The organism is Streptomyces sp. NPDC048278 (genome assembly GCF_040652195.1).
In the GTDB taxonomy this organism is placed as follows: Bacteria; Actinomycetota; Actinomycetes; order Streptomycetales; family Streptomycetaceae; genus Streptomyces.
Window position 1 is genome coordinate 1 of sequence record NZ_JBEZLP010000001.1, and the last position, 453,173, is coordinate 453,173.

Annotated in this window: 404 protein-coding genes and 10 pseudogenes (1 of these 414 running past the window's edge); 178 read left to right on the plus strand and 236 right to left on the minus strand. The window is 72.4% G+C overall.

Translation table 11 applies throughout. The features are described 5' to 3' along the window. Positions 1 to 402: 402 nt before the first annotated feature. Together AB0D74_RS00005 and AB0D74_RS00010 are read right to left on the minus strand one after the other, a co-directional pair. Positions 403 to 840: a hypothetical protein gene (locus AB0D74_RS00005; RefSeq protein WP_362578200.1), complete on the minus strand. Its 438-nt coding sequence runs from the start codon at positions 838 to 840 to the stop codon at positions 403 to 405. Between the two features lie 537 nt (positions 841 to 1,377). Continuing rightward, on the minus strand, positions 1,378 to 1,971 hold the full coding sequence (locus tag AB0D74_RS00010) for a TetR/AcrR family transcriptional regulator (RefSeq protein WP_362578203.1): 594 nt from the start codon (positions 1,969 to 1,971) through the stop codon (positions 1,378 to 1,380). A 93-nt stretch (positions 1,972 to 2,064) separates the two neighbouring features. Between AB0D74_RS00010 and AB0D74_RS00015 the strand changes: the two genes are divergently transcribed. Beyond that, a complete protein-coding gene (locus AB0D74_RS00015; protein ID WP_362578206.1) occupies positions 2,065 to 3,492 on the plus strand; it encodes a serine/threonine-protein kinase in 1,428 nt (475 codons plus the stop codon). 8 nt (positions 3,493 to 3,500) lie between these two features. On the opposite strand, the gene AB0D74_RS00020 is transcribed toward AB0D74_RS00015, so the two are convergent. Further along, positions 3,501 to 4,049: a TetR/AcrR family transcriptional regulator gene (locus AB0D74_RS00020; RefSeq protein ID WP_362578209.1), complete on the minus strand. Its 549-nt coding sequence runs from the start codon at positions 4,047 to 4,049 to the stop codon at positions 3,501 to 3,503. Between the two features lie 77 nt (positions 4,050 to 4,126). Here AB0D74_RS00020 and AB0D74_RS00025 point away from each other — a divergent pair, with 77 nt between their 5' ends. After that, complete coding sequence (locus tag AB0D74_RS00025; RefSeq protein WP_362578213.1) at positions 4,127 to 5,959, plus strand: protein kinase; 1,833 nt, start codon at positions 4,127 to 4,129, stop codon at positions 5,957 to 5,959. A gap of 902 nt (positions 5,960 to 6,861) precedes the next feature. Here AB0D74_RS00025 and AB0D74_RS00030 read toward each other — a convergent pair. Continuing rightward, complete coding sequence (locus AB0D74_RS00030) at positions 6,862 to 7,236, minus strand: hypothetical protein (RefSeq protein WP_362578216.1); 375 nt, start codon at positions 7,234 to 7,236, stop codon at positions 6,862 to 6,864. Positions 7,237 to 8,837: 1,601 nt separating this feature from the next. Between AB0D74_RS00030 and dhaK the strand changes: the two genes are divergently transcribed. Genes dhaK through AB0D74_RS00045 form a run of 3 tightly spaced genes read left to right on the plus strand, consistent with a single transcriptional unit; the run spans position 8,838 to position 10,892 of the window. Next, positions 8,838 to 9,830: a dihydroxyacetone kinase subunit DhaK gene (dhaK, locus tag AB0D74_RS00035; RefSeq protein WP_362578220.1), complete on the plus strand. Its 993-nt coding sequence runs from the start codon at positions 8,838 to 8,840 to the stop codon at positions 9,828 to 9,830. 59 nt (positions 9,831 to 9,889) lie between these two features. Beyond that, positions 9,890 to 10,489, plus strand: a complete 600-nt coding sequence (dhaL, locus tag AB0D74_RS00040; RefSeq protein WP_362578223.1) for a dihydroxyacetone kinase subunit DhaL — start codon at positions 9,890 to 9,892, stop codon at positions 10,487 to 10,489. After that, positions 10,482 to 10,892 (plus strand): PTS fructose transporter subunit IIA, encoded by a 411-nt coding sequence (locus AB0D74_RS00045; RefSeq protein ID WP_362578226.1) that lies wholly within the window; start codon positions 10,482 to 10,484, stop codon positions 10,890 to 10,892. The genes dhaL and AB0D74_RS00045 overlap by 8 nt, the downstream gene beginning before the upstream one ends. Before the next feature lie 31 nt (positions 10,893 to 10,923). Here AB0D74_RS00045 and AB0D74_RS00050 read toward each other — a convergent pair whose 3' ends face one another. Together AB0D74_RS00050 and AB0D74_RS00055 are read right to left on the minus strand one after the other, a co-directional pair. Continuing rightward, positions 10,924 to 11,961 (minus strand): cytochrome d ubiquinol oxidase subunit II, encoded by a 1,038-nt coding sequence (locus AB0D74_RS00050; protein ID WP_362578229.1) that lies wholly within the window; start codon positions 11,959 to 11,961, stop codon positions 10,924 to 10,926. Next, the gene (locus tag AB0D74_RS00055; RefSeq protein WP_362578232.1) at positions 11,958 to 13,394 is read right to left on the minus strand and encodes a cytochrome ubiquinol oxidase subunit I; all 1,437 of its coding nucleotides are present in this window, start codon (positions 13,392 to 13,394) and stop codon (positions 11,958 to 11,960) included. The genes AB0D74_RS00050 and AB0D74_RS00055 overlap by 4 nt, the downstream gene beginning before the upstream one ends. 356 nt (positions 13,395 to 13,750) lie before the next feature. On the opposite strand from AB0D74_RS00055, the gene AB0D74_RS00060 reads away from it, so the two are divergent. Continuing rightward, positions 13,751 to 17,830: a discoidin domain-containing protein gene (locus AB0D74_RS00060; protein ID WP_362578235.1), complete on the plus strand. Its 4,080-nt coding sequence runs from the start codon at positions 13,751 to 13,753 to the stop codon at positions 17,828 to 17,830. On the opposite strand, the gene AB0D74_RS00065 is transcribed toward AB0D74_RS00060, so the two are convergent. Then, the gene (locus AB0D74_RS00065; protein ID WP_362578238.1) at positions 17,827 to 18,462 is read right to left on the minus strand and encodes a TetR/AcrR family transcriptional regulator; all 636 of its coding nucleotides are present in this window, start codon (positions 18,460 to 18,462) and stop codon (positions 17,827 to 17,829) included. The genes AB0D74_RS00060 and AB0D74_RS00065 overlap by 4 nt on opposite strands. 163 nt (positions 18,463 to 18,625) lie before the next feature. On the opposite strand from AB0D74_RS00065, the gene AB0D74_RS00070 reads away from it, so the two are divergent. After that, positions 18,626 to 19,387, plus strand: a complete 762-nt coding sequence (locus tag AB0D74_RS00070; RefSeq protein WP_362578241.1) for a glucose 1-dehydrogenase — start codon at positions 18,626 to 18,628, stop codon at positions 19,385 to 19,387. 31 nt (positions 19,388 to 19,418) lie between these two features. Here the strand turns inward: AB0D74_RS00070 and AB0D74_RS00075 are convergent, their stop codons facing one another. Then, positions 19,419 to 20,111 (minus strand): glycoside hydrolase family 75 protein, encoded by a 693-nt coding sequence (locus AB0D74_RS00075; RefSeq protein WP_362578244.1) that lies wholly within the window; start codon positions 20,109 to 20,111, stop codon positions 19,419 to 19,421. A gap of 424 nt (positions 20,112 to 20,535) precedes the next feature. On the opposite strand from AB0D74_RS00075, the gene AB0D74_RS00080 reads away from it, so the two are divergent. Continuing rightward, entirely contained in the window at positions 20,536 to 21,459 is a 924-nt protein-coding gene (locus tag AB0D74_RS00080; RefSeq protein ID WP_362580113.1) for a fibronectin type III domain-containing protein, read from the plus strand. A gap of 206 nt (positions 21,460 to 21,665) precedes the next feature. Beyond that, positions 21,666 to 22,217 carry a hypothetical protein gene (locus tag AB0D74_RS00085; RefSeq protein ID WP_362578247.1) on the plus strand — a complete coding sequence of 184 codons (552 nt, stop codon included), beginning with the start codon at positions 21,666 to 21,668 and terminating at the stop codon, positions 22,215 to 22,217. Here AB0D74_RS00085 and AB0D74_RS00090 read toward each other — a convergent pair. The 4 genes from AB0D74_RS00090 to AB0D74_RS00105 form a co-directional block, all read right to left on the minus strand. After that, positions 22,214 to 22,765 (minus strand): PadR family transcriptional regulator, encoded by a 552-nt coding sequence (locus AB0D74_RS00090; RefSeq protein ID WP_362578250.1) that lies wholly within the window; start codon positions 22,763 to 22,765, stop codon positions 22,214 to 22,216. The genes AB0D74_RS00085 and AB0D74_RS00090 overlap by 4 nt on opposite strands. Positions 22,766 to 22,787: 22 nt before the next feature. Then, positions 22,788 to 24,803: an NADPH-dependent 2,4-dienoyl-CoA reductase gene (locus tag AB0D74_RS00095; RefSeq protein WP_362578253.1), complete on the minus strand. Its 2,016-nt coding sequence runs from the start codon at positions 24,801 to 24,803 to the stop codon at positions 22,788 to 22,790. A 155-nt stretch (positions 24,804 to 24,958) separates the two neighbouring features. Further along, positions 24,959 to 25,333 (minus strand): hypothetical protein, encoded by a 375-nt coding sequence (locus AB0D74_RS00100; protein WP_362578255.1) that lies wholly within the window; start codon positions 25,331 to 25,333, stop codon positions 24,959 to 24,961. A 110-nt stretch (positions 25,334 to 25,443) separates the two neighbouring features. Beyond that, positions 25,444 to 26,316, minus strand: coding sequence for a hypothetical protein (locus AB0D74_RS00105; protein WP_362578259.1), 873 nt, complete (start codon positions 26,314 to 26,316; stop codon positions 25,444 to 25,446). A gap of 274 nt (positions 26,317 to 26,590) precedes the next feature. Here AB0D74_RS00105 and AB0D74_RS00110 point away from each other — a divergent pair, with 274 nt between their 5' ends. Next, positions 26,591 to 28,669, plus strand: a complete 2,079-nt coding sequence (locus AB0D74_RS00110; protein WP_362578262.1) for a SpoIIE family protein phosphatase — start codon at positions 26,591 to 26,593, stop codon at positions 28,667 to 28,669. A gap of 163 nt (positions 28,670 to 28,832) precedes the next feature. Further along, positions 28,833 to 29,582, plus strand: a complete 750-nt coding sequence (locus AB0D74_RS00115) for a hypothetical protein (protein ID WP_362578265.1) — start codon at positions 28,833 to 28,835, stop codon at positions 29,580 to 29,582. A gap of 129 nt (positions 29,583 to 29,711) precedes the next feature. On the opposite strand, the gene AB0D74_RS00120 is transcribed toward AB0D74_RS00115, so the two are convergent. The 3 genes from AB0D74_RS00120 to AB0D74_RS00130 form a co-directional block, all read right to left on the minus strand. After that, positions 29,712 to 30,389, minus strand: coding sequence for an alpha/beta hydrolase (locus AB0D74_RS00120; protein WP_362578268.1), 678 nt, complete (start codon positions 30,387 to 30,389; stop codon positions 29,712 to 29,714). A gap of 246 nt (positions 30,390 to 30,635) precedes the next feature. Further along, positions 30,636 to 31,421, minus strand: a complete 786-nt coding sequence (locus tag AB0D74_RS00125; RefSeq protein WP_362578271.1) for a putative protein N(5)-glutamine methyltransferase — start codon at positions 31,419 to 31,421, stop codon at positions 30,636 to 30,638. A 137-nt stretch (positions 31,422 to 31,558) separates the two neighbouring features. Continuing rightward, positions 31,559 to 32,614 (minus strand): hypothetical protein, encoded by a 1,056-nt coding sequence (locus tag AB0D74_RS00130; RefSeq protein WP_362578274.1) that lies wholly within the window; start codon positions 32,612 to 32,614, stop codon positions 31,559 to 31,561. A gap of 97 nt (positions 32,615 to 32,711) precedes the next feature. On the opposite strand from AB0D74_RS00130, the gene AB0D74_RS00135 reads away from it, so the two are divergent. Continuing rightward, entirely contained in the window at positions 32,712 to 33,155 is a 444-nt protein-coding gene (locus AB0D74_RS00135) for a MarR family winged helix-turn-helix transcriptional regulator (protein WP_362578277.1), read from the plus strand. Here AB0D74_RS00135 and AB0D74_RS00140 read toward each other — a convergent pair. Together AB0D74_RS00140 and AB0D74_RS00145 are read right to left on the minus strand one after the other, a co-directional pair. Then, complete coding sequence (locus AB0D74_RS00140) at positions 33,116 to 33,865, minus strand: GNAT family N-acetyltransferase (protein WP_362578280.1); 750 nt, start codon at positions 33,863 to 33,865, stop codon at positions 33,116 to 33,118. The two genes, AB0D74_RS00135 and AB0D74_RS00140, sit on opposite strands and share 40 nt — an antisense overlap. Next, positions 33,862 to 34,785, minus strand: coding sequence for an NADP-dependent oxidoreductase (locus AB0D74_RS00145; RefSeq protein ID WP_362578283.1), 924 nt, complete (start codon positions 34,783 to 34,785; stop codon positions 33,862 to 33,864). The genes AB0D74_RS00140 and AB0D74_RS00145 overlap by 4 nt, the downstream gene beginning before the upstream one ends. Before the next feature lie 213 nt (positions 34,786 to 34,998). Here AB0D74_RS00145 and AB0D74_RS00150 point away from each other — a divergent pair, with 213 nt between their 5' ends. From AB0D74_RS00150 to AB0D74_RS00175, 6 genes are all read left to right on the plus strand, one after another. Further along, positions 34,999 to 35,559: a YcxB family protein gene (locus tag AB0D74_RS00150; protein WP_362578286.1), complete on the plus strand. Its 561-nt coding sequence runs from the start codon at positions 34,999 to 35,001 to the stop codon at positions 35,557 to 35,559. 191 nt (positions 35,560 to 35,750) lie between these two features. Next, positions 35,751 to 36,338 carry a hypothetical protein gene (locus tag AB0D74_RS00155; RefSeq protein ID WP_362578289.1) on the plus strand — a complete coding sequence of 196 codons (588 nt, stop codon included), beginning with the start codon at positions 35,751 to 35,753 and terminating at the stop codon, positions 36,336 to 36,338. A 324-nt stretch (positions 36,339 to 36,662) separates the two neighbouring features. Beyond that, entirely contained in the window at positions 36,663 to 37,631 is a 969-nt protein-coding gene (locus tag AB0D74_RS00160) for an acetylxylan esterase (protein WP_362578292.1), read from the plus strand. Positions 37,632 to 37,644: 13 nt separating this feature from the next. Continuing rightward, positions 37,645 to 38,049: a nuclear transport factor 2 family protein gene (locus AB0D74_RS00165; RefSeq protein ID WP_362578295.1), complete on the plus strand. Its 405-nt coding sequence runs from the start codon at positions 37,645 to 37,647 to the stop codon at positions 38,047 to 38,049. 89 nt (positions 38,050 to 38,138) lie between these two features. After that, positions 38,139 to 39,323 carry a serine hydrolase domain-containing protein gene (locus AB0D74_RS00170; RefSeq protein WP_362578298.1) on the plus strand — a complete coding sequence of 395 codons (1,185 nt, stop codon included), beginning with the start codon at positions 38,139 to 38,141 and terminating at the stop codon, positions 39,321 to 39,323. Positions 39,324 to 39,443: 120 nt separating this feature from the next. Next, positions 39,444 to 40,187 (plus strand): GntR family transcriptional regulator, encoded by a 744-nt coding sequence (locus tag AB0D74_RS00175; RefSeq protein WP_362578301.1) that lies wholly within the window; start codon positions 39,444 to 39,446, stop codon positions 40,185 to 40,187. Here the strand turns inward: AB0D74_RS00175 and AB0D74_RS00180 are convergent. From AB0D74_RS00180 to AB0D74_RS00205, 6 genes are all read right to left on the minus strand, one after another. Next, positions 40,157 to 40,906 (minus strand): class I SAM-dependent methyltransferase, encoded by a 750-nt coding sequence (locus AB0D74_RS00180; RefSeq protein ID WP_362578304.1) that lies wholly within the window; start codon positions 40,904 to 40,906, stop codon positions 40,157 to 40,159. The two genes, AB0D74_RS00175 and AB0D74_RS00180, sit on opposite strands and share 31 nt — an antisense overlap. 68 nt (positions 40,907 to 40,974) lie before the next feature. After that, a complete protein-coding gene (locus AB0D74_RS00185; RefSeq protein ID WP_362578307.1) occupies positions 40,975 to 42,882 on the minus strand; it encodes a hypothetical protein in 1,908 nt (635 codons plus the stop codon). A 290-nt stretch (positions 42,883 to 43,172) separates the two neighbouring features. Next, positions 43,173 to 43,934, minus strand: coding sequence for an SDR family oxidoreductase (locus AB0D74_RS00190; RefSeq protein WP_362578310.1), 762 nt, complete (start codon positions 43,932 to 43,934; stop codon positions 43,173 to 43,175). Further along, complete coding sequence (gene hisD / locus AB0D74_RS00195; protein ID WP_362578313.1) at positions 43,931 to 45,232, minus strand: histidinol dehydrogenase; 1,302 nt, start codon at positions 45,230 to 45,232, stop codon at positions 43,931 to 43,933. Before hisD ends, AB0D74_RS00190 begins: the two co-directional genes overlap by 4 nt. A 29-nt stretch (positions 45,233 to 45,261) precedes the next feature. Next, positions 45,262 to 46,197: a VOC family protein gene (locus tag AB0D74_RS00200; protein WP_362578316.1), complete on the minus strand. Its 936-nt coding sequence runs from the start codon at positions 46,195 to 46,197 to the stop codon at positions 45,262 to 45,264. Further along, entirely contained in the window at positions 46,194 to 47,159 is a 966-nt protein-coding gene (locus AB0D74_RS00205) for a fumarylacetoacetate hydrolase family protein (RefSeq protein WP_362578319.1), read from the minus strand. The genes AB0D74_RS00200 and AB0D74_RS00205 overlap by 4 nt, the downstream gene beginning before the upstream one ends. 253 nt (positions 47,160 to 47,412) lie before the next feature. Between AB0D74_RS00205 and AB0D74_RS00210 the strand changes: the two genes are divergently transcribed. The 8 genes from AB0D74_RS00210 to AB0D74_RS00245 all read left to right on the plus strand — a co-directional run bounded on the left by AB0D74_RS00210 (position 47,413) and on the right by AB0D74_RS00245 (position 55,078). Then, positions 47,413 to 47,718, plus strand: coding sequence for an antibiotic biosynthesis monooxygenase (locus AB0D74_RS00210; RefSeq protein ID WP_362578322.1), 306 nt, complete (start codon positions 47,413 to 47,415; stop codon positions 47,716 to 47,718). A 49-nt stretch (positions 47,719 to 47,767) separates the two neighbouring features. Next, the gene (locus AB0D74_RS00215; protein WP_362578325.1) at positions 47,768 to 48,892 is read left to right on the plus strand and encodes an FAD-dependent monooxygenase; all 1,125 of its coding nucleotides are present in this window, start codon (positions 47,768 to 47,770) and stop codon (positions 48,890 to 48,892) included. Beyond that, positions 48,889 to 49,890, plus strand: coding sequence for an amidohydrolase family protein (locus AB0D74_RS00220; RefSeq protein WP_362578328.1), 1,002 nt, complete (start codon positions 48,889 to 48,891; stop codon positions 49,888 to 49,890). Before AB0D74_RS00215 ends, AB0D74_RS00220 begins: the two co-directional genes overlap by 4 nt. Next, on the plus strand, positions 49,887 to 50,744 hold the full coding sequence (locus AB0D74_RS00225; RefSeq protein ID WP_362578330.1) for a cyclase family protein: 858 nt from the start codon (positions 49,887 to 49,889) through the stop codon (positions 50,742 to 50,744). Before AB0D74_RS00220 ends, AB0D74_RS00225 begins: the two co-directional genes overlap by 4 nt. 7 nt (positions 50,745 to 50,751) lie before the next feature. Then, positions 50,752 to 52,122 (plus strand): FAD-binding protein, encoded by a 1,371-nt coding sequence (locus AB0D74_RS00230; RefSeq protein ID WP_362578333.1) that lies wholly within the window; start codon positions 50,752 to 50,754, stop codon positions 52,120 to 52,122. 6 nt (positions 52,123 to 52,128) lie between these two features. Next, the gene (locus AB0D74_RS00235) at positions 52,129 to 53,085 is read left to right on the plus strand and encodes a fumarylacetoacetate hydrolase family protein (RefSeq protein ID WP_362578336.1); all 957 of its coding nucleotides are present in this window, start codon (positions 52,129 to 52,131) and stop codon (positions 53,083 to 53,085) included. Between the two features lie 184 nt (positions 53,086 to 53,269). Further along, positions 53,270 to 54,253 (plus strand): LysR family transcriptional regulator, encoded by a 984-nt coding sequence (locus AB0D74_RS00240; RefSeq protein WP_362578338.1) that lies wholly within the window; start codon positions 53,270 to 53,272, stop codon positions 54,251 to 54,253. A 54-nt stretch (positions 54,254 to 54,307) separates the two neighbouring features. Then, the gene (locus tag AB0D74_RS00245; protein ID WP_362578341.1) at positions 54,308 to 55,078 is read left to right on the plus strand and encodes an SDR family oxidoreductase; all 771 of its coding nucleotides are present in this window, start codon (positions 54,308 to 54,310) and stop codon (positions 55,076 to 55,078) included. A 3-nt stretch (positions 55,079 to 55,081) separates the two neighbouring features. On the opposite strand, the gene AB0D74_RS00250 is transcribed toward AB0D74_RS00245, so the two are convergent. Then, complete coding sequence (locus AB0D74_RS00250) at positions 55,082 to 55,999, minus strand: hypothetical protein (protein ID WP_362578344.1); 918 nt, start codon at positions 55,997 to 55,999, stop codon at positions 55,082 to 55,084. A gap of 392 nt (positions 56,000 to 56,391) precedes the next feature. Between AB0D74_RS00250 and AB0D74_RS00255 the strand changes: the two genes are divergently transcribed. After that, on the plus strand, positions 56,392 to 57,708 hold the full coding sequence (locus tag AB0D74_RS00255) for a cytochrome P450 (protein ID WP_362578348.1): 1,317 nt from the start codon (positions 56,392 to 56,394) through the stop codon (positions 57,706 to 57,708). Positions 57,709 to 57,783: 75 nt separating this feature from the next. Here the strand turns inward: AB0D74_RS00255 and AB0D74_RS00260 are convergent, their stop codons facing one another. The 4 genes from AB0D74_RS00260 to AB0D74_RS00275 all read right to left on the minus strand — a co-directional run bounded on the left by AB0D74_RS00260 (position 57,784) and on the right by AB0D74_RS00275 (position 61,892). Then, on the minus strand, positions 57,784 to 59,313 hold the full coding sequence (locus AB0D74_RS00260) for an MFS transporter (RefSeq protein WP_362578351.1): 1,530 nt from the start codon (positions 59,311 to 59,313) through the stop codon (positions 57,784 to 57,786). A 1-nt stretch (position 59,314) separates the two neighbouring features. Continuing rightward, positions 59,315 to 59,737, minus strand: coding sequence for a VOC family protein (locus AB0D74_RS00265; protein WP_362578354.1), 423 nt, complete (start codon positions 59,735 to 59,737; stop codon positions 59,315 to 59,317). Between the two features lie 7 nt (positions 59,738 to 59,744). Continuing rightward, positions 59,745 to 60,515, minus strand: coding sequence for an SDR family NAD(P)-dependent oxidoreductase (locus AB0D74_RS00270; protein WP_362578357.1), 771 nt, complete (start codon positions 60,513 to 60,515; stop codon positions 59,745 to 59,747). A 123-nt stretch (positions 60,516 to 60,638) separates the two neighbouring features. Next, positions 60,639 to 61,892, minus strand: a complete 1,254-nt coding sequence (locus AB0D74_RS00275) for a cytochrome P450 (RefSeq protein ID WP_362578360.1) — start codon at positions 61,890 to 61,892, stop codon at positions 60,639 to 60,641. A 443-nt stretch (positions 61,893 to 62,335) separates the two neighbouring features. Here AB0D74_RS00275 and rho point away from each other — a divergent pair, with 443 nt between their 5' ends. Beyond that, complete coding sequence (rho, locus tag AB0D74_RS00280; RefSeq protein WP_362578364.1) at positions 62,336 to 63,484, plus strand: transcription termination factor Rho; 1,149 nt, start codon at positions 62,336 to 62,338, stop codon at positions 63,482 to 63,484. Between the two features lie 118 nt (positions 63,485 to 63,602). Continuing rightward, positions 63,603 to 64,448: pseudogene (locus AB0D74_RS00285) on the plus strand (serine hydrolase); the annotation flags it as partial. 89 nt (positions 64,449 to 64,537) lie between these two features. On the opposite strand, the gene AB0D74_RS00290 reads toward AB0D74_RS00285, so the two are convergent. Together AB0D74_RS00290 and mptB are read right to left on the minus strand one after the other, a co-directional pair. Then, positions 64,538 to 65,875 carry a glycosyltransferase 87 family protein gene (locus AB0D74_RS00290; protein WP_362578367.1) on the minus strand — a complete coding sequence of 446 codons (1,338 nt, stop codon included), beginning with the start codon at positions 65,873 to 65,875 and terminating at the stop codon, positions 64,538 to 64,540. Continuing rightward, complete coding sequence (gene mptB, locus AB0D74_RS00295) at positions 65,872 to 67,266, minus strand: polyprenol phosphomannose-dependent alpha 1,6 mannosyltransferase MptB (protein ID WP_362578370.1); 1,395 nt, start codon at positions 67,264 to 67,266, stop codon at positions 65,872 to 65,874. Before mptB ends, AB0D74_RS00290 begins: the two co-directional genes overlap by 4 nt. Before the next feature lie 238 nt (positions 67,267 to 67,504). Between mptB and AB0D74_RS00300 the strand changes: the two genes are divergently transcribed. Next, on the plus strand, positions 67,505 to 68,311 hold the full coding sequence (locus tag AB0D74_RS00300; RefSeq protein ID WP_362578373.1) for a thioesterase family protein: 807 nt from the start codon (positions 67,505 to 67,507) through the stop codon (positions 68,309 to 68,311). On the opposite strand, the gene AB0D74_RS00305 is transcribed toward AB0D74_RS00300, so the two are convergent. From AB0D74_RS00305 to AB0D74_RS00410, 22 genes are all read right to left on the minus strand, one after another. Continuing rightward, positions 68,283 to 69,407: an MSMEG_0565 family glycosyltransferase gene (locus tag AB0D74_RS00305; RefSeq protein WP_362578375.1), complete on the minus strand. Its 1,125-nt coding sequence runs from the start codon at positions 69,405 to 69,407 to the stop codon at positions 68,283 to 68,285. The two genes, AB0D74_RS00300 and AB0D74_RS00305, sit on opposite strands and share 29 nt — an antisense overlap. Next, a complete protein-coding gene (locus AB0D74_RS00310) occupies positions 69,404 to 70,267 on the minus strand; it encodes a carbon-nitrogen hydrolase family protein (protein ID WP_362578378.1) in 864 nt (287 codons plus the stop codon). Before AB0D74_RS00310 ends, AB0D74_RS00305 begins: the two co-directional genes overlap by 4 nt. Further along, positions 70,264 to 71,115 (minus strand): carbon-nitrogen hydrolase family protein, encoded by an 852-nt coding sequence (locus AB0D74_RS00315; protein WP_362578381.1) that lies wholly within the window; start codon positions 71,113 to 71,115, stop codon positions 70,264 to 70,266. Before AB0D74_RS00315 ends, AB0D74_RS00310 begins: the two co-directional genes overlap by 4 nt. Then, positions 71,112 to 72,608: an MSMEG_0567/sll0787 family protein gene (locus AB0D74_RS00320; protein ID WP_362578384.1), complete on the minus strand. Its 1,497-nt coding sequence runs from the start codon at positions 72,606 to 72,608 to the stop codon at positions 71,112 to 71,114. Before AB0D74_RS00320 ends, AB0D74_RS00315 begins: the two co-directional genes overlap by 4 nt. Before the next feature lie 5 nt (positions 72,609 to 72,613). Then, a complete protein-coding gene (locus AB0D74_RS00325; protein WP_362578386.1) occupies positions 72,614 to 73,711 on the minus strand; it encodes an MSMEG_0568 family radical SAM protein in 1,098 nt (365 codons plus the stop codon). A gap of 12 nt (positions 73,712 to 73,723) precedes the next feature. Next, positions 73,724 to 74,248 carry an MSMEG_0572/Sll0783 family nitrogen starvation response protein gene (locus tag AB0D74_RS00330; protein ID WP_362578388.1) on the minus strand — a complete coding sequence of 175 codons (525 nt, stop codon included), beginning with the start codon at positions 74,246 to 74,248 and terminating at the stop codon, positions 73,724 to 73,726. A gap of 103 nt (positions 74,249 to 74,351) precedes the next feature. Continuing rightward, complete coding sequence (locus tag AB0D74_RS00335; RefSeq protein WP_362578391.1) at positions 74,352 to 75,167, minus strand: amidohydrolase family protein; 816 nt, start codon at positions 75,165 to 75,167, stop codon at positions 74,352 to 74,354. Positions 75,168 to 75,172: 5 nt separating this feature from the next. Continuing rightward, a complete protein-coding gene (locus AB0D74_RS00340) occupies positions 75,173 to 76,489 on the minus strand; it encodes an MSMEG_0569 family flavin-dependent oxidoreductase (protein ID WP_362578394.1) in 1,317 nt (438 codons plus the stop codon). Further along, a complete protein-coding gene (locus AB0D74_RS00345) occupies positions 76,486 to 76,791 on the minus strand; it encodes an MSMEG_0570 family nitrogen starvation response protein (protein ID WP_362578397.1) in 306 nt (101 codons plus the stop codon). The genes AB0D74_RS00340 and AB0D74_RS00345 overlap by 4 nt, the downstream gene beginning before the upstream one ends. 191 nt (positions 76,792 to 76,982) lie before the next feature. Further along, on the minus strand, positions 76,983 to 77,921 hold the full coding sequence (locus AB0D74_RS00350) for a glutaminase (protein WP_362578400.1): 939 nt from the start codon (positions 77,919 to 77,921) through the stop codon (positions 76,983 to 76,985). A 36-nt stretch (positions 77,922 to 77,957) separates the two neighbouring features. Beyond that, complete coding sequence (gene aspA, locus AB0D74_RS00355; protein ID WP_362578403.1) at positions 77,958 to 79,361, minus strand: aspartate ammonia-lyase; 1,404 nt, start codon at positions 79,359 to 79,361, stop codon at positions 77,958 to 77,960. 323 nt (positions 79,362 to 79,684) lie between these two features. Then, positions 79,685 to 80,701, minus strand: a complete 1,017-nt coding sequence (locus AB0D74_RS00360) for an asparaginase (RefSeq protein ID WP_362578405.1) — start codon at positions 80,699 to 80,701, stop codon at positions 79,685 to 79,687. A gap of 43 nt (positions 80,702 to 80,744) precedes the next feature. Further along, positions 80,745 to 82,184, minus strand: coding sequence for an amino acid permease (locus AB0D74_RS00365; RefSeq protein ID WP_362578408.1), 1,440 nt, complete (start codon positions 82,182 to 82,184; stop codon positions 80,745 to 80,747). Next, positions 82,181 to 82,858, minus strand: coding sequence for a FadR/GntR family transcriptional regulator (locus tag AB0D74_RS00370; RefSeq protein WP_362580114.1), 678 nt, complete (start codon positions 82,856 to 82,858; stop codon positions 82,181 to 82,183). The genes AB0D74_RS00365 and AB0D74_RS00370 overlap by 4 nt, the downstream gene beginning before the upstream one ends. A gap of 183 nt (positions 82,859 to 83,041) precedes the next feature. Beyond that, positions 83,042 to 83,878, minus strand: coding sequence for an undecaprenyl-diphosphate phosphatase (locus AB0D74_RS00375; RefSeq protein WP_293993490.1), 837 nt, complete (start codon positions 83,876 to 83,878; stop codon positions 83,042 to 83,044). Positions 83,879 to 83,950: 72 nt separating this feature from the next. Further along, entirely contained in the window at positions 83,951 to 84,325 is a 375-nt protein-coding gene (gene crcB / locus AB0D74_RS00380) for a fluoride efflux transporter CrcB (protein WP_362578411.1), read from the minus strand. Further along, a complete protein-coding gene (locus AB0D74_RS00385; protein ID WP_362578414.1) occupies positions 84,322 to 84,711 on the minus strand; it encodes a DUF190 domain-containing protein in 390 nt (129 codons plus the stop codon). The genes crcB (AB0D74_RS00380) and AB0D74_RS00385 overlap by 4 nt, the downstream gene beginning before the upstream one ends. Then, positions 84,708 to 85,169 carry a fluoride efflux transporter CrcB gene (crcB, locus tag AB0D74_RS00390; RefSeq protein ID WP_362578417.1) on the minus strand — a complete coding sequence of 154 codons (462 nt, stop codon included), beginning with the start codon at positions 85,167 to 85,169 and terminating at the stop codon, positions 84,708 to 84,710. Before crcB (AB0D74_RS00390) ends, AB0D74_RS00385 begins: the two co-directional genes overlap by 4 nt. Positions 85,170 to 85,238: 69 nt before the next feature. Then, the gene (locus tag AB0D74_RS00395) at positions 85,239 to 86,192 is read right to left on the minus strand and encodes an SMP-30/gluconolactonase/LRE family protein (protein ID WP_362578420.1); all 954 of its coding nucleotides are present in this window, start codon (positions 86,190 to 86,192) and stop codon (positions 85,239 to 85,241) included. Between the two features lie 29 nt (positions 86,193 to 86,221). Beyond that, positions 86,222 to 86,509 carry an ArsR family transcriptional regulator gene (locus AB0D74_RS00400; RefSeq protein WP_362578422.1) on the minus strand — a complete coding sequence of 96 codons (288 nt, stop codon included), beginning with the start codon at positions 86,507 to 86,509 and terminating at the stop codon, positions 86,222 to 86,224. 206 nt (positions 86,510 to 86,715) lie between these two features. Further along, positions 86,716 to 88,275, minus strand: a complete 1,560-nt coding sequence (locus AB0D74_RS00405) for an arabinogalactan endo-1,4-beta-galactosidase (RefSeq protein ID WP_362580116.1) — start codon at positions 88,273 to 88,275, stop codon at positions 86,716 to 86,718. A gap of 185 nt (positions 88,276 to 88,460) precedes the next feature. Continuing rightward, positions 88,461 to 90,482, minus strand: a complete 2,022-nt coding sequence (locus tag AB0D74_RS00410; protein ID WP_362578425.1) for a beta-galactosidase — start codon at positions 90,480 to 90,482, stop codon at positions 88,461 to 88,463. Positions 90,483 to 90,727: 245 nt separating this feature from the next. On the opposite strand from AB0D74_RS00410, the gene AB0D74_RS00415 reads away from it, so the two are divergent. The 6 genes from AB0D74_RS00415 to AB0D74_RS00440 all read left to right on the plus strand — a co-directional run bounded on the left by AB0D74_RS00415 (position 90,728) and on the right by AB0D74_RS00440 (position 95,967). Beyond that, entirely contained in the window at positions 90,728 to 92,047 is a 1,320-nt protein-coding gene (locus AB0D74_RS00415) for an extracellular solute-binding protein (protein WP_362578428.1), read from the plus strand. Continuing rightward, a complete protein-coding gene (locus AB0D74_RS00420; RefSeq protein ID WP_362578431.1) occupies positions 92,044 to 92,970 on the plus strand; it encodes a sugar ABC transporter permease in 927 nt (308 codons plus the stop codon). The genes AB0D74_RS00415 and AB0D74_RS00420 overlap by 4 nt, the downstream gene beginning before the upstream one ends. Then, the gene (locus AB0D74_RS00425; protein ID WP_362578434.1) at positions 92,967 to 93,872 is read left to right on the plus strand and encodes a carbohydrate ABC transporter permease; all 906 of its coding nucleotides are present in this window, start codon (positions 92,967 to 92,969) and stop codon (positions 93,870 to 93,872) included. Before AB0D74_RS00420 ends, AB0D74_RS00425 begins: the two co-directional genes overlap by 4 nt. Further along, the gene (locus tag AB0D74_RS00430; protein ID WP_362578437.1) at positions 93,869 to 94,903 is read left to right on the plus strand and encodes a LacI family DNA-binding transcriptional regulator; all 1,035 of its coding nucleotides are present in this window, start codon (positions 93,869 to 93,871) and stop codon (positions 94,901 to 94,903) included. The genes AB0D74_RS00425 and AB0D74_RS00430 overlap by 4 nt, the downstream gene beginning before the upstream one ends. A gap of 241 nt (positions 94,904 to 95,144) precedes the next feature. Then, the gene (locus AB0D74_RS00435) at positions 95,145 to 95,495 is read left to right on the plus strand and encodes a VOC family protein (RefSeq protein ID WP_351492934.1); all 351 of its coding nucleotides are present in this window, start codon (positions 95,145 to 95,147) and stop codon (positions 95,493 to 95,495) included. Positions 95,496 to 95,568: 73 nt separating this feature from the next. Beyond that, positions 95,569 to 95,967: a MarR family transcriptional regulator gene (locus AB0D74_RS00440; RefSeq protein WP_362578441.1), complete on the plus strand. Its 399-nt coding sequence runs from the start codon at positions 95,569 to 95,571 to the stop codon at positions 95,965 to 95,967. Here the strand turns inward: AB0D74_RS00440 and pqqB are convergent. From pqqB to AB0D74_RS00455, 3 genes are all read right to left on the minus strand, one after another. Further along, positions 95,964 to 96,854, minus strand: coding sequence for a pyrroloquinoline quinone biosynthesis protein PqqB (pqqB, locus tag AB0D74_RS00445; protein WP_362578444.1), 891 nt, complete (start codon positions 96,852 to 96,854; stop codon positions 95,964 to 95,966). The genes AB0D74_RS00440 and pqqB overlap by 4 nt on opposite strands. Positions 96,855 to 96,916: 62 nt before the next feature. Further along, entirely contained in the window at positions 96,917 to 98,029 is a 1,113-nt protein-coding gene (locus tag AB0D74_RS00450) for a hypothetical protein (RefSeq protein ID WP_362578447.1), read from the minus strand. Positions 98,030 to 98,079: 50 nt separating this feature from the next. Beyond that, a complete protein-coding gene (locus AB0D74_RS00455; RefSeq protein ID WP_362578450.1) occupies positions 98,080 to 98,478 on the minus strand; it encodes an SseB family protein in 399 nt (132 codons plus the stop codon). 369 nt (positions 98,479 to 98,847) lie between these two features. Between AB0D74_RS00455 and AB0D74_RS00460 the strand changes: the two genes are divergently transcribed. Then, the gene (locus AB0D74_RS00460) at positions 98,848 to 100,263 is read left to right on the plus strand and encodes a family 2B encapsulin nanocompartment shell protein (protein WP_362578453.1); all 1,416 of its coding nucleotides are present in this window, start codon (positions 98,848 to 98,850) and stop codon (positions 100,261 to 100,263) included. 67 nt (positions 100,264 to 100,330) lie between these two features. Here the strand turns inward: AB0D74_RS00460 and AB0D74_RS00465 are convergent, their stop codons facing one another. Both AB0D74_RS00465 and AB0D74_RS00470 read right to left on the minus strand, forming a co-directional pair. After that, a complete protein-coding gene (locus AB0D74_RS00465) occupies positions 100,331 to 100,876 on the minus strand; it encodes an isochorismatase family protein (protein WP_362578456.1) in 546 nt (181 codons plus the stop codon). Further along, positions 100,873 to 102,348 (minus strand): cytosine permease, encoded by a 1,476-nt coding sequence (locus AB0D74_RS00470; protein ID WP_362578459.1) that lies wholly within the window; start codon positions 102,346 to 102,348, stop codon positions 100,873 to 100,875. Before AB0D74_RS00470 ends, AB0D74_RS00465 begins: the two co-directional genes overlap by 4 nt. Positions 102,349 to 102,540: 192 nt before the next feature. Between AB0D74_RS00470 and AB0D74_RS00475 the strand changes: the two genes are divergently transcribed. Next, positions 102,541 to 103,500: an adenylyl-sulfate kinase gene (locus AB0D74_RS00475; protein WP_362578462.1), complete on the plus strand. Its 960-nt coding sequence runs from the start codon at positions 102,541 to 102,543 to the stop codon at positions 103,498 to 103,500. 82 nt (positions 103,501 to 103,582) lie between these two features. After that, on the plus strand, positions 103,583 to 103,975 hold the full coding sequence (locus AB0D74_RS00480; RefSeq protein ID WP_362578464.1) for an SCO5389 family protein: 393 nt from the start codon (positions 103,583 to 103,585) through the stop codon (positions 103,973 to 103,975). Positions 103,976 to 104,032: 57 nt separating this feature from the next. Here the strand turns inward: AB0D74_RS00480 and AB0D74_RS00485 are convergent, their stop codons facing one another. Further along, on the minus strand, positions 104,033 to 105,001 hold the full coding sequence (locus tag AB0D74_RS00485) for a threo-3-hydroxy-L-aspartate ammonia-lyase (protein WP_362578467.1): 969 nt from the start codon (positions 104,999 to 105,001) through the stop codon (positions 104,033 to 104,035). A gap of 109 nt (positions 105,002 to 105,110) precedes the next feature. Here AB0D74_RS00485 and AB0D74_RS00490 point away from each other — a divergent pair, with 109 nt between their 5' ends. Beyond that, positions 105,111 to 105,806, plus strand: a complete 696-nt coding sequence (locus tag AB0D74_RS00490; RefSeq protein WP_362578470.1) for a helix-turn-helix transcriptional regulator — start codon at positions 105,111 to 105,113, stop codon at positions 105,804 to 105,806. Between the two features lie 10 nt (positions 105,807 to 105,816). Here AB0D74_RS00490 and AB0D74_RS00495 read toward each other — a convergent pair whose 3' ends face one another. The 3 genes from AB0D74_RS00495 to AB0D74_RS00505 all read right to left on the minus strand — a co-directional run bounded on the left by AB0D74_RS00495 (position 105,817) and on the right by AB0D74_RS00505 (position 109,083). Continuing rightward, positions 105,817 to 107,073 (minus strand): VWA-like domain-containing protein, encoded by a 1,257-nt coding sequence (locus tag AB0D74_RS00495; RefSeq protein ID WP_362578473.1) that lies wholly within the window; start codon positions 107,071 to 107,073, stop codon positions 105,817 to 105,819. Continuing rightward, a complete protein-coding gene (locus tag AB0D74_RS00500) occupies positions 107,070 to 108,299 on the minus strand; it encodes a MoxR family ATPase (RefSeq protein WP_362578476.1) in 1,230 nt (409 codons plus the stop codon). Before AB0D74_RS00500 ends, AB0D74_RS00495 begins: the two co-directional genes overlap by 4 nt. A gap of 193 nt (positions 108,300 to 108,492) precedes the next feature. Further along, complete coding sequence (locus tag AB0D74_RS00505; RefSeq protein ID WP_362580118.1) at positions 108,493 to 109,083, minus strand: pentapeptide repeat-containing protein; 591 nt, start codon at positions 109,081 to 109,083, stop codon at positions 108,493 to 108,495. Positions 109,084 to 110,047: 964 nt separating this feature from the next. Between AB0D74_RS00505 and AB0D74_RS00510 the strand changes: the two genes are divergently transcribed. The 4 genes from AB0D74_RS00510 to AB0D74_RS00525 all read left to right on the plus strand — a co-directional run bounded on the left by AB0D74_RS00510 (position 110,048) and on the right by AB0D74_RS00525 (position 113,722). Further along, positions 110,048 to 110,554, plus strand: coding sequence for a SigE family RNA polymerase sigma factor (locus AB0D74_RS00510; protein WP_355711597.1), 507 nt, complete (start codon positions 110,048 to 110,050; stop codon positions 110,552 to 110,554). A gap of 10 nt (positions 110,555 to 110,564) precedes the next feature. Further along, positions 110,565 to 111,122, plus strand: a complete 558-nt coding sequence (locus AB0D74_RS00515) for a hypothetical protein (RefSeq protein ID WP_362578480.1) — start codon at positions 110,565 to 110,567, stop codon at positions 111,120 to 111,122. Positions 111,123 to 111,296: 174 nt separating this feature from the next. Then, complete coding sequence (locus AB0D74_RS00520; RefSeq protein ID WP_362578483.1) at positions 111,297 to 112,469, plus strand: dolichyl-phosphate beta-glucosyltransferase; 1,173 nt, start codon at positions 111,297 to 111,299, stop codon at positions 112,467 to 112,469. A gap of 113 nt (positions 112,470 to 112,582) precedes the next feature. Further along, positions 112,583 to 113,722 (plus strand): hypothetical protein, encoded by a 1,140-nt coding sequence (locus AB0D74_RS00525; RefSeq protein WP_362580120.1) that lies wholly within the window; start codon positions 112,583 to 112,585, stop codon positions 113,720 to 113,722. 31 nt (positions 113,723 to 113,753) lie between these two features. On the opposite strand, the gene AB0D74_RS00530 is transcribed toward AB0D74_RS00525, so the two are convergent. Beyond that, entirely contained in the window at positions 113,754 to 114,554 is an 801-nt protein-coding gene (locus AB0D74_RS00530) for an SAM-dependent methyltransferase (protein WP_362578486.1), read from the minus strand. A 204-nt stretch (positions 114,555 to 114,758) separates the two neighbouring features. Here AB0D74_RS00530 and AB0D74_RS00535 point away from each other — a divergent pair, with 204 nt between their 5' ends. Next, positions 114,759 to 115,148: a cold shock domain-containing protein gene (locus AB0D74_RS00535; protein WP_351487877.1), complete on the plus strand. Its 390-nt coding sequence runs from the start codon at positions 114,759 to 114,761 to the stop codon at positions 115,146 to 115,148. 23 nt (positions 115,149 to 115,171) lie between these two features. Here the strand turns inward: AB0D74_RS00535 and AB0D74_RS00540 are convergent, their stop codons facing one another. The 6 genes from AB0D74_RS00540 to AB0D74_RS00565 all read right to left on the minus strand — a co-directional run bounded on the left by AB0D74_RS00540 (position 115,172) and on the right by AB0D74_RS00565 (position 121,541). Next, the gene (locus tag AB0D74_RS00540; protein ID WP_362578491.1) at positions 115,172 to 115,948 is read right to left on the minus strand and encodes an ABC transporter permease; all 777 of its coding nucleotides are present in this window, start codon (positions 115,946 to 115,948) and stop codon (positions 115,172 to 115,174) included. Then, the gene (locus AB0D74_RS00545) at positions 115,945 to 117,459 is read right to left on the minus strand and encodes an ABC transporter permease subunit (RefSeq protein ID WP_362578494.1); all 1,515 of its coding nucleotides are present in this window, start codon (positions 117,457 to 117,459) and stop codon (positions 115,945 to 115,947) included. Before AB0D74_RS00545 ends, AB0D74_RS00540 begins: the two co-directional genes overlap by 4 nt. Continuing rightward, positions 117,456 to 118,388 (minus strand): ATP-binding cassette domain-containing protein, encoded by a 933-nt coding sequence (locus AB0D74_RS00550; protein ID WP_362578497.1) that lies wholly within the window; start codon positions 118,386 to 118,388, stop codon positions 117,456 to 117,458. Before AB0D74_RS00550 ends, AB0D74_RS00545 begins: the two co-directional genes overlap by 4 nt. A 35-nt stretch (positions 118,389 to 118,423) precedes the next feature. Further along, the gene (locus AB0D74_RS00555) at positions 118,424 to 119,143 is read right to left on the minus strand and encodes a response regulator transcription factor (RefSeq protein ID WP_362578500.1); all 720 of its coding nucleotides are present in this window, start codon (positions 119,141 to 119,143) and stop codon (positions 118,424 to 118,426) included. Further along, positions 119,140 to 120,423, minus strand: coding sequence for a sensor histidine kinase (locus AB0D74_RS00560; RefSeq protein ID WP_362578503.1), 1,284 nt, complete (start codon positions 120,421 to 120,423; stop codon positions 119,140 to 119,142). The genes AB0D74_RS00555 and AB0D74_RS00560 overlap by 4 nt, the downstream gene beginning before the upstream one ends. 227 nt (positions 120,424 to 120,650) lie before the next feature. Next, positions 120,651 to 121,541: a DUF3152 domain-containing protein gene (locus AB0D74_RS00565; RefSeq protein ID WP_362578507.1), complete on the minus strand. Its 891-nt coding sequence runs from the start codon at positions 121,539 to 121,541 to the stop codon at positions 120,651 to 120,653. A gap of 139 nt (positions 121,542 to 121,680) precedes the next feature. Here AB0D74_RS00565 and AB0D74_RS00570 point away from each other — a divergent pair, with 139 nt between their 5' ends. The 5 genes from AB0D74_RS00570 (at position 121,681) to AB0D74_RS00590 (ending at position 126,547) form a co-directional block, all read left to right on the plus strand. After that, complete coding sequence (locus tag AB0D74_RS00570) at positions 121,681 to 122,373, plus strand: response regulator transcription factor (RefSeq protein WP_362578510.1); 693 nt, start codon at positions 121,681 to 121,683, stop codon at positions 122,371 to 122,373. Between the two features lie 44 nt (positions 122,374 to 122,417). Continuing rightward, a complete protein-coding gene (locus AB0D74_RS00575) occupies positions 122,418 to 123,854 on the plus strand; it encodes a HAMP domain-containing sensor histidine kinase (protein WP_362578513.1) in 1,437 nt (478 codons plus the stop codon). Continuing rightward, positions 123,851 to 124,435 (plus strand): hypothetical protein, encoded by a 585-nt coding sequence (locus AB0D74_RS00580; protein ID WP_362578515.1) that lies wholly within the window; start codon positions 123,851 to 123,853, stop codon positions 124,433 to 124,435. The genes AB0D74_RS00575 and AB0D74_RS00580 overlap by 4 nt, the downstream gene beginning before the upstream one ends. A gap of 208 nt (positions 124,436 to 124,643) precedes the next feature. Further along, positions 124,644 to 125,654 carry a 3-hydroxyacyl-CoA dehydrogenase NAD-binding domain-containing protein gene (locus AB0D74_RS00585; protein WP_362578518.1) on the plus strand — a complete coding sequence of 337 codons (1,011 nt, stop codon included), beginning with the start codon at positions 124,644 to 124,646 and terminating at the stop codon, positions 125,652 to 125,654. After that, complete coding sequence (locus AB0D74_RS00590; protein WP_362578521.1) at positions 125,651 to 126,547, plus strand: 3-hydroxyacyl-CoA dehydrogenase; 897 nt, start codon at positions 125,651 to 125,653, stop codon at positions 126,545 to 126,547. The genes AB0D74_RS00585 and AB0D74_RS00590 overlap by 4 nt, the downstream gene beginning before the upstream one ends. A gap of 51 nt (positions 126,548 to 126,598) precedes the next feature. Here AB0D74_RS00590 and AB0D74_RS00595 read toward each other — a convergent pair whose 3' ends face one another. The 8 genes and pseudogenes from AB0D74_RS00595 to AB0D74_RS00630 all read right to left on the minus strand — a co-directional run bounded on the left by AB0D74_RS00595 (position 126,599) and on the right by AB0D74_RS00630 (position 132,970). Further along, entirely contained in the window at positions 126,599 to 127,291 is a 693-nt protein-coding gene (locus tag AB0D74_RS00595) for a hypothetical protein (RefSeq protein ID WP_362578524.1), read from the minus strand. Further along, entirely contained in the window at positions 127,278 to 127,754 is a 477-nt protein-coding gene (locus AB0D74_RS00600) for a DUF6114 domain-containing protein (protein WP_362578527.1), read from the minus strand. Before AB0D74_RS00600 ends, AB0D74_RS00595 begins: the two co-directional genes overlap by 14 nt. A gap of 93 nt (positions 127,755 to 127,847) precedes the next feature. After that, positions 127,848 to 128,471: a DUF6230 family protein gene (locus AB0D74_RS00605; RefSeq protein ID WP_362578531.1), complete on the minus strand. Its 624-nt coding sequence runs from the start codon at positions 128,469 to 128,471 to the stop codon at positions 127,848 to 127,850. Between the two features lie 197 nt (positions 128,472 to 128,668). Next, positions 128,669 to 129,811: an LLM class flavin-dependent oxidoreductase gene (locus tag AB0D74_RS00610; RefSeq protein WP_362578534.1), complete on the minus strand. Its 1,143-nt coding sequence runs from the start codon at positions 129,809 to 129,811 to the stop codon at positions 128,669 to 128,671. A 29-nt stretch (positions 129,812 to 129,840) separates the two neighbouring features. Then, on the minus strand, positions 129,841 to 131,025 hold the full coding sequence (locus tag AB0D74_RS00615) for an SfnB family sulfur acquisition oxidoreductase (RefSeq protein WP_362578537.1): 1,185 nt from the start codon (positions 131,023 to 131,025) through the stop codon (positions 129,841 to 129,843). Between the two features lie 4 nt (positions 131,026 to 131,029). After that, the gene (ssuE, locus tag AB0D74_RS00620; protein ID WP_362578540.1) at positions 131,030 to 131,584 is read right to left on the minus strand and encodes an NADPH-dependent FMN reductase; all 555 of its coding nucleotides are present in this window, start codon (positions 131,582 to 131,584) and stop codon (positions 131,030 to 131,032) included. 28 nt (positions 131,585 to 131,612) lie between these two features. Then, positions 131,613 to 132,742 (minus strand): annotated as a pseudogene (sfnG, locus tag AB0D74_RS00625) (dimethylsulfone monooxygenase SfnG). Between the two features lie 144 nt (positions 132,743 to 132,886). Continuing rightward, positions 132,887 to 132,970 (minus strand): putative leader peptide, encoded by an 84-nt coding sequence (locus AB0D74_RS00630; RefSeq protein ID WP_362580122.1) that lies wholly within the window; start codon positions 132,968 to 132,970, stop codon positions 132,887 to 132,889. A 137-nt stretch (positions 132,971 to 133,107) separates the two neighbouring features. Between AB0D74_RS00630 and AB0D74_RS00635 the strand changes: the two genes are divergently transcribed. Beyond that, on the plus strand, positions 133,108 to 134,019 hold the full coding sequence (locus tag AB0D74_RS00635) for a LysR family transcriptional regulator (protein ID WP_362578543.1): 912 nt from the start codon (positions 133,108 to 133,110) through the stop codon (positions 134,017 to 134,019). A 298-nt stretch (positions 134,020 to 134,317) separates the two neighbouring features. After that, positions 134,318 to 136,036 carry an alpha/beta fold hydrolase gene (locus tag AB0D74_RS00640; RefSeq protein WP_362578546.1) on the plus strand — a complete coding sequence of 573 codons (1,719 nt, stop codon included), beginning with the start codon at positions 134,318 to 134,320 and terminating at the stop codon, positions 136,034 to 136,036. On the opposite strand, the gene AB0D74_RS00645 is transcribed toward AB0D74_RS00640, so the two are convergent. Further along, a complete protein-coding gene (locus AB0D74_RS00645) occupies positions 136,026 to 137,288 on the minus strand; it encodes a beta-ketoacyl-[acyl-carrier-protein] synthase family protein (protein ID WP_362578549.1) in 1,263 nt (420 codons plus the stop codon). The genes AB0D74_RS00640 and AB0D74_RS00645 overlap by 11 nt on opposite strands. 478 nt (positions 137,289 to 137,766) lie before the next feature. Here AB0D74_RS00645 and AB0D74_RS00650 point away from each other — a divergent pair, with 478 nt between their 5' ends. Further along, a complete protein-coding gene (locus tag AB0D74_RS00650; protein ID WP_362578552.1) occupies positions 137,767 to 138,291 on the plus strand; it encodes a winged helix-turn-helix domain-containing protein in 525 nt (174 codons plus the stop codon). Between the two features lie 75 nt (positions 138,292 to 138,366). On the opposite strand, the gene AB0D74_RS00655 is transcribed toward AB0D74_RS00650, so the two are convergent. The 8 genes from AB0D74_RS00655 to AB0D74_RS00690 form a co-directional block, all read right to left on the minus strand. Beyond that, positions 138,367 to 139,101: a response regulator transcription factor gene (locus tag AB0D74_RS00655; protein ID WP_362578555.1), complete on the minus strand. Its 735-nt coding sequence runs from the start codon at positions 139,099 to 139,101 to the stop codon at positions 138,367 to 138,369. A 50-nt stretch (positions 139,102 to 139,151) separates the two neighbouring features. Continuing rightward, positions 139,152 to 140,579, minus strand: coding sequence for an MFS transporter (locus AB0D74_RS00660; RefSeq protein ID WP_362578558.1), 1,428 nt, complete (start codon positions 140,577 to 140,579; stop codon positions 139,152 to 139,154). A 137-nt stretch (positions 140,580 to 140,716) separates the two neighbouring features. Then, positions 140,717 to 141,682, minus strand: a complete 966-nt coding sequence (locus tag AB0D74_RS00665) for a ThiF family adenylyltransferase (RefSeq protein ID WP_362578561.1) — start codon at positions 141,680 to 141,682, stop codon at positions 140,717 to 140,719. Continuing rightward, positions 141,679 to 142,668, minus strand: coding sequence for a hypothetical protein (locus AB0D74_RS00670; RefSeq protein ID WP_362578565.1), 990 nt, complete (start codon positions 142,666 to 142,668; stop codon positions 141,679 to 141,681). The genes AB0D74_RS00665 and AB0D74_RS00670 overlap by 4 nt, the downstream gene beginning before the upstream one ends. Then, complete coding sequence (locus tag AB0D74_RS00675) at positions 142,665 to 143,894, minus strand: acyl-CoA dehydrogenase family protein (protein ID WP_362578567.1); 1,230 nt, start codon at positions 143,892 to 143,894, stop codon at positions 142,665 to 142,667. The genes AB0D74_RS00670 and AB0D74_RS00675 overlap by 4 nt, the downstream gene beginning before the upstream one ends. Before the next feature lie 59 nt (positions 143,895 to 143,953). Beyond that, on the minus strand, positions 143,954 to 144,325 hold the full coding sequence (locus AB0D74_RS00680) for an SCP2 sterol-binding domain-containing protein (RefSeq protein ID WP_362578570.1): 372 nt from the start codon (positions 144,323 to 144,325) through the stop codon (positions 143,954 to 143,956). Between the two features lie 234 nt (positions 144,326 to 144,559). Then, positions 144,560 to 146,080: a glycerol kinase GlpK gene (glpK, locus tag AB0D74_RS00685; RefSeq protein ID WP_362578573.1), complete on the minus strand. Its 1,521-nt coding sequence runs from the start codon at positions 146,078 to 146,080 to the stop codon at positions 144,560 to 144,562. A 60-nt stretch (positions 146,081 to 146,140) separates the two neighbouring features. Continuing rightward, complete coding sequence (locus tag AB0D74_RS00690) at positions 146,141 to 146,908, minus strand: IclR family transcriptional regulator (protein WP_362578576.1); 768 nt, start codon at positions 146,906 to 146,908, stop codon at positions 146,141 to 146,143. Between the two features lie 201 nt (positions 146,909 to 147,109). Here AB0D74_RS00690 and AB0D74_RS00695 point away from each other — a divergent pair, with 201 nt between their 5' ends. Beyond that, positions 147,110 to 147,535: an ATP-binding protein gene (locus tag AB0D74_RS00695; RefSeq protein ID WP_362578579.1), complete on the plus strand. Its 426-nt coding sequence runs from the start codon at positions 147,110 to 147,112 to the stop codon at positions 147,533 to 147,535. A gap of 124 nt (positions 147,536 to 147,659) precedes the next feature. Here AB0D74_RS00695 and AB0D74_RS00700 read toward each other — a convergent pair whose 3' ends face one another. The 6 genes from AB0D74_RS00700 to lnt form a co-directional block, all read right to left on the minus strand. After that, positions 147,660 to 148,937 carry a PP2C family protein-serine/threonine phosphatase gene (locus tag AB0D74_RS00700; RefSeq protein WP_362578582.1) on the minus strand — a complete coding sequence of 426 codons (1,278 nt, stop codon included), beginning with the start codon at positions 148,935 to 148,937 and terminating at the stop codon, positions 147,660 to 147,662. A gap of 97 nt (positions 148,938 to 149,034) precedes the next feature. Beyond that, on the minus strand, positions 149,035 to 149,793 hold the full coding sequence (locus tag AB0D74_RS00705) for an IclR family transcriptional regulator (protein ID WP_362578585.1): 759 nt from the start codon (positions 149,791 to 149,793) through the stop codon (positions 149,035 to 149,037). A gap of 138 nt (positions 149,794 to 149,931) precedes the next feature. Then, positions 149,932 to 151,890, minus strand: coding sequence for a GAF domain-containing protein (locus AB0D74_RS00710; protein ID WP_362578588.1), 1,959 nt, complete (start codon positions 151,888 to 151,890; stop codon positions 149,932 to 149,934). Between the two features lie 76 nt (positions 151,891 to 151,966). Beyond that, positions 151,967 to 152,809, minus strand: a complete 843-nt coding sequence (locus tag AB0D74_RS00715; protein WP_362578591.1) for a 3-hydroxybutyrate dehydrogenase — start codon at positions 152,807 to 152,809, stop codon at positions 151,967 to 151,969. Between the two features lie 54 nt (positions 152,810 to 152,863). Continuing rightward, entirely contained in the window at positions 152,864 to 153,343 is a 480-nt protein-coding gene (locus AB0D74_RS00720; RefSeq protein WP_362578594.1) for an NUDIX domain-containing protein, read from the minus strand. A gap of 67 nt (positions 153,344 to 153,410) precedes the next feature. Then, entirely contained in the window at positions 153,411 to 155,024 is a 1,614-nt protein-coding gene (lnt, locus tag AB0D74_RS00725) for an apolipoprotein N-acyltransferase (RefSeq protein WP_362578597.1), read from the minus strand. A gap of 185 nt (positions 155,025 to 155,209) precedes the next feature. Between lnt and AB0D74_RS00730 the strand changes: the two genes are divergently transcribed. Next, positions 155,210 to 156,253 (plus strand): O-antigen ligase family protein, encoded by a 1,044-nt coding sequence (locus AB0D74_RS00730; protein WP_362578599.1) that lies wholly within the window; start codon positions 155,210 to 155,212, stop codon positions 156,251 to 156,253. A 180-nt stretch (positions 156,254 to 156,433) separates the two neighbouring features. Here AB0D74_RS00730 and AB0D74_RS00735 read toward each other — a convergent pair whose 3' ends face one another. Then, the gene (locus tag AB0D74_RS00735) at positions 156,434 to 156,991 is read right to left on the minus strand and encodes a hypothetical protein (protein ID WP_362578604.1); all 558 of its coding nucleotides are present in this window, start codon (positions 156,989 to 156,991) and stop codon (positions 156,434 to 156,436) included. A gap of 89 nt (positions 156,992 to 157,080) precedes the next feature. Continuing rightward, a complete protein-coding gene (locus tag AB0D74_RS00740) occupies positions 157,081 to 157,872 on the minus strand; it encodes an aspartate/glutamate racemase family protein (RefSeq protein WP_362578607.1) in 792 nt (263 codons plus the stop codon). A 39-nt stretch (positions 157,873 to 157,911) separates the two neighbouring features. On the opposite strand from AB0D74_RS00740, the gene AB0D74_RS00745 reads away from it, so the two are divergent. Next, the gene (locus tag AB0D74_RS00745) at positions 157,912 to 159,105 is read left to right on the plus strand and encodes a glycosyltransferase (protein ID WP_362578610.1); all 1,194 of its coding nucleotides are present in this window, start codon (positions 157,912 to 157,914) and stop codon (positions 159,103 to 159,105) included. Between the two features lie 12 nt (positions 159,106 to 159,117). Here AB0D74_RS00745 and AB0D74_RS00750 read toward each other — a convergent pair whose 3' ends face one another. Then, positions 159,118 to 160,413 (minus strand): TerD family protein, encoded by a 1,296-nt coding sequence (locus AB0D74_RS00750; protein WP_362580124.1) that lies wholly within the window; start codon positions 160,411 to 160,413, stop codon positions 159,118 to 159,120. Between the two features lie 278 nt (positions 160,414 to 160,691). Between AB0D74_RS00750 and AB0D74_RS00755 the strand changes: the two genes are divergently transcribed. From AB0D74_RS00755 to AB0D74_RS00770, 4 genes are all read left to right on the plus strand, one after another. Beyond that, the gene (locus tag AB0D74_RS00755; protein WP_362578613.1) at positions 160,692 to 161,150 is read left to right on the plus strand and encodes a DUF6643 family protein; all 459 of its coding nucleotides are present in this window, start codon (positions 160,692 to 160,694) and stop codon (positions 161,148 to 161,150) included. Between the two features lie 42 nt (positions 161,151 to 161,192). After that, positions 161,193 to 162,017, plus strand: a complete 825-nt coding sequence (locus AB0D74_RS00760; protein ID WP_362578616.1) for an MOSC N-terminal beta barrel domain-containing protein — start codon at positions 161,193 to 161,195, stop codon at positions 162,015 to 162,017. 205 nt (positions 162,018 to 162,222) lie between these two features. Next, positions 162,223 to 162,828: a hypothetical protein gene (locus tag AB0D74_RS00765; protein WP_362578619.1), complete on the plus strand. Its 606-nt coding sequence runs from the start codon at positions 162,223 to 162,225 to the stop codon at positions 162,826 to 162,828. 175 nt (positions 162,829 to 163,003) lie between these two features. Further along, positions 163,004 to 165,442 (plus strand): right-handed parallel beta-helix repeat-containing protein, encoded by a 2,439-nt coding sequence (locus AB0D74_RS00770; RefSeq protein WP_362578622.1) that lies wholly within the window; start codon positions 163,004 to 163,006, stop codon positions 165,440 to 165,442. Here the strand turns inward: AB0D74_RS00770 and AB0D74_RS00775 are convergent, their stop codons facing one another. Then, positions 165,443 to 167,701, minus strand: a complete 2,259-nt coding sequence (locus tag AB0D74_RS00775) for a hypothetical protein (RefSeq protein ID WP_362580126.1) — start codon at positions 167,699 to 167,701, stop codon at positions 165,443 to 165,445. A 446-nt stretch (positions 167,702 to 168,147) separates the two neighbouring features. Here AB0D74_RS00775 and AB0D74_RS00780 point away from each other — a divergent pair, with 446 nt between their 5' ends. Beyond that, on the plus strand, positions 168,148 to 168,966 hold the full coding sequence (locus tag AB0D74_RS00780; protein WP_351494892.1) for a DeoR/GlpR family DNA-binding transcription regulator: 819 nt from the start codon (positions 168,148 to 168,150) through the stop codon (positions 168,964 to 168,966). 88 nt (positions 168,967 to 169,054) lie between these two features. After that, positions 169,055 to 169,525, plus strand: a complete 471-nt coding sequence (locus tag AB0D74_RS00785; RefSeq protein WP_362578626.1) for an SRPBCC family protein — start codon at positions 169,055 to 169,057, stop codon at positions 169,523 to 169,525. 4 nt (positions 169,526 to 169,529) lie between these two features. Here AB0D74_RS00785 and AB0D74_RS00790 read toward each other — a convergent pair whose 3' ends face one another. Then, positions 169,530 to 170,654 (minus strand): PLP-dependent cysteine synthase family protein, encoded by a 1,125-nt coding sequence (locus tag AB0D74_RS00790; protein WP_362578629.1) that lies wholly within the window; start codon positions 170,652 to 170,654, stop codon positions 169,530 to 169,532. A gap of 367 nt (positions 170,655 to 171,021) precedes the next feature. Here AB0D74_RS00790 and AB0D74_RS00795 point away from each other — a divergent pair, with 367 nt between their 5' ends. Both AB0D74_RS00795 and AB0D74_RS00800 read left to right on the plus strand, forming a co-directional pair. Then, on the plus strand, positions 171,022 to 171,345 hold the full coding sequence (locus AB0D74_RS00795; protein WP_362578632.1) for a hypothetical protein: 324 nt from the start codon (positions 171,022 to 171,024) through the stop codon (positions 171,343 to 171,345). 214 nt (positions 171,346 to 171,559) lie between these two features. Continuing rightward, positions 171,560 to 172,150: an ATP-binding protein gene (locus AB0D74_RS00800; RefSeq protein WP_362578635.1), complete on the plus strand. Its 591-nt coding sequence runs from the start codon at positions 171,560 to 171,562 to the stop codon at positions 172,148 to 172,150. Positions 172,151 to 172,209: 59 nt separating this feature from the next. Here AB0D74_RS00800 and AB0D74_RS00805 read toward each other — a convergent pair whose 3' ends face one another. After that, complete coding sequence (locus AB0D74_RS00805) at positions 172,210 to 172,500, minus strand: SHOCT domain-containing protein (protein WP_362578638.1); 291 nt, start codon at positions 172,498 to 172,500, stop codon at positions 172,210 to 172,212. A 167-nt stretch (positions 172,501 to 172,667) separates the two neighbouring features. On the opposite strand from AB0D74_RS00805, the gene AB0D74_RS00810 reads away from it, so the two are divergent. From AB0D74_RS00810 to AB0D74_RS00825, 4 genes and pseudogenes are all read left to right on the plus strand, one after another. Then, the gene (locus AB0D74_RS00810; RefSeq protein WP_362578641.1) at positions 172,668 to 173,237 is read left to right on the plus strand and encodes a TetR/AcrR family transcriptional regulator; all 570 of its coding nucleotides are present in this window, start codon (positions 172,668 to 172,670) and stop codon (positions 173,235 to 173,237) included. 5 nt (positions 173,238 to 173,242) lie between these two features. Then, positions 173,243 to 173,632, plus strand: coding sequence for a cupin domain-containing protein (locus tag AB0D74_RS00815; protein ID WP_362578644.1), 390 nt, complete (start codon positions 173,243 to 173,245; stop codon positions 173,630 to 173,632). A 15-nt stretch (positions 173,633 to 173,647) separates the two neighbouring features. Then, positions 173,648 to 174,232: a DUF4865 family protein gene (locus tag AB0D74_RS00820; RefSeq protein ID WP_362578647.1), complete on the plus strand. Its 585-nt coding sequence runs from the start codon at positions 173,648 to 173,650 to the stop codon at positions 174,230 to 174,232. Continuing rightward, positions 174,229 to 174,382, plus strand: a pseudogene (locus tag AB0D74_RS00825) (phosphotriesterase); the annotation flags it as partial. The gene AB0D74_RS00820 and the pseudogene AB0D74_RS00825, both read left to right, overlap by 4 nt. Before the next feature lie 25 nt (positions 174,383 to 174,407). Here AB0D74_RS00825 and AB0D74_RS00830 read toward each other — a convergent pair. Together AB0D74_RS00830 and AB0D74_RS00835 are read right to left on the minus strand one after the other, a co-directional pair. Continuing rightward, a complete protein-coding gene (locus AB0D74_RS00830; protein WP_362578650.1) occupies positions 174,408 to 175,643 on the minus strand; it encodes an ROK family protein in 1,236 nt (411 codons plus the stop codon). 112 nt (positions 175,644 to 175,755) lie between these two features. Next, positions 175,756 to 176,421, minus strand: a complete 666-nt coding sequence (locus AB0D74_RS00835; protein WP_362578653.1) for an alpha-ketoglutarate-dependent dioxygenase AlkB — start codon at positions 176,419 to 176,421, stop codon at positions 175,756 to 175,758. 67 nt (positions 176,422 to 176,488) lie between these two features. Here AB0D74_RS00835 and AB0D74_RS00840 point away from each other — a divergent pair, with 67 nt between their 5' ends. After that, positions 176,489 to 177,619, plus strand: a complete 1,131-nt coding sequence (locus AB0D74_RS00840) for a methyltransferase (RefSeq protein WP_362578656.1) — start codon at positions 176,489 to 176,491, stop codon at positions 177,617 to 177,619. On the opposite strand, the gene AB0D74_RS00845 is transcribed toward AB0D74_RS00840, so the two are convergent. Both AB0D74_RS00845 and AB0D74_RS00850 read right to left on the minus strand, forming a co-directional pair. Further along, the gene (locus AB0D74_RS00845) at positions 177,606 to 178,472 is read right to left on the minus strand and encodes a class II fructose-bisphosphate aldolase (RefSeq protein WP_362578659.1); all 867 of its coding nucleotides are present in this window, start codon (positions 178,470 to 178,472) and stop codon (positions 177,606 to 177,608) included. The genes AB0D74_RS00840 and AB0D74_RS00845 overlap by 14 nt on opposite strands. A gap of 2 nt (positions 178,473 to 178,474) precedes the next feature. Further along, positions 178,475 to 179,368 (minus strand): SIS domain-containing protein, encoded by an 894-nt coding sequence (locus tag AB0D74_RS00850; RefSeq protein WP_362578662.1) that lies wholly within the window; start codon positions 179,366 to 179,368, stop codon positions 178,475 to 178,477. Positions 179,369 to 179,501: 133 nt separating this feature from the next. On the opposite strand from AB0D74_RS00850, the gene AB0D74_RS00855 reads away from it, so the two are divergent. Beyond that, positions 179,502 to 180,281: a DeoR/GlpR family DNA-binding transcription regulator gene (locus AB0D74_RS00855; RefSeq protein ID WP_362578665.1), complete on the plus strand. Its 780-nt coding sequence runs from the start codon at positions 179,502 to 179,504 to the stop codon at positions 180,279 to 180,281. Positions 180,282 to 180,317: 36 nt separating this feature from the next. Here AB0D74_RS00855 and AB0D74_RS00860 read toward each other — a convergent pair whose 3' ends face one another. The 3 genes from AB0D74_RS00860 to AB0D74_RS00870 all read right to left on the minus strand — a co-directional run bounded on the left by AB0D74_RS00860 (position 180,318) and on the right by AB0D74_RS00870 (position 182,521). Further along, the gene (locus AB0D74_RS00860) at positions 180,318 to 180,713 is read right to left on the minus strand and encodes a luciferase family protein (protein ID WP_362578668.1); all 396 of its coding nucleotides are present in this window, start codon (positions 180,711 to 180,713) and stop codon (positions 180,318 to 180,320) included. Between the two features lie 204 nt (positions 180,714 to 180,917). After that, complete coding sequence (locus AB0D74_RS00865; RefSeq protein WP_362578671.1) at positions 180,918 to 181,847, minus strand: carbohydrate kinase family protein; 930 nt, start codon at positions 181,845 to 181,847, stop codon at positions 180,918 to 180,920. Continuing rightward, complete coding sequence (locus AB0D74_RS00870) at positions 181,844 to 182,521, minus strand: class II aldolase/adducin family protein (RefSeq protein ID WP_362578674.1); 678 nt, start codon at positions 182,519 to 182,521, stop codon at positions 181,844 to 181,846. Before AB0D74_RS00870 ends, AB0D74_RS00865 begins: the two co-directional genes overlap by 4 nt. A gap of 58 nt (positions 182,522 to 182,579) precedes the next feature. Here AB0D74_RS00870 and AB0D74_RS00875 point away from each other — a divergent pair, with 58 nt between their 5' ends. Continuing rightward, the gene (locus AB0D74_RS00875) at positions 182,580 to 183,245 is read left to right on the plus strand and encodes a TetR/AcrR family transcriptional regulator (RefSeq protein WP_362578677.1); all 666 of its coding nucleotides are present in this window, start codon (positions 182,580 to 182,582) and stop codon (positions 183,243 to 183,245) included. A 232-nt stretch (positions 183,246 to 183,477) separates the two neighbouring features. After that, positions 183,478 to 184,644 (plus strand): MFS transporter, encoded by a 1,167-nt coding sequence (locus AB0D74_RS00880; RefSeq protein WP_362578680.1) that lies wholly within the window; start codon positions 183,478 to 183,480, stop codon positions 184,642 to 184,644. A gap of 83 nt (positions 184,645 to 184,727) precedes the next feature. Here AB0D74_RS00880 and AB0D74_RS00885 read toward each other — a convergent pair whose 3' ends face one another. Further along, a complete protein-coding gene (locus tag AB0D74_RS00885; RefSeq protein WP_362578683.1) occupies positions 184,728 to 186,473 on the minus strand; it encodes an alpha/beta hydrolase in 1,746 nt (581 codons plus the stop codon). A gap of 139 nt (positions 186,474 to 186,612) precedes the next feature. Here AB0D74_RS00885 and AB0D74_RS00890 point away from each other — a divergent pair, with 139 nt between their 5' ends. Genes AB0D74_RS00890 through AB0D74_RS00900 form a run of 3 tightly spaced genes read left to right on the plus strand, consistent with a single transcriptional unit; the run spans position 186,613 to position 188,445 of the window. Then, complete coding sequence (locus AB0D74_RS00890) at positions 186,613 to 186,957, plus strand: hypothetical protein (protein ID WP_362578686.1); 345 nt, start codon at positions 186,613 to 186,615, stop codon at positions 186,955 to 186,957. A gap of 12 nt (positions 186,958 to 186,969) precedes the next feature. Then, positions 186,970 to 187,674: a CPBP family intramembrane glutamic endopeptidase gene (locus AB0D74_RS00895; protein WP_362578689.1), complete on the plus strand. Its 705-nt coding sequence runs from the start codon at positions 186,970 to 186,972 to the stop codon at positions 187,672 to 187,674. A gap of 36 nt (positions 187,675 to 187,710) precedes the next feature. Further along, positions 187,711 to 188,445, plus strand: coding sequence for a maleylpyruvate isomerase family mycothiol-dependent enzyme (locus AB0D74_RS00900; RefSeq protein ID WP_362578692.1), 735 nt, complete (start codon positions 187,711 to 187,713; stop codon positions 188,443 to 188,445). 52 nt (positions 188,446 to 188,497) lie between these two features. On the opposite strand, the gene AB0D74_RS00905 is transcribed toward AB0D74_RS00900, so the two are convergent. Next, positions 188,498 to 188,899 carry a MarR family transcriptional regulator gene (locus tag AB0D74_RS00905; protein WP_362578695.1) on the minus strand — a complete coding sequence of 134 codons (402 nt, stop codon included), beginning with the start codon at positions 188,897 to 188,899 and terminating at the stop codon, positions 188,498 to 188,500. A gap of 86 nt (positions 188,900 to 188,985) precedes the next feature. On the opposite strand from AB0D74_RS00905, the gene AB0D74_RS00910 reads away from it, so the two are divergent. After that, positions 188,986 to 190,461 (plus strand): MFS transporter, encoded by a 1,476-nt coding sequence (locus AB0D74_RS00910; protein WP_362578698.1) that lies wholly within the window; start codon positions 188,986 to 188,988, stop codon positions 190,459 to 190,461. 73 nt (positions 190,462 to 190,534) lie between these two features. Beyond that, the gene (locus tag AB0D74_RS00915) at positions 190,535 to 190,819 is read left to right on the plus strand and encodes a DUF6332 family protein (protein WP_362578701.1); all 285 of its coding nucleotides are present in this window, start codon (positions 190,535 to 190,537) and stop codon (positions 190,817 to 190,819) included. Here the strand turns inward: AB0D74_RS00915 and AB0D74_RS00920 are convergent. The 3 genes from AB0D74_RS00920 to AB0D74_RS00930 all read right to left on the minus strand — a co-directional run bounded on the left by AB0D74_RS00920 (position 190,780) and on the right by AB0D74_RS00930 (position 193,626). Continuing rightward, on the minus strand, positions 190,780 to 191,445 hold the full coding sequence (locus AB0D74_RS00920; protein ID WP_362578704.1) for a response regulator transcription factor: 666 nt from the start codon (positions 191,443 to 191,445) through the stop codon (positions 190,780 to 190,782). The two genes, AB0D74_RS00915 and AB0D74_RS00920, sit on opposite strands and share 40 nt — an antisense overlap. After that, positions 191,442 to 192,782: a sensor histidine kinase gene (locus tag AB0D74_RS00925; RefSeq protein WP_362578707.1), complete on the minus strand. Its 1,341-nt coding sequence runs from the start codon at positions 192,780 to 192,782 to the stop codon at positions 191,442 to 191,444. The genes AB0D74_RS00920 and AB0D74_RS00925 overlap by 4 nt, the downstream gene beginning before the upstream one ends. Positions 192,783 to 192,945: 163 nt before the next feature. Beyond that, positions 192,946 to 193,626 (minus strand): TetR/AcrR family transcriptional regulator, encoded by a 681-nt coding sequence (locus AB0D74_RS00930; RefSeq protein WP_362578710.1) that lies wholly within the window; start codon positions 193,624 to 193,626, stop codon positions 192,946 to 192,948. 201 nt (positions 193,627 to 193,827) lie between these two features. Here AB0D74_RS00930 and AB0D74_RS00935 point away from each other — a divergent pair, with 201 nt between their 5' ends. Beyond that, entirely contained in the window at positions 193,828 to 194,967 is a 1,140-nt protein-coding gene (locus AB0D74_RS00935; protein WP_362578713.1) for a medium chain dehydrogenase/reductase family protein, read from the plus strand. 26 nt (positions 194,968 to 194,993) lie between these two features. Here AB0D74_RS00935 and AB0D74_RS00940 read toward each other — a convergent pair whose 3' ends face one another. Together AB0D74_RS00940 and AB0D74_RS00945 are read right to left on the minus strand one after the other, a co-directional pair. Then, on the minus strand, positions 194,994 to 196,187 hold the full coding sequence (locus AB0D74_RS00940; protein WP_362578716.1) for a GDSL-type esterase/lipase family protein: 1,194 nt from the start codon (positions 196,185 to 196,187) through the stop codon (positions 194,994 to 194,996). After that, a complete protein-coding gene (locus tag AB0D74_RS00945; RefSeq protein ID WP_362578719.1) occupies positions 196,184 to 196,819 on the minus strand; it encodes a TetR/AcrR family transcriptional regulator in 636 nt (211 codons plus the stop codon). The genes AB0D74_RS00940 and AB0D74_RS00945 overlap by 4 nt, the downstream gene beginning before the upstream one ends. Before the next feature lie 82 nt (positions 196,820 to 196,901). Between AB0D74_RS00945 and AB0D74_RS00950 the strand changes: the two genes are divergently transcribed. Further along, complete coding sequence (locus AB0D74_RS00950) at positions 196,902 to 197,396, plus strand: FBP domain-containing protein (protein ID WP_362578723.1); 495 nt, start codon at positions 196,902 to 196,904, stop codon at positions 197,394 to 197,396. Positions 197,397 to 197,430: 34 nt separating this feature from the next. On the opposite strand, the gene AB0D74_RS00955 is transcribed toward AB0D74_RS00950, so the two are convergent. Next, positions 197,431 to 198,129: a TetR/AcrR family transcriptional regulator gene (locus AB0D74_RS00955; RefSeq protein ID WP_362578726.1), complete on the minus strand. Its 699-nt coding sequence runs from the start codon at positions 198,127 to 198,129 to the stop codon at positions 197,431 to 197,433. 203 nt (positions 198,130 to 198,332) lie between these two features. Between AB0D74_RS00955 and AB0D74_RS00960 the strand changes: the two genes are divergently transcribed. Further along, entirely contained in the window at positions 198,333 to 198,782 is a 450-nt protein-coding gene (locus AB0D74_RS00960) for a nitroreductase family deazaflavin-dependent oxidoreductase (RefSeq protein WP_362578729.1), read from the plus strand. Here the strand turns inward: AB0D74_RS00960 and AB0D74_RS00965 are convergent. After that, complete coding sequence (locus tag AB0D74_RS00965; RefSeq protein ID WP_362578733.1) at positions 198,772 to 200,064, minus strand: geranylgeranyl reductase family protein; 1,293 nt, start codon at positions 200,062 to 200,064, stop codon at positions 198,772 to 198,774. The genes AB0D74_RS00960 and AB0D74_RS00965 overlap by 11 nt on opposite strands. 192 nt (positions 200,065 to 200,256) lie before the next feature. Between AB0D74_RS00965 and AB0D74_RS00970 the strand changes: the two genes are divergently transcribed. Both AB0D74_RS00970 and AB0D74_RS00975 read left to right on the plus strand, forming a co-directional pair. Next, positions 200,257 to 201,612 (plus strand): dipeptidase, encoded by a 1,356-nt coding sequence (locus tag AB0D74_RS00970; protein WP_362578736.1) that lies wholly within the window; start codon positions 200,257 to 200,259, stop codon positions 201,610 to 201,612. A 128-nt stretch (positions 201,613 to 201,740) separates the two neighbouring features. Beyond that, on the plus strand, positions 201,741 to 202,796 hold the full coding sequence (locus AB0D74_RS00975; RefSeq protein ID WP_362578739.1) for a protein kinase family protein: 1,056 nt from the start codon (positions 201,741 to 201,743) through the stop codon (positions 202,794 to 202,796). Here AB0D74_RS00975 and AB0D74_RS00980 read toward each other — a convergent pair. From AB0D74_RS00980 to AB0D74_RS01010, 7 genes are all read right to left on the minus strand, one after another. Beyond that, positions 202,769 to 203,830, minus strand: coding sequence for an oligopeptide/dipeptide ABC transporter ATP-binding protein (locus AB0D74_RS00980; RefSeq protein WP_362578742.1), 1,062 nt, complete (start codon positions 203,828 to 203,830; stop codon positions 202,769 to 202,771). The genes AB0D74_RS00975 and AB0D74_RS00980 overlap by 28 nt on opposite strands. Continuing rightward, on the minus strand, positions 203,827 to 204,906 hold the full coding sequence (locus AB0D74_RS00985) for an ABC transporter ATP-binding protein (RefSeq protein WP_362580128.1): 1,080 nt from the start codon (positions 204,904 to 204,906) through the stop codon (positions 203,827 to 203,829). The genes AB0D74_RS00980 and AB0D74_RS00985 overlap by 4 nt, the downstream gene beginning before the upstream one ends. Positions 204,907 to 204,941: 35 nt before the next feature. Beyond that, positions 204,942 to 205,865 (minus strand): ABC transporter permease, encoded by a 924-nt coding sequence (locus AB0D74_RS00990; protein WP_362578745.1) that lies wholly within the window; start codon positions 205,863 to 205,865, stop codon positions 204,942 to 204,944. Further along, positions 205,858 to 206,844 (minus strand): ABC transporter permease, encoded by a 987-nt coding sequence (locus tag AB0D74_RS00995; RefSeq protein WP_362578748.1) that lies wholly within the window; start codon positions 206,842 to 206,844, stop codon positions 205,858 to 205,860. Before AB0D74_RS00995 ends, AB0D74_RS00990 begins: the two co-directional genes overlap by 8 nt. A 71-nt stretch (positions 206,845 to 206,915) precedes the next feature. Continuing rightward, a complete protein-coding gene (locus AB0D74_RS01000) occupies positions 206,916 to 208,733 on the minus strand; it encodes an ABC transporter family substrate-binding protein (protein ID WP_362578751.1) in 1,818 nt (605 codons plus the stop codon). 257 nt (positions 208,734 to 208,990) lie between these two features. Beyond that, positions 208,991 to 210,031, minus strand: a complete 1,041-nt coding sequence (locus AB0D74_RS01005; RefSeq protein WP_362578754.1) for an NUDIX domain-containing protein — start codon at positions 210,029 to 210,031, stop codon at positions 208,991 to 208,993. A 143-nt stretch (positions 210,032 to 210,174) separates the two neighbouring features. Beyond that, on the minus strand, positions 210,175 to 210,366 hold the full coding sequence (locus tag AB0D74_RS01010; RefSeq protein ID WP_362578757.1) for a hypothetical protein: 192 nt from the start codon (positions 210,364 to 210,366) through the stop codon (positions 210,175 to 210,177). A 269-nt stretch (positions 210,367 to 210,635) separates the two neighbouring features. Here AB0D74_RS01010 and AB0D74_RS01015 point away from each other — a divergent pair, with 269 nt between their 5' ends. Next, positions 210,636 to 212,651: an NPCBM/NEW2 domain-containing protein gene (locus AB0D74_RS01015; RefSeq protein ID WP_362578760.1), complete on the plus strand. Its 2,016-nt coding sequence runs from the start codon at positions 210,636 to 210,638 to the stop codon at positions 212,649 to 212,651. A 100-nt stretch (positions 212,652 to 212,751) separates the two neighbouring features. Here AB0D74_RS01015 and AB0D74_RS01020 read toward each other — a convergent pair whose 3' ends face one another. After that, positions 212,752 to 213,705 (minus strand): ROK family protein, encoded by a 954-nt coding sequence (locus AB0D74_RS01020; RefSeq protein ID WP_362578763.1) that lies wholly within the window; start codon positions 213,703 to 213,705, stop codon positions 212,752 to 212,754. Positions 213,706 to 213,918: 213 nt separating this feature from the next. On the opposite strand from AB0D74_RS01020, the gene AB0D74_RS01025 reads away from it, so the two are divergent. Then, the gene (locus AB0D74_RS01025) at positions 213,919 to 215,004 is read left to right on the plus strand and encodes a LacI family DNA-binding transcriptional regulator (RefSeq protein WP_362578766.1); all 1,086 of its coding nucleotides are present in this window, start codon (positions 213,919 to 213,921) and stop codon (positions 215,002 to 215,004) included. 114 nt (positions 215,005 to 215,118) lie between these two features. Then, the gene (locus AB0D74_RS01030; protein ID WP_362578769.1) at positions 215,119 to 215,916 is read left to right on the plus strand and encodes a hypothetical protein; all 798 of its coding nucleotides are present in this window, start codon (positions 215,119 to 215,121) and stop codon (positions 215,914 to 215,916) included. On the opposite strand, the gene AB0D74_RS01035 is transcribed toward AB0D74_RS01030, so the two are convergent. Beyond that, on the minus strand, positions 215,862 to 217,892 hold the full coding sequence (locus tag AB0D74_RS01035; protein ID WP_362578772.1) for a serine/threonine-protein kinase: 2,031 nt from the start codon (positions 217,890 to 217,892) through the stop codon (positions 215,862 to 215,864). The two genes, AB0D74_RS01030 and AB0D74_RS01035, sit on opposite strands and share 55 nt — an antisense overlap. Before the next feature lie 102 nt (positions 217,893 to 217,994). Continuing rightward, positions 217,995 to 219,326: an aldolase/citrate lyase family protein gene (locus AB0D74_RS01040; protein WP_362578775.1), complete on the minus strand. Its 1,332-nt coding sequence runs from the start codon at positions 219,324 to 219,326 to the stop codon at positions 217,995 to 217,997. A 195-nt stretch (positions 219,327 to 219,521) separates the two neighbouring features. Between AB0D74_RS01040 and AB0D74_RS01045 the strand changes: the two genes are divergently transcribed. Further along, positions 219,522 to 220,466 (plus strand): endonuclease/exonuclease/phosphatase family protein, encoded by a 945-nt coding sequence (locus tag AB0D74_RS01045; RefSeq protein ID WP_362578778.1) that lies wholly within the window; start codon positions 219,522 to 219,524, stop codon positions 220,464 to 220,466. Positions 220,467 to 220,543: 77 nt separating this feature from the next. On the opposite strand, the gene AB0D74_RS01050 is transcribed toward AB0D74_RS01045, so the two are convergent. The 4 genes from AB0D74_RS01050 to AB0D74_RS01065 form a co-directional block, all read right to left on the minus strand. Continuing rightward, positions 220,544 to 221,506 (minus strand): electron transfer flavoprotein subunit alpha/FixB family protein, encoded by a 963-nt coding sequence (locus tag AB0D74_RS01050; RefSeq protein WP_362578781.1) that lies wholly within the window; start codon positions 221,504 to 221,506, stop codon positions 220,544 to 220,546. Positions 221,507 to 221,558: 52 nt separating this feature from the next. Next, positions 221,559 to 222,347 carry an electron transfer flavoprotein subunit beta/FixA family protein gene (locus AB0D74_RS01055; protein ID WP_362578784.1) on the minus strand — a complete coding sequence of 263 codons (789 nt, stop codon included), beginning with the start codon at positions 222,345 to 222,347 and terminating at the stop codon, positions 221,559 to 221,561. 241 nt (positions 222,348 to 222,588) lie between these two features. Then, a complete protein-coding gene (locus AB0D74_RS01060; protein WP_362578787.1) occupies positions 222,589 to 223,098 on the minus strand; it encodes a flavin reductase family protein in 510 nt (169 codons plus the stop codon). A gap of 208 nt (positions 223,099 to 223,306) precedes the next feature. Next, positions 223,307 to 223,720, minus strand: a complete 414-nt coding sequence (locus AB0D74_RS01065) for a thioredoxin family protein (protein ID WP_362580129.1) — start codon at positions 223,718 to 223,720, stop codon at positions 223,307 to 223,309. A gap of 105 nt (positions 223,721 to 223,825) precedes the next feature. Between AB0D74_RS01065 and AB0D74_RS01070 the strand changes: the two genes are divergently transcribed. Together AB0D74_RS01070 and AB0D74_RS01075 are read left to right on the plus strand one after the other, a co-directional pair. Further along, entirely contained in the window at positions 223,826 to 224,242 is a 417-nt protein-coding gene (locus AB0D74_RS01070) for a DUF4395 domain-containing protein (protein ID WP_362578790.1), read from the plus strand. A gap of 188 nt (positions 224,243 to 224,430) precedes the next feature. Next, on the plus strand, positions 224,431 to 225,159 hold the full coding sequence (locus tag AB0D74_RS01075) for a lysophospholipid acyltransferase family protein (RefSeq protein ID WP_362578793.1): 729 nt from the start codon (positions 224,431 to 224,433) through the stop codon (positions 225,157 to 225,159). Positions 225,160 to 225,162: 3 nt separating this feature from the next. On the opposite strand, the gene AB0D74_RS01080 is transcribed toward AB0D74_RS01075, so the two are convergent. From AB0D74_RS01080 to AB0D74_RS01100, 5 genes are all read right to left on the minus strand, one after another. Continuing rightward, on the minus strand, positions 225,163 to 225,864 hold the full coding sequence (locus AB0D74_RS01080; protein WP_362578796.1) for a phenylalanine--tRNA ligase beta subunit-related protein: 702 nt from the start codon (positions 225,862 to 225,864) through the stop codon (positions 225,163 to 225,165). 10 nt (positions 225,865 to 225,874) lie between these two features. Beyond that, positions 225,875 to 226,465, minus strand: coding sequence for a transglutaminase family protein (locus tag AB0D74_RS01085; RefSeq protein ID WP_362578799.1), 591 nt, complete (start codon positions 226,463 to 226,465; stop codon positions 225,875 to 225,877). Positions 226,466 to 226,586: 121 nt separating this feature from the next. After that, a complete protein-coding gene (locus tag AB0D74_RS01090; protein ID WP_362578802.1) occupies positions 226,587 to 227,657 on the minus strand; it encodes a low specificity L-threonine aldolase in 1,071 nt (356 codons plus the stop codon). Beyond that, positions 227,654 to 228,412 carry an SDR family oxidoreductase gene (locus tag AB0D74_RS01095; protein WP_362578805.1) on the minus strand — a complete coding sequence of 253 codons (759 nt, stop codon included), beginning with the start codon at positions 228,410 to 228,412 and terminating at the stop codon, positions 227,654 to 227,656. The genes AB0D74_RS01090 and AB0D74_RS01095 overlap by 4 nt, the downstream gene beginning before the upstream one ends. Positions 228,413 to 228,450: 38 nt before the next feature. Then, on the minus strand, positions 228,451 to 229,848 hold the full coding sequence (locus AB0D74_RS01100) for a DUF6421 family protein (protein ID WP_362578808.1): 1,398 nt from the start codon (positions 229,846 to 229,848) through the stop codon (positions 228,451 to 228,453). Positions 229,849 to 230,262: 414 nt separating this feature from the next. Here AB0D74_RS01100 and AB0D74_RS01105 point away from each other — a divergent pair, with 414 nt between their 5' ends. Next, positions 230,263 to 230,946 carry a glycerophosphodiester phosphodiesterase family protein gene (locus AB0D74_RS01105; protein ID WP_362578811.1) on the plus strand — a complete coding sequence of 228 codons (684 nt, stop codon included), beginning with the start codon at positions 230,263 to 230,265 and terminating at the stop codon, positions 230,944 to 230,946. A gap of 16 nt (positions 230,947 to 230,962) precedes the next feature. On the opposite strand, the gene AB0D74_RS01110 is transcribed toward AB0D74_RS01105, so the two are convergent. Continuing rightward, on the minus strand, positions 230,963 to 231,502 hold the full coding sequence (locus tag AB0D74_RS01110; protein ID WP_362580131.1) for a GNAT family N-acetyltransferase: 540 nt from the start codon (positions 231,500 to 231,502) through the stop codon (positions 230,963 to 230,965). A 123-nt stretch (positions 231,503 to 231,625) separates the two neighbouring features. On the opposite strand from AB0D74_RS01110, the gene AB0D74_RS01115 reads away from it, so the two are divergent. Then, positions 231,626 to 232,018, plus strand: coding sequence for a VOC family protein (locus AB0D74_RS01115; protein ID WP_362578814.1), 393 nt, complete (start codon positions 231,626 to 231,628; stop codon positions 232,016 to 232,018). 59 nt (positions 232,019 to 232,077) lie between these two features. Here AB0D74_RS01115 and AB0D74_RS01120 read toward each other — a convergent pair whose 3' ends face one another. After that, positions 232,078 to 232,686 (minus strand): MarR family transcriptional regulator, encoded by a 609-nt coding sequence (locus tag AB0D74_RS01120; RefSeq protein WP_362578817.1) that lies wholly within the window; start codon positions 232,684 to 232,686, stop codon positions 232,078 to 232,080. Then, the gene (locus AB0D74_RS01125) at positions 232,683 to 234,341 is read right to left on the minus strand and encodes an FUSC family protein (protein WP_362578820.1); all 1,659 of its coding nucleotides are present in this window, start codon (positions 234,339 to 234,341) and stop codon (positions 232,683 to 232,685) included. Before AB0D74_RS01125 ends, AB0D74_RS01120 begins: the two co-directional genes overlap by 4 nt. A 165-nt stretch (positions 234,342 to 234,506) precedes the next feature. Here AB0D74_RS01125 and AB0D74_RS01130 point away from each other — a divergent pair, with 165 nt between their 5' ends. The 7 genes and pseudogenes from AB0D74_RS01130 (at position 234,507) to AB0D74_RS01160 (ending at position 241,551) form a co-directional block, all read left to right on the plus strand. Then, complete coding sequence (locus AB0D74_RS01130) at positions 234,507 to 235,049, plus strand: DUF5134 domain-containing protein (protein WP_362578823.1); 543 nt, start codon at positions 234,507 to 234,509, stop codon at positions 235,047 to 235,049. A gap of 99 nt (positions 235,050 to 235,148) precedes the next feature. Further along, positions 235,149 to 236,084: a M56 family metallopeptidase gene (locus tag AB0D74_RS01135; RefSeq protein WP_362578826.1), complete on the plus strand. Its 936-nt coding sequence runs from the start codon at positions 235,149 to 235,151 to the stop codon at positions 236,082 to 236,084. A 56-nt stretch (positions 236,085 to 236,140) separates the two neighbouring features. Then, complete coding sequence (locus tag AB0D74_RS01140) at positions 236,141 to 236,812, plus strand: phosphatase PAP2 family protein (RefSeq protein ID WP_362578829.1); 672 nt, start codon at positions 236,141 to 236,143, stop codon at positions 236,810 to 236,812. Positions 236,813 to 236,847: 35 nt separating this feature from the next. Next, positions 236,848 to 237,564: pseudogene (locus tag AB0D74_RS01145) on the plus strand (HAD-IA family hydrolase); the annotation flags it as partial. 172 nt (positions 237,565 to 237,736) lie between these two features. Further along, a complete protein-coding gene (locus tag AB0D74_RS01150; protein WP_362578832.1) occupies positions 237,737 to 238,444 on the plus strand; it encodes a helix-turn-helix domain-containing protein in 708 nt (235 codons plus the stop codon). Positions 238,445 to 238,722: 278 nt separating this feature from the next. After that, a complete protein-coding gene (locus AB0D74_RS01155) occupies positions 238,723 to 240,066 on the plus strand; it encodes an FAD-dependent oxidoreductase (RefSeq protein ID WP_362578835.1) in 1,344 nt (447 codons plus the stop codon). A 132-nt stretch (positions 240,067 to 240,198) separates the two neighbouring features. Beyond that, on the plus strand, positions 240,199 to 241,551 hold the full coding sequence (locus tag AB0D74_RS01160) for a nucleobase:cation symporter-2 family protein (protein ID WP_362578838.1): 1,353 nt from the start codon (positions 240,199 to 240,201) through the stop codon (positions 241,549 to 241,551). Between the two features lie 3 nt (positions 241,552 to 241,554). On the opposite strand, the gene AB0D74_RS01165 is transcribed toward AB0D74_RS01160, so the two are convergent. Further along, positions 241,555 to 242,934: an SGNH/GDSL hydrolase family protein gene (locus AB0D74_RS01165; RefSeq protein ID WP_362580133.1), complete on the minus strand. Its 1,380-nt coding sequence runs from the start codon at positions 242,932 to 242,934 to the stop codon at positions 241,555 to 241,557. Between the two features lie 188 nt (positions 242,935 to 243,122). Between AB0D74_RS01165 and AB0D74_RS01170 the strand changes: the two genes are divergently transcribed. Further along, positions 243,123 to 243,917 carry a pectate lyase gene (locus AB0D74_RS01170; RefSeq protein ID WP_362578841.1) on the plus strand — a complete coding sequence of 265 codons (795 nt, stop codon included), beginning with the start codon at positions 243,123 to 243,125 and terminating at the stop codon, positions 243,915 to 243,917. A gap of 33 nt (positions 243,918 to 243,950) precedes the next feature. Here the strand turns inward: AB0D74_RS01170 and AB0D74_RS01175 are convergent, their stop codons facing one another. The 3 genes from AB0D74_RS01175 to AB0D74_RS01185 all read right to left on the minus strand — a co-directional run bounded on the left by AB0D74_RS01175 (position 243,951) and on the right by AB0D74_RS01185 (position 246,772). Beyond that, complete coding sequence (locus tag AB0D74_RS01175; protein ID WP_362578843.1) at positions 243,951 to 244,850, minus strand: dihydrodipicolinate synthase family protein; 900 nt, start codon at positions 244,848 to 244,850, stop codon at positions 243,951 to 243,953. A 24-nt stretch (positions 244,851 to 244,874) separates the two neighbouring features. Next, on the minus strand, positions 244,875 to 245,855 hold the full coding sequence (locus AB0D74_RS01180; RefSeq protein ID WP_362578845.1) for a redoxin family protein: 981 nt from the start codon (positions 245,853 to 245,855) through the stop codon (positions 244,875 to 244,877). 146 nt (positions 245,856 to 246,001) lie between these two features. Then, positions 246,002 to 246,772: a PaaX family transcriptional regulator C-terminal domain-containing protein gene (locus AB0D74_RS01185; RefSeq protein ID WP_362578847.1), complete on the minus strand. Its 771-nt coding sequence runs from the start codon at positions 246,770 to 246,772 to the stop codon at positions 246,002 to 246,004. A gap of 177 nt (positions 246,773 to 246,949) precedes the next feature. Between AB0D74_RS01185 and AB0D74_RS01190 the strand changes: the two genes are divergently transcribed. Then, entirely contained in the window at positions 246,950 to 248,611 is a 1,662-nt protein-coding gene (locus AB0D74_RS01190) for an acyl-CoA dehydrogenase family protein (RefSeq protein WP_362578850.1), read from the plus strand. A gap of 129 nt (positions 248,612 to 248,740) precedes the next feature. Continuing rightward, positions 248,741 to 250,726, plus strand: a complete 1,986-nt coding sequence (locus AB0D74_RS01195; RefSeq protein WP_362578853.1) for a HEAT repeat domain-containing protein — start codon at positions 248,741 to 248,743, stop codon at positions 250,724 to 250,726. A gap of 121 nt (positions 250,727 to 250,847) precedes the next feature. On the opposite strand, the gene AB0D74_RS01200 is transcribed toward AB0D74_RS01195, so the two are convergent. Beyond that, positions 250,848 to 251,504: a hypothetical protein gene (locus AB0D74_RS01200; RefSeq protein WP_362578856.1), complete on the minus strand. Its 657-nt coding sequence runs from the start codon at positions 251,502 to 251,504 to the stop codon at positions 250,848 to 250,850. A 271-nt stretch (positions 251,505 to 251,775) separates the two neighbouring features. Here AB0D74_RS01200 and AB0D74_RS01205 point away from each other — a divergent pair, with 271 nt between their 5' ends. From AB0D74_RS01205 to AB0D74_RS01220, 4 genes are all read left to right on the plus strand, one after another. Then, the gene (locus AB0D74_RS01205; RefSeq protein WP_362578858.1) at positions 251,776 to 252,861 is read left to right on the plus strand and encodes a sialidase family protein; all 1,086 of its coding nucleotides are present in this window, start codon (positions 251,776 to 251,778) and stop codon (positions 252,859 to 252,861) included. Positions 252,862 to 252,987: 126 nt separating this feature from the next. Continuing rightward, positions 252,988 to 253,665 (plus strand): uracil-DNA glycosylase, encoded by a 678-nt coding sequence (locus AB0D74_RS01210; protein ID WP_362578861.1) that lies wholly within the window; start codon positions 252,988 to 252,990, stop codon positions 253,663 to 253,665. Continuing rightward, entirely contained in the window at positions 253,662 to 254,675 is a 1,014-nt protein-coding gene (locus tag AB0D74_RS01215) for a BadF/BadG/BcrA/BcrD ATPase family protein (RefSeq protein ID WP_362578864.1), read from the plus strand. The genes AB0D74_RS01210 and AB0D74_RS01215 overlap by 4 nt, the downstream gene beginning before the upstream one ends. 142 nt (positions 254,676 to 254,817) lie before the next feature. After that, positions 254,818 to 255,741, plus strand: a complete 924-nt coding sequence (locus AB0D74_RS01220; protein ID WP_362578867.1) for a hypothetical protein — start codon at positions 254,818 to 254,820, stop codon at positions 255,739 to 255,741. Positions 255,742 to 255,918: 177 nt separating this feature from the next. Here AB0D74_RS01220 and AB0D74_RS01225 read toward each other — a convergent pair whose 3' ends face one another. After that, entirely contained in the window at positions 255,919 to 256,950 is a 1,032-nt protein-coding gene (locus AB0D74_RS01225; protein ID WP_362578870.1) for a lactonase family protein, read from the minus strand. A gap of 138 nt (positions 256,951 to 257,088) precedes the next feature. Further along, positions 257,089 to 258,576 carry an FUSC family protein gene (locus AB0D74_RS01230; protein WP_362578873.1) on the minus strand — a complete coding sequence of 496 codons (1,488 nt, stop codon included), beginning with the start codon at positions 258,574 to 258,576 and terminating at the stop codon, positions 257,089 to 257,091. Positions 258,577 to 258,790: 214 nt separating this feature from the next. On the opposite strand from AB0D74_RS01230, the gene AB0D74_RS01235 reads away from it, so the two are divergent. From AB0D74_RS01235 to AB0D74_RS01245, 3 genes are all read left to right on the plus strand, one after another. Then, entirely contained in the window at positions 258,791 to 259,267 is a 477-nt protein-coding gene (locus AB0D74_RS01235) for an Lrp/AsnC family transcriptional regulator (RefSeq protein WP_362578876.1), read from the plus strand. 15 nt (positions 259,268 to 259,282) lie between these two features. Continuing rightward, complete coding sequence (locus AB0D74_RS01240) at positions 259,283 to 259,960, plus strand: HAD family phosphatase (protein WP_362578880.1); 678 nt, start codon at positions 259,283 to 259,285, stop codon at positions 259,958 to 259,960. Positions 259,961 to 260,072: 112 nt separating this feature from the next. Then, a complete protein-coding gene (locus AB0D74_RS01245; RefSeq protein WP_362578883.1) occupies positions 260,073 to 261,548 on the plus strand; it encodes an MFS transporter in 1,476 nt (491 codons plus the stop codon). A 204-nt stretch (positions 261,549 to 261,752) separates the two neighbouring features. Here the strand turns inward: AB0D74_RS01245 and AB0D74_RS01250 are convergent, their stop codons facing one another. Continuing rightward, positions 261,753 to 262,553: a LysR family substrate-binding domain-containing protein gene (locus AB0D74_RS01250; protein WP_362578886.1), complete on the minus strand. Its 801-nt coding sequence runs from the start codon at positions 262,551 to 262,553 to the stop codon at positions 261,753 to 261,755. A 167-nt stretch (positions 262,554 to 262,720) separates the two neighbouring features. Here AB0D74_RS01250 and AB0D74_RS01255 point away from each other — a divergent pair, with 167 nt between their 5' ends. The 8 genes from AB0D74_RS01255 (at position 262,721) to AB0D74_RS01290 (ending at position 277,550) form a co-directional block, all read left to right on the plus strand. Then, a complete protein-coding gene (locus AB0D74_RS01255) occupies positions 262,721 to 263,113 on the plus strand; it encodes a DUF5997 family protein (RefSeq protein WP_362578889.1) in 393 nt (130 codons plus the stop codon). A gap of 209 nt (positions 263,114 to 263,322) precedes the next feature. Continuing rightward, positions 263,323 to 264,177, plus strand: coding sequence for a DUF4132 domain-containing protein (locus tag AB0D74_RS01260; protein WP_362578892.1), 855 nt, complete (start codon positions 263,323 to 263,325; stop codon positions 264,175 to 264,177). Then, positions 264,174 to 269,114 carry a hypothetical protein gene (locus tag AB0D74_RS01265; RefSeq protein ID WP_362578895.1) on the plus strand — a complete coding sequence of 1,647 codons (4,941 nt, stop codon included), beginning with the start codon at positions 264,174 to 264,176 and terminating at the stop codon, positions 269,112 to 269,114. The genes AB0D74_RS01260 and AB0D74_RS01265 overlap by 4 nt, the downstream gene beginning before the upstream one ends. 46 nt (positions 269,115 to 269,160) lie before the next feature. Then, positions 269,161 to 270,324 (plus strand): AAA family ATPase, encoded by a 1,164-nt coding sequence (locus AB0D74_RS01270; RefSeq protein WP_362578898.1) that lies wholly within the window; start codon positions 269,161 to 269,163, stop codon positions 270,322 to 270,324. A gap of 4 nt (positions 270,325 to 270,328) precedes the next feature. Next, positions 270,329 to 273,820, plus strand: coding sequence for a DUF5682 family protein (locus AB0D74_RS01275; protein ID WP_362578901.1), 3,492 nt, complete (start codon positions 270,329 to 270,331; stop codon positions 273,818 to 273,820). Further along, entirely contained in the window at positions 273,817 to 275,763 is a 1,947-nt protein-coding gene (locus AB0D74_RS01280) for a hypothetical protein (protein WP_362578904.1), read from the plus strand. The genes AB0D74_RS01275 and AB0D74_RS01280 overlap by 4 nt, the downstream gene beginning before the upstream one ends. 164 nt (positions 275,764 to 275,927) lie before the next feature. Then, positions 275,928 to 276,803, plus strand: coding sequence for a LuxR C-terminal-related transcriptional regulator (locus tag AB0D74_RS01285; protein WP_362578907.1), 876 nt, complete (start codon positions 275,928 to 275,930; stop codon positions 276,801 to 276,803). 6 nt (positions 276,804 to 276,809) lie between these two features. Continuing rightward, positions 276,810 to 277,550 carry a class I SAM-dependent methyltransferase gene (locus AB0D74_RS01290; RefSeq protein ID WP_362578910.1) on the plus strand — a complete coding sequence of 247 codons (741 nt, stop codon included), beginning with the start codon at positions 276,810 to 276,812 and terminating at the stop codon, positions 277,548 to 277,550. A gap of 40 nt (positions 277,551 to 277,590) precedes the next feature. On the opposite strand, the gene AB0D74_RS01295 is transcribed toward AB0D74_RS01290, so the two are convergent. From AB0D74_RS01295 to AB0D74_RS01315, 5 genes are read right to left on the minus strand one after another with little or no spacing between them, the layout of a single operon-like run. After that, positions 277,591 to 278,760, minus strand: a complete 1,170-nt coding sequence (locus tag AB0D74_RS01295; protein WP_362578913.1) for an MFS transporter — start codon at positions 278,758 to 278,760, stop codon at positions 277,591 to 277,593. Next, positions 278,738 to 279,283, minus strand: coding sequence for a GNAT family N-acetyltransferase (locus AB0D74_RS01300; RefSeq protein ID WP_362578916.1), 546 nt, complete (start codon positions 279,281 to 279,283; stop codon positions 278,738 to 278,740). The genes AB0D74_RS01295 and AB0D74_RS01300 overlap by 23 nt, the downstream gene beginning before the upstream one ends. Beyond that, positions 279,280 to 280,476 (minus strand): type III PLP-dependent enzyme, encoded by a 1,197-nt coding sequence (locus AB0D74_RS01305; protein WP_362578919.1) that lies wholly within the window; start codon positions 280,474 to 280,476, stop codon positions 279,280 to 279,282. Before AB0D74_RS01305 ends, AB0D74_RS01300 begins: the two co-directional genes overlap by 4 nt. Positions 280,477 to 280,484: 8 nt before the next feature. Next, the gene (locus AB0D74_RS01310) at positions 280,485 to 281,804 is read right to left on the minus strand and encodes a DUF6271 family protein (protein WP_362578921.1); all 1,320 of its coding nucleotides are present in this window, start codon (positions 281,802 to 281,804) and stop codon (positions 280,485 to 280,487) included. Beyond that, complete coding sequence (locus AB0D74_RS01315; protein WP_362578924.1) at positions 281,786 to 282,859, minus strand: phytanoyl-CoA dioxygenase family protein; 1,074 nt, start codon at positions 282,857 to 282,859, stop codon at positions 281,786 to 281,788. The genes AB0D74_RS01310 and AB0D74_RS01315 overlap by 19 nt, the downstream gene beginning before the upstream one ends. 280 nt (positions 282,860 to 283,139) lie before the next feature. Here AB0D74_RS01315 and AB0D74_RS01320 point away from each other — a divergent pair, with 280 nt between their 5' ends. Next, the gene (locus tag AB0D74_RS01320) at positions 283,140 to 284,651 is read left to right on the plus strand and encodes a glycoside hydrolase family 3 N-terminal domain-containing protein (RefSeq protein WP_362578927.1); all 1,512 of its coding nucleotides are present in this window, start codon (positions 283,140 to 283,142) and stop codon (positions 284,649 to 284,651) included. Positions 284,652 to 284,849: 198 nt separating this feature from the next. After that, positions 284,850 to 286,268 (plus strand): glycoside hydrolase family 76 protein, encoded by a 1,419-nt coding sequence (locus AB0D74_RS01325; RefSeq protein ID WP_362580134.1) that lies wholly within the window; start codon positions 284,850 to 284,852, stop codon positions 286,266 to 286,268. A 29-nt stretch (positions 286,269 to 286,297) separates the two neighbouring features. Here the strand turns inward: AB0D74_RS01325 and AB0D74_RS01330 are convergent, their stop codons facing one another. After that, positions 286,298 to 286,726: a secondary thiamine-phosphate synthase enzyme YjbQ gene (locus AB0D74_RS01330; RefSeq protein ID WP_362578930.1), complete on the minus strand. Its 429-nt coding sequence runs from the start codon at positions 286,724 to 286,726 to the stop codon at positions 286,298 to 286,300. 85 nt (positions 286,727 to 286,811) lie between these two features. Here AB0D74_RS01330 and AB0D74_RS01335 point away from each other — a divergent pair, with 85 nt between their 5' ends. Further along, complete coding sequence (locus tag AB0D74_RS01335; RefSeq protein ID WP_362578933.1) at positions 286,812 to 287,888, plus strand: NAD(P)-binding domain-containing protein; 1,077 nt, start codon at positions 286,812 to 286,814, stop codon at positions 287,886 to 287,888. A 12-nt stretch (positions 287,889 to 287,900) separates the two neighbouring features. On the opposite strand, the gene mltG is transcribed toward AB0D74_RS01335, so the two are convergent. Together mltG and AB0D74_RS01345 are read right to left on the minus strand one after the other, a co-directional pair. Beyond that, complete coding sequence (gene mltG, locus AB0D74_RS01340; protein WP_362578937.1) at positions 287,901 to 288,809, minus strand: endolytic transglycosylase MltG; 909 nt, start codon at positions 288,807 to 288,809, stop codon at positions 287,901 to 287,903. Between the two features lie 126 nt (positions 288,810 to 288,935). After that, complete coding sequence (locus tag AB0D74_RS01345; RefSeq protein WP_362578940.1) at positions 288,936 to 290,837, minus strand: ABC transporter ATP-binding protein; 1,902 nt, start codon at positions 290,835 to 290,837, stop codon at positions 288,936 to 288,938. A 95-nt stretch (positions 290,838 to 290,932) separates the two neighbouring features. Between AB0D74_RS01345 and AB0D74_RS01350 the strand changes: the two genes are divergently transcribed. Next, positions 290,933 to 291,385, plus strand: coding sequence for a MarR family transcriptional regulator (locus tag AB0D74_RS01350; RefSeq protein ID WP_362578943.1), 453 nt, complete (start codon positions 290,933 to 290,935; stop codon positions 291,383 to 291,385). 79 nt (positions 291,386 to 291,464) lie between these two features. Here the strand turns inward: AB0D74_RS01350 and AB0D74_RS01355 are convergent, their stop codons facing one another. Together AB0D74_RS01355 and AB0D74_RS01360 are read right to left on the minus strand one after the other, a co-directional pair. After that, positions 291,465 to 292,802 (minus strand): cation:dicarboxylase symporter family transporter, encoded by a 1,338-nt coding sequence (locus tag AB0D74_RS01355; protein ID WP_362578946.1) that lies wholly within the window; start codon positions 292,800 to 292,802, stop codon positions 291,465 to 291,467. 182 nt (positions 292,803 to 292,984) lie between these two features. Next, positions 292,985 to 294,583, minus strand: a complete 1,599-nt coding sequence (locus AB0D74_RS01360; RefSeq protein ID WP_362578949.1) for a peptide-N4-asparagine amidase — start codon at positions 294,581 to 294,583, stop codon at positions 292,985 to 292,987. Between the two features lie 142 nt (positions 294,584 to 294,725). On the opposite strand from AB0D74_RS01360, the gene AB0D74_RS01365 reads away from it, so the two are divergent. Beyond that, positions 294,726 to 296,240, plus strand: coding sequence for a M1 family metallopeptidase (locus tag AB0D74_RS01365; RefSeq protein WP_362578952.1), 1,515 nt, complete (start codon positions 294,726 to 294,728; stop codon positions 296,238 to 296,240). Positions 296,241 to 296,478: 238 nt separating this feature from the next. After that, the gene (locus tag AB0D74_RS01370) at positions 296,479 to 298,500 is read left to right on the plus strand and encodes a peptidoglycan recognition family protein (RefSeq protein WP_362578955.1); all 2,022 of its coding nucleotides are present in this window, start codon (positions 296,479 to 296,481) and stop codon (positions 298,498 to 298,500) included. A gap of 32 nt (positions 298,501 to 298,532) precedes the next feature. Here AB0D74_RS01370 and AB0D74_RS01375 read toward each other — a convergent pair whose 3' ends face one another. Then, a complete protein-coding gene (locus tag AB0D74_RS01375) occupies positions 298,533 to 299,336 on the minus strand; it encodes a L,D-transpeptidase family protein (protein ID WP_362578958.1) in 804 nt (267 codons plus the stop codon). A 195-nt stretch (positions 299,337 to 299,531) separates the two neighbouring features. Here AB0D74_RS01375 and AB0D74_RS01380 point away from each other — a divergent pair, with 195 nt between their 5' ends. The 4 genes from AB0D74_RS01380 to AB0D74_RS01395 all read left to right on the plus strand — a co-directional run bounded on the left by AB0D74_RS01380 (position 299,532) and on the right by AB0D74_RS01395 (position 304,243). Next, the gene (locus tag AB0D74_RS01380) at positions 299,532 to 301,415 is read left to right on the plus strand and encodes an ABC transporter ATP-binding protein (protein WP_362578961.1); all 1,884 of its coding nucleotides are present in this window, start codon (positions 299,532 to 299,534) and stop codon (positions 301,413 to 301,415) included. Then, positions 301,412 to 303,193, plus strand: a complete 1,782-nt coding sequence (locus AB0D74_RS01385) for an ABC transporter ATP-binding protein (RefSeq protein ID WP_362578964.1) — start codon at positions 301,412 to 301,414, stop codon at positions 303,191 to 303,193. Before AB0D74_RS01380 ends, AB0D74_RS01385 begins: the two co-directional genes overlap by 4 nt. 273 nt (positions 303,194 to 303,466) lie before the next feature. Next, positions 303,467 to 303,937 (plus strand): DUF5709 domain-containing protein, encoded by a 471-nt coding sequence (locus tag AB0D74_RS01390; protein ID WP_362578966.1) that lies wholly within the window; start codon positions 303,467 to 303,469, stop codon positions 303,935 to 303,937. A gap of 45 nt (positions 303,938 to 303,982) precedes the next feature. Beyond that, positions 303,983 to 304,243, plus strand: coding sequence for a type B 50S ribosomal protein L31 (locus AB0D74_RS01395; protein WP_362578968.1), 261 nt, complete (start codon positions 303,983 to 303,985; stop codon positions 304,241 to 304,243). A 41-nt stretch (positions 304,244 to 304,284) separates the two neighbouring features. Here AB0D74_RS01395 and AB0D74_RS01400 read toward each other — a convergent pair whose 3' ends face one another. Then, positions 304,285 to 305,079, minus strand: a complete 795-nt coding sequence (locus AB0D74_RS01400) for a metal-dependent hydrolase (protein ID WP_362578971.1) — start codon at positions 305,077 to 305,079, stop codon at positions 304,285 to 304,287. A gap of 145 nt (positions 305,080 to 305,224) precedes the next feature. Between AB0D74_RS01400 and AB0D74_RS01405 the strand changes: the two genes are divergently transcribed. Both AB0D74_RS01405 and AB0D74_RS01410 read left to right on the plus strand, forming a co-directional pair. Then, on the plus strand, positions 305,225 to 307,738 hold the full coding sequence (locus tag AB0D74_RS01405) for a DUF3516 domain-containing protein (RefSeq protein WP_362578974.1): 2,514 nt from the start codon (positions 305,225 to 305,227) through the stop codon (positions 307,736 to 307,738). 79 nt (positions 307,739 to 307,817) lie between these two features. Then, on the plus strand, positions 307,818 to 308,684 hold the full coding sequence (locus tag AB0D74_RS01410) for an acyl-CoA thioesterase II (RefSeq protein ID WP_362578977.1): 867 nt from the start codon (positions 307,818 to 307,820) through the stop codon (positions 308,682 to 308,684). Here the strand turns inward: AB0D74_RS01410 and AB0D74_RS01415 are convergent. Further along, positions 308,681 to 309,568 carry a DUF6397 family protein gene (locus AB0D74_RS01415; RefSeq protein ID WP_362578980.1) on the minus strand — a complete coding sequence of 296 codons (888 nt, stop codon included), beginning with the start codon at positions 309,566 to 309,568 and terminating at the stop codon, positions 308,681 to 308,683. The two genes, AB0D74_RS01410 and AB0D74_RS01415, sit on opposite strands and share 4 nt — an antisense overlap. A 125-nt stretch (positions 309,569 to 309,693) precedes the next feature. Then, entirely contained in the window at positions 309,694 to 310,107 is a 414-nt protein-coding gene (locus tag AB0D74_RS01420) for a roadblock/LC7 domain-containing protein (protein ID WP_362578983.1), read from the minus strand. A gap of 95 nt (positions 310,108 to 310,202) precedes the next feature. Between AB0D74_RS01420 and AB0D74_RS01425 the strand changes: the two genes are divergently transcribed. Next, positions 310,203 to 310,631, plus strand: coding sequence for a PPOX class F420-dependent oxidoreductase (locus AB0D74_RS01425; protein WP_362578986.1), 429 nt, complete (start codon positions 310,203 to 310,205; stop codon positions 310,629 to 310,631). 3 nt (positions 310,632 to 310,634) lie between these two features. On the opposite strand, the gene AB0D74_RS01430 is transcribed toward AB0D74_RS01425, so the two are convergent. From AB0D74_RS01430 to AB0D74_RS01450, 5 genes are all read right to left on the minus strand, one after another. Beyond that, on the minus strand, positions 310,635 to 311,240 hold the full coding sequence (locus AB0D74_RS01430) for an ATP/GTP-binding protein (RefSeq protein WP_362578989.1): 606 nt from the start codon (positions 311,238 to 311,240) through the stop codon (positions 310,635 to 310,637). A gap of 77 nt (positions 311,241 to 311,317) precedes the next feature. After that, the gene (locus tag AB0D74_RS01435; RefSeq protein ID WP_362578991.1) at positions 311,318 to 311,731 is read right to left on the minus strand and encodes a DUF742 domain-containing protein; all 414 of its coding nucleotides are present in this window, start codon (positions 311,729 to 311,731) and stop codon (positions 311,318 to 311,320) included. A gap of 18 nt (positions 311,732 to 311,749) precedes the next feature. Next, positions 311,750 to 312,187 carry a roadblock/LC7 domain-containing protein gene (locus AB0D74_RS01440; protein ID WP_362578995.1) on the minus strand — a complete coding sequence of 146 codons (438 nt, stop codon included), beginning with the start codon at positions 312,185 to 312,187 and terminating at the stop codon, positions 311,750 to 311,752. Next, a complete protein-coding gene (locus AB0D74_RS01445) occupies positions 312,184 to 314,691 on the minus strand; it encodes a nitrate- and nitrite sensing domain-containing protein (RefSeq protein WP_362578998.1) in 2,508 nt (835 codons plus the stop codon). The genes AB0D74_RS01440 and AB0D74_RS01445 overlap by 4 nt, the downstream gene beginning before the upstream one ends. Before the next feature lie 36 nt (positions 314,692 to 314,727). Then, positions 314,728 to 315,501 carry an MHYT domain-containing protein gene (locus tag AB0D74_RS01450; RefSeq protein WP_362579002.1) on the minus strand — a complete coding sequence of 258 codons (774 nt, stop codon included), beginning with the start codon at positions 315,499 to 315,501 and terminating at the stop codon, positions 314,728 to 314,730. Positions 315,502 to 315,642: 141 nt separating this feature from the next. On the opposite strand from AB0D74_RS01450, the gene AB0D74_RS01455 reads away from it, so the two are divergent. The 3 genes from AB0D74_RS01455 (at position 315,643) to AB0D74_RS01465 (ending at position 317,731) form a co-directional block, all read left to right on the plus strand. Further along, positions 315,643 to 316,251, plus strand: a complete 609-nt coding sequence (locus AB0D74_RS01455; protein ID WP_362579005.1) for a class I SAM-dependent methyltransferase — start codon at positions 315,643 to 315,645, stop codon at positions 316,249 to 316,251. A 190-nt stretch (positions 316,252 to 316,441) separates the two neighbouring features. Then, a complete protein-coding gene (locus AB0D74_RS01460) occupies positions 316,442 to 316,690 on the plus strand; it encodes a hypothetical protein (protein ID WP_362579008.1) in 249 nt (82 codons plus the stop codon). Between the two features lie 183 nt (positions 316,691 to 316,873). Further along, positions 316,874 to 317,731: a hypothetical protein gene (locus AB0D74_RS01465; RefSeq protein WP_362579011.1), complete on the plus strand. Its 858-nt coding sequence runs from the start codon at positions 316,874 to 316,876 to the stop codon at positions 317,729 to 317,731. A 76-nt stretch (positions 317,732 to 317,807) separates the two neighbouring features. On the opposite strand, the gene AB0D74_RS01470 is transcribed toward AB0D74_RS01465, so the two are convergent. Continuing rightward, complete coding sequence (locus AB0D74_RS01470) at positions 317,808 to 317,990, minus strand: hypothetical protein (protein ID WP_181809683.1); 183 nt, start codon at positions 317,988 to 317,990, stop codon at positions 317,808 to 317,810. A 412-nt stretch (positions 317,991 to 318,402) separates the two neighbouring features. Between AB0D74_RS01470 and AB0D74_RS01475 the strand changes: the two genes are divergently transcribed. Continuing rightward, complete coding sequence (locus AB0D74_RS01475) at positions 318,403 to 319,632, plus strand: lipase (protein ID WP_362579015.1); 1,230 nt, start codon at positions 318,403 to 318,405, stop codon at positions 319,630 to 319,632. Here AB0D74_RS01475 and AB0D74_RS01480 read toward each other — a convergent pair whose 3' ends face one another. Beyond that, positions 319,633 to 320,178, minus strand: coding sequence for a hypothetical protein (locus tag AB0D74_RS01480; RefSeq protein ID WP_362579018.1), 546 nt, complete (start codon positions 320,176 to 320,178; stop codon positions 319,633 to 319,635). 183 nt (positions 320,179 to 320,361) lie between these two features. Further along, complete coding sequence (gene xylA / locus AB0D74_RS01485; RefSeq protein WP_362579021.1) at positions 320,362 to 321,528, minus strand: xylose isomerase; 1,167 nt, start codon at positions 321,526 to 321,528, stop codon at positions 320,362 to 320,364. A gap of 227 nt (positions 321,529 to 321,755) precedes the next feature. On the opposite strand from xylA, the gene xylB reads away from it, so the two are divergent. From xylB to AB0D74_RS01525, 8 genes are all read left to right on the plus strand, one after another. After that, positions 321,756 to 323,201, plus strand: coding sequence for a xylulokinase (gene xylB / locus AB0D74_RS01490; protein ID WP_362579024.1), 1,446 nt, complete (start codon positions 321,756 to 321,758; stop codon positions 323,199 to 323,201). Positions 323,202 to 323,275: 74 nt separating this feature from the next. Further along, on the plus strand, positions 323,276 to 324,484 hold the full coding sequence (locus tag AB0D74_RS01495; protein WP_362579027.1) for an ROK family transcriptional regulator: 1,209 nt from the start codon (positions 323,276 to 323,278) through the stop codon (positions 324,482 to 324,484). 108 nt (positions 324,485 to 324,592) lie between these two features. After that, the gene (locus AB0D74_RS01500; RefSeq protein WP_362579030.1) at positions 324,593 to 325,084 is read left to right on the plus strand and encodes an NUDIX hydrolase; all 492 of its coding nucleotides are present in this window, start codon (positions 324,593 to 324,595) and stop codon (positions 325,082 to 325,084) included. Between the two features lie 161 nt (positions 325,085 to 325,245). Continuing rightward, entirely contained in the window at positions 325,246 to 326,733 is a 1,488-nt protein-coding gene (locus AB0D74_RS01505; RefSeq protein WP_362579033.1) for an APC family permease, read from the plus strand. Continuing rightward, complete coding sequence (locus AB0D74_RS01510; RefSeq protein WP_362579036.1) at positions 326,730 to 327,743, plus strand: acetamidase/formamidase family protein; 1,014 nt, start codon at positions 326,730 to 326,732, stop codon at positions 327,741 to 327,743. Before AB0D74_RS01505 ends, AB0D74_RS01510 begins: the two co-directional genes overlap by 4 nt. 50 nt (positions 327,744 to 327,793) lie before the next feature. Continuing rightward, complete coding sequence (locus tag AB0D74_RS01515; protein WP_362579039.1) at positions 327,794 to 328,396, plus strand: N-acetylmuramoyl-L-alanine amidase; 603 nt, start codon at positions 327,794 to 327,796, stop codon at positions 328,394 to 328,396. Positions 328,397 to 328,498: 102 nt separating this feature from the next. Next, a complete protein-coding gene (locus AB0D74_RS01520) occupies positions 328,499 to 329,755 on the plus strand; it encodes a GAF domain-containing protein (RefSeq protein ID WP_362579042.1) in 1,257 nt (418 codons plus the stop codon). A gap of 96 nt (positions 329,756 to 329,851) precedes the next feature. After that, entirely contained in the window at positions 329,852 to 331,375 is a 1,524-nt protein-coding gene (locus AB0D74_RS01525; protein WP_362579045.1) for an aldehyde dehydrogenase family protein, read from the plus strand. A gap of 229 nt (positions 331,376 to 331,604) precedes the next feature. Here the strand turns inward: AB0D74_RS01525 and AB0D74_RS01530 are convergent, their stop codons facing one another. Together AB0D74_RS01530 and AB0D74_RS01535 are read right to left on the minus strand one after the other, a co-directional pair. Continuing rightward, on the minus strand, positions 331,605 to 332,144 hold the full coding sequence (locus AB0D74_RS01530; protein ID WP_362579048.1) for a hypothetical protein: 540 nt from the start codon (positions 332,142 to 332,144) through the stop codon (positions 331,605 to 331,607). A gap of 280 nt (positions 332,145 to 332,424) precedes the next feature. Beyond that, a complete protein-coding gene (locus tag AB0D74_RS01535; protein ID WP_362580180.1) occupies positions 332,425 to 332,790 on the minus strand; it encodes a hypothetical protein in 366 nt (121 codons plus the stop codon). On the opposite strand from AB0D74_RS01535, the pseudogene AB0D74_RS01540 reads away from it, so the two are divergent. Then, a pseudogene (locus tag AB0D74_RS01540) lies at positions 332,698 to 333,905 on the plus strand (IS256 family transposase). The gene AB0D74_RS01535 and the pseudogene AB0D74_RS01540 sit on opposite strands and share 93 nt — an antisense overlap. A 61-nt stretch (positions 333,906 to 333,966) precedes the next feature. Here AB0D74_RS01540 and AB0D74_RS01545 read toward each other — a convergent pair. From AB0D74_RS01545 to AB0D74_RS01575, 7 genes and pseudogenes are all read right to left on the minus strand, one after another. Further along, entirely contained in the window at positions 333,967 to 334,707 is a 741-nt protein-coding gene (locus AB0D74_RS01545; RefSeq protein ID WP_362579051.1) for a methyltransferase domain-containing protein, read from the minus strand. 18 nt (positions 334,708 to 334,725) lie between these two features. Then, a complete protein-coding gene (locus tag AB0D74_RS01550) occupies positions 334,726 to 334,944 on the minus strand; it encodes a hypothetical protein (RefSeq protein WP_362579055.1) in 219 nt (72 codons plus the stop codon). Between the two features lie 20 nt (positions 334,945 to 334,964). Further along, positions 334,965 to 335,186, minus strand: a pseudogene (locus AB0D74_RS01555) (TetR family transcriptional regulator C-terminal domain-containing protein); the annotation flags it as partial. A gap of 285 nt (positions 335,187 to 335,471) precedes the next feature. Continuing rightward, positions 335,472 to 335,624 (minus strand): annotated as a pseudogene (locus AB0D74_RS01560) (IS1380 family transposase); the annotation flags it as partial. 27 nt (positions 335,625 to 335,651) lie between these two features. Then, entirely contained in the window at positions 335,652 to 338,132 is a 2,481-nt protein-coding gene (locus tag AB0D74_RS01565; RefSeq protein ID WP_362579058.1) for a DUF6493 family protein, read from the minus strand. Further along, positions 338,087 to 338,377, minus strand: coding sequence for a hypothetical protein (locus tag AB0D74_RS01570; protein ID WP_362579061.1), 291 nt, complete (start codon positions 338,375 to 338,377; stop codon positions 338,087 to 338,089). The genes AB0D74_RS01565 and AB0D74_RS01570 overlap by 46 nt, the downstream gene beginning before the upstream one ends. Beyond that, a complete protein-coding gene (locus AB0D74_RS01575) occupies positions 338,374 to 339,813 on the minus strand; it encodes an SWIM zinc finger family protein (RefSeq protein ID WP_362579064.1) in 1,440 nt (479 codons plus the stop codon). Before AB0D74_RS01575 ends, AB0D74_RS01570 begins: the two co-directional genes overlap by 4 nt. A gap of 293 nt (positions 339,814 to 340,106) precedes the next feature. On the opposite strand from AB0D74_RS01575, the pseudogene AB0D74_RS01580 reads away from it, so the two are divergent. After that, positions 340,107 to 340,914 (plus strand): annotated as a pseudogene (locus AB0D74_RS01580) (IS5 family transposase). Positions 340,915 to 340,939: 25 nt separating this feature from the next. On the opposite strand, the gene AB0D74_RS01585 reads toward AB0D74_RS01580, so the two are convergent. After that, positions 340,940 to 341,401, minus strand: a complete 462-nt coding sequence (locus AB0D74_RS01585) for a pyridoxamine 5'-phosphate oxidase family protein (RefSeq protein ID WP_362579067.1) — start codon at positions 341,399 to 341,401, stop codon at positions 340,940 to 340,942. Between the two features lie 92 nt (positions 341,402 to 341,493). Here AB0D74_RS01585 and AB0D74_RS01590 point away from each other — a divergent pair, with 92 nt between their 5' ends. Then, complete coding sequence (locus tag AB0D74_RS01590) at positions 341,494 to 342,129, plus strand: hypothetical protein (protein ID WP_362579070.1); 636 nt, start codon at positions 341,494 to 341,496, stop codon at positions 342,127 to 342,129. Between the two features lie 492 nt (positions 342,130 to 342,621). Here the strand turns inward: AB0D74_RS01590 and AB0D74_RS01595 are convergent, their stop codons facing one another. Both AB0D74_RS01595 and AB0D74_RS01600 read right to left on the minus strand, forming a co-directional pair. Next, complete coding sequence (locus AB0D74_RS01595; RefSeq protein WP_362579073.1) at positions 342,622 to 343,272, minus strand: response regulator transcription factor; 651 nt, start codon at positions 343,270 to 343,272, stop codon at positions 342,622 to 342,624. Further along, positions 343,269 to 344,342: a histidine kinase gene (locus AB0D74_RS01600; protein ID WP_362580136.1), complete on the minus strand. Its 1,074-nt coding sequence runs from the start codon at positions 344,340 to 344,342 to the stop codon at positions 343,269 to 343,271. The genes AB0D74_RS01595 and AB0D74_RS01600 overlap by 4 nt, the downstream gene beginning before the upstream one ends. Positions 344,343 to 344,555: 213 nt before the next feature. Between AB0D74_RS01600 and AB0D74_RS01605 the strand changes: the two genes are divergently transcribed. Next, entirely contained in the window at positions 344,556 to 345,281 is a 726-nt protein-coding gene (locus AB0D74_RS01605) for a methyltransferase domain-containing protein (RefSeq protein ID WP_362579076.1), read from the plus strand. Next, a complete protein-coding gene (locus AB0D74_RS01610) occupies positions 345,278 to 345,928 on the plus strand; it encodes a DedA family protein (protein ID WP_362579079.1) in 651 nt (216 codons plus the stop codon). Before AB0D74_RS01605 ends, AB0D74_RS01610 begins: the two co-directional genes overlap by 4 nt. A gap of 449 nt (positions 345,929 to 346,377) precedes the next feature. Here the strand turns inward: AB0D74_RS01610 and AB0D74_RS01615 are convergent, their stop codons facing one another. Further along, on the minus strand, positions 346,378 to 346,971 hold the full coding sequence (locus tag AB0D74_RS01615) for a TetR family transcriptional regulator (protein ID WP_362579081.1): 594 nt from the start codon (positions 346,969 to 346,971) through the stop codon (positions 346,378 to 346,380). A 115-nt stretch (positions 346,972 to 347,086) separates the two neighbouring features. Here AB0D74_RS01615 and AB0D74_RS01620 point away from each other — a divergent pair, with 115 nt between their 5' ends. Next, positions 347,087 to 347,839 (plus strand): NAD(P)-binding domain-containing protein, encoded by a 753-nt coding sequence (locus tag AB0D74_RS01620; RefSeq protein WP_362579084.1) that lies wholly within the window; start codon positions 347,087 to 347,089, stop codon positions 347,837 to 347,839. 198 nt (positions 347,840 to 348,037) lie between these two features. Here the strand turns inward: AB0D74_RS01620 and AB0D74_RS01625 are convergent, their stop codons facing one another. Then, the gene (locus tag AB0D74_RS01625; RefSeq protein ID WP_362579086.1) at positions 348,038 to 348,961 is read right to left on the minus strand and encodes a TIGR03619 family F420-dependent LLM class oxidoreductase; all 924 of its coding nucleotides are present in this window, start codon (positions 348,959 to 348,961) and stop codon (positions 348,038 to 348,040) included. A gap of 308 nt (positions 348,962 to 349,269) precedes the next feature. Next, on the minus strand, positions 349,270 to 350,211 hold the full coding sequence (locus AB0D74_RS01630) for a LysR family transcriptional regulator (RefSeq protein ID WP_362579089.1): 942 nt from the start codon (positions 350,209 to 350,211) through the stop codon (positions 349,270 to 349,272). A 186-nt stretch (positions 350,212 to 350,397) separates the two neighbouring features. Here AB0D74_RS01630 and AB0D74_RS01635 point away from each other — a divergent pair, with 186 nt between their 5' ends. The 5 genes from AB0D74_RS01635 to cysN all read left to right on the plus strand — a co-directional run bounded on the left by AB0D74_RS01635 (position 350,398) and on the right by cysN (position 356,594). Beyond that, on the plus strand, positions 350,398 to 351,270 hold the full coding sequence (locus AB0D74_RS01635; protein WP_362579092.1) for an SDR family NAD(P)-dependent oxidoreductase: 873 nt from the start codon (positions 350,398 to 350,400) through the stop codon (positions 351,268 to 351,270). A gap of 199 nt (positions 351,271 to 351,469) precedes the next feature. After that, positions 351,470 to 352,627, plus strand: coding sequence for a sulfotransferase (locus AB0D74_RS01640; RefSeq protein ID WP_362579095.1), 1,158 nt, complete (start codon positions 351,470 to 351,472; stop codon positions 352,625 to 352,627). An 18-nt stretch (positions 352,628 to 352,645) separates the two neighbouring features. Further along, positions 352,646 to 353,758: a hypothetical protein gene (locus AB0D74_RS01645; RefSeq protein ID WP_362579098.1), complete on the plus strand. Its 1,113-nt coding sequence runs from the start codon at positions 352,646 to 352,648 to the stop codon at positions 353,756 to 353,758. After that, entirely contained in the window at positions 353,755 to 354,657 is a 903-nt protein-coding gene (cysD, locus tag AB0D74_RS01650) for a sulfate adenylyltransferase subunit CysD (protein WP_362579101.1), read from the plus strand. The genes AB0D74_RS01645 and cysD overlap by 4 nt, the downstream gene beginning before the upstream one ends. Beyond that, positions 354,657 to 356,594 carry a sulfate adenylyltransferase subunit CysN gene (gene cysN / locus AB0D74_RS01655; protein WP_362579104.1) on the plus strand — a complete coding sequence of 646 codons (1,938 nt, stop codon included), beginning with the start codon at positions 354,657 to 354,659 and terminating at the stop codon, positions 356,592 to 356,594. The genes cysD and cysN overlap by 1 nt, the downstream gene beginning before the upstream one ends. Before the next feature lie 55 nt (positions 356,595 to 356,649). Here the strand turns inward: cysN and AB0D74_RS01660 are convergent, their stop codons facing one another. Further along, a complete protein-coding gene (locus AB0D74_RS01660; RefSeq protein ID WP_362579107.1) occupies positions 356,650 to 357,270 on the minus strand; it encodes a TetR family transcriptional regulator in 621 nt (206 codons plus the stop codon). A 67-nt stretch (positions 357,271 to 357,337) separates the two neighbouring features. On the opposite strand from AB0D74_RS01660, the gene AB0D74_RS01665 reads away from it, so the two are divergent. Next, positions 357,338 to 358,102: an SDR family oxidoreductase gene (locus AB0D74_RS01665; protein WP_362579110.1), complete on the plus strand. Its 765-nt coding sequence runs from the start codon at positions 357,338 to 357,340 to the stop codon at positions 358,100 to 358,102. 68 nt (positions 358,103 to 358,170) lie between these two features. Here AB0D74_RS01665 and AB0D74_RS01670 read toward each other — a convergent pair whose 3' ends face one another. Then, a complete protein-coding gene (locus AB0D74_RS01670; RefSeq protein WP_362579113.1) occupies positions 358,171 to 358,896 on the minus strand; it encodes a helix-turn-helix domain-containing protein in 726 nt (241 codons plus the stop codon). A gap of 270 nt (positions 358,897 to 359,166) precedes the next feature. Between AB0D74_RS01670 and AB0D74_RS01675 the strand changes: the two genes are divergently transcribed. The 4 genes from AB0D74_RS01675 (at position 359,167) to AB0D74_RS01690 (ending at position 364,101) form a co-directional block, all read left to right on the plus strand. Beyond that, a complete protein-coding gene (locus tag AB0D74_RS01675; protein ID WP_362579116.1) occupies positions 359,167 to 360,168 on the plus strand; it encodes a 4-hydroxy-3-methylbut-2-enyl diphosphate reductase in 1,002 nt (333 codons plus the stop codon). 12 nt (positions 360,169 to 360,180) lie between these two features. Further along, positions 360,181 to 361,995: a 1-deoxy-D-xylulose-5-phosphate synthase gene (locus AB0D74_RS01680; RefSeq protein WP_362579119.1), complete on the plus strand. Its 1,815-nt coding sequence runs from the start codon at positions 360,181 to 360,183 to the stop codon at positions 361,993 to 361,995. Beyond that, positions 361,992 to 363,143, plus strand: a complete 1,152-nt coding sequence (gene ispG, locus AB0D74_RS01685; protein ID WP_362580137.1) for a flavodoxin-dependent (E)-4-hydroxy-3-methylbut-2-enyl-diphosphate synthase — start codon at positions 361,992 to 361,994, stop codon at positions 363,141 to 363,143. Before AB0D74_RS01680 ends, ispG begins: the two co-directional genes overlap by 4 nt. Before the next feature lie 301 nt (positions 363,144 to 363,444). After that, on the plus strand, positions 363,445 to 364,101 hold the full coding sequence (locus tag AB0D74_RS01690) for a response regulator transcription factor (protein WP_362579122.1): 657 nt from the start codon (positions 363,445 to 363,447) through the stop codon (positions 364,099 to 364,101). Here AB0D74_RS01690 and AB0D74_RS01695 read toward each other — a convergent pair. The 11 genes from AB0D74_RS01695 to AB0D74_RS01745 form a co-directional block, all read right to left on the minus strand. Next, the gene (locus AB0D74_RS01695; RefSeq protein ID WP_362579125.1) at positions 364,081 to 364,896 is read right to left on the minus strand and encodes a hypothetical protein; all 816 of its coding nucleotides are present in this window, start codon (positions 364,894 to 364,896) and stop codon (positions 364,081 to 364,083) included. The two genes, AB0D74_RS01690 and AB0D74_RS01695, sit on opposite strands and share 21 nt — an antisense overlap. 83 nt (positions 364,897 to 364,979) lie before the next feature. Then, on the minus strand, positions 364,980 to 366,173 hold the full coding sequence (locus AB0D74_RS01700; RefSeq protein ID WP_362579128.1) for a hypothetical protein: 1,194 nt from the start codon (positions 366,171 to 366,173) through the stop codon (positions 364,980 to 364,982). Between the two features lie 2 nt (positions 366,174 to 366,175). Next, positions 366,176 to 366,565, minus strand: a complete 390-nt coding sequence (locus tag AB0D74_RS01705; RefSeq protein ID WP_362579131.1) for a limonene-1,2-epoxide hydrolase family protein — start codon at positions 366,563 to 366,565, stop codon at positions 366,176 to 366,178. A gap of 2 nt (positions 366,566 to 366,567) precedes the next feature. Next, the gene (locus AB0D74_RS01710) at positions 366,568 to 368,358 is read right to left on the minus strand and encodes an FAD-dependent monooxygenase (RefSeq protein ID WP_362579134.1); all 1,791 of its coding nucleotides are present in this window, start codon (positions 368,356 to 368,358) and stop codon (positions 366,568 to 366,570) included. 48 nt (positions 368,359 to 368,406) lie between these two features. After that, complete coding sequence (locus AB0D74_RS01715; RefSeq protein ID WP_362579137.1) at positions 368,407 to 368,622, minus strand: ferredoxin; 216 nt, start codon at positions 368,620 to 368,622, stop codon at positions 368,407 to 368,409. Positions 368,623 to 368,645: 23 nt separating this feature from the next. Then, positions 368,646 to 369,815, minus strand: coding sequence for a cytochrome P450 (locus AB0D74_RS01720; RefSeq protein WP_362579140.1), 1,170 nt, complete (start codon positions 369,813 to 369,815; stop codon positions 368,646 to 368,648). 34 nt (positions 369,816 to 369,849) lie between these two features. Beyond that, positions 369,850 to 371,283 (minus strand): MFS transporter, encoded by a 1,434-nt coding sequence (locus tag AB0D74_RS01725; RefSeq protein ID WP_362579143.1) that lies wholly within the window; start codon positions 371,281 to 371,283, stop codon positions 369,850 to 369,852. Positions 371,284 to 371,304: 21 nt separating this feature from the next. Beyond that, positions 371,305 to 372,330 (minus strand): polyprenyl synthetase family protein, encoded by a 1,026-nt coding sequence (locus AB0D74_RS01730; protein WP_362579146.1) that lies wholly within the window; start codon positions 372,328 to 372,330, stop codon positions 371,305 to 371,307. Between the two features lie 127 nt (positions 372,331 to 372,457). Beyond that, on the minus strand, positions 372,458 to 374,506 hold the full coding sequence (locus AB0D74_RS01735; protein ID WP_362579149.1) for a tryptophan 2,3-dioxygenase family protein: 2,049 nt from the start codon (positions 374,504 to 374,506) through the stop codon (positions 372,458 to 372,460). Positions 374,507 to 374,534: 28 nt separating this feature from the next. Beyond that, positions 374,535 to 375,524 carry a polyprenyl synthetase family protein gene (locus AB0D74_RS01740; RefSeq protein WP_362579152.1) on the minus strand — a complete coding sequence of 330 codons (990 nt, stop codon included), beginning with the start codon at positions 375,522 to 375,524 and terminating at the stop codon, positions 374,535 to 374,537. Positions 375,525 to 375,622: 98 nt separating this feature from the next. Next, positions 375,623 to 378,346, minus strand: a complete 2,724-nt coding sequence (locus AB0D74_RS01745; protein ID WP_362579155.1) for a LuxR C-terminal-related transcriptional regulator — start codon at positions 378,344 to 378,346, stop codon at positions 375,623 to 375,625. Positions 378,347 to 378,523: 177 nt separating this feature from the next. On the opposite strand from AB0D74_RS01745, the gene AB0D74_RS01750 reads away from it, so the two are divergent. Next, a complete protein-coding gene (locus tag AB0D74_RS01750) occupies positions 378,524 to 381,301 on the plus strand; it encodes an AAA family ATPase (RefSeq protein WP_362579158.1) in 2,778 nt (925 codons plus the stop codon). Positions 381,302 to 381,353: 52 nt separating this feature from the next. Here AB0D74_RS01750 and AB0D74_RS01755 read toward each other — a convergent pair whose 3' ends face one another. From AB0D74_RS01755 to AB0D74_RS01770, 4 genes and pseudogenes are all read right to left on the minus strand, one after another. Beyond that, positions 381,354 to 381,734, minus strand: a complete 381-nt coding sequence (locus AB0D74_RS01755) for a hypothetical protein (RefSeq protein WP_362579161.1) — start codon at positions 381,732 to 381,734, stop codon at positions 381,354 to 381,356. A gap of 157 nt (positions 381,735 to 381,891) precedes the next feature. Then, positions 381,892 to 382,551, minus strand: coding sequence for a CocE/NonD family hydrolase (locus AB0D74_RS01760; protein WP_362580139.1), 660 nt, complete (start codon positions 382,549 to 382,551; stop codon positions 381,892 to 381,894). Further along, a pseudogene (locus AB0D74_RS01765) lies at positions 382,485 to 382,844 on the minus strand (X-Pro dipeptidyl-peptidase); the annotation flags it as partial. The gene AB0D74_RS01760 and the pseudogene AB0D74_RS01765, both read right to left, overlap by 67 nt. Positions 382,845 to 382,916: 72 nt before the next feature. Then, positions 382,917 to 383,639, minus strand: coding sequence for a FadR/GntR family transcriptional regulator (locus AB0D74_RS01770; RefSeq protein WP_362579164.1), 723 nt, complete (start codon positions 383,637 to 383,639; stop codon positions 382,917 to 382,919). Positions 383,640 to 383,963: 324 nt separating this feature from the next. Here AB0D74_RS01770 and AB0D74_RS01775 point away from each other — a divergent pair, with 324 nt between their 5' ends. Next, a complete protein-coding gene (locus tag AB0D74_RS01775) occupies positions 383,964 to 386,195 on the plus strand; it encodes an alpha-L-fucosidase (RefSeq protein WP_362579167.1) in 2,232 nt (743 codons plus the stop codon). A 64-nt stretch (positions 386,196 to 386,259) separates the two neighbouring features. Here AB0D74_RS01775 and AB0D74_RS01780 read toward each other — a convergent pair whose 3' ends face one another. The 7 genes from AB0D74_RS01780 to AB0D74_RS01810 all read right to left on the minus strand — a co-directional run bounded on the left by AB0D74_RS01780 (position 386,260) and on the right by AB0D74_RS01810 (position 392,591). Continuing rightward, a complete protein-coding gene (locus AB0D74_RS01780; RefSeq protein WP_362579170.1) occupies positions 386,260 to 386,985 on the minus strand; it encodes a 3-keto-5-aminohexanoate cleavage protein in 726 nt (241 codons plus the stop codon). 50 nt (positions 386,986 to 387,035) lie between these two features. Then, positions 387,036 to 387,728, minus strand: a complete 693-nt coding sequence (locus tag AB0D74_RS01785) for an RraA family protein (RefSeq protein WP_362579173.1) — start codon at positions 387,726 to 387,728, stop codon at positions 387,036 to 387,038. 6 nt (positions 387,729 to 387,734) lie between these two features. Beyond that, the gene (locus AB0D74_RS01790) at positions 387,735 to 388,526 is read right to left on the minus strand and encodes a carbon-nitrogen hydrolase family protein (RefSeq protein ID WP_362579176.1); all 792 of its coding nucleotides are present in this window, start codon (positions 388,524 to 388,526) and stop codon (positions 387,735 to 387,737) included. Positions 388,527 to 388,614: 88 nt separating this feature from the next. After that, the gene (locus AB0D74_RS01795; protein ID WP_362579179.1) at positions 388,615 to 389,700 is read right to left on the minus strand and encodes an ABC transporter ATP-binding protein; all 1,086 of its coding nucleotides are present in this window, start codon (positions 389,698 to 389,700) and stop codon (positions 388,615 to 388,617) included. 1 nt (position 389,701) lies between these two features. Further along, the gene (locus tag AB0D74_RS01800) at positions 389,702 to 390,754 is read right to left on the minus strand and encodes a spermidine/putrescine ABC transporter substrate-binding protein (RefSeq protein ID WP_362579183.1); all 1,053 of its coding nucleotides are present in this window, start codon (positions 390,752 to 390,754) and stop codon (positions 389,702 to 389,704) included. Positions 390,755 to 390,876: 122 nt separating this feature from the next. After that, entirely contained in the window at positions 390,877 to 391,683 is an 807-nt protein-coding gene (locus tag AB0D74_RS01805; RefSeq protein ID WP_362579186.1) for an ABC transporter permease, read from the minus strand. After that, on the minus strand, positions 391,680 to 392,591 hold the full coding sequence (locus AB0D74_RS01810; protein WP_362579189.1) for an ABC transporter permease: 912 nt from the start codon (positions 392,589 to 392,591) through the stop codon (positions 391,680 to 391,682). Before AB0D74_RS01810 ends, AB0D74_RS01805 begins: the two co-directional genes overlap by 4 nt. A 247-nt stretch (positions 392,592 to 392,838) precedes the next feature. Here AB0D74_RS01810 and AB0D74_RS01815 point away from each other — a divergent pair, with 247 nt between their 5' ends. Further along, positions 392,839 to 393,324, plus strand: coding sequence for an Lrp/AsnC family transcriptional regulator (locus AB0D74_RS01815; protein WP_362579192.1), 486 nt, complete (start codon positions 392,839 to 392,841; stop codon positions 393,322 to 393,324). Positions 393,325 to 393,359: 35 nt separating this feature from the next. Here the strand turns inward: AB0D74_RS01815 and AB0D74_RS01820 are convergent, their stop codons facing one another. Next, complete coding sequence (locus AB0D74_RS01820; protein WP_362323837.1) at positions 393,360 to 393,830, minus strand: Lrp/AsnC family transcriptional regulator; 471 nt, start codon at positions 393,828 to 393,830, stop codon at positions 393,360 to 393,362. A gap of 41 nt (positions 393,831 to 393,871) precedes the next feature. Continuing rightward, positions 393,872 to 394,534, minus strand: coding sequence for an SDR family oxidoreductase (locus tag AB0D74_RS01825; RefSeq protein ID WP_362580141.1), 663 nt, complete (start codon positions 394,532 to 394,534; stop codon positions 393,872 to 393,874). Between the two features lie 277 nt (positions 394,535 to 394,811). On the opposite strand from AB0D74_RS01825, the gene AB0D74_RS01830 reads away from it, so the two are divergent. The 5 genes from AB0D74_RS01830 (at position 394,812) to AB0D74_RS01850 (ending at position 401,926) form a co-directional block, all read left to right on the plus strand. Next, positions 394,812 to 397,172, plus strand: coding sequence for a SpoIIE family protein phosphatase (locus AB0D74_RS01830; RefSeq protein WP_362579196.1), 2,361 nt, complete (start codon positions 394,812 to 394,814; stop codon positions 397,170 to 397,172). 200 nt (positions 397,173 to 397,372) lie between these two features. Further along, positions 397,373 to 397,561, plus strand: coding sequence for a hypothetical protein (locus AB0D74_RS01835; RefSeq protein ID WP_362579199.1), 189 nt, complete (start codon positions 397,373 to 397,375; stop codon positions 397,559 to 397,561). 423 nt (positions 397,562 to 397,984) lie between these two features. Further along, positions 397,985 to 399,028, plus strand: a complete 1,044-nt coding sequence (locus AB0D74_RS01840; RefSeq protein WP_362579202.1) for a zinc-binding dehydrogenase — start codon at positions 397,985 to 397,987, stop codon at positions 399,026 to 399,028. Between the two features lie 114 nt (positions 399,029 to 399,142). Next, on the plus strand, positions 399,143 to 400,345 hold the full coding sequence (locus AB0D74_RS01845) for a sensor histidine kinase (RefSeq protein ID WP_362579205.1): 1,203 nt from the start codon (positions 399,143 to 399,145) through the stop codon (positions 400,343 to 400,345). 93 nt (positions 400,346 to 400,438) lie between these two features. Continuing rightward, entirely contained in the window at positions 400,439 to 401,926 is a 1,488-nt protein-coding gene (locus AB0D74_RS01850) for an MFS transporter (protein ID WP_362579208.1), read from the plus strand. 289 nt (positions 401,927 to 402,215) lie between these two features. Here the strand turns inward: AB0D74_RS01850 and AB0D74_RS01855 are convergent, their stop codons facing one another. Further along, positions 402,216 to 403,448 (minus strand): cytochrome P450, encoded by a 1,233-nt coding sequence (locus tag AB0D74_RS01855; protein WP_362579211.1) that lies wholly within the window; start codon positions 403,446 to 403,448, stop codon positions 402,216 to 402,218. Between the two features lie 36 nt (positions 403,449 to 403,484). Beyond that, entirely contained in the window at positions 403,485 to 404,135 is a 651-nt protein-coding gene (locus AB0D74_RS01860) for a TetR/AcrR family transcriptional regulator (protein WP_362579214.1), read from the minus strand. Positions 404,136 to 404,531: 396 nt separating this feature from the next. On the opposite strand from AB0D74_RS01860, the gene AB0D74_RS01865 reads away from it, so the two are divergent. From AB0D74_RS01865 to AB0D74_RS01875, 3 genes are all read left to right on the plus strand, one after another. After that, on the plus strand, positions 404,532 to 404,684 hold the full coding sequence (locus AB0D74_RS01865) for a hypothetical protein (protein ID WP_362579217.1): 153 nt from the start codon (positions 404,532 to 404,534) through the stop codon (positions 404,682 to 404,684). 896 nt (positions 404,685 to 405,580) lie between these two features. Next, positions 405,581 to 406,792: a cytochrome P450 gene (locus AB0D74_RS01870; RefSeq protein ID WP_362579220.1), complete on the plus strand. Its 1,212-nt coding sequence runs from the start codon at positions 405,581 to 405,583 to the stop codon at positions 406,790 to 406,792. 62 nt (positions 406,793 to 406,854) lie between these two features. Continuing rightward, positions 406,855 to 407,049: a ferredoxin gene (locus tag AB0D74_RS01875; RefSeq protein ID WP_362579223.1), complete on the plus strand. Its 195-nt coding sequence runs from the start codon at positions 406,855 to 406,857 to the stop codon at positions 407,047 to 407,049. A gap of 90 nt (positions 407,050 to 407,139) precedes the next feature. Here the strand turns inward: AB0D74_RS01875 and AB0D74_RS01880 are convergent. Beyond that, positions 407,140 to 407,400 (minus strand): annotated as a pseudogene (locus tag AB0D74_RS01880) (cytochrome P450); the annotation flags it as partial. Between the two features lie 74 nt (positions 407,401 to 407,474). Here AB0D74_RS01880 and AB0D74_RS01885 point away from each other — a divergent pair. Together AB0D74_RS01885 and AB0D74_RS01890 are read left to right on the plus strand one after the other, a co-directional pair. Next, positions 407,475 to 407,822, plus strand: coding sequence for a hypothetical protein (locus AB0D74_RS01885; protein WP_362579225.1), 348 nt, complete (start codon positions 407,475 to 407,477; stop codon positions 407,820 to 407,822). Positions 407,823 to 407,873: 51 nt separating this feature from the next. Continuing rightward, entirely contained in the window at positions 407,874 to 408,179 is a 306-nt protein-coding gene (locus AB0D74_RS01890) for a DUF1330 domain-containing protein (protein ID WP_362579228.1), read from the plus strand. Positions 408,180 to 408,413: 234 nt separating this feature from the next. Here AB0D74_RS01890 and AB0D74_RS01895 read toward each other — a convergent pair whose 3' ends face one another. Then, positions 408,414 to 408,554 carry a hypothetical protein gene (locus AB0D74_RS01895; protein ID WP_362579231.1) on the minus strand — a complete coding sequence of 47 codons (141 nt, stop codon included), beginning with the start codon at positions 408,552 to 408,554 and terminating at the stop codon, positions 408,414 to 408,416. Positions 408,555 to 408,983: 429 nt separating this feature from the next. Here AB0D74_RS01895 and AB0D74_RS01900 point away from each other — a divergent pair, with 429 nt between their 5' ends. The 4 genes from AB0D74_RS01900 to AB0D74_RS01915 all read left to right on the plus strand — a co-directional run bounded on the left by AB0D74_RS01900 (position 408,984) and on the right by AB0D74_RS01915 (position 415,662). Continuing rightward, complete coding sequence (locus AB0D74_RS01900; RefSeq protein ID WP_362579234.1) at positions 408,984 to 409,928, plus strand: SGNH/GDSL hydrolase family protein; 945 nt, start codon at positions 408,984 to 408,986, stop codon at positions 409,926 to 409,928. 317 nt (positions 409,929 to 410,245) lie between these two features. Next, positions 410,246 to 411,574, plus strand: coding sequence for a D-alanyl-D-alanine carboxypeptidase/D-alanyl-D-alanine-endopeptidase (gene dacB, locus AB0D74_RS01905; protein ID WP_362579237.1), 1,329 nt, complete (start codon positions 410,246 to 410,248; stop codon positions 411,572 to 411,574). A 71-nt stretch (positions 411,575 to 411,645) separates the two neighbouring features. Further along, positions 411,646 to 414,852 (plus strand): hypothetical protein, encoded by a 3,207-nt coding sequence (locus AB0D74_RS01910; protein ID WP_362579240.1) that lies wholly within the window; start codon positions 411,646 to 411,648, stop codon positions 414,850 to 414,852. An 87-nt stretch (positions 414,853 to 414,939) separates the two neighbouring features. Next, positions 414,940 to 415,662: a phosphatase PAP2 family protein gene (locus tag AB0D74_RS01915; protein ID WP_362579243.1), complete on the plus strand. Its 723-nt coding sequence runs from the start codon at positions 414,940 to 414,942 to the stop codon at positions 415,660 to 415,662. A 7-nt stretch (positions 415,663 to 415,669) separates the two neighbouring features. On the opposite strand, the gene AB0D74_RS01920 is transcribed toward AB0D74_RS01915, so the two are convergent. The 21 genes from AB0D74_RS01920 to AB0D74_RS02020 form a co-directional block, all read right to left on the minus strand. Further along, positions 415,670 to 417,004: a glutamate-1-semialdehyde 2,1-aminomutase gene (locus tag AB0D74_RS01920; protein WP_362579246.1), complete on the minus strand. Its 1,335-nt coding sequence runs from the start codon at positions 417,002 to 417,004 to the stop codon at positions 415,670 to 415,672. Positions 417,005 to 417,011: 7 nt separating this feature from the next. Further along, the gene (rfbC, locus tag AB0D74_RS01925; protein ID WP_362579249.1) at positions 417,012 to 417,563 is read right to left on the minus strand and encodes a dTDP-4-dehydrorhamnose 3,5-epimerase; all 552 of its coding nucleotides are present in this window, start codon (positions 417,561 to 417,563) and stop codon (positions 417,012 to 417,014) included. Then, positions 417,560 to 418,792: a polysaccharide pyruvyl transferase family protein gene (locus tag AB0D74_RS01930; RefSeq protein ID WP_362579252.1), complete on the minus strand. Its 1,233-nt coding sequence runs from the start codon at positions 418,790 to 418,792 to the stop codon at positions 417,560 to 417,562. The genes rfbC and AB0D74_RS01930 overlap by 4 nt, the downstream gene beginning before the upstream one ends. Further along, positions 418,789 to 419,736, minus strand: a complete 948-nt coding sequence (locus AB0D74_RS01935; RefSeq protein ID WP_362579255.1) for a glycosyltransferase family 2 protein — start codon at positions 419,734 to 419,736, stop codon at positions 418,789 to 418,791. Before AB0D74_RS01935 ends, AB0D74_RS01930 begins: the two co-directional genes overlap by 4 nt. After that, a complete protein-coding gene (locus AB0D74_RS01940) occupies positions 419,733 to 421,028 on the minus strand; it encodes a hypothetical protein (protein WP_362579258.1) in 1,296 nt (431 codons plus the stop codon). The genes AB0D74_RS01935 and AB0D74_RS01940 overlap by 4 nt, the downstream gene beginning before the upstream one ends. A 5-nt stretch (positions 421,029 to 421,033) precedes the next feature. Then, positions 421,034 to 422,317, minus strand: a complete 1,284-nt coding sequence (locus tag AB0D74_RS01945; protein ID WP_362579261.1) for a DUF4910 domain-containing protein — start codon at positions 422,315 to 422,317, stop codon at positions 421,034 to 421,036. Further along, positions 422,305 to 423,330, minus strand: coding sequence for an SDR family oxidoreductase (locus AB0D74_RS01950; protein WP_362579264.1), 1,026 nt, complete (start codon positions 423,328 to 423,330; stop codon positions 422,305 to 422,307). The genes AB0D74_RS01945 and AB0D74_RS01950 overlap by 13 nt, the downstream gene beginning before the upstream one ends. Before the next feature lie 3 nt (positions 423,331 to 423,333). Further along, the gene (locus AB0D74_RS01955; RefSeq protein WP_362579267.1) at positions 423,334 to 423,981 is read right to left on the minus strand and encodes a PIG-L deacetylase family protein; all 648 of its coding nucleotides are present in this window, start codon (positions 423,979 to 423,981) and stop codon (positions 423,334 to 423,336) included. Beyond that, positions 423,978 to 424,772, minus strand: a complete 795-nt coding sequence (locus AB0D74_RS01960; RefSeq protein ID WP_362579270.1) for a sugar phosphate nucleotidyltransferase — start codon at positions 424,770 to 424,772, stop codon at positions 423,978 to 423,980. Before AB0D74_RS01960 ends, AB0D74_RS01955 begins: the two co-directional genes overlap by 4 nt. Further along, on the minus strand, positions 424,769 to 426,016 hold the full coding sequence (locus AB0D74_RS01965; protein WP_362579273.1) for a class I SAM-dependent methyltransferase: 1,248 nt from the start codon (positions 426,014 to 426,016) through the stop codon (positions 424,769 to 424,771). The genes AB0D74_RS01960 and AB0D74_RS01965 overlap by 4 nt, the downstream gene beginning before the upstream one ends. Beyond that, the gene (locus tag AB0D74_RS01970) at positions 426,013 to 427,254 is read right to left on the minus strand and encodes a glycosyltransferase (RefSeq protein ID WP_362579276.1); all 1,242 of its coding nucleotides are present in this window, start codon (positions 427,252 to 427,254) and stop codon (positions 426,013 to 426,015) included. Before AB0D74_RS01970 ends, AB0D74_RS01965 begins: the two co-directional genes overlap by 4 nt. Positions 427,255 to 427,256: 2 nt before the next feature. Beyond that, complete coding sequence (locus tag AB0D74_RS01975; RefSeq protein ID WP_362579279.1) at positions 427,257 to 428,522, minus strand: O-antigen ligase domain-containing protein; 1,266 nt, start codon at positions 428,520 to 428,522, stop codon at positions 427,257 to 427,259. Between the two features lies 1 nt (position 428,523). Continuing rightward, entirely contained in the window at positions 428,524 to 430,065 is a 1,542-nt protein-coding gene (locus AB0D74_RS01980; RefSeq protein ID WP_362579282.1) for a right-handed parallel beta-helix repeat-containing protein, read from the minus strand. Between the two features lie 7 nt (positions 430,066 to 430,072). Further along, positions 430,073 to 432,022 (minus strand): alginate lyase family protein, encoded by a 1,950-nt coding sequence (locus tag AB0D74_RS01985; RefSeq protein ID WP_362579285.1) that lies wholly within the window; start codon positions 432,020 to 432,022, stop codon positions 430,073 to 430,075. After that, positions 432,019 to 434,223: a bi-domain-containing oxidoreductase gene (locus tag AB0D74_RS01990; protein WP_362579288.1), complete on the minus strand. Its 2,205-nt coding sequence runs from the start codon at positions 434,221 to 434,223 to the stop codon at positions 432,019 to 432,021. The genes AB0D74_RS01985 and AB0D74_RS01990 overlap by 4 nt, the downstream gene beginning before the upstream one ends. Positions 434,224 to 434,239: 16 nt before the next feature. Beyond that, positions 434,240 to 436,174, minus strand: coding sequence for an asparagine synthase (glutamine-hydrolyzing) (gene asnB / locus AB0D74_RS01995; RefSeq protein ID WP_362579291.1), 1,935 nt, complete (start codon positions 436,172 to 436,174; stop codon positions 434,240 to 434,242). 3 nt (positions 436,175 to 436,177) lie between these two features. Continuing rightward, positions 436,178 to 437,734 carry a Wzz/FepE/Etk N-terminal domain-containing protein gene (locus AB0D74_RS02000; RefSeq protein WP_362579294.1) on the minus strand — a complete coding sequence of 519 codons (1,557 nt, stop codon included), beginning with the start codon at positions 437,732 to 437,734 and terminating at the stop codon, positions 436,178 to 436,180. Then, positions 437,731 to 439,104 (minus strand): Wzz/FepE/Etk N-terminal domain-containing protein, encoded by a 1,374-nt coding sequence (locus AB0D74_RS02005; RefSeq protein WP_362579297.1) that lies wholly within the window; start codon positions 439,102 to 439,104, stop codon positions 437,731 to 437,733. The genes AB0D74_RS02000 and AB0D74_RS02005 overlap by 4 nt, the downstream gene beginning before the upstream one ends. After that, positions 439,101 to 440,366: a glycosyltransferase family 4 protein gene (locus tag AB0D74_RS02010; RefSeq protein WP_362579301.1), complete on the minus strand. Its 1,266-nt coding sequence runs from the start codon at positions 440,364 to 440,366 to the stop codon at positions 439,101 to 439,103. Before AB0D74_RS02010 ends, AB0D74_RS02005 begins: the two co-directional genes overlap by 4 nt. After that, complete coding sequence (locus AB0D74_RS02015) at positions 440,356 to 441,681, minus strand: nucleotide sugar dehydrogenase (RefSeq protein WP_362579303.1); 1,326 nt, start codon at positions 441,679 to 441,681, stop codon at positions 440,356 to 440,358. Before AB0D74_RS02015 ends, AB0D74_RS02010 begins: the two co-directional genes overlap by 11 nt. A 73-nt stretch (positions 441,682 to 441,754) precedes the next feature. Further along, positions 441,755 to 443,233: a sugar transferase gene (locus AB0D74_RS02020; RefSeq protein ID WP_362579305.1), complete on the minus strand. Its 1,479-nt coding sequence runs from the start codon at positions 443,231 to 443,233 to the stop codon at positions 441,755 to 441,757. A 975-nt stretch (positions 443,234 to 444,208) separates the two neighbouring features. Between AB0D74_RS02020 and AB0D74_RS02025 the strand changes: the two genes are divergently transcribed. Then, complete coding sequence (locus AB0D74_RS02025; RefSeq protein WP_362579308.1) at positions 444,209 to 444,583, plus strand: hypothetical protein; 375 nt, start codon at positions 444,209 to 444,211, stop codon at positions 444,581 to 444,583. Positions 444,584 to 444,793: 210 nt separating this feature from the next. Beyond that, on the plus strand, positions 444,794 to 445,159 hold the full coding sequence (locus AB0D74_RS02030; protein ID WP_293998631.1) for a metalloregulator ArsR/SmtB family transcription factor: 366 nt from the start codon (positions 444,794 to 444,796) through the stop codon (positions 445,157 to 445,159). A gap of 70 nt (positions 445,160 to 445,229) precedes the next feature. Here AB0D74_RS02030 and AB0D74_RS02035 read toward each other — a convergent pair whose 3' ends face one another. The 4 genes from AB0D74_RS02035 to AB0D74_RS02050 form a co-directional block, all read right to left on the minus strand. After that, positions 445,230 to 447,392 carry a tetratricopeptide repeat protein gene (locus AB0D74_RS02035; RefSeq protein WP_362579312.1) on the minus strand — a complete coding sequence of 721 codons (2,163 nt, stop codon included), beginning with the start codon at positions 447,390 to 447,392 and terminating at the stop codon, positions 445,230 to 445,232. Positions 447,393 to 447,464: 72 nt separating this feature from the next. After that, positions 447,465 to 448,526 carry a maleylacetate reductase gene (locus AB0D74_RS02040; RefSeq protein WP_362580142.1) on the minus strand — a complete coding sequence of 354 codons (1,062 nt, stop codon included), beginning with the start codon at positions 448,524 to 448,526 and terminating at the stop codon, positions 447,465 to 447,467. A gap of 5 nt (positions 448,527 to 448,531) precedes the next feature. Then, on the minus strand, positions 448,532 to 449,389 hold the full coding sequence (locus AB0D74_RS02045) for an intradiol ring-cleavage dioxygenase (protein WP_362579315.1): 858 nt from the start codon (positions 449,387 to 449,389) through the stop codon (positions 448,532 to 448,534). Between the two features lie 97 nt (positions 449,390 to 449,486). After that, positions 449,487 to 449,999 (minus strand): hypothetical protein, encoded by a 513-nt coding sequence (locus tag AB0D74_RS02050; RefSeq protein ID WP_362579318.1) that lies wholly within the window; start codon positions 449,997 to 449,999, stop codon positions 449,487 to 449,489. A gap of 130 nt (positions 450,000 to 450,129) precedes the next feature. Between AB0D74_RS02050 and AB0D74_RS02055 the strand changes: the two genes are divergently transcribed. Continuing rightward, positions 450,130 to 450,477, plus strand: a complete 348-nt coding sequence (locus AB0D74_RS02055) for a cupin domain-containing protein (protein WP_362579321.1) — start codon at positions 450,130 to 450,132, stop codon at positions 450,475 to 450,477. A gap of 18 nt (positions 450,478 to 450,495) precedes the next feature. On the opposite strand, the gene AB0D74_RS02060 is transcribed toward AB0D74_RS02055, so the two are convergent. Beyond that, a complete protein-coding gene (locus AB0D74_RS02060; protein WP_362579324.1) occupies positions 450,496 to 451,527 on the minus strand; it encodes a LacI family DNA-binding transcriptional regulator in 1,032 nt (343 codons plus the stop codon). A 122-nt stretch (positions 451,528 to 451,649) separates the two neighbouring features. Between AB0D74_RS02060 and AB0D74_RS02065 the strand changes: the two genes are divergently transcribed. Beyond that, on the plus strand, positions 451,650 to 452,816 hold the full coding sequence (locus AB0D74_RS02065) for a phytanoyl-CoA dioxygenase family protein (RefSeq protein WP_362580144.1): 1,167 nt from the start codon (positions 451,650 to 451,652) through the stop codon (positions 452,814 to 452,816). A gap of 108 nt (positions 452,817 to 452,924) precedes the next feature. Further along, positions 452,925 to 453,173, plus strand: the start of a protein-coding gene (locus tag AB0D74_RS02070) for a Gfo/Idh/MocA family oxidoreductase (RefSeq protein ID WP_362579327.1). The gene runs 756 nt beyond the window's last position; the window shows 249 of its 1,005 coding nt (coding positions 1–249); the start codon lies at positions 452,925 to 452,927; its stop codon lies beyond the right edge, outside the window.

A 453,173-nucleotide genomic window follows, 5' to 3' on the forward strand; every position in this document is an offset into this window, starting at 1 on the left:
CGGCCACGAGCGCGGCGGACGTCCGCCGTCGCACGGCGGCGCCCGGGCCGCCCGGCCTTCGGAAGGCGGCCCGGGCGGCAGCCGGGAGCCGGCTCGGCGGGGCCATGACACGGGGGGCCGCGAGGACTGTCCCGGCCGCGTTCGTTCTTCGCATGATCATCCTTTTCAGAGCGGTAGGCGGCATGCGGGAGGCGGGACGCGGACGTCCGGAGCCCAGGCCGCTGCCGGTCGCCGAACCGGGCGTGCGTGAGATCGCCGGGATCCGGGAGACGGACCGCGGCGCACGCCGGTGGGGGATGGTCGCCGTATCGGGAGGGAGGGCACCCGGCCGGTGCCGACCGCCTCGGTATGGCTGTCACGAACATGAAAGGCCCGGGGGCAGACCCCAGGCCATGGGTATTTCTACCGGGTTCTCATGCGTTTCTCATGCGATTGCTGTGGCCGTTCCTGTGCGCCTGTCCACTGGCCTCCGGACGGGCCCCAGGAGGTGGGCACCCCGTTCCCGCTACGGGATGGGCGTCTGATTCGCCGCCCCAGCAGGCCGCGGCGAACCGTCTGCGGGGCTGGAGTGCGAGCAGGGGCCCGCCCGGTACCGTCGGCGGTTCCGCAGCCGGCCGCATCGAGGGCCTTGCCACTGTTGACGTTGATCATCCGGACGTTGCCGACCGGAGCGGGCTTGACCGTGATCATGTCGGGGTAGTCGTTGACCAGCGGATCGGTGAGCGAGAACGGAGCGGTGGTGCGCATCACCATCCGGTCAGCCGGTCCGTCGTAGTGGACGAACGTGTTGTAGGTGTCGCCACCGTCGGGCGCGAGCCGATCGTAGATCGCGTCGCTCACCTCCTTCGCCTTGGCGGAGGTGAACTACGCACTTCGCGCGGCGGTCGGGGTGGGCCAGCTACTGGCTGAGTCTCCGGCTTCGTCGATCCGGTTCGTCGGCGTCGAGAGGTTGTCGATGTCGCCGGCGTAGCCGTCTCGCTGTGCTTCTTCAGTGCCCGGCTGGCGGGGAGGGCGGGACGCCTGGGCTCCGCCCTCCCCTCCGCCGAATGGGCGGTGCAGATCTGCTGTCGGCTCACGGCCGCCGACCCGGCCGCCCACGAGTCCGGCTTCGCCGCCTCGTCGAGTGTCCTCGCCGTGCTCCTGGAGAGCAGGGGGACCTTTCAGGAGCGCTGCGCGCGACCGGCGAAGCCGTGGAGCTCTACCGCGGTCACGCCGACATGTCCGCCGTGTTCCCGCGACTTCGTTCCGCGCTGAGCCGGCAGGCGCAGTCGCTCGACGGTCTCGGGCGCGAGTCGGAGGCAGCGCAGGTCCGCCGCTGGCTCGACGGGAATCCCCTCGGATAGAGCGAGTTCTTCGGCGCGGTGGCGAGCGTGCCGTTCAGGCGGCCACCGAGCGCCAGATCCGCTCCGGCAGCAGCTCCGCCGCCTCGTCGAGGTCAACGTCGTCGACGCCGGACAGCCAGCGGCGGGCCACGCCGATCACCGGGCCGATGACCAGCACCTCGATCAACGCCGGGGGCAGCGGGGCGAGTTCACCGGCGTCCACATACCCCTGGGCCCACTGCGCGAGCGGGGAGAGCCGGGCCTCCTGCGCGTCCCGCAGGCCCTTGCCGTCGGTCATGCCCCGGCGGTCGGCGTCGGCGGAGTGCAGCAGCAGGGCTGCGTCGTGGTGGTCGCGTACGAAGCCCAGATAGGCGGTGACGATGGCACGGATGCCGGTCCGGGCGGACCGGGTGCCCTCCAGGGAGGTGAGCGTCGCCTCCAGCAACCGGCCGAGCCAGCGCATGAGCAGTGCGTCCAACAGGCCGTCGATGCTGCCGAAGTGGTGGTAGAGGCTGCCCAGACTCACCCCGCTCGCCTTGGTGACGGCACCGACCGTCAGCCCCTGGTCGCCCGACTCCGCGTACACCCGCAGGGCGGCGTCCAGCAACTGCTCGTAGGTGGCCTCACCCCGCTGTTGTTTCCGTCTCACCGCTCCATACTCCCATCCGTCCCATCGTGAATTTCTAGAACGGTTTTCTAGAAGTATGTTTCGGTCAGGCCGTTCGTCGTCCAGACTTCCCGCATGCCACAAGCCTTGAGAACGGACGCCCGGATCGGCCCGTACCTCCTGCTGCGCCACCTGGGCGGTGGCGGCATGGGCGATGTGTACCTGGCCCGGTCGCGGGGCGGGAGGCTGGTCGCGGTGAAGGTCGTACGGCCGCATCTCGCCCAGGACCCCGATTTCCGGCGCCGCTTCGCCGCCGAGGTCGGGGCGGCGCGGAAGGTCGGCGGTTTCTACACGGCACCGGTGGTGGACGCCGACCCCACGGCCGAGACGCCCTGGCTGGCCACGGCGTACGTGCCCGGACCGTCGCTCCAGGAGGCGGTGACTGCCTTCGGTCCGCTGCCGGCGGGGACCGTGACCGCGCTCGGCGCCGGGCTCGCGGAGGGGCTCGGCGCCATCCACGGCTGCGGTCTGGTGCACCGGGACCTCAAGCCGGCGAATGTGATCCTGGCCGAGGACGGCCCCCGGATCATCGACTTCGGCATCGCCCGCGCCCTCGACGCGGCGACCCGGCTCACCACCCACGGGGTGATCGGCACCCCGGCCTTCATGTCCCCCGAACAGATCCGGGACGGCCAGGTCGGCCCGAGGTCGGACGTGTTCAGCCTCGCGAGCCTGCTCGCCCACGCGGCCACCGGGCGGACGCCGTTCGGCGACGGCACGACCTTCGCCGTACTGCACCGCGTCGTCTACGAGGCCCCCGACCTGACCGGTGTGCCCCCTGCCCTCGCCGCGCTGCTCCTGCCGTGCCTGGAGAAGGACCCGGCCGGACGGCCGGACGCGGCGGAACTGCTGGACCGGTTCGCGCGGGCGGCCGAGTCGTACCCACCGACCGCGCGCCGCACGCCCGATCAGATCACCACGCTGATCGTCCAGTACGGCCACGCCGCCGCGACCCTTCTCCTGCCGACCGACGCCCTGCCCGAGCGCAAGGCCCTCCTGACCGACCTCGCGACCGCTATGACCGCACTGGCGGCGCGCAGAACGGCGGCCGAACGTCCGGTGCCGAAGCCGAAGCCGAGACCGGGGCCGGAGCAGGTGCAGGTGCAGGTGCAGGTGCCTCGGTCGGCTCCCCAGACCGCTACCAGCCCCCGAACCGGCACCGGCGACGGCGGTTGTGTGAAGACCGGCCTCCAGGCCATTGCCGCAGTGCTCTTCTTCGGCGGGCTCTACCTCCACAACCACGTCGACTCGAAGGACCTCTTCCAGGCCAGGGCCGGCGACTGCGTGCGGATCGAGAGCTACGGCAACCACACCGCATACAGGCAGAGTTGCGGTTTCCCCGTCCCATGGGACGAGCCCTACAAGGTCGTCGAGGCCTCCGAACAGTTCGACTCCGCCCAGGTACTGGCATGCGACGGCAAGGTGATGACCTACACGAGCGCCGACGGAACAAAGAAGATCACGCTCTGCCTCAGGCGGATCAGCCGGTGGGGCGAGGACTGACCGCCCTCTCACCCGGTGCTGCCCACGGCCCGCCAGATCCGGTCCGGCAGTACCCGTGCCGCTTCCTCCAGGTCCACGTCGTCGATGCCGGAGAGCCAGCGCCGGGCCACCCCGATCATCGGACCGAGCACCAGGGCATCGATCAACGGCGCTGGGAGCGGCGCGAGTTCGCCGCAGCGGATCTGCGCCTCGGCCCACCGGACGAACGGGCCCAGGTCGGCCGACGGCGAGTGGATCAGCAGGGCCGCGTCCCGGTGGTCCCGTACGAACGCGAGGTAGGCGCCGACGGCGGCCCCGATCCCCTCCCGTGCCGTCCGCGCCCCCGCCAGTTCCGCGGTCATCTCCGCCAGCAGCCGCTCCAGCCAGCGCAGCGTCACCGCCGCGGTGAGCCCTTCGATGCTGCCGAAGTGGTGATAGAGACTGCCGGCACTGACCCCGCAGGCCTCGGTGACCGCGTGCACCGTCAGCCCTCGTTCGCCCTCGGCCGCGTGGACGCGCAGCACCGCGTCGAGGAGCGCCTCGGCGGTCGCCGCACCGCGTTGCTGCCTGGGGGCCATGGCGCGGCAGCCTAGTGGATGACCCTTCTAGAAAAAATTTCTAGAAAAAGATTCGACTCGGCAGTACCCTGCCTCTCGTGACCAACAACGGGGGCGACGGGGGCAGCGGGGTGGGCGTCGAGCCGCTGGAGGACGACGATCCCCGGCGGATCGGGCCCATCCCGCTGGTCGGCCGGCTCGGGGCCGGAGGCATGGGGCGCGTCTATCTCGGCGTGTACGAGGGCCGTTACGCGGCGGTCAAACAGGTGCGGCCGTCGCTGGTCGCCGAGGACCAGGACTTCGTACGGCGCTTCGGGCACGAGCTCGACAACCTCGCCCGGCTGCCCGCCGGGGCCACCGCGCCGCTGCTGGCCGGCGACCGCGACGCCCGGCCGCCGTGGTTCGCCACCGCGTACGTGCCCGGCCTGACCCTGCGCGAGGCCGTCGAGGTGTACGGCGGTCCGCTCCCCGCCGAGTCGCTGTGGCTGCTGCTGCGGGAGGCGGCGGCCGGACTGGCGGCCGTCCACGAACGGGACATGGTCCACCGGGACATCAAGCCGTCCAACGTCATGCTGACGTCCCGGGGGCTGACGCTCATCGACTTCGGGGTGGCACGGGCCGCCGAGCAGAGCCAGCTGACGCGCACCGGGATGGTGGTCGGCACGCCCGCCTACATGTCTCCCGAACAAGCCTCGGGGGCACGGCGGTTGACCGGGGCCGTCGACGTGTTCGCGCTCGGTTCGGTGGTGGCGTTCGCGGGGTCCGGGCGGCCACCGTTCGGGGACGAGTCCGGGCACGGGGTGCTGTACCGGATCGTCCACGAGCAGCCGGACCTCCAGGAACTGCGGGACGCCGACCCCGAGTTGGCCGAGCTGGTCGGCTCCTGCCTGGACAAGGACCCCGAGGGCCGCCCCACCGCCGCCGAGCTCCTCGAACTGACGGCGGGACGCGGCCCGTCCGGGCCCCCGCTGTGGCCCGAGCCGGTCAACGGGCGTCTCGCGGAACGGGCCGCGTTCGCGGCGGACGTGCCGGAGGTGACGGCGGCCGAGCCGGAGGTGGTCATCGTGCCGCCCGATCGGGAACGTGAGCGCCGGCCCGGACGTCGCCGCACCCTTGTCCTGGCGGTCGCCGTGCCGGTCGTGATCGTGGCGACCGCCACCTTCCAGTTGCTCCCGTACGCGACGGGCTCGCGCGACGACCACGACGGCGGTACGGCGGCCACCCCGGCCTCCTCCGTTTCCGCATCCACCTCGCCCTCGACCCCGTCGTCCTCCCCGCGCACCTCCACGAGCCCGACCGGCACGGCTTCGCCCTCGGCGTCGGGCAGGGGCAAGGGCAGCGACAAGAGCGACAAGGGCGGGGGCAAGAGCGGGAAGACGGCCGCCGGCGGCACGGGAAGGACCGGCGGCGGTTCCGGCTCCGCATCGGCAGGCTCCGGCGGCTCGTCCACCTCCGGCGCATCCTCGGGCTCCTCCGGCTCCTCCCACGGTTCGACGTCCGGCAGTTCGGCGTCCGGGGGTTCCTCCGGCGGTACGACCGTCACCACCACTCCCAGCACGTCCGGGAGTTCGGGCGCCGTCACGCTGAAGAACGGCGAGAACGGCAAGTGCCTGATCCAGGTCTACGGCTCCTCCGGCCTCGGATCCTGCTCGGACGCGACCGCCGAGTGGACCTTCCGCAGCGCCTCCGGCGGGAGCGTCAAGGTCGTCAACGTCTCGACCGGCGCCTGCCTCAGCGCGAACGGCAACGGCCAGGCCGTCTTCGTCGGCGACTGCTCGCTCAGCAGCACCGCCCGGCTCTGGAAGACCGGCACCGGCAACACCCTCGCCACGGTCTACGACGGCGGCTGCCTCGCCCTCGCCTTCGGCGGCGGAGTGGCCGAGGCCACCTGCGCCCCCGGCGCGGCCTCCCAGAGCTGGGCACGCGGCTAGGCCCTGGCCCAGCACGTGTCGGAGTGCCGGGATTCGTAGCGTACGGGGGAGGCAGGATGATCACATCGCATTCCGCCACAAGAACGATCAGAGCGCCGTCCGGGACGGGGAGTCCCGATGCCGACGACACCGTGCTGGATTTCCAGGTCGCCGAGGCCATCCTGACCTTTCGGCTCCTCAGGCCGTCCCGTCGTCGATCCACGGCGGTGGACTGCCTTGGGACCACTACCCACAGGGTTCTCAACTCGCCTACGAGGCATGGAGCCGTCCCACCAGGTCGGCCATCGGCTGCGGCGAGGCCGCGACGGAGGCCGCACACCAGAGCCATGGACCCCTCGGACTCCCGCTCGGGCGGCCTGGCATACGCGCTGCGAGTCCTTGGCCAGTCTTACGCCGAACACCCCGCCTACCAGCAGGAATGGCGCCCATAACCTTTCATGGAGACAGTCCCTGGCCGGAGCCCGTCCCGCTCGTCGGCGTCGCAGGTCAGCGTCGGACTCCCACCGACTTCCCCGGGCCGTGCACACATGCGCGAAGTGTCCGACCTCGCGGAGTTCCGACCTGCATTGCGGCCTCGGCCGCGGATGACAGCGGCAGGGCCGCCTCGACGGGGGATGCGAGACGGCCCTGCCGCCAGTCTGGCATGGAGTCGGGTTACAGGTCGCCCTCGCGCGTGGGATCGGTCCGCGATCCCTTCGCAGACATGCTTCCAAACGCTTCGGTAACGGGGCGCCCCGTCAACGCGGCAGGAACAGACACCGACCCGATCTGATCAGCGAGATGCTGGGACTGACCGGCACGGACAAGACCCCGGACGGCCTGAGCGGCGCGTACCCGAAACCGGGTGGTTCGCCGCGGACTTCCGAGGCGAACCACGTGCTGCGCGGGCCCGAGAAGAGCTGTTACTGCACCGTCACGTTGACGGTGGGAGAGTGGGTCTGGCCGGAGGCCACACGGAATTGCTGACTGCCCTTCATGTGAACCCGGGTGGCAAGGGCAAAGGTGTCACCCTTTTTCACCTTGGAATCGACGTGGAGTGGAATCCACTTGCCGCTCTTGTCCATCTGGAGCATGACCGATGCTCCGGGACGGATGCCGGAGGTACGTCCGGCGAACCGGACCGTCTGACCGGGCTTCGCGGTCGTGGGGCTTGCCTTGACCGTGATCGAGGCAGCATGCGACGGCGACGATGGTGCCGCCATTGCTCCGCCGGCGCCAGCGGACAGCAGCGCTACGGCCAGCCCTGATGCAGCGAGTACACGTGCACGTACGTACATGGCGGCCTCCTTGGAGGAGAAGGACGCCCCGCAGACAGTTGACATCACGGGGTGCTTCGTACACGCACCACACTAGCCCTCAAGCGAGGGCGAGCTGGCAGTGCCAGGCCGCCGGCCCGGCCTCAGAGTAAGAGATGAGTATGAGGACCAACACGACCCATCGCGCAGGTCATACTGAAACACCATGAAGTCCATTATGCGGACAAAACTATTGCCTGATGGTTACCCTTGAACCCGCCACCCCTCCCCACCCCTCCCGACCCCTCCACGCGGCCGGCATCACCCATTCGGTCTACCCATAGCCGGTCTCCGCGCGCGATGTCCCCCGTTCGGCCCCACGGTGGACGTGACGTGGCTTGCCACCGAGCGACAACCGTGATCGTCAGCTTCACGGGGAGGCGCCATGATCGTCACAGCTCTACTCACCCCGGTGGTAGCGCTCCTGCTGCTGTTCGGGCTGCCCCTTCTGGAGGACCGCCTGTTTCCTCCGTCACCGGCTCAGCGAGAACAGGCGGAATCGAATCAGCCCGAACATGACCGGCGGCCACCCCCAGAACGGAAGAATGTCCCTCGGGCCTAGATGGGGTGCTCCGTTGACCTGGCCCGCCGCCCGTCGGAGGGCGGCGTACTCCCCGCCGCCACGGGAGGCGTTGTGCAGCGCGCCCCCACAGCTGAAGGACGACGCCGTGCACTTCAACGTGAGCGCGCAGCTTCAGGGTTCGGGCGATATCAGCCGCAGTGTGAGCGTGGACGGCGAGACGAAGACCGCACACACCCCACTCCCCCGCCCGGAGGCGGCAAGAGTGGGGGCGCAGTCACGTGGGCCGGTCGTCAGGATCGAAGGTGCGGGCGGCTTCTCCCCGCCGGACGCGTTTCTCCCGTACCGCTAAGTCTTCGTGTCGACGGTGCCTTCAGGGCGGTGTGGCACAGCGCTTGTACAGCTTGCTGGGGTCGGCCTGCTGCCGCCACAGATATCCGTCGACCGTTTCGAGCTGCTCGACATACCACTCAGCGGTTTCCACCTGGACTCATTGCCGCGGGTCAGGCTCGGCACCACCCACTCCGCCCCGTCCGCAGGGCCGCCGAAGACTCGTACCCATCCGCGGTCCACCAGCAGGCCACCTCAGTTCTGTGCCGCCGCCCCAGGTACGACCTAGTCGTCACCCGCAGCTGACGATGCGACGCCTGCGCAGGTCGCTATCAACTGGCCGGCATCTCGACAGACACTGCTCCACCAAGGCGAGTCCCTGCCGGCTCCGGCCAAAACGGTTCCCGGGCCCCACTCAACCCGTCGCACATCCAGCCGCGGTTTTCCCTGGCCACCGCACCGTGCACGACGTATCACCACCGGATCGAGAACATGCTGACGTGACCTTCGCGCCCGCAAGGTCGATACTGCCGTCAGGAAAAGCACACCACTGGCGACACCCCCGCCCGCCCCTGACGAACCATCACCAAAGTCAGCAGTGAGTCAGCATCAGCCCCGCCACAACCCGCCGCGGACCGCGACGAAACGCCAAGATCAAGAACTGACGAAACAGTCTCTGACCCGGAAAGAAGCAGGTCAGAGGCTAGTCTGCTAATCTTGCTGGGAGTATGACATGAAGATGCTCATCAACGTTCCGGAGACCGTCGTGGCGGACGCGCTGCGGGGCATGGCGGCGGCCCATCCCGAGCTCACCGTGGATGTGGAGAACCGGGTGATCGTACGGCGGGACGCGCCCGTCGCCGGGCAGGTCGCGCTGGTCTCGGGCGGCGGTTCCGGGCACGAGCCGCTGCACGGCGGATTCGTGGGTCCCGGGATGCTGTCGGCCGCCTGTCCCGGTGAGGTGTTCACGTCTCCTGTCCCCGACCAGATGGCCCGGGCCGCCGCGGCCGTGGACAGCGGGGCCGGCGTGCTGTTCATCGTGAAGAACTACACCGGTGACGTGCTCAACTTCGACATGGCCGCCGAGCTCGCCGAGGACGAGGGCATCCAGGTGGCGAAGGTGCTCGTCAACGACGACGTGGCCGTCACCGACAGTCTCTACACCGCGGGCCGGCGGGGCACCGGCGCCACCCTGTTCGTCGAGAAGATCGCCGGCGCAGCCGCCGCCGAGGGGCAGCCGCTGGAGCGGGTCGAGGCCGTCGGGCGCCAGGTGAACGCGAACTCCCGCAGCTTCGGTGTCGCGCTGAGCGCCGTCACCACTCCGGCCAAGGGCACCCCGACCTTCGATCTGCCGTCGGGCGAGCTGGAGTTGGGCATCGGCATCCACGGCGAGCCGGGCCGGGAGCGGCGGGCCATGATGACGTCCGGCGAGATCGCCGACTTCGCCGTCAACGCCGTCCTGGAGGACCTGCCGCCGCGCAATCCGGTTCTCGTCCTGGTCAACGGCATGGGCGCGACCCCGCTCCTGGAACTGTACGGGTTCAGCGCCGAGGTCCAGCGGGTGCTCGCCGAGCGCGGGGTGAGCGTGGCCCGCACACTGGTCGGCAACTACGTCACCTCCCTGGACATGGCCGGCGCCTCCGTCACGCTCTGCCAGGTCGACGAGGAACTGCTGCGGCTGTGGGACGCGCCGGTGCGGACACCGGCGCTGCGTTGGGGCATGTGAAGGAGGGCCGGCACCGACCGGCACCGACCCGCGTCCGTACCGCTACGCAAGGAGATCCAGTGCTCGACGCCGACTTCTTCCGCCGCTGGATGGCGGCGACCGCCGCCTCCGTCGACCGCGAGGCGGAGCGGCTCACCGCCCTCGACTCCCCCATCGGGGACGCCGACCACGGCAGCAACCTCCAGCGCGGGTTCAAGGCGGTGACCGCCGCGCTGGAGAAGGACGCGCCCGACACCCCGGGCGCCGTGCTGGCGCTCGCCGGGCGCCGGCTGATCTCGACCGTCGGCGGTGCCTCCGGGCCGCTGTACGGCACGCTGCTGCGCAGCACCGGCAAGGCGCTCGGCGACGCGCCCGAGGTCAGCGAGGCCCAGTTCGCCGAGGCGCTGCGGGCCGGGGTGGACAAGGTCATGGCGCTCGGCGGGGCCGCGCCCGGCGACAAGACGATGATCGACGCCCTGGTGCCGGCGCTCGACGCGCTCGGCGACGGCTTCGGCGCGGCGCGGGCCGCCGCCGAGCAGGGCGCCGAGGCGACGATCCCGCTCCAGGCCCGCAAGGGCCGGGCGAGCTATCTCGGTGAGCGCAGCATCGGCCACCAGGACCCGGGCGCCACCTCGTCGGCGCTCCTCGTCGCGGGACTCGCGGAGGCGGCCGGTGAGTGACGACAAGCTGGTCGGGATCGTACTGGTGTCGCACAGCGCGGAGGTCGCGGCGTCCGTCGCGGAGCTGGCCAAGGGGCTGGCGGGCGCCGGCACGGCGGTGCCGGTCGTCCCGGCGGGCGGTACCGAGGGCGGCGGGCTCGGCACCAGCGCCGAGCTGATCGCCGCCGCCGCGGCTGCCGTGGACCGGGGCGCGGGGGTCGCCGTCCTCACCGACCTGGGCAGCGCGGTGCTCACCGTGAAGGCGCTGCTCGCGGAGGGTGACGAACTCCCCGAGGGCACCCGTCTGGTGGACGCCCCGTTCGTGGAGGGCGCGGTCGCCGCGGTCGTCACCGCGTCCACCGGGGCCGGCCTGGACGCGGTGGAGGCGGCGGCAGCGGAGGCGTACACCTACCGGAAGGTCTGAGACCCCCCGGGCACCGCGCGGTCCGCCGGGTTCAGGACTCGCGGGACGGCGGGCCCGGGACGTTCTCCTGCGGTGCCGGCCGGAGTCGTCCCCGGCCGGCGAGCAGGTACAGGAGGGCGAGGGAGGGGAAGATGAGGAGCCCCGCGACGATCGCCACGCCGACGGTCACCTTGAGAGTGGCGTCCGGCGCCGCCGCGTCGGCGATCCGCAGGTGGGTGCCGAGGAGGTAGGGGTACTGGGCGACGCCCCAGCCGAGGACGACCAGCGCGACCGCCGCGGTGGCGAGCACGCGCAGCCCCGTCCTGCGGTGGCGCAGCAGCAGGAGCACGGTCGCGAGGCCGCAGAGCGCCGCGAGCACGACCAGCGCGAGGGCGCGGTGGCTGAGCTGGTGGAACAGGCGGGGCGCGTCCTGCCGGAGGACGAAGATGCCGACGACGCTGACGGCTCCGGTCAGCACCGAGGCGAGCAGGGCCCGGTCGCGGAAGCAGCGCTCCAGTGCGGGCGAACCCTGCTGCCGGGCGGCGACGGTCAGGTAGACGGCGGCGAGGTAGGCACAGACCAGGACGGCCAGCACGCCGCCGAGCGCCGACGTGGGATTCAGCCAGCTGCCGACGGCGTCACCGTCGCCCCCGGTGGGCACCCGTCCGGAAGCGATGCCGCCGGCGATGGAGCCGAAGCAGTAGGGGGTCAGGACGGAGGACGCCGCGAACGCGGCCCCGTACACACGTTGTTCGCCGATGCGCGGCGTGGCCTTGCGGAAGGCGAAGCCGGCGCCGCGCAGGACGATGCCCAGGGCGGCGATGCCGAGCGGGAGGTACAGCGTGGTGGTGATGGCGGTGAACGCGGTGGGGAAGCCCGACCACAGGAACACCAGGCAGTAGACCAGCCAGGTGTGGTTGGCCTCCCAGACCGGGCCGAGCGAGGTGTCGATCAGGTGCCTCGGCCCGCGGCCCCGGTCGGCGCCGCCCGCGGTCAGGTCCCAGAAGCCCGCACCGAAGTCGGCGCCGCCCAGCAGGCTGTAGGCGACGACGCCGATGAACAGGAAGACGGCGACGAGCTCCGCGATCACTTCGCGGCTCCCGCGGGCACGCCGGCGGGGTCGGGGTCGGGTCCGTAGGGGACGGCCACGCTGTCGCCGCCCTCGGCCTGCCACCGGCGTTTCATGGCGAGGAGCACCGTCGCGGCGCCCGCTCCCACGGCCACGTAGACGACGAGGACCGCGGCGAACAGGAACCACAGGTTGCCCCGGGTGGTCGCCGCGTCCCGGGTCAGCAGGTACCCGACGACCGTCCAGGGCTGGCGGCCCACCTCGGTGACGATCCAGCCGGTCTCCAGGCACACCAGCGCGGCGAGACCGCTGACCGCGCAGCAGCGCAGGAACCAGCGCTGCTCCGCGATCGGGCGCCGCCGCCACCACAGCCAGGCGAACCACACGGCCAGCGCGAGCAGCGCGAAGGACAGCCCCACCATGACGTCGAAGGCGAGGTGGACGGTGTTGACGGCCTGGTCGGAGGGGCGTACCCGGGCCGGGATCGCGTCGAGTCCGAGGACGCGGGTGGAGGGCCGGAACCCGGCGAGCAGGGACGCCATGTCGGGCACGGGGATCCCGTACCGGACGCGTCCGTCGACGAGGATGCCGCCCAGGGTCTCGGGGACGTGGGTGCCGGTGGCCGGGAGCAGTTCGACGGCCGCGAACTTGGCGGGCTCGGCCTGGAAGACGTACCGGGCGATGGTGTCCCCGACGACGAGCTGGAGGGGCAGGGCCACGGCGGCGGTGACGAACCCGGTGAGGAAGCCGGTGCGGTGGTAGCGGGACGTCCGGCCCCGCAGCATGCCCACCGCGTAGACGCTCGCCACCACGAAGCCCGCGACGATGTACGCGGCGAGCAGCATGTGCAGCAGCTCCCACCAGAAGGCCCCGTTGAAGAAGACCTGTGCGGGCCGTACGGCGACGACCCGGCCGTCCCGCAGGGTGAATCCGCCGGGCTGGTTCATCCAGCTGTTGGCGGCGATGACGGCAGCCGCGCCGCCGATGCTGGAGAGCGCCACCGGTACGCCGGTCCAGAAGTGCGCCCACGGTGGCAGCCGGTCCCAGCCGTAGATGTAGATCGACACGAAGATCGCTTCGAGGAAGAAGAACAGCCCTTCGATCGCGAAAGGGAAGCCGAAGGCCGCGCCGAACCGGCCCATCAGGCCGGGCCAGAGGATGCCCAGTTCGAAGGAGAGGACGGTGCCGGTGATGGCGCCGACGGCGAACAGCACGGCGGCGACCTTGGACCAGCGCCGGGCCAGCAGCAGGGCGTCGGCGTCGCCCCGGCGCAGACCGCGGTGGTTGGCGATGAGCATGAGGGTGGTGAGCGCGACGCCGAAGGGCACCAGGATGATGTGGAACCCCAGGGTGAAGGCCATCTGCTGCCGTGCGGGGAGGAGTTGCGGCGGATCGCCGACGGCGGACAGATACGGCGCGAGCACGCCGAGCGCGCCCGTCACGGCTCGGGCCACCCCTCGGCACCCGAAGGGCACGGTGGGCCGGGCGCCCTGCGGCCGGCCTCATTCACGTCTGTAACTGTCATCACCTCGACCACCGCGGGGTTGGAACGGAGTCCGTCGCTTCGGTTCGCTGTACCCGTTCCGCGTCCTGTCGCGCCGTCACATCCGTGACCACCACTCCATCGGACGACCCGGCGCTCGGTGGGGCCCGGGCCGCGCCGCTGCCGGACAACCGTCGATCCGCGCATCAGGTCTTGACAGGAAGCTCATGGCATCACAGCCTTTGGCAACGTTGTCATTGTGTTCGAGGCGGGGCGCCCGGAGCCGATTCGGCCCGTTCCGCCGCATTCTGATGGGACGTCAGAACCATGACCGATCAGTCGGATCCGTCGCGCCGTCCGTCGCGGCGTTCCATAGTCGCCACGGGCTCCACCCTGCTGGCCGGGTTCGGACTCGGCTCGGTGCTCCCGGCGCCGACCGCGTCCGCCGCTCCCGCCGGCACCCGGGCCGAGCCCGCCGCGCCTGCCGCGTCTGCCGAACTCGCGCTCCACCGGCCCGTCTCGGTCTCCTCGACCGCCTACGCCGCCACCCCGGGGTCCTTCGCCGTCGACCGGCTCTCCGCGCCCGGCGTGCGGGGCAGCGGCTGGCGGGCCGGGGACGGCGACCCGCAGTGGATCGCCGTGGACCTCCAGGCGAGGTGCGAGGTCACCCGGATCCGCCTGACCTTCGAAGCCGACGCGAGCGACCCGGTGTTCACCCCGCCGGCCACCGGAAACCCGGCGGACGGCACCACCGGCAAGGAGATCCTGTCGAGCTACGCGCTCGACTTCCTGGTCGAGACGTCCCTCGACGGGAAGTCGTGGACGAGCGTCCACCGCACGACCGCCGGCACCGGCGGCGTGGTGGACGTCCGGCTGCCCCGCCCGGTCCCGGCCCGCCGGGTGCGGATGACCTGCCGCAGGCGCTCCAGCCCCCTGCCGCTGGGCCTCAACGGCTTCGAGGTGTACGGCATCCCCCAGGGGCACCGCCCCGCGGCGACGGGCTGGACCGACTGGGGCACCCGGCACGGCTCGGCGCCCGAACTGGCCGTCGCGGACGACGGCACCGTGCCGGTGGAGTCCGGCTGGCGGCTCACCCTCGACGACTGGGCGGGCGCGGACGGTCCCGGCCTGTCGCAGACCGGCGTCGACACGAGCGGCTGGCTGCCCGCCACCGTCCCCGGCACGGTCCTGGGCTCCCTCGTGGACCAGGGCAGGCTGCCCGACCCGGTGTCCGGCCTGAACAACCTGCGCGTCCCCGAGGCGCTGTCCCGGCACTCCTGGTGGTACAAGCGGGACTTCGAGCTGCCGCGCGGCCTGCGCACGGGGTCCGGCCGCCGGATCTGGCTGGAGTTCGACGGCGTCAACCACACGGCCGACATCTGGCTGAACGGCGAGCATGTCGCCGACCTGACCTACCCGTTCGCCCGCTCCTGCCACGACGTGACCCGGCTGCTCGCGGCGGACGGCGCGAACGCGCTGGCCGTACGGATCACGCCGATGCCCGTGCCCGGCAGCCCCGGCGACAAGGGCCCGCTCGGCGAGTCCTGGGTGGACGCGGGCGCCGGGCAGATGAACCTCAACTCCCCCACCTACCTCGCCTCTTCGGGCTGGGACTGGATGCCGGCCGTCCGCGACCGCGCGGCGGGCATCTGGAACCACGTCCGGCTCAGATCCACCGCGCAGGTCGTCATCGGCGACCCGCGCGTGGACACGAACCTGCCCGGTCTGCCGGACGTGTCCGTCGCCGAACTGACCGTCGTCGTCCCCGTCCGCAACGCCGGCTCCACGGACCGCTCGGCGACGGTGACCGCGGCCTTCGGCGACGTCCGGGTCTCCAGGGCGGTCACCGTGCCGGCCGGTGGCGCCGTCGACGTCGTCTTCGCCCCCGACGCCTTCGCGCAACTGCGGCTGCGCGAACCCCGGCTGTGGTGGCCGAACGGCCTGGGCGAGCCGGACCTGTACGACCTCACGCTCACCGCGTCGGCCGACGGCACCGAGAGCGACCGGCGCACCGTCCGCTTCGGCATCCGGCAGTTCGGCTACGAGTACAAGGTGCCGCTGCCGTTCACCGCGACCGGCGACGCGTACACCCAGTCCGTCACCTTCGACCGGCAGCAGGCCCGGCACGTCCGCGTCGACTGCCGTACCAGGGCCACCTCCTGGGGCAGTTCGCTGTGGACCCTTGCGGTCCGGGACAGCGTCCGGCAGGCCACCGACCTCGCCCTGCACGCGACCGCCGACGCCTCCAGCACGGACGGCGACGACCACGGCCCGGCCAACGTGACGGACGGCGACCCGGGCACCCGCTGGTCCTCGACGTACGAGGACGACCAGTGGATCAGCGTCGACCTGGGCTCGGCGCAGTCCTTCGACCGCGTCGACCTCACCTGGGAACGGGCGTACGCGAACACCTTCGTGGTGCAGGTCTCCGCCGACGGCACCGAGTGGACCGACGTGCGGGCGGTGGACAACTCGGCGGTGCCGCTGCCGTTCAACGACGGCAACGCGAGCCTCCAGGTCGAGGACTTCGACCGGCGGACCGCCCGCTACGTCCGTATCGACTGCGGCCTGCGCAAAACCAGTTGGGGCAACTCGCTGTGGTCGCTGGGCGTCATCGACAGCACGGGTCCCGGCACCGACCTCGCCCTGCACCGGACGGCGACGGCCTCCACCGAGGAGTCCGACCACCCCGCCTCGAACGCCACCGACGGCGACCCGGGCACCCGCTGGTCCTCGCAGTACGAGGACCACCAGTGGATCCAGGTGGACCTGGGCGCCGCGCGGGACTTCGACCGGGTGGCGATCGTCTGGGAGACCGCGTACCCCAAGTCGTACGTCATCCGGGTCTCCGACGACGGCGAGCGGTGGACCGACGTCAAGTCCGTCTCCAACGCCCCCGATCCGCTGCGGATCACGGTCAACGGGGTGCCGGTGCTGGCCCGCGGCGGCAACTGGGGCTGGGACGAACTGCTGCGCCGGATGCCGCCGGAGCGGATGGACGCGGCGGTGCGGATGCACCGCGACATGAACTTCACCATGATCCGCAACTGGGTCGGCAGCAGCGACCGGGAGGAGTTCTTCGCCGCCTGCGACCGGCACGGCATCCTCGTCTGGAACGACTTCCCGAACGCCTGGGGCATGGACCCGCCGGACCACGACGCCTTCGACTCGATCGCCCGGGACACCGTGCTGCGCTACCGCATCCACCCCTGTGTGGCCGTCTGGTGCGGGGCGAACGAGGGCAACCCGCCGGCCGCGATCGACCAGGGCATGCGCGAGGCCGTCGAGCAGCAGGTGCCCGGGCTGCTCTACCAGAACAACTCGGCGGGCGGCATCGTCACGGGCGGCGGCCCCTACGGCTGGGTGGAGCCGGAGAGGTACTTCGACCCCGCCACCTACGGCAGCAAGGACTTCGGCTTCCACACCGAGATCGGCATGCCGGTCGTCTCCACCGCGGCGAGCCTGCGCAACCTGACGGGCGACGAGCCGGAGTGGCCCGTCGGCGGCGCCTGGTACTACCACGACTGGAGCGAGCGCGGGAACCAGGCGCCGCAGAACTACAAGGCGGCCGTCGAGACCCGCCTCGGCGCGACCACCGACCTGGACGACTTCGCCCGCAAGGCGCAGTTCGTCAACTTCGAGAACACCCGCGCCATGTTCGAGGCCTGGAACGCCAACCTCTGGGACAACGCCACCGGCCTGATGCTGTGGATGTCCCACCCGGCCTGGCACAGCACCGTCTGGCAGACCTACGACTACGACTTCGACGTCAACGGCACCTACTACGGCGCCCGTTCGGCCTGCGAACCGCTGCACGTCCAGGCCGATCCGGTGAAGTGGCAGGTCCTCGCGGTCAACCACACCCGCACGGACCTCCGCGGCGCCACCGTCACCGCCCGGCTGTACGACCTGTCGGGGCGGCAGCTCGGCGCCGGCCGGACCGCGAAGGTGGACGTGGCCCGGGCCGCCACCGCCGAGGCGTTCACCGCCGGCTGGACCGACGGCCTGCCCGACCTGCACCTGCTCCGGCTTACCCTCGCGGACGCGGGCGGCGGGGAGCTGTCCCGGAACACGTACTGGCGTCCGCGCGACCCCGCCGCCCTCCAGGCGCTCAACCAGGCCCGGCGGGTCACCGTGTCCGTCGCGGCCGGGCAGCCGTCCCGTTCCGGGGACCGGCACACCCTGACCGCCACCGTCCGCAACCGCGGCTCGGCCGTCGCCGCCATGGTCCGGCTGTCCCTGGTGGACGCGGCGAACGGCCACCGCGTGCTGCCGACGCTCTACAGCCACAACTACCTGTGGCTGCTGCCCGGCGAGACACAGACCGTCAGCGTCTCCTGGCCGTCCCGGGCCCTCCCCGCGGGCCGTCCGGAGCTGCGGGCGGAGGCGTACAACGGCCGTCCCTAGGCGAGCCCCTCCGCCGCGACCGCGAGGGCCGAGCGCATGGTCGCCGTGAGCTCGGCCTCCGCGGTGGCGGGGTCCGTTCTCTCGTCGGCGACCCGCCAGGCGTAGTGCTCGACGGCCGCGCGCAGGGCCGCGTTGAACATGGCCGCCTGGATGGTGGGCCGCAGGTCGTCGGCGGGCAGCCCGGAGCGTTCGGCGAGGGCGCGGGCGAACGCCGGTTCGGCCTCGTCGTAGGACTGCAGCCACTCCGCGCGCAGGCCCGGTTCGACCCGGGTGAGCCGGACCAGGGCGCCCATGGTGGCGCGGTCCGGGCTGCGCACCAGCCGGCTGTCCGTCGGTACGGCGTCCGCGAAGGCCTCCTCCAGCGGCTGGCCGGGGCGCCAGGCGCGCAGGCAGTCGGCAACGGCCTCGATGCCGGCCGCGAACAGTGGCCGTACGCAGGCCTCCTTGCTCGGGAAGTAGCGCCACACCGTGCGCGCCGAGACGCCGACCGCCTGCCCGATCTGCTCGCCGGTGGTCGCGGCCACGCCCTGGGCGACGAACAGGTCCACGGCGACGCGGGCGATCTCCAGTCTGGTCTCGGCCTTGCGTTCCTCGGTCAGGGGCGGGCGTCCCGTGCGTCCCCCTGCGGTCATCTGTCCCTCCCGTGCCGGTGGCTGCTGCCCCGTGATTCTCCCCGAGGCGGCGGGGCGACGGAAAATTCAGGCCACGACTTTATGTCACTCGCAGACATTAAGTCGTATGGTGTGAGCCGCACCGGGCGCAGAGCGCCCACGAACCACCTGATGGGAGCACCACATGGCCAGCGGACTCGACGGGCGCGGCGTCATCGTCACCGGCGCGGGATCGGGGATCGGGCGCGCCGCCGCCCTGGCCTTCGCCGAGGAGGGGGCGCGGGTCCTGGTCGCCGACCTGAACGCCGAGACCGCGGGCGCGACGGTGACGGAGATCGAGAAGGCGGGCGGTACGGCCGTGGCCGTCACCGGCGACCTCAGCGAGCAGTCCGTGGTGGACCAGGTGGTGGCGACCGCGGTGGAGCGGTTCGGCGGGGTGGACGTCCTGGTGAACAACGCCGGGATCATGGACCGGATGTCGGCGCTGGCGGACGTCGGCGACACCGAGTGGGAGCGGGTGATACGGGTCAACCTCACCGCGCCCTTCCTGCTCACCCGGGCCGTGCTGCCGCACATGCTGGCGGCCGGCCGGGGCGCGATCGTCAACACCGCCTCCGAGGCCGGCCTGCGCGGCAGCGCGGCGGGGGCCGCCTACACGGCCTCGAAGCACGGTGTCGTCGGCCTGACCAAGAGCCTGGCCGTGATGTACCGCAACCAGGGCATCCGGGCCAACGCCATCGCCCCCGGCGGCACCAGGACCGGCATCCAGATCGACCTGGAGGACGGCGCGCACGGGCCGGCCGCGCTCGGCCCGTACTTCGGCAACGTGGGCCAGGTCTCCGAGCCGGAGGACCAGGCGGCGGCGATCGTGTTCCTGGCCTCGGACGCGGCGAGGAACATCAACGGCGCGATCCTGCCGGTGGACAACGGCTGGGCGGCCGTCTGACCCGCACCGCCGGGGGCGGCCGGCCCGCCGGTCAGCCGCCCTCGGTGAACTCCTCGGCCAGCCGCTCCCCCTCGGCCTCCGCCTCCGCGCGGTTCTCGATGGGCTCGACCGCCGAGTGCTTGAAGACGATGTAGGTGACGCCGGACGGCACCCCGCCGGCCCGCGGGTCGGGGTTCACACCGAGCGCCTTCGCGGTGGCGTAGGAGGCCTCGCCGATGATGTCGCGCGGTCCGGTGTCGCCGACGACCGCGTACTGCACGCGGCCCTTGTAGATCACCGCGGCGACCGCGCCGCCCCGGACGCCGGACTTCCGGTGGTTCCAGCGGCCACTGGGGCCGGGTACGACGACGTAGGGCAGTTTCTCGGCGTTGAGCTGGCGGCCGTTGGACTGCTGGTAGGCGGTGGCGGCGGTGAACGCCGGGTCGGTGGAGCGGTTGCAGTGGGCGGTTCGCTGGCCGTCGCAGTCGATGTCGAGGTCGGCCTTCCAGAAGACGGCCTGCCGGGTGCCGCACACGGGGACGGTGGCGGCGGTGTTGGCATCGGAGCGGTAGCGGCCCCTGGAGACCTGGGTGCACTCCCGCACCCGGGCCAGCAGGTCGGCGGCGGAGATCCGGTGGCGGCCACCGGGGGCCGCGTACGAGGCGGCGGGGACGGAGGCGGGCAGTGTGGCCGGGGCGAGCAGGGCGGCGCCGGCCGCGGCCAGCGTCAGCGACTGGACACGCACGATGAGGGACCCTTTTCGTGGGGGACATGGAGTCACCCGGAACAAGATGGTGCGGGTCCGGCGGCCGGGCCAGCACGTGGAGGCTGTACAGGGCCGTTCGGCGCAACGAAACTGACACTTCGTGAGCGGACGCCGAGGGCCGGGGCGCTGGGCCGGTGCCGGCCCAGTCCGCCCCGGCCGCCCGTGCCGGCGCGGGATCAGCGACGACAGCGTTCCGCGCCACAGGCGCGAACTCCCCACTTCTGCCAGGAAGTTCGACCGCAGGACCCTCAGCATACGTAACTCTCCCCCGGCGTCCGCAATACGGCCCTCTTGATGTCCGCATCCCGGGCAGGTCATATTGGTCCGGACCATTGCCGTGCTGCCGACCCCGGGAGGCGGAACCGTGCGCCGAGTCGCCGTCGTGGTCTGTGCCCTGCTGTTCATGACGTCCTGCGGCCTGGGCGGGGCCGCCGACGGCGACAGCGGCCGGCTGCCCGGCGCCCCGACGGGGGTGACCGCTGCGGCCGGTAGCGCCACCAGCGTGCACGTCATGTGGAACGAGCTGCCGGAGGGTTCCGGGATCCGTGCCTACGAGGTGTATCGCGGCACCACGAAGGTCGAGGAGGTGCCCGGCTCCCAGCACATGGTGGACGTCCCCAGGCTGAAGCCGTCCACGGCGTACGTGTTCACCGTGCGGGCCCGGGGCGGGGACGGCAGCCTCGGGCCGCGCAGCCGTGCGGTGCGGGCGACCACCCCGGCGATGGTCGCGGCCGACCGCTCGGCACCGACCCGCCCGGCGCGCCCGGTGGGCCGCGCCGTGGGCAGCCGTATGGTGCAGCTGTCCTGGGGCGCCGCCACGGACGACCGGGCCGTGGTGTCGTACGACATCTGGCAGGGCGGCGCCAAGATCCACAGTGTGGGCGGGAACCAGACCGCGGCCGTGGTCATGGGGCTGCGGCCGGGCACCCGCTATCTCTTCACCGTCCGGGCCCGGGACGCGGCCGACAACCTCTCACCCGCGAGCACGGCGGTGCGTCTCACCACGCCGGGCAGCGACGACGGCCGGGACACCGCGCCGACCGCGTTCACGGCGCGCACCCACGAGGACAGCGGGGCCTGCTACCTCGACCTGGCCTGGGACCCGCCGCAGGTGGACGGTGTGGTCACCGAATACCAGATCCGGCTCGACGGCGGTACGACCACCTCTCTGGTGTGGGGCGGCACTCCACCGAAGGGACGGTCGACCTACAGCTTCTATGTGGGCCGCGACCATGGGGTCCGGCACCAGGTGCGGCTCCGGGCGCGGTTGCCCGACGGCACCTGGGGCGGCTGGTCGGTCGAACGGACCGTGACGACAGGAGCCTGACGGGGAAGCGGACGGGCGGCGGACGGGCGGGAGGCGGACGCGCGTCCCGGCCTGGGCCGGCCGGAGGAAGAAGTCACCTGGCCGGTCGCCCTCCGGGTGCGGGACGCGGCGGGGCCCCGTTCGCTGAACCTGAGGCAGCACGGACGTTTCCCCACCCTCGGCGGCGCACGGGACGTTCCGCCAACCGTGCCGCCGGAGGGCAGACCATGCGCACTACACGACTTCTCCTCCGCTCCGGCCTGACCCTGGCGGCAGCCGCCGCCGTCCCGACCTGGCTCGCCGGCCCGTCCGCCGCGCTCTCGGGCATCTCGGTGAGCACCATCGGCACCACGGTCTCGGTGGTCACCAGCGCCTGCACCCAGTCCAACGGCAGCTGGGGCAACGCCTCGCTGCTCAACAGCGGTCAGACCGCCTTCGCCCAGGGACGGCAGGCGGCCCTGGCCGGCACCACGGTGAGCCAGTCCGCCGCCTGGTCGGGGGTGTCGCCGGGCACCTACACGGTGGTCGTCGTCTGCTCCAACGGCGGTACGGCGGGCACCCAGTCGGTGATCGTCTCGTCCGCCCCCGCCACCCCGACGACCTCCTCCACCACCAGGACGGCCCCGCCCGCCCCCGCCCGGGGCGTGATGGGCGGCCTGGGCGGCGCCGCCCGCGACTACGGCCCGCTCACCCTCGGCATCGGCGCCGCACTGGTCGGCTCGGGCGTCATCGCCACGGGCTGGTACCTGCGCAAGCGCTCGAAGCCCTACCGGCTCTAGGACCGGGACGGGTCAGGAAGATCGCCGAACTCCTCCAGGGCATCGCCGAGCCACTGGGTCCAGAAGGTCTCCAGGTCGATGCCGGCCCGCAGCACCAGGTGCCGCAGCCGGTCCTCGGGGGCGTCCCTGCCCGGCGGGAAGTCGCGGCGCTGGATCTCCTCGTACTCGGCCAACTGCCGCCGGTGCAGCTCCAGATGGCGGCGCAGGTCGGCTTCGAGACCGTCGGTGCCGACGACCGCCGCCGCGCGCAGCCGCAGCAGGAGCACGTCCCGCTGCGGCTTGGGGTCCTGGGCGGCGGCGGTCCAGCGGGCCAGTTCGGCGCGGCCCGCGGGCAGGACCTCGTAGCTCTTCTTCTGCCCGCGGGCCGGCTGCTCGGCGGGCAGGGTGCGGATGTAGCCCTCGGCCTCCAGCTTTCCGAGCTCGCGATAGATCTGCTGGTGCGTGGCCGACCAGAAGTAGCCGATCGACCTGTCGAACCTGCGGGTCAGCTCAAGCCCCGACGACGGCCTTTCGAGCAGGGCGGTGAGGATCGCGTGCGGGAGTGACATGGGCTCATCCTAGGGACGGCCGCTACAGGGCGGCGGCCAGCTCGGTGCCCTGCTTGATGGCCCGCTTGGCGTCCAGTTCGGCGGCGACGTCGGCACCGCCGATGAGGTGCGCGCTGCAGCCGGCGGCGACCAGCTCCTCGTACAGGCCCCGGCGCGGTTCCTGCCCCGTGCACAGCACCACGGTGTCGACCTCCAGGACCGTGCTCTCGCCGTCGACGGTGACGTGCAGGCCGGCGTCGTCGATCAGGTCGTACCGCACGCCCGGGACCATGGTGACGCCCCGGTGCTTGAGCTCGGTGCGGTGGATCCAGCCGGTCGTCTTGCCGAGCCCGGCGCCGACCTTGCTCGCCTTGCGCTGGAGCAGGTGCACGGTGCGCGGCGGCGCCGGGCGCTCGGGGGCGGCCAGGCCACCGGGGCCCTGGTAGTCCATGTCGACGCCCCACTGCCTGAAGTACGTCGACGGGTCCTCGCTCGCCTTGTCGCCTCCGTCGGTGAGGAACTCGGCGACGTCGAAGCCGATGCCGCCGGCGCCGAGGATCGCGACCCGGTCGCCGACGGGGGCGTCGTCGCGCAGCACGTCGAGGTAGCCGAGGACGCGGGGGTGGTCGATGCCCGGGATGTCGGGGGTGCGCGGGGTGACACCGGTGGCGACCACGACCTCGTCGTAGCCGGTGACGTCCTCGGGCTCGACGGTCGTGTTCAGCCGTACGTCCACGCCGTGCGCGGCGAGCTGGTGGCGGAAGTAGCGCAGGGTCTCGTCGAACTCCTGCTTGCCGGGGACCTTGCGGGCCACGTTCAGCTGGCCGCCGATCTCGGCCCCCGCGTCGAACAGGGTGACCTGGTGGCCGCGTTCGGCGGCGGAGACCGCGCAGGCGAGGCCGGCCGGTCCGGCGCCGACCACCGCGACGCGCTTCCTCATCCGGGTCGGGGCGAGGACCAGCTCGGTCTCGTGGCAGGCGCGCGGGTTGACCAGGCAGGAGGTGATCTGCCCGCTGAAGGTGTGGTCGAGGCAGGCCTGGTTGCAGCCGATGCAGGTGTTGATGGCCTCGGGCGTGCCGGCCGCGGCCTTGTTGACGAAGTCGGGGTCGGCGAGCATCGGGCGGGCCATGGAGACCATGTCCGCGAAGCCCTCGGCGAGCAACTCCTCGGCGACTTCCGGGGTGTTGATGCGGTTGGTGGTGACCAGCGGCACGGACACCGCGCCCATCAGCTTCTTGGTGACCCAGGTGTACGCGCCGCGCGGGACGGAGGTGGCGATGGTGGGGATGCGGGCCTCGTGCCAGCCGATGCCGGTGTTGATGATGGTCGCCCCGGCGGCCTCCACGGCCCGGGCGAGGGTGATCACCTCGTCGAGGGAGGAGCCGCCGGGGACCAGGTCCAGCATGGACAGCCGGTAGACGATGATGAAGTCGTCGCCGACGGCGGCACGGACCCGGCGGACGATCTCGACGGGGAACCGCATCCGGTTCTCGTACGAGCCGCCCCAGCGGTCGGTGCGCCGATTGGTCTGCGCGGCGACGAACTCGTTGATGAGGTAGCCCTCGGAACCCATGATCTCGACGCCGTCGTAACCGGCCTGCCGGGCGAGGCGGGCGGTACGGGCGTAGTCGTCGACGGTCCGCTCGACGTCGGCGTCGGTCAGCTCGCGGGGGGCGAAGGGGCTGATCGGGGCCTGCAAGGGGCTCGGGGCGACCAGGTCGCGGTGGTAGGCGTACCGCCCGAAGTGCAGGATCTGCAGCGCGATCCGGCCGCCCTCGCGGTGCACGGCCTCGGTGACGGTCCGGTGCCGCCCGGCCTCCTCCTCGGTGGTGAGCTTGGCACCGCCCTCGTAGGGCCGGCCCTCGTCGTTGGGTGCGATGCCGCCGGTGACGATGAGGCCCACTCCCCCGCGGGCCCGGGCCGCGTAGAACTCCGCCATCCGCTCGAAGCCGCGCTCGGCCTCCTCCAGGCCCACGTGCATGGAGCCCATGAGCACGCGGTTGGGAAGTGTGGTGAAGCCGAGGTCGAGGGGTTCCAGCAGGTGGGGGTAACGGCTCATGGGGGCCTCCGTGCGCGGTGTCGTCACCGTAGTTGTAGAGGACCGCGCACGGTTTATGCAACTAGTTGCATAAGGAGGGAGGGGGTGAGTGCTGTGGCATGTCACATACCACTGCGTGTGACATGTGACATATCACTGGGTTGTCACCCAGTGCCCTACGCCCCTCGGCTCTCCAGCAGCACATGCAGCTCCTTCTCCTGGTCCCCCGACGCGGACGACAGGTTCCGCACGGCGAACAGGGAGTCGAGGGTGGTGTGGAGCCGGCTGATCGCCCAGTACCCGCCCTGGGCGTCGGCCTCGACCGGGGCCGAGAGCCGGGGCGGGAGGGTGCACTCGTGGGCGTCGGTGACCTCGAACGTGCCGAGCCACACCATCGGGCGGGTCTCGTGGAGCTGTTGCGGCACGTCCTCGGCGGCCCGGTCCGACTCGAAGCACTGGCACAGCGCGTCGAACACGATCCGGGCGTCCTCCTTGCTGCATCCGCTGATCTCCAGCGAGACGGGTTCCTCGTGCAGTCGCTCACGGACCATCGTGATCGCTCCTCTCATGGCGATGGCGTGGTAGCACGGGTTCCCCCGCGAACCACGCCATGCCAACAGAAAAGCACCCTTTTCGGGGCGGGCACCACTCGCGGTGGGGCTCAGCTCCGGGTGAACTTGTAGGTCTTGCTGTCCGTGAGGACGCAGAAGCCGGGCGACATCACGATGACGCGCAGGGTGCCGGTGCGCCGGTCGTAGTCGATGCCCTCGGCCTCGAAGGTGCCCGAGCAGGAGCTGCGCAGCGGCAGCTGGCGCAGCGCCGTGACGTGCCCGGTGACATCGGCCGAGCCGGGCTGGGCGGACAGGTCGATCTGGAGCAGCGGCTTGGTGTAGCCGAAGAGGCTGCCGTCCGGGTCGTCCGAGGAGCACAGCAGGGTGGTGGCGCTGGAGAAGTCGCAGCCCTGTACGTCGCGCACGGCGTGGTCGAGGTTGACGACGGACGCGAGCGGGAGGTTCGCGGACGGCGAGGTGCTCTTGTTGGCGCCCGGTGTCGGGAGGACCAGGAAGCGGGTCATCGTGCCGTACTCGCCGGAGAGCATGTACTGGCTGTCGGGGGTGATGGCGGACCAGGAGTTGTTGAGGGCCTCGCCGGAGGCGAGCGTGTGGACGTACTCCGACCAGGTGCCGTCGGGGGCCTGCACCCGGTACATCTTGGCGGTGCCGGAGTCCGCCTGGTAGGGCTCGACGAAGTAGCCGTCGTAGGACTCGTCGGGGTCGCCGACGTGGTTCCAGCCGCGGCTGGAGACGCTGAGCGGGATGGTGCCGATGCCGGTGTACCGGTTGGGGCTGTTGGCCGGGACCTCGACCGAGGTCAGGCCCTGGCTCTCGGTGAGCGCATCGGCGTGGTCGGAGCCGGTCTCGGTCCAGGTGTCGGCGGCGGAGGCCGGGGCGGCGGTGGCGAGGACCAGGGTGGTGGCGAGGGCGACCAGGGCGGTCAGGCCTGCGCGACAACGTTGCCGGGTGGACGCGGGCATGGAAGCCTACTCCTCGGTATCGGGGGGTGGGACGCGCGTGCGCCGGTCAGTCTCGCGCGGGCCCCATGGACATGTACAGATCAATGGCAGGACAGGAAAGTGAACTCACGCCCCTGCCGCCCCTGTGGTCACTTCGCCGTACAGATGCCGCCGTGTTGAGAGATGGTGGAAAAGTCGGCGGTGACATCGGAGAGTCGGGTGTGAGCGCGATAGAACAAGGGGAGTCGGCACGGGGGACGGCGTGCCGTACGGAAGTCCGAAGGCGGTGCGTGCGATGAGTCCAGCCGAGGCCTCGGTGCCGGGGGGCCGGGAGCCCCTGCGCGGGCCCGTGCGGCCGGGCGGGCTGCTGGACGTCCTGAGCGTGGCCTCGGTCGTGCTGGACGCCAAGGGCCGGATCGTGCTGTGGAGCCCGCAGGCGGAGGAGCTCTTCGGCTACTCGGCGCAGGAGGCGCTCGGCCAGTACGCCGCACGGCTGATGGTGCACGAACGCCACATCGAACTGGTCGGCAAGCTGTTCGCGGACGTGATGAGCACCGGGCGGAGCTGGGCCGGCGGCTTCCCGATCCGCCACAAGGACGGCTCCACCCATGTGGTCGAGTTCCGCAACATGCGGCTCACGGACGACAACGGCGACGTGTTCGCACTGGGTCTGGCCGCCGACCAGTCGACGGTGCGCCGGCTGGAGCAGGACGTGGCGCTGTCCGAACGGATCGTGCAGCAGTCGCCGATCGGACTGGCCGTCTTCGACACGGACCTGCGGTTCGTGTCGGTCAACCCGGCGATGGAGCAGATGAACGGTGTCCCGGCCGCCGAGCACGTGGGGCGGACGATCCGCGAGGTACTGCCCTCGCTGGACGCCGATGCCCTGGAGTCTGCCTACCTGCGGGTGCTGCGGACCGGCGAGCCGGTCATCGACCATTCGGCGGTGGGCCGTACTCCGGCCGATCCGGACGCGGAGCACATCTGGTCGGTGTCGGTCTACCGGCTGGACGACGCGCTGGACAACGTGCTGGGCGTGGCCACCTCGGTGGTGGACATCACCGAGCCGTACCGGGCCGGGGTCGAGGCCGAGCAGGCGCGTCGCCGGCTTGCCGTGATCGCCGACGCCTCCGCCCGTATCGGCACCACTCTGGACCTGGGGCGCACCGCCCGGGAGCTGGCCGACGTCGCCGTGCCGGAGCTGGCCGACGTGGCGGCCGTCCACCTGCTGGACACGGTGGTCGAGGGCCGGCGCAGCACGCTCGGCCCGGCGGAGCCGGCCGTGCTCCGGGCCCTCGCCGTGCGCGCGGAGCAGCAGGCGGACGCGGTCCAGGCCGCCGACGCGCCGGGCACGGTCGCCCGGTACGCGCCGGACCGGCTGATCACCGAATGCGTCCGGGGCGGGGAAGCCGTCGCCGTGCCGCAGGTCAAGGACGAGGACCTGGCCCGGATCGCCCCCTCCTCCGAGGCCACGGTGCTGCTGGGCCGGGCCGGGGTGCACTCGTATCTGGCGGTGCCGCTGATCGCGCGCGGCGAGGTGCTGGGCGCCCTCGATCTCAAGCGCACCCGCAATCCGGCGTCCTTCGACGACGACGATCTGCTGCTGGCCCGGGAACTGGCGGCGCGGGCGGCCGTGCAGATCGACAACGCCCGCTGGTACGAGAACGCCCGCACCACCGCGCTGACCCTCCAGCGCAGCCTGCTGCCCACGCATCCCCGGGTCACCCCCGGTCTGGAGGTCGCCTCCCGCTACCAGCCGGCGGGCGCGACCGTCGAGGTGGGCGGCGACTGGTTCGACGTGATCCCGCTGGACGGCGACCGGACGGCGCTCGTGGTGGGCGACGTGATGGGCAGCGGCATCAACGCGGCGGCGACGATGGGCCGGCTGCGCACCGCGACCACCACCCTGGCCGCGCTGGGCCTGGATCCGGCGGTTCTCCTCGAACACCTGGACAAGACCACGTCGGGCCTCGACCATTCCATCGCGACCTGCGTGTACGCCGTGTACGACCCGCGGCTGCGCCGGTGCCGGATCGCCAACGCCGGCCATCTGCCCCCGGCCCGGGTCCGCCCCGGCCGTCCGCCGGAACTCCTCGACCTGCCCACCGGGGTCCCGCTGGGCGTCGGCGGGGTCGCCTTCGCCACCACGGCCGTCGACTTCGAGCCCGGCGACGAGCTGGTGTTCTACACCGACGGCCTGGTGGAGACCCGCAGGCATTCCCTGGACGAACGCCTCGACGAACTGCTGGCCCTGCTCGACGGCCCCGCCCGCCCACTGGAGGACGTCTGCGACCTGCTGCTGCGGGAGCTGCACCACCCCGACAACCACGACGACGTGGCCCTGCTCATCGCGCGGGCCCGCAGCCTGCCGTAGCGGGGGGGGACGCCGGGGCGCCGGACTCCCCGGTGCGGATGCGTCGAATTCACAGAATTCACAGGAATTGATTACCGGGTTCTTATCGGTTCCCTCGCACAATTCACAGAGAGGCATGCGTCGTGCAATGCCGCGTGCCGCCGTTCGCCGATGGGAGCGAGCCGTGACGCACGAACCGGAGCAGGAACACCGCCGTGACGTCGACGGCACCGAGCCGTCGATCCCGCCGATGCCCGACCGTCCCCCGCAGGCCGCCGCGCCCGGGTGGGAGGCCCCGTCAGAGGTCCTCTCGGGGCCGGGGCCGGACCGCGAGCCGGGCGTACCGCTGCGCGACCGGTGGCGCCGCCAGTCCTTCCGCGTGCGCGCGGTGACCGTGGCCTTCGTCGCCGGGGCGCTCGCCCTGGGCGGCACGGTGGCGTTCGCCGCCGGCTCGGGCGGCAGCGGCTCCGCCGCGTCCCCGGCAGCCTCCGGTGCGCCGTCGGCGCCCTCCGCACCGGACGGGCGCGGCCCCGGCCACGGCTGGTTCGGGATGGGCGGCATGGGCGTGCACGGCGAGGCGACCGTCAAGGACCCGGACACCGGCAAGTACGTGGTGCGGGTCTGGCAGCGGGGCACGGTCGAGAACGTGGACGGCGACCAGGTCACGGTGAAGAGCGACGACGGCACGTCGTGGACGTGGACCGTGGGCTCGGACGTCAAGGTGCGGGGCGACTCCGACACCCTGAAGAAGGACGCGAAAGCCTTCCTGATCGGCACCCGCGGCGACGGCGGCAAGCCGACCGCGTCCGGTGCGTTCTCGGGCGACTTCATGGGCATGGGCCGCGGCGGCATGCACGACCGTGGCGGCCCGTGGCAGCGCCCCGGTGACCGGTCGCCGTCGCCGAGCCCTTCGGGGAGCGGGGCCACCACCTAGTGCCGTGACCGGGCCGTCACCCGGTGCGGGCCGCGGCCTGACGGCCGCGGCCCCGGAACCGGGGCGAACAGGCTTGTTGCGGGCGGGGGTTCGGACCCGGCGTCACCGCGGGCCGTCACCCCGGCGGTGTCAGTGCGCCGCCGCCAGGATCGCGTCGGCGACGGCCTTCGGCTGCGAGACCATGACCAGGTGACCGGCGCCGGCCACCGAAGTCGTCGTGGCACCCATGCGTTCCGCGACGAAGCGCTCCAGGTCCGGCGGGATGATCTGGTCGTTCTCCGCCACGACGAAGTGCGTGGGGTGCTCGCGCCAGGCCGGCGGTCCGGACACGAAACCGAAGCGGGCGACGTCGCTCGCCCCCTGGACGGCCGCCAGCACCCGGGCTTCCGCCGGGTCGACGTCCGGGCAGAAGTACTGGGGGAAGACGTCCTGCGGAAGCGTGAAACGCCCCTGCTTGTCGATCTTGAAATGGGACGCGGAGGGAAGTTGGCCGAAAGGCTCGCCCAGACTCTGCGCGCTCTCGCCCTCGTCCGGGGCGAACGCGGCGACGTACACCAGGGCACTCACGTTCGGCGCGGCGTGCGCGGCCTGGGTGATGACGACGCCGCCGAAGGAGTGTCCGACCACGACGACCGGGCCGTCGAGTTCGTCGAGCACGCCGCGGACCTTGGCGACGTCGTCGGGGATCGACGACAGGGGCTGCTGGACCGCGACGGTCTCGTGTCCGGCGTCCTGCAGAACCGGGATGACCTTGCTCCAGGACGACCCGTCCGCGATCGCTCCGTGAACGAGCAGGATGGTTGCCATGAGTGTGCCTCTCCTATGACCAGGACGGACGATGCACCGTACCGTCGGACCACGCCGTCGTGAGCGTGCGGCGGTGGATTTCGGCGTCCCGTTCCGGTGTGCTCCGTGTCTGACTGCTTGCCGCCGACCGCAGTACAGATCCTGCCGACCGGAGCGCCTCGCCACCCGCTTCGCCGGCCGAACGGCACGAAGAGGCAGTCGCCCCTTCACCTGGGGGCAGAGAGGCGGTCCGCCCGGGGCGCGGTGTCAGTCACACACCCCGATCACGACGTTCGCGTACAGCTCCTCCGAGTCCTCCAGCCGCGTGGTCAGTCCGGCGCGGCGGAAGGTCTCGACGGCGTCCTCGGCCTGGCGTTCACTCGTCTCGACCAGGACGCAGCCGCCGGGCGCGAGCCACTCGCGGGCCCCCGCGGCGACCCTGCGCAGAACCTCGAGTCCGTCGCCGCCGCCGTCCAGGGCGACCAGCGGCTCGTGCTCGCGGGCCTCGGCGGGCAGCAGCCCGATCTCGTCGCTGGGGACGTAGGGCACGTTGGCGGCGAGGATGCCGATGCGACCGCGCAGGGCGGCGGGCAGGGCGTCGAACAGGTCGCCGACGTGAGCGTGGCCGCCGTAGGGGGCGATGTTGCGGCGGGCGCAGCCGACGGCGGCCGGATCGATGTCGGCGGCGTGCAGTTCGACGTCGCCGAGGGCGGCGGCGAGGGCCGCGCCGACCGCGCCGGAGCCGCAGCACAGGTCCACGACGACGGACGCGCCGGGGGCCTGGGCCAGGGCCTGGTCGACCAGGAACTCGGTCCGGCGGCGGGGCACGAACACGCCGGGTTCCACGAGGACGCGCAGTCCGTGGAACTCCGCCCAGCCGAGGACGTGTTCGAGGGGCTGACCGGCGGCGCGCCGGTCCACCATGGCGGCCAGCTCGCCGGGGGTACGGGCGGTGGCGAGGAGCAGTTCCGCCTCGTCCTCGGCGAAGACGCAGCCGGCCGCGCGCAGCGCGGAGACGACGGCGGAGGCGGTGGTTTCGGAGAGTGAGGTCATCACCGGGGAGCCTAGCCGGACGCCGATACGCCGGTCATATGGTTAACCGCCCGCCGGACCGCCGCGTGCGGGGGGGGCCGACGGGCGGTCGGACGGGCGGACGGTTCCGGCGTTCGGCCGGGGAGACTGGCAGGCGGTCAGACGCCGACCGTCTCCTCGGTCTCCTCCTCGGCTTCCGCGGCCTGCTCGATCAGGCCGGCAGGGGACTCCGGTACGACCACGGCGGCGGCCGGTGCCGCCTTGGCCCGCTCGTAGGCCGCGGCGACGGCGGTGACCGCGAGGCCGACCAGCAGCCAGACCGCGAGGGTCCACACGTTGCGGCTCAGGCCGTCGCTGCCGAAGTACAGCAGGCTGCGGACGCCCTCGACGAAGCCGGCGCCGTTCCAGAAGGCGTGCAGGGTGCCGAAGAAGCCGTTCTGCAGCTCGGGGCGGAACAACCCGCCGGAGCTGGTGAAGTTGAGCATCACGAAGAGCACCATCATGGTCAGCGTGGTCCACCGCTTGAGGAAGGTGTGCAGGCCGACGCCGACGAGGAGGATGCCGGCGGAGTAGAGCCAGGCCATGCCCCAGACCCCGGCCAGGTCGTGGTGGGCGAGGTGGAACACCGGGCCGGCGAGGAACGCGCCGATGCCGCTGACGACGGCGGAGACACCGAGCGCGAGCAGGGCGCGGATCCGCATGGGGAGCGCCGCGCCGGCCGCGCCGAGGGCGGCCACGGAGGCGTAGGAGCCGATGCTCACGGCGATGAGCAGGAAGAAGAGGCCCTGTCCCGTGGGGTCGTCGGCGACCGGCTCGGCCACGTCGGTGACCTTGAGGGCGGCGCCGTTCTTCTCGGCGACCGGGGTGAAGACCTTCTCGACGGCCGTGGCGCCCATGTCGGAGGCTGCGCTGGCGACGATCAGCTCCGGAGTCCTGGCGCTCGGTACGTACGCGCCGGTCACGGTGCGGGACCTGAGCAGGGCGACGGCCGCGGCGCGGGTCGGGACCGTACGGACGTCGAGCTTGTCGCCGGCGGTGTCCTTGATGGTCTGCGCCAACACCTTCGCTTCCGGTCCGGCGCCGACCACGGCCACCGGCATGTGGTTCGGCTCCGGGTGGACGAACGCGCCCATATAGGCGAGCCCCATACCCAGGCACATCAGCAGCGGGGTGATCAGGTGCGTGAGCACATGGCGCAGTGCCGGTGACCTCATCGCGTACGACCTCCAGAACCTACGGGCCAAACTGGTTGGCTTATACAACTCACTGTCAAGTTGTACTATACAACTAGATCGTCGGAGGAGGTATTCCGTGACCACGGCGGAGACGGCAGTCGAGACCATCCAGCGCGAGATGACGGCGTTCGCGCGCCGGGCCCGGGCGTCGGCCGGGCGCATGCACCCCGAACTGTCGCTGGTGTCGTACACGCTGCTCGGACACCTGGAGGAGCGCGGCGGCTGCCGGGCCACCGACCTGGCCGCGCACTACGCGCTGGACAAGTCGACGGTCAGCCGGCAGGTGGCGGCGCTGGAGCGGGCGGGGCTGATCGAGCGCCGCCTGGACCCGGAGGACCACCGGGTCCAGGTGCTGCACCTGACGGAGGCGGGCGAGGAGATCCTGGCCCAGGTCACGCGGAGCCGCCGGGCCGCCTTCCAGGAGCGGCTCGCGGACTGGCCGGAGGCGGACCTGGTCAGGTTCGCCGGATACCTGGAGCGCTACAACGCCGGGACCCCGGCGGGCTCCGCGGACGACTGACCGAGCGGCTCCGGCACCCTGGCCGCGACGAAGGCGGTACGGCGGCGCAGGCGGAAGCCGAGCGACTCGTACAGCCGGATCGCGGTGGCGTTCTCGGCTCCGGTGTGCAGGAAGGGCGTCTCGCCGCGTTCCCGGATGCCGTACGCGACCGCGCGGATGAGCCGGGTCGCGAGGCCCTCACCGCGGTGGGCCGGGTCGGTGCAGACCGCGCTGATCTCGGTCCAGCCCGGCGGGTGCAGCCGCTCCCCCGCCATCGCGATCAGCCTGCCGTCGCGACGGATGCCCAGGTAGCTGCCGAGCTCGATGGTGCGGGGCAGGAAAGGGCCGGGGCGGGTGCGTTCGACCAGGTCGAGGATCTCGGGCACGTCGGCCGGTCCGAGCCGGACCGCGGCCGGCTCCGGGACGGCGTCCATGCCCTCGTCCACCAGCTGTACGCCCGCCACGTTCATCGTGAGCTGCCAGCCCTCCGGGAGCTCACCGCGGTAGCCGGGCAGCGGGACCTCCGCCCCGGGACCGGCCAGGGCGGCGAGGTCCGCCCAGTCGTCGGCGCCGGGGTCGTCGGGCAGCGCCAGCCACGGGGAGACGTCGACGGGGTAGCGCAGGATCCGCCCGCGCCGCTCGGCGAAGAGGGCGTGCGGGCCGGTGAGCGAGGCGCGGGCGGGGTTGTCCAGGACGTGCGGAGCGCCCTCACGGGGGTGCGGGACGCTCATCCGGCGACCTCGATCACGATCTTGCCCAGGGCGTGCCCGTCCTCGACGGCCCGCAGCGCCTCGTCGGCCCTGTCCAGCGGGAAGGTCCGCGAGACGTGCGGGTCGAGTTCGCCGGCCGCCACCAGCTCGGCCACCTCGTCCAGGACCGCGGCGGTGCGGGCGCGTTCCACCCGGGCCCCGCCCAGCGCGGCGACGGTCTCCGGCGGGGCGCCCGCGGTGATCAGCCTGGTGCGGTCGGCGAGCAGTCCTGCGGCCTCGGTGAGCACCTCCCCGCCGACCAGGTCGTAGACGCCGTCCACACCCTCGGGCGCGGCGGCCCGCACCCGGTCGGCCCACCCCGGGCCGGAGGGCACGTGCACGGCGCCCAGCGACTCGACGAAGTCCTTCTTGGCCTCGCTCGCCACACCGACCACCCGCAGGCCCCAGGCATGGGCGATCTGCAGGGCCGCCGCACCGACCCCGCCGCCCGCGCCGGTGACCAGGAGGGTGGCGCCCTCGGGCAGGTCGAGCTGGCGCACGCCGTCGTAGGCGGTGGCCGCGGCGACCGGCAGGGTGGCAGCGTCGGTGAAGGACAGCGTGGCGGGCTTGTGCGCCGTCACGGACGCCGTCAGCAGGGCGTACTCGGCGAACGCGCCGGCGGGCGTGTTGCCGAAGACCTCGTCGCCGGCCGCGAAGCCGGTGACGCCCTCGCCGGTCTCCTCGACCACACCGGCGGCCTCGCTGCCGAGGACGACCGGGAAGTGCGCCTCCCCCTCGCCCGGGCGGCGGAAACCGCCCCGCAGCTTCCAGTCGACGGGGTTGACCCCCGCCGCGCGGACCGCGATCAGCAGCTGACCGGGGCCGGGAACGGGCCGGTCCAGCTCGGCGAAGGCCTCGGTCTCGGGCCCGCCGTGCCTGGTGTAGACGTACGCCTTGGGCATCGTGTTTCCTCGCTCTCTGGTGCTGTCACCGGTGTCCGGGCAGCGGCACTCAGCGGCAAGGACGGGCGCGGAGCGGCTATTCCCGCACCCGCCGATCGTTCATACGGCCGCAATGATCGAGGTCTGACCTGGGCCCTTCAACGCCACGGAGCTCTCCCTTTCTCCGGCGCACGCCACTACGATGCGCGGGCTCGCACGTCCAGGGCAGGGGGGATGATGCAGCCGACGCTGACGCTGAGGTACGTCCCGGAGACCGACGACCTCGTCGAGTTACTGATGATCCACGCTCCCGCACTGCGGCGGGTGCGGAGGCGGGTGCTGGGCCAGGCGGTCGCCGTTCTCGTCATCCTGTGGGCCATGGTGCTGTGGCTGGCCGCCACCGGACGGGCCTGGCAGTGGTGGATTCCCGTCCTGCTGCTCGCGGTGGTGCTCGTCAACGACGTCGTCAGAGCCTTCGCCCGCACCACCCGGTGGAGCCTTCGCCGCAAGGCGCGTGCGGCCCCGCGGCGCTCACCGCGTATGCGGCTGCCGCACGAGGCGGAGATCGCACCGGAAGCCCTGACCATCCGCAGCGAGGGGCGAACCATCGCCTTCGCCTGGTCCCAGTTCGGTTCGTTCACGGAATCCGACAGGCAGTTCGTCCTCCTCGACCAGAGGGGCAGAGCCACCGCCCTCCTGCCCAAACGCGGCCTGTCCGGTACGGAACTCGTCCCGGTCTGCCGCGACCTCCTCACCGGGTACATCACGGACGCCTCCGCCCGGCCCGACGCCTGACCGGCGCCCGGCCGGGGCGCGCGGCGGAACCTGTGCTTCAGCCGCTGCCGCGTCCGGGCCCGCCGGAGGGAGCGAGGTACTCCGTACGGGGTACCAGTCCCGTGTGGACGCTCGCATGCGAGCGGGGGCACGCTGGGAGCTGCGGACCGGCTGTCCGGCCCTCCGGCTCTTGTGGCGGCGAGGAGGTCGACATGCGTACCCGGGTGCGTGGCTGGCGCTGGCGGCAGAACCCGCTGCGGCGCAAGTCCGACATGGTGGAGGCGTGGATCGCGCTGGCCGTCGCGGTCCTGCTGTGCGTGGGAGCGCCCCTGGTGGGTGCGGTGGCGGGGCTCTGGGCCCATGAGCAGGCGCGGGCGGTGGCGGTCGTGGAGCGGGCCGAACGGCACATGGTGCGGGCCGAGGTCGTCGGCGGCGCCCCGGAGCAGCTGCCGTCGGTGCAGGGCGGCGACGGGGCGCACGCCTACCAGACGAATGTCCGCTGGACCGTCCCCGGCGAGGGGACCAAGACCGCGCTGGCCCGGGTGCCGGCGGGAACCCGGACCGGTGACGTGGTGGACGTGTGGTTCGACCGGCAGGGGCACGGGGTCGCACCGCCGCCCGACGACATCGCCGTCTGGCAGCACACGGTCACCGTGGGCCTGTGCGGGGCGGGCGCCGCGGCGGCCGTGGTGCTGCTCGGCCATGGCATCGTGCGCCGGGTGGCGCTGCGCCACCGGCTCACCGAGTGGGAACAGGAGTGGGCACGCACCGGCCCGGACTGGACCCGGGGCCGCACCTGACGCCCCTGACGGGCCCGCCGTGTCCGACCCGACCACCCGCGCGTCCACCCCTGTCGTCCACGCCCGCCCCTCGGACCCGACGCCCACCGCTACGACTGAGCCCCAGGTGCCCGAGGTGACCCGACCACCCACCGCAGCCGCCCGGCCCTCCGGGACCTTCCGCTCGCCGTCCACCGCCGGCAGTCCGACCCCCTGACCAGCAGATCCGCAGCCGCCGGCAGAGGCATGTCGCAATTTTCGGAGTCCACAGAGGCCTGGCGATTCGTCGGACCATCCACGTACGGTGTGATCATCCGCACCTCCCCTTCTCCAAGGCGGTTGTTGATGGCCCTGTTCGACCTCCCCCTCGACGAGCTCCGGGAACACCGCAGTACGTCGGTGGCGCCCGACGACTTCGACGCCTTCTGGTCCAGGACGCTCCAGGAGTCGCGCGAGCACGATCTCGACGCACGTTTCGAGCCGGTCGACGCCGGGCTGTCCACGGTCGACGTCTACGACGTGACGTTCGCCGGGTTCGGCGGGCACCCGGTCCGGGGCTGGCTGCGGCTGCCGGCCGGCACCACCGAACCGCTGCCGCTGGTCGTGGAGTTCGTCGGGTACGGCGGCGGGCGCGGGCTGGCGCACGAGAACCTGCTCTGGGCGTCGACGGGACGGGCCCACTTCACGATGGACACCCGCGGCCAGGGCAGCGCCTGGGGCGGCGGAGGCGGCACCGCGGACCCGGTGGGCGGTGCGCCGGCGTACCCCGGGTTCATGACCCGGGGCATCGACGCGCCCGAGAACTACTACTACCGGCGGGTCTTCACGGACGCGGTCCGCGCGGTGGAGGCGGCCCGCTCGCACCCGCTGACCGACGCGACGCGGACCGTGGCGCTCGGCGCCAGCCAGGGCGGCGGGATCACCCTCGCGGTCGGCGGTCTGGTCCCGGACCTGGTGGCGGTCGCGCCGGACGTGCCGTTCCTCTGCGACTTCCCGCGTGCCGTCACCCTGACGGACCGTCACCCGTACCGGGAGATCGCCCTGTTCCTCAAGACCCACCGCGGTCGCTCGGCGGACGTGCAGCGCACCCTCTCCTACTTCGACGGGGTGCACTTCGCGGCGCGCGGCCGGGCCCCGGCGCTGTTCTCGGCGGCCCTGGAGGACCAGACCTGTCCGCCCTCCACGGTCTACGCGGCCTTCAACTCCTGGGCGCACGAGGACAAGGCGATCGAGGTGTACGACTTCAACGACCACGAGGGCGGCGGCCCGTACCACGAGGCGGCGAAGGCGCGCTGGCTGCGCTCGTACGTCTGAGGAGGCGGCGGAGTTGGACACACGGGAGGCCGCCGAGCGGTTCGTCCGGGTCTGGGAGCGGGGCTGGGCCGCGCACGACGTGGACGCGCTGCTCGCCCTGTACGCCGAGGACTGCGTGCACCGCTCGATGCCGTTCCGCGCCCCGCACCGGGGCCGGAAGGAACTCTCCGCCTATCTGCGCTGGTCGTTCGAGGCGGAGCGGGTGACGGACGTCCGCTTCTCGGCGCCGCTGGTGGGCCCGGACGGGGTCGCGGCGGCGGAGTTCCTGGTGCGGTCGGAGGAAGGGGGCACGGCGGGCACGCTGGCGGGGTGCGTGTTCGTGCGCTTCGACCCGCGGGGCCTCGCGGTGGAGTCCCGCGACTACTGGCACACCGCGGAGGGGCACCAGGAGCCGGCCGGGGGACTCTTCCTGCTCTGACCTTCCTCCCGGTCCGACCAGTCGGTATGTTCGGGGTGCCCGGGGCGCAGCGTCGCGGTCCGGGTTTTCCGGCGTACGACGGAGGCCGCATGTCCGAGCACGAGCGACAGCCACAGGCAGAGGCAGAGGTCCACGGCCACTGTGATCCGCGTTTCGCCGCGGTGCGGGAGGCGTTCGAGGAGAACTTCCGGGACCGGGAGGAGCTGGGCGCCGCCGTCGCGGTGACGGTCGGCGGCGAGACGGTGGTGGACCTGTGGGGTGGCTGGGCCGATCCGGCGCACAACCGGCCGTGGCAGCGGGACACCGTGGTCAACGTGTGGTCCACCACCAAGGGCCCGGTGGCGCTGTGCGCGCACATCCTGGCCGACCGGGGGCTGCTCGACCTCGACGCGCCGGTGGCGGAGTACTGGCCCGAGTTCGCGGCGGCCGGGAAGGACGGGGTCCTGGTCCGCCACCTGCTCTCGCACCGGGCCGGGCTGTCCGGGCTGCGCGAGCCGCACTCGCTCCAGGACCTGTGCGACTGGGAGCTGACGACCGCGCGGCTGGCGGCGACGGAGCCGTGGTGGGAGCCGGGAACCAGGTCCGGGTACCACGCGCTGACCTTCGGCTTCCTGGTCGGCGAGGTGGTGCGGCGGGTGTCGGGGCTGCTGCCGGGGGCGTTCCTGGAGCGGGAGGTCACCGGGCCGCTGGGGATCGACTTCACGGTCGGGCTGCCGGAGAAGGAGTCCGGGCGGGCGGCGGAGCTGATGCATCCCCGGGTCGTGTCGGACAGCGAACAGGCCGCGATCTTCAGCCAGTTGGCGCCGGCCGCCGTCGCCGCCCTGGCCAACCCGGGCGTGGGCGCGGGCGCGGCGAACACCCCCGAGTGGCGGGCGGCCGAGATCCCGGCGGCCAACGGGCACGGCACCGCCCGGGCGGTCGCGGCGCTGTACGGTGTGTTCGCCGGCGGGGGCGAGTACGGCGGCCTGCGGGTGCTGTCGCCGGCGGCGGCCGAGCGGGTGCGGGAGGGCCAGGGCAGCTGCCGTGACCTGGTGCTGGGGGCGGGTTTCGAGCACGAGACCGAGATCGGGCTCGGACTCTGGCTGAGCGGGCCGAACGGCTCGTACGGGCCGAACCCGCGGGCCTTCGGGCACGACGGGTTCGGTGGCTCCTGCGGGTTGGCCGACCCGGAAGCGGGGGTCTCCCTCGGCTACGTCATGAACCGCATGGGGCCGCGGATCGCGGACGACCCGCGGAAGACCGCCCTGGTCAAGGCCGTTTACGCGAGTCTGTGAGGCCCGCACGGTTTCGGCCGAACCCGGCTGCCGCTCTTCCCTGATGGTTTAGACCAATGCTAGATGTGGTCGCGGAACGAACCCGCACGGCTACGTCTTGTCACCCTCAGGAGGAGCGGCATGGCCCGCACCACCCCCCACCATCACTCCGAGAGCGAAGGGCAGCCCCTGTACTGGCGGATCGCGACACAACTCCTCGGCGAACTGCGGGACGGCACCCTGCCGCCCGGGGAACGGCTGCCGGCGGAACGGCAGTTGGCGCGGCACTTCGGGGTCAGCCGGGAGACCGTCCGGCAGGCGCTGGAGGTGCTGCGGCACAGCGGACTGGTGGCCACGGACCGGCGGGGCAGTCACGCGACGCTGCACGGCCGGCCGGTGCAGAGCCCGGTCTCGCTGGCCTTCCCGGTGGGCGCCGGGCCCACGGAGCACGGGGCGGTCGACCGGGCCACGGTGACCTGGGAGGAGCCCTCGCCCGAGCACGCGGCGGCGCTCGGGCTGGCCCCGCACCGGCCGACCCTGGTGCACCGCTACGAGTCCGCCTCGCCCGACGGACACACCCTGCGCACCGCCGTGACCTCCTTCTCCACGGTGGCCCTGACCGAGGTCGAGGAGCTGGGCCGGTACCGGGACCGGGCCGACGGCTGCACCGCCGCGCAGCTGCGCCGGGCCTACGACTGGATGCGCAAGGCGGGCCTCACCCTGCACCACCGGGACTCCATCACCCAGGTCGCGGACGCGTCCTCGGTGCGGGTGACCCGCCGGGTGCACGACCAGTACGCCCGCCCGCTGGAGATCACCGACCTGGTCGTGGACGCCCAGCAGGACGCGCTGGTCTACGAGTTCACGGTGCCGGCCGCGGGCTGACCGCGCCGGGCCACGACCAGCCGGGCGCGCGGGCTGCCGTCGTCGCGCTCCCCGAACCCGGGCAGCGGGTACAGCTCCGTGCCGAACCCCGTCCGCGCCAACTCGTCCAGTACGCCGCCGAGCCGGAAGGCCCGGTAGTACATGACGAACGGCGGTCGCCACAGGGCGTTGCGGACCCGCATCACGGCGTCGAAGCCCAGCAGCATCCAGAACCCGGGGCTGGTGGGCCGCGGCGGCGCGAGCACCGGGAAGGCGAAGGTGCCGCCCGGCCGCAGCACCCCGTGGACCTGGTCGAAGAGGCCGGGCAGCTCCCGGGGCAGGAAGTGCCCGAACGCCCCGAAGCTGACGACCAGGTCGAAGCCTGGCCCGAACGGCAGGGCCCGGGCGTCGCCGCGCACGTAGGTGACGGCCGGGCCCTCGGGCGGGGGCTGCCGGCGGGCGATCTCCAGCATGCCGGCGCTGAAGTCGACCCCGGTGACGCTGTGCCGGCACACCTGGGCCAGCACCGCGGTACCGGCTCCCGTCCCGCAGCACAGGTCGAGACCGTCCTCGAACGGGCCGAGCGGGGTGAGCGCCTTCGCGACCGCGTCGAGGATCGAGTCGGGTGTCCGGAAGGGGGTGTGGTCGAACTTCGGGGCCAGCAGGTCGTAGCCGCGCTCGACCGAGGACAGCGCCTGGACGGTGAGTTCACGCAGGCTCGGGCCTTCGGGGCTGAACATCCGGCCAGCTTACGGGAGCGGACGGCGCGGGCGCGGCCCGTCGGGGGACGCGCCCGCGCCGTCCGGTGTCACACCACCGTGAGCGTGAGGGCGCCCGTGTAGGCGGAGCCCGCGGTGATCGCCGTCTCGGTGCCGTCGACCGTCAGCTTCACGGACCTGCCGCGCGGCGCCCGCACGGCGGCGTCGGCGGCGAGGGTGAGGCTGGTCAGGTACGACGTCCCGGTGACCGTCCAGGTGGAGCCGCTGTTCAGCTTGACGACCACGCCGTTGTTGACGGCGGCCTGCGCGGTGTTGGTGACGATGCCCAGCTCGTAGAAGGTGGACGAGTCGATCGAGGACACCCGGTGCTTGGCCTTGGTCGCCGAGATGACGCCCTCGACGCCGGAGCCCTCGAAGGTGAGGACCATGTTCTTGCCGCCCCGCATGCCGTTGTAGAAGTCGCCCTTCACCTTGATGGAGCTGAAGGTGGCGGCGCCGTCGGTGGAGTGGACGGCGGTGACGTCGAAGGAGGAGTTCTTCACCGGGTCGGTGGTGGGCTCGGTGTAGACGCCGATGTTCATCATCTTGCCGTTGACGGGGACCGGGCCCGGGTCGTCCAGCTCGATCATCTGGAGGATGACGCCGTCGCGCGGGTTGAGCCGGGCGCCCTGCGAGCCGTCCACCGAGATGGTCGTCTGCTGGCCCTTGTTGAGGAAGGTGGCCCGCTCGGAGTTGATGACCGTGCCGCCGTCCAGGGTGAGTTGGCCGGCGCCGAAGAACATGTAGCCGAAGTGGCCGGAGTTGACCACCGTGCTGCGCTCCGGGATGCTCCGCAACTCGCCGTTGGACAGGCCGAGTTCCAGCTCGGTGTTGAGGGCGGCGACAGCGGCGCGGGTGCTGTCGCCGTAGTGCACCACGGCGGCGGGCCCGGCGATGATCGTCGCGTAGGAGCCGACGTCGAAGCGGGAGCCGAGGACGCGGACGGTGGCGTCGCCGATGGCGTAGGTGCCGTAGCCGTAGTCGCCGGTGTTGCCGACGTGGCTGTTGATCGCGGTCAGCTTCAGGCCGCTGCCGCCCTCGACCGACAGCGCGCCCCAGGTCTCGGAGAACACGGTCGAGTTGAGGTAGGTGGCGACGCTGCCCGCGCCGATCAGGTTGGTGGCGCGGACGTTGCCGTCCAGGCCCAGCATCCAGGGCACCGACTCCATGTAGGGGGTCTCGACGGTGGCCTGGTAGTCGGCGGGCAGGACGCCGTTGCGGGCGCGCAGGAAGGAGTCCTTGACGAGGACGTTGGCACCGCCGTCGGCGATGACGGTGGTGCGGACGACGCCCTTGTTGCTGATCCGGGCGCCGTCCACGACCAGCTTGGTCGCGGAGCCGTCGCCGACCACGGCCGCGCCGTACCCGGCGAAGTCGGAGCGGCCGTTGCCGTCGAGGGTGATGGCCGGGTTCTGGAGGGTGTAGCTGCCGCTCTCGACGTAGACGCCGTTGAAGCACTCGCCGGTGGAGGCGATCGACACGTTCCGGGCGGCGGTGTCGGTGACCTTGCCGCCGCGGACGGCGGAGAGCACGGACTTCGCGGAGTCGACCCCGTCCGAGCCGACGTAGAGGGCCTGCCGGAACGGGAAGGTCAGGGTCTGGTAGGTGACGTCGTTGGCCTCGGCGACCGTGAGGACGACGTCACCGCGGTAGGTGCCGGCCTGGATGAGGGTCCCGGTGGCGCCGGTCGCGGTGAGCAGCTGGCCGGTCTCCACGCCGTCGACGGTGAGGCTGATGTCGTACCCGTCCGGGGCGACGATCTTGCCGCCGTCGCCCACGGTCAACCGGCTCACCCGGGTGGTGGCGGCGAGTTCGTAGGTCTCCCCCGCGGCGACGGAGATCGTCCTGCCCGCCGCCTTCGGCGCGGCGGTGGCGGTGCCGGAGGCGACCGGGACGAGCACGGCCGCTGCCGTGGCGGAACCGGCGATCAGGAACGAGCGTCGGGTTGTCAGCGTCATTGCAGGCCTTTCCACGGGTGGAATGCGCGGGTGCGTCATCGCGCAGAGTTACGAGTCGCCCGCCGAAACCAGGGCGACGAAAGCACCTGAGGTGTGCAGGTGGGAGTGAATCAGCCCTGGGAAACCCGGGACAGGCATTGCACACACGCATCCCGGAACCCGATGCCTCGGATCGGGCCGCCGAGTTCATGGCGCTCACACAGAGTGGCCACAGCCCGGGGTGGCGGGCACACATGCCGGCGAGGCGGACGGCCTGTACGCCGTCCACCTCGCCGAACCCGGGCAGGTGCCTACGCCGGGGCGATCATCCCCGCCGACAGGTCGATGTCCGCCCCGCAGAGTCCCGACATCGCCAGCATGGCGACCAGGGCCCGCGCGACCTCGTCCTCCTCCACCAGCCGGCCGAGCGCGGCCCGGGAGGCGAAGTCCCGTTCCGCCTCCTCGACGGTGCAGCCGGTGAGTTCGGCGGTGAGCCGGAAGTTGCGGTCCATGCGGGGTCCCCGGACCGGGCCCGGGGAGAGGGAGTTGACCGCGACACCGTGCGGGCCCACCTCGCCCGCCAGCGTCCGGGTGAGGCCGATCAGCGCCATCTTGGAGGCCGTGTACGGCGTGCGGTTGAGCAGCGGCCGTTTGCCGCTGACCGAGGCCACGTTGACGATGTCGCCCCGGCCGGCGGCGAGCATGGCCGGCAGGAAGGCCCGGCACATGAGGTAGACGCCGCGTACGTTGGCGGCGAACACGTTGTCCCACTCGTCGGGTTCGATGTCGACGAGGGGCCGCACCGGTCCCGCGACACCGGCGTTGTTGACGAGCAACGACACGTCCTCGTCGGCGAGTCCGGCGGCCAGCGCGCGCACGGAGCCGGGGTCGGAGACGTCGCACACGGCCGTGCGGGCCGCCTCGCCGACCTTGGCCGCCGCCTCCGTGAGGGCCTGCTCGTTCCGGCCGACCAGGACCACCCGGGCCCCGGCGTCGGCGAGCGCCAGCGCGAAGGCCCGGCCGAGCGGTCCTCCCCCGCCGGTGACCAGGGCCGTACGGCCGTCCAGGCTCACGCTTCGTTCCACGGCAGCGCGTCGCCGGCGGCCTTCGCGGCGCGTACGTCGCCCGAGCGGGCGTGGCCCTCGAACAGCTCGACCCGGGAGGCACGTCCGCACAGCCGGCCGAGCAGGGCCTGCGAGGCGGTGTCGGTGACTTCCTGGTAGGTGACCGTCTTGAGGTACTTCCCCACCCACAGTCCGCCGGTGTAGCGGGCGGCACCACGTGTGGGCAGCACATGGTTGGTGCCGATGACCTTGTCGCCGAACGACACACAGGTGCCCTCGCCGAGGAACAGCGCGCCGTACTGGGTCATCCGCTCCAGGGCGAGGCGCGGTTCGGCGGTCAGCACCTCGACGTGCTCGAAGGCGAACGCGTCGGCGAGTTCGTACAGTTCGTCGGTGGAGCCGACGACGTGCACCTGGCCGTGGTCGCGCCAGGCGGGTTCCGCGTAGTCGCGGGTGGGCATGGTGGGCAGGATCCGCTCGACCTCGGCGAGGGTCCGCTCGGCGACCTCGCGGGAGGTGGTGATGAGGACGGCCGGGGAGTCCGGGCCGTGCTCGGCCTGGGAGAGCAGGTCGACCGCGCAGACGAACGGGTCGGCCCGGTCGTCGGCGAGGACCAGGATCTCGGTCGGTCCGGCGAACAGGTCGATGCCGATCTCGCCGAACAGCTGGCGCTTGGCCTCGGCGACATAGGCGTTGCCGGGGCCCGCGATCAGGTTGACCGGCTCCATCGTGTCGGTGCCGACGGCCATCGCGGCGACCGCCTGGACGCCGCCGAGCAGCCAGATCTCGTCGGCGCCGGCCAGGTGCATGGCGGCGACGGTGGCGGCGGGGATCTCGCCGCGGATCGGCGGGGTGCAGGCGACCACACGCGGCACGCCCGCCACCTTGGCGGTGACGATGGTCATGTGGGCGGAGGCGGTCAGCGGGTAACGGCCGCCGGGGATGTAGGCGCCGGCCGCCTGCACGGGGATGTGCTTCTGGCCGAGCCGCACGCCCGGCAGCGTCTCCACCTCGAACTCGCCCATCGAGTCGAGCTGGCGGCGGGCGAAGGTGCGGACCTGCTCCTGGACGAAGGTGATGTCGTCGATGACCTGCCGGGGCACCGAGGCGACGATCTTCTCGACCTCCTCCGCGCTCAGCCGGAAGGAGTCGGGGCTCCACTTGTCGAACTTCTCGGAGTACTCGCGGACGGCCGCGTCACCGCGCTCGCGGATGTCCGCGATGACACCGGTCACCGTCTCACGCACCTGATCGAGGGAGGCGGCCACCTCGGCCCGGGGCACGGCGTGCTTCAGGATCTCTGCCACGACTGCGGCCTTTCTCGGAAGGGTCGGGGTTACACCGGGGGCGCTTCGAAGAGCACGTCGGGATCGTTGAACTGCTCCTTGGCGACCGACTCGCTCATCGGGTCGGCGGTCCCCCACTGGTCCTGGGTGATCGGGTCGTCCACGTCGTGCCGGCCGGGGTGCCACAGGTCCTCTTCGAGGACGGCGAGCTCGGTGGTGTACTCGACGGTGTTGCCGTGCGGGTCGTGGAAGTAGGAGAAGGTGTTGTCGCCCGCCAGGTGCCGTCCCGGGCCCCAGGTGAGCCGGGTCCCGGCGCGCAGCGCACGTCCGGTGCCGCGCATGTACTCCTCCACCCCCCGCATCTCGAACGAGGCGTGGTGCAGCGACACATGGGGGCCGCGCGCGATGGCGAAGGAGTGGTGCAGCGGGCTGCACCGCAGGAAGTACATGAGGTCACCCATGTGCGTGGAGTACAGGGTGTCGGTGAGCCGGAAGCCCAGGTTCTGGATGTAGAAGTCCCGCAGCCCCTCGGGGTCCTGGGAGTTGACCACACAGTGCGAGAGCCGTACCGGGACGGCCTCGCGCTCCTCGATCTTGCGGTGGGTGCGGGTCGCCACGTCCGCGGAGACCTCGACGACCCGTCCGTCGGGGTCGAAGAAGCGCAGCCCGTAGCCGCCGCCGGGGGTGTCCAGGGCCCGGGGCTCGTGGACGATCCGTACCCCGGCCCGGCCCAGCCGCACCGCGAGTTCGTCGACGGCCGCCGGGGAGACCGCGCCGAAGGCGACGAGGTCCATCCGCTTCCGCTCGTCCTCGCGGATGCGGACGATGTACTGCTCGGGGCTGCCCTCGGCGGCGAAGAACGCGATGCCGCTGTCGTTCGCGACCTCGGTCAGGCCCCAGGTGGTGCCGTAGAAGGCCCGCTGGGTGGCGAAGTCCGGTACGGCCAGGTCGACATGGCGCAGATGGGTGATGGGCTGGAAGCTCATGTGTGGCTCCTGACGGTGTTGCGCTGGTGGCCGAGGCCGGTGATCTCCGCGTCGATCACGTCGCCGGGCCGGAGGAAGACCCCCCAGTGCGCGCCGTTGCCGGCCGGGGAGCCGGTGAGCAGCAGGTCGCCGGGGCGCAGGGTGGTGGTCGTGGAGGCGTAGGCGATCAGCCGGGGAATGTCGAAGATCATGTCCTTGGTGGACTCGTCCTGCCGGACCACCCCGTTGTGCCGCAGTGTGATCCGCAGGTCGCCCGGGTCGCCGACGAAGTCGGCGGGGACGAGGAACGGCCCGGTCGGCAGGAAGGTGTCGGCGTTCTTCGCGGTGAACCAGTCGGTGCCGATGGCCTTCAGGTCGGGCCGGTAGAGCCGGTCGCGGGTGGTGAGGTCGTTGCTGATCGTGTAGCCGGCGACGTGCGACATGGCCTCCGCGGCCGGGATGTCCTTGCCCGCCTTGCCGATGACCAGGGCGAGTTCGAGCTCCCAGTCGTGCTGTTCGCCGAGCGCGGGCAGCACGACGTCGTCGTAGGGCCCGCACAGGGCGCGCGGGGAGCCGAGGAAGAGGTACGGGACGCCGCCGCGGATCCGCTCGTCCATCATCTTCTCGGCGTCGGCGCGGGCCTCCTCGGGGGTGGCGCCGTGCACGCTCTCCTTCTCGGCGGCGACCAGGTCGACCACGTGCTTGCGGTAGTTGGCGCCGCTCTGCAGGATCTGGCCCGGTTCGATCGGGGTCAGGACCCGCAGGTCCGCCAGGTCGCGCCAGTCGCCGTCGGTGGTGGCGGCCAGCTCGTGCAGCCGGGGCAGCCAGGTGTCCCAGTCCTCGACCAGCGCGCGTACCGAGGCCACCAGGCCGGTCAGGTCACGGACCCGGGTGCCTGCGACCAGTCCGGGGAAGGCGGCTGCGCCGTCGCTGAAGGTGCCGAGCGCGAAGGGTCCGGCGTGGGAGGGGGAAGGTTCGGGCACGGGCGGCTCTCCTCGTACGGGTGGGGGCTCGCCTTCGACGCTAGGCATCGCGCCCGTTCGGCGGAAATGGCCGTTCACGATGGCTGCCATCACCGCCGCACCCGGCCTCCGCCTGCGCCGATGTGCGGGCGGGCCGGCCGGACCGCCATCGCCGTCGGGGATGGATGACGTCCCCCTTGTCGATGCCTCGATCCGTTGACCCTGCACCTACCGCCGATCAGGCTCGATGCCACCCCGAACCGAGGAGCGCACCGTGGTTGTCGAGCACGCCGAGCTGACCGTCGAGGAAGGCCGGGAAGCGGAATTCGAGGAGGTCTTCGGCAAGGCCCGCGAGGTGCTCGCCGAGGCGGACGGCTTCCGCTGGGCCGAGCTGCTGCGCGGCGAGGAACGGCCGCGGACGTTCCTGCTGCTCGTCGGCTGGGAGTCGGTCGAGGCGCACACGGTCGGCTTCCGGGAGTCGGAGCGGTTCGCCCGCTGGCGGGCCCTGGTCGGCCCGTTCTTCGCCGCCCCGCCGGCCGTGGAGCACTACCGCGAGCTGGGCCCCCGCTTCACCGGCTGAAAGCCGCTGCCCCCCACCGTCTGTCTTTCTACTTTCGCAAGGATCGCCCATGCCCGTGAACAAGGTGCTCGTCGTCGGCGGCGGCATCACCGGAAGCGTGCTCTGTCTCGCCCTCGCCCAGCGCGGGGTCGAGGTCGAGCTCGTCGAGGTCTCGCCCCAGTGGTTCGGGGTGGGCCATGGCATCACCATCCAGGGCAACGCGCTCAAGGCGCTGCGTTCGGTCGGCGTGCTGGACCGGGTGCTGGCCCGGGCGGTGCCGTTCGACCTGATGCGGCTGCGCCGGGCGGACGGCGGTCTGATCACCGAGCTGGAGACCCCGCACACCGGTGGCGCCGACCTGCCGTCCACGGCGGGCGCGCTCCGCTCGGACCTGCAGAACGCGCTGTGCGACGCGGTGCACGCGCACGGCGTCACGGTCCGTCTGGGCCTGAGCGTGCGCGCGCTCGACCAGTCCGCCGGCCATGTCGACGTGACCTTCACGGACGGCTCCGCCGGCCGCTACGACCTGGTGGTCGGCGCGGACGGCATCAACTCGGCGATGCGCGCGCTCATCGGTATCCCGGCGAGGCCGCGCCCCGTCGGGATGTCGATCTTCCGGGTGGTGGCCCGGCGCCCCGCCGAGATGGACTGCGCCGAGGTGTACTACGGCGGTCCGCGCTACAAGGCCGGCTACAGCCCGATCTCCGAGGACCAGTGCTACGCCTACCTCCTCGACGAGAACCTGGACGCCTCCCTGATCGGACCGCGCGCCTCGCTGGACCTGCTGCGCGAGCGCGGGGCCGGGTACGGCGGCACCTGGGGGAAGATCCTCGCCTCGCTGCCGGACGACACGGCGGTGGACTACCGCTGGATCGAGGCGGTGCTGGTCGACGAGGACTGGCACCGGGGCCGGGCCATGGTGATCGGCGACGCGGCGCACGCCTGCCCGCCGCTGATCGCGCAGGGTGCCGCGATGTGCATGGAGGACGCGGTGCTGCTGGCCGAGCTGGTCACGGCCGACGAGCCGGTGGACCGGGCCCTTGAGCGCTTCATGGCCCGGCGGCTGCCCCGCGTCCGCATGGTGCTGGACAACTCGCTCCAGCTCGCCGAGTGGGAGATCCACCCGGACACCCCGGGCGCCGACCCGGCCCGGATCATGTCCGAGACGCTCTCCTCCCTGACGGTGGCCGCATGAGCACGCCCGTCGTCGACTGCCACGGGCATCTCGCGGTCCCCGAGGCCGACGCCCTGGTGGCCGGTACCGCGGGCTTCGCGGCCGAGCTGGCGGCCGAGCAGCGCGCCCACTCCCTCGAGTCACTGGCCGCCAACCGGGCCCAGCTCCAGCGCCTGGCCGCGAAGCTGACGGACGTCGGCGCCCGGCTCGCCGACCTGGACGCGATGGGCGTCGACCTCCAGGTGGTCGGCCCGATGCCCATGCACCACTACTGGGCCGGCCCCGGCCTCGCGGTGCGGCTGGCCCGTACCGTGAACGAGGCGGTGGCCGCGCACTGCGCCGCCGCGCCCGGCCGGCTGTACGGCCTCGGCACGGTACCGCTGCAGCACCCGGACCTCGCGGTCGCCCTGCTGGACAACGCGGTCACCGAGCTGGGCCTGTACGGCATCAGCGTCTCCACCACCGTCGAGGGCCGCGAGCTGGCCGATCCCGCGCACGACGACGTCTGGCTGAAGGCCGAGGAGCTGGGCGCGGTCGTCTTCGTCCATCCCTGGGGCTGCTCGCTCGGCGAGCGGCTCGCCTCGAACTACCTCGGCAACACGGTGGGCCAGCCCACCGAGACCGCGATCGCGCTCTCCCACCTGATCTTCACGGGGGTCCTGGACAGGTTCCCGCGCCTGAAGCTGGTGGCCGCGCACGGCGGCGGCTATCTGCCGACGTACATCGGCCGCTCCGACCACGCCTGGCGGGTACGGCCGGACGCGCGCGGCTGTGCCGAGCCGCCCAGTTCCTATCTGCGGCGGATGTGGTTCGACGCCCTCGTCTACACCCCGCGCGCGCTGCGCCATCTGGTCGAGGAGGTGGGCGCGGACCGGGTGGTGCTCGGTACCGACCACCCCTTCGACATGGGGGTGAGCGACCCGGTGGCCCGCCTGGACGCGGCCGGCCTCGACCCGGCCGAGCGGGCCGCGATCGCCGGGGGCAACGCGCTGGACCTGCTGAAAGGACACACCCGATGATCCTGGGGCCCGTCGAGGAAGAGCTGGCCAAGGCCCGCGCCGCCTACCGCAACCGGGGGCGCTGGGGCGAGGACGACGTGCTGGGCACGCTCAACTTCGTCGACGACGCGATCCGCGCGCACGCGGCGGGTCTCGTCCGGCGCGGCCGAGCGTTCTCACTGGCCCAAGGGCCCCAAGGACCCGAGGGAACCGACGGGTCCGGCCCCCGAGCCGCGACCCGCTGGCGCGGTCTGGGCCTCGGCCCCGGCAACGAGCGCGCACGGCACGGCGGTTCGCGCACCGCCGCCTCCGGCGACGGTGACGCCGTGACCGGCGTCGGCCACCTGGCCGGCGCCTGCACCGGCCGCGGGGTGCTGCTCGACGTCGGCCGGGCGGTCGGCGACGCACGGGGGGAACTCCCCGACGGCTTCCCGATCCTGGAGGAGCATCTGCGGGACACCGCCGAGGCGCAGGGCGCCACCTCCAGTGTGCGCCGGGGCGACATCGTTCTCGTCCGCACCGGACAGCTCGGCCGGGTACGGCGGATCGGCGCATGGGACCGGTACGTGTCCGGAGCCGCGCCCGGCCTGTCCTTCACCACCCTCGGCTGGCTGCACCGCACGGAGGCCGCGGCCGTCGCCACCGACACGTTCGGCATCGAAGTGCGGCCGTGCGAGTTCGCCGAGCCGGTGGTGTCGCCCCTGCACCGGATAGCCGTCCCCCACATGGGTCTGCCGCTGGGCGAGATGTGGGACCTGGAGACGCTTGCGGAGGACTGTTCGGCCGACGGTGTCTACGAGTTCCTGCTGGTCGCGGCACCCTTGCCGGTGACCGGCCCGGTCGGTGCCCCCGTCAACCCCATCGCAGTCAAGTGAGCCGCCCGTGAACACGAACCGTTTCTCCGGCACCCTCCACCTCCCCGGTGACGAGGGCTTCGAGGAGGCCGTGTACGGCAGGGTCTTCAACGCCCGCCGCCCGGCCGACCGCGTCCCCGCCGCCGTTCTCGGGGCGGTCACCGAACAGGATGTCGTCGAGGGTGTGCGGCTCGCCCTGGAGCGTGGCTGGCAGGTCGCGGTCCGCTCCGGCGGGCACAGCTGGGCCGCCTGGTCGGTGCGCCGGGACGCGCTGCTGATCGACCTGGGCGGCTTCCGCGAGATGGCGTACGACGAGACGACCGGGATCGTGACGGCCACCCCCAGCGTCAAGGGCGGCGACGAACTCAACCCGTATCTGGGTGGGTTCGGGCGCTTCTTCAACGGCGGGCACTGTCCGTCCGTCGGTATCGGCGGCTTCCTGCTCCAGGGCGGGCAGGGCTGGAACGCGCGGGGCTGGGGCTGGGCGGCCGAGAACGTCGTGGCGATCGACGTCGTCACGGCGGACGGCGAGCTGGTCCGGGCCGACGAGAGCGAGCACAGCGACCTGTTCTGGGCGGCGCGCGGGGCGGGCCCCGGCTTCTTCGGTGTCGTCACCCGCTTCCACCTGCGCACCCGGCCCCTGCCCCGGCATCTCGCGCACACCGTGCACGCCTACCCGCTCGACCTCTTCGACGAGGTCATGACCTGGCTGCACGACGTCCACCACACGGTCTCCGACCTGGTCGAGATCGTCGCCCTCACCCAGACCCCGCCCGACCTGGACGGACCGGTGCTGCTGGTCACGGGCGTCGCGATGACGGACACCGCTCAGGAGGCCGCCGAGGCGCTCGCGCCCCTGCACGCCAATCCGTACGCGGACCGGGCCCTGTTCCGTGTCGAGGCGCAACCCACCACCCTCGCCGAGCAGTTGGCGGGCCAGCGCGTCGCCAACCCGGAGGGCCACCGCTACTTCGTGGACAACGCCTGGCTGACCGGCAGTGCCGAGGAGGTCGTCCCGGCGATCCGCAAGGCGTTCACCGAGCACCCGACCCGGCAGACCTTCACCATCTGGTTCTCCATGGCGCCGCTGCGGCAACTCCCCGACATGGCCTTCTCGTTGCAGTCGGAGATCTACTGCGCGAGCTACGTCGTCCACGACGACGTAGCGCGGGACGCGGAGCTGCGCGGCTGGCTGGACGAGGCGATGGCGGCGATGCAGCCGGTGACCGCGGGCCAGTACCTCGGCGACTCCGACTTCACGGTGCGGCAGCTGCGGTTCATGGGGGACGAGCAGTGGCGGCGGCTGAACGGGATCCGGGCCGCCCGTGACCCCAAGGGCGTGTTCGCCGGCCATCTGAGCGCGGGGACCGTCACCAACACCAACCACTGGGAGAGTTGAGCAGCGATGCGTTTCGCGACATACGAGTACGACGGCGAGGAGCGCGCCGGTGTGGTGCGGGACGGGGTGATCCACCCGCTGCCCGAAGGGGTGGGCGTCCTGACGCTGGTCGAGGCGGGTGTGCTGTACGCGGCCGGCGTCGAGGCCCTGGACGCACCTGGTGAGCTGACGGTCGACCAGGTGCGGTTGCTGCCGCCGCTGAAGCCGCCGTCCATCCGGGACTTCGTCGGGTTCGAGGCGCACATCGAGGGCGTGTCGAAGTCGCTGGACGGCCTGGAGCACGTCCCGGAGGAGTGGTACCGGGCGCCCAACTTCTACTTCACCAACCCGCACGCCGCCTACGGCGCCCGCGACGACGTGCCGGTGCCGGCGGGCTGCTCGGTGCTGGACTTCGAGCTGGAGGTCGGCGCGGTGATCGGCCGCAGCGGCCGGGACCTCGGCCCGGAGCAGGCGCGGGACCACATCATCGGCTACCTGGTCTTCAACGACTGGTCGGCCCGGGATCTGCAGAAGCCGGAGAAGAACCTCGGACTGGGCTTCTCCAAGGGCAAGGACTTCGCCAACACGCTCGGCCCCTACCTGGTCACCGCCGACGAGGTCGAGGACCGGCGCGATGCGGACGGGTTCCTGGACCTGGAGATGACGGTCACCCTGAACGGGGAGCTGATCGGCCGGGACACCCTCGCCAACGTCTCCTGGACCTTCGAGGAGATGATCGCCTACGCCAGCCGGGACGCCTGGGTGCGCCCCGGTGACATCCTCGGCTCGGGGACCTGCGGCTGGGGCTCGCTGGCCGAGTTCTGGGGGCGGCTCGGGGAGCGCACCCCGCCCCCGCTGCGGCCCGGCGACGAGGTGATGCTGACCGTCGAGGGGCTGGGCACGGTGGCCAACCGGATCGTGCCCGGACGCACGGACGCGTATCTTCCGCGGGCCCGCAAGCGGGGCCGCACCCCGCGCCCCTAGCACCGGAAGCTGTGGGGGGCCTGTGGTGCGCGCAGACCCCCCACCTGGGGGTATCCGGTGCCGGGATGGCTGGCATCGCATCTTGCCGAGAGTCGCCCCGACCCCCTTCCTCGACGGCCGTCCGCTGGTTAACCTCGCGTTTCACCGAAGCTTCAAGGACGTGGCCGGCCGGAAGGGGACACTCGTGGGTCTCGGAGCGATCGATCTCAATCTTCTGGTGGCACTGGAAGCGCTCCTGGAGGAGAAGAACGTCACCCACGCCGGGGTACGGCTGTCCACCAGCCAGTCCGCGATGAGCGGCTCGCTGGCCCGGCTGCGCCGGCACTTCAACGACGAGCTGCTGATCCGGGTGGGCCGCGAGTACGAGCTGACGCCGCTGGCGGAGCGGCTGCTGCCGGTCGTCCAGGGCTCGCTGCAGAAGGCCGAGGAGGCTCTGTCGCTGACCCGGCACTTCGACCCGGCCCGCAGCCGTCAGCGGTTCTCCGTGGTCATGTCGGACTACGTGATGACGGTGTTCGTGGAGCCGCTGCTGCGGGTCATCGCGGCCGAGGCGCCGGGCGTGCGGATCGACTTCCATCCGATCGTCGACGGGCAGCTGGAGACGGAGACGCACCTGCGCTGCCACGACCTGATGATCGTCCCGCTCGGCTACCAGCTCCCCGGGGTCAGCGAGGCCGTGATGCACGACCGGTTCGTGTGCATCGTCGACCCGGGCAACCCGCGCCTGGTGGACGGCCGGCTCACCCTCCGCGACCTCGCCGAGATGCCGCACGCGTCCTGCGCCATCGGCAAGAGCCACACGCCCGCCGAGCGCCAGCTGGAGACCCTCGGGATCACCCCGAAGGTGCAGGTCAGCACGCCCGGCTTCAGTGTGCTGCCGTTCCTGGTGAGCGGTACGGACCTGGTGGCGATGGTCCCGGAGCGGCTGGCGCGGCGCTACGAGGGCTTCGCGCGCTGTGCGGTCGTACAGGCGCCGTTCCCGGACGTGCCGCTGGTGGAGGCCATGTACTGGCACCACAACCGGCACGCGGACCCAGCGCACCGCTGGCTGCGGGACACGGTCCGCAGGGTCGGGGCGGCGCTGGGCGAGGAGGCGCCGCCGGAGATCGCCGAGGCGGATGCCACCCATCCCGAGAGCGCGTTTCCGGAGCTGTCCGCGGCTTCCTAGCGTGGACGGGAGGACATCTCCGCACGCCCCCTGAGAGGAATCACCGTGGAAGCCGTGAGCCGCACGCGCCTGGCGGGCCGTACCGTCGTCGTCACCGGAGCCGCACAGGGCCAGGGGGCCGCGGAGGCCGCCGCAGCCGCCCGGGAGGGCGCGGCGGTGGTCGCGACCGACGTGCTCGACGAGGCCGGCGAGAAGCTGGCCGCGTCCCTGCGCGCCGACGGCCTCGACGTCCGGTACGTCCACCTGGACGTGACCTCGCCGGACGACTGGGCGGCCCTGACGGCCTCCCTGGAGACCGTGCACGGCCTCGTGAACAACGCGGGCATCCCGATGCGGGCCCGGCTCGGGCACGTGGAGCTCGCCGACTGGAACCGGGCCTTCGCCGTGAACACGACCGGCGCCCTGCTCGGCATCCAGGCCCTCGCCCCGCTGATGCCGGCCGGCTCCTCGATCGTGAACGTCGGTTCGGTGGCGGGGCTCACCGCGCACCACGCGGTGGCGTACACGACCAGCAAGTGGGCGCTGCGGGGCCTGTCCCGGGTGGCGGCGCTGGAGCTGGCGCCGCGCGGCATCCGGACGAACATCGTCCACCCCGGGTTCATCGAGACCCCGCTGATGGCCACCGCCAACCCGGTGTTCGTCGCCGCCCACCTGGCCATGACCCCCCAGGGCCGTCCGGGCACGGTCGACGAGGTGGCACCGCTGGTCGTGTATCTCCTCTCCGACGAGGCCTCGTACGTGAACGGCGCGGAGATCACCGTGGACGGCGGCTACGCGGCGCACGGCCCGGTGAAGGCGATCACCGACGCCCTCGACCAGGCCTGAGCCTCAGTCCTTGAGCTGCTCCAGCGTGGACTTGGTGTCGGTCTTCAGCCAGCCGGTCACGTCGTCGAGGGTCGGCGGGTCGGTGTCGCTGTCGTACGTGGAGAAGTACGCGCTGTAGTACATGGTGAACGTCATCCAGCCGTCTCGTACCGCCAGCGTGGCGTACCGCGAGCCGCTGGTGGTGGAGCCGTTGCTGGTGTCCTGGGTGACCAGGTAGGCCTCGTCGCCGATGCCCTGGACCGGCGTGACGTCGTAGTCGCTGTGGCTGTCGCCGTAGTTCTTCCAGGTGGCCGTGAACTCCGGTCCCGGGTCGGTCTTCTTGTGCAGGTCCACCTCCATGGAGAGGTAGGCGTCCCCGTAGCTGGTGCTGGTCTTCTTGAGGCTGAGGCTGCAGTAACTCTGCTCCAGCGCGGGGTCCTTCATGACGTTCTTCGTGGGGGACGAGTCGTCCACGGGGTACTCGTCCTTGAACGACGAGTAGTCCGCGCTGGAGCAGAGGTTCGCGGGCGCGCGGTAGCCGCGCAGGTCCGCGCTGCTCCCGAGGCCTCCGGTCAGGAAGAGACCGCCCGCCCAGGCCGCGGAGGCGACCACCGCGCCCACGACGGCCCACAGCACGGCTCTCCCCGCCGCGTTCCCGCCGGTCGCCGGCGCCGCGGCCGGCGGCGGGTAGCCGTAACCGGGCTGCACGGCATAGGGGTTGGCCTGCGGCGGCGGGACGGGCTGCCCGACGACGGTGGGCTGGGCGTAGGGGTTCTGCGCGGGCGGCGACTGCGGGCTCGGGTACGGGTACGCGGTCGGCTGGGGCGGGATCGGCGGCTGCTGCTCGGGCGGCGGCACCTGCGGGGCGGGCGGCCGGGTGTCGGGCGGCTGGGGGGCCATCGGCTGCGGAGTGGGCTCGGGCTGCTGCGGTGGCGTGGACATGTCGTGAACATAAGGCATAACCAGACATCAAGTCCCGCTCCGGCCACGACCGTTATGGATTGCGGACATCCGTTACGAACCCGGTCCTGATCCACCGTCAGATTTCTGCGGTGCTGCCAGAGGAACCTCGCCCGGGCATATTGCCGCCCACGGGCGGCCGTGCCACGATCGGACAAATATTCGCCCAGATGGCAATGGGGGTGTTCATGAAACGGACACGACGCCTGGTGGCCCGCCTGGTGGGCAGGAAGCGGGTCAGCGGTCGCTACCCGTACTGGCCCTACCAGCTCCGGTAGAACCCCGCGCCCTTCGGGGCCGCAGTCACCGGAGACAGTGGAAGAACGCCGATCGCAGGACCCGTACCGGGGTCCTGCGATCTCCTGGGAGGCGGGATGGCACGCCAGGGAACGCCCGGACGGCCGCCGGGCCCGCGCGGACACTGGCTCACGGGCAACACCCGCGCCTACGAGGCCGACCGGATCGGGTTCCTGCGCCGCTGCCACCGCGAGTACGGCGACGTCTTCTCGTACGACGAGCAGACGGTGTTCGTGATCGACCCGGACGTCACCCACCAGGTGCTGGCCCGCACCGGCGAGAGCTTCGTGACCGAGCTCGCCCCCTTCGACATGCGGCGGGACCTCGACGAGGCCGCCGAGCAGGCCGCGTCGTGGATGTCCGCGCGGCGCGCCGTGTGGCCCGCGCTCAACCGCTCGGCCGCAGCCGCGTCCGACCGCCGGACCGTCGAGATCCTCGACGCGGTCCTGGCCGACGGCGCCGGCCGGGAGGCCGACGTGCTCACCACGATGCGCGCGTTCACGGCGCGGGCCATCGCCGAGTACTGCCTCGGCGCGGACTCCGGCGGCGTCCCCGCGCTGCTCCACGAGGTCATCGACGCCACCAAGCCGTTCACGGACTCGTCCTACGAGTTCCCCGCGTGGCTGCCGATCCCCCGCCACCGCCACTTCTTCCGTGCCTACCGGCGCCTGACCGACGCGCTGACCGGGATCGTCCGGCAGCGGCGCACGGCGCACGGCCGCACACCCGGCAGCGACCTGCTCGGCTCGCTGCTCGTCGCCGATCCGGGCATGCCCGACGCCACGGTCGCCTCGACGCTCCACAGCATCCTCATGGGCGGCCACGGCGTGCCCGCCGCCGGACTCACCTCCGTCGTGTGGGAACTCGCCCGGCGGCCCCGGCTCCTCGGCGACCTGCGCGCCGAGGCGAACGGGCCGGCGGACGGCGACGCGGAGCCCACGGCGGCGGCCACGCTGTCGGCGGCACGACTCCCGCTGGCCGAGGCCGTGGTCCGGGAGACGCTGCGCCTGTACCCGCCCGCGTGGCTGATGACCCGCACCGCCCGCACGGCGGCGGAGCTGGGCGGCTGGTCGCTCAGCCCCGGTGACGACGTCCTGCTCAACGCCTACCTGATCCACCGGGATCCCCGGTGGTGGCAGCGGCCGGACGACTTCGACCCGACCCGGTGGCTGCACGGGCGGCCGGCACCCGGCCCGGCCTACCTGCCGTTCGGTGCCGGGCCACGGGTCTGCCTGGGTTCGGCACTGGCCCTGCGGCAGCTCACGCTGGCCACGGCACGGCTCGCGCAGCGCTTCACCGTCGAGTCGCCGAACGCCGCTTCGGTGGCCCCGGAGTTCATGGGCCGACTCGCACCGGCGGGCCTGCGGGCCCGCTTCACGCCTGTCGGGAACTAGTCGCCGCAGCCGTCCGCGGCAGGTGCGCGCGAAAAGGCCGGGGCACGGGCCCCGGCCTTCACGGTGTGCCGCGGATCAGGCGGACGCGGGCTGCACCGGCGCCTGCGCCACCGCTCGCGCGGTGTTCTTGCGGACCAGCAGCAGGGTGACCAGCGCGCCGAGCAGCGAGGCGCAGCCGCAGATCACCACGCCCAGGGCCATGCCGTGCGCGAGGGCGTCCTGCGCGGCGGCCCTGGCGCTGTCACTGCCCGCGTTGACCACCGCGAGCGGACCGGCCGCGGCCTCCATGCCGGCGTCGGACCCGCTCAGCTTGCCGACCAGCGCGGAGGAGGCCGCGCTCATCGCGATGGTGCTGATCACGGCCGGGCCGAGGCCCTGGCCGAACTCGCGGACCAGGCTGGTCGCGCCGCTCGCCATGCCGGTCATCTCGATCGGCACGGCGTTGACGGCGGCCGAGGTCAGCGAGGAGACCACGCAGATGAAGCCGATGCCGAGCAGCAGCACCGGGCCGATGAAGGCCGCGAGGGAGGTGGTGGTGATGGGCAGAGCGGCGATCCAGAACTGGCCGGCGGCCATCGGCAGCAGGCCGCCCATCAGCAGCCAGCGCGGCTCGACCCGGGTGAGCATCTTGCTGAGCACCGGCGCGAGGAGCAGCGGGATCAGCTGGAGGATGACGAACGGCATGCCGGCCCGCAGGGCGCTGAGGTGCATCACCGCGCCGAGCCGGATGGAGACGCAGTAGGCGGTGCCGATGAAGCCGAACATGCCGGTCAGCGCGACCACCGCAGCCGCCGCGAACGACGGGATCCTCAGCAGTTCCAGGTTGAACATCGGGGACTCGGCGCGGTTCTCCGCGACCACGAAGCCGACCAGGGCCACGGCGGCGAGGACCAGCGCGAAGACGATGGAGGGGCTGCTCCAGCCGCGGTCGCCGCCTTCGATGATGCCCCACAGCAGGGCGGTGAGACCGACGGCGATGCTGATCTGACCGGGCCAGTCCAGCGCGCGGCCCTCGGGCGCCTTGGAGTCGGTGACCAGCGCCCAGCAGGAGATGCCGACCACGACGCCGAGGACGACCGGCGGCACGAACGCCCAGCGGAAGTCGGCGACCGTGGCCAGGATGCCGGAGGAGAGCGGGCCCACGGCGGAGGCGAGGGAGATGCTCAGCGCCCAGGTCGAGACCGCCTTGGCGCGGTCCTTCTCCCCGGGGGTCGCCGCCGCGATCACGGCGAGGGAGCTGGGGAAGAGCGCGGCGGCGCCGATGCCGGCGAGGGCCTGGCCGATCCAGAGCATGGTGATGTTCTGGGAAGTGGCGTTGAGGAGTTCACCGATCGCCAGCACGAATCCGCCGAACACCAGCAGCCGCTTACGGCCGAACAGGTCGCCCACCACACCGAAATTCAGTTCCAGGATCGCGGTGGGCAGAATGAATGCGGAGGTGACCCAGGCGACCTGCGATCCCGAGGCGCCGAATGCGCTCTGGATTTCCCCGTTGATGGGCGAGGGGACGGTAATGCACAGCTGCGCAGCGGCAACTGCCAGACAACAGGCTACGAGCGTGCCCACGTCCAGTTTCTTCACAGCGTTTGTCATTCCCTGCTCCATCTCACGGGTTAACGGTGGTGCCGCGTTCTATGAGTTCGATGAGATTTCCCTCGGGGTCCTTGACCCAGGCCATCCGCACCCCGGGTTCGGGGGACGGGCCGGGGGCGAGGACCTCGCCCGCCCCGAGGGCCGTCAACGCGGCGTACACGGGGTCGAGTTCGGGGGTGGTGACCGCGAAGTGCCCGTATCCCTCGGTGAGGACGGCGGTCATCGGGTCCGGTGCCCTCAGGCCGGGCACGGATCCGGGCCTGGCGAGCAGTTCGAGCCGCCAGCCGTGCGGGTGTTCCAGGACGACACCGGTCAGACCGGGTCCGTCGAGATGGAACTCGAAGACGGTCTTCAGGCCGAAGGCCGCTTTGTACCAGGCGAGTTGGGCGGGCAGGTCGCGTACGTTGACGCCCACGTGGTCGAGTCGTGCGTGCATCGGCGCCTCAGCCCGCCATCGCGCTGTCGCCGCCGTCGACCATGAGGTTGGCGCCGTTGACGAAGGCCGCCTCGTCGGAGCAGAGGAAGGCCGCCGCGCGGGCGATGTCCTCGGGCTGTCCGACCCTGCCGACCGGGATCCGCGCCTCCAACTGCGCCTTCGGGCCGTTCGGGTCGTCGAGGAAGGGTGCGGTGGCCGAGGTGCGGGTCATGCCGGGGGCGATGGTGTTGACGCGGATGCGATGCGGGGCGCCGGCCGCGCACAGGTGCTTGCTCATCGCGAGGACCCCGCCCTTGGCGGCGCCGTGCGGCACCATCGGCATGAACGGTGCGCCGCGCACGGCGGCCACGGAGGCGACGTTCAGGACAGCCCCGCCGCCGCGTGCGACCAGGTGCGGCCAGGCCGCCTGCGTGCAGAAGTAGGGGATGTCCAGCTCGTTCCTGATGGTGAAGTACCAGTCTTCGGCGGGCATCGTCTCGAAGGGGCCGTTCCGCAGCGCGGAGGCGTTGTTGTAGAGGATGTCGATCCCGCCGAATTCCGCGATCCCGGCCTCGATCCACTCCCGCGCCCCGGCTTCGGTGGAAAGGTCGACCGGCGCCAGGGAACGCATGGCACCGCCGGCCTTCTCGACGAGTTCCACGGTTTCCGCGGCGTTCTTCTCGTCGATGTCGCAGCCGAATACGGTGGCGCCCTCCGCCGCGAACACCTGTGCCGCGGCCCGGCCGATTCCAGCCCCCGTTCCACTGATGAAAGCGATTTTCCCGGCCAGTCGACCCATGATTGCGAAGTCCCTTGTCCATGCCGCCGAAGTGCGGTGGTGGCAGCGTAGGTAGGGCCTATGGCGAGAACAAGAAATGCGTCAGGGAAACGCCATCGGGCGTTCGTATGGCTGGTATGCGCGTCAGCCGCCGGATCGGGGGCGCGGCCGTACCGGGAGGGCGTGCACGCTGTTGCTGACGAAGCTGCCCGACCGGGGGAGACCGCCCTCGGGGGCGGCGAGGTCCAGGGCCGGGAAGCGGTCGAAGAGCCGTTCCAGGGCGACCGTGGCCTCCAGGCGGGCCAGCGGGGCGCCCAGGCAGTAGTGGGCGCCGTGGCCGAGGGAGAGGTGGCGGACGGCGTCGGGGCGGGCGGGCCGGGTGACGTCGAAGCGGTCGGCGTCCGGGCCGTGCGCGGCCGGGTCGCGTCCGGCGGCGGAGTAGCCGGCCAGGACCGGGGTGCCCGCGGGGATCACCGTGCCGTCGACGGTCAGGTCCCGCACCGGGTAGCGGAAGGGGAAGTAGCTGACCGGTGCGTCCCAGCGCAGCGTCTCCTCCACCACGTCCGCCCAGCTCGCGTCGCCCTTGCGGACGAGTTCGAGCTGGTCGCGGTGGCCGCACAGGGCACGCACGGCGTTGGTGATCAGGTTGAGGGTGGTCTCGTGCCCGGCGATGATCATCAGGACCAGGGTGCCGATCAGCTCCTCCTGGCCGAGCCGGTCGCCGTCCTCGTCGCGGGCGGCGATCAGGGCGCTGGTGAGATCGTCGCCGGGGTGCTCGGCGCGGGCGGCGGCGACGGTGCCGAGGACGGCGACCAGCTCCCGGTTGGCGGCCACGGCCTCGGCCGGTCCGATGTCGGTGGCCACGACCTGGTCGGTCAGGTGGTGCAGCCGGTCGCGGAGCTCCACGTCCACACCGAGGAGTTCACCGATCACGCCCATGGGCAGCGGCAGCGCGAAGTGCCGGCGCAGATCGGCGACGCCGTCGCCCTCGGCCGCGGCCCGCTCCAGGTCGTCGAGGAGAGTGCCGGTCAACTCCTCGATCCGGGGCCGGAGTTCCTCGACCCGGCGCGGTGTGAAGGCCCGGCTGACCAGTCCGCGCAGCCTGCGGTGGTCGGCGCCGTCGGCGGTGGTCATGCCCCGCACGCCGGCGAAGGTCAGGAGCGGCCAGCCCGCCGGGATGCGGCCCTCCCGCAGCTGCGTGAAGTGCCGGGCGTCCTTGGCGACTTCGGGGTGCTGGAGGAACTCCCTGAGCGCCTCGTGCCCGAGCACGGCCATGCCCTCGACGCCGCCGGGCAGCACGACCGGGGCGACGGCACCGCGCGCCAGCAGCCGGGCGTTGTCGGCGTGCGGGCAGCCGCCTGCGGGGTCCGGGCGGTACGGCTCGGGCGAGGTCTCCACCGGGGGCTCCTGACAGCGGTAGCGGTACGACGCGGACACGGCCGATCGTAGGCGCCCGCGGGCCGGTGGCAAGGAGCGTTTCCCGGCCAGTGCGCCCGGCACGCAGCGGCCTGCCGCGGCTACGGCGACAGCGACAGCGACAGCGACAGCGGAATACCGGTGACCGGTACCATGTTGACGATCGTGGAACCCCGGGTATAGTGCGATCAGCACGTGTGAGCGCCCTTCCATCGGGCGCCGAGTGCCGGTTCCACCCCTCCAGCCGCATCGCCCGTCGCTTCCCGACCGGCCCGCCGGCTTCTCAGCACCACCTCGCGACCAGGGTTTTTCCACCGTTTCCGAGGTGTCGTTCTCCGCCGCACGGAGGCCTGCGCACAGCCCTCCCGCTCGCGGCCCACTCCCCCCTTCACTCATGTCTTCCGTCCGCGAAAGGACCACCTCTCATGACCACCACACTCGAACCCCCTGTACAGCAGCAGGACCGGCCGGCCACCCGGCCCGTCACCGGTGTCCTCGACATCGACGCGGGCGGGAAGGGGCAGCTGCGGGCCCCGAGCTGCCTGCCCTCCCCCGCCGACCCGCAGGTCTCCCCGGCGCTGATCCGCCGTCACGGCCTGCGCAAGGGCGATCTCGTCGAGGGCGTCCGCGGCGACCGGCGCACGCTGACCGAGGTCACGCGCGTCAACGGCCGTACGCCCGAGGAGCTGCGCGGACGCCGTCACTTCCGCGACCTCACCCCGCTCCATCCGCACGAGCGGATCCGCCTCGAACACCCTGCCGCCGGGCTCGCCGGACGGGTCACCGACCTGTTGGCGCCGGTCGGCAAGGGGCAGCGCGGGCTGATCGTGGCGCCGCCGAAGACCGGCAAGACCGTGCTGCTCCAGCAGTTCGCGGCTGCCGTGGCCGGCAACCACCCGGAGTGCCACCTGATGGTGCTGCTGCTCGACGAGCGTCCGGAGGAAGTCACCGACATGCGGCGCTCGGTGCGCGGCGAGGTGTACGCCTCCACCTTCGACCGGCCCGCCAAGGAGCACATCGCCCTCGCCGAACTCGTCGTCGAGCGCGCCAAGCGGCTCGTCGAGGACGGCCAGGACGTCGTCATCCTGCTCGACTCCCTGACCCGGCTGTGCCGGGCCCACAACAACGCGGCGGCCTCCAACGGCCGTACCCTCAGCGGCGGTGTCGACGCGGGCGCGCTGCTCGGCCCGAAGCGGTTCTTCGGCGCCGCCCGCAAGGCCGAGGAGGGCGGCTCGCTCACCATCCTCGCCACCGTCCTGGTGGACACCGGCTCCCGGGCCGACGGCTACTTCTTCGAGGAGCTGAAGAGCACCGGCAACATGGAGCTGCGGCTGGACCGCGAGTCGGCCTCCCGGCGGGTCTTCCCGGCCGTGGACATCGCCCCCTCCGGCACCCGGCGCGAGGAACTCCTGCTCACCCCGGCCGAGTTGACCACCGTCCGCGGACTGCGCCGGGCCCTGCAGAGCCGGGAGGGCACCCCGAACGGCCTGGAGACGCTCCTGGAGCGGCTGCGCGAGACCCCGGACAACGCGACCTTCCTGCGGCGCGTGCAGCCCACCCTGCCGGCGGGCTGAGACCGGGCCCCCTCCCGACGGGTGCACCTCGGGCCGGGCATGCGGCATCCGGGTTGCTCAACGCCCCGACCGGCCCTGGCAGCGCGCTGGACACCGCCATCGTTCCTACGTTGATCATATGACGATCGGATTGACTGGCCGATTCCCTCGGCGAGCGGCGGTGACGACCTGCTCCGTCTGCCTGGCGGGCCTGCTGGCGCTGACACCCGGTACGGCCGCCGCCGGCAGCGCGGCGCTCGACCCCGCCCCGCCCCCGAGGGCGGTGGTGCCCGGACCGTCGCTGCTCTACCGCTCCGGCACGCAGGTGCGGCCACACTCCGGGGCCCCGGCCCTCCCGGACCTCTCCGCGCTCTCCTGGCTGATCGCCGACGCGGACACCGGCCAGGTGCTGGCGGCCAGTCACGCACACCGCCGGCTGCCACCGGCCAGCACCCTCAAGACCCTGTTCGCGCTCACCGTGCTGCCCGTCCTGCCGGCCGGCCTCCAGCACCAGGTGACCTCCAGGGAGCTGGCGGACGTCCCCGAGGACAGCAGTGTGGTCGGCGTCGAGGCGGGCCGCACCTACCAGGTGTCCGACCTGTGGCGCGGGGTCTTCCTCAGCTCCGGGAACGACGCCGTGCACGTCCTCGCCGCGCTCGACGGCGGCTGGCAGCGCACCACCACCCGGATGCAGGCCAACGCCCGCGCCCTGGGCGCCCTCGACACCCAGGTCAGGTCCCCCGACGGCTACGACGCACCCGGGCAGGTCTCCTCCGCGTTCGACCTCGCGGTGTTCGGCCGGGAGGGGCTGCGCAACCCCGACTTCGCGCGGTACTGCTCCACCGCCGAGGCCCGCTTCCCCGACGGCGCGGGCTGGTCGTTCGGCATCGAGAACACCAACCGGCTGCTGACCGGCGCGGACGGCGTGGGCCGGTATCCCGGCCTGGTCGGGATCAAGAACGGCTACACCAGCAACGCCGGCAACACCCTCGTCGCCGCCGCCCGGCGCGGCGGGCACACCCTCCTCGTGACGGTGATGAACCCTCAGGACGGCGGCGTGTACGACGAGGCCCGTCAGCTGCTCGACTGGGGTTTCGAGGCGGCCGGACGGGTCGACCCGGTGGGCTCGCTGGACGGTCTGCGGCCCAGACCGCGGCCCCGGCCGGGCCCGAGCACCGTACCGATGGCGGCGGCCACGGCACCCGACGACGACTGGTCGGAGACCGCCGTCGTGGCCGGGCTGGCGGCGCTCGGCGCGGGCGCCGTCACCCTGGCGATGCGGCTCAGGGGCGAGCGCTCCGGCCGGGGCTGACCGACCGGCAGCCACAGCAGCAGGCCCAGCGTGATCCAGGTGTAGATGTTGCTGCCGAGGAACCCGTCGACGCCGGACGCGTCGTCGAACCACAGCCACACCACGCTGGTGCACATCACCGCGTAGAGGGCGCCCGCGATCCGCGGGTGCCCGGCACGCGCCAGCAGCACGAACGACGGCAGCACCCACACCAGGTGGTGCACCCAGGTGATCGGGCTGACCAGGCAGGCGGCGAGGCCGGTGAGCGCGAAGGCGGCCGTCCAGTCGGAGGCCGCCACGGCCCTGCGGGTCCGCCACGCCCACACGGCCAGCGTGAGCAGCACCACGATCGCCCACAGCGGCTTGTCCGGATGGCCGAGCCGGGCCAGGACGCCCTGCAGCGACTGGTTCGAGACGTAGTCGAGCCGGCCGACCCTGCTGGTGTCCCAGAGCGCCTGGGTCCAGTAGAACCGGGACGCCCTCGGATCGGCCCAGGCGGCGAGCCCGGTGGCGGCGAGCGCCACGGCCGTGGCGATGCCGGCCGCCCGCCACTTGCGGCCGATCAGCAGCATGAAGATGAACAGGGCCGGCGTGAGCTTGACCGCGGCGGCGAGCCCGATGCCGGCCCCGGCCCAGCGGCCCCGCCCGCTGCGCAGCAGGCAGCAGTCGGCGAGCACCAGGGCGAGCAGTATCAGGTTCACCTGACCGAAGCTGAAGGTGTCCCGCAACGGCTCGAACAGCGCGAGCCCGCACAGCGCGAGCGCCCACCGGTACCAGCCCCAGCGCCGCCAGCCCGGGCCGGCCAGGATGCGCAGCACGAACGCCAGCGCGGCCAGGTTCAGCAGCAGCGAGGCCGCGATGGCCAGGTGCAGCCCCACCAGCGCCATGGGCAGCATGCCGACGGCGGCGAACGGCGGATACGTGAACCCGTACGTCGTCCCGGGCACCCGGTAGTCGTAGATCCGCCCGCCGTGGTGCACCCAGGTGTGCACGGTGCCGTAGTACACGCGCAGGTCGAACCAGTCGCGCAGCAGCGGCACGGTGGCCGTGAACAGGGTCACGGCGGCGACGAGGACCAGGACGAGCAGCACCCTCCCCCGGTCGGTACGCGGACCTCTCATGCCGTACGTCCCACGGCCGGGGCCTGCGCGGCCTGGTGGGCCTGCCACAGCACGACCACGCCGAGCACCCCGCCGGAGACGGCGAGGACCAGCTGGCCGATGTCGGCGGGGCCGCCGCTGGGCAGCACGGCGAGGGCGAGCACGCCGGTGACGGCCGCCACCCGGTGCCGTACCGAGGTGCTGGGCGCCGCGGCAGCTATCAGGAACAGGCCCCAGATGGCGTACCAGGGACGGATCGCCGGCCCGAAGGCCGCGACCGCGGCGAGGCTCAGGCCGAGGGCGTAGACCGGGCGGGGCCGCAGCCGGACCCATATCAGCAGCACGGTCACCGCGGTGAGCGCCAGTCCGAGCAGGTGCCAGGCCGGGACGGCGAGCGGCGCCAGGTCGCTGCCGAAGTGTTCGAGGATCCGGCCCGTGACCCGGCCGAGCAGGCTGCTCAGCGCCCAGTTGTGCGGGGAGACGGGCGTGTCCAGCGCCCTTATCCACCCGTACCCGGTCCCGGCGACGGCGGTCGCCACCACCGTCGTCGCCCCGGAGGCGAGCGCCGTCGTCAGCGTGGCCCGCACGGGGCTGCGGCCCTTGCGCGCCTGTACGACGATCACCGCGAGCAGGCCGAGCGCCGCGGGCGCCTTCACCAGGGCCGCGAGCGTGACCAGGACGGCGCCCAGGACCGGCCAGCGGCCGAGCGCCGCGACCAGGCCGAGGCCCAGCAGGCCGAGCATGATGGCGTCGTTGTGGGCGCCGGCGACCAGGTGCAGCAGCACCAGCGGGTTGAGCGCGCCGAGCCAGAGCGCGGCGGCCGGGTCGGCGCCGCTGTGCCGGGCGAGCCGGGGCAGCGCGGCTGCCATCAGGCCGACGCCGAGCAGGGCGACCAGCCGCATCCCGAAGAGCCCGGCCGGGAGTTCACCGCGGGTGAGCCCGGACAGCAGCGAGGCCACGCCCATGAACGCGGGCCCGTAGGGGGCGGCGGTGTTCTGCCACACCGGCGCGACCTCGTCGGCCAGCGGGCCGCCGAGCTGGGCGGGCCCCGAGGTGTAGACGTCCATGTGCGCGTCGACCATGGCGCCCTGTGCGAGGTAGCTGTATACGTCGCGGCTGAACAGCGGGGGCGCCAGCAGCAGCGGGGCCGCCCAGACGGCGAGGACCAGCAACAGCTGCCGCGGGGTGGGCGGTTCGGAGCCGCGCACCAGGCGGCCCAGCAGCAGCCACGCCGCGATCAGCAGGACGACGCCGAAATAGACGCCGACCAGGCCGAACGCCGCCTGCACGGAGCTGGGTGCGAGCAGATCCTCCACGGGCAGGGCGCCGGCTGTCTCACCTCCCAGGGCAAGGAACGCGGTGCCGGCCAGGCCCAGTACCTGGCAGCGGCGTAGATCGACGGGAAAAGCCATGGCCAACACTGGGTCAGCGTGTCAATTGCGGGTGGCCGGAAAGCGACAGGGTGTTTTCCTGGGAGAGGACTGGTTGTTACCTGTGGGTGGTGGTGCGCGGCTCGCGCGCTGGTGGGACAGGGCCGGAGGTGCGCGCGGGCTGCGGCCACCTGTTGAATGCACGGTACATTTTCTCCCCCGGAGAGACCGGCGGATGCCGGTGCCTTCCGCCCTGTTCCCGTTCGAGGAGAGACGTCCGTTGTCCGACCCGACCACGCCCCGGGGCAGTTACTTCGAGGCCGTCGACGACTGCCGCTACAAGCCGACCCCGCACGCGGGCGGGGCCTGGGCGGCGGACGAGCAGCACTTCAGCCCCCTGGCCGGACTCGTCGTCCACGCCCTCGACCGGTACCGGGCAGCCGGCCCGGACAGCGGGCTCCTGCTGTCCCGGATCTCCTACGACATCCTCGGCCGCCTCGCCCTCGACGAGTGCGAGATCGAGGTGGAGACCGTCCGCCCCGGCCGGACCATCGAACTGCTCGAAGCGGTCGTACGGATCTCCGGCCGCCCGGTGCTGCGGGCCCGCGCCTGGTACCTGACCGCTCTCGACACCGGCGCGGTCGCGGGCGGCCCCGACGACCGTCTGCCGCCGCCGGACTCGCTCGCCCCGTGGCCGGCAAGCGAGATCTGGCCCGGCGGCTACATCGAGTCCGTCGAGATCCGTCCGGTCGCACCGCCCCGTCCGGGCCGAACGGCCGCGTGGCTCGCCACCCCGCTGGACCTGGTCGCCGGCGGCTCCGCCGGACCGCTCGCGTCGTACCTCGCCCTGGTCGACACCGCCAACGGCATCGCCGTCCGGCAGCCGCCCGCCGCGTGGATGTTCCCCAATGTCGACCTGACGGTCCATCTGCACCGCCAGCCGCGCGGCGCCTGGACCGGGCTGGACACGAAGGTCACCTTCGGTCCCACCGGGCAGGGCCTGACCAGCACGGTCCTGCACGACGTCGAGGGGCCCGTCGGACACGCCTCGCAGATCCTCACGGTCCGGCCGCAGCCGGCGGCGTGAGCGCGCCCGGCCGGCGCAGGGAGCGGTACAGGGCCAGGTGGCGGCGGGCCGCCTCGGCCCAGGTGTGGGCGGCGGCCAGTTCCCGTCCGGCTGCCCGCCGGGCCGGGTCCTCGACCGTCAGGGCGCGGCCGAGCGCGGCGGCCAGGTGGGCGGGCGTGGTGGCGAAGCGGGCGGCGGGCCCGAAGACCTCGCGCAGGACCGGCAGATCGCGTACGACCAGGGGAACGCCGGCGGCGAGCGCCTCCATGGCGGCGAGACCGAAGCCCTCCTTGCGGGAGGGGAAGGCGAAGGCGTCCGCGGCGGCGACCAGGGCCGGCAGCCGGTCGTCGGGCACCGGGCCCAACAGGACCGGCTCCACGCCGAGTTCGGCGGCCCGGGCGTCCCAGCGGGCGCGGTAGTCGCGGTAGTCGAAGAGGGTCTCGCCGCCCGCGACGACCAGCCGGACGCCGGGGTGGCCGGCGCGCAGCAGCGCGTAGGCCTCCAGCAGGTCGAGGGACCCCTTGCGGGGTTCGATGCCGCCGACGGTCAGCACGTAGCGGCCCAGGCGGTCGCGCCAACCCGCCCTCGCCGCCGGGTCGGTGGCGGCGAAGCGGTCGTAGGCGACCCCGTTGGGGATCACCTGCGCGGACCGGCCCCAGCCCGCCCGGAGTTCCTCGGCCACGGCCGCCGACACGCAGACGTGGGTGTGCGGTTCGACGAGGGCCCGCTCGTGGCAGGCGGCCAGCTCGGGGGTGGTGAAGTGGTCGATGTGGTGGACCGTGCGCACGCAGCGGCCGACGGCGTTGGCGCTGATGCAGTCCTGGGCGTGCACGATGTCGTACGGGGCGGGGTCGAAGGCGTCGCGGAGGGTGGCGATGGAGCGCAGGACGCGTTCGCCGACCGTCTCGGCCACGGGGCCGGGGGCGCGGTCGGGGAAGGGCACGATCCGCAGCCGTACCGCCGGGCTGACCGGACGGAAGAAGCCCGTGTCGCCGCCCCGGCCCAGCGTCCACACGGTGACGTCCTCGCCGAGCGCCGCGAGAGCCTCGGCGAGGTGGAGGGTGTGCACGACACCGCCGCGCGGCCTGGTGGAGTAGCTGAGCAGGGCGATCTTCACGAGGGTGCTCCCCTGGGGGCGGCGGGCGAGGGGTGCTCGCGGTAGGCGGCGGGGCGGCGCTCGTCCAGGTGGCGCAGGACGCGGCGGGCGCGGTCGATCTCGGCGGCCACGTCGACCTCGGCGACGGCCAGGCCGGCCTTGGACCAGGTGCGGGCGAGGATGTCGCCGCCGGGCCCGACGACCTTGGCCTGGCCGAGGAAGCGCATGCCGCCCAGGGCGCCGGTCTGGTTGGAGGAGGCGAGGACGAGCTGGTTCTCGGCGGCGCGGGCCTGGTCGTACAGGTCGAAGAGCCGGGCCTGGCGGTCCTGGGCCATGCGCGGGGCGCGGTTGGTGATGGAGGTGGGCCAGGCGGAGAGGCAGGCGAGGACCTCGGCGCCGTCCAGGGCGAGAGAGCGGGCGGACTCCGGGAAGGTCTTGTCGTAGTCGATGAGCATGCCGAGGCGGCCGACCGGCGTGTCGAAGGCGTCGAAGCGGTCGCCGGGCGCGTAGGCGGCGGTCTCGCCGGCGGGCAGGTGGACCTTGCGGTGGCGGCCGAGGACGCCGTCGCCGCTGACGCAGACGGCCGCGTTGTAGCACCGGTCGCCGCCGTCCTCGCGGTAGCCGACGCACACCACCATCTCGGCCGCCAGCCCGGCGACCCGCAGGATCAGCGGGTCGTCGGGCCGCAGCGCGGGCGGCAGGGTCTCGGGGTCGGGGTGGCGCAGGTCGGCGAGGTAGCCGCCGAGGGCGGCGTCGGGCAGCACGAGCAGTGCGGCGCCGGCGGCCCGTGCGTCGTCGATCAGCTTGGCGATGCGGGCCAGGTCGAACTCCAGGTCGCGGCCGAAGTGGGCGGCAGCAGCCGCGATCCGGATCGTGCTCATGCGGTGACTGCTCCTGCGTGCGTGTAGGTCTCGGGCCGCCGGTCGCGCAGGTGCCCCATGGACCGGCGGGCGGTCTGCAGCGCCTGGACGACGTCGAGTTCGGCGACGGCGAGACCGGCCGGGACGCCCGTGGCGGCGATGATCTCGCCGCCGGGGTCGACGACCTTGGCGCTGCCGACGAAGCGTAGCGACCCGAAGGTGCCGGCCTGGTTGGCCGACAGCCACACGATCTGGTTCTCCAGGGCGCGGGCCCGGTCGAAGAGGTCGAAGCGGCGCTTCCAGCGGTCCTGCTCCAGGTCGGCGGCGGCGTTGGTGCGCGCGCCCGGCCAGGCCGACACGCACACGCCGATCTGGGCGCCGTCCAGCGCCAGCGCCCGGGCCGACTCCGGGAACGCCTTGTCGTAGCAGATCATCATGCCGAGCCGGCCGACCGGGGTGTCGAAGGCGTGGAACCGGTCCCCGGAGGCGTACGACGCGTCCTCGCCCAGCGGCTGGTGCACCTTGCGGTGGTTGCCGAGGACGCCGTCGCCGGTGACGCAGACGACGCTGTTGTAGCGGTGGCCGTCGGGGCCCGCCTCGCAGTAGCCGGCGACGACGGTCATCTCCCCGGCCAGCGCGGCCAGTCGGCGGATCTCGGGGCCGTCGAGGGCGAGGGCGGGCGGGCCCTGGTCGAGTGCCCCGGGGTCGTCGAGGCTGAGCAGGTAGCCGCCCAGGCAGGCCTCCGGGAGCGCCAGCAGCCGTACGTCCTGCTCACGGGCCTGCTCGATCAGCCGTTCGACGATCGTGAAGTCCTCCGCCAGGTCCCGGCCGAAGGCGGCGGCGACGGCCGCCATCCGCAGCGTGCTCATGCGGCTCCCATCCCGGTCACCGCCGAGGCGACCGCTTCGGTGATCTCGCCGTCGGGCCAGCGCAGGCCGACGCCTTCTCCTGTGGTCAGTTCGCCGCACACGGCGCCCGTGGCCGGCCCGGCGGGCAGGGGCGGGGCGTCCGGTCCGCCGGTGGTGAGCATCGCCCAGCCGGGGAAGCAGGTCAGCCAGTCGCCGACGTCCGCGCCGGAGGGCCGGGGCACGGCGGCCACGTCGAGCAGCGCCCGGCAGCCGCTCGCCTCGGCGAGCATGCCGAGGGTGCCGGCGATGCCGGCCATCGACACGTCCTTGGCCGCGGCGGGCCGGGCGGCGGCCACCGCGCCGGTCATGGCGCGCAGTTCGTCCGTACGGCGGTGGCTCGTCGAGTCCCACTGGCGGCCCCGGTATCCGGCGCGCCAGCCGCCGCCGAGGTCCGCGGTCAGCCGCACGGCGTGCCCGGGACGGCCGCCGCCGCCCGGCACCGGGCGCGCGGTGCGGCCCAGGGCGGTCACGGAGAGGGCGGCGGGAACACCGAGTTGGGTGTGGCCGCCCAGCACGGGGATGTCGTACGCCCGCGCCGCCCGCGCCAGTCCGTCCAGCACCCGCGCGGCATGGGCGGCGTCCCGTGCGCCCACCGCGTCCAGCAGTCCGAGGGGTGAAGCACCCATCGCCGCGAGGTCGTTGACGTTGACGAGGACGGAGCACCAGCCCGCCCAGCCGGGGTCGCGCTCGACCATGGACGGCACGATCGCGTCGCACGCGGCGACCACGTCGGTGCCGGGGACGGGCGCGCCGTCGTCGCCGACGAATCCCCTGCCGCCGAGGACGGCCCGTGCCGCGGACAGGGCCCCGCCGACCGGGTCCTGCCGTCGGGCACGGGCCGCCGGTCCACGCAGGCCCGCCAGCAGCGGACCGAGGGCGGACTTCGTCGCCGCCGCCTGGGCCGCGATCCGCCCGATGGGCCAGCGCATCAGCGTGTGCGGTGTGTCGGCGACCTCGGTCGGGCGGACGGGACGCCAGCCGAGCCGCCGGAACAGGGGTTCGCTCCGCACCTGGACGGTCGCGTCGAAGCGCAGCACGCCCTCCGCCTCGGCCCGCGCGCACGCGGCCCGCACCAGCGCGGCACCGATGCCCCGGGGGCCGCGGGCGCCCGGCGCGACGACGAGCCGGCCGCCCGCCCACCAGCCGAGGTCCGGGCCGTCGGCCACGGGTCCCAGCCGCACCCCGCCGAGCACGGTGCCCGCGGCGTCCTTGGCGACCAGCACCAGCGTGCGCGGGTCGGCGTCGCGGTCGTCCAGGTCGTGGCCGTCGAACAGCCCCTGTTCGTGGACGAAGACGTCCCGGCGCAGCCGCAGGTAGTCCGCCGACTCGGCGTGCGTACTCGCCTCCTCGACTCGGAAGGAGGCCTCGCGGGCGAGGGTGTTCCGGTCACCCAGCAGGGCCAGGATGTCGTACGGCCGCTCCAGGGCCGGCTCCGGGGATCCGTCGAGCAGCACTCGCCTCACCCGCCCGCCGTCGACAGCACGCTGCAGGCCCCGCAGGCCGCGCACCCCGCCCTCTGGTCGGCGCCGCGCATCCCGGCGGCACGCAGCCGGGCGGCGACGCCCTCGGTGACGTACCGCAGCAGTTCCGCGCTCGGGGCCCTGACCCCCTCACGGGCGGCGAGGGTGCCGCTCATCGGGCGGAAGGGGACGACGAAGGGGTACACCCCGCGTCGGATCAACTCGCCCGCTCCCGCGATGAGTTCGTCCGGGTCCTCGCCCAGGCCGACGAGGAGGTACGTGGAGACGCGGTTGGGTCCGAAGACGCGGACCGCCTCGTCCCAGGCGGTGTCGTACTCGGCCAGCGGGACAGTCGACTTCCCGGGCATCCAGCGGCGGCGCACCGCGTCGTCGAGGGACTCGGCGTGGATGCCGATCGCGGTGGCCCCGGCGTCGTGCAGGGCGCGGATCCAGGCGAGGTCGGCGGGCGGTTCGCACTGGACCTGGACGGGAAGGCCGGGGACGGCCCGCAGGACGGCGCGCACCGACCGCACGAGGTTGCGGGCGCCGCGGTCCGGGCCGGTGGTGGTGCCGGTGGTCATGACCATCTGCCGGACGCCGTCGAGCCGTACGGCGGCCTCGGCGACCTCGGCGAGCTGTGCCGGGGTCTTGGCGGCCACCGTGGCGCCGGAGCGCAGGGACTCCTCGATGGTGCAGAAACGGCAGCGGTCGGACTCGGCGTAGCGGATGCAGGTCTGGACGACGGTGGTGGCGAGGACGTCGGCGCCGTGCAGGCGGGCGATGTGCTCGTACGGGACGCCGTCGGCGGTGGTGAGGTCGTAGAACCCCGGGCGCTGTACGGGGGTGAGGGTGAGGCCGGTGTCCGTGAGAGGTCCGGTCTCCTCGCCCAGCCACACCCTGCCGTCGCGGACCCGGTAGGGACTGTCGGGGTTGCGGGGAAGCGCGGCACCGGCACCGTCGACGAGGACGTGTCCGTCGTCGCTGGGTCCCGCGCCGTCGGGCCGTCGCACGGGCGTGTCCAACGCGACTCCGTGCAGGGCGAGTTCGGCGCGGGTCATGATCCGCACATCCACCGTCGGTCCGGTGCCGGTGCTCATCGCGGGGTCTCCCTACAGCTGGTAGGTGGAGTTGATGATGGCGCCCTTGCGCGCGTAGTGGATCAGCGCGTCCTGGACGTCCAGGGGGTGGGTGGGGATGACGCCCTCGATGAGGTCCTCCTCGCGGGCGCCGTGCAGGGACAGGCCGAAGCGGCAGCAATAGACCTTGCCGCCCTCGGCGATGAACGTCTTGAGCTGGTTGTTGATGTTGTGCTCACCGGGGAAGGCGGAGTTGCCGGTGGTCGGGAAGCCGCGGGTGGCCAGGCAGTTGAGGGAGCCGGGGCCGTAGAAGTAGATCGCGGTCTCGAAGCCCTTGCGCAGGGCGCGGGTCGCCTGGAGCACGGCGACGAAGGACACCGAGGACTCGTGGGCGATGCCGTGGACGAGGGTGAAGTAGGTCTCGCCGTCCTCGGCCCGGTAGTCGGGGAAGACCTTGGTGGAGCCGTAGATGCTGGAGCCCTCGGGGAGGGAGGGGTGCGGGATCTCGTCGAGGGACTTCTGCTCGACGTCGCTGAGCTGGGCGGCGGTTTCGGACATGGGTGTCTCCTTGGGCGGGGCGGTGGTGGGCGGCGGTCCGGGCGGTGGTGGGCGGCGGTCCGGTCGGTGGTGGGCGGCGGTCCGGTCAGCGGTGGTGGTCCGGTCAGTCGTAGAGGGCGGCGAAGGTCTCCCGGAAGACGAGGTCGCCGAGTTGGCCGCCGCCGGTGGCGGCGGCCATCCGGGCGTACTCGCCGGTGAAGTCGCCCCACGGCTGGTCGCTGGCGAAGAGCACGCGGTCATGGCCGATGCCGCGCTGCTCGATCTCCCGGGCCAGCCAGTACGGCAGGAAGCCGATGGCCCAGGAGAGGTCGGTGTAGACGCGTTTGCCGGCAGCGATCCAGTCGAAGAACCGGGAGCCGGCGAGCTTGATGTGCCCGCTCATCCCGCCGCCGAAGTGCACGAGATGGACGGGGACCCGGTCGGCGTACCAGTCGACGAGACGGCCGACCTGGTCGATGTCGGAGGCGGCGCCGGGCGAGGTGTGGACGTGCACGACCAGGCCGTGGCGCTCGGCCGTGCTGAAGACGCGGTCCAGTTGGGGGCGGCAGGCGGGGTCGGTGGGGCTGCCGCCGAGCAGGAAGCTGAGCTTGAGCGCCCGCACTCCGTGCTCACCGGCGAGGTTCAGCGCGCGGTCGGTGCGGGCGGCGTCCTCGGGCCGGGGCGAGACCCACAGCCCGGCCCGGATCCGGTCGTCCGACTGGGCGGCCTCGACGGCCAGTTCGTTGAAGGAGAAGGCGACGGCCGGGTCGGGCACGCCGTAGTTGGGGATGACCAGGGCGCGTTCGGTGCCCTCGGCGTCCAGGTCGGCGATGAGCTGCTTGACGGTGGCGCGGGCGGTGGTGTCGGGGTGGACGGGCGGGCCGCCGTAGAAGGGGTGGGCGGGCAGGACACCGATGTGCCGGTGCGCGTCGAAGACCATCGCCGTCAGCCGATCGGGAGGGCGGCGGCGAGGGCGCCGGGCGCCCCGGTCAGGGTGCCGCACACGTCGGCCAGGCGGCGCGCGGCGTCGATGTGCCCGGCGAGGAACTCGGCGTCCCGGCCGACCGCCTCGAACCGGCCCGAGCCCCAGGTGTACTGCCAGGGCAGGCCCAGGAAGTACAGGCCGGGGACGCTGCTGACGCCCCGCCGGTGCATGGGGTAGCCGCGGCCGTCGAAGGCGGGGATCTCGATCCAGCGGTGGTCGCGGGTGAAGCCGGTGGCCCAGACGACGGAGGTGATGCCGGCCTCGGCGAGGTCGAGGGCGGCCGGCTGCTCGTCCGGCTGCCACACGGGCCGGTAGCGGGCCTCGGCGGGCGCCCGGAGGCCGGCCGCCTCGATGTGGGCGTCGATGGCGTCCTTGATGCTCTCGGCGACGGCGTCGGCGTGGTCCAGGTTGGTCCTGAGGTCGGCGGCGAACTCCAGGTCCGGCCCCTCGACGTCCGTCAGGCGGCCGTACAGGCGCATCCCGTCCCGCGCGAAGGCGCGCAGGTCGATGTCCCGGCCGCCGTCACGGCCGGTGACGTAGTGGTTGACCCGCAGGCGCACCGCGTCGGCGTCCTCGAACCCGTCGATGCTCCTGGCGTAGTGGCCCATGTCGTCGAGCCAGGCCACGCAGTCCCGGCCGCGGTAGAAGCGGGCGACCCGGGGCGCGCTGCCGACCGCGAGGTGCACCTGCCGGCCGGCCAGGTGCAGGTCCTCGGCTATCTGGCAGCCGGACTGGCCGGTGCCGACCACGAGGACGGCGCCGTCCGGGAGCTGGCCTGGGTTGCGGTAGCCGGAGGAGTGGAACTGCTCGACCGCGGAGGGCAGCCGCTCGGCCATCCGGGGCAGCTTCGGGGTGTGGTAGGGGCCGGTGGCGACGACGACCTGGTCGGCGGTGAACCCGCCGGCCGTGGTGGTGACCTCGAAGACACCGCCCGGGGCCCGGCGCAGCCGGGTCACCAGGACGCCTTCGGCCAGTGGCGGCCGGAAGGCGGCGACATACTCCTCCAGGTAGCGCACGATGTCGTCGCGGACCATGAACCCGTCGGGATCGGGGCCGGCGTAGGGGTGACCGGGCAGCCTGCACTGCCAGTTGGGGGTCACCAGGCAGAAGGAGTCCCAGCGGCGCTCGCGCCACTCGTGGCCGATCCGGTGGGCCTCGATCACCACGTGGTCGACACCGCGCTCGCGCAGGCAGTGGCTGACCGAGAGCCCGGCCTGGCCGCCGCCGACCACGGCCACGGGGTAGTGGGTCCCGGCGAGCCGGGGAGCGGGGGTCACCGTGCGCTCCCGTCGGCGTCCAGGAGCGCCTCGACGGTGACCCTGGCGTCGGCCGGGAAGGCGCGGACGCGGGCCGTCTCCTCGATCCGCTCCAGCTGCCCGACGGCGCCGGTGCAGGCGAAGCCGAATTTCTCCCGTACCCTGTCACCCGCGATTCCGAGCGCGGTACGGCTCCGCTCCAGAAAGTCGGCGACTTCGTACTCGGTACCCGCCGTGAAGTAGTCCTCGATCACCGTGGAGGGGGAATAGCAGCGCTGGATGTCGCCGTCGGGCCAGCGCACGTCGAAATACATCTCGGGCATGACATCCTCCATGCCTGGCGCCGAGGTCTCGCACCTCGCCGCTGCGTATGACGACCACTTCAGCCAGCGGCGATTACCGAACCAAGTCATCCGGAACAAACCGGAGTTACGGAACCCTCACGCCCGACCGGACCCCCCGCGGGAAATTGCCCGGGAGGTACATTCCGGCGGAACCGAATCCTGGCGCGGGGCTAGAACACCGACAGGCCCGTGAGGGTCGTGAAACGGTCGAGTGCGGCGACTCCCGCCACCGAGTTGCCCCGTTCGTCAAGACCCGGGCTCCAGACGCAGATCGCGCAACGGCCCGGTACCACGGCGATGATGCCGCCGCCGACCCCGCTCTTTCCCGGCAGCCCCACCCGGTAGGCGAACTCGCCCGCCGCGTCGTACGTCCCGCAGGTCAGCATGACCGCGTTGACCTGCTTCGCCTGGCTTCTGGTCAGCAGGCGGGTGCCGTCGGCCCGGATCCCGTGGCGGGCCAGGAAGGTGGCGGCCAGGGCGAGGTCGGCGCAGGAGGCGGCCACCGAGCACTGACGGAAGTACTGGTCGAGGAGGACCGGGACCTCGTTGTCGATGTTGCCGTACGACGCCATGAAGTGGGCGAGCGCGGCGTTGCGGTCGCCGTGTCGGGACTCGGAGGCGGCCACGTCCCGGTCGAAGTCCAGGGCGGCGTTGCCGCTCTCGGCGCGCAGGAAGCCCAGCAGTTCGCCGGCCGCGTCGCCGGTACGGGTCTGGAGGCGGTCGGTGACGACGAGCGCGCCCGCGTTGATGAAGGGGTTGCGCGGGATGCCGTTCTCGTACTCCAGCTGGACCAGGGAGTTGAAGGGGTTGCCGGAGGGTTCGCGGCCGACGTGTTCCCAGAGTTCGTCGCCCTCGCGAGCCAGGTCGAGGGCGAGGGTGAAGACCTTCGTGATGGACTGCGTGGAGAACGGCTGCCGCCAGTCGCCGACGCCGTAGACCGTGCCGTCCAGCTCGGCGAGGGCCATGCCGAAGCTGCGGGGATCGCAGGCGGCGAGCGCCGGTATGTAGTCGGCGGGCCGGCCGCGACCGGGCGTCCGCTCCATCTCCTCGGCGATGCGCTCCAGGACCGGCAGGAAGGTTCGGGACGACGTCATTGTCATGATCACCATTGTGCCTCCGGACCGGTCCTGGTGCGTGTTCGCAGGTCAGGCCAGGGGCGAGCCGCTGCCCGCGACGACCTCGGGGCGCAGCAGGTCGGCGAGCCGTTCGGCGGGCAACAGGCCCTTCTCCAGGACGAGTTCGGCGACCCCGCGGCCGGTGACGAGGGCCTCCTTGGCGATGTCGGTGGCCGCCGTGTACCCGATGTACGGGTTGAGGGCGGTGACCAGTCCGATGGAGTTCTCGACGGTGGCCCGGAGCACCTCGGTGTTGGCGGTGATGCCGTCGACGCACCGTTCGGCCAGCGTCAGGCAGGCGTTCCGCAGGTGTGTGATGCTCTCCGACAGGGAGTGCAGGATGATCGGCTCGAAGGCGTTCAGCTGGAGCTGCCCGGCCTCGGCGGCCATCGTGATGGCGACGTCGTTGCCGATGACCTCGAAGGCGACCTGGTTGACGACCTCGGGGATCACCGGGTTGACCTTGCCGGGCATGATCGACGAACCGGCCTGCACGGGCGGCAGGTTGATCTCGCCGAGCCCCGCGCGCGGCCCGGACGACAGCAGCCGCAGGTCGTTACAGCTCTTGGAGAGCTTCACCGCGATCCGCTTGAGCACGCCGGACATCTGGACGAACGCACCGCAGTCCTGGGTCGCCTCCACCAGGTTGGCGGCGGTGACCAGGGGCAGCCCGGTGATCTCGGCGAGGTGCCGCCGCGCCGACTCGGCGTACCCGGCGGGCGCGTTGAGCCCGGTCCCGATCGCCGTCGCCCCCAGGTTGATCTCGTGGATCAGCTCGACGGCCTCGGCGAGCCGGCTGCGGTCCTCGTCGAGCATCACGGCGAAGGTGGAGAACTCCTGCCCGAGCGTCATGGGCACCGCGTCCTGCAACTGCGTGCGGCCCATCTTCAGCACGTCACGGAACTCGACGGCCTTGCGTCCGAAGGAGTCCTGCAGCACGGCCATCGCCCTGAGCAGCCCGCGCACCGCGAACACGGTCGCGATCTTGACGGCGGTCGGGTAGACGTCGTTGGTCGACTGACCGAGGTTGACGTCCTCGTTGGGGTGCAGGTGCCGGTACTCCCCCTTGCGGTGCCCCAGCAGCTCCAGCGCCCGGTTGGCGACGACCTCGTTGGCGTTCATGTTCGTGGACGTCCCGGCTCCGCCCTGGATGACGTCGACCACGAACTGGTCGCGCAGCTTCCCGGCCCGTATCTCCCGGCAGGCGGCCACGATGGCGGCGGCCTTCTCCGGCGCCAGCAGCCCCAGCTCCTCGTTGGCGAGGGCGGCGGCCTCCTTGACGGCGGCGAGGGCGTCGATCAGATGCGGGTAGGCGGAGATCGCCGTGCCGGTGATCGGGAAGTTCTCGGTCGCCCGCAGGGTGTGCACACCCCAGTACGCGTCGACGGGCACATCACGATCGCCGAGCAGATCATGTTCGCTACGAACAGTCATGGGTCCTGTTTCAGAAGAGTGAGGGTGAAGCGCCCCCGAAGGGGCGCGGGGCGTTGTCTATGTGCGGCTACCGCCGCGTGGGCGCGACCAGCCACACCCGGCCCGCAGCCGCCGACCGACAGGTCCACGCAGACGACTAGGGCCTGTCGTTTGGATCAGGCCGGCCGTGGCTCACGGTGCCTTGTCGGCCGACCCGAGCGGGGCGTGGTGCGTGCAGCTGCAAGGCGGAGGAGGGCGGCGACGCGGAGCGTCGACAACCGACGACAACGCGGCAGATGTGCGTGCCACGCCCCGCGACGCCGGCATGATCCAAACGACAGGCCCTAGGCGCAGGCCGAAACAGACACGGGCTCCAGCGACCGAACGGGCCGCACGCACCCGACCGGCCGCCCACCACCGAGCAACGCCTCACCAGCGAACTCGGTAAGCAGCTCCGGAGAAACCCCGGCCCGCTCCAACGCCGCCGCGGCCACCGGCACCCGCGCCCGGTTCGCCCCGTCGGCGATCTTCACGGCGACCGCCCGCCCGTCCGGCAGCGCGGCCACCTCGACGCCCTCGAAGCCGTCCTTGGCCAGCAGCCCCGGCACGGCCGCCATCAGTGCGGCCACGTCGCGCCCCGCGCCGGACGCCATCTCGGCGTGCTCCCGCATCGCGTCGGCGACCCGTGCCTCGGGCGTACCCGGCGCGGCGGTGACGATCCGCGACACCGCACGTGCCAGCCCGTGCAGGGAGACGGAGAACAGCGGCGCACCGCAGCCGTCCACGGTGGTACGGGCGATGCGCTGCCCGGTCAGGTCCTCGACGATCTCTGCGACGGCCTGCTGGAGCGGGTGCGCCGGCTCCAGGTACTCCTCCAGCGACCAGCCGTTCAGCTTCGAGGTCCAGAGCATCGCCGCGTGCTTGCCGGAGCAGTTCTGGGCGAGCCGCGACGGCCCCCGGCCCTCCCGGATCCAGGTGTCGCGCACGGCGGGGTCGTACGGCATGTCGGGCACGTTGCGCAGGTCGGCCTCGGCCAGTCCGGCGAGGCCGAGGATGCGCCGGGTCCCGGCGAGGTGCCGCTCCTCGCCGGAGTGGCTGGCGGCGGCCAGCGAGAGCAGGTCGCCGTCGAGGGGCAGCCCGGCCCGCAGCATGGCGACGGCCTGGACGGGCTTGAGGGCCGAGCGCGGGTAGAACGCGGCCTCGATGTCGCCGAGCTGGAACTGAACCTGCCCGTCGGTGCCGAGGACGACGACGGAGCCGTAGTGGATGCCCTCGACGACCCCGCCGCGGATGAGGTGGGCGACGGGGGCGTGGAGGGGTTCACGGACGATGGGTGGGTCCGCGGGGGAACTGCTGTACATCACTGCCTGGTCTCGGGTGAGGTGGGAGGGACCGGTGCGCGGTTCACGCGTCGGTTCCGGTGGACGGGCGCGGGAGGCGGCGGCGGATGGCGTACCAGCCGGCGACCAGCGCGGCGACGATCAGCGGCAGGCACAGCACGGTGGTGCGTCCGGCGCCGCCGTCGGCGTACATGAGGACCAGGACCGAGGCGAGGAACGCCAGCGTCACGATCTCGGTCCAGGGGGAGCCCGGCAGTCGGTAGCCGGGGCGGGTGAGTTCGCCGTTCTGGGTCTTCCGCCAGAACAGCAGGTGACAGAGCATGATCATGCCCCAGGTGGCGAGGATGCCGATCGCCGCGAAGTTGAGGACGATCTCGAACGCGTCGGCGGGGACCACGAAGTTGAGGCCCACGCCGAGGACACAGATACCGCTGGTGAGCAGAATTCCGCCGTACGGGACCTGGGTTCGGCTCATCTTCGCCGTGAACTTCGGGGCGGAGCCGTTCACGGCCATGGAGCGCAGGATGCGGCCCGTGGAGTAGAGGCCGGAGTTGAGCGAGGACATCGCCGCGGTGAGGACGACGAGGTTCATCACGCCGCCGGCCGCCGGGACGCCGATGTGCGAGAGCACGGTGACGAAGGGGCTCTGGCCCGCCGTGTACTTGTTCCAGGGCAGCAGCATCGACAGGAGGACGACGGAGCCGACGTAGAAGAGGCCCACGCGCCACATGATCGAGTTGATCGCCTTGGGCATGATCTTCTCGGGGTTCTCGGTCTCGCCCGCGGCGACGCCGACCAGTTCGACCGAGGCGTAGGCGAAGACGACGCCCTGGATGATCAGGAGCATGGGCAGCAGGCCGTTGGGGAAGACGCCGCCGTTGTCGGTGATCAGGGACGGGCCGGGGGTCGCGCCGTCGACCGGGTGCTGGGTGACCAGCAGGAAGATGCCGATGACCATGAAGACGACCAGGGCGCTGACCTTGACGATCGCGAACCAGAACTCCAGTTCGCCGAAGATCTTGACCGATATCAGGTTCACGGTCAGGACGACCGCCAGGGCTATGAGCGCGATCACCCACTGCGGGATGTCGGAGAACATGCCCCAGTAGTGGGTGTAGGTGGCGACCGCGGTGATGTCGGCGATACCGGTGGTGGCCCAGTTCAGGAAGTACATCCAGCCGGCCGTGTAGGCGCCCTTCTCGCCCAGGAACTCCCGGGCGTAGGAGACGAAGGCGCCGGAGGACGGGCGGTACAGGACGAGTTCGCCGAGGGCGCGGACCACGAGGAAGGCGAAGACTCCGCAGACCGCGTACGCGACGAAGAGGGAGGGGCCGGCGTCGGCGAGTCGGCCGCCGGCGCCGAGGAAGAGGCCGGTGCCGATGGCGCCGCCGATGGCGATCATGTTGACGTGCCGGTGCTTCAGCGACTTGCTGTAGCCGTGGTCCCCGGCGTCGACGTGACGGGACGAGGGGCGCGTCTCGTCTTTGAGGTGCTGTTCGCTCACGCCTCGGTTCCGCCTTCCTGGTGCTGGTCCGTGCGCGCGGGGCGCACGATGTGGGTGAGGGTGGTCTCGACGCGGTCGAGGTGGTGGCTCATGGCGTCCACGGCGTCGGGTTCGGAACCGTCGATCAGGGCCTCGACGATGGCCCGGTGCTCCCGGTTGGACTGCTCCCGGCGGCCCCCCAACTCGTTGAGGAAGGCCGACTGACGCGCCAGTGCGTCCCGGATCTCCTCGATGACCCGGCGGAAGACCGGGTTCTGGGCGGCCTCGGCCACGGCGAGGTGGAAGAGGGTGTCCATCGCGACCCACGCGGTGGTGTCCGTCTCCCGCTCCATGCGGTCGAGGAGGTGGGCCAGGTGGTCCAGGTTCTCCGGGGTGCGGCGCAGTGCCGCGTAGCCGGCGACCGGGATCTCGATGTGCCGGCGCACTTCCAGCAGGTCGCTGGCCGCGTAGTCGCCGAAGGTGGGGTCCTCGACGGCGCTCGCGACGACGAAGGTGCCCTTGCCGGTCTTGGAGACGGTCAGGCCCATCGTCTGCAGGGCCCGCAGGGCCTCGCGCAGGACGGGCCTGCTGATCTCCAGGGTGCGGCAGAGCTCCGCCTCGGAGGGGAGCTTGTCGCCCACGGCGTACTCGCCGCGCTCGATGGCGGCACGCAGGTGCGCCAGTACCGCCTCCATGGCGCTCACGCGCCGCGGGGGCTGTCCGGCTGTCGGGCTGTCTGACAGGTTCACGGGTGAGATGTTCCGGGTTGCGGGACGAGGCTGTCAAGGTGTCACGAAAGGAAACATTCACGGGGTGCGACGCCTGAATGCAGGCATCGCACCCCGTGGCGGAGCGGTGACGCGTGGAACGGCGGCCTGTCAGGCGTTGATGGTCCCCGTGGCGAGGAGGCCGAAGACCGCCAGGCCGATCACGATCCGGTAGATCACGAACGCGTTGAAGGAGTGCTTGGCGACGAACTTCAGCAGCCAGGCGATGGAGGCGTAGGCGACGACGAAGGAGACGATCGTGCCGACCGCCAGCGGGGCGGCGCCCACGCCCGCACCGAGGGCGTCCTTGAGCTCGTAGATGCCCGCGCCGGTCAGGGCCGGGATGCCCAGGAAGAACGAGAGGCGGGTGGCCGCGACCCGGTCCAGGTCCAGGATGAGCGCGGTGGACATGGTGGCGCCGGAGCGGGAGAAGCCGGGGAAGAGCAGGGCGAGGATCTGCGAGCAGCCGACCAGCATCGCGTCCTTGAAGGAGGTGTCGTCCTCACCACGCTTGTGGCGGCCCATCTGGTCCGCGCACCACATCACGCCGGAACCGACGATCAGCGAGCCGGCCACCACCCAGAGCGAGGCCAGCGGGCCGTCGATCAGCGGCTTGGCGGCGAGGCCCACCAGGACGATCGGGATGGTCGCGTAGATGACCCACCAGGCGAACTTGTAGTCGTGGTGGTAGCGCTCGTTCTTGTTGGCCAGCCCCCGGCCCCAGGCGGAGACGATCCGCTTGATGTCCTTGAAGAAGTACACCAGCACGGCGGCGATGGCGCCGACCTGGATGACGGCGGAGAACCCGACGACGGACTGGTCGTCGACGGGGATGTTCATGAGCCCCTCGGTGATCTTGAGGTGACCGGTGGAGGACACGGGAAGGAACTCGGTCACCCCCTCGACTACCCCGAGGACGGCGGCCTGACCGACGGAGATGGCGCTCATGGGATCCAGTTCTGCAGAGTTTGGTCGACAGTGCTGTAGACAGTCTTACAGCGCGCGGGTGTGAAGCAAGTCCTAGGACCAGACGGCCTGGGCGATCGCCACCCCGGCGAAGGCCGCACCGAGCCCCGCCACGAGGCTAGCTGCGACGTTGGCGGCAGCGTAGAGCCCGGCGCCGGTCTCGGTCAGCCGGAGGGTCTCGTAGGAGAACGTCGAGTACGTCGTCAGCGCCCCGCAGAGCCCGGTGCCGAGGAGCAGCTGGAGGTGCGGACCCGCCGCACCCGCCGACGCCGCGCCGGTCAGCAGGCCCAGGATCAGGCAGCCGGTGACGTTCACCACGTAGGTGCCCCAGGGGAAGACGGAGTCGTGCCTGGCCTGGACGGCGCGGTCGGTCAGGTAGCGGAGCGGGGCACCGACCATGGCACCGAGGACCACCAACAGCCAGTTCACAACGACTTCTTACCCTTCGCGTCCGTTTTGCCCGTGTCGTCCGGCCCGTCCGTGCGGCCCACGTACCTGATGACCTCGCAGTCGTCCAGGGTCACCAGCCCCTCGGTCACCAGTTCGTCGAGCTGCGGCAGGAAGGCCCGGACCCGTTCCTCGGTGTCCACCACGACGACCGCCACCGGCAGGTCCTCGCTCAGCGACAGCAGCCGGGAGGTGTGGATGCGGGAGGAGGCGCCGAAACCCTCGATGCCCCGGAAGACGCTGGCGCCCGCGAGCCCGGCCGCGTGGGCGCGGTGCACGATCTCCGTGTAGAGAGGCCTGTGGTGCCAGACGTCGTCCTCGCCGATGTAGACGGTCAGGCGCAGGGCGCGGCCGGTCAGTCTCGTCATCGCTGCCTCCGGGTGAGGACACGGCGGGTCACGGCCGCCGCGCACCACACCGCCGCGAGGGCCGCGCACAGGGTCGCGAAGAGGTAGGCAAGGCCGGTGCCGGGGCGGCCGTGGTCGACCAGCTTCTGGATGTCGACGGCGTAGGTCGAGAAGGTGGTGAAGCCGCCCAGGACGCCGGTGCCGAAGAAGGGGCGCACCAGGCGGTGGGCCGGGAGTCCCTCGGTGATCACGACCAGGAACGCGCCGATCACCGCGCAGCCGATCACGTTCGTCCAGAAGGTCGCCCAGGGGAATCCCCCGGCGGCCGTGGGCAGGGCCAGGGCGAGGGCGTAACGGGCCACGGCGCCGAGCGCGCCGCCGACGGCGACCACCGCGACGACCGGTGCCTGGGCACGCCACTCGGGCCGTCGCCGGGGACTCGGCTGGACACGGAGGCTCTCGGCTTCCGGGGCTGTCATGGTCGTACGTCTCCTGTTCGGCACCGCCCCTGACGGGTGCCTCAGGGTACCGCCGGGCGTACCCGGCGGTCACTTCGCGGTCGGGGCCGCGCAGACCGCGACGCCGGGCTCCCGGACGCTGCCGAGGACGAGGTGGCGGCCGGTCCGGCAGACGCTGGTGACCATGCGGAAGCCGGAGTTGCGTCGGGCCAGGTGGTGGACGACCCGGCCGTGGTCGTCCAGCGCCACCACGGCGATGGTCCCGACGGGACGGTACGGGGCGTGCACGGCGGCCCGGGCAGCCGCCCGGCGGACGGCGAGGGGGCTGTGGTGGAAGGCGTCCAGCGGGGGGTTGCGCGGGCCGGCCAGGGCGACCCAGACGAGGTCGCCGTCGCGCCAGATGTTGTCGGGCATGCCGGGCAGCTCGGCGAAGAACTCGGCGCGGCCGGCCCGCGGGCCGGTGAGCCAGTAGCGGGTGAGGCGGTACCCGCCGGTCTCGGCGACGATCAGGAAGGTGCCGTCGCCGCTCACGGTCAGCCCGTTGGCGAACTGGAAGCCCTCCCAGGCCACTTCGGCCGTGCGCGCGCCCGGCGCGAGCCGCAGCAGGCGGCCGGTGCCGCTGTGTTCGACGATGTCGCCGATCCACTGGGCGAGGGGGAACCGGCGGCTGGAGGCGGTGAAGTAGACGGTCCCGTCAGGCAGGGCGACCACGTTGCTCGCGAACCGCAGCGGCTCCCCCTCGGCCGTGTCGGCGAGGACGTGGACGGCGCCGTCGGCGAGGCCGACGCGCAGCAGGCCGCGCTCCGCGTCGCAGACCAGCAGGTCGCCGTCCGGGAGGAGGTCGAGGCCGAGCGGGCGGCCCCCGGTCCGGGCCAGCGTCCTGACCCGGGCGGTGTCCGGGTCGCCGAGCCCGTCCAGGCGCAGGATGCGGCCGTCCTCGACACCGGTCAGGATCCGGCCGTCGCCGTCGACGACCACGTCCTCCGGGCCCCGGGCACCGATGGCGACGTAGTGGAGGGGGACGAGGCGCGTGGGTCGGTCCATGAGTCCCATGGTGGCAGCGGTAACCGCTCTCACCAGCCCTTCTCGAACATCCGGGCCACTTCGGCGATCCGGATCTCGTCGCGCCGGTAGTGCACACGGTGCCGGATGCGCTTGGTGCGGAGCAGGCCGAGGCGCACCAGCAGGTCCAGATGGGCGCCCGCGACCCTGCGGGAGATCCCGAGCCGGGCGGCGACGGCCCGGGCGGTGACGCCATCCTCGACCGGGTCGGCGTGGCGCCGGGGCGGGAAGTGGGCCGCCGGATCCTTGAGCAGGTCCAGAATCTGCAGGCGGCTCGCGCTGGTGACGTTCCTCGGCATCCGACCGGCCTCCGTCCCTGCCTCCTCGCAGTGTGTGTGCCCACTGTCCCGCAGCCGAAGCCCCCTTGTGAGGGGGTCGGGCCGCGATGTCCGAGATCGAACGGCCGTACGAGATCGGCCGGGCGGGGACTTGCCGGGACAGCTTGCCCGGACAGGGCGGAGGGGCCCGACCGTCCCCTTACGGCCGGGCCCCCGTCAGAGGTGGTTCAGCGGTGGCTGAACCACGCCATGGAGGACAGCGCCTTGTCGTCGTAGCCGAACAGGGCCTGGTTCTCCCAGCCGTTGCCGGAGGTGGCGTCGGTCGGGTCCCAGCCGTTGCCGGTCACGGCGGTCCAGGTCGCCTCCCAGTAGAAGACGCCGAGGCCGCGGCCGTTCGGGACCGCCTCGACGATGTTGGCGACGGCGTTCATCCACGCCAGCTGGCCGGCCGCGGTGGCCGGGTAGCCGGTGACCAGTTCGCCGCTGGTGTCGATCTGGTTCTCCAGCGAGTCGTCCTGGGCCAGGGTGAACGGGTAGGCGGTCTCGGCGACGAAGACCGGCTTGCCGTACCGGGACGCCACGTCGTCCAGGGTGGTCTGGGCGGCAGCCAGCGAGCCGTGCCAGTAGCCGTAGTACGACAGCCCGATCACGTCGTAGTTGATGCCGTAGGTCTTGGCGTTGTCGAACCACCAGCGGACCGTGGCGTCGTCGCCCGCGTTGGCCAGGTGCAGGGCGACCTGGGTGGAGGAGGAGACCGCCTTGGCCGCGCTGTAGCCGGAGTTGACGAGCCCGGCGAGCTGGGACCAGTTGTCGGTGGAGCCCTCGGACCAGAGCATGCCGCCGTTGATCTCGTTGCCGATCTGGACCATGTCGGCGGTGGTGCCCTGGGCCTTCAGCGCGTTCAGGACGTCGTACGTGTGGTTGTACACGTCCGTCTTCAGCTGGCTGTAGGAGTGGCCGGACCAGGCGGCGGGCTTGGTCTGCTTGCCCGGGTCGGCCCAGCTGTCCGAGTAGTGGAAGTCGACCAGCAGCTTCATGCCCGCGGCCTTGATCCGCTTGGCCATCGCCAGCACGTGCGCCTTGTCGTTGTAGCCGTCGGCCGGGTTGACCCAGACCTTCAGCCGCGCGTAGTTCATGCCGGCGTTCTTGAGGATGGTGACCGCGTCCCCGGTGGTGCCGGAACTGGTCTTGTAGACGCCGCCCTTGGCCTCGCTCTTGGCGAGTGACGATATGTCCGCGCCCTTGATGGCGAGGCCCGTCGAGCCGGAGGCGAACGTCACGTCGTCGACGTTGATCCAGTTGCCCGCGTTGGCGTCGGAGTAGACGCTGATCGTGCACTGGTTGTTGGTGACCGCGACCGAGGTGACGATCCGCACCCAGCTGCTGGTGGAGACCGGCAGGTCGGTCCGCTGCTCCGAACTCCCGCAGTTCTTCAGGGACATGTAGGCGGAGTTCTGCCCGCCGCTGGAGCGGGTCCACGCGGTGAGCGTGTAGTTCCCGTTGGTCAGGCCCGACAGGTACTGGTACGTCTCCACCTTGTAGGCGGAGGCCGAGTAATGGCTCAGGCGGTAACTGCCGCTGTGGCCCCCGGACTCGGTGTACGAGGCGCCCGTGTCGCCGTACTCCGACCAGCCGGTGGGCGTGGCCACGCCCGCTCCGTCCGATTCGAAGCCGCCGTTGGTGAGCGTGCTCGCCGCCTGGGCGGTCTGCGCGGGGAGGGCGGTGAGGGCGAGCCCGGCCAGGAGCGGCAGCAGCAGGGCTCTGAGGGTGCGTCTGGGATGGAACATCATCGTCCGTCGTCCCTTCGACGTGACTGGGGGTGGGAATGTCCTCCGGTCCGACCGGACTCCGGTGGGAGCGGGGTCCGGCGGCCGGAGGAGCGCCCCTCCGCCCGCGGCTCTCGTGGCACTCGCGGACGGAGGGGAGTCTCGGGGGGCGCGGGCCGTCGGCTCGCCCGGCCCGGCGCGCGGGCTCAGCCGTCGAGCCGTACGACCCGGACGGTGCCCGCGGGGACCGCGAGCCGGCCCGCGGCGCGTTCGCCCGTCAGCAGTTCGGTGCCGTGGGCCTCCAGGGGCACCTTGGCGTCGGTGGCGGTGTGGTTGATCGCGAACAGGAAGCTGCCGGACTCGCCGGTGCGGCGGACCACCTCGACGTCGCGGGGCAGTTCGGCGCGGGGCGCGATCCGGGCGTCCTCGGCGGCCCAGCCGAGCAGGGCGTCGAGGCCGTGGGCGTCCAGGCGCGTCGACACGTACCAGGCGGTGCCCTCCCCCAGCTGGTGCCGGGTGACGGCGGGGCGGCCGGCGGTGAGGCCGTCGGCGTAGCTCCAGACGGTCTCGGCGGCGCCCGGCACGACGAACTCGGTCCACACGTCGCCGGTCAGCTCGGAGCCGTCCGGGCCGGTCAGCCGCACCCGCTGGTCCTTCAGCAGGGGGGAGAACTCCTCGACCGTGAGGCCGAGGGTCTCGCGCAGCGGGCCCGGGTAGGCGCCCTCGTGCACCGCGTCGTGCTCGTCGACGATCCCGGAGAAGTACGAGACGACGAGCGTGCCGCCGTTCTCGACGTACTCGCGGAGGTTGTTCCCGGCCGCCTCCGTCATCAGGTAGAGGGCCGGTACGACGACAAGGGGATAGGCCGACAAGTCGCTTTCCGGGTGGGCGAAGTCGACGGTGAGGTGCCGGTCGTAGAGGGCCTCGTAGAAGGCGTCGGCGCGTTCGCGCGGGTCGTGGTCCTCGCTGGGGCGCCACTGGAGGTTCTGCGCCCACCAGGACTGCCAGTCCCACAGGACGGCGACGTCGGCCCGGGTGCGGGTGCCCCGGATCTGGGTCAACGAGTCGAGGGAGGCGCCGAGTTCGACGACCTCGCGCCAGACACGGGTGTCGGTGCCGCCGTGCGGGAGCATCGCGGAGTGGAACTTCTCGGCGCCGCGCCGGGACTGGCGCCACTGGAAGAACAGGGCGCCGTCGGAGCCGCGGGCCACGTGCGCCAGGGAGTTGCGGGCCATCTGGCCGGGGGCCTTGGCCGGATTGCGCGGCTGCCAGTTGACACCCGAGGTGGAGTGTTCGAGGAGCAGCCAGGGGGCGCCGGCGGCGACGGAGCGGGTGAGGTCGGCGGCCATGGCGAGGTTGACGTGGGTGCGGCGGCCGTCGGTGATCAGGTAGTGGTCGTTGGTGACCAGGTCGACCTCGCGGCCCCAGGCCCAGTAGTCGATGGAGTCGCACTGGCTGAGCGCGGTCATGAAGTTGGTGGTCACCGGGACGCCGGGCGAGAGGCGGTGCAGGATGTCCCGCTCGGCGCGGAAGTTCTCGCGGATGGTGGCGTCGGCGAACCGCTTGTAGTCGAGGGCCTGGCCGGGATTGACCACGGTCGGGGTGGCGCGCGGCGGGTTGATCTGCGCCAGGTCGGCGTAGTGCTGGCCCCAGAAGGCCGTGCCCCAGGCCTCGTTGACCGCCTCGACCGTGCCGTGGGCGGCGGCGAGCCAGCGGCGGAAGTGGGCGGCGCAGGAGTCGCAGTAGCAGGCCGAGACGGGGACGCCGTACTCGTTGTGGACGTGCCACAGCGCGAGCGCCGGGTGCTCGCCGTAGCGCTCGGCGAGGCGGGTGGTGATGTTCGCGGCGGCGGCGCGGTAGTCGGCGTTGGAGTGGCAGATGGCGCCGCGCGAGCCGAACTCGTAGCGCACGCCCTCCGCGGTGACCGGCAGGGCCTCGGGGTGGGCGCGGTAGAACCAGGCGGGCGGTGCCACGGTGGGGGTGCCGAGGTCGACGCGGATGCCGTACTCGTGCAGCAGGTCGAGGACCCGGTCGAGCCAGCCGAAGTCGTACTCCCCCGGGGCCGGCTCCAGCAGGGCCCAGGAGAAGATCCCGACGCTCACCATCGTGACCCCGGCCTCGCGCATCAGCCGGACGTCCTCCTGCCAGACGTTTTCCGGCCACTGCTCGGGGTTGTAGTCACCGCCGAAGGCGAGCCTGGTCAGGCCCCTGGGGGTGGTGTCCGGCATGGAATCTCTCCCGGTTAATCGATCATTTGGGAACGTTCACACACAACGATCGTGGCGTGAGCCCAACATAACCGCACAGCAACAACCATTGACAAGTGTCCGGGATGTTTCTCTACTGTGAACGCTCACAGAGCAGGACACGGACTCGCGACGGGCGATGGTCCGGATCTGCGCTGTCCGGAAAACCCACACATCTGCATGGCAGGTCCCCGCCAGGGCGGGGGCCCAGGTCAGGGGAGAGATCCATGCCGCACACGAAGCGCCGCCGCCTCGTGACAACCGTCGTCGCCGTCTCGCTCGGCGCCACCGCCCTCGCCGCCTGCGGCTCGTCCGACGACGACAGCAAGGCCGACTCCGGTCCGGTCTCGCTGACGTACTGGGCCTGGGCGCCCGGTATGGACAAGGTCGTGGACCTCTGGAACAAGGGCGAGGGCAAGAAGGACCAGATCACCGTCACGGTGAAGAAGCAGGCGTCCGGCGACACGCTGGTCACCAAGATCCTCACCGCGCACAAGGCGAAGAACGGCCCCGACCTCGTGCAGGCCGAGTACCAGGCGCTGCCCACGCTGGTCAGCAACGACGCCGTCGCCGACATATCGAAGAACGTCGGCGACGCCAAGAGCAAGTTCGCCGACGGCGTCTGGCAGCAGGTCACGCTGGGCACGGACGCGGTGTACGCGGTGCCGCAGGACATCGGCCCGATGATGTTCTACTACCGCGCGGACCTCTTCAAGAAGTACGGCCTCAAGGTGCCGGCCACCTGGGACGAGTTCGCCCAGGACGCCCGTCAGCTGAAGAAGAAGGCCCCCGGCCTCGACCTGACCACGTTCTCCGCGAACGACTCCGGCCTCTTCGCGGGTCTCGCCCAGCAGGCCGGCGCCAAGTGGTGGACCACCTCCGGCGACAAGTGGAAGGTCGCCATCGACGACGCGGCCACCCAGAAGGTCGCCTCGTTCTGGGGCGGTCTGGTCAAGGAGGGCGTCATCGACAACCAGCCGATGTACACCCCGGCCTGGAACAAGGCGCTCGACACCGGCAAGCAGCTCGCCTGGGTCTCCGCCGTCTGGGCGCCGGGCACGCTGACCACCGCCGCGCCCGACACCAAGGGCAAGTGGGCGATGGCCCCGCTCCCCCAGTGGTCCGCGTCCGAGAACGTGACCGGCAGCTGGGGCGGCTCCTCCACCGCCGTCACCACCGACTCCGCGCACCAGGCCGCCGCCGCCAAGTTCGCAGCCTGGCTGAACACCGACGGCGAGGCGCTCAACGCGCTGGCCAAGGAGAGCGGCATCTACCCGGCCGCCACGAACGCCCAGACCAGCGGCGCCTTCGCCACCTCGCCCGAGTACTTCTCGAACCAGTCGGACTTCTACACCAAGGCCGCCGAGATCGCGAAGACCACGGCGCCCTCCGCCTGGGGCCCGAACGTGAACGTCGCCTACACGTCCTTCAACGACGCGTTCGGCGCCGCCGCGAAGAACAAGTCGGACTTCACCGCCGCCCTCCAGAAGATGCAGGACGACACGGTCGCCGACATGAAGAAGCAGGGCTTCGAGGTCTCTCGGTGACCAGCCCCACCAGCCGGAGGTCGTACGGGGTCAAGGGGGCCCCGTACGCCTTCCTCGTCCCCGCCGCGCTCCTCTTCGCCCTGTTCTTCGCGCTGCCCATCGGGTACGCGGTCTGGCTCAGCTTCCGCAAGGTGCACGTCTCCGGGCTCGGCCTGGGCGCGGGCGCCCGCACCGAGGTCTGGGCCGGCCTGGAGAACTACAAGGACGCCCTCACCGACAGCGAGTTCTACGACGGTGCGCTGCGCGTCGTCGGCTACGGCTGCATCGTCGTCCCGGTGATGCTGGGCCTCGCCCTCCTGTTCGCGCTGATGCTCGACTCCGAGCGGGTCCGGCTCGCCCCGTTCACCCGGCTCGCGATCTTCCTGCCGTACGCCATCCCCGGCGTGGTGGCCGCGCTGCTGTGGGGCTTCCTGTACCTGCCGGACGTCAGCCCCTTCTACTACGTGCTCGCGAAGCTGCACCTGCCGCAGCCGAACCTGCTGGACGGCGGCCCGCTGTACCTCGCCCTGTCCAACATCGCGGTGTGGGGCGGCACCGGCTTCAACATGATCGTCATCTACACCTCGCTCCGGGCCATCCCGGCCGAGGTCTACGAGGCGGCGAGGCTGGACGGCGCCACCCCGCTGCAGACCGCTCTGCGGATCAAGATCCCGATGGTGGCGCCCTCGCTGGTGCTGACCTTCTTCTTCTCGATCATCGCGACGCTCCAGGTGTTCAACGAGCCGACCACCCTCAAGCCCCTCACCAACTCGGTCAACACGACCTGGAGCCCGCTGATGAAGGTGTACGTCGACGCCTTCGCCAAGGGGGACATCTACTCCGCGGCGGCCGAGGCGACCCTCATCGCCCTCGCCACGCTGGTGCTGTCCTTCGGCTTCCTGCGGGCCGCGAACCGCCGCAACAAGCAGGAGGCACCGGCATGAGCTCCCTTGCCGTCCGCAAGGCGGCCCCGGCCGCCGGCACGACGCCCGGCACCGCCCAGGGACCGCCGCTGCGCCGCCGTATCGCCCTGGTCCCCACGGCCGTCCTGGTCCTGGGCGCGGTCTACACGCTGCTGCCGGTCGCCTGGGTGGTGATCGCCTCCACCAAGTCCGGCAGCGAACTGTTCTCCACGTTCACCTTCCTGCCCGGCTCCGGCTTCACCCAGAACCTCAAGGACCTGAACGCCTACCGGGACGGCATCTACTGGCAGTGGATGGTCAACTCCGGTCTGTACGCCGGTCTCGGCGCCCTGGTCTCGACGTGCGTGTCGGCGTTCAGCGGCTACGCCCTCGCCGTCTACCGGTTCAGGGGCCGCGAGACCATCTTCAACGTGCTGCTCGCCGGCGTGCTGATGCCCCCGGTCATCCTCGCCATCCCGCAGTACCTGCTGCTGGCCAAGGCGAACCTCACGGACTCCTACCTGTCCGTGCTGCTCCCCCAGATCCTCGCCCCGTACGGCGTCTACCTCTCGCGGATCTACGCGGCGGCGGCCGTGCCCTCCGACGTGGTGGAGGCCGGGCGGATGGACGGGGCGAGCGAGTGGCGGATCTTCACCCGGATCGCGCTGCCGATGATGATCCCCGGCATGGTGACGGTGTTCCTGTTCCAGTTCGTGGCCATCTGGAACAACTTCCTGCTGCCGTACATCATGCTCAGCAACGACGAACGGTTCCCGCTCACGCTCGGTCTGTACACGCTCCTGATGCAGGGCGCCAACACCCCGGCCCTCTACACCCTGGTGATCACCGGCGCGTTCCTGGCCGTGCTGCCGCTGATCGCGCTCTTCCTGGTGGTTCAGCGCTTCTGGAGCCTTGACCTGCTGTCCGGGGCCGTAAAGTCATGACCATGAGCAATGGTGCGGGGGGCCGGCGCAAACCGCCGACGATCCATGACGTGGCACGCGAGGCCGGTGTCTCACGGGGCACCGTCTCGCGGGTGCTCAACGGCGGGCACTACGTCAGCCCCGCCGCCGCCGAGGCGGTCAACGACGCCATCCGCAGGACGGGTTACGTCGTGAACCGGCACGCCCGCTCGCTGATCACCGGCCGTTCGGACTCGGTCGGCTTCCTGCTGACCGAGCCGCAGGAGCGGTTCTTCGAGGATCCCAACTTCAACGTCCTGCTGAGCGGCTGCACGCAGGCGCTGGCGCGGCACGACATCCCGGTGCTGCTGATGCTGGCGGGCACGAAGGACGAACGGCGGCGGATCACCCGGTACATCACCGCGGGGCATGTCGACGGGGTGCTGCTGGTGTCGAGTCACTCCGGCGACCGGGTCGCGGAGGAGCTGCGCGAGGCGGGTGTGCCGCTCGTCCAGTGCGGCAAGCCCATGGGGCCCGGTTCCAAGGTGAGTTACGTGGCGGCGGACGACCGGGACGGCGCCCGGGACATGGTCCGGCACCTGCTGGACGTGGGGCGCCGCCGGATCGGCATGATCACCGGTCCGCTGGACACCCCGGGCGGTGTCGACCGCCTCGCCGGCTACCGGGAGGTGCTCACGGAGGCGGGCGTCGAGTTCGACGAGCGGCTCGTCGTCTCCGGCGACTACAGCAGGGCCAGTGGCGAGGCGGGCGCCGAGCGGCTGCTGGCGCAGGCCCCCGGCCTGGACGCCCTGTTCGTGGCCTCCGACCTGATGGCCCAGGGCGCCTTGGCCTCGCTGCACCGGGCGGGCCGGCGGGTGCCGGATGACATCGCTGTCGGCGGCTTCGACGACTCGGCCGCGGCGACGGAGGCCAAGCCCGCCCTCACGACGATCCGGCAGCCCTACGACCGGATCAGCGCGGAGATGGTGCGGTTGCTGCTGGCGCAGATCGGCGGGGAGGACCCGGCGGCGGTGATCCTGCCTACGGAGCTGGTGGTGCGCGAGTCGGCATAGCCGGACGCGGTCCGCAGGTGACGGGGACTGTCGTGAGGCGGCTGCGGCGCCGTCGTGGTTGCTCGCGCAGTTCCTCCCCCAGCCTTCGGCCGGGGGTACCCCCAGCGCCCCTTCGGGGGCGCGCTTTCGCGGAGGCCCGTAACCGGTCAGGATCGGAGAAGCCGTGGGGGGCTGCCCCGGCCTAGCGTGGGATCACCGGCCGAAAAGTGTCGGTTCTCTTATCGCGAGGAGTGGGAGCGCCATGAGCGAAGGCGTGCAGACGATCATCTACCCCGTCAAGGACGCGGCGCGGGCCAAGGCGCTGTTCGGTGCGCTGCTGGGCGTGGAGCCGTATGCCGACGAGCCGTACTACATCGGGTTCAAGGCCGCCGGGCAGGACGTCGGCCTCGACCCGAACGGGCACGCCCAGGGGCTGACCGGGCCGACGCCGTTCTGGCATGTCACCGATCTGCGGGAGCGGCTCGCGGCGCTGCTGGCGGCGGGCGCCGAGCTGGTCCAGGACGCGCGGGACGTGGGCAACGGGCGGCTGGTCGCCTCGGTGAAGGACGCCGACGGGAACATGGTGGGGCTGCTCCAGGACCCGGTGGCCTGAGGACCGGCCGACTGCTTGCACCCGCACTAGTTGCGCACTCAACAATGGGCTTGACCGGTGTTACGGTGCGGGTATGGCAGTGAAGACGGCCGAGGCCCGGCTCGAGGAACAGTGGCGGGACATCCTTTCGGTGCACGCGCGCACCATGTGCGAGATCGACCGGGTGCTGCATCCGCACGGGCTCGGCGCGAGCGACTTCGAGGTGCTCGACCTGCTCGCCACGGAGACCCCGGCCGAGGGTGACCACTGCCGGGTGCAGAACCTGGTGGGCCGGGTCCACCTGAGCCAGAGCGCGCTCTCCCGGCTGATCGGACGGCTGGAGAAGGACGGCCTGGTGGAGCGTTCGGTCTGCGTCGAGGACCGGCGGGGCGTGTGGGTCGCGCTCACCGCGAAGGGCCGCGCCCTGCACACCGAGGTACGCCCGCTGCAACGGGCGGTGCTGGGGCGGATGCTCGAAGGTGAGGACGGCTAGAGCGCGAACTCGATCCCGTCCGGAAGGACCTCGACGCCCTCCGCGGCCACCTGGGCACGGGCCCTGGAGGACGGGTCGACCAGGGGGTTGGTGTTGTTGAGGTGGGTGTAGATCCGGCGGGTACGGGGGTGGCGGGCCAGCGCCGCGAGGCTGCCGTGGGCGCCGGAGACCGGGAGGTGGCCCATCGCCGCCTGGCGGGGGCCCGAGCGGACCGTGGTGCCCATCTCGCGGGCGGTGAAGAAGGTGCCGTCGAGGAGGACGCAGTCGGCTTCCGCGCACAGGTCGTCCAGCGCGTCGCTCCAGGCGCCGACGCAGGGGGCGTAGAGCAGCACTCCCCCGGTGGCCAGGTCCTCGACGCGGTACGCCGTGACCCAGCGGCCGTCGGCCTCGGCGAGCGCGGCCGGGACGTACGTGGGGACCTTGGCGCCGACCGGGTGGGCGGTGACGACCAGGCCGCCGGCCAGCACGAAGCCGCCGTCCGCCAGGCTGTCGGCCCACTGCCAGGGGGCGTAGCGGTCGAGGGCGCCGCGGGCCGGGGCCAGTACCGTCAGGACCGGCGGTGCCGCGTAGACCTTGAGGTCCGGTGCCCCGCGCAGCACGGTCAGGCCGCTGACGTGGTCGGCCTCGGCGTCGGTGAGCAGCACGCCGCGGACCGGGGTGTCCCGGGGGCCCGGTCCCGGCCAGAGCGCGGCCGTGGCGGTGAGCTGGGCGCGGATGTCCGGGGAGGCGTTGAGCAGCCACCAGTCCCGGCCGTTGCCGGTCAGCGCGACGCACTCCTGGGTGCGGGAGGGCAGCTTGCCGTCCCGGGCGGCGGCGCACAGTGCGCAGGCGCAGTTCCACTGTGGGAATCCGCCGCCCGCGGCGGTGCCCAGCAGGACGACCCTCACGACGATCCGCCCCTCTCGGTCTCCCCGGCCCCTGCTGGGATCTTCCCTCAGGATGCGCCGCGCTACCCGCCGACGGGGGGAACTTCCGGCCGTCCTTCGGGCGGCCTGCGGTCCACCGGGCGGAGCGGCGGGATCGGCTGCGACGCGAAGTCGCGGCCACCGGTCCACAGCGCGGGTACGGCGTCGCAGCGGCGGCACAGCTCGTAGGCGACCGCCTCGTAGTTGACCCGCCAGCCGTGGAAGTGCGGCCAGGCCGCCTCGGTGCCGCGCTCGGCGTGGAAGCCCGTCTTCTCCAGCATGGTCACGGCCTCCGCGAACTCCTCGTAGGTCAGCTCGATGGGGGTGTCGGGGGCCGGGTCGGTGTCGAAGGTGGCCCGTACCGAGACGGCGATGTCACGCAGGGCGGTGAACCCGGCGCGCAGCACCAGCCGGGCCTCGGGCGGGGCGGTGCGCGGGGCGAGCGCCAGCTGGATGGCAGCCGCGTCCATGACGGCGATCAGGCCGACGAGCCAGCTGCGGTACGGGCGGGGCGAGCGGAACGCCAGCAGCACCGGGTAGGTGGCGTGGCTCTCCCCCATGTCGGCGGCGAGCCGCTCCCAGGAGCGGTACAGCTCGGGCAGCGCGGTCTCGGTGTCGACCAGCCACTGCCGGGCGAGGATCTCCGGGCCCCAGGCGGGCTCGCCGGCCCGGGACTGGAGGAGGGTGACCTCCAGTTCGCGGCGGTTGTAGGCGGCGTACAGGGTGGGCAGGTAGGCGATCTGGAGCGCGATGACGACCGGGCCGGTGGCGGCGGCGACGAAGTCCAGCGCGGAGAGCCGCAGCCGGGCGCCGCTGGCGAACCCGAGGGTGAACAGGCTGGAGCCCGCCTCCCGGAACGCGGTGCTCCAGGACAGCGGGGAGAAGGCGTACAGCAGCATCCCGAAGCCGAGGAACGCCCCGCCGAGCCAGGCGGCGAGCATGCCGACCAGCATGAGCGGGGCGAGCCAGGTCTGGGCGCGGTCGATGGCCCGGTAGCCGCCGCGGTGCGCGGAGAAGCAGAGCACGCGGCGCAGGCCCCACCACAGCCGGTACACCAGGACGGAGTACAGGCCCCGGGGGACCACGAGCGTGCGCAGGATGCTGCGCAGCACCAGGATCAGTACCAGTCCCCCGGCCACCCCGGAGATCCATTCCATGGCGCCATTCTGGCCCGGGCGCCGGTCTCCTGGTGACCGGAGCGCCGCGCTCAGCCGGCCGGGCGGGCCAGCAGGGTGCGTACGCCTTCCGAGGTGAGGGTCAGGGCGTGTGCGGAGCTGCCGTCTATGGCGAGCGAGAGGTTGTCCTCGGGCCACTGCGAGGCGAGTGCGCCGAGCGGCACCACGCGGTAGCGGGAGACCGTCGGCAGCAGGCCGGTCAGCTCCCCCTCCGAGGTGAACACGGGGACGACGGGGTCGCCGTCGGGGCGGTCCAGGACGGGCAGGGCGATCATCGCGGGGTCGGCCGTCTCCGCGGCGTCGTCCGGCACCGGGACCAGCACGTCACTCTGCGCGAGGGTGTCCAGGGCGTCGTGGTCCTCGGCGTTCACGGCCAGCGTGTCGAGCGCCTGCTGGGCCGGCGTCGGGAAGTCGTGTGCGGGTGTCTCCATGGCAGATCCCCAGGTAGCGGTCGGTACGGGCCGCGGGTCCGGCAGGGCACCGGGCGGCCACGGCTCGCGTACCCGGTGCGCGCCGGGGCATGCGCCGAGGATCACCCGGGCTTGCGCCGCGGCTCGCGGTGTCGCGCCCGGGCGCTGCCCGGTTTCCGGCCGGAGACCGTGTGGCGCCTGGGCGGAAACCGGGCTCCGGGGGTGCCCGGGGCGGAGTGCGGGGTGGTGTGGGGGCAGTTCCCGGTGGCACGTGCCTCGCGCTCCGTCCCCCGGCATCACTCGCGGTGCGGGCGCGGGGGTAGGGGTAGCCGCGGAAGGTGACGGTCCGTGTGCGTGCCGTCACGTCTGTGACGCGAGAGAGGGACAGCGATGTCGGTCGAGACCGGTACGACGCCCGCGGCGGACGCCGAGGAGCGGGAGCAGCAGAGCCTCGGTACCGCCGCGGCACGGAATCTCACCACGACGACCAAGTCCGCACCCCAGATGCAGGAGATCAGCTCACGGTGGCTGACGCGGACGCTGCCGTGGGTGGACGTGCCCGGTGGCACCTACCGCGTCAACCGCAGACTGTCCTACCGGGTCGGCGACGGCCGGGTGACCTTCGTGCAGACCGGCGCGCAGGTCACGGTGATCCCGGCCGAACTGGGCGAACTGCCGTTGCTGCGCGGCTTCGAGGACGGCACCGCGCTGCAGGCCCTGGCGGCGCGGTTCGAGCAGCGGGAGTACGCGGCGGGGCAGGTGATCGCGGCGGCGGGGCGCCCGGCCGACCACGTGTACCTGATCGCGCACGGCAAGGTGGAGCAGATCGGCGAGGGCCCCTACGGCGACGAGGCGGTCGTCGGTCTCCTCGCGGACGGCGACACCTTCGGCGGCCGGGTGCTCGCCGGACTCGACGGGGCCTGGGAGTGCACGGCCCGCGCGGCGACGGCCACCACCGTGCTGGCGCTGCCGCACACGGCGTTCCAGGAGGTGGCGGACCGGCACGCCGACCTGCGGGCGCACGTGGAACTGGCCGGTCTCGACGGGCACCGGGAGACGAACTCCTTCGGCGAGGCGGAGATCGCGCTCAGCGCGGGGCATGCCGGCGAGCCGGACATCCCGCACACCTTCGTGGACTACGAGCCGGCTCCACGCGAGTACGAACTGAGCGTCGCCCAGACCGTGTTGCGCGTCCACACCCGGGTGGCCGACCTCTACAGCAGCCCGATGGACCAGACCGCGGAGCAACTGAAGCTCGCCGTGCAGGTGTTGCGGGAGCGCCAGGAGCACGAGCTGGTCAACAACCGGGACTTCGGCCTGCTGCACAACGCCGACCACGCCCAGCGGATCTCCACCCACTCGGGCCCGCCCACCCCCGACGACCTCGACGAACTGCTCGCCATGCGGCGCGACACCACGCACCTGTTCGCCCATCCCCGGGCGATCGCCGCGTTCGGCCGGGAGTGCAACAAGCGCGGCCTGTACTTCGGCGGCATCGAGGTCGACGGCCACCACCTGCCCGCGTGGCGGGGCGTCCCGCTGCTCCCCTGCGGCAAGATCCCGGTCACCGGGAACCGCACCTCCGCCGTCATCGCGCTGCGCGCCGGCGAACAGAACCAGGGCGTGGTCGGCCTCCTCCAGACCGGTCTGCCGGACGAGAAGGAGCCGGGCCTGACCGTCCGCTTCATGGGCATCAACGAACAGGCGATCGCCTCCTACCTGGTCACCGCCTACTACTCCGCCGCCGTCCTGGTCCCGGACGCCCTCGGCATCCTGGAGAACGTGGAGGTGTCCCGCCGGGACTAGGGCCTGTCCGACCGTTCCCGTCTGCCTCGCGGCCTTCCGGGCGACGACGCGCATGGTCGGACAGGCCCTAGCCGAGCAGCTCGGCGGTGGTCGTCACCCGGATCAGCGGGCGGTAGAGGTCCAGCAGGTGCAGCGCCTTCGCGTGGGAGTCGTCGTCCGCGCCCGCGCAGGCGTCCGCGACCACCAGGACCTCGATCCCGGCGTCGGCCGCCGACAGGGCGGTGGACAGGACGCAGCAGTCGGTGCTGACGCCGGCCAGGACGAGGCGGCCGTGCGGGCCGGCCAGGGCGGCGAGTTCGGCGGTCCACTTGCCGAACGTGGGGGCGTCCAGGACGACTTCGGCCTGCCCCTCGAACCCGTCGGTCAGGCGCCAGAGTCCGGCGTCCGGGGGCCGGAGCGCGAAGGGCCAGCGGTCGTAGTAGGCCTGCCAGGCTCCGGTGGGGTGGGCGGGGGCGACGAAGCGGGTGAAGACCGTGCGCTCGACGAACGCCGGGAGCAGGCGTCGTACGCCCTGGGCCGCCTCGGCGTAGCGCGGGGCGGCCCAGGGGCTTGCGGGGTCGGCGAAGACCTGCTGCATGTCGATGACGGCCAGCAGGCCGGGCGGGGGCGTCATGCGGTCGTCGCCCCGGTGCTCACCGGCAGGTCCTCCTGGGTCCGGACCCGGGCGCGGCCCAGGGCCAGGGTGCCGAGGAGGCCGAGGGCGAGGGCGGCCAGGACGCCGAGGTTGGCGTAGGCCCAGGCACCGGACCTGCCGCCGAGGCCGAGCGGGCCCAGCAGGTAGCCCTGCCAGGTCAGCCAGCTCGCGGCGGTGTTGGTGACCAGGCCCCAGCCGAGGGCGGTGGCGGCGAGCGTGAGGAGCAGGGGCAGGAGGGGGATGTCGCCGTAGCGGCCGGCGGGGCGGTAGAGGTCGGTCTCGTCGTAGTCGCGGCGGCGCAGTGCGAGGTCGGCGAGCATGATCCCGCACCAGGCGGCGATCGGCACGCCGAGGGTGGTGAGGAAGCCCATGAACTGGCCGAGGAAGTCGTCGGCGAAGAAGACGATGTAGACCGAGCCGGCGATCATCAGGACGCCGTCGACGAGGGCGGCGAGGTAGCGGGGCACGGGAAGCCCCGCGGACAGGAGGGCGAGTCCGGAGGAGTAGATGTCCAGGACCGCGCCGCCGACCAGGCCGAGGACGGCGACGACGGCGAAGGGGACCAGGAACCAGGTGGGGAGGATGGTCGTCAGCGCGCCGATCGGGTCGGCCGCGACCGCCTTGTCCAGGGTCGTGGAGGAGCCCGCGAGCAGCAGGCCGAAGACCAGCAGGAGGAGCGGGGCGACGGAGCCGCCGAAGGCGGTCCAGCCGACCACGCCCCGGCCGGAGGCGGCGCGCGGGAGGTAACGGGAGTAGTCGGCGGCGGCGTTGACCCAGCCGAGGCCGAAGCCGGTCATCATGAACACCAGCGCGCCGATGAACTCCTGGGCGGAGCCGGACGGGATCGCGCGCACGGTCGCCCAGTGGATGTGGTCGGCGACGAGAACGACGTAGACGACGGTGAGGACGCCGGTCACCACCGTGATCAGGGTCTGCAGCCGCATGATCAGGTCGAAGCCCGCCACTCCGCCGGCCACGGTCAGCGCGCAGACCACGATCAGCGCGACCACCTCGGTCCCGGTGCCGCCGCCCCAGCCGAGCCGGGTGAAGACGGTCGCGGTGGCCATGGTGGCGAGGGCGATCAGGACGGTCTCCCAGCCGACGGTGAGCACCCAGGAGACGACCGACGGCAGCCGGTTGCCCCGGACGCCGTACGCGGCGCGGCTGAGCACCATGGTCGGTGCCGAGCCCCGCTTCCCGGCCACCGCGACGAAGCCGCAGAGCAGGAACGACGCGAGGATGCCGAGGACGCCTGCGGCCAGCGCCTGCCAGAAGGAGATGCCGAAGCCCAGCGCGAAGGCGCCGTAACTCAGGCCGAGGACGGAGACGTTCGCGCCGAACCAGGGCCAGAACAGGGTCCGTGGGGTGCCCTTGCGGTCGGCGTCGCCGATCACGTCGAGCCCGTGTGTCTCGACCTGGAGCTGTCTGCCGGGTTCCCGTGCGTCCGCCATCGTCGGCCCATCTGTCCAGGTGTGTTGGCTGGAGGCTAGGTCGGCCCGGTGACAGGGGTCAAGGTCACTTGATCAGCCTCCGGCCGAACAGGTCCGCAACCCGTTCGGAGCAACCGATTTGACACCGCCGACGGCACCCCTACAACCTTTGCTCATGAAATCCATTTTCAACAGCGGAGGTGGCGGCTAGCGATGCGCGTGGCTTTCGTCGGCAAGGGCGGCAGCGGCAAGACGACGCTGTCGGCCCTCTTCACCCGTCACCTGGCACGGTCCGGCGCACCGGTCGTCGCGATCGACGGTGACATCAACCAGCACCTGGCCCACGCCCTCGGCCTCGACGAGGACGAGCTCTTCGCGGCGCCGCCGCTGAGCGCGCGGACCGGTGAGATCAAGGACTACCTGCGCGGCACCAACCCCCGGATCGCGTCCCGGGAGGCCATGGTCAAGACGACCCCGCCGGGGCACGGCTCGCGGCTGCTGCGGCTGCTCGGCGACGACGAGGTGCACTCCCGGCACGTCCAGGAGGTCGGCGGGGTACCGCTGATGGTCACCGGGGCGTTCGCCGAGAGCGACCTCGGGGTGGCCTGCTACCACTCCAAGCTCGGCGCGGTGGAGCTGTACCTCAACCATCTGGTGGACGGCCCCGGCGAGTACCTGGTCGTCGACATGACGGCGGGCGCCGACGCCTTCGCCTCCGGGCTGTTCACCCGTTTCGACATGACCTTCCTGGTGGTCGAGCCGACCCGCAAGAGCCTCTCCGTGTACCGCCAGTACCGGGACCACGCGGCCGAGTTCGGCATCCCGGTCGCGGTCGTCGGCAACAAGGTGACCGGCGCGGACGACCTCGCCTTCCTGCGCGAGCGGGTGGGCGGCGACCTGGTGGCCCACTGCGAGCTGTCGCCGTACGTCCGCGCCCAGGAACAGGGGCGCGGCAGCGGGGCGCTGGAACCGCACAACTCCCGTGCCCTGGACCGGCTGCGGGTCGCGGTGGACGCGCGGGGCAAGGACTGGGAGTCCTTCCAGCGGCACGCCGTGGAGTTCCATCTGCGCAATGCCGCCGCCTGGGCCGACGCGGCGACGGGCCAGGATCTGTCCGCCCAGGTCGATCCGGACTTCCGGCACGGTCCGGCCGCACTGCCCGCCTTCGCCTGAGCCCCGGCCCCCTTTCCCCACGCCCCTTTCCCCTTCTCCCTCCTCTCCCACCACCGTTTTGAGAAGAACAGGACACCGTCACATGTCGCTCGACGTCTCCCCGCAGTTGCTCGCCGAAGCCGAGAACGGCGCGGTGCGGGAGGAGGACTTCATCGATACCGTCCGTGCCTCACTGCCGTACGCGTACCACCTCGTCGCCCGGCTGACCGCAGAACTGCGCGGCGGCAGTGCCGAGTTCGCCGACAACCAGACCCCGCCGCCGTCGGAGAAGGAACGCGGACAGCTGCTGCGGGCGCTGTCCTCCGACGCGATCCGGGGCAGCCTGGAACGGCACTTCGGGGTCGCCCTCGCCTTCCAGAACTGCCACCGGGTCGCGGTCTTCCCGCCCGGGGCGCGGGGCGGCGAGACGCACACCCGCTTCACCTCGACGCGCGCGCAGATCCTCAACCAGTCACCGGAGTTCCGCGACTGCTGAGTTCCCGGTTCTCCGCCGGGACGGAGGCGGCGGCCCGCCCGCCGCCCCTGCTCCCGGTCAGCCCGCGACGATCTCCGCGAACCGCTCCGCCCCCACGTTGCCCCCGGACAGGACGACCCCGATCCGGCGCGGCAGCGGCGCCACCCGGTGGGCGAGCAGTGCGGCCAGACCGCTGGCGCCGCTCGGCTCCACGACGGTCTTCAGCCGCTCGAAGGCGAACCGCATCGCATCCCGGATCTGGTCGTCGGAGACCAGTGAAATGTCGTCCACCAGGCGCTGGTTGAGGGAGAAGGTCAGCTCGCCGGGGATGTCCGCGGCCTGGCCGTCGGCGATGGTCCGCGGCACCGGGATCGCCACCCGGTGCCCGGCCGCCAGGGACCGCCGGGTGTCGTCGCCGGCCTCCGGCTCGACCCCGACGACCCGGATCCCGGGCAGCAGCCCCTTGGCCGCGGTGGCACTGCCCGCGATCAGCCCGCCGCCCCCGACGGGTACCACCAGGGCGTCCAACTCGCCCACTTCCTCGATGAGTTCGAGAGCGGCCGTGCCCTGCCCCGCGATGACGTGCGGGTGCTCGTACGGCGGGATGAGCGCGAGCCCGCGTTCGGCGGCGAGGGCCTCGCCGATCGCGACCCGGTCGCCGGTGTAGCGGTCGTACGTCACGATCTCCGCGCCGTATCCGGCGGTCGCCTCCAGCTTCGCGCGCGGGGTGTCCTCGGGCATCACGATGACGGCGGTGGTGCCGAGTTCGCGGGCGGCGAGCGCGACGGCCTGGGCATGGTTGCCCGAGGAGTAGGCGGCGATGCCCTTGGCCAGCTGCCCGGCGGAGAGCCGGGACGCGGCGTTGTAGGCGCCCCGGAACTTGAAGGCGCCGATGCGCTGGAGGTTCTCGCACTTCAGGAAGACCTCGGCACCGACCAGCTCGTCCAGGGTGCGCGAGCGCAGTACGGGGGTGCGGTGGGCCACTCCCTTGATCCGCGCCGCCGCGTCGTGCACGTCCTGGAGGGTGACGGGCGGGGTGTCGGGCATGTTCGTCCTCCGTTCGGGAGCCGCCGGACGCCGGTGGGCCATCGACGGTCTGGAATTATTGTCTATCATCTGGACTGGAAGTCCAGACCCGATCCCGGCGGGGGCACCGATGACAGACGGACCGGCAGCACCGAGCGGCACGGACCCGGCACGCACCGAGCAGGACGCGATCATCGCGGCGCTCTCCCCGGTCGTCGACGGGATCGCGGCGACCTTCGGCTCCTTCTGCGAGGTCGTCGTGCACGACTTCCGCCGCCCGGAACGCTCGGTCGTGGCCCTCGCCGGGTCGGTCACCGGCCGGGGTGTCGGCGGGTCCATGAGCGAGATCGGCATGAAACTGCTGGCGGCCGGCGACGAGGCACACGACGAGCTGAACTACCTGACCCGCACCCAGGACGGAAAGCTGCTCAAGTCGTCCACGATGGTGCTGCGCGACTCGGCCGGTACGGCGTTCGGGGCGCTCTGCGTGAACCTCGACGTCACGGCCGTGCACCAGGTGCACGCGCTGGTCGGCGACCTCGCCGGGGTCACGGCCGGACCCGAGGCGGCGCCGACCACGACGTTCGGCGACGACATCTCCGCCGTACTGGACTCGATCGTCGACGCCCGCCGGCTCCACCGGCCCGGGCCGTGGACCCAACTCACCCGCGAGGAACGCCTGGAGCTGTTCCAGGACCTCGACCGGCAGGGCGTCTTCGCGGTGCGCGGCGCGGTCCAGCAGGTCGCCGGGCGCCTCGGCATCTCCCGGGCCTCCGCCTACAACTACCTGGCCGCGGCACGGACCGACCGGGCGGCGGATCGGTAGCAAGGCCGCGCTAGCCGATCTCGACGACCCGGGCCCAGGCGGGCGGTGCCTCCGGCACGTAGTCGTCGTCCTCCTGCTCCTGCGCGCCGCCGTACTGCCGGGGGAACAGGCCCACCACCGTCCGGCAGGCCGGCTGTGCCGCGGGCCAGGGTGTCTGCCCGTCGGTGAGGGCCACCACGACGTCCGGGGCCGGCCGCGCCCGCAGCGCCCTGGCGAAGCCCGCGCGCAGGTCGGTCCCGCCACCGCCGACCAGCGCGATGCCCTCCGCGCGGCACAGCGGCTGCACGGTCCGGGCAGCCGCGTCGCAGGACAGCACGGAGACCAGGTCCCGACGGCCGCCGACGGCGCGGGCCATGGCGGCCACCTCCAGCAGGGCGCTGCCCAGTTCGGCGTCGCTGACCGAGCCGGAGGTGTCGATGACGACCGAGACCCGGGGCGGGCGGCGGCGCAGGCTCGGCAGGACGACACCGGGCAGGCCGGCCGAGCGGCGCGACGGACGGCCGTAGCTGTAGTCGTCGCCCGCGCCCGCGGCCGAGGCCGCCGAGCGGACCGCCGCCCCCAGCAGCTCCCGCCAGGGCTGCGGCGGATGGAAGACGTCCTCGGCCCAGCGCCGCCAGCCGTCCGGGGTGCTGCCCGGGCGGCCGGTGATGGCCTGCGCCACCCGGAACCGGACGCCGTCCCGCTCCTGCTCGCTGAGGCCGTGCGCGCCGTCCGGACCCAGGTCCCACTCCCGGTCCCGGCCGTCGGCCCCGCTGCCGCAGTCGAGCCAGGTGAGGTCCTGCGTCAGCGGCCCGAGCCGGAACTGGCGCAGGTAGTCCTCCATCAACTGTCCCTCGGGCAGGCTCAGCATGGACGGCCGGACGGCGCCCCGGGGCCGCACCAGCCCGTCCCCGTACGCGTCGTCGTTGATCTCCAGGTCCGCCGCGATGTTCATCCGCAGCCGCTCACCGGCCCCGGTCAGCCCCCGGTCCCGCGCGACCCGGTCGCTGCGCGCGTGGTGGTCGCGCAGCAGGTGCGACACCTCGTGCACCCACACCCCGGCCAGGTCCTCCTCCGGCATCAGGTCCACGAACGCGGGCGACACGTAGCACCGCCAGTGCTTGTCGACGGCCATGGTCGGCACCTGCCGGTCCGCCACGACGTGCAGCGCGAACAGGGCCGTGGCGAGGTAGGGCCGGGCCCTGGCGGCCTGGAGCCGGGCGGCGTAGAGCTTGTCCAGGTCCAGGTCCGGCGCCCCGGCAGGGTCGGCGACCGGTTCGATGCTCATCGGCCGGCCTTCGCGGTGAGGCGTTCGGCGGCCCGGCCGGCGGCGCGGTCGGCGCGGCGGGACACGGCCACCACTCCCGCGAGCTGCTCGACGGCCGCCGGCACGTCCCAGTCGTCCCGGCGCAGCGAGGCCAGGGTGGTGGCGGGGACGACGACGAGGTCGGGGGCTCCGGTGTCCAGGGCCCGCACCAGCAGCGCCCAGGCCGCGTCCCAGCGGGCCCGGTCCGGCCGTTCCCGCACCGCGGCGACCACGCCGTCGAGCACGGCCTGGCGCAGGTCGCCGCGCTCGGGCAGCTCGGCCGCGGCCGGGTCGGCGAGCAGCGTCTCGGGGTCCGGGAGCTCCATCCGATCGACGCTGGCCAGCAGTTCGAGCCCCGGGCCGTCCCCGACCGTTCCCCTGACCAGGAGGGAGAGCACGTCCCGGTCGGAGCCGGAGGCGTGCGCGAAGGCGACCAGGCGCAGGGTCATGTCCCAGCTGCGGGGCGACGGCCAGGCGCCGCCCCGCCGCATCTCGCCGTTCGGCAGCCGGTGCACGAGCGTGGGGCGGGTGGCGAGCAGGCCGCACACCGCGCGGCGCGCGAAGTCCACGGCGGCGGGCAGCCGGTCCGGGTCGAGCCGGGGCAGGGTGGCCCGGGGCCAGGTGCCGCCGAGGCCGCGGACGACGACCTCGTGGTCGTGGGCCCACTGGAGGTGCACGAACCGGTTGGCCAGCGGCGGGCTCAGCTCCCAGCCGTCGGCGGCCGAGGACCGCGGGTTGGCGGCGGCGACGATCCGTACGCCGGGCGGGAGCCGGAGAGCGCCCACGCGACGCTCCAGGACCAGCCGGAGCAGGGCGGCCTGTACGGCGGGGGGCGCTGTGGACAGTTCGTCGAGGAAGAGCAGGCCCCGGCCGGCCTGCACCAGCCGTACCGCCCAGTCCGGCGGGGCCATCGGGACGCCCTGGACGGCGGGGTCGTCGCCCACCACGGGCAGACCGGAGAAGTCGGACGGCTCGTGGACGCTGGCGATCACCGTGGTCAGCGGCAGGTCGAGCGCCTCGGCCAGCCGGTTCAGGGCCGCGGTCTTGCCGATGCCGGGCTCGCCCCACAGGAGGACGGGCAGGTCGGCGGCGACCGCGAGGGTGAGCGCCGCCAGCTGGGTGTCGGGCCGGGGTTCGGTGGTGGAGTCGCCGAGCAACGCCGACAGGGCGTCGGCGACGGCGAGTTGGTCAGGAGCTTGAAGAGGCATGGGTGATCACCTGGGGGTGTGAGAGGGCAAGTGGGTGGGTGTCAGCGCCGGTTGGCGGGGCGAGGGCCGAGGCGCGGGTCGTGGATTGAGCGGTGCCGCCGCGTGCGGAAGGGCCCGGGGCGGGATCCGGCGAGGCCCGCCCGGTAGAGGCCGTACGCGATCCGGCGTTGCGCCGCCGCCTCCAGTGCGTCCTTCAACGGTCCGTCGCGCAGCACGGCTTCGGGCCCGAGCAGTCCTTCGACGACGGCCAGCGCGCCGGCGGTGTCCCCGTGGTCGAGGCGTTCACGGACGCCGGTGAGGCAGTCGGGGCGGCGGTGCGCGTCGTCGACGGCCCGCAGGCAGGGCAGCGGCGGACCGCCGAGCGCCACCAGGAGTTCCTCGCGCCGCAGTTCGTCCGGGGAGTGGTCGAGCGCGGACAGCACCCCGTCGACCAGGCCGATGCGGTGCGGGGCGCCCCGGCACTCCACGAGGCCCGGCTGCCGGGCCGGGTCGGGGTACGCGCCCCGGGCGGCCGGCTCGTGCCCGGGGACGAGCGCCACGGCGACCAGCGGATGCAGCCGGCCGGCGTCGACCAGCCCGGCGCGCAGCAGTTCCAGATCGGGGAGGATCCAGGTCGCCGCGTCGGGCAGGACGGCTCGGGCACCGGGTGCGGCGTCCCGTGCGGCAGCGTCCCTTGCGACGGTGTGCCGGTCGGCCGCGTGCCGATCAGCCGTGTGCCGGTCAGCCGTGTGCCGGTCAGCCGTGTGCCGATCAGCCGTGTGCCGGTCAGCCGTGTGCCGATCAGCCCTGTGCCGGTCGGCGGTCACGCTCCCGTCGGCCGTGAGGCGCAACGCGAACCGCTGCCGGCCGCCCAGGCGTACGACGACGGTGCCGTCGGCCCGCCCCTCGGCGCCCAGCACGATCCGCGCCTCGTCCGCCCACCGCTCCGTGGCACACACTTCCCCCTCGCCGAAGGAGAGTTGGGAGCCGAAAGAGAGCCGTTCACCGCCCGTCGGCCGGTCGGCGCCGGACCGGGTCCGCAGCTCGCCGGCGGCGGTCGCGTCCCACAGATGGCGGTGCAGGTCGTAGCGGAACCGCCGGCTGGGGTGCGGATGCGGATGCCCCCGGGCGGCGGGTTCGCCCAGTGTGCCGTCCCACAGCGCGAGACTGATCCGCTGTCCGGCGTCCGCCCAGGCGGGCGGCGTCCGGACCACGAGGCACAGGGGGCCGTCCCCGGTGTCGTAGCGGGCGAGCGGCATGGTCAGCCCCGGCCGCAGCAGCCCGTCGGGCGCGACCCTCGGCAGATGCCAGCGCAGCAGGTCGGGCGCCAGCCGGCGCAGGTCGGCACGGATCCGGTCCCGGGCGTCCCGGCCCCGCGCACGGGCCAGTTCACGCAGGTCGAGGTCGACGTCGAAACCGGCGGCGGCACAGGCACCCGCCCAGTCCCCGGCGGTGCGGCGGGCAGTCGCGGTCTCGATCATGGCGGGCGGCACGGCGAACTCGCGCACGCGCCGCCACAGCGAAAGGCGGGTGTCCCCGTCCGTGAGGTGAGTGGCCATCAGCACTCACCTGACGTGGACGGGACCCCCAATCTGACAGCAGAGTGAGTGGTCATCGCCGGGAGCATACGACGGCCTCGCCCCGGTCGGCCAGGCAATTACCGACCCGGCCCGCACGTGACGCGGATCACCCCCGCCGGGTGCAGCGTTCGGCGGCCCCCAGGGCCTTTTCCCAGGTGTAGGCAGCCGGGGAGAGCGAGGACCGTGGGAATGGAGCAGGCTCGGGCCGGTGAGTACGACGAGTTCGTGGCGGCCCGCTGGTCGGGGCTGTTCCACCTGGCCCGTCTGCTCACCGGCGGCGATCGGCATCGGGCCGAGGATCTGTTGCAGGAGTCCTTGGTCCGGCTGTGGTTCGTCTGGCCGAAGATCGCCGACGAGGCGCCGGAGGCGTATGTCCGGAAGGTCCTGGCACGCGCGGCGGCCCGTTCGGCGCGCCGCCGGTGGTGGGGCGAGCGCCCCGTCGAGGAGCTACCCGAGGTCGCGGCGGCCGGCGACATGTCGGCGCTCGTGGCCGAGCGTTCCCGACTGGAGGCCGCGCTGGCGTTGCTGACGCCGCGTCAGCGGGCCGCGGTGGTCCTGCGCTACTACCAGGACCTGCCCGACCGGCAGGTCGCCGAGGTGCTGGGCTGCCCGGTGGGCACCGCCCGGTCGCACGCGGCGCGCGGGGTGGCCCGGCTGCGGGAGCTGCTGTCGGACGTCATCGAGCCGGTGGGGTGAGGGAGAGGCCATGGATCACTTCGAACGGCAGTTGACACAGTTGATGGAGGACGACCGGGAGACGGTGGCGTTCGAGCCGCGGCACCGGGACCGGCTGCGGGCCGGTGTACGGGCGCGGCGGCGGGTCCGGGCGGCCCAGCGGGCGGCCGGCGGTGTCCTCGCCGCCGCGGGGCTCGGCCTGGGCCTGTTCCTGTGGCCCCACTCCGGCGTCCGCGGCGAGCCGAGCGCGCCGCACCCCCAACCCGCGACCAGCCCCGCCACCGGTACGGCGCCGACGCCGAACGTCTCACCCAGTCCGCCGGCCTCCGGTGCCGTGAACTCGGCGCCGCCGCCCACGGACACCCCGTCGGCGACGAACGGGCGTACCACCTCGTCCTCGCCGTCCTCCACCCCGACGTCGACCTCTTCGTCGACCGCGACCTCCACCCCGGACGCGGGCACGACGCAGAGCGCGACGCGCGGATCGTCCGGGGGTTCGACCTCCACCACCTCCCCGCCGTCGGCACCCACGACCGAGGGCCCCGACCCGTCGAACAGCTCGTCGGCGACAGCGGGCTCGGCCGCCTAGCGGACCACCGACCACCGACAGTCGACCACCGGCCACCGGCCACCGACCACCGACCACCGACCGCCGACCGCCGCCGGGCGACCCGCTGCCGGACGGCACCCCCCAGTCCCCCACCCCATCACCGGGTGTGTCCTCGGCACGCCCCGAAATCGGGAACGAATGCGAAAAAACGTCATGAACCATCTCCAGGTCACCGTGCCCGTCCCGGCGCCGCCGCCTCCCGTGCACCGCGGCGAGCCGGTCCTCGACCTGGCCGTTCCGGTCTTCGACGAGGAGAAGGACCTGGAGCCCAGCGTGCGACGGCTCCACGCCCATCTGCGGGAGACGTTCCCGTACCCCTTCCGGATCACCGTCGCCGACAACGCCAGCACCGACGCCACCCCGCTCATCGCGGCCCGGCTCGCCGCCGAACTGCCCGAGGTGGAGTGGATACGGCTGGCCGAGAAGGGCCGTGGCCGCGCGCTGCGGGCCGCCTGGTCGGCGTCGTCGGCACCGGTCGTCGGCTACCTCGACGTGGACCTGTCGACCGGGCTCACGGCGCTGCTGCCGCTCGTCGCCCCGCTGCTCTCGGGCCACTCCGACCTGGCCATCGGCACCCGGCTGGCGCCCGGCGCCCGGGTGGTGCGCGGCCCGAAGCGGGAGACCATATCCCGCTGCTACAACGTCCTGCTGCGCTGCACCCTGTCGGTGGGGTTCTCGGACGCGCAGTGCGGGTTCAAGGCGGTACGACGGGACGCCGCCGCACGGCTGCTGCCGCTGGTGCGGGACACCGGCTGGTTCTTCGACACCGAGCTGCTGGTGGTCGCGGAGCGGGCCGGGCTGCGGATCCACGAGGTGCCGGTCGACTGGGTGGACGACCCGGACAGCCGGGTCGCGCTGCTGTCCACGGCCCTCGCCGATCTGCGCGGCATCGCACGGGTCGGCCGGTCGCTGGCCCGGGGCGCGCTGCCGTCGGGGCGGCCACCGCGGTCGTACGCCGTCCCGGCCGCCGTCCTGGCTCTCGCCCAGCTGCTCCTGTACGCGGCGCTGCGGCCGGCCGCCGCCGCGCAGGTGACGAACGCGCTCTCCCTGCTGGCCTGTTGGACCCTCGCCCAGCCGGTCCTCGGCCGCCGCCCGCGGTCCGCGGCGCCCGCCCCGGCCTCCCTGGGCGCCCTGGCCGCCCGGCTGGCCGTCACCGCCGGTTCGCTCGCCGTGCTGCGGCACACGGCCCCCGGCGCCGGCCTCCGCGCGGAGCTCGGCGCGCTCACCGCCGCCCACCTGTCCCTCGTCCTGTCCGTCGCCCTCGCCCGGTCGGCCTGCGGCGGACGCGGCGGACGGCGCCGCGGGACGGAGCGCGCGCCCTCATGACCACGCCCCTGCGGAGCACCGCACCACCCCTGCCCGCCGCGTCCGGGACCGCCGTGCCGGGCCTCGGGCGGCGCCTGCGCGACTCCGTCCGCCGCCACGGCCCGGTCCTCGCGATGTACGGCGTGCTGAAGCTCGTCGGCTTCGGCTCCTTCATGTATCTGCTGGACTCCGCCGGGGACTTCCGCAGGAAGAACCCGCGGTTCGGCGGCGGCGCGCACACCTGGGACGTGCTGGGCACCTGGGACGGCTGGTGGTACCAGCAGATCGCCCTGCACGGCTACCACCCTGCGCTCGTCCCGGTGCCCGGTGCCACCGGGCTGATCACCCTCCAGGGCAACTCGGCCGCGTTCTTCCCGCTCTACCCGGCGCTGATGCGGGTGGCGATGGAGGTCACCGGTCTCGGTCCGTTCGGTGCCGGGCTGCTGGTGTCGGTCCTGGCGTCGTTCGCCGCGGCGCTGGGGATCTGCGCCGTCGCCGCGTGGTTCGGCGGGCGGCGGGCGGGGCTGGCGGCGGCCGGGCTGTGGGCCGTGTGGCCGGGCTCCGGCGTGGAGTGGGCGGTCTACTCGGACTCGCTGTACGTGGCTCTGGCCGCCTGGGCCCTGTACGCCGTGCTGACCCGGCGGTGGCTGACGGCGGGGGTGCTGACGTTCGCGGCGGGGCTCAACCGGCCCACCGCCGCGGCCCTGGTCGCCGCGCTCGCCCTGGCCGCGCTCCTGGCGCTGCGCCGCCGCGAGGACGGCGTCGCCCGTCCGCTGACCGCGATGCTCCTGGCCCCGCTGGGTCTGCTCGGCTACCTGGGCTGGGTGGGCCACCGCATGGGCGACTACGGCGGCTACTTCGCGCTCCAGTCCGGCGCGTGGGGGCACGAGTTCGACTACGGCAGCCAGACCCTGGACGTCCTGACCTCCGTCCCCGTGGGTCACTTCGGCTACCTCTTCGCGTTCCCCTTCGCGGACGTCATCGGGGTCGGGGTGGTCCTGCTGGACCTGGCCCTGCTGCCGCTGCTGTTCCGGCTGCGGCCACCGGCGGTGCTCGTCGTGCACACGGTGCTCACCCTCGCCCTGGTGCTGGGCAGCCAGCAGTACTTCGCGAACGTCTCGCGCTATCTGCTGCCCGCCTTCCCGCTGTTCGTCCCCCTGGCGGTCGCGCTGCGCCGGGTCGGCCTGCCCTGCCTGTGCGTGCTGCTGGGCATCGCCGCGCTGGCCTCCGGCTCGTACGCGGGCTACGCCCTGTTCGAGCTCGGAGTGCCCTGACGACGACGGCGCGATCCGCCGGGACGGCGGCTCAGGCCTTCTTGAGCGCCACTCCGCCGTAGAAGCCGATCTCCTCGGAGCCGGCCGGCGGGGTGGTGTCCGGGCGCCAGAACGGGACCTGGGTCACGCCGGGTTCGACCAGCTCGAACCCGTCGAAGAACCCCTCGATCCGGGCCTTGGGGCGCAGGTTCATGGAGGCGGTCGCGTTGTTGTAGACGGCCTGGGCCTCGCTGCGGTCGTCGGCGAAGTCGTCGGTGGCGTGCGAGAGCACCAGGAAGCTGCCGGCCGGCAGCGCGTCGCGCAGGGTGGCCACGATCTGCTCGGGCTCCTCCTCGTCGCGGATGAAGTGCAGGATGGCGACGAGGAACAGCGCGACGGGCTCGCCGAAGTCGATGATCCGGCGGACCTCGGGGTGCTCCATGACGGACCGCGGGTCCCGCAGGTCGGCGAGGACGATGCTGGTGGTGCCCGCCCGGCTGAGCAGCGCGTCGCCGTGGGCCTTCACGATCGGGTCGTTGTCGACGTAGGCGACCCGGACGTCCGGCGCCAGCTTCTGGGCTATCTCGTGCACGTTCGGCGAGGTGGGCAGCCCGGTGCCGATGTCGAGGATCTGGCGGACGCCGTTGTCGATGACGTGCCGGACCGCGCGCTGCAGGAAGCCGCGGTTGGCCCGCACGGATATCCACACCTCGGGCGCGACGGAGGCGAGCTGGTCACCGGCCTTGCGGTCCACCTCGTAGTTGTCCTTGCCACCCAGCAGGTAGTCGTAGATCCGCGCGGGATGCGGCTTGCTGGTGTCGATCTCCACGGACCCGTGGCCGTCCTGCGTCACGTGCGCTCCTCTCAACGGCCGTCCCGGCTCCCCTTGGCTCACCGACGGCTGGCGACAGCTTTCCATATCAACTTCTTTATCTGTGCACCGAGTTCCGCTCCCCGCGCCCGGGCCGGTGGGCCAGGTCGACCGACCGGGGCGGACTTGACTACCATCGGGTCCAGGTGTCCGGGCAGGTGGCCCGGTTTGGTTGGGGGTTTTCTCATGGTCAGTGGTCGTGTGGTGCGGTTCGACAGCTCGCGCGGTTACGGGTTCATCGCTCCGGACGGTGGTGGCGAGGACGTCTTCCTGCACGTGAACGACATGCAGATGTCGGAGTCGTACGTCCGCCCCGGTGTGGCGGTGGAATTCGAGATCGAGGCCGGCGAGCGCGGCCCGAAGGCGTCCGGGGTCCGGCTCGCCCGGGGCGCCGACGTCCGTACGCTCGGTCCGGACGACGACTCGCTGTGCGATCTGCTCAGCGCGGACGAATTCACCCGTGAGGTCACCGAGACGCTGCTGGCGTCGGCGCCCACGCTCACCGCCGAGGAGATCGTGCGGGTCCGGGGCTCGCTGGCCCAGTTCGCGAAGAACCACGGCTGGATCGAGGGCTGACCCGCCCGCGAGGGCCGGCCGGTTCACGCGTCGCGCGAGCGCAGCAGCCGGCCGCCCGCCGTCAGGGCGGCACCCGCCCAGAGGGCCGGCACGCCCAGTCCCTGCCAGGGGCCGACGGGCAGCCGATCGGTCCCGACGGTGGCCTGGACGGCCAGGCCGGCCGTCATCGGCGCGAACTGCTGGAGATGGCGCTGCCAGTCCGGGTCGGCCACGACGCGGGCGAGGACCGGGAGCACGAACAGCAGGGCCAGCACGATGCCGATCGCGGTGGCCGAGTCGCGTACGACGAGGGCCAGGCCAAGGCTCAGCAGGCCGATCAGGGCCAGGTAGAGCACGGAACCCGCCGCGGCCCGCAGGGTGGGCCCGTCGGTCAGTGAGAGCGCCGGGTAGCCGTGTTCCGGGGTGAAGCCGCGGCCCGGCGCGACCAGGCGCCCGACCAGCAGCGAGCCGAGCACCGAGACCGTCGACGCCACCAGCGTCACGGCGGTGAGCACCGCCGCCTTGGCGCACAGGACCGTCGGCCGTCGCGGGACCGCCGTGAGGGTCGTGCGCATCATGCCGGTGCCGTACTCGTTGCCCACCGTCAGGACCGCGAGGACCGCGACCGCGACCTGGCCCGCCATCACCCCGGTGAGGCACAGCCGCACCGGGTCGCCGCCGCAGCCGGCGGCGTCGCACCGGGAGGTCAGGGCCACCCCGGCGCCCACCGCCACGGTCAGCACCAGCACGCCCAGCAGCAGCCGGACGTTACCGGCGTCGGTGCGCAGTTTCGTCCACTCCGCGTGCCCGGCGCGCCTCATACGTCCCTCCGGCGCAGCAGCACGACGCCGGTGCCGAACGCGACGGCCGCATAGCCGCACAGCACCCCGAATCCGGCCCAGGGCGAGAGCGGGAAGTATCCGGACGAGGGCGAGTAGTCGGTCATCACCTGCTCGTACCTGACGACGCTCTGCTGGACGGCGAACCCGGCGGCCGGGGTGACCCGCAGCAGCCACTCGGCCGCCCCGCCGGGCAGCACCGACGCCGTCGCGAGCAGGTAGGGCAGGACCGTGCCGGCAACCACCACGGTGATGGCCAGGGCGCCGCGTCGCAGGACCGTGCCGACGCCGAGGGCGAGGACCGCGGCGGCGGCGAGCAGCAGTCCGGTGCCGACGACGACCCGCACCTCGGTGCCGACCGGCACGGTGAGCACCGGGAAGCCGCCGGCCCGTGACCGCCGTCCGCCGAGCGGCACCGTCAGGGCGGCGGCGACCGTCCCGGCGACGAAGGCCACCCCGCCCACCACGAGCGCCTTGGCCACGAGAACCCGGCCGCGGCGCGGGCTCGCGGCGAGGGTGAGGCCGATCAGTCCGCGCCGGTACTCGGCGGTGATGTACCCGGCGGCGACCACCACGACCACGACGAGCCCGGCGAACGCACCGACGAGGAAGTTCTCGACGGTCCGCACCCCGCTGCCGGCCGGGCCGCCGACGACCGGAGCGATGTCGCCGGCCCCGGTCACGGTGAAGCCGGAACCGGACCGGACGGCGGTCCCTTTGACGCCCGTGGTGTAGCTGCCCGAGACCCCGGCGCCGTCGCCCACCTGCCGGTACTCCCAACTGCCCGACGTCCACGCTCCGTTCAGGGCGATCCTGGCGAAGGCCCCGGTGGCCACCGCGGGTACGAGGCCCGAGCCGGTCCCGGTGGCCTGCTCGGCCGCGGGCGAGGTCACGAACATCCCGGCCTGGACGGTGTCCGGGAGCCCGGCGAGCCGGGCGGTGCCGACCTCGCGCCACGTACGGCCGTCGCCCGACGCGTAGCCGGTCAGGACGTCGCCCGTGCGCCGCAGCCGGAGCCAGCGCGGCGACGAGCCGGAGACCGCGCCCGCCGCTCCGGCGACGTCGTGCGTGTAGTCGTACTGCATCCGCACGCCGCGCTCGGCCGTGACCATGACCGCCGCGTACGACGAGCCCTGCGTCAGGCCGTCCTTGACGATGATCCCGGCCTTCGCCCAGGGTGCGAGGCCGGGCCTCGTGCGGCCGGGCTCGGAGGCGATCACGCCGGTGAGCGAGGTCACGGCGACGGTGATCGTGCCGTCGCCGGTCAGCGACCGGTGTACGAAGGAGAAGTCGTCGTTGACCGCTTCGCCGCCCGGGCCGACGGGCAGCGACGGGCCGGAGCCCTCGTTGCCGGCCGCGGTGGCGAGCAGCCCGACCAGGCAGAGGACGAAGGCGGCGCCCACACTGCTCACCCACCAGCCGCGCACCGTACGGAACTTGGTCCACTCGGCGTGCAGCAGCGCCCCGAACGCACCGAGGCCGGCCGTGCTCATCGGCCGCCCTCCTCGGGCAGGGTCCCGTGGAACTGGACGGCGTCGCGGGTCAGTTCCATGTACGCCTCCTCCAGCGAGGCGCGGTGCGCGGCCACCTCGGCGAACGGCACGCCGTGCCCGGCGAGCAGCGAGACGACCCGCTCGGCGGGCAGCCCGGTGACGGTGACCGTGCCGGGAGCCGTGGAGCTGACGGTGGCGCCGGCGCGGGCGAGCACGGTCATGGCGTCGGCGCGGGCGGAGGTGCGCAGCGTGACCTGTCCGCGCGAGACGGACTCCAGCAGCTCGCGCACGCTCGTGTCGGCGACGACCCGGCCCCGGCCGACGACGATCACGTGGTCGGCGGTGTCCTGGAGTTCGCCCATGAGGTGGCTGGAGACCAGGACGGCGCGGCCCTCTCCGGCGAGGGTGGCGAGGAAGCCGCGCATCCACCGTAAGCCGTCCGGGTCGAGCCCGTTGAACGGTTCGTCGAGCATCACCGCGGGCGGGTCGCCGAGCAGGGCGCCCGCGATGCCGAGCCGCTGCCGCATGCCCAGCGAGAAGCCGCCCGCCCTGCGGTCGGCCGCGTCGCGGAGGCCGACCTGCCGGAGGACCTCGTCGACCCGTCCGGCGCGCAGGCCCTGGGAGTGCGCCAGCCAGAGCAGGTGGTGGCGGGCGGTGCGGGCGGGCTGGACGGCGGCGGCGTCCAGCAGCGCCCCGATGTGGGTGAACGGGGTGCGCAGCTCCTGGTAGCGACGGCCGCCGACGAGGGCGGTGCCCGCGTCGGGCCGGTCCAGGCCGAGGATCACCCGCATCGTGGTGGACTTGCCCGCCCCGTTCGGGCCCACGAAACCGGTGACCTGTCCGGGCGGGACCGTGAACTCCATCCCGTCCAGCGCCCGCACGCTCCCGAAACGCTTGTGCACGTCCCTGACCTCGATCGTCGTCTCCATGACCGCCAGGCTAGAAAGCGCGGCGGCCGGATGCGTCACCCCTCGGAGCCAGCTTTCGCATCCCTCGCACGGGGGACGACGAGTCCCGACTCGTAGGCGGCGACGACGGCCTGCGTGCGATCGCGCAGGCCGAGTTTGGCGAGGATCCGGCTGACGTGCGTCTTGACCGTCTCCTCGCCTACGACGAGCCGGGCCGCGATCTCCGGATTCGACAGGCCCTCCGCAAGGAGCAGCAGCACCTCGGTCTCGCGGGCGGTGAGGGTGCCGAGCCGGGGTGGCGGAACGCTCGCGGCGGACCGGTCGGGCAGGCGGGCGAACTCGTCGATCAGCCGCCGGGTGACGGCGGGGGCGAGCAGCGCCTCCCCCTCGGCGACGACCCGTACCGCGTCGAAGAGCCGCTCGGCGGTGACCTCCTTGAGCAGGAAGCCGCTGGCACCGGCGCGCAGGGCGTCGTAGACGTACTCGTCCAGGTCGAAGGTGGTGAGGATGAGTACCCGCGGCCCGCCGGTCGGCTCCGAGGCGGCGCCGAGCAGCCGCCGGGTGGCCTCGATGCCGTCCAGACCCGGCATGCGGATGTCCATCAGGACGACGTCCGGGCCGGTCTCGCGGCACACGCCGACCGCTTCGGCACCGTCGGCGGCGGTGCCGACGACGGTGAACTCGGGCTGGGAGTCCAGCAGCGCGGCGAAGCCGGTCCGGACGACCGGATGGTCGTCGGCGATCACGACGCGGATCGGCGGGGTGGGGACGCTCATGCGCAGTCTTCCGTCCTGGCCTCGGGGTCGTCGCGCGGCGGCGCGGGAAAGCGGGCGGCCACCAGGAAGCCTCCGACGTCCGCCGGGCCGGTGCGGACGTCCCCGGCCACCGCCGCGGCCCGCTCGCGCATGCCCAGCAGGCCGTGCCCGTCCGCGGGCCGGCCGGCGCCCGGTCCTGGTCCGTTGTCGCGGACGCGCAGGTGCAGGCGGTCGGCGGCGTAGTGCAGCTCGATGTCCACGGCGGCGCCCGGGGCGTGTTTGCGGGCGTTGGTGAGGGACTCCTGGACGATCCGGTAGGCGGCCAGCTCGACCCCGGGGTCGAGGGCCCTGGGAAAGCCGCTGAGGACCAGCCGGACGGAGCCGCCGGAGGCCGAACGGGCCTCGTCGAGCAGGTCGTCGAGGTGCCGCAGGTCGGGCTGGGGGCCGCGCTCGGCGCCGGTCGCGGACTCGGTGTCCGTGCGCAGCACGCCGAGCAGCCGGCGCATCTCGGTGAGGGCGGCGCGTGCGGTGTCCCCGATACCGAGGAGACGTTCGGCGCCCTGGGCGGGCATGCCGGGGGTGGCCACCCGGGCGGTTTCGGCCTGTACAGCGATCATGGACAGGTGGTGGCCGACGACGTCGTGGAGCTCGCGGACGATCCGGACCCGCTCGCCGCGCGCCGCGTTCTCCCACGCGGTCACGGCCATGACCCGGCGGGCGGCGGAGTGCGCGCGGCGGTGCTCGGCGGCCCGCGCGGCGAGTCCGGCGCAGACGGCGGCGGGTGCGAGCGCCGCGAGCAGCACTGTACGGACGGCCAGGTCCGTGTCCGTGGCCGGGCCCGCGACCGTGGCGAGGGCCGACGCGAGGAAGGGCGCGCCGAGCAGGAGCGCGAGCGGCGTGGCACCGGTGCGGGCCTGCCGGTACTGGACGACGAGTTGGGCGGCGAGTCCCGCGGCCGTCAGGGTGTGCAGGAGCCCGAGCGAGCCGAGGTTCGCGGCGGTGACGGCAAGGCCGGCCGCCAACGGGCGCAGGAACAGCGGTGGCAGCGCCGTCGCCAGGCACAACACCCCCAGAAGGAGGATGAGTTGTATCCGGCCGGTGCTGCCGGAGGCGGCCTGGCCGAACAGTCGCGGGACCGAGCCGTGGCCGCCGACGAACTCCGCGAGGGATTCGGAGACCGCGAGGAACGCGAGCAACACGGCGTAGGGGTACGGCCGTCGGGCGATCCGGCGGCACAGCCGGCGCCAGGTGTCCCGCCCTGCCCCCGCGCGCATCACGTCGGCCAGTATGCCAGCGGCCAACCGTGCCGAGGATCACACTCACGCGGTCGAACTTCGACGCCCGTCCCGGATCCGGTTCGCGTCGGTTCACGCGTGGCGGCAGGGCAACCCCCCTCCACGGCCGTCCCGTTCGTCTCCGTCTCCCTCTTCGTCCCACGCGGGCCAGGTCGCCACCCGCGGTCGCTCCGGGCACTGGAACGGCTCCGGCACTGTGACCCCTCGGGTGCCGGAGGCGGCCGGATCGGTGGTCAGGGCACGGCAGGGCCGGTCAGGTACCGGCCCTGTCCGTCGTAGGGCCAGACGTTGGGCAGGCAGCCGTGCATGCCCTTGATCTGCTGCATCATCACGGGAGCCGGGCGCCCCGGACCGGGACAGCCGACGTGTCCGTGGCCGAGGAAGTGGCCGACCTCGTGGTTGATGATCAGCGCCCGGTAGTCCTTGACGCGGTGGGCGTAGACGGGGGTCGCGAGCAGCCAGCGTCTGAGGTTCACCATGACCTGGTCGGCCACGTTGCAGTTGACCTCACCGCCGGTGTCCAGGCCGTACTGCCCGCAGATCCTGTCCACCGTCCGGGGTGTCGCGACCCGGACGACGAAGTCGGCCGGACCGCTCGACACCCGCTGGAACGCCGAGTGGCCGTCGGCGGTCCAGCCGCGCGGGTCGGCGAGGATGCGCTCGACCTGCCGGGCGACGTCCGCCGTGGCGAGGCCGGTCCCGTTCTCGACGTCGACCCGGAAGCGCAGGAGCGTGCCGGAGCCGACCCTGGTGCTGCCGCCCGGTGCGCTGGCGAACGTGCCCGGTCCGGCCGTCGGGATCTGCGGCGAGGGCGAGGTACGGGGGCTCGGTGAGGCGGAGCCGGAGGCCGGGCCGGGTGACGGGGACCGGGAGCCGTGCGCCGGGCCGGTGACGCCGACGCGGCCGGACCGGGCCCGCTCGGTGGCCCCACCCTTCTCCCCGGCGTGGGGTGCCCCCGTACCGGACGAACCCCCGTCGACGGCCACGTACCCGGCGGCCACCAGGACCGCCAGCGCGGCCACGGCTCCCAGGACCGGCCCTCTCCCTCTCCTGCCGCGCCGGACGGCGTGGGAGGGGCCGCCCCGGCGGCGACCGCGGGAGGAACGTGCTGTGCGCGTGGTCATGACCGTCAGGCTGTGATCGGAATGTGATCGGATCTGGCGCGGACGATAACGAATGCATAACGAGCGAGGCGTCGCGGGTTTATATGATCGTCCCGTAACAAACGGACGGTTGTGCGGATCTCATGCGGATACTGAGCGCATGCCACGCGTTCTGCTGATCGAAGACGACCGTGCCGTGCGGGAGGGGGTGGCCCTCGCCCTGCGCCGCCGGGGACACGAGCTCGCCGCCGTCGCGACCGGGGAGGACGGGCTGGAACGGGTGCGGTCCTTCCGGCCGGACGTCGTGGTGCTGGACCTCATGCTGCCCGGGATGCCCGGACTCGACGTGTGCCGCCGGATCCGCGGCCTGGACCAGACCCTGCCGATCGTCATGGCGACCGCGCGGGGCGACGACGAGGACATCGTCGTGGGCCTGGAGGCGGGCGCCGACGACTACGTGGTCAAGCCCGTGCAGGCACAGGTCCTCGAGGCCCGCATCCGCGCGGTGCTGCGCCGGGCGGGCGGGCCGCCCGCCGACGCCGGCATACCGAGGATCGACACCTACGGAGAGCTGTCCGTCGACCGGGCCGGGCTCTCCGTCACCCGCAGCGGGGTGCCGGTCCCGCTCGCCCCGTCCGAACTCCGGCTGCTGCTCACCCTGTCCGCCTCGCCCGGTCAGGTGTTCAGCCGCCAGCAGCTCCTCGAAGCGGTCTGGGAGCACAGCTACCACGGGGACGCACGACTGGTGGACGCCTGCGTGCGGCGGCTGCGCGCGAAGATGGGCGAGCCGCCGCGCGAGCCGCGCTTCGTCCAGACCGTGCGCGGCTTCGGCTACCGGTTCGCCGCCCGGTGAGGCGGTCGCGTCTCCCACAACTGCGCGGTCTGCGGATCCGCCTGGTGCTCGCCTTCACACTGGTGGCGGCCGTCACGGCGGCCACCACCGGTGCCCTGACCTTCCGCGAGGCCCGTACCGGCGTCCTCCAGCAGAGCCAGGACGCCGTGATCCAGCAGCTGCGCACCCAGGTCGGGCGCCTCGCCCCGGACCTCGCCTTCCCGCCGGACCGGGCCGCGCTGGCGCGGTTCGCGCAGGACGTGGCCGGCTCCGAGCCGTCCGGGACCTGGCGGGTGCTGGCCGCCTACGGCACGCTGAGCGCCACCTCCGTCCCCGGCGACCGCTTCACCGAGCTGACCCCGGCCGTCCGCGCGGCCGTCGGCTCCAGCCTGGCCACCGTCTTCCAGCGGGTGGCCGTCGGGGACCGCACCGCACTCGTCGTCGGCATGTCGGTCGCCTTCGCCGACGCACCCACGCGGGGCGTGTACGCCTCCGGTGTGCAGGTCTTCCTGACCGTGCCGCAGACCACCGAGCGCGCCTACGTCGACGCCCTGGTCACCGCCGCCGAACGCGCCGCCGTGCCCGCGCTGACGCTCGCCGTGCTGCTGGCACTGCTCGCCGCCCGCGGGGTGCTGCGGCCGGTGAGGGCACTTCGCCATGCCACCCGCAGCATCGCCGAAGGCCGCCTGGACACCCGGCTCGCCGTCGACGGATCCGACGAACTCGCCGATCTCTCCCACACGTTCAACGAGACGGCCGCCGCGTTGGAGAAGTCGGTGGCCGAACTGCGCGGCATGGAGGCCCGGGCACGCCGGTTCGCCGCGGACGTGTCGCACGAACTGCGCACCCCGCTCGCCGCCATGTCCGCCGTCACCGACGTCCTCGACGAGGACGCCGCCCGCCTGGACCCGGACACCGCCACCGCCGTCCGTCTGATCAGCGAGGAGACCGTGAAACTGGCCCGGCTGGTGGACGACCTGCTGGAGATCTCCCGTTTCGACGCGGGCGCCGCGGTGCTGCACCTGGACGAGATCGACCTCGCCGAGTCCCTGCGGCGCAGCCTCGACGCCCGCGCCTGGGCCGGCCTGGTCGACTGCGACCTGCCGCCGCCCGGCGCGCTGCGCGGCCGTGTCGACCCGCGCCGCCTCGACGTCGTGGTCGCCAACCTGGTGGGCAACGCGCTGCGGCACGGTGCCCGGCCCGTCGCCCTGCGCCTGTACGACGGCGAAGAGCCCGGCGGGGCGCGGCTCGCGGTGATCGAGGTGCTGGACAGCGGACCCGGTATCCCGGACGACGTGCTGCCGCAGGTCTTCGAGCGGTTCTACAAGTCGGACGCCGCCCGCACCCGCACCGAGGGCAGCGGCCTGGGCCTCGCCATCACCGCGGAGAACGTCCGGGTGCACGGCGGCACGGTCCGCGCCGCGAACCGGCCCGGGGGCGGAGCCGTCTTCACCGTACGGCTGCCCCTGCCGGCCGACGAACCGCCCGCGGAGGACCGGTGACCGGCTTCCGGCAGCGGGTCCGCCGCGCGCTCCTGCTCCCCGTGGCCGTGTGCGCCCTGGCCTCCTGCGGCATCCCCACGACCGGCGTGGTGCAGGCGGGCGGTCCCGCCAGTGGCGTCGTGCCGACGGCGCGGCTGTACTTCGTGCGCGAGGGTGCCCTGGTCGCCGTGCAGCGCCCGACCGCCGCGCCGGGCGATGTCGGGGCGGCGGTGCGGGACCTGCTCCGGGGTCCGACCGAAGCGGAGCTGAGCAGGGGACTGACGACACGGCTGCCCCTGATCACGGGCACGCCGACGGCGGTCCAGGCCGTCCCGGCGTACGGCGGAGCCACCGCCGTACCTCGGACACCGTCCTCGGCGGACCTCGTGAAAGTGACGGTGAGCGGCGGCCGGGTCTCCGTCCGGCTGTCGTCCGCTGCGGGTGAGCCGGGCGATCCCGGCCTCGCGGCCGGCCAGCTCGCCTGCACGGCCGCCGCGGCCCGGCGCACGGCCGACCCCGCCGGCGAACCCGGGCCGGTGACGGTCACGCTCCCGGACGGCCGCCGCTTCGAGGAGGCCGCCACGAGGTGCCCCGGTGGCTGACACCCGGCTCATCGCCCGGGCCGGGGCCGGCGATCACGGCCCCGGGACCGGATTTCGTGCCGTCGGACCGTTCTGCGGTTAGCTTGGAGGCATGGCCGCGGAACACCCGCAGGCCGCACAACGGCTGTCCGTGGTCACGGAGCACGTGGGGTCACTCACGTCTTCGGGAACGTCCTGGAGAAGGTCGACGGGGCCGAGGTGATCAGCCATGACATCCCACCGGCCCGTCCACCGCGTGGCCGTCGTCGGGACCGGCACCATCGGTGCCGGCTGGGCGACGCACTATCTCGTCCGTGGCTTCGACGTCACGGCCACCGACCCCGCGCCCACCGCCGAGAAGGCCCTGCGGTCGTACGTGGCGGGCGCCTGGGACACGGCCGCCGCGATCGGGCTCGCCCCCGGTGCCTCACCCGACCGCCTCGGCTTCACGCCGGACATGCGGCAGGCCGTCGCGGACGCCGACTTCGTGCAGGAGAACGCGCCCGAGCGCCCGGAGCTCAAGGTCAGGCTGTTCGCCGACCTCGACGACGCCACACCACCGGACTCGATCATCGCGTCGAGCTCCTCGGGCATCACGATGAGCGCCATCCAGGCGGACTGCCGGCACCCGGAACGGACCGTCATCGGCCACCCCTTCAACCCGCCGCACGTCATCCCCCTCGTGGAGGTGGTCGGCGGCACACTGACCGCCCCGGAGACGGTCCGGGACGCCATGGCGTTCTACGCCGCGGTCGGCAAACGGCCGATCCACCTGAAGAAGGAGCTCCCCGGGCACGTCGCCAACCGCATCCAGGTCGCGCTGTACCGCGAGGTCGTGTACCTGATCCAGGAGGGCGTGCTCGACGTGGCCGACGCCGACGACGCGGTGTCCTGGGGGCCGGGGCTGCGCTGGGGCGTCATGGGCCCGTCCCTGCTGTGGCACCTCGGCGGCGGCGAGGGCGGCATCCGGCACTTCATGGACACCCTCATGCCGCGCGTGGCCGGGTCCTGGGCGCAGTTGAGCACCCCCGAGTTCACGCCCGAGCTCAGGGACACGATCGTGAGCGGTGTCCTCAAGGAGGCGGACGGCCGCTCGGTCGACGAGCTGTCCGCCCGCCGTGACGCCATGCTCACGGCCCTGCTGGCCGTACGCGCGCGCCACGACCCGTCCGGGCCGCCGGACGATGCGGGGGACGGGGACGGGGACGCGCGGGGGCCGGACGCGGAGGAGGGACCGTGACGGGAGGCCGGGAGCGGCTGTTCGTGCTGGAGGCGAGCGGCGGTGGCCGCCTGTTCTCGGTGGACCCCGACGGCTCGGGCCGGACCGTCCTCGTCACCGGGTGCCGGATCCCCGACGGCGTCGCCGTCGACGTCGGCGCCGGGCACGTCTACTGGACGAACATGGGCGTCCCGGCGGAGAACGACGGCTCCGTCGAGCGCGCGGACCTGGACGGCGCCAACAGGACGACGATCGTCCCCGAGGGCGTCACGCACACGCCGAAACAGCTCCACCTCGAAGCGGCCGACCGGAAGTTGTACTGGGGTGACCGCGAGGGCATGCGCGTGATGCGCTGCGACCTGGACGGCTCGAACGTCGAGACGCTGGTGCGGACCGGTGAGGGCGACGACGACCGCCGCGACGAGACCAACTGGTGCGTGGGCGTGGCCGTCGACCCCGTCGGCGGTCGTCTCTACTGGTCCCAGAAGGGCCCGGGCGACGCGGGACGCGGCAGGATCCTGCGGGCCGGCCTCGCCCTACCGGCAGGACGGCCGCCGGACCGGCGCGGCGACGTCGAGGTGCTGTTCGAGGAACTGCCGGAACCGATCGATCTCGAACTCGACCTCAAGACAAGGGCGTTGTACTGGACGGACCGCGGGGACCCGCCGCGGGGCAACACCGTCAACCGGGCCCCGCTGGACCCGCCGGACGGCCGCTGGACGTCCGAGATCCTCCTGACCCACCTCATGGAGGGCATCGGCATCGCCCTCGACCCGGACGGTGGCCGCATGTACGTGACCGACCTCGGCGGATCCGTCTACGCGGCCGGCCTCGACGGGTCGGAGCGGCACGAGATCCTCGCCGCACAGGGCAACCTCACGGGCATCGCCCACGCCGTGCTGCAAGCGGCGTGAACCCGCTCGCCCGCCCCGCTCGCCCGCCCCGCCCGTCCGCCCCGCCAGGCGTCATGCGCGGCGCGGGACGTGTGCCGTGGTCCGCAGTTGCGGGCCCCGGATGGACAGCCGGCCGCCGTACTGGGTGAGCTGGGAGGCGGTCGCCGCGGCGAGCGTGATGGTGCGGGTGCGGGTGGCCGGGTGCGAGAGCCAGCGGGGTACCGCGTCGGGGGTGACGGAGATGGTGCGGTCCGCCGGGAGCGGGGCGCCGCCGAGGCCCGTGACCCTGCCGGTCAGTCTGCGGACGTAGAGGGTCGCCACCCCGCCCTTGCCCTGCCCCCTGAGCGTGGAGGTGGTCGCCGGCCTCGCCCGTAGCCGCATCGCCGCGCGGCCCCGGCCCGCGGTGAGATCGAGGCTGACGGCGTCCAGCGACCGTACGGTGAACTTCAGGGCCCGGACGCTCCCGGCGCCGGTGCGCACCGAGACCACCCCGCGGAATCTTGCGCCGCGGAGTACGAGCCGGTCGGCGCGGAGCACACAGGGGCCCTTCGCGGGACGGACCGGGGGCGTGGATCCGAGCCGTGCGGCGGCGACACGGCCGGAGACACGGTCGGAAACGCCGCCAGAGACGCTGCCGGGCAGGTGCGGCACGTCGAGGCGCAGGAGCGCGGCCACGCCGACCACGGCCAGCGCTCCCGCGACGGGCCGGGTCACCCGGCCCAGCAGCGGGCCGGCCTTGCCGGTGCGCGGGTCAGGAGGTGCCACCGCGGTCCTCCCCCGTCGCGACCGGCTGCCGGTCCGGTGCCGTCGGCGGTTCGTCGGCCGGGGGCGGCAGCCAGGCGCAGGCCAGGGAACCGCCGACCAGCCCGCCGGCCACGCCGAGGAAGAGACCGCCGAAGTTCGCCACGGGGAAGGAGACGACGGCGAGCAGGAGGGTGGCGATCCCGGCGAACACCCGGAGATGGGGGCGGTAGCAGAGCGCGACGCCCAGGACCAGGAGCAGGGTTCCGATCACCAGGGACCCGGCGCCGGAGGTGGTCGACAGGGCGAGCGGGATTCCGCCCGGATCCAGGTTCGCGTAGGGCCAGTAGAGGATGGGCAGTCCGGCGGCGAAGGTGAACAGCCCGGCCCAGAAGGGACGTTCGCCCCGCCAGGTGCGGAACCGGTGCCGGAACTCCGGCGCCCTGGCGAGCAGTTCACGTCCTCCGGTGAGTGGGTTGGTGATCACGCGTCCTGTCCTGATGAGTGGGGTGCTGGTCCCGGGCGCAGGAGCCGGGTCCCGGGTGTGCGGCCCGGTCCCCGCGCGCGGCGGGCACCGGGATCAGAAGCATGCGTGGTCGCCCTGCCGGAGCCGCACGCTCAGGCCCGGGATGCTGAAGGTGCCGGCGGTGACGGCGACCGCGGTCACCCGTACGTCGTTCAGGGTGGTCGACGTCGCCTGCTGGGCGACGCCGTCGGGATCGAAGAACTGCGAGTTCCGGTCGCCGGACCTGACCGGACCCTTGGTGAGGGCTCCCGAGGCGACGCCGATGTCCAGGCCGTTGAAACTCGCCTCGCCGACCGACTCGGTCGTCGCGTCGATGAAGAAGTTCGAGGTCTCGACCGGCCGGCCGGAACCGCCGGTGAGCCGCAGGGTCTGCGTGCCCAGCACCGGGACGTCGACGACGACGGACTGGCACAGCGTGGAGATCGTGGCGTGACGGAAACCGGAGACCACGACAGGGACGAGTTCGTGTTTCCGCGTGACGTCGACCATGCCGTAGAGGCTGAACCCACGGGCGGTCAGGGTGCCGGCGGACAGCTGGAACTTCTGGCCGGAGATGAAGAACGAGGCGGCGAGGACTCCCTGCGCCATGGCGACGCCGAGGGCCGCGCAGGCGGCGACGCCGGGCACCAGGACCACCGCGAAGCGTCTCCAACGGGTTCTTCCGGCGCGGTGCGACATCCCGTCTCCTTCGCTCGTGAGGTGGACCCGCCCATGCCGACAAGGCAGCAGATGCCCCGTTTGTCCGGTGATGGATCCTAGGCTCCCGGCTGCGCCGACCCACTGCACGCCAGGCCCGCCGGACGAGTGACGCAAGTTCTGCTGCTCTCTTCGGGCGACGGGGCCCCACGGGCGGGCGGTCCGCGGGGCAGGAACCCTCAGGAGGCGAACGGCACCTGCGCCGACGGCACTTCACCCGCACCCGCGGGGTGCCGCCACACGCCCGCCGCGGCCAGCCGGGGCAGCACCCCTTCCCCGAACCAGTACGCCTCCTCCAGATGCGGGTACCCGGACAGCACGAACTCCTCGATGCCCAGCGCCGCGTACTCCTTGATCCGCTCGGCGACCTCCTCGTGGGAGCCGACCAGTGCCGTTCCGGCGCCGCCCCGTACCAGCCCGATGCCCGCCCAGAGGTTGGGGTGGATCTCCAGCGCGTCCCGCCGGCCGCCGTGCAGCGCCAGCATCCGCCGCTGTCCCTCGGACTCGCTGCGGGCGAGCCCCGACTGCACCGACCGCACGGTCTCCGGGTCGAACCCGTCCAGCAGCCGGCCGGCCTCGGCCCACGCCTGCTCGGCGGTGTCCCGGGTGATGACGTGCAGCCGGATCCCGAACCGCAGGGTGCGGCCCTGTGCCGCGGCGAGCCCCCGGATCCAGGCGATCTTCTCGGCGACCTGGGCCGGCGGCTCGCCCCAGGTCAGGTAGACGTCGACGTACTTGGCCGCGACCTCGCCCGCGACCGGCGAGGACCCCCCGAAGTAGACCTCGGGCACCGGCTCGGGCACCCGGGCCAGCCTGGCGTCCTCGACCCGCAGGTGCTCCCCGTCCAGGTCGACCGTTCCGCCCTCCCACAACCCCCGTACGACCTCCAGGAACTCCCCGGTACGGCGGTACCGGGCGTCCTTGTCGAGGAAGTCCCCGTAGGCCCGCTGCTCGTGGCTCTCGCCCCCGGTCACCACGTTGAGCAGCAGCCGTCCGCCGGTCTGCCGCTGGAAGGTGGACGCCATCTGCGCGGCGAGCGTCGGCGAGACGAACCCCGGCCGGAAGGCGACCAGGAACTTCAGCCGCTCGGTGTGCTGGCTGACCATGGCGGTAGTCAGCCAGGCGTCCTCGCACCAGGCGCCGGTGGGGGTGAGCGCGCCCACGAAGCCGAGGTCCTCCGCGGCCCGGGCGATCTGGCTCAGGTAGGCGACCGTCGGCGGCCGGTCCCGTCCGGAGACGGTCGCCGGGGTGCCGTGACCGCCGCCGACGACGTGCCGGCTGTCCCCGTTGGTGGGCAGGAACCAGTGGAAGGTGAGGGACACGGGGGTCTCCGATCCGGGGAGGCGGGGGGTCACAGCAGGCCGTGGCGGGGCGGCCGGGTGCCGTTGAGGACGTACCGGCCGATGTGCTGGATCTTCCAGCGGGCCGGATCGTGCAGGGTGTGGGTCCGGGCGTCCCGCCAGTGCCGGTGCAGGTTGAGGGAGTTGAGGGCCGAGCGGGTTCCGGACACCTCGAAGAGCGCCCCGGCCACCTCGACGGCGGCGTCGGCCGCGGTCACCTTCGCGGCGGCCACGGCGACGGACGCCTCGGCGGCCGACGCGTCGGTGAGGCCGGCGCGGGCCGCGTCGACCGCGCGGGCGGCCTCCCGCAGCAGGGCCTCGGACGCCCGGACACGCAGGGCGAGTTCACCGAACCGCTGGATCAGCAGCGGGTCCTCGGCGGCGGTCTCGGCCCCGCTCTCGAACCAGGGCCTGCTCCTGGTCCGTACGAACTCCGCCGCCTCGGCCAGTGCACCCCCGGCGATCCCCACGTCGATGGCGGCGTGCAGCAACTGGGCCACTGCGCCGTGCAGTTGCGGTCCCCGGAAGGTCAGGTGGTGCGGCAGCACACGGTCGGCGGGGACGGCCACGCCGTCCAGCCGGACGGTGCCGCTGGCGGTCGTACGCTGCCCCATGCCGTCCCAGTCGTCGACGACGGTGAGGCCGGGGGCGTCCCGGGGGACGTACGCCACGTGCAGGTTGTCGTCCTCGGCGCGGGCCAGGACCGGGATCCAGTCGGCGAACAGGGCGCCGGTGCAGTAGTGCTTGACGCCCCGCAGCACGTACGACCCGTCCGCCGACCGCTCCAGCCGGGTCCGGATGTCCTGGACGTGCTGCGTACCGGCCTCGGACTGGGCGTTCCCGAAGCGGGCGCCCGCGAGCAGCTCCGCGAAGAAGAACTTCCGCTGTGTCTCGGTGCCCTGACGGCGCATCACGTTGACGTACACGAAGTGGCTCTGCGGGATCTGGGCGAGGCTGCCGTCGGCCGAGCCGAGGAGCCGGAAGATCTCCGCGAGGGTCAGGGCGTCGACGTCGGCGCCGCCGTGCCCGGCGGGCACGGTGACGCCCAGCAGGCCCGAGGCCGAGAGCCGGTCCAGCTCGGCCCGTGGCAGGCGGCGTTCGGCGTCGCGTCCGGCGGCCCCGGCCCGGAACTCGTCGGCCAGGGCCGTCGCGACGGCGAGGGCCTCGGTGGCGTCGGCGATGACGTGGGCGGTCATCGGGTCAGCTCGCCGCGGCGAGGACGGGGGTGCCGCCGAGCGCGGCGGAGAACCGGTCGACGACCGGGGTGAGCGCCTCGACGACGGCCGGTGCGAGGGCCAGCGTGCCGTCCTCCCGCACGGTGATGTCCTTGTCGAGGGTGAACCAGCCCTGGACGATGTGCGCGGCACCCATGGAGTTGAGGACCGGGCGGAGCGCGTAGTCGATGGCGAGGACATGGGCGGTGGTGCCGCCGGTGGCCAGGGGCAGCACGGTCTTGCCGGTGAGGGCGTACTGCGGGAGCAGGTCGAGGAGGGCCTTGAGGACGCCGGAGTAGGAGGCCTTGTAGACCGGGGTCCCGACCACGACCCCGTCGGCGCGGGCGAACAGCTCGGTCGCCTCGACGATCGCCGGGTGCCGGAAGTCGGCGCCGAGCAGGGCCTCGGCCGGGATGGTGCGTACGTCCAGCGGGACGACCGCGTGCCCCTGGGCGGTCAGCCACTGGTCCAGGTGGCGCAGCAGCCTGCCGGTCCGCGAGGAGGCGGAGGGGCTGCCGGAGACGGAGAGAACGGTGGCCATGGGTGCCTCTTTCGTGGTGAGGGGTCGGTCAGACGGACGCGCTGTCGGCCTCGCGGGCCTCCAGCTCCCGGACCAGGGGCAGCACGCGCCTGCCGAAGTACTCGACCTCCTCGTGGTAGTGCAGGAAGCCGAGCAGGAAGAGGTCGACGCCGAGCCTCTTGTAGGCGACGATCCTCCCCCAGCCTTCGGCCGGGGGGACCCCCAGGCGATCTGCTCGGGGGTGCCGATGAGGCCGGTGCGGAAGCCGTCGTTGTACTGGACGAGGTCCTCGAAGGTGGAGTCCTGCCACATGCCCTTGCCGTCGGCGGCGGACTGCCCGGCCTGCTTGACGGCGGCGCCGAAGCCCTCGACGGCCTCGTTGTCGGCCTTGGCGATGATCTCGCGGAGGGTGTCGCGGGCCTCGGCCTCGGTGTCGCGGGCGATGAGGAAGCCGTTGAGGCCGAACTTCGGTGCCCTGCGGCCCGCTTCGGCGGCGGACTTGCGGACGTCGTTGATCTGCTCGGTCACCCCGTCGAAGTCCTTGCCGTTGGAGAAGTACCAGTCGGAGACCCGGCCGGCCATGGCCCGGGCTGCGGTGGAGTTGCCGCCCTGGAAGATCTCGGGGTGCGGTCGCTCGGGGGTGTTGAGCGGCTTCGGCTTGAGGGAGAAGTCCCGCAACCGGTAGAAGTCACCGGCGAGTTCGGTGTGGTCCTCGGTCCAGATCCGGCGCAGGGCCGTGATGAACTCCTCGGCGCGGCGGTAGCGTTCGTCGTGCTCCAGCCAGGGCTCGCCGAGCGCGGTGAACTCGCCCTTGAACCAGCCGGAGACTACGTTCACGGCGAACCGGCCGTTCGAGAGGTGGTCGGCGGTGGCGCCGAGCTTGGCGAGGACACCGGGGTGCCACAGGCCGGGGTGGACGGCGGCGATCACCTTCAGGCGCTCGGTGGCGAGCAGCAGGGCGAGGCTGAAGCTGGTCGACTCGTGCTGCAACTCGGCGCCGTAGCTGGCCATGTAGCGGACCTGGCTGAGCGCGTACTCGAAGCCGTTGTTCTCGGCGAGGACGGCGAGTTCGCGGTTGTAGTCGTACCCCCAGTCGGTGCGCTGTTCGATCTTGCTGGTGACGAGTCCCCCGCTGACGTTGGGGACCCAGTAGGCGAATTTCACGGGCGCGGCGGGCATGCGGAACTCCTGTTGCGAGTTTCGGGCACGCGAGAATTCACGGGGCCCGGTGCGGGCACGGCACGGTGAATTCAGGCGGGAAAAGGAGCAGAAAGGTGGGGAGAAGACGGGCGGAGAGCGCGGCGGATCCCGGTGGGTCGGCGATCAGGCCACGGCGCAACAGGAGGCGCTGGAGACGCGCGCGAGGTCGACGTGGCGTCGCCGCGTGAGGTCCAGTCGCATCTTCATGCCGTCGATGGTCGCAGTCGGTGTCGACGGGCGTCAAGGAAAACCCGACCGTTCTCGCATCGCGGACCATTGAATTTCACGAACGTGTGACAGGGAAACCCTTGAACGCGCCTCGAACGGCGGCGCATTCTGCCGGGGTGCGGACCGAACAGCTGGAATACATAGCGGCCGTCACCCGGCTCGGCTCGCTGCGCCGGGCGGCCGACGAACTGCGCCTGTCGCAGCCCGCGTTGAGCGAGACCGTGCGGAACCTGGAGCGGGAGCTGGGCATCGACCTGCTGGAGCGCAAGCGGACCGGGGCGACGATGAGCGCGGCCGGGCAGGAGCTGATGCCGCTCATCGCCGAGGTGCTGGAGGCGGTGGACCGGCTGCGGGCGGCGGCGGGCGAGCAGCACCGGATCAGCCGGATGGTGCGGGTCGGCACGGTCAACGCGGCGACCGTGCCGCTGCTCGTCCCGGTGCTGCGGGACTTCCGGGCCACGCATCCGGTCACCCAGGTCGAGGTGGTGGGCGCCCAGCAGACGGAGATCCACCGGGGGCTCGCCGAGGGCGGTTTCGACCTGGGGCTGGTGAACCATCTCGACGGCGACGACGTGCCCGCCGGTTTCGAGGCCACCGAACTGCTGCGCGGGCGGCCGGTCGTGTGCGTACGGCCGGACAGTCCGCTGGCCGGCCGGGCCGAGGTGTCGGCCGACGACCTGCTCGGCGTGCCGCTGATCGCGATGCGCACCGGCTATGTGATGCACCGCTACGTGCACCGGCTGCTGGCGGACCGCGCCCCCGTCTTCTCGTACTCGACGGACGGGGCCGAGATGGGCAAGCTGATGGTCGCGGAGGGGCTCGGCGCGACCGTGCTGCCGGACTTCAGCGTGGTCGGGGACCCGTTGGAGCGCGACGGCACGATCGTGTGCCGGCCGCTGGCCGGGGACGCCAGCGAGGTGGTGCTGATGCTCCAGCGCAGGCGGGCCGAGTCGGTGCCGCAGGCCGCGCGGGACCTGCACGAGACGTTCGTGCGACGGGCGGCGGAACTGGGCGCGGGCGGTGGCTGAGCGGAGGGATGTGCGGCGGTACGCCGTCTGCCGTCGGTCGGCCGCGGCGCCGTCGTGGCCGCTCGCGCAGTTCCCCGCGCCCCTTACGGGGCGCTTGGGCACATCGTTCCGGTCGTGCACCACGATCACGTTTCGTCCGCTTCGCCCTCGATGTTCCGCTACGGTGGGAGCCGCTCCGCGGACCGGGCAAGGAGACAGCATGCTCTCGGACTCGACCGACTCCACCGGCTCGACCGACTCGTCTCGCCCATCTGGCTCGTCTGGCTCGTCTGGCTCGTCCGACTCGTCCGACTCGATCGTGTTCGGTGCCGGGGGCTTCATCGGGCGCTCGCTGGTGGCGGAACTCCTGCGCAGGGGCCACCGGGTGGCGGCCGGCGTGCGCGGTTCCGGTGGCGGGCTGACGGCGTGGCTCGACGAGCAGGGCGTGGACCGCACGGCGCTGCGGGTGGTCCGGGCCGACATCACCGTCCCCGGTCTGGGGCTGCCGCAGGACGCGCTGTCGGGGGTCCGCGACGTCTACAACACCGCCGCACGCTTCGCGTTCGGCATCACGGCGGCGCAGGCGCGGGCGGTCAACGTGACGGGGGCCGTGCAGCTGGTCGCGTGGGCGGCGGGCCTGCCGGAGCTGCGCCGGGTGGTGCACATCAGCGGGTACCGCATGGCCGCAGCGGGCGGAGGGCCGCCGGACTACCGCCGGCTGGGCGCGTACGAGGCGTCGAAGCAGGAGGGCGACGCGGCGGTGCGGGCCCGCGCCGGCGAGCTGGGGGTTCCGCTGAGCGTCGCCAATCCCAGTACGGTGATCGGGCCGGGCCAGTACCTCGGCCTGGCCGAGGTGGTCTCCGGGCTCTGGCAGGGCCGGCTGCGGGCCCTGCCCGGCGGTCCCGGTGTCTTCCTCCCGGTGGTGCCCCTGGACCACTTCGTCCGGTTCCTGGCCGCTCTTCCGCAGGACCCCGGGAGCGCGGGCCGCACCTACTGGGTGCTGGACGACTCGACTCCCGAACTGCACGCGCTGGTCGGCCTGCTCGCCGGGCACATGGGGGTGCGCTCCCCCACCCGCTCGATCCCGCTGGGTCTGCTGCGCAGGCTGCCCCGTGCGATCACCCGGGCGGATCCCGAGACCCTCTCGTTCCTGTCGACCGACCGCTACGACACGGCCGCCGCCCGCGCCCTGTCCGCGGCGCACGGACTCTCCATGGCGCCCGTGCAGGCGGCGCTGCGTGAGTGGACCGACGACCTGGTCGCCACCCGCTTCGGCCGCTCCGGCACGTGCCGCCGCCCCTACGGCTTCCACGGCGTGGCGGGCACCCGCACCTGGGTGACCGGAGAGCGGCGGCGCCCCGGATACGTGCTGCTGCACGGACTCCTGCTGAGCGCCGACGCCTGGGCGGGCACCGCGGACCACCTGGACGCGCCCGCCCTCGCTCCCGACCTGCCCGGCTTCGGCAGGTCGGGAGCGGGCGCGGGCACCCTCGACGACTGGCTCACCGACCTGCTGCGCCCGGTGGAGACCCGGCCGGTGCTGGTGGCGCACTCCCTCGCGTGCGGCCCCGCACTGCGCTACGCCGCGGCCCGGCCCGAGCGGCTCGCGGCGCTCGTGCTGGTCGCGCCGGCCTTCCTGCAACGGCCGTCCGCGGCGGTGCTGCGCTCGCCGCTTGCCGTACCGCTGCTGCGCACGGCTCCCGCCGCCCGCCTGGCCGGTTCGCTCGGTCTGTCCGAGGGCCCGGGGTGCGAGGCGCTCGCGCTGGACCTGCGGCGCGCCGGGGCAGCACGCCGGGCGGTCGCCGCGCTGCGCGACGCCCACCGACAGCGCGCCGAACTCCGGCGTGTGCTGCGGGAGTTGCGGCTGCCCGTGCACATCGTCGTCGGGTCGACGGATCCGCTCGCCGAGCCCGTGGACACGCCGGTCACGGTGATCGAGGACGCGGGTCACTGTCCCCAGCTCACCCGCCCGGAGGCCGTGGCGCGCCTTCTGACGTCGTGCCGGGAACGGGCCGCCGCCCCGGGAACTACCTCGTGAAGGCGAGGACCACGTTGTGTCCGCCGAATCCGAAGGACGTGGACAGGGCCGCCCGGACGCCTGCCCGTCGCGGCCTGCCGGACACCAGGTCCAGCTCGATCCCGTCGGAGATCTTGTTCAGGTTGCGGACCGGCGGGACCAGGCCGTGGACCAGGGTGAGGACGGTGAAGACCGCCTCGACAGCCCCGGAGGCGCCCAGCAGGTGGCCGGTGGCGGACTTGCAGGCGGTGACCGCCGGGTGCGGGCCCACGGCCTCCCGCACCGCGCGGGCCTCGGTGACGTCCCCCAGCGGCGTGCCGGTGGCGTGCGCGTTCACATGGCCGATGTCGGTTCCGGCGAGGTCCGCGTCCCGCAGCGCCGCCCCGATGGCCCGTACCTGTCCCTCCGCGGCGGGCAGCGTCACGTCGTAGGCGTCGGAGGTGACACCGGCGCCGGACAGGGCCGCGTGGACGTGCGCGCCGCGCGCCCGCGCGAAGGCGGCGCGCTCCAGTACGACCATGCCGGCGCCCTCGGACATGACGAACCCGTCGCGGTCCTGGTCGAAGGGCCGGGACGCGAGGTCCGGGGCGTCGTTACGCAGGGACAGGGCGCGCATCCGGGCGAACGCGCCGAGCGCCAGGGGGTGCAGGCAGGCGTCGGTGCCGCCCGCGACGACCACGTCCGCGCGGCCGGACCGGATCAGCAGCGCGCCGACCGCCAGCGCCTCCGCACCGGACGCGCAGGCGCTGGTCGGGGCGTGTGTGCCGGCCCGGGCCCCCAGCAGCAGGCCGACCGCCGCCGCGCTGCCGTTGGGCATCAGCATGGGCACCGTGTGCGGTGAGATGGCGCGCGGGCCCCGCTGCTCAAGCCGGTCGTCCTGTTCGAGGAGGGTGAGCCCGCCGCCGATGCCGGTCCCCACGACCACCGCGAGCCGCTCCGGCTCGACCTCCGGCGCTCCGGCGTCCGTCCACGCCTCCCCGGCCGCCACGACCGCGGCAGCCTGACTGCGGTCGAGGCGCCGCCGCCGGATCCGGTCCAGCCGTAAGGAGGGGTCCTCGCGCATGCCTCCTGCGATGCGGACGGGCAGCTGCTCGGCCCAGGGGGTGTCAAGGCGGGTCACGCCGGACCGGCCGGAGAGCAGCGCCGCCCAGCTGGACGGCACGTCGCCGCCGAGCGGGGTGGTCGCGCCGAGGCCCGTCACCAGCACCTCGGCGCTCGGGGGTGTTCGCCGGCCGGTGTGGGGCCGGCTCGTCTCAGTGGTCGCGGGCAGCATGACGGGTTCCTTCCGCGCGGTGTCGCTGTCTCTTGCCTTGGGTCGCCGGCGGGAGGTTCTCCTGCGTCTCCCAGGACGCCGGAGGGAGCCCGGCCGTCACCAGCACCATGATGGCGATCAGTAATTCCCCGGAGGTGAGAATTTCTTCGGCGCTTTCCATGCATTTCCCGGAGTCCAAGAATGCGGCCTATTCATTCGGCACATCTTCTCGGAGAAATCTACTCGCCCGGAACGGTCCGGCGCTTCACTCCTTTTCACGAGATCCGGGCAGGTCCGGGAGACCACACAAAGGACCATTAGAACGATTAACAGCCCACAGCCTGTCTTATTTTATGCAGATAACCCGGCGACGCCCCCGCTAATGCGCTTGTTGCCGCGACGCTTGAACACCCTGCATAGTGAGGTAGTAATGCCGCAGGGGGAACGAGACCGACAGGATCTCGCATAATTCCAGTCACCCGAAAGGAGAAGTCAATTCGTGCCTCAATACAGTGAGGGGCAGTTATTCTCGGCCGCCCAGGACGTACGTGTCCTGCGCTGGCCGGTCGAGGTGCAGGAACTGGAACAGCTGCGGCGGCGCGGAATCCTCCGCCTCCTCGTGGTGGAGAACGGCGCGACGCCGCCGGTGCCGAGCGACTCGCGGGAGGACTGGGTCCGCGCGCCGGTCAGCAGAGCCGACTTCGCCGCCCGGGTCGCGGCGCTCCGGGCCCGGGCCGGCACACACCGGATCCCCGTCCTCGACCAGGACGGACTGCTCCGGTACGGCACCCGGATGGTGCCCGTGTCACCGACCCAGATGAACCTGCTGCAACCGCTGGTGGACCGGTACGGCACCCTCGTGGCCCGGCACGAACTGATCGCCCTGCTCCGCGACCGGCGCGGCACGGCCAGCCAGAACGCGCTGGACCTCCACATCATGAGAATCCGGCGCAAGGTGGTCCCCCTCGGACTGTGCGTCCGGACCGCCAACGGACGCGGATATCTCCTCGAATCCAGCGACTGATCTTCACAACAGCCAACGGAGCGAGCCCTGTTGAGCGCCATGCGCTCAACAGGGCTCGCGCGGAGCACCACAGGCTCACTGGAGCGCCCGCGGAGCGCGGGAGCCGGTCCACCGGCGGACGGGCTCCGGGCAGGGCGGCGCCATCAGGCCCGTCCGGTAGGCGTGGATGACCGCGTGCACCCGGTTGCGCAGGTTCAGCTTTTCCAGCAGCCGTTGCACATGGGATTTCACGGTGTTCTCGCTCAGCACCAGCACCGCGGAGATCTCCGTATTGCTCAGTCCCTGGGCGAGCAGCCGGAACACCTCCCGCTCCCGCCGGGTCAGCGACTGGAATCCCGCCGTCCCCGCCGCCGGAACACCGGGGAATTCAGTGGCCCGGGGAAACCGGTCACCGCCGTCCCCCGGAGGATCCCGCTCCTCGAAGAAGATCCGGTAGCCGGCCGCCACGACATGCACGGCGGACAGCAGTTCTTCCGCGGTGACCCGGTGGAGCACGACCCCGTGCACGCCGGCCCGGAGGGCGACGCGTGCGTCCGGGACGTCCTCGTGAGCCATGAGCAGCACGGCGGGCCCTTCGTCGCCGCAGCCCGCGGAGAGTTCGCCGACCAGTTCCGCGGCGTCGGCGGAGCCCGGGAGGACGCCGGCGAGCACCAGCCGCGGCCGGAGCGCACGGGCCATGCGCACCGCGCCCGCGAGGTCGGACGCCTCGCCGACCACCTCGATGCCTCCGTCCCCGTCGAGGACGGACCGGATCCCGGTACGGGCTATGGACCGTTCGTCCGCCAGCAGGACCCGGATCGGTGCGCTCATCGCTGTCCCCTCCCGTCCCTCCGACCGGCATGCCGATGGCGGGCATGCCGTCACACCAGGTCGCCCACGCATCCCGGCACGGCCGGTTCGGGGTCGGCGGGGCGGCCGTTGCGGGGGCGCCGCGGTACCAGCAGGGCCGCCAGCGCTCCGCAGGCGATCAGGGCGACGCCGGTCCACACCGCCGGAACCATGCCGTCCGTGAACCGGTCCGCGGTGGTGAGGTCCCCGTGCGCGGAGAAGACCGAGGCGAGGACCGCGATGCCGAGCACACCGCCCAGCTCACGCAGCGCACTGATCGACCCGGAGGCCATGCCGCGCTCCCCGGCGTCGACCGCGCTCATCACCATGTTCGCGGTCGGGGTGAAGTAGCAGGTCATCCCGAGTCCGCACAGCACCAGGGCGGGAACCAGCGACGGATAGGGAACCCCGGGCGAGACCCGGGCGGCGATCCACCCCAGTCCGAGGGCCTGGAGGGCCAGGCCGAGCGCGACGATGGTCCGGCCGCCGACACGGTCGGAGACCAGGCCCACCAGGGGCGCCACGAAGACGGGCACCGCGGTCCACGGCAGGATCCGCAGGCCCGCCTCCAGGGGGGTGTAGCCGCGCGGTCCCTGGAGGAACTGGGTGAGCAGGAAGACCGAGCCGAACATGCCGGCGAACATCAGCAGCCCGGCGGCGTTCATCGCGCTGAAGGTCCGGTGGCGGAACAGCCTCATCGGGAACATGGGGTGTTCGGCCCGCAGTTCCCAGCCGGCGAAGGCGATCAGGACGGCCGCGCCGCCGGCCAGCGACAGCAGGACGCGCGCGCTGCTCCAGTGGTCGGCGTGACCGTTGATGATGCCGAAGACGATGCCGAAGAGCCCGGCACTGGCCAGCACCGTGCCCACCAGGTCCAGGCGCGGGCTGGGGCCGTGGCTCTCGGTGAGCTTCCACCGGGCGACGGGCAGCACCAGCGCGCCGATCGGCACGTTGATCCAGAAGATCCACTGCCAGCTCAGGTGCTCCACCACCGCCCCGCCGAGGAGCGGGCCCATGGCGATCGCGACGCCCTCCACGGCACTCATCGCGCCCAGCAGGGCACCGCGCCGCCGCTCCGGCGCCGCCTCCGTGAGGATCGTCAGGTTCAGCGGCATCAGCAGCGCGGCGCCCAGACCCTGGACGGCACGGGCGGCGATCAGGGCGCCGATGCCGGGCGCCAGCGCGGCCCCGGCCGACGCGACGACGAAGACGCCCAGCCCGATGCCGAACATCCGCCGCCGCCCGAACCGGTCCCCGAGGGCCGCGCCGGTCAGCATGAGCACCGAGTAGGTGAGGGTGTAGGCGTTGACGGTCCACTCCAGTTGCTGGATGCTCCCGCCGAGGTCCTCGCGGATCGACGGCAGGGCCGTGATGACGACGAGGTTGTCGAGCGACACCATGGCCACGCCCAGGCCACAGCAGAAGAACGTCCACAGCACGTTCCGTTGCCGAACACTCATGTCCACCTCCGTGGTCGCGATGGCGACGCGGGCGCCGGCGGCACGGCCCCGCCCGGCCCGCGTCAGGAGGCCGCGCGTTCGCGTCCGGTGCGTCACCGGTGAACGCGCGGCCTGGGATCGGTACTTCGGGCCGGGGGTCAGGAGACGTCGCGGTCGGCCGCGGCCAGCGGTGCCCGGCCCGCGCCGGACCGTCGGGCCAGTCGCAGCAACTCCGGGAGCAGCGCCCCCAGTTCCACCGGCCACCGCGCCCGGCTGCGCCACCGCTCCGCGAGCGGCCTGGCCTTCTGGTGCACGTCGAGCCGGACCTCGGGCCGCACCCGCTGCCCGGTCAGCAGCCGCACCACCATGTGGGAGCTGATCACGCCGAACGCCATGGCCGTATAGGCGACCTGCGGGAAGCTGTAGTCGGTCCGGGCGTGGTTGGCCCGGATCTCGGCCAGCATGTCGGTCGGCACGTGCCGCAGCGGCACGGCCCGGCGCAGCAGGTCCCACATGTCGTAGCGGTCCGCGTCGCGGGGCCCGACGGCCCCGGCGAACGGTTCGCGGACGTACCGGTAGTCGTAGCAGCGGACGTACTGGGTGCCCGCCATGTCCCAGCCGGTGATCAGGGGCAGCCGCCGCTGTACGGCGTGGCGGTGGAGCAGGAGTTTGGCCCGCCAGCCCTCGGGGGTCGTCACGTCCACGCCGTCGATGACCACCTGGCAGGAGGCCGTCAGCTTCTCGACGGTCTGCCCGGTGACCCCTTCGGTGCACACCTCGACCGAGGCGTGCGGGTTGATCGCCCGTACCCGGTCCCCGGCCAGCGCGGCCTTGTTCCGGTCGAGGTCGGCGACGGTCGCCGACTGCCGGTTGAGATTGTTGAGTTCGTACGTCCCCGGGTCGGCGAGGAGGAATTTCTGCAGGCCGAGCCGGGTGAGCGGTTCGACCGCCGCGCCGCCGATCGATCCGCAGCCGGCCACCAGGACGGTCGCCGTGCGCAGTGCCCACTGGTCGGCCTCGGGCACCACACCGGCGTTCCGGGCGGTCAGCTCGGCGTAGAACCGGGCTTTCGCCGTGGGCCCGCCGGCCGTCTCCGGCATCGGTCCGCTGTCACCGTTCGTCACCTGCGGGTCCCTCCTCGTGCGGGTTCGGTGCGGTGTCCGGTACGCATCCTGCGCGCGGCCAGGGTGGTGATCACGGCCTGCCAGGAGGCCAGGTCGCTCGTCCCGTCGAGGTAGGCGCGGACCACGTCCCGGTACCAGGCGATGTCGGCGGGCACCGGGGCGGCGAACGGCTTGGCCACGACCGCCTGCCGGTAGATCGGCGCCATGGGGTCCGACGCGCACAGGGACGGCGCGGTGCCCTCGACGACGTGCAGGTCGAAGCCGACCAGCCGCAGGTGGCGCAGCGCGACGTGCTCCTTGGCGTCGCCCAGCACGACCCGCACGCCGTCGCCCAGCGCGAGCAGCGCCTCGCCGATGCCGAGCATGAGGTGCCAGGGAACACGGGCGTGCTGCTCGTCCCGCGGCATCGTCTGGTCCCGCAGGAACCGCTTGAACTCGAAGGCCTGGTGGGTGCCCAGGCCCGGTAGGGCGTACCTCCCCAGGAGGTCGATGCCGTGCGCCGCCTCGGTCGGGAACGGGGTGCGGGAGGCGGAGTCCAGGGGCAGACTCTCGGGGTCCGCCGAGCCGGCCAGTCCCACGTAGCCGCGGATCTTCCCGGAGCGCGCGCAGAGCGTGACCGTGTGGATGTTCTCCACGGGCGAGTGCGGCAGTGGTTCGTGGAAGGCGGCGGTGCGGTGGACCGCTTCGGCGGAGATCCAGTTCAGCCTCAGGTACTGGGCCAGGCGGAAGCCCAGCATCCCCTTGAGGTAGCGGGCCGGGAACTGGCTGTCGCGGCCGGTGACGGTGACCAGTGCGCCGGCGGGGTCCTCGACGAGGGAGAGCGGGGCGCCCGTGAGCTCCAGGGGCAGCCGGCGGTAGCTGAGCCGGTCGTGGAGCCGGATGACGTCCCGGGCGTAGCGCAGGGCGCGGCGGTCCCGGGTGGCGGCGGGCTCGGGGCCCGGGGCACCGGGTAAGGCGGGGGCGGCGGCCCGGCCGGCGGCGCTCACCACTCGTCCTTCTGGGCGTAGAGGCTCTCGGTGACGGCGAGTGCCAGGACCTCGGGGGTGCCCTCGTAGACACGGGTGCCGAGCGCGTCCCGCATCGTCTTCTCCAGGCCGTAGGAGCGCAGGTAGCCGCGTGCGCCGAGCAGGGACAGGGCCGTCTCCGCCACGTCGATGGCGGTCCGGTCCGCGAACAGCTTGGCCGCGGCCGGTTCGTAGACGGGCGGCGGCAGTTCGTTGTCGACCTTGTCCGCCGCCCGCAGGTACAGCATGCGGGCGGCGTCGACCTTGGCGGCCATGCCGGCCAGCTTCGCCGCCGTGAACTGCTGGTCCTTCAGGGGGCGTCCGCCCTGGACCCGCTCGCCGCACCAGGCGACCGCCTGTTCCAGGGCGCTGCGCGCCACCCCGGTGGAGATGCCGGCCACCGCGGCGCGCGCCATGTTGCTCTGCGCCATGTTGAGGGCCATGCCCTCGCCCTCGGCGCCGATCAGGTACTCGGCGGGCACCCGGACCTCGTGGAACTCCAGCTCGCTGCCGAGGCAGGCGCGGTATCCCATCTTGTCGGCCACGGGTCCGCGGACCACTCCGGGCAGGTCGAGGGGGACGATGAAGGAGGTGAGCCCGGTCGCGCCCGGACTGCCCTCCATGTTGGCGAACACGGAGGCGAACGCGGCGACCTTCGCGTTGGTGATGAACCGCTTGCGGCCCGTCAGCACGTAGTGGTCGCCGTCCCGGCGTGCGGTCGTCACGTTGCGCGCGTGCCCGGCCTGGGAGGGGATGATGAGGTCGCAGCCGGCCTCCTCCTCGGTAACCGCGTTGCAGGCGAGGACCGGTTCGTCGCCCGAGAACAGCGGCAGGAAGCGGGCCTGCAGCCGCGGGTCGCCGGAGAGCAGGATCGGCGCCTGACCGAGCAGGGTGGCGCCGAAGACCAGTGCCGTGCCCGGGCAGACCGCGGCCACCTCCTCCAGCGCGGTGGCGACGCCGAGCATCCCCACCCCCAGGCCGCCGTACTCCTTCGGGACCGCCGCGCGGGTGAGACCGATACGGTGGCCCCGGCCGACGAGGTCCCAGTCGAAATGCGCCGCCGGTTTCTGGTCGAGTTCCTGTACACGGGGTCGGACGACGTTCCGGGCGAATTCCTTCGCGGCCTCCCGGAACTGCTCGACGTCGTCCGGCAGCACGTCGAAGTTCAGCGCCGCCTCGGACACGGATTCGGAGAGAGCGGTATTCACGTGCGGTGTCACTCCTTGTGCGTTGGTTCGGTGCTCGGGACGGGTCGCCTCGCGGCGGTTCACGCGCCGATGCCGGCGGCCGTCGCGATGTCGGGGTACCGGTCGAACGCGGGCCGCAGCATGGGCACCAGCTCCAGTACCTTGGCGACCCGGCCGCGGATCCTGAGCCGGCCCGTGGCGATGGCGACGGGCACCAGGAGCCGCCCCATCCACAGCGCGTGCGCCGTGTCGCAGGACATCCGGAGGGTGATCGCCGCCGGTCCCGGCTGCTCCGCGCCGACGCGGACGCCGTCCTGCGGTGACACGAAGATCTCGCAGTCGGGCTTCGTGTGGACGAGCCGGACGGACAGTCCCTCCCGCCGGGCCCGCGCCACGAAATCGTCGTCCTCCAGCAATACGGCGAACAGACTGCTGAATACCTTCACGGCCATTTCACTGGACGGAAAAACGGACATGTTCCCCCTTCGCTCTTCGCTCGCTTCTCCTGCACGAAAGTGCCCGTGAAAGAACGTTAGGGGCCGTACCGACCTGATTCCACCGTGCCAACATAAGGCCGAAGGGAAGCAGAAAGGACACGGAAAGAAGGCGCGGAGACCGGGCGGCGGACAAACAGATCCCGGAAAGGAGAACGCCGAGGGAGCCCTCAGGCAGACCTCGGGGGGACCTCAGGCGGACCCGGGCGATCTGATCCAGCCCAGCGAGCGTTCGACGGCCCGCTGCCAGTTGTCGTACTCCGCCTGCCGGTGGCCGGGGTCCATTCCCGGCAGCCATCGGGCGGCCGGGTGCCAGTTGCGGCGCAGGACCTCGAGGTCCGGCCAGTAGCCCGCGGCGAGCCCGGCGGCGTAGCCCGCGCCCAGGGAGACCGTCTCGGAGACCATGGGCCGTACGACGGGCACGTCGAGCACGTCGGCGACGAACTGCATGAGCAGGTTGTCCGCCGTCATGCCCCCGTCCACCTTCAGCTCCTTCAGGGCCACCGACGAGTCGGCGTTCATGGCGTCGACGACCTCACGGGTCTGCCAGCCGGTGGCCTCCAGGACGGCCCGGGCCAGGTGCCCGCTGGTGATGTAGGAGGTGAGGCCGACGATGACGCCGCGCGCGTCGCTGCGCCAGCGGGGTGCGAAGAGGCCGGAGAAGGCGGGGACGATGTAGCAGCCGCCGTTGTCCTCGACGGTCCGGGCGAGGGTCTCGATCTCCGGCGCGCTGTTGATCAGTCCCAGCCGGTCGCGGAACCACTGGACCAGCGCGCCGGTGACGGCGATCGACCCCTCCAGGGCGTACACCGGCTGCCGGTCCCCGATCTTGTAGGCGACCGTCGTGAGCAGTCCGTGCCGGGACCGCACGAGGTCGGTACCGGTGTTGAGCAGCAGAAAGCTGCCCGTTCCGTACGTGCACTTGGCCTCGCCCGGGGAGAAGCAGGTCTGGCCGAAGAGCGCCGCCTGCTGGTCGCCGAGCGCGGCCGTGATGGGAACGCCGGGAAGCTGCGCGCGGGCCTCGCCGTAGGTCTCCGCGGAGGACCGGATCTCGGGCAGCATCGGACGGGGGACGCCGAAGAACGCCAGGAGTTCCTCGTCCCAGGTGAGGGTGCGGATGTTCATCAGCATGGTCCGGCTGGCGTTGGTGGCGTCGGTGATGTGCAGTCCGCCGTCGGCGCCGCCGGTGAGGTTCCAGATCAGCCAGCTCTCGATCGTGCCGAACAGCACCTCGCCGTCCTTCGCCCGCTGCTCCAGGCCCTTGACGTGGTCGAACAACCAGCGGATGCGCACCGCCGAGAAGTAGGTGGAGGGCGGCAGGCCGCACCGGTCGAGGAAGAACTCCTCGCCGGGCCGGACCCTGAGTTCCTCGACCAGCGGCGCCGTGCGCGTGTCCTGCCAGACGAGCGCCCGGCCCACCGGGGTGCCGGTACGCCGGTCCCAGACCACGGTCGTCTCGCGCTGGTTGGCGAGGCCGATGGCGGCGACCTGGCTCGCGTCCACAGCCGTACCGGCGCCGGTCAGGACCTCGGTCATCACCCGTCGCAGGTTCTGCCAGATCTCGACCGCGTCGTGCTCGACCCAGCCGGGGCGGGGGAAGTGCTGCTGGTGCTCCCGCTGCGCGACCGACACCAGCCGCCCGCCCCGGTCGAACAGGATGCATCGCGTGGAATTGGTGCCCTGATCGATGGACATCACATAACGTTCGACCATGATCGGGACCGCCTTCCGATGGGTCGCGGAGTGGGCGAGGGGCGCTGAGCGCGCGGAGGCTTACCAGCGGGCGGCTCCCAGGTCCCGGGAGATGGCTCTCGCGGCCTCCCGGATCAGGGTGATCAGGTTGGGCCGGGCCCGGCCCTGGCTGTCGCAGATCCGCTCGACGGGGCCGGACAGCCCGATGGCGCCGACGACGAGTCCGCCGTGCCCACGGATCGGCACGGCGAGCCCCGCCTCGCCCATGCTCATCTCCTGCACCTCGGTCGCCCAGCCCGCTTCCCGGACCTCGGCGAGCGCCCGGGTGAGCTGCTCCTGGGTGACCAGGGTGTGCCGGGTGTACGCGTCCAGCCCGGATTCCACGGCGGAGTCGACAGTGGCGGTGCCGTAGGCCAGCAGCACCTTGCCCAGCGAGGAGGCGTGCAGGGGCAGCAGCGCGCCCACGTCGAGGGTCTGGAGGGTGTCGTCCGGCCGGAACACGTGGTGGACGACCAGGACCATGCCCTCCAGCGGGGTGCCCAGGCGCACCGCCTCCCCGCTGCGGGCGGCCAGGGCGTCGGCCCAGTTGATGGACCGGGACCGCAACTCGTTGACGTCGAGATAACTCGTGCCGAGGTGCAGCAGGGCCGCTCCGAGCTGGTACTTGCCGGTGGTCGCGTCCTGCTCCACGAAGTCCACGTGCTGGAGCGTGCGCAGGATGCCGTGGGCGGTTCCCTTGGCCAGCCCGAGCGAGGCCGCCACCTCCCCGAGTCCGAGTCGGCGAGGCCCACCGGCGAGCAGCCGCAGGATCGCGGCGGCCCGTTCGATCGACTGGACCGGACCGGTCATGAAGCGAGCTTATTACCGTCCCGGAAGGTCTGCCGTGCGTGCGGAGGGCCGTCGTGGCGGCGGCGCGAGGGGCGGCGTTCGGTAATGCCGACCCACGTTCATTGACCCGACCCACCGTGTCTCTTTAGCGTGCTTTGAGGCCTGGCGACGTGCCGAGGTGCGTGATGCAGGGCCTGTGGCACTGACCCCTGGAGACACGAGATGGCGGTACAGCTCAACACGCGGGTGCGGGGGGCAAGCGAATACGTCTTCCCGATGCCGCCCGTCGCCGGTGCCGTACCGGACGTACGACGACGGGCCGGCGCGGTTCTGGCCGCCTGGAAGGTGTCCCCCGACGTCATCGAGGACGCCTTGCTGATCGTGTCGGAACTCCTCACCAACGCGATCGTCCATGCGCTGCCCCCGGCGGTGCTGCGGCTCTCCTGGACGCACGACGCCGGACTCGGCACCCTGCGCATCGAGGTGACCGACTCCGGCCCCGCGCGCACGGCAGGACAGCCGCCCGCGGACATAGACCCGGACGAGCACGGCCGCGGCGAGGAGATCGTCCACGCCCTCGCCACCCGCTACGGCATCCACACCCGCCCGGGCGCGATAACCCGCTGGGCGGACCTCGTCGCAGTCTGAGCACCCCGTGTGTGAGCGCCCCCGAAGGGGCGCGGGGAACTGCGCGACCAGCCACGACGGCGCCTCGGTCGACAAACGACGCATCCCATGGCATGTCCCAGCAGAACGCCCGGACATTGTCCCGTCAGCGGCTGGGCCCTGACGAGAACACCTCGGCACGGGCCCGGGTGCGCGACACCACGGGCACGGACTCATCGCCGCCCCGCCCGTCCGGTTCCGCAACCGCCGCTCCCCGCGCCTCCGCCGCGACCGGTACCGGTTCCCCCACGTCCTGCATGCGCAGCAGCAACAGCGCCGCGTCGTCGTGCAGCCGCCCGCCCACATGCGCCAGCAGTTCGTCGTGGACCGCGGAGAGGATGTGCTCCGGCTCGCCGGACACATGGCGGGCCACCCTCTCGGCCAGCGGATAGAACTCCCGGGCGCGGTCGCGGGCCTCGATGACCCCGTCGGTGTAGAGCAGCAGCTGGTCGCCCTCGGCGAACGGCAGGATCTCCAGGCAGGGCGGCTCGTCGACGAGGACGCGCAGGCCGAGCGGCGGAGCCGGCCGGGTGGCCTCGACCACGGTCACGCCTCCCTCCGCGGATATCAGCAGGGGCGACGCGTGTCCGCAGTTGACCACCTCCAGCTGCCCCGCGCGCGGGTGTCCGACGACCACCGCGGTGACGAAGTCGTCGGGGCCGAGGTTGCGTGCCAGACTCCGCTCGATCCTGCCGACGACGGCCAGGAGGTCGGGCTCGTCGTAGGCGGCCTCGCGGAAGACACCGAGGACCAGTGCGGCGATCTCCACGGCCGGCAGTCCCTTGCCGCGTACGTCGCCGACGATCAGCCTGACCCCGTGCGGGGTGGGCACCACGGCGTAGAGATCACCGCCGATACGGGCCTCCGCCGCAGCCGCGCTGTAGCGGACCGCCACCCGGAACGGGCCGACGGTCTCCGGGATCGGCTTGAGTACGGCGTGCTGGGCGGCCTCCGCGACCGAGCGGACGGCGGCGAGCACGCGTTCCCGGCGACCGCGCAGCGCGCTGGCCAGGGTGCTCGCCAGGGTGACGGCCACCAGGGCCGCGAGCACGGCCGCCAGCTCGCGCCCCGGGCCGGCCTCCCTGGCCCCCAGGGTCGCGCCCAGTACCGAGGCGAGGAGTCCCACGCACAGGACGCCGCGGGGACCGTTGGTGCTGGCGGCCAGCGCCGGACCGGCCGCCAGCAGCGGGAGCCAGAACATCCCGGACCCGCCGATGACGTCGAAGAACGCGATGCCGAAGACGATCAGAACCGGCGCGACGGGCATTCCGGCGGCCAGTTGTGAGAAGGCCCGCCGGGAAACCGGCGTGCCGGGGTCGGTCGCCGACTTGCCGAGCGGCCGCAACGGCCGGTGGTTGCCACCATGGTCTCGCGCCTGCCTCATGTCGATGTCCGTAATCCTCACCCGTGGCCGGCCGAGCCCGGCTTGTCCGTTTCATCCAGGAAAGAGGTTCGGTCGGCGAGTCACAAGGCGCTGGATTTCAGATAGTGAGCGACAGGCCCCTGGTCACGCGGTCCGCGGTGGGGATCAGGCGGGCCCTGACCTCCGGGAGGCGGGGGAGCCGTTCCGCCGGGAGGGAGACGCCGAGCGAGCCGAGGACGTCACCGCGGTAGATGGGCACCGCCACGCACACCGTGCCCAGCGCGTACTCCTCCAGGTCCGTGACGGCCGGCGCCAGGGGCGCGGTCTCCAGACTCCGGAGCAGCTCCGGGAGGGTGGTGATGGTCCGTGGCGTCAGGTCCGCGAGATCGTGCCGGGAGAGGTAGTCGCGACGGGCCTCTTCGTCCAGTTCGCGCAGTACGGACTTGCCCAGCGCGGTGGCGTGCCCGGCGTCCTCGAACCCCACCCAGAGGTCGACCCGGGGTGTGCGGGGGCCGTCGACGATCTCGGCGACGCTGATCTCGCCGCCCTCGTAGAACGTGAGGTAGGTGGCGGCGCCCAGCTCGTCGCGGAGCGCGGCGAGGGTCGGCCGGACCCGGCTGAGCAGCGCCTGGCTCTGCCCTGTGACGTGCAGCGTCCCCAGCTTGTCGCCGAGGACGAAGCCGCCGTCGGCCAGCTTCCGCAGGTACCCGTCGTGGACCATCGTCCGCAGCAGGTGGTAGGCGGTGGCCAGGGGCAGTCCCGTCTCCCTGGCCAGCTGCTTCGCGGGCGCGCCGTTCTCGTGCGCGCTCACCGCCTCCAGCAGGCGGAAGGCACGCTGCACGGACGTGATGAGCGTGGGGCTCTCGTGAACGCTCATGCCACCAGCGTGCCCCCGGCCCCCGGGACGGGCAAGGCGCGGGGCCGCGAGCTCACCAGGATCGAGCCGCGCGCCGGCTCCTTCGACGCGGCGTCCAGCCGGAACCTCTTACGCAGGGCCGCCGCGGGGGTGCCGCGCTCAGCGGCGCTCCGGCCGCGCGCCCAGCCGGTGCAGGCGCAGCGCCAGCTGGATCTCCAGGGCGCGGGCGGGACTCTGCCAGTCCTCGCCGAGGAGGCGGGCCACCCGGTCCAGTCGCTGGGCCACCGTGTTCACGTGGACGTGGAGTCCGTCCTTCGTACGGGCCGGGCTCATCCCGCAGGCGAAGTACGCGTCGAGGGTGCGCAGCAGTTCCGTGCCGCGCCGTCTGTCGTAGGCGACGACCGGGCCGATGGTGTTGGTGACGAACGCGGCGACGTCACGTTCACCGGCGAGGAGCAGGCCGAGGAAGCCGAAGTCCTCGGCGGCAGCGCCGTCACCGCCCCTGCCTAGGAGGTGCAGCGCGTCGAGGCAGCGGCGTCCCTCGGCGTAGCCGGCGGCCACGGCGTCGGGACGGACGGCGAGGTCGGCGACGGGGGCGGAGGCGCCGACGGTCACCGGCCGGCGGACGGCGGTGCCGAGGTGCCGGGCGGTGCGCCGGGCCACGTCGGCGGCGGTGTCGCCGGGTTCGAGGGGCAGCAGCAGGACGGCGCCGCCGTCGCGGGCGGCGGCCAGGCCGTGCCGGGTGGCGGCGAGGCGGGAGGCCGCCGACCACAGCCGGCGGCGCGCTGCCGCCTCCTCGGCGTCCGTGGCCGGTCCTTCCGGGCGGGCGGCGAGCACCACATGGGTGGCGTCGAGGTCGGCGTGCAACCGGGCGGCGCGGTCGCGGAGTTGGCGCGGCTCGCGGTCGCGGGCGTCGAGGAGGTCGTCCAGCAGCTCGCCCCGTACCCGCTGTTCGGCCTCGGCGGCGGAGCGGCGGGCCAGCAGGAGCAGCGAGGTGACCATCGCGGCGCGCTCCAGGGTGCGCTGGTCGACGGGGTCGAGGCCGGGCCGGCCGCGCAGCACCAGCGCGCCGAGGAGTTCGCCGCCCGCGGCGACCGCGGCGATCCAGTCGCCGCCGTGCCGCACCGCGTGCCCGTCCGTGCGCGACGTCTCCAGCGACCGCGGGTCGGCGGTGTCGGTGAACTCGACCGTGCCGCCGAGGACCTGGGAGACGGCGGCGGCCACGTCGTGGACCTGGCCGCCGCGCAGTACGAGTTCGGCGAGCCGGTCGTGGATGTCCGAGGCACGTTCGATGACGGCGCTGTGGTCCTTGATGATCTCGTTGGCCCGCTCCAGTCCGGCCACGGCCGAACGGGTCTCGGTGAGCAGGTTCGCCGTGTCGATGGCCGCCGCGGCGAGCGCGGCGAAGGAGCCCAGCAGCGCGATCTGCTCCCGTTCGAAGACGCGTGCCCGCCGGTCCGCCGCGAACAGCACCCCGATGACCTGCGGCCCGAGCATGAGCGGGACGCCGAGGATGGCGACCAGCCCCTCGTCGCGCACCCCGGCGTCGATGGGGAGCGTGTGCTGGAAGCGGTCGTCCTGGAAGTAGTCGTCGGTGACGTACGGCCGCGCGGTCTGTGCGACGAGTCCGCCGAGCCCCTCCCCCATGCCGAGCCGCAACTGCTGGAAGCGGGCCGCGACCGAGCCCTCGGTCACCCGCATGTAGGTGTCGCCGCGCGTCGGGTCGTTCAGGCTCAGGTAGGCGACGTCGGTGCCGAGCAGGGAGCGGGCGCGCTGGACGATGGCCTGGAGCACGGCGTCCACGTCCCGCAGTCCCGCCAGGTCGTGCGCGGTCTCGAACAGGGCGGACAGCTCGGCCTCGCGTCGGCGTCTGCCCTCCAGCTCGGTGCGGACCCGCAGCGCGAGGAGCTTGGCCCGCTCCAGGGCGGCGATCCGCTCCGGCGGCCGGTTCTCGGCGCGGGCGAGCAGCACCGGCTGTTCGTACGCCTCCGCCGAGGCGTCCCTCGCCAGCAGTTCGAGGTACGCCGGCTCGGCGCCCCAGGGGGCTTCGGCACCCGGGTCGAGGACACCGGCGGCCGGGGCCGGCCGCCTGACGGACTGCACGTGATCGCGAGACATGGTCACAGGATTCCGCATCGCCGATCCGGCCCGTCGGGCCTGTGGAAAACTCGCCCGGCCGACGGGACACCGTGCGTCAGTGGGCCGTCCAGCCGCCGTCGAGCACCAGTGAGGTGCCCGTGACGAAGGACGCCCAGGGACCGCAGAGATAGGCCACCGCCTCGGCGACCTCCTCCGGTTCGACGAGCCGCTTGACGGCGCTGTCGGTCAGGAGCACCTCGGACAGCACCCGCTCCTCGGGGATGCCGTGCGCCTGTGCCTGGTCGGCGAGCTGCTTCTCGACCAGTGGGGTGCGCACATAGCCGGGGTTCACACAGTTCGAGGTGACCCCATGGGGCGCGCCCTCCAGAGCGGCCGTCTTGGAGAGACCCTCCAGGCCGTGTTTGGCGGCCACATAGGCGGACTTGTAGGCGGAGGCCCGCAACCCGTGGACGGAGGACACGTTCACGATCCGGCCCCAGCCCTGTCCGTACATGTGCGGCAGCGCGCCCCTGATGAGCCGGAACGGCGCCTCCAGCATCACGGTCAGTACGGTGTGGAAGACGTCCGGCGGGAACTCCTCGATGGGGCGCACCAGTTGGAGGCCCGCGTTGTTGACGAGGACGTCGGTGCCGACGGCGGCGCGCTCGGCCGCGTCCAGGTCGGTGAGGTCGAGGACGTACGGTTCGACGGCACCGCCGCCCGCCGTGTCCGGGGCCCGCCCGGCCGAATCCACGAGCTCGGCGAGTCCCGTCTCGTCCCGGTCGACGGCTCTGACCCGGGCGCCGGCGGCCACGAGGCGCAGGGTGCAGGCGCGGCCGATGCCCCCGGCGGCACCCGTGACGAGGGCGGTGCGGCCCCGCAGGTCGAGGACGGGAGCGAGGCCGGGGGCAGAGGCGTTGGCGGCGGGGTCGGCGGAGCCGGTCCTTGGCGAGCTCATGGACGGACCCTAAGCGGCGGCCACCCGCTCCTACATGGCGTCAGCACACATACTTCAGCCGAAAGCCGTAGTGTCGAACCACGTGGGTGCATCCGACATGGCCTGCTTGATCCGGAACACCCCGAACTCGTTCAGCTCCGGCAGGGCGTCCAGGTCGAACCAGGCCACGTCCAGCGACTCGTCGTCGTTCACGCGGGCCTCGCCGCCGACGGCCCGGCAGCGGAAGGTGATGTCCATGTACTGGCAGACGTCGTCGTTCGGGTAGGTGACGGGGTTCAGCGCCTGGACGAGGACCACCCGCTCGGCGACGCAGCGCACCGCCGTCTCCTCGAAGACCTCCCGCACGGCGCAGGCCGCAGGCTGCTCCCCCGGCTCCGGAATGCCGCCGATGACCGACCACTTGCGGGTGTCGGTGCGGCGGCCGAGGAGCACTCTGCCCTCGTCGTCGAAGACGATGGCGGTGATCCCGGGCAGCCAGAGGAGCTGGTGGCCGGCGGCGGCCCGGATCGTGCGGATGAAGTCAGGAGTAGCCATGGCCCGACCCTAACGGCCTGGTTCCGCGCACCCGGCCGAAGCCACGGGGCGTACAGCGGGTGTACGGCTACGCGTCACCGGCGCGCCGACCGCGCACTCCGGCCCCGATCGCCCAGCCGATTCCACCCGCCGCGACCAGCACCAACGCGATCTCGGGGAGGATGCCCAGCTTGGTCGCGGGCGTCTCGGAGGTGCGCAGCGGCACCTTCTGCACCAGGTAGGCGGGCACGAACATGCCGGTCTTCTGGGTGATCTTCCCGTCCGGCATGATGATCGCGCTGACGCCGCTGGTCACCGGCACGGTGACGGTCCGGCTGTGCTCGACCGCGCGGATCCGGGACATGGCGAGCTGCTGGTAGGTCATCTCGCTGCGGTCGAAGGTGGCGTTGTTGCTCGGCACGGAGATCATCTCGGCGCCGTGCGTGACGGTGTCCCGCACGTCCCAGTCGAAGGCGGCCTCGTAGCAGGTGGCGAGGCCGACCTTGGTGCCGTCGATGTCGAAGACACCGGGCTTGGTGCCCCGGCTGAAGTCCTGGCGGACCATGCTGGTCCAGTCCTTGTTGATGGCGCCGACCAGTCCGCGCAGCGGGAGGTACTCGCCGAACGGCTGGATCTGCCGCTTGTCGTACGTCGAGGTCGGGCCCTTGACCGGGTCCCACAGGATCTGCTCGTTGAGCAGCTTGCCGTCGCGCTCGACGACCCCGCCGACCGAGATGGGCACACCCATCGCCTTGGCCGCGGCGTCGATCACGGCAGCCGCGTCGGCGTCGGAGAACGGGTCGACGTCGGAGGAGTTCTCCGGCCACAGCACGAAGTCCGGCTTGGCGACCTTGCCCGCCTTGACGTCGGCGGCCAGCTTGAGCGTCTCCTTCACGTGGTAGTCGAGCACGGCCTGCCGCTGCGACGCGAAGTCCAGTCCGGCCCGCGGCACGTTGCCCTGGATGACCGCGACGGTGACCGAACCGTCCTCCGCCTTGTCGCTCACCAGCCCCCGTGCCGCGACCGCGCCCACCACGGGCACGGCCACGCTCAGCAGCGCCACGGCCGCCGCTCCGCGCCGGATCTCACGGGTACGCCGGCCCTCGACGGCCAGCCGCCCCACCTCGTACAGACCGAACCCGCACAGGACGACGGCGAATCCGAGCACCGGTGTGCCGCCCAGCGCGGCGAGCGGCAGGAAGACGCCGTCCGCCTGGCCGAAGGCGATCTTGCCCCAGGGGAAGCCGCGGAAGGGCACACGTGCGCGTGCCGCCTCGCCCGCGATCCACAGGGCGGCTGCCCATACCGGCCACGCCGGCAGCTTGGAGACGGCGGCGATCCCCACCCCGACCAGCGCGACGAAGATCGCCTCGATGGCCACCAGCGCGAGCCAGGGACCGGGGCCGACCTCGACACCGGTCCACACCAGCAGGGGCAGCAGGAAACCGAGACCGAACACGTAGCCGAGGCCGAGGGCCGCCTTCCAGCTACGGCCGCGCAGCACCCACCCGAATCCGGCGAAGGCGGGCAGCGCCAGCCACCACAGAGTGCGCGGCGGGAAGCTGACGTAGAGCAGCACACCGCTGAGCGCGGCGGCGGCGGCCGGGACCAGACGGCGGAGCAGCCGCAGGCCGCGTGCGCGGGGCGTGGGGCGCGGCGTGAGCTGGTCCGACTGGTCGACGGAAGTTGCGGTGACGGTCACTCCGGGAGTGTACGGCGGTCGACCTCGCGGCCGACAGCGCGGTCTCGGCATGCAGGAATCACACCGTTCCCGCGCAAGTCATCCACAAAGCGGGCATCGCCGGTTACGGTGTGCCGTGGCGGGTGGCGGGGCCCGCCGCAGGTCGGGGGACCGGGGTACGGGGGGCGACGGTGGGGTCTACCGGGATGACGTCCGCTGCCGAAAGGGACACGGACGACGACAGACGAAACGTTTCCGACGTGGTGGGCGTCGTGGTGCTCGGGGCGTGCGCCGCGTGGCCGCTGATCTCGGCGGCCGGTCGCGACGCACGGCCCGAGGGCGTGCTGCTGGCGGTGCTCGCGGTGGCCGCGGGCTATGCCGCCGGCCGGATCTCCGGGGCGCTGCTCCCGGTGGCCGCGCCGGGTGCGGGCGCGCTGGCCGGGCTGGCGTTCGCGGTGGCGATGCCGCGGCTCGCACCGGGCCCCCAGTTCTCGACTCCGCTCGGCCACGCCGGTGCCGTCGCGGCGTTGCTGGCCCTCGCGACGGGCGGCGCGTGCTGCGCCGCGTGGGCTACGCCGGTGCCGGCGCTGCGGCTCGGGCTGCGGATGCTCGCCGTCGGGATCGCGGTGGCCGGCGCGGCCGTGGGTTCGGCGGCCGGCTGTGCGGCCAGTGCGGTCGTCCTGCTGTGCTCCCTCGCGGCCGGCCGGATGCGGCGGCGGGCTCCGGCCGTCGGCGGGCTGGCCCTGGTGGCCGCGCTGGTGACGGGCACGGTCTGGGCGGTCGCCGCGGGCGTCCTGCCCGCCGGCCTCGCCGCCGCTCTGGAGGGCCCTCTCACGGAGCACCGCGTCCTGCTGTGGCGGGACGCCCTGCGTCTCGCCCGCCGGCACACCGCCGAGGGCGTCGGCCCCGGGCGCTTCGGCGAACTGGGCGGCACCGCGTCCCAGGCCCTGCTGCCCGACGGCAAGCCGCACTCCGCACCGTTCCAGCTGGCCGCGGAACAGGGTCTGGTCGGCCTCCTGCTGCTGGCCACCGCGTTCTGCTGGATCCTCTACGCCCTGTGGCGGTCCCCCCGCTCCACCCCGGTCACCCTCACGGCCGGTGCGGCACTGACCGCCCTGGCCGTGATCGCCTCGGTCGGCAACGCGCTGAGCTTCACGACGGTGTCGGCGGGCGCAGGCCTGCTGGCGGGCCTGGCGACGGCACGCCCATGGGTGACGGGGACGACGGAGATGGCGATACCAGGCGGTTGAGCCGAACGGGTGCACGTCGTCTCCACACGTGATGTCTCCACACGTGATGTCGCACCATGTGATCCGGCCCCACATGCTCCGGCCACGTATTGCTTAGCCCGACCCGGTCGGCCCCATGTGTTCCAGCCCCGCGTGCCCCATGTATCCCATGTGCCGCGTGCGCCCCGTGTGCGGACCGCGTCAGTGGGCCGTGCCCGGCGTGATCGTCCGCAGGCGTTCCCGGATGACCCGCACCGCGGACTCGGCGTTGTCCACGGTGATCGTGAAGGTGTGGCCGTCCCACAGGCTCAGGACGATGCCCTCGCCACGGCGGACGACGACGGCCGTGCCCTTCTCGGGGCGCCAGCGGTAGCCCCAGCCGCCCCAGTGGCGCGGGGTGATCTGCGGGGAGAAGTCGGCGCCGACCACATGGGAGAGCGGAATGCGACGGCGCGGCACTCCTATATGACCGCACCGGACTTCCAGACACTCCCGGTCGAGCCTCAGGTCGACGTGGACGAAGGCGAGGGTGCCGAAGAGCACCAGCAACCCGGCGGCGATACAGCCCACGACGGCCATCACCAGCGCGGTGACGCCCGAGGTCCAGGCGGAGTCCACGGCCAGTTCGATGCCGAGCGCCATGCAGGCCGCGCCGACCAGCGCCAGCAGCCACTGGACACGGTTCGTGGCGCGCCCCGTCCAGACGTCCGGGTGTGAGGCGTCCTCGTCCGGAGAGTGGCCTCGGGGGTGGTCCCTCATGTCTACGAGATTACTCAGGTTTCGCTGCGCGGGTACCGCGTTGCGGAGGGTGACTGCTCACATCGGGGGTGTCCATGGCCCCGGACGGTTCACTGGGACGCGGCAGGAGTGGCGGTGCGCAGCAGGCGGGCCTCGGCGTAGCCGAGCGCGGTCTCGGGCAGGTCGCCCTCCACGCCGTTGAGCAGCACCGTCACGGTGCCGGTGGCCGGTGCGTCGGGGGCGGGCTGCGCACCGATCCGGCGCAGCGCCTGGGCGGCCACGGCTCCGGCGGAGCCGTGCAGGACCAGAGGGGCGGCGCCGGGGCGCTGGACAGCGGCGCGGATACGTTCCGCCAGGAGTTCGTAGTGGGTGCAGCCCAGGACGACGGTCGTCACGTCACCGGGGGTGAGCCGGGCCGCCGCGGTCACCGCGGCGTCGATGGCAGCCTGGTCGGCGTGCTCGACGGCCTCGGCCAGTCCCCAGCAGGGCACCTCGGTGACCGGCACACCGCCGGCGAAGTCCTCGATCAGGCCCCGCTGGTACGCGCTGCCCGTGGTCGCGGGGGTCGCCCAGATCGCGACGTGGCCGCCTCCGGCGGCGGCCGGCTTGATCGCCGGGACCGTGCCGATGACCGGGATGCCGGGTTCCAGGTGCGCACGCAGCGCCGGGAGGGAGTGCACGGTCGCGGTGTTGCAGCCGATGATCAGCGCGTCGGGTCGGCGGGCGGCGGCGGCCTCGGCGACGGCCAGGGCGCGCTCGGTGACACCCTCGGGGGTACGCGGCCCCCAGGGCATGCCCGCGGGGTCGAAGGAGAGGACGAGATCGGCGTCGGGGCGCAGCCGCCGTACCGCTGCGGTGGCCGCCAGCAGGCCGATTCCGGAGTCGATGAGCGCGATCTTCACCCGGCCACGATAGACGATGGGCCGTTGGGAGCAGGCCCGATGGGGCAGACTGCGCGCGTGAGCGTCTTCACGTGGACCGCCGCCGTGTCCCTCGCCGCCTGGCTGTGGCTGCTGCTCTGCCAGGGCTTCTTCTGGCGCACCGACGTCCGGCTGCCGCCCCGGCGCGAGCCCGCGGGATGGCCGGACGTGTGCGTGGTCGTCCCGGCCCGGGACGAGGCCGCCGTGCTGCCCCTGAGTCTGCCGTCGTTGCTGGCGCAGGAGTATCCGGGGCGGGCGGAGGTGTTCCTGGTCGACGACGGCAGTACGGACGGCACCGGGGAGCTGGCCCGGGAGCTGGCCGCGCGCCACGGCGGGCTGCCGTTGACCGTGACCTCGCCCGGTGAGCCGCCGTCGGGCTGGACCGGCAAGCTGTGGGCGGTCCGGCACGGCATCTCTCTCGCACGCGCGCGTGACCCCGAGTACCTGCTGCTGACGGACGCCGACATCGCGCACGGCCCGGACAGCCTGCGGCTGCTGGTGGCGGCGGCCCGCACCGGGGGCTTCGACATGGTCTCGCAGATGGCCCGGCTGCGGGTGGCGAGCCTGTGGGAACGGCTCGTGGTGCCCGCCTTCGTCTACTTCTTCGCCCAGCTGTACCCGTTCCGCCGGATCGGCCGGAAGGGCTCGCGCACCGCGGCCGCGGCGGGCGGCTGTGTCCTGCTGCGGGCCGACGCGGCCGAGCGGGCGCGCGTCCCGGACGCGATCCGGCACGCCGTGATCGACGACGTGGCGCTCGCCCGCGCGGTGAAGGGCACGGGCGGGCACATCTGGCTGGGTCTCGCCGAGCGGGTGGACAGCGTGCGCCCCTATCCGCGCCTGCACGACCTGTGGCGGATGGTCTCCCGCAGCGCGTACGCCCAGCTGCGGCACAACCCGCTGCTGCTCCTCGGTACGGTCGCCGGTCTCGCGCTCGTGTACCTGGTGCCGCCGGCGGCGGCAGTGGCGGGGGCGGCCACCGGCAGCACGGCGACGGTGCTCGTCGGCGCCGCGGCCTGGCTGGTGATGACCGCGACGTACCTGCCGATGCTCCGGTACTACCGGCAGCCGCTGTGGCTGGCTCCGCTGCTGCCGTTCACCGCGTTCCTCTACCTCCTCATGACGGTCGACTCTGCGGTGCAGCACTACCGGGGGCGCGGGGCGGCCTGGAAGGGCCGTACGTACACGCGTCCCGACACCGTCGCCGACGAGGGCTGACCGCGGCGTCCGTCACTTGCGGCCGGGCGTCCAGTTCATGCCCCAGCCGTAGGCGCGGTCGACGGTCCGCTGCGGGCTCACCCCGCGCTCGGGGACCAGGTAGCGCGCCTCGCGCTGTACGACGAGGTCACCGCCGGTGCTGGTCAGCAGCGCGAGCGCGCACACGGTCGAGGGGACCGTGCACTCGTCCAGGGAGAAGTCGACCGGGGCGCCGTACTGCGGCTGGAGGGTGACCGTGGCGTGCAGGTCGGCGAAGGACGTGGCGCCCTGGTAGATCGTCACGAAGACCAGGATGCGCTTGAAGTTCTGCTTCTGGTCGAGGTTCACGGTGAGGTTCTCGCCGCTCGACACGGCACCGGTGCGGTCGTCGCCGTCGAGGTGGATGTACGGCGGCCGGTTCAGGGCGCCGAAGGCGTTGCCCAGCGCCTGGACGACGCCCTTGCGGCCGTCGGCGAGCTCGTACAGGGCGCACAGGTCCAGGTCGAGGTCGCCGGCCCCGCCGCGCCGGCCGCCCCAGCCCGTGAGCTGCTTGCGGACCTGCCAGTTGAGGTTGACCCGCAGCGCGCCCGAGGTCCCGCCCTGCTTGGCCAGCGAGACGGAGGGGGCCGCCTTGGTGAGCGTCACCTTGGACAGCCGTACGGATGCGGACGGCGGGACGACCGGAGCCGGCGCAGGGGCGGGGGCCGGAGCGGGGGCCGGCATCGGCGCCGGAGCCGGAGCCGGCGGGGCGACCCGCGGCACGGGCGGGTGCGCCGGGTGCGCCTGGTGCTGCGGCTCGTCCACCGTGATCCCGAAATCGGTGGCGAGCCCTTCCAGTCCGCTGCCGTATCCCTGTCCGACCGCGCGGAACTTCCAGCCGCCCTGGCGGCGGTAGAGCTCACCGAGTACGAAAGCGGTTTCCACCGTGGCGCCCGTGCTGTCGAACCGGGCGACCACATTTCCGTCGGCCGCGTTCAATACCTCGATGTAGAGGCCAGGGACCTCCCCGAACGTTCCGCCGTCGGCCGACGCGGCGAGGACGATCCGCTCGATCGGGGTCTCCACGCGCGCGAGGTCGACGAAAAGGGTGTCGGTGACCAGGTCGCCGGAGCGTCGCTTGCCCTCGTGCCGGACCGCGCCCGAGGCGTGTGCGGGCTGGTTGTAGAAGACGAAGTCGCCGTCGGACCGTACTTTCCCGGCGACCAGCAGCAACGCCGATGCGTCCGCGTCGGGGGCACCGGGGCCGGAGCGCCAGCCCAGTTCGATCCGCAGCGCCGTGGTCGGCACCGGCGTATTCGATCCTTTCGGCATTGACATGTCCGCCCCCATCATGTGTCGGCACGCCGGGCACGCCCCGGCCACCCCGGTCATCCCTACCCGCACAACCTATTCCCGGGGACAGGGATCTCCCATGAGCGGCACAGGAAGATCCCTGGCCAACTGCCGGTGACCGGCTCGGAACTCGGCCTTTACACGATCAGAACGCTGATTGCCGCCCTTTTTTGCCGAGTTCGCTCGGATTGGGGATCCGGCGTCACTGCCGACACGGAAAACAACCCTCTTATCGGTCTCCCCAACCAGCACATCGTGGGCTTAACTTATGTGCCATGACCTCCCCCCGCTCCACCTATGGCGGCGGCTACTACTCCGCCTCCTTCCCGGACACTCCGATCTACGACTCGCTCGTGGCCGAACGGGGCACCCCTCAGATCGCCCCGATCCGGGTTCCCCCCGCCTACGACGCGCCCAGCAGCTTCAGCAACCTGCCCGCGCTGCCGTCGGCACTGCCCGCCCTCCCCGCGGGCCCCTCCCAGCCGGCCCCGGGCTACGGCTACCCGCAGCAGATGCAGCAGCCCGCTCCGCTGCAGCAGGCGCCCGCGGCGTACATCCCCCAGCAGGCGACGGGCCCGCGCGGCTACCCCGCGCAGCAGCCGCAGCCGCCCCGTCCGATGATGGGCGGCACCGGGTACGAGGCGATGCGCCCGGCGGCTCCGCGCCCCGCGCAGGCGGCGCCGTACCAGGACCCGTACAACAACCAGCAACAGCAGCAGTACCGCGGCTACTGACCGGCACCCCCGGATGTCCGTGCGACCTGGCACGATGGCGTCATGGGGATGGCCGAACTGCAGTCGATCCACGTTCACCCGGTCAAGGCGCTCCGGGGCTTCTCGCCCCGGGAGGCCGTCGTGGAGCCCTGGGGGCTGGCCGGTGACCGACGCTGGGTTCTGATCGACGACGGGGGAAAGGTCGTCACCCAGCGTGTACAGCCGCGTCTCGCGCTCGCCGCTGCCGAGCTGCTGCCCGGCGGCGGCCTCCGCCTGTCCGCGCCCGGGCGCACGCCCCTGACGGTGCCGGTACCGGAACCGGGGGTCACGGTGCCGGTGGACATCTTCGGCACGAAGGTGGAGGCGGTCCTCGCGGCCGACGCCGCCCATGCGTGGTGCGGCGCGTATCTGGAGGCCGACGTCCGCCTCGCGCACATGGACGATCCCGCGAGCCGCCGCCCGATCGACCCGGACCACGCGCTGCCGGGCGAGACCGTGAGCTTCGCCGACGGCTATCCCCTGCTGGTCACCACGCAGGCCTCGCTGGACGCCCTCAACTCCCTGATCGCGCGGGGCGAGCACGCCGACGAGGGTCCGCTGCCCATGGACCGGTTCCGGCCGAACGTGGTCGTGCGGGGCACCGGGGCCTGGGCCGAGGACGACTGGCGGCGGATCGCGATCGGCGAGGTCGAGTTCCGGGTCGCGAAGATGTGCGGGCGGTGCGTGGTGACCACCACCGACCAGCGCACCGCCGAGCGCGGCCGGGAGCCGCTGCGGACGCTGGCCCGCCACCGCCGGTTCGGCAACCAGCTGGTCTTCGGCCAGAACCTGGTACCGCGCTCCCCCGGCACGATCCGGGTGGGGGACCCGGTCCGCGTCCTCGGCTGAGAACCGGGAGGCCTCGCGTCGCCGGGTACCGCGCGCCGGGCGATCTCCGGCCGGCCGGGAACCCGAGCCCGCGGTCCGGTCGTTGGGGGTCGTGAGAAGTTCATGAGATCCCCGGCCGGGGGTGATTTCGCTCTCTCTTCGGCCAGGGGCCCGGGTGAACGGACCGGGCGGGGGTTATCACGGAGCGGGAAGGGGGTGGTGGTCGGTGCGAGCGATCCGCGGCCTGTGGCGCTGGCGGCACAATCCGCTGCGCCGGGCGACCGACCTGGCCGAGGCGTGGGTGGCCCTGGTGGCGCTGGTGCTGATCGTGGTGGCCGCGCCGGTGCTCGGCTCGTTCGTCGGCGCCGCGGCCCAGGCCACTCTCCAGCGGTCGGTCCGCCAGCAGCAGCACGACCGCCACCTCGTCCAGGCCACGGTGGTGCGCAGGCTGGGCAGCGCCCCGGTGGAGCCCGACCCGGACGCCACCAGCGCCCACGACCCGCGCAGCCGGGTCCTCGCCGACTGGACCGCACCGGACGGCACTCGCAGGCACGGCCCGGTCCTGACGACCCTCACATCCCCGCACAAGGGCGACCGCTTCGGCCTCTGGACGGATTCGCACGGTCTCGTCACGGCCCGCCCGCTGGACGCCGTGACGGCGACGACCCACGCGGTGCTGGCCGGGTTCGGCGCGGCCCTGCTCACCGCGGGGCTGGTCGACAGCGCCAGACGGATGATCGTCTGGCGTATGGTCCGCCGCCGGTACGCGCGGTGGGACCAGGCCTGGGACCGGGCGGGCCCGGACTGGGGCAAGGCCGGGACGGGCAGCTGACGGCCTTTCCGTCTCTGGTCAACCCACCGCCTCGGCGCACGCTACGGTGGACCGGCCGAAGCGCATTCGGCATCGACCCGCGCGCGAGCGAACCACAGGGGCCGGGCACCGTCCGCGGTACCGCCCCGAAGGCGAGCGAGCGACCTGTACGACGAGGTGGGGGCACGGCAACGCCATGGCACAGGGCACGGTCCAGGTGACGCACACCGGCACATCGAGGTGGCGGCGCCGCACAGGTGAGTACGCCTCGCTCGCCGCCGCCCTGGAGGCCGCCGCCGACGGCGACGTCCTCACGGTCGCGCCCGGCACCTACCGGGAGAACCTCGTCGTCCAGCGCGCGGTGACGCTGCGCGGTCCCGAGGGCTCGCCCGGCTCGGTGCGCATCGCCCCCGCGGACGGGGTCCCGCTGACCGTGCGCGCCTCGGCGGTCGTGCAGGACCTGCACGTCGAGGGGCAGGACGCCGCCGCGCCCGCGCTGCTGGTCGAGGAGGGCACCCCCGAACTGCTGGACGTGCGGATCGTCACCCGGTCCGCCGCCGGGATCGAGGTGCGCGGCGGAGCCCGGCCGACCGTGCGGCGCTGCACCGTGGACAACCCGGCCGGCGTCGGCATCGCCGTACTCGACGGCGGCGGTGGGGTGTTCGAGGAGTGCGAGGTCGTGGCGGCCGGTCAGGCGGGCGTGGCGGTGCGCGGCGGTGGCCGCCCCCGCCTGGAGCGCTGCCGGGTGCACCACGCCTCGGGCACGGGCATGACGGCGACCGGGGAGAACTCCGCGCTGGAAGCGGTGGGTTGCGAGATCTACGAGGTGCGCGGCTCCGGTGTGCAGGTCACCGCGCGGGCCACGGCGCACCTCACCGACTGCGATGTGCACCGCACCACCGCCGACGGGGTCACCCTCGACACCGACGCGGTGCTCACCCTCGCCGACTGCCGTATCCACGACATCCCGGAGAACGCGGTCGACCTGCGCTCGCGTTCGGTGCTCACCCTGACCCGCACGACGGTGCGTCAGTTCGGGCGCAACGGGCTGTCGGTGTGGGACCCCGGCACCCGGGTGGACGCCAACCAGTGCGAGATCTTCGACAGCACGGGCGACTATCCGGCGGTCTGGGTCAGCGACGGCGCCACCGTGGTCCTGGACTCCTGCCGGGTGCACGACGTGCCGGACGCCCTGTTCGTGCTGGACCGCGGCTCCCGCGCGGACGTCGTCGACAGCGACCTCTCCCAGGTGCGCAACACGGCGGTGTCGGTGAGCGACGGCGCCACCGCGCAGCTCGACGACTGCCGGATCCGGGACGCCGCCACCGGCGCCTGGTTCCGCGACCACGGCAGCGGCGGCACCCTCAACAACTGCACGGTGGACGGCACCCAGACCGGCGTGATCGTCACCAAGGGCGCCGACCCCACCATCGAGCGCTGCACGGTCGACTCACCGGCCGAGGCCGGTTTCTACGTGTCGGCGGGCGGCCGTGGCACCTTCCAGAACTGCCGGGTCACCGGCAGCGGCGGCTACGGCTTCCACGTGATCGACGGCTGCCGTACGACACTGCGCAAGTGCCGCACGGAGCGGTGCGCGCGCGGGGGCTACGAGTTCGCGGACGCCGGTCCGGACACGGGGTCGGGCACCGGCCCGGTGGTGGAGGACTGCACCAGCGACGAGAGCGGCAGCCTGCGACCGCCCGAGGCGCGCGAGACGGCCGTGCAGACCTCGTACCAGTCCCCCGGTCTGCTGGGCGCGATCCCCGGCCAGCGCAGCACCGAGCAGGAGCCGCTCATCACGCCGGCGGTGCCCGGGGAACCCGCCCGGACGTCCAAGGCCGTGCTCGGCGAACTGGACGCGCTGGTGGGCCTGGACAGCGTCAAGCGCGAGGTCCGTGCGCTGACCGACATGATCGAGGTCGGCAGGCGCCGCCAGCAGGCCGGACTGAAGGCCGCCTCGGTCAAGCGGCACCTGGTGTTCACGGGCTCCCCCGGCACCGGCAAGACGACGGTCGCCCGCCTCTACGGCGAGATCCTCGCCTCCCTCGGGGTGCTGGAGAAGGGCCATCTGGTCGAGGTGTCCCGGGTCGACCTGGTCGGCGAGCACATCGGCTCCACGGCGATCCGCACCCAGGAGGCGTTCCAGCGGGCGCACGGCGGTGTGCTGTTCATCGACGAGGCGTACGCGCTGTCGCCGGAGGACGCGGGGCGGGACTTCGGCAAGGAGGCCATCGACACGCTGGTGAAGCTGATGGAGGACCAGCGGGACGCCGTGGTGGTGATCGTCGCGGGCTACACCGAGGAGATGGAGCGCTTCCTCTCGGTCAACCCCGGTGTGGCGTCGCGTTTCTCCCGGACCATCACCTTCAGCGACTACGGCCCGGACGAACTGCTGCGGATCGTGGAGCAGCAGACCGACGAGCACGAGTACCGGCTGGCTCCGGGCGCGCCCGAGGCGCTGCTGACGTACTTCACGGTGCTCCCGAAGGGCCCCGCGTTCGGCAACGGCCGTACGGCCCGGCAGACGTTCGAGGCGATGGTGGAGCGGCATGCGAGCCGGGTCGCCCAGCTCGCCGACCCGACCACCGACGACCTGACTCTGCTGTACCCGGAGGATCTCCCCGAAGTCGCCTGATCAGCCGCCGGGTTGCGGTCGCGGTCCGGGCAGCTCCGGGCGCAGCCGGGCCAGCAGCCGCTCCCGTTCGTCGGCGAAGACCGGGTCCGCCTGGTAGTCGGAGTGGCCGAGGATCGGGGCGGGGAGCGGGTGCCCGGGGGTGCGGCCGTAGGCGAGCGGGTCCTTGAGGGGAGCGTGGTCGACCCCGGGGCCGTCGCCGTCGGGGATCCGTACGGGGCCGCCGATGGGGTCGGTGAGGCGGTAGAGGTTGCGCCAGCAGGCGACCTCGTGGTGCAGGGAGCCGAGTTCGGCGGGGCCGAAGTGGGCCGGGAACCAGCGGCCGTACAGCCGTTCCAGCGGCGAGCCGTACGTCAGCAGGGCGACCCGGCCGCGGACCGCCGGAGTCAGCTGCCAGGCGGCTGCGGCGGCGAGGACGCTGCCCTGGGAGTGGCCCGAGATGACCAGCCGGCCGCCGGTGCGGCGGGTCCAGGTGTCCATCCGCCAGGTCAGGTCGGGGACCGCGCGCTCGGCGTAGCAGGGCGGGGCGAAGGGGTGGGCGGCGCGTGGCCAGAAGGTGCCGACGTCCCAGAGGATGCCGATGGTGCGCCGCGCGGAGGGGTCCTTGTAGGCGCGCCGCCCCCAGGTGACGAAGAGTATGAAGCCGAGCCCGACCAGCCAGGAGCCGAGCGCCTGCGAGGCCTCGGCCGCCCCGTGCACCAGCGCGGACGACCGGTCGGCCGCCGCGTCCGGAGTCTCCCCGGTGGTCAGCGCGCCCGCCAGCGCCCCGGCACCCAGCACCAGCGTGGCGGCGCAGAGCACGGTGACGACGAACGGCGTCCGGTCGGTGAGCACGGCCATGGCCCGGACCCGGGCGATACGGCGGCTGCGGGCCACGTCCTCCGGCTCCCCGGGGTGGCCGAGGTCCACGGCGGCGCGCTCGGTCCGGCCGAGCCGCGAGGTGCGCCAGGACAGCCACCCGGCGGCGGCGAGCAGCACCACGAGCACCGGCGGGATCACCGACGCCTGCCAGGTCAGCAGCACGGGCGGGCCGGCGATGGAGGTGCGGGTGCCGTCCAGCCAGTCGGCGACCCGCTGGGCGACCCCGCCCGAGATCACCCCGCCGAGCGCGCAGGCGAGCAGCGCGACCGCGGGCCCGCCGAGGCCGCGCATCGCGGCGCGCGCGTCGGGCAGCCGGCGGTGCAGGTCGTGGGCGACGGCCGCGAGGACGATCACCAGCACGCCCTGGGCCAGGGCCAGTCCGCCGAAGGCGGTGTCCCCGGCGAGCCGCCCCACGGAGTGCCACCCCGGCCGGGACCAGCCCGCGTAGACCGTCACGAGCAGCAGCAGGGCGAGCGCGCCGAGCGGCAGGCGGCGTACGAGGTGCCGGTCGAGTTCCTGGTCAAGGAGGTTCTCGCTGCGGCCCCGGCGGCAGACCACCCACACCACGGCGAGGGCCCCGGCGATCAGGCCACCGGTCAGCAGCCACCCGACCGTGTCCAGTACGGCGGTGCCGCCCGGCCCGCGGTCGAAGGAGGCCGCGGGTGCGAGGACCGCGGCGGCGACGGTGAGCAGCCCCGCGGCGGTGTGGGCGGCACGCAGCCGGGCGACCAGCCGGCGTCCGTACCAGAAGCCGGGGCTGCCGAGGGAGGTGTGGCCGGGCTCGGGGTCGTTGGCCAGGGGCCGGGTGGACTCGTAGGCGCTCCAGGTGCGGTGCGAGAGGTACCAGAGCAGGCCGGTGAGGGCGGTGGGGACCAGGGCGGCCAGGGCGAGACGGCGGCCGGGTGCGCTCCACCAGCCGCCGTCGGATCCGGACGGCGAGAGGAAACCGAGCCAGGTGTGCCGGCGGGCGCAGGCCGGCACGCCGGCGCACTGCCAGGCGGCGAGGTCCAGGGCGACCTCGCAGGCGGCGGCGACCAGCAGGACGGTCAGGGTGAGCCCGGCGAGCCGGACCAGCAGGCCGTAGAAGCGCACGGTGCGCGGCCGGTCGTCGGCGGCGGGGCGCATCCAGTGCGCGAGGTTGACCACCATGAACGGCAGGAGCAGCAGCCACAGCGCGCGGGAGGCGTTGCCCGAGGTGAGGTTGCACCAGACGTACGCCTCGGGCACCGTCCGGTCGCGGTAGTCGCCGGGCCGGGACTCGGCGTCGACGTCCCCGGCGCGCCGGAAGACCGCGGCGGTGCCGTCCCCGGTGATCCGCACCGTACGCGGATCGTCGAGCATCTTCTCGGGCGTGGTGCCGCCGACCCCGTGGACCAGGAGCTCCAGGTCGATCTCCGGCACGGCGGGCCGGTCGGCCGGGCCGGGTTCCGCGGTCGCGGGCCGGCCGGCCGGTTCGGGTTTCGCGGTCGTGGGCCGGCCGGCGGGTGCGGCCCCCGTCGTGGTCGGCCGCTCGGCGGGGCCGCCCGCGACGGTGCGATCCTGCGCGCGTTCCACTGTTCTCGCACTTCCCCCGTGACGCGCCGATGGTCTGTGTCCGTGCGGGTCTCAGGATCGCCGATTCCGGTGTGACGCACACCACTCGTCACGGAATCTCCCCGTTGTGTGTGACATCCAGTGCAACTCGTGGTGACCGAATGACGTGTGTGCGCCGACACAGGGAGTGGCGCAACCTGTGTGGTCCCGTGAAAGGATGAGGCGCCCGCGCACCGGAGCCGGACGGAATGTCCTGGTCGGGCCCGGTGCTCGGGGCGTGTCGGACGGCTTGAGGCGAGAGGACCGGAGCGTACGTGAGCGAGAACCAGAACCTCCTCGCGGAGCAGCGCCGCGCCCTGATCCTGGACGAGGTCCGGCGCCGGGGCGGCGTACGGGTCAACGAACTGACCCGCAAGCTCGGTGTGTCGGACATGACGGTGCGCCGGGACCTGGACGCGCTGGCCCGGCAGGGTGTGCTGGAGAAGGTGCACGGCGGTGCGGTGCCGGTGGTCGAGGCGAGCACGCACGAGCCGGGGTTCGAGGCCAAGTCGGGTCTGGAGCTGACCGCCAAGGAGGACATCGCCCGGGCCGCCGCCGAGCTGGTCGTGCCGGGTACGGCGATCGCCCTGTCCGGTGGTACGACGACGTACGCGCTGGCCCATCATCTGCTGGAGGTCCCCGACCTGACCGTGGTGACGAACTCGGTGCGGGTCGCGGACGTCTTCCACGCGGCCCAGCGGGTCTCCGGGCAGCGCCAGGGCGCGGCGACGGTGGTCCTGACCGGCGGGGTGCGCACCCCGTCCGACTCCCTGGTGGGCCCGGTGGCCGACCAGGCGATCGCGGCGCTCCACTTCGACCTGCTCTTCCTCGGCGTGCACGGCATATCGACCGAGGCCGGCCTCTCCACCCCGAACCTCGCGGAGGCGGAGACCAACCGCCGTCTGGTGCAGTCGGCGCGGCGGGTCGTGGTGGTCGCCGACCACACCAAGTGGGGCACGGTGGGCCTGAGTTCGTTCGCCAAGCTGGAGCAGATCGACACGCTGGTCACGGACGCCGGACTGCCCTCCGACGCGCGTGCGGAGATCTCGGAGCATCTGCGCCGGCTGGTGGTGGCGGGCGAGGCGGAGGCCTGATCGCGTCGGCGGTACAGACATCTGACGGGTCGCCAGTTATCGTGACGGGGCCGGTCAACCGCCTTACCGGCCAAGGGGGTTCCTGTTCATGGCACGCCGTCTGCGCCCCGTGGGGCTCGACTTCGTCGAGACCGCGCCCGTACGTCTGGTCTTCGCACAGGAGATGTCCGCGCCGCCCGAGCGGGTCTTCCACGCGCTCAACGACGACGTGCCCGGCTGGGCGGAGTGGTTCGCCGCGGTGACCCGCGCCGAGTCGGTCGACGACGGTGCCGGGCGCGACATCCGGCTCAAGGGCGGCGGGCGTTTCCGGGAGACGATCATCGCGGCCAAGGAGCCGGAGGTGTACGCCTACCGGGTGGACCTGACCAACGCGCCCGGCGCCCACGCGATCGCGGAGGAGTGGCGGCTGGTCCCCTCCGGCGGCGGCACCCGCGTGCAGTGGACCTTCGCCGTGGACGGTACGGCGCCGTTCCGTCTCGTGGTGAAGGCGGCACGCGCCGGGCTGGGCCGGGCCTTCCGGGGCGCGGTCGTCGAACTGGACCGGCGCCTGGCACGGTAGTGGCTCAGGCGGGCCAGACTCCCGTCTCCAGCAGGGACTCGATCGCCGCCGCGTAGGGCGCGATGTCCAGGCCCTGCTCGGCGAGCCAGGTGTCCGAGTAGTACTTGTCGAGGTACCGGTCACCCGGATCGCAGAGCAGGGTCACCACGCTCCCCTGCCGTCCCTCGGCCACCATCTCGGCGACGATCTTCAGCGCACTCCACAGTCCGGTCCCGGTCGACCCGCCGGCCTTCCGGCCGATCCTCCGCTCCAGCGCCCGCACCGCGGCCACGCTCGCCGCGTCCGGCACCTTCATCATGCGGTCGACGGCGCCGGGCACGAAGCTCGGCTCCATCCGCGGCCGGCCGATCCCCTCGATGCGGGATCCGCAGTCGCAGGTGACGTCCGGATCGCCGGTGGTCCAGCCCTCGAAGAAACAGGAGTTGTCGGGATCGGCCACACAGATCCGGGTGTCGCGCTGGGTGTAGTGGACATAGCGCGCGAGCGTCGCGGACGTACCGCCCGTGCCCGCGGTGGCGACGATCCAGGCCGGCTCCGGGAACCGCTCCAACTCCAGCTGGCGGAAGATGGATTCAGCGATGTTGTTGTTGCCCCGCCAGTCCGTGGCCCGCTCGGCGTAGGTGAACTGGTCCATGTAGTGGCCGCCGCTCTCCACCGCGAGACGCGCGGACTCCTCGTACATTTTCCGGGAGTCGTCCACGAAGTGGCACTGTCCGCCGTGGAATTCGATGAGCCGGCACTTCTCGGCGCTGGTGGTGCGCGGCATGACGGCGATGAAGGGCACGCCGATGAGTTTGGCGAAGTACGCCTCGGAGACGGCCGTGGAGCCGCTGGACGCCTCGATCACCGGGCGGTCCGGCCGGATCCAGCCGTTGCACAGGCCGTAGAGGAAGAGCGAGCGGGCCAGCCGGTGCTTGAGGCTTCCCGTCGGGTGCGTCGACTCGTCCTTGAGGTAGAGGTCGATGCCCCAGGCCTCGGGCAGCGGGAAGCGCAGCAGGTGCGTGTCCGCCGAGCGGTTCGCGTCCGCCTGGACCTTGCGGACGGCCTCTTTGAGCCAGTCACGGTAGGCGGCGTCACTGCGGTCGACGTCGAGGGTGGCGCCGGTCCGGATCTGCGGGGTGGTGCTCACGACGGGCTCCTTACGCTTCGCGTCGACGGCGTCCGAACGCGGCCGACGCACCGATCATAAACACCTTCCGCACGCTTCTCACCTGCATAAACGCATCTTTGGGCGGCTCAAAGGCACCCCTGGGGAACAGCGGCGGACCGTGGCCCGAATCCTTCGGGGGCGCACGGCCGCGAGTGCTCCGAGCGCCCCCCGCCCGGCGGTCCGTGCGTACTGGTGCTCCGCGCCGGGGGCGGGCAGACTGCCACCGGACGGGACGAACGTCTCGAACGGGGGCGCACACTGGATCACAACACGAGCCGGAGCGCGCCGGGCCGGGGCCACAAGCTTCCGGACGGCGACCGACGTACTCGAAAAGGGGCGGGGCAGGATGGCGGAGCCGGAGTTCACGGCGAACGGCGTGCGGATCGACAAGCGGCTGCGTTCGCTCACCCGGGCCGGGCAGGTCCGGATACGGGACGGCAGGCTGCAGTTGCTGACGAGCTACGGCAGCGAGATCGACAGCGCGCCCGTGCAGGCCGTACGGGCCTCGAAGCCCTGGTTCGCGTCGGAGGACCGGGCCCTGGCCGACCTCAACGGCCAGCGCTACTCACTCACCCTGGGTGACCACGACCCGGCGCCGGGCGAGCCCGGTCCGCCCGCGGCGCGCCGCTTCATCGAGGCGGTACGGCGGGCCTCGGGGCGTGACCGCTGAACCCCACGGACCTGCGGGGCGCGACCGGCCGGCCACGGCGAGTTGCGGGACCGTACGCGCTGGGTCACGCTTGTCTCACGTCACTCTGGGTTTACCGGCGATAACGCTGCGAACCAGCCCGCCGGCCACGACAGCAGGCGGCCCCATGGACGGCGGCGCCCTGCTGGATTCGTTCTCCGTGTTCTTCCGGACCTCACGTCGGGGAGTCGCAGCCGTGATCGAACACCCAAGCAGACACTGCTCGGTGGAGCTTCAAGCACTGCCCTCGCGGATCGGCCAGGTCCGCAGAATCGTATCTGCGCAGTTGCGCTACTGGCATCTCGACCCGTTGATCGACCGGGCCGCGCTCGGCGTGACGGAGTTGCTCACCAACGTCCACCGGCACGCCCGGACCGACAAGAACTGCACCGTGGAGATCGAGCTCCAGCTCGACCGCCTCACGGTGTCGGTCCGCGACCACGATCCGCGCCTTCCGGTGGTGGAGGACGGCCCGGAGATCGCACCGATGGCCACCTGCGGGCGGGGGCTCGCGATGGTGGCCGCGGTCAGCGAGAGCTGGGGGGTACGGCCGCACGACGACGGCAAGGTCGTGTGGTTCACCCTGCCGGCGCCGACGGCCACCACGAAGGCCGCCCGTCCGCAGCTCCGGGTCACCGAACCGGCGCCCCGCCTGATCGTCGAGCCGGAACCCACGACCGCAGCCGCACCCGCGACCGCACCCGTCGGCGCCCCGGCCCCCGTACACGCGACCGCCGCCGTCCCCGGCGCCGCACACGCTCCCGCCCGCTCGGCTGTCGCCAGTTGAGCGGGCGGTGAGTCTCCCCGCCGAGTCACCGAGTCCCTCCCCCCGGCACTACCGCCGCTTCATACCGCACCGCCCTTGCCGATGCGGCCGAAGTGCTCCTCCAGGACGGACAGCCTGCGCCAGTACTCGTCCTCGTCGATCTCGCCGGAGGCGAAGCGGCGGCCGAGGACCGCGATCGGCGAGTCGCCGGACGGCCGGACCGCGTCCGCCGGGCGCCAGGGTCCGCCGCGGCCACGCCACACGGTGCGGCGCAGGAACGTGCCGACGCCGATCACGACGGCCGCCCAGATCAGCGGGAAGAACAGGATCCACGGGCCGGGCCCGCCGTTCCAGTTCGCCAGGGTCTCCATTCAGGTCAACTCCCCAGAGTCTCGGTGTGATGTGGTGATGTACCGAGACTGACCGCCGCAAGGGGTCCGGGTCGTCGTGCGGCCGACGGCACCGTCCGTACCTCCCGGGGAGTACGCGGCGGCGCCGGACCTGCTCCCCGAGGGACTGGCCTTCTGTAACTACTAGTATGTACAGTCGTTGGGTGAGCACGTCGGAGCGGTTGATCGAGTCCACCCGCGAACTGCTGTGGGAGCGCGGCTACGTCGGCACGAGCCCCAAGGCGATCCTGGAGCGCGCGGGCGCCGGCCAGGGCAGCATGTACCACCACTTCAAGGGCAAGCCGGACCTGGCGCTGGCCGCGATCCGGCGGACCGCCGACGAGCTGCTGGCCACCGCCGAGGCCGTGCTCACCGGACCGGGCACCCCGTACGAGCGGATCGAGGCGTATCTGCGGCGCGAGCGTGATGTGCTGCGCGGCTGCCCGATCGGCCGGCTGACCATGGACCCGGACATCGTCGCGAGCGACGAACTGCGCGCGCCGGTCGACGAGACGCTCGACCGGATCCGGGAGCTGATCGCCGGGATCGTCGAAGAGGGCAGGGAACAGGGGCAGTTCGGGCCCCGGCTGGACGGCGAGGAGATCGCCGCCACCGTCCTCGCGACCGTGCAGGGCGGCTACGTCCTCGCCCGTGCCTCCGGTTCGCCTGCCGCGTTCGACGCCGGGGTGCGCGGACTGCTGTCCCTACTGAGGAGTTGACGTACGTGCACATCACGAGAGAACGCCCGGACACCCGGCAGGGCCCGGCGGAGCACTTCACCGGCACGGTGTGGCTGGACGAGCTGGCGGCGCCCGCCGCCCCGTCCCGACTGCGGATGTTCAGCGTCCACTTCGCTCCGGGTGCCCACACCGCCTGGCACCGGCATCCGCACGGCCAGGTCCTGCACGTCACGGAGGGCGAGGGGCTGGTGCAGCGCAGGGGCGGCGAGCCGGAGGCGATCCGCGCGGGCGACACGGTGTGGATCGAGCCGGGCGAATGGCACTGGCACGGCGCCGGGCCACGCACCTTCATGACGCATCTCGCGGTCGTGGAGGCCGCCGAGGACGGCACGACCGCCGAGTGGCACGAGCACGTGACCGACTACCCGGGCTGAGGAGCGACCAGCGCGATGCACGCGATGCAGTACGAGTTCACCCTGCCCGCGGACTACGACATGGGCGTCATCCGCTCCCGCGTCGCGCGCGTCGGGCACCTGCTGGACGGCTGGGACGGCCTCGGTGTCAAGTCCTACCTCATGCGCGAGCGGGGACACCACGGCTCGCCGGTCAACCAGTACGGGCCGTTCTACCTCTGGAACACCGTGCAGGGCATGAACGCCTTCCTCTGGGGAGGCGCCTTCCAGGGCCCTGTCGACGACTTCGGGCGACCGCGCGTACGGCAGTGGACGGGCCTCGCCTTCGAGGAGGGCACCGCCACCGGCCGCCCCGCCGCGTTCGCCGTCCGGCGCCGCCAACGGGTGCCGGACGGTGTGGAGTTGGCCGCCTTCATGGCCGGGGCGGCGGACGAGACCGGGCGGCTGGCGGCCGAGGACGGTGCCGTGCTGGCGGCAGCCGCCGTGGACACGCATACCTGGGAGCTGGTCCATTTCTCGCTCTGGACGCACGACACGCCCAAGGCCGAGGGCGACGTCTTCCAGGTACTGCACCTGTCCGCGCCGGGACGCGATGCGCTGCCACGCGGGCGGCAGTGGTGAGCGGTGTCCGTACGGTCCTCGGCGGCATCCGGCCCGCGGACCCGGGCGTCCGCGACGCGCACGACCACCGCTTCCGGCGGGACGGCCGTCGTCCGGTGGACGCCCTACGGCATAAAACGGCGGTCCGCCGACCTGCCCCTGCCGTCCCGGCCCGGGCCTTCGCTGTGGCGGGCCGTCAGCGAAGTGCGCCGAGCGGGTCGTCCAGAACCGGCTGCCAGGCCAACTCGGCTGCTCCCACGAGGCTGTTGTGGCTGAGTGTGCACGGCAGGATCGGTACGCTGCCGCTCTGGCCCCAGAGGCTGCGGTCGGCGACGACGGCGCGGAGCCGTTCCGGGTCGGCGTCCAGCAGGGTGCGGTGCAGGCCGCCGAGGATGATGCGGTCGGGGTTGAGGATGTTGACCAGTCCCGCCAGACCCTGGCCGAGGCGGTCGATCAGGGCCTCGGTGGCCCTGCGGACGGTCGGGTCGGCGTAGTGGTCGCGGATCAGGTCCTCGGCCTGCCGCAGCAGGGACACCTCGGGGCCGGGCTCGCGGCCCGCCTCGATCAGCAGCGCCAGCGGATCGGCCTCCACGTCCAGGCAGCCCCGGCTGCCGCAGTGGCAGGGGCGGCCCTCGGGGTTCACGGCGAGGTGGCCGACCTCCAGGGCCAGGCCCGAACTCCCCGTGTGCAGGCGGCCGTCCAGGACGAGGGCGCCGCCGACACCCCGGTGCCCGGTGGCCACGCACAGCAGGTCCCGGGCGCCCCGGCCGGCACCGTGCCGGTGCTCGGCGAGCGCGGCCAGGTTGACGTCGTTGCCCGCGAACGCCGGGCCGGTGATCCCGGCCGCGCGCACGCACTCCGCGAAGATCCGGCGTACGGGCGCCCCCACCGGCCAGGCCAGGTGAAGGGGGTTGAGGGCCAGGCCCTCCGGTTCGGCGACGGCGGACGGCACGGCGAGTCCGGCGCCGACGCAGTGCAGTCCGGTGGTGCGCAGCAGGTCGGCGCCCGCCTCGACCACCGAGCCGAGCACCTTCGCCGGGTCGGCGTCGACGGCCTCGCAGCCGGGCGCGGTCGCGACGATGCGACCGCCCAGGCCGACCAGTGCCGCGCGGAAACCGTCGGCGTGGACCTGCGCGGCGAGCGCGACGGGGCCGTTCTCGGCGACCTCCAGCCGGTGCGAGGGGCGGCCCTGCGACCCGGCGGCGGCGCCCGGGTGGGCGTCGACCCTGATCAGGCCGAGCGCCTCCAGTTCGGCGGCGACGGCGCCGGCCGTGGCCCGGGTGACGCCGAGTTCCGCGGTGAGCACCGCGCGGGTGGGGGCGCGGCCGGTGTGCACGAGTTCCAGGGCGGGGCCGAGTGCGCCGCGTCCTCGGTCCAACCGGGGTTTCGAGGTTCCGTTCCCCGTCGGGTCGGGGGCCACCTTTCCGCTCATGGGAAGGAGTCTGCCATGATCCGTAGCGGAGAACGGTGGCGGTGCGTTCTGGCTGGTCGCGCCCACGCGGCGGAGCTGCGAATCAATACAGCCCCGCGCCCCTGAGGGGCGCTCAACTGAAGGCACCTCCAAAGCCGCTCACCCTCAGCGTGACGTTGAGCCGGCCGGTCAGGCCCAGCTCCGCCGGTGCCGTGCCCGGGTACACCTTCGGCACCCCGTGGTAGGCGAGCCGCGCCTCTCCCCCGAACACGAACAGGTCCCCCGACCGCAGCTCCACGTCCGTGTAGGGCTTCGTCCGTGTCTCCGGGTTGCCGAAGCGGAACACGCACGTGTCCCCGAGGCTCAGCGACACCACCGGTGCGTCCGACTTCTCGTCGGCGTCGCGGTGCATGCCCATGCGGGCGTCCGCGTCGTAGAAGTTGATCAGTGCGATGTCGTACGACAATCCGCCGACCGCCTCCGGCCCCAGGGCGTCGGTCGCCGCGCGACGGCCCAGTTCGCCGAGCCACGCCGGGAACGGCTTCACGGGGCTGCCGTCGCCGTCGACGACCGTGCGGGCGTAGGCGTACGGGTACCAGTGCCAGCCCAGGCAGACCTGGCGGGCGGTCATCGTGCCGCCGCCGGGGGTGCGTACCGTGCGCAGGCCCGCCGGGGGCCGGGCCCAGTCGCGGCAGGCGGCGAGCAGCGCGCGCTGCCGGTCCGGGTCCAGCCAGTCGGGGACGTGCACGGCGCCCGGTGCGATGCGGGCGCGCGCCCTCGGGAACAGTTCGTCCTCCATGCCCCCATCCTGCCCGACCGGGCCTGAGCTGGGGTTCCGCTAGCCTGGACGCACGATGAGCGACCGTATGACGACTGCCTGGGGCGAGTTCGAGCTGTCCCGCTTCCCGGAGGATCCGCGCGACCGGCTGCGTGCCTGGGACGCCTCCGACGCGTACCTGCTGCGGTATCTCGACCAGGAGCGGACCGGGTTGTCCGGCACGGTCGTGGTGCTCGGCGACCGCTGGGGAGCGCTGGTCACCGCGCTGGCGGAGCACCGGCCGGTGCAGATCACCGACTCGTACCTGAGCCAGGAGGCGACCCGCGTGAACCTGGCGCGCGCGGGCGTAGAGCCGGGCGCGGTGCAGTTGCTGACCACCCAGGATCCGCCGCCGGAGCGGGTGGACGTGCTGCTGGTGCGGGTGCCGAAGAGCCTGGCGCTCCTCGAGGACCAGCTGCTGCGGCTGGCGCCCGCCGTGCACGCGGGCACGGTCGTGATCGGCACCGGCATGGTCAAGGAGATCCACACGTCGACGCTCCGGTTGTTCGAGCGGATCCTCGGGCCGACCCGGACCTCGCTCGCCGAGCAGAAGGCCCGGCTGATCCACTGCACGCCGGATCCGTCGCTGGAGCGCCCGGAGAACCCGTGGCCGTACAGCTACGCGCTGCCCGACGGCATCGGCGCGGCCTCCGGGCGTACGGTCGTCAACCACGCGGGCGTCTTCTGCGCCGACCGGCTCGACATCGGGACACGGTTCTTCCTGGCGCATCTGCCGGAGGGGGGCCGGCGGATCGTGGACCTGGGGTGCGGGAACGGGGTCGTGGGTACGGCGGTGGCGCTGGCCGACCCCACGGCCGAGGTGCTGTTCGTGGACGAGTCGTTCCAGGCGGTCGCCTCGGCGGAGGCCACCTACAAGGCCAACGGGGTACCCGGGCATGCCGAGTTCCGGGTCGGCGACGGGCTGGCCGGGGTCGCCGCCGGGAGCGTGGACGTGGTGCTGAACAACCCGCCGTTCCACTCCCACCAGGCGACCACCGACGCGACGGCGTGGCGGATGTTCAGCGGGGCGAAGCAGGCGCTGCGCCCAGGCGGCGAGCTGTGGGTGATCGGCAACCGGCACCTGGGCTACCACACGACGCTGCGCCGCCTGTTCGGCAACAGCCGACTGGTCGCGAGCGACCCGAAGTTCGTCGTGCTGAAGGCGGTCAAGCGCGGGTGATCCCGGCGGCCAGTACGCCGATGATCCTGGTCACCTCCCGGGCCATCGCCTCCCGGCCGGCACCGAGGTACGGGCGGGAGTCGACGGCCTCGGGATGGTCCGCGAGGTAGCGGCGGACGGTCGTGGTCATCGCCATGTTGAGCGCGGTGCCGACGTTGACCTTGGCGATTCCGGCGGCGACCGCGGCGACCAGGCCCTCGTCCGGGACGCCGGAGGAGCCGTGCAGGACGAGCGGGACCGGCACGGCGGCCGAGAGCCGCTTGAGCAGGTCGTGGTCGAGGGCGGCGGTCCGGGTGGTCATGGCGTGGACGCTGCCGATCGCCACGGCCAGCGCGTCGACACCGGTGCCGGCGACGAAGTCCCGCGCCTCGGCCGGGTCGGTACGCGCCCCGGGTGCGTGCGCGTCCAGCGCCGGCCTGCCGTCCTTCCCGCCGACCTCGCCCAACTCCGCCTCGATCCACAGGCCTTGGGTGTGCGCCCAGTCGACGGCCGCCGCGGTCGCGGTGAGGTTCTCGGCGTACGGCAGCCGGGACGCGTCGTACATCACCGAACTGAATCCGGCGCCCGGGGCCTGGCGCAGCAGGTCGTCGCTGCGGACGTGGTCGAGGTGCAACGCGACGGGCACGTCGGCGCGTTCGGCGGCTGCGGTGGCGGCGCGGGCCAGCGGGAGGAGCCGTCCGTGGCGGAATGTGACCGCGTTCTCGCTGACTTGGAGGACGACGGGTCGGCCGGCCGCCTCGGCACCGGCGACGACGGCTTCCACGTGTTCCAGGGTGATGACGTTGAACGCGGCTACGGCGGACCGGACTTCGGCGGCCCGGGCCAGCAGGGTGCCGGTGGCTGCGAGGGGCACGCTCACTCCCCGCCGGTCGGAGTGAGGATCACCGAGCGGGTGAGGTGGCGCGGCCGGTCGGGGTCGAGGCCCCGGGCGACGGCCACGGCGACGGCGAGACGCTGGGCCCGGACGAGTTCGGCGAGCGGGTCGAGGGTGCCCTGGATCCACAACCCTCCGGTGGCGCCGACCTGTTCGGCGAGTCCGGCGGGGGCCGGGCCGAACATCCAGGTGGCCGTCGTGCTGGTGGTGATGCTGATCGGGCCGTGCCGGTACTCCGTCGCCGGGTACGCCTCGGTCCAGGACAGCGAGGCCTCGCGCATCTTGAGCCCGGCCTCGCTCGCGAGTCCGACGGTCCAGCCGCGGCCGAGGAAGGTGAACTGGGTGCACTCGGCCAGTCCCGGCGGCAGCGGGGCCGCCAGTGCGGTACGGGCGTCGGCGACCACGGTGTCGGTGTGCAGGCCGAGGTGGGCGCGGAGCAGGGTGAACGCGCTGGTGGCGAACCGGGTCTGGACGACGGAGCGTTCGTCGGCGAAGTCCAGGACGACGAGGTCGTCGGCGGCCCGGGCCACGGGCGTGCCGGGGTCGGCGGTTATCGCGGCGGTGCGCGCCCGTCCCTTCAACTCGCCCAGCAGGTCCAGTACTTCGGTGGTGGTGCCGGACCGGGTCAGGGCCAGTACCCGGTCGTAGGACCGCCCGTGCGGGAACTCCGAGGCGGCGAAGGCGTCCGTCTCGCCGAGTCCGGCGGACTCGCGCAGGACGGCCGCGGCCTGGGCCATGAAGTACGAGGTGCCGCAGCCGACGATCGCGACCCGCTCGCCCGGGGTGGGGAGCGCGTGCGCGTGGCGGGCGGCCTCGGTGGCGGCTTGCGTCCAGCACTCGGGCTGGCTGTTCAGCTCTTCGGTGGTATGTGACATACCACTACCCCTCCCCTGGATGGACCACGTGATTGTTCTTGCAAGATAGAGCCATCTTTCAATCTCAATCAAGCATTCCCTCGAAGGCCGGGTGCGCTAAGGTCGCCGGAAGATCGATGAACGGAGGCGGCGGATGTCGCGCGACGCCCGCTGGAAGGCGCTGCTCGAGTTGCTGGTCGAGCGCGGTCGCCTCGATGTCGAGGAGGTGGCGGCCGAGCTGGCGGTCTCCGCGGCCACCATCCGCCGGGATCTCGACCAGCTGGCCGAGCAGCAGATGCTGGTGCGCACCCGGGGCGGTGCGGTGGTGCACGGGGTGTCGTACGAGCTGCCGCTGCGCTACAAGACGGCCCGGCAGGCCTCGGAGAAGCAGCGGATCGCCAAGGCGGTGGCGGACCTGGTCGCGCCGGGCGAGGCGGTGGGGCTGACGGGCGGTACGACCACCACGGAGGTGGCCCGCGCCCTGGCCGTGCGGGGCGACCTGGCCACCGGGACGCCGGCGCTGACGGTCGTCACGAACGCGCTCAACATCGCGAACGAGCTCGCGGTGCGGCCCCAGTTCAAGATCGTGGTGACGGGCGGGGTGGCCCGCCCGCAGTCGTACGAGCTCGTCGGGCCGCTCGCGGACGGGGTGCTGGGGCAGATCACCCTCGATGTGGCGGTGCTCGGGGTGGTCGGCTTCGACGTCGTCCACGGGGCCGCGGCGCACGACGAGGCGGAGGCCGCGGTCAACCGGCTGCTGTGCGAGCGTGCGGCCCGCGTGGTCGTCGCGGCCGACTCCAGCAAGCTGGGCGGGCGGGCGTTCGCCCGGATCTGCGCGGCGGAACGGGTGGACACCCTGGTGACGGACACGGCGGCGGCGCCGGAGACGGTGCGCCGGTTCGAGGAGGCGGGGATCAGAGTCCTGGCCGTGTGAGTACGACGCGGCACGGCCCTGTGACCCGGCTCGCTGTCACATCCCGCTGGTGTCCGCGCTGACGAATCCCGCGCCCCGCTGGTCGTTGCAGCCGAACACCGGCCGGTCGGCCGGGTCGGGCCAGCTCTGCTGGGCCTGGAGGGCGACGCTCACCAGGGTCAGCAGCAGGTCGACGTCGCTCGCGGCGTCGAGTCGTATGGTCACCCACTGCGAGCCCGGGACGATCCGGATCGCCCCCGTGCTCCTGAGGTCCTTGGCGAAGTGCCGGATGGCATGGGTGGTGAGACGCAGGTCCACATCGCGGTCGGAGTGGAAGTGCGCGATCTCGCCCTGCGCCGAACTCACGGCCTGCCCCAGGCCGCAGCTCGGTACGGCCTCGGTCAGGTCGGGCCAGGTCGCCAGTTGCGCCAGAGCGCGCGAGGCCAACGTCATGGGCCCATCATGGCCCGCTCACTCTCCGGTAACCAACCAGCGAGCAGTTATTAACCGAGCTGTTGCCGGACTCTGTCCGAACACGGACGCCCGGGACGAGTGAATATCCGCAGGATTTCAGTGGTTCGAGGGACGGAAGGTACCTCTCGGGCGTCCGGGACGACCGTGTCCGACGTCACGTTCTGCGCGCGCCTGACACCTGCGCTACACCCGCCTGGCACCCGTCGCCGCGAACGCGTCGGCGGCGGTGAGGTCGAAGTCACCGTGGTCGCTGCCGAGTCCCTGGGCGACCAGGGCCGCCACGGCGTTGCCGAGGACGGCGGCGTCGCGCGGGGCGCGGCCCAGGCCGACGCCGTAGACGAATCCGGCCGAGAAGGCGTCGCCGCAGCCGGTGGTGTCCACGACGTCGATCTCGAAGGCGGGCACCGGCTCGGCGCCCTCGGCGGTGACCAGCAGCGCGCCGTCGCCGCCCTGCGTGACCGCGACCAGCCCGGCGCCGGCGCCGACCAGCTTCTTCGCGCCCGCCAGCAGGTCGTCCTCGCCGGAGAAGCCCCGCACCTGGTCGTCGTTGGGGAGGAGATGGTCGACGTACGGCAGGGCGGCGGCGATCTGCTCGAAGCTGCCGAGGACGCCGGGCGCGAGCAGGTCCACGGAGGTCGTCACGTCGTGCTCCTTGGCGAAGTGCAGGATGCGCGCTGCGACGTCGACGCCGATCAACTCCGGGCCGCCGAGGTGGAGATGGTCGGCTTCGGCGAGGGCGTCCCAGGGCACGTCGTCGACGCCGTAGGTGATGTTGGCGCCGAGCAGGTGCAGGGAGGGCCGGTCGCCGTTGGGTCGGATGGGCAGCACGCTCGCCGAGGTGGCGGTGTCGGTCCGGCGGACGAGGAACCCGGTGTCGATCCCGGCTCTGCCGAGCAGCTGCACCAGCATGTCGCCCGTCGCGTCGGCGCCGACGGCCCCGGCGCTGAGCACGGTGGCGCCGAGCTTGGCGAGGCTCAGCGCGGTCCCGCCGGCGGTACCGGCCGCGGTCATCCTGATGTCCTCGACCAGGGTGGCGCCCTGCCCCTCGGGTATCGCGTCCACCGGCCTGACCAGCACGTCCAGCACGTGCACGCCCATCGTGACGACTCTCATGGCTTGCCTTCCTGCAGGGTTCGGGTGGTGCCGTAGTTCCGGGCGATCGCGGCCTCGATCACCGCGAGTTGCTGCTCCTCGTCCAGGACGCGGGGTGTGCCGAGGGCCGCCGCGTGCTGGTAGACACCGCAGGCCCATTCGAGCAACAGGGCGTTCTCGACGGCCTTGTCGAGGGTCGGGCCGACGGTGACCGAGCCGTGGTTGGCCATCAGCGCGGCGCTGCGGCCGTCGAGCGCGGCGAGCACCGACGCGGCGAGTTCCGGGGTGCCGAAGGTGGCGTACGGCGCCACCCGCACGGTGCCACCGAGGGCGAGCAACTGGTAGTGGATGCAGGGCAGTTCGTCGATGACACAGGAGAGGGCGGTGGCCATGGGCGCGTGGGTGTGGACGACCGCGCCGGCGCCGTAGCGGCGGTAGACCCCGAGGTGCAGGTCGAGTTCGGAGGTCGGCTGCAAAGTCCCGGCGACGATCTGGCCGTCCAGGTCGACCACCGTCACCTGGCCCGCGGTGAGTTGGGCGAGCACCGCGCCGGTCGCGGTGACCGCGACCCGGTCCCCCACCCGGACGCTGACGTTTCCCGCCGTACCGACGAGCAGGCCCGCCGCTCCCAGGCGGCGGCAGACGTCCGCCACCGCGGCCCGTTCCTGAACCAGCGCGGAGCTTGAGTCCGTCATGGCCGCGACGGTAACGTAAACGTGAAACAAAGTCACGTTCATGTTCAGGGGTGGTTGTGTGAGCGGGCCGACCGCCGAGGAGACCGGCGCGGTGCTCCGCCGTACTCCCCAACAGGCCCGCAGCAGGGCCAGGTTGGCGCGGGTGCTCAAGGCGGCCGAGCGCGTTCTGGTCGCGGAGGGCGTGCCGGCCCTGACCACCACCCGGGTCGCGGCGGAGGCCGGGGTCTCGGTCGGCTCGCTGTACCAGTACCTGCCCGACCGGGACGCGATCATCGACGCTCTGGCCGCTACGTACTTCGCCCAGCTCGAAGCCGTGATGGAGGAGTTCGTGCACAGCGCGGCGACCGAGCGCTGGTCCGACCCGGTCGGCGTGCTGATCGACACCTACGCCGGGCTCTACCGCACCGAACACGGCTTCCGGGCCCTGTGGTTCGGCAGCGGCCTGACCGACCGGACCCGGGAGGCGGACCGGGAGCACAAGCGGCGGATGGCCGACGGGGTGCGCCGGGTCCTGCTCGCACTCGGCATCGCCGGTGACACCGAGGGGCTCGGCCCCGCCTGCCATGCCGCCGTCCTCACCGCCGACGCGCTCGCCCAGGAGGCCTTCCGCCGCGACGCCGAGGGCGACGCCGCCCTCCTCGACGAGGCGAAGGTGATGCTGCGCGGCTACCTCGCGGCCGTCGCCGGAAGGCCGGGGCACCGGGCCGGGGACGACGAGTCATGACGCCCGGGTTCACCGGGGTCGGCCGTGCTCCAGGATCCGCCGGCCATGGAGTGATCTGATCGTGGCCGGTGGCGCGCGGCTCGTGCCGTCGCCGCGGTGCCGGCCGTACCGGCCGCATCGCGCTGCGGCGCGGTGCGGGCGGGGACGTCCGGAGAACGCCCTTGTCCCAGCCCCGGCCCTCACCTAGCCTGAGTTTGTGCCGCTAATAAACAAAACCCGGACGCACAACGTCGTGCCCGGCAACGACCTCACCCGACTCCGTGTCGCCCTGACCGTCTTCTTCGCCATGGACGGCTTCGTCTTCGCCGGATGGGTCGTCCGCATCCCGGCCGTCAAGGAGCAGACCGGCGCCTCGGCCAGTGCCCTGGGGCTCGCCCTGCTCGGCGTCTCGGCCGGGGCCGTGATCACGATGATGTTCACCGGACGGCTGTGCCGCCGTTACGGCTCCCACCCGGTGACCGTCGTCTGCGCCGTCCTGCTCTCCCTCAGCGTCGCCCTGCCCCCGCTCACCCACTCGGTCCCGGCCCTCGGCGCCGTACTGCTGGTGTTCGGCAGTGCCTACGGTGGCATCAACGTCGCGTTCAACAGTGCGGCGGTCGACCTGGTCCGAGCCCTCCGGCGCCCGATCATGCCCAGTTTCCACGCCGCCTACAGCCTGGGCGGCATGCTGGGCTCCGGTCTGGGCTCGCTGATCGCCGGCGTGCTCACCCCCACGCAGCACCTGCTCTGCCTCACCGGCGTCGGCCTGCTGGTCACCCTCCTCGCGGGCCGCACCCTGCTGCGCACTCCCCCGCCGGCCACACCCGCGGACGACGCACCGCAGAGCGCGTCCGCACCACGCCGCCTGGCACCCCGCACCCGGCTGCTCGTCGTCACCTTCGGTCTGATCGCCCTGTGCACGGCCTACGGCGAGGGGGCCATGGCCGACTGGAGCGCCCTGCACCTGGAGCAGGACCTGGGTGCCGCACCCGGCGCGGCGGCCATCGGCTACTCCTGTTTCGCCCTCGCCATGACCGTCGGCCGGCTCAGCGGGACGAAGCTGCTGGAGATCCTGGGCCAGACCCGCACCCTGGTCATCGGCGGCACGACCGCCGCGGCCGGCATGCTGCTCGGCGCGCTCGCCCCGGCCCTGTGGGCGGCCCTGCTCGGCTTCGCGATCGCCGGCCTCGGCCTCGCCAACCTCTTCCCCGTCGCCGTCGAACGCGCCGGCCGGCTGGCCGGCCCCGAGGGCGTCGCCATCGCCTCCACCTTCGGCTACGGCGGCATGCTCCTCGGACCGCCCGCCATCGGCTTCATGGCGGACTGGCTCTCCCTGCCCACCGCCCTCACCACCGTCGCCGCCCTGGCGGCCACCGCCGCGGCCATCGCACTCCTGACCCGGCGCACGGCGGGGCACTGACCGAGGCCACCGCCCGCCCCGCGAACGCCGGGGATCGCCCCCTCGAAGAGGTTGCTGTTCCGGCCCCCGGGCAGCGGCTCGGCTCAGTCCAGCAGCCCCGGTTCCCGCACCGACTCCAGCACCCCGGCCAGTCTCGCGGTGTCGGCGTCCGTCCACCCGGGTGGGCTCGTGATCTCCGCCCACGCGCTGGTCGGCAGGGTTCCGTACCGGTGGCCGAAGCCGTCCGGCACGCTGTCGGCGCCGGCCAGGTCGCAGGCCACCTGCCAGAACGTCAGGAGCGGGTACCACTGCATGGCCGCCGAGACGTCCCGGGCGCGTGGCCGGTCGAGCCAGTCGGGCCGGTGGAAGGCGAGGTCGGGCGACCACCAGACGACCGGGTCGGAGCCGTTCTGGAGGTAGAGCGCGCGGGGCTCGCCCCAGGGCGCGTCCGGGATGCCGTAGTCCGCCGGTACCTGTGCGAAGCGCACATGTGCCCCGTCGGCGACCACCGGCCGCCACTCGGGGCTGCCCGGCTGCCGCCGGGCGGTGACGGACTTCCACAGCGGGTTGTCGTAGGTCGGTCCGACGAACAGCGCGCCGCCGGTCTGCGCGACGAGCGTGGGCAACGAGCCGTCGAGGGCGGACTCCATGGAGAAGGAGCCGAGGCTCTCGCCGTAGACGAGCAGCCGGGGGCGGGAGGCGGCGGGGAGGGTCAGCCACCTGGCGTGGACGGCGTCGAAGAGGGCCCGTCCGGTGGCGGCGGCCTCGTCCTCGGTGAGGGCGGAGACCCAGCTGGGCAGGTAGGAGTACTGCATGGCGACCATGGCGGTGTCGCCGCCCCACATGTACTCCAGGGGTTTGCTGCCCTGCTCGTTGATCCAGCCGGTGCCGGTGGTGCCCATGACGGCGAGGATCCTGCGGGAGAAACCGCCGGTGCGTTCGAGTTCGCGTACGGCGAGGGCGGCGCGTTCGTCGAGGGTGTCGGCGGAGCGCAGGCCGACGTAGACCCGTACCGGGTTCTCGGCCGGGCGGCCGGTGAAGGCGGCGATGTCGGCGCGGGGCGTGGCGGTGCCGACGAAGTCGCGGCCCTTGGCGCCCAGGGTGTCCCAGGGCGCGGCGGACTCGGGGCTGCCGGAGAGGGTGGGCAGGCCCGGCCGGTGGACGCCCTCGGTGGTGCCCTGGTCGGCGAGGGAGGCGCCGCTCTCGATCGCGTCCAGCGCGGCGCGCAGCAGGAAGCCCTGGACGACTCCGACGATCACGAACGCGGCCAGGACGACCCCGGTGGCGTAGGCGACGGGACGCGGGACGAGGGCGTCGAACGCGCGGGCGGCGATGCGGGTGCCGAACCGCACCGTCCGGGCGAGAAGGAGCAGCAGCGTCGCGACGAACGCGGCCACGACCGGGACGAGCGCCCACTGCCACCAGACGATGTGCGGAGGCAGGGTCACCGCCCTGCGGACCTGGCCCTCCCAGCGGACGCTCCATGCGGTGGCGGTGACCACCGCGGCGGCGCCGAGCGCCCACACCGCGGCCCACAGCGTACGGCGGACCCGCGGGCGGACCCGGACACCGGCCCAGCGGAGCAGCAGCCGGGCGAGTGTCTCGAGTACGGCCCCGACGGCGTAGCCGACGGCCGCCGAGACGCCGGCCGCGAGTCCCTGCAACCACCAGGCCCGCGGGAGCAGGGAGGGGGTGAGGGACAGGCAGTAGCACAGGACCGCCACCGCGGTCCCGCCCCAGCACGGCCGCCGCCGGACCACCCGGTCGGGGCCCAGGTGCGGGCGCACCCGTTCCGCCGTCCGCCTGGCCCATTCCTTCGTACGCCTCAGCGCCCTGCCCGCACCACTCACTTCGCCACCTCGGGACCACGATCGGCCACCGCGCGCTCCGCCGCATCCGGAAGATCCTTCCGGACGATCCATCCGGAAGCGGCGGCTCCCGCTCCGGGAAAAGGTGCGCGGCCGGGCCAGCTGTCCCATGGTGGTGGGCATGGCCCAGGCCCGGACGACCGCGCACGCCACCCCGTTCGTCGCCGTGGTCGCGCCGGAGCCGGAGCCGGGCGAGGACCCCGCCTGCGACCGCACCGGCCGTCCCGGCCCTCTCGGCCACACTGTCCGCACCCTCCACACCGGCCGCACCCTCCACACCGGCCGCACCCTCCACACCGGCCGGACCGGCGCCCCGCCGAGGTGGGCGGGTAGGGATAGCGAGGTCGTCGCCGGCGCCGTCGCCCGTGCCGCGCCGGGCCGGGGGCGTGGCGGCCGGCCGGGACGGAGTGGTGACGGCGGGCCCCGCGCGACCTGGCTGGCGTGTCGCGGCCCGGCCGGGTTCTGACCCCCGCCCGCCATGGCCCTCCCCCTGCTCCCCACCCGTACCGCCGTGGCCGCGGTGGTGGCGGTCCTGGTGCTCGCGAACCTGCTGGACAACCGCTGGGCCGGTTCCTGGATCCTGCTCACCGCGGTCCTCACCTCCGCCGTCCTGGTGGGGCTGCTGTTCTGGGCCGGGGGCGGTTGGCCGGAGCTGGGGCTGGGGCGGAACACCCTTGCGGACGGGGTGCGTTGGGGGGTGTCTCTGATCGGGATCGTCGCGGCCGTCTATCTGTGCGCGGCCCTGCTGCCGGTCACCCGCGGGCTGTTCGCGGACCAGCGGACGGACACGCTCAGCGGTGCGGAGACCGCCTTCAAGGCGCTGGTCGCGGTGCCCGTGGGGACGGTGCTGCTGGAGGAGACCGCCTTTCGCGGGGTGCTGTTCGCGCTGCTGTGCCGTCTGCGCACGGCGACGACGGCCGCCGTCCTCTCCTCCGTGCTCTTCGGGCTCTGGCACATCCTGCCCTCGCTGAACCTCAACAAGGAGAAGCCGACGCTGGGTTCGCTCTTCGGGCACTCGACCGCCGGGGCGGTCCTGGTGGACATCGGCGCCGTGCTCTTCACGGCCGTGGCCGGCTGTCTGCTGTGCTGGCTGCGCGACCGCAGCGGTTCCCTGCTGGCGCCGATGGCCCTGCACTGGGCGGTCAACGCCCTCGGGTACGCGGTGGGATTCCTGCTGCGCTGACGCCAGGACCGGCCGCGCATCCGGCAGACTCGCCGCATGGAGACTGCTGAGTACCTCGAGATCCTCGACCGGGAGGGCCGGCTGCTGGCCTCGGCCGCCACGGACGCGGGGCTCGACACCCCGGTGCCCACCTGCCCGGACTGGCGGGTGCGCGACCTGCTGCGGCACACCGGCACCATCCACCGGTGGGCCGCCGGTGTCGTCGCCGACGCCGAGACCTCGCCCCGCCCCATCCCGGACCCCCCGGACCTGGACGGCACGGACCTGACGGACTGGTACCGGGAGGGGCACCGGCGGCTCGTCGACACCCTGGGCGCCGCACCGCAGGACACGACGTGCTGGACCTTCCACCCCGCCCCGGTCCCCTCGCCGCTCGCCTTCTGGCTCCGCAGGCAGGCCCACGAGACGACCGTCCACCGGTACGACGCCGAGGCTGCGCGGGGCGGCGCGGCGACCCCGGTCGGGTCGGGCTTCGCGGTCGACGGCATCGACGAGCTGCTGCGCGGCTTCCACGCCCGCACCCGCAGCCGGGTCCGCAGCGAGCACCCGCGGGTGCTGGGAGTGCGCACGGTGGACGTCGACGCGGCCTGGACCGTACGGCTGTCGGAGCGGCCACCGGTCACGGAACTCGGCGCGTCCCCGGACGCGAAGGCCGAACTCGCCGGTCCCGCCGATCAGTTGTACCTGGCCCTGTGGAACCGGCAGCCGGTGCCGAAGGTGACCGGCGACCCGGATCTGGCCGACCTGTGGCTGACGAACTCAGGGATCTGACCGGCCGATCGCCGTAAACGGCCCGACCGGCCCGCGGCCTGGCCTGCCGGGCTCAGCCCGACTCGGCGGCCAGCATCCGGGTGAGCACCGCGCGCTGCACCGGCAGCACTTCGCCGTGCAGCGCGCGCCCCTTGCCGGTGAGCGCCACCCGCACGCCCCGCCGGTCCTCCGGGCACATGGCCCGCTCGACCAGGCCGTCCTTCTCCAGGCGGGCGATCAGCCGGGACAGCGCGCTCTGACTGAGGTGCACCTGCTCGGCGATCTCCTGCACCCGGAAGCTGCAGACGCCGTCCGCCGCCGGACCGTCGGAGAGCAGGTCGAGGACCTCGAAGTCGCTGCCGCACAGGCCGTGGCCGTTCAGCGCACGGTCCAGTTCGCACTGGGTGCGGGCGTGCACGGCAAGGATGTCCCGCCATTGCTCCACGAGTGCCTGTTCGGGCTTCTTCGCCGCCATCGGGGCACCGTAGCAGAGAACCGCGATTGTTGCATCGTAATTAAATGTGCTTGCATTCGATGCATGTGCATGTAGTGTCTGGATCCATGACCTCTCCGCTCACCGCCCCCACTCCCCAGGGACGCTGGACTCCCCGACTGTGGGGCACGCTGCTGGTGCTCTGCGCCGCCATGTTCCTGGACGCACTGGATGTGTCGATGGTCGGCGTCGCGCTGCCGTCGATCGGCTCCGACCTGCACCTGTCCACCTCGACGCTGCAATGGATCGTCAGCGGCTACATCCTGGGGTACGGCGGCCTGCTGCTGCTCGGCGGTCGCACCGCGGACCTGCTCGGCCGGCGCCAGGTGTTCCTCGTGGCCCTCGGCGTCTTCGCGCTCGCCTCGCTCCTCGGCGGCCTCGTCGACTCGGGCCCGCTGCTGATCGCCAGCCGGTTCGTCAAGGGCCTGAGCGCGGCCTTCACCGCACCGGCCGGCCTCTCGATCATCACGACCACGTTCCCGGAGGGCCCGCTGCGCAACCGCGCCCTCGCCATCTACACCACCTGCGCGGCCACCGGCTTCTCCATGGGCCTGGTGCTGTCCGGCCTGCTCACCGAGGCCAGCTGGCGCCTCACCATGCTGCTGCCCGCCCCGATCGCCCTGATCGCGCTCGCCGCCGGCCTCAAGCTGCTGCCGCGCAGCTCCCGCGAACGCGACCACAACGGCTACGACATCCCCGGCGCGATCCTCGGCACCGCCTCCATGCTGCTCCTGGTGTTCACCGTCGTGCAGGCGCCGCAGGCGGGCTGGGCATCGGCCCGCACCCTGCTCTCCTTCCTCGCGGTCGCCGTCCTGCTGACCGTCTTCGTCCAGGTCGAACGCCGCTCCCCCGGACCGCTCGTCCGGCTCGGCGTGCTGCGCTCGGGCAACCAGGTCCGCGCCCAGCTCGGCGCGATCGCCTTCTTCGGCTCGTACGTGGGCTTCCAGTTCCTGACCACTCTCTACATGCAGTCCCTGCTCGGCTGGTCCGCGCTGCACACCGCCCTGGCCTTCCTCCCCGCGGGCGCGCTGGTGGCGGTGTCCTCCACCAAGGTCGGCGCGATCGTGGACCGCTTCGGCACCCCGCGGCTGATCGCGGCGGGCTTCGCGTTCATGGTCGTCGGCTACGCCCTGTTCCTCCGTGTCGACCTGAGCCCGGCCTACGCGGCGGCCATCCTGCCGTCCATGCTGCTGATCGGCGCGGCCTGCGCGCTGGTCTTCCCCTCCCTCAACATCCAGGCCACCAACGGCGTGGACGACCACGAGCAGGGCATGGTCTCCGGGCTCCTCAACACCTCGGTGCAGGTGGGCGGGGCGATCTTCCTGGCGATCGTCACGGCCGTGGTCACCGCGGGTACGCCCGCCCACGCGTCCCCGCAGGCCGTGCTCGACAGCTACCGTCCGGGGTTCATGGTGGTGGCGGCCGTGGCCCTCGCCGGGCTGCTGATCACCCTCACGGGGCTGCGCGCCCGGCGCCCGCAGCAGACCGTCGTGATCGCCAAGTCCACGTCCCTGGAGGCGGAGCGCGTGTCCGCACGCGACTGACCGGGGACGCCTCCGAACGTGTGCCCGGCGGGGCCTGTTGCCCCGCCGGGCACACGGCTGTGAGACTGCCGGGATGACGACGTACGGGGGACGGCGCGGTCAGGCCGAGCGGGACGCGATCACCGTCGAGATCGGATACGCGCTGTGCAGCGCGGTGTTCGCGGCCGTGGTGGTGTTCGGGGCGGTGGCCGGTCCTGCGCTGCTGTTCCAGCTGCCCGGCGGCCTGGAGCGCACGCTGCCCGTCGCGGGCGCGGTACTCGCCGGCGTGCTGTTCCTCGCCCGGGTCGTCAGCGTGCTGGTCCGTTTCCGGCGCCCGGATCAGCCCAGCCAGCCCGGCCGCACCAACCCCGACTCGTAGGCCAGGACGACCAGTTGGGCCCGGTCGCGGGCGCCCAGCTTGACCATGCTGCGGCTCACGTGGGTCTTGGCGGTGAGGGGGCTGACGACCAGCCGGCGGGCGATCTCCTCGTTGGACAGACCGATGCCGACCAGGGCCATCACCTCCCGTTCCCGCTCGGTGAGCCGGGCGAGGGCGTCGGCGGCGGCAGGCTCCTTGGAACGGGCCGCGAACTCCGCGATCAGCCGCCGCGTCACCCCCGGCGACAACAGCGCGTCCCCGGCCACCACCGCCCGGACCGCCCGCACCAGTTCGTCCGGCTCGGTGTCCTTGACCAGAAAGCCGGAGGCGCCGGACCGGATCGCCTCGAAGACGTACTCGTCGAGCTCGAACGTCGTCAGCATGACCACCTTGACGTCCGCCAGTTCCGGCTCTCCGGTGACCCGGCGGGTCGCGGCCAGGCCGTCCAGACGCGGCATCCGGATGTCCATCAGGACGACGTCGGGGCGCAGTTCACGCACCTTGTGCAGCGCCTCCTCGCCGTCCGCCGCCTCTCCGGTCACCTCGATGTCCGGCTGCGCGTCGAGCAACGCCCGGAAACCGGCCCGCACCAGCGACTGGTCGTCGGCGAGCAGCACCCTGATCATCGGTCCTCCCGTACGTCTCGTACGTCTCGTACGTCTCGTACATCCCGGTCGCCCGAGTCGTCCCGGCCGCTCAAGGGCAGTACGGCGAGCACCCGGAAGCCGCCGTCGGCGCGCGGTCCCGCCTCGATGGTGCCGCCCAGGGCCGCCGCCCGCTCCCGCATCCCGGCAAGACCGTTCCCGCTGCCGCCCGCGTCCGCCCCGGTCGCCGGACCGTCGTCGTCGATCCGCAACCGCAGCTCCCCGCCCCCGTGTTCGAGCCGCACGCGCGCGTGCCGCGAACCCGAGTGCCGTACGACATTGGTGAGGGCCTCCTGCACGATGCGGAAGGCGGCCAGGTCCGCGCCGGGCGCGAGGCGCGGCGGCTCCCCGGTCACGGCCACGGCGAGGCCGGCGCTCGCCGCCTGTTCCACGAGTTCCGCCAGCCGGCCGAGACCGGGCGCGGGCGTCCGCGGCGCGTCTCCCGGGGCGCGCAGGGTGTCGAGCACCTGGCGGACCTCGCCGAGCGCCTCCTTGCTGGCCGCCTTGATGGTGGTCAGCGCCGACCTGGCCTGCTCGGGGTCGGAGTCGAGGAGCGCGAGTCCCATGCCCGCCTGGACGTTGATGACCGAGATGCTGTGCGCCAGGACGTCGTGCAACTCCCGGGCGATCCGCAGCCGTTCCTCGTCCGCGCGCCGCCGGGCCGCCTGAGCCCGGTCGGCCCGCTCCCGCGCCCACTGCTCGCGCCGCAGCCGGACCAGTTCGGCCACCGAGACGATGATCAGCACCCAGGTGGCGACGATCACCTCCTCGCCGGGGCGCGCACCCGTGTCGCCCGGCGGCGGCAGCCACCGGTACAGCCAGAGCGAGATCAGCAGATGCCCCGCCCACAGCATCCCGAGCGCCGCCCAGGCCGCCCTGCGGCGCCCGGCGACGACGGCACCGAAGCAGGCCACGGCGACGGCCGCGAAGACCGGCCCGTACGGGTAGCCGGCGCCGAGGTAGACCAGGGCGAGCGCGGCCGTGCCGAACACCACGGTCACCGGGTGCCGGTGCCGCCACAGCAGGAGGGCGCAGGTGGCCAGGAGCAGCAGGCGGGCGTAGGTGTCGAGGTGCTCGCGGTGGGGCTGGGTGTGGGCGGCGAAGTTCGAGCCCACCAGCACGAGGACGGCGAGCAGGAGGGTGGAGCGCCAGGGCAGGCGGTGGCGGGGGGTTCCGCCACCGCTGGTGACGCCTGCGCCAGGGCCGGGGCCGGTGGGGGCGGTCGCGGTGGCTTCCGGGTGGTTCCACCACGGAGGGCCGTGGTGCCACCACTGTGCGGGGCCGCGCTCCCGTACCCGCTGCTCGTCCATGACCGCCACGCTAGACGCCCTCGCTCCGCGCGAGCGTCAGCCCGGCGAGGTGATCACACGTACTCCCCCGGTAGTAGGTGGCAGGAGGTCGCCGGACCTGGTCGGCGGCGGACCAGTGGCTCGATCGGTGGCTCGATCAGTAGCTCGATCAGTGGCTCGATCGGAGGCCGGGTCAGCGTCCGGTGGTCAGCTCCGCCACCTCGGCGTCGAACAGGCGGTCCGGGTCGAAGCCCATACCTGTGAAGTGGCCGGCGAGTTCGAGGGAGAGCACCCCGTGCACCCTGGTCCAGAAGGCCAGCGCCCGGCGGAGCACTCCCGGCGGCGCGGGGTGGCCGCCGGCCCACTCGCGGTGCTGCGAGAGGTGCGCGGTGAACCCGGCGGAGACCGGCGCAGGCGCCTCGGGCTCGGCCGCCGCACAGACGTCCAGCAGTGCCCCCATGATCTCCTGGGCGATGCCGGTGATGTCCTCGGGCGCGTGGTAGCCGGGGACCGGCGTGCCGTAGACGAGGAAGTAGCGCTGGGGGTCGTCGAGCGCCCAGCGGCGCAGGGCGTGGGCGAGGCCGCGGATACCGGCCGCGGAGTCGGCGGCGGCACGGCAGGTGTCGGCCAGGCCGCGGTACGCGTCCCTGATCAGCTCGGTGATCAGCTCGTCGCGGCTGCCGTAGTAGCGGTAGAGGGCCGGACCGCTCATGCCCAGCTCCTTGGCGATCGCGTTGAGGGACAGGCCCGACGCGCCTGACTTGGCGATCTGCTCCCAGGCTCGCGCCTTGATGTCCGCTCGCACCTGGGCCCGGTACCGCTCGCGGGGGCTCACCGCGTCCGTGTCTGCGCCTGCCTCTGCGTCCGCCGCCATGGCCATCACGCTCCTCTCGCCCGTCCTTGTTTCAAGCTATCACTTTTGAGAGGACTTCTAACGATCGCGACGGCACTACCCATCGCGACGGCTTGACACTTCCGCGAGCACCAGTCATGTTTGTTATAGCTTCTAACGCAAGCGAGAACCTCTCTCGATTGCGACCGCATCTTCACACAGCTACGCACGGAGGCCGTCGTCATGGGAACCGCAGAAACCGCAGGAACCCCCGGAACCGCAGGAACTCCCGGAGCCGCCGGAGTCGCCGGAACGCCCGGAAACGCCCAGCTCGTCGAGGTCGTCCTGCCGGGCATCGTGGAGCCGGAGGGTCTGCGCATCGAGCGCCGGGAGATCCCGGCCCCCGCCGCCGGCGAGATCGTCGTCCGCGTGGAGGCGACCGGCGTGTCCTTCGCGGAGCAGCAGATGCGCCGCGGCCGGTACTACGACCAGCCGCCCTTCCCCTTCGTCCCCGGCTACGACCTGGTCGGCACGGTGCTCGCGGCCGGGGCGGGCGTCGCGCCGGGACTCGTCGGCGAGCGGGTGGCGTCGCTGGTGAAGGTGGGCGGCTGGGCCAGCCATGTCGTGCTCGACGCGGCCGACGCCGTACCGGTGCCCGCCGGTGTCGGCGCGGCGGAGGCGGAGACGCTGGTCGTCAACGGGATCACCGCCTGGCAGATGCTGCACCGCAAGGCGCGGGTGCGCGCCGGCGGCACGATCCTGGTGCACGGGGCCAACGGCGGGGTCGGCACGGTGCTCGTCCAGCTCGCGCGGGCGGCCGGCCTTCGGGTGATCGGTACGGCCTCCGCCCGTCACCACACCGCGCTGCGGGAGTTGGGCGTGATCCCGGTCGACTACCGCGCCGAGGACGTCCCGGCCCGGGTCCGGGAGCTGGCCCCCGGCGGTGTCGACGCCGTCTTCGACCATCTCGGCGGTCGCAGCGTCGTCGACTCCTGGCGGCTCCTCGCCCCGGGCGGCACCCTCGTCGCTTACGGCAGTGCCACCACCCGGGACGACTCAGGTTCCAAGCAGCTGCCCGTACTGAAGATCCTCGGCCGGGTGTGGCTGTGGAACGCGCTGCCCAACGGCAAGCACGCCTGCTTCTTCAACGTCTGGGAAGGCCGCGCCCTCGGCAAGGACCGGTTCCGGGCCCGGCTGAGCGCCGACCTCACCCAGGTGTTCCAGGCCCTCGAGCGCGGCGAGGTCACCGCGCGCATCGCCGCACGGCTGCCGCTGACTCAGGCCGCCGAGGCCCTGCGGCTCGCCGAGTCGGGGACCGTCGCGGGGAAGATCGTGCTGGTCCCGGACGGCGGCGACGGGGCGTCGGCCGACTCGGCGCGATGAGGCCCACCGGTCCGGTGGGCGCCGGCTCAGCGGCCGTCGTCCCCGGTGGCCGCGAACGCGCCGGCATCCGCGAAGGCCAGTCCGGCGAAGCGTTCGCCGATACGGCGGTGGGTGGCCGCGTCCGGGTGGAGCCCGTCGGGCAGCGGGAGTTCGGCCGCGTCGGCCGCGCCGTAGAGGGCGCGGCCGTCCAGATAGTGAAGGTGCGGGTCCTCGGCCGCACGCTGGGCGACGATCCGGGACAGCTCGTCCCGGATGACGTTCAGGGTGAGCTTGCCGCTCGCGCGCTCGGCCGGGTCGCCCACGGCCGTGAAGGTGAGCCGGCCGGCGCCGAAAGCGCTCAGGTCCATGGCGGTGGGGCCCGGCGTGTCCTCGTGCATGGGGCACAGGATCGGCGAGACGACCAGCAGCGGGGTACTGGGGTGCCCCTCGCGGACGGTGTCCAGGAAGCCGTGCACGGCGGGGCCGAAGGCGCGCAGCCGCATCAGGTCGGTGTTGACGACGTTGATGCCGAGCTTGAGGCTGATCAGGTCGGCGGGGGTGTCCCGGACGGCGCGGGCGGTGAACGGGTCGAGCAGGGCGCTGCCGCCCAGCCCGAGGTTGACCAGCTCCACCCCGGCGAGCGCCGCGGCGAGCGCCGGCCAGATGGCGGTGGGGCTCGCGGCGTCGGAGCCGTGGCTGATCGAACTTCCGTGGTGCAGCCAGACCTTGCGGCCGTGGTCGGGTACGGCGGTGAGCGGGGCGTCGGTGCGCAGTGCGACCAGTTCGGTGGTCTCGTTGTGCGGCAGCCAGATCTCGACCGACTTCTCGCGCTCGGGCAGGCCGGTGAAGCGGAGGGTGCCGACCGGTCCGGGGCGCAGCTCCGTGGTCCCGGCGCTCATGTCGACGACCTGGACGGTGCCGCCGGACACGCTGCCCTGGCCGGCCAGGGTGCCGTCGACGAGGAGGTCGTAGACGCCGTCCGGGCGCGGCGGCGCGCCGACGTAGAGCCGCTTGGTGGGAAGGGTGTCCAGTTCCAGGGCGGTGGCGCGGGTGCGGAACACCAGTCGTACGCCGGAGGGCTGGGACTCGACCATGGCGAGCTGCGGGTCGGCGCACTGGGCGCGGGCCCGGGCCGGGAGCCGGTGCGGGAGGACGCCGTGCCGCGTCCGCTCCAGGTCGAGGGCGCCGCGCAGGAGGTCGGCGGTGATCGGCGTGGTGATCCAGCGGGGGTCGGTGTTCATCGCCTCTGCGTTCCGTCCGTCTTCCGTGGGTGTGCCGTCGGTGTTCCGTGCGAGGGGGGTCGGGTCGGGGTGGGCCAGTTGCGCAGCAGCACGTCGAGGGCGTCGAGGACGCGGGTCCAGGACTGCTGGCTGTCGGGGGCGCTGTGGCTGAAGCCGCCGCTCAGTTCGAGGTCGACGTAACCGTGGAAGACGCTGCCGATCATCCGGACGGCATGGGTCTCGTCCGGTTCGGGCAGGTCGTAGCCGCGCAGGATCGCCCGGGTCATCCGGGAGTGCCGGCTTCCGGCACTGGCCGCGGCCGTCTCCGGGTCGAGGCGCAGCCGGGCCGCGGTGTAGCGGCCGGGGTGGGCGTGGGCGTAGTCGCGGTAGACGTCGGCGAACGCGACGAGGGCGTCCTTGCCGGCCCGTCCGGCCAGCGCTTCGGCGGCGCGGTCGGCGAGCTCCTCCAGGGCCAGCAGCGCGATCCTCGTCTTGAGGTCCTGGGAGCTCTTGACGTGCGAGTACAGGCTCGCGACCTTCACGTCGAACCGCCTGGCCAGGGCCGAGACCGTCACCTGGTCGAAGCCGACCTCGTCGGCCAGCTCGGCTCCGGCCCGGACCAGCCGTTCCGTGCTCAGTCCCGCTCGCGCCACGCCGCTCCTCGCCTCCGCCCTGCTGTTGCCTGAACCGATTATGCATTTGCCTAAAGCTTTTAGGCAAAATAGCGTGCGCTGCATGAGACAGCTGACCGAACAAGAGATCCGCGCCGCGTTCGTGAACTGCACCAAGGGCGCGGCGAAGCGGCTGAACATCCCGCACGACCTGGACGAACGGCCGTGGGCCGAGCTGGACTACTTCGGCTGGCGCGACCCGCAGGCACCCGACCGCGCCTACCTGGTGACCGAGTCGGCCGACGGCCTCGCGCGGGCGGTGGCGCTGCGCTGCCCGAGCCCGTCGTCCTGGCAGACCCGGCGCAGCATGTGCTCGATCTGCCTGACCACGCACACCGGAGGCGTCTCCCTGATGGTCGCCGCCAAGGCGGGCAAGGCCGGGCAGCAGGGCAACTCCGTGGGCGCCTACCTCTGCAGCGACCTGGCCTGCTCGCTCTACGTGCGGGGTCTGCGGGACCCGGGCGTGGGCGGGCGGATGCCGGAGTCGCTCACCCTGGAGGAGAAGATCCGGCGGACGGCCGGGAACCTCGCCGCGTTCCTGGACAAGGTGACGGGGTGACCGGATGACCCGGTGACCGGATGACCGAGCGCCGTCAGGGGAAGACCAGGCCGACGCCGTGGGCGAGTTGCGCGACCGCGTGCCGGAAGAACCGCTCCCGCTCCGCTTCCTCCACGATGCCCTTGAACTGGCCGAACAGTTCGAACCCCACAAGTCCGAACAGCTGGGCCCAGGCCGCGGCCATGGCCACGGCCACCTCCGGCGGCAGGCCCGGCACCAGTTCGTCGGCCATCCGGCGGGCCTCGGGGGCGAGTTCGGCGGGTACCGGAGTGCGGGCCAGACCGCGCCCCTCGAACGCCTCGCGCAGGATCCCGACGAGGACGAGGCCGACCCGGGCCGCCGGCGGGATGGTCGTGTCCGGCGCCGAGTAGCCGGGCACCGGCGAGCCGTAGATCAGCGCGTACTCGTGCGGGTGGGTCAGCGCCCAGCGGCGCACCGCCTCGCACACGAGGACCCAGCGGTGCGCCGGGGCCGCGTCGGCGGCAGCGGCGTGGGCGGTTTCGGCGGCCTCGCCGAGGGAGTCGTAGGCGTCGATGATCAGCGCGGTGAGCAGGTCGTCGCGGCTCGGGAAGTAGCGGTAGAGCGCCGAGGAGACCATGCCCAGCTCACGCGCCACGGCCCGCAGCGACAGCTTGGCCGCGCCCTCGGCCGCGAGCTGTCTGCGCGCCTCGCCCTTGATGGCGGTGGTGACTTCCATCCTGGCTCGCGCGCGGGCGCCCTGTGCGGTGGTCATGGAGAGCAGTCTGCCACCCGAACAGAGCGGTGCACACACTTTGGAGCAGTGCACTCGATTTTGAGCACCACTCCGCCTTCAGTGCACCGATCTCAAACCAGTGCACCGCACAAAAAAGAGAGCACCGCTCTTGCTTTGGATCGCCGATCTCCCCCACACTGGAGTCAAGCGAGAGCACCGCTCTCCAAACTGTGGGGGTCACCGTGTCGACACACGTCCAGAAGCCCGGCTGGTTCACCGTCAACGTCTTCAACCGTGCGGTGGCCTGGCTCACCCGGCGCGGTCTCAGCATCTGGGGCTCCCGCGTCCTCGCCGTCCGGGGACGCAAGAGCGGTGAATGGCGCACCACGCCCGTGAACCTGCTGACGGTCGACGGACAGCAGTATCTGGTCGCGCCGCGCGGTCACGTCCAGTGGACCCACAACATGCGCGCCGCAGGCGGCGGAGAACTACGGCTCGGCAAGGACGTGGCCGCCTTCACCGCGACCGAGGTCGCCGACGACGACAAGGTCGAGCTGCTGCGCGCCTACCTGAAGCGCTGGAAGGCCGAGGTCGGCGTCTTCTTCAACGGGGTCGGCCCCGACTCCCCCGACGCCGACCTGCGCCGCATCGCTCCCGACCACCCGGTCTTCCGGATCGCCGTCACGCGGTGACCGAGCCCTCGCTGTCCGTGTCCTCCGCGTCCGCCTCGGTGGCCCTCCCCTCGGCGACCGGCTGCGGAGCGAGTGTGGTGAGGGCACGCTGGGCCAGCGGGTGCGAGCGGATGAGCTCGCCGAGCGAGGTGCGGCCCTGGGTGATCTCCTTGAACGCCCGCCAGGCGGGACGGAAACCGGTCAGCGCCGCGTGGAACAGGCCGGGGCGGCGCTCGAACACGGCGAGCATCCGCTTGCCGACGCTCATCTCGACGCCGAGGCCCGCCTTGACGGCGAAGGCGTAGTTCAGCGCCTGGCGGCGGGTGTCGACCGCGTCGTGGGCCTCGGCGATGCGCACCGCCCACTCCCCCGCGAGCCGCCCCGAGCGCAGTGCGAAGGAGATGCCCTCGCGGGTCCAGGGTTCGAGCAGGCCCGCCGCGTCGCCGCAGACCAGCACGCGGCCCCGGGACAGCGGGGAGTCGTCGGCGCGGCAGCGGGTCAGGTGGCCGGAGGAGATGCTCGGTTCGAAGCCGGCGAGGCCGAGCCGGGCGATGAAGTCCTCCAAGTACCGCTTGGTGGCGGCGCCTTCGCCGCGGGCCGAGATGACGCCGACGGTCAGCGTGTCGCCCTTGGGGAAGACCCAGCCGTAACTGCCGGGCATCGGGCCCCAGTCGATGAGGACCCGGCCCTTCCAGTCCTCGGCGACCGTCTCCGGCACCGGGATCTCCGCCTCCAGGCCGAGGTCGACCTGGTCGACCTTGACTCCGACGTGGGCGCCTATGCGGCTGGCGCTGCCGTCGGCGCCGACCACCGCGCGGGCCAGCAGGGTCTCGCCGCCCTGGAGCACGACCGCGACCGTCCGCCGGTCCGGGACCGCCGAGCCGTGCTGCTCGACGCGCTGCACGGCGGCGCCGGTGCGCAGCTCGGCGCCCGCCTTCTGGGCGTGCTCGACCAGCTGCTGGTCGAACTCGGGGCGGTTGATCAGACCGAACATCATCTGCTTGGAGCGGCGGGTGCGGGTGAACCGTCCGTTGTTGGAGAAGGTGACCGCGTGCACCCGGTCCTTGAGGGGCAGCTCGAAGCCGGGCGGCAGCGCGTCGCGCGACGGGCCGATGATGCCGCCGCCGCAGGTCTTGTAGCGGGGCAGCTCGGCCTTCTCCAGCAACAGCACGCGTCGTCCGGCGACCGCCGCCGCGTAGGCGGCCGAGGCCCCCGCGGGTCCCGCGCCCACCACGACGACGTCCCACACCCGCTGCGCGTCGTCCGCCCGCACGTCGTCCGCCGAAGAATTCTCGCCGCTCACGATGGTCCGCTGCTCCGATCAAGCCGTAGAAGCCGTATCACGCCGTATCAAGCCTCAGGCGGGGCCCTGTCCGTCCGTGGGCCGACACCTGTCACCTGTCCCCCCGCATCCTACGGCGGAGATCGCCGCAGGCCACTGTGGGAGGATCGGTGCACTCACCAGTTCAACGTCGCACCCACGAGGAGCGTGCCCATGTCGTCCAATCCGGTCGCCGAGACCGTCGCAGCCCTGCTGCCCAGGGCCAAGGCGGAACTCGCCGAGCTGGTGGCCTTCAAGTCGGTGGCGGACTTCACCCAGTTCCCGAGGAGCGAGAGCGAAGGCGCCGCGAACTGGGTGGCCGACGCACTGCGCGCCGAGGGTTTCGCGGACGTCGCCGTGCTGGACACCCCGGACGGCACACAGTCGGTGTACGGCTACCTGCCGGGGCCGGAGGGTGCCAAAACGGTCCTGCTGTACGCGCACTACGACGTGCAGCCGCCGCTGGACGAGGCCGCCTGGACCACCCCGCCGTTCGAGCTCACCGAGCGGGACGGCCGCTGGTACGGGCGCGGGACCGCCGACTGCAAGGGCGGTGTGATCATGCACCTGCTGGCGCTGCGCGCGCTGAAGGCGAACGGCGGCGTCCCGGTCAACGTCAAGGTGATCGCCGAGGGCTCGGAGGAGATGGGCACCGGCGGCCTGGAGCGGTACGCCGAGCAGCACCCCGAGCTGCTGGCCGCGGACGCGATCGTCATCGGCGACGCGGGCAACTTCCGGGTCGGGCTGCCGACGGTGACCACGACCCTGCGCGGTATGACCATGGTCCGCGTCCAGATCGACACGCTGCAGGGCAATCTGCACTCGGGCCAGTTCGGCGGTGCCGCCCCCGACGCACTGGCCGCGCTGATCCGGGTCCTGGACTCGCTGCGTGCCGAGGACGGTTCCACCACGGTCGACGGGCTCGCGCCGGAGTCGCGGTGGGAGGGCCTGGAGTACGACGAGGAGCAGTTCCGCAAGGACGCCAGGGTGCTGGACGGTGTCGGGCTGATCGGTGACGGTCCGGTCGCGGACCGCATCTGGGCCCGTCCGGCGGTCACGGTGCTCGGCATCGACTGCCCGCCGGTGGTGGGCGCCACCCCGTCGGTGCAGGCCGGCGCCCGCGCCCTGATCAGTCTCCGGGTGCCGCCGGGCGTGGACGCGGCCGAGGCGACCAAGCTCCTCCAGGCCCATCTGGAGGCGCACACGCCGTGGGGTGCCCGGGTGCGGACCGAGACGGTCGGGCAGGGCCAGCCGTTCCGCGCGGACACGACCAGCCCGGCGTACCGGGCGATGGCCGACGCGATGGCGACCGCATACCCGGACGAGACGATGCAGTACGCCGGCCAGGGCGGCTCCATCCCGCTGTGCAACGCCCTCGCCGACCTCTACCCGCAGGCCGAGATCCTGCTGATCGGCCTGAACGAGCCGGAGGCGCGGATCCACGCCGCCAACGAGAGCGTGTCCCCGGAGGAACTGGAGCGGCTTTCGGTGGCGGAGGCGCTGTTCCTGCGCAACTACGCGGCGGGCTGACGCATCCCGGGGCGGCGGACATCGGAGACGGTGTGGCTCGGGCCACGGGGATCCGGTGACCGCCGACGCGTCGCGGGCGCTGCGCGGATCCGCGGACACCTGCGGCCCGCCGCGGTGACCATGGGGGGATGACCGACACCGCGCGCCGCATCGCCCTGCACAGCGACATCGCGACCTCCCTGGCCCTGCTGAGTGATGTCGAGCTGGCCGAGCTGGTCACGGCGGGCGAGTCGCTGGGCACGGGGGTCGGCGGCAGAGCGGCACGGATCACGGTGGACGGCAGCGCGGTGTTCGTGAAGCGGATCCCCCTGACCGACCGGGAACGGGACCCGCTGCACATCCGCTCCACCGCGAACCTCTACGGCCTGCCGTCGTACTGCCACTACGGCATGGGGGCCGTCTGCGGCCCGGGATTCGGCGCCTGGCGGGAGCTGGCCGCGCACACGGCGACGACCAACTGGGCACTGGCCGGCCGCTTCTCCGGCTTCCCGCTGCTCCACCACTGGCGAGTACTGCCGGACGCGGCCCACCCGCTGCCCGACGAACTCGCGGACGTCGAGAAGGTGGTGGCCTACTGGGGCGGTTCGAAGGGCCTGCGGGAACGCGTCGAGGGCCTGCGGGACGCCTCCGCGAACCTGGTCCTGTTCCTGGAGCACCTCCCGTCCACCCTGCACGACTGGCTGGACGCCGAACTGCGCACGGACCAGGCGGACGAGGCCTGCGGCCAAGTGGCGCGGCAACTGGAGGAGCTGACGTCCTTCCTCCACACACAGCAGCTCCTGCATCTCGATGCCCACTTCCGCAACATCCTCACCGACGGCCGGGCGCTGTACCTCACGGACTTCGGGCTCTCACTCAGCTCCCGTTTCCTGCTCACCCCCGACGAGCGGGAGTTCTTCGACCGGCATCGGCACTACGACCGCACGTACACCTCCTACTACCTGGTGATCTGGCTCGCCACCGCGCTGTACGGATACCGGGGTGAGGAGCGAGCGGAGTTCGTGCGCGCCTGCGCCGACGGCAAGCAGCCCGGGGGAATCCCCCGGGTCGCTACCGAGTTGCTGGTCCGGCACGCCCCGCTCGCCGTGGGCATGGAGGATTTCTTCCGGCGGCTGGGCCACGAGAGCCGGCTGACGCCGCTCCCGTATCCGGACGGTCACAGCAGCTGCACGCTCTCCGCGTAGTGGCAGGCGACGGGGTTGCCGCCGCCCCGGTCGACCAGCTCCGGCACCTGCTCGACGCAGGCGGTGCGCTCGCCGTCGGTCAGCTGGTTCGCGAACTTGGGGCAGCGGGTGCGGAACCGGCAGCCGCTGGGCGGGCGGACCGGGCTCGGGACGTCGCCCTGGACGATGATGCGTTTCCGGGCGCGCTCCTTGCGCGGGTCGGGCAGCGGGATCGCCGAGACCAGGGCCTGGGTGTAGGGGTGGGCGGGGCGGGCGAAGAGCTGCCGGGCGGGGGCGATCTCCACCAGGCGGCCCAGGTACATCACCGCGACCCGGCCGGCGACATGGCGCATCACGGAGAGGTCGTGGGCCACGAAGAGGAAGGACAGGCCGAGTTCGGACTGGAGGTCCATCAGCAGGTTGAGGACGCCCGCCTGGATCGACACGTCCAGCGCGGAGACCGGCTCGTCCAGCACGACCACCTTGGGGCGCAGCGCCAACGCCCGTGCGATGCCGATGCGTTGGCGCTGGCCACCGGAGAACTCGTGCGCGAAGCGGTTGCCGTGCTCGGGGTTGAGGCCGACCAGGCGCAGCAGTTCGCGCACCTCGTCGGCGGCGCCGGAGCCGTACCGGCCGTGGATGCGCAGGGGTTCGGCGACGATCTCGTGGACGGAGATCCTGGGGTCCAGGGAGGCGTACGGGTCCTGGAAGACGATCTGCAGCTCGCGGCGGAGCGGGCGCATCCGGCGTCTGCTCAGGTCGGTGAGCAGACGTCCCCGGTAGTGGACGGAACCCGAGGTGGCCGTCTCCAGGTTGAGCAGGGTCCGGGAGACGGTCGTCTTGCCGGAGCCGGACTCGCCGACCAGGCCGAGCGTCTCGTTCTCGTGCAGGTCGAAGGAGACCCCGCAGACGGCGTGGACGTCGCCGACCCGGCGGCGGACCACGCCCCGTGACATCACCGGGAAGTGTTTGACGAGGTCGCGGACCTGGAGGACGGGGGCGCCGGTGCCGCCGTGACCGGGCAGCGGGGGCAGCGGAGGCAGCGGGTCGGTCATCGGGCATCGTCCTCCAGGTCCGCGAACCGGGCCAGGGCCTCGGTGTCGGCGCCGACGGCGTCGAAGACCTCGCCGGCCGCAGTGTCCACGAGTTCGGCGGCGAAGTGGCAGGCGCTGCGGTGGGTGTCGGATCCGGCCGGGCGCAGGGCGGGTTCGGTGCTGTCGCAGGGCTCCCGGCGCATCGGGCAGCGCGGCGCGAAGGGGCAGCCCGGGGGCAGGTTGAGCAGCGAGGGCGGGGAGCCGGTGATGGGCGTCAGGCGGTCCTCCTCGCGGTCGAGGCGGGGCAGGGAGCCGAGGAGGCCCAGGGTGTAGGGCATGCGCGGGGTGTAGAAGATGTCCTCGACCGAGCCGGTCTCGACGATCCGTCCGGCGTACATGACGGCGACCCGGTCGGTGTGTCCGGCGACCACGCCCAGGTCGTGGGTGATCAGGACGAGGGCGGCGCCGGTCTCGGCGCGGGCGGCCTCCAAGGCCTCCAGGATCTGCGCCTGGACGGTGACGTCGAGGGCGGTGGTGGGCTCGTCGGCGATGATCACGTCGGGGTCGTTGGCGATCGCGATGGCGATGACGACGCGCTGGCGCATGCCGCCGGAGAGTTCGTGCGGGTAGCTGTCGACGCGCCGTTCGGGGCTCGGGATGCCGACCGTGCCGAGGAGTTCCACGGCGCGTGCGCGGGCCGGGCGCTTGCCGAGCCGCGGGTTGTGCCGGAGCAGGGTCTCGGCGATCTGGTAGCCGACCGTGTAGACGGGGTTGAGGGAGGTCATCGGGTCCTGGAAGACCATGGCGACGCCGCTGCCCCGTACGTCCGAGAGCCGGGCGTCGGACATGCCGAGCAGTTCCGTGCCCTCGAACCGGACCGAGCCGCGCACCCGGGCCGAGCCGGGCAGCAGGCCCATCACGGCGAGCGCGGTGACGGACTTGCCGGAGCCGGACTCGCCGACGATGCCCAGTGCCTCGCCCCGCTCCAGCCGGTAGCCGACGCCGCGCACCGCCCGTACGGTCCCGTCCTCGGTGGGGAACTCCACGCTCAGGTCCTCGACTTCGAGGACGGCACCGGACTCCTCGCCCTTCCCCACGACCCTGTCGATGCCCTTGCCCTTGCTGGTGTCGGTCACTGTCGCACCCTTTGCTGCCGGGGGTCGAAGGCGTCGCGGAGGCCGTCGCCGATGAAGTTGACGGTGAGGGCGATGGCGATGATGAAGGCGCCGGGGATGTAGAAGAGCCAGGGCCGGGTGTCGACCGCGGTCTGTGCCTGGGCGACCAGCAACCCGAGGGATGTGTCGGGCGGTTGGACGCCGAACCCGAGGAAGGACAGGGCGGTCTCGGTGAGGATGCCGGTGGCGACCAGGATGGTGGCGTTCACGATGATCGGGCCGAGCGCGTTGGGCAGCAGGTGCCGGAAGATGATCCGGGTGTCGGAGGCGCCTAGCGCCCGGGCGGCCTCCACGAACTCCTTCTCGCGCAGGGAGAGTACGGACGAACGCACCACCCGGGACACGTACGCCCAGGTGAGTCCGGCGATCACGACGGCGATCCAGTACCAGGAACCGCCGCTGCGCGAGGAGATGACGAGCGCGATCGCGAACAGCGGGAGGGTGAGCACGAGATCGGCGACGCGCATCATCAGCGCGTCGACGAACCCCCGGTAGAAGCCGGCGACCGCGCCCCACACGGCGCCGACCAGGGTCGAGCCGAGCGCGATCAGGATGGCGATCTTCAGGGAGGTCTGGGTGCCGCGCATCACCTGCGCGTAGGCGTCGTACCCGGAGGAGTCGGTGCCGAACGGGTGCTTCCAGGACGGTGGTTGTGAGTTGTCCGGGGTGAACCTGGCGTAGGAGTAGCGCCAGAAGTGCGGGCCGGCGAAGGCCCAGAGCACGATCAGGACGAAGACGACCAGGCTGATCATCGCGGCCCGGTGGCGCAGGAAGCGGCGGAGCACGAGCCGGGTCTGGCTGCGCTGCGCGACGGTGAACTCGTGGTCGTCGTCGCCCGGCGTCCGGGTGCCGGCCGGCCCGAGTGCCCCGATGTCAGTCATAGCGGATCCTCGGGTCGAGTACGGCGTAGAGGAGGTCGGCGAGGAGGTTGAAGACGATGACGACGACGGCGGACAGCAGCAGCCAGGCCATGGTCCGGTAGACGTCGAGGGTGGTGGCGGCCTGGACGAGCATCTCGCCCATGCCGTGCCACTGGAAGATCGTCTCGGTGATGACGGCGCCGCCGAGGATGATCGCGATGTCGAGGGCGGTGACGGTGGCGAGCGGGATCAGCGCGGTGCGCAGGGCGTGCCGGACGAGCACCCGGCCGCGGCGCAGTCCCTTGGCGCGGGCGAGCCGGACGTAGTCGCTGTCCAGGACTTCGAGCAGGGAGGCGCGGGTGTAGCGGGTCCAGGAGGCGAAGGAGACCAGGGCGAGGGTGATGGTGGGCAGGACGAGATGGCCGATGCGGTCGGTGAACTCGTTCCAGGTGGTGTCGACTTCGAGGTACGGGGACTTCTCGCCGATGGTGCCGAGGAACTGGCTGCCGGTCTCCTGGTTGAACCAGATCCCGGCCTGCTTGAGCAGGACCGCGAACCAGAACACGGGCATGGCGAGGAACAGGAAGCCGAGGAAGGTGATGGTGTAGTCGGCGGCGCTGTACTGGCGGATCGCGCTGAACACGCCGAAGGCGACCGCCATCACGAGGGCAAGCAGCATGGCGGCGGCGACCAGGGTGACGGTGACCCGGAAGCGGGTGAACAGGTCGTGGCCGATGTCCAGGTTGGACTGGACGGACGGGCCCCAGTCGCCGTGCAGGACGCCGGTGATCCAGTTCCAGTAGCGTTCCGCGACCGGTTCGTTCGCGTGGATGTGCCGGGCGAAGGCGGTGACCGCGGCCTTGCTGGGCGGGGGTTGCCGAGAGGTGGCGAAGTTGGCCACCGGGTCGCCGGAGTTGACGACGACCAGGAAGACGATGAACGTCGAGACGATCAGGACGGGGATGGAGACGAGGATGCGGCGCACGGTGTAGGCGAGCATGCGGTCTTCTCTCGCGGAGGCCCGGCCCCGGGGTCTCCGGGGCCGGGAGTCGGTCCGGCCGGTCGCTGGGGTTACTTCTTGAGGCCCCATTCGCCGACGTTGTACGGCGGTCCGACGTTGGTGGAGTTGTTGCGCATGTTGACGAACCGCGTCTGCACCGCGAGGAAGGTGGGCTTCTGGTAGAGCGGCAGCACGTAGGCGTCGTTGACCATGATCTGGTCGGCCTGGTTGAGCAGGGCGTCGGCCTTGGTCTGGTCGGTCTCGCCGATGGCCCGGCCGATCAGGGAGTCGACCTGCTTGTTGCTGTAGCCGCCGTAGTTGCCGCCGCCCCCGGTCGACCAGGTCTGCTGGGCGTTGCTGGTCGGGAAGGGCGAGGCGACCCAGGCGAAGACGATGATGTCGTACTGGTGGCCGGCCAGGACCGTGCCGAGGTCGGCGGCGCCGATCGGCTTGATCGTGACCTTGATCCCGAGGTTGGCGAGGTCGCTCTGCAGGATCTGGCACTCGCTCTGCCGGATCTGGTTGCCGGTGGTGTAGCGGCAGTTGAAGGGCCCGACCGTCTTGCCGTCCGGGGTCTTCAGGGCGGTGCCCACTCCGGTGAACCTGGCGTCGGTCAGGTACTTCTTGGCCTTGGTGAGGTCACCCGAGCCCTGGCCACTGGCGCTGACCACGTCCTGGTAACCGGCGGTCCCCGGGACGAAGTTGTGGTTGTAGAGCTGCTTCACGCCGGGATCGAACTGGGCGACCGTCTTGGCCATGATGTCCTTGACGCTGATGGCCGTGAACATCGCCTGCCTGAGGGCCAGGTACTTGCCGATCACCGGGTTGTGCAGGTTGAGGTCGAAGTGCTCCCAGGTCAGCCCGCTGCCGATGGTGTAGGTGACGTTGGGGATGGCCTTGACCTGGTTGACGAGGTCGATCTCGGGCTGCGGGTAGATGCCCTGGACCTCGTTGTTGCGCAGCGCGATCGGCTCCTGCGTGGCGTCCGTGATGACCTTGAAGATGAGCCGTTGCAGGGTGGCCTTCGTACCTGTCCACTTCGGGTCGGGCTCGTAGGTGGCGTGGTCGTTGTCGACCCACTCGGTCATCTTGTACGGGCCCGCGGTCGCGTACTTGGTGGGCGGGTTCTTCTGGAAGTACTGCCAGCCCTCGGTCATCTGGGCGGCCGTCATGCGGGCCGCGTCGCCCGCCTTGGCACCGGAGATCTTCTCGGCGACGTGCGCCGGGTAGAACGGGTAGCCCGCGCCGAACAGGGACTTCCAGTCGGCGTAGGGCTTGGCCATCACGACGGTGACGGTCTTGCCGTTGTCGGAGCCGGTGACCGACTTGACGCGGTCGTAGCCGGCGGTGCTCTCCGGCAGGCAGCCCTTGGTCTGGGTGGAGTCGCTGGCGGGCGGCGGCGGGCAGTCCTTGCCGTCGTTGGTACGCCAGTAGTAGACGAAGTCGTCGGCGGTGACCGGGGTGCCGTCGTTCCAGGACGCCTTGGGGTTGATCTTGTAGACGAGGGTCTGGGGGCTGGTGCTCGTCTGGGTCGCGGAGGTCACCAGGTCGGTGTCGAGCTTGACGGTGAAGTCCGGTTGCGGGACGAAGACCTGGGGCAGGACGGGGCTCAGCGCCTCGGCGTTCTCGAAGGTGTTGCCGTTGGTGTCCTGCACGTTCCACTGCTGGATGTTCTTCTCGATGACGTAGGTGAAGGTGCCGCCGGCCTTGGTGGTGCCGGCGTTGCAGGTGTCGGCCTTGCCCTGGGTGGCGCAGGACGTGAGACCGGCCGAGGCGCCGTTGTTGCCGCTGCCCCCGCCGCCTCCCCCGCTGCTGCAGGCGGCGAGCGCCAGGACGAGCCCGGCGGTCAGCGCGAGTCCCTTTGTGAGGGCCGAAGAATGCGCGCGCATGTCCCTCCTTCAGCCGGCGGTTGTCCGGCCTGTGCACGGCGGCCAGCGGCCGCGAGGAAGTTGAGCTGCGCAACGACGTTAGAACGTCTGTGTACCTCCTTCGCATTCTTGTTCATACCGGGACGGCGACAATTCACCCTCGGTTTTCCCCAGGAACCTTCCACCTCGCGCAAAGTCCCCTATACACGCCCCGGAAACGCCAAAGCCCCCGCCAACATCACCAGCTCGGCGAGGACTTGACGAATCGTCAGAGAATGTCAACCGACCGGGACGCCGGCCTCCAGATAGAGCGCGGCACCGCGCTCGCGGGCCCGCAGCGCCCAGCGGAGCCGTTCGTAACGCACCGGCGGCAGCAGGTCGGCGGCCTCCTGCTCGGTGACGAACCGCCAGTCGCGCAGCTCCGGCCCCGGCAGCACGAGGCGCGCGGCCTCGGCGGAGTCGAGCCGGCCGCCGTCGAAGAGCAGCCGCAGGCCGCCGTAGCGGGGCGGGGCGGGCTGCTCCCAGTCGACGACGAGCAGCCCGGGCAGTTCCTCCAGCCGTATCCCGGTCTCCTCCTCGACCTCCCGCACGCCTGCCCGGGCGGGGGCTTCACCGGGCTCGACGACACCGCCGGGGAACTCCCAGCCGGCCTTGTAGGTGGGGTCCACGAGGAGGACGCGGTTCTGTTCGTCGAAGAGGAGGACGCCGGCGGCGGTGGTCTCGGCGGTGGGTTCGGGGGTTTGCACAATGTCACATACCACGGCTTCGCCGCTGCTCACCGCCCCCGCGATCCGCACCGCGGCCTCGTACGCGCTGAGCGCGCTGGTGTCGACGAGATGGGCGTCGGCGCTGATCCAGGAGGCGAGGGCGGCACGGTAGGGCTCGATCTGGTCGTAGGACCACTGCCGGACCCGGATCTCCCCGTCGGACAGGTCGGGCGGGATCTCCCGGTCGGCTATTCGCTCGCGCAGGATCGTTTCCGCCGGGGTGAGACACAGATGCCGGACGGCGATCCTGCGGGCCGCGAGGCCGCCGAAGATCTCGTCGCGGTACTCCTGGCGGAGCAGCGTCATCGGCACCACCAGGGTGCCGCCCAGTTCCGCGAGCATCGCGGCGGCCGTGTCGATCACCAGCCGGCGCCAGATCGGCAGATCCTGGAAGTCGCCGACCTCGGCGAGGTGCTTGGCCGGCAGCAGGTGTGTCAGCGCCCCGCCGATGAACTCGGGGTCGAAGAGCGTGCTGTTCGGGATCAGTTCGATCAGTTCACGTGCAGTGGTGGTCTTACCCGCACCGAACGCGCCGTTGACCCAGACGATCACGGACTCCCCCTCTGCTGTTGGCCCCCTGTGGCTTGCCCGCTCCACACTGCCACGGAAACCAGTTCCCGTTGAGGGCACGCAAACGGAGTGCCGGCGTCCGCGCCCGGGACGCCGGCACCGTCGCCCGCCAGGACTCCGCCGGGCTACTCCTGGCCGAGGAAGTCCGGGTCGGTCTGGAAGCTGTCGTCGCCGACGACGTGGCCGACGTGCTCCAGGACGTCCGAGACGTGCAGGTCGCCGAGCGGGCCTTCGTCGGCCGCGTGGGACGGGGTGATGGCGGCCACGACGAATCCGGTGGCCAGGCTGGCGATGGCGAGCATGCTGCGCTTCTTCATGCCCGTTCCAACTGCGCCGACGGCCGGGGGTCACGGGCATACCCGCGAGGGGAGCAACGCGGCACGCCGGGGCGGAGTTCCGCGCGGCCGACCGGAACATCGGATGACCCGTTTCGTTCCGGTCTGAACCAGACGAATGCCGAACCCGGAGTCGAACCATCACTACCGCTCTCTATTCAACACACTCCGACGGGTTCTAACGTAACCGCACAGAGCGATGACGCGTACATGTCGTCATCGCACCTTTCGCGAGTCGGAGGAACGTAACGATGCGTCACCCTCACACCCGCACGACCCGCCGAAGAGTGATCGGAGCACTGGCCGCGGCCCTGTTGTGTACGGCGGGCCTCGCCGCACCCGCCGTCGCCGACGCGCGGACCGCCTCCCCCGCCGAGGCCGACGGCCTCGCACCGACCCCGCCGATGGGCTTCAACAACTGGAACTCCACGCACTGCCGCGCCGACTTCGACGAGGCGATGGTCGAGGGCATCGCCGACCTCTTCGTGGCCAAGGGCCTCAAGGACGCCGGCTACCAGTACGTCAACCTCGACGACTGCTGGGCCCTGCCCGACCGGGACGCGAACGGCAAACTGGTCCCGGACCCGGCCCGGTTCCCGAACGGGATCAAGGCCGTCGCCGACTACGTGCACGCCAAGGGCCTCAAGCTCGGCATCTACACCAGCGCCGGCACCAAGACCTGCAACAGCGCGGGCTTCCCGGGCGCTCTCGGCCACGAGTACAGCGACGCACAGCAGTTCGCCGACTGGGGCGTCGACTACCTCAAGTACGACAACTGCAACAACCAGGGTGTCGACGCCAAGCAGCGGTACACCACCATGCGCGACGCGCTCAGGGCGACCGGACGGCCCATCGTCCTCAGCATCTGCGAATGGGGCGAGAACAAGCCCTGGGAGTGGGCCGCGGACGTCGGTCAGCTCTGGCGCACCACCGGGGACATCGGCGACAGCTGGGGCTCGATGGTGTCGATCCTGAAGCAGAACCTGCCGCTCGCGCCCTACGCGGGACCCGGGCACTGGAACGACCCGGACATGCTGGAGGTCGGCAACGGCGGCATGACCGACACCGAGTACCGCTCGCACTTCTCGATGTGGTCGGTCATGGCCGCCCCGCTGCTCATCGGCACCGACCTGCGCAAGGCCTCTCAGGCGACCTTCGACATCCTGGACAACAAGGAGGTCATCGCCGTCGACCAGGACCCGCTGGGCAAGCAGGGCACGGTGGTCTCCTCGGCGGACGGGCGCTGGGTCGTCGCCAAGGAGATGGCGGACGGCAGCCGCGCGATCGCCCTGTTCAACGAGTCCGGCTCGGCGCAGCGCATCGCGACGTCGGCGACCGCCGTCGGCCTCCCGAAGGCCCCCGCCTACACCCTGCGCGACCTGTGGCAGCACCGCAGCTACAACACCGCGGGCACCGTCTCCGCCGTCGTCCCGGCGCACGGCACGGTCCTGGTGCGGGTCGCCGCCGACCGGCGCTGGGCGGCCCACCCGCCGGCCGTGGAACTCGGCCTGGACGGCAGCCGGTTCACCGAGCCGGGCAGCACGTCCGCGCTGACCACGTCGGTGACCGACCTCGGCCGCAGCACGGCCACGAAGGTCTCCGTGTCCCTCACCGGCCCGGCGGGCTGGACCGTCAGGGCGGCCTCGCCGACGAAGGCGTCCGCCCTGCCGACCGGCCGCGCGCTGCGCACCGGCTGGGAGGTGACCGCTCCCACGGGGACGCCGAGGGGGTCGTACGACCTGGAGTTCAGGGCGAGTTACCGGTCGCCGACCGGAGTGCGTGCCCAGAGTGCGACGACGGTCACGATGACCGTCGCGGACCCGCCGCCCGCCGGCGGTTCCTCTCTCAGTGACCTGCCCTGGCTGTCGGCCGACAACGGCTGGGGGCCGGTGGAGCGCGACACCAGCAACGGGGAGACCGCCGCGGGCGACGGACATCCGATCACCATCGGCGGGGTCGTCTACTCCAAGGGGCTCGGCACCCACGCGCAGAGCGAGGTCGACTACTACGCCGGGAAGGCGTGCGAGCAGGTCACCGCGGACGTCGGGGTGGACGACGAGGAGGCCGCCAACGGCAGTGTCTCGTTCGAGGTCTGGGCGGACGGCACGAAGGTCGCCTCGACCGGCGTGCTGACCACCGACATGCCGGCCCAGCCGCTCACCGCCGACGTGACCGGCGCCGAGGTGGTCAGGCTCGTCGTCACCGACGGCGGCAACGGCATCACGTCCGACCACGGGGACTGGGCGGACGCGCGGATCTCCTGCTGAGGTCCCGGGCGTCCGCCCCGGCCCGGTCGGCCGGACCTGAACCCCGGCCGACCGGGCCTGAACGTTCCTGCGCGGTCCGGCGACGGCCGCCGGACCGCCGTCAGACCCCCGCCGCCTCCGCGTCCGGCCTGGCGGCCAGCGCCGCCGCCGCGGCACCCACCAGCCCCGCGTCCGTACCCATCTGGGCCGGTACGACCGTCAGTCGCCGGACGAAGGAGAGGGTCGCGTAGTCGGTGAGGGCCTTGCGCAGGGGCGTGAAGAGGATGTCCCCCGCCTTGCCGACGCCCCCGCCGATCACCGCGATGTCGATCTCGACCAGGGTCGCGGTGGCCGCGATCCCCGCCGCGAGCGCCTGCGCGGCCCGCTCGAAGGAGGCCACGGCGACCGGATCGCCCGCCCGGGCCGCGGCGGCCACCGCCGCCGCCGAGGTGTCGCCGTCGGGACCCGGCCGCCAGCCGCCCTCCAGGGCGCGGCGGGCGATGTTGGGGCCGCTGGCGATGCGCTCGACACAGCCGCGCGACCCGCAGGGACAGGGATCCCCGTCGAGGTCGACGCTGATGTGGCCGATGTGGCCGGCGTTGCCGGTCGGGCCGGGGTGCAGCCTGCCGTTGAGCACCAGGCCGCCGCCGACACCCGTCGACACCACCATGCACAACGCGTTGTCGTGGCCGCGGGCCGCGCCCTGCCAGTGTTCGGCGGCCGTGATGGCGACGCCGTCGCCGATCAGCTCGACGGACAGCCCGCCGGTGGCCGCCCGCACCCGTTCGACGAGCGGATAGTCCCGCCAGCCGGGCACGTTGACCGGGCTCACGGTGCCGGCGGAGGCGTCCACCGGACCCGCGCTGCCGATCCCGAGCGAGCGGGCGCGCCCCCACAGCGGTGAACCGGCGAGTTCGCCGACCACCTCCTCGACGGCCCCCATGACCGTCTCGCCGTCCTGCTGGGCGGGTGTCGCGCGCTGGGCGCGCGCCTGGATCCGTCCGTGACCGTCCACCAGCGCGCCGGCGATCTTGGTGCCGCCGATGTCGAGGGCCGCCACGAGGTCGGTGTGCATCAGAGTCAGTTCTCCCCGTCAACCATGAGTAGCCGAGTGACACAACAGGCCGGTCAAGCGGTGGGGACGCAGGCCGGAGATTGCGGTGGACAGTCTCCCTTGCATCTGACAACGTTGTCCAGGCTCTATGCTCGACGCCACATCCTCATACAAACCCACGAGCCTGTGTATCCCTGATACAAACCCATGAGCCCAGACACAATTCATGAGCCCATGCCCCCCGTGGACGACAGGACAGGACGCCGCATCGTGCCCGACACCTCCCGCCGCGCAGACCGTCTCCCCGGCTCCCGTTACGGGACCCGGCCGACGATGAAGGACGTGGCGGCGCGGGCCGGGGTGGGCCTCAAGACGGTGTCCCGGGTGGTCAACGGCGAGCCCGGGGTGACCCCGGACACCGAGCGCCGGGTCCAGGAGGCGATCGACGCGCTGGGCTTCCGCCGCAACGACAGCGCGCGGGTGCTGCGCAAGGGCCGTACCGCGAGCATCGGCCTGGTCCTGGAGGACCTCGCGGACCCGTTCTACGGGCCGCTCAGCCGCGCGGTGGAGGAAGTGGCCCGGGCGCACGGGGCGTTGCTCATCAACGGGTCCAGCGCCGAGGACCCGGAGCGGGAGCAGGAGCTGGCGCTGGCGCTGTGCGCGCGGCGGGTGGACGGCCTGGTGGTGATCCCGGCCGGGGACGACCACCGGTACCTGGAGCCGGAGATCAGGGCGGGCGTGGCGACGGTGTTCGTGGACCGCCCGGCCGGGAAGATCGACGCCGACGTCGTGCTGTCCGACAGCTACGGCGGTGCCCGGGACGGGGTCGCCCACCTGATCGCGCACGGCCACCGCAGGATCGGGTTCATCGGCGACATGCCCCACATCCACACCGCGGCCGAGCGGCTGCGCGGCTACCAGACGGCGATGGAGGACGCCGGGATAGCCGTCGAACCGGCGTGGACCTCCCTCGGCGTGACGGACCCGGAGCGGGTGCGCCGGGCCGCCGAGGAGATGCTGACCGCGGCGGACCCGATCACCGCGATCTTCGCGGGCAACAACCGTGTCTCCGTCACCGTGATCCGCGTCCTCGCCGAACAGACCCGCCCGGTCGCGCTCGTCGGCTTCGACGACATCGAACTCGCCGATCTGCTGCACCCCGGTCTCACGGTCGTCGCCCAGGACGCGGCGCTGCTCGGCCGCACGGCCGCCGAACGGCTCTTCCGCCAGCTGGACGGCACCCTCATGCCACCCGAGCGCATCGAACTGCCGACGAGGCTGATCACCCGCGGCTCGGGCGAACTGCCCCCGGCGGACTGAGCCGCGCATGACGGACCGGACGCCCCCGGCCCCGAGCCGCCCGTCACGCGGCCGGACCCTCGCCGAACCGGGTCGCGCGCCGGGCGGGCGCGTGCGCGCGGGGCGGGGTTGTCGATGATCGGCCGTACGCTCGCCGAGTTGGGGCTCGACACGGCGCCGCGGGACCATCCGCTGAGTTACCCGGGCGCCTGGCCGGCCGGCTCCGGGCTCCTCGACGGTGACCGGCTGTTGCCGCTGGACCGGCTCGTGCACGACGACGGGCGGGTGCCGGTGCTCGCGGTCGGCTCCAACGCCTCGCCCGCCCAACTGCAGCACAAGATGGCGGAGTTCGACGTCCCCGGGCCGATCCCGATGGTGCGTGCCCGGGTGGCCGGCCTCGACGTCGGGGTCTCCGCGCACGTCAGCCGTCTCGGCTATGTCTCGGCGTCCCCGGTCGCCTCCCCTTCCGCGGTACGGGAGTTGTTCGTCCTGTGGCTGGACGGGCGGCAGCTGGAGGTGATCGACGCGAGCGAGGGCGTACCGCTGCCGCACGGCAACTTCCGCCGGGCGTGGCTGCCCGCCCCGACGGTACGCGCCACGCTCGCGGACGGCACGAAGCTCCCCGGCGTCCACGCGTACGTCAACCGGCACGGTGTGCTGCACGACGGCTCCGGTGCGCCCCGCCGCCATCCCGGCGAGCGCACCCTCCTCGCCGAACTCCTCGCGGAGTCGGTCGAGTTGAGAGAGCTGTTCGGTGTCACGCCCGAGGAGTTCTGCGCGCGGGCACGGGCCGACGCGGCGCTGTGCGGGCGGGGCACCCGGCTGTTCGCGGAGCGGCGGTGGGCGGTGGCGTCGGGGCTGGAGCGGTACGTCCGTGCTCAGCAGGCGGGGAGCCCGGGGAGCGGCTCGTCGTTCGTGCCGCCCTTGATGTAGACGTCGCTGATGTACACGCCGGTGTTGCCCTTGTCGTCGTCGGTCAGCGCCCACCAGACGTTGGTCCGCTGGCCGTGGGTCTCCCGACGGCCCAGGTCGGCCTGGCAGTAGAACGCGTGGGCGCCCTGGCGGACCCGGCCGGCCTTGGCGCCGTCGGCGGTGTAGGACTTGGCGCCGCCGCTGCGCACCCTGCAGGTGTACGTGCCGTCTCCGGCGGACTGGCAGACCGCGGTGGCGGGCGCCGAGGCCGTCGTGGTGACGGGCGCGGTGGCCGTGGCGGTGCCGGAACCGCCGGTGGGGCCGGGGTCGGCGGACTGTGCCCGGGAGGGCGTGGCGGAAGTGCCGTCCGCCGGGCCGCCCGCGGGCTCGCCGGCGGTGGCGTGCGTGGCACCGGCGGCCGGTACGGTGCCCGTCTCCGCGCCCTGTCCCACGGGATCCGCGTCGGCCGGGTGTCCGGCGCCGGTGCCGGTGCCGGTGCCGCGGATGCTCTGCGAGGCACCGGCCACCGTCGGGGCGGGCGGTCCTGCGTCGGTCTTCGCCGTCTGCCCCTTCTCGTTCCGTAAGGCGACGGTCAGCCCGGTCGCCGTGAGGACGACGGCGACGGCCACCACCACGAGCATCCGCACCCGGCGGCGGGTGCGGACCGGACGCATGGGGCCCGTCGGGCCGTCCGGGGCGCCGGGTCGGGACGCGGGATCTAATCTTCGGGCGGGCACGAGCTCAAGTCCGGCTCCCTCCGCCGGAGTTCCGGCTCCCTCGGCGAGCCCGGCGGCGGGCACCGGGGCGAGTCGTCCGGCGGCCTCCGCCGTGGGCCCCTCGGGAGATCCGACGGCAGCCCCTTGCACGGCTCCGTGGACGGGTCCCTCCACAGCCCCTCCGGCCCGCCCGTCCGCGGCTCCCCGACCGGCACCGGCCTCGCGCACCGACCCGTCGACCTCACCGTCGGCCCTGCCGTCGACCTCGCCGACGGCCCCGTCGCCGGTCTTCTCCTCGGTCTCCAGGACGGGGCCGCCCTCCGGAAGCACGCCCGGCACCCCCGGCCCGGTCTCCCGCCGCGCGGGCTCCTCCCCGCGCATCCGCCGCCACTCCCGCAGGACCGTCGTCGGCGTGTCCGGGAGCGGCTCAAGCGCCACGGCCCGCAGCAGCCCGCAGGCCTCCTCGGCGTCCGGGCGGGCGTCGGGAAGCTTGTCCATCAGGCGCCGCAGGACGGGGGCGAGCGGACCGGCCCTGCCGGGCTCCGGGAGGGGCTCGTCGACGATCGCGGTGAGCGTCGAGAAGGTGGACGTACGGCCGAAGGGCGAGGCGCCCTCCACGGCCGCGTACAGGGCGGCGCCGAGGGCCCAGATGTCGGAGGCCGGGCCGGGGGCCGCGCCCTTGGCCCGCTCGGGCGCCAAGTAGTCCAGGGAGCCGACGAGTTCACCGCTGCCGGTGAGCTGGGTGGCGGAGCCGTCGCCGGGGTCGACCATGGTGGCGATCCCGAAGTCGGTGAGGACGACCCGGCCCGAGCGGTCGAGGAGGATGTTGGCGGGCTTGACGTCGCGGTGCAGGACGCCCACCCGGTGGGCCGCGGCCAGGGCGTCCATGACCTCGGCGCCGACCCGGGCGGCCTCCTGCGGGCCCAGCGTGCCGCGCTCGCGCAGCAGGTCGTCCAGGGAGGGCCCGTCGACCAGTTCCATGACGATCAGCGGGCGGCCGTCGACCTCGGCGATGTCGTGCACGACGATCACCCCGCGATGCCGTACCCGGGCGGCGGCCCGTGCCTCGCGCTGCATCCGCAGCCGCAGGTCGGCCAGTTCGGCCCCGGCGCTGTCGGTGTAGGCGCGCAGCTCCTTGACGGCGACCTCGCGGCCGAGGACCTCGTCGACGGCCCGCCACACCACGCCCATACCACCGCGCCCGAGTCGGTCGACGACCCGGTACCTCCCTGCCAGCAGGCGACCGGTCCCGTCAGCCTGTCCGTACGAACCCGACACCACAGCCCCGATCCTGAACACGTCCCCGAATGGCGCACCAGAGTACGGGGCAGTGACAGGGTCGGTTCAAGTCGACTGGAAAAGCTGTGACTTGACCGGTACGCGCTACTTCCCGGAGGCGGTCAGATCGCCGCGCCTGGGCATCGCGAAGCCCTCAAGCTCGGCCCGGGTCAGGCCGGTCAGCCGGGCCACCTCGCCGTTGTCGAGGGCGCCGCAGTCGAGGCCGCGCAGCAGGTAGCCGCTGAGGGCCTTGGCGGTGGCGGGTTCGTCCATGACGTCGCCGCCGGCCCGGTTGGCGTACCGGGCGAGCCGGGCGGCGGCCTGCTCCAGACCCTCGCGGTAGAAGGCGAACACGGCCGCGTACCGGGTCGGCAGGTGGCCGGGGTGCATGTCCCAGCCCTGGTAGTAGGCGCGGGCCAGGGCGCGCCGGGTCAGACCGTAGTGCAGCCGCCAGGCGTCGTGCACCCGGGCCGTCGGGCCGACCGGCAGCACGTTGGTGGAGCCGTCCGACACGCGTACGCCCGTACCGGCGGCGGCGACCTGCATGACCGCCTTGGCGTGGTCGGCGGCCGGGTGGTCGCTCGCCTGGTAGGCGGCGGAGACCCCGAGGCAGGCGCTGTAGTCGAAGGTGCCGTAGTGCAGGCCGGTGGCACGGCCCTCGGCGGCCTGGATCATCCGGGCGACGGTGGCGGTGCCGTCGGTGGCGAGGATGGACTGGCTGGTCTCGATCTGGATCTCGAACCCGATCCGGCCGGGCTCCAGTCCGTGGGTCTTCTCGAAGGCCTCCAGGAGCCGGACCATCGCGGTGACCTGTTCGGGGTAGGTCACCTTGGGCAGGGTCAGCACGAGCCCGGCGGGCAGGGGGCCGGCCTCGACCAGCCCGGTGAGGAAGATGTCGAGGGTGCGGATGCCCCGGTCGCGCACCGCGGCCTCCATGCACTTCATCCGGATGCCCATGTACGGCGCCGTCGTGCCTCCCCCGGCCTGCGGCCGGGAGGTGCCCCCGGCGTACGCCTCGGCGATCAGCCGGGCGGCGCGGGCGGCCGTCTCGTCCTCCTCGGCGTCGGGGCGGGGGCCGTAGCCGTCCTCGAAGTCGACGCGGAGGTCTTCCACCGGCTCCCGCTCCAGTTTGGCGCGGACCCGGGCGTGGACGGGCTCGGCGAGGTCGTCGGGCAGGCCGAGGACGGCGGCGAAGGAGGCGGCGTCGGGGGCGTGTTCGTCGAGGGCGGCGAGGGCCTGGTCGCCCCAGGAGCGGATGGTGCCGGCCGTGAAGGCGTCGCCGGGGACGTACACGGTGTGGACGGGCTGGCGGGTCCCCGGATCACCTGGATAGCGGCGCTCCAGTTCGGCGTCGACGGGTGCGAGGGAGGCACTGATCTCCTCGCTGACGGCGCCCGCGAGGCTCGTCGCCACCTTCTCCTGCCGGACCTGGCCCATCCCGCACCCTCCTGTTTTCCACTGTACGGAATAAACAATCCGTTGAATGAAGGTATCCGGGCGTCTTCGGGGCGGTCAACACCCTGTCCACGAAGCGACACGCCCCCATCTGGGCATGTTCACGCTCGTCACACACCTGGGTATCACACTGCTCAACGCCCGCCCGTCCGGCTTGTGCCCCCTGAAGGAGCCGTCGTGCCGAACCAGCGCCGAGTCACCCGCCGGCTGGGACTGCAGGCCCTGTTGGCCGCAGCGGTCACCGTGCCCCTCTCCAGCGCCGCGATCACCACCTCCTCCGCCTCCTCCGCCGTGTCCAGGAGGCGCCGGGTCAGCACCCTCGCGGCACCGTCCCGGCCGGCGCCCCGCCTCGACGTCATGACCTTCAACCTGCGGTACGCCAGCACCGCCGAACCCAACAGCTGGGCCGACCGCCGGCCGGTCATGGCCGAACTGCTGCGCCGCGCACAGCCCCAGGTCATGGGCACCCAGGAGGGCCTCTACCAGCAGCTGCGCGACATCGACAGCGACCTCGGACCGCACTACGACTGGGTCGGCACCGGCCGCGAGGGCGGCAGCCGGGACGAGTCGACCGCCATCTACTACGACCTCCGGCGCCTGGAACCCCTGGAGCACTACACCTTCTGGCTCTCCGACACCCCGGAGGTCATCCGCTCCAACACCTGGGGCGCCGCCTTCCCCCGCATCGTCACCTGGGTCCGCTTCCGCGACCTCGCCGACGACGGACGGGAGTTCTACGTCGCCAACACCCACTTCGACCAGAAGAGCCAGAACGCCCGCGAGCGCAGCGCCACGCTCCTGGTGCAGCGGATCGCGGAGTTCGACCGCAAGCTGCCGGTCGTGGTGACCGGCGACTTCAACGCCTACGCCCACAAGAACCCGGCCTACGACACCCTGGTGGGCTCGGGACTCGTCGACACCTGGGACGCGGCGGAACAGCGCGGCCCCCAGTACGCGACCTTCCACGGCTACCACCGCCTCAAGCCGGACGGCGACCGCATCGACTGGATCCTGACCTCGCCGGGTGTGACCACGCATCAGGCGACGATGGACACCTTCTCGATGCACGGCCAGTTCCCGAGCGACCACCTGCCCGTGCAGGTCTCGCTGAGCCTGCGCTGACCCGAGTCCGCACGCAGACGGCGAGGCCCCCGTGACCTGTACGGTCACGGGGGCCTCGGACTGCCGGGCGGCGGTGATCAGCCCTTGCGGGTCTTGACCTCTTCGGTGAGCTGGGGGACGACGTCGAAGAGGTCGCCGACGACACCGAAGTCGACGAGTTCGAAGATCGGGGCTTCGGCGTCCTTGTTGACGGCCACGATCGTCTTGGAGGTCTGCATGCCCGCGCGGTGCTGGATGGCGCCGGAGATGCCGTTGGCGATGTACAGCTGCGGGGACACGCTCTTGCCGGTCTGGCCGACCTGGTTGGTGTGCGGGTACCAGCCCGCGTCCACCGCGGCGCGGGAGGCGCCGACGGCCGCGCCGAGGGAGTCGGCGAGGGCCTCGATGATCGCGAAGTTCTCCGCACCGTTGACACCCCGGCCACCGGAGACGACGATCGCGGCCTCGGTCAGCTCCGGACGCCCGGTCGACTCGCGCGGGGTGCGGCCGGTGACCTTGGTCCCGGTCGCGGCGGCGGAGAAGGTCACCGCGAGGGCCTCGACCGTACCGGCGGCCGGGGCGGCCTCCACGGCGGCGCTGTTGGGCTTGACGGTGATGACCGGGGTGCCCTTGGAGACACGGGACTTGGTGGTGAAGGACGCGGCGAACACCGACTGGGTGGCCACCGGGCCCTCCGCGCCGGCCTCCAGGTCGACGGCGTCGGTGATGATGCCGGAGTTGATGCGCAGCGCGAGGCGGGCGGCGATCTCCTTGCCCTCGGCGGAGGAGGGGACCAGCACGGCGGCCGGGGACACCGCGGCGACGGCGGCCTGCAGCGCGTCGACCTTCGGGACGACCAGGTAGTCGGCGTACTCGGACGCATCGTGCGTCAGCACGCGGGTCGCGCCGTGCTCGGCGAGGACGGCGGCGGTGCCGGCGGCACCGGCACCCAGCGCAACCGCGACGGGCTCACCGATACGACGGGCCAGCGTCAGCAGCTCCAGAGTGGGCTTGCGGACGGCACCGTCCACGTGGTCGACGTAGACGAGGACTTCAGCCATGGGAATGCTCTCCTGCTTGGATCAGTTGAGGGGCGGTCGGCGACTGCGGGGCTCAGATGAACTTCTGGCCCGCGAGGAACTCGGCGAGCTGCTTGCCGCCCTCGCCCTCGTCCTTGACGATCGTGCCCGCCGTACGGGCCGGACGCGCGGTGGCATCCTGGACCGCCGTCCAGGCACCCTCCAGACCGACCTCCTCCGCCTCCAGACCGAGGTCGGACAGGTCCCAGGCCTGAACCGGCTTCTTCTTCGCGGCCATGATGCCCTTGAACGACGGGTAACGCGCCTCACCCGACTGGTCGGTCACCGACACCACCGCCGGAAGCGAAGCCTCCAGCTGCTCCGAGGCCGCATCCCCGTCACGACGGCCCTTCACGGTGCCGCCCGCGACCGACACCTCGGAGAGCAGGGTCACCTGCGGGACACCCAGCCGCTCCGCCAGCAGCGCGGGAACCACACCCGCGGTGCCGTCGGTCGAGGCCATACCCGAGACCACCAGGTCGAAGCCGGCCTTCTCGATCGCCTTCGCCAAAACCAGCGAGGTGCCGATCGCGTCGGTACCGTGCAGGTCGTCGTCCTCGACGTGGATCGCCTTGTCCGCACCCATCGACAACGCCTTGCGCAGCGCGTCCTTGGCGTCCTCGGGACCCACCGTCAAAACGGTCACCTCGACGTCGTCGTCGGAATTCTCCGAGATCTGCAGCGCCTGCTCGACCGCGTACTCGTCCAGCTCGGAGAGGAGACCGTCCACGTCGTCACGGTCGACGGTCAGGTCATCGGCGAAGTGCCGGTCGCCAGTGGCGTCGGGCACGTACTTCACAGTGACAACGATCCTCAGGCTCACGCCGGCTCTCCTACTGCATCGTCTTTTCTGGGCTGCCTCTTGCAGGCAGCATAGGCGCCTCAAGCGGCTCATCCCGGTCGGGGCGGCCGTGCGCTCCGAACGAAATATTACTCACCAGTACAGCCAGTCCATGCCCGCTAAGCAAGCGCTTTGAACTGTGACCTTCGCAACGCAGCGTAACCGGAACTCGACGCGCTCGCAGAACGAGGGGTGCGTGATCCGCGGAACGGGAGCCGTGTGATCAGTCCCGCAGGCCGTTGAAGCCACCCTGGTGGTAGAGGAGCGGCCGGCCGGCGCGGGAGGGATCGCCGACGAGCACCTCGGCCAGCACGATGCGGTGGTCGCCGGCCGGCACCCGCGCCACGATCCGGCACACCAGCCACACCAGCACGTCGTCGAGGACCGGGACGCCCGCATGGCCGTCGCGCCAGTCGGTGGGCGCCCCGAACCGGTCGGCGCCGCTGCGCGCGAAGGTGGCCGCGAGCTCCGCCTGGTGCTCGCCGAGGATGTGGACGCCGATGTGCTCGGCGGTGGATATCGCGGGCCAGCTGGAGGCGCCCGTGCCGACGCCGAAGGAGACCATCGGGGGCTCTGCGGAGACGGAGGTGAGGGAGGTGGCGGTGAAGCCGACCGGGCCGTCGGCGCCACGCGCGGTGATCACCGCCACACCGGCCGCGTGCCGCCGGAAAGCGGAGCGGAGCAGGTCGGGCGAGGCGAGCTGAGGAGTGCCGAGGTCAGGCGTGGCCGTCATGGAGTTGTCCTTCTGCGAGGGGCGGCGGTCGGGTCCGTGGCTGCTCAACAGTCCGGACAGCGCGCGCTCGCGGTTCGGGCCAGGTCCACGTGCACCCGGCCGAAGAGAAGGAGTTCCTGAGGCATACAGTCAGGCTGACGATAGGTGGTGCGCCCAGTCAAGTACGTTCCGGGATATGGGAGGTGCCTCACCGTCATCGGCATACCCGTCAGACCGCCTCGCCCAGCGCGGCGATGACGTCGGCCCTGCGGGGCTGTCCGGTGGCCCTGCGCACCACCCGGCCGTCCGCGTCGAGCACCAGCACGGTGGGGGTCTTGAGGATCTCCAGTTCGCGTACGAGGTCCAGGTGCGCCTCGGCGTCGATCTCGACGTGGGTGACCCCGGGGACCATCCCGGCGACCTCGCCCAGCACCCGCCGGGTGGCCCGGCAGGGGGCGCAGAAGGCGCTGGAGAACTGCACCAGTGTGGCCCGTTCACCCAGTTCGCCGCCGAGTTCGGCCGCCCCGAGCCGCTTGCCGTCGTCGCGCCCGCGCACCCGTACCCTCCCGCTCCGCCGCCTGTGCAGCACTCCGTAGACGCTCGCCGCCGCGAGCACCGTCACGCACACCACGAGTCCGGTCATCACCGGACAAGGATCCACGAGACGGCCCACCTCCAGGAAAAGCGTTCACGAGACTGCAAAGATTCCCGGCTCCCCTACCGGCCCGCGAGGCGGAATCCTTGGTTCATGGACATCGACGCACGTGGGCCGCGGTTCGCGGCGGCCGTGACGACGGTCGTACTGGCCGTCGCGCTGATCACCCGGAGCCCCTGGCTCCTCGCCTGGCAGACGCTGGCGTTCGCGCTCGGCGCGGCCGGCGGCGTGAGCCGCTCGCCGTACGGCTGGGCCTTCCGGGCACTCGTACGACCGCGGCTCGCTCCCCCGACGGAGTTCGAGGCGCCGGAGCCCCCGCGGTTCGCACAGGCGGTCGGACTGGTCTTCGCGGGGCTCGGTCTGGTCGGATTCGCGCTGGGCCCGGCGTGGTTGGGCCTCGCGGCGACCGGGCTCGCGCTCGCCGCGGCCTTTCTCAATGCGGCGTTCGGGTACTGCCTGGGCTGCGAGATGTTCCTGCTCATGCGGCGGTTGACGGTCCGCCCGGAGTAAAGGATCGTTAAAAGCGCGAGGTGGATCAAGGGGCCCAACGTGACGAGGATCTCGCCGCGCCAGGGCACCAGGGCTGGCTCCCCGTCCGTTCTTCGGGCACCATCTGCGAGACGCCGTAAACCTACGGCTCCGTAACTTCCCGCCGGGAGCCCCTTTCCCAGGCAGAGCAGAAAGGGTCCGCCCCGCCCATGCCAGAGCTGGTCTACCGTCCCGTCATCGGTTTCGCCAAGACGTTGTTCAAGGTCTGGGACCTCAAGATCGACTGCCAGGGTTCGGAGAACATCCCGCGCTCGGGCGGCGCCGTGCTGGTGAGCAATCACATCAGCTACCTGGACTTCGTCTTCGACGGCCTCGCGGCCCTCCCGCAGAAGCGCCTGGTGCGGTTCATGGCGAAGGAGTCGGTGTTCCGGCACCGGATCTCCGGCCCGCTGATGCGCGGCATGAAGCACATCCCGGTGGACCGCAAGCAGGGTGAGGCCGCCTACCAGCACGCGCTGGAGTCGCTCAAGTCCGGTGAGATCGTGGGGGTCTTCCCGGAGGCCACGATCTCCCAGTCCTTCACGCTGAAGAGCTTCAAGTCGGGTGCCGCGCGGCTCGCGCAGGAAGCCGGCGTCCCGCTCGTCCCGATGGCGCTGTGGGGCACCCAGCGCATCTGGACCAAGGGCCAGCCGCGCAACTTCAAGCGGAACCACCTGCCCGTCACCATCCGGGTCGGCGAGCCGGTCGAAGCCCCCCGGGACCAGTACGCGGGCGCCATCACCCGTCGGCTGCGCGAGCGCGTCCAGGAGCTCCTCGACGCCGCCCAGCGCGCCTACCCGGCCCGACCGAAGGACGCGAGCGACGCCTGGTGGCTCCCGGCGCACCTGGGCGGCACGGCTCCCACGCTGGACCAGCTGAAGGCCGCCGAGGCGGTCTGAGCCTCAGCCCGCCGACTCGGGCGCGCGCACCTCGATGCGGGCGCCGGGGCTGAACTTCTCCAGCAGTTCCGCGAGTTCGGCGCCCGCCGCGGCCACCTCCGGCACCGGCATCGGGGCGAGGGTCTCCAGCAGGAAGAGGGCCGAGGCCGTCCGCTCGGTGAGGCGGGTGCGCGGGCCCTGGCGCCAGTTCCAGCGGCGGCAGGTGACTCCGGCGTCGTCGCACCACACGACCTCGCCGGCGTCGGGGTGCTCGACGGTCTCCTCGCCCCCGGCCACGGTCACGAAGTCCTCATCGCCCGTGGCGCGTACGAGGCGCATACCGCCCTGGATCAGGTCGAGGTCCTCACCGCCGACCGGGATCAGGTGGGCGACGCTGATGGCGTTGTAGAGGTCCACGAGCAGGTTGATCCGGGGCAGGCCGCCGTCCGCGAGGGCACGCTTGGCCAGCGCCTCGGCGGAGTTGCGGGTGCGGGAGGGCTTGGAACCGAAGGCCGTGTAGGCGGCCCGCCAGGCCACCATGTGCGGGTCCTCGTGCGGGGCACGCCCGTCGAGGCGTACGGCCAGCCGCCGGGCCGCGTCGTCGAGGAGGGCCGAACTCGCCTCCGTACTGGGTCCGTTGACCAGGCCGTGGGCCTCGACGGCGAGGTGTGTGAAGCCGGGTGCGAGGGCGCGTACCTCGTCGGACACGGTGAGCGTGAGAGTCATCTGCCTTGCCTCAGAGTGCGGTGGGGAGCGTCTTCCAGAGGTGCGGGCGGTCCGGCGCCGCTCTGAGGGCGCCGAGCACGACCGGATGTGGTTCAGCGTACAGGACCGGATAGTCCATCTCACTGGACCGAGGGTCCGGGACCCAGGCCAGCCGTTCGCCGTCGAGGGAGAACCGGGCGTCGAGGTCGGGTCTGTTGCCGCGCGGGTCCTGCCGGTGCCAGGCGCCGTTGAAGCGGACGGCGACCAGGCCGTGCACGACATGACCTCCGCCGTCGTGCGTCAGGCGCTGGTAGCACAGGGCGGTGGGGATGTCCTCGGCCCGCAGCAGGGCGGCCAGGGCATGGGACTTGGCATGACAGATCCCGGTGCGCCGCGCCAGCACGTCCGAGGCCCGCCAGGTCACCCGCAGGTCGCCGGAGTCCTGTGAGTGCGGGATGGCGTCGCGCACGAACTCATACGCGGCGCGCGCATAGTCATACGAGTCCTCGGCTTCTGCGGCCAGCCGGGCGGCCGTCTCCCGGACCAGGGGATGACGATGGTCGATGGCCTCGTCAGCGGCCAAGTACGCGGAGAGGTCGGCGTTGTTCTGGATCAGCTCCATGCCCGCAGAGCATAGGAATGCGACCACCCGAGCGTCAATGACTTTCCGGGTGGTCGCATATCTATGCAGCAGGCGTCCCGACAGCGTCCTGTCAGGGGCGGCGGCGCTTCCCGCGGAGCGCTCAGCGCGCCATCTCCTCCTTGAGCGCCGCCACGAACGCGTCCACGTCCTCCTCGGACGTGTCGAAGGCGCACATCCAGCGGACGTCACCGGCCGCCTCGTCCCAGAAGTAGAACCGGAAGCGCTTCTGCAGGCGCAGGCTCACGTCGTGCGGGAGCCGCGCGAAGACGCCGTTGGCCTGCACCGGGTGGAGGATCTCCACGCCGTGCACGGCCCGGACGCCCTCGGCGAGCCGCTGGGCCATCCCGTTGGCGTGCCGGGCGTTGCGCAGCCACAGGTCCTTGGCGAGCAGCGCCTCCAACTGCACCGACACGAAGCGCATCTTGGAGGCGAGCTGCATGGACAGCTTGCGCAGGTGCTTCATGTGGCTGACGGCGTCCTGGTTGATCACCACGACCGCCTCGCCGAAGATCGCGCCGTTCTTGGTGCCGCCCAGGGAGAGGATGTCGACGCCGACGGCGTTGGTGAACGTGCGCATCGGGACGTCCAGGGAGGCCGCCGCGTTGGCTATCCGGGAGCCGTCCAGGTGCACCTTCATGCCGTGCGCGTGGGCGTGCTCGCAGATCGCGCGGATCTCGTCGGGCGTGTACAGGGTGCCCAGCTCGGTGCTCTGGGTGATCGACACCACCTGGGGCATCGCCCGGTGCTCGTCGTCCCAGCCGTACGCCTGCCGGTCGATGAGGTCCGGGGTGAGTTTGCCGTCGGGGGTGGGGACGGTGAGCAGCTTGAGGCCGCCCATGCGCTCGGGGGCGCCGCCCTCGTCGACGTTGATGTGCGCGCTCTCGGCGCAGATCACCGCGCCCCAGCGGTCGGTGACCGCCTGGAGCGCGACGACGTTCGCACCGGTGCCGTTGAAGACCGGGAAGGCCTCCGCCGTCGCCCCGAAGTGGCTGCGGACGATCCGCTGGAGGTTCTCCGTGTACTCGTCCTCGCCGTACGCCACCTGGTGGCCGCCGTTGGCGAGGGCCAGGGCGGCCAGCACCTCGGGGTGGGCTCCGGCGTAGTTGTCACTGGCGAAACCGCGGACCTGGGGGTCGTGGTGGCGACGCGCGTCGGTCCTGGGGGGGTTCACGGCTTCTCGGTCAGCCACAGACGGTTTCCGTTCACTTCGGCGGCGGACCTGCTCCAGACGCCCTCGACCGCCTCGGCGAGGTCCTTGACGTCCGTGAAGCCCGCGAACTTCGCGTTGGGCCGCTCGGCGCGCATCGCGTCGTGCACCAACGCCTTCACCACCAGGATCGCAGCAGCGGAGGTGGGGCCCTCGGAGCCCTCGGTGATCCCGGCCTTGCGGAAGCCGTCGGCCATGGCGAGCGTCCAGGCCTCGGCGGCGGCCTTGGCCGCGGAGTAGGCGGCGTTGCCGGCGGTGGGCTTCGACGCGCCCGCGGCGCTGATCAGCACGTACCGGCCGCGCTCGCTGCGCAGCAGGGCGTCGTAGAAGGCCAGGGAGGTGTGCTGGACGGTGCGGATCAGCAGCTTCTCCAGCAGGTCCCAGTCGGCGAGGTCGGTCTCGGTGAAGGTGGCGCTGCCGCGCCAGCCGCCGACCAGGTGGACCAGGCCGTCGATGCGGCCGTGGTCCTTCTCGATGCGGTCGGCCCAGGCCCGGGTCGACTCCAGGTCGAGCAGGTCGACCGTCTCGCCGGTGACCACGGCGCCGCCGCCCGCGTACCGGGCCGCGTCCACGGCCTCCGCCAGGCGCTCGGGACTGTTGTCGGCGCCGACGACGGTCGCGCCCGCCTCCGCCAGCCTGACCAGCGTCGCGTGCCCGGCGGGTCCGCCCGCCCCGGCCACCGCGATCACCGCACCACTGAGAGACCCGTTGCCCGCCATGTGCTTCCCCTCTTGAGCAGTGTTCCGCCGCCGGTCGCTCACGCGGCGACCGGCTCGGCGCTGTCCGCCGTGATGCCCTTGGTCTCGGCGATCACGTTCTTCAGTTTCTTGGACAGGGCCTCGTAGAACATGCTCAGCGGAAACTCGTCCGGAAGCACGTCGTCCACGAGCTTGCGCGGCGGCAGGCTCAGGTCCAGGGCGTCCGGGCCCTTGGCCCACTTCGAGCCGGGGTGCGGGGCGAGGTAGGTGGCGACCAGCTCGTACCCGGCGAACCAGTGGACGAGCTTCGGGCGGTCGATGCCGTCCTTGTACAGCTTCTCGATCTCGGCGCACAGCTGGTTGGTGACCTGCGGGGCGCGCTCCCAGTCGACGGCGAGCTTGTTGTCGGTCCAGCGGACGACGTCGTGCTTGTGCAGGTAGGCGAAGAGCAGCTGGCCGCCGAGCCCGTCGTAGTTGCGGACGCGGTCGCCGGTGACCGGGAAGCGGAACATGCGGTCGAAGAGGACCGCGTACTGCACGTCACGGGCCTGCGGAACGCCGTCCGTCTGGAGCTTCACGGCCTCCTTGAAGGCGGTGAGGTCGCAGCGCAGCTCCTCCAGGCCGTACATCCAGAACGGCTGGCGCTGCTTGATCATGAACGGGTCGAACGGCAGGTCGCCGTGGCTGTGGGTGCGGTCGTGGACCATGTCCCACAGGACGAAGGCCTCCTCGCAGCGCTTCTGGTCGTGGACCATCGCGGCGACGTCCGCGGGCAGTTCCAGGCCCAGGATGCCGACGGCCGCGTCGGTGACCCGGCGGAAGCGGGCGGCCTCGCGGTCGCAGAAGATGCCGCCCCAGGAGAATCGTTCCGGCGCCTCGCGTACGGCGATGGTCTCCGGGAAGAGGACGGCGGAGTTGGTGTCGTACCCGGCCGTGAAGTCCTCGAAGGTGATGCCGCAGAACAGCGGGTTGTCGTACCGGGTGCGCTCCAGCTCGGCCAGCCAGTCCGGCCAGACCATGCGCAACACGACCGCCTCCAGGTTGCGGTCCGGGTTGCCGTTCTGCGTGTACATCGGGAAGACGACCAGGTGCTGGAGGCCGTCCGCGCGGCCCGCGGCGGGCTGGAAGGCGAGCAGCGAGTCGAGGAAGTCGGGCACCTGGAAGCCGCCGACGGCCCAGCGCCGCAGGTCCGTCACCAGTGCCTTGTGGTAGTCGGCGTCGTGCGGGAGCAGCGGGGACAGCTCTTCCACGGCCTCGGCGACACGCCGTACGGCCGCCTCGGCGTCGGCCCGCGCGGGCGCGCCCTCGGCGTCGAGGTCGATGGAGCCGTCCTTCGACTGCCATGGCCGGATCCGCTCCACGGCATCCTTGAGCACGGGCCACGCCGGGTGCTCGACCACCCTGGTCACGGGAGGAACCTGCTCCTCCGAACCCACCTGCACAAGAATTTCCGTCATGACCCATCCTCCACGGGAGAAGCTTCCGTAAGGACACCGTATGCATACAGGCTTTCTCCCAGCAAGGGGGTGATCAGGAAATTATCCTGTGGCATCCCGACTTCACCGCGCTTTTTCCTGTGCGAAACCGTGAAGGCGCTCACATTCACTACGTCCGGTGACGGGGCGTCAGCTCCGGAGGACCGTCGGGATCCGGCCGGTCAATGCGCGGGGAGACGCGCCCACCACCGGGTGACCGCCGACCGGGGCACGGGCCAGGTGCCGCGCACCCGGCACACCAATCCCCTCGTGTACGTACGGGTTCATCGCGACGGGCGGCCATTAGGCTGCGCCCAGCCGCGTGGACAGCGACGTCCCGTCGTACGGTTCGCGCGCCTGCACCCATCGCCGCCGTCGACGGAAGCGAGTTGAATCTTGAACTTCCTTACCATCGGTCACCGCGGAGTCATGGGCGTCGAGCCCGAGAACACCCTCCGTTCCTTCGTCGCCGCCCAGCAGGCCGGCCTCGACCTGATCGAACTCGATCTCCACCTCAGCAAGGACGGCGCCCTGGTCGTCATGCACGACGCGGAGGTGGACCGCACGACCGACGGCACCGGCCCGATCGCCGAGAAGACCCTGGAGGAGCTGCGCGGTCTCGACGCCGGCCGGGGCGAGCGGGTGCCGGTGTTCGAGGAGGTCCTGGACGCGGTGCGGACACCGTTGCAGGCCGAGATCAAGGACGTGGCCGCGGCCCGCGCGCTGGCCGAGGTCATGCAGCGGCGGGACCTGGTCTCCCGGGTGGAGGTGTCCTCGTTCCACGACGAGGCGGTCGCCGAGATCGCCCGGCTGGTACCCGGGGTGCGCACCGCGCTGATCGCCAGCCGGTACGGCACCGACGTCGTGGAGCGGGCCCAGGAGGCGGGGGCCGCGACCCTCTGCCTGAACATCCGCCGGATGACCCTGGAGGTCGTCGAGCACGCCCGCAAGGCGGACCTGCGGGTGATCGGCTGGGTGGTGAACACCCAGGACGACCTGCGGCTGGTGCGCGCCCTCCAGCTGGACGGTGCGACGACCGACTACCCGGAGATCAAACGCACCGCCCGCTTCACGGCCTGAACGCCGGCCGGCGCTCTCACACCAGTGGCTTGACCAGCAGCTCGAACTGCAGGTCGGCGCGCTGGGGAATGCCGAAGCGCTCCTCGCCGTACGGGAACGGCGTCATCTTCCCCGTACGGCGGTAGCCGCGCCGCTCGTACCAGGCGATCAGGTCCTCGCGCACCGAGATCACCGTCATGCGCATCTCCGTCACGCCCCAGTCCTCGCGGGCCTGGCGCTCCGCCTCGGCGATGACGACCTTGCCGAGACCGGCGCCCTGGAGGACGGGGCTCACCGCGAACATGCCGAAGTAGGCGTGGTCGCCGCGGTGTTCGAGCTGGCAGCAGGCGACGATCCCGCCGCCCTGCTCGACGACGAGCAGCTTGCCGTCCGGTGCCTTGATCACTTCGAGGACGCCCTCGGGATCGGTCCGCTGCCCCTCCAGGATGTCCGCCTCGGTGGTCCAGCCGACCCGGCTGTCGTCGCCCCGGTAGGCCGACTCGACCAACGCGACCAGGACGTCCACGTCGGCGTCGGTGGCGTCGCGGAAGGACGGTCCGGCGGCGGCGTTCTCCATGGGCGGGATCTCCGATCTCACGTGCTGCTGATCTCAGTGCTGCTGAGCCGGTCACGAGCCTATCCCCGCTCCCCCGGTCCCCTTCCCGGCTCCCGCGGTGGCCTGCCACTACGCTCCGGTCGCATGGTGCATGTGCTGAGCGGCCGTACGCTGATCCACCCCACCGACCCCGAGCGGTCCCGCGCCTTCTACGGGGAGCAGCTCGGGCTCGCCGTCTACCGCGAGTTCGGGGAGGGCCGGGAGCGCGGCACGGTCTACTTCCTCGGCGGCGGGTTCCTGGAGGTCTCCGGCCGGTCGGACACGCCGCCCTCGCCTGCCGTGCAGCTGTGGCTGCAGGTCGCGGACGTGACGGCGGCGCACGAGGAGCTGGTGGCGAAGGGCGTCGCGATCGTGCGCCCGCCCGTGAAGGAGCCGTGGGGGCTGGTCGAGATGTGGACCGCCGATCCGGACGGGATCAGGATCGTGCTGGTGGAGGTACCGGCCGACCATCCGCTGCGGTACCGGCCGGGGATCTGAGCGGGTCCGTCGGGCAGGGAGTCCAGGACGGTCGGCCGGGCTGGGCCGTACCGGCGGGATCAGGCCCGCAGCGCGCCCATACGGCCCTCCAGGCGGCCCAGCAACTCGGCCAGGAGTCCCGCCAGTTCGCCCTGGCCCTCGGGGGCGAGGACGGAGAGCACGGCCGTCTCGTAGGCGAGTTGCTCGGGCAGGATGTCATCGACGAGGTCGCGGCCCGCGTCGGTGAGGCGGAGGTGGGCGACCCTGCGGTCCCGGGCGTCGCCGCGCCGCTCGACCAGGCCGCGTTCGCTGAGCTGCTTGAGGCGTTTGGTGACGGCGGCGCCGGAGGAGAAGGTCTCCTTGGCCAGCTCGCTCGGCGTCAGCTCGTGGCCGGTGCGGCGGAGCGCGCCGAGCAGGTCGAACTCGGGGCGGCTGAGGCCGGCCCGGCGCAGCGGGGCGTCCTCGGCCTGCTGGAGGAGGGCGGCGCAGCGGTTGATCCGGCCGATGACCTCCATGGGCCCCGTGTCCAGCGCCGGATGGACGCTCCGCCACTGCCGGACGACGGCCGCGACGGTGTCGTCCCTGCCGGCCCCCCTGCCCGCACCGCCACCCGCACCGTTGCCCACGCCTCCTCCCACGCCTCTGTCCGCGTCGCTCCCGGCCGCCGGTCGTCCGTTGGTCGCCGTCATGGCCGTACGTCCTCCGTAGTCCTCGCGCCGTCCCAGGAGTGCGTTCCCTGGCGTCGTACCGTCGCGGCGAGCGTACGGTGTCCGGACTGCTCGGCGAGCACGACCCGCTCCTGGGGCAGTGCGCGCTGCCACCACTCGCCGGACGCGGCGTCGGCCGTGGCGCGCAGGTCCGCCAGGGCGGCGGACAGGGTGCGGCGGGCGGCCTCCAGGGCGCGCGGGGCCGGCTGCGGCCCGGCGAGCAGGCGGGCGGCCTCTTCGCGGGCCCGTTCGACGCGGGTCAGGGCGTGTTCGATCCGGTCGCCGGCCCGGCGGTTGGTGACGACGACGGCGGTGCCGAAGCCGACGAGCGCGCCGACCAGGGTGTCCACCACCCGCTCGGTGATCAGCTGCCCCGCGTCCTGGGTGCGGGCGAACTCGGTGACGAGCAGCGCCATCGGGGTGACGCAGACGCTGCCGAGCCAGTAGTTGCGGCCGATCAGGGCCTCGGCGCCGAAGTTGAAGGCGAGGCAGCACAGGACCAGGACGGCCGGGTGGAGGTGGGCGAGCGGTACGACGGCGGCGAAGACGAGGACGCCGAGGAGGTTGCCGACGACGCGCTGGACGCCCCGGCTCCAGGTGAGGGTGGTGTTGGCCTGGTAGAGGGAGGCGGCGGTGACCAGCGCCCAGTAGGGGCGGCCGACGCCGAGGGCGAGGGAGGCGTAGCCGGCCAGGGCGCAGCCGAGCGCGGTGCGGGCGGCGAGGGGTGCGAGCGGGCCGAGCCGGTGCCACAACGGGCGCTGCGGGACGGAGCGTTCGGCGTCGATGCCGAGGAGGTCGTCGTCGGCGCCGGCGACGCGCGGGACGCGTCGGGTGCCGCGCAACGCGCGGGCCCAGCCGCGCAGCAGCGCCGGGGCGGCGTCCGCCGGGGCGGCGAGGGCGACCTCGGCGCGGACGACGAGGTGTTCGAGGGCGCGGCGGGTGCGGTCGGTGCGGGCGCCGGTGGCGAGCAGGGACTGCCAGGCGGCCTGTACGGCGCCGGCCGCGGCGGCCCGGGCCCGGTCGTGGCCGACTCCGGTGCCGCGGGTGTCGGCGTAGGCGGCGGTGGCGTTCAGGGCGTGGGCGGTGGCCCGGCGTTCGGGACCGTGCGGGCGCAGCAGCCCGGGGGCCATGCCGACCAGCCAGGCCCAGGCGCCCGCGGCGAGGGCGAGGCCGAGGTGGCCGGGGACCTGGCCGAGGGTCTGCGGGGCGAACAGGGAGGCGGAGCTGATGAAGGTGAGGACCACGTTCCCGGGCGGGCCGACGCGGGTGGCGTCGCAGAGGGCCTTCTGCACCGCGGCCATGAGCGCGCCGACGGTCACCAGGACGACCGCGTTCGTGGTGAGCGAGGCCGCGGTCAGTGCGACGGCGAGGCCGCCGACCATGCCGAGGACCACCCGGGCCAGGGTGCGGGCGCGGGCGGGATAGGGGCGGTTGTGGCCGTAGAGGGCGCACAGCGATCCGGCCATCGTGTACATCGCCAGGTCGAGGCGGCCGAGGGCCAGCAGGGCCAGGTTGGGCGGGGCGACCGCGGCGACCACGCTGCAGGCGGGCTTGAACCAGATGTCGGAGGGCCGGCCGAGGCGCAGCACCCCGGCGAGGGGCAGACGGCGGGTGGTGGCGGGGGTCGCGGTGCTCATACCCATCAATTTAGCATGTGTTTTACTCGTAAAACATTCTCGAACGGCCCTGCTCACAGGCTGTGCTCCGGCGAATGCTCCCCGTGTACATCCTTGCGCTCGCGTGCGCGCCGTACGGCCGGGGCATCGCATCCATCGACGCGACGTCGAGCGGGGAGGTGCGCCGTGCACGGACCGGCTTCGCCCGGCTGGCTGCTGGTCGCGCTGTGCGCGGCGACCGGCGCCTACTGCCTGCTGCGGATGCGCAGCAGCGTCCGGGAACAGCGGCGCGCCGCGGGCGGCGAGGCGCTGATGGGGTTCGGCATGGCCGCCATGGCCGTGCCCGCGACGGTGTTCACCCCGCCGGGGTGGACATGGCCGCTGTACGCGGCGGTGTTCGGCACGGCCGCGCTGCGCGCCCTGTGGAGCGCCCGCAGCAGCCCGCACCATCGGCACCACCTGGTCGGGGCGGCGGCGATGGTCTACATGGCGGTGGCGATGGCCGCCGAGCCCGGCGCCCACCATCACGGCGGCGCCGGAGTCCCCCTGGTGACAGGGGTGTTGCTGGTCTACTTCACGGGCTACGTGCTGCTGTCCGGGGCGCGGCTCGTCCCGGTCGCGGTCACCGCCGGGACAGCGCCCCTCCGCTGGGGCGACCGGCCCGAGCTGGCCCAGGCGTGCCGGCTGTCGATGGGGATCGGCATGGTGGCGATGCTGCTGGCGCTGTGAGGGGGGCGGGGACGGCACTCGCGGCACGGACGTTGCCTGCGTCACTTTGGCGTAATGCCCTGTACCCGTGAGCGGTTCCCCGCTCATAGGGTGCTGGCCATGATGGTCCCCGTGGCACTGCTGCTGCTCGGCGCCCTGACCGCCGTGGCCGGCCCCCGACTGCTCGCCCGGGCCGACTGGACGGACCGGGAGCCGGTGGTCGCGCTGTGGGTGTGGCAGTGCGTCGTGGCGGCCGTCCTGCTGTGCTGCGCGCTGTCGATGACGCTGAGCGCGGCGGCAGCCTGGCAGGCGGTGCGCGGGCACGTGTTCGCGACCGCCCCGAACGGGGTGGTGGACGCCTACGCGCTCTCCACGACCGGCCCGTGGGCGGCGGTGACCGCGGTGGCCCTCGCCTGCGCCGGGCTGTGGAGCGGGGCGATGCTGGTGCGGGAGATCGCGCGGGCCAGGGCCAGGCGCAACCGGCAGCAGGCCGAACTGCGGCTCCGGTCACCGCTGTTGCCCGGCGAGGAACCGGCCGACGGCCGGCTCGTCGTCCTGGAGGGCGAGCGCCCGGACGCCTGGTGGCTGCCCGGAGCGGCGCCCCAACTCGTCGTGACCACGGCCGCGTTGCGTCGCCTGAAGGGCCGTCAGCTGGACGCGGTCCTCGCCCACGAGCAGGGCCACGCGCAGGCCCGGCACGACTGGCTGCTGCACTGCTCGGCCGCGCTGGCGGGCGGGTTCCCACAGATCCCGGTGTTCGCCGCGTTCCGCGACGAGATGCACCGACTGGTCGAACTGGCCGCGGACGACGTGGCGTCGCGGCGCCACGGCCGTCTCACCACCGCGCTCGCCCTGGTCGAACTCAACGAGGACCGGGGGGTGTTCGGCCCCGGGCCGACCCCGCACGCCCATGTCCCGCAGCGGGTCGACCGGTTGCTCACCGCCCCGGACCGCCTCCCCGCCCGGCACCGGCTGCGACTGACCGCGACGGCCGCCCTGGTCCCGGTGATCCCAGTGCTGGTGGCGCTCGTACCGAGTCTGCGCGCCCTCGGATAAAGCCGTATCCGTCGGAGGAATTGCCCTGCGGGCAATGGTTCGGCAAAGATCGCGTCATGTTCCCCCCGCCCGACGACCGCCCTGCTCCCCTTCTCACGACCGCCGTCCTCGCCCTGTCCTCGGCGCTGCTGCTGGCCCTCGTCGCCGGCGAGTGGCCTCCGCTGGTAGCGGTGGACGAGGGCATAGCCGACGCCACCCACCGCTGGGCCGTGGCGGACCACGGCACCACACAGGTGCTGCGCGTCCTGGCGGACTGGGTCTGGGACCCGCTGACCATGCGCCTGCTGTGCGCCGCGGTCGCGGTGTGGCTGGTGTGGCGGCACTCGGCCTGGCGGACCGCGCTGTGGCTGGCCCTGACCTGTGCGCTCGGTACGGCCGCCCAGCAGTCCCTCAAGGCCGCCGTCGACCGCCCGCGACCGGCCTGGCCCGACCCGGTCGACTCCGCTCCTTACGCGGCCTTCCCCTCCGGCCACGCCATGACGGCGACGGTGGTCTGCGGCCTGCTGCTGTGGCTGCTGCACCGCTGCGGCGCCGGTCCCGCGCTACGGCGTACGGCGCTGGCCGCGGCCGTTGTCTCGGTTCTGGGCGTCGGCCTGACCCGGGTGTGGCTCGGCGTCCACTGGCCCTCGGACGTGCTCGGCGGCTGGCTGCTCGGCGCCCTGGTGGTGGCGCTCGCGGTGCTGGCGTACGAGTGGGCGCGCGACCGCCGGGGACACCCTCACCCGTAGCCCGCGCCACGACGGCCGTCGGTAGAGTCCGGCACATGACTGCCGCGCCCTCCACCGCTGTGCTCCCGACCGCCGTGCTCTTCGACTTCTCCGGAACCCTCTTCCGCATCGAGTCCACCGAATCCTGGCTGCGGGCGGTGCTCGCCGGCACCGGAGTACCGCTCTCCGAGGCCGAGTCGACGGAGGCCGCGCGGGCGCTGGAAGTGGCAGGGGCACAGCCCGGCGGCGCCTTCCCGGTCGCGGTGCCCGCGGAGCTGTCCGGGGTGTGGGCGGTGCGGGACGAGAGCGCGGAGCTGCACCGGGCCGCGTACACCGGCCTGTCCCGGCGGGTGGCCCTGCCGGATCCCGGTCTGCACGACGCCCTGTACGAGCGGCACATGGACCCGCGCGCCTGGTCGCCTTACCCCGACGCCGCCCGGGTCCTGCGGACGCTGCGCGAGCACGGCGTCGGGGTCGGTGTGGTCAGCAACATCGGCTGGGACCTGCGCCCGGTCTTCCGCGAGCACGGGCTCGACGCCTACGTGGACGCCTACGTCCTGTCGTACGAACACGGCGTCCAGAAACCCGATCCGCGGCTCTTCACGGTCGCCCTCGACGCGCTCGGGGCCGAGCCGGGCGAGACGCTGATGGTCGGGGACAGCAGGCATGCCGACGGCGGGGCGGCGGCGCTCGGCTGCCGGGTGCACTTCGTGGACCATCTGCCGGTGGCCGAACGGCCGAACGCGCTGCTGCCGGTCCTGGACCTGGTGGGCGCGGCCCGCCGACCGGCCACGCCCACCCAGGCCTGTTCAGGGCTGCCGTCCGCCCGAGACGCTCCCCCGTGTCGCCCCGGACGGACGGCAGCCCTGAACAGGCCCCGCACAGGGCGGTGCCCACTGCGTCGATTATAGTTGGCTGGCAGCCAGTCAACGCAGGAGTTCCAGGATGTCCCCGCGCAGCCCCTCGGTCAATGAAGAATTGCGCAGGCGTTCGCGCGAGCGGCTGCTCCAGGCCGCGGTGGAGCTGGTCGACGAGCACGGCTTCGAGGCGACCACGCTGGGTGCCATCGCGGACCGGGCGGGATCGGCGCGCGGACTGGTGTCGTACTACTTCCCGGGCAAGCGCCAGCTGCTCCAGTCCGCCGTGCACCGGCTGATGCACCGCACGCTGGAGGAGGCGCTGGAGCACGAGCCGCACACCGAGGACGGGCGGGAGCGGCTGGCCCGGGCCATCGACTCGATCCTGGGTCTCGCGCAGGACCGTCCGGTGCTGATGCGCCAGCACATGGCGGGCCTGCTGCAGGCCGAGGGCTTCGTGCAGTGCCCCGAGCAGCGGCGGCTGGCGGAGCTGCTCGGCGACACCGTCGCCCGGTACGGCTCGCAGCACGTCGAGACCGACTACCCCATGCTGCGCGCGATGCTGATGGGCGCGGTGTACGCGGCACTGGTGCCGGGCGTGCCGATGCCGATCCCGGCGCTGCGGGCGGAGCTGTTCGAGCGCTACGGGCTCGACCGGGAGCTGGGCCTGCCGCCGGAGTCGGCACCCGCGGCCGAACGGCGGGACCTGTCGCGGTTCTTCGCCACGGAGGACCGGACCGAGCCGGGACCCGGGTCCGAGTCGGAGTCCAGGTCCGAGCCCGAGCCCGAGCCCTGATGCCGGGGCCGGCGGCCTCCGGGCGGTGGCGGGCGTTGGTGCGGAACGGGCGAACGCCTGACCCCGAAGGCCGCGGCCGGACTGCCGGTTTCAGGCTCCTGATGTCCGGGGTCCGGCTCCGGCTTCCGGTTTCCGGCTTCTGCCGCATGCGGAACGTGATCACATGATCACACTCATGGCATCCGGACGCGCATCCACGTCACCCCAGCGGCCCCTGTCTGGACGACCGGGCCGGTGGGATGCTGGAGGCACCAGCCCCTCGGGCAAGGAGTCCCCCTGTGTTGCGTGTCGCCGTCGTCGGCTCCGGGCCGAGCGGGTGCTACACCGCCCAGAACCTCGTCCAGCTCGACTCCACGGTGCGTGTGGACGTCCTGGACCGGTTGCCGTGCCCGTACGGACTGGTGCGGTACGGCGTCGCCCCTGACCACGAGAAGATCAAGTCCCTCCAGGGGAACCTGCGCACCGTGCTCGAACACGAGCGGGTGCGGTTCCTCGGCGGGGTCCGGGTCGGGGGCACGGGCGGGCTGCCGGTGGAGCGGCTGCGGGAGATGTACCACGCGGTGGTGTACTGCGTGGGCGCCGCGACCGACCGGCGGCTCGGGATTCCCGGCGAGGAGCTGCCGGGCAGCTGGTCGGCGACCGAGTTCGTGTCCTGGTACAGCGCGCACCCGGACGCGATCGACGCCGGGTTCGTGCGGGACGCCCGGTCGGCGGTGGTCATCGGGGTCGGCAACGTCGCGGTGGACGTGGCGCGGATGCTGGCCCGGGGCGTGGCGGAGCTGAGCCCCACCGACATGCCGCAGGCGGCCCTGACCGCGCTGGCGGCGAGCCGGATAAGAGACGTGCACGTGGTGGGTCGGCGAGGCCCCTCGCAGGCCCGGTTCACCACCAAGGAGCTGCGCGAGCTGGGCGGCCTGCCGGGCACCGAAGTCCTGCTGGATCCGGACGAGTTGGGGCTCGACCCGGCCTACGCCGACCCCTCCGCGCTGCCCGCCGCCCAGCGGCGCAACATCGAGGTGCTGCGGAACTGGGGCGGCACCGGCCACCGGGGAGCCCAGCGCAGCATCTGGCTCCGCTTCTTCCTGCGCCCGGTCGAGTTCCTCGACGACGGCGGGCGGGTGGGCGCGGTGCTCTTCGAGCGGACGGAACTCGACGCGCGCGGCAGGGTGCGGGGAACCGGGCAGTACGAGACCGTCGAAGCGCAGTTGGTGCTGCGTTCGGTGGGCTATCGCGGGGTGCCGCTGGACGGGCTCCCGTTCGACGAGGAGAGCGGCACCGTGCCGCACGAGGCGGGCCGGGTCCTGGACGGCTGTTTCGGCGTGCCGGGTGACTACGTGGCCGGCTGGATCAAACGGGGGCCCACCGGCGTCATCGGCACCAACCGGCCGGACGCCAAGGAGACGGTGACGTCCCTGCTCGAAGACGCGCCGCTGCTGCTGCGCCGGGAGGTGGCCCCGGATCCGGTCGCCGCGCTGCGCTCGGCCGGCATCGAACCGGTGCCGTGGACGGGCTGGCAGGCGATCGAGCGGGCCGAGGCGGCGCTCGGCGCCCGGCTCGGGCGGAGCGTGGTCAAGCTGGCCGACTGGAACTCCCTGCTGACGGCGGCGCGGACCGGGGCGTAGCGGGAACGGAAGGGAATCCGCCCGTGTCCAGGTGGGCATGACACGTATCGGCAACAGACCGGAAATCAACAAACTGTTCAAACCGCCTACGGTCTCGTGCTGTCCGGATGTCGTCCCCGCTCTGGAGTCCCCATGGCCACCACCAGCGCCTCCGTCCATCCCGTCGACGAGGTCCCACCCGTACGGCAGTTGACCGCGTTCGGCCTCCAGCACGTGCTCGCGATGTACGCGGGCGCGGTCGCCGTCCCGCTGATCGTGGGCGGCGCGATGAAGCTGTCCCCCGCCGACCTGGCGTATCTGATCACCGCCGACCTGCTGGTGTGCGGCATCGCCACGCTCATCCAATGCGTCGGCTTCTGGCGGTTCGGCGTCCGGCTGCCGATCATGCAGGGCTGCACGTTCGCGGCGGTCTCGCCGATGGTCCTGATCGGCACGACGGGCGGCGGGCTCCCCGCGATCTACGGCTCGGTGATCGTGGCGGGCCTGGCGATCATGCTGCTCGCACCCGTCTTCGGCAGACTGCTGCGCTTCTTCCCGCCCCTGGTCACCGGCACGGTGATCCTGGTCATCGGCGTCTCGCTGCTGCCGGTGGCCGGCAACTGGGCGGCGGGCGGCGTCGGTGCGAAGGACTTCGGGGAGCCGAAGAACCTGGCGCTTGCGGCCTTCGTGCTCGCGGTGGTGCTCGGCGTGCAGCGGTTCGCGCCCGCCTACCTCGCCCGGATCGCGGTCCTGATCGGCATCGCGGTGGGCCTCGCGGTGGCGGTGCCCCTCGGGTTCACGGACTTCAGCGGGGTCGGGGACGCCGACTGGCTCGGCATCAGCACGCCGTTCCACTTCGGGGCGCCGACGTTCCGGGCCTCGGCGATCGTCTCCATGCTGGTGGTGGCCCTGGTCACGATGACCGAGACGACCGGTGACCTGCTCGCGGTCGGCGAGCTGACCGGCCGCCGCGTCGAGGCGCGCTCCCTCGCCGACGGCCTGCGCGCCGACGGCCTCTCGACCGTCCTCGGCGGTGTCTTCAACACCTTCCCGTACACGGCGTTCGCGCAGAACGTGGGCCTGGTCGGCATGACCCGGGTGCGCAGCCGCTGGGTGGTCGCGGCGGCCGGCGGCATCCTGGTGCTGCTCGGCCTGCTGCCCAAGCTGGGCGCGGTGGTCGCGGCGATTCCGGCTCCGGTGCTGGGCGGTGCCGGTCTGGTGATGTTCGGCACGGTCGCGGCGAGCGGCCTGCGCACGCTCGCGAACGTCGACTTCACGGGCAACAACAACCTGACGGTGGTGGCCGTCTCGGTCGCGGTCGGCGTGCTGCCGGTGGGCGTGCCGACGGTCTACGCGAAGTTCCCCGACTGGTTCCAGACGGTGATGAACAGCGGCATCAGCGCCGGCTGCCTGACGGCGATCGTCCTGAACCTGCTCTTCAACCACCTGCCCTCGCGCGCCGATTCGGCTCCGGGGACGGTCCCCACCGGAGCCGAGTCCGCGTAGCGCTCACCGCCCGCCGAACAGTCCCGCGGGCACCGCCGCCGCCAGCGCCGCGTATCCGGTCGGGTTGAGGTGCAGCCAGTCCCCCACCTGGAGGTCGGCCCGCAGGCGGACCGGATCGGCCGGGTCCCGTACCGCCCGGTCGAAGTCGAGCACCGCGTCGAAGTGCCCGGGCCCCCTGATCCAGTCGTTGACGCGCTGCCGGGCCGCCTCGCGTACGCCCGCGCCGTCGTCGTAGGCGTTGCCGCCGAAGGGCAGCAGGGTGGCGCCGTAGACGCGGATGCCCTGGGCGTGGGCGCGGACGACGATCTGCCGGTAGGCGGCGATCAGGTCGTCGGCGACGGCCCGCTGGGCCTGCGGGGTGGCGGCGGCGGTGCCGATGTCGTTGACGCCTTCGAAGACGATCAGCCAGGCGACCCCGCTGCGGGAGAGGACGTCGCGGTCGAGGCGGGCCAGGACGTTGGGGCCGAGGCCGTCGGCGAGGACGCGGTTACCGCCGGCCGCCTGGTTGAGGACGGCGATGTCCGAGGTGTCCGGGCGGGACCGGAGGCGGTCGAAGAACTGGTCCGGCCAGCGGTCGTTGCCGTTGGTCGTGGACCCCCGGCCGTCGGTGAGGGAGTCGCCGAGGACCGCCACGGCCCGGGTCCCGGCGGGCGCCAGGACCTCGACGTCGCTCAGCAGGTACCAGTGGTCGACCGCGGTCGCGCCCGTCAGGTCCGGGTCCCGCGTGTGGTCGCCGAGGGCCAGGTACGACGTGGTGCGCGAGCCCGGGTGCGAGGTGAGCGCGAGGTCGGGCTGGCCCTCGGCGGTGTACGCCGTGACCGTGAGGTCGGCCCCCGGGAGCAGGTCGAGGTCCACCGGATCGGAGACGACCTCGGCCCCGACGGGTACGACGGTCGCGGCGCGCCCGGAGAACGTCACCGGGCGCAGGCTGCCGGGCACGATCGCGCTCACCCCCGCGCGTCCGCCCGCCGGCAGCGCCACGGTCACCGCGGTGAGCGGCAGCGGGGTGTCGCCGTAGGCGTTGGAGAAGCGCAGCCGGAGCCGGTGGGCGCCGACGGTCACGCGGACGGTCTGGCGCAGCGTGGTGTCGGCCAGCACCGCCCTCTCCCCCGTGAACGGTGCGGGCGGCAGGTTCCCGGCCTCGGTGAGCTGGGGCATCCCGGTCCAGGTGTTCACCCAGTGGCTGCCCTGGCGGGCGGCCGGGGCGACCGGGGCGACCGGGCGCGGACCGCGCACGAGCGCGGTGACAGCCGTGGCGGTCACCACCAGGGCGAGGGCGAGGACACAGGTGCCGAGGAGCGTGCTGAGCAGCGTTCTGCTGGGCTGTGGCTTCACGGGAGCCTTCCTGGCGCGCGGGGGCGGAGGCAGAGCCGCCGTCGGCATGGTGGCATGGACACGCCCATTCATGGAAGCGCTCCCACATCATCCGGCGAGGAACCGGAGAGGCCGGAAAGGGCGGCACGCGAAGCGTTGACCAGAAAGCGCTTTCCCTCTACGTTCCGACCAGGAACCCGACCGATGACCGGCGGGACACCGACAGGACCCTCCACTCGAGAGAAGGCATACGGGACATGACTTCACGGGCACGGAGCAGTGCACGCGCACTGACGGGCGGGCTGGCCGTCCTGGGACTCTCATTTGGCATGCTCATGACAGGCGGGAGCCCGGCGAACGCGGCCACCTGGCCCACCGCGACCGGCAGCCAGGCGGTCACCGCGACCATCAAGCTGTCGGGCACGAAGGACTACGGGATGCTCCGCCTGTACGGCAGCGGCGACCTGGGCAGCGGCGGGCAGAGCGAGGACCAGGACCCGATCCTCGATCTGGCGGCGGGCACCGTCCTGAAGAACGTCATCATCGGCGCACCCGCCGCGGACGGCATCCACTGCGAGGGCAGCTGCACCCTGCAGAACGTGTGGTGGGAGGACGTCGGCGAGGACGCGGCGACCTTCCGCGGCTCCTCGTCGTCCAACGTGTACACCGTCTCCGGCGGTGGCGCGAAGGAAGCCAGCGACAAGGTGTTCCAGTTCAACGGCGCCGGGACGCTGAACGTGTCCGGCTTCGCGGTGCAGAACTTCGGCAAGCTGGTCCGCTCGTGCGGCAACTGCTCCACGCAGTACAAGCGCACGATCAACCTCAACACCATCGAGGCGACCTACAAGGGCAGCGCGCTGGTCGGGATCAACACCAACTACGGCGACAGCGCGACGCTGAAGAACATCACGATCGTCGGCGACAGCAGCAGGAAGATCGTGCCCTGCCAGAAGTACATCGGCAACAACACGGGCGCGGAACCGCCGACGAACGGGAGCGGGCCGGACGGGACCTACTGCAAGTACGCGAGCTCGGACGTCACCTACAAGTGAACCGGGGCGCCCGGCCGCGCCCCGGGCCCCGGGCTACAGCTCGGCGAGGCCGAGCCGCCGCAGCACGTCGGCGACCTGCTCGCGGTCGGGTGCGTCCAGGCCGTGCAGTGGGCGGGGGAGGCTGTCGCGCGGCGTGAGGCCGAGTTCGGCGGCGACTGCCGCGATGACCCGCAGGGATCCGTGCCGGGCGAAGAGGTCCCACAGCGGCTGGAGCCGCTCCGACTCCTCCCGGGCCCGGTCCGCCCGCCCTTCCTGGGCCGCCCTGGTGATGGCGAGGGCCGGTCCGGGGAGGGTGCCTGCGGTCACCGAGTACCAGGCGTCGCAGCCCGCGGTCAGCCCGGCCGCCGCGAACGCGTCCCCGCTGACCCCCACGGTCACGTGCGGCGGCAGGATCTCCCGCAGCCGCTCCACCCGGGCCCGGGCCGGGGCCGGGTCGGCGGGGACCCCGGGAATCTTGACCGACGCCACGCGGGGCAGCCGGGCCACGCGCGCGTACAGCTCGTCGGTGAAGGCGAACCGGGTGGTCCTCGGGTTGTCGTAGACCACCAGCGGAACGGAGAGGTCCGCGGTGACGTCCTCGTACAGCCCGAACACCTCCTCGTCGGTCAGCGGCTGGTACGACACCGGGGCGAGCAGCACGCCCGCGACCCCGGCCTTCTGCGCGTCCTCGGCCGCCGCCAGCACGTCCCGGGTGCGCAGTGCCCCGATGCCCACGACGACCGGAACGCCGTCGGCGTGCTCCACCGCGATACGGGCGGCACGGGCCCGCTCCCGGAGCGTGAGGTAGGCGTACGACCCCGTGGAGCCCAGCGCGCCGACCGAGTCGACGCCGGCCGCGGCGAGGCGGCGGACCAGGTGGGCGAAGGCTTCCTCATCGACGTTTCCGTCGGCGGCGATCGGGGTGAGCGGAAAGGCGCTCAGACCGGTGAACACGGATGACTCCAAGGGTCGTTCGTCCTATCGGGCGGCGGCGGGCTGTCGGGGGTTGGCGCGCAGCCAGTCCAGTACCTGGCCTGCGTGCTCGTCCGGCGGGAAGACCGGGTAGAAGACGTGCTCGATCACGCCGTCCCGGACGATCAGCGTGAGCCGCCTGTAGAGCGTCGCACCGGCTGAGTCGAACGTCGGCAGAGCGAGGGTGCGGGTCAGGCCGTGCGTGGGGTCGGAGAGCATCCGGAACGGCAGCCGGAGCCGTTCGACGACCTCCTCCTGGTAGGCGGTGTCCTGGCTGGACAGGCCGTACACCCCTGCCGCGCCGGCGGCCAGCAGCTCCTGGTGGTGGTCGCGGAAACCGCACGCCTCCGGGGTGCAGCCGCGCGCCCCGGGGATCGCGTTCCACCCCTCGGGCAGGTCGGTGCCCGGGCGTCCGGTGAGCGGGTAGACGTAGAGCACGGTCCGGCCCGTGCCGAGCGCGTCGAGACGGACCGTCCCGCCGCCGGTGGCCCGCAGTTCCAGGTACGGCATCTCCGTACCCGGCAGATGGTCGGCCGCGCCGTCGTCCTCGGGGACGGGCAGGTCGGCGGGCAGACTCAGGTAGTCGGTCATCGGGTCCTCTCCTTCGGCACGGCCGGCCGGGGGGACCCGGCTGTTGCGGTGCGCGGCCTCGTGCAGGTGCGCGACCAGGGCCGTCCGGCGGGCGGTGAGCCCGTCGATGCGCCGGGTGATCTCGTCGATCGCCTCCCGGTACTCGGCCAGCGAGGCGGGACAGTCGTCGGCGTGCTGGTGCCCGACCACGAGGCAGTCCAGGAAGGGACGGGTGCGCTCCACCGGGATGCCGAGCCTGCCGAGCGTCCGGATCTCCCGCGCGAGCCGTACGTCGCCCTCGCCGTAGTCCCGGTAGCCGTTGGCCAGCCGGTCGGGCGCGAGCAGTCCCAGGGACTCGTAGTAGCGCACCGCCTTGACCGTCACGCCCGCCCGGCGGGCGAGCTCACTGATCCGCATGTCTCTCACCTCGACGCACGCTAAACCCTGCCCCCGAGGGTAAGGTCAAGCCGCCTCGCCTGGCCCGGCCGCCGTGATCAGCCGGTCGCGTTCCCCGACGGCGAACTCAGCCCCCCGGTCGGCCCGCTCAGCCCTCGTCGGCCCGCTCAGCCCTCGTCGGCCCGCTCGGCCCCGGTCGGCCCGCTCAGTTCCGTGCGGTACGCGGCGTACGCGGCGCGCAGTTCGTCGCCCGGCCAGTCGGCGGGCAGGAGTTCCGAGGGCAGGACGGGGTCGGTCAGCAGGTGCCGTACCGCCGCCGCGAAGACCGTGAAGCGGTCGGCCGGGAGGCGGGATTCCGACGCCCGGGCCAGGAGGGCCCGGGCGGTGCCGGACCAGGTGGTCAACGGCCAGAGGTCGGCGGCGAGTTCGGGTGCGGGGCGGTCGGGGCGGGCCGTGTAGGACTGGGCGGTCGCCGCCAGGTCGGCGGGGAACCGCCTCGCGAGGTTCGCCGGACGCAGCCAGACGCCCTCGCGGAGTTCGGCCAGCCGCAGGGCGGTCAGGCGGGTGCGCAGGTCGGCTCGTGCGGCCGGCCCGCGGCCCGTGGCCGTGACGACCAGCATCTCCCAGTCGCCCCGCCACGCGCGCGTACGTGGCCGTACCGCCTCGTCCTGGCGGCGCTGGCGGGCCAGCAGGCGGTCACTGAGGCCGTAGACGGCGTCGTCGGTGCGGCGCAGGTCGCCGGCGGCCGTCATGCGGCTGAGCGCGGCGCGGAGCGTGGAGCCGCCGACCCCGAAGGGCTCGACGAACCTGATCAGGTCCTTCACCGGCAGCTCCGGCGGATGCGTGCCCAGCAGCAGGCTCAGCACGACCGACCGGGCGGACAGGGGCCGCAGGCCGACGTCCGCGGACGCGGGGGGCTCAGCGGGCACTGCGGGCACTGCGGGCACTGCAAGCTCAGCGGGCACTGCGGGCTCAGCGGGCACTGCGGGCACTGCGGGCACTGCGGGCTCGGCAGGTTCTGCGGGCACATCCTTCATGCGCATGGTCACGTACTGTACGTGCGGCGTCATGTTGCACTATTGATGCGGTCGCAGGATCACTGCAACATGGGAGCCATGGACTCGACCGCCGCACTCCCGCAGCCGCAGTACGCCACCCATGACGTCACCAACCAGGCGACGCCGCTCGCCCCCTACGACGCCTCCGACGACCCGGCCCTGCTGGAGGGGCTGCGCCGGGAGGGTGCGGAGTGGGCCGAGGCGGGGATCCGGCGGCTCGGGGTGCGGGCCGGGAGCGCGGAGGCGCAGGAGTGGGGTGAGCTGGCCAACCGGCACGAGCCGGAGCTGCGCACCCACGACCGGTACGGCAACCGGATCGACGAGGTCGACTTCCACCCCAGCTGGCACCACCTGATGCGGACGGCGGTGGCGGAGGGTCTGGCCGGGGCCGCCTGGGCGGACGACCGGGCGGGGGCCCACGTCGCGCGGACGGCCGGCGGCCTGGTGTGGGGGCACACCGAATCCGGCCACGGCTGTCCCACGTCCATGACCTACGCCGCCGTTCCCGCCCTGCGCGCCCAGACCGAGCTGGCCAAGGTCTACGAGCCGCTGCTGACGAGCCGGGAGTACGAGCCGGGGCTGCGCGTGCCGACGGAGAAGCCGGGGCTGCTCGCCGGGATGGGCATGACCGAGAAGCAGGGCGGTTCGGACGTCCGGACGAACACGACGGCCGCCACGCCCACGGCCGAGCCGGGGGTCTACACCCTGCGCGGGCACAAGTGGTTCACCTCGGCGCCGATGTGCGACGTCTTCCTGGTCTTGGCCCAGGCGCCGGGCGGCCTGTCCTGCTTCCTCGTCCCGCGCGTGCTGCCGGACGGCAGCCGCAACGCGTTCCGCATCCAGCGGCTGAAGGACAAGCTCGGCAACCGGTCCAACGCCTCCTCGGAGCCCGAGTTCGACGGGACCGTGGCCTGGCTGGTCGGTCCCGAGGGGCGCGGGGTGAAGACCATCATCGAGATGGTCAACTGCACCCGGCTCGACTGCGTGATGAACTCGGCGACCCTGATGCGCAAGACGCTCGTCGAGGCGGGTCACCATGTGCGCCACCGCAGCGCGTTCGGCGCGCGGCTCGTCGACCAGCCGCTGATGCGCAACGTGCTGGCCGACCTGGCCGTCGAGTCGGAGGCCGCGACCACGCTCACCCTGCGGCTGGCGGGGGCGGCGGACCGCGCGGTGCGCGGGGACGAGCAGGAGCGGGCCTTCCGGCGGATCGCGACCGCCGTCGGCAAGTACTGGGTCACCAAGCGCGGTCCGGCCTTCACCGCGGAGGCCCTGGAGTGCCTCGGCGGCAACGGGTACGTCGAGGACTCCGGCATGCCCCGGCACTACCGCGAGGCCCCGCTGCTGTCGATCTGGGAGGGCTCGGGCAACGTCAACGCGCTCGACGTGCTGCGCGCGCTGTCCCGCGAACCCGGCGCCGCCGACGCCCTGTTCGGCGAACTCGCGCAGGCGCGCGGCGCGGACGCCCGGCTGGACGCCGCCGTGACCCGGCTGAAGACCGAACTGGCCGAGACCGACCAGGTGGGGGCGCGCCGGCTGGTCGAGCGGATGGCGCTGGCGCTACAGGCCTCGCTGCTGGTCCGGTACGCCCCGGCGGCCGTGGCGGACGCCTTCTGCGCGACCCGGCTCGGCGGCGACTGGGGGTACGCGTTCGGCACCCTGCCCGCCGGCACCGGGTTCGACGCGATCCTGGAGCGGGCGCTGCCTGGCCGGAACTGATCCCTGTGCGATCCGTCTGCGACCGGTGACCGCCGACGGATCGCACACAGTTGCCGTCCGATTCCGCATCGTTGTCAGTGCCGTGGTGCAGACTCCGGAACAGGTGGTACTCGCCTGGGGAGGACAACGGTGTTCACGGGGATCGACGAGGTCGACTGGGCCTCGCTGCGGCACGCGTACGGCAGCGCGGCGGACGTGCCCGGACTGCTGCGCGGACTGGCCTCCGCGGACGCGGCCGAACGGGAGGTCGCGCTCGACGGGATGTACGGCTCGGTGCACCACCAGGGGAGTGTGTACGACTCGACGCTCGCCTGCGTCCCGTTCCTGTTCGCGCTCGCCTCCCGCCCGGAGGTGCATGACCGGGGCGCCATAGTGGAACTGCTGGTCAGCATCGGCTCGGAGAGCGCCGGTTCACGGGCCCGGGCCGCCGTCGGCGCCGGCGCCGAAGCGCTCGTACCGCTGGCCGACGACCCCTGCCCCGGGGTGCGCCGCGCGGTGCCCGGTGCGCTGGTCCGGTTCCTCGACGAACCGGACCGGGTGCTGGCCCTGTTACGGCGGCGGATCACGGTCGAGCGCGACGAACAGGTGCTGCTCGCCCTGACCGAGGCCCTCGGGCTGTTCGCACGGTGCCGTCCCGACCGGGCGGCCGGGGCGGTGGAGTTGCTGGCCGCGCAGAGCGGACCGCCGTACGCCCCGACGGCGCGGCTGGCGGCCCTCGGGCAGCTGGGCCTCGGCGCGCCGGAGCGGCTGCCCGCCGATCTGGTGCCGACCGCGGTCCGGCTGCTCAGGGAGCGGTCGGAGCGACGCGCCGCAGGTCCGGAGCGGGTGGAGACGGACACCCTGGTGGGCCGGATACGGCGGCTGCGGCCGTCGGACGAGGAGGGCTCCTATCTGCTGCGCACCCTGCACCGGGCGCTGGACGACCGGGTGGCGGACCGGATCGCGCTGCTCGTCGGCCAGTTGGGCAGCCCGGACCCGATGGACCGGTGCAACGCGGTGCGGATGTCGGCCGGGCTGTTCCGTGGCTGGCGGGCGGACTTCACCGCGCCGGTGTCGCTGATAGGCAGGCAACTGGGCCGGGAGCAGGACCAGTTGCGGGATGCGGCGGTCACGGTGCTCGTGGAGCTGTTCGGGCTGGCCACGCCGGCCGCCGACGAGCTCCACGCGCTGGTGACCGTGCGGCCGGACCTGTGGGTGCACACCCGGGAGCGCGACAGACCCTCGCTGGGCGGCCCGTTGAAGGCGCTGGCCAGAAGCGGCGACCCGCGCGCGGTGCCGGCCCTGTCCCAGGTGCTGGCGAGACCGGTGGTGCCCGGTGGCCTGGGCTTCGAGATCGTGCATCTGGGTCCGGCCGCCGCCCCGCTCGCGCCCGCGCTGCGCCGCCGGCTCGGCCGGGTCGACCCGGACTCGCCCGAGGTCGCCGAACTGGCCGTCCCCCTGCTGGCGGCGGTCACCGCCCTCAAGGACCCGGCGGCCGTGCCGGAGGTGCTGCGGCTGCTGCGCGGCGCACCGGACGGGCTGGGGGCCCGGGAAGCCCTCGTCGGGCAGGCGGTACGGGCGCTCGACGTCCTGGGCACCGGTGCCCGGGCGGCGGCGCCGGTCCTGCGCGGGTTGCTGGACACCCGGCACGCCGCCCTGGCGGCGGGGGCCCTGTGGTCGGCGGAGGGGGACGCGGCCACCGTACTCCCGGTGCTGCTGCGGGAGCTGACGCACGGCCGCACCCGCAGCGCCCGGACGGCGGCCGAGCAGCTGGGCCGGCTGGGTCCGGCGGCCCGCGGCGCGCTGCCCGCGCTGCGCCGGCTGGCCGGGTCGGGGCGGGTGTGGGAACGGGCGGCTGCCGCCGAGGCGTTGTGGCGGATCGACGGGGATCCGGAGCCCGTGCTCCCGGTGTTCCGGGCCGCCTGGTCGGAGAACCCGTACACCCGGGGCGCGATCGCCGGGTGCCTGGCCGCGATGGGCCCGGCGGGCGCACCGCTGCGCGACCTGGTGACGGACGAACTCGCCGCCGCCCGGCGGCACACGGCACGACCGGGCGGGTACGGCAGCCACGACATCGCCCAGGACGAGCAGTTGCTCGCCCACTGCCGCCGGGCGCTGGCTCAGCAGTCCCCTTGACCGGCTTGACCAGCTCACTGGCTGACCGTCTGACCGACAGCCGGTCAGCCGCAGGGCGCGGGCGCCACGGCCCGCCGGGCGCCGGTGTCAGCCGGGCGCAAGTGTCAGCCGGGCGCCGGTGTCAGCCGGTCATCCGGCCCCACTGCGGTCCGAGCCGCGCCCATTCAGCGTCCCAGCGGTCCATCCGCCGCCGCTCCAGCCGGCCCCGCGCCACCAGCCCGGCGACGAACGGGACGGCCGCCGCGCTCAGCCCGACCAGGCCGCCGATCAGCGCGGAGCGGAGGTGGGCCTCGGAGGTGGTGGCGGGCCGGGTGACGAGATGCCCCTGGGGGTCCGTCCAGACGGTGACCGGCGTGCCGACCTTGCTGCCGGCGGGGACCCGCGCCTGGCCGGTGTGCGCGGAGCCGTCGGCGACGGTCCAGCCCACGCGCGCCCAGACCCGTTCGCCGTTCGACGACGCCGAGGACCCGGAGGACCCGGAGGACCCCGAGGACCCCGAGGACTCGGAGGAGCCGGAGTCGCCGGACGTGGCTGCCGCCGAGCCGGGGGCCTCGTCCATGACATGGGCGACGACCGGGTGCCATTCGACGCGCTCACGGGCCAGGCCGTCCTCGACCGACCGGGCCGCCGCGAGCCCCGCGAACACCCCGGCCAGCAGGGTGAGCAGCCAGGCGCCGAGCAGCACCCAGGCCTCCATCGTGTCGGCACGGCGCTTCAGCGGGTTGCGCCGCCAGCGCCACAGCCAGACCTTCGGACCACGGAACGCCTTCAAAGGCATCCTCCTCACGCGCGCACGGACAGCCCGGACCGCCCTCCCATACGGGAGCGACCGCCCTGTTGCTCACGGCGAACTCCGAGTCGACGGTCGCACGACTGACCCCGCTCGCGCAGGCGTCTCCCGGAACGCGTTCCGCCGTCTTGTCCGACCCGTCGACACGGCGGCTCCGACCTGCGCCGACGCCGGCTCCGGGGTGACTGTCAGTGGCGGGGTGCAGACTGGCCGGTGTCTGGGAGTCGGCTGTGACAAGGACGTCATGGAGGTGATCGGCATGACCGAGGTTCTGCTCGCCGTGGGGACCCGCAAGGGGCTCTTCCTCGGGAGGCGGCAAGGTGGCGCCTGGGAGTTCGACGAGAGTCCCTACTTCAACGCGCAGGCGATCTACTCGGTCGCCATCGACACCCGGGCCGCGCGGCCCCGGCTCCTGGCGGGCGGCGACAGCGCCCACTGGGGGCCTTCGGTGTTCCACTCCGACGACCTGGGCCGCACCTGGTCCGAACCGGCCCGGCCCGCCGTGAAGTTCCCCAAGGACACCGGCGCCTCGCTGGAGCGGGTCTGGCAGCTCCACCCGGCCGCCGCCGAACCGGACGTGGTCTACGCGGGCACGGAACCGGCCGCGCTGTACCGGTCGGAGGACCGCGGGGAGAGCTTCGAGCTGGTCCGCCCGCTGTGGGAGCACCCGACGCGCGACAGGTGGGTGCCGGGCGGGGGCGGTGAGGGCCTGCACACCGTGGTCACCGACCGGCGCGACCCGAAGGCGGTGACGGTCGCCGTCTCGACGGCCGGCGTGTTCCGCTCCGGCGACGGCGGCGCCAGCTGGACGCCGTCCAACTCCGGTGTCTCCGCGGTGTTCCTGCCGGACCCCGATCCGGAGTTCGGCCAGTGCGTGCACAAGATCGCGCAGGACGCGGGGGATCCGGACCGGCTGTACCTGCAGAACCACTGGGGGGTGTACCGGAGCGACGACGCGGGGGCGCACTGGACCGACATCGGCGAGGGGCTGCCGTCCACGTTCGGCTTCGCGGCGGCCACTCATCCGCACCGCGGGGAGACGGCGTACGTCTTCCCGATCAACGCGGACGCCGACCGGGTGCCCGCCCGGCACCGGTGCCGGGTGTTCCGCACGGCCGACGCGGGCCGGACCTGGGAGCCGCTGTCGGCGGGGCTGCCGCCCGAGGACCACTACGGCACGGTGCTGCGCGACGCGCTCTGCACGGACGACGCGGATCCGGCCGGCGTGTACTTCGGCAACCGCAACGGCGAGGTGTTCGCCTCGGCCGACGACGGCGACAGCTGGCGCCAGTTGGCCTCCCACCTGCCGGACGTGCTGTGCGTGCGCGCGGCGGTCGTGGCCTGAGGCCGGGTCCGCCAGGGGAGGGCGGTTCCGGTCGACCGTGGCTACGGTCCGGTCGTCCTCGGTCGTCCCGCGACCACGATGGCCTCAGCTTGATCGCCGACCCGTGTACGGCAGTAGGGTGACGCCGTGGCACCACGACCCTTGCATGAAATCGTCGAACCGGGCTGGGCGAAGGCCCTGGAACCAGTGGCCGGGAGGATCGCCGCGATGGGCGACTTCCTGCGCGCGGAGATCGCCGCGGGACGCACCTACCTCCCGGCCGGGCCGAACGTCCTGCGCGCCTTCCAGCAGCCCTTCGACGACGTCCGCGTCCTGATCGTCGGCCAGGACCCGTACCCGACCCCGGGGCACGCGGTGGGGCTGTCGTTCTCGGTCGCGCCCGAGGTACGCCCGCTGCCGGGCAGCCTGATCAACATCTACCGGGAGCTGAACACCGACCTGGGGCTGCCCCAGCCGTCCAACGGCGACCTCACCCCGTGGACCCGGCAGGGCGTCCTGCTGCTCAACAGGGCGCTCACCACGGCCCCGCGCAGCCCGGCCGCGCACCGGGGCAAGGGCTGGGAGGAGGTCACCGAGCAGGCGATCCGGGCACTGGCCGGCCGCGGCAAGCCGCTGGTGTCCATCCTGTGGGGCCGCGACGCCCGCAATCTCCGCCCGCTGCTCGGTCAGTTGCCGGCGGTGGAGTCCGCGCATCCCTCGCCCATGTCGGCGGACCGCGGGTTCTTCGGCTCCCGCCCGTTCAGCCGTGCCAACGACCTGCTGATCCAGCAGGGGGGACAGCCGGTGGACTGGCAACTGCCGTGAGCGACGAGGGCGGCGGGCCCCGGGACGCGGGGTTCCTCGCCGTCGACTCCGGCGGCTCCGGGCTGCGGGCCGTCGTGGGTGCGCCGGGACGGGAGCCGTCGGCGCCCCTGGCGTCCCGGGAGCCGGTACGGACCGCGGCGCGGGGTATCGACCCCGGGCACCTGCTGGAACAACTCCTGCCCATGGCAAGGGCGTTGGCGGACTCGTACGGACTGGGGCAGGTGACGACGGCCGTCGTCGGTGCCGCCGGGCTGGCCAGTCTCGGCGACGCGCTGCGGGCCGAACTGCCGGGCGCGCTGGCCCGCGAGCTCGGGGTGCGGACGGTCGCGCTGGCCGCCGACGCCGTGACCGCGTACGTCGGCGCCCTGGGTCCGCGACCCGGCGCGGTGGTCGCCGCCGGGACCGGGGCGATCGCGATCGGTACCGATCTCGCCCGGTGGCGGCGGGCGGACGGCTGGGGGCATCTGCTGGGCGACTGCGGCAGCGGTGCCTGGATCGGCCGGGCCGGGCTGGAGGCGGCGCTGCGGGCCTTCGACGGCCGGGACGGCGGCTCGGCCGCGCTGCGGGCCGGTGCCGAGGACATGTTCGGGCCGCTGCCCGGACTGCCGGAGCAGCTCTATCCGCGCGCCGACCGGCCCGCCGTGCTGGCCTCCTTCGCCCCGCGGGTCGCGGAGTGCGCCGGTGCGGGCGACCCGGCCGCCGTCGCGATCGTGGGTGCCGCCGCCCGGCACCTGGCCGAGTCGGCCGCCGCCGTCTGCCCCGCGGAGGGCGAACCCCTGGTCGCCCTCACCGGCGGCCTGGTCAGGCTCGGCGACCCGCTTCTCCTACCGCTGGCCGGGGAGTTGGCGCGGCTGCTCCCGCAGGCGCGACAGGTGCCGGCGGAGGGCGATCCACTGCACGGAGCGGTACGCGTCGCGAGTGACCTGGCGGCCGGGCGGGTCACTCTGCCGGGTGATGAAAAGCTGTTTTCCGTTGTGCACATGAAACCTGTACAGAAAAAAGGCTATTGATCCCGCTCGGGCACGCAGTGTCCGACAGGTGACGCGATCCCCTCCGAATCATGCGTAACTCATCAGACAAAAGCGGACGGATACCGCTCACCTGCACCCTCCCCGAACAAGGGAGCCCAGATAGCCAGTAACATGCGGCGCCATGAGCTCCCCCACTGGGCCCGCCGGCCTGCCAGTACGAATGCCGCGCCCCCGCCAGCCCGGACGGCACCGCCGCCCCGAGCCGCTGGTGGCTCCTGAGGACGCGCCCGCGCTCGTCCTGGCGGTGCCCGGTACGCCCAGCGCCGCCACGCGCAGCCTCGCCGAGGAGGTCGTGAGCATCGCCCGCTCCGAGCTGCCCGGCCTCGACGCCCGCATCGGGTACCTGGACGGTGACGACGCGGAGTTCCCCACCCTCCAGTCCGTGCTCGCCCGTGCGGCCGAGGAGCGTACCGCCCGCTACGAGCAGGCCGTCGCCGCCGGCGTCGAGGGGATCAAGGCCCCGGACGGCCCGGTCGCCGTCGTCGTTCCGCTGCTGGCCGGTCCTGACAGCGCGCTGCTGCGCCAGGTCCGCCACGCGGTCATGGAGAGCCGCGTCGCCGCCGACCTGACCGACGTGCTCGGCCCGCACCCGCTGCTCGCCGAGGCGCTGCACGTGCGTCTCTCCGAGGCGGGACTGGCCCGTGCCGACCGTGCCAGGCTGTTCACCGTGGCGACGGCGGCGGACGGCATCGTCCTGGCGTCCGTGGGCGGCGACGAGGCCGTGCAGGCCGCCGGGATCACCGGCATGCTGCTCGCCGCGCGTCTGGCCGTGCCGGTGATGGCCGCCGCGCTGGACCAGGAGGGTTCGATCGCCTCCGTGGCGGAGCAGCTGCGGGGTTCGGGGTCGCAGCAGCTGGCGCTGGCGCCGTACCTGATAGGGCCGGAGATCGACGCGGCGCTGCTGGCCGCGGCAGCGGAGGAGGCCGGTTGCGCCACCGCCGAGCCGCTCGGGGCGTACCCGGCGATCGGGAAGCTGGCGCTGGCGAAGTACACGACGGCGCTGGGCATCGCGCCGCAGCAGCCGCAGGGTACGCCGGTGCGGTGATGCGCTTCGCGCGTCGGCCGACGTGAGTCAAGGGCCCGTTCCTCCAGGGGGGCGGGTCCCTTTGTGCCGGGGGGCCGGTGCGTCTTCGGCTGCTTGCCGGTGGGGGTTGAGCGCGCAGTTCCCCGCGCCCCTTGCAGGGCGCTTCAAGCAGCGGGGGGCCTTGAGCGGCGGGGTGCTTCAGGCGAAGACGATGCAGGACGGGGCCGGGAGTTCCACCGAGCCGTCGTAGCGGGGCTGGCCGGTGTGCTGGTCGACGGTGAACCAGGTGATGTTGCCGGAGCGCTCGTTGGCGGCGTACAGGAAGCCGCCCGATTCGGTGATCGCCCGGGGCCAGTGGCCTCCGCAGGGGACGGTCGCCGTCAGATGCAGTTGGTCGCCGTCGACCGTGAACGTGGTCAGGACGTCCTCGCCCCTGGTCGCCGTCCAGAGGAACCGGCCGTCGGGCGAGACGGCGATGCCGGACGGGTAGGCGTCGCCGGCCGGGGCGCCGGGCAGGACCGGGGTCTCCGTCAGGGGTGTGAGGACGCCGGTGCCGGCGTCCCAGCGGCAGACGGTCACGGTCGGGGTGAGCTCGTTGACGACGTAGGCGTACCGGCCGCCGGGGTGGAAGGCCAGGTGGCGCGGGCCGGAGCCGGGGCGCAGGGCGAACTCGCGGTGGAGGGCGGGGGTGCCCGCGTCCAGGGTGCAGACGCGGACCGAGTCGGTGCCCAGGTCCACGCTGACCGCCCAGCGACCGCTGGGGTCGGGCTGCACCTGGTGGGCGTGCGGGCCGCGCTGGCGGCGTTCGTGCGGGCCCGAGCCGGTGTGCCGGAGCTGCCCGGAGGGGGCGGGGGCGAGGGTGCCGTCGGGGCGGACGGGGACGGCGGTGACGCTGCCGGAGCCGTAGTTGGCGGTCAGGACATGGCCGTCGAAGACACTGAGGTGGGTGGGGCCGCTGGCGTCGACCGGGACCGGCGGCCCGGCGAGGCGCGGCTTGTCGTCGTGGACGTGGTACGCGGCCACCGCACCGTCGGCGGTCTCGCTGACCGCGTACAGGGTGCGCCCGCCGGGAGCGAGTGCGAGATACGACGGGTCGGGGACGCCGTCGACGCTCTCCAGGAGGGCCAGGGCGCCGCTGTCCGGACGGACCGCCGCCGTGACGACCCCCGGGCCCCCCGCGGCGGTGAACGACCCGATGAACGCCCTGCGCCGCCTGCCGCCGTCTGCCACCGCTGTCCCCTATCGCTTGTCGCTGTGTCGCTGTGAGCCACCACGAGCCGGTACGAGCCGGAAAGGGTCGGTTCGAGCCCGCCCGGGGCCGACGGTAGCAGCTGGCGGTCTAGACCAGGGCGTGCGGGGCGGCGCGTCTCAGGCGCCGACCAGGGGTGAGCCCGAGGGGGTGTGCAGCGGCCCGGCGAGTTCGGACAGGGCGCGCTCCAGGCCGTGCAGATGGGCGAGGGCGGGTTCGGTGGGGGGCTCGGCGGGGGCGGCGATGTGCTCCGAGCCTCCGGTGAGTGCCTCGACGGCCGCCTCGACGCGCCAGCAGGCGGCGGCCAGCCGGGCGTCGTGCGAGGCCTCCGGGTCGGCGGCGACCGTGACCAGGCCGCGGATCTCGCGGGCGCAGTCGTCCAGCAGGGCGAGGACGCGGCGGGCCCGGCGCCTGCGCCCGCGCATCGGGTTGAGCGGGTGGACGAGAGGGGCGACGGAGAGCCGTACCCGGGCGAGGAGCTGTTCCAGTTCGGCCACCCGGGGTGCCGGGTCGGCGTCGGCGGAGCCGGCGAGCCGGGCGGCGGCCTCGGCTGTGCAGGCGTGCACGCAGCGCAGGGCGCGCTGGATCCAGGCGTCGGTGGTGAGGTGGGTGGTGACCGGCAGCACGAACAGCACGGCGAGAACGGCACCGAGGGCGCCCACCGCGGTCTCGGCCAGCCGCAGCGTCAGCAGGCCGGGGGTGAGGACGCCGAGGAGGCCGTAGAGCAGCTCGGCGAGGAAGGTCACCCAGAGCATCATCCAGGTGTAGGAGACGGCGGCCGTGTAGAAGATGCCGAACACGGCGACCGCGACCAGGACCGCGGTGGGAACCGGTGCGCCGTGCACGGGCGTGGCGACCAGCAGGCCCAGCGCGATGCCGATGGCGGTGCCGAGGACCCGGCGGAAGCCGCGCACCAGGGTCTCGCCGCGGGAGGCGGTGTTGACGAAGATCCACCAGGTGGCGCCGACCGCCCAGTACCAGCGCTGGCCGGACACCAGCTGGCCGGCGACGAGCGCGAACCCGGCGCCCGCGGTCGCCTGGACCGCCTGCCGGGTGGTCACCCGGGCCAGGCCGGTGCCGGCGGGCGGTGCGGGAACCGGCGACGGGGGCAGCCTGCGCTCGTAGCACCAGAGGCCGAAGCGGACGGCGGCGGCGCCGGGCACGGCGAGCAGGACGGCGGCGTACAGCTCGGGCAGCTGTCCGGGGGTGGCGTGCAGGAACTGGGCGACGAAGAAGGTCATGAACGCGAACACGCCCAGGCTGTGGCCGCGCGGACCCCAGCGGCGCGCATAGACACCCGCACCGACCACGGCGAGGAGGACCAGGTCGCGGGCGACCGGGAGGTCGTGCAGCCCGGCCGCGGCCGAGAGCACCGGCAGGCCCACGACGGGCAGCAGCGCGGTGGTGACGGCCTGTCCGCGGACCGTGGGGTCCGCGACGGTGAAGAGCGCGAGCAGCGCGGCGAGACCGCCGGTGACGGCGCCCGCGAGGGAGTGCCCGGCGAGTGCGCAGAGCACGACGGCGAGGCCGATGCCGAGCACGGCGCGCGCGGCGAAGCGCAGCCGTACCCGCCCCGGGTCCGGAGCCACGAACACCGTCTTCAGCACTGCTTCCCCCTCCGCGGACGGCACAGAAATGGCGCCGCGGGGATCCGCAGCGCCATCGACACACCCATGAGAGCACCGGAGGGGCTACTGGCTCAAGCGGCGTCGATTCTGCTGGGCCAATGGTCCGGCCATGAGGCACACGGTATGTCGACCGACATGCCAATGGCCCAGGTCGGCCGGGAACGCCGGTGAGCCATTGGTACAGTCGTGGGTCATGACCGTGGACGAGCTCGACACCCGCATCCTGCGGCTGCTGCTGGAGCAGCCGCGCACCAGCGTGCGCGAGTACGCCCGGGTGCTCGGGGTCGCCCGGGGCACGCTCCAGGCCCGGCTCGACCGGCTGGAGCGGGACGGTGTGATCACGGGCACCGGCCCCTCCCTCTCCCCCGGCGCACTCGGCCACCCGGTGCTGGCCTTCGTGCACATCGAGGTCACCCAGGGGCATCTGGACGACGTCGGGGACGCGCTGGCCGCCGTACCGGAGATCGTGGAGGCGTTCTCGATCACGGGCGGCGGGGATCTGCTGACCCGGGTGGTGGCGCGGGACAACGCGCATCTGGAGGACGTGATCCAGAAGCTGATCAGCCTGCCGGGCGTGGTGCGCACCCGTACCGAGGTGGCGCTGCGCGAACGGGTTCCGCACCGGCTGCTGCCGCTGGTGGAGTCCGTCGGCCGGGCCGCACGCGGGTAACGGCATCCTGGTCACATGAGCAATCTCGGCGGCCTGGCGGTCATCTTCGATCTCGACGGAACACTCGTGGACAGCGAGCCGAACTACTACGAGGCCACGCGGCAACTGCTGGCCGGGCACGGCGTCACGGACTACACCTGGGCGGAGCACGAGCGCCTCGTCGGCATCAGCACGCTGGAGACGGTGACCCTGCTGCGCGACCGCCATGGACTGCGGCCCCCGGTGGCGGAGCTGCTCGCGGAGGCGAACCGGCGCTACCTGGAGCTGGCCAGGACCCGCACGCGCACGTACCCGGAGATGCGGAAGTTCGTGGAGCTGCTGGCGGCCGAGGGCGTCCCGTCGGCGGTGGCCTCCGGTTCCTCGCCGGACGCGATCGAGGCGATCCTGGCCGGCACGGGCCTCGACGCGTATCTGCGCACCACGGTCTCGGCCGACGAGGTGCCGCGTGGCAAACCGGAGCCGGACGTCTTCCTGGAGGCGGCCCGCCGCCTCGGCGCAGCACCGGCCGACTGCGTGGTGCTGGAGGACGCCGCTCCGGGCCTGGCGGCGGCGCACGCCGCCGGGATGCGCTGCATCGCGGTCCCCTATGTCGCCGCGCAGGCCGATCGGTTCGGCACGGCGGATCTTCTGCTGCGCGGCGGCCAGGCGGAGTTCACCGCGCGCGTGGCCTACGACTGGCTCACCTCGCTCTGAACGGCGGGCTCCCGGCGGCGGACGCCCGGGCCGCCACCCGGAAGGAGCAGTTCGGCCATCCGTTCGCTCCGCCGGTCGTGCGATGCCCCGGATGCCTGCTTAGCGTGGCCACATGACCACGACCTGCTCAAAGCCGCAGCAGCCGGCCACCGACGACCGGCGGTGGAAGGCGCTCGGGGTCTGTCTCGCGGCCGGCTTCATCTCGCTGCTCGACACCTCGATCGTGAACGTCGCGCTGCCCTCGATGGAACACGGCCTGGGCGCCACGGAGGCCGCCCAGGCCTGGGTGGTCTCCGGCTACGCGCTGACCTTCGGGCTGGCACTCGTCCCGGCGGGGCGGCTCGGCGACATGCGCGGGCGACGCCAGGCCTTCCTGATCGGGCTCGCCGTGTTCACGGTGGCCTCGGCGGCCTGCGGACTCGCGTCGAGCCCCGACCGGCTGGTGGTGTTCCGGCTGATCCAGGGCGCCGCCGCGGGCATGGTCGCGCCGCAGACCTCGGGGCTGATCCAGCAGATGTTCCAGGGCTCCGAACGTGCCAAGGCCTTCGGGCTGCTCGGCAGCGTCATCGGGATCTCGACGGCGGTCGGTCCGCTGGCCGGCGGTGTGCTCATCGATGCCGTGGGCACCGACGACGGCTGGCGCTGGGTGTTCTTCGTCAACCTGCCCATCGGCATCGCCGCGTTCGTCGCGGGCCTGCGGCTGCTGCCCCGCTATCGGGCCACGGCGGACCGGCGGGAGCGGTTCGACCCGCTCGGCGTGCTGCTGCTCGGCTGCGGTGTGCTCGCGCTGATGCTGCCGCTGGTGCAGGAGCAGCAGTGGACCGGACGGGAGAAGTGGGCGCTGCTGCCGGTGGGCGCGGTCCTGCTCGGCCTGTTCTGGGTGTGGGAGCGGCGGCAGGGCCGGCTCGGACAGGCCCCTCTGCTCGATCTGAACCTGTTCTCGATGCGGTCCTTCACCCTCGGCGCGCTGATCAGCTTCTCCTACTTCGCCGGTTTCACCACGGTCTTCTTCGTCCTCGCCCTGTACCTGCAGAACGCGGCGGGATACAGCGCGCTGGCCGCCGGAATCACGGTGCTGCCGTTCGCGGTCGGCTCGGCGGTGGGTGCCGCCCTGGGCGGCCGGCTGGTGGTGCGCCACGGACGCAAGCTGGTCGTCATCGGACTCAGCGGGGTGGCGCTCGGACTGCTCGGCATCATCGCGGTGGTACGCCTGGTGCCGATGGAGAACTTCGGCTGGGCCGCGGCGGTGCCCATGATCGTCGGCGGCATCGGTTCCGGCGTCACGGTCTCCCCCAACACCACGCTGACCCTGACCCGCGTCCCGGTGAAGCGCGCCGGTGCCGCCGGCGGGGTGTTGCAGACCGGCCAGCGCGTCGGCTCGGCGGCCGGCATCGCGGTGGTGGGCTCGGTGTACTTCGCCCACCTGGCGCACCGCGGCCCGGCCACCGAGGCGCTGGAGCTGGGCCTGCTCACCTCCGTCGGGTTCATCCTGGTGGCGCTGGGCCTGGCGGTGGCCGACCTGGGAGAGCGGGCGAAGGCTCCGGAGGCGCCGGAAGTGTCCCACGCGCCGGTGGTCTCGGAGGCCTGACGGCCGCGGGCTCCCCGCGGAGCGCTCAGGCGGCCACCGCCTCCATCGCCTCCACCTCCACCTCCACCTCCGACAGTCCGGTCGGCGTCGGCACGGCCCTCGACAGCTTCAGGCCGGCCGACTCGAACAGGGCCGCGAACCCCGCCTCACGCGGGAGCAGATCGGGAGCGGGGCGAGGCAGGGTGCGGGAGGTCCGGCCGCCGCCTACGAGCGACGACGGGGCTTGCCGCGTTTCGCGGGCTTGGCGGGGTTGGCGGACTTCGCTCCGGCGGCACGCGCGCGTGCGGTGCGGGCGCCCGGCGTCGCCTTGGCCCCGGCGGCCGGCTTCTGCGCCCGTCCGGCCTTCTCCGGCGCGGCCTGGCCCGTCTTCCCCGGCTTGGAGGTCTCCGCGGTCTGTCGGCCACGGGTGCTGTTGACCGTGCGGCCACGGACGATGCCGATGAAGTCGTCGACCAGGTCCGTGGTGGCCTCCTCGGGCCAGGACAGGGCTACGGTCGACTCCGGGCCGTCGGTGAGCGGCCGGTAGGTGAGGTCCCGGCGGTGGTACAGGCGGGCCAGGGACTGCGGGACGACCAGGAGCCCGATCCCGGCGGCGACCAGTTCGACGGCGTCCTCGGTGGTCGCGGGGCGCTCGAAGGCGGGCTCGCCGGGCGGGGCGTCCCAGTCGAAGACGTCGTCGAGGGGGTGGCAGAGAACCTCGTCGGCGAGGTCGGCGACGGTGACCTCCTCGGCCGCCGTGATCACGTGGTCCTTGGGGACGACGACCACCGTGGTCTCGCTGTACAGGGGGATCGCGCTGAAGAACGTGCGGTCCACCGGAAGCCGCAGCAGACCGGCGTCCGCGTCACCCGCGCGCAGCAGGCCGGACGCCTCGGCGGCGGGGACCTGGAGGAGGGTGAGGGGGATGCCGGGCCGGCGCTCGTGCCAGATCCGAACCCATTTGGCGGGCGTCACGCCGGGGACGTACGCGAGCCGGAACGACGGTGTTTCCTCCGAGCCTGTCACCAGCCCAGGTTAACGGGCCACGGAGGGCAGCCCGGCATCGGCCACGGACAGGCCCCGGGTACCGGCCGGGGGCGGGCTGCCCGGGCAGCGGTGCACGGACGGCGGTGCACGGACGGCGCCATCGGTCGTGGTCAGGGCTTCCGCGCCCGGCCGATACCCTTGACCCCATGAGTTCGCACCAGACCGCCCAGACGATGAAGCCCGCGACCGCGGCGAAGAAGCTGGGCGTGTACCTGCCCGCCACGCCCGCCGCCTTCCAGGAGGGCGTCGTCTCGCGCGCCGAGCTGACCGAGCTCCAGAGCAACCCGCCCGAGTGGCTGCGCGAGCTCCAGGCCAACGGGCCGCACCCGCGTCCGGTGGTCGCGGCCAAGCTGGGCGTGTCCATCGCCGGACTGGCCCGCGGCGGGGTGACGGAACCGCTCACCACCGAGCAGATCGAGGAGCTCAAGCACGCACTGCCCGAGTGGCTGGAGAAGGAGCGCGCCACGCAGGCCGAGGTCCGCAAGGAGACCGTGCGGCTGAAGAACCAGAAGCGGGAGAAGGAGTCGGGTCAGGGCTGACGCCCTCCCCCTGCCTTCCACGGCCCCGGTCCCGGCGACTCCGCCCGCGGACCGGGGCCGTCGCCGTACCCGCCCGGGCCTCCTGCCTGCGTTCCCGCCCCCGCCGGACCGCGTTTTCCCCACCAGTGCAGGCCGCCGGGGGGGGGGCGTTGTCAGTGGTCTCCCCTACAGTCGCCACCAGTTGATCACTGCGGTGCGGGGAGGCACGCATGGGGTGGGTGACGGCCGGGGACTACGAGGTGGCCCTGGACGACGGGAAGGTGGTCTGCCGCAACGCGGCGGGGCGGAAGCTGAAGTCCGTGCCCGCGAAGCTGGCGGAGGATCCGGCCGTGCTGGGGCTGCGGCAGCTCGCCGAGTGGCTGGAGCGGCACGAACGGCAGTGCCTGGCCGACGTGGAGCGGTGGATGACCCGGTCCCTTCCGGTCCCGCTCGCCGTCCTCGCGCAGGTGTGGCCGGACCCCGCCTGGCAGGCGGCGCTGCGCGACCTGGTGGTCACCGGCGCCGACGGCCGGGTCGCCGGGTTCCTGCGGGACGCCGACGCCGGACGCGGGCTCGGCCTGGTCGACCTCGACGGCGACACCGTGCGCATCGCCCCCGAACTGGTCCGGCTGCCCCACCCGGTGCTCCTCGAAGACCTGGCCGAGCTGCGGGAGTTCGCCGTGGAACTCGGCGTCGAGCAGAAGGCCCAGCAGCTCTTCCGCGAGGTCTGGCACCGCCCGGCCACACTGGACGCGGAGGGCACCCAGGTCGAGGAGTACGCGGGCGGGGTCTTCAAGGAGCTCCGGTTCCTGCACGGCAGGGCCACCCAGCTGGGGTACCGCGTGCGCGGCGGCTACGCGGTGTGCTCGGTGCTGGAGGAGGGCCGCGGGATCGAGGCCCGGGTCTGGATCGGCGACTACGACAGCTACTTCGAGACCGAGACCGGCCCGCTGGCGTGGACCGATCCGGCCGGCCGGACGCTGAGGCTGGGTCAGGTCGGGCCGGTCGCCTGGTCGGAGGGGATGCGGATGGCGGCGGCGCTGTACGCCGGGCGGGACATCGAGGACGAGGAGCGGGCGGCATGACCGCGTACGACGACACCACCACGACCGCGCTGCTCGACGCCGGCGCGATCCTGCCCCCGGGCACGACCGTGCGGGAGGACGCCGACGTCCTGACCGCACGCACCTACACGCACCCCGCCCTCGACGGGCGGACGGTGGTCCGGCTGGTCCCGGGCACCCTCGGTGAGGCCGAGGACCTGGCGCTGGAGTTCCTCGGCCTGGGCCGGGAGCCGGAAGCGCCCGAGGTCGGCCAGGTGCGCCGGGAGACCCTGGGCTTCCCGGCCTGGGCGCTGGTGCACGACCCGGCCAACGGCCATCACGCCCTCGCCCTGGTCAAGGACGTCGAGCGGCTGGCCCGGCAGGCCAAGTCCAAGCCGGGCAACGCGAAGGAGGGCTTCGAGGCGCTCGGCGAGCGGCTCGGCCGAGCGGTCCCGCACTTCCTGCCGACCTTCTACGAGCAGGCCGCCCGCGTCTTCCTCCAGCACGAGAACGCGACCTACGCGGCGGCCTTCTTCGGCAAGGCCCGCGAGGCCGAGCGGGTGTACGCCCTCGCCGTGGACGAGGAGCGGCAGCGGGCGGTGTTCCTGGAGTTCGCCTTCGCCGGGGCACTCACCGTCAAGGCGCTCAAGGAGTACGTGAAGGATCTCGCGCGGCGGCTCGAACCGGCCACCGCCTGGGCGCAGTTCCGGCAGCTGACGGTGGAGCGCTGCGCGGCCGGCATGGCGCCGTACGCCTCGCTGCCCCAGGACGCGCGCGGGCTGATCAAGGCAGCGGGTCTGGACCGGGTCACCGAGGAGTGCGCGCTCGTCGCCGACCTGCTCGCGTCCCCGGCCGCCGTCCGCGCGCCGGCCTCCTTCTGGAACGCCTACCGGAGCGTGCTGCCGGTCCTCGCCGAGCGGCGGCCCGGGATCCGGGTCCGGCTGCTGGAGATCATGCCGGCCGGCCTCGGCCGGGACGTGGCGGACGACGAGTTCTGGCTGACACTGCTGGCGGAGTGCGGGGCGGACCTGCTGCTCACCGGGGACGGCGGCGGGGACGTCGACGCGGCGGACTGGCTCGGCCGGTGGGCCCAGCACCGCAAGCACGGCTCGGCGTACTCGCGCCGCTCCCCCGCGACGCTGGCGCTGGCCGAGCGGATGGCGCCCCGGCTGCGCGCCGGCGGGCGGCCCGTCGACCTGTTCACCGGGCGCTGGCAGGCGGGGGCCGACCTCGATCTGCTGGACCTGTGCGTCGCGGAGGGCATCGCGCCGGCCGTACCCGACACGGACACCCATGTGCACCTTCCGCTGGCCGTCTGGCTGGGCGACGAGCGGCCCGGACGGCGGGACCTGAAGGCCGTCGCCGCCGAACCCCGTTACCGCGCGCTGCTGTTCGAGGCCGTCGAGGGCCTCGGCCGGGGGCAGGGGCCCGCGGAGCTGCCCAGGGTGGCGGCGCATCCGGTCCTCGGCGACGTGCTGCGCGAGTGGCTGCAGGCGGCCACCGCGGAGTTCGCCGCCACGGCCGGACTGCCCGGCGCCGACGCGCAGCTGGAGCGGTTGCGCCCCTTCCGGGCGGTGGTGCAGGAGAGCCCGCAGGCGGTGCGCAGGCTCACCGGCTACGACGTCGTCCCGGTCCTCGGCCGTACGCTCCGCGCCGGGATCGTGGACGAACTGGGCTGGCCCGCGCTGGAGGAGGCGCTGACGCTGCTCGACGCCGAGGTGCGGGGGGACCGGGACCACGAGCTGTCGGTGACCGAGGCGTGGCCCGCGCTGATCGTGGCCCGCGGTCACAGGGCGCTCGTCGTCGGCCCCGAGGGGATCCTGCTCACGCACGAGCTGCGGCTGCCCGTCGCCCTGGATCGCTGGCAGCGGCCCAGGTTCCGGTACGCCGACGGCGAGCTGCTGGTGATGTGGCGGGACGGTACCAAGCAGCAGGGCTACTGGTCGAACCGCCCGTCCGAGGTGGTCGCGGTCGGCGGTGAGCAGATCACCGGCTGGTGGTCCGGCCTGGACGCGGCCAACGCCTCGATCCCGCTGCCCGGTGGCGGCCGGGCGACGGGCAGCCGCACCCTGCACGCCGGGGACACGGTCCTGCCGCCGAGCCGCCCGGTGCTGGGCGACGGCACCACGTACTGGCGCCAGGGCAGGCAGGGGCGGCAGTCGCTGTGGCTGGAGTACGACCCGGCGACGGGCGAGCACGGGCGGGCCTCGCTGCCCGCACTGCTGGCGTCGGCCGTCCGCGAGAACGCCTCGCTGCTGCACGGCTCCTGCGAGGTGCTGCCGCTCCAACCCGGCCTTGAGCACACCCCGTTCGGCACCGACGGCACGGTCCTCGGTCGATGGGTGCGGACCGAGGGCGAGGGTGCCGAAGCACGGACGACCGCGGGCACGCCGGACGGGCGGACCGCGACCCTGCGGGCGGAACGCAACGGCCGGGTGCCGCTGGGCGCCCTGCGGCTGCCGGGCGGGGCCGAGCCGATCGCCGCGCAGACGCACCGGAGCGTCGGCCTGCACATGGCCGACGGCACCGAACTCGGGCGGGTGTCCTTCGGCGAGTCCGGCGGGACGTACGCGGCCGGCACCCGGCTGGTGCCGCCGGTCGCGTTCTGGCACGCGCTGCGCCCCCGCGACGAGCGCGGATCGGCCGTGCTGCGCGCCCTGACCGACGCGTCGGCCGGTGAGCTGATGCGGGCGACGGCGACGGCCCTGGACGAACGGCAGGAGGCGCTGGCCCGGGCCGGCAAGGACGAAAGGGCCAGGGCCGCGGTACCGACCGCCGACGCCGTCGCCGTGACCGTGGTGGCGCGGGCGCTGCCCGAACTCACCGACCGGCGGCTGTTGTCGGGCGTCGCCGCCCTCGTCCACGCGGCGCTGCGGATCGCCGAGAGGGCCGGGTCCCTGGCCAGGCCCGCGCAGGAGCGTCCACAGCAGCCCCGGCAGCGGACCGAGGGCATGTTCGCCGACTACTCCCCGGACCACGGCACGGATCGGACGCTGTACGACGCCACGGCCGGAGTCGTGACCCTGCAGAGCGCCTGGCACGGCGGCTGGGCCGCGCTGCGCCAGATCCGCGCGGCGAACCACGTGCTCTCCGGCAGGCCCGCCGACGGCAAGCCGCTGCCGGAATCCGAGCGGCTCGCCCCCGTCGGCGACGGCTGGCAGAGCGACGAGCACACCATCCCCCGCATCGGTGCGGAATGGACGCCCGTCCTGGGTGCGCTGCGACCGCTCGCCTACCGCGCCTGCTCACCGGCCCTCACCGACGTCCAGCGCGAACCACTGCTCCTGCTGTTCGAGGCGCTGACCGAGGGCCCGCTCCCCGCGCTCGGGACCACGCTGCGCGTGGTCGTGCTCGGCGAGCCGCACGACAAGCAGCAGCGGGCGGGTCAGGTGCTGCGCCGGGACGGCCGCACGGTGGTCGTGCTCGGCTGCCAGAGCGTCGACGACCCGCTGGGAACGGTCAGGTGGCTGGCCCTGGACCACGACCCGTCCGGGGCGTTCGGTGCCGTCGGGCACTTCACGCTGGTCCGGGAGACCCGGCACACCGCCGGGATCCCGGCGGACCGGCTGGCCGAACTGACCCGGCTGGTACGGGAGAAGGGCGCCGCGCCGTGGCGTCCCGAGGCCCCCGAGGCACTGGCGACCGCGACGAGCGGCGCACTCGGCCCCCTGCAGGCCTCGGTGCTGCTGGCCGGCCACCCGCACGCCCCCGGTGCCGGGGAACTCGCCGCCGTCGGTCTCAAGCCCGGCCAGCGGAACCTCGGCGCGCAGTTGCTGAACACGCTGGGCCAGGACGAGCAGCGGGCGCTCCTCGGCGCACTGCTGCCGGACGACCCGGCCGAGCTGTGGACGACCGGCCCCGACACGACGGCCGCGGGCCGGCTGTGGGCCGAGCGCCTCGGCACCCTGGTACGTCTGCCGGAGGCCCTCAGCGCGGATCTCGCCGGTGTCGGCGCCGGTCACGCCGAGGCCGTGCTCAACCCCGCGCGCACCCCCTGGCTCGCCCGCACCACGGTGTTCCGGCCCGACAAGGACGGCGACCTCACGCCCGCCGACCCGTCGGCGGTGCCCGGTTCGCACACGCTGGCCGGTGCCGTGGAGAGCCTGGCCGCGCTGGCGTACGTGCTGCCGTACGGGCATGCGCTGCGGGCCGGGCTGGCGGACGGGCTCGGCGCGCTGCGCCGGCGGCTGGCCGATCCCGAGCTGCTGCTCGACCTGGACCTGGAGTGGACGGACAAGGGCGGTCCGACCTCCGTCCAGCTGCGCAAGGTCTTCGGTCTGCCCTCGTCCGGCGGGGGCGACGCGTACGGGCTGACGAGGGCGGGTGACACGCTGGTGCTGCGCCCCTGGTACGCGGAGACGGAGCATGTGCTGCTCCGGCCGGGAGCGCTGAGCGGAGCCGACGACCCCGTCTTCGGGCTCCTGGAGGGCCTGCTGGGCGAGGGGCGGGCGGTCCGGCTGCGGGCGGTCCGGACGATCCTGGGCGAGGCCCTCGCCCGGGCCCTCGCGGCCGAGGGCCCGGCCGGACACGCCCAGGACCCCACGGTCTCCGTGCCCGCGCTGGTCGCGGAGGTGGCCGAGGCGCACGGTCTCGGCACGGACGCGGCGGCGCTCTACCTGCAGTTGCTGGCGCTGCCCGATCCCACCGACCGCAACTGCGTGCGCTGGACCGGCTGGAAGCCCGCCCGGGTCAAGAAGGCGCGCGCCGAACTGGCGGCGACCGGCCTCGTCGTCGAGGCCAAGCGCCCGCGGGCCGGCCGCACCCTCTTCCTGCCCGGCGGCTGGCGCGAGTTCAGGAACCCGGCCCTGCCGCTGGAGACCTGGAAGGAAGCCCTCTACCCGGTCTCCGACGGCCACCGGACCTTCCCCCTGGTCCCGGTGCCCGAGCTGTTCGCCCGCGCCTGGGAGCGCGTGCGCTCCGGGGACGCCCCCGCGTACGAGCAGCTGACCACGCGGACCCGCGGAGGCCGCCGCCGATGACCACGATCCGCACCACCGCCCGAACCGCCCCGAAGGACGACCTCCGATGACCGTCAGCACCGCGCCCCCGCGCCAGATCGTCCCGCCCGAGGACCGGTACGCCACCGAACTGGCCTTCCTCGCCGCGTACGACGCCGGTCCACGCCCGCCCGCCTGGCGGCTCACGCCCCGGTCCGTCGTCACCTTCGTGATGGGCAGCGGCGGCCGGGCGCTGCGGCTGCCCGACGACGCGGAGGCGCCGGACGGGGTGCCGCGCCGGCTCGTCGTGGCGGACAAGTTCGTCGGCGACCGGGCCCTCGTCGAGCGCTGTGTGGTGACCCTCGCCGGTGAGCGGGGGCTGCTGCTGGTCGGCGAGCCCGGCACCGCCAAGTCGATGCTGTCCGAGCTGCTGTCGGCCGCGGTGTGCGGCACCAGCGGCCTGGTCGTGCAGGGCACCGCGGGCACGACGGAGGACCAGCTCAAGTACGGCTGGAACTACGCCCTGTTGCTCGCCCAGGGCCCGACCCGGCAGGCACTCGTGCCCTCGCCGGTCCTCACCGCGATGTCCCGGGGTGCCGTCGCACGCGTGGAGGAGGTCACCCGTTGCCTCCCCGAGGTACAGGACTCCCTGGTCTCGCTGCTGTCCGAACGGCGCATCGCGGTGCCCGAACTGGCGGGCACGGACGACGCGTTGGCGCACGCGGCACCCGGCTTCACCCTGATCGCCACGGCCAACCTGCGGGACCGGGGCGTCTCCGAGATGTCCGCCGCGCTCAAGCGGCGCTTCAACTTCGAGACGGTGGGCCCGATCGCGGACCTCGACGCCGAGACCGCTCTGGTACGCGGCCAGGCACGGGCGTCGGTGGAGCGGGCCGGAGCGCCCTTCCAGGTCGACGACGCGGTCCTGGAGGCCCTGGTCACCGCCTTCCGCGACCTGCGCGAGGGACGGTCGGCGGAGGGCTGGGAGGTGGAGCGCCCGTCCACGGTGATGAGCACGGCCGAGGCGGTGTCGGTGGCGGGTGCGCTGGCCCTGGCGGCGGCCTACTTCCCCGGGGACCGCGACGTCCTCGGCCTGCTTCCGGGCCATCTGCTCGGCGTCGTACGCAAGGACGATCCCGCCGACGCGGCCCGGCTGCGCGGCTACTGGGACGGTCCGGTGCGGCGGCGCGCGGAACAGGGCTCGGCGACCTGGCGCACGCTGTGGGACCTGCGTACGGTCCTGGAGGCGTGACGTCGTGCCCGACTCCCCCGAGGCGGCCCTCGCCGCTCTCACCGACCCGGCGGGGCCTTACCTGATCGGCGTACGACACCACGCGCCCTCCCTGGCCGCCGCCGTCCCGGCGCTGCTGGACACGGCGGACCCGGACGTACTCCTCGTCGAGCTGCCCGCGGAACTGCAGGAGTGGCTGCCGTGGCTGGCCCACGAGGAGACCCGGGCCCCGGTCGCCCTCGCCGCGGCACCGGCCGACGGCAGCGGCGGCCCGGCGTTCTATCCGTTCGCCGACTTCTCCCCGGAACTGGCAGCGGTGCGGTGGGCCGGGCGGCGCGGGGTGCCGGTGGTCGCCTGCGATCTGCCGCTGGCGGACCCGGGGTGGCGGGAAGGGGAGCGTGCCGCGCAGGGGCCGGGCCGACTGTCGGACGCCCTGCGGGCACGGCTCACCGGCCGGCCCGGCGACGACCTCTGGGACCGGCTGGTCGAGGCCACCGCGCCCGGCTCGGCACCGGAGGCGCTGCGCCGGGCGGCGCTGCTGGCGGGGTGGGCGCTGCGGGAGGAGTCGGCCGTGCCGGAGGTGGATCTGCGGCGGGAGGAGTGGATGCGGTCCCGGCTGGCCGAGGCGACGAAGAACGGCGAGCAGGCTGCCGCAGTGGTCGGTGCCTTCCATACCCCCGCACTGCTGCGCCCCGTCAGGGGCGCGGGGCTGCATTCGATGTGCGGCTGCCGCCGCGTGGGCGCAACAAGCCCCCACCGGCCCGCACCCGAATGGACAACCTCCCTCATCCCCTACACCTACGCCCTCCTGGACGAGCGGTCCGGCTACCCGGCCGGCATCCGCGACCCCGAATGGCAGCACATGGTTCTGGAGGCAGCGGGCGACCCCCTTGCCCTGGAACAGTCGCTGACCAGCGCGGCCGTCCGCGTCTGCGCCGAACTCCGCGGTCTCGGCCACCCCTCGGGCCCCGCCGACGCCCGCGAGATCACCCGCCTCGCCGGAGACCTCGCCCGCCTCCGCGACCTCCCCGCCGCGGGCCGCGGCGAGTTGGTCGAGGCAGTCCAGACCGTACTGGCGCAGGGCGAGCCGTACGGCCGGGGCCGAGCCGTCGCCAGGGCGATGGAGAACGTCCTGGTCGGCACCCGCGTCGGCCGTCCCGCGCCCAAGGCGCCCCGCAGCGGTCTCGCCCCCGCCGTGGAGGCCGAGCTCGGCGAACTCGGTCTGCCCGGTCCGGCTGACGGCGGCCCCGGCGCCGCCCGGGACCTGCGGCTCGACCCTCTCCGCTCGGATCTCGACCGGCGCCGCGAACTGCTGCTGCGCCGCCTGACGTTGTGCTCTGTGCCGTACGCCGAGGCGAGGCCGGTGACCGGGACCGGCGGGGCCGACGCGCTCACCTCGCGCTGGGAGGTGCGCTGGACGCCGGCGACCACCGCGATGCTGACGGCGGCCGGTGTCCGCGGGGTCACCCTCGCCCAGGCGGCCGAGGGCCTGTTGCGCGAGCGGAGCCGCAAGGAGCGGGACGCGGGCGGCCCGACGGCGGCCCAGGTGCTCGACGGCCTGGCGCAGGCGGCGCACTGCGGCCTGCCCGGCCTGGTCGAGGAGCGGCTCGACGACACCGCCGAGGTGCTGCCGGACGTCGGCACCCTGCCTGAACTCCTCGCCGGTCTGGCCCTGTTGGACCGGTTGCGGACCGGTCACATCGCCGGGCTGGACACGGATGACGACCGTACGGCCAGGTCCGTCGCCGTGGCCGGGCTGCTGACGGCAGCCGCGGTGCGCCAGGTGGACGGCCTGACCGGTTCCGAGGACCCGGCCGATGCCCACGCCCTGCTCGAACTCGCCCACCGCGCCGACCTGTCGGGCGGTATCCGGCTCGCCGACGCCTTGGCCCGGCTGGCCGCCGACGGCTCCCCGTTGATGCGGGGCGCCGCCGGAGCCGTTCGCGTCCTGCTCGGCCAGGAGGATCCGGGGACGTTCGGCGACCGGGTCGCCTCCTGGGTGGACGGGGCGGTCGACGCCGAGTCGCGGTCGGCGCTCACCGCCCGGCTGACGGGGCTGCTGACGGCCGCCGGACGGCTGCTGGAGGCGGCGGCACCGGCGCTGGAGCCCTTGGCCGAGCGGGTGTCGGACCTGTCCGACCGGGATTTCCTCGATCGGCTGCCGGCCCTGCGCGGTGGTTTCGACACGCTGAGCCCGGCCGACCGCGAGCGTCTGCTGTCCGGGGTCGAGGAGCGGCTCGGCGTCGACCGGGTGGCCGACACCGGAGCCGTCGACCCGGCCGCGCTGGCCACCTGGACCCGCGCGGACCTCGCCGCGCGCGAAACCCTGCGCACGCTCGGCCTGTTGCCGCCGCCGCGCAGGCACCAGGAGTCCGCGTCGACCCGGGCCGGCACGTCGACGCCGCCGTCGGAGCGTCGACTGGCCCCCGCCGACCGCTGGCGGCTGCTGCTCGGCCGCCGTACCGATCAACTCCCCCGGTCGGCACGGGCCTTGGCGACCGCGCTGGACGAGCTGTACGGCCGCGGGCGCGGCGAGGGCAGCCGGGGTGACCTCGGCGGCACGGGCGGCGGGCGCGAGGCGTCGTATCCCGGGGTGCGGGAGTGGTCGCAGGAGCTGGCGGCGCTGTTCGGGCCCGGCATCCGGGAGGAGGTGCTGGCGGCGGCTGCCGCGACGGGACGGCAGGACGTGCTGGCCGAGCTGGAACCGGACGGCGTGCGGCCCTCCGTGGACCTGCTGCGGTCGGTGCTCCGGCACGCGGGCGGGCTGCCCGAGGCCCGGCTGGCCGCGCTCCGCCCGCTGGTACGGCGCCTGGTGGACGCGCTGACCCGGGAGCTGGCGACCCGGCTGCGCCCCGCGCTGCACGGCACCGCCCTGCCCCGGCCGAGCCGGCGCCCGGGCGGCGGCCTGGACCTGCCGCGCACGCTGCGGGCCAACCTGGCAACCGCCCGCCGGGCGGCCGACGGCACGGTCCGGGTGATCCCGGAGCGCCCGGTCTTCCGGACCCGGGCCCGGCGCACCGCCGACTGGCGGCTGATCCTGGTGACGGACGTGTCCGGGTCCATGGAGGCGTCGACGATCTGGGCGGCGCTGACCGCCTCGGTACTGGCCGGGGTGCCGACCCTGTCCACGCACTTCCTCGCGTTCTCCACCGAGGTCGTCGACCTCACCGGGCATGTCGACGACCCGCTGTCGCTGCTGCTCGAGGTGAGCGTCGGCGGCGGCACCCATATCGCGGCCGGGCTGCGGCACGCGCGCGAGCTGGTGACCGTGCCGTCCCGCACGCTGGTGGTCGTGGTGAGCGACTTCGAGGAGGGCTACCCGGTGGGCGGGCTGCTCGCCGAGGTCAGGGCGCTGGTCGGGGCGGGCTGCCAGGTGCTGGGCTGCGCGAGCCTCGACGACTCGGGGCGGCCCCGCTACTCCACCGGCGTCGCGGGGCAACTGGTGGGCGCCGGAATGCCGGTCGCCGCCCTCAGTCCGCTCGAACTCGCCCGCTGGGTAGGGGAGAAGATCGCATGAGCACGGAACGGGACCTGCCCGCCGTCGCCCCGGCCGTGACAGCCGAGCTGGTCGCGACCCTCTCGCCCCGGTTGCGCAAGCGGCTGGACGCGGGCATCGCCAAACTCGCGGACCGGCCGGTCACGCGCGACGGCGACACCGTGCGCGTCACCGTCGACGACGAGGGCTCGGAGCTCGAACTGCACGCCCCCGGAGGCGTCGTGGCCGACGCCGTGGCCATCCGCTGCGGCTGCCTGCTGGCCCCGGACTGCCTGCACCGCGCGGCGGCGGCGTCGGCGGCGCCGGTGGCCGACATGACGGAGGCCGGAGAGCACACGGAGGATACGGGGGACACAGGGGACACAGGGGCCTCGGGCGACACGAGGGACACGGGGGTCGCGCAGAGCACCGCGGGCACGGGGACCACCAAGACCCCTGACACCACCGGGACCCCCGACACCACCGGTACCCTCAACACCAGCAGCGCCCTCAACACCACCGGCAGCACCGGCAGCACCGAGACCGCCTCGCAGCCCACGCCCGTCTCGGGCACCCCTGCGGCACCCGCCCCCGACGAGTCGGCGGCGCCCCCGCAACTCGCTGCCGCCCATGCCGTTTTCGACGCCGTGGCCGCCGTGCTCGACGCCGGTACGGACGGTTCCGGTGCGGTGCTCCAGGCGGAGTTGCTGCGGGCCGCGCACTCCGCGCGCCTCGCGGGTCTGCCGCGGGCCGCCGCGGCGGCGGTCTCCGTGGTCACCGCGTTGCGCGCGGCCCGCGCGGCCGATCCCGCGTTCCGGCTCGCGGAGCTCGTCGGGGCCGTGTCGGAGGCTCTGTTCGTGGCCCACCGTGTGCCCCATGCCACGGGTGCCGAGCTGGCCGGGCTGCGCGGCACGGCACGGCAGCCGTACACGCCCGACGGTTCGCTGCGGCTGTTCGGCCTGTTCTCGGAGCCGGTGCTCACCGCGAGCGGCCATGCGGGGGCCGTCACCTGGACCGCCGATGCCGCGGGGCGGCTGTACACGGTCTCGGACGTGGCGCCGGGCGGCGCGGGCCGGGCGGTGGGCGCCGCCGACCGGGCCGTACGGATCGGGGACACGACGCTCACGCACCGCGAACTGGCCCGGGCCGGGCTCGCGGTGTCGGGGGCGACGGTGTCGCCGACCGGTCGGCTGGGGGCAGGCGCCGCGGTACGGGCGGTGCGCGCGTCGGGGGTGGAGTGGCGGGCCGATCCGCTGGACGGGCTGTGGGCGGTGCCCGTGGCCGAGCAGGTCGGGCAGGCCCTGGGCGGCGGCCACGGTCTGCTCTTCCTGGAGGTGACGTTGGTCGGCGCGGTGCGCGAGGCGGCGGGCGACTGCCTGCTGGCCGACTGCGGCGGTGTGCCGTTGCGGCTGACGGCGGCGCACGATCATCCGGCGCTCCCGCACCGCGACAACCTGCGGCTGCTGGCCGCCGCGCGGGGCAGTCGGCTGCGAGTGGTCGCACGCCTCGCCGCGGCCCCGCACGCCCGGGCCCAACTCCTCGCGACGGAGCACCCCAAGGGCGCCGGGAGCCGTGTCGACCTGGGGCTGGACCGCCTCCAGCGCGCGGACCTGCCGGCCCCGGCGCAGGCCTCTGCCACCTCCCCGCTGTCTCCTTCTGCGGCGGGCGAGGCGGTGCGCACGTCCGACGAGGCGCCCCTGCACCTGCTGCGCCGCCGAACCGAGCAGGCGGTTTCGGGCGGGCGGCGCGTGCTGGCCTTCCCGGGTGACTCCGCGGCCGACGTCCGCCGTCTGCACCGGCACGGTCTGGGGACGGCCGGCGATATCCTCGACGAGTTGCTCGCCGCGGCTGCGGAACGCTCGCGCGACGTCTTCGGCCGTCTCCTTCCGGCGGACACCGGCCGCTTCGCCCGGGCCTGGCTGGCCGCGGGGCGCTACACGGACGAGGTCGACCGGGTGCTGTGCGCAGCCGCCTGGGGTGGCTGACCGGATCCGGCGACGACCGGGAGCGGGCCGCCGCTCCCCCGTGCCGGCGGCCCGCGTGACCGGAGTCGTCCCATCCGGTGCCGGTACCCGGTTGAAGCATGGGGCACCTGGCCACCGCCTGGGTATGCGTATAACTGCGTAGGGGCACGAGCGGAGAGGAACACGTGGTACACGGGCTGGACAGGGCCTACGAACGCCTCACCGAACTGGCCGTCGCCGCGCTCAACGAGCGCGAGCCCGAGCGGCTCTGGCCACTGCTGGCCGAAGCCGTGACGGGCCTGTGCGGCGGGGAGACGCTGATCTACAAACTGGACGACTGGAGCGAGGGCAAGGGCACGCTCGGCCTGTCCCCCGCCGCCGCCGAGACCTTGGACCGGCTCGGCGGTGAGGCGCTGGGGGTGCTGCGGTCCGGCTACCCGTTCGCCCACCACTACGAGGCCGGCCTCGGCCGTAGTCCGGTGACGGCTCGTCGGCTGGCGGGGCGGGGCTGGCCGGTGAGCGAGACCGCGCGGGTGCTCGGCGACAGCCTGGACCTGCACGAGGTGCTGGCGCTGCCGCTGCCCGGCTCGGTCGCACCGATCACGGGCTGCCTGGTCTACCGCTCCGGTGCGGACTTCACCGACGACCACGTGCGGATCGCCGAGCGCGCGCAGCCACTGCTGGCCGCCGTGGAGCAGCAACGCCGGCTGCTGGAGCAGTGGCGCCGGTCGTCCGCGGCGCCCGGCGGGGCGGAGGAGAGCGCGGCGGACTGTGCGCTGACGCCCCGGGAGATCACCGTTCTCCTCCTGCTCACCGACGCCCTGACCGCCGACGCGATCGGCCGTCGGCTGGGCATCTCGGCGCGTACGGTGCACAAGCACGTCGAGAACATCTACCGCAAGCTCGGCACCCGCGACCGCCTCGGCACGGTCCTGCACGCCCAGCGCCTGGGGCTGGTCCCGGCGCCCGATCCCGCCCGCCCCGGCCCGGGCCGCCCGTCAGCCGCCGCTCACCGGCCGGGAAACCCGATGGACGGCACCGTCGTCCGCCCGGCACAGTGACCGCTCGTGACGACCAGTGAGCTATGGAGCCGAGCCGAAGCCGACCGCTACGACAGTGAGGAGAGCGAGATGTCGTCGGCCGCCGTGCTCGGCCCGACCCTCGACTTCCTCGCCGGACTCGCCGGAGACGGACCGGCGTTGGAGTTCGCCATCGGCACGGGGCGGGTCGGTGTCCCGCTCCGGGAGCGCGGGGTGCCGGTCGCGGGCGTCGAGTACTCCGAGCACATGGTGGCGGTCCTGCGGCGGAAGGCCGACGCGGAGACCCTGCCGGTGGTGGTCGGGGACATGGCCACCGCCACCGTGCCCGGTGAGTTCACCCTGGTCTATCTCGTCTACAACACGATCTCGAACCTGCTCACCCAGGACGAGCAGGTCGAGTGCTTCCGCAACGCGGCCCGGCATCTGCGGCCCGGCGGCCGTTTCGTGATCGAACTGGGGGTGCCGCCGCTGCGGCTGCTGCCGCCGGGCCAGGTCGCGGTGCCGTTCGACGTCTCCGCGGGGCATCTCGGCTTCGACACCTTCGACCTGGTCGAGCAGATCCTCGTCTCGCACCACCTCACCCGCGACGGCGAGGACGGCCGCTACCGCCGGAACGCCTCCCGGCACCGCTACGCATGGCCCGCAGAACTGGACCTGATGGCCCGCCTCGCGGGCCTCACCCTGGAACACCGCGTGTCCGACTGGCACGGCACGCCGTTCACCCAGGACTCCGCGAAGCACATCTCGGTGTGGCGTCGACCCGAGTGATCGGCCCGGCCACCGGCCCCGGCACCGGCGTCGGCACCGGTCAGCCGCTCACCGGCGTCCACTGGATCCGTGTGCTGCACAGGGAGACCACGACAGCCGCTGCGGCGACGACTGCGAGGCCCCATGCCAGGCTGCTGGAGCTCGCGACGAAGCCGATGAGGGGCGGGCCGGCCAGGAGACCTGTGGTGCCGGTGGCCGCGACCAGGGCCAGCGCTTCCGAGCCCTGTTTCGCCGCGGCGACGTAGACGCAGGGGGTCACCGCCGCACAGCCCAGGCCGACGCAGGCGAAGCCGATGAGCGCCGCCGCCACTCCGCCGCTCAGCAGGGCGAAGGCGAGCCCCGCGGCGGCGAGGGCGCTGCCGAACAGCACGACGCGGCCGTCGCCCCAGCGGCTGCGCCAGCCGTCCGCGAAGAGGCGGGCCAGGACCATCATGCCGGAGAACACGGCGATGCCCATCGGCGCCAACTCCGCGGTCGCCTTGGCGACTTCGCGCAGGTAGAGGGCGGACCAGTCATTCATGGCGCCCTCGGTCACGGTGCCGAACGCCATGGCGCAGCACATCCAGAGCGTGACCCGGGACGGCAGGCTCCAGCCGGTGCGGCTCCTGGCTTCGTCCTCCTTCTCCGCCGCGGGGGCCTCGTCGCCGAGCAGACCGGGGCGCGCCAGGGCCGTCAACAGGACGAGGACGGCGGCGGCCACGCCGAAGTGCGCCGGGACCGAGGAGGTGGCCGCGTTCATGCCGGAGGCGAGCAGCGCGGCGAGCAGGGAGCCGGCGCTGAACGTCGCGTGCAGCCGGGCCATGGTGGTGCGGCTGTACCGGGTCTCCAGGGTCGTTCCCTGCGCGTTCATGGCGACGTTCAGGCACCCGACGAACACGCCGTCGGCCACCATGACCAGCAGGGCGACCGGGTAGTCCGGGGCGAGTGCGAGTCCCAGGAGCAGCAGGGTCAGGCAGAGGGCGGACAGCAGGGCCAGCCGCGCGGAGCCCAGCCGTTTCATGAGGACCGGCACGAGGGGGAACGAGGCGACCGCGCCGATGCCGGCCGCCATCAGCAGCACGCCCACCTCGGCCGCGGTCAGCCCGAGGTCGGCCTTGATGGCGGGGATCCTGGCGGCCCAGGTGGCGTACTGGAAACCGAGGGCGCAGAACAGTGCGGCGATGGCCACCTGGCTGCGCTGGAAGGGGTCACGGGCAGGGAACACGCGCATCAACTCGCTTCGTCGGCTCGACCGTCGTACGGGACATGTAGACGGCGTTCGCGCCGTATCCGTCCGGGGAGACCCCGGGGTGGGCGGTGAACCCGCGTGCCGACCAGAACGGTTCGCTGCGGCCGACGGCGATCAGCGAGATGCGTTCGAATCCGCGGGCGGTCGCGGTCCACGTGAGGTGGTTCAGGAGACGCCGTCCCAGTCCCCTGCCGCGCAGCCGTTCCACGACGACGAGGTCGTGCAGGTGCAGGTTGCGCGGCGGGAGGGAGGTCAACGCGGGCTGCTCCGCCCGTTCGAGGTCGGGGTAGCCGAAGGACGGGTACGGCAGCGCCAGCACGTAGCCGGACTGCCGGGAGCCGACGTCGAGGACGAAACAGGTCTCCGGCGAGGCGTCCGCCCTGGAGCGCAGGGCGGCGCGCCCCTCCGTGAGGCCGAGCTCCGTGTAGGCGCGGGATTCCATCGCGGTGATGGCGTCCCAGTCGGCGTCGGCGATGGCGCGTATGCGTACGCCGTCGCCGCTCACCGGTGCTCTCCGTCGACGCAGGTGTACGGGAGCGGGGCGAAGCCGTTGAAGCCCTGGGTCGTGTAGCTGATCGCGTAGGCGCCGCTGGAGAGCACCCAGACGGGGTCGCCGGAGGCCAGGTCCGCAGGGACGCGGACCAGGGCGTGTCCCCGGGGGTAGGCGTCGTCGCTGTCGCAGGTGGGTCCGGCGAGCACGGCGGGGACGTACGCGGACCCGGCGTCGGGGTGCGTGTCGGGGTGGCCGGGGAAGACGAGCGGGTACTGGAGCGCGTCCATCTCGTAGAGGCCGTTGAACTTGCCGCAGCTCAGGTAGAGCCAGTGCTGCCGCTCGCCGTCCGGTCCGCGCCGCTCGGACAGGCGGGCCACGTGGGCGCGGACGGCCCCGTGGTCGGCGACGAGGTGGCGTCCCGGCTCCAGGACGAACGAGAGGTGCTCGCCGTGGACCTTCCTGAGGTGGCGCATCCCCTCCCGGACGACGGCGAAGATCTTGTCCAGCGGCGGTTCCAGGGGCAGGCCGTGCCGGTCGAGGTAGTCCAGGGCCGGCAGGCCGCCGCCGAGGTTGACGTGGTCCAGGACGATTCCGCGCCGCCCTAGGGCGGTCAGGACGTCCGCCAGGCAGTCGACGGCGCTGTGCCAGGCGTCGGCCGTCATCTGCTGGGAGCCGACGTGCACGGACAGCCCGGAGGGTGTCAGGCCCGTCTCCCGTGCCGCCTCCAGGATCCGCACCGCGTCCGCCGGTGAGCAGCCGAACTTGTCGCTCAGTCCCCACAGCGCCCCGTCGCCGCTCGTGGCCAGCCGGCAGAACACGCGGGCTCCCGGGGCGTGGGCCGCGACGGCCGCCAGGTCCTCGACGCTGTCGGTCGCGAAGTCCCGCACGCCGAGCCGGTGGGCGTCGGCGATGTCCCGGTCGGACTTGACGGTGTTGCCGTAGTGGGTCCTGCCGACCGGCACGCCCGCGCGCAGCGCCTGCTCCAGTTCGCGGGGGCTCGCCCCGTCGACCCCCGCGCCCTCGCTCGCGAGGCACTCGACCACCTCGTCCACCGGGCAGGCCTTCAGGGCGAACCGGACGTCGACGCCGGGCAGTTCACGCCGGAGGGTGGCGTAGCCGCGCCGGATCCCGGCCAGGTCGAAGAAGATCCCGTCCTCGGTGGCGTCCGCCAGTGCGGCGAGCAGGGGCGCGGAGGCGTGGGCCATGGCCGCCGTCACCGCCGCTGCCCGGGTGCCGGGGGTACGGGGGTACGGCGGGCCGCGCCGACCAGCGGTTCCCACGCCTCCGTGAGCAGGGCGAAGTCCTCGATGTCGCCGCGTGCTTCGTCCAGGAGGCGTTCGCGGCGCCCGCTGAGCAGGTCGGCGAACTCGGCGTACCGGCCGCCGAGTTTCCGGTAGGCGGTGTCGAGGGCGTCGAGCCGGTGGACGTTCTCGCTCCGGTCGAGTCCCGCGCTCTCCCTGGCCAGCCGGGCCACGGTGGACGCGCGCACCCGGCCCTGCCCGTCGAGGAGCGACTCGCCCTCTCGGGCCATGTGGTCGTAGACGGAGTTGAAGTAGAGCATCGACAGCAGGAACTTGACGAAGCGCAGCTGGTACGCGACGAACCCGGAGTCGGTGCGGCGTTCACCGGTGTAGAAGTTGACGATGTTCCGGTTGTGCAGGACGCCCGGCAGCGCGGCGTCGTGGACCAGGTGGATCAGGAAGTAGTCGCTGCCGATCGTGTCGGTCGCGGGCGGCAGGGGCACGTGTTCGTGCACGCCGTGGAAGGCGATGTTGCACATGTCCACGCGCATGGGGTCGACCAGGGTCAGCGTGGAGTGGTCGGCGGTGAAGGCGTCCGTGCCCGCGCCCCGGAAGGACTCCTCGACGAGTTCCGTCTTCTGCTCGGGCGTCCAGTGCGCGGGCGCCCACAGGCCGACCATGTCGTGGTAGACGTCCGGGTCGATGCGGAGTATCTCGCCGATGTCCACGGACAGTTCGCCGACGAAGGAGCTGCCGACCATCGCCACCCGCCGGTCCATGCGGTCGGCGGTGAGCGCGGTCTCGGTGACGTGGCGGGCGGCGTCGGCCGCGCGGCTGCCGAGGGACAGCAGTTCGTGGTGGACGGGGAAGACCGGCTCGCCGTCCACCGCCTGGTACCGGCTGTCGGAGTCCCTGCGGTGCACGGACTCGCAGCCGAGCGCGGCGGCGAGGAGGAAGGCGCGGTTGGTGCAGGCGCCGTAGGAGACGCCGGCGGGCAGCATCAGGTCAAGGAGGAGGTCGGGCTTCGTGGCCGCGGACCGGTCGATCGCGCGCCGCAGGAAGTCGCGCTGCCGTGCCTCGTCGAGGTGGTGGACGACGATCCGCGGGTTGTCGGGGATCCGGCGGACGGCCTCGGCGTGTTCGGCGTGGGCCGGTGCGGCGCTGGAGTCCAGGATCAGGAGGTGCACCTCGGTGTCGAAGTGCCGGGCGGCGTAGGCCGCTTCCTCGGCCACGGCCGTGATCGTCGCCGCGCAGGGCCTGTTGGTCGGCAGGGTCAGGCAGATTCGGCGCATGTCTCTTCTCCGGCCGGCCGCTGCGCACCGTCGAGGTCCGCCCCGCTCCAGGACGTGCGGCCCAGCAGCCTGGCGCCGAGTTCGTCGAGCGTGGCCCTTCCGTACCGCAGGGACTCGTGCCGCCTGGCGTCGCCCAGCAGCGTCGCGTTCCAGTCGGGCGTGGCGAGGGTGCGCCAGGACTCGACGCGGGAGCGCCGGAGCGGTTCGTGGGACTCCAGTGCCGGCATCATCGACAGGTACTGGACCGCGCGCACCGTCCGCTCGGAGGTGTTCGGTGCCACGCCGTGCGCCAGCAGGCCGTTGAAGATGAGCAGGTCGCCGGCTTCGAGTTGCGGGCGTACCACGGGGAACTCGGCGCGGTCGATCCTGGGCCGGATCGGGTCGCGGTCCTCCGGCTGGAACGCCTTCCACTGGTCGAAGCGTTTGAACAGTTCGGGGCAGCACTGGAAGCCGCCCAGTTCCGGCCTGGTGTCGGTGAGGGCGATGATCCCCTGGACGCGCTGCGGCAGGACACCGAGCGTGGTGTCGACGTCCCAGTGCAGCTCGATGTCGAAGCCCTCGGCGGTGCCCGGGATCAGGGCCCGGTCGCGGTTCCTGATGTTGGGCGGGTTCAGGTTGAGCCGGTCGAGCGTCACCCACAGCTCTTCGCAGTCCCAGACGTCGACGAAGGCGTCGTAGACCCGGCGGTTCTGGCGGCTGTCCCAGAGGAGCTGGTGGTGGTAGGCCTCGACGAAGCCGTAGACGTGCAGGTCCCGGTCGAGGTCGGAGCGGTACTCGCGCTCCTCGTACCAGGTCTCCGGGCGCTCGGGGTCCATTCCCTCGAACTCCCAGGCGAAGTCGAGCAGTCGGCGGGCGGAGGCGGCGGGGACGGCCTGCTTCACCACCACGTAGCCGTACGTCTGCCAGTGGGCGAGGTCCTCCTCGGAGAGGACTCGCAGCGGGAGGGTCTTGGTCAGGTCCCGCAGGGGTGTCTGAGCGAGGTAGGTCTCGCCGTCCGAGCTGAAGTAGGGGATGTCCGAGGGGGCTCGATGGAGATAACGGTCAGTCGTGGGCATGCGGTGCTCCACACCTCGATATCAGGTACCGGCGGCCCGACCGGGTCGCCAACTGCGCGGTGTGAGGGGCGGGGACCGTGCCTGCAGGGTCACTGCACCACGGGCCACACCAGCCCCTCTTCGAACTCGCGTGCCTCCAACTTGGACTAGACCAACTCATCCTGTCAAACACCCCAGTTGAGGGCGCGTTTCGCCAACAGGGCGCGATCCAGGCCCCCTTGACACGTGCGGCTAGCCTGACGGAGACGCATTGGTCTGTACCAACAGGAGGGCGCACGCTATGGTCTCCAGCAAGCACAGCCAGGAGTTGCGACGACTGGCGCGCTCCGTCCTGCAACCGGGTTTCGTGGGCACCGAGGCCCCCGACTGGGTACTGCGCGAGATCGGCGACGGGCTGGCATCGGTCGTACTGTTCTCCCGCAACATCGTCACGCCCGAACAGGTCGCCCGCCTGACCGGGCAACTACGCGCGGAGAACCCCGAGTTGATCATCGCGATCGACGAGGAGGCCGGTGACGTCACCCGGATCGAGTCGGCGACCGGCTCCACCCGGCCGGGCAACTTCGCCCTCGGCACCGTCGACGACACCGAACTCACCGAGGCCGTCGCCGCCGACCTGGGCCGCCAGCTGCGCACGGCCGGGGTCAGCCTCGACTACGCGCCGAGCGCGGACGTGAACTCCAACCCCGACAACCCGATCATCGGGGTCAGATCCTTCGGCGTCGACGCCAAGGTGGTCGCACGGCACACCGGCGCCTGGATCCGGGGACTCCAGTCGGCCGGCGTCGCCGCCTGCGCCAAGCACTTCCCCGGCCACGGCGACGTGGCCGTCGACTCCCACCACGGGCTGCCCGTCTACGAGGCCGACCGCGACCGGATCGCCGAGCAGGCCCTGCCGCCGTTCCGGGCCGCCCTCGACGCGGGCGTCCGTGCGGTGATGAGCGGCCACCTGCTGGTCCCCGCCTACGACCCCGACCTGCCGGCCACGCTGAGCCGCCGCATCCTGGAGGAACTGCTGCGCCAGGAGCTCGGGTTCGACGGCATCATCGTCACCGACGCCATCGAGATGGGCGCCGTGACCGGCCGTTACGGGATCGGCGGGGCCACGGTCCGGGCCGTCGCAGCCGGTGCCGACGCCGTCTGCGTGGGCGGCGAGAACGCCGACGAGGCCACCGCGGGGCTGCTCGTGAACGCCCTCACGGACGCCGTGCTCGCGGGCGGCCTGCCGGAGGAGCGGCTCGCCGAGGCGGGCCTTCGCGTCCGGGAGTTCGCGGCCTGGTCGGCGGGGCTCAGCCCGGCCGGCACCGCCGTCTGGGACGCCGACGGCATCGGCTTCACGGCGGCCCGCCGCGCCATCCGGCTGACCGGGGCGGTACGGCACGCCCTGCCGCTGGTCAACGCGCCGCACGTGGTGGAACTGGTGCCCACCACCAACCTGGCCATCGGCAAGGAGACCCCCTGGGGCGTGGCCGCCCCGCTGGGCGAGCGGCTGCCGGGGACGACCTCCGCCCGCGTGGACCGCGAGGAACTGCTGTCCCGCGCGGGCACCTTGGAAGCGCGGGCGCTCGTCCCCGCCACCGGACGGCCCCTGGTCGTGGTGGTGCGCGACGCCGCCCGGCACGCGTGGATGGCGCGGGCCCTCACGGAACTCGTCGCCGCCCGGCCCGACGCGATCGTCGTGGAGATGGGCCTGCCGGGCACCGTCGTCCCCTCCGCCGCCCAGATCTTCACGCACGGCGCCACGGCCGCCTCCGGGGTGGCCGCCGCGGAGGTGCTGGCGGGTGCCCTTTAGTGCAGACCTGAGTGCACATTGGTCCGGACCTGAGCGCAACGTCCGTACCCGTGCGCCACATTGACGCCTCCCTTCCGCTTCCCTACCTTCCGAGAGCGCTCTCACATCCGTCCCTCGAAGCAGGGAGGTGCCATGTTCCCCGTGCGCAGACCCGCCGGCCGCGCCCTTCGCCGGCTGGCGACGGCACTCGCTCCGGCACTGTTCACCGTCCTCGTCCCCCTCACGCCCCCGGCAGCCGCCGCCGACACCGGCGCGGCGGCCACCGTCTGCAACAGGTACTGCGACGCCCGGGACCCCGCGCTCTCCCCGGGTGACCGCACCCCGGTCACGGCGGGCATCTACGCCCGGTCGGTCGTCCTGCACTTCGACGACACCGACGCGATGGGCTGGGCCTCCATCGACAACGGCAGCCCGGGCGACGAGGTGTGGCTCGACCGCTCCTTCGACGGCGGGCGCACCTGGAGCTCGGGCAGCAAGCTCGGCGACACCACCGTGCCCACCGGTCAGCGCGGCTGGCGCACGCTCATGTACAACGTCGACGACTGGAACGACCTCGGCGTCGGCGCCCTGCGCGCCTGCGGCAAGGCCGGGGACCGCGCCGAGATCGCGTGCACCCCCTGGGCCCGCACCACCTGGAACGCGGGCGAGCCGCGCACCGCCGCGGCCACCGGCCTGATGACCTTCTACAACTACGGGACCGGCCTGTTCGACACCACCGGCTGGTGGAACTCCGCGAACGCCCTGACCGCGGTCATCGACAACATCCGCGTGACCGGCATGGGCAGTTACCGGTACGCGATCGCCCGCACCTACGACCTGAACGTCAACGCGCAGGGCGGGCAGTTCCGCAACGACTACATCGACGACACCGGCTGGTGGGGCCTCGCCTGGGTGGCCGCCTACGACCTGACCGGCGACAGCCGCTACCTGGACACGGCCCGCGCGGACGCCGACCACATGGCCGCCTACTGGGACTCCACCTGCGGCGGCGGAGTGTGGTGGAGCACGGCGAGGACGTACAAGAACGCGATCGCCAACTCCCTCTACATCCAGCTCAACGCGGCTCTCCACAACCGCGTCCAGGGCGACACCACGTACCTCGCGCGTGCCCGGGCCGGCTGGACCTGGTTCCAGGGCACCGGCATGGTCAACGGCTCGCACCTGGTCAACGACGGCATCGACCTGTCCACCTGCGGCAACAACGGGCAGGCCGTCTGGTCGTACAACCAGGGTGTCCTGCTCGGCGCGCTCGCCGAGCTGTACCGGGCCACGGGCGACGGCGGGCTGCTCACCAGCGCACGGCAGATCGCCGACGCGGCCACCACGACCTCGCTGCTCCACACCTCCGACGGGATCCTGCGCGATCCGTGCGAGAGCGGTGACTGCGGAGGCGACGGCCCGTCCTTCAAGGGCGCCGACGTCCGCGGCCTCGGCAGGCTCAACGCGGTACTCCCGGACCACCCCTACACCGACTACCTCAGGCGCCAGGCGGACCGCGCCCACGCGAGCGACCGCAACGCCCTCGACCAGTACGGACTGCGCTGGTACGGGCCGCTCGACCAGGTGGACGCCGCCCGCCAGCAGAGCGCCGTCGATCTGCTCGACGCGGCGTCCTGACCGTCCGACGACAACGCCGGCCGCCGGGGTCAGGAGCCGGCGAGGAACGTGAGGCGAACCTTTCGCTGTGGATTGTCATGGTTCGTGTCGACCAGGCAGACCGACTGCCAGGTGCCCAGCGCCAGGCGGCCGTTGATCACCGGGAGGGTGGCGTGCGGGGGGACGATCGCCGGGAGGACGTGGTCACGGCCGTGGCCGGGGCTGCCGTGCCGGTGCTGCCAGCGGTCGTCGGCGGGGAGGAGGGTGTGCAGGGCGGCCAGCAGGTCGTCGTCGCTGCCGGCGCCGGTCTCCAGGACGGCGATGCCGGCCGTCGCGTGCGGGACGAAGATGTTCAGCAGTCCGTCCCGGCCGGCGGCGGCGTCGCCGAGGAAGGTCTCGCAGTCGCCGGTCAGGTCGACGACCCGCTCCCGGCTACCGGTGGCGACATCGAGTTCTCGTGTGGTGAAGGCATCCGACATGGTTCCATCCTGGCCCATGCGCCGGACCGCGGGACGGGCGGCCGGGCCGGGAAGATCCACGGCCGTCCCCGCTGTTGGCAGAAGCGTGAACGATACGCGTGAGGTCGAGGCAGTCGTCGTCGGCGCCGGTCAGGCGGGCCTGTCCAGCGCCTACCACCTGCGGCGCACCGGCTTCGAGCCGGACCGTGACTTCGTGGTGCTCGACCACTCCCCCGCGCCCGGCGGCGCCTGGCAGTTCCGGTGGGCGTCCCTGACCTACGGCAAGGTGCACGGGATGCACGCGCTGCCGGGCATGGAGCTGACCGGGGCCGACCCGGCGCGGCCGTCCGCCGAGGTCATCGGGGAGTACTTCGCGGACTACGAGCGCGCCTTCGGACTGCGGGTGCACCGGCCGGTCGACGTCCGCGCGGTGCGCGAGGGCACCGGCGGGCGGCTGCTCGTGGAGACCGACCGGGGCGACTGGTCGACGCGGGCACTGGTCAACGCCACCGGCACCTGGGACCGGCCGTTCTGGCCGCGCTACCCCGGCCAGGGGACCTTCCGCGGGCGTCAGCTGCACACCGCCCAGTACGCCGGGCCCGAGGAGTTCGCCGGCCGGCGGGTCGTGGTCGTCGGCGGCGGCGCCTCCGGCACCCAGCATCTGCTGGAACTCGCCCCGTACGCGGCCTCCACCACCTGGGTCACCCGGCGGCCACCGGTCTTCCGCGAGGGCCCCTTCGACGAGGGCGTGGGCCGCGCCGCGGTGGCGCTGGTGGAGGAGCGGGTACGGCAGGGGCTGCCGCCGCGGAGCGTGGTCTCGGTCACCGGGCTCCCGCTCAACGACGCGATCCGGCGGGGCCTGGCGGACGGGGTCCTGGACCGGCGGCCGATGTTCGACCGCGTCACGCCCGACGGGGTGGCGTGGAACGACGGGCGGCACGTCGACGCGGACGTCATCCTCTGGGCCACCGGCTTCCGGGCGGCCCTGGACCATCTGGCGCCGCTGCGGCTGCGCGAGCCGGGCGGCGGGATCAGGATCGACGGGACCCGTGCGGTCGCCGACCCGCGCGTGCACCTCGTCGGCTACGGCCCGTCCGCCAGCACCATCGGCGCCAACCGCGCGGGGCGCGAGGCCGTACGGGACATCAGGCGGCTGCTGACCGGGGACCCGGTCGCCGCCTGACCCGCCGACCGCTCACTTCGGCGACTGCGTGACCTGCGGCGACCGCTGGTTCCCGGTCTTCTGCGCGGCGTTGAAGTCGGCGACGTTGCGCTCGTGTTCGGCGAAGTCTGCGGTGAACCGCGTGTCCCCCGGCTTGACCGTGACGAAGTACAGCCAGTTGCCCGGCGGCGGGTTCAGCGCGGCGCGCATCGCGTCCGTGCCCGGGTTGTCGATCGGGGTGGGCGGCAGGCCCATGCGCTGGTAGGAGTTGTAGGGGTTCTCGATGCGAGTGTCGTTCACCGTGGTGTTGAGGGTGCTGCGGTTGAGCGCGTAGTTGAGGGTGGAGTCCATCTGGAGCGGCATGCCGCGCTGCAGCCGGTTGAGGACGACGCGTGCCACCTTTCCCATGTCGGCCTTGTCGGCGGCTTCGGCCTGGGCGATGCTGGCGATCGTCACCGCCTGGTAGACGTTCATCGCGTCGCGCTGCGCACCGGCCGCGACGGGCGCCCAGCCGAACCGCTGGTTGGCGGTGTCGACCATGCCCCGCAGCACCGACTGCGGGGTCGCGTCCCGGTCCAGGGGATAGGTGGCCGGGAAGAGATAGCCCTCCGGGTTGCCCCCGGCCTCACCGGGGAGCTTCAGGCCCGCGCTGCCGACGGAACTCCTGGTGCTCCCGGCCGGGAGGGCGAGGGCCTTGTCGACGGCGTCGTAGACCTGGGACGCGCGCCAGCCCTCCGGGATGACCAGGGAGGCGGCTCCGGCCCGGCCGCCGGCCAGGGCCAGCAGGGGCACCACCACGGCGGCACCGGCCACCACGGCACCGGTCACGACGAGGACGAGCCTGCCCCGGCGGGTCAGCCGGATCGACTTGCCGCGTGCCGGGGCGCCGCGGCCGGCGGGCGTCCGTCGACTCGGGTTCCGTGGCGGAGTGTTCATCTGCATGCGGGCACGTTAGCTCGCACAAGGCGATAAACCCGACATATCTTCAGCTTGTCGGCTCCACTGTGTCGGCTCCACCGTGTCGGCCTCGTTCAGCCGGCTCCGGTGGTCGGCCCCCGGCCGCCGGCTTCAGCCCGTCGGCGGTGTCGCATGCCTGCGTCCCCGGTCGCCCCGCCGGCGTACCGGCCGGAGGGCCGTCTCGCGCTGAGCCACCTCGGCGGTTCCGGCCTGCTCCCCCGCCGTCTCCAGCCGGGCGTCCCGGCGTACCAGTGCCGCGTACCGGCCGTCGAGTGCGAGCAGCTCCTCGTGCGTGCCGCGTTCGGCCACCTGACCGGAGTCGAGGACGACGATCTGGTCGGCGCCCTGGATCGTGGAGAGCCGGTGGGCGATGGTGATGGTCGTCCGGTTGGCCGACAGGGCGTCGATGGCGTCCTGGACTGCGTGTTCGGTGCGGGTGTCCAGAGCGCTGGTCGCCTCGTCGAGGATGAGGACGGGCGGGTCCCGCAGGATGGTGCGCGCGATGGCCAGCCGCTGCTTCTCGCCGCCCGAGAAGCGGTGTCCGCGTTCGCCGACGACGGTGTCGTAGCCGTCGGGCAGTGCGGCGATGTGCTCGTGTATCTGGGCCGCGCGGGCAGCCGCGTGGAGCTCCTCGTCGGTGGCGTCCGGCTTGGCGAAGCGCAGGTTGTCGGCGACCGAGGCGTGGAAGAGGTACGTCTCCTGGGAGACGACGCCGACCGCGCGGGCGAGGGTGTCGAAGTCGAGGTCACGGACGTCGACGCCGTCCAGGGTGACCCGGCCGCCGGTGACGTCGTAGAGCCGGGGCACCAGGTACCCGAGTGTGGACTTGCCGGCGCCGGTGGGGCCGACGACCGCCAGGCCGGTGCCGGCCGGGACGGCGATGTCGATGCCGTCGAGGACGGGCCCACCCTTGTCGTCGTACCGGAACTCGACCTTCTCGAAGCGGACCTCGCCCTTCACCCGGTCGAGGTGGACCGGCCGGTCGCGCTCGGTGATGTCGACGGGCAGGTCGAGGTATTCGAAGATGCGCTGGAAGAGCGCGAGCGAGGTCTGGATCTGGACGCCGGTCGCCAGCAGGCTCACCGCGGGGCGGAACAAACCCTGCTGGAGGGAGACGAAGGCGACGATGGTGCCGAGCGAGATCTGCGCGCCGCCCGTCTGGAGGGCCAGGCCGGCCGTCCAGTAGATGACGGCGGGCATCGCGGCCATCACGATCGTGATCACGGCCATCCGCCAGCGGCCCGCCATGTTCGACCGCACTTCCAGGTCGACCAGCTGCTCGGACTCCTCGGCGAAGGAGGCGGTGAGCGAGTCGGCGCGGCCCATGGTGCGGCCGAGCAGGATGCCGCTGACCGAGAGCGACTCGGTGACCGTCGCGGCCATCGCGGCCATCTGCTTCTGGCGCTGGGTGGTGATCTTCTTGCGTTCGTTGCCGACCCGGCGGCTGATCCACACGAAGAGCGGGAGCAGGACCATCGAGACGATGGTGAGCCGCCAGTCGAGGGCGATCATCGCGACGACGGTGGCGACGACGCCGGTCAGGTTGGAGACCAGGGAGGTGGCCGTCGAGGTGACGGTGGCCTGCATGCCGCCGATGTCGTTGGCGATGCGGGACTGCACCTCGCCGGTGCGGGTGCGGGTGAAGAAGGCGAGCGACATGCGTTGCAGCCGGCCGTAGACGGCGGTGCGCAGGTCGTGCATGACGCGCTGGCCGACGGTGGTGGATATCAGCGTCTGAAGGACGCCGAAGACGCTGGTCAGGACGGCGCTGAGGATCATGCCCAGCGCGAGCAGGCTGAGCAGTCCGGTGCGGCCCTGCGGGATCGCGGTGTCGAGGGTCGCCTTGAGCAGGAACGGGGTGGCGACCGAGACCAGCGAGGCGGCGCCGACCAGCAGGCCGACGACCGCGAGCCGGCCGCGGTAGGGGCGGAAGAGCCGGAGGATGCGGCGCACCTGGCGGGGTTGTCCGGCCGAGGTGCCGTCAGGGGTCCAGTTGATCTCGTCTCGGGGCATGGCTCCTACGGATGGGTGTGGTGTGTACGGACTCACGGAGCATAGCTCACTGTTACCTATACTCACAATGAACATGGTCCTGATATTGTTCCCGTATGAGCACCCCCGACCCCGACGGCCCGCTCGCCGAGCAGTTGCTGCGCCTCACCCGCCGGGTGTGGCGTATCCAGAAGCGCCATCTGGCGGCGCGTGACCTGGGCGTCACCCCCGCCCAGTCTCGGCTGCTGCGCACCCTCGCGCACTACGACGCCCCCCCGCGCATGGCCGACCTCGCCGAGCGCCTGGAGGTGGTGCCGCGCGCGGTCACGACGCTGGTCGACGGACTGGAGGCGAGCGGCAAGGTGTGCCGGGTGCCGGATCCGACGAACCGGCGGGTGACCCGGATCGAGATCACGGCGGAGGGGCACGAGACCCTGCGCGAGCTGCGGGCCGCACGCAGGTCGGCGGCCGAGGAGATCCTGGCTCCGCTCTCGCCGGAGCAGCGGGAGATGCTGGCCGGACTGCTGGACACGCTGGTCGACGGGCCGGTGCCGGCGAAGCACTGCTGAGGCACGAGGCATGAGGCATGAGGCATGAGGATGACCAAGCGGCTCCCCGCCCGGAGCGGGGACCCGCTTCGCCGTCCGGTCAGCCTTCGGCCACCAGTTCCTCGGCCGGCTCCTCCGTGACGACCGCGATCTCGCCGCCCAGCACCTGCTTCGCCCGCTCGACGTCCAGCGCACCCTCCCAGCGGGAGACCGCGAAGACGGCCACGCAGTTGCCGAGCAGGTTGGTGACGACGCGCATCGAGTCCATGATGCGGTCCACGCCGAGCAGCAGGGCGACGGCACCGGCCGGGATCGCCCCGAGCGAGGAGGCGGTCGCGGACAGGGCGAGGAAGGCCGACCCCGGGATGCCGGCCATCCCCTTGCTGGTCAGCATCAGCACCAGGACCACGGTGATCTGCTGACCCAGGCTCAGGTCGACGCCCACGGCCTGGGCGATGAACAGGGTGCCGATGGAGAGGTAGAGCGAGGCGCCGTCGAGGTTGAAGGAGTAGCCGGTGGGCAGCACCAGGCCCACCGCGTCGTCCCGGGCACCGGCCTTGCGCAGCTTCTGCATCACGCGCGGCAGCACGGACTCCGTGGAGGCGGTGCCGAGCGCCAGCAGCAGCTCCTCGCGGATGTAGCGGACGAACCTCCAGAGGCTGAGCCCGGTGAGGGCTTTCAGGGCGACGGCGAGCAGGGCGACGAAGAGCGCGGCGGCGGCGTAGCAGAGGACGATCAGCTTGGCGTAGGTCTCGATGACACCGAGGCCGTACTGGCCGATCAGGACGGCCATCGCGCCGAAGACGGCGATCGGGGCGAGGCGCATCACGAAGCCGACGATCGCGAAGACGACCTCCTGGGCCTGCTCGACGGCCGGCAGCACCTGGGGCACCCTGGTGTGCCCGAGGTGGAGCAGCGCCGCGCCCACCAGGCAGGCCAGGACCAGCACCTGGAGCAGGGAGTTCTCGGCGAAGGCGCCTATGAAACTGGTGGGCAGGGCGTTGAGCACGAACTCGGTGGTCGAGGGCAGCGAGCCGCCGCCCGTCCTGGCGTCGACCGCCTTGGCGCTCAGCGTGGCCGGATCGACGTGCATCCCGGCGCCGGGCTGGACGATGTTGGCGGCGACAAGGCCGATGACGAGCGCGAGCGTGCTCGCCACCTCGAACCAGACCAGCGCCTTGAGCCCGATCCGCCCGAAGGCCTTCAGGTCGCCGGCCTTGGCGATGCCGACGACGACCACGCAGAACACCAGCGGCGAGATGATCGTCTTGATGAGCCGGGTGAAACCGTCGCCGAGCGGCTGGAGGTCCGAGGCGAACCCGGGCCACAGCCGCCCGACGACGATGCCGAGCACGAGCGCGCAGGCGACCTGCGCGAAGAGAGAGGTACGCAGTATGCGTGCGAAGCGTCGCGGCAGGGACGGGACGGACGGCGGCACGGGCACTCCTGGTGGGGGGATCGACTCGCCGAAGCCGAGCGGGACTTCTGCGATACGGAAAGCGACTTCCGTGCCGATCACTCTGGAGGTGTTCTTGATCCCGTTCGAGACCGCCGCGTCACAGCCGTGTAAACAACGCACCGGGTGGCGTGTCGCACCCGCCCCGGCTCAACGGCAGGCGCTCAGCAGCGGAGGCGATCCACCGTCAGCACCCCCTGTTCGGTGGCCAGCGAGCGGTCGTAGCAGCCGTCCGGGCCGTACAGCCGGTAGCGCTCGCTCGACGTGCCGACCGCGTGCCGCTGGTCGCGCGGCACGTTCAGGGTGTACGTGGCGTCCCCGCTGTAGGTGTCGTCGAGCCGTGACCAGCCGCCACCGGACCGCCTCACCGCCGCCCGGTCACCGAGGGCGAGTTCGGTGCGCAGCCGGTCGTCGGTGCCGATGGTGGTGGCGCCGTCCATGGTGTAGGTGCGGTGGGTGCGGGTCGTCCGGGGTGCGCCGCCCGCCCGCACCGTGACGCTCTGGTCGTCCGTCCAGGTGGCGTCGAGCGCGTCCGTCGTCTCGCCGTCGTTCCAGCGGTGCACGGAGGTGTTGGCCAGCGTGCGGCTGACGGTGGTGGTCACCCGGCCGTGCGAGGTGTCGACGTATCCGGAGACGGTCAGCCGGTGCCCGGCGTCGGTGTCGACCCGGTACTCCCCCGAACCCGGGGTGTACACGGAGGAGTTGACCGGCTCGGAGGCCGTGCTCCCGGTGAGCTCTCCGGTGACCCGGGCCCGGTGCGCGTCCTGCCAGACCAGCACGTTCACGGGGGCGCTCCAGCCGGCCTGGCCCGCGGGCACGCCGGCGACGGAGACCTCGACCTGGTGCGGGCGGCCGTCGTCGAGGATCCCCGCGAACGGTGTCAGGTCGTATTCGATCGGCTTGACGTCGAAGGCGCGCGGGCCCGGCACGACGTACCAGAGGAACGGGTTGGACCAGCCGCCCGTCCACACGTTCGGGAACGGCGCGGCGATTCCGGCCAGCCGGCCGTCGACCCTGATCTGCACCTCGCGGTAGGGCCCCTTGTCCGCCTTGCAGGAGTACGACGCCGGGTCGGCCACGGTCAGGTACCAGAACTCCTCGCAGCCGCCGCCGGACCCGGTGGCGTACACCTCGGCGACGATGCGTTCGCTGTTGCGCGGGGTGGTGAGGGTGGTGCCGTCGCCGGCCAGGGTGAGCACCTTGTCGGGGACGGAGGCCTCGGGTCGTCCCGCGTAGAAGGTGAGGGTCGCCTTGACGTCGATGACCCCGGTGTAGGTGTCGTCGACAACGTTGCCGATGAGCATCTCGACGTCCTGCGTGGAGCGGAAGGTGTCGCTGTAGCGGGTGACGTCCTTCTCCACGTGCCACTCGATGCCGTCCGGCGAGGGCTCGGGGGTGGAGGTGCGCAGCACCTCGACGCCGCCGACGTGCAGGTAGCCCAAGCGGTCGTACTGACGGCCCTTCACCTTGCCGTCCAGCCGCAGGACGACCCTGCTCCAGCGGTCGCCGCAGCCCCGCGGGGGCGTGTACGTTCCCCGGTACGGGGTGAAGTCGCGGAACTGGGCCTCGGCCAGGGTGACTTGGCAGGACCTGGCGCCCTTGGGCACGGAGACCGGCGGGGCCGCGGTGACCGGGTCGTGCCAGTCGGTGCCGAACTCGGCCGGGACGTCGGCGGCACGGGCTGCGGGCGCCCCCGTACCGAGGAGCGCACTCGCCAGGAGGGTCGCTCCGGCGAGCATGGACATGACTATCCGTCTTCTCATGGCCGGTGTTCTACGGGGAGTTGGCCGCCGGCCGCAATGGCGGGTCCCGTCGACAGCAAGCCGTTCGGCCACCCGGACCGGGCGGGCACACACCCTACGAACAAATGGTGCTATGAGCGGACAGCGCTGTCACAGTGCTGCCATGGAGATCAAGACCGCTCGCGCCCTGCGCGCCGCCCTCGCGTTCACGGGAGCCGTCGCGCTCACCGGCACCGGCTGTTCGGGCGGTGACCCGCACCGGGGCCACGGCTCCGCCGCCCCCGGCGCCTCGGCCGCCTCGTCCGGTGCCGTCCCGTCCCCCGGCGCGCCCGGGATCGGCGACCCGCTCATGCCGCTGGACGGCAACGGCGGCTACACGGTCCGCCGTTACACGCTCGACCTCGACTGGCGGGCCCCCCGGACGCCCTTCCCGGCCGGTACCACCATCAGCGCCACCGCCACCCAGGCCCTGTCCCGCTTCGACCTGGACTTCGCGGGCAACACACTGCACCGGGTCACCGTCGACGGGGCGCCCGCCCACGCCGTACGGGACGGCGACGAACTCGTCGTCACCCCCGCGCGGCCGATCCCGCGGGGCAGCACGTTCACCGTCCGGGTCTCCTACACGGCCGACCCGACCCAGCGACGGCAGCGGAGCGACGCGATCCGGGAGTACGGCTGGGTGCCCACCCCCGACGGCACCCTGGTCTGCGGACAGCCCGACGGCGCCAAAATGATCTTCCCGGCCGACGACCACCCCAGCCTCCGGGCGCCCGTCACCTTCCACATCACCACTCCGCCCGATGTGAGCGCGGTGGCCAACGGCCGGCTCGTCGAGCGCGTCCGGCAGCCCGGCGGGCGGGTGCAGTGGACGTACGACTCCGAGGACCCCGTCGCGGCCCAGCTGGTCCAGCTGGCGATCGGGAAGTTCACGTTCGTCGCCGGCCGGGGGCCGGGCGGCCTGGCCGTGCGGGACGTGGTGCCGGACGACCTGGTCTCGGACACCGAGGACGAACGCTCGCTCACCCCGGAGCACCTCGCCTGGCTGGAACAGCGGCTCGGCCCGTACCCGTTCCGCCGCTACGGCGTGCTGGTCGGGGACACCGAGCTGCCGGTGGCGCTGGAGACGCAGTCGCTGTCCCTCGTGCCCAAGGACGACCTGCTGGGCGACCGGGTCGACGCCGAACGCAATCTCGTCCACGAGCTGACACACCATTGGACCGGCGACAGCGTCGCCGTCCGGCGCTGGTCCGACCTGTGGCTGAGCGAGGGTCACGCCCGTTTCTACGAACGGCTGTACTCCGCCGAGCACGGCGGCGTGAGCATGGAGGACGCCATGCGGGCGGCGTACGAGCAGCACGACCAGTGGCGCCACGACGACGGGGCGCCCGCCGAGCCCACCGGGCCGACGCTCTTCAAGGTGATGCGCTACGACGGCTCGGCGCTGGTGCTGTATGCCCTGCGGGAGAAGGTCGGTGACGAGACGTTCGACCGGATCGAGCGGGCCTGGGTCACCGAGTACCGGGGCCGCGCGGCCGGCACCCGGGACTTCCTCGCCCTCGCCTCCAGGGTCGCGGGCAAGGATCTGACGCCGTTTCTGACGCCTTGGCTGTACGGGCCCGACACGCCGCCGATGCCGGGTCATCCCGACTGGCGGACGGACCCGGTCGAGGACTGAGTCCGCGCGGTGCGCGGCCGTCGCCGGACGCCGGGCCGTTGCCCGCCGACCGGGTGGCCTCTGCCGGAGCGCTGGGCCACCCGGTCGACGCTCGGCGCGCCGTGTCGCGCCGGGCACGGAAACGTACGAGGGGTGACGTGAAGGGCAACCCCCTTGCCCTGGTTGCGACGAGCGTGCTTGGAGACCCTCAGCAAGCGGTTGGAGACCCTCTGGTATGAGAAGAACTGTCGCTCCACGTGTGCCCAGTGCCCTCCGGACGTGCCGCCTGACGGCCTGCCTGATCGCGACGGCCGCGCTGCTGCCACCGCTGCTGATCCTCCCGCTGTCCGGCACCGACGACTCGGAGGACCAGCGTCTGCAGAACGCCTTCACCGACGCCGCGCGCGAGTTCCACGTGCCGCGCAGCGTGCTCATGGGCGTGTCCTACATGCAGTCGCGCTGGGACACCCACCCGGGCGCCCCGAGCGTCGCGGGGGGCTACGGCCCGATGCACCTGGTGGACACCACCCGTGACCCCACCTCGGCCCAGTCCCCCGCACCGGGCGCGCCGGCGCCGGACGGCGGCCGGTCCGACCCGCTCGCCGGAACGGCGTTCAGCACCGGCGGTCACGCCGTGCGGCCCGCGGACCTGCAACGCGCCGCACGGCTGATCAAGGCCCCCGCCCGGCAGCTGCGGACGGACGCCGTCGCCAACGTACGCGGCGGCGCGGCGCTGCTGGCCGCCGCCCAGCGGCATCTCGGCAAGCCGCTCAGTGCCGACCCGGACGACTGGTGGCAGGCGGTGGAACGTTTCCCCGGCACCCGTGACATCACGTCGGCGACGACGTACGCCAACGACGTCTTCGGGCTGATCCGCCGGGGCGCCCACCGGACCACCGCCGAGGGACAGGAGGTCACCCTTCCCGCCACCCCGGGTGTCAGCCCGCACCACGGACCGCAGGCCCCCAAGCGGCCGAAGGAGGTCGAGTGCCCGCCCGAGGTGGCCTGCGACTGGCTCGCCGCACCCTACGAGGAGATCGACGACGACGGCGACTACGGCAACCACGACCTCGCCGACCGGCCCCGGGACCAGCAGATCGAGTACATCGTCATCCACGACACCGAGTCGACGCTGCCGAACATGTTCAAGACCGTGCAGGACCCGACCGAGGCGTCCTGGCACTACTCGATCCGCTCCAGCGACGGCCACATCACCCAGCACGTCAGGACCAAGGACGAGGCCTGGCACTCCGGCAGCAAGTTCGTGAACGCCCGCTCGATCGGCATCGAGCACGAGGGTTTCCTCGCCCACCCCGGCACCTGGTACACGGAGCAGATGTACCGCTCCTCGGCCCGCCTGGTGCGCTACCTGGCGAAGAAGTACGACGTCCCGATGGACCGGCAGCACATCTTCGGCCATGACAACGTGCCGTCCCCGACCGGCGACAGCATCCCCGAGATGCACGAGGACCCGGGGCCGTTCTGGGACTGGCGGCACTACTTCGACCTGCTCGGCGCACCGCTGAAGGCCACGGCCGGACCGGACAGCCCCATGGTGATGATCCTGCCGGACTACGCCACCCACAAACCGCGGTACACGGGCTGCGACGGCGACGGCAAACCGTGCCTGCCGCACGGCTCCAGCGCCGTCCGCCTCTACACCCGGCCGGACGAGAACGCCCCGCTGATCCAGGACCCGGGCCGCAGGCCTGACGGCGACCCGTCCACGGAGGACGTGAGCGACCTGGGTTCCCGGGCCTCCACCGGGCAGACCTTCGCCGTGGCCGACCGCAGCGGCGAGTGGACCGCGATCTGGTACCAGGGCAACAAGGCGTGGTTCAAGAACCCCGCGGTGCATCCGACGGCCGTCGGTGCGAGCGGTCGCATGGTGACGCCGAAGGAGGGGCTGGACGAGATCCCGGTGTTCGGGCGGGCCCTGCCGGAGGAGGAGGCCTACCCGGAGGGGATGGAGGAGGAGGACGAGGCGCCGCTGCCGTACACCCTGCGGGCGGGCCAGCGGTACGTGACACAGTCCGACCTCGGCGGCTCCTACGTCGACCGGTCCACCTTCGCGGCCTCACCCCAGCCCGTGGTGGTGGGTCAGGAGAGGTACTACGAGATCCAGTTCGGCCACCGGCTCGCCTACGTCCGGGTGGACGACGTGGACGTGGTGGACACGGACTCCACCAGCACCACCGGCACTACCGGCACTACCGGCACGACGGGCTCCGCCGGCACGACGGGCTCGGCCGGGAGCGAGGCCGTCCCGGACGCGCAGTGACCACGGCACCGGGCCCGGACCCGGGGGGCACGCTAGGACAGCAGGCTCGGCCGGTCCCCCATCACCACGACGGGGTCGCGGGCCGGGTCGAGGGTACGCAGCAGGTACTCCATGGCCTCCTTGGACAGGCCGATGCACGCCGAGGTGCCGCTGCCGTGGTCGAGGTGGAGCCAGATGCCGCCGCCCCGGCCGTTGCCCCAGGGGTGGGTGGTGTCGTGCGGCGGTGTGCCCCGCAGGCGGTTGTAGTCGATGGCGATGACGTAGTCGAAGTCGTGCCGGTACGCCGGCCTCCAGGAGTGCGGGGGCGTGTAGAGCTCCCGGCCCTGGGCGTAGGAGAGCCGGGTGCCCGGGTCGGGAAGGACTCCGCCGGCGTCGGTGACGGTGAACACGCCCACCGGGCTGCGCCCGTCACCCGCGTGGTGGTCGACGGTCCACCCGGACCGCCCGTTGTGGGCGGGCCAACTGCCCACCGGGCGCCAGCCACGGTCCTCCCGGCTGTACAGCACGACCGTGGAGTCGGCCGAGTCCGCGCCCTCGCCGTACACGGCGACGACCTGGCGGGAGTCCGCGGGGATCTCCGCCCGGAACAGCGCGCCGACGCCCGGCAGCCGGTCCGCGTCCCCGACGGTCCAGGCCGGGTCCGGCTGCTGCCACCCCGGACCCGCCGCGGCTCGTCTCAGGGCCGACGGGCTGCCCGGGGCCGCGGGGTGAGGTCCCGGCAGGCCGTTCTTCCCGCCACCGCCCGGTGACGCCTCACAGGCGCTCAGGGTCACCAGGGCGGCCCCGATGACCGCCGCCGCCATGACGGTCGTCCGCCGGACGCTCTTGATCTTCACCCGGCCATCCTGGCATCACATACCGGGCAATCAACTGAATTGCATGGCATTCAGCGCGTTTGGGGCGGCAGGCCCTGGCCTGAAGGGAGCGGATTTCGACGGCCGGCCGGAAAAACCGTTTGATTTCGACGACGCTCCGACGCGAACCTTTCACGGCTTGTCGCCACCTCCCCCGACCCGAGCCGCTGGGACGCCATGCAGATTCAAGATCTTCCGTACTCCGATCCGGGCGTGCCCGACGCGCGTTCGGGTCCCCGGTTCCTGTGGTGGCTGGGGCGGAACCAGCTGGGCGGTCAGCTCAAGGCACTGGCCTGGGGACTGCTGCACTTCGTGTCCGTCTCCGCGCTCCCGTTCTGCGTGGGCCTCGCCGTCCAGGCCGTCGTCGACCGCTCCGGCACCCGGCTGGCCCTGACGGGCGGTCTGCTGGTGCTGTGCGGCACGGCGATCGCCGTCGGCGACACCTTCCTGCACCGGGCCGCCGTCACCAACTGGATCACCGCCGCCGCCCGGGTCCAGCAACTGCTCGCCCGCAAGGCCGCCCAGCTGGGCTCCGCGCTGACCCGGCGGGTGGCGGCCGGCGAGGTGGTGGCCGTCTCCACCGGCGACGTCGAGAAGATCGGCTGGTTCGTGGAGGCGGTCTCCCGGTTCACGGCCGCCGCGCTGACGGTCGTCGTGGTCGGCGTCTCCCTGGTCCTCTACCAGCCGGCCCTCGGCTGGGTCGTGGCCGCCGGGCTGCCCCTGGTCGCGCTGTCCGTGCTGCCGCTGCTGCCCCGGGCCACCCGGCGCGCCGACTTCCAGCGCACCAAGGCCGGCCGGGCCACCGAGCTGGCCTCGGACACCGTCGCGGGACTGCGCGTGCTGCGCGGCATCGGCGGCGAGGACCTCTTCCTCGACCGCTACCGCCGCGCCTCCCAGGAGGTACGGCACGCCGCCGTGCGCAGCGCCCGGATGTGGTCGCTGATCTCCGCGATCCAGGTGCTGCTGCCCGGGCTGCTGCTGATCGCCGTCGTCTGGCACGGCGTGCACCTGGCCCGGCAGGGCCGCGTCACCGTCGGCGAACTGGTCACCGTCTACAGCGCGGTCATGATCCTCAACTACCCCTTGCAGCACTTCACCGAGATCGCCATGGCCTACTCCTTCTCCCGCCCGTCGGCGAAACGGGCGGCCCGGGTGCTCTCCCTGCAACGGGCCACCGACACCGGCGGCTCGCGGGCGGACACGGTGCCGGACGGCGACCTGTACGACCCGGCCACCGGTCTGCTCGCGCCCGCGGGCCGGCTGACCGCCGTGGTCTGCGGCGACCCCGACGCGGCCGGGCGCCTCGCCGAACGGCTGGGCGGCCACCCCGCCGAGGCCGGCACCTCGGTGCTGCTCGACGGCGTACCGCTCGACGAACTGCCCCTGGAGGCCGCCCGCACCGCGGTGCTCGTCCAGGACAAGGACCCGGTGCTGCTCTCCGGTTCGCTGCGGGAACTGCTCGACGTACCGGCCTCCGGGTCCGTACGGGCCGAGGACGCGCTGGCCGCCGCCCAGTGCGCCGACGTCCTGGACGCCCTGGTCCAGGGCTCGCTGGACGTCACCGACCCGCTCGACGCCCGGATCACCGAGCGGGGCAGGTCCCTCTCGGGCGGCCAGCGCCAGCGGCTCGCCCTGGCCCGGTCGCTGATCACCGACCCCGGGGTGCTCGTCCTCGACGAACCCACCTCCGCCGTCGACTCGCACACCGAGGCCCGGATCGCCGAGGGAATCCGCTCGCTGCGGTCCGGCCGCACGACCGTCGTCCTCACCTCCTCGCCGCTGCTCCTCGACCGGGCCGACCGGGTGGTCCTGGTCCACGAGGGCGAGGTCGCCGCGGTCGGCGTGCACCGCGAACTGGTGCGCACCGAGCGCCGGTACCGGTCGGTGGTGACACGTGAGACGGACGACGAGGTCGCCCTGCGGGGCGGGACCGACGAGGAGACCGCGCAGCGAGGCGCGGCGCCCGAAGAGAACGAAGTCGCGCTACGAGGCGGGGCGGACGGCACCGAATCCGCGCTGCGAGCCCGCAGGGCGCTGGAAGAGATCGAGGAGAGCGCATGATCGGCGTCGCGCCACCGGCATACGACCCGGCGGCCCCGACCACGGCCACCACCCTCCCGGTCGGCGCCACCGCGACCGTCCGCGCCTACGTGGCCGAACTGTTCCGCCGGCACCGCCGGGCCTTCGTCCTCCTCATCGCCGTCAACACGGTGGCCGTGGTCGCCTCCATGGCCGGCCCCTACTTGCTGGGCGGGGTCGTCGAGCGGGTCTCCGACGGCGCCCGCGAGCTCCGTCTGGGCCTGACCATCGGCCTGTTCCTGCTCGCGCTCGCCGTCCAGGCCGTCTTCGTGCGGGAGGTGCGGCTGCGGGGTGCCGTGCTCGGCGAGCGGATGCTGGCCGATCTGCGCGAGGACTTCCTCGTCCGGTCGGTCGGGCTGCCGCCGGGCGTCCTGGAGCGGGCGGGCACGGGCGACCTGCTGTCCCGCATCACCACGGACATCGACCGCCTCGCCAACGCCATGCGGGAGGCCGTGCCGCAGCTGTCGATCGGCGTGGTCTGGGTCGTGCTGCTGATCGGCGGACTCGCGGTCACGGCTCCCCCGCTGGCCGCCACCGTGCTGCTCGCCGTGCCGCTCCTGGTGGTCGTGTGCCGCTGGTACTTCCGGCGGGCGCCCTCGGGGTACCGCTCCGAGGCCGCCGGGTACGCGTCCGTGGCCGCCGCCCTCGCGGAGTCCGTGGACGCGGGGCACACCATCGAGGCACACCGGCTCGCCGCCCGCCGCATCGCCCTGTCGGAGCGCCGGGTCAAGGAGTGGACGGCGTGGGAGCGCTACACCCTGTGGCTGCGGTCCGTGCTGTTCCCGGCCGTCAACGCCACCCACACCACGGTCCTCGGCTCGGTGCTGATGATCGGCGGCGTCTTCGTCCTGAAGGGCTGGATCGACGTCGGCCAGCTGACCACGGGCGCGCTCATCGCCCAGATGCTCGTCGATCCGGTGAACCTGATCCTGCGCTGGTACGACGAGGTCCAGGTCGCTCAGGTGTCGCTGGCCCGGCTGGTCGGCGTCCGGGACATCGAGCCGGACGCGGGGGACGCCGCGCTGGCCCCGGCCGGCCGGGAGGTGCACGCGGACGAGGTCCGCTTCGGCTACCTCCAGGGCGTCGACGTACTGCGCGAGGTCTCCCTGGAGGTGGCGCCCGGCACCCGGCTGGCCCTGGTCGGCCCCTCCGGCGCCGGCAAGTCCACCCTCGGCCGGCTGCTCGCCGGGATCTACGCGCCCCGGGACGGCCGGATCACCCTGGGCGGCGCGGAGCTGTCCCGGATGACCGCCGAGCGGGTCCGTTCCCATGTCGCCCTCGTCAACCAGGAGCACCACGTCTTCGTGGGCTCCCTGCGCGACAACCTGCTGCTCGCCCGGACCGGCGCGGAGGACGCCGAGCTGTGGGCGGCGCTCGGCGCGGTCGACGCGGACGGCTGGGCGCGGGCCCTGGAGGAGGGCCTGGACACCGAGGTCGGCTCCGGCGGGGTCGCCCTGACCCCGGCGCAGGCGCAGCAGATCGCGCTGGCCCGGCTGGTGCTGGCCGACCCGCACACGCTGGTCCTGGACGAGGCGACCTCGCTCCTGGACCCGCGCGCGGCCCGCCATCTGGAACGCTCCCTCGCCCGGGTCCTGGACGGCCGCACGGTGGTCGCCATCGCGCACCGGCTGCACACCGCCCATGACGCGGACGTCATCGCCGTGGTCGAGAACGGCCGGATCAGCGAGCTCGGCAGCCACGACACGCTGGTGGCGGCCGACGGCGCCTACGCGGCGCTGTGGCGGTCCTGGCACGGGTGACGGGGCGGAGGCGGCCGGGGCACAGGATGCGGCGGCCGGGGCGCGGGCCCAGGCGGCCGGGGCATGGGGTGCGGTGCGGCGGCCGGGGCGCGGGGTGCGGTGCGTCGCAGGTCGCGCCCCGTGCCGTTGCGCGGGTGCGAGCAGGGGTGGAAGGCTGGAGAGCGGCACCGGTTCGGGGACCGGCCGGGAACCGTACGGTTCGCGCCGCGCGCCCGTGCCGAGCGTGCCGGCGGCCCGCCCCGCGGACCGCGTCCTCACTCCCTGGAGGTAGCCGTGACCACCGCCGACGGATGGGGGGACGACGTCTACCAGCCCGACGGATCCGAGATCCGTGAGGACACGGGGCTGCTCGACGTGGAGGACACACTGGAGTCCGACGGCGTCAGCGATCCCCTGGACCGTGGCTGGTCCCCGCCCGAGCGGCCGTGGGCGGTGGAGCACACCGGGGTGACCGCGGCGGAGGGCCACCGGGGCGAGACCCTGGACCAGCGGCTCGCCGAGGAGCTGCCCGATCCGGCCGTCCCCGACGGCGACGGCATCGGCGACTGCCAGGGCAGCGACGGCGAACTCCTGGACAACGAGGTCGGCGACCTGCGCTCCGGCCGCCTCGTGGCCCCGAACGAGGGGGCGCACGAGGACGACGAGAACGGCCTCGTCGCGACCGACATCGGCATCGACGGCGCCGGGGCCTCCGCGGAGGAGGCCGCGATGCACATCGTCGACGAGGACACCGCCTACGGCTGAACCGGTCCGCCCCTGCCCCACCGCCCCGTCCTTCGAGGAGCCGCCATGCAGCAGGACAAGCATCCCGACTACCACCCCGTGGTCTTCCGCGACCGCGCCGCCGGCTACGCCTTCCTGACCCGGTCCACGGCGACCAGCGACCAGACCATCGAGTGGGACGACGGCGAGACCTACCCGGTGGTCGACGTGGAGATCTCGTCCGAGAGCCACCCCTTCTACACCGGGAAGGCCCGCACGGTGGACACCGAGGGCCGCGTCGCCGCGTTCGAGCGCCGGTACGGAGGCGGCTCGGGGACGGCGGGCTGACCCTCGGGGCACTCCGGACCCGTGGCCGGCCGGGCCGCGGGTCAGATCACGTTGAGAGCCGCCGCGCAGCCTATGCCGCCGAGCACCATGAACACCGGCATGAGCACCTTGAGCTCGACCCAGCTGCCCGCGCGGAACCGCATCACCTTCGGCGGGCCCAGCGGGTACCAGCGCCTGCGGCCGATCGGGATGGGCCACAGGATCGGGCAGCCGGAGACGGTCAGCGCGTCCCCGATGTCGTGCACCAGCGCCCCCAGCACCACCGGCAGCCCCAGCCACAGGTACTCCTGGCCGGGCTGGGTGAACAGCCAGTCCGCGCCGTTGCCCGGCTTGTCCAGTATCTGCGCCAGGATCCAGGCGCTGGTCGCCGCCAGCAGCCACACCAGGATGTCGCTGCTGGAGCCGCGCGCCGCCCGCCACAGCAGGCCCTCGATCGCCAGCACCATGTGCGCGAAGAGGATCGCCAGCACCGCCCAACGGCCGCCGAGGATCGCCGCGGCCGAGCAGCCGCCGCCGATCAGCGCCGCCCACACCCAGGTGTGCGTCAGCGTCCGGTGCCCGCCGTTGCGGCGCGGGTCGCCCGCCATCCTGGTCGCCTTGTAGACGGCGTAGGACAGCTTGTCGACGATCTCGCAGACCCAGCGGGACAGGGGTCCGAAGGCCCGCGAGATGGTCGCCGCCTTGTGGTCGAGGTCCGGGGCGAGTGCCGCGCCGGCGCAGATCAGCGCTCCGACCAGGAGCACCGGCCAGGGCATCGTATGCCCGGTCGCTGCCGCCGCGGCTCCTACGCCGAGCCAGGCGGCGGCCCCCGACAGTGAGTGTGCTGGTCCCATCATGGCCGTTGCCCGCCCCATTCCTCGTATGCCGCTGTCCAGTTGACCGGGTGCGATGACGCTCCGTCGGCGACACAGCGTAGCGGCCATGATCTTCGTGCTCGAAGCCGATTCCCCCCTGGGCGGGTGGGCCAGGCAAGATGGGGGCGTGACCCTCATCGATCAGCTGCCGCCGACCGCCGACCCCGACGCCCTGTACGAAGCCTTCGAGGCGTGGGCGCAGGAGCGCGGTCTCACGCTCTACCCCCACCAGGAGGAGGCGCTGATCGAGGCGGTCTCCGGGGCGAACGTGATCGTGTCGACGCCGACCGGCTCGGGCAAGAGCATGATCGCCGCGGGCGCGCACTTCGCCGCGCTGGCCCGGGACGAGGTCACCTTCTACACGGCCCCGATCAAGGCGCTGGTGTCGGAGAAGTTCTTCGAGCTGTGCAAGCTCTTCGGCACCGAGAACGTCGGCATGCTCACCGGCGACGCCTCCGTGAACTCCGACGCGCCCGTCATCTGCTGCACCGCCGAGGTCCTCGCCTCCATCGCGCTGCGCGACGGCAAGCGGGCGGACGTCGGCCAGGTCGTCATGGACGAGTTCCACTTCTACGCCGAGGGCGACCGCGGCTGGGCCTGGCAGATCCCGCTCCTCGAACTGCCCCAGGCGCAGTTCGTCCTCATGTCGGCCACCCTCGGCGACGTCTCCTTCTTCGAGAAGGACCTGACCCGCCGGACCGGCCGCCCCACGGCCGTGGTCCGCTCGGCGACCCGTCCGGTGCCGCTCTCCTACGAGTACCAGTTCACCCCGATGACCGAGACGCTCACCGAGCTCCTGGAGAGCAGGCAGGCGCCGGTGTACATCGTGCACTTCACGCAGGCGCAGGCGGTGGAGCGGGCGCAGGCCCTGATGAGCATCAACATGTGCTCGAAGGAGGAGAAGGAGCAGATCGCCGAGCTGATCGGCAACTTCCGCTTCACCACCAAGTTCGGCCAGAACCTCTCCCGGTACGTCCGGCACGGCATCGGCGTGCACCACGCCGGCATGCTCCCCAAGTACCGGCGCCTGGTGGAGAAGCTCGCCCAGGCCGGTCTGCTGAAGGTCATCTGCGGCACCGACACCCTCGGCGTGGGCGTCAACGTGCCCATCCGCACGGTGCTGTTCACCGCCCTCACCAAGTACGACGGCAACCGGGTGCGCACCCTGCGGGCCCGTGAGTTCCACCAGATCGCCGGGCGCGCGGGGCGCGCGGGGTTCGACACGGCCGGTCTTGTGGTCGCCCAGGCTCCCGAGCACGTCATCGAGAACGAGAAGGCGCTGGCGAAGGCGGGCGACGACCCGAAGAAGCGGCGCAAGGTGGTACGCAAGAAGGCGCCGGAGGGCTTCGTCGGCTGGACGGAGACCACCTTCGAGAAGCTGATCGCGTCCGAGCCGGAGCCGCTGACCTCGCGGTTCCGGGTGACGCACACGATGCTGCTGTCGGTGATCGCCCGCCCGGGCAACGCCTTCGACGCGATGCGCCACCTTCTGGAGGACAACCACGAGCCGCGCAAGCAGCAGCTGCGGCACATCCGCCGGGCGATCGCGATCTACCGGTCGCTGCTCGACGGCGGCATCGTGGAGAAGCTCGACGAGCCCGACGCCACCGGCCGTATCGTCCGGCTGACGGTCGACCTCCAGCAGGACTTCGCGCTCAACCAGCCGCTGTCGACCTTCGCCCTGGCCGCGTTCGAACTCCTCGACCCCGAATCGCCGTCCTACGCCCTCGACATGGTGTCCGTCGTCGAGTCCACCCTGGACGACCCGCGCCAGATCCTGGCCGCCCAGATGAACAAGGCGAAGGGCGAGGCCGTCGCCGCGATGAAGGCGGACGGCGTCGAGTACGAGGAGCGTATGGAGCGCCTCCAGGACGTCACCTACCCGAAGCCCCTGGAGGAGCTGCTCTTCCACGCGTACAACACGTACCGCAAGAGCCACCCCTGGGTCGGCGACCACCCGCTGTCGCCGAAGTCGGTCATCCGGGACATGTACGAACGGGCGCTGACCTTCACCGAGTTGGTGTCGCTCTACGAGCTGGCCCGCACCGAGGGCATCGTGCTCCGCTACCTCGCGAGCGCCTACAAGGCCCTCGACCACAACATCCCGGACGACCTGAAGTCCGAGGACCTGCAGGACCTGATCGAGTGGCTGGGCGAGATGGTCCGCCAGGTCGACTCCAGCCTGCTGGACGAGTGGGAGCAGCTCGCGAACCCGGAGGAGATGACCGCCGAGGAGGCCCAGGAGAAGGCCGACGAGGTCAAGCCGGTCACCGCCAACGCGCGCGCCTTCCGGGTCCTGGTGCGCAACGCGATGTTCCGCCGGGTGGAGCTCGCCGCTCTCGACCGGGTCGACGAGCTGGGCGAGATGGACGCGGACGCCGGCTGGGACGCCGAGGCCTGGGGCGAGGCGATGGACAGGTACTGGGACGAGTACGAGGACCTGGGCACCGGCCCCGACGCCCGCGGACCCAAGCTGCTCGTGATCCAGGAGGAGCCGCAGAACGCGCTGTGGCGGGTCCGGCAGATCTTCGACGACCCGAACGACGACCACGACTGGGGCATCAGCGCGGAGATCGACCTGACGGCCTCCGACGCCGAGGGCCGCGCGGTGGTCCGTGTCACCGAGGTCGGCCAGCTGTGAGCACGAGCCCCGGAACGGCTTCGGCCACGGCTTCGGCCGCAGGTCCGCGCACAGGTCCCAGCACAGGAGAATCCAACCGATGACCAACCCGGCCGAGAGACTGGTCGACCTGCTCGACCTGGAGCAGATCGAGGTCAACATCTTCCGGGGCCGCAGCCCCCAGGAGTCCCTCCAGCGGGTCTTCGGCGGCCAGGTGGCCGGCCAGGCGCTGGTCGCCGCCAGCCGCACCGTGGAGGGCGACCGCCCGGTGCATTCGCTGCACGCGTACTTCCTGCGGCCCGGCCGGCCGGGCGTGCCGATCGTGTACCAGGTCGAGCGGGTCCGGGACGGGCGGTCGTTCACGACGCGCCGGGTCACCGCCGTGCAGCAGGGCCGCACGATCTTCAATCTGACCGCCTCCTTCCACAAGCCCGAAGTGGGAGCTTTCGAGCACCAGCTGCCGCAGTTCCGCGAGGTGCCGCACCCGGAGTCGCTGCCGACGCTCGCGGAGGAGATCCGCAAGCATCTGGGTGAACTGCCCGAGCGGCTGGAACGGATGGCGCGCCGCCAGCCCTTCGACATCCGCTACGTCGACCGGCTGCGCTGGCACCCCGAGGAGATAGCCGGCACCGAGCCGCGCAGCGCCGTGTGGATGCGCGCGGTCGGCCCGCTGGGCGACGATCCGCTGGTGCACACCTGCGCGCTGACCTACGCCAGCGACATGACGCTCCTGGACGCTGTCCGCGTCCCCGTCGAACCGCTGTGGGGGCCGCGGAACTTCGACATCGCCTCGCTGGACCACGCCATGTGGTTCCACCGGCCGTTCCGCGCGGACGAGTGGTTCCTGTACGAGCAGGAGTCCCCCATCGCCACGGGCGGCCTCGGCCTGGCCCGCGGGCGGGTCTACGACCTCGAAGGGCGGCTGCTGGTGTCGGTCGTCCAGGAGGGGCTGTTCCGCGCGCTCTAGCCGACCGCCGGTCCGTGGTGGGCGGGCCTGGGGTTTCTGCGGAGCAGCCAGCCGCGCAGGCCTCGGGCGTGGGCCGGCCGGTCGGGCGCGGGGTGTCGGGCAGGTACGGCGGGGCGGGGCACTGGCCGGTGCGTGCGGGCCTGTGCGGCCTCCCGTGCCAGGTCGTGCCTGAACCAGTCGATCTCGTCCGGGTCGGCGGCCGTCATGAGGTCCTCGGCGAGCTGCGCGGCGGGCGAGCCCGGTGCGCCGTGGGCGGGCGGGGCCGGCCGCAAGGCCGTCACGTGGGCGCGCTCGTGCGGGTCGGGGAGGACATCGTCGATCTCACCGGGATCCAGGAAGCCGGCCACCACCCCGGCCCGCTCCCAGGGTCCGTCCGCCTGCCTCAGCAGGAAGCCGCAGTGGCGTCCGCGCCAGTTCCGGGCCCGCCGGTCCGCGCCGGCCCGCAGGCGGTCGGTCAGCTCCGCGGGCGTACGGCCGGTGAGCAGCCGCGAGTTGTCCTCGTCGGCCGCGAACCGCCCGAGCTCCTCCGCCAGGTAGAGCCAGACCACGGCCCGGTAGCGGTTGGGGTACCACTTGACCGGAGTCACCAGGCCGAGTTTGGCGAAGCGGGTGAACCTGCCCGCCGGGACGCCCATCAGGGCCGCGCCCTCCGCCGTCCCGACGACCTGCACGCTCTCGCCGAGGGAGGCGGACCGGCTCCGGAGCCGGTCGATCTCGGTCCGCGGCACACGGCGGCCTCCCCCGCCGCCCTCGTCGGGCACGGTGCGGATCCGTCCGAGGTGTACCGCGAGGTCGAACTCGCCCCGCCTGAGGCCCAGTTCGCGGGCGGCGCGGCTCGGCGCGCAGGTGAGCGGGCGGTTCTGGGCAACGGTGGTGCCGGACATGGTCGTTCTCCCCCGTGGAGCGGGTGGCTCGCGCCGGGTGCGCTCGCCGTGGAAAAACCGTAGCCGGTTCGGCGGGACTCGTGGCGGGCCTGTGGATAACTCCGCGGCGAGGGTGAGTTCGCAGGTCAGAGGTCTGCCGCGGAGGATGTCTCCGGTTGCCGGGCGTCCACTGCGAGGTGCTCGCCGACGCGGTTGACGAGCAGGGTCATCTCGTAGGCGATCTGGCCGATGTCGGCCTCCGCGCCGCTGAACACGCACAGGCAGCTGCCGCTCCCGGCCGCGGTGACGAACAGGACCGCCTCGTCGTACTCGATCATCGTCTGGCGGACCTGGCCCGCCCCGAAGTGCCGTCCTGAGCCCTTGGCGAGGCTGTGCAGCCCGGAGGCGACGGCGGCCAGATGCTCCGCGTCCTCCCGGCGGAGGCCGGTGCTCGCTCCCGTGACCAGCCCGTCGTTCGACAGGACCAGCGCGTGCCGTACGTGCTCCACGCGCTCGGTCAGGTCGTCGAGCAGCCAGCCGAGTCCCTGGTTCTGCGCCATGTCGTAGCGTCTCCCCGTGTGCCGTCTCCCCCTGGCTGGAGGATCTCCCCGCCAGCCTTCCCCACCACCGGCGTCCGGGCAAGGAGGATGGGGACATGGCAGAGAAGATGACCGACGACGAATGGCGGGCGTTCGTCTCGCACGGCACCCGCACCGGCAAACTGTCCACCGTCAACGCAGACGGCAGCCCTCATGTGGCGCCTGTCTGGTTCCTGCTGGACGGGGACGAGCTGGTCTTCAACACCGGGAAAGACACCGTGAAAGGGCGCAATCTCGCCCGTGACGGGCGTGTCGCCCTCTGTGTGGACGACGACCGGCCCCCTTTCCACTTCGTGGTGCTGAACGGGCGCGCCCGGCTCTCGGAGGACCTGGGCGAACTGCGCGATTCGGCCACCCGGATCGCGGCTCGATACATGGGTGCGGAGCGCGCGGAGGAGTTCGGCGCCCGCAACGGCGTCCCCGGCGAGCTGCTGGTCCGGGTCACCGTGGAGAAGGTGGTGGCGCTCAAGGACCTCACGGGCTGAGGCTCAGCCCACCGAGTCGAGGAGCCGGGCGGTGTGCATCCGCCCGGCGTACTCGACGAGCCGGATCAGCACCTCCTTGCCGGAGTCCCGGTCCCGGGCGTCGCACAGGACCACGGGCGTGCCCTGGTCCAGGTCGAGGGCGCGGGAGACGTCGTGGGCGCCGTAGGAGCGGGCACCGGTGAAGCAGTTGACGGCGACGACGAACGGGATGTGCCGGTGCTCGAAGTAGTCGACCGCCGGGAAGCAGTCCTCCAGGCGGCGGGTGTCGGCGAGGACGACGGCGCCGAGTGCTCCCTGCGACAGTTCGTCCCAGAGGAACCAGAAGCGGTCCTGGCCCGGGGTGCCGAAGAGATACAGGGAGAGGCCGGAGCGGATGGTGATCCGTCCGAAGTCCATGGCGACCGTGGTGGTGACCTTCTGGTCCACTCCGTCCGTGTCGTCCACCAGCTGGCCCGCTTCGCTGAGCATCTCCTCGGTGCGCAACGGCCGGATCTCGCTGACGGCGCCGACCAGGGTGGTCTTCCCGACGCCGAAGCCGCCGGCGACCAATATCTTGAGCGCCATGGCCGAGGTGTCGTCGGCGGTGGGCTCGGGATGCTCGGAGACCATGATCACTTCTCTCGGAAGGGCTTGCTGGAAGGCGTCTGTTCTGGCCGGCTCGGGCCCGGTTGGTTCCGGATGCTCATCTACAGGGCCCGCAGTCCCTCGATGACCTCGCGCAGAATCCGTTCGTCGGGCAGCTGGGCCGGTGGCACCGGGCGGCTCACGGTGACCCGGCCCAGTTCCAGCAGGTCGCCCAGGAGCACCCGGACCACGCCGACGGGGAGGTCGGCGCCGGCGGCTAGTTCGGCGACGGACTGCGTCTCGGGCCGGCACAGGTCGACCAGCGAGCGGTGTTCGGGTCCGAGGGGGCTGTCCTCGTCCGCGCCGGGCGCGCCCGGGACGAGCGTGACCAGGGCGATCAGGTCGAACTTCACCCCGGTGGGGCCGGGTTCGGTGCGGCCCCCGGTCATGGCGTAGGGGCGGACCAGGGGCCCGGCCTCGCTGTCGTACCACTGGCTGCCGGGCTCCTGCGGGATGCCGGTCAGGTAATCGGTCATCGGTGGCGGTCTTCCGGGTCAGCCGGCGGCGGGCGGCCGGGCGGCGACGCGCGGTGCGGTGTAGAGGTGCTCGCCGACGCGCTTGACGAGGCGGGCCATCTCGTAGGCGACCAGGCCGATGTCGGCGGTCACGTCGGTGAGCAGGGCGAGGCAGGAGCCGTCGCCCGCGGCGGCCACGAAGAGGAAGGCGTCGTCCATCTCGACCATGGTCTGGCGCACCCCGCCGGCCCCGAAGTGCCGTCCGGCGCCCTTGGCGAGGCTGTTGAAACCGGAGGCCACGGCGGCGAGATGCTCGGCGTCCTCCCGTTTGAGGCCGGTGGAGGCGCCGACGGCGAGGCCGTCGTTGGAGAGCACCACGGCGTGCCGTACCTCGGTGACGCGCAGCACCAGGTCGTCCAGCAGCCAGTCGAGTTCGCCGGAGCGCCGGTCCGTCCTCGGGCTCGGGTCCTGGATCATGTGCGGTCTCCTTCGGTGCGGTCGGTGCCCTCGCGGGGTTCCGGGGCGGCTCCGCGGCCGGGTTGTCTGCCGCCGCCGCGCGTCCACCCGTCGCGGTAGGCGGTCATGCGGTCGCGGACGAGTTCGGGGGTGCGCTCGTCCCCGCCGCGGGCGGGTGCGGGCTCCTCGGCGCGGGGCTCGCGCAGTTGGGGGGCGAGGCTGGCCTGCCGTATTCGGCGCGGCAGGTCGTCGTCGGAGGGCGCGGAGTCCTGCGGTGGGCGGTGCGGCCTCAAGGTGGTGACTCCGGGGGGCGGCGGTTCGGGCGCGGGGCGCGGTGCGGTGCGGGTGGCGGCGAGGGCGGGCCGGCCGGCGGAGGCGGGCTCCGGCAGGACGGCTGCGCCGGGCACGCGCGCGTAGGCGCGCGCGGATGCCTGTTCGGTGTCGGCCGCGGGGCGGTCGGGACGTTCCGCCGGGCCGCCGTGCAGCAGGGCCTTCGGCAGCAGGACCACCGCGGTGGTGCCGCCGTACGGCGAGGTGCGCAGATGCACCTTGATGCCGTGGCGGGCCGCGAGCCTGCTGACCACGAAGAGGCCGAGCCGGTCGCTGTCGAACAGGTCGAGGGCCTCGGACTGCTCGATGCGCCGGTTGGCCTCGGCGAGGGTCTCCTGGCCCATGCCGAGGCCGCGGTCCTCGACCTCCAGGGCGTAGCCGTTGCCCACGGGTTCTCCGGTGACACGCACGCGCGTGTGCGGCGGCGAGAACTGGGCGGCGTTCTCCACGACCTCGGCGAGCAGGTGCGTGAGGTCGGCGACGGCGGCGCCGACGACGGCCGCCTCGGGGAGCTGCCGTACCTCCACGCGCGCGTAGTCCTCGACCTCGGACACGGCGGCCCGTACCACGTTGGTCAGGGACACGGGCATCCGCCAGGCCCGGCCCGGGGCGGCGCCGGAGAGGATGATCAGGCTCTCCGCGTGGCGGCGCATCCGGGTGGTGAGGTGGTCGAGGCGGAAGAGGTCGCTCAGTTCGCCGGGGTCGTCGGAGCGGCGTTCCATGCTGTCCAGCAGGCTCAGCTGGCGGTGGACCAGGATCTGGCTGCGGCGGGCGAGGTTGACGAAGACTCCCGAGATGCCGCTGGCGAGTTCGGCGCGTTCCACGGCGGCGCGCAGGGCGGCGCGGTGCACGGTGCCGAGGGCCTCGGCGACCTGTCCGGTCTCGTCCTCCGCGGGCGGTCCCGGGGGCGCCTCGGCGCGGACGTCGATCTCCTCGCCGGCCCGCAGCCTGTGCATCGCCTCGGGGAGCTTGCGGCGGGCGATCTCCAGGGCGCTGTTGCGCAGGCTCACCAGCTCGACGACGAGGCCGCGCCCGATGCGCACCGAGATGACGAGCGAGGCGATCACGGCGAGCAGACCGAACAGGACGGCGGCGCCGGCCGGGGTGAGCAGGCCGCGTGCGAAGGGGTCGGCTCGGCCGGCCACCGCGCGTGCCGTTCCGGCCTGGATGCCGCGCATGCCGTCCTGCACGCGCGTGTGCGCGGTGTTCCAGGCGGCTTCCGGGGCCGCGCCGACCGCCTTGGCTCCGGGCGAGCTCGCGAGGATCCGGTCCTCGGCGGCGCCCAGCGCGCTGTAGTCGTCGCCGTCGGCGAGCCGGTGCCAGGCGGTGCGCTGGGCGTCGGGCAGGTCGGCGACGGCCGCGTCGGTGAGGACTCGGCGGGTGTCGACGGCGCCGGTGAACAGCCGCAGCCGCTCGCCGTCGAGTCCGCCGGCCAGCCGGGCACCGCCGAGGACCGCGTCCTCCTGGGCCAGCGCCTCGCCCGCCCGGGAGAACTCGAGCAGCACGCGCGCGTCGGAGCCCATGTCGTCCGCCTGGATGCCGGTGAGGGCGCCGTCCACGGCGAAGGCCGAGGCGATGGCCCGGGTGTACTGACCGTAGGCCGTGTCCCAGCCGGTGCCGCGGTTCTGCACCGCTCGCCGCAGGGTGCGCAGCTGCTCGGCGCCGGTGACGAAGGCCTTCAGGCGCTGGGCGACACCGGAGGGCAGTTCCTCGCCGTCGGCGACGGTGCTGTCCTTGCCGAGCCGCAGTGCGGCCACCGCCTGGTCGGTGCCGGCGCCCAGCCTTCTGAGGTCGGCGGTCTGTTCGGCGGTGGGGTCGGTCGCGTAACGGACCGCGGCGGCCCGCTCGGCCTGGAGGGCGGCGACGGCGGTGGCGACCGGGGTGCGCAGGGCGGCGTCGACGCGCTGGGACTGGCGCAGCCGGGACACGTCCTGCGCCGTGGTGACCGTGGCGTACGCCCAGAGGGCGAGCAGGGACATCACCGGCACCATGAGCAGGCAGACGACCTTGGCCCGCACGGTCCGCGGGCGGAGCCGCCACCCTCCGGGCCGGACGGCCGGGTTGTCCGCCGCGGTGCCGGCCATGTCGTCGTCCGCCTCGTCGGCGGGCGGTCCGGCGTGCGCGCGGCGACCGCGTACCGGCCGCGGTGACGGTGTGTCCGGGCCTGCTGTCGGGGTCCTACGGGGTGTACGCATGGCCTCCTCGCTCGGGAGAGGTGGGTCGGCGCCGGGTCAGCGCGCGGCGCCGGCGACGGGCCGCTGGGCCGAGGCGGACGCCTCGCGCTCCCCGGCCGTGGGCGAGAGCGCGACGAAGGCCGAGGTGAGGAACAGATAGGAGCCGAGGCCGACGGCGAGGGGGAAGATGAACTGCATCGCCGTGGCCCCGGGCAGGGGGCTGCCGGAGGGCGTGACGTGCACGCCCACCGCGAACATGCCGGTGTAGTGCATGCTGCTGACGGCCGCTCCCATGACCAGGGAGGCGACGGTGACCGCGACGGGCGAACTGATGTTGAGCGCCGCCCACAGGGCCGCGGTCGCGGCGACCACGGCGATGAGGACGGAGAGCGCGACGAGCATCGGGTCGTAGCGCACGGCGCCGTGCAGCCGGACGGCCGCCATGCCGAGGTAGTGCATGCTGGCGACGCCCAGCCCGGTGGTGAGTCCGCCGAGCAGGAGTGCCCGGTTGCGGTCGCGGCTGTAGCCGACGGCGAAGACGCCGGCGCTGACGACGACCACGGCGACGAGCAGGCTGAGGATGGTCAGCGGCACGTCGTAGCGGATGTCGGTGCCGCTGACGCTGAAGCCGAGCATGGCCACGAAGTGCATGGTCCAGATGCCGGTGCCGAGCGCGGAGGCCGCGGTGAGCAGCCAGTTGCGGCGCGCGCGGCCGGTGCTCGCGAGCGCGCGGACGGTACAGCGCAGCCCCAGTGCGGCGCCTATGCAGGCCATGGCGTACGACAGCACGGGGGTCAGCCAGCCGAAGGTGGCGTGGTGCAGATGTCCCATGGCCCAGGGACGCTAGGGGGCATGGGCGCACAAAGGGGGCGCATTTCGAAAGGTGTTGCAATATGACTCAGAGATGTGCCGGAACGATCGCCTCCCGCTCGAACGTGCGCACAGGGTCGTCCTCCGTGACGGTGAGGGATCATGCGGACCATGAGCGATGACCACACGCATGTCCGGGAGTTCTTCACCGCACGGGCGGCCGACTGGGACAGCCGGTTCCCCGACGACGGTCCCGCGTACGCGGCTGCCGTCGCCGATCTGGGACTGCGCCCGGGCGGCCGGGTCCTCGACGCGGGGTGCGGCACCGGACGCGCCCTGCCGCCGCTCCGCCGGGCCGTGGGGCCCACCGGCGTGGTCCTCGGGATGGACCTCACGCCGGCGATGCTGCGGGCCGCCCGGCAGGCCGGCCGGGACCGTGACGGGCGGCTGCTGCTCGCCGACGTCGCCGCGCTGCCGGTGCGGTCGGAGTCCCTCGACGCCGTGTTCGCCGCCGGCCTGATCGCCCATCTGCCCCGGCCGGCGGAGAACCTGCGGGAGTTGGCACGCGTGGTCCGCCCCGGCGGTGCCCTCGCCCTGTTCCACCCCATCGGCCGGTCCGCCCTGGCGGCGCGCCAGGGACGGCAGATCACGCCGGACGACCTGCGCGCGGAGGGCAACCTCGGCCCGTTGCTGGCCGGCTCGGGCTGGCGCATGACGTCGTACGTGGACGAGGACGCCCGGTTCCTGGCGCTGGCGGTCCGCGGACGTTAGCCGGGGCCGGCCGAGGCCCTGAGGCTGTCCCCTCTTCGCCACGCCCTCTTCTGTTGCCGGAGCTTCAACCCTACGTTCGACGGAGGAAGGCAGATGTTCGCGGGCGAAAGCCGACGAGGGGAAGGGGGCCCGCGTGTTCGACCGGATCCGCAGGTACGTAGGCAGAGGGCGTGGCACTGAGGGCGGAGCGGTGCCGGAACGGGGTGCGAGCCGTGAGCGGCGCGCCCACAACTTGTTCGAGGCCGCGGCTGCCTATGTCGCGGCCCGGGCGGAGGACGACCAGGACCTGATCGAGGAGGCGGCGGGCTGGGTGTCGCCGGAGGCGCTGTCGTTCGGGGTGAGCGAGCTCGCCTGCCGGGCCGTCGTCACCCTGGCCCGGGAACGCGACGAGTCGCCGGCGACGGTGGCACGCGACCTTCTCGGCCTGCCGGTGGCCTGACCCTCTGCCTCCCGGTGGCCTGACCCTTCGGCACCGCCGGAGGGGTGGGACTTCCGTGCCTTCGAGGTCGTTTCGTCCCCTCCCGGTGGAAACCTGCAGCTCGCGTGTGGCGGCCGGTCGTGACAACGGCCTTCCCGTCGCATTAGGGTGCGCGCCGTTGGACGAACCACTGGGGAGGCAGGGATGGCCGGGACCGACGAGGAGGCCGTCGCCGCGGACGAGGCACTGTACGTGCTCACGGCGGTGCTGCTGACGCCGGCGAAGTTTCCGAGCGTGCTGGGCGACGACTATCCGGAGGCGTGCGCGGCGCTGGAGCTGGCACCGCGCGCCGACGGGTACGGCCTGGTGCTCGGCCAGGACGGCGAAGGGGCACGCTGGACGGTCGTCATCGACGACGTCTCGCTGGTCGCCGTCGCGATCGCGACCTGGGACTGCGGGATGGAGTACGACCTGTCGCCGGACGAGCGCACGGTGGTCGCCGCCCTGCCCGGCTGGCCGCTGGCGGTCGCCGTGGCGGCTCCCAACGTGCCGGCGCCGCACGACCCCGGCCCGGAGGTGGCGGACCAGGCCCCGCTGACCCCGCCGGACACCAGCGTCTGGGGTCCGGCGCAACGGCGGCTGGGCGCGGACGAGATCGCCCTGCAGTGGGCGATCTGGCGGGAACAGATCGGCGACGACCTCTTCCCGGCACCGGGGACGGCCGCCGAGGCCGCAGAAACCCCCTCGGGGGCCTCGGAGGAGGCTCCGGCGGACGCCGGGGCGGCGCCGAAGGGTCACGTCGGTGTCCGCAGGGTCCTGGCCGAGGCGCGGGCCTACGTGGACTCGCCCCCGCCGCTGGGCCGGGTCCGCTCCTCGTTCGCCCCGGGCGACGCCCGCACGCTGCGCGCCGACGGGCCCGGCTGGTCGCTCGTGGCCCGGACCGACGACATCGCCTTCGTGCTCCTCGACGACGAACCCGGCGAGGTCCTGCCGGTCGGCCGGGGCCCCGAGTTGCCCGGCCTCCTGGAAGCCCTCGACAAGATGGCCGTACGTCCCCTGTGAGCCTCCCGGGCCGCACCCCGCCGCAGGCCTGTCAGGGAGGCCTGTCAGGGGCGGGGCGCGGTCCCGGGCGGGCGGCTCAGCGGCCGATCTCCTTGCGCGTGACCCGGCGCAGCCTGCGCCGCTGCGAGGGGTCGAGGGTGAGGTACGCGGCCACCGGGACGCCCACCACGATCAGGAACGTCACCCACCAGGGCAGCCATATCAGCAGGATGAGCCCGACCGCCACACCTCCTGCGGCGATCTTCGCGTTCTTCGACATCAGCGTCGCCTCCTTCGCGGCCCTTGCCGCTCTCTGATCTGAAAACGGGCCCGCGCCTCCCGCGGTTCCGGACCACGACCCTGAGACATCCCTGACGAGCTACCCCTACTGGCCTCCGCCGACCCCCGGGCACCGACTCGAACAGAGGGTGAAGCAGCTGCACTCCCAGCGTAACCACTCCCGGTCGGCTGCCGCGCCGGGCGGCGTGCGGAGGGAGGCGGCTCGGTCCTACGGAAAACCCCACCCGTACACGCCGGTTGGCCGGATGGGCGGTGGCTGCGGGGGTTCGTACGGTCACGGTATGAAGCGAACGAGTACGAAGCGAACAAGCGTGAAGCCGGCGAGTGTGAAGCCGGCGAGCACGAGGCGAACGAGTGTGCGGCGAATCGGCCGGGCGGTGGCGGTTTCGGCGGTGACGGTGGCCCTGACGGCAGGCGGCGCGACGGCCGTGGTCGCGCAGGGATCGAGTCCGCCGGCGGCGGCCGTCGCCCCGGTGGGGGCGCAGGTGTCGCGGGGCACGGTGGTGTCCGTCGAGCATCTGCGGACGCTGACCGCCCGGCAGGCCGCGGCCGAGCTGGCGGGCGACGAGGACGGCGGGCCCTGGGACACCGGCGCCGTGCGGTACGGCCTGGACACCTTCAGGATCGTGTACCGCACGGTGGATCCGCACGGCAGGCCCACCACGGCCAGCGGGCTGCTGGCCCTGCCGCGCAACGGTGAACGGCGGCTGCGCGCGGTGTCGTTCACGCACGGAACCGAACTGTTCAAGGGTGACGTCGCCTCGGTCTCGACCGAGGTATGGGACCAGGCACCCGCCCTGACCTACGCGTCCGCCGGGTTCGCCGCGGTGCTGCCCGACTACCTCGGACTGGGTCTGGGCCCCGGCCCCCAACCCTGGATGGACGTGCCGTCGGAGACGACGGCCGCGCTGGACATGCTGCGCGCGTCCCGCACCGTCGCGGCGCGGCAGGGCCGGGAGATACGCCGGGGAGTGCTGGCCACCGGCTTCTCCCAGGGCGCGTCGGCGGCCCTGGGGCTGGCCCGGGCGCTGCAGGAGGGTGCCGACGGCTGGTTCCGGCTCCGCGCGGTGGCACCCGTCAGCGGCGCCTACGCGTTCCGGGACGCGGAGATCCCCGCACTGCTGGCCGGGCGCACGGAGCCGAAGGCGAGCGTGATCTACACGGCGCTGGCCCTGGTCTCGTTCAACCGTCTGCACCACCTGTACGACACGCCCGCCGAGGTGTTCCGGGCGCCGTACGACCGCACGGTCGAGGACCTGCTGGACGGCACCCACACCGGTCAGGAGGTCGTGGCCGGCACCCCGGACTCCCTCGGCGCGCTGCTCACCGCCCGCGGCCGGGCGATGCTGGCCCACCCCACCGGAGCGATGGCGGCGGCCCTGCGGACCACGGACGGCGTGTGCAGCGACTGGGTGCCACGGGCTCCGGTCAGGCTCTACTACGCCGACGGGGACGAGCAGGCCGTCAACGCCAACACGGCCCACTGCCACGCCGCCCTGCGCGCCCACGGCGTCGAGGCCCCGCCGGTCGATCTCGGCACCCCGGACTACGGCGGTTCCCGGCATCTCGGTTCCCAGCAGGCGGGAACCGCCGCCGTGGTGCGGTGGTTCCGGACGCTGTGACTACCCCAGCAGCGAGGGCAGCAGGGAGTCCAGACCGCTCGGCAACTCGCTGGGCAACTCGCTGGGCAGCCCTGAAGGCCACTGCGAAGGGAGTTCGCTCGGCAGGCCCGACGGCAGGCTGCTGGGCAGCTCGGTCGGAAGGCTGAACGAAGGCCGGGCCGGACCGGAGGGGCTCGGGCTGCCGGTGCCGGGCTTGTTGTCGGTCGAGCCGTCGCCACCGGACGCCATCAGGACGACGACGGCGACGGCCACCGCCACCACCAGCAGGGCCACAACTGCGAACAACGGCCCCCTGCGCCGGCGGGGCGGCACCGGCGGGCGTGGGGGCGTCCAGCCCACGGCGGTGGGCGGATCCTGGTCGCCGGGCGGAGCGCCGAAACCGGCCTGCGGGGGCGGGGCACCGAAGCCGGCCTGCGGGGGCGGGGCGAAACCTTCGTGCGGGGGCGGATCGTAACCCCCGTACGGCGGCGGGTCGTAGTGTCCACCGGACGGCGGGGTGCCGTCCGGCGGGCCGGGCGGTCGTGGCGGTACGGGCGGCATGGCCATACCGTCAAGAGTCACCGCGTTCCGGTCATCGCGCGAGACCGGCAAGGGAGTTGGCACGGACTCATGCCACGGACCGCACGGTTCCGGAGCATTTCCGGTGCGAACCGGTCGTGAGCCCGCCGGAAACGACACGCGCGCGTGAGGGCGTCGCCGCGGAGGCGGCCGTCACGCGCGCGTGCGTGGTCAGCCCCGGGCGCCCAGCAGGTGGTCCATCGCCAGCTGGTCGAGGTGCTCGAAGGCCATCCCGCGTGCGGCGGTCGCGTCCGCGTCGAACTCCTCGAAGGCCGTGCGGTCGGCGAGGAGCGCCTGGAGGCCGTCCGCGGCGGTCGGCTGGGCCAGCTGGTCCAGCCGGGAGGCGCGCAGGGCCTCCTGGACCTCCGGGTCGGCGCGGAAGGCGGCGGCGCGCTCCTTGAGGATCAGGTAGTTGCGCATGCAGCCGGCGGCCGACGCCCACACGCCGTCGAGGTCCTCGGTGCGCGGCGGCTTGAAGTCGAAGTGCTTCGGGCCGGCGTAGCCGGCGCTCTCCAGGAGGTCGACCAGCCAGAAGGCGGCGCGCAGGTCGCCGGCGCCGAAGCGCAGGTCCTGGTCGTACTTGATGCCGGACTGGCCGTTGAGGTCGATGTGGAAGAGCTTGCCCGCCCACAGGGCCTGCGCGATGCCGTGCGGGAAGTTCAGGCCGGCCATCTGCTCGTGGCCCACCTCGGGGTTGACGCCGTACAGCTCGGGGCGCTCCAGGCGCTCGATGAACGCGAGCGCGTGGCCGACGGTGGGGAGCAGGATGTCGCCGCGCGGCTCGTTCGGCTTGGGCTCGATGGCGAAGCGCAGGTCGTAGCCCTGGGAGGTGACGTACTCGCCGAGGAGGTCGAAGGCCTCCTTCATGCGGTCGAGAGCGACCCGCACGTCCTTGGCGGCGCCGGACTCGGCACCCTCACGGCCGCCCCAGGCGACGTACGTCTCGGCGCCCAGTTCGACGGCCAGGTCGATGTTGCGGATGGTCTTGCGCAGCGCGTAGCGGCGCACGTCACGGTCGTTCGCGGTGAACGCGCCGTCCTTGAAGACCGGGTGGGTGAAGAGGTTGGTGGTGGCCATCGGCACCTTCATGCCGGTGGCGTCGAGGGCCTGCCGGAAGCGCTTGATGTGCGACTCGCGCTCGCTGTCGGAGGACCCGAAGGGGATCAGGTCGTCGTCGTGGAACGTCACACCGTGGGCGCCCAGTTCGGACAGGCGCTGGACCGTCTCGACGGGGTCGAGGGCGCGACGGGTGGCGTCGCCGAACGGGTCCCTTCCCTGCCAGCCGACGGTCCACAGGCCGAAGGTGAACCTGTCCTCGGGGGTGGGCTGGAAGCTCATGCCGCGGCTCCTTGCTCGGGGGCTGTGCTCGATGACTGCGGTGGATGACCGATGGGCGACTGTCGTGCCGCCTATTTCGTCATCGCGGTTTACAAATTAGTATGCCGACGCGTCCCTGGGAAGGGTCACCCTGTCCCCGAAGGACGAAAACCGGGTCGCGACACCCCGACGACCCGGGAAACCTGCAGGTCAGATACACCGCGTGCCGCGGAAAAAGGGAGAGCCCGATGTCAGCAGCCGAGGGTCCGCTCGTCGTCGGCGTGGACACGTCCACCCAGTCCACCAAGGCGCTGGTCGTCGACGTGTCCACCGGCGAGGTCGTGGCGAGCGGCCAGGCACCGCACACCGTGACCACCGGCGCGGGCCGGGAGAGCGATCCGCGCCAGTGGTGGGACGCGCTGTGCGAGGCGCTGCGCCAGTGCGGGGACGCCGCGCACGAGGCGGCGGCCGTGTCGATCGGCGGGCAGCAGCACGGTCTGGTCACCCTGGACGAGCACGGCGAGCCGGTGCGTCCCGCGCTGCTCTGGAACGACGTCCGCTCGGCGCCCCAGGCCCAGCGGCTGATCGAGGAGCTGGGCGGCCCGAAGGCCTGGGCGGAGCGCACCGGGAGCGTGCCGGGCGCGTCGTTCACGGTCACCAAGTGGGCCTGGCTGGCGGAGCACGAACCGGAGGCGGTCCGGGCGACCAGGGCCGTACGACTCCCCCACGACTACCTCACCGAGCGGCTGACCGGGCTGGGCACGACCGACCGCGGCGACGCCTCCGGCACCGGCTGGTGGGCGTCGGCGACCGAGGCGTACGACGCGGAGACCCTCGCCCACGTGGGCCTGGACCCGGCGTTCCTGCCCCGGGTGGTCCGGCCCGGCGAGGTCGCCGGCACCGTCCGGGACAGCCATGACCTGCCGTTCTCCAAGGGCACCCTGGTGGCGCCCGGCACCGGCGACAACGCGGCTGCCGCGCTGGGCCTCGGGCTGCGTCCCGGCACCCCCGTGCTGAGCCTCGGCACCTCGGGCACGGTGTACGCGGTCTCCCGGCACCGGCCCGCGGACCCGACCGGCACCGTGGCGGGCTTCGCCGACGCGCACGGCGACTGGCTGCCGCTCGCCTGCACCCTGAACTGCACCCTCGCGGTCGACCGGGTCGCGGCGCTCCTCGGCCTGGACCGCGAGGCCGTCGAGCCCGGCACCTCGGTGACCCTGCTGCCGTACCTGGACGGCGAGCGCACCCCGAACCTGCCGAACGCCTCCGGCCTGCTGCACGGCCTGCGCCACGACACCACCGCGGGCCAGCTGCTCCAGGCCGCCTACGACGGTGCCGTGCACGCCCTGCTGGGCGCTCTGGACCTGGTGCTCGACGAGGACGCCGACCGGACCACCCCGTTGCTGCTGATCGGCGGCGGCGCCCGGGGCCGGGCCTGGCAGGAGACGGTACGGCGGCTGTCGGGGCGGCCGGTGCAGGTGCCGGAGGCGAAGGAACTGGTCGCCCTCGGCGCCGCCGCGCAGGCGGCCGGGCTGCTCACCGGAGAGGACCCGGCTGCGGTGGCACGGCGCTGGAACACGGCCGCGGGGCCCGTGCTGGACGCGGTGGAGCGGGACGCCGCGACGCTGTCCAGGATCTCCGGGGTACTCTCCGACGCGGCCCCGCTGCTGGAGCGGGCGCCGGAGAACCGCTGACCGGCAGAGCGCTGTCGAGAGAGTTCGGGAGGATTCGAGAGGATCCCGGAGCGTCCCAGAGGATTGATGGAAGCATGACCGCACCGCTGCACGAGGCCCGCCCGACGGCGACCGGCCGTGCCCTGCCGGACACCCAGCAGGGCATGCGCCGGCGCAACCTCGCGCGCGTGATGCACGCGGTCAGTGCGGAGGGCTCGCTGTCGCGGGCCGCGGTCGCCTCGCGCATCGGCCTCACCAGAGCGGCCGTGTCGACCCTCGTCGACGAGCTGATCCGCTGGGGACTCCTGGAGGAACTGGGGCCCGAGCGGCCCAGCCGGGTCGGACGGCCGGGTTCGGCGCTCGCGGTGAGCGGGCACGGTCCGGCCGGTCTCGGGGCGGAGGTCGGGGTCGACCATCTCGCGGTGTGCGCGGTGGACCTGCGCGGTGAGGTACGCGCGCGTGCCGAGCGGCACGGTGCGAACCGGGGCCGGGATCCACGCCCGGTGCTGGCGGAGCTGACCGGGCTGGTCCGGCGGGTGGCGGCGGACGCGGAACGGCACGGTCTGTGGCCCGCCGGTCTCGCGGTCGCCGTCCCCGGTCTGGTGGCCCGCGACGGGCACACGGTCGTCCACGCCCCGAACCTCGACTGGCACGACACCGACCTCGCCGCGCTGCTGCCCGCCGACCTCCCGCTGACGGTGGACAACGAGGCCAACTTCGGTGCCCTGGCCGAGCTGTGGCTCGGGGACGCGACGCCCCCCGACTTCCTGCACGTGTCGGCGGAGATCGGCATCGGCGCCGCCGTCGTGGTGGACGGACAGCTGCTGCGCGGGAAACGCGGCTTCGCGGGCGAGCTCGGCCATGTACCGGTCCACCCCGACGGGCCGCGCTGCGCCTGTGGCGGGCGCGGGTGCCTGGAGCAGTACGCCGGCGAGGAGGCGGTGCTGCGCGCGGCCGGCCTCGAATCCCGCGAGGACGCGGTCGGGCTGCTCGCGCAGCGGGCGGGCGCCGACCACGAGGCCGTACGACGGGCCCTGGAGGACGCCGGTCGGGCCCTGGGCATCGCCCTGACCGGCGCGGTCAACCTCCTCGACCCCGAGTCCGTGGTCCTGGGCGGAGCGCTGGCCGGTCTCGCGCCCTGGCTCCTGCCGTCGCTGGAGGCCGAACTGGCCGACCGCACAACGGGCCCGGCCTGCCCGGTGTCCGTCTCCCGCCTGGGCTCGGAGGGCCCCCTCCTCGGCGCGGCCCACTCGGTGATCCGTGCCGTCCTGGACGATCCGGCGACCGTGGCTGAGCGGGTCTGACCGGGACGTGCCCGGAAGTCTCCGCCTTCCCGCCCGCGGGTTCGGGACGGCCGCGCCCTGGGGAGTCACCCTGAAGTTCCTTCGGACTTCGGACTTCGGGAGGTTGGCGTGGCCGAGTGGGTTCCCCGCGAGGAGTGGATCAGGACCCAGCCCCAGGCTCTCATCGCGTCGTGCGTGTTCCTACGGGACGAAGGTGATCGGGTCCTGTTGCTGCGCTACGGTCCCGGTCAGCCGGTGGCCGGCGAGTGGTGGCTGCCGGGCGGGATGCTCGACCACGGCGAGGATCCCGTGACCGCGGCCCGGCGGGAGATGCTGGAGGAGACCGGCATCGTTCTCGGCCCGGCGCCCAGGCTGCTCGGTATCGACCACCGGGCCGACGTGGACGGCACCGGCCCGGTGCTGGACTGCTACTTCGACGGCGGGATCCTCGCCGAGGGGACCGCGGTACGGCTCAGCGACGAGCACGACCGGCATGCGCTGTTCTCCCTGCGGGAGTTGGCGGCGACGCCGCTCGTCGCGCCGTTCTCGGCCCTCGTCGCGCTCCATTCGGCGGCGAGTTCGGGTTCCTGCGTCTGTCTGCGGGAGGGAGAGCCCGTGTGAGGCGCGCACTCCCTTCACCCGTCCGGGTGCGGAGGTTGTCCACAGTCGCCGCTCCGTCCACGGAACCCCCTGGCGCCCTTCTGCCCAACCCGCAAGCGCCGTACCGTGATTCACGCGAGGCATCCGCTTGATCGAGGGGAACACGCACGTCGGGGGGACGTATGTCGGCAGAGGCGGTCGCGGGACTGCGGCGGGACGCGGTCGGGCTGCGGGAGGTGCTGTTCCAGAGCGTGACGGCGATGGCGCCCGCCGCGGCCGTCGCGGCGTCCATTCCGGCGGGGGCGGCGTTCGCCGGAGGCAGCCTGCCGCTGGCCGTGCTGATCGCCCTGGTGGCCTGTCTGTTCACCGCCTCGTGCGTGGCCGAGCTGGCACGCGAGTTGCCCGCCGCCGGCTCCGTGGCCACCTACGCGGCGCAGGGGCTGCATCCGGCCGTGGGATTCCTGGTCGGCTGGGGTTATGTGTTCGTGGAGGCGCTGGTGCCGCCGTTGCTGCTGCTCCAGCTCGGGTTCACCGCGGCGGGGACCCTGCATGACGAGTGGGCCTCCTACCCGGCCGACCTGTGGTGGCCGTGGGCGCTGGCCGGCGCGGCCGTCATCGCCGTCACCGGGTATCTGGGGGTGCGTGCCTCGGCCCGCTTCGGGACCGTCCTCGGGGTCTTCGAGATCGCGGTGTTCCTCGTCTTCGCAGGATGGCTGATCATCCGGGCCGGCGGCCACAACACCCTGTCTGTGTTCGGTACTTCGCACACGGCGGACGGCTACGGAGGGGTCGGCGGGGTCTTCGCCGGTTCCGTCTACACCGTGCTGGCGTTCGCCGGCTTCGAGGCCGCCGCGCCGCTCGCCGAGGAGACCCGCGACCCGCGCCGCACGATGCACCGCGCGGTGCTCGGCGCGGCCCTGGGGATCGGCCTGTTCTACGTGGTGACGACCTATGCGATGACCGTGTACTTCGGCCCCGGCCGGTTCGCCTCCTTCGGGGCGGCGGGCGAGGCGTCCTGGGAGGGGGTCGCCCGGGCCTCCTTCGGGCTCTTCTGGGTGCTGGTCTTCCTCGCGGTCGTGAACTCGACGATCGCCAACGCCAACGCCTGTGCCAACGTGTCCACGCGGACGGCCTTCGCGCTGGCCCGCATCCGGGTCCTGCCGGGCGTCCTCGCCACGCTCCACCCCCGGTACCGCTCCCCCGTCGCCGGCATCGCGGTCCAGACGGCCGTGGCGGTCGGCGCCGTGCTCGGGCTGGGCTTCGGCTACGACCCGGTGACCGCGTTCCTGTTGCTGGCCACGGTGATCGTCACGGTCGTCGTGGGCGTCTACATCGTCGTCAACCTCGCCTGTGCCGGCTACTTCCTGCGCCGCGGCCGACCGTCCCTCAAGCCGGTACGGCACCTCCTCCTCCCGCTGCTGGGCATCGTGGCCTTCGTCCCCGCCCTGCTCACCGCGGCGGGGCTGCCCGTCTTCGACTTCGTGACGAGGCTGACCGCCCCGGTGTCGTACGCCGGTCCGGTGGTCGGTGTGTGGATGGCGACCGGAGCGGTCGTCCTCCTGGTACTGATCCGGCGTCACCCCGAACGCATAGCCGAGACCGCGCGGGTCCACCTCGAAGACGACACGCCACGCACCGCCACCGCACAGAACGGAGCACCACCGCGATGACCGACCCCCGGATCCTCACCGTCCGGCCCGGACCCGACGACTACGCCTGGACGTTCGGCGGGGCTCCGCCGGTGGCACGGATCGCACCCGGCACCGTCCTGGACCTGTACACGGAGGACTGCTTCGCCGGCCGGGTGCGGTCCGAGAAGGACCTGGTGTCCGAGGTGTGCGAGTTCCCGTTCCTCAACCCGCAGACCGGGCCCTTCCACATCGAGGGCGCGGAGCCGGGCGACACCGTCGCCGTGCACTTCGTGTCGATCGAACCCGCCCGGGACTGGGCGGCGTCGACGACGGTCCCCCTGTTCGGCGCGCTCACCTCCACGCACACCACCGCCACGCTCCAGCCGCCGCTGCCGGAGACGGTCTGGATCTGGCAGCTGGACCGCACCCGGCGCACGGCCCTGTTCCGGGCGCACGAGGGCGGCATCGAACTGGAGCTGCCGCTGGACCCGATGCACGGCACGGTCGGGGTGGCCCCCGCCAATCTGGAGGTGCGCTCCGCCCTGGTGCCGGACGCGCACGGCGGGAACATGGACACGCCCGAGATGCGGGCCGGCGTCACCTGCTACCTCGGGGTCAACGTCGAGGGCGCGCTGCTCAGCCTCGGCGACGGGCACGCCCGGCAGGGCGAGGGAGAGACCTGCGGGGTGGCCGTGGAGTGCGCGATGAACACCGTGGTGATCGTCGAGCTGCTGAAGGGGATCGCGACGCCGTGGCCCCGGCTGGAGTCGGACACGCACATCGTCTCGACGGGCTCGGCGCGTCCGCTGGAGGACGCCTTCCGGATATCGCAGCTCGACCTGGTGCAGTGGCTGGTGCGCGACTACGGGTTCGGCGAACTCGACGCCTACCAGTACGCGACCCAGACGGTGGAATCGCCGTTGGCCAACGTGTGCGACACCAACTACACGTGTGTGGCCAAGCTCCGCAAGGAGTGGCTGCCCGCGCGCGAGACTTACCGCGGACTGCATGCGCGACTGCGCGAGACGGCGGCGGCCCTGCGCCGCTGACCGCCCTCGATCCCCGTGCTTCGAGCACGCTTCCGAAAGGCACCCCATCCATGGACCGGGCACGACCGCTCCCCAGCAGGCGACGGCTCCTGAAGGGCGCGGCCCTCGCCGCCGTCCCGTACGCGCTGCTCCCCGCGGGCCGGGCGGGCGCGCAGACCGGGGTCGTCGACTATCCGTCGGCCGAGTGGCAGGCGGCGAGCAGCGAGAACCGGACACCGGCCCAGCGCCCCGACGAGTACGCGATCGACCGGGTGATCATCCATGTCACGCAGCAGTCGTACGCCGGCACGCTCTCCATCTTCCAGAACCCGAAGAAGCGGGTGTCCGCGCACTACCTGGTCCGCTCGGCCGACGGGCATGTCGCGCAGTGCGTGCGGGAGACCGACGTGGCCTGGCACGCGGGGAACTGGGACTACAACACGCGGAGCATCGGCATCGAGCACGAGGGCTGGGTGGACAGGCCGGAGTACTTCACCGACGCCCTGTACCGGGAGTCGGCGCGGCTGACGGCGTCGATCTGCGAGAGATACGGGATCCCGAAGGACCGCGAGCACGTCATCGGCCATGTCGAGGTGCCGGGGACCGACCACACCGATCCGGGCAAACACTGGGACTGGGTGCGTTACATGAGGCTGGTCGGCCAGGCGGAGTGAGACCGGTGGAGCGGTCCTCGCAGCGAGACCGGTCGAAACGGTTGTCGGCGCGAACACCCGGCGTGACGATGTCCCCAGCCGTATCGCCGTCGGGAGGCCGAGTTGACCGATCCCTGGGTGGCCCTGGAGCCGGGGGCCGACCCCGCCGAGCGCGTCCGGGTGCTGCGCCGGGCACACGAGACGTTCACCACGGCGGGCACCGTGCCGCGCCCGGTGCGGTCCGTGGTGGCCGAGTCGTGGCGGCGTTCCGCGCGGGCCGGGGTGGGTCCGGACGGCGCGGCGCGCGTGGAGCTGACGGACGGTGACCTCGGGGCGTACCGGGCGGAGCATCCGCTGGCCCGGGTGATGCCGCTGTTCCGGGAGCTGATGGGCACGTTCGCGGCGGACGGCGAGCATCTGCTGGCGGTGTGCGACGCGGACGGCAGGCTGCTGTGGGTCGAGGGCCATCCGGCGACCCGGCGCCGGGCGGACCGGATGAACTTCGTGCCCGGCGCCCGCTGGTCGGAGTCCGCGGTCGGGACCAACGCGCCGGGGACGGCGGTGGCCGTGGACCGGGCGGTGCAGGTGTTCGCGGCGGAGCACTTCATCCGTCGGGTGCAGCCGTGGACGTGCGCGGCTGCGCCGGTGCACGATCCGCGTACCGGGCGGGTGCTGGGTGCCGTGGACATCACCGGCGGCGACCGGCTGGCGCATCCGCACAGCCTGGGCTTCGTCCAGGCGGTGGCGCGGGCCGCCGAGTCACAGCTCGCGCTGCTCGATCCGCCGGCGCCCGCCGACGAGACTCCCGCGCTGACGGCCCTCGGCCGGGACGAGGCCGAGCTCCGGCTGGACGGCCGCCGGATCCGGCTCGGTCGCCGGCACAGCGAGCTGCTGGTGCTGCTGTCCCGCCACCCGGAGGGGCTGACCGGTGACGAGCTGCTGTGCGCGCTGTACGAGGACGAGTCGGTGACGCCGGTGACACTCCGGGCGGAACTGGTCCGGCTGCGCAGGCTGCTGGGCCCGGGGCTGCTCGCCTCGCGTCCGTACCGGCTGGCCGCGCCAGTCGAGTCGGACGCGACCGTGGTGGAGCGGCGGCTGGAGGCGGGCGCGGTGACGGCCGCCGCGGGGGCGTACACCGGCCCGCTGCTGCCGGGTTCGCAGGCGCCCGCGGTCGTACGGCTCAGGCGGCGGCTGACGGACGGGCTGCGGGCCGCGCTGATCGGGTGTCAGGACCCCGACCTGCTGGCGGAGTGGGCGCACGCGCCGTGGGGCGAGGACGACGTCGAGGTGTGGCGGGCGCTGGCGGCGGTGCGGCCGACGGCGGTCGTACGGTCCCGCCTCGCGGCCCTGGAGGCGGAGCTCACGGTGCCGGTCGGCTGACCTGCCGCGCAACGTGGGCGCAACGTCCGTTCCCCTAGCCTCCGCGCCGGGAGCTGCCCGACGGCGGGCAGCGCATCTGCAAGGAGGCAGGCCACCATGACCCGTTACACGGCGCCCGGCACCGAGGGCGCGATCGTCTCCTACCAGGCGCGCTACGACCACTTCATCGGCGGCGAGTACGTGCCGCCGGCCCGCGGTCAGTACTTCGAGAACCCGTCGCCGGTGAACGGGCAGCCGTTCACCGAGGTGGCCCGGGGCACCGCCGAGGACGTGGAGCGGGCACTGGACGCGGCGCACGCGGCGGCGCCGGGCTGGGGCCGTACGTCGGTGACGGAGCGTTCCGACATCCTCCTGAAGATCGCCGACCGGATGGAGGCCCACCTCGAACCGCTCGCGGTCGCCGAGAGCTGGGAGAACGGCAAACCGGTGCGGGAGACGCTGGCCGCCGACATCCCTCTGGCGATCGACCACTTCCGGTACTTCGCGGGGGCGATCCGCGCGCAGGAGGGTTCGCTGGGCGAGGTCGACGACGACACGGTGGCGTACCACTTCCACGAGCCGCTCGGGGTCGTCGCGCAGATCATCCCGTGGAACTTCCCCATCCTGATGGCGACCTGGAAGCTCGCGCCGGCCCTCGCCGCCGGGAACGCGGTCGTCATCAAGCCCGCCGAGCAGACCCCGGCCTCCATCCACTACTGGATGAGCCTGATCGCGGACCTGCTGCCGCCGGGCGTGGTGAACATCGTCAACGGGTTCGGCGTGGAGGCGGGCAAGCCGCTGGCGTCCAGTCCGCGGGTGGCGAAGGTCGCCTTCACCGGCGAGACCACCACCGGGCGCCTGATCATGCAGTACGCCTCGGAGAACATCAAACCGGTCACGCTCGAACTGGGCGGCAAGTCCCCGAACATCTTCTTCGACGACGTCTGGGCGCACGACGACGACTTCCGGGACAAGGCCCTCGAAGGCTTCACGATGTTCGCGCTCAACCAGGGCGAGGTCTGCACCTGCCCGTCCCGGGCCCTCGTCCAGCGCGGCCACTACGCCGAGTTCATGGCGGCGGCGGTCGACCGCACCCGCCAGATCAAGCCGGGGCACCCGCTCGACACCGACACGATGATCGGCGCCCAGGCCTCGAACGACCAGCTGGAGAAGATCCTCTCCTACCTGGACATCGGCCGGCAGGAGGGGGCGAAGATCCTCACCGGTGGCGAACGCATCGACTACGACGGTGAGTTGAAGGGCGGCTACTACGTCCAGCCGACCATCTTCGAGGGCGACAACCGGATGCGGATCTTCCAGGAGGAGATCTTCGGCCCGGTCGTCTCGGTGACGTCCTTCGACGACTTCGACGACGCGATCAAGACGGCCAACGACACCCTGTACGGGCTCGGCGCGGGCGTCTGGACCCGCGACATCAACACCGCGTACCGTGCGGGCCGTTCGATCCAGGCCGGCCGGGTGTGGACCAACTGCTACCACGCGTACCCGGCACACGCCGCGTTCGGCGGCTACAAGCAGTCGGGGATCGGCCGCGAGAACCACAAGATGATGCTGGAGCACTACCAGCAGACCAAGAATCTGCTGGTTTCGTACTCGCCGAAGAAGCTGGGGTTCTTCTAGAGAAACAGAAAAAGGGCGCCTGAGCTGGGAAGTCTCCCGCCAGGCGCCCTTCTCGGTTGCCACCCCGCCTCGCCAGGAGACGGGGAACCCTCCCAACGATTCATCGACGCCTCGATCAACTGGTTGGCATGATCTCGGGTCCCGGCCAAGAACTTCGCGTAGCAGGCGAACAGAACCTGGATGCTCTGGCCCGCCCTGCGAGCACACTCGGCGGAATCCACACCGGAGGCTAGCCAGAAGGAAATTCCGGCATGGCGCAGGTCGTAGGCCGCTTGGCGAGGTTCAGTGCGTGCTCGTCCAAGGCGAGTGTGGCTTCCCTGGCGCGTCCCCAGGTGACGCAGTAAGCCGCGGTGTCGATGTAGTTGCCAGCCGCGTTCTGAAAGATCCTTCCGTCGGCGGAGACACCGAAACGGGCGATGTGGTCTCGGAGGATACGAACGAATACCGGCGGGATGGGAACCGGGCGCGTGGCCTTGGCCGCGCGCCGCTTCAGGGAGTGGATCTCGTGAACCGATCCGTCGTCTGTCCATTCCTTCCCCGAAGTGACAATGCCACCCTTCAGGTTGAGCAGCCCCCAGCCGCTTGAAGGCAGGCGGCACTGCACCTTCCTGAGGTGGATCACCTCCGCCGGGCGCATGCCGGCGTAGTACATACACGCGAAGAAGGCGTAGACGTGCGGTCCGCGCCCCGGCAGCCGACGTACCGAATCAAGCAGGCGTGCCACTTGAATGAGGTTGGGTACGCAGTCGGGGTCGACGGTGTCGTCCACCTCGGGAGCCGTCCATCGCAGACCGATCCGAAATAGGCAGCGACTTGCTTTCGAGCCAGTCCAGAGCAGCCTGCCACTCCGCCCGAGGCTCTGCTCACCAGCCCTTCTTGTTGAATGCCCAGGAGTACACCGCCCTGCGCAGCACTCGGGGCTCACGGTAGACGGCACCCTTCTCCACAAAGGCGAGGGTGACGGCGGCCAGCCCTTCAGCAATGGTTCGCCGGGTGCCTCCCGGAGTCCGGTCCCAGCGTGTGTCCACGTACTCCCGCGCCACCGCGTACTAGATTGTGCGCTGCCGCAGTGCGCGCAACTCGGACGCCGGCAAACCCGTTTTCGGATCAAAAGGCTCGCCGTCGCGCGCAGCACTCATGAGCTTGGCCCTACGAGGAGCAATGCTCAATACCTGTGGATCAGCCTGACGGAAGGGCGCGTACCTTCCCGATGGATCGATCGATAGGTCATCGAGCAAGGCCGACGTTGCACCGTCGGCCGGGAAGGCACGCCCGTGCTTACGGTAGTCACCGAGGACGGCACCACGCCAAGCGGCAGCTCGCTGCTGGATGAGATCGTCCGGGAAGGCGCCAGGCGGATGCTGGCCGCGGCGTTGGAAGCCGAAGTCAACGCCTATATAGCCGAGCTGTCTCACGAACGGGACGGTGATGGGCGTCGGCTGGTGGTCCGTAACGGCTACCACCAGCGCAGAAAGTCGCCACCTCGGCCGGAACCGTCCAGGTCAGGGCGCCGCGGGTCAACGACAAGCGCACCGACGAAGTCACCGGGGAGCGTAAGCGGTTCTCCTCGGCGATCCTGCCGTCGTGGTGCCGGAAGTCCCCGAAAATCAGCGAGGTGCTGCCGCTGCTCTATCTCCACGGCCTGTCCTCCGGTGACTTCGTGCCCGCGCTGGAACAGTTCCTCGGGTCCTCGGCCGGCCTCTCGCCCGCGACGGTGACCCGGCTGACTACGCAGTGGCAAGCCGACCTCACCTCCTTCCAGGGCCGTGATCTGTCCGCCACGGACTACGTGTACGTGTGGGCGGACGGCGTGCACCTGCGGATACGCCTGGAGGAAGCGAAAGCTGCGGTCCTGGTGCTGATGGGCGTGCGAGCGGACGGCACGAAGGAACTGATCGCGATGACCGACGGATACCGCGAATCGTCCGAAGCGTGGGCGGGCCTGCTGCGGGATTGCGCCCGCCGGGGCATGCGTGCACCGGTCCTGGCCGTCGGCGACGGCGCACTCGGCTTTTGGAACGCGCTGAACGAGGTGTTCCCCGACACCCGCCATCAGTGGTGCTGGGTGCATAAAGCTGCAAATGTGCTCGACGCCCTCCCGAAGTCCGCCCAGCCCGCGGCCAAGCGTGCGATCCAGGAGATCTACAACGCCGAGGACAAGGAGCACGCGGCCGGGGCAGTCCGCGACTTCGAGCGGGCCTACGGGGCGAAGTACCCCAAGGTCGTCAAGAGGATCACAGATGACGAGGATGAGCTGCTGGCGTTCTTCGACTTCCCCGCCGAGCACTGGGTCCACCTGCGGACCACCAACCCGATCGAGTCGACCTTCGCCACCGTGCGGCTGCGGACCAAGGTCACCAAAGGTGCAGGCTCCCGGGCCGCGGCACTGGCCATGGTCTTCAAGCTCATCGAGTCCGGCCAGGTCCGGTGGCGGGCTGTGAACGCGCCCCATCTCGTTGCTCTGGTCCGCGCCGGGGCCCGCTTCGAGCGCGGCCACCTCGTCGAACGACCCGAGACCCTCGCGGCATGAACAAGTTCCACCGCAGAAGCACAGATCTGCCTGTGTGTGGAGTCGGGTCACCCGCTTGTGTCTAAAGGTCCGCTACGAGAAGTCGGTAGCCAACGTCAAGCGTTTCACGGTCGAGCAGGTCCGCGTGGCGTTCCTGCCACAGGCCGCAGGACAGGTCGCTGGACAGCCGGGTCAGACCCGGGCGGAGGACCTCCTCGCCAGTCTGGGCGAGCATCGAGATGCCGGCTCGCACGTTCGGATCGAGGTATGCCTCAGGTCGGCGCCAGAAGGCGGCGCCGAATCCGTCGATGCAGTCATGCGGAACCGGGACCCTCTCGACGCGGGCGTCTCCCAGCAGCGCAATCAGCCGATCGATGGGGACGGCCTGTGTGTCGGTGAACGCGGCTACCTCGGGCAGGTACTCGTCCAGCAGCCAAAACCTGCGGAAGACGGCTTGGTCCCAAGTGAAGATGACGACGCGTTGCCAGGCGATCCGAAGGAGTTCCCCGATACCGGCTTCCAGGTCCGTCCAGTGGTGCACAGTCAGGATGGCCATCGCCGCGTCGGCCGAGTCGTCGGCGATGGGGATCGACTCTGCGGATGCCTGCAGGGCCCGCGCAGATCCGGCCGGACGTTGGGCGATCATCACTGCACTGGGTTCAACCGCCAGCATGGTCTGCGGTGGTTCGTAAGAGCCGGCGCCAGCGCCGACATTGATGACAGTCCCGGCATCGCCAAGCGCCTCGTGGATCTTGACAGCGATCCGGTGGTCGGGGCGTCGCGTGTGATTGTAGGTCGCACCGATGCGATCATACGTCGTCACGACTGACAGTATGCCTCGTCACTCATCACCTACCGTTGCTGATGAGCCATCCACAAGTATTGACAATTTCTCCTGATCGTCCCAAAGGCGGTAGAGCGCCTCTGCTTCCTCAAACCGAGCGAGCGCATCGGAGGGGTTGTAGGCACAGGTCTCCGGATCGCGGTGGACGGCGAAGATCGCGTCGACATCGGCTGTGGTCGGGCGTCTCAGCGACAGCCGGTCGGTCTGCAGTTCCACGACTGCTGGGCTCCGGTCACTCATGTCGAGACCGCTTCACCGGGGCGGAAGACGTGGTTCAGGTGATGGTTCAACACTGTGGTCGCGGACTCCGGGCTGCGCTGGCCGACGAGGATGCTGGTGCCGAGTCCCGCAGACATGGCAAGCAGGCCGGCTGCCTCCAACCGTGCGTCCACACCGGGCTCGACCAGAGCCGCTTCCTGCGCCTGCCGGAGGAGTTCGGTCAGCGCATCTTCGGCGGCTCTCGTCGTGTGCGCCCCCGTGGATGCTGTTCAGGGTCGCGAGTACCGTGGCGTGGTCCCCAACTGGGTCCCCAGGCAGTGGGCACAGTGCGCGTCGGCCTTTCCGCAACCCTGGTGAGCGCACGCGTTACCACCGAGGGAGTCCAGGCCCAGCCGATCGTGGTTCGTCGGGCGGTTCGGTCTCCGGCGGGATCGGCAGGTCGATGAAGGGCTTCCAGATGCGGGGCCGTTGGGGTGACGGAGTCGTAGTCCGGCCGTTCGTCCAGGACTGGCGGGACGGGCGGGCGTCCAGGCGAGGAGGTCGAGCGGGAGGGAGACGGCATCCAGCCAGGATGGGTTCTGTGCGATCTCGTGCAGCGGCAGGTTGCGCAGGCCGGTGTCGCGGGCGTTTCGGATGCGGTCCCCACAGCGGGCCCGGCGTCGGTGGCGCAGTTCCAGGTGGGGACAAGTGCAGGTCAGAGCCGCTCAGCCCAGTACGTCGCGCAGCAGTCTCGCGTTCTTCACCACTTGACTCGATCCCCTGTGAGCAGCGGCCCTCGTGACCTCGGGGATCTCCCCCTTCGCCGCACAGCGCGAGGCGCAGTCGACGCCGAGGGCGAGCAACGCTCCGGTGCCCCGGACCACGGGGTCGCGCAGCAGGTGGGGCAGGGCGACTTCGAGCACGGACCAGACGGTGGCGTACGCGCCCGTCTCGGCAGCCATGCGCAGGGAGGCGCTCACCCGGTTCGCCTCGATCCATCTGCCGCGCAGCGTCTCGGCCAGTTGCCGTCCGAGCAGGGCGGTGTCCAGCTGCCCCCGCCCGGCGAGCACGAGCAGCGCGTCCACCGCCGCGTCGCGTTCACGCTGCTGGTCGTACGTGAGGGTGAACGTCAGTGCCAGGTGCAGCGCGAATCCCGCCGGGCCGCCGGACTCTGCCGCGAACGGCAGGGCGTGCGCCCAGCCGCGCATGGACACGCGGTACCTGAAGTAGTCGCGGGCCAGTACGACTTCACGGTGGTGGGGCAGCTGGGCAAACCAGAAGGGCGCCATCGGTTCGTGGAGGCCGCTGTTGCGGTACGGCCCGATCAAGGTCGCGGCGGGCGGGAGGAGCAGTGGGCCGGGGGCCGGCTCGGGGCGTATGTGGCTCACCCAGTCCGACGGGAATTTACCCGGGTGGGTGTCGGCCCAGTTCTCCGGCACGCGGTCCCAGTGCGGCAGACCGCCCTCGCGCAGCCACTCAGCCAGCAGTCGGCCGGCGTCGGACCCGAGCCGACCGGCCCCGCCCAGCACCTTCTCGTCCGTGGTCGGGGTAACCCGCAGCAGGGCCTGGGCCAGGTCGACCGGCGCGGGAGCGATGCCGAGTTCGTCGAACGCCGCCACACGCCGCACGAGTTCGGCGGCGCCCAGCGCACCGGTGGCGTCGGTCGGCACGGCCAGCAGGAACGGCTGTGTGCCGGCCTCGATGATGTCGACGGCCTCCGCGAGGCGCGCTTGGAGCAACTCCCCGGCCGGGGAGAAGGCGTCGAGCCTGAGGCGGTCGGCGAAGTTGCGCTCCCTGGGCCGGTCGCGCCGCAGCGCCGCGGCGACGTCGTAGACATCGGCCTGGGTGAAGTCCAGGGTGGCGCGGGGTTCCTTGCGCATGACCGGCTTCAGTGCCTGGGCCAGCCCCGCACGGTCGAGGTGGGCGTGCCGGACCAGTCCGTCCAGGACACGCTCGAACATCACGACGTCTTTGTCGTTCGCGACGACCGCGGCGAGCTCCTCGGCGACCTCGGCGGCTGTCTCGATGGGGCCCGGTACCGGGCGAGGCTCGGGCACGGCGGGCAGTATGTCGCTGTACCGGTCGACAAGTTGGTCGTCGGGTGCAGTGCCGAACAGTCCGGCGGCCCGTGCCGCAAGGCCCGGGTTGATCGATGCGGCGCCCGTGCGCAACCGAGGCAGTACGGAGTCGCCCGCGGTCCTGAGGTGCCGGGCGACCACGGCGAGGGCTCGCTCCTGCATGTCGACGTCACGGTGGTCGAAGACCGTGGCCGCGTCGAGCACGGCCCTGGCGGCGCGTGCGGGATCCTTGCGGGCCGCGCGGTCGAGCCGGGTGAGCTGTGTGCGGACCAGCTTCGTCTCCGGGCGGAGCAGGAGACGTTCACCCATCTCGGTGAGCACGTCGGGTTCCAGCAGTCCGGCCTCGTCCAGGCCGATCAGGACCTGCTGGGCGTAGGCGGCCACCGGCAACGACATGTCGAGGAGCGCCAGATGGTCTCGGACGGCTGGCGCGTTCTCGGCGGGGGTGAGGGCGAGGGCGTTCAGGCAGGCGAGCAGCGGCGCGGTCTCCGCGCGCGTGCCGTCCTGGAGCAGCCGGGGGAGCAACGGCGCGGCGAGCGCGAGGCGTTCACGGGCCAGCGCGCTGTGTTCGGCCGGGGTGAGGGCGAGTTCCGTCAGCGCGAGCGCGGCGTCACCTGCCGACACCTCGGGGGAGTCCAGGTCCGCGAGGGCGCGCCGGACCAGCGCGCCACGGTCGACCAGACCGTCGCCCTCGGCGGAGAGCCTGATGAACACGCCGAGCCTGGTCTTCTCCCTCAGATACAACGGGCCGTACCGCACCTGATAGTGGAATCCGCTCGCGCCGAGGGAGATTCCCGGCCGCTGCACGACCAGCGGAAGGAGTGTCGGCGCCAGTTCGTCTGCGCGCAGCCGCTCCAGGAAACCGGCGCCCGGCCGCGGCCCGCCGCGCAGATGTGCGGGATGCTCCCAGTCGCGCTCGCGCCAGCGCAACCAGCTGTCGATGAACCCGTCGGTAGTCGGGACGGGGCAGCGGGTGTCGTGGACAAGGTGTTCGATGAGGTCGGATCTGACCGTTTCCCCGGGCGTCGACCGGTCGGCGAGCCGTGCGGCCAGCTCGGCCCGCCAGGGGACGGAGTGGAGGTTCACGACGTCGAGCATCCAGACGCCGTCGAGCGGAAGGCGGAGCACGCTTGAGCCGTCTCGGGCTGCAGGATCCAGTCGGCCGCGGCCACGGGGTGGTTACGGCAGCCGAGTTCGGCGGCGAGCTGGGCGGCCTTCTCCTCCTCGGGACAGTGGAACCACCCGGCCCGCATTGTCGCGCGCCGCTCCTCCAGGGCCTCGGCCTGCGCCGCGCGCTCGTCCGGGGTCAGCGCGCCGAGTTCCCGGAGCACTCCTTTGACATCAGCAGCTGCAGCGAGTCGGACCAGTCTCATCGTGCCGTCTCCTGTTGTCCCGTGGGGCCTGTCGCCGTGGCTTCCGCGGCGTTTTCCGCTTCCCTGTCCGTTGTCGTTCCGCGCACCATGCCCACCGCGAGCACGTGTTTGCAGGGTCCGCGTCCGCCCCGGTACTTCGCCCACCAGAAGCAGGTGCAGCTCAACTGTCCCGACACCTCGTCGGTGCGGACCACATGACCGTCGTCGCCCTTCCCGACCCGGGCCAGCGGACCGTCGAGCCGTACCGCCCCGTCCGCGACGAGCGCCCGCGCCTCGCGCAACCGGGGGTTGCGCGTCTCAGCGGCGCCCGCGGTGAAGGGCAGGTGGCGGTGGAAGTACGCCTCGTCGGCGAGGTCGTAGCCGACCTGACCGGACGTGCCCAGCATGGTCAGTGCGGCACGCACCCGTCCGGTCCGCAGACCTGACTGCCGGGACAGCTCGACGACATCGATCCGCGGCTGCCAGGCCACCAGTTCGGCGATCCGTTCCGCGTCCGCCGTCGCGGGCCCCGTGGCAAGGTCGTGCAGCACTCCGCCTTCGCCGGAAAAGCCGCGTGAAGCGCTCTGGGAGAGCATCAACGTGAGCCGCATGCCCGGCAGTTCGACTTCCCACGCGCTGGCGGCCCCGTCCGCGGTAGCCGGGGCCGCCGGCGCGTACATCCGTACGGTCGTCGCGTGGCGCAGAACCGTCTGCAGGGTCAGCAGCCGTTTCGGGCCGGGCAGGCACACGGCATCCTGAGTCGGCCTGGTCGTGGGGCGCAGGGTGTGGCCCGCGGGTATCACCCAGCGGGTCGTACGCGCATCGGTCCGGCGGGGCTGCCGGGGCATCGCCCGCAACAGGGCGGCGGCCTCCACGGCGGGCACCTCGGCCCGAAGGACGAAGCCCGCAGCGAGCACCTGGGCCTCGGCGAAGCCGCGCAGCCAGCGCTCCGGCAGCGGTACCTTCTTCTCCACGAACTCGCCGTCGAAGGTGCGGACCGCCAACTCCTCCGGCCCGACGGCCAGATGAAGCGGGTCGAGCCCACCCAGAGCGGCCAGTGCCCGCCGCAGCGGCGGGTTGACATCCACATTCGTCGTGCCGTGCCCGAGGTCGTCGCCGTCGAGGCCGGGCGCGAGCACGTCGAGGCGGGCGTACACACCACAGCAGCCGGAGAACGACTCGAACCGCAGCCGCTCGCCGTCGGCCGTCACCACCGGGTCGAGCGACGCTCCGGCGCCCGGCCGGTAATAGCGGGCCGCCGTCACGTCGGCGATCGCGAGCAGCGCCGTCGCCGCGGCCGCCGGCGCGGTCAGGAAACCGCTGAAGAACCGGGGGGCGGTCTTCTCTCCGGCCGGGGAGGCACCGCCTGAGGTCTGCAGCGCGATCCTGCGCCCGGCCGGGGAATCCTGCACGACTGAAGGTCCCAAGTAGGAGTAGATCAGCAGGTGTTGGGTCACGCGTACACGCTATGGCCGGGCACTGACACCGTGCGGCCAAGGGGCGCCCACACACCGCTGGCGCCCCTTGGCCGTACTGGCCGGACGCGCACGCAGTGCTGTACCGCGCGGGCAACAGCCTCGGCGACGATCACCCCGACACCCTCGGCGCCCGCCACAACCTCGCCTACTGGCGGGGAGAGGCGCGGGATGCAGCCGGAGCTGCAGACGCCTGCACCGACCTCCTAGCCGACCGGATCCGAGTGCTAGGGCGTGTATCGGAAGTGAATCTTGAGGTGAGATGATCTTGCTTCGTGGCACGTGGAGATCTGACGGACGCGCAGTGGGCCCGCTTGGAGCCGCTGCTGCCCAGGGGCAAGAAGCCGGGACGTCCGCCGATATGGACAAGGCGGCAGCTGATCGACGGGATACGGTTTCGCACCCGCACCGGTGTCCCGTGGCGGGACATGCGGAGCGGTACGGGCCCTGGGCCCGGGGGTACGACCTGTTTCGGCGCTGGCAGCGGGACGGCACCTGGCAGCGGATCTTCGCCGCCTTGCAGGCTCAGGCCGACGCCAGGGAGCTCATCACCTGGGACCTCAACATCGACTCCACCGTGTGTCGAGCCCACCAGCATGCTGCCGAGGCGCGGAAAAGGGGGATCTGCAGGCCGAGCCGCCCGGCGGCATCGCCGTCGAGCAGGGGCAAAAGCCCATGTCTATCGTGATCACCGCCGGGCAGCGAGGCGACTCCCCGCAGTTCGAGCCCGTCCTGAAGGAGGTCCGCGTCGCCCGCCTGGGCTCAGGCCGACCACGCACCCGGCCCGACCGCGTCCGCGCGGACAAGGCGTACGCGTCCCGCAAGAACCGCGCCTACCTGCGGCGCCGCGGAATCCGTTGCACCATCCCGGACAAGGCCGACCAGGCCCACAACCGCAAGAAGCTCGGCTCTCGCAGCGGCCGGCCACCCAAGTTCGACGCCGAGGACTACAAAACGCGGCACGCAGTCGAGTGCGGCATAAATCGCCTGAAAAGGAACCGCGCCGTGGCGACTCGCTACGACAAGCCCGCAGTCCGCCACGAGGCGACCGTTCTCGTAGCGGCCATCAACGAGTGGCTGTGACCAGCGCATTCACACTGTCCCCGTACTACCCCAGCCACGCCCCATCGCGCATCACGACCCTGCCGCGAAGTTCCGGTACTCCGCGCCAGGCGCGCACTGTCTGCGGTGTCACGCGTAGGTACAGGAAGGGGCTCTCTTCCGTACGAGGATCCCAGCCGAACTTACCCGTGAACGCATCTGCGGCATCATTGGGCACTTCCCGCGAGGGATAGCACTTCGCCTCGCCTTGCAGCAGCACCACGTCGAAGGCGTCCGGCAGAGCCAGCCGTATGCGCGGCTCCGTATGCACATTGCGCGCGGTCGCGGAGTTGACGCTGGTGCACATCCACACTGCCTGCCCGTCCCACAGAAACCACAATGGCACCTGATGCGGGCCGTGGTCGAGGTGGGCCGTCGACACCCACATGTCGCGCTCCGAGCTGAGCCGCGCCAGGATGTCCCGCCTGCGCTCCGCCGTGGTACGTCGAGTGATCTCCGTAGCTTGCATGGGCGCCGACCTTAGCCAGCAGACTCACGGTGCGCATGGGGCGCAGGACCTAAGCCCCGAGGAGGACCACCGCCCTGGCGCCCACCAGCAACTTGACCAAGACCGTCAGCGCGGCGAACAGCACCCGCCACAACGGAGCGGCAACAGGCGAAGGACATTCGATACACGCCCTAGCACGCAGCGCCCTCGACCGAGACCAGATGTGGCAACAGGACGCCGAGCCGGACATCGTCGAGCGCCGCTCCGAATGCGTCAAACAAGTCCCCGACTACGTGGGCATGCTCGCCGCAAGCGCCGAGTATGAGGTCAATGCCTGGCAGGCCGCCTGGCAAGAGGACTGGGACACCGCCTCCCGCGGCGCGGTGCAGGTCCTCGACCTCCTGACCGGCGAAGAGCTGCGCCCCTACCAGGCGATGTGGGCCTACCTCGGATCAGCCTGCGCTCGGCTGGCAACCGACGCTCCGGGCGCCACAGCTCGGGCCGAACAACTGCTTGAACGGGCCCGCAAGGCCGCCTTCGGCACGTGGCTACAGGAGATCGAGGGGCGCGCGGTGGCCTCGCCAGAACTCGACGCCCTGGACACCGAGGCCGTGGAAGCCGTAGCCAAGGTGTACCTGTCGTCACCGAAGTTGAGGACGGCCGCCAAGTTCAATACGTTCGCGAACGAGATGCTGGCTAACCTGCGCGAGCAGTATTCCGCGAAGTACGAGGCGGGCTGGTCTCGCTAGGGGAACTGCTGGGGGGCCCGCTCGTTCAAACCGGCAGGTCAAGGACGCACGGATGCGTCGTGGCTGTGGCCATCCTGGTGGCTCACGGTCGAGGCCAAGAGCGAGCAGAAGTCCGAAGGAGGCGTCAGCCTCAGATACATCCGGCAGTCGAACAGCCAGCTCCGTCAGCTCGCCAGCGACGAGCAGGTCGACGAGGCGCCGCGCGACAGTATCAGCCTGGTCGTCTCCCCCGCGGGATGGTGAGCGACCTGGCCGTCCCTGCTGCGGAGCCCCATCTCTGCCTTGTCTCCCCGGACACGATCCTCGCGCTTGCCTAAGACCGACCGGCAATAGGCAGCCGTGGCTGAACGGTCACGGCACCACGTGGTGGTGATTTCGTCACCTTCGTTGAGGGTTTCCCGGTGGTGGGCACCTCTGGATTCCGTGAAGGACAAGGTAGCGGGCAGAGGTTGCTCCCTGGCAAGCATCTTGCGCTGAGCAGCCATCGGTTGATCAGGGGGCGAGGCCGGCGTCGCGGGCGAGGAGCGCGGCTTGGACGCGGTTGGTGACTTCGAGCGCGGTCAGGATGCGGCTGACGTGGGCCTTGACGGTGCTTTCCTTCATGACGAGGTGACGGGCGATGTCGGCGTTGGTGTCGCCTTGGGCGAGGAGGGCAAGTACGTCGCGTTCGCGGGGGGTGAGCCGGTCGAGCCGGGCCTGGGCCGCGGTGGCTTGGGGCTGGTTGGTTGCGTGGTAGCGGTCGATGAGACGGCGGGCCGCGGTGGGGTGGAGCATGGCCGAGCCGGCGGCTACCAGGTGGACGGCGCGGAGGATTTCGGCCGGGTCGGTGTCCTTGAGCAGGAATCCGTCGGCTCCGGCGGCGAGGGCGTTGTAGACGTACTCGTCGAGATCGAAGGTGGTCAGGGTGATCACCTTCGGCGGGTGGGTGAGGGCTCGGAGCCTGGTGGTGGCGGTGATGCCGTCCATGCGGGGCATGCGCACGTCGACGAGGGCGACGTCGATGCGGTGCGCGGTGGCCTGTTCGACGGCCTGGAGACCGTCGGCGGCCTGGGCGACGACCTCGATGCCGGGGTCGCCTTCGAGAAGGTCGGCCAGGCCCAGGCGGACGAGGGCGTCGTCGTCGACGATCATGGCGCGGATCATGTGCGGGGGCCGTTCTGCTTGGTGCCGGCGGGGTGGGGGATGCGGGCGGTGAGTCGCCAGGCGCCCGCGCCTGCGGGTCCGGCGTTCAGCTGACCGCCGAGAGCGGTGACGCGTTCCCGCAGGCCAATGAGTCCGTACCCGGAGTCGACGGAGCCACCCTCCCCGGGAGTGCCGGCCGTGTTGGTGACCTCGACCAGTGTCGTCGACGGCCCGTAGTCGACGTGTACGGACACGGGGGCGCCGCCGGCGTGTTTGCGGGCGTTGGTCAATGCTTCCTGGACGATGCGGTACACCGCCAGACGATGGGTGGTGGGGGCCTGTTCCGGGTGGCCATGGGTCGTCATCCCGACGTGCTGGCCGGCGGCGCGGGCTTCGTCGACCAGTTCCTGCACATCTCTCACGGCCGGGGTCAGTGCGGCAGATGCCTGTGTGGTGTCAGGGTCGCGCAGGGCGCCGAGTACGTCGCGAAGGTCCGCCAGGGCCTCGGTGGAGGTGGTGCGCAGCAGGCCGAGCCGTTCGGCGACCGGCGCGGGGAGCATGTCACTTCTGGTGATCAGCACTCCGGTGTGCAGGGCGATCAGGCTGAGGCGGTGTGCGAGGACATCGTGCATCTCCGCAGCAATACGGGATCGTTCCATGACGCGCGCGGCCTCTTCACGCAATTGTGCCTCGACACGCAGGTGTTCCATGTCGGCGGACAGTGCCTGCATCAGCTGGCGGCGGCCGCCGAGCCACAGTCCGGCGACGAAGGCGAACAGCAGCACGAACAGCGCGGACACATACCGTTGCTCAGCCCAGATCCGGGATGCCGGAAAGCCGACCAGGTTGGCGGTCAGCGCGACGACGGCACAGCCCACAGCCACCCGCGTCCGCCGGGCCACGGCCAGGTCGAACATGACGATCGCCAGCAGCATCAGCGTGAGCCATCCCCACCACGCGGTGACCGCAGTGACGAGGAACGGCCCGACCGGCCAACGCAACCGCGGCACCGTCAGGGCCACTGCGCAGACCACCGCCGAGGCCGTGACCGGGAACAGGTACCGGCCGTCGCTGACGGTTACCCCGTTCATGGCGGTGATCAGTACGAAGAGCGCCACGATTGCGGCCCGCCCGAAGGTCGGCGACCACCTTGAGACCGTGCTTCTGTTCACCGTGGCAATCCTAGAAAGGCCTGCGTTCCGCTCCCTCCGGCCATCGTCGGCGCCCACCCCCTACCTTCGTAGGGGGAATCGGTCGCACAACGATGGATCAAAGGACGGATAGGGATTTCTAGCGTCTGATCCATGAAAAAATGGACCACCTCCCACGACCGTGTCCTGGCGCAGCGCCATGCCGAAGGCTGGATGTTCCTGATCGAGGCGGCTCGTGATCTGCGGGCCACCGGCGCGATAGCCCCCAGCGGCAGGGCCCTGGCCCGCGCCCTGACCGATCCCGTCCGGGCCCAGTCGCCCCGCCCCCTAGCAGTCCTGGAGGCCGGCGCAGGCACCGGCGCGGTCACCCGGACCCTGCTCCCCCGGCTCTCCCGAGGCAGCCGCCTGGACATCGTGGAGGCCAACCCTCGATTCGCCGCCCGGCTGCGCGGCCTCGTGGCCACGCACCCGAGCCTGGTCGGCCGTTCCGGGCAGGTGACCGTGCACCAGAGCTACGTGGAACGGCTCGACACCACCCAGCGCTACGACGTGATCGTCTCCGGCCTGCCGCTGACCAACTTCGCCCCTGCCCAGGTCGAGCGCATCATGGCCCGCTACCTGGAGCTGCTGCACCCCGGCGGCACCCTCACCTACTTCGCCTACCTCGCCACCCGCAAGGCCCGCGCCCTGACCGCCTCTCGAACCGAATCCCGCCGCCATGCCGCCGTGGACGAGGTCATGGCCACCTACCAGCGCCGCTACGCCACAGGACGCTGGACGGTATGGGCCAATCTGCCCCCCGCCCATGTCTGGCACCTGCGACGCCCCCTCGTCCGCGGCGACTTCCCCGGGCAGCAGTGCGACAGGGCACGACGGTGAACGCGCTCACCGACACCGTCGGCCACCTCCCGCCGTCCTTGGCCTACACGGTGCTGGCCCTGGCCGTCCTCGCCGAGTCGATCCTCCTGGCCGGCGCGTTCATCCCCACGCTCTCCCTGCTGCTGACCGCCGGCGCCCTGGCCCGCGCCGGTCACCTCAGCCTTCCTCTGGTCATCGCTGCCGCAGCAGGCGCCGTGGTAGTGGGCGACTTCCTCGCCCACCGCACCGGCCGACTCCTCGGTGATCAGCTGCGCGCGGGCCGCGTGGGCCGTCGCATCCCCGGTGCCGCCTGGCACCGGGCCGAGACGCTGATGACCCGGCACGGCGGCCGGGCCGTCCTCCTGGCCCGTTTCCTGCCCGTGGTCCGAACGCTCGCCCCCCACTTCGCAGGCGCCACCCGACTCCCCTACTGCCACATCGCCCCCTATAGCGTCACCGCCGCCTGCCTGTGGGCCACGGCCGAAGCCGGCGTCGGTTACGCCGCAGCGACGTCTCTTCAGCAGGTCCTCACTCTGGGCGGCCCCGCCATTGTCGTGGCCGCCCTGATCACCATCGGGTTCGCACTCCTGTGGCGTCGCTCCCGGCACCCAGCACGACAGGCCGGCGCGGCCTCGCGCGCTGCCTCCGACCGCCAAGACGCGGCTTGAGCCTGCCCACCGGAGCGCAGCTTGGTAACTCACTGTCCCGTCTCAACGAACCGGGTCCACTGCGGTTCGTCCCAACGAAGTTAGTCGCCCCTGATCAGCAGCTCAGGATCGACTGGGTTCGTTGAGACGGGACACTCACTCCCGTACCTCACATGCCGTGGCCTTCGTCCAGCTCGACTGTGATCCGGACCATACGCGGACCAAGAGCTGCCGGCTCCTCTTCCGGCACCGCATTCACACTGGTCAGAGCACCATCCACCGCTGTACCACCACCAGACCAAGAATCTGCTGGTTTCGTACTCGCCGAAGAAGCTGGGGTTCTTCTAGAGAAACAGAACAAGGGCGCCTGAGCCGGGAAGTCTCCCGCCAGGCGCCCTTCTCGTGCCCCGGCTTCATACGCCAGGGTTTGGTTTCAGCCTTTGGCATCCCGACCCCGGTATTCCTGCGGATCAGCCTGGGGCGAGTGCGGCGAATGCCTCGTCGAGGAGGGCGACGAGGTCCAGTCGGCCGTCGGAGTCGCTCCAGTGGTCGACGGCGACATTGAGACAGTCCAGGGCGGCTGAGGCGCGGACCCAGTGACCGACAGTGGGGGGCAGGGCCGAGCCGTCACGTTCGGCGAGTGCGCGGGCCAGGGCCGGTCGCCAGCCGTGCTGCTTCTCCAGCTGCCGTGCGCACAGTGCGGGGGTGTCGCGGACCAGGCGGGCCATGGCCAGGGAGCCGTTCGGGTCCTGGTGGTAGGGCTCGACGGCCGTCCCGAGGGCACGGCGCAACGCGGTCCAGTCGTCCTCGTCGGCGGGGCGCTCGCTCAGGGCGCTCGCGACCCGCTCGCCGTGGGTGTCGAAGGCGCTGAGGACGGCATCCTCCTTGGTGCCGAAATAGCGCAGGAACGTACTGCGGGAAACCCCGGCGGCCTTCGCGAGCTCGTCGATGGTGACCTTGTCGAAGCCGTCCCGACGGAAGAGTTCGAAGGCCACGAGGCCGAGTTCGGTGCGAACGGCGGCCCGCGCGATGTCCCTGATGTTCGTACGTGCTGCTGCCTCCACCGCGCGATTGTACCTCCCACACGGACTTCGCTTGCAGATATGAATCTGCGTAGCTAGCCTGACACTCAGTTTCACTTGAGATCTCGGATTCCAGAACAGGTGGGGTGTACAGGCGATGACGCGAACCCTTGGGCTCATCGGCAGCGGGATGATCGGCGGCGGGTTGGCCGGTCTGGGAGTGGGCGCCGGGTTGGACGTCGTGCTGAGCAATTCCCGCGGACCGGAGAGCCTCGCCGACCTCGTGGCCCGACTCGGTGGCCGCGCCCGGGCGGCCACCGTGCAGGAGACCGCGCGGGACGCCGAACTCGTCGTGGCCACCATCCCGTTGAAGAACTACGGCCTGCTGCCCGCCGACGCGCTCGCCGGCAAGATCGTGATCGACACCATGAACTACTATCCCGATCGCGACGGTCGGATCGCGGCCCTGGACACGGCCGAGGCGACCTCCTCCGAGCTGGTCCAACGGCACCTGGCCGGCGCGCGGGTGGTGAAGGCGTTCAACAACATCGACTTCCGTCGGCTGTCCACCAGCGCCCGCCCCGCCGGCGCCCCGGACCGCAGCGCGCTGCCGATCGCCGGTGACGATCGGGAGGCCAAGGACACGGTGTCCCGGCTGCTGGACGTGCTCGGCTACGACGCCGTCGACCTCGGCGGCCTCGCCGACAGCTGGCGCACCGAGCCCGGCACGCCGGTCTACGTCCAGCCGTACATGGCCGAGCGACCCGAAGAGATGAGCCAGGAGGAGACGCAGCGCTGGTTCTGGGAGACACCGGGGGTGCCGGTGTCGGCCGCCCAGGTGGAGGACCTGGTGGGACGGGCCGTACGCCGTCGCGCACAGGACGCCAGCACGGGCGGCAGCGCAAGCTGAGGCGCATGAAGCCCTTTCACGCGCTCATCCCGCCGGTCACCACCGCCGCGACGCTCGCCGCCTCCACAGCAGCACCGGGCACGGAGGCCGAGCCGAGCCGTCCGCCCCCGGCGACCAAGGCGGTGCCGGGACCGACGCGGCCGGAAGTCTCGGGCCCGGCACAGGGAGTTCGCGCGCCCGTTGAGGATCTCCGCCGGGTCAGTCCGCCGCCCTCAGGTACGTCTCCCCGAAAGCCGTGAGGAACTCCCGGGTCGCCGCGGGTTCCCGGGTACCACTGGAGACGATCACCCAGGTCACCCCGGCCTTCTCGAGCTCGGCGAAGGCCGCCCGGTGGCGGTCGGCGTCGGCCGCCGGATCGGTGAGGGACCGGTCCGGGTAGGAGAAGGCCACGTCGAGCGGCTCGGAGCGGCCCGCGGTCTCGGCGGACGAGCGCATCTCGGTTATCTGGGCGGCCAGTTCCGCGAGTGAGCCGATGGCAGGCGTGCGCGCCGTGGCGGTGAGCTGCGCCGTCCCGGACATCGGCAGCCAGCCTTGTGCCCGCTCGGCCGCCCGCCGGCGGGCCAGACGCGAGTTGCCGCCGATCCACACCGGGATCGGGTCCTGGACCGGGCGCGGCCGGGCGATCACGTCGCGCGCGTCGAAGTGCCGTCCCCGGTAGCTGAACGGCCGACCGCTCCAGTGCAACGGCAGCACTTCCAGCGCTTCGTCGAACAGGGCGTTGCGCTCGGCGAGTTCGACCCCGAGGGCGTAGAACTCGCTCTTCTGGTATCCGGCGCCGAGGCCCAGGACGAGCCGCCCGCCGGAGAGCGCGTCCAGCGTCGCTGCCGCCTTCGCGAGCAGCAGCGGATTCCGGTACGGGGCGACTGCCAGGTTGGTCACGAGGCGCAGTTGCCGGGTCGCCGCGGCCACGTACGACAGGGCCACCAGCGGGTCCAGGGTCTGGTGGCCGCCCGAGGAGAGCCATCGCGCGCCGGGCGCCGGATGCTCGCTCAGGGAGAACCCGTCGAATCCGGCGTTCTCGGCGGCCACGGCGATCTCGTGCAGAGGGCCCGCGGCCAGGGCATCCGAGTCGGGCCCCGCCCCCTCGGGGTAGTGGAAGATGAATCGCAGCCGGGTGGTCATGTTCGGGGCTCCGTCCGTCGAGAGCGAAGGTGCGGGTGGGCTCACCGGGCATCGGGTGCACATCGGGCGCCCCCGCTTCACGGGGTTCGCGACCGGGCCGGGGACGTCCTGGAACGCGCGGCGTGGGCGCACCGTCGGTGCGCGTCTCCAGGGACCCGAACCGCTTGTGGTTCCCGCGTGCGACGACGCCGCGTGATGCACGCCCTGCATTCCCTGCGGCGCCGGGCCGGAAACATCAATCGACCCGGAAGAGAATTGCATTCTCAATGCATGGCTCCTCCACGGCCCCGGCCGCCGGAGGGGTGCCGTCAGTGTGTCCAGACCGGAGAGGTCAGCCGGGCCCGCCACGCGCCGGACTCGATGAGCCGGGCCGTTTCCTCCTTGATGATGCCGCCCACCCGGGTGGCCAGTCCGCGCGGCAGATCCAGACGGGACGTCACGGAGACCCGCAGCGGACGGGTCAGGGCGGGGTCGAACAGGGAGGCATGGCACAGGCGGTGCGAGGCGATTTCCCGCACGCACGAGGAATAGGGCAGGACCGCGAATCCGTGGCCCGCCGCGACGGCTTCCTTCATGAGGTCGAGGGAGTCCGTCGAGAGGTGGGAGGAGAGCCGCATCTTCAGCCGGAGCGCGACGTTCTCCAGAGCTGTGCGCACACCCGCCCGTGACGCGGGGAGGACCAGCGGCCACGCGCAGAGCTCGGCGAACGACACCGCCGTGTCGGCGCTCAGCCCGCAGTCCCGGCCGCCCACCACGACCAGGTCCTCGACGACCAGGTCCTCCTGGAACAGCCGGCCGTCCTGCACCGGATCGAGCAGGGCGATGTCGAGCGAGCCGTCGAGCAGCCACGCCACGAGGTTCTCCGTCGGCGCGGCGCTGACCTGGAAGGTCACCCGTGGGAACGCCGCCCCAAGGGCTCCGAGAAGAGGCAGGGCCAGGGTGACGGCGGCCGTCTCCGGCATGCCCACGTGCAGCCCGCGCTCGATCCGCGCCAGGGGCGATCCGGCGTAGCGCACCGCGAGTTCGAGACGACGCAGGGGTCCGGCGACGGCAGCGCGCAACCGCTCGCCCTCCTGGGTGAGCCGGACGCCGCGCGCGGTACGGCGAAACAGCTGGACCCCGAGATCCTCCTCCAGCAGGCGCACCTGGCGGCTGAGCGCGGGCTGGGCGACCCCGAGGACGCCGGCCGCGCGATTGATCGAGCCTTCCTCGGCGACCCGCAGGAAATAGGAGAGCCGATGAGTGTCCACGCCCTTCACCGTAGCGACGGGCTATACCGGAGGGCTATATCCGCGCGCCGGAAATTGTATTGGCCGTTCGCGAGAACCCAGTTCTAGCATCGCAACCGGGAGTTTTCCTCGGGCATCGCGGCCCCTTCCCGGCGGTCGCGACACCCGGAGCCGTTGCCAGGAGACCACGCCGGAGAAGGGGACCCTGTGAATGCTCAAGAGCCGCACTGGGACAGTGTCATGGGCATGGACCGCCTGCCCACCCACATCATCGACAAGTCCGTGCCCGAGCTTCTCGACCTGAGCGGACGCAAGGCCATCGTCACGGGCGCCGGCGGCGACGGGCTCGGGCAGGCCACGGCACACAGGCTCGCCGGCTGCGGCGCCGATGTCGCCCTGGTCGGGCGGACGCTGGAGAAGGTGGAGCGCAGGGCGGCGGAGGTGGAGAAGAAGTGGGGGGTACGGGCCGTCCCGATCCGGGCCGACCTGTCGGACTGGGACGAGGTGCACCGGGCGGTACGCGAGAGCAGGGACGCGCTCGGCGGCCTCGACATCATGGTGAACAACCCGGTGATGTCCGTCGCGGGCGCCTTCGAGCAGCACACCCAGGCCGAGATCGACACGACCGTCCTCGGCAGCCTCACCATGGTGATGTACGGCGCCCACGCGGCCCTGGAGCACATGGTGCCGCAGGGACACGGACGCATCGTCAACATCAGCGCCGTCGGCGGTCGCGTCCAGCAGAAGGGCCTCACCACGTACTGCGCCTGCAAGGCGGGCGTCATCGGCTTCACCCGCAACCTGGCCCACGAGTTCGCGCCCCGCGGCATCAACGTCCTCGGTGTCGCCCCCGGCATCATGATCAAACCGGACATGCGGCGCTACCTCACCGCCCCCCGCGACGACCGGGAGCGGGCCGCGCGAACCGCCATCGCCACCACGTTGGACCAGTACGTCCAACTCGGACGGGTGGGCCTGCCCGAGGAGGTCGCCAACATGGTCGCCTACCTCGCGTCCGAGGCCGCCGACTACATGTGCGGCCAGACCATCGATGTCGCAGGCGGAATCTGGATGGGCTGAGACGGCCGCACCGTGCGCGGACCGGGAGGGCCGGCGATCGTGACGGTCCACGGTCCTCACGACCTCGTCGGGTCGGTCCGTGCCACGGCTACCACGCCCGCCGTCGCAGTCCCGTGGGACCCGTCTCACGGAGCCTCGAAGGCGATGGCGGGCACCCGTCCGTGCTGCGCACCTGCCGCCCGACTCCGAAGGGTTCACCATGTCACCGCACGACGAACTGCTGACCGCTGCCCGCGAACAGACCGGACTCGACGACTTCGGCGACGACTCCTTCCACGAGGGCCTCGAACTCCTCGTCGGCGACCTCCGCGACCACGCGCGCCTCAACGCCACCGGTCAGCGCTCGATGCCCGCGCTCCTGGTCAAACTGCTCAGCCAGCGCCTCCGGATCGAGGACTGGTACCGGCGCCATCCGGAGATCGACGACGAGCAGGTCACCGCGCCGCTCATCGGCATCGGCCTGCCGCGCACCGGTTCCACCGCTCTCTCCTTCCTCCTCGCCGAGGACCCCGGCGCCCGCTCCCTGCGCCGCTGGGAGGCGAACGAGCCGTGCCCGCCGCCCGGCACCGTCGAGGGCGACGACCCGCGCATCGAGAACGGCAAGGCGCAGATAGCCGAGATCACCCGCCTGTCGCCACGCACCCTCGCCATGGTCCCCGGCAGCCCCACCGGCCCGATGGAGTGCCTGCCCCTGCTCGGTCTGTCCTTCGCCTCCCACTACTTCCAGGCCTTCGCCCAGGTGCCGAACTACTCCCGCTGGCTGCTCCACGACGCCGATCTCTCGGCTGCCTACGCCTACGAGCGACGCGTCCTCAAGCTGCTGCAGTGGCGCCGCCCGGCCATGCCCTGGCGGCTGAAGACGCCGTCCCACCTGCTGTGGCTCCACCACCTCGACTCCGCCTTCCCCGATGCGCGCTTCGTGTGGACCCATCGCGATCCGGCGGCCGTCATCGTCTCCGTGGCCGACCTGTGCACGGAGGTCGCCGGCCGCTTCAGCGACGACGTCGACCCGAAGGCCATGGGGGCGCTCAACGTGGAGCACTGGTCCACCGGCATGGCCCGTGCCCTCGCCTTCCGCGAGAAGTCCGAGGCCCGCGGCGAGGACCGCTTCCACGACATCGACTTCCGCGCGATGCAGCAGGACCCCGTCGCCGAGGTGCGCCGTCTGTACGCCTGGCTCGGCGAGCCGGTCACCGCAGCCTTCGCCGACGGCATGGCCGCCTGGTGGGAGGAGTCGGCTGCCCACCGAGAGCGGGCGGCACACCCCGAGCCCGCCGCCTTCGGCATCGAACCCGCCCGCATCACACCGCTCTTCGCCGACTACACCGCCCGCATCCCCCAGTGGACCCGGCACTGAGCCGAGAGGACTCCCGTCATGGCCATCGACCTCACCGGCGGACTGCCCGACACCCGGGAGGACGTCTTCGCCGACGTCCCCGCCAACCCCGAGATGCGCGACTCCGTGAGCATGTGGATCTCCGACGACCGTGGCGCGATCGGCCTGCCCCGGTTCGCCGTCGAGGCCTACGCACCCCAGTGGGAGGCGCACGGCATCCAGCTGAACCTCGCCCTCCCCGACGGCCGGGTCTACCGGCTGCGCGAGACCGGCAAGACCCACCCGGCGCTCGACGAGCAGGGCCGGCCGAGGATCATCGGCGCGGGTCCGCTCGCCTTCCGCTGCGTGGAGCCGTTCCGTCTGTGGACCGCCGACTTCCGGGGCACGGCCGTACGCCTCACGACCGCCGGCCTCCTCGGCGGTCACCACGACGGCCCCCGGGCCGAGGTGGAGTTCCACATCGAGGCCCGCCCCGCCGTACCGCCGTGGATCCAGGGCGCTCTGCTGCCCGACGCCGCCGAGAAGCTCACGACCGGCGTGGAGCAGGGCTTCATGGGCGGGCCCCGCTACGAGCAACTGGTCCGCGCCACCGGCACGGTACGCGTCGAGGGCGAGGAGCACGCCTTCACCGGCAGCGGGCTGCGCATCCGCCGCCAGGGGGTACGCCAACTGGCGGGGTTCCGGGGCCACTGCTGGCAGTCGGCGCTCTTCCCCGACGGCCGCGCGTTCGGCTACATCACCTACCCGCCGAGCCCCGACGGCCGCCCCACCTACAACGAGGGCTTCGTCTTCGACGGCGACGGTGCGCTCGTCCCGGCCCGCGTGGTCCGCGCCCCCTTCCTGCGGGCCCTGCGGGAGCGTGGCGAGGACGTCACCGCCGTCCTGGAGACCACCGACGGCCGCACCGTCCGGGTCGAGGCCGAGACCGTCTTCTCCGCCCATGACACCGCCTTGCGCCCGACCATGCCCGGCTTCCCGGTCCTGCACCAGTCCGGCGTCCGCTACCGCTGGGACGGCTCCGAGACGTACGGCATGATGGAGCGCTCGACCGTGCGCGGGGCCGTCGAGTGGCCGGACGGCGTGGACGCCCGACTGCGCGACTCCGCACCGGAGTTCTCCGCAGGTGACTACCGCCCCGGGAACACACCGTGACGGCACTCGGTCATCTGGAGCGCCTGGAGGCGGAGAGCATCCACATCCTGCGCGAGGCCGTCGCGGAGAGCGAGCGCCCGGTGCTGATGTACTCCGTCGGCAAGGACAGCACCGTCCTGCTGCATCTGGCGCGCAAGGCGTTCCATCCCGCTCCGCCGCCGTTCCCGCTCCTGCACGTCGACACCACGTGGAAGTTCCGGGCCATGTACGCCTTCCGGGACGAGGCGGCGACCGCGTCCGGCATGGAACTCGTCGTCCACCGCAATCCCTACTGCGTGGAGCACGGCATCAACCCCTTCGACCACGGCTCCGCCACGCACACCGACCTGTGGAAGACCGAAGGGCTCAAACAGGCCCTGGACCAGCACAGGTTCGACCTCGCCTTCGGCGGGGCCCGGCGCGACGAGGAGAAGTCGCGTGCCAAGGAACGCGTCTTCTCCATCCGCTCCGCCAGTCACCGCTGGGATCCCAAGGACCAGCGTCCGGAGCTGTGGCGTCTCTACAACGCCGCCCGCCGCCCAGGCCAGAGCGTCCGCGTCTTCCCGCTCTCCGACTGGACCGAACTCGACGTCTGGCTGTACATCCACCGGGAGAACCTTCCCGTCGTCCCGCTGTACTTCGCCGCTCCCCGGCCCGTGGTCGAACGCGACGGAGCCCTGATCATGGTCGACGACGACCGGCTGCCGCTGCGCCCCGGCGAGCGGCCCCGGACGCGCTCCGTGCGCTTCCGCACGCTCGGCTGCTACCCCCTCACCGGCGCCGTCGAGAGCCACGCGAAGAGCGTCACGGACATCATCCGGGAGATGCTCCTGACCACCGGCTCGGAGCGGCAGGGACGGGTCATCGACCACGACGCGGCGGCCTCGATGGAGAAGAAGAAGCAGGAAGGGTACTTCTGATGACCCACCGGCCACCGGGAACCGACCTCGCCGCGACCGACATCGACGCCTATCTGCGCCGGCACGAGGAGAAGTCGCTGCTGCGCTTCCTCACCTGCGGCAGCGTCGACGACGGCAAGAGCACCCTCATCGGGCGCCTGCTCTACGACTCCAAGCTGATCTTCTCCGACCACCTCGCGGCCCTGGAGACCGACTCGCGCACCGCGGGCACCCAGGGCGGCGCCCTCGACCTCGCACTTCTCGTCGATGGCCTGGCGGCCGAACGGGAGCAGGGCATCACCATCGACGTCGCGTACCGCTTCTTCACCACCGAGCGCCGTAAGTTCATCGTGGCCGACACCCCCGGCCACGAGCAGTACACCCGCAACATGGTCACCGGCGCCTCCACCGCCGACCTCGCCGTCGTCCTCGTCGACGCCCGCAAGGGAATCCTGACCCAGACCCGCCGGCACAGCCATCTCGTCGCGCTGCTCGGGATCCGACACGTCGTCCTCGCCGTCAACAAGCTCGACCTCGTCGGCTACGACCGCGAGGTCTTCACGTCGATCGCGGACGACTACCGGCGCTTCGCGGCGGGCATCGGCCTGACCGACGTCCAGTGCATCCCGGTCTCCGCCCTCAACGGCGACAACATCACCGCACGCGGCGCCGGCACACCGTGGTTCACCGGCCCCACGCTCATCGGGCACCTCGAGTCCGTGGACGTCGACAGCACCGCCGCCGGTGGCCCCTTCCGGCTGCCGGTCCAATGGGTGAGCCGCCCGCATCTCGACTTCCGGGGCTTCTGCGGCAGGATCGCCGGTGGCGGCATACGCACCGGTGACCGTGTCCGGGTGCTCCCGTCGGGCCGGGAGAGCACGGTCGCCCGCATCGTGACGGCCGACGGAGACCTCGGCACCGCCACCGCGGGTCAGTCCGTCACCCTCACGCTCGACGACGAGATCGACGTCAGCCGTGGCGACGTCATCGCGTCGGCGTCCCAACCTCCGGAAGTCGCCGACCAGTTCGAGTGCCATCTCGTGTGGATGAGCCCCGAGCCGATGCTGCCGGGCCGCTCGTACCTACTGAAACTGGGGACGCGCGTCGTCGGCGCGAACGTCTCCCGGCCCAAGTACAAGATCAACGTCGACACCCTGGAACGGACGGCCGCTCGCACCCTCGCGCTCAACGACATCGGCGTGTGCACCCTGGCTCTCGACCGGCCCGTCCCCTTCGACCCCTACGCCGACAACCGCGAGATGGGCGGCTTCGTCCTCATCGACCGCGTCACCCGGAACACCATAGGTGCCGGCCTGCTGCGCTTCGCGCTCCGCCGGGCCCACACCATCCACTGGCAGCCCACCGAGGTGACCCGCTCGGCGCGGGCCGGGCGCAAGGGGCAGCGACCGGCCGTCGTCTGGCTCACCGGTCTCTCCGGTGCCGGCAAGTCGACCATCGCCGACCTCGTCGAACGCCGCCTGCACGACGAGGGATTCCACACCTTCCTCCTCGACGGTGACAACCTGCGGCACGGCCTGTGCCACGACCTCGGGTTCACGGACGCGGACCGCGTCGAGAACATCCGGCGTGCCGCCGAGGTCGCCCGGCTGATGACGGACGCGGGCCTCGTCGTCCTCGCCTCGTTCATCTCCCCGTTCCGGGCCGAACGCGAACTGGCCCGGTCCCTGCTCCCGGACGGCGAGTTCGTCGAGGTCCACGTGGACACCCCGCTCGTGGTCGCCGAGTCCCGCGACCCCAAGGGGCTGTACGCCAAGGCACGCCGCGGCGAACTCCCCCACTTCACCGGCATCGACTCCCCCTACGAGGCGCCGCGCGACCCGGAGCTCCGGCTCGACGCGAGCGGCTCGCTCCCCGTCGAGGAACTGGCCACGCGCGTCGTCGAACACCTGAGGGCCGGCGGGTACCTCGGCACCTCAAGGCCCGACGACGGCGGCTGACCGGCCCCGCTTCGGTGCCCTCGCGATCGCTGTCAGGGTCGCCGGCCGGGCCTGTTCAGCGGCCCGGAGTGATCAGCTGTTGCACAGCCGATCCGTAGAGGCGCACGAGACGGCTGCGCCCTTCACCCGTGGACGACTCGGGTTCGATGGCGTCCCAGGCCTGGACCAGGCCCATCAGCTGCGCCGAGACGAGCCACGCGCGGGTTGTCGTGTCCGCCCCTTCGAGACGCGCGCCGAGCCCCTCCACCATGAGCCGCGACATCGCCGCGACGAGTTCCTGCCGGAGGACAGCGTGGTCGGCCGCGCGCAGGAGGACCGTGAACGTGCGACGCATCTCCGCATGCTCGGGAGCAAGGAGGTAGGCGACGAGCCGCTCGCCCATGGTGTCGAGCGGACCGTCGAGCTGCGGCCTGAAGTAGGTGTCGAAGCCGATCACTCTTGCGAACAGTTCCGCCTTCGAGTGGAAGTGCCGTATCACGATCGACGGGTCGACCCCCGCGGCCGAAGCGATGTCCCTGATCGACGCACCGGAGAAGCCGCGGTCGTGGAACAGGCGTCGGGCCTGTTCCGCTATGGCGCGCTGGGTGGGAGTCGCCGGAGCTTGGTCGAACTTCGAAACGGCCGAGGAAACATCTGACACACCTGGAGCCAACACCGTTGACAGGCGCTCTGTCAACGGTGTTGGCTCCAGGTGTCAACAGTGTTGACACCTGGAGCACGACGAATTCGAGAGGAACGGACCCATGAGTGGACGTCTTGACGGCCGTGCAGCCATCGTCACCGGCGCCGCCGGCGGCATCGGAGGAGGCGCCGCGCGTCGCTTCGCCGACGAGGGTGCCCTGCTCGCGCTGTCCGACATCGACGGCCCCGCGGTGGAGGCGGTCGCCCAGGAGATCCGGGACAAGGGCGGTCGCGCGATCGCCGTACAGTGCGACATCGCCGTGCCGGAGCAGATCGAGGCCGTTGTCGACGCGACGATCCGGGAATACGGAACCGTGGACATCCTCGCGAACATCGCGCAGGGCGGCCTCGACGAGCACCACCTGCTCGAGGACGCCACTCCGGCAGAGGGCCTGACCGCGTACCGGACCGGTCCGCTGCAGAGCATGATCTTCATGCAGAAGTGCCTGCCGTACATGAAGGAGCGGCGCTACGGCCGCGTGATCAACACGGCGTCCGGCGCAGCGGTCAGCCCCCGCCCCGGATTCGCCACCTACGCGATGGCCAAGGGAGCCGTCATGGCCCTCACACGAGTCGCTTCGCAGGAGTGGGGCCAGTACGGAATCACCACCAACACCTTCCTTCCGGTCGGCCGGAGCGACGCCTTCAACCTCACCGAACAGGGTCGTGCGGCAGCCGCGCAGATCGAGGCGCACAGCCCCCTGCGCCGCTTCGGAACGCCCTATGACGACGTAGCCCCGCTGCTGGTCTTCCTGGCGAGCGAGGAGGCCGGTTACATCAACGGCCAGGCGATCGGCGCGGACGGCGGGATCACCTTCATCGCCTGACGGACCTGCCACCCGAACCTGCATCGGACCCAGTCGCCCGACAGGACCGGACCCGGTGCCGGTGCCGGTCAGCACACACCGACGAGGTCCTGTTCGATGGCATCCACCGTGTCCAGCAGGACGCGCGCGACGCTGCGCAGATCCCGGCTCGTGACCGTGTCGCCCACCACGATCGCGACCATCGGGCCGGCCCTGCCCAGGCGGAGCGGGGCTGCCAGTTCGACCAGTTCGGGAATGTGCTCGCTCCGCGCGTAGGACAGGCCGGTCCGCCGGATCCGCTCGAACTCGAGCCGTAACGCGTCCGTTCTGGCCGAGACCACGCGGGAGCCGGACGTCGTAGCGGCGAAGAGGTCCGCCGGGTTCCGTTTGGCCATCGCGAGCAGAAGCCTGCCCGCCGCCGAACTGTGTGCCGGGACCGGCTGCCGCAGCGCCATCGCCAGGCGGACGTGTTCCTGGCCGTAGAGGGTGCCGACATGCTGGACCTTGGTGCCCGACAGCGTGCCGAGGCTGACGATCCTGTTGGTCAGCTGGAACAGTTCGATCAGGAAGGGAGTGACCGGGTAGTTGAGCCACTGGACCGACGCGGGACCACCGGTGGCCGCCAACCGAAGCAAGTAGGTGCCGAGTTCATAGGACTTCGACTCCTTCCGTATGGCGAGGCCGTTGTCGGTGAGCACCCGCATCAGGCGGTGCAGCGTGGACTTGGGGAGGTCCACCAGACGGGACAGTTCCGACAGGGTCAGCGGTCGCGACGCCTCGGCCAAAGCCTCCAGGACCGCGAGCGCTTTGCGCAACGGGCCTCCTGCCGATCCGGGCGTCAGAGGATCTCGCTCATCGTCCACGCGAAACTCCCGTCGCTGAAGCGCGTCCAACTGGTCCATGCCTACCTGCGCGCGCGGGCGAGCTCAAGATCGACCGGACTTGCTGTCCCGTGGGGCCACGGCATTGGTCCCCTTTGGCAAGCGCGGCGGCAGTCCGCGGCCCAGGCCGCTGTTTCCATGGTCGTTCCGGAAAGTGGAAACGGGCGTTGAGGGCGGGACCTCGTCCTCCCTAGCCTCCCAGGCGTGGCTAATGTGAGCTCGGATGAGTACGCGGTCAGCGGCGTGACCCGCCGCGTCCTGCTGGCTGGTCCTCGATCCTTCTGTGCGGGTGTCGAGCGGGCCATCGAGATCGTCGAGCGGACGCTGGAGGCACGCGGTGCCCCTGTCTACGTTCGCAAGCAGATCGTGCACAACGTCACCGTCGTCGACGACCTCGCGGAGCGTGGCGCGGTGTTCGTCGACGAGCTGGACGAGGTGCCCGACAACGCGACGGTGGTGTTCTCCGCGCACGGTGTCTCGCCCGCGGTGCGTGAGGAGGCGGCCCGGCGCGGTCTGGACGTGATCGACGGAACCTGTCCCCTGGTCGCCAAGGTGCATGCCGAGGCGCGTCGTTTCGCGGCCCGGGGCGACACCATCGTCCTCGTGGGACACGCGGGGCACGAGGAGGTCGAGGGCACCCTCGGCGAGGCACCGGAGTCCATGGTGCTGGTCGAGACGGCCGAGGAGGCACGCGGACTGTCCGGAGTCGACGGACGGAGCGTGTCCTACCTCACCCAGACCACGCTGGCCGTCGACGAGACCGCGGAGGTCGTCGGGGCCCTGAGGGAGAAGTTCCCGCTGCTCCAGGAGCCGGCGTCCGACGACATCTGCTACGCGACCACCAACCGGCAGGCCGCACTCAAGGCGATCGTCGCGGAGTCGGACCTCGTCCTGGTCGTCGGCTCGCAGAACTCCTCCAACTCGGTCCGCCTGGTGGAGTTGGCACGCCGCGAGAACACCCGCGCCGAGCTGATCGACCGTGCCGCCGACATCCGGCCGGAATGGCTGGACGGCGTGCGGACCGTAGGGCTCACGGCAGGAGCGTCGGCACCGCCCGCCCTGGTGGCGGAGGTCGTGACCTGGTTGGAGGCCTTCGGTCCGGTCAGCGTCGAGGAACGTGAGATCACCCGAGAAACCATACATTTCGACCTTCCCCCGGCGGTCCGCGGCGACGTGCGTCGTCCGGCGGACGGCCGTCCCAGCTGAGCGAGGAGAGCCGTGTCATTCCCTGTGCTCGGCCGTATCACCGGCCCCGAGGACCTCAAGAGACTGCGTCCGGATCAACTGCCCACGTTGGCGCGCGAGATCAGGGAGTTCCTGGTCGAGAAGGTCTGCGCGTCCGGCGGGCACCTCGGCCCGAACCTCGGTGTGGTGGAGCTGACCATCGCGCTGCACCGCGTGTTCGACTCGCCCACCGACAGGATGGTGTTCGACACCGGACACCAGTCCTACGTACACAAGATACTCACCGGCCGGCAGGCCGAGTTCGACTCCCTGCGCGCTGCCGGGGGCCTGTCCGGCTATCCGCTCCGCGAGGAGTCGGAGCACGATCTCGTGGAGAACTCGCACGCCTCCACGGCGCTGTCCTACGCCGCGGGCCTGGCCAAGGCCCGGCGGCTGCTCGGTGAGGACCACCGTCGCGTGGTCGCGGTCACCGGGGACGGCGCGCTGACCGGCGGCATGGCCTGGGAAGCCATGAACAGCCTCGGCAACGGCGCCGATCCGGTGGTGGTCGTCCTCAACGACAACGGCCGCTCCTACGACCCCACGGTCGGTGGGCTGGCCGAGCACCTGACCGCCCTGCGTGCCGGTCAGCACCAGGGGCACAACCTCTTCGAGACCATCGGCTTCACCTATGTCGGCCCGGTGGACGGGCATGACATCACCGCCGTGGAGCAGGCGTGCCGCCGGGCGACGGAGCTGGACGGTCCGGTCGTGGTCCACTGTGTCACCGAGAAGGGCCGCGGGTACGCCCACGCCGAGAACGACGAGGCCGACCGCATGCACGGAATCGGCGTCATCGATTCCGCCACCGGCCGGTCGCGGGGAAGCTCCGCACCCTCGTGGACGGGCATCTTCGGCGGGGAGATGGAACGGATCGGTGAAGCGCGGCCCGACGTCGTGGCGCTGACCGCCGCGATGCTGCGGCCTGTCGGTCTGCTCCGGTTCGCCCGCCGCTTTCCGGACCGGGTGTTCGACCTGGGCATCGCCGAGCAGCACACGGTCACCAGCGCCGCCGGGATGGCCATGGGCGGCCTGCACCCGGTGGTCTGCCTGTACGCCACATTCCTGAACCGGGCCGTGGACCAGATCATGATGGACGTGGCCCTGCACGAGCTGCCGGTGACCTTCGTCCTGGACCGTGCCGGCGTCACCGGTCCCGACGGACCCAGCCACCACGGCATGTGGGATCTCGCCCTGCTGGGTACGGTGCCGGGCATGCGGGTCGCCTCGCCACGGGACCCCGCCCGGCTCGCGGAACTGCTGGACGAGGCGCTGGACACGCGGGACGGCCCCACGGCGCTGCGCTTCCCGAAGGGCGGCGCGGGCGCGGACATCCCCGCGCTGAGCCGCATGGAGGGTGTGGACATCCTGCACCGCACCCGTTCCCGGCCGCTGGAGGTCCTGCTCGTCAGTGCCGGGGCGCTCGCGGGCACCGCGCTGCGCGCGGCGGAGCTGCTGGCCGACGCCGGCGTCGGCGTCACGGTCATCGACCCTCGCTGGGTGCTGCCGGTCAGTCCGGTCCTGGTCCATCTGGCCTCCCGGCACCAGCTGACCCTGTCCGTCGAGGACGGGGTGCGCACCGGGGGTGTGGGCGCGGCGCTGGCCCAGGCGTGCGCCGATGCCCGGGTTCCCACGCCGGTGCACGCGCTGGGACTGCCCCGCAGCTTCCTCGGCCACGGTGAACGAGCGGGCATCCTCGCCGAGCACGGTCTCACCGCACGGTCCATCGCCGAAACCGCACTCGCCCTGCTCGGCGCCGCGGCGGCACCGCACGCACCCGCACCTCGTCGGGAGAGGACATCATGGTGACCCAGGTACCGCTCGGTATGCCCGCTCTGCCGCCCACCGTGCTCGCCGACCGCCGCAGAACCCGCCAGTTGCTGGTCGGATCGGTCGGGGTGGGCAGTGACCACCCGGTCTCGGTGCAGTCGATGACCACGACCGTCACGGCCGACGTCAACGCCACCCTCCAGCAGATCGCCGAACTCACCGCCGCCGGCTGCGACATCGTCCGCGTCGCCTGCCCCAGCGCGGACGACGCCGAGGCCTTGGCCACGATCGCCCGGAAGTCGAAGATCCCGGTCATCGCCGACATCCACTTCCAGCCGAAGTACGTCTTCTCTGCCATCGAGGCCGGCTGCGCCGCGGTGCGTGTCAATCCGGGCAACATCAAGAAGTTCGACGACAAGGTGGGCGAGATCGCCCGCGCGGCCAAGGACCACGGCACTCCGATCCGGATCGGGGTGAACGCCGGGTCGCTGGACGCCCGCCTCATGCGCAAGTACGGGAAGGCCACCCCGGAGGCGCTCGCCGAGTCCGCGCTGTGGGAGGCGTCGCTCTTCGGCGAGCACGACTTCCACGACCTGAAGATCTCGGTCAAACACAACGATCCCGTGGTCATGATCCGTGCCTACGAGATCCTCGCCGAACAGTGCGACTACCCGCTGCACCTGGGCGTCACCGAGGCGGGGCCGGCGTTCCAGGGCACCGTCAAGTCCGCCGTCGCCTTCGGGGCGCTGCTGCGCCAAGGCATCGGCGACACCATCCGGGTCTCCCTGTCGGCGCCGCCGGTGGAGGAGGTCAAGGTCGGAACCCAGATCCTCCAGTCGCTCAATCTGCGGCCCCGGAAACTGGAGATCGTCTCCTGCCCCTCGTGCGGCCGGGCGCAGGTGGACGTCTACAAGCTCGCCGCCGAGGTCAGCGCCGGCCTGGAGGGCATGGAGGTGCCCCTGCGGGTTGCCGTGATGGGGTGCGTGGTCAACGGTCCAGGAGAGGCGCGCGAGGCCGACCTGGGAGTGGCGTCCGGCAACGGCAAGGGCCAGATCTTCGTCAGGGGCGAGGTGATCAAGACCGTTCCCGAGCACCGCATCGTGGAGACCCTCATCGAGGAGGCCATGCACCTCGCCGAGGCCATGACCCCGGACGCCTCGGGCTCCGTCACGGTCGTCACCGGCTGACTGAGGGATTCCCCTTAGCGGGAACGAAAACAGCTCGGTCGCCCGAATCCCCGAAGTAGACCAAGTACGGTCATTGACATCGCCTTTCCGACTGCCGATGACCGCACTTGGCCCTATTCGGGGATTTTTGACGTGATGGCAGCACATGAGTCCCGTCCCACCATCCCCTGAGGCCACGTTGAGCGGGCGAGACCACACAGACAGAGGAGAGGCGACACCGGCCCGGGAGCGCCGTGCCCGAAACCAGGTACGGAACCCCATGCCCCGGCTGCCGTACTCCCCCACTTCCCGGAGGCCTGCCATGATCGTCAAGACCAAGACCGCCGAGACAGCGATACGTCAGATAAGGGCACTGGTCCGCACGCCGGATCCGCTGACGCATTCGGTGGTCAGCGCCCAGCTCGGCGCAGCGCCGAACATAGAAGTCGTCACGGTGGAGCAACCGGGCCCGGCGGACGTGGCCGTGGTCGTCACCGAGCGCATGACCGTGGAGGTGACGTCGTTACTGCGCAGGCTCAAGGACTCCTCGCGGGTACCGGTGGTGCTCATCCCTTCGGAGATCGACCGTGCCGACCTGTGCACCGCAGTGGAGTGCAACGTGGTCGCGGTACTGCCGCGAGCCGCCGCCACCAGCAACCGCATCGAGGAGGCGGTGCTGACCGCCGCGTCCGGCGGGGGCGTGCTCCCCGCGAAGCTGCTGGGCGAACTGCTCCGGCAGTTCGAGCGGATGCAGCGGGAGGTCCTCTCACCGCACGGCCTGCACACCTCCGGGCTGACTCCCCGGGAGATCGATGTGCTGCGGCTGATGTCGGAGGGCTTGGACACCGCTGAGATAGCCACCCGGATGTGCCTGTCGGAACGGGCGGTCAAACGCGTCGTCTTCGGGGTCACCCAGCGCCTGAACCTCCGCAACCGGCCGCACGCCGTGGCGTACGCCTTACGGAGCGGTGTCATCTGACCGGAGACCGACGCCCGCGCGGGGCGCCGGCCCGGTCCCGGAACCCGTGGCCGAGGGTCCCGCCGGAGCCACGGTGACGGCCCTCGGCGCGCGAAGGGCCCACAGGGGCCGTCCCTCCCGGCGCATCGTCCTGGACAGCAGCACCACATAGGCGAGGTCCAGAGGCACGTAGGTCGCCACCAGCACCTGGAGCAGGTGGTGGGAGGGATGGACGACGACGGCGGTCAGTCCGGCGAAGAGAGAGCCCACGGTCTTCGCGACGGCGATGTACATCGACTGTCCCGCGCTGGACCCGCGCCGCTTGAGCAGCAGGATGAACGACGCGCTCAGCGGCACCTGGATGATCATTCCGGTGTACATGCCGTCGCGGTCGTTGAACTCGTTCGCGCCGACGACGACGATCAACGACGCCCATACCAGCACACCGGCGAGCGCCCACCGGACGACCCGCGCCGGCAGGCCGGGGTAGTCGCGCGGCCCGTACTTCAGCGCCTGGTACAGCAGGACGACGTCGAAGACGAGCCAGAGGACGTTGATCTGGCGCTGGGTCGGTGTCTGTTCCAGCAGGAAGGTCAGGCTGAACTCCCAGGCGAAGTTCACCGCCACCAGGTAGGCGGCTATCCCCACACGCCGGTCCTGGGACGCCTGCCGGATCGCCAGGAGGTACGTCACTATCCAGCCCAGCACGGTCGGTCCGGCCACCGCCGCGAAGAGGGCGTCCGGAACATGGGCCGGCCCCGCGGTGACCGGGGGGACCTGTGACATCGGGATGAGGAAGGGGGGCAGCCAGGTCATGGGATCCCTCGTGGGTCGGAGCGGGGTGGAACGGGCGGGGCCGGACGGGCGGCGGACGGGCGGCGGACGGGTCAGGGGCTGGGTCAGAGGCTGGGCACGATGGGCTCCAGGCCGAAGAACGACCCGCCGTACAGCTCGTGGCCGACGTGCACGTTGAGCATGGCGTGGCGGGCCGCGGTGTTGGCGTCCCGCCAGTACTGCTGCAACGGGTTCGCCTCGGCGAAGGACGCCGCACCGTGCGCCCACAGCAACTCGTCGAGCGCGGCGGTCACCAGGGCGACCGCCTGCCCGACGTCGCCGCGGATGCGCAGGAGTTCGCTGTCCGGCAGCGAGACGGCCCCGTAGGCGGCCTCGTCGAGCGCGTCCGCGGCCCGGTTCACATGCATTTCGGCGGCGTCGATCGACAGAGCCGTCCTTCCCAGCGAGGACACGAAGGTCCGTGAGTCCGGCTGGCGGGTGTACTTGGTGGGCGCGATACCCCGGGCGGGCGCTTTCTCCACGACGAAGGCGCGGGCCGCCTGGCCGGCGCCGAGCACCACGGAGGCGCAGACGACGGCCATGGCGGCGATCGCCGCGGTGCGGAACAACGGCGGCAGGCCGAGGTCGGTGGCGTTCTCCCGTCCGCGTTGCAACGCGCCGGAGATGACCCGGTGTTCGGGGACGAACGCGTCCCGGAGCGCGACGGTGTGGCTGCCGGTGGCGCGCATGCCGACGGTGCGCCAGGTGTCCTCGATGGTCAGGTCCGCCACGGGCACCAGCACGGAGAGCCCGCCTATCGGCTCCCCGTCGGCATTCAGCTCCCGGGCGACCAGGATCGCCCAGTCGTCGTGCAGGACGCCGGTGCCGTACGGCCAGGTACCCGTGAGCAGATAGCCGCCCTCGGTGCGTACCGCGGTGCCCGCAGCCGCGAAGATCGAGGCCAGCTTGGCGCCGGGGTTGTCCCCGAACACCTCGTCCCGCGCCGCCTGGGGAAACTTCGCGGCGAGCAGGTTGGAGCCGTTGATGTTGTTGACCACCCACGACGTGGACGGGCAGTAGTGGGAGAGTGCCTTGGCGACCTCGCTCATGGTCCGGACGTCGGCCTCCAGGCCGCCGTAGCTCCTCGCGGTCCAGACCATACCCAGCTGCGACTGGTCGATCGCCCGCACCGTGGCCTCGGGCAGCCGCCGCTCCCGCTCTCCCTCGGCGACGCCCTCCGCGAAGACCGGCCCGAATTTGTGGACCCTGTCCACCAGTTCGGTCCGCAGCTCCATCGGGTCGGTTCGAATCTCTGTCATGGTCACCATTCCGGGCTTTCGGTGATGAGGTGGGTGAAGTCGAAGTAGTCCCGCCAGGCGCTGATCCGGCCGGCCCGCAGTTCGAAGGCCCCCATCACCTTCAGGTGCAGTGCGATGGGCGTGCCGTCGACGCGCAGCATGTTCTCCATGCGCTCGACCAGGACGGTGCCACCGGCCGTGGCCATGTGCCGGAAGCTCACCTCCAGCCGCGCGAAGTCGGGCGGCATGAGCCGGAGGATCTCCGCCTTGCCCCGGCACACCGGGGAGCCGGGGTTCTCCCACACACAGTCGTCGGTCAGGTAGCGGTCCACGGCCGCGCGGACGTCGGCCGGGTCCGGCCCCATCGACGTCAGGAAGTCATGGACGAGACGCTCGCCGTCGGTGGAGGGCATGGTCAGCTCCCGCCGTCCGTCGCGACGGACCGGCCGAGGACTCGGTCGAAGGCCGCGCCGAGTTCCTGGTCGGCGTGGCGGCCCGCGCGGACACTGCGCCAGGCGACGTGCTGGTCCGGCCGCACCAGGACGGCGCCGTCGTCGTCGATCTCCCGCACCGCGGCCCAGCCGCCCTCCGCGTCCCAGTGGCCCACCGCGTCGGGCTCCCGGCCGATGGACACCAGGCGGAGCGCCACTCCGTGGGTGTCCGCGACCCTTTTGGCGGCAGCCGCCCAGCCCTCGCCCAGCGGCCCGGTGATCAGCACGAAACCGCCGTCGCCGCCTGCCAGGTCGTGCGTGGAGACCCGGGTGTCGCCGTGCCGCAGCCACGCGTGCGGGAGCCGGTGCCCCGGCCGGGTCGTCGGACGGTAGACCGCACCCATCGGGTCCCGGGGCGGCGGCGGGGTGCCGTCCGGGAGCACCGCGCCGGCCGCGTAGTGGTGACCGAGCTCGATGTCGTGTGCCTGGTACTCGATGCGCTGGGTGCCGAACGCCTCCCGCACCACGGCCCGCCGGGTCTCGCCCATCGGTGTGTCGGCCAGCAGTGCGCGGATACTGGCCTCGGTGGCCGCAGGCCGGCCTCGCGTCATGCCGAGGGCCGCGAACAGGATGCCGTAGTTGACCAGACAGCCCATCGCCCAGTCCACGTTCCGTCGGGCGACGGGCAGCCGCTCCGCCTCGTAGGAGTCGAGCAGCACGTCGTCGGCCCGGCCGTCGAGCACGGCCTTGAACTTCCAGGCGAGGTTGTGCACGTCCTGGATCGCTGTGTTCAGGCCGCCGCCGGCGGCGGGTGGCTGCCGATGCGCGGCATCGCCGGCGAGGAAGACGCGGCCGGCCCGGAAGGACCGGGCCACGACGGCCTCCGGCCGGTACTCGCTCACGTGGTGGACCTGTATGCCGAGGTCCTCCGGCAGTTTCAGCAGTTCCCGCACCCGGATCGTGATCGCCTCCGCGTCGAGGCCGCCCGCGTCCGTACCCGGCGGCACCCGGAAGTGCAGTGCCCACTCCTCGGACGCCGAGCCCCAGTCGGGCCCGGACGCGACGAGTACCGAGACCTCGCCGTCGACGCCGAAGACGTGGGTCATCAGCACCGAGTCGCTCCACCAGCGGGCGAGATCCGCGCTGAAGTGGACCGAGATGATGGTGAACCCGCCGCCGGCGCCGTCCATCGGGATGCCCAGCGCACCGCCGACGCTCCTGCCGCCGTCGGCGCCGAGCAGGTACCGGGCACGGACCGTGACCACCTCGCCGGTCACCCGGTCGGCCACCCTCGCCCGGACCCCGTTCTCGTCCTGGGTGAAATCCTCCATCTCATGGTTGAACAGCAGGCTGGACGGAGCCCGTCGCTCCGCGTGCCGGCGCAGCAGCGGTTCGAGCCGGTGCTGCGGAAGGTTGGTCGAAGGTCCCGTGCTGTCGGCGGCGTAGGGGCCGGCGGTGCTGCCGCCGCCGAAGGCGTCCGTCCGGTACAGCTCCCGCCCGTCCACCGGGCCGTCGCCGCCCAGTGAGGTGCGCCAGGCGACTTCGCTCATGTTCGGGAGCGGGCAGCTGATCCGGTAGACGTCGTCGGCGATGCCGTGCTGGCGGAAGATCTCCATGGTGCGCTGGTTCAGGTAGTGCGCCCTGGGCAGGACCGACGTCGACTCGCGACGCTCCACCACGAGATGGCGCACCCCCACGTCGGACAGGAAGACCGATGCGGCGAGTCCGCAGCCGCCACCACCGACCACGAGAACGGGCACTTCTACGTCAGACATTGGTCTTCCTCTGAGCTTCGAACGAACGGGACGAACCACCCGGGCGGGTCATTCGTCGTGAGCCGGCGGCTTCTCGTGCAGGACGACGACCGCGTTCGGGCACCGTGAGGCGGCTTCCCGGACCCGTGCGTGCTCGCGCTCCGGCGGCATCGCGTCGAGCAGGACCACCCTGCCGTCCTCGTCGTTCTGGTCGAAGACCGCCGGCGCGTACCGCGCGCAGTTCCCGATGGCGAAACATCTGCTGTCGTCGACCTCGACCTTCATGGTCAGCTCCTTCTCGCCGCCGGTCACCAGGTGACCGGCAGGGCGTTCACCCCGAAGACCAGTGCGTTGGTGCGGTACTCCAGCTCGTCGAGCGGGACTGCCGAGCGCAGCGTGGGGAACCTGGTGAACAGGGCCGGCAGCGCGACGCGCAGCTCCATCCGGGCCAGTTGCTGGCCCAGGCACTGGTGCGGGCCGAAGCCGAACGTGAGGTGGCGCTGCGGGGGCCGGCGCACGTCCAGGCTGTCCAGGTCCTCGCCGGTCGTGCCGGGGTCCCGGTTGGCTGCCAGGACGGACGCCACGACGTGCTCGCCCTCCTTGATCTCCTGGTCGCGTACGCAGACGGTGCCGGTCGCCTGCCGCGGCAGGATGGTGGCCGGGGCGGTGTAGCGCAGCAGTTCCTCGACGGCGCTGTCCGTCACCGAGGGGTCGTCGCGTACCGCCGCGAGCTGCTCGGGGTGATGGAGCAGCAGGGCGATGCTCGCCGAAAGGGTGTTGGCGATCGTCTCGTGCCCGGCGATGAGCAGCATGTTGCCGATACCGGCCAGCTCCTCGTCGCTCAGCTGGTCGCCGAAGTCGCGCACCACGCGGCCCAGTACGTTGTCGCCCGGGTTCTCCCGGTGCTTCGCCACGAGTCCGGCCATGTAGGCCATCATCTCGGCGGCCTTCTCCATCTGGACTTCGCGGCTCTGCCCGAAGTCCAGCGCGAGGGCGGTACGGCGCTGGAACCCCTCTCGGTCGCTGTAGGGCACACCCAGCAGTTCGCAGATGACGAGCGTCGGGATCGGGGTACTGAAGACCTGCACCAGGTCCGCACCCGGGCCGGCCTCCGCCAGCGCGTCCAGGGCGGAATCGACCACGGCCTCGATGCTCGGCCGCAGCTCGCGCGCCCGCTTGGTGGTGAACGACGCGGTCAGCATGCGCCGGAGCCGGGTGTGGTCGGCGCCGTCGTAGCTCAGCAGGTTCCCCGGCTGGTACGGCATGGAGCCGCCCATGTGCAGCCGGTCGTCCGCGAGCACGTTCTTGACATCCTCGTAACGGGTGACGACCACCGCGTCGAACTCGCCCAGCATCGGGCTGGGCACCTTGACCCGGCTCAGCTCGTCGTCCTTCTGCGCGTCGTACAGCTCGGCGACGGGGGCGAACGGGCATTGGGCAGCCCGTCCGCCGATGGGGATGGTTGTCGGCTCGGTCATGAGATGGCCTTTCGGGTCTGGGGTGAGTGGACGTTCAGGGAGCGGAACGCGGCGCCGCACGCGGCCGGCCGGGGATCGCGGCGCCGGTCGCCAGAGCGAACACCGCGCCGGCGATGCCGACCACCGCGACGAGCGTGAACGCGTCGTGCGACGGGACCGGCGTGGTGCCGGGCGGCCCGCTCAGCTCGGCGAATATCGCCCCGACCACGGCGCCGGACAGTGACGTGCCGATGGACCGCATGAGGGTGTTGAACCCGTTGGCGACCCCGGTCTCGGCGGGCAGGACGGCTGACATGATCAACGCGGGGATCGCGCCGTAGGCGAGGCCTACGCCGCCCTGGGTCACCACCGTGCCGGTCACCAGCAACGGGACGGAGTCCATCCGGGCCAGGCAGACCACATACCCCAGGCCGATCAGTACCGTGCCCGTCAGCAGGGAGACCTTGGGGCCGCGCGCCGCGGACAGCCTGGCGCCCACCGTGGAGGCGCCCATCATCGCCAGTCCGGCCGGCAGCATCAGCAGACCGGTCTGGAGCATCGAACGGCCCAGTCCGTAGCCCGTGCCGACGGGCAGCTGCAGCAGCTGAGGCACCATCAGAAGCTGTGCGTACAGGGCAAAGCCGACGACGACGGAGGTGAGGTTCACCAGCAGTACCGGCCGCCGTGCCGTGGTACCCAGGTCGATCAGCGGAGCGGTCACCCGGCGTTCCCAGACGCCCCACAGCACCAGCACCACCACGGAGGCCGCCGCCAGGCCCACGGTGGAAGCGCTGAGCCAGCCCCACTCGCCCCCGTAGGAGATCGCCACCAGCAGCGCGGTGAGGCCGACGGTCAGGCCCACTGTCCCGACACCGTCGAAGCGCCCTCGGGCCGGCGCCGGGGCCGGTGGGAGCAGCCGGGCCACCAGCACCCCGATCAGTGCCGTGAGCGCGCCGGTCGCCCAGAAGAGCAGATGCCAGTCGGCGGACTGGGCCACCCACGCGGCCAGCGGCAGCCCGGTCGCCGCGCCGACCCCCAGGAGGGAGGAGGTGAGGGCGATCGCCGAGCCGAGGCGTCGCTCGGACAGCACATCGCGCAGCAGGCTGATGCCGAGCGGTATGAGCCCCATGCCGACGCCCTGGAGGGCGCGCCCGACGACCATCGGGGCCAGGGAGCCGGACACCGCGCACAGCACCGAGCCCACCGTGACCACGCCGAGCACGCTCAGCATCAGCCGCCGCTTGCCGTACAGATCGCCCAGCCGTCCGACGACGGGACTGGTGACGGCGCCGCCCAGCAGCGTCGCCGTGACGACCCAGGAGGTACCCGCCACACCGGCGTGCAGCAGCTTGGGCAGCTCCCCCAGCAGCGGCAGCACCGTGGTCTGGGCCACGGCGGCGATCCCCGCGGCGAAGGCGACGACCACGACGACCCCGCGTTCGGCGGAAGAAGCCAGCGGCTGCGCCCCCGCCCGGGCGGCCTCCGACAAGCCGGGACGTGACTCTCCCATCTAGAACCGCCGGCCCACGATGAAGCCGGCGACCTCCTGGAGTTCGCCGCGCACGTCGTCCGGGATGTCGACGGCGGTCAGGCACTCCTTCGCCGCGGCGATCTGACGGTCCGCCTCGCTCTGCGCCCAGTCTCGGCCGCCTGCCCGTTCCACCAGCTCGGTGACGCGTCGGACGTCGGATTCGGCCAATGGCTCCGGGCGTAGGTACAGGGCGCGCAGTTCGTCCGCCCCGGGCGCGCCGAGCGCCGCCACCACGGGCAGGGACTTCTTGCGGACCCGCAGGTCGGCCCCCACCTGTTTCCCTGTGTGGTCCGGGTCGCCCCAGATGCCCAGCAGGTCGTCGACGAGCTGGAAGGCGAGCCCGACGTGTTCGCCGAAGGCGCCGAGCCCTTCGACCAGGTGCCGTTCGGCGCCGGCCAGGTCGGCGCCCAGCGCGCAGGCGCTGCCGAGCAGGGCGCCGGTCTTGTCGCCGGCCATGCGACGGCACTCGGCGAGGGTCACGTCCTCGCGTCGTTCGAACTCGGCGTCGGCGGCCTGGCCGTTGATCATCCGCTGGGTTGCGGTCATCAGCGCCAGGGTGGCGGACCGGGCGCCCGCCCCCGGCGCGCTCATCAGTACGGACGTCGCCGCGGTGACCAGGGCGTCACCGGCCAGGATGGCACCCGGCACGCCGAAGACGGTCCAGGCGGTCGCACGGCCCCGCCTGGTCTCGTCGCCGTCCATGATGTCGTCGTGCAGCAGCGAGAAGTTGTGCACCAGTTCCACGGCCACCGCGGCGGGCAGGCCGTCCGCGGTCGCGGCGCCGGCCGCCCGGGCCGACAGCAGCGCCAGGGTCGGCCGGACCATCTTGCCGCCCCAGGTGCCGGTGGGCCGGCCCTCGGCGTCCGCCCAGCCGAAGTGGTACCGGGCGATCCGGCCCATCTCCGGACCGAGGTGCAGGCCGATCGCGTCGCGCAGGGCGGGTTCGACCATGGTCCGGCCGGTGTCGAGGACGACGGTCAGGCTGCGCATCGGAGTCGTCGTCATGAAGTCCACCGGCCGCACGCAGCACGGAGGGGGAACCGGGGCCCGGTTCGGCGCCGTCCCCGTCTCGGACGGTTCGGGAGCACGGTGACGTGTCGCATGGCGCACCTTCGCTGTCGGCTCTTGATGGTCACGGAGTGGGGAGGTCGGGCGAGGCCGGCCCGGGCGGGCTCAGCAGGACCCGCCGGAGCACCTGGGGGGAGGTGACGAGCGTGCGGGGCGGGGCCAGCAGGAAGAGGACGTCCCGGTTGGCGCTGCACACGACCGGGTCGTGGGGCACGTGATCGCGCACGCGGTCGAGGTACCGGGTCAGCAGCCGGGCGACGGGCCCGGACTTCACCGCGTTGCCCGTGACGCCCGGCATCGCGCTGTCGGCGCCCGTCGCGACCTCCCACGCCGAGCGGGAGGAGCGCAGCACCGCTCGTTGCAGGGTGTGGGCCGAGGGGGTGCGGTCGCCGGCCAGTGCCCTGCCGAGAGCAACCGCGTTCAGGGCGGCTACGGACAGGCCCTGTCCGTAGACGGGGTTGAGCGCGCACAACGCGTCCCCGACGACGAGCAGCCCGGTATGGTCCCGCGTCAGGCGGTCGTAGCGGCGACGCCGGTTGGAGGTGTGCCGGTAGCCCACGGGCCGGCTGACGGGACGCGCCGATCTGAGCCACTTGTGCGGGGCGGAGTGCGGCAGTCGGCCGGCGAAGTCGACGAAGTCCTCGGTGCCGCTGGGCGGCGCCTGGTCGCGCGGCCCGGACAGGGTGACCATCCAGCGGTCGTGCTCGGCGGGCAGGATGATCGCGCCGAGCGGCTGGCCGGCGTCGGGCACGATGTAGAAGCCGCTGAGGTCCTCGGGCGGGCCGTCGGCATGGAAGACGCAGGTGCTGTACGCCCGCCCGGTCTCGACGAGTTCCTCGGCGGGCACGGGGGCGTTCATCTCGGCCAGCCAGACCGGGGTACGACCGCTCCGTCCGGTGGCGTCCACCACGAGGTCGGCCTCGATCTCCTGCCGGGTGTGGTGGTCGCCGCCCCGGTCCCGGACCGCGACGCCGGTGATGTGCCCGGGCCGGCCGAGCAGCCCGGTCACCTCGACACCCGTGCGGACATGGATGCGGGAGCCGTCCAGGACACGTCGGCGGATGTGGTGCTCCAGAAGCGGACGGGACGGGGTCATGATGGGCTCGGACGGATTGCGGCGGGATATCCACTGGCCGGCCTGCCACACCCCGAGGTCCCCGGGCACCGCCAGCCGCGGCGCCCCCGAGTCCGTCAGTACGCCCAGCAGGCCGGGCAGCAGTTCTTCCAGGGCGTTCATGCCGCTGGTGAGCAGGACATGGGTGTGGCGTGACTGCGGCACACCGGCGCGGGGGCCCGGGGTGTCGTCGTACTGGTCACGTTCGAGTACCGTCACCCGTTCCGCGTGGCCGGCCAGGACGTGTGCGGTGAGCAGCCCCGCGATGCTGCCTCCCACCACGACCACATGTCCCAGCCGGGACCGCCCGGACAGCCCGGACCGCCCGGACCGCTCTGCCGGTGCGGGCAGCGACGGCAGGCTGGGGAGGACGTCCTCGGTGTCCGCGGGCCGTGGCGGCGCGGCGGCGGCACGGTCGTCGCCCGCCGGTTCGTCCGCGGAGGTGTCGTCCAGCCGGGCGGCCAGAAAGCGCATCCCCGAGGTCGCTGCCGAGCCCGGCTGGTCGCCGAGCATGTGGCCGACCAGTTCCAGGTGGGTGCGCCGCCAGCGCCGTACGGCGTCGTTCAGCCCGGTGAGCCGCGCGGAGTCGGCCGCCGGACGGTCCGCACCAGCGCGTTTCATCAACTGCTTGACGAGGCCGAACAGTTCACGGAACTGCTTGGACTGCAGTCCGCTCGCCGTGCCGAACCGGTCCCGGAAGAGCAGGAACTCCTCCCGCGTCAGCGTGTGGCGCAGCAGCGTCAGCTGTCCCTCCAGGGAGTCCACCAGCCGCGTCGCCCGTGCCACGCGATGCGCGTAGCACTGCTGTCCGCACTGGCCTCCGTCGATGTGCCGCAGGTCGACCAGAACCTGGCTGAGCAGGGTCTCGGACGCCTGGTGCACGACGATGAAGAGCCGTTCGCTGTCACTGAGGTCCGGCTGCTCGACCGGTGTCAGCGGGCGTTGCAGGGCGAGCAGTTCGTCGAGGTGCAGATACGTCGCATAGGACGGGGAGGTCATCAGCCCAGCTCCTCAGAGTCGGTCCGCGCTATACCAGGCGCCCCGGCACGGTGAGATCGGCCAGTGCGTCGGTGTGGACACCGGGCGGAAGGCACTCGAGCGCCGACGCGGCCATCTTCACGTGCCGGTGCGACACCTCACGCGCCGCCGGTACGCCGTCGTGGTCGTGCACCAGTTGCGCCATGGCCCCGTAGCGTTCCTCGACCGGTACGGCCGTGTCGGCGAGCAGGTGCTCGATGCGCTGCCGCTGGTCCATCGGGGCGCGTTCGTGGGCGAGCAGCACGGGCAGGGTGGGCCGGCCGTTGCGGACGTCGGAGACGTTCGGCTTGCCCGCCCGCGTGCCGTCGTAGGCCATGAGGTCGTCGCGGATCTGGTAGGCGATGCCCAGCTGGTCGCTGTACTGGCTGAGCGCCTCCAGAACCGTGTCGTTCGCGCCGCCCAGCGTGGCGCCGACGCCGCAGGCCATCCACAGAAGCGCACCGCTCTTGTCCGCGATCATGTCGAGGTACTCGTCGACGGAGCAGAGCTCACGACTCATCCGGATCTCGCGGATCGCAGCGTCCCCGATGCGCAGGCCCGCTCCGGAGAGCACCACCAGCGCTTGGGCCACCCGCTCCGCGGACGCGCCGGCCTGCCGGCATTCGGCGAGGGCGGAGAAGCCGTGGAAGAACAGCCCGTCCCCTCCGACGATCGCCGTCGGCTGCCCGAACACGGTATGGGCGGCGGGCTTGCTGCGCCGCTCCCCGTCGTCGTCGATGATGTCGTCGTGCATCATCGCTCCGACCTGGATACACTCCACGGCCACCGCGGCGGGCAGGACGGTCGCCAGGTCACCTCCCACCGCGAGACTGGAGTGGGTCACCAGCCAGGGCCCCATCATCTTCCCGAAGGGCACCAGTCCGTAGCGAACCACTTCGTCGAGGCCCGAAACGTCGTCCGGCCATCGGCCGTCGACCTCGGCCCCCACTATCGCTGCCAGTTCGCGATCGGCGACCTGAGGCACATCGATGTCGGTCATGGGCAAGACGTTAGGCATGCCGTACCAGGCTGTCGTCGCCACCGGTCCGCATAGGCCCGAGTGGGACCGCACCTTGGCATCTTCGGCCCCGGACGCTGTCAGGTCGCGGGCCGCGTGAGCCGGCCGCTCAGACTGGCCGCGGCCAGTTCGACCCGCGAACGGCAGCCGGTACGGGCGAACAGGCGGGTCAGGTAGTTCTCCACGGTCTTCTCACTGAGCTGGAGGCGCAGCGCGATCTGCCGGTTGGTCAGGCCCTCGCCGATCAGCTCGATGATCCGCTGCTCGGTGACGGCCAGGGCGTCCCGCCGGACGCGGGCGCGCGGGGCGGGCACCCCGCGTTCACGGGTCACCTCGCGGACCCGTCCGAGGAGGACCGACGCACCGCACCGCGTGGCCAGGGTGTGGGCCTCGAGCAGCCAGGGCCGCGGGTCCGGTGCGAACCGGGCGACGGCGAGACAGGACTCCAGCAGTGCGGGCAGGTCCCCCCGCGTGCGCATCAGCTCGGTGGCCGACCGGGCGCACCTCAGGTCGCGGTGTACCAGGCCGCGCGCCAGCAGCAGACCCTCCCGCACGTCGGCGCGGTCCTCGTGCGGCAACAGCTCGATCTGGGCCAGCAGTTCCGCGGCGCCCGCGTGTTCGTCGCCCAACACCGCGATCCGCACCGCCCGTGACAGCAGAGAGGACAGCCCCGCGTGCAGGCCGGTCCCGAGCAGCCGCGGACCGGACCGCAGCGCCTCGCGCACGGCCCCGCCGTCGTCACCCGCCCTGGCGGCGAGACCGACGCGTGCCCAGGCCCGCATCACCGCGAGCCTGGGGACCGGTTTCGCGTCGGCCAGCCACTGGGTGGCCGACGCGAACTCACCGCGGGCGGCGCACATGTCCGAGGCGAACAGGCGCGCCGCGTGGTGGGCCAGCGTGTCCTCGGCGCCGGAGAGTTCCAGTTCCCGGACCGCGGACATGGCCTGCGTCCAGGCGGCGTCGGCGTAACCGCTGACCACCCGGTGGTAGGCACCGAGCACACCGGTCACCGGCACCCGGTAGCGGGCACCGATCACCAGCCGACCCAGATCGGCCACGTCGGCGACCGAGGCCGCATCGTGCAACTGGTCCAGCTCCGGGGAGGGCGCGGTGCCGCCCGAGTTGCGCCAAGCCCGCTCGGCGGCGTCGACGTCACCGCGGAACGCGGCGTCGAGCAGGTCCGTCCACTCGGCCCCGATCCGCTCCCGCACCGCAGTCGGGCGCACCGGCTGCGCCGCGCCGGAGGCGAGACGGCGGCCGAACCACAACTCCGAGAAGCCGGTGGTCCCGGGGCCCGTCAACGGTGCGTCCAGCAGCGCCCCTACGGCACGTTCGGCGGGCGGCTCGCCGGTGTGTACGGCCACGAGGACGGCGGCGAGACGGACCTCCTCCAGGGAGTCCTCGGCGCAGCCGTGCTCCGCGTACCGGGTGAGCACCTCGCGCAGCAGCTCGTACCGGCCGGTCCGGACGACCAGGGCAAGCAGACTGATCAGCGTGCGGGAGTACTCGGGCCCCTGGGGAGGCAGGCAGCGCAGTGCGGCCGAGTACCACAGGACGGCGCGCTCCGGCTCGTCCCGCTCGGCGGCGGCGCTCAGGTCGAGCAGCCAGCGGACCGTGTCGTCGTCGAGCGGCACGGCGGCGCCGCCGCGCGCGATGTGGTCGGCGAGCGCCACGGGGTCGGCCCCGCCGTGCCGCCGGTGGCGGATCAGCAGCCGCTCGGCGACCGACGCGCGTAGCTCGATGCCGCGGTGGGCACCGAAGCGGCCGGCCGCGGTGGCCGCCAGAGCGGGGCATCGGCAGGAGATCCGGCCCGCCCGGTCGGCCGTCAGCGCCCCCGCCTCGATGAGCAGGTCGAGCAGTCGGCCGCAGTCGGCGGGCCGGGAGCCGAACGTCTCGGCGAGCAGCGGTACGTCGTCCATGCCCAGGTCGTTCAGGACGGCGACCGCCCCCAGTAACCGAACCGCCGGACCGCCCAGTGCAGCCGCACGACGCAGCAGGGGGTGGTCGGCCGGGAGTGCCACCGGCTCCGCCGGCGCACGCAGGCACAACTGGCCGCGGAAGTCGATGAGCCGGCCGCTTCTGTGCAGCTCGTCGAGGGTGCCCAGAACGGTGCCCGGATTGCCCAACAGCGGTCCCAGCGCCGTGCGCACCGCGGTCACCACCCCGTCGTCCAGGCGCGATCCCAGCGCGCGACGGATCAGGGACTCCGCGACCTCGTCGGCCAGCGGACCGATGGTCATCACCTGGTCGGCGTCGGCCAGGAGTTCGGCGAGTCCCGGGCCGTGCTCGGTGCCCTCCTCGCAGGTGGCCACGACGAGGCAGCCGGACCGGCGGGCCGCGGTCAGCACGGGGGCGGGTTCGGCCACCCCGTGCACGTCGTCGGCGAGGACCGCGACGCGTCCCTGCCGGCCCATGGTGTCGAACAGGCTTCCCAGCGCGGCGACCATGGACGGCGTCCAACCGACGCTGTCCTGCCCTCCCGGGGCGCGCAGCTGGGCCACCGTGCTGAGCGCCTCGGGCAGTCCTGTGTCCTGGAACTGCTCGAACCGCTCGCGCACGGCGCGCACCAGCGCGGCGAGGGCGAACGCGTCGCCACCGCTGTCCGCACCGGCGCCCAGCCTCAGCGGCAGGACCCGCACTCCGTCCGCCGCCAGCAGCCGGCCCACCTCGTCCAGCAGCGCGGTCCGGCCGATACCGGCCGGTCCCTTGAGGACGACGAGGCGCCCGCCGTCGGGCGTCAGCGCTGTGCGCAGTGCGCTCAGTTCATGGTCCCTGCCCCGTATCACGGCACGCGCTCGGGCCACCGCCGCCTCCTCCTGTGACGCCTCGCGCGGCAGCGGCCCCCGGAGCCGCCGCACTATCAGGTCCCGCAGCCAACTCCCGCCGTTATACGCCTCGTTCAAGGGACAACGAACGCGGCACACCGCGCGGATTCCTTCTCGGCGGTCTGCGGGTCGGCCGCCGTGGGCATACTGGAAGACATGATCGACTACTGGCGCGGTGCGCCCGAAGTGGCCCGATCGGCGCACGTCCCGTTCGGCCGTGAAGCCGTCGCGGCGAAGGTCGTCGGCCTCGCCGTCTCACCCGACTCGGCACCGCTCGTTCTGGTCACCGGCCCCATCGGCATGGGGCGCAGCTCGTTGTTGAGCGCCGTCCGCGAAGAGCTGACAGCGCGAGGTCTCCGTACCCTGTCGCTGTGGGTGGCACGCAACGAGCGGGACCGCCCCTACTCCCTGGCCTCCCGGCTCTCCGCCGAACTCGCCGTCCTGCACCGGGGCGGCGACGCCAGGCGTACCGCGAAGGCCGCGGCCACGGCACCGCTCGCGGAGGTCGGCCGCCAGCTCGCCGCCGAGCTCCGGTCGGCCCTCACCGCGAGCGAGAAGTTGACGGTGCTCATCGACGACGTGCACTGGGCCGATCCCGGTTCCCGCGCCGTGTTGCTGTCGCTCGCCCGCGTCCTGGCCGGGGGGCCGGTCACGTTCGTCTGCACCGTGCGCCCCTCACCGGCCGACCCGGCGGGCGACCTGGCCGTGGTGGAGCAGCTGCGGGCCTCCTCCCTCGCCGAGGTGGTGCCGCTGCGTCCGCTGCGCGAGCCGGAGGTCGGCGCGCTCGTCGCCCGGACCTTACAAGCCCGGCCGACGGCGGCGCTGCTCTCCTCTCTGCAACGGGAGTGCCGCGGCAGGCCCGCCGCCGTACTCGCCGCCCTGGCGGGGTACCAGCGCACCGGAGCGCTGCGCATCTTCGAGCGGCACGCCTACCTCACATCCCCGGACCGGCCGCCCGAGCTGCCCCTCGACCTGCCGCCGATCGAGTACCTGCGCCGGCGGGGCGGTCTGGTCTGGCCGGTGGCCAAGGCAGCGGCGGTGCTTCTCCCCCTGGGGGGCGCGGCGACCCGGCTGATCGCCGAAGCCGTGAGCCGGGGCGAGGACGAGGTTCGTGACGTGCTGTCGGAGCTGTGCGCCGAGGGGGTGCTCCGGCAGGGATCGGAAGAGGGGCACTGGCGGTTCCGGCTGCCGCTGCTCACCTCGGCCCTGACCGGCTGCCTCGGGCCCTATGAACGGCGCAGGCTCGCCCAGTTGGCGGTCACCGCGATCTGGGCAGGCGACGCCGACGCGGACGACCGGTATCTGACCGAGCAACTGGTCGTCGCGGGACGGTTCGTGGACTCCCGTCGGGCGGCCGGTGAACTGCTTGCCCGGGGCACCGCCGGCATGCTGGACGGCGGGTACCACGCCGAGCGCTGTCTGCGCGTGGCCGTCGAGCTGATCACCGACCCCCGGCAACGCGCCCAGGCACTGGTCGCGCACGCCCTCGCCTGCTACAGCCATCTGCAGTTCCCGGAGGCTGCCGACAGCGCGTGGAAGGTACTTTCCGAGCATGCCCATCTCGTCAGCTCCGAGGCGCTGTTCGAGACGGAGATGATGTACGTCACCGCGCTGGCCGGATCTCTGGACACGGCGGCGGTCACCAGGATCTGCGACGGCGGCTGGCGCTTGCTGCCGGGCGGGGAGGGGCACCGCATCCTCGCCCGGTGCGTTGCGCTGTGCCATCTGGACCGGTGGCGGGAGGCAGACGAACACCTGACGTCCCAACGGGACGTCTGGGAACGGGACAACGATGTCATCACCGGGTTGGGCCGGCTCATCAGCGAGTGCGCCGGGGCGTTCCTCGGTCGAACCGAGCCGTTCGACCAGGCAGTCGCCGATCCGGCGGGGTGGCCCCTGTGGGCGTCGGGGACGCGGCACCGCTTCGAGCGGCTGAGGCAGCTGTCCCGAACGCTGATGGCCTTCGGTGAACTGGACCGTGCGGAACGGCTGCTGGCGGCTCACGAACTCCCCTTGAGCTCCCGGCCGGCGTCCGACCAGGTGGTGGCCGACAGTCAGGGCGGACACTGGGACCGGGCACTCGATCTGGCCCGGCTGAGCCTGGCGACCGGCGTTTCCGTCGGCTACACGCCCAGCCACACCCTGGTGTCCCAGGAGACGAGCGTCATACTCGGCGCGCGCGGCCGGCTGACCGAGGCCCGCTCGGTGATCGAGCGGGCGCGCTCCGTGCAACCCGTGATGCTCCACCTGCTGGCGCTGCCGGAATCGCTCCTGGACGAGGCCCTGGGCGCTACCGACCGGGTCCGCCGTGTCATGGCGGACGGCCTGGCCAGGGCCGCCGAAGGGGGCCTGGTGGTCGGCACGGACGTGCTGTTGCTGAGGATGGCCGAGTGGGAACTGGTCCACGGTGACCGGGCCGCGGCGGAGCGGTACGTGAAGGAGGTGAGCACGACAGCGGAGTTGATCGGCACCGGCCGGGCCCGCATGTGCCACCTGCTCGCCACCGCGGTGGTGCACGGCGACCGCCCCGCCGCGACGGAGGCGGTCCGGCTCGCCCGGCAGCGCGCCCAGCCGCTGGAACTGGCGGACGCGATGGCCATGGTGGTCCGCCACGAAGTGGCCGACGCCGGGCTGCTGCGTGACGCGTACGCACTCTACGGCGAACTGGACGCGCTGCTGCGCAGGGCGCAGTTGCGCAACCTGATGCGTGAACACGGCGTCACCGTGCCGCACAGAGGCGTGGTCATCGCGGAGAACGAGCGGCTGCTGGCCACCCTGGTGACCGAAGGCCTGACCAACCGCGAGCTGGCCACCGTGCTGGGCGGCAGCGAGAAGAGCGTGGAAAGCCGGCTCGGCAGACTCTTCAAACGCACCGGCTACCGTTCCCGCGTCGAGCTGGCCTCGGCGATGCTGACGGACGAGCGCCTTGCCTGAGCCGGTCGGTGGCGGACGGCACATGACAATGCTCTCGCGGAACCGCCTGCGCTCATCGCTCAGGTCCGGGCCGAAGCGACTCGATCCAGGTCGGGAAGTCCTGGGAGACGGCCTCGAAGCGCGTGGGATTCAGATCGCCCAGGCCGGAGGAGAAGACAGCGGATCCCGGATCGTCCGCACGCAACAGGAATCCGCACCCACCACTGTCGTCGCCGATCAGGACGAACCCCGGTGCGTACTGGGCGACTTCGTATGTGGCGTTGCGCTCCCCGATGCACCCCGCCTCGTACACGCAGACACCGGACTCGGTGAGCAGGCCGTCCCGCACGCTCCACAGAGCCACCAGCGGAGTCGGGAGGCTCACCTCCAGCTCGGCCCTCGCTCTCGACACATCGGCCGGTGTTGCCGCCGCCTTCGAAACCACGCCTGCCATTCTGCGCCTCTTCGGACGAGGTGTGACCGCCCCGACGGGCACGGGAACGGTGAGTACCCGTGCCGTGGTCCTTGACCGGAGACTATCCGTAACGGTCCGGAAGGTCCTCCGGGATCGACAGGGCGTCGTCCTCGACCCGCAGCGGCTGCCCCCGTGTTCAGGTCCGGCGCACCGGGAGGAGCAGCGCCGACGGGTGGGCGGGGTCGTGGAAGACCTGCTGGTCGGCGATGCGGAGGGTGGTGGCCGTGGCGCGGGGTTCGCCGGTGCCCGGGTTGCGGGCGAAACGGGGGAAGGCGCCGCTGGAGACCTGGACGCGGATGCGGTGGCCCTTCTTGAACAGCTGGGCCGTGGGCCACAGTTGGATCGTCGCGCAGGAGACCCGGTCCGCGTCGGTCAGGCTCAGCAGGCCGTCGCAGACGTTGGTCGAGCGGCCCTTCTCGTCCACGTCGCACAGGCGGACGAAGACATCGGCCCACGGCAGGCTGGAGCGGAACCAGATCTCGGCGGTGACCTCGCCGATCGCCTCCACGTCGGTGTCGAGGACGGGCGTGGTGTAGGTGAGCACGTCCGGCCTGGCCTCCAGGGCGGTGTTGTCCTTGCGGCCGGCGTGCTGGACCGTGAGCCGGGCACCGCCGACGGCGGGCGTGGGATCGGCCGGGTCGTAGCGGTAGCCGTCGGGGTCCGACTCCGGCCCGCCGCGCGCAGCGCCCGGTGGTCGCGGAGCTGCCCGGGCAGGAAGATGTTGTACCAGCTGGCGACCGAGCTGACCGGTACGGAGACGTCGGCCACCCGATCCCGGTGGTCGCCCGCGGCCCAGTGCGGGTCGTCCGGACCGTGCACCAGCATGTCCTGGATGTACTGCGAGCTGCGGCCGAGCGCGGCGGTGTCGGCGCGGTCGAGCGGCAGGGTGAACTGGGCGCGGTGTGTGCGGCGTTCGCCGAGGAGCTGGCGCAGCAGCGCGGCCCGGCGCTCCTGGCCGGCCACCATCACGCCCCAGCGGAACGGGGTCTCCAGCGAGAAGGCGTCCTCGCGGAGGAAGTCCAGGGTGAGCGCGGCCTCGGTGACGACCGGGATCATGGCTTTGACCTGCGGGGGAAGCCGGTCGGCCACGGCCCACTGGACATGGCCGAGGTAGCTGCCGCCGGTGAGGACGACCGACTCGGCATGCGCGGCACCGTCCCTTCAGGACCCGAGGGACTCGCCGGACTCGCCGGACTCGCCGGAGCGCAGGTGTTCCCGTAGCCACTGCTCGGTGTTGCTCACATGCAGCAGGGCTGCGGCCTGGCTGACGGCCGCGTCGCGGCGGGACAGGGCCGCGAAGATCGCCTCGTGTTCGGCGAGGGTGCGTCCGGCCGCCCGGGTGTCGACCAGGCCACGCCAGATGCGGGCACGCAGCGTACGGCCGGACACGCCCTCCAGCAGCGTGAGCAGCGACTCGTTGCCGGTGGCCGAGATGACCGCGCGGTGGAACGCAGCGTCGTGGGCGTTCAGCCGCTCGACATCGTCGCGTGCTCCGCGCATGGCCTCCAGATGCCGCTCCACCTCGGCCAGTTGCTCGTCGGAGATCCGGGTCGCGGCCAGGGCCGTGGCGACGGGTTCGAGCAGCCGCCGTACCTCCATGAGGTCCCGCAGGGCGGCCGAGTCTCCCTGGAGGAGTTCCACGGCACCGCCCAGCCCCTCCAGCAGCAAGCTCGGCTGAAGGCTGGTGACATAGGTTCCGTCACCGCGCCGGATCTCCAGGACCCGGGCCACGGCCAGGGCCTTGACCGCCTCACGGGCGAGGTTGCGGGACAGACCCAGCCGGGCCGCCAGCTCCGGTTCCGGCGGCAGTTTGGAGCCCGGCGGGAGTGCCCCGGTCCGGATCAGTTCACGGATCTGCTCAATGGCCTTGTCCGTCAGGGACACCGCGACCTCTCTCCCTGCCCGGCTCCGCAGGCTCAAAGTGACCTCGATGATACGGGCGCACGCACCGCCGACCACAGAGAGATGGGATGTATATGCAGAGGTGATCAGAGTATCCAGCCGCCACTCCACCACACTAACCCGGTTCATCAGCAGTTTTCTCGTACAACGGTCAGGACCTACGCCCCCACGGCCACCCGCCCCATAGAATCCATCCCATTAATCGAGTGCATGCCTGTTGACATGGACGGGATACGTGGACGACCTTCATGCGTAGCATCCGGCGCCCGGGTTCCCCCCGTCCCCCTCCGCAACAGGGATGTCCTCATGCCGAGTTCAGTCAGCAGACGCCAACTCCTGGCCGGTGCCACCGCCGTCGTGGCCACCGCGATCGCCGCCGACGGGTTCGCCGTCGGCAGCGCCCGGGCGGCGTCGAGCTCCTACACACCCACCTGGGACTCCGTGAACCAGCACACCGCCTCGCCCGAGTGGTTCAGGGATGCCAAGTTCGGCATCTACTTCCACTGGGGTGTCTTCAGCGTCCCCGCGTACGACAGCGAGTGGTACCCGCGCAACATGTACGACTCGGGCAGCAAGGCCAACAAGCACCACATCGCCACCTACGGCGACCCCTCGGTCTGGCCGTTCCACGACTTCGTCAACGGCGCGGACGACCTCGCAGGGAACCACGTGGAGTTCGCGCCGAAGCTCAAGTCGGCCGGCGGGAACTTCGACCCCGCGGAGTGGGCCCAGTTGTTCGTCGACGCGGGCGCGCGGTTCGCCGGACCGGTCTCCGAGCACCACGACGGCTTCTCCATGTGGGACAGCCAGGTCAACGAGTGGAACTCGGTGGCCAAGGGCCCGGGCCTGAACCTGCTGAAGCTCTTCATCGACGCCATCCGGGCGAAGGACCTGAAGCTGCTGGTGGCGATGCACCACGCGTACAACTTCACCGGCTACTACGAGTACGCGCCCGCCCAGACGGACGCGAGCCTCAAGAAGCTGTACGGGCAGCTGAGTTCGGCCGAGGAGAACCAGCTCTGGTACGACAAGCTCAAGGAGGTGATCGACCTCGCCGAGCCCGACATCCTGTGGCAGGACTGGCGCCTGGACCACGTCGACGAGACCCGGCGCCTCGACTTCCTCTCGTACTACTACAACCAGGCCGCGAAGTGGGGCAAGGAGGTCGTCGCCACCTACAAGGACGGCCTCGACAGCCACGGCGAGGTCTACGACTTCGAGCGCGGCGGCCCGGCCGACCTCACCGCGCCGTACTGGCTGACCGACGACAGCATCTCCAGCTCCAGTTGGTGCTACACCACCGGCATCGGCTACTACTCGACGCAGCAGATGCTGCACGCGCTGATCGACCGGGTCAGCAAGAACGGCAACATGCTGCTGAACATCGCGCCGATGGCCGACGGCACGATCCCGCAGGGGCAGAAGGACATCCTGCTCGCCATCGGTGACTACCTGGGGCGCTTCGGCGAGTCGATCTACGACACGCGGGCCTGGACGGCCTACGGCGAGGGCCCCACGAAGATGGGCGGCGGTTCCTTCACCACCCCCACGGCCGGCACCGCCCAGGACATCCGCTTCACCCGTGACAAGGCGAACACCGTCCTGTACGCCACCGTGCTGGGCTGGCCCGGCAGTTCACTGACGGTCAAGACGCTCAACTCCGCCCGGATCGACGTCTCCTCGCTGGCGTCGGCCAAGCTGCTCGGCTCCACCGCCGGCACCTACATCGGCCTGGCGACTCCGACGCAGGACTCCACGGGCCTGACGGTCACCCTGCCGTCGTCCGCGCCCTTCACCGCGAACGCCTACGTCCTGAAGCTGACCTTCACCGGCGAGATCCCCAGCCTGCGACCACTGGCCGGGGCCGTGGGCTTCAAGGACGTCGACTACTCCGGCACCGGCACCGTCCTCGAAGTCGGCGACTACACCGCGGACGACCTGACCCTGGCCGGCCTCGCCCCGCTCACCCTCTCGTCCCTGCGGCTCGCCCCCGGCTACCAGGTCATCGGCTACTCCGGCGACGACTTCACCGGCACGTCATGGACCTTCACCGCCGACAACACCGACCTCAGGACCACCGGCAACAACGACAAGGTGACGTCCCTGAAGGTGCAGTTCAACCCGGCCACGTACGTCAAGGTCCTCAACGTCACCGACGGCCTGGCTCTGGACAGCGGCGGCAACGTGTCCTCCGGCTCCAACCTGAAGCAGTGGACCTGGGACGGCAGCAGCAACCTTCAGTGGCAGGCGGTCGAGGTGGGCGGCGGCTACTACAAGCTGGTCAACCGCACCAACGGCATGGTCGCCGACGGCTGGGGCGCCACCGCCGACGGCTCCGCCGCCCGGCAGGCCGCCTGGAACGGCGGCACCAACCAGCAGTGGCTGATCACCCACCGCGGCGACGGCCGCTACTCCGTCGCCAACCGCACCACCGGACTCGTCCTGGACGGCGGCGGCAACGTGTCCTCCGGCTCCGTCACCAAACAGTGGACCTACGGCAGCAGCACCAACCTGCTGTGGACCTTCACCGCCCTCTGACCCGCGCACCGATCCTGTCGCCGACCCGCTGTCGGCGACTTCCTGAGCCACTGTATTCCTTCGCTTACACCGATTGCGCGGCCAAGTCCCGTACCGCGGCCACGAGTTCGGCGTTGTCCCGGGCGGTCGTGCCGTCCGGGAGGAGGAGGCCGTCCTCGAAGCCGATGCGGACCTGGTGGCCGTCGGCGAGTGCGGCGCGCAGTACCGGCCAGGTGGTGGCCGCCTCACCGTGGTACAGGAGCGGAATGGTGACACCCGCGGAGCGGATCATCGCCGCCATCGCGCGCGCGTGGTCGACGGCCGTGTCCGGGTCCTCGTCCATCGGCTCGATCAGGATCCGCACGTTGTCCGCGAGGGTCGGCGACGCCAGGAGCGCGGGCACGTCGTCCACGCTCCACACCGCGCTCTCCAGCACCATGCCCCGGGCCACGACCAGTGCGGCCGTCTCGGTCGCGCCCTCCTCGCAGAACGCCACCGACGCGAAGTCCGGCAGGATCTCCCAGGACTTGACCAGGTCGTAGCGCTCCTCGGGGCCCGAGCAGGTCCACAGCCCGGTGGTCGTCCCGACGACCGCGCCCGGCGCCGTGGAACGGACCGCGCGCAGCACTTCCGCGAGCGCGTCGGGGGCTATGGTCTGCCCGCCGTCGGGGGTGCGGACATGCAGGTGGACGATGTCGGCGCCGGCCGCGAGGACGGCCGCGGTGTCGACGGCGATCTCCTCGGCCGTCACGGGGACCGCCGGGTGCTCGGCTCGGGTCCGGCCACCGTTGATGGCTGCCTTGAGGAACATGGGTGTGTTTCCTTGGGGGTTGGGTGTACGGGGCCCGGTGCGGGCCCGGATCACGCGGAGGTGGGGGAAGGGGTCCGGAGGTCCGCGAGGGTGCGCGTGGCTCCGGTGAGCGTGCCCAGGGGGTGGCCCCGGTGCAGCTCGGCGATGAGGTCGGGTTCCTCGGCGTCGTCGGCCAGCGCCTCGTCCACGACGGCGGCGAGGGCCGCGGCCGGGGCGATGAGCAGGCCGTTCTCGTCACCGAGGACCAGGTCGCCGGCGCGCACCGGAACGCCTCCGCAGTGCACGGGCGCGCCCAGGGAGCCGTCGGCGATGCCGTGCAGCTTGGTGGTCAGCAGCGAGGTGCCGTACGCGTACACCGGCAGCCCCACCTCGCGCAGGGCGCCGATGTCGGTGCACACGCCGTCCACCACGGCCCCGGCCGCGCCCCGTGCGGCCAGCGCGTGCACGACGACCTCGCCCAGCGGCGCGTGCCGGCGGTCGCCGCCGCAGTCGACGACGACCACGTCACCGGGGCCGACGAGGCCCGCCGCGTGGTGCAGCATCGTCGAGTCGGTGGCGGTGATCCGTACGGTCACGGCCCGGCCGACCAGCCGGCCCGCGCCGGCCACCCGGCGCAGCGCCGGATGGCAGAACCCCTCCTCCAGGTAGTGGCCGAGGGTGGGGAAGTCCACCCTGGCCAGACGGGCCGCCAACTCCTCGTCGAGGGCGGGTACTTCGCTCAGTTCACGTATGTCCAGGAGCATGACGGGTCACCTCGGGCCGATGATGATGCGACGGTTGCGGAGCACGGGCAGCACCGTGCGGGCGCGGTCGGTACGGTGCTTGTCCGCGTCGACGACGAACAGCGACCGCTCCTCCTCGCCGAGCGCGGCACGCACCACGCCCAGCGGGTCGACGGCCATGCTCATCCCGATGCAGTCGGGCGTGGTCAGCGAGGCCGCCACCACCCAGCAGGTGTTCTCGATCGCCCGGCTGCGCAGCAGGGTCGTCCAGTGGTCCTCCTTGAGCGGACCGCGCACCCACGCCGCCGACACCGACAGCAGATCGGCGCCCATCTCGACCAGTGCCCGGGTGAACTCGGGGAAGCGCAGGTCGTAGCAGTTGACCAGGCCGACGTTGAACTCGCCGATCCGGACCACGACCGGCCCCTCGTCACCGCGCTGCACCTCGCTGGACTCGCGGTAGTCGAAGGCGTCGTACAGGTGCATCTTGCGGTAGCGGCCGAGGAGTTCACCCTCCGCGGAGACGGCCGCGATGGTGTTGTACGGCAGTGAGCCGCCGCTCGGCTCGTAGCCGCCGGCGATCACGGCGACTCCGTGTTCGGCGGCGAGCCGGGAGATCCCGGCGAGGAAGCCGGGCCAGTGTGCCTCGGCCGTGGCGTGCAGCGGCTTGCCCGCGGCCTCCGCGGGGATCATCGCCTCCTCGGGGAAGACGACGAGTTCCGCCCCCGCGGCAGCGGCCTCGGCGGTCATCGACGCGACGACGTCGAGATTGGCGCCGACGTCGGCGGTGGGGGCGTATTGGGCGGCGGCGACCTTCACGGTCGTATCTCCTTGCTGGAACGGGTCGGTGCGGGATGCGGGTGCCGGGCGGGCGCCGTGCGGGGCGCCCGCCCCGGAGCGGGGACGGTCACTCGGCCAGGACCCGGGAGGCCTCCGGCCGCCAGTGCGCCCAGGCGGGGCCGCCCGCGGACAGGCCGGCCGTGCCGGAGGACGAGGTCTCGGCGACGAAGGTCGAGCCGTCGGCCAGCGTGAGGTGGTGGCGTACGGCGCTGCCGAGGTAGACGGACTGCTGGAGGGTGCCCCGGAGGACGGCCTGACCGGACGGCAGCAGGTTCTCGTCGGCGCACAGCCCGACGTTCTCCGGGCGCACCGACAGATGCGCCTGCCCGGTGACGTCGGTCTCGGGGACCGGCAGCGCGCCCAGCCCGCCCACGTCGACCACCCGACCGTCGCAGGTGCCGGTGAGGAAGTTGGAGGTGCCGATGAAGGAGGCGACGAACCGGCTGGCCGGCCGCTCGTAGACGCCTTCCGGAGTGTCGACCTGCACGACCCGGCCGCCGTTCATCACGGCGATCCGGTCGGACATGGTCAGCGCCTCCTCCTGGTCGTGGGTGACCGTCACGAAGGTCACCCCGACCTCGCGCTGGATCTTCTTCAGCTCCAGCTGCATCTCGGCGCGCAGCTTCTTGTCCAGGGCCCCCAGCGGCTCGTCGAGCAGCAGCAGCGAGGGCCGGGCGATGAGCGCGCGGGCGATGGCCACCCGCTGCCGCTGGCCGCCGGAGAGCTGGGAGACGGCGCGGTCGCCGTACCCCTCAAGCCGGACCAGGGCGAGCGCCTCGGTGACCGCGCCCTTGATCTCGGCCTTCGGGCGCAGCTTGCGGACCTTCAGCTCGAAGGCGACGTTGTCGGCGACGCTCAGGTGCGGGAAGAGGGCGTAGCTCTGGAAGAGCATGTTCAGGTCCCGCTTGTGCGCCGGCACGCCGGTCGCCGGGACACCGCCGAGTTCGACCGTGCCCTCGGACGGCTCCTCGAAGCCGGTGATCATGCGCATCAGGGTGGTTTTGCCGCAGCCGGAGGGGCCGAGGATCGAGAAGAACTCGTTCTGCCGGATGTCGAGGGTGACGTCCCGCACCGCGTGCTGGGCTCCGAAGACCTTTCCGACGCCGGTCAGCCGGACCGCGGGGACCGCTTCCCCGGTTTCTTCGGTACTCATGTCAGGAGGCCTTCACCTTGGTCCAGCCCTGCTGGAAGTACTGCATCGCGGTGCCCGGGTCGAGCAGGAAGTCGGCCTTGGCGATCGAGGAGTCGGGAGCGTAGATCGCCGGATTGCTCAGCGCGGCCGTGTCCTTGATGTACTTGCGGGCGGCCTGGTTGGCGCTGGCGGAGGAGCCGTCGTCGGTGGCCTTCGCGGCGACCTCGGGACGCAGCAGGTAGTTGATGAACTTGTACGCCGACGTCAGGTTCTTGGCGCCCTTCGGGATCGCCAGACCGTCGGTCCAGATCGAGCCGCCCTCCTCGGGGATGACGTAGTGGACGTGCTTGTTCGACTGCACGACCTTCGCCATCGCCGTCCCGCTCCACGCCTCCGCCGCGCACGCCTGACCGGTCGACAGCAGCTGCGGGTAGTTGGTCGAGTTGTAGCCGGCGAGGATGCCCTTCTGCTTCTGCAGGGCCGCCGTCGCCTCGGCGATCTGGTCCTTGTCGGTGCTGGTGGCGCGGTGCCCGGTGACCTGGAGGCCCGCGATGTAGGCGGCCAGCATGTTGTCGAGCATGTACAGCTTGCCCTTGTACTTGCTGTCGAACAGGGTCTTCCAGCTGGTCGCCGACTTGATGCAGGTGTCGTTGTAGGCGAAGCCGGTGGTGCCCCAGATCCACGGCACGCTGTACTTGTTGCCCTTGTCGTAGGACGCGGTGCGGAACTTCGCGGCGAGGTTGCCCAGCCCCTCGATCTTGCTGTGGTCCAGCGGCTCGATGAGCTGCTGCCCGATCAGCTGCTGCACGGTGTACTGGCTGGGCTCGACCAGGTCGTAGCCCGACGAGCCCGAGCTGAGCTTGGCCGTCATGGTCTCGTTGCTGTCGAAGGTGTCGACGGTGACCTTGATGCCGGTCTCCTTCTCGAACCCCTTGACCACGGAGTCGGGGATCTCCCCGGCCCAGGCGTAGAGGTGGAGCTCCTTGCCGCCGCCGGAGGAGGCGGCCGTGCTGGAGCCGGAGCCGCCGCAGGCGGTGGCGACCAGCGCGGTGACGGTCAGGACCGAGGTGGCCACGAGCGTTCTCGAAACGGTGGTACGGGACATGGCGAGGCCTTTCAGGGACGTACCGGAGCAGGCAGGACGGACGTACGGCGCGACGGTGCGGGTGCGGGAGAAGGGGACGCGCGGCCGGTGGTTCAGTCGCGGCCGTCGCCGGTGAGGACACGGCGCATCTGCCGCAGGCCGGCGCCCAGGATGATCACGAAGGTGAAGAGCACGAGCAGGGTGCCCAGTGCGTTGATCTCCGGGGTCAGTCCGGTCTTCAGGAGCGAGTACACGCGCAGCGGAAGCGTGGTGGTGCCGACCCCGCTGGTGAAGGTGGACATCACGATGTTGCCGAAGGAGATCGTGAAGCACAGCAGCCAGGAGGCGAGCAGCGCCTGTTTCAGCAGGGGCACGGTCACCAGCCGGAACCGTTGCCAGGCACCGCAGCCCAGGTCGGTGGCGGCCTCGTCGAGAGCCGGGTCGAGTGCCCGGTGCGCACCGAGCACGATCAGCGCCGCGTAGGGAAGGGTGACCACCAGATGGCCGAGGACCAGCGTGGTCAGGCCCAGGGTCGCCTTGAGGGTGCCGAACACCGACAGCAGCGCCACGCCCAGCACGATCTCCGGGATCACCAGCGGCAGGAACAGCCCGCCGGAGAACAGCGCCCGGCCGCGCGGCCCCAGCCGGGCCATGCCCATCGCCGCGAACAGCCCGCCCGCCGTCGCCAGCGTCGCGGAGATCACGCCGGCCTCGGCGCTCACCCGCAGCGCGGAGAGCAGATCGGTGTCCTGGGCAAGCACCCCGTACCAGCGGGTGCTGAACCCCGCCCACTTGTACGTGACGTCCGAGTCGTTGAACGACAGGACCACCACGACCACGATCGGGATGTAGAGGAAGACGATGACACCGCGGGCCAGCCAGGCGGTCACCGTGTCGGGGAGCCGGGTGCGGGCGCTCATGACGTCCTCCTCCGCAGCCGGCTCGCCGCGGTGCCCAGCACCGCCACCGACGCGATCATCAGAACCAGCAGCAGCACGGAGGCCGCGGCTCCCATCGGCTGGTTGCGGAACTCGGTGTACAGCGTGACGATCAGGTTCCCGACCAGCTGGTTCTTGCCACCGCCGAGCAGTACGGGGATCACGAACACGCCGAGCGTCGGGATGAACGTGAGCAGCGCGGCGGCCAGCAGCCCCGGCCGCGCCAGCGGCAGCAGCACCCGGGTGTGCACCCGCCACCAGCCGCAGCCCAGGTCCCGGGCCGCCTCACCGAGCGAGGGGTCGACCCCGCGCAGCGTCGCGTAGATCGGGAAGATCGCCGTCGGCAGGAAGGCGTAGACGAGGCCCACGAAGGAGGCGCCCTGGCTCGGGATCCACTGCGTCCGCCCGTCGGTCAGACCGATGGCGTCGGTGAGCGCGTTCACCGGACCGCCGGGGCTGAGCAGGTTGATCCAGGCGAAGGTCCGCACCAGGAAGTCGGTCCAGAACGGCACGATGATCAGGAGCAGAAGCAGGCCCTGGCGCCGCGGCGGCCGGCCCGCCAGGTAGTACGACACCACGTAGCCGAGCACCAGACAGACGACGGTGTTGAGGGCCGCCATGCCGAGGCTGTAGCCGAAGACCTTCAGATAGACCGGGTCGAACAGCTCGGTGTAGTTCGAGAGGGTGAACCCGCCGCGGATGCCACCATAGGGATCCGCCGTCGCGAAGCTGTTGCGCACCACGAGGGCCAGGGGCACGAGCACCAGCGCCACGACCGTCAGCCCCGCGGGGGCCAGCAGGGCGAAGGTGATCGCGCGGTGCCGCAGCCGGGTGGCGCGCGCCGCGGGCTGCGCCGTGGCGGTCGGCGGCGGTGCGGCGGTGACGGTCACCGCGGACTCCGGCCGGCGGGCGGTGGCGGTGCGTGCATGTGCGGGGCCTCCCTCGGATCGTCTGCGCACGTCCGGAAGATCGTCCGTTCGTGCCGTGGCCCTTAGCATCCGTTGGGGAGCAACCGCCTGAACAGGGTTGTTGAAATCGAATCCAGTGGAAACTGGGAGCGAATTCCACGCATCTCGCAACAGGCGCGAAAAGACGCGGGGCGATGATGGTGGGAGCAGGACAGAAGGAGGTGCCGGCGTGATCGACGACCTGGACCGGCAGATCATCGACCAGCTGAGGGTGGACGGCCGGAAGTCGTTCGGTGAGATCGGCCGGGCCATCGGCCTGTCGGAGGCCTCGGTGCGCTCCCGCTTCCAGCGGCTGAGGCGGCGCGGCGCGATCCAGGTGGTGGGCATGACCGACGCGGTGCGGGTGGGCGAGATGGAGGTGCACCTCGCCGTACGGGTGCACCACGTCCCGGTGGTCCTGGTCGCCCGCGAGCTGTCCCGGATGCCGGAGGTGCGCTACGTGGCGTCCTGCGTCGGCCCCTACGACCTCATCCTCGACGTGCGCTGCCGGGATCTGGCCCACCTCTCGGAGCTGCTCACCGAGCGGGTCCGCCGGGTCAACGGCGTGGCTCACGCGGAGGCGCTCACCGTCCTGGAAGTGGTCAAGGACAGCTACCTGTGGGCGGGCTTCCGGGACGTGCCGGCCGGACCGGACCAGCGCATCCTGCCCCGGTGAAGCGCCGGGAAGGACCGTGAAGCGCCGACAGCCGGTCAGCCGTCCGCGACCGCCTGCCCGACCGAGCTGTTGAGGCCGTTCCAGGAGTAGTCCTTGAACAGCTCCAGAAGCAGCAGCACCTGGACCCGGGACACCCCCGGCAGCATCCGGATCTCGTCCAGCAGCTGCACGAGCTGCGGCTGGTCCCGGCAGGTGCCCTCCAGGAAGATGTCCTGGCTGCCCGCGACCAGCGCCACATGGTTGATCATCGGCATGTCGGCCAGGCTCTTGGCGACCGCGCGGGGCGTCAGGTCCCGGACCCGGATCATCAGCCGCACCGACTGGTGGCCCAGGGTGAGAGGGTTGCACAGGGCCACGATGCGCAGCGCGCCGCTCTCCTGCAGCCTCGCCACCCGCTGCCGTACGGTCGCCTCGGACACCGCGAGGTCACGGGCGAGCGTGGTGTACGGGGTGCGTCCGTCGCGGGCGAGGGCGCTCATGATGCCGCGGTCCAGATCGTCGATCAACGCCTGCCTCCTCCCCTCCGACCGTACGTGACGCACGGAAGTCACCACAATCGCGCTGGTATCACATATGGATACCGCCATCGGGAGAGATCGTCTGTCCTGTGGAGAACCCGCCCGTCTCGGCCTTTCTCGTCGTCGCAGAGGAAGACGACCATCTCGGCCACCTCACGCGGGGTGGCCAGCCGCGGGATTCTCTGGGTTCCGACCAGGAACTGCACGAATTCGTCCGGCTGTTGCCGCATCAACGGCGTGTCGACGGATCCAGGCGCGATCGCGCCGAACAGGTTCACTTCCATGACCCGCCGGAACTCGTCGTCCGTCGTGTCCTCCAGGTAGTCGAACCTGGGAGTCCGGCCGTTGCGCATGTCGTCGACCGCTTTGAGGTTGGCGTCGGCGATCCGTTGGTTGGCCTCGGGGGTGGGGGCGTTGATGCCGGCCGAATTGACGAGTATGTCCAACCGTCCGAGTTCCCGGTCGACCCGCTCGAAGGCTGCCGTGACCGCCGCGCTGTCCCGGCCCGGCGCAGTACTACGCGTCAGCGGTACGTGTTCGGCCCGCACGGCCTCCGAGCCCACGGCTCGATCCGGGCGAGGATCGGAAACAGCCGTGACCGCGACGGCCGCGACGTCCTGATGGGTGCCGACCGCGGCCTCGATGGCGAGGGTCGAGGACTTCTCACCAGCACCCCCACGGAGTACCGACAGACGGGCACATGCAACGAGGGTGAGGAGGTACTACCGTTGAAAAAGGCTTGCTGTGGGCCGCGTACACAGTGGGCACGCAGGAGTCGAGGTGGCAGCTGGGAGCGTTGAGCCCGAGAGCCGAGCCGTGCAGCCGGCTTCAGAGCGGTGCGGCTCTCCGAAGCCCTCGGAGAGGGATGTGTCGAGGGTGCGGAAACTGGTGTCCGCCCTGGATTCGGCAGTAGCACAGCTGGGTGGCCTCGGCGGCATGGTGCACGAGCACTCTCCAGGTACTGGTCGCATGCGTCTGGTGGCTGCCAGCGGACTCGCAGCCGAGACCGTCGAGCCGTGGTCGAACCTGCTGGTGGATCGGGACGTGGCCCCGGCACGTGCGCTGCGCGAGGGCGCTCTCGTGACCGTGGCCGGGGAGTACGGTCCGGACGCAGCCTGCACTGTGGTGGCAGTACCCCTGATGGGCACCGGCGGACCGGTCGGCGCACTGTCCTTGTTCACCAAGACGCCTGTCGTGCCGACTCCCGAACAGCGCCCCTCACTTTATGGCGTCGCTGCCTGGTTCGCCGGGTACCTGGAAGGATCCCGAGGGAGACGCGAGGCCTCCGCGCCGGCGGAGACGGACTCGGCATCAGTAGCTCGATGTACCGCCCAGGACACACTGCGCACCCTGTACGAAGCATTCCTGGCCTTGGACGACAACTGGCAGATCACCTATTTCAACGAGGAGGCGGAGCGACTGTTCGCCCTCGGCCCCGCGCCGCTGGGCAGGGTGTTGTGGGACTTGCCGGCAGCGAACATACCCGGCTTGGAGGATCAGTGCCGACGGGCGTCCGCCGAGGCCTCGCCAGCCGTCTTCACCCTGCGCCTGCCGACCGATGGTCGTCTCGTCCATGTGCGGTGCGTGCCCGCGCGGGCCGGGGGACTGGCGATGTCCTGCACTGACGTCACAGAGACAGGGGGGCCTACGGACCAGCAGGCACGGGAGAGCAGACGGCCGGCCGACGAGCGACTCGCCGCCGCATGGACGTCCCGGATGGACGGACTGACCAAGGCGCTGTCCGAGGCCGTCACCTCCGCGGACATCGTACGCACAGTGGCCGACCACCTACTGCCCGCCTTCAACGCCGACGGCATGGGCATCGAGGTGCTTGAGGGCGACCGGCTGGAAGTGGTCGGGAGCGTCGGATACCCGCCGGGATACCTGCAGCAAGTCGGGCCAATGACTCTGCGGGACGTTCCAGAGGTTGCCGAGGTTCTGCGTAACCGCGCACCCCGCTTCATCGAGTCCGCGGCGGATTTCGGCGGCATCCACCCGAAATACAAGAAATTCCTGGCAACGTCACCGATGAAAGCCTGGGCGTTCCTTCCTCTTGCCACCTCTGGACGGGTCATCGGAGCATGCTTCATCGCCTTCCGCCGTCCGCATGTCTTCAACGATGACGAGCGCACCCTCGTAGCAGCCAGCAGCGGTGTGGTCGCCCAGGCGCTGGAGCGGGCCCGGCTGTACGACCTGGAGCACGCCCGGGCACAGGGGCTCCAGCGCGCGCTGCTGCCCAAGACACTGCCCAGCCTGCCCGCGCTCAGTGCTGCCGCCCGTTACCTGCCTGTGGGCGTGGATGAAGAGGTCGGCGGAGACTGGTACGACGTCATCCCGCTCTCCGCCGACCGGGTCGCCATGGTGGTCGGCGATGTGATGGGCCACGGCATCACCGAAGCCGCGACGATGGGACGGCTGCGCACGGCGGTCCGGACCCTGGCGGAACTGGAAATGCCCCCGGACGAAGTCTTCGTCCACCTCAACGAACTCGTCAGCGAGTTGGGCCACGATTGCTTCGCCACCTGCCTGTACTCCGTTTTCGACCCGGTCGCCCAGACCTGCACCTTCTGCTCGGCCGGTCATCCCCCTCCGGCAGTCGTTCACCCCGACGGCACGGTCACCTGTCCGGTCCTGGTTCCCGACCCGCCGCTGGGTGCCGCCTCCCCTCCCTTCGCCACCCATGAGCTCCGTCTGCCTGGCGAGAACATTCTGGCGTTCTGCACCGACGGCCTCCTGGAAGCCACCACCGGCGACATCGAACAGGGACTGGCCCATCTCAGGGACACCCTCGCCGACGCGATGACCAGGCAACGACAGGCTGTACCCGAGGATGGAGACAGGAGCGTCGATTTTCTCGACGACCTGTGCGACGCCGTCGTCACCGCCCTGATGCCCGACCGTAAACACACCGTCGACGACGCGGCGCTGCTGATCACCCTTACCCGGTGCACCGCCGACCGTGACGTCTCCTCCCTCGACCTGCCGGCCGACCCCCGTGCTGCCGGGCAGGCCCGGCGGCACGTCCGCGAGCAACTGGCCGTCTGGGGACTGGAAGACCTGACGACGACCACCGAACTCGTGGTCAGTGAACTGGTCGGCAACGTCATCCGCCACGCGAAGCAACCGCTACGGCTACGTCTGCTGCGCAGCAACACACTGATCTGCGAGGTCTACGACGGCAGCCTCAGCACCCCGCGCATCCGCAGAGCGACACACACCGATGAAGGAGGCCGAGGTCTGCAGATGGTCTCACTTCTCTGCCGACGGTGGGGCGCCCGCTACCTCGACGACGGCAAATGCATCTGGGCCGAACAGAGCCTCCACCCATGACCGCACCGAGGGCACAAACGATCACGGCTACCGCGTCTGCCTCATCAGCACGCGGGAGGGACGGGCGAAGGTGTGGCGGGCTACACCACGGATCCGGGAGGACACTCCCTCGTGGCGAGGCGTGAACGACGGGATCGTCAACTTACGCAAGTTCAACGAAGCCACGAGGGTCCTCCCCTCTCCCCCGAAACGGATCACCCGTGAAGAAGCTGCTCTCCTCCCGCCCCGCCCTGTGGTTCCTGTTCCTGTTCAACCTCGTCGTCGCTGCCGCCGCCCCGTTCGTCGTCGACGGGAGCCAGGGCATTGCGACCAGCGCCGGGATGGGGATCGTCTCGCTCGGCGCGGGGACCGCCCTGCTGCGCGGTGGGAGGCAGCGACAGCATGGCTGACCTGCACACCCTCATCTGCCGGCACCGCGGTGAATCGAATTGCTTGACTTAAGCAATCTCAATATGCTTGCCTGACTCAAGCAACACAGTGGGCGGTAGCTCACGACAGTCACAGACCGGGGCGCTTGAGCGGAGGCGCCCCGCCGCGCCGAACTCGTGGGGACGGGGTCGGCGCCGCTCTCGGACCCGGCGGCCCGGCACCTCCCGCACGCCGCCGGGTCCGAGTCCTCCTTCGCGGGTGCATGCCTGCGCGACATGGTCCTCGCTTCCGGCGATGTGAACTTCCCGCGCCAGGAGGAGCAGCGGCTCAACGCCGTGCCGCGAGAACGGGCCGAGGTCGGCGGTGCCGAGTACGTCGACACGGCGCATCCCTCGCCGGACACCTCTGGAACATCGGAACCCCGAGAAAGGATCACTTCCCACATGACCAGCATGAAGTCCCTGCAGACCGCCGGCGTGAACAAGGTGGACGTCGTGGAGGTCGACCGTCCCGTGCCCGGACCGAGGGACGCGCTCGTACGCATCCGCGCCTGCGGCATCTGCGGTACGGACGTGTCGTTCCTGCACATGGGTGGCATGCCCGCCCGCGCCCACCTCGGTGGCGACCCGGTGCCGGTCCCCCTGGGCCACGAGCCCGCCGGTGAGGTCGTCGAGGTCGGTACGGAAGTGACGGGACTGCAGCCCGGCGACCGGGTCGTCGTCAACCCGCAGGACGCCCCCACCGGGATCATCGGCTGCGGTGGCCGGTACGGCGGCATGAGCGAGTACCTGCTCATCGAGGACGCGGAGGTCGGCAGGAGCGTCGCGGTCTTCCCCGACACCGTTCCCTTCGCCGTCGCCTCCCTCAACGAGCCGATGGCGGTGGCCCGGCACGCGGTCAACCGCTCGCAGGCAAAGCCGGCAGACAGGGTCGTCGTCTTCGGCGCCGGGCCCATAGGTCTCGGTGCGGCGATCTGGCTGAAGCTGCGTGGCGTCCAGCACGTGGTCGTCGTCGACGTCATCCCTTCCAGGCTGGACAAGGCCCTGGCCGTCGGGGCCGACGCGGTGATCAACTCGGCCGAGGAGGACGTGACCGCGCGCCTCAGCGAGCTGCACGGCGAGGCCGCCAACGCGCTCGGCCAGCCCCGGCCCGGCACCGACATCTACATCGACGCGGCCGGGGCGCCCGCCGTCTTCAACACCGTGATCCAGAACGCCAGGTGGCACGCGAAGCTGGTCATGGTCGCCGTGCAGAAGAAGGGTTCCGACATCGATCTTGGCGGGATGCTCCGCAGCGAGCTGACGCTCATCGCCTCCCAGGGCTACCCGACGGAGATCTTCGAGGTGACTCCCGAACTCGTCGAGCACCAGGACCGGTTCGCCAAGCTGATCAGCCACAGCGTGCCCTTCGCCGAGGTCGAACGGGCCTTTGAGCTGACCCTCACCCCCGGGGCGGCCGAGAAGGTCGTCATCACCTTCGACGAGTAGTCGGGCAGGGGGCAAAAGGCCCGCGACCCGGGCAGTCGGCTCCTCGGCACCGCGCCGCGGAGCCGGCCGCGCCGTTGTCCCCTCCCCGGTTCCTGACCGAACAGAAGAACTCTCATGATCGACAGCCTGCAACGGCGCCTGCACGGCCACCCCCGCCCCGTCGACGCGATGCTCGCCGCCCTCTGCCTCGCGGCCTCCTGCCCTGCCGGCTTGGCCACGCTTCCCGGACGCGGCCCGGCCGTACCGTGGTGGCAGGTCGTCCTGCTGTCCCTCGTCTCGTGCGTCGCGCTGCTGTGGCGCCGCGGCCGCCCTCGCACGACGGCGGCCGTCGCGCTGGGCTGCGCCACGGCCGTGACCGCCTTCGGCTGCCTGGTCACGCCGTTGCTGCTGGGACCCGCGATGGTCGCGCTGTTCTCGCTGGCCGTCCGCACGGACCGCAGGACGGCGAACATCTGCGCACTCTCCGGCATCACGGTGCTGACAAGCACGGCAGTGATCACCGCCCACGACGCCGAGCCCCTGATGTTCACCCTGGTCAGCCCCGCTTTCTGGCTGCTGCTGCCCACCTCGCTGGGTACCGTCGCCCGGCTGCGCAGGGCGTGGCTGGAGGAGGCCCGGGCCCGGGCCGACCACGCCGAGCGGAGCCAGGACGAGGAGGCGCGGCGCCGGGTCGCCGAGGAGCGCCTGCGCATCGCCCGGGATCTCCACGACGTCGTCGCCCATCACCTCGTCCTCACCAAGGTCCAGGCGGAGGCCATCGGCCGCTCCTTGTCGGCCCGGCCACAGGAAGCGGAACGACTCGCCGTCGAGCTCACGGACACCGCTTCCTCGGCGTTGCGTGAACTCAGAACCGCAGTGGGACTGCTGCGCGCCCCGGACGACGAAGCCGCCAGCGCCGCGACCGCCCCGGGCCTGGCCCGGCTGCCGGAGCTGACCGCCTCCTTCCGCGCAGCCGGTCTCCTGGTCAGCCTCCGCGAAGAGGGACAGCTGCGACCACTTTCGACCGGCACCGGTCTCACGGCCTACCGCATCGTGCAGGAGGCCCTCACTAATGTCACCAAGCACGCCGCCACTCGCTCAGCCGAGGTGCGGCTCGTCTACACTGACGACCAACTGGTCGTCACGATCACCGACGACGGCCCCCCGCGGTCATGCTCCCCCGCCCCGAAGAGCGGCTACGGACTCATCGGCATGCGCGAGCGCGCCGGCTCCGCAGGCGGCCGGCTCCGCGCCGGGGCCCGCCCCCAGGGCGGATTCGAAGTAATCGCGGAGTTGCCTCTCGACCCGAGGGCCACCGGCTCCGGCGCAGTGACCTGAAACATATCCCCTGAGATTGCTTAACTTACTCAATCAATCATATGCTTGCGTGAGTCAAGCAATTCCGCTCGAACCCGACGGAGGCTCCCCGCCATGTCCCACGCTTCTACCCGACCCGCCGACGCGGGGACGTCTGCCCCGCCCAGGGCCAACGCCGTGGTGGCGGTGCTGGCTCTCGCCGGGATTGTCGTCTCGCTCATGCAGACCCTGGTCATCCCGATCGTTCCGGAGCTCCCCCGGCTTCTGAATGCCTCCCCCTCCAACACCGCCTGGGCCGTCACCGCCACCCTGCTCGCCGCCGCCGTCGCCACCCCGGTCGTGGGCCGGCTGGGCGACATGATCGGCAAACGGCGGATGCTGCTGGCCAGCATCGTGATGCTGATCGCCGGCTCGGTGGTGTGTGCGTTGGCCGACTCGCTCGTCCCGATGGTGATCGGACGCGCCCTGCAGGGCCTGGCCGCCGCGGTCGTCCCACTGGGCATCAGCATCATGCGCGACACGATGCCCGCCGAGAAGCTGGCCGGCTCCACCGCCCTGATGAGCGCCTCCCTCGGCGTCGGCGGCGCCCTCGGCCTGCCGGCCGCCGCGTTCATCGCGGACCGCTGGAACTGGCACATCCTGTTCTGGGCCTCCGCCGGCCTCGGCGCGCTCTCCCTGATCCTGGTGCTGCTGGTCATCCCGGAGTCCAAGGTGCGCACCGGAGGCCGCTTCGACCTGGTCGGCTCGCTGGGCCTGGCCGCCGGTCTGCTCTCCCTGCTGCTCGCCGTCTCCAAGGGCGGCGACTGGGGCTGGACCTCCAGCACCACTCTCGGCCTGGGCGTCGCCGCCGTCGTGATCCTGCTGGCCTGGGGCTGGTGGGAGCTGCGTACCCGGCAGCCGCTGGTCGACCTGCGCACCACCGCCCGCCGCCAGGTGCTGTTCACCAACTTCGCCTCGGTCGCGCTCGGCTTCTCGATGTTCGCCATGTCCCTGGTCCTGCCGCAACTCCTGCAGCTGCCCACGCAGACCGGTTACGGCCTGGGCAAGTCCATGCTGACCGTGGGTCTGGTGCTGGCTCCGCAGGGTCTGGTCATGATGGCCATGTCCGCCGTCTCGGCGAGCGTCACCAGGGCCAAGGGCCCCAAGGTCACCCTGATGATCGGCGCCCTGATCGTCGCCTCCGGCTACGCCCTCAACATCCTGCTGATGTCCGAGGTCTGGCACCTCGTCCTGGTCTCCTGCATCATCGGCGGCGGCGTCGGCTTCACCTACGGCGCTCTGCCCGCCCTCATCATGGGCGCCGTCGAGCCCTCCCAGACCGGTGCCGCCAACAGCCTCAACACCCTGATGCGGTCCCTGGGCACGTCCTTCGCCAGCGCCATCGCCGGCGTCATCCTCGCCCAGATGACCACCGGCTTCGGCGGCCACGCGCTGCCCTCGGAGAACGGCTTCAAGGTCGTCATGGCCATCGGCTCCGCCGCCGCCCTCCTCGCCTTCGCCCTCGCCACCTTCATCCCCAAGCGGCGCGCCGCTGCCCAGCCGGAAGCGGCGACGCAGGCCCCGGAGCCCGCTGCACAGGCGGTGAGCGAGGCGCAGGCCTGACACATCCCGGACACCGGCCCCGGCGGTCGTCCCCCGTACGCGGGGACGGCCGCCGGGGCGGTGTCGTCCCTGCCTCCGGCCGGAGGGCCGGGGAGCGCGTATGCCGACCACGCAGACGGCATGGGGGCCGATCGGCCGACGTCGCCGGTTCCGGAGTGGCCTCGCCCTCGGCCGGCCAGTCGTTGACCATGCCGCTCGCGCCGTTGGAGAAGAAGATCGCCAGGTCGTCCTGCGCCGCCTGGTCCAATCCGCCGAACATCCGTCGCGGCCGGTTCCCGGGCGTCGTCGTTCACCACCAGGACACGGGCAGTTCGTGGACGCCGTAGACGAGCGCGTCGTGTTTGAAGGGGACGGCATCGAGAGGGACGGCACGGCGCAGGGTGGGGATCCGGCGGTAGAGCGTGCCGTAGACGACCTGGAGTTCCAGACGGGCCAGGGGCTGGCCGAGGCACTGGTGGACGCCGAAGCCAAAGGCCACGTGGCGGCGCGCGTCGCGGGCGAGGTCCAGGCGGTCGGGGTCGGGGAAGACATCGGGGTCGCGGTTGCCGATGTCGTTGGCCAGGATCAGTCCCTCACCCGCGCGGATGGTCCGGCCGGAGATCTCGATGTCCTCCAGGACGACACGGCGCCGGCCGTTGTGCGTGATGGTGAGATAGCGCAGCAGTTCCTCCACCGCCGAGACGATCAGCCTGGGGTCGTCGGTGTCCCGCAGCAGGGCCAGCTGGTCGGGGTGTTCGAGCAGGGTGAGCGTGCCGAGCGCGATCATGTTGGCGGTCGTCTCATGACCGGCGATCAGCATCAGCTTGCCCATCTCGGCCGCTTCCTGGCGGGTCAGCTCCCCCGCCCTGACGCGTTCGGCCAGGGTGGACAGGAGGTCGTCGCCGGGCTCGGCGAGCTTGCGGCCCATCAGCTCGTCCAGATACCCGGAGAGTTCGCCGTGGGCTGCCGTACGCTCCTCGGGCGTCGCGGTGCGGCTGATGATGCCCTTGCTGCACTCCTGGAACAAGCCGTGGTCGCCGTAGGGCACTCCGAGCAGTTCGCAGATCACCAGCGACGGCAGAGGCAGGGCGAGCGCCTCGACCAGGTCCGTCGGGTTCGGCCCGGCGAGCATGTCGTCGATCAGTCCGTCCACGATGCGCTGGACGGCCGGGCGCATCGCTTCCACTCGGCGGATCGCGAACCGGGAGGTGAGCATGCGGCGGTGCGTGGCGTGCTCGGGGTCGTCCATGGCGATGAAGGCACGACGGACGGCGCCGGGCGGCAGCGGGACCGCGCTGGGATAGCCGGGGGTGTCGGCCACGGCACTGACCCGCGGATCGGCGAGCAAGGCCCGCTGATCCGCGTGGCGGGTGACGAGCCAGGGACTGCTGCCGTCCCAGACGCGCACCCGGGACAGCGGGCGTTCCCGCTGCCGGTCGTACAGGCCGGGCGGCGGGTCGAACGGGCACCCGGCCGCCCGGGGCATCGGGTACTCGGGGGTGTCGGCGGTGTTCTCGGGGACCGTGTGGGGGGTGGTGGTCATGGTCTCCAGTACCTTTCGGGGCCAGTTCGTCTGTTGTCAGGGGTGTGGTGTCACCGGCGCTCCCCACAGCCCCACGACCGCGTCGATCAGGCTGTCGGCGAGTGCGTCCCAGGTCGGGTGGAGAGTGGGGCTGCCATCGGCGAGGGCACGTTCACGCTCAGCGCACATCTGGGCGATCACGTGGCCCGCCATGGCCTGGCGTTCGGCGCGGATCCCGGCCGGCAGGTCGGGCAGGCACTGGTGCAGTCCGGTCAGGATCAGGCGGAGCGAGGCGGACTCCATCGCCTCCCGGGTGTTGATGCGCTGAAGCCCCGGATCGCTCATCAGTTGAGCCCGGAACCGCGCGTACCAGGTTCTGGCGCCGAGTGCCGCCAAGTGCCCGGTGTAGGGGCGCACCAGACAGGCCACCCAGTCCCGCAGGTCACCGGAGCCGACGGCGCCGGTCACCATGTCGAGCCGCGCCGCCTCCATCTGCGTGGCATGACGCCGGGCGATCGCGCGGACCAGGTCGGCCTTGGAGCCGAAGTGGTAGGTGACCGCCGCGCTGTTGCCCTGGTCGGCGGCTTCGCTGATCTGGCGGTTGGACACCGCGTGCATTCCGTGTTCGGCGTAGAGGCGCTCCGCCGCGTCCATGATCGCCTCCCGGGTCGCACCGCCGCGCTCCGCCCGCATGACTCGGTCCGCCATCCGTCATCACCCGCTCTCACCGGGGCCGTGCCCCTGTCGTTCGCTGTACGCCAAGGGCAGTTTCCCGTGTCCTCCCGGGGAGATGGGTCCTCACACCGCACGGATCCAATCATCTGCTCGACTCAAGTTAAGCATCTGATTTAATTCAGTCAATCAGTCGATCGATACATTGCCGGGTGGCCCTCGCGAACACACCGCAGGACGGAGACCCGCCGTGTCGGAAGCCGTCACCGAAAGCGCCGGGACCAGCGGGCCCGCGGTCGCGCGTCCGGGCAGGTCGTCGGTGTTCTGACCTTCGCCGGGATCGCGGTGTCCCTGATACAGACCCTGGTGACACCGCTGCTGCCGGAACTCCCCCGGCTGCCCGGAGCATCGGCCGCGGACACCTCCTGAGCGGTGACCTCGACCCTCCTGTCCGCCTCCGTCGCCACGCCGGTCGCCGGGCGGCTCGGGGACATGTACGGCAAAGGGCGGGTACTCCTGGTCCGCCTCGCCCTGATGGCAGCCGGTTCGACCTGCCGGGCGTGGCCGGGCTGTCGGCCGCCCTGACATGCCCGCTGGTGGCGATCTCCCAGGGCGCCGAGTTCTCCCGGTGGCGATCGTTACGGGCAGGCCGAGTCGGCGCACTGCGCGCGCTTTCGCGGGAGCGGCCCGGTGAGGGCAAGTCCCTGCGCACCACCGGGTCTTCGCGCGCGATCTTCACGAACATCGCCTTGAATTTGCTTGACTAAAGCAAGGAAGAGATGCTTGCATAAGTTAAGCAAGTTGCAGGTTGTGGCCTCTGTACCGGTCTCCCTTCCACGGGAGTCCTCCCCCACCACGGAGACGACATGAGAGCAGACGTAACGGCCTTCCCCGAAGCGGTCATCCGCCCGGAGGGGGCATGAACCGGATCCCGATCGTCGGCGTTCCAGCCGCGGGACGTGCCGCTCGGCGGCGCCACTGCCGATTGACAGGCTGATCATGGTCGTCGGCGTGCGGACGCGAAGACCGACCGCCGGCCGGGCCCAGGTGCCGCACCCTCCGGAAACAGGGTGCGACTGCGCGACCGCCTGATGGCCGTGGCGACGGTCGGCCGTGGCCGGAGGGCGGGGGTCGTCGACGCCGAACGGGGCGGGGGACGACATGCCCGCCGCCGTCGACTCACCCGCCCGACGCCGGGTCCAGGCGCACGGCTGCCGGTGCGGCCACGACGAAGTGGCCCTCCTGGACAGCGATTTGACTGAACGTCAGTTCATGGCGGGGCGCCGCTGGGGGCCGTTGTGTCGAGGCCCCCCGGTGTCAGCGCAACGCCCAGGACCACGCGTCGGTGGCGGCACGCTCTCAACCTGGTCCTTTCTTCCTTTCTCCGCACGTTCAAAGCCCCCCCGCACGCGTCAGCAACCCGTTCTGCCCGGGAGATCACCTCATGGCGAGCGTGATCATCGACCGAAGGAGCCCCCACCATGACCGTGAACGATGTACGCGACTACCCCTTCGACCAGCCCAAGGCGCTGGAGGCCCCGCCCGAGTGGGCCGCGGCACGTGGCTGCCCGGTGACTCACGTCCGGACGCCCAGCGGTGACGTGGTCGGCCTCGTCGCCGGCTACGACGAGGCGCGGACACTGCTGTCCGATCCCCGCTTCAACCGCCGCCTGGACCGCGAGGGCGCCGCCCGTACGGCGACCACCGAGGACGGTGGCATGTACAACCGTGAGAACAAAGCCATGTCCGAGCTGATGGGCGAGGGGCACCGCCGCTACCGCCGGCTGATCAGCCCGGCGTTCACGGTGAAGAAGATGGAGGCCTGGCGCCCTCGCGTCCAGCGGATGGCCGACGACCTGCTGGACGCCGTGCTGGCCAAGGGCGCGCCGGTGGAACTGCGTTCCGAGTTCGCCCTCCCGCTGCCGGTAGGGGTCATCTGCGCACTGCTGGGCGCACCGGCCGAGGACGAGGACAAGTTCTCGCACTGGTCCGAGGTCATGATGACCACGACGAAGTACACCCAGGAGGAGGTCGACGAGGCGCGGACCGAGTTCGTGACCTACGCCGCCGCCCTGGTCGCCGAGAAGCGGGCGAACCCCGGGGAGGACCTGCTCAGTGAGCTGACCCAGATCTCCGACAGCGAGGACGGGCGGCTGAGCGGGGAGGAGCTCATCCAGACGGCGGTGGGCGTCCTGATCGCCGGCCACGAGACCACCTCGAACGCCATCATCAAGATGACGGCGCTGCTGCTCGCGGACCGTGCGCTGTACGAGGCCGTGGTCGAGGACCCGTCCCTGGTCCCGGGCGCGGTGGAGGAGTCACTGCGGCTGGACCCCGTCGGCGGCCTGGGCATCCCCCGGTTCATCTACGAGGACATCGAGGTCGGTGGTGAGAGGGTGCCCGCCGGGACCACCCTCTTCGTCAACCTCAGCGCCGCCGACCGGGACGAGCGCAAGTTCCCCGAGCCCGAGCGGTTCGACGCCACCCGTCCCAACGCCCAGCAGCACCTGGCCTTCAGCGCGGGACCGCGGTTCTGCATCGGCCAGACCCTGGCCAGGGTGGAGCTCCAGGTCGTCCTCGACACCTTCGTACGGCGGCTGCCCGGGCTCCGGCTGCGGGACACACCGGACGACCTGCGCATCCGGACCGGCGTCGTGGCCACCGGCCTGGAGGAACTGTGGGTCACCTGGTGACCGGCCGCCGCTGAACCGAACGGCGCACAACCGACGTACCGCGGAACGAACAAGGAGTTCTCATGAAGATCACCATCGACGAGGAACTGTGCTGTGCCAGCGGCCTGTGCACGGTCAAGGCCCCCGACGTGTTCGACCAGCGGGAGGAGGACGGCATCGCCGTCCTCCTGCTGGCGGACGCCGGGCCGGAGCACCACGAGTCCGTCAAGGAGGCGGCGGCGGTGTGCCCCGCCGTGGCCATCCACCTCGCCGAGTGACCTGACCGACCGGTCCACGACGAGCCCCGCGAGCCGGTTCAACCCGGCCGGTTCCACCGCGAGTTCGAGCGAGGGCAGGCGGCTCAGCAGGACGTCGAGGGTGGCCTGCAGCTCGGTGCGGGCCAGGGGCCGGCCGATGCATGAGTAGGCCCCCGCGCCGAAGGCGAGGTGCGTGTTCGGGCTGCGGGTCAGGTCGAGTTCGTCCGCCTCCGGGAAGACCTCCGCGTCCCGGTCGGCCGCCGCCATGCTGCACGTCACCGTGGTCCCGGTCGGCCGCACCGTCCCGTCGGGGCCCCTGATGTTCATCGCTCTGGTCGTGGCGGCGGTCGCCGGCCTCGGGACGCCGCTCATCACCACGGAACCCCGGACCGGACCCGTCCGGGGTCAGCGGAACTTCCCAGCGCCTGCGAGGTGTCTCTCCGTATATGGAAACCGAACAGACGACCCGGCGTGAAGCCGCCACCGGCGCCGCGGGGTGCCTGACAGCGGTACTCGGCGCGCTGGCGGGCTTCGTGGTCTGGCTCCCGTACGGCCGGAGGGGCCTCTTCGGCGGTTTCGAGGGCGAGACCAACCCGGACCTGCTCCGGCTGGGCCTGCCGGTCCTGGTGTGCGGCGGGACCGCCGCTGCCCTGGCTGTTTTCGTCGCTGTGCGGGGCCGGTGGCGTACCGCGCTCGGACTGGTGGCGGCCGTCGCGGGGCTCGCCTTCTTCGGGTACGGCTTCGATGTCCTGGCCGGTCCGCAGGCGACACGGCACTGCGCGCCGTCCTGCTGAGCTTGCCGTGCATCTGAAGTCATACGCACTCGTCCCGACACTGGAGGTTCCATGCCCAAGGGCTACTGGGTCAGCGTCTACCGCACCATTTCAGACCCCGAGAAGCTGGCTGCCTACAACAAACTGGCCCGCCTGGCCGTCGAGGCCGGGGGCGGCCGGGTCCTCGTCCGTGGCGGTCGGGTCGCGGCGCATGACGCCGGAATCGCCGAGCGCACCGTCCTGATCGAGTTCGACAGCTTCGAGCAGGCCGTCGCGGCACGCGAGAGTGCGGCCTACCAGCAGGCCCTGGTCGCCCTCTCCGACGGCGTCGAGCGCGACTTCCGCATCGTCGAAGGCGTCGACGAAGGCATCGGCTGACCGAGGTCCGGCCGACGGCTCCAGCAGCCTCCCGACCACCGCCGGACGGCTCCGCCCACCGCCGGACTCACCACGGACGATAGACCTTACGGAGGCCGAGGCCACCCCTCGGCTCACCGCTCTGAACGCGGCGCCGCGCGACTGGGTCCGACCCGGCCCCACACCCTTTCAGCCGAGGTGCACGAGGGGGATGAGGTCCGGACGGGAGGTCGGCTCCGCGGGCGGGGTGGAGTGTCAGTCGCCTTCGGTCCGTTCTTCCAGGTCCGTCGGCTCCGGGAGGGGCGGTGGCGGTGGGAACAGGCGGTCCTCCAGTGCGGGCAGCGCGACCAGCAGGACAAGCGGCACCACCGGGGTGAGCAGGGCTATCACGATCACGGCGCCTCCCCGAGAAGCTGGCGATCATGGCTGTTGCATGGCGGCAAGTCGGCCACCTCCACCGTGCGGCCGAACGGGGGACGTCGCACCCGGGGACGGTCCCGCGTAGGCCGAACGGGTGACATGTGGTCGCCGCGCCGCCCGCCGGACGCGAAGCGGTCCGCCTCGGAGGTGGTGAAGGAACTCGGCCCGACCGGGCGAGGGGAACGGGGAGCGGCCCTTCGGCGACGGCGTGCCGGGCCGGTTCCTCCGCACTGGGACGGAGTCCGGCGCCCGGTCGTACTGCGCCTTGTGTACGGACAGAGACGGCAGCGGCACGACGACATGGCGCACCTGCCCCCAAGACACTGGGGCGACATCGGCGACCGGCGGCCGTGGCCCTCGGTGGTCACGCGTCCTTCGGGCCCCGCACCGGAGGCAGGAGCACGCATGAGGACTCGTATCACCCTGGGACTGACGGCGGCGGTCTCCTGCGCGACACTCGTCGCCACGGTCGCCCTCACCAGGAGCGATTCCGGTGGTTCGGCGTCGTCGCAGGTGGTACTCCCCACCGGGCCGTACGTCGCCCTCGGCGACTCGTACACGGCAGGGCCGAAGATCCCCGGCCAGAACGGCAGGCCCACGGGCTGCGAGCGGTCCGACCGGAACTATCCCGCGCTGCTCGCCGCCGACCTCGGTCTGAAGCCGGCCGAGTTCCGCGACCTGAGCTGCAGCGGAGCCACCACGGCCGATCTGCTCGCCGCGCAGTCCACCGGGCACGGAACCAACCCGGCCCAGCTGTCGGCCGTGACGGCCACCACCCGGCTGGTCACCCTCGGTATCGGCGGCAACGACATCGGCTTCAGCTCCATGGTCACCACCTGCGTGAAGGCGGGCGTCTTCTATCAGGTGGAGAAGGGGATCCGCGGCTCGAAGGCGGACGACGCCCCGTGCCGGGAGTGGTACGCCTCCCGCGACGGCGACGACATCGAGACCAGGATCGACACCGCGGGCGGGCGGGTGGCCACCGCGCTCGGCGACATCAAGCGCCGGGCGCCCAGGGCACGCGTGCTCGTCGTGGGCTATCCGGCGGTCCTGCCCGCCCAGGACGACGGCTGCCAACGCGCGATGGGGCTCGCACCGGGCGACGTGGCCTTCCTGCGCCAGAAGGAACGGCGGCTCAACGACGTGCTGCGGGACCGGGCACGCGCCGCCGGGGCCACGTACGTGGACACCTACACTCCCTCAGCCGGCCGGGACGCCTGCGCGGACGCGGACGTGCGGTGGATCGAGCCCCTGGTACCCGCTGCTCCGGCGGCTCCGGTCCACCCCAACGCACGCGGCCAGCTCGGGATGTCCCGAGCCGTACTGGAAGCGCTGCGCGCAACCGGCTGACCAGGTGTCTCCGACACGCTTCCCCCTCGTACAGCCAGGCGCAGGCCCAGATCGCCACCTGGAGCCGAAGAAGCGCCTGCTCGTCTCCATGTGCGCCTCCGTCTCGGGCAGTTCGTGACGCGCTGGGACGGAATTCCCGTGTCGGGCGTGATCGCCCCGAAGATCGGCCGCGACGACGGCAGAACGCCCCGTCGAAGGCTCGGCGCGCCGCGGTGGCGCGGTGGCGGAACAGGGTCGCACAGGTAGCTTTCTCTCTTGAGAGATCGCGTTCTGTCCGTCAACTCCCTTTGTTCCGCGAGTACTTCAACGAGGTCTGCATGTCCAACCCCCCATCCCCCGCCCGTGCTGCCGCTCCTCGCCGCGCGGCGAGAACCCTCCACCCCGCGCTCCGCCGGGTCGCCGTCGTCGCCGTGGCCGCGCCCGTCGCCGGGACGTTCCTGTTCGGCACGAGCGCCTTCGCCGCCGACAAGGCCATGCCGGCGGTCACCGCGCTCGACCCCGCCGAGCAGAAGATCGCGGACAATCTCGACGCCCGCGTGCAGGACACCCGGCTGGGCTCCACCCTGAGCGGCGTCGTCATCGACGCCGCGTCCGACAAGGCCGTCTGGGGCCATGACGCGAGCACCGCGCTGATGCCCGCGTCGAACACCAAACTCGGCACCGCCACGGCCGCGTTGACGGTGCTCGGACCCGACCACCGGTTCACCACCAAGGCCGTCTACGGCAACGGCACCCTCACCCTCGTCGGCGGCGGTGACCGCACCCTGACCAGCGCCGACCTCGACGCGATGGCGAAGGACGCCGTCGCGGGGCTGAAGAGCGCGGGGCTCACCTCGGTCAAGGTCCAGGTCGACGACAGCCTCTTCCCCGAGCCCACGCTCGCGACCGGCTGGAACGACGGCTACTACCCGGACTCCGTGGCACCGGTACGGGCGTTGGTGGTCGACGGCCACCAGGTCACGGACACGTCGCTGGACGCGGGCCAGGTCTTCACCGGATTCCTCGCCCAGCAGGGTGTCACCGTCACGGGCGGCGTCACCCACGGCACGGCGGCCACCGGCGACGTGCCGGTCGCCCAGCACCGGTCCGGCATGCTGTCCGCCATCGTGGAGCACATGCTCAAGGTGAGCGACAACGACATCGCCGAGACCCTGCTGCGGACGACCGCGATCGGGGCCGGCCGCCCGGCCACCTTCGAGGACGGCACCGCGGTCGTGCGCGAGGTGCTCCGCGGGTACGGCGTCTCGCTGGACAACTACGAGATCCACGACGGCAGCGGGCTGTCCCGTGCCAACCGCATCCCGGCACAGACCATCGCCGACATCCTCGATCTCGCCGACGACGCGCGCAACGCCCAGACCCTCGGATACATCGTCGACGGCCTGCCGGTCGCCGGTGAGGCCGGCTCCACCCTGGGTCCCGAGTGGGGTCGCTTCGACACCGCGGACTCGCAGTGCGCCGTCGGCAAGGTCCGGGCGAAGACGGGCACGCTCACCGGTGCGATCGCACTGAGCGGCCTGACCAAGGCCGGGGACGGACGCTGGAAGGTCTTCTCCTTCATCGAGAACAACTCCACCGCCGACCCGGCCGCCACCAAGGACGCCCTGGACGGACTGGCGGCCACGGTCAACGGCTGCTGGGCGTAAGGCTCCTGGTCCGCGCGCCTCCGGAAGCCCGCACGTGCGACAGTGGAGGCCGCACACGGGGAGTGGGGGCCATGGGGGCGCGCAGACTGCTGAGGTTCGGCGACGCATTGGTGCTGCTCGGTGCCGAACCGGCCCGGCTGGCGGCGCTCGACCGGGTCCTCGGCGGCGCGCTGAACCTGGCGACCGGCGGGATCAGCGGCACCGTGATCGGGATGGCCGACGCCAGGGGCCGCGTCCTCGGCCTCGGCCGCGACGCGGTCCAGGGGATCGGCGCGCGTCTCGGCCGGGCGCACAGCCGGGCCGAGCGGACGGACGTGCTGCGCGCCGCGCACACGGTGGTCGTGGTGGTGGCGTTCTTCGAGGCCATGCAGGAGCTGGCCCTGCCGTTCGGGCTCGACGAGCTCGATCTGACGCGGGACGAGCAGCTCGCGCTCGCCCGGGCGGATCCGGCGGGGCCCGCACCGCAGGTCCCGGATCTCGTCGCGCTGCTGGTCGCGGCGGATCTGCCGAGCCCCGCCCCGCACGCCCCGGCCGAGGCGGTCGAGGCGGCCCTGCTCGGCCGCTACGACGAGTACGCCGGCAGATTCCTGGCCTTCGTCGAGGGACTGGCGGTCTGGGAGCGCCTCGCCACTCCTGACCGGCGGGAGGCCTCCCGCCTGCTCACCGGGGTCCTGCCCGGGACGGCGCAGGCCCGTTACCGGGACCTGTACAGGCAACTCGGCTTACACGCACCCGAGTTCGGGCTCTGGACGGCGCAGATGGAACACCGGGCGACCCGGGCCGAGGTGCACCGCGCGCTGGACGGTGTGGAGACACTCCTCGCCCGTACCGCCCAGGCGCTGCACCCGCCGGTCGACGTGGCCGCCGCACTCGCACGCGCCCACGAGGCCGCGCTGACCCGCACCGTCCTGGATGCCGAGCCCGCGCCGGACGGCATCCTCATCCCCACCCTGGAAGAGCTCTACCTCGACCCGGACTTCCGGGTGTCCGGGGTGTCCGGACCGGGCGGACCGGCCGACGAGTCGTGGTGGGAGCGCGTCCCCGTCCGGCAGGACCTGACCCGGTACCTGGCCGGGGCGCTGACCTCCCCCCAGCCGCCCGCGGCACCGCTGCTGGTCCTCGGCCAGCCGGGAGCCGGGAAGTCCGCGCTGACCCGGGTGCTGGCCGCGCGCCTTCCGGCCGTGGGCTTCCTGCCGGTGCGGGTGCCGCTGCGGGACGTGCGGGCGGAGGACGAGCTCCAGGACCAGATCGAGCAGGCGATCCGCGCGGCCACCGGTGAGACCGTGAGCTGGCCGCAGCTGGTGCGGGCGGCGGGCGGCAGCACCCCGGTGCTGCTCCTCGACGGCTTCGACGAGTTGCTGCAGACCACCGGAGTGCACCAGAACAACTTCCTGATCCGCGTGGCCCAGTTCCAGCAGCGGGAGGCCGAACAGGGCCGCACGGTACTGGCGTTGGTGACGAGTCGTACCGCCGTCGCGGACCGCGCCAGGTATCCCGACGGACTGGTGGCGCTGCGCCTGGAGCCGTTCCGGGACGACCAGATCGGACAGTGGCTGGCGGTGTGGAACGCGGCCAACGCGGCCGGTTTCGCCGCCCGCGGCCGTGCCCCGCTGACGTGGCGGCACGTCGTACGGCACGCCGAACTCGCCGCCCAGCCACTGCTGCTGACCATGCTCGCGCTGTACGACGCCACCGACGGAGGCCTGCAACGGGCCACCGGTGACTCCCTGGACGTGGCCGACCTCTACGAGCAGTTGCTCACCTCCTTCGCACGGCGCGAGGTGGGCAAGTCGACCCTGGACGCCGTACCGGAGGAGGAGACCGCCGAGCGGATCGAGCAGGAGTTGCAGCGGCTCTCCCTGGTGGCCTTCGCCCAGCTCAACCGGCGCCGCCAGTGGGTGTCGGCGGCGGAGCTGGAGGAGGACCTCACGGCGGTCCTCGGGCGGCGGCAGACCCAGGCCGCCGCCTTCCGCACCCCGTTGAACGCCGCCGAGACGGCGCTGGGCCGTTTCTTCTTCGTGCAGCGCGCCCAGTCGGTGCGCGACGGGCAGGTGCTCGCCAGCTACGAGTTCCTCCATGCGACGTTCGGCGAGTACCTGGCGATCCGGCTCACCCTGCATGTGCTCGCCGACCTGCTCAGGCCCCGGCCCGCCCTCTCGCTCGGCGGTGCCCTCTTCGACGACGACCTCGCGTTCGCGCTGCTGTCGTACGCCTCCCTGTCGTCCCGTCAGATGCTGCGCTTCGCGCGGTCGTTGACCGGACGGATGCCCGCGGCCGAACGCCGCCGGCTCGCGGAGCGGCTGGTCCAGGTGCACACCCAGCACGAGACCCGCACCGGCGACCAGTACCCGGGCTACCGTCCCGCGCTGCTGCGCACGGCGACGCGGCACGGTCTGTACGGCTCCAACCTCGTCCTGGTCACCGTTCTGCTCGCCGGGCGCTGCTCGGTGGCCGAGCTGTTCCCGGACTCCGCGGACCCGGTGAGCGCCTGGCACCGGCACTGCCTGCTGTGGCGCTCGGCGATGTACGAGGGCCAGTGGACGGACTTCGCCCTCTCGCTCGGCGTCCACCCCTACTGGGAGGAGAACCGGCGGGCCCTGGACGTGTCGCTGCGTGCGGGCGAGGACGGTACGAGGCCGCCCGAGCCGCTCGACATGAACTGGCTCTACCGCTATCCCCCGGGGCATGGCGGTCCCGGTTGGTCGCGGTCGTACTGGGACGAGGTGTGGCACAAGATGTCGCTGTCCGCCGGGACCAACGACTCGGTGATACGGCACGCCATGGACCCGGTGTTCCACTGGCTCGGCCCGGCCGTCACCACGTTCGTCGCGGTGGAGGGCGCCGCCGCCTCCTCGCTCGCCCACGATCTGCTCGAACTGCTCCTCGGCGACCGCGACGGGCCGGCCGACGGCCACCTGACCGCACTCTACGAGCGCGCCCTCAGCGGCATACGGCTGCTGCTCGACGCGCCGTCACCGCATCTGGTGCGTGCCGTGAACATGCTGATCACGGCCTTCTGCCGGGACAGGGAACGGCTTCCCGCGGGCGTGTCGGACGGTTTCGCGGGCTTCCTGGCGAAGGACCTGGTGCCGCTCGCCCTCGGCAGGCAGCACGAAAGGCTCAGGGCGCTGCCGCCGGAGCTCTGCCCTCCGCTGTTCCGGGTGCTGTGGCCGGACCGTACCGGGGAGCTGGAGCGCCGGCTGTCGCGGGAGCTTCTGGAGTCCATGGAGCGGTATCGGACAGACCTCGACCGGTTCCCGCCGCCTGAACGGGCCTGAGCCGTGGCGACGGCCCGGTCGGGCCACCCGTCCGGCGCGGGGCGGCTATGGTCGCTGGGGGGGTTCGGACACGACGGGGGGCTCGCGTTGGATCGTCTGGCAGGAGCGGACCTGGAAGCCGGCCCGGCCCGGCCCGCGTCGCGCGGGGTGCTGCCCCCGGTGCTGCGCGCGTGGCTCCGGCCGGTCGTGGCGCTCGCCGCGCTGGTGGTCGTCGTGCTCGGCGTCCGGTACGCGGGACACAGCGAACCCGGCGGGGTGGACCGGTGGCTCGTCCCGCCGACGGCGGACAGTGTGCGGGGGCCGTGGCGGCACGTCGCCCTGGTCCTGGACTTCCTCGGGGAACCCGTGGGGTCGGCACTGGTGATCGCGGCCGGGGTGGCGGGCTGCCTGTTGTTCCGGCGGCCCCGCGCGGCGGTGCTCGTCGTGGCCGGCGCGGGCCTGACCGTGGGGACGACCACGCTGCTCAAGCATCTGGTGGGACGCACCATCCACGGCCCCGGCAACCTGTCCTACCCGAGCGGGCACACCGCCTTCTTCACCGCGCTCGCCCTCATGGCGGCGCTCCTCGCGACGGGCCGGCTCGGCCTCGGCAGGGCGGCCGGCACGGCGCTCGTGCTGACGGCGGCGCTGGTCGCCGGCGCCGTCATGGGCTGGGCGGAGGTCGGTCTCGGCGCGCACTACCCGACCGACGCCCTCGGCGGCTGGTGCACCGCGCTGGCGGTGGTACCCGCGACCGCGTGGCTGGTCGACCGGATGGCCGACCAGACGGCCGCGCGGAGGCCGGACGTGGCCCAGCGGGTGCCCCGCTGACGTCACGTCACGCCAGACGGCGGAACACGGGCTTCACCGCCCGCCCGGCCAGCCAGGGGCGCAGGTCCGCGGCGTCCAGCGCCTTCCGGTACACCGCACACGCCTCGGCCACCACGTCGACGGTGCGGTCGATGTCCGCCTCGTCGAGTGCGCTGCTCACCACGAAGGACGGGGCGAGCACCCCGCCCGCGAGGAGCCGGCGCAGGAACAGGGTGCGGTACCGCTGCGAGGGTTGCAGGTCCTCGTCGAGGGTGGCGAAGACCAGGTTGCTGGCCCGGCCCCGGACGACGACGTGGTCGCCGACGCCCATGGCCGCCGCTGCCTGGCGGACACCGGCGGCCAGCCGTTCGCCCAGGGCGTGCAGCCGGGCGGTGACGCCCTCCTCGACGTAGGTGGCCTGCACGGCCATCGCGGCGGCCAGGGAGTGCGTCTCCGCGCCGTGGGTGGTGGACAGCAGGAACACCCGCTCGCCGGAATCACGCAGTCCGCCCCGTTCCATCAGGTCGCGTCGCCCGGCGAGGGCGGAGACGGCGAACCCGTTGCCCAGCGCCTTGCCGAACGTGGAGAGGTCGGGGACGACGCCGTACAGGCCCTGGGCGCCCGCCTCGGACCAGCGGAAGCCGGTGATCATCTCGTCGAAGACCAGGACGCAGCCGTGCCGGTCGGCCAGCTCGCGCAGGCCGGCGAGGTAACCGGGCGGCGGCTCGGTGTGGGTGGCGGGTTCCAGGATCAGGCAGGCCACCTCCCCCTCGTACCGGGTGAGCACTTCCTCCGTGGCGGCCAGGTCCCCGTAGGGGAAGGACACGGTGAGCTCGGTGGTCGCCGCCGGGATGCCGGCGTTCATCGGTGTGGTGCCGATGAACCAGTCGTCGACGGAGAAGAACGGGTGGTCCGCGCAGAGGGCCACCCGCGGGCGCCCGGTGACGGCGCGGGCCAGGCGCACGGCGGCGGTGGTGGCGTCGGAGCCGTTCTTCGCGAACTTCACCATGTCGGCGGTGGGCACGGTGGCCAGGAAGCGCTCGGCCGCCTCGACCTCGACGATGGACGGCCGGACGAAGTTGCTGCCGCGGCCGAGTTCCCGCCGTACCGCCTCCAGCACACGGGGGTGGGCGTGCCCGAGGCTGACCGACCTGAGGCCGGAGCCGTACTCGATGTAGCGGTTGCCGTCGACGTCCCACACGTGGGCACCGCTGCCGTGGCTGATGACCGGGGCCAGGTTCTCGGGGTACTGGTCGTCGCCCTTGGCGTAGGTGTGCGCGCCTCCTGGGATCATGGAGTGCAGCCGCTCGTTGGCCTGTCGCGAGCGGGGCAGGAGGAGCCCCTCGGGGTCTTGGGTGTGCACGCCGACCTCATCTTTCTTGGTGCTTCAGGACCTCGGCGAGGCTCGGCGCCTCCCGGTCCCGTCGGGACATCGACGTGACCGGCAGTGGCCAGGGAATGGCGAGTTCCGGGTCGTCGAAGGCGATCGTCACGTCCTCGGACGGATCGTGCTGACGGTCAATACGGTAAGAGGTGTCTGAGATTTCGGTAAGAGTCTGGAAGCCATGTGCGCAACCCGCCGGGATGTACACGGACTTCTGCGTCTCGCCGGACAGCTCGAAGAAGGCCCGGCCCAGGTACGTCGGCGAGTCCGGCCGCAGGTCCACGACGACGTCGAAGATCCGACCGTACGAGCACCGCACCAGCTTGGCCTCGCCGGCCCCGGAGCGCAGGTGCAGGCCGCGCAGCACGCCGCGGACCGAGCGGGACACGCTGTCCTGGACGAAGGCGTCCGGGTCGAGGCCCACCGAGCGGACGACGTCGGCGTCGAAGGTGCGGCAGAAGAAGCCGCGTTCGTCGGCGTGGGGCGTCGGCTCGAACAGGAACGCGCCGGCGATCTCCGGGACTTCGGTCGCTTTCATGAAGCCTTCCGTGGGGCGTGGGCGTGGTCGTGCGCCGGGAACAGGGTCGTGGTCAAGGCGGTGAACTGCTCGGTGAGTTGCTCTGCGGCGATCCGGTTCCGCTCGGCGAGGGTCCGCCGCAGTTCCGCCGCGTGCTTCTCCAGGTCCCGGAACTGTTCGAGGAGCCGGTCGGCGTCGACCTCGCGGGCCGGGTGGCAGTACGCGCCCAGGCCCATCCGGTCCATGAGCGCGTCGCTCTTCGCCGCGTAGCAGAGGGCGAGCACGGGCGTTCCGGTCTTCAGCGCGCAGATCAGGTTGTGGTAGCGGACGGCCACCACGGTGTCGGCGGCCGTCATCTCGTTCATCAGGTCCGCCAGTGAGGCCGGTTCGGCCGCGGTGACCAGCGGTGAGTCGACCGCGTCGAGGATGGCGGCGACCACCGACAGGTCGCACTGGTCGCCGGTCAGCAGCCGCACGGGCCTGCCCTCCTCGACCAGTGTGCGGACGAACCGGATCGTGCCGTCGAGGTAGCGGCGGTAGATCTCGTCGGCCCGGGCGCGGTCGTCGTTGCCGCCGTGGAAGTCCATGACGCCTAGGCAGACCGGGCCCGGCGTCTGCGTCGGCGCGCTCGCCGGCGGCGTCGGCAGGGAGAAGGCGAGGTCCGGGTAGACCTCGTCGCGGGTGGTGTCCACGCCCATCGCCCGCATCGCGTCCCGGGACTGGGCGTCCCGGTACGACCGGTACGCGGCGAGCCGTGCCGAGCGGCGCACCAGGGCCCGGGTGGGCCGGTTGCGGATCTCGGCGGCGCCGACGCTGACCAGCGCGACCCGGGTGCCGAGCAGCCGGCCGCTCGCGCAGAGCAGGAACAGGGAGTAAGGGAAGCCCCAGGGCCGCAGCGGCAGGGTGGCCTCCAGGACGCCCATGCCCGGCACGATCACCACGTCGTGCCGGCGCACCCAGGCGGCGGTGCGGAAGACGTCGACGAGTTTGCCGAGGCCCTTCGCCGCGATCGAGCCCACGCGGGACGCGGTCCGGTACTCGGCGCGGTTCCAGTGCATGCGCGTGGCGGGGATCCCGAACCGGGCCGTGACCGCCTCGGGGCCGCCGCAGAACGCGTCCACGGCCGCCTCGGGGTGCTCGGCACGGAGGTAGCCGAGGACGGCCTGGAGCGATCCGTCGTTGCCGAGGTTGCCGGAGCCGAGCAGGCCGAACACCCCGACGCGTACGGGAGTTGCGTCCGTGGCCGTCATCGCCGCCGCCCCTCGCGGCCGGCGACGAGGGCGTCGACGGAGACCGTGAGCAGGGCCGGGTCGACCGGGGCCCGGTCCTCGACCCGCTCTCCGGCGCCCGGCCGGACCCTGCTGGTCATCCAGGCGGACAGGTGGCCGTAGCAGGCGCGCCGGTCGGCCGGGGACAGGGGCGCCCGCCGGATCGCCGAGGCGAAGCCCCAGACGTACTCGGCGAGCAGCCGGGGCGTCGGGTGCAGCAGGCCCGCCCTGCGCGGGTCCAGGTTGACGCACCGGGAGCGCTTGGACGGGTTCGCCCGCTCGGCGCGGGTCGGGTGGTCGCGGCGGAAGTACAGCAGCTCGGGCACCTGGTGGAAGGGCCCGTGCAGGGTGATCTCGGCGACGAACGTGCGGTCGGCGTGGTGGTAGCTGTCCATCGGCTTCACCCGGCGCAGCACGTCGGCCCGGATCACCCCGTAGAAGTCGTCGCCGCCCGGCTCGAACAGCAGGCTGCGGAAGCGCTCCGGGGCGTGCGGCGAGCCGGTGGCGAGGGTGTACTCGTAGGGGACGGTGACCTGGCCGTCGCCGTCGATGACCGCCTGGTCGGTGTGCGCGAGGATCACGTCCGGCCGCTCGTCCAGCGCCTCCACGCAGCGCCGGAGCAGCTCGCGGCCGTAGAGGTCGTCGTGCGAGGCCCACTTGAACAGTTCGCCGCGGGACTCGGCGAACACGTGGTTGTGGTTCGGGGTGGCGCCGATGTTCCTGGGCAGCCGGTGGTAGCGGATACGGGAGTCCTGCGCCGCGTACTTGCGGCAGATGTCCTCGGTCCCGTCGGTGGAGGCGTTGTCGGAGACGACCAGTTCGAAGTCCTCGTAGGTCTGGCCGAGGAGGGCGTCGAACGACTCGGCCAGGTACTCCTCGCCGTTGTACACGGGCAGGCCGATGCTCAGCCTGGGTCGGTCGGTCATGCGGTCCTCACTTCGGGGATGGGATTGCGGTGGCGCTCGCGCAGGGCCGACCGCAGTTGCAGCCACCAGACGGCCGAGCCGCTGAGGGTCGCGGCGGCGACGCCCCAGGCCGAGCCGGACGTGCCGGCGAGGGCCGCGCCGCCGAGCCCGCCGCCGACGTAGCAGGCGGAGGCGAACAGCTGGCAGCGCAGGCTGCGCCGAGCCGCGCCGAGCGCGCGCAGCCCGGCCGCCGCGCCGGTGCCGAGGCCGGCCCCCGCGACGCTGAGGGTGATCTGCACGACGAGGTGCGAGGAGGAGTGCCAGACGTCGCCGAGCGCCAGGTCGCCGAGCCGGTCCGGCATCAGCAGCAGCGCCGAGCCCCAGAGCAGCGCGCCGACGGCCTGTCCGCCGCCCAGGAGGAGGCAGAACCTGCCCAGTTGGTGCGGGGCCCGGCGCAGCACCCGCGCCGCCTCCGGGACGGTGACCAGCGAAAGCCCCATCAGCACGGCGAGGAACGGGCCCATCAGGAGCTCGGCGCCCCGCACCGCGCCCACCGCGCCGACCCCGACGATCACGCCGAGCCCGTAGGCCCGGACCTGGCTGGCGCCGCTGAGGCTGACGTTCTCGACCAGGTACCGGTAGCCGAGATCGCGCTGTTCGCGGAGCCAGCCGCGGGCCTCGGCCAACCGGGGCCGGATGCCGGACTGGAGGTAGCCGTAGCCGGCGGCCACCGTGGCGGACGCGCCCCAGGCGAACACGAAGGCGGCCACGGTGTCCACGTGGGCCGCCACCACCATGGCCGGGACGAGCGCGATGCCCCACACCACGTCGTTGAGGAAGGCCTTGCGCCCGTTGCCGGCGGCGAAGAACGCGAACCGCCAGGCGTCCTGGAGCAGCAGCCCCGGCAGCAGGAGACCGAGGGCGGCGAAGGCGGGCCCCACCCGGCCGCCGAGGCCGAGTCCGGCCGCCAGGCACACCACGCCGAGGGCCGCGCCGACGCCGAGCGCGGTACCCGTCGAACGGGCCACCGCGCCACGCCAGGACGCGTCCGGCACCCCGCTGAAGCGGACCACGAGCGGGTCGGTGGCCAGACCCCGGGAGACGTTGAGCACCACGCCGTAGGTCACCCAGGCCAGGCTGAACACGCCGAACGCGGTGACCCCGAGCGAGCGGGCCACGTAGAGGCCCACCGCGAAGTTGCTGATGCTGGAGGCCGCCTGGTCGGCCAGTCCCCAGGACAGCCGGCCGACCAGGGCCCGCCTGGCGGACCCGGCCGGTGCCGTCGGCTTCTCCTTCTCCCCCTGGGTGGTCATGGGCGTCATTCCTTGACCAGGTCGGCGCCGCGCAGGGCGTCGGCCGCGGCGGCGACGGTGTCGAACGGCAGCCCGGACCGCTCGGCGACGTCCAGCAGGCTGTGCTCGCCGTCGGAGAGGTTGAGCACCCAGAGCATGGCCATCTGGGCCTGCTTGGTGTCGCTGCGACCGCCGAGCGCGTCGTACAGCCCGCGCCGGCCCAGCTGCGGTTCGCCGTAGGGGCTGAGGTTGACGTACCGCCGGTTGCGGTCGAGGACGGCGAACGCCTCGCGGCAGACGGCCAGCGTGTCCGCCATCGCCGCCGGGGAGACGAAGTCCAGGTTGTCCGCCGAGGTGTGGTACTCGGGGTAGCCGGCGTACGGGGTGCGGGTGAGCGAGCCCACGCCCAGGTTGAAGCCGGGCGAGCAGAACTGCCGCTCGTCGTAGCCGTACGGGGTGAACTCGGTGATGCGGTGCGGGCGTTCGGAGGCGGTCAGCACGTGCTGGAGCACCCGGTCGATCTCCGCGTCGCCGCGCCTGCTCTGTTTGTACGTCACCTGGCCCGGGTCCCCGGCGCAGGCCAGGACCAGTCCGTGCTTGACCCGGTCCACCCGCTCCGCGTTGCGGGCCAGCCAGGTGATCGCCCCGATGGTGCCGGGCGCGAACAGGAACCGGTAGGTGTAGTGGGTCGGCTGCTCCGCGAGGGCCCGGGCCAGGTACGTCGCCACCGCGATGCCGGCCAGGTTGTCGTTGGCAAGCGACGGGTGGCAGACGTGGCAGGAGACGATGACCTCGTCGGCGACCTGTCCGGGGACCACGTACTCGGCGTAGGTGAGGTGCCCGTCGGCGAGGGTGGAGTCGACGCGCACCTCGTAGTCGCCGTCCGGCAGCGCGTCCAGGGTCTCCTGGGCCAGGCAGAAGCCCCAGTCCGGCTTGTAGTAGCTGGTGCGGTACGGCACCCAGGACGGCTGGTCCGGCAACGTGTGCAGGTGTCCGCGCAGCTCGGCGAGGGGCATGGTCGCCGCCACCGGGACGCTGTAGCCGAGCACGTGCAGGCTGGACGCGGCGAAGTCGACGACCCGCCGGCCGGTGGCGTCGGCGACGTACGCGTCCCGGATGTTCCACTCCTGCGGCACCGTCCAGTCGAGCACCTGCGTCCCGGTCGGCACCTCGTGCACCTGCAACGGGATGTACTCGCCGACGATGTCCAGGGTGGCACGCACACCGTCGCCCGTGATGCTCCGGCAGAGCGGGTACATCCGCTCCACCAGGGCGTACATCTCCTCGCTCACGTCGGTCACCCGCGCCACCTGAGGGTGTCGTCGACGGTGCCCGTCTCGGAGGCCGCGCGCAGGACGGCGAGCCGGGTGAAGCGCTGCTCGAAGGCCTCCCGGGTCAGGTCGAACTTGCGGTAGGCGTCGGCGAGTTCGAGGGCGCCCCGCTTCACCGTCCACTCGCAGTCGAAGCCGGGTATCGCGGCGCGGAACCGGGAGAAGTCCACCCGGTAGGACCGCGGGTCGGCCCCGTTCTCCCCGGTGATCACCACCTTCGAGCCGGTCACCGCCTCGGCGACCTGTTCGGCGATCTCGGCGACCGTGACGTTGTTGATCTCGCTGCCGATGTTGAACGCCCGGTCGTGGACCGCCTCGCGCGGCGCGGTCAGCGCGGCCGTGAAGGCGCGTGCGATGTCGGCCGCGTGCACCAACGGCCGCCAGGGGGTGCCGTCGGAGAGCACCAGCACCTCGCCGGAAAGGAGCGCGTGGCCCACCAGGTTGTTCAGCACGATGTCGGCGCGCAGCCGGGGCGAGTAGCCGAAGGCGGTGGCGTTGCGCATGAACACCGGGGTGAAGTCGTCGTCGGCCAGCGCGTGCAGGTCGTCCTCGACGCGCACCTTCGACTCCGCGTACGGCGTCACCGGGCGCAGCGGGGCGTCCTCGGCGACCAGGTCGTCGCCGCCGGCGGCGCCGTAGACCGAGCACGTCGACGCGTACAGGAACCGCCGTACCCCGGCGTCGCGGGCCAGCCGGGCGAGGCGGACCGACGCGTGGTGGTTGATGTCGTAGGTGAGTTCCGGGGCCAGCGAGCCGAGCGGGTCGTTGGAGAGCGCGGCCAGGTGGATCACGGCGTCCACCCCGGCCACGTGCTCGGCCGTGACGTCGCGCAGGTCGACCCGGTGCCCGGGCGGGTCTGCGGGCTGCGGGCCCAGCACGCAGTCGGCGAACAGGCCGGAGTCGAGGCCGACGACCTCGTGCCCGGCGGCCTCGAGGACCGGGGCCATCACGGTGCCCAGATAGCCCTGGTGTCCGGTCAGTAGTACGCGCAAGGTTCAACCCCCCAGGTTGAGCGTGAGTTTGGTGACGGCGAACGCCTCGGCGTAGCGCGCGTGGCATTCGATGCCCCGGATCCGGGCGAGGCCCAGGAAGGCCTCCCGGTCGTACCAGGGCCGGTGCCGCTGCGAGGGATAGTGCTCCTGCAACAGCCGCACCTTCTGTTCGGCGGTCTCCGTGGCCAGCGGCTGGTAGGCGGCCGGCCGGCCGAGGTCGCCGTCCCACTTGACGATCTCGTAGCCGAGCACGAGGTGGTCGCGGAACGCGGTGGTCATGAGCTTGGCCAGGCCGCGGTGGTCCTGGTGGGCGTCGTCGGTGCGCGGCGCGAGGACCAGGTCCGGGTCGGTCTGCGTACGCAGTTCCTCGACGGCGGACTTGGCCTCCTCCCAGTGGGCCGGGAACCGGCCGTCCGGCAGCTTGTGCACGGTCAGCCGCAGGTCGGCGCCCGGGCAGAAGGCGGCGAGCGCGGCCCGCTCCTCCTGCTCGCGCTCGCTGCCGCCGCCGGTGAGCACCAGGGCGTCGACCCGGATGCCCGGCCGCGCCCGGCAGAGCGTCAGGAGTGTGCCGCCGGCGCCGATGGCGATGTCGTCACAGTGCGCGCCCACCGCGACGATCCGGTCCAGGGGGCCGGCCCCGAGCCTGATCACGCGCGGGCTCCGGCCCGGTCCCGCTCCCACACGGCCCACGGGCGGTCGCCCCGGGTGTAGGCCTCGTCGAGCGCGGCCCGTTCCTTCACGGTGTCGGTCGGCTTCCAGAAGCCGCGGTGCTGGTGTGCCACCAGCCGCCCCCGCTTGGCCAGTTGGGCGCATCCGTCGGCGACGAGGTCGCCGTTCTCCGGTATGTGGTCGAAGACCTCCTGGCGGAGCACGAAGTAGCCGCCGTTCTCCCACAGCGGCAGTTCGCTGACCGCGGTGATGCCGCCCACCAGGCCGTCCTCGCCCAGCTCCACGCAGTGGAACGACGACTGCGGCGGGACCACCATCATCGACGCCCCGGCGTCGCGTGCGGCGAACCGGTCGATCATCTCCGGCAGCGGGGCGTCGGTGAGCACGTCGGCGTAGTTGGCGAGGAACATCTCGTCGCCGTCGAGGTGGTGGCGGACCCGGCGCAGTCGCTCCCCGATGGGTGACTCGATGCCGGTCTGCGCGAACGTGATCGTCCAGTCGGCGATGTCGGTGGACAGCAGCTCGGTCTTCCCGCCCCGCAGGACGAAGTCGTTGGACGTCGTCTCCTCGTAGTTGAGGAAGAAGTCCTTGATGTGGTGGGCCCCGTACCCGAGGCACAGGATGAAGTCGGTGTGCCCGAAGTACGCGTAGTAGCGCATGACATGCCAGATCAGCGGTCTCGGGCCGACCATGGCCATCGGCTTGGGCACGTCGTCGGAGGTTCCGTTGCGCATCCGCATCCCGTAACCGCCGCAGAACAGGACGACCTTCATGCTGTGACCTCTTTCGCGGCCTCGACGATGCTCAGTTCCGGGATGGGAAAGACGAGCCGGCCGCCCCACTCGTGCACGAAGGCCAGCTGCTCGGTGAGTTCGGCCCGCAGGTTCCACGGGAGGACGAGGACGTAGTCCGGCTTGTCGGCGGCGATCCGCTCGGGCGCCAGGATCGGGATGCGGGTGCCCGGGGTGAACCTGCCGTGCTTGTACGGGTTGCGGTCGACGGTGTAGGCGAGCAGGTCGGGGCGGATGCCGCAGTGGTTGAGCAGGGTGTTGCCCTTGCCCGGGGCGCCGTAGCCGACGACCGTCTCGCCGCGCTCGGCCGCGTCGATGAGGAACCGGAGCAGGTCCCGGCGGACCTTGGCCACCCGGGCGGAGAACTCGGCGTACCCGGACAGCTCCTGGAGTCCGGCGGCCTTCTCCCGGTCCAGTACGTCGGTCACCCGCCGCGTCGGCTCGCCTGCCGCCTCGGCCGGGCGGGCCCACAGCCGGACGGAGCCGCCGTGCGTGGGCAGCAGCTCGACGTCCACGAGCGTGAGTCCGCCGCTGGCCAGGGCCCGGATCGCGGAGGCGACCGTGTAGTACTGGAAGTGCTCGTGGTAGATCGTGTCGTACTGGTTGTCCTCGATCAGGGTCAGCAGGTGCTGCACCTCGATCGAGACCCAGCCGTCGTCGGCGACCAGGGCGCGCAGCCCCTGGGTGAAGCCGACCACGTCGGGGATGTGCGCGTACACGTTGTTGGCCACGACCAGGTCCGCCGGGCCGTGCTCGGCGCGGACGGCCGCACCGGTCTCCGGGGAGAGGAACTCCGTGAGCGTGGGCACCCCCGCCTCCCGTGCCGCGCCGCCGACGTTCACCGACGGCTCGATGCCGAGGCAGCGGATCCCCCGGTCCACCACGTGCCGCAGCAGGTACCCGTCGTTGCTCGCCACCTCGACCACGAAGGCGTCGGGGCCGAGCGGAAGCCGCTCCGCGGCGCCGGCGACGAAGGTGCGCGCGTGCTCCACCCAGGACGTCGAGTACGAGGAGAAGTACGCGTACTCCTTGAACGTCTCCTCCGGCGTGATCAGCGGAGGTATCTGCGCGAGCCAGCAGTCGGTGCAGACCCGCAGGTGCAGCGGGTACGCCGGCTCCGGTTCGTCCAGTCGGTCCGCGGCGAGAAAGCTCTCACACGGCGGCGTCGCCCCCAGGTCGACGACGCTCGCCAAGGCTTCCGAGCCGCAGAGTCGGCATCGTGTCATGTGCTGTCCCCATCCCCCCTGCCCGCGCGGGTGTCCCCGCCACGAGCCTGTGCCGACCGTCCCGCGATCGCGGTGCGGTACTCCTCCAGCAGGCGTGCCAGGCCGACGGCCGGGCTGAAGCCCTGCTCGTAGCGGCGGCGGGCCGCCTGGCCCATCTCCCGGTTGCGGTCCGGTCCGGACGCGATCCGGCGTATGCAGGACGCGAGCGAACCCGCCTCGCCGGGCCGGTGCAGCAGCCCGGTGACCCCGTCCTCGACGAGTTCGACGAAGGCGCCGTGGCCGGCGGCGACGGTCGGCACCCCGGCCGCCATCGCTTCGACGACCACCAGCCCGAACGCCTCCAGCCACGTCGAGGGGGCCACCACGGCGACCGACCGCTCGATGGCCTTCCGGCACTCCGCCGTGTCCAGCAGGCCGACGTAGCGCACGTCGTCCCGGTCCGCCGCCCAGGCGGCCACCTCCGGCTCCAGCGGCCCGGTTCCGGCGATCACGAGCGGTACGCCCACCCCGCCGCCGGCCGCGATCTCGTCCCACGCGGCCATGAGCAGCCGTACGCCCTTGGCCTCCGCGAGCCGGCCCAGGTAGAGCAGGTGCTCTCCGCCGCCCTCCCGGCAACTGCCCGGATCCGGCACGAAGTTGTGCTTCACGGCCAGTCGCTCGGCCGGCATGCCGGAGCGCACCAGGACCTCGCGCTGGGCCGCGGAGATGCAGAGGAAGCGCTCCACTCCGGACCACCACCGCCGCCGGTTGACCGACAGGCTGACGGCGAGCGGCACCGTCGCGAGGCGGGAGCCCCGGTAGCAGCCGTGCCGGACGGCGGGCAGCGGTGCCGAACCGACGCACTCGGTGCACGGCCGACCGTCCCGCTGCAGGGTGCCGGGCGGGCAGACCTGGGTGTAGTTGTGCAGTGTGGCGACGGCGGGCACCCCGGCGTCCGCGCACGCGGCGAGGACCGCGGGCGACAGGAGCGGGAAGACGTTGTGGACGTGCACCACGTCCGGCCGCTCGGTGCGCAGCCGGGCGGCGAGTTCGGTGCGGACGGCCGGGTTCCAGGGCACGAGGAGCGGCACCGCCACCTTGCCGGGGAGCGACCGGGCGGCGATGTCGTCGCTGCGCCGCTCGAACAGCCCGACCCGGTGGCCGGCCGCGCGCAGCAGCTCCACCTCCTGGTCGACGACCTTGTTCTCCCCGCTCGGCTGCGCGGAGCCGTAGCGGTTGTGCACCACGAGGACGTGCATGGTCAGGCCACCTCCGTTCCCTGGGTCGTCCGCCGCGGGAGTGCGGGTGTCGGGGCGGGGGCCGCCGCGGCGGGTGTCGCCAGCAGCGAGGCGGCCAGGGCCAGATGCAGCAGGTACGGCGAGGCGTCACCGAGTCCGGCCTCGGTGTACGAGGCGATCGCGCAGTAGCTGATCAGGAAGATCGCACAGGCCCGCTGGAGCGACGGCGGCCTCAGCAGCGCGACACCGCCCAGCACGCAGAGGATCACCGCGACGAGGGTGACACCGGCCAGGCCCTGCTCGTTGTAGACCGCCAGCCAGCTGTTGTCGATCGGCAGCCCGCCGAACGACTTGTCGCCCAGACCCACGCCGAGGAACTTCTCCGAGGTCGTCCGGGGCGCGGCCAGGAGGGCGTCCCAGACCTTGGCCCGGCCGGTGAGGCTGGAGAAGTTCTCCTTGGTCTGTCCGCGCAGGAACCACGTCTGCAGGGCGCCGGCGAACCCGACCGCGGCCACCGCGGCGAACATCACCGCCCAGGTGAAGAAGCGGCGGGCGGCCGAGCTGGTCAGGACGAGCGAGCCGATCGCCAGCGCCAGCCCGAGCAGCAGGCCGAGCGTGGCCGTCCTGGTGTGGGTCAGCGCGAGCAGGACCAAGGACGGCACGATGACCGTCGCGGCGCTCCTGCGGTCGGTCCGGCGGCCCAGGAGGAGCAGGGCGGTGAGCCCGATGATCACCGCCGCGTACTGCCCGATCTGCGGCGGGGTGAGCGGCCAGAGCGCGCCGACCAGCCGGCCGCCGTAGAGGTCGGGCAGGGCCGCGCCCGGTGACACGACGAGGCCGGCGGCCACCGACCCGAGGACCGCGAAGTACGCCCGGATGTGGTAGCGGACGAACGTCAGGCTGCCGTCCCACCAGCGGCTGAGCAGCCACAGGGTGCCGACGAAGAGCGTCAGCCGGAAGCAGCGGAACAGCGCGCCGAACCCGGACTCCAGGTTGGCGCTGGAGATCACGCTCGTCACCAGCAGCAGGGTGAGCAGGAGCAGGTAGGCGCTGGGCCGGATGCGGAGCCGGACGTTGACCACGAGCGCCAGCGTGAACGCGGCGACCAGGGCGCCCATGGTGACCATCTGGATGAGGGAGCGCGGCAGCGGGACGATGGTCTTCGCCCCCGCGGAACCGAGCGTGTTGAGGACCAGCAGTCCCCAGACGATCCCGACGATCTTCGGGGTGCCGGAGCTGCTCGGCTGGTCGGCGCCGTGTTCCCTGTCCACCTCGACCTGTCTCTTCATCTCAGCCACCGGCCCCTGAGTCGAGGGTGCTGCCCGCGTCCTGGCCGTAGTCCGGGCCCTGCCACTCGTCGAAGTCGAGCACCCGGCTCGGGTCGTAGGCGACGAACTCCCACGGTCCGAGGTAGACGTTGTCGTGCCAGCGGTTGTCCTGCTTGTGGGTGATCGCCTCGGCCACCTTCTCGCCCTTGTACGGGGACCAGTCCGGATAGGTGCCGTAGTTGGACAGCACCGCCATGCGGTCGCACATCTCGGTGCACCTGACCACGGACTCGTCGAGCACGAACCGGTTGTCGTGGATGTCCACCCGCTGGGTCTTCCACCGGCAGTCGGCGTAGAGCGGTGCCTTGTCGATCGCCGGCTTCGTGCAGCGGTGGGCGTTCTTCACCAGCAGCGTGCAGTCACCGGACGAGGTGTTGGCCGGACTGTTGCAGAACCGGTCGGCGTTCTCCCACAGGGTGATCCCGGACCAGTTGTTCTCGAACACGTTCCGGTAGATCGCGATCTTGTCGGTGCGGGCCCTGACCCGTGGTTCGCCGCCGGACTCGGACAGGTAGACCGTCGCGTACGGGAAGTTGTCGCCGCGGTCGGCGTACCTGCGGCCGTCGACCCAGTTGTTCCGCCGGATCGTGTTGTTCCGGATGACCGCGTTGTAGCTGGTCTCGTAGATCAGCGCGGCCCCGTCGTTGGAGTCGAGCACGTTGTCCTCGATGAGGAAGTCGTTGTTGTCGGTGTCCGCCCACAACCCGGCCCCACGGTTGTCGTGCACCCAGTTGCCGCGGATGTCCGCGCCGTCGACGGCCCAGAACTTGATGCCGCCGGTGCAGCCGCAACCCTCTTGGCGCCGTTCCCAGTTGCCGGTGTTGTTGCCCGTGATCTCGTTGTCCTCGACCACCAGGCCGGTGATGCCGCCGCCGCCCTTGTACGCGTTCATTCCGTACTGTCCGTTGTCGCGCAGGCAGCTGGCACGGACCTGCTGGCGGGCGCCGGCCATCAGCCCCGCACCGGAGTTGTCCTGGATCGTGGTGTGCTCGATCACCCATCCGTCGGCCGAGTCGTGGTTGACCACGCCCTCGTTCAGCGGGGCGACGAAGTGCTGCACGGTCAGGTAGCGGATGGTGACGTCGCCGGCGGTGCCCGCGAACGCGTACTGGTTCTTCTTCCCGCCGTCGAGGACCGCACCGGGCGCACCGAGGTAGCGGTCCCCCTTCTTGGGGATGACCTGGGCGTAGCGGTCCGGGGCGAGCCGGTGCGTGCCCGGCCGGAGCCAGAACGTGGTGTTCGCGGGGCTGTTCCTGGTCTTGGCCGCCAGGTCGCCGACGACCGCGGGGTCGACGGTGACCGCGCCCGCGGGTGCCTTCGCCGGACCGGGCGCGGGGTTGGCGCACACCCGGGCCACCGCGCGGGCCGCGGACGTGGACGTGGACGGTGCGGCGGTCGGCTCCGCCGCACCGCCGCCCGACGTGCTGTCGCAGCCGGTCGCCGTCAGCAGGGCCAGCGCCAGCGGTGCCGCCGCCAGCACCCAGTGCCGCCTCTTGATCACCACGTGCCCCCTAGCCGCCGAACCTGAGCACGGTGGTGAACCCGGCCGCGCCGTCGGCGGGGCTGGTGCCGGTGCCGATCAGCGTCGTGGTGGGTTCCTTGCGCCCGAAGCCCGCGGAGTACCAGCCCAGCGGCGGGTCGGTCTCGCCGCGGTGCGCCTGCCAGGACAGCTGCCCGGGCAGGTCGAGCACCGCGGAACGCCCCTCGCCGTCCCGGATCCAGGTGAGCACCGCCCGGCTCCCCACCAGGTCCGCGGCGATCTCCGGGCCGAGGTGGAACGCCAGCCGCACGGTCCGGCGCGGCCCGTGCACCTCGTCGACCAGCTTCAGCTCCTGGCTCGCGGCCGTCAGCTCCACCCGGCGGCGGTGCACGGAGCCCTGGTACCCGTCGTGCTCGGCGCACCAGGCGGCCACGTCACCACCGGAGGGTTCCGCGGCCAGGACGCGGGTGCGGGCCTGCCGGGTCCACAGGAACGGGCCGCCGGAGACGGACTGGTCGGTGCCGTCCAGTTGGAGCGTGTTGTGGCCGAGGGTCGAGCGGAAGTACTGCCGCCACGCGGGCTGCCCGTGGTAGCAGAAGGTCCCCGGGTCGGCGAGCACGTCGACCCCGTCGTGCCGGACCTCCACGGACAGCGCGTCCGCGTGGGCGTGCGCGGCGATGGAGAGGAAGCCGTGCGGACCGCCGTCGCAGCGGCACCAGATCTCCTCCGGGCCGCGCAGGATCGTCATGCCCGCGTCGGCGAGGTGCGCCGGCCGGACCGCCGGGCGGGTCACGGACAGTCCGGTGGGCTTGAGGAGCGCGGCCAGCAGCGGGGTGCGCACGTCGGTGCCGGTCACCGCCGGCCACCAGTCGAGGCGGCCGAACACGGCCTCGCCGGTGGCCAGGAGCGAGGCCCAGCGGTCGGTGCCCGCGCCGTCCACGACCAGGCCGTGCCCGTCGTCGGCGTCCCCCTGGCGCGGTGGCCGCAGCCGGTTGTCCACGACGGCCGCGAGCGCGTCGGTCATCCGCAGCAGTACCAGCCGGACGGACGCCGGGACCGGCACGCCCGCGGCGTCCGCCTCGGCCACCGCGGCCAGGCCCAGTTCCAGTACGAGTCCGTGGTACTCGCTGGCCAGCTCGCGGTTGAGGCCGGAGCCGAAGGTGTTGGCACGCAGGTGCCGCTCCAGCGACCGCAGCGCGTCGGCCCGCCAGCGCCCCGAGACGGGGAACCAGCCGAACGCGCAGGACGCCGCGAGCTGCCCGGCGGCCTCGGCGATGACGTGGTTGTTCGCCGAGGATCCCCGGCTGGGGAAGGCGGCCAGCCAGCGCTGGTGGTGCCAGATCTGGTTCAGCGCCACCGGGTTCTCCTCGAACAGCCCGGCCGCGCCCGGCCAGTCGTCGAGCAGCCGGCGGATCCACACCCAGGACAGCAGCCGGATGCCCAGCTCGATGCCGCTGATCCAGTGCACGCCCCGCAGCGGCGGGTTGGCCGTCCACCACGACCGCAGGTGCTCGGCCACCCGCTCGGCGTACCGCTCGTTCCCGGTGACCGCGTAGGCGGCGGCGAGCACGGTGAGGTACTGGTGCCGGGAGAGCTCCCAGATCTGCTTGATGTCCCCGACCGCGTCCTCGTCGCGGTACGGCACGTCGAAGGCGTAGCCCCACGGCGCCCGGCGCCCGGTCTTCGGGTCGCACCACCAGTCCGGGTCGGTGAGGTCGTCGCGGACCACCCCGAAGTACTCGACGTGCCCGTACATCAGCCGGTCTGCCTCGGCGACGAGGCGCTTCGCGGCGTCCGCGGGCACCGCGGCGAGCGTCCCGGCGGGCAGGACGGCGGTGAACCGGGCTCCGGTCACGCTCGGGCAGTCGGGGCGGGCGGACCGCCACCGCCGTCTGCGCACGGTGTCGCCCACCCGGCCCGCGACCTCGCTCGGTCCCATCCGGGAGAGGCGTCGCAGGTACCAACTCGGACTCATGGTCATCGTGCCCGCTCCAGCGTCACCGGCGCACCGGAGGCCAGGGCGCTCCGCACGGCGAGGGTGGCCGCCGTGGTGGCGACCAGCGACTCCAGCGGCACGGGCATCGGCCCGCCGGTCCGCACGGCCTTGACGAACGCGGCGAGTTCGGCGTTCTGGCCCTTGTCGCGTGCCTTCGGCAGCCGCGAACTCACCCAGCGCTTGCGGCCGTAGACCGAGGCACGGACGAAGTCGTCGAGCTTGAGCACCTTGCCGTCGGCGACCAGGTCCAGGGTCTCCTTGGGGAAGCCGGGCGCGCCGGTGGTGACGTAGCTGATGGTGGCGGTGGATCCGTCCGGGTAGCCCAGCACGATCTGCAGGTCCTCGTTGCCGGACGGGGCGATCGCGTACACCGAGACCGGGTCGGCCTCCAGCAGCCAGCTCGCCGTGTCGACGAAGTGGCCGCCCTCGCCCTCGAACCGCGAACCCTGGGTGCCCTGTTGGAGGTACCAGCTGCCGTGCTGCAACCGGCCCGCGTTGACCAGGTAGCGCAGGCTCGCCGGTCCGGTCCGGGCGCCGAAGCGCTCCTTGGCCTCGGTCAGCAGCGGTGCGAACCGGCGGTTGAAGCCCACCTGGAGGCGGTCGTTGCCGGACTCCTCCACCGCCGCGAGGACGCCGGCCAGTTCGTCCTCGGTGAGGGCCAGGGGCTTCTCTACGAACACCGCCTTGCCGGCCAGCAGCGCCCTGCGGGTCAGTTCGGCGTGCGAGCTGTGCCGGGTGACCACGAACACCGCGTCGATCGACTTGTCGTCGAGCACGGCGTCGAGGTCGGTGGTCGCCTCGCCGAAGCCGAACTTCCGCTGGGCGTTGGCCGCGGAGAGCGCCGTCGTGGTGACGACGGTCGCCAGCTCGACGCCGTCGCGCGGGGTCAGGTGCGGCAGCAGCATCGACGTGGCGTAGTTGCCCGCGCCCACGAACGCGAGGCGCACCGAGGAGTTGACGGCCCGGACCGGGGCGGGCGCTCCCCCGCCGCGGCGCACCGCGGGCACGGCCACCGACGGGGCCGCCTCCGCCTCCCCGTCCGCCGTCCCTTCCTCCGCCGGCTGTTCGGGGTAGCGGAACAGCACGGCCACGGCCTTCAGGTCGCCGTCCTTGAGCCGCCGGTACGTCTCGACCGCGTCCGCGAAGTCGGCGACGTGCGAGACCAGGGGCTCCACGTCGACCCTGCCGCGGGCGACGAGGTCGAGGAAGCAGGCAAGGTTGCGGCGCTCGGTCCAGCGCACGTAGCCGATCGGGTAGTCGCGTCCCTCCAGTTCGTACTCCGGGTCGTAGCGCCCGGGGCCGTAGCTGCGGGAGAAGCGGACGTCGAGTTCCTTCTCGTAGTACGCGTTCCACGGCAGGTCCAGGCGGCACTTGCCGATGTCGACGACCCGGCCGCGGTCCCGGCAGAGCCGGGCGGCCAGCTCGACGGGCTGGTTGCTGCCGCCGCCGGCGGCCAGGTACACCTGGTCCACGCCGTGTCCGTCGGTGAGTTCGGCGACGGCGGCCTCCACGGCCGCGGACGCGGGGTCGCCGCAGGCCACCGCGCCCAGCCGCTCGGCGAGTTCGCAGCGCGTCGGGTCGGGGTCGGCGCCGACGACGCGCACCCCGGCGGCGGTCAGGAGCTGGACCACCAGCTGCCCGATCAGGCCGAGGCCGATGACCAGGGCCGCCTCGCCGAGCTGCGGTTCGCCCTGGCGGACGCCCTGCATCGCGATGGACCCCACGGTGCCGAAGGCGGCGTGGCGGGGCGCGAGTCCGTCCGGTACCGGGGTGTAGAGGTTCTTCGGCACCCAGTTCAACTCGGCGTGCAGCGCGTGCTCGTTGCCGGCACAGGCCACGAGGTCGCCGACCTTCACGTCGTCGATGCCGGCGCCGACCTGCTCGACCACCCCGCACAGCGAGTAGCCCAGCGGCGTGTAGGAGTCCAGCTTGCCCATCACCTTGCGGTAGGTGGCGGGCAGCCCGTTGGTGGCCACGCTCTGCATGACCTTGGCCACCTGGTCCGGGCGGGAGCGGGCCTTGCCCAGCATCGACATGCCGGCCTCGGACACCTTCATCAGCTCGGTGCCGGTGGAGATCAGCGAGTAGGCGCTGCGCACCAGCACGCCGCCCGGCTTGCACCCCGGCACCGGAACGTCGAGCACCGCCAGCTCGCCGCTCTTGTAGTTCTGTACGACCTGCTTCACCGAAGTCCCCTGATTCCTAAGCCGTCATCCGAGTGCGCTGGCCGGACCCGGAGGTCGCGTCGCGATACCAGTACTCGAGGGTCAGTACGTGCCACAGATGTTTGGAGAAGTCCCGCTGCCCGGCGGCGTCCTCGGCGACCATGCGCGCGAGTGCGTCCCGGCGCAGGAACCCGGAACGGACGAGTTCGCCGTCCTCGACCACCTCGCGCACCAGCGGTGCCAGGTCCCGGCTCATCCAGGCCCGCAGCGGGGCGCTGAACAGGCCCTTGGGCCGGTACACGATCTCCCGGGGCAGGACCGAGACGGCCGCCTCCTTGAGGACGGCCTTGCCCTGCCGTCCGACGATCTTGCGGTCGCCGGGCACCGCGAACGCGGCCCTGACCACCTCGACGTCCACGTACGGCACGCGCACCTCGGTGGAGGCGGCCATGCTGGAGCGGTCCGTGTACGTGAGGTTCAGGCCCGGCAGGAACATCCGGGCGTCGGTGAGGCACATCCGGTTGACGAAGTCGTCGAGGTCGTTGTCCTCGTAGACGTCCGCGTGCTCGGTCAGCACGTCGTCGACCGTGCCGGCCAGGTCCGGATCGAGCAGGGCGAGCAGCTCGTCCTGGTCGTACATGGTGTAGCTGCGCCGGAAGGCGGTCTCCTCCGGCAGGCCGGCGAAGGAGAGGAACCGCTTCGCGAAGCGCACCGACCGGTATCCGCGGCGGCTGGTGGCGACCGGCAGCCGGTCCACGGCCGCGGACACCCCGCGCCGCAGGGGCCGCGGGACCCGCTGGTAGCGCAGCGCGATCAGGTTGGCGAGGTGCTTGCGGTACCCGGCGAACAGTTCGTCCGCGCCCATCCCGGAGAGCATCACCTTCACCCCGGCCTCGCGTGCGGCCCTGCAGATCAGGTACGTGTTGATCGCGGCGGGGTCGCCGATCGGCTCGTCCAGGTGGTACGTCATCTGCGGCAGCAGGTCGAGGACGTTCGGCGCGATCTCGATCTCGTGCAGGTCGACGCCGAACCGTTCGGCGACCTGCCGGGCGTAGCGGAGGTCGTCCGGCATCGCCTCGAACTTCGCGTCCTCGGCGCGGAACCCGATCGTGTAGGCGGAGATCCCCGGCTGGTGGCGGGCCGCGAGCGCGGTCAGGTAGCTGGAGTCGAGGCCGCCGGAGAGGAAGGTCGCCACGGGCACGTCGGAGAGCAGGTGGCGGCGGGTCGACTCCTCGACGATCGCGGCCAGGTCGGGCCGCTCGCCGGCCAGGGCCCGCTCCCGGCCCTCGGCGGCGACGTCCTTCAGGTTCCAGAACCGGCCGCGCTCCACCCGGCCGTCGGGCCGGCACCGCAGCCAGCTCCCCGGCTCCAGCTTCTCCGCCTCGCGGAACGCGCACCGGGAGTCCGGCACCCAGTAGTAGAGCAGGGAGGCGACCAGCGCCGCGTCGTCCACCTCCAGCGAGCGGCCGGTCGCGACGGAGAGCGCCTTGAGCTCGGAGGCGAAGACCAGGCCGCCGCCCCGCCGGAGCAGGAACAGCGGCTTGATGCCGAGCTGGTCGCGGGCGAGCACCAGGTCGCCGGTGCGCTCGTCGAAGATCCCGAAGGCGAACATGCCGCGCAGCCGGGGCAGGCAGTCGGTGCCCCAGCGTCGCCAGGCCTCCAGGACCACCTCGGTGTCGGAGGTGCCGCGGAAACGCACCCCGCCGGCTTCCAGCTCGGCGCGGAGTTCCGGGGCGTTGTACAGCTCGCCGTTGTACGTCAGGACGAGGCCGTCCCTGGCCATCGGCTGGGCGCCGGTGTCGGACAGGTCGATGATGGCCAGCCTGCGGTGCCCGAGGTGCACTTCGCCGTCGCCGACGGAGTGGCTGTAGCGGCCCGACCCGTCCGGACCGCGGTGGGCGAGGGTGTCGGTGAGCCGGTCGGTCACGAGCTTTCCGTCCGGCCACCGGTAGGTGCCTGCGATGCCGCACATGTGCTAGCGCGCCTCCTGCTCGTTCTCCGGGCCCCGGGCGGCCCAGACCGGCTTCCGCTCGGCCCGCCGCTGGCCGTCCCCCACTGTCTGAACGGCATGGGAGGTACCCCCGGCCGGCTGCTGCCGGGCCGGCCGCCCGCTGCGACCGCGCAGCGCGGTGTGCAGTCCGTCCCACAGGGTGCCGTCGGTCCGGTCCCGCGGGTCGGGGTCGATCAGCACCACGCCGACCACGGGGATGCGCTGGTCCGCGAGCTGCCGGGCCACGGTGTGCAGCCAGGCTGCGCTGCCGTGTCCGGCCCGCACCACGAGCACGGTCTGGGTGCCGAGGTGACGGAGGTCGGTCCACGCCGTGCCGGGCGCCACCGAGCCGACGCCGATCCGGCGCTCCTGGGGCGGCACGGCCGCGGTCTGTTCGGCGCCGACCACGGTCGGGTCGCCCGGCTGCGGGCGGCGGCTCGTCAGGTACGGCCGGGGCAGCGCGTCGACGACGGTCACCGGGCCCTCCGCCGCCATGGTCCTGGCGAGGTCCAGGGCGATCACGCTCGTGGCGCGTGCACAGCCCAGTTCCAGCAGCGACACCGGTTCCGCGGAGCCGCGCAGGGTGCGGGCCAGGGACGCGGTGAGCCGTTCGCGGGTCAGCCGGGTCCGGCGGCGCTGCCACGGCCTGCCCGGCCGGCGGGGCAGCTCCGCGATGACCGAGGCGCCCAGGTTCGCCGATATGTCCCGGCGCAGCACGGGGCGGTCCGCCACCACCGTGCCGACCGCGGCCAGCGCGAGTCCGGCGAAGAGCCCGAGGACCAGGCCGATCGCGGAGTCGGTGGCGACGGCCTTGGGCAGGGAGTGGCGCAGTGCGCGCGGGGTGTCCACGATCTGCGTGCCGGCCACGACCTGGGGTGCGCCGGTCCGCGCGTCCGCGGCGCGCTCGTCGAAGTCGGAGATGCGGGAGTTGAGTTCGGCGCGGCGGGCGAAGAGCGACTCCAGGGTCGCCGACGCCTTCGGGTCGCTGTCCGCCTGCTGGTTCCCGATCTCCTTGTTGACCTGGGCGAGTTCGTCCCGCATGCGGTCGCGCTGGTCGAGCAGGGCCTGGGCCTCGGCCTGTGCGGTCCGCTGCATCCGCTGCACGTGGTCGGCGACGAACGCGTCGGCCAGCGCCTTGGCGCGGGCCACCGCCTGGGCGTCGGTGTCGCCGGTCACGGTGATCTGCAACAGGTTGTTGGTCAGGCCGGCGCCCTTGTACTCCTGGAGGAAGTCCTCGGGTTTCTCCGCGGACTTGAGGGACCGCAGGGCCTTGTCGGCGATCTGCGTGGTCTGGAGCAGCTGGACGTCGGTGCGGATCAGCGTTCCGGTGTCGTTCGGCTGGTCCGCTTCGTGCGCGACCAGTACTTCGGTCACCGCGGTCGGCGCCGGCGGCATCGCGACCGCCAGGCCGGAGCCCGCGACGAGGCCGAGGAAGGCCGTGGCGTACCAGAGGCGGCGGCGCCTGCGCACCGCCACCACCAGGGCCTGGAGGTCGAGAAGCGGAGTGGCGGCCGGCGACTCCGCGGTCGTGCTCGTCGTCACGCTGAACCTCCTGTGGCCTGGCCGCGAACCGCGAGCGCGAGAGTGGCGTCGTCCGGCGGGTGGTGGCCGGTCGGCCGTGTCTCACGGGCGCGGACCGGGTCGGCGACGACGATGCCGAGGATCTCGTGCCGGCCGTCCGCGCACGCCTCGGCGATGCCGGCGAGCTCCTCGGCGGTCCAGCTGCCCGCGCTGAGGACGACCAGGGCACCGGACTCGGTGTCGCGGTCCGGCACGATCGGCCGGTCCGCCGAGACCTCGACCACCCGCAGCTGCGGATCGCCCTTGGCCTCGGCGGCGAGCTGTCCCGCGGCCCGGCGGGCGATTCCGTCGCCGTCCGGCACGACCACCAGCAGCCGCCGGGGGGTGGGCAGTTGGTCCCGGAGGCGGGCGCAGACCCGCCGGTAGCGGATCCGTCGGGCGGCCTCGTCGTCGGACCTCGGCGGGGTCGGCAGGTCCCACCGGGTGTCGACGCCGAGGAGCCGGCGGATCCGGTGGCGTGGGGCGCCGGCCTCCGGCCGGTGGTCGCCGCGCCGTCCGTCGGGCACCTCCACGGTGCCGAGGAGCGCCGCGCCGAGCGCGGCGGTGAGCTCCGGTTCGGTGCGCAGCCGGCGGTTCGTCCGGGCGGCGGCGAGGTGGCCGACGACCGCGAGCAGGAAGAAGAGCAGCGCTCCCGCGCCGATGAACTGCGTCCGGGTCGGCGGCGCCTGGCCGGTCGGGCGGGCCGCCGGTCCCATGACGACCATGCCGGCCTTGTTGGTCGCCGGGTCGGCTTCGTCCAGCTTCGTCATGGCCTCTTCCAGCGAGGTACTGAGCTTCTCCAGCTCGGTCCGGGCCTGGACGCCTTCGACGGTCTGCCCCGGATCGGCCGCGTCGGCCAGGTCGGTGATCCGGCGGTTGGTCTCCTCGACCTGCTTGCGCAGCGCCTCGGCCTCCGTGGCCGCCGCGGAGTCGGTGCCGCCGCCCGCGACCCGTGCCGCGAACTTGACGAACTGCGCGGCCACCTGGTCGGAGAGCTGCTGTGCGCGCTTCGGGGTGTCGGCCGTGCCCGAGATCTTGATGATGTTGCCGTCGGCGGCCGAGGCGGTCACCCGGGTCCGCAGCTCGGCGGCGCTGACGTCCCGCCAGTTCAGTGCGGTGGCCGCGCGGTCGACCACGGTCGAACTGGTCGCTATGTCCACCTGGGTGAGCAGTTCGCGCTCTTCCCACTGTCCCGGCAGCAGCACTGACGCCGACGTCGTGTACTTCGGTGGGAACACCACCGAGGCGCCGTAGCCGACGAGCCCTCCCACGACGGCGAGGACGGCGAGAAACCGCCAACGCCGGCGGAATATCCGCCCGATGGTGACCAGACGTATCGATTCCTCGCTCAACTGCGCTGCCTCTTCCCTGTTCGAACTTGATCAGCCGCCGGCACCGGGGTGTGGTCACGGCAGGCGGCGGTGTAGGCAGCAAGCAGCGACGCCTGCGAGTTGCGCCAGGAGAGCGGGCCGCCGACCCGTTCCTGGCCGATCTTGCCCATCCGGGCCCGCCGGTCCGGGTCGTCGAGGAGTTGCGCGACGAGCGCGGCGAACTCGGACTCGTCGTCGGCGGACGCGTAGACGGCGGCCTCACCGGCGGAGACGCGGGCTTCCTTCAGGTCGAAGGAGACGATCGGCCGGCCCATCGCCATGTACTCCAGGACCTTGTTCATGGTCGACACGTCGTTGAGCGGATTGCACGGGTCGGGCGAGAGGCAGACGTCGGCGGTGGACAGGTAGCGGACCAGGTCGGCGTCCGGAATGCGCCCGGTGAACTGCACCTGGTCGTCGAGCCCGAGCCGCCCGGACAGCTCCACCATCGCGTCGAAGGCGTCGCCCGAGCCGACGAACACCGCGTGCCAGTCGGTCCGGCCGAGGTCGTCGCGGAGCTTCGCGAGGGCCCGCAGGGCGTAGTCGACGCCGTCCTGCGGGCCCATGACGCCGAGGTAGCAGAGCAGATGCGGCTTGCCGCGCTTCAACTCCGGCTCGGGCGGCACCGGTTGGAAACGCTCGATCGCGGGTGCGCTGCGCACCACGAAGACGTCCTCCGGCCGCTGCCCGCCGCGGCGTATCGCGACGTCGCGGTAGCTCTCGTTGGTGGCGAGGACGATGTCCGCGGCCCGGTAGGTCCGCCGTTCCAGCGCGCACACGGCGCGGTAGAGCAGGTCCTCGCCGCGGCCGAAGCGGGAGAGGTACAGCTCGGGTACCAGGTCGTGCTGGTCGAAGACGAACCGGGCGCCGCGCCGTTTGAGCCACAGCGCCGGCAGGAACAGCAGGTCGGGTGGGTTGCAGGCGTGCACGACGTCGACCGGGCCGACCTTGCGGGCCAGCCGCGCCGTGTGCCAGAGCGCCGATCCGTACTCCTTCAGGTAGCCGGCCGGCCCTCCGGTGGCCGCGCGCAACGGGTAGCGGTGGATCCGCACGCCGTCGATCTCCGCCTCCGGCTCGGTGTCGCGTTTGGTGCCCTGCGGGCAGATGACGTGCACCGTCCAGCCCGCGTCGCGCAGTGTCGTGCACTCCTGCCACACCCGCCGGTCGAAGGGCACCGACAGGTTCTCCACCAGGATCAGCGCGCGCCGGCCGGAGCCGGCGCCGCCCGTCGTGTCACCAAGCAAGGCCCATGTACCCCGGTTCGGTCCGGCGCGTCTCGGCGTCGGGAAGGCGGACGAGGTCGACGATCACGGGTCCTTCGCCGTGCGGCAGTGCCTCCACCACGGCCGGCTCCCTGGTGCCGACCAGGCAGACCTCGGCGTGGTCGAGCACCTCCTCGACGGAGTCGGCGAGCAGCTGCGCGAGGTGCGGCAGCCGGCTCTCGATGTACTCGCGGTTCGCGCCGAGCAGCCGGGAGAGGCTCACGTTGGCGTCGTAGATCTTGAGGTCGTAGCCCTTGCCGAAGAGCCGTTCCGCCAGCTCGACGAGCGGGCTCTCGCGGAGGTCGTCGGTGCCGGGTTTGAAGGAGAGCCCGAACATCCCCACGCGGCGCTTCCCGGTGCGCTCGACCAGGTCGACCGCGCGCTGCAGATGGTCGGCGTTGGAGGTGAGCACGTGGGCGAGGATGGGTACCGAGACGTCGGCCCGCTGGGCCGCGTGGACCAGGCTGCGCAGGTCCTTGGGCAGGCAGGAGCCGCCGAAGGCGAAGCCGGGCCGCAGATAGGCGGGGCTGATGTTCAGCTTGCGGTCGGCCAGGAACACGTCCATGACCTGGTGCGAGTCCACCCCGAGTGCCTGGCAGACCGCGCCCAGCTCGTTCGCGAAGCCGATCTTGAGGCCGTGGAAGGCGTTGTCCGCGTACTTGATCGCCTCGGCCGTCGGGACCGGCACCCGGAACACCTCGCCGGGCAGGGCCTCGTACAGCCCCAGCACCGCGTCGCCGCTCGCCGGGTCGAGTTCGCCGACGACGGTCTTGGGCGGGTCGAAGAAGTCCCGCACGCTCGTGCCCTCGCGCAGGAACTCCGGGTTGACCGCGACCCCGAAGTCCACCCCGGCGGTGCCGCCGACGGTCTTCTCCAGGATCGGCACCAGCAGGTTCAGGCAGGTGCCCGGGAGCATGGTGCTGCGGAAGACGACGGTGTGCCGGCCCCCCTGCCCGGCCCCCTCGGCGAGCGCGGCGCCGATCTCCTCGGTGACCCGCTCCAGGTAGGTGGTGCACAGGCTGCCGTTGGGCTCCGAGGGCGTGCCCACGCAGACCAGCGACACCTCGCTGTCCGCGATCGCCTCGCGGACGTCGCGGGTGGCGCGCAGCGCTCCGGTGCGCACGACCTCGGCGAGCAGCTCGCCGATACGTTCCTCCACCACCGGGGCCTTGCCGTCGTTGACCAGGTCGACCTTCACCTGGTTGACGTCCACCCCGATGACCTCGTGGCCCATGCTGGCCAGGCACGCGGCTGATACGCAGCCCACGTAGCCGAGCCCGAAAACGCTGACTCTCATGACTCGTCCCTCCCCCCAGGCAGGCCCTTGTGGCCTGCGGTCCGCGCGTCGGCCTGCCGACGCCCCCCGCACATCAGTAGGCCCCCTGCCCGTGGAGCACCGCTCGCATCGTCTTCCACAAGATCACCGTGTCGAGGGCGAGCGACCAGTCCTCCACGTACCGCAGGTCGAGGCGGACCGCCTCCTCCCACGGCAGGTCGCTGCGTCCGCTGATCTGCCACAGGCCGGTGAGCCCGGGCTTGACCAGCAGCCGCCGCCGGATGTCCGGGTCGTACGCGGCACACTCCTCCGGCAGCGGGGGCCGCGGGCCGACCAGTGACATCGCCCCGGTCAGCACGTTGAAGAGCTGCGGGAGTTCGTCGATGGAGTACCGGCGCAGCACGGCGCCCACCCGGGTCACCCGCGGGTCCCGGCGGACCTTGAAGAGCAGTCCCGCGCCCTCGTCGCGGTCGGCGAGCTCGGCGCGTGCCCGGTGCGCTCCGACGACCATGGTGCGGAACTTGAGGATCGTGAACTCCCGGCCGTCCTTGCCGACCCTGCGCTGGCGGTAGAAGGCCCCGCCCCGGCTGTCCGTCAGCACCAGCAGCGCGACCACCGCCATCAGCGGCGCGAACAGCAGCAGGAGGACCGCCGAGCCCACCCGGTCGACGACTTCCTTGATCGCCCGACGGCCCCCGGTGAAGGTCGGCAGGCTGACCCGCAGCAGCGGGATCCCGAGCACCGCGTCGACGTGCAGGCGCGGGCCGGCCACCTCCATCAGCACGGGCGCCACGACCATCTCGGCGTCGCTGCCTTCGAGGTTCCAGGCCAGCCGCTGGAGCCGGTCCGGGGTCCAGTACGGGTCCGGTGTGACCGCGACGACACGGTAGCCGTCGTGGCGGACGTGCTTGGCGACGTCCGCCAGTCCGCCGACGACCGGCACGCCCTCCAGTTCGTCACCGTCGAGCCCGCGGCCGTCCGTCGTGCACACCGCCTGCACCCGCCAGCCGATGTGCGGGAACTTGCGGGTCCGGGTGATCAGGTCCCCCACGGTGGCGGGGCTGCCGGCCGCGAGCACGGGTCTCAGGCACCGCCCGTCCTTGCGCCGTCTGTGCAGATCGAGACGGAGCAGATACCGCGCGGTCATGGTGACGAGCCCGATCGCGGGGATCGCGACGAAGATCCAGAGTTTGATGTTCCGTGAGGTGAGGGCGATCCCGCCGAGCGCCAGGACGACGGTCGCCGCGAACAGCGAGCGTCCGAGCCGGCGGAATTCCTCGGCGCCCTGGCCGAGCACCGCGGGAGCCCACGAGCGGCCCACCACGAGCGACGACAGCACCAGCAGTTCGGTGCCGAAGGCGAGGATCCCCCACTTCTCATGCCAGTTGGCCGCGTCCCGGGCCCCGAAGAACTCTCCGATACCGGCCACCACGATGGCGGTGGCGACGGTGTCGCTGACGATCACGGTACGTCTGTACCGCTGCTCCCACTCGATCGCCGGCCTGTTGACTCCCCCGTCCGCCAGACGCCCGCGCGCCGGCGGAAATGGGCCGACTAGTCCCCCCTGCCGCACAGAAACCCCCCGGTTCCCAGTGGTTCGACATGGTGCCCTGACACCGTTCCTCCCCCCGGGAGACCCCCGCCTCCCGTACGCTTCCGCCCCCGGGAGGCCCCCCGGCTCCCCGCGCCGCGCTGTTCCTTCCGCGGACGGCCCCCGCCCTCCGCGTATGACATCCCGGCTACTTCAGCGCTGCCTAAACGATCCGCCAGTGCCGCAGCGGACCTGCCTGCCCTGCCAGGCTCCCGAGATACGGGACCCCACCGGGACCGCGGGTGCTCTCCGTATCCGAAGTCCCTCTCGGGCCCCAGGAACGGATCACCTCCACGTCCGGCTCCAAAGTCGCGACTACCGGTCGCCTGTATCGACGGACCAATAGATCACCATTTGTCGCCTCGTGTCCCAGCATGTGCGAAGCACGGTCAATCTAGACCATCGAGGCCCGCCTGAAGAGAGGGTTGTGTGGAATTTGTGGTCTTGATTTGAAGCTGGGTCAACGGACAGACGGCTGCCCACCGGTACCCGCGCGACCGAGGACGCGCCGTGTGACCTGCGGCGACGCAAGTCCTCCCGAATCGGCCGCAGCGGCGACACGGAGGCGTCCGGACCCTGCCAACTGAGCTTCGGAAAGGCCCTGTTCGGCGGAATCCTTTCGAATGAGCACCACCCGCGACCACATGGACGGCCGGCGACGGCACCCGGGGACGGATCTTCACGACTCCGGTCGCACACGCACACACCGCGAACGCGCACCCCTCGGTGACCGGCCCGACGTCCCGTGCGGGCCGGCATGGCTAGGGGGTGTCAACTTCGCCCTCCGTCGAACCGATTTCCGTCACTCAAACGGTCGAGAGCGCACATGTTCGGGCAGCTTGCGTCAGCCCCGAAGACGCCGTCCCCGCATCGGCTCCGGCGACCTACGGTCCATGCATCGGGCGGGTCGGCGACCGCCGGTCCGCCGCCGTCGGCATTCGAAGGGGAGGCGCCAGTATGGCGAGCGTGGAAGTGTCGCTGAAGGAGATGATGACCGCGGTCGAGGGATCGCTGGGGGCCGCGGTCGTCGACTACACCAGCGGCATGGCCCTGGGGACCCTGGGCGGGGGCAAGGACCTCGATCTGGCGGTCGCCGCGGCCGGGAACACGGATGTCATCCGGGCCAAGGTGCGCACGATGGGCGAGCTGGGCCTCAAGACCCGGATCGAGGACATCCTGATCACCCTGGAGAAGCAGTACCACCTCATCCGGCTGATCACCGGCCGCAGCGGGAACGGCCTGTTCCTCTATCTGGTGCTCGACAAGGAGCGCTCGAATCTCGCCATGGCCCGGCACCAGTTGAAGCGGGTCGAGGAGCAGCTCGAGGTCTAGCGACGGTCCTGGTTCCCGGACTTCGTGCGCCCATGATGTGAAAACTTCTTCAAGTGACCACATCAGCATGATCCCAACTCATGTCTGCGCACGGCCCCGGGCGGCAAGGATCGGCGTACAGGGCCAGTGCGGCGGTGTCGCAAGGCGCCGCCGCACGTCGGCGCCCCCACCCCACCTCACCCCACCCGACCCGGCTGAGAGCGAGCGGTCATGCAAGTCCCCCTCTACCAGGCCAAGGCGGACTTCTTCCGCATGCTCGGGCACCCGGTACGGATCAGGGTCCTGGAACTGCTCCAGCACGGTCCCGTCCCGGTACGGGACCTGCTCGCCGACATCGAGATCGAGCCGTCCAGCCTCTCCCAGCAGCTGGCCGTCCTGCGCCGGTCCGGCATCGTGGTCTCCACCCGGGAGGGCTCCACCGTCCGCTACGCGCTGGCCGGCGGCGACGTCGCCGAACTCCTGCGCGCGGCCCGCCGCATCCTCACCGAACTCCTCGACGGACAGAACGTCCTCCTCGCCGAACTACGGCAGGCCGACGCGTCCGCTCCACCGATGTCCACGAGCAGCCACGGCTGACCGACGGACCCGGCGAAGGGCCCGGCCGGGCCGACTGGGCGTGTGGGCGAAGCGCCGGCGGTCGACGCGGCTACGCCCGGGAGACGGACACGATGTCGTTGTCGAGTTCACCGTTGAGGGCCTGGTCGTGGGTCTCCTCGGCGATCTCCCTGGCCTGCGCGAAGCGGCGCAGCGCCGCAGAGCTGGTGCCGAGGGCGGCTTCGACCCGGCCGAGTCCCTGGAGTGCCCGGGCCTCACCCCTGCGATCGTGCAGCTCCCGGGTCAGCTCCAGGCTTCTGCCGAAGGCCTCCGCCGCCGCGTCCGGGGCGCCGTTGTCGAGAAGGGCCTGTGCGAGACCACGCCAGGCGAACGCCTCGGCCCGTCGGTCCCCGAGCCGATGGAACTCCTCCCTCGCCTGCCGGAACGACGCGATGGCCTCGTCGAGGCGCCCCTGGCCGCGCCGGACGACCGCGAGACTGCGCAGTGCCTGGGCGGCGAGCCGCCGGTCCCCGGCGGCTGCCAGCTGTTCCGCGGCGGCGGTCAGCGACCGCGCGGCCAGGTCCCACGCGCCCCGGTTGCGGTGGACGATGCCCTGTCCCAGCAGGACGGCGGCCACGCCGTGCCGGTCGCCGGACGCCTCGTAACCGGCCAGCGCCTCCTCGTACGCGGTCGCCGCCTCGTCGGGCCGGCCCTGGTAGCGGTACAGCGCCCCGGCGTCGAAGAGGGTGATCGACTCCGCCCGCCGGTTCCCGGACTGCCGGGCCGCGTCCAGAGCCAGGCCCAACGCCGTGTCCCAGTCGTCCCAGGCGGCCAGCATCTCGAAGAACGGCGCGGCGATGTGGGCGAGTTCCCAGGCCGCGTCCCACAACTGCCGTTCGTGTGCGAACCGCACGCACGGCGCGATGTTGGGCAGCTCGGCGATGAACCACGCGACGGGGTCGCGCAGCAGCCGGTCGCGGTGCCCGGCCTCGATCTCATGGCGCGGGTGGCTACCGGTCTTGCGCAGTTCGCCCGGCTGGAACCGGTCCTCCGCCTCGGCGGCGAGTGCGAGATACGCGCCGAGCAGCCGGCCGGCCGCGGCGTCGGCCTCGGGTTCGGGCTGTTCGGCGGCCAGGGCGCGGAGCAGGTCGTGGAACCGGTAGCGGGTGGCACCGGTCTCGTCGGGGCGGAGGGGGTCGAGGAGTTGCGCGGCCACCAGCGCGTCCAGGTGGCGCTCGGCGTCGCGCGGCGCGACGCCCATGAGCGCGGCGAGCGGCCAGGCCGCGAAGTCGGGTCCGGGAAAGCGGCCGAGCAGCCGAAACGCCCGCTGCTGCTCGTCCGACAGGGCCCGACAGCTGATCATGAAGGTGGCCCGCACATCGAGATCTCCGATCTCCAGGTGGTCCAGCCGGTGCCGTTCGTCGGCCAGCCGCTCGGCCAGCGCGGCCACGCCGAGGTCCGGACGCTCGGCCAGCCGCGCTCCCGCGATGCGTACGGCCAGCGGCAGGTGCCCGCACAGCGCCACCAGGCGCGTCGCCTCCCCCGGGTCGTCCGCCACCCGGTCCGAACCGGCGACCCTGCCCAGCAGTTCGACCGCCTCGCCGGGTTGCAGGAGGCCGAGGACGATCGGATGTGCCCCCTCGATGCTGCTCAGCGGGACCCGGCTGGTGACGACCACCGCCGAGCCCGGCCCGCCGGGCAGGAGTGGCCGCACCTGCCCGGGTCCGTTGGCGTTGTCGAGGACGATGAGCAGTCGGCGTCCGGCGGTCAGCGTACGCAGCAACTGCTCACGGTCCTGCTGGGCCTCGGGAATCGCATGCGGGTCGGTGCCGAGCGACCGCAGGAAGCTGCCCAGTACCTCGGTGGGTTCGGCAGGCGTGGCGTCGTACCCGCGCAGGTTCGTGAACAGCTGCCCGTCGGGGAAGTCGGCCGCCACGCGCTGCGCGGCCCGTACCGCGAGCGTCGTCTTGCCCAGTCCTCCCCTTCCGGAGATCGCGACGAGCGGCCCGGTCGACCGGCCCCGCGCGTGCAACAGGTTGTCGAGCTCGGACAGCTCAGGCCCGCGGCCCGTGAAGTCGGCGATGTCACGGGGCAGTTCCCGGGGCACCGGATGCGCTGACACCGACGGCCTCCGGGGGCCGTCGGCCTGGAACCAGGTGAGGGCTCCGCCGATCAACGCGCTCACTCCGGCGAAGGCGAACTGCTCCGGGCCCACGTCGCCGAGAACCTGCCAGCCGGCGGCGACCGCGGCGAACGCCCCGGCGGCGCCTGTCACGGCCCAAAGCGCCCGCCCCACCTGTGAGTTCACATCGCGCATGGTAGCCGAGCAGGTCCCGCCGCCAGGCCGTCACGACCGAGCGGGACCGCCCTCGTAGGCCGCCCGCAGCACGGTCAGCGCGTCGTCGGTCGTGACCGGTCTCGGGTTGGCGTACGGCTGTCCGGCGATCTGGGCGGCGGCGACCGCCAGGTCCGCTTCCTTCAGGCCCAGTTCGGCGAGGGAGCGGGGTGCGCCGAGGCGGGCCGCGAGTGCCTGGAGGGCGGCGGGGGCGTCGTCCGTGCCGAGGGCCCGGGCCACGGCGGTCGCTGCCTCCGGGGCCGCGGGCGCGTTGAAGGCGAGGGCGTACGGCAGGACGACGGTGTGGGTCTCGGCGTGCGGGAGGCCGAAGGTGCCGCCGAGGACATGGCAGAGCTTGTGGTGCAGGCCCATCGTGGTGGCGCCCAGGCAGGACCCGCACAGCCAGGCCCCGTACAGGGCGCGGGAGCGGGCCGGTACGGAGCCCGGGGCCGCCGCGATCTCCGGCAGCGCGCCGGCCAGCGCCCGTACGCCCTCCTCGGCCATCAGCGCGACGAGCGGTGAGCCGTCGGGGGCGTAGAGCGCCTCGACGGCGTGGGCGAGGGCGTTGATCCCGCTGGTCACCGAGAGCGGGACGGGCAGGGAGAGGGTGAGTTCGGGGTCGTAGACGACGCTGCGCGGCAGGACGACGGGGTCGCGGCCGGTGCGTTTGACGCCGTGCTCGGTCAGGCCCCAGACCGGGGTCATCTCGGAACCGGCGTAGGTGGAGGGCACGGCGATCAGCGGGAGTCCGGTGCGCAGCGCGACGGCCTTGCCGAGGCCGACGGCCGAGCCGCCGCCGACGGCCACGCAGCCGTCGGCGCCCGCGGCCCTGGCCGCCTCGACGCCCCGGTCGGCGACCTCCACGGGGACGTGCATCCGGGCCCCGGTGTGCAGGCCCGCGCAGGCGTCCCCCAGCGAGTCGGCGACCGCCCGCGCCGTCTCCGCGCCCCGCTCGCCGCTGAGCACGAGGAGCCGCCGCAGGCCGAGGTGGCGGGCCTCCTCGGCGGGTGCGGTGAGCGCGGCGCCGGGCCGGAAGACCACCCGGGAGGGACGGGTCTCGTACACGAAGTCCAAAGCGTTCACGCCCGCTCCAGGACCAGGTCGAAGCGGGCGTGCCGGAACGGGTTCGGGACGCCGTACTCGCCGGCCAGGACGGGATCGTCGGTCGCGGTGAAGTCCTCGACCAGGCTCTCCTTCACGGCGAACACCGCGTCGGAGTCCAGGTACTCCCCGCCTGCGACGAAGATGTGCGTGGTGACCGGCGCGTGCCCCTCGGCCGAGACGATGAAGTGGATGTGGGCGGGGCGGTAGGGGTGCCGTCCGGTGGCCTTGAGGAGGGCACCCACCGGGCCGTCGGTCGGGATCGGGTAGGCGCTCGGCACACAGGTCCGGAACCGGAAGCGGCCCTCGCCGTCGGCGGTGAACAGGCCGCGGCCGTTGCCGGGCGGCTGGACGTCGGGCTGCTGCACGTCGTAGAAGCCGTGCGGGTCGGCCTGCCACACGTCCAGGACCGCGCCGGGCAGCGGGGTGCCGTCGGCGGAGCGGACGACGCCGCTGACCACGCAGGGTTCGCCGGTGCCCACCAGGTCGATGTCGGCGCCGAGTTCACGGACCGGCGACTCGGTCATGTGGAAGGGGCCGAGGACGGTCGACTCGGTGCTGCCGGGGTCGCTGTGCCCGTTGACCGTCTCGACCAGCATCGACAGGCCCAGGACGTCGGAGAGCAGGATGAACTCCTGCCGGGTGTCCGTGCAGGTCTGCCCGGTCTCGGTGAGGAACGCGATCGCCGCCTCCCACTCGCGCTGGGTCAGCCGGGTCTCGCGCGCGAAGGCGTGCAGATGGCGGATGAGCGCGGTCAGCAGCTCGCGCAGCCGGGGGTCGTCGGTGCCCCGCAGACTGTCGACGGCCTCTGCGGTGACTGCGTCTTCGGTGGTCATGCCGGCTCCTTGCGCGGAGGAACAGTGCCCTGGGCTGATCGTAAACCCGTTTACTGTTCAATGAACCGCAGCCACGCGCCGCGCCCGCCCACCGCGTCTACTTGATGAACGCGTTGGCCACCACCACGATCACCCCGAGCAACGCGTCCACGGCGCCGATCAGTACGGCGGCCGGCCAACTCCGCGCCGACCAGCGGGCGGTGACGAGTCCGAGGGCGAACAGGATGACGATGTTCAGGACGAACGCCGGGTACTCGACGCCCTTCGGCGGCCACCAGCCCCAGCCGGCGCCCGCGAGCAGGAACACCGTGGGCAGCACGGCGGTGACCAGCGGCCATTCGTCGGCCAGGGTGTGCAGCGCGTCCCAGCGCTGGTGCGGGGCGCGCTCGGCGATGTAGTGGGCGTAGCCGTGCGCCAGGGCGGAGGCGCAGGCGGTGACCAGGAGCCAGAGGGCGTCGTAGCGGCGGCTGGCCTCGGAGGTGTGGCCGTACTGGGTGAGCGCGGCCACCATCGAGCAGGCCAGCACGGCCCCGTAGACCCCGCCGAACAGGACGGCCTCGCGGGTGTCGTGCGTACGCGGCTCCGGCACGGCCGCCGTGGAGTCAGCCATGTCCTCCACGATCACCCGGGCCGGACCCGGCCGCCACCGGGCACGGCCCGACGAAGTGTCCTCCCACCAGGCCGGATGCCGCACACCCTGTCCACGCCCTGCACGCCGGTGGGCTCGCTAGGGTCGCCGTATGACGACGCACAGCTTCGCCCTGCACATCCCCGACGCCGACCTCGAACCCGACCCGCTCGACCCGGCGCAGATCGTCTCCGGCACGCCCGAGGTCACCGGGAAGGTGGTGTGGGAGTCCGCCGACGGCAAGCAGCTCCGCGGGATCTGGCAGATCACCCCGGGGGTGGTCACCGACACCGAGGCGGACGAGCTGTTCGTGGTGGTCAGCGGCTCGGCGACGATCGAGGTCGAGGGCGGGGCGACGTTCACGGTGGGCCCCGGTGACATGGCGGTACTGCGCGCGGGCGACCGTACGACCTGGACGGTGCACGAGACGCTGCGCAAGGCGTACGCGATCAACCTGTGAACCCGCCCGCGGACGCGCTCAGCGGGCCGTGGGCGCGGGCATGTTGTAGGGCGTGACCACCTGGATCGCCGACGGCAGGGTCGGACCGGCCGGGGGCAGCGCGCCTTGGGCGCGCATCACCAGGTGGCAGGCCTCCCGCATGTCCTGGCGCAGGTCGTGGTGGAGGACGGCGGACAGCCGGTGCTCGCGCAGCAGGCGGGTGTTGTCGTGGTCGAGGTCGTGGGCGATGAACACGGCGCATTCGCGGTCCAGGTCGGCGAAGGCGCGCAGGGTCGCGATGTTGCCGCCGCCGATCGAGTAGACGGCGCGGATCTCCGGGTCGCGCTCCAGGGCGGCGCGGACCAGGTCGTACTGGGTGGCGTCGAGCCCCTGTCCCTCGGCGATCTCCACCAGGGTGCGCTCGGGGTACCGGGCCCGCATGGCGCTGCGGAAGCCCATCTCGCGCTCCTCCTCGTTGCGGAAGAAGCCGCTGCTGAGGCTGGTGAGGACGTTGCCGGGCCGGTCGCCGAGCCACTGGCCCATCAGGTAGGCGGCGGTGGCGCCGGCGGCCCGGTTGTCGCTGCCGACGTAGGCCAGCCGGCCGCTGGCGGGCAGGTCGGTGACGAGGGTGACGACCGGGATCTCCGCCGACCTGAGCCGCCCGACGGCGGCGGTGATCTCGGGGACGTCGGGCGCCTTGAGGATCACGCCCTGCGAGCCGCGGCGGGCTATCCGGTCCAGCGTCCGCACCAGTTCCTCGACCGGCCCGGTCTCCCGGAAGTGGAAGCGGGAGCGCACCACCGCCGGGTGCAGGGCCGGCAGCTCCGCCTCCAGCGCGCCCCGCACGGCCGTGGTGAACCGCTCGGGCGCCTGCATCACGATGTCGACCATGAAGGTACGGCCCACCAGCCGGACCTGGGTGCGCTGCCGGTCCAGATCGGCGATGGCCCGCTCCACCTCACGGGCGGTGCTCTCGCGGACGCCGCCCCTGCCGTTCAGCACCCGGTCCACGGTGGCCTCGCTGAGCCCGGCCTGCCGGGCGATCTCACGGATGGGGAAGGGGTGGCCCACGGGCTGCCTCCTTGAGGGGTTTTTGACGGGTCGCTGCTGGTTGTTCGAGGGGTTTGTGCTGACAAGAATGGCAGAGCCCCGCCGTGGCCGAGACCATGGCCGTGACCGAAAGCAGGACATCGATGTCCCTCGCCGCCGAACAGGGCCGTGCCTGGCTCTCGCCGCAGGACTGCGACCTCGACGCTTTCCGTGCCCTGGTCGAGCGGACCACGGACCCGGCCGAATACCCCCGTGCCTCGGCCGTCGAGGAGAACGTCCTCGTCTACGAGAGTGAGCGGCTGCGCGCGGCCGGTCCGACGCACGAGGTGCGGACCGAGCTCGTCCGCGCGCTGACCGGTGGTCCCGGCGTCGTGGTCTTCAGGGGCGCGTTCCCCGATCCGAACGTGGTCGACCGGGCCACCGCCGTCTTCGAGGCGCTCATCTCGGAGCAGCGCGAGTCCGGCGCGGGGGCCGGTGACCACTTCGCGACGCCCGGGGCCAACGAGCGGGTGTGGAACGCCCTGGAGAAGGCTGCGCTGTACGACCCGGAGGCGTTCGCCGACTACTACGCCAACGACGTCCTGGCCCTGGTCTCCCGGGCCTGGCTGGGCCCCGGCTACCAGATCACCTCGCAGGTCAACGTGGTGAACCCGGGCGGCGCGGCGCAGACCGCGCACCGCGACTACCACCTCGGTTTCCTCTCCGACGAGCAGGCCGAGGCCTACCCGGCCCATGTGCACCGCCTCTCGCCCGTGCTCACCCTCCAGGGCGCGGTCGCGCACTGCGACATGCCGGTGGAGTCGGGGCCGACGATGTACCTGCCGTACTCGCAGACCTACGAGCCCGGCTACCTGGCCTGGCGTCGGCCGGAGTTCCAGGAGTACTTCAAGGCCCGCCATGTGCAGCTGCCGCTCGCGAAGGGCGACGCGGTGTTCTTCAACCCGGCGGTGTTCCACGCGGCCGGCACCAACCGAACCCTCGACGTGCGCCGGACGGCCAACCTGCTCCAGGTGTCCTCGGCGTTCGGGCGGGCGATGGAGACCGTGGACCGGGAGGCGGTGGCCAACGCGGTCTACCCGGTGCTGCGCCGGCGCCGGTCGGAGGGGGCGGGCGAGGCGTGGCTGGAGCACGTCATCGCCGCGAGCGCCGAGGGCTACCCGTTCCCGACCAACCTCGACAGCGATCCGCCGGTCGACGGCATGGCACCGCCCTCGCAGGCGGACCTCCTGCGGAGGGCGCTGCGGGAGGGGTGGGTGCCGCGGGTGCTGCGGGACGGGTTGCGGGCGGCTGCGGCGCGGCGGGAGAGCTGACGGTCGTGAGTCGTCTGCGGCGCCGTCGTGGCTGGTCGCGCAGTTCCCCGCGCCCCTGACGGGGCGCCTGATACCGCCCTCTGTAACAACATGAAGGAGCAACACTCAATGCGTATCGGAATCCTCGGTCTCGGCCGTATCGGTGCTTTTCATGCCGAGACTCTCTCCGGGCTCGACGTCGTCGAGTCGCTCGTCTTCACCGACCCGTTCGCGGACGCCGCCAAGGCCGCCGCGGAGAAGTTCGGTGCCGAGGTCGTGGACTCGCCCGAGGCGCTGCTGGCCGCCGGCGTGGACGGCATCGTGGTGGCCGCCGCCACCGACGCCCACCCGGCGCTGATCCTGGCCGGTGTCGAGGCC

What these genes read in the sequence shown, in the direction of transcription:
- AB0D74_RS01450 (WP_362579002.1), bottom strand. Translation starts at nt 315,501, where the DNA reads ATGGGACATCTGCACCACGCCACCTTCGGCTGGCTGACCCCCGTGCTG.
- AB0D74_RS01400 (WP_362578971.1), bottom strand. Translation starts at nt 305,079, where the DNA reads ATGATGGGACCAGCACACTCACTGTCGGGGGCCGCCGCCTGGCTCGGC.
- AB0D74_RS01705 (WP_362579131.1), bottom strand. Translation starts at nt 366,565, where the DNA reads ATGCCCTCCACCGACGGCGAGCGTCTCGTCCATGACTTCCTGACGTCG.
- AB0D74_RS00920 (WP_362578704.1), bottom strand. Translation starts at nt 191,445, where the DNA reads ATGATCAGGGTGCTGCTCGCCGACGACCAGTCGCTGGTGCGGGCCGGT.
- AB0D74_RS00235 (WP_362578336.1), top strand. Translation starts at nt 52,129, where the DNA reads ATGCGTTTCGCGACATACGAGTACGACGGCGAGGAGCGCGCCGGTGTG.
- AB0D74_RS01265 (WP_362578895.1), top strand. Translation starts at nt 264,174, where the DNA reads ATGACCGCGTACGACGACACCACCACGACCGCGCTGCTCGACGCCGGC.
- AB0D74_RS01840 (WP_362579202.1), top strand. Translation starts at nt 397,985, where the DNA reads ATGACCAGCATGAAGTCCCTGCAGACCGCCGGCGTGAACAAGGTGGAC.
- rfbC (WP_362579249.1), bottom strand. Translation starts at nt 417,563, where the DNA reads ATGAAAGCGACCGAAGTCCCGGAGATCGCCGGCGCGTTCCTGTTCGAG.
- rho (WP_362578364.1), top strand. Translation starts at nt 62,336, where the DNA reads ATGACCACCACACTCGAACCCCCTGTACAGCAGCAGGACCGGCCGGCC.
- AB0D74_RS01330 (WP_362578930.1), bottom strand. Translation starts at nt 286,726, where the DNA reads ATGTCGGATGCCTTCACCACACGAGAACTCGATGTCGCCACCGGTAGC.
- AB0D74_RS01740 (WP_362579152.1), bottom strand. Translation starts at nt 375,524, where the DNA reads ATGACCGACATCGATGTGCCTCAGGTCGCCGATCGCGAACTGGCAGCG.
- AB0D74_RS01115 (WP_362578814.1), top strand. Translation starts at nt 231,626, where the DNA reads ATGGTGCATGTGCTGAGCGGCCGTACGCTGATCCACCCCACCGACCCC.
- AB0D74_RS00870 (WP_362578674.1), bottom strand. Translation starts at nt 182,521, where the DNA reads ATGACGGACTCAAGCTCCGCGCTGGTTCAGGAACGGGCCGCGGTGGCG.
- AB0D74_RS00485 (WP_362578467.1), bottom strand. Translation starts at nt 105,001, where the DNA reads ATGCCCGACACCCCGCCCGTCACCCTCCAGGACGTGCACGACGCGGCG.
- AB0D74_RS01860 (WP_362579214.1), bottom strand. Translation starts at nt 404,135, where the DNA reads ATGGCGGACCGAGTCATGCGGGCGGAGCGCGGCGGTGCGACCCGGGAG.
- AB0D74_RS00110 (WP_362578262.1), top strand. Translation starts at nt 26,591, where the DNA reads ATGAGTCCAGCCGAGGCCTCGGTGCCGGGGGGCCGGGAGCCCCTGCGC.
- AB0D74_RS00155 (WP_362578289.1), top strand. Translation starts at nt 35,751, where the DNA reads ATGCGTACCCGGGTGCGTGGCTGGCGCTGGCGGCAGAACCCGCTGCGG.
- AB0D74_RS01735 (WP_362579149.1), bottom strand. Translation starts at nt 374,506, where the DNA reads ATGACCTCCCCGTCCTATGCGACGTATCTGCACCTCGACGAACTGCTC.
- AB0D74_RS00660 (WP_362578558.1), bottom strand. Translation starts at nt 140,579, where the DNA reads ATGAGTGTTCGGCAACGGAACGTGCTGTGGACGTTCTTCTGCTGTGGC.
- AB0D74_RS00695 (WP_362578579.1), top strand. Translation starts at nt 147,110, where the DNA reads ATGGCGGTACAGCTCAACACGCGGGTGCGGGGGGCAAGCGAATACGTC.
- AB0D74_RS00070 (WP_362578241.1), top strand. Translation starts at nt 18,626, where the DNA reads ATGGCCAGCGGACTCGACGGGCGCGGCGTCATCGTCACCGGCGCGGGA.
- AB0D74_RS00360 (WP_362578405.1), bottom strand. Translation starts at nt 80,701, where the DNA reads ATGTACAGCAGTTCCCCCGCGGACCCACCCATCGTCCGTGAACCCCTC.
- AB0D74_RS00805 (WP_362578638.1), bottom strand. Translation starts at nt 172,500, where the DNA reads ATGGAGACCCTGGCGAACTGGAACGGCGGGCCCGGCCCGTGGATCCTG.
- AB0D74_RS00655 (WP_362578555.1), bottom strand. Translation starts at nt 139,101, where the DNA reads ATGAGCGCACCGATCCGGGTCCTGCTGGCGGACGAACGGTCCATAGCC.
- AB0D74_RS00220 (WP_362578328.1), top strand. Translation starts at nt 48,889, where the DNA reads ATGAGCACGCCCGTCGTCGACTGCCACGGGCATCTCGCGGTCCCCGAG.
- AB0D74_RS01480 (WP_362579018.1), bottom strand. Translation starts at nt 320,178, where the DNA reads ATGGCCATGCCGCCCGTACCGCCACGACCGCCCGGCCCGCCGGACGGC.
- AB0D74_RS01700 (WP_362579128.1), bottom strand. Translation starts at nt 366,173, where the DNA reads ATGACAGAGATTCGAACCGACCCGATGGAGCTGCGGACCGAACTGGTG.
- AB0D74_RS01385 (WP_362578964.1), top strand. Translation starts at nt 301,412, where the DNA reads ATGATCGGCGTCGCGCCACCGGCATACGACCCGGCGGCCCCGACCACG.
- AB0D74_RS01785 (WP_362579173.1), bottom strand. Translation starts at nt 387,728, where the DNA reads ATGCTCCTGGACATACGTGAACTGAGCGAAGTACCCGCCCTCGACGAG.
- AB0D74_RS01620 (WP_362579084.1), top strand. Translation starts at nt 347,087, where the DNA reads ATGACGCGAACCCTTGGGCTCATCGGCAGCGGGATGATCGGCGGCGGG.
- AB0D74_RS00315 (WP_362578381.1), bottom strand. Translation starts at nt 71,115, where the DNA reads ATGAGCACGCTGCGGATGGCGGCCGTCGCCGCCGCCTTCGGCCGGGAC.
- AB0D74_RS00495 (WP_362578473.1), bottom strand. Translation starts at nt 107,073, where the DNA reads ATGAGCATCGAACCGGTCGCCGACCCTGCCGGGGCGCCGGACCTGGAC.
- AB0D74_RS01780 (WP_362579170.1), bottom strand. Translation starts at nt 386,985, where the DNA reads ATGTTCCTCAAGGCAGCCATCAACGGTGGCCGGACCCGAGCCGAGCAC.
- AB0D74_RS00480 (WP_362578464.1), top strand. Translation starts at nt 103,583, where the DNA reads ATGTCGCTCGACGTCTCCCCGCAGTTGCTCGCCGAAGCCGAGAACGGC.
- AB0D74_RS01605 (WP_362579076.1), top strand. Translation starts at nt 344,556, where the DNA reads ATGAAAAAATGGACCACCTCCCACGACCGTGTCCTGGCGCAGCGCCAT.
- AB0D74_RS02065 (WP_362580144.1), top strand. Translation starts at nt 451,650, where the DNA reads ATGTCCCTCGCCGCCGAACAGGGCCGTGCCTGGCTCTCGCCGCAGGAC.
- AB0D74_RS01315 (WP_362578924.1), bottom strand. Translation starts at nt 282,859, where the DNA reads ATGCCCACGACTGACCGTTATCTCCATCGAGCCCCCTCGGACATCCCC.
- AB0D74_RS01150 (WP_362578832.1), top strand. Translation starts at nt 237,737, where the DNA reads ATGTCCCCGCGCAGCCCCTCGGTCAATGAAGAATTGCGCAGGCGTTCG.
- AB0D74_RS00170 (WP_362578298.1), top strand. Translation starts at nt 38,139, where the DNA reads ATGTCCGAGCACGAGCGACAGCCACAGGCAGAGGCAGAGGTCCACGGC.
- AB0D74_RS01455 (WP_362579005.1), top strand. Translation starts at nt 315,643, where the DNA reads ATGCGGACCATGAGCGATGACCACACGCATGTCCGGGAGTTCTTCACC.
- AB0D74_RS01710 (WP_362579134.1), bottom strand. Translation starts at nt 368,358, where the DNA reads ATGTCTGACGTAGAAGTGCCCGTTCTCGTGGTCGGTGGTGGCGGCTGC.
- AB0D74_RS01040 (WP_362578775.1), bottom strand. Translation starts at nt 219,326, where the DNA reads ATGGGCCAGGTCCGGCAGGAGAAGGTGGCGACGAGCCTCGCGGGCGCC.
- AB0D74_RS01750 (WP_362579158.1), top strand. Translation starts at nt 378,524, where the DNA reads ATGATCGACTACTGGCGCGGTGCGCCCGAAGTGGCCCGATCGGCGCAC.
- AB0D74_RS00490 (WP_362578470.1), top strand. Translation starts at nt 105,111, where the DNA reads ATGACAGACGGACCGGCAGCACCGAGCGGCACGGACCCGGCACGCACC.
- AB0D74_RS00350 (WP_362578400.1), bottom strand. Translation starts at nt 77,921, where the DNA reads ATGGTGATCATGACAATGACGTCGTCCCGAACCTTCCTGCCGGTCCTG.
- AB0D74_RS01730 (WP_362579146.1), bottom strand. Translation starts at nt 372,330, where the DNA reads ATGACGACGACTCCGATGCGCAGCCTGACCGTCGTCCTCGACACCGGC.
- AB0D74_RS02045 (WP_362579315.1), bottom strand. Translation starts at nt 449,389, where the DNA reads ATGACCACCGAAGACGCAGTCACCGCAGAGGCCGTCGACAGTCTGCGG.
- AB0D74_RS01510 (WP_362579036.1), top strand. Translation starts at nt 326,730, where the DNA reads ATGACCGACCCCCGGATCCTCACCGTCCGGCCCGGACCCGACGACTAC.
- AB0D74_RS00905 (WP_362578695.1), bottom strand. Translation starts at nt 188,899, where the DNA reads ATGGCGGCGAAGAAGCCCGAACAGGCACTCGTGGAGCAATGGCGGGAC.
- glpK (WP_362578573.1), bottom strand. Translation starts at nt 146,080, where the DNA reads ATGGTCGAACGTTATGTGATGTCCATCGATCAGGGCACCAATTCCACG.
- AB0D74_RS00950 (WP_362578723.1), top strand. Translation starts at nt 196,902, where the DNA reads ATGAGACAGCTGACCGAACAAGAGATCCGCGCCGCGTTCGTGAACTGC.
- AB0D74_RS02015 (WP_362579303.1), bottom strand. Translation starts at nt 441,681, where the DNA reads ATGAGAGTCAGCGTTTTCGGGCTCGGCTACGTGGGCTGCGTATCAGCC.
- AB0D74_RS01430 (WP_362578989.1), bottom strand. Translation starts at nt 311,240, where the DNA reads ATGGTCTCCGAGCATCCCGAGCCCACCGCCGACGACACCTCGGCCATG.
- AB0D74_RS00410 (WP_362578425.1), bottom strand. Translation starts at nt 90,482, where the DNA reads ATGCCGGACACCACCCCCAGGGGCCTGACCAGGCTCGCCTTCGGCGGT.
- AB0D74_RS00745 (WP_362578610.1), top strand. Translation starts at nt 157,912, where the DNA reads ATGGGGCAGACTGCGCGCGTGAGCGTCTTCACGTGGACCGCCGCCGTG.
- AB0D74_RS00335 (WP_362578391.1), bottom strand. Translation starts at nt 75,167, where the DNA reads ATGGTCTTCGACGCGCACCGGCACATCGGTGTCCTGCCCGCCCACCCC.
- AB0D74_RS01050 (WP_362578781.1), bottom strand. Translation starts at nt 221,506, where the DNA reads ATGGCTGAAGTCCTCGTCTACGTCGACCACGTGGACGGTGCCGTCCGC.
- AB0D74_RS01020 (WP_362578763.1), bottom strand. Translation starts at nt 213,705, where the DNA reads ATGCACACCGACCTCGTGGCGGCCCTCGACATCGGCGGCACCAAGATC.
- AB0D74_RS01830 (WP_362579196.1), top strand. Translation starts at nt 394,812, where the DNA reads ATGCGTCTGGTGGCTGCCAGCGGACTCGCAGCCGAGACCGTCGAGCCG.
- AB0D74_RS01080 (WP_362578796.1), bottom strand. Translation starts at nt 225,864, where the DNA reads ATGACTCTCACGCTCACCGTGTCCGACGAGGTACGCGCCCTCGCACCC.
- AB0D74_RS00265 (WP_362578354.1), bottom strand. Translation starts at nt 59,737, where the DNA reads ATGCACGCACGACTCGACCACGTGGGCGTCAACGTACGCGACCTGCCC.
- AB0D74_RS01715 (WP_362579137.1), bottom strand. Translation starts at nt 368,622, where the DNA reads ATGAAGGTCGAGGTCGACGACAGCAGATGTTTCGCCATCGGGAACTGC.
- AB0D74_RS00755 (WP_362578613.1), top strand. Translation starts at nt 160,692, where the DNA reads ATGACCTCCCCCCGCTCCACCTATGGCGGCGGCTACTACTCCGCCTCC.
- AB0D74_RS01600 (WP_362580136.1), bottom strand. Translation starts at nt 344,342, where the DNA reads ATGAACGGGGTAACCGTCAGCGACGGCCGGTACCTGTTCCCGGTCACG.
- AB0D74_RS00385 (WP_362578414.1), bottom strand. Translation starts at nt 84,711, where the DNA reads ATGACGAGACTGACCGGCCGCGCCCTGCGCCTGACCGTCTACATCGGC.
- AB0D74_RS01775 (WP_362579167.1), top strand. Translation starts at nt 383,964, where the DNA reads ATGCCGAGTTCAGTCAGCAGACGCCAACTCCTGGCCGGTGCCACCGCC.
- AB0D74_RS01350 (WP_362578943.1), top strand. Translation starts at nt 290,933, where the DNA reads ATGAGCACCCCCGACCCCGACGGCCCGCTCGCCGAGCAGTTGCTGCGC.
- AB0D74_RS00225 (WP_362578330.1), top strand. Translation starts at nt 49,887, where the DNA reads ATGATCCTGGGGCCCGTCGAGGAAGAGCTGGCCAAGGCCCGCGCCGCC.
- AB0D74_RS01900 (WP_362579234.1), top strand. Translation starts at nt 408,984, where the DNA reads ATGAGGACTCGTATCACCCTGGGACTGACGGCGGCGGTCTCCTGCGCG.
- AB0D74_RS00990 (WP_362578745.1), bottom strand. Translation starts at nt 205,865, where the DNA reads ATGACTGACATCGGGGCACTCGGGCCGGCCGGCACCCGGACGCCGGGC.
- AB0D74_RS01240 (WP_362578880.1), top strand. Translation starts at nt 259,283, where the DNA reads ATGAGCAATCTCGGCGGCCTGGCGGTCATCTTCGATCTCGACGGAACA.
- AB0D74_RS01305 (WP_362578919.1), bottom strand. Translation starts at nt 280,476, where the DNA reads ATGGCCCACGCCTCCGCGCCCCTGCTCGCCGCACTGGCGGACGCCACC.
- AB0D74_RS01515 (WP_362579039.1), top strand. Translation starts at nt 327,794, where the DNA reads ATGGACCGGGCACGACCGCTCCCCAGCAGGCGACGGCTCCTGAAGGGC.
- AB0D74_RS01625 (WP_362579086.1), bottom strand. Translation starts at nt 348,961, where the DNA reads ATGACCACCCGGCTGCGATTCATCTTCCACTACCCCGAGGGGGCGGGG.
- AB0D74_RS00450 (WP_362578447.1), bottom strand. Translation starts at nt 98,029, where the DNA reads ATGGAATGGATCTCCGGGGTGGCCGGGGGACTGGTACTGATCCTGGTG.
- AB0D74_RS00700 (WP_362578582.1), bottom strand. Translation starts at nt 148,937, where the DNA reads ATGAGGCAGGCGCGAGACCATGGTGGCAACCACCGGCCGTTGCGGCCG.
- AB0D74_RS01875 (WP_362579223.1), top strand. Translation starts at nt 406,855, where the DNA reads ATGAAGATCACCATCGACGAGGAACTGTGCTGTGCCAGCGGCCTGTGC.
- AB0D74_RS01360 (WP_362578949.1), bottom strand. Translation starts at nt 294,583, where the DNA reads ATGAGAAGACGGATAGTCATGTCCATGCTCGCCGGAGCGACCCTCCTG.
- AB0D74_RS00100 (WP_362578255.1), bottom strand. Translation starts at nt 25,333, where the DNA reads ATGGTCCGTGAGCGACTGCACGAGGAACCCGTCTCGCTGGAGATCAGC.
- AB0D74_RS00795 (WP_362578632.1), top strand. Translation starts at nt 171,022, where the DNA reads ATGGCGGAGCCGGAGTTCACGGCGAACGGCGTGCGGATCGACAAGCGG.
- AB0D74_RS01190 (WP_362578850.1), top strand. Translation starts at nt 246,950, where the DNA reads ATGGACTCGACCGCCGCACTCCCGCAGCCGCAGTACGCCACCCATGAC.
- mltG (WP_362578937.1), bottom strand. Translation starts at nt 288,809, where the DNA reads ATGCAGATGAACACTCCGCCACGGAACCCGAGTCGACGGACGCCCGCC.
- AB0D74_RS01380 (WP_362578961.1), top strand. Translation starts at nt 299,532, where the DNA reads ATGCAGATTCAAGATCTTCCGTACTCCGATCCGGGCGTGCCCGACGCG.
- AB0D74_RS00955 (WP_362578726.1), bottom strand. Translation starts at nt 198,129, where the DNA reads ATGACCACCGCACAGGGCGCCCGCGCGCGAGCCAGGATGGAAGTCACC.
- AB0D74_RS01435 (WP_362578991.1), bottom strand. Translation starts at nt 311,731, where the DNA reads ATGACCGATTACCTGACCGGCATCCCGCAGGAGCCCGGCAGCCAGTGG.
- AB0D74_RS01025 (WP_362578766.1), top strand. Translation starts at nt 213,919, where the DNA reads ATGCCCCCCGTGGACGACAGGACAGGACGCCGCATCGTGCCCGACACC.
- AB0D74_RS00750 (WP_362580124.1), bottom strand. Translation starts at nt 160,413, where the DNA reads ATGGGGGCGGACATGTCAATGCCGAAAGGATCGAATACGCCGGTGCCG.
- AB0D74_RS00510 (WP_355711597.1), top strand. Translation starts at nt 110,048, where the DNA reads ATGGAGCAGGCTCGGGCCGGTGAGTACGACGAGTTCGTGGCGGCCCGC.
- AB0D74_RS01985 (WP_362579285.1), bottom strand. Translation starts at nt 432,022, where the DNA reads ATGACCATGAGTCCGAGTTGGTACCTGCGACGCCTCTCCCGGATGGGA.
- AB0D74_RS01505 (WP_362579033.1), top strand. Translation starts at nt 325,246, where the DNA reads ATGTCGGCAGAGGCGGTCGCGGGACTGCGGCGGGACGCGGTCGGGCTG.
- AB0D74_RS01690 (WP_362579122.1), top strand. Translation starts at nt 363,445, where the DNA reads ATGATCGTCAAGACCAAGACCGCCGAGACAGCGATACGTCAGATAAGG.
- AB0D74_RS00460 (WP_362578453.1), top strand. Translation starts at nt 98,848, where the DNA reads ATGTCGGTCGAGACCGGTACGACGCCCGCGGCGGACGCCGAGGAGCGG.
- AB0D74_RS01255 (WP_362578889.1), top strand. Translation starts at nt 262,721, where the DNA reads ATGAGTTCGCACCAGACCGCCCAGACGATGAAGCCCGCGACCGCGGCG.
- AB0D74_RS00550 (WP_362578497.1), bottom strand. Translation starts at nt 118,388, where the DNA reads ATGGAGACGACGATCGAGGTCAGGGACGTGCACAAGCGTTTCGGGAGC.
- AB0D74_RS00710 (WP_362578588.1), bottom strand. Translation starts at nt 151,890, where the DNA reads ATGTCTCGCGATCACGTGCAGTCCGTCAGGCGGCCGGCCCCGGCCGCC.
- AB0D74_RS01645 (WP_362579098.1), top strand. Translation starts at nt 352,646, where the DNA reads ATGGCCATCGACCTCACCGGCGGACTGCCCGACACCCGGGAGGACGTC.
- dacB (WP_362579237.1), top strand. Translation starts at nt 410,246, where the DNA reads ATGTCCAACCCCCCATCCCCCGCCCGTGCTGCCGCTCCTCGCCGCGCG.
- AB0D74_RS01245 (WP_362578883.1), top strand. Translation starts at nt 260,073, where the DNA reads ATGACCACGACCTGCTCAAAGCCGCAGCAGCCGGCCACCGACGACCGG.
- AB0D74_RS01440 (WP_362578995.1), bottom strand. Translation starts at nt 312,187, where the DNA reads ATGATCCAGGACCCGAGCCCGAGGACGGACCGGCGCTCCGGCGAACTC.
- AB0D74_RS01885 (WP_362579225.1), top strand. Translation starts at nt 407,475, where the DNA reads ATGGAAACCGAACAGACGACCCGGCGTGAAGCCGCCACCGGCGCCGCG.
- AB0D74_RS00835 (WP_362578653.1), bottom strand. Translation starts at nt 176,421, where the DNA reads ATGGAGGACGAACTGTTCCCGAGGGCGCGCGCCCGCATCGCACCGGGC.
- AB0D74_RS00370 (WP_362580114.1), bottom strand. Translation starts at nt 82,858, where the DNA reads ATGGAGGCGGTACTGGCGCACCTGCGTGCCGCCATCGAGCGCGGCGAG.
- AB0D74_RS00310 (WP_362578378.1), bottom strand. Translation starts at nt 70,267, where the DNA reads ATGAGCACGATCCGGATCGCGGCTGCTGCCGCCCACTTCGGCCGCGAC.
- AB0D74_RS01890 (WP_362579228.1), top strand. Translation starts at nt 407,874, where the DNA reads ATGCCCAAGGGCTACTGGGTCAGCGTCTACCGCACCATTTCAGACCCC.
- ssuE (WP_362578540.1), bottom strand. Translation starts at nt 131,584, where the DNA reads ATGGCCACCGTTCTCTCCGTCTCCGGCAGCCCCTCCGCCTCCTCGCGG.
- AB0D74_RS00970 (WP_362578736.1), top strand. Translation starts at nt 200,257, where the DNA reads ATGTCGTCCAATCCGGTCGCCGAGACCGTCGCAGCCCTGCTGCCCAGG.
- AB0D74_RS01970 (WP_362579276.1), bottom strand. Translation starts at nt 427,254, where the DNA reads ATGCACGTCCTCGTGGTGCACAACCGCTACGGCTCCGCGCAGCCGAGC.
- xylB (WP_362579024.1), top strand. Translation starts at nt 321,756, where the DNA reads ATGTCAGCAGCCGAGGGTCCGCTCGTCGTCGGCGTGGACACGTCCACC.
- AB0D74_RS00095 (WP_362578253.1), bottom strand. Translation starts at nt 24,803, where the DNA reads ATGAGCCGTTACCCCCACCTGCTGGAACCCCTCGACCTCGGCTTCACC.
- AB0D74_RS00330 (WP_362578388.1), bottom strand. Translation starts at nt 74,248, where the DNA reads ATGTCCGAAACCGCCGCCCAGCTCAGCGACGTCGAGCAGAAGTCCCTC.
- aspA (WP_362578403.1), bottom strand. Translation starts at nt 79,361, where the DNA reads ATGACTGTTCGTAGCGAACATGATCTGCTCGGCGATCGTGATGTGCCC.
- AB0D74_RS00150 (WP_362578286.1), top strand. Translation starts at nt 34,999, where the DNA reads ATGATGCAGCCGACGCTGACGCTGAGGTACGTCCCGGAGACCGACGAC.
- AB0D74_RS01125 (WP_362578820.1), bottom strand. Translation starts at nt 234,341, where the DNA reads ATGAGCACCGCGACCCCCGCCACCACCCGCCGTCTGCCCCTCGCCGGG.
- cysN (WP_362579104.1), top strand. Translation starts at nt 354,657, where the DNA reads ATGACCCACCGGCCACCGGGAACCGACCTCGCCGCGACCGACATCGAC.
- xylA (WP_362579021.1), bottom strand. Translation starts at nt 321,528, where the DNA reads ATGAGCTTCCAGCCCACCCCCGAGGACAGGTTCACCTTCGGCCTGTGG.
- AB0D74_RS00120 (WP_362578268.1), bottom strand. Translation starts at nt 30,389, where the DNA reads ATGGCAACCATCCTGCTCGTTCACGGAGCGATCGCGGACGGGTCGTCC.
- AB0D74_RS01445 (WP_362578998.1), bottom strand. Translation starts at nt 314,691, where the DNA reads ATGCGTACACCCCGTAGGACCCCGACAGCAGGCCCGGACACACCGTCA.
- AB0D74_RS00785 (WP_362578626.1), top strand. Translation starts at nt 169,055, where the DNA reads ATGGCACGCCGTCTGCGCCCCGTGGGGCTCGACTTCGTCGAGACCGCG.
- AB0D74_RS00615 (WP_362578537.1), bottom strand. Translation starts at nt 131,025, where the DNA reads ATGACCGCCCACGTCATCGCCGACGCCACCGAGGCCCTCGCCGTCGCG.
- AB0D74_RS00465 (WP_362578456.1), bottom strand. Translation starts at nt 100,876, where the DNA reads ATGACGCCCCCGCCCGGCCTGCTGGCCGTCATCGACATGCAGCAGGTC.
- AB0D74_RS00260 (WP_362578351.1), bottom strand. Translation starts at nt 59,313, where the DNA reads ATGGAGCAGGGAATGACAAACGCTGTGAAGAAACTGGACGTGGGCACG.
- AB0D74_RS00935 (WP_362578713.1), top strand. Translation starts at nt 193,828, where the DNA reads ATGGGAACCGCAGAAACCGCAGGAACCCCCGGAACCGCAGGAACTCCC.
- AB0D74_RS01320 (WP_362578927.1), top strand. Translation starts at nt 283,140, where the DNA reads ATGGTCTCCAGCAAGCACAGCCAGGAGTTGCGACGACTGGCGCGCTCC.
- AB0D74_RS00630 (WP_362580122.1), bottom strand. Translation starts at nt 132,970, where the DNA reads ATGAAGATGCGACTGGACCTCACGCGGCGACGCCACGTCGACCTCGCG.
- AB0D74_RS00200 (WP_362578316.1), bottom strand. Translation starts at nt 46,197, where the DNA reads ATGAGCTTCCAGCCCATCACCCATCTGCGCCATGTCGACCTGGCCGTA.
- AB0D74_RS01415 (WP_362578980.1), bottom strand. Translation starts at nt 309,568, where the DNA reads ATGTCCGGCACCACCGTTGCCCAGAACCGCCCGCTCACCTGCGCGCCG.
- AB0D74_RS01110 (WP_362580131.1), bottom strand. Translation starts at nt 231,502, where the DNA reads ATGGAGAACGCCGCCGCCGGACCGTCCTTCCGCGACGCCACCGACGCC.
- AB0D74_RS00890 (WP_362578686.1), top strand. Translation starts at nt 186,613, where the DNA reads ATGGCCCAGGCCCGGACGACCGCGCACGCCACCCCGTTCGTCGCCGTG.
- AB0D74_RS01805 (WP_362579186.1), bottom strand. Translation starts at nt 391,683, where the DNA reads ATGAGCGCCCGCACCCGGCTCCCCGACACGGTGACCGCCTGGCTGGCC.
- AB0D74_RS00125 (WP_362578271.1), bottom strand. Translation starts at nt 31,421, where the DNA reads ATGACCTCACTCTCCGAAACCACCGCCTCCGCCGTCGTCTCCGCGCTG.
- AB0D74_RS00735 (WP_362578604.1), bottom strand. Translation starts at nt 156,991, where the DNA reads ATGAGGGACCACCCCCGAGGCCACTCTCCGGACGAGGACGCCTCACAC.
- AB0D74_RS01845 (WP_362579205.1), top strand. Translation starts at nt 399,143, where the DNA reads ATGATCGACAGCCTGCAACGGCGCCTGCACGGCCACCCCCGCCCCGTC.
- AB0D74_RS00570 (WP_362578510.1), top strand. Translation starts at nt 121,681, where the DNA reads ATGCCACGCGTTCTGCTGATCGAAGACGACCGTGCCGTGCGGGAGGGG.
- AB0D74_RS01070 (WP_362578790.1), top strand. Translation starts at nt 223,826, where the DNA reads ATGGACATCGACGCACGTGGGCCGCGGTTCGCGGCGGCCGTGACGACG.
- AB0D74_RS01850 (WP_362579208.1), top strand. Translation starts at nt 400,439, where the DNA reads ATGTCCCACGCTTCTACCCGACCCGCCGACGCGGGGACGTCTGCCCCG.
- AB0D74_RS00140 (WP_362578280.1), bottom strand. Translation starts at nt 33,865, where the DNA reads ATGAGCGTCCCGCACCCCCGTGAGGGCGCTCCGCACGTCCTGGACAAC.
- AB0D74_RS00565 (WP_362578507.1), bottom strand. Translation starts at nt 121,541, where the DNA reads ATGACCACGCGCACAGCACGTTCCTCCCGCGGTCGCCGCCGGGGCGGC.
- AB0D74_RS01855 (WP_362579211.1), bottom strand. Translation starts at nt 403,448, where the DNA reads ATGACCACCACCCCCCACACGGTCCCCGAGAACACCGCCGACACCCCC.
- mptB (WP_362578370.1), bottom strand. Translation starts at nt 67,266, where the DNA reads ATGGCTTTTCCCGTCGATCTACGCCGCTGCCAGGTACTGGGCCTGGCC.
- AB0D74_RS00405 (WP_362580116.1), bottom strand. Translation starts at nt 88,275, where the DNA reads ATGTTCCATCCCAGACGCACCCTCAGAGCCCTGCTGCTGCCGCTCCTG.
- AB0D74_RS01465 (WP_362579011.1), top strand. Translation starts at nt 316,874, where the DNA reads ATGGCCGGGACCGACGAGGAGGCCGTCGCCGCGGACGAGGCACTGTAC.
- AB0D74_RS01870 (WP_362579220.1), top strand. Translation starts at nt 405,581, where the DNA reads ATGACCGTGAACGATGTACGCGACTACCCCTTCGACCAGCCCAAGGCG.
- AB0D74_RS01200 (WP_362578856.1), bottom strand. Translation starts at nt 251,504, where the DNA reads ATGCCTTTGAAGGCGTTCCGTGGTCCGAAGGTCTGGCTGTGGCGCTGG.
- AB0D74_RS00255 (WP_362578348.1), top strand. Translation starts at nt 56,392, where the DNA reads ATGGCACGCCAGGGAACGCCCGGACGGCCGCCGGGCCCGCGCGGACAC.
- AB0D74_RS00860 (WP_362578668.1), bottom strand. Translation starts at nt 180,713, where the DNA reads ATGACGTTGGCCTCGCGCGCTCTGGCGCAACTGGCGACCTGGCCCGAC.
- AB0D74_RS00105 (WP_362578259.1), bottom strand. Translation starts at nt 26,316, where the DNA reads ATGCCCGCGTCCACCCGGCAACGTTGTCGCGCAGGCCTGACCGCCCTG.
- crcB (WP_362578417.1), bottom strand. Translation starts at nt 85,169, where the DNA reads ATGACAGCCCCGGAAGCCGAGAGCCTCCGTGTCCAGCCGAGTCCCCGG.
- AB0D74_RS00705 (WP_362578585.1), bottom strand. Translation starts at nt 149,793, where the DNA reads ATGAGCGTTCACGAGAGCCCCACGCTCATCACGTCCGTGCAGCGTGCC.
- AB0D74_RS02030 (WP_293998631.1), top strand. Translation starts at nt 444,794, where the DNA reads ATGCAAGTCCCCCTCTACCAGGCCAAGGCGGACTTCTTCCGCATGCTC.
- AB0D74_RS00525 (WP_362580120.1), top strand. Translation starts at nt 112,583, where the DNA reads ATGTACGGCGTGCTGAAGCTCGTCGGCTTCGGCTCCTTCATGTATCTG.
- AB0D74_RS00830 (WP_362578650.1), bottom strand. Translation starts at nt 175,643, where the DNA reads ATGAGCGGAAAGGTGGCCCCCGACCCGACGGGGAACGGAACCTCGAAA.
- AB0D74_RS00030 (WP_362578216.1), bottom strand. Translation starts at nt 7,236, where the DNA reads ATGTACGTACGTGCACGTGTACTCGCTGCATCAGGGCTGGCCGTAGCG.
- AB0D74_RS01720 (WP_362579140.1), bottom strand. Translation starts at nt 369,815, where the DNA reads ATGACCGAGCCGACAACCATCCCCATCGGCGGACGGGCTGCCCAATGC.
- AB0D74_RS01395 (WP_362578968.1), top strand. Translation starts at nt 303,983, where the DNA reads ATGCAGCAGGACAAGCATCCCGACTACCACCCCGTGGTCTTCCGCGAC.
- AB0D74_RS00520 (WP_362578483.1), top strand. Translation starts at nt 111,297, where the DNA reads ATGAACCATCTCCAGGTCACCGTGCCCGTCCCGGCGCCGCCGCCTCCC.
- AB0D74_RS00910 (WP_362578698.1), top strand. Translation starts at nt 188,986, where the DNA reads ATGACCTCTCCGCTCACCGCCCCCACTCCCCAGGGACGCTGGACTCCC.
- AB0D74_RS01345 (WP_362578940.1), bottom strand. Translation starts at nt 290,837, where the DNA reads ATGCCCCGAGACGAGATCAACTGGACCCCTGACGGCACCTCGGCCGGA.
- AB0D74_RS01585 (WP_362579067.1), bottom strand. Translation starts at nt 341,401, where the DNA reads ATGCAAGCTACGGAGATCACTCGACGTACCACGGCGGAGCGCAGGCGG.
- AB0D74_RS00470 (WP_362578459.1), bottom strand. Translation starts at nt 102,348, where the DNA reads ATGGCGGACGCACGGGAACCCGGCAGACAGCTCCAGGTCGAGACACAC.
- AB0D74_RS00395 (WP_362578420.1), bottom strand. Translation starts at nt 86,192, where the DNA reads ATGGACCGACCCACGCGCCTCGTCCCCCTCCACTACGTCGCCATCGGT.
- AB0D74_RS00250 (WP_362578344.1), bottom strand. Translation starts at nt 55,999, where the DNA reads ATGTCCACGCCACCGCAGCAGCCCGAGCCCACTCCGCAGCCGATGGCC.
- AB0D74_RS01940 (WP_362579258.1), bottom strand. Translation starts at nt 421,028, where the DNA reads ATGACCACCCAGGGGGAGAAGGAGAAGCCGACGGCACCGGCCGGGTCC.
- AB0D74_RS01170 (WP_362578841.1), top strand. Translation starts at nt 243,123, where the DNA reads ATGACTTCACGGGCACGGAGCAGTGCACGCGCACTGACGGGCGGGCTG.
- AB0D74_RS00930 (WP_362578710.1), bottom strand. Translation starts at nt 193,626, where the DNA reads ATGGCGGCGGACGCAGAGGCAGGCGCAGACACGGACGCGGTGAGCCCC.
- AB0D74_RS00995 (WP_362578748.1), bottom strand. Translation starts at nt 206,844, where the DNA reads ATGCTCGCCTACACCGTGCGCCGCATCCTCGTCTCCATCCCCGTCCTG.
- AB0D74_RS00145 (WP_362578283.1), bottom strand. Translation starts at nt 34,785, where the DNA reads ATGCCCAAGGCGTACGTCTACACCAGGCACGGCGGGCCCGAGACCGAG.
- AB0D74_RS00680 (WP_362578570.1), bottom strand. Translation starts at nt 144,325, where the DNA reads ATGGCCGTGAAGGTATTCAGCAGTCTGTTCGCCGTATTGCTGGAGGAC.
- AB0D74_RS00455 (WP_362578450.1), bottom strand. Translation starts at nt 98,478, where the DNA reads ATGGAGACACCCGCACACGACTTCCCGACGCCGGCCCAGCAGGCGCTC.
- AB0D74_RS00715 (WP_362578591.1), bottom strand. Translation starts at nt 152,809, where the DNA reads ATGAGCTCGCCAAGGACCGGCTCCGCCGACCCCGCCGCCAACGCCTCT.
- AB0D74_RS00130 (WP_362578274.1), bottom strand. Translation starts at nt 32,614, where the DNA reads ATGAGGTCACCGGCACTGCGCCATGTGCTCACGCACCTGATCACCCCG.
- AB0D74_RS00760 (WP_362578616.1), top strand. Translation starts at nt 161,193, where the DNA reads ATGGGGATGGCCGAACTGCAGTCGATCCACGTTCACCCGGTCAAGGCG.
- AB0D74_RS01060 (WP_362578787.1), bottom strand. Translation starts at nt 223,098, where the DNA reads ATGACGGCCACGCCTGACCTCGGCACTCCTCAGCTCGCCTCGCCCGAC.
- AB0D74_RS00475 (WP_362578462.1), top strand. Translation starts at nt 102,541, where the DNA reads ATGCGCGTGGCTTTCGTCGGCAAGGGCGGCAGCGGCAAGACGACGCTG.
- AB0D74_RS01420 (WP_362578983.1), bottom strand. Translation starts at nt 310,107, where the DNA reads ATGGCGCAGAACCAGGGACTCGGCTGGCTGCTCGACGACCTGACCGAG.
- AB0D74_RS00975 (WP_362578739.1), top strand. Translation starts at nt 201,741, where the DNA reads ATGACCGACACCGCGCGCCGCATCGCCCTGCACAGCGACATCGCGACC.
- AB0D74_RS00940 (WP_362578716.1), bottom strand. Translation starts at nt 196,187, where the DNA reads ATGAACACCGACCCCCGCTGGATCACCACGCCGATCACCGCCGACCTC.
- AB0D74_RS00810 (WP_362578641.1), top strand. Translation starts at nt 172,668, where the DNA reads ATGTACAGTCGTTGGGTGAGCACGTCGGAGCGGTTGATCGAGTCCACC.
- AB0D74_RS00855 (WP_362578665.1), top strand. Translation starts at nt 179,502, where the DNA reads ATGTCGCGCGACGCCCGCTGGAAGGCGCTGCTCGAGTTGCTGGTCGAG.
- AB0D74_RS01165 (WP_362580133.1), bottom strand. Translation starts at nt 242,934, where the DNA reads ATGCCGACGGCGGCTCTGCCTCCGCCCCCGCGCGCCAGGAAGGCTCCC.
- AB0D74_RS01120 (WP_362578817.1), bottom strand. Translation starts at nt 232,686, where the DNA reads ATGACGGCGACCAACGGACGACCGGCGGCCGGGAGCGACGCGGACAGA.
- AB0D74_RS01000 (WP_362578751.1), bottom strand. Translation starts at nt 208,733, where the DNA reads ATGCGCGCGCATTCTTCGGCCCTCACAAAGGGACTCGCGCTGACCGCC.
- AB0D74_RS00770 (WP_362578622.1), top strand. Translation starts at nt 163,004, where the DNA reads ATGGCACAGGGCACGGTCCAGGTGACGCACACCGGCACATCGAGGTGG.
- AB0D74_RS00720 (WP_362578594.1), bottom strand. Translation starts at nt 153,343, where the DNA reads ATGGCTACTCCTGACTTCATCCGCACGATCCGGGCCGCCGCCGGCCAC.
- AB0D74_RS00415 (WP_362578428.1), top strand. Translation starts at nt 90,728, where the DNA reads ATGCCGCACACGAAGCGCCGCCGCCTCGTGACAACCGTCGTCGCCGTC.
- AB0D74_RS00820 (WP_362578647.1), top strand. Translation starts at nt 173,648, where the DNA reads ATGCACGCGATGCAGTACGAGTTCACCCTGCCCGCGGACTACGACATG.
- AB0D74_RS01010 (WP_362578757.1), bottom strand. Translation starts at nt 210,366, where the DNA reads ATGAAGAAGCGCAGCATGCTCGCCATCGCCAGCCTGGCCACCGGATTC.
- AB0D74_RS00435 (WP_351492934.1), top strand. Translation starts at nt 95,145, where the DNA reads ATGAGCGAAGGCGTGCAGACGATCATCTACCCCGTCAAGGACGCGGCG.
- AB0D74_RS01470 (WP_181809683.1), bottom strand. Translation starts at nt 317,990, where the DNA reads ATGTCGAAGAACGCGAAGATCGCCGCAGGAGGTGTGGCGGTCGGGCTC.
- AB0D74_RS00020 (WP_362578209.1), bottom strand. Translation starts at nt 4,049, where the DNA reads ATGGCCCCCAGGCAGCAACGCGGTGCGGCGACCGCCGAGGCGCTCCTC.
- AB0D74_RS01180 (WP_362578845.1), bottom strand. Translation starts at nt 245,855, where the DNA reads ATGCGGATCAGTGAGCTCGCCCGCCGGGCGGGCGTGACGGTCAAGGCG.
- AB0D74_RS02025 (WP_362579308.1), top strand. Translation starts at nt 444,209, where the DNA reads ATGGCGAGCGTGGAAGTGTCGCTGAAGGAGATGATGACCGCGGTCGAG.
- AB0D74_RS01525 (WP_362579045.1), top strand. Translation starts at nt 329,852, where the DNA reads ATGACCCGTTACACGGCGCCCGGCACCGAGGGCGCGATCGTCTCCTAC.
- AB0D74_RS02050 (WP_362579318.1), bottom strand. Translation starts at nt 449,999, where the DNA reads ATGGCTGACTCCACGGCGGCCGTGCCGGAGCCGCGTACGCACGACACC.
- AB0D74_RS01410 (WP_362578977.1), top strand. Translation starts at nt 307,818, where the DNA reads ATGACCAACCCGGCCGAGAGACTGGTCGACCTGCTCGACCTGGAGCAG.
- AB0D74_RS00840 (WP_362578656.1), top strand. Translation starts at nt 176,489, where the DNA reads ATGACGACTGCCTGGGGCGAGTTCGAGCTGTCCCGCTTCCCGGAGGAT.
- AB0D74_RS01235 (WP_362578876.1), top strand. Translation starts at nt 258,791, where the DNA reads ATGACCGTGGACGAGCTCGACACCCGCATCCTGCGGCTGCTGCTGGAG.
- AB0D74_RS00015 (WP_362578206.1), top strand. Translation starts at nt 2,065, where the DNA reads ATGCCACAAGCCTTGAGAACGGACGCCCGGATCGGCCCGTACCTCCTG.
- AB0D74_RS01260 (WP_362578892.1), top strand. Translation starts at nt 263,323, where the DNA reads ATGGGGTGGGTGACGGCCGGGGACTACGAGGTGGCCCTGGACGACGGG.
- AB0D74_RS01280 (WP_362578904.1), top strand. Translation starts at nt 273,817, where the DNA reads ATGAGCACGGAACGGGACCTGCCCGCCGTCGCCCCGGCCGTGACAGCC.
- AB0D74_RS00895 (WP_362578689.1), top strand. Translation starts at nt 186,970, where the DNA reads ATGGCCCTCCCCCTGCTCCCCACCCGTACCGCCGTGGCCGCGGTGGTG.
- AB0D74_RS00180 (WP_362578304.1), bottom strand. Translation starts at nt 40,906, where the DNA reads ATGTTCAGCCCCGAAGGCCCGAGCCTGCGTGAACTCACCGTCCAGGCG.
- AB0D74_RS00555 (WP_362578500.1), bottom strand. Translation starts at nt 119,143, where the DNA reads ATGAGCGTCCCCACCCCGCCGATCCGCGTCGTGATCGCCGACGACCAT.
- AB0D74_RS01065 (WP_362580129.1), bottom strand. Translation starts at nt 223,720, where the DNA reads ATGACCGGACTCGTGGTGTGCGTGACGGTGCTCGCGGCGGCGAGCGTC.
- AB0D74_RS00980 (WP_362578742.1), bottom strand. Translation starts at nt 203,830, where the DNA reads ATGACCGACCCGCTGCCTCCGCTGCCCCCGCTGCCCGGTCACGGCGGC.
- AB0D74_RS01205 (WP_362578858.1), top strand. Translation starts at nt 251,776, where the DNA reads ATGACCGAGGTTCTGCTCGCCGTGGGGACCCGCAAGGGGCTCTTCCTC.
- AB0D74_RS00375 (WP_293993490.1), bottom strand. Translation starts at nt 83,878, where the DNA reads ATGAGCGCCATCTCCGTCGGTCAGGCCGCCGTCCTCGGGGTAGTCGAG.
- AB0D74_RS01665 (WP_362579110.1), top strand. Translation starts at nt 357,338, where the DNA reads ATGAGTGGACGTCTTGACGGCCGTGCAGCCATCGTCACCGGCGCCGCC.
- AB0D74_RS01295 (WP_362578913.1), bottom strand. Translation starts at nt 278,760, where the DNA reads ATGCGCGTGTTCCCTGCCCGTGACCCCTTCCAGCGCAGCCAGGTGGCC.
- AB0D74_RS00535 (WP_351487877.1), top strand. Translation starts at nt 114,759, where the DNA reads ATGGTCAGTGGTCGTGTGGTGCGGTTCGACAGCTCGCGCGGTTACGGG.
- AB0D74_RS01135 (WP_362578826.1), top strand. Translation starts at nt 235,149, where the DNA reads ATGATGGTCCCCGTGGCACTGCTGCTGCTCGGCGCCCTGACCGCCGTG.
- AB0D74_RS00090 (WP_362578250.1), bottom strand. Translation starts at nt 22,765, where the DNA reads ATGTCACTCCCGCACGCGATCCTCACCGCCCTGCTCGAAAGGCCGTCG.
- AB0D74_RS01640 (WP_362579095.1), top strand. Translation starts at nt 351,470, where the DNA reads ATGTCACCGCACGACGAACTGCTGACCGCTGCCCGCGAACAGACCGGA.
- AB0D74_RS01310 (WP_362578921.1), bottom strand. Translation starts at nt 281,804, where the DNA reads ATGCGCCGAATCTGCCTGACCCTGCCGACCAACAGGCCCTGCGCGGCG.
- AB0D74_RS00290 (WP_362578367.1), bottom strand. Translation starts at nt 65,875, where the DNA reads ATGAGAGGTCCGCGTACCGACCGGGGGAGGGTGCTGCTCGTCCTGGTC.
- asnB (WP_362579291.1), bottom strand. Translation starts at nt 436,174, where the DNA reads ATGTGCGGCATCGCAGGCACCTACCGGTGGCCGGACGGAAAGCTCGTG.
- AB0D74_RS00085 (WP_362578247.1), top strand. Translation starts at nt 21,666, where the DNA reads ATGCGCACTACACGACTTCTCCTCCGCTCCGGCCTGACCCTGGCGGCA.
- AB0D74_RS01365 (WP_362578952.1), top strand. Translation starts at nt 294,726, where the DNA reads ATGGAGATCAAGACCGCTCGCGCCCTGCGCGCCGCCCTCGCGTTCACG.
- AB0D74_RS01975 (WP_362579279.1), bottom strand. Translation starts at nt 428,522, where the DNA reads ATGAAGAGACAGGTCGAGGTGGACAGGGAACACGGCGCCGACCAGCCG.
- AB0D74_RS01965 (WP_362579273.1), bottom strand. Translation starts at nt 426,016, where the DNA reads ATGACACGATGCCGACTCTGCGGCTCGGAAGCCTTGGCGAGCGTCGTC.
- AB0D74_RS01095 (WP_362578805.1), bottom strand. Translation starts at nt 228,412, where the DNA reads ATGGCGGGCAACGGGTCTCTCAGTGGTGCGGTGATCGCGGTGGCCGGG.
- AB0D74_RS00850 (WP_362578662.1), bottom strand. Translation starts at nt 179,368, where the DNA reads ATGTCACATACCACCGAAGAGCTGAACAGCCAGCCCGAGTGCTGGACG.
- AB0D74_RS00325 (WP_362578386.1), bottom strand. Translation starts at nt 73,711, where the DNA reads ATGAGCACCGGCACCGGACCGACGGTGGATGTGCGGATCATGACCCGC.
- AB0D74_RS01075 (WP_362578793.1), top strand. Translation starts at nt 224,431, where the DNA reads ATGCCAGAGCTGGTCTACCGTCCCGTCATCGGTTTCGCCAAGACGTTG.
- AB0D74_RS01930 (WP_362579252.1), bottom strand. Translation starts at nt 418,792, where the DNA reads ATGACGGCCACGGACGCAACTCCCGTACGCGTCGGGGTGTTCGGCCTG.
- AB0D74_RS01595 (WP_362579073.1), bottom strand. Translation starts at nt 343,272, where the DNA reads ATGATCCGCGCCATGATCGTCGACGACGACGCCCTCGTCCGCCTGGGC.
- AB0D74_RS00605 (WP_362578531.1), bottom strand. Translation starts at nt 128,471, where the DNA reads ATGTCGCACCGCGCCGGAAGAACCCGTTGGAGACGCTTCGCGGTGGTC.
- AB0D74_RS00915 (WP_362578701.1), top strand. Translation starts at nt 190,535, where the DNA reads ATGACGACGTACGGGGGACGGCGCGGTCAGGCCGAGCGGGACGCGATC.
- AB0D74_RS00585 (WP_362578518.1), top strand. Translation starts at nt 124,644, where the DNA reads ATGACATCCCACCGGCCCGTCCACCGCGTGGCCGTCGTCGGGACCGGC.
- AB0D74_RS01030 (WP_362578769.1), top strand. Translation starts at nt 215,119, where the DNA reads ATGATCGGCCGTACGCTCGCCGAGTTGGGGCTCGACACGGCGCCGCGG.
- AB0D74_RS00500 (WP_362578476.1), bottom strand. Translation starts at nt 108,299, where the DNA reads ATGCCTCTTCAAGCTCCTGACCAACTCGCCGTCGCCGACGCCCTGTCG.
- AB0D74_RS00160 (WP_362578292.1), top strand. Translation starts at nt 36,663, where the DNA reads ATGGCCCTGTTCGACCTCCCCCTCGACGAGCTCCGGGAACACCGCAGT.
- AB0D74_RS00060 (WP_362578235.1), top strand. Translation starts at nt 13,751, where the DNA reads ATGACCGATCAGTCGGATCCGTCGCGCCGTCCGTCGCGGCGTTCCATA.
- AB0D74_RS01015 (WP_362578760.1), top strand. Translation starts at nt 210,636, where the DNA reads ATGCGTCACCCTCACACCCGCACGACCCGCCGAAGAGTGATCGGAGCA.
- AB0D74_RS01935 (WP_362579255.1), bottom strand. Translation starts at nt 419,736, where the DNA reads ATGACCGACCGACCCAGGCTGAGCATCGGCCTGCCCGTGTACAACGGC.
- AB0D74_RS00270 (WP_362578357.1), bottom strand. Translation starts at nt 60,515, where the DNA reads ATGGGTCGACTGGCCGGGAAAATCGCTTTCATCAGTGGAACGGGGGCT.
- AB0D74_RS00345 (WP_362578397.1), bottom strand. Translation starts at nt 76,791, where the DNA reads ATGCCCGAGATGTATTTCGACGTGCGCTGGCCCGACGGCGACATCCAG.
- AB0D74_RS00690 (WP_362578576.1), bottom strand. Translation starts at nt 146,908, where the DNA reads ATGACCGGTCCGGTCCAGTCGATCGAACGGGCCGCCGCGATCCTGCGG.
- AB0D74_RS00515 (WP_362578480.1), top strand. Translation starts at nt 110,565, where the DNA reads ATGGATCACTTCGAACGGCAGTTGACACAGTTGATGGAGGACGACCGG.
- AB0D74_RS00215 (WP_362578325.1), top strand. Translation starts at nt 47,768, where the DNA reads ATGCCCGTGAACAAGGTGCTCGTCGTCGGCGGCGGCATCACCGGAAGC.
- AB0D74_RS00645 (WP_362578549.1), bottom strand. Translation starts at nt 137,288, where the DNA reads ATGCTGCCCGCGACCACTGAGACGAGCCGGCCCCACACCGGCCGGCGA.
- AB0D74_RS01100 (WP_362578808.1), bottom strand. Translation starts at nt 229,848, where the DNA reads ATGACGGAAATTCTTGTGCAGGTGGGTTCGGAGGAGCAGGTTCCTCCC.
- AB0D74_RS00080 (WP_362580113.1), top strand. Translation starts at nt 20,536, where the DNA reads ATGACGTCCTGCGGCCTGGGCGGGGCCGCCGACGGCGACAGCGGCCGG.
- AB0D74_RS01695 (WP_362579125.1), bottom strand. Translation starts at nt 364,896, where the DNA reads ATGACCTGGCTGCCCCCCTTCCTCATCCCGATGTCACAGGTCCCCCCG.
- AB0D74_RS00545 (WP_362578494.1), bottom strand. Translation starts at nt 117,459, where the DNA reads ATGAGCACGGCCGGCCTCGGTGCGTTCGGGGCGCTGCTGCACGCCGAG.
- AB0D74_RS00540 (WP_362578491.1), bottom strand. Translation starts at nt 115,948, where the DNA reads ATGAGGCGCGCCGGGCACGCGGAGTGGACGAAACTGCGCACCGACGCC.
- AB0D74_RS00730 (WP_362578599.1), top strand. Translation starts at nt 155,210, where the DNA reads ATGACGTCCGCTGCCGAAAGGGACACGGACGACGACAGACGAAACGTT.
- AB0D74_RS00865 (WP_362578671.1), bottom strand. Translation starts at nt 181,847, where the DNA reads ATGAGAGTCGTCACGATGGGCGTGCACGTGCTGGACGTGCTGGTCAGG.
- AB0D74_RS01270 (WP_362578898.1), top strand. Translation starts at nt 269,161, where the DNA reads ATGACCGTCAGCACCGCGCCCCCGCGCCAGATCGTCCCGCCCGAGGAC.
- AB0D74_RS00430 (WP_362578437.1), top strand. Translation starts at nt 93,869, where the DNA reads ATGACCATGAGCAATGGTGCGGGGGGCCGGCGCAAACCGCCGACGATC.
- AB0D74_RS02055 (WP_362579321.1), top strand. Translation starts at nt 450,130, where the DNA reads ATGACGACGCACAGCTTCGCCCTGCACATCCCCGACGCCGACCTCGAA.
- AB0D74_RS01960 (WP_362579270.1), bottom strand. Translation starts at nt 424,772, where the DNA reads ATGAAGGTCGTCCTGTTCTGCGGCGGTTACGGGATGCGGATGCGCAAC.
- AB0D74_RS00175 (WP_362578301.1), top strand. Translation starts at nt 39,444, where the DNA reads ATGGCCCGCACCACCCCCCACCATCACTCCGAGAGCGAAGGGCAGCCC.
- AB0D74_RS00425 (WP_362578434.1), top strand. Translation starts at nt 92,967, where the DNA reads ATGAGCTCCCTTGCCGTCCGCAAGGCGGCCCCGGCCGCCGGCACGACG.
- AB0D74_RS00440 (WP_362578441.1), top strand. Translation starts at nt 95,569, where the DNA reads ATGGCAGTGAAGACGGCCGAGGCCCGGCTCGAGGAACAGTGGCGGGAC.
- AB0D74_RS01140 (WP_362578829.1), top strand. Translation starts at nt 236,141, where the DNA reads ATGTTCCCCCCGCCCGACGACCGCCCTGCTCCCCTTCTCACGACCGCC.
- AB0D74_RS00065 (WP_362578238.1), bottom strand. Translation starts at nt 18,462, where the DNA reads ATGACCGCAGGGGGACGCACGGGACGCCCGCCCCTGACCGAGGAACGC.
- AB0D74_RS00185 (WP_362578307.1), bottom strand. Translation starts at nt 42,882, where the DNA reads ATGACGCTGACAACCCGACGCTCGTTCCTGATCGCCGGTTCCGCCACG.
- AB0D74_RS01795 (WP_362579179.1), bottom strand. Translation starts at nt 389,700, where the DNA reads ATGAGTACCGAAGAAACCGGGGAAGCGGTCCCCGCGGTCCGGCTGACC.
- AB0D74_RS00400 (WP_362578422.1), bottom strand. Translation starts at nt 86,509, where the DNA reads ATGCCGAGGAACGTCACCAGCGCGAGCCGCCTGCAGATTCTGGACCTG.
- AB0D74_RS01910 (WP_362579240.1), top strand. Translation starts at nt 411,646, where the DNA reads ATGGGGGCGCGCAGACTGCTGAGGTTCGGCGACGCATTGGTGCTGCTC.
- AB0D74_RS01570 (WP_362579061.1), bottom strand. Translation starts at nt 338,377, where the DNA reads ATGAGACTGGTCCGACTCGCTGCAGCTGCTGATGTCAAAGGAGTGCTC.
- AB0D74_RS01425 (WP_362578986.1), top strand. Translation starts at nt 310,203, where the DNA reads ATGGCAGAGAAGATGACCGACGACGAATGGCGGGCGTTCGTCTCGCAC.
- AB0D74_RS01220 (WP_362578867.1), top strand. Translation starts at nt 254,818, where the DNA reads ATGAGCTCCCCCACTGGGCCCGCCGGCCTGCCAGTACGAATGCCGCGC.
- AB0D74_RS01085 (WP_362578799.1), bottom strand. Translation starts at nt 226,465, where the DNA reads ATGGAGCTGATCCAGAACAACGCCGACCTCTCCGCGTACTTGGCCGCT.
- AB0D74_RS01495 (WP_362579027.1), top strand. Translation starts at nt 323,276, where the DNA reads ATGACCGCACCGCTGCACGAGGCCCGCCCGACGGCGACCGGCCGTGCC.
- AB0D74_RS01160 (WP_362578838.1), top strand. Translation starts at nt 240,199, where the DNA reads ATGGCCACCACCAGCGCCTCCGTCCATCCCGTCGACGAGGTCCCACCC.
- dhaK (WP_362578220.1), top strand. Translation starts at nt 8,838, where the DNA reads ATGAAGATGCTCATCAACGTTCCGGAGACCGTCGTGGCGGACGCGCTG.
- AB0D74_RS01755 (WP_362579161.1), bottom strand. Translation starts at nt 381,734, where the DNA reads ATGGCAGGCGTGGTTTCGAAGGCGGCGGCAACACCGGCCGATGTGTCG.
- AB0D74_RS00900 (WP_362578692.1), top strand. Translation starts at nt 187,711, where the DNA reads ATGGAGACTGCTGAGTACCTCGAGATCCTCGACCGGGAGGGCCGGCTG.